This window comes from Vibrio sp. 2033 (genome assembly GCF_033339735.1).
Map to the genome: position 1 here is coordinate 57,672 of NZ_JAWOVC010000001.1, position 461,373 is coordinate 519,044.

General features: G+C 44.1%; 419 protein-coding genes, 2 tRNA genes, 2 pseudogenes and 1 riboswitch (1 of these 424 cut by a window edge). Of the genes and pseudogenes, 194 read left to right on the forward strand and 229 right to left on the reverse strand.

Annotated elements, in window-relative coordinates:
- Nucleotides 1-63: 63 nt before the first annotated feature.
- Both fabA and R7P74_RS00200 read right to left on the reverse strand, forming a co-directional pair.
- On the reverse strand, nucleotides 64-582 hold the full coding sequence (gene fabA, locus R7P74_RS00195; RefSeq protein WP_005390081.1) for a bifunctional 3-hydroxydecanoyl-ACP dehydratase/trans-2-decenoyl-ACP isomerase: 519 nt from the start codon (nucleotides 580-582) through the stop codon (nucleotides 64-66).
- 70 nt (nucleotides 583-652) lie between these two features.
- Nucleotides 653-2,293 (reverse strand): AAA family ATPase, encoded by a 1,641-nt coding sequence (locus R7P74_RS00200; protein WP_005377458.1) that lies wholly within the window; start codon nucleotides 2,291-2,293, stop codon nucleotides 653-655.
- A 210-nt stretch (nucleotides 2,294-2,503) separates the two neighbouring features.
- Here R7P74_RS00200 and matP point away from each other — a divergent pair, with 210 nt between their 5' ends.
- From matP to R7P74_RS00220, 4 genes are all read left to right on the forward strand, one after another.
- The gene (matP, locus tag R7P74_RS00205; protein ID WP_005396497.1) at nucleotides 2,504-2,953 is read left to right on the forward strand and encodes a macrodomain Ter protein MatP; all 450 of its coding nucleotides are present in this window, start codon (nucleotides 2,504-2,506) and stop codon (nucleotides 2,951-2,953) included.
- 15 nt (nucleotides 2,954-2,968) lie between these two features.
- Entirely contained in the window at nucleotides 2,969-3,280 is a 312-nt protein-coding gene (locus R7P74_RS00210) for a DUF3634 family protein (RefSeq protein ID WP_005377468.1), read from the forward strand.
- A gap of 114 nt (nucleotides 3,281-3,394) precedes the next feature.
- Nucleotides 3,395-3,718 carry a hypothetical protein gene (locus R7P74_RS00215; RefSeq protein ID WP_225472941.1) on the forward strand — a complete coding sequence of 108 codons (324 nt, stop codon included), beginning with the start codon at nucleotides 3,395-3,397 and terminating at the stop codon, nucleotides 3,716-3,718.
- 522 nt (nucleotides 3,719-4,240) lie between these two features.
- A complete protein-coding gene (locus R7P74_RS00220) occupies nucleotides 4,241-4,606 on the forward strand; it encodes a phage protein (protein WP_025501649.1) in 366 nt (121 codons plus the stop codon).
- Between the two features lie 25 nt (nucleotides 4,607-4,631).
- Here R7P74_RS00220 and R7P74_RS00225 read toward each other — a convergent pair whose 3' ends face one another.
- The 4 genes from R7P74_RS00225 to R7P74_RS00235 all read right to left on the reverse strand — a co-directional run bounded on the left by R7P74_RS00225 (nucleotide 4,632) and on the right by R7P74_RS00235 (nucleotide 8,007).
- Nucleotides 4,632-6,335: a DUF2326 domain-containing protein gene (locus R7P74_RS00225; protein WP_025501650.1), complete on the reverse strand. Its 1,704-nt coding sequence runs from the start codon at nucleotides 6,333-6,335 to the stop codon at nucleotides 4,632-4,634.
- The gene (locus tag R7P74_RS29890; protein WP_025501651.1) at nucleotides 6,310-6,540 is read right to left on the reverse strand and encodes an ABC-three component system middle component 6; all 231 of its coding nucleotides are present in this window, start codon (nucleotides 6,538-6,540) and stop codon (nucleotides 6,310-6,312) included. Before R7P74_RS29890 ends, R7P74_RS00225 begins: the two co-directional genes overlap by 26 nt.
- A complete protein-coding gene (locus R7P74_RS00230) occupies nucleotides 6,527-7,543 on the reverse strand; it encodes an SMEK domain-containing protein (RefSeq protein WP_025501652.1) in 1,017 nt (338 codons plus the stop codon). Before R7P74_RS00230 ends, R7P74_RS29890 begins: the two co-directional genes overlap by 14 nt.
- Nucleotides 7,544-7,638: 95 nt before the next feature.
- A complete protein-coding gene (locus R7P74_RS00235) occupies nucleotides 7,639-8,007 on the reverse strand; it encodes a hypothetical protein (RefSeq protein ID WP_318122470.1) in 369 nt (122 codons plus the stop codon).
- A gap of 151 nt (nucleotides 8,008-8,158) precedes the next feature.
- Here R7P74_RS00235 and R7P74_RS00240 point away from each other — a divergent pair, with 151 nt between their 5' ends.
- Nucleotides 8,159-8,785 carry a DUF2726 domain-containing protein gene (locus R7P74_RS00240; protein WP_318122472.1) on the forward strand — a complete coding sequence of 209 codons (627 nt, stop codon included), beginning with the start codon at nucleotides 8,159-8,161 and terminating at the stop codon, nucleotides 8,783-8,785.
- Nucleotides 8,786-8,824: 39 nt separating this feature from the next.
- Here R7P74_RS00240 and R7P74_RS00245 read toward each other — a convergent pair whose 3' ends face one another.
- The 8 genes from R7P74_RS00245 to R7P74_RS00280 form a co-directional block, all read right to left on the reverse strand.
- On the reverse strand, nucleotides 8,825-10,177 hold the full coding sequence (locus tag R7P74_RS00245) for a secretin N-terminal domain-containing protein (protein ID WP_213916199.1): 1,353 nt from the start codon (nucleotides 10,175-10,177) through the stop codon (nucleotides 8,825-8,827).
- A gap of 17 nt (nucleotides 10,178-10,194) precedes the next feature.
- A complete protein-coding gene (locus R7P74_RS00250; RefSeq protein WP_258452529.1) occupies nucleotides 10,195-11,268 on the reverse strand; it encodes a zonular occludens toxin domain-containing protein in 1,074 nt (357 codons plus the stop codon).
- Nucleotides 11,268-11,627: a DUF5455 family protein gene (locus tag R7P74_RS00255; RefSeq protein WP_024701224.1), complete on the reverse strand. Its 360-nt coding sequence runs from the start codon at nucleotides 11,625-11,627 to the stop codon at nucleotides 11,268-11,270. Before R7P74_RS00255 ends, R7P74_RS00250 begins: the two co-directional genes overlap by 1 nt.
- Nucleotides 11,627-13,252 (reverse strand): methyl-accepting chemotaxis protein, encoded by a 1,626-nt coding sequence (locus R7P74_RS00260; RefSeq protein ID WP_225472929.1) that lies wholly within the window; start codon nucleotides 13,250-13,252, stop codon nucleotides 11,627-11,629. Before R7P74_RS00260 ends, R7P74_RS00255 begins: the two co-directional genes overlap by 1 nt.
- 77 nt (nucleotides 13,253-13,329) lie before the next feature.
- Nucleotides 13,330-13,593, reverse strand: a complete 264-nt coding sequence (locus R7P74_RS00265) for a major coat protein (RefSeq protein WP_140104866.1) — start codon at nucleotides 13,591-13,593, stop codon at nucleotides 13,330-13,332.
- Nucleotides 13,594-13,862: 269 nt separating this feature from the next.
- On the reverse strand, nucleotides 13,863-14,168 hold the full coding sequence (locus R7P74_RS00270) for a hypothetical protein (RefSeq protein ID WP_005389159.1): 306 nt from the start codon (nucleotides 14,166-14,168) through the stop codon (nucleotides 13,863-13,865).
- 83 nt (nucleotides 14,169-14,251) lie between these two features.
- Complete coding sequence (locus tag R7P74_RS00275; RefSeq protein ID WP_318122476.1) at nucleotides 14,252-16,282, reverse strand: replication endonuclease; 2,031 nt, start codon at nucleotides 16,280-16,282, stop codon at nucleotides 14,252-14,254.
- A gap of 3 nt (nucleotides 16,283-16,285) precedes the next feature.
- Nucleotides 16,286-16,903 (reverse strand): 3'-5' exonuclease, encoded by a 618-nt coding sequence (locus R7P74_RS00280; protein WP_140103424.1) that lies wholly within the window; start codon nucleotides 16,901-16,903, stop codon nucleotides 16,286-16,288.
- 183 nt (nucleotides 16,904-17,086) lie between these two features.
- Between R7P74_RS00280 and R7P74_RS00285 the strand changes: the two genes are divergently transcribed.
- The gene (locus R7P74_RS00285) at nucleotides 17,087-17,455 is read left to right on the forward strand and encodes a DUF3693 domain-containing protein (protein ID WP_318122479.1); all 369 of its coding nucleotides are present in this window, start codon (nucleotides 17,087-17,089) and stop codon (nucleotides 17,453-17,455) included.
- A 167-nt stretch (nucleotides 17,456-17,622) separates the two neighbouring features.
- Here the strand turns inward: R7P74_RS00285 and R7P74_RS00290 are convergent, their stop codons facing one another.
- The 3 genes from R7P74_RS00290 to R7P74_RS00300 all read right to left on the reverse strand — a co-directional run bounded on the left by R7P74_RS00290 (nucleotide 17,623) and on the right by R7P74_RS00300 (nucleotide 20,985).
- Nucleotides 17,623-19,344: an ATP-binding protein gene (locus R7P74_RS00290; protein WP_158156477.1), complete on the reverse strand. Its 1,722-nt coding sequence runs from the start codon at nucleotides 19,342-19,344 to the stop codon at nucleotides 17,623-17,625.
- Nucleotides 19,334-20,515: an FIST signal transduction protein gene (locus R7P74_RS00295; RefSeq protein WP_017634895.1), complete on the reverse strand. Its 1,182-nt coding sequence runs from the start codon at nucleotides 20,513-20,515 to the stop codon at nucleotides 19,334-19,336. Before R7P74_RS00295 ends, R7P74_RS00290 begins: the two co-directional genes overlap by 11 nt.
- Nucleotides 20,516-20,628: 113 nt before the next feature.
- On the reverse strand, nucleotides 20,629-20,985 hold the full coding sequence (locus R7P74_RS00300; protein WP_005377473.1) for a hypothetical protein: 357 nt from the start codon (nucleotides 20,983-20,985) through the stop codon (nucleotides 20,629-20,631).
- Between the two features lie 257 nt (nucleotides 20,986-21,242).
- Here R7P74_RS00300 and ccoN point away from each other — a divergent pair, with 257 nt between their 5' ends.
- The 10 genes from ccoN (at nucleotide 21,243) to uspE (ending at nucleotide 30,244) form a co-directional block, all read left to right on the forward strand.
- The gene (ccoN, locus tag R7P74_RS00305) at nucleotides 21,243-22,670 is read left to right on the forward strand and encodes a cytochrome-c oxidase, cbb3-type subunit I (protein WP_005396488.1); all 1,428 of its coding nucleotides are present in this window, start codon (nucleotides 21,243-21,245) and stop codon (nucleotides 22,668-22,670) included.
- Nucleotides 22,671-22,682: 12 nt separating this feature from the next.
- Nucleotides 22,683-23,303, forward strand: coding sequence for a cytochrome-c oxidase, cbb3-type subunit II (ccoO, locus tag R7P74_RS00310; RefSeq protein WP_005377475.1), 621 nt, complete (start codon nucleotides 22,683-22,685; stop codon nucleotides 23,301-23,303).
- A gap of 9 nt (nucleotides 23,304-23,312) precedes the next feature.
- Nucleotides 23,313-23,486 carry a cbb3-type cytochrome oxidase subunit 3 gene (locus tag R7P74_RS00315; protein ID WP_005377485.1) on the forward strand — a complete coding sequence of 58 codons (174 nt, stop codon included), beginning with the start codon at nucleotides 23,313-23,315 and terminating at the stop codon, nucleotides 23,484-23,486.
- A complete protein-coding gene (gene ccoP / locus R7P74_RS00320) occupies nucleotides 23,486-24,460 on the forward strand; it encodes a cytochrome-c oxidase, cbb3-type subunit III (RefSeq protein ID WP_225472927.1) in 975 nt (324 codons plus the stop codon). Before R7P74_RS00315 ends, ccoP begins: the two co-directional genes overlap by 1 nt.
- 105 nt (nucleotides 24,461-24,565) lie before the next feature.
- Nucleotides 24,566-25,042: a FixH family protein gene (locus tag R7P74_RS00325; RefSeq protein WP_318122482.1), complete on the forward strand. Its 477-nt coding sequence runs from the start codon at nucleotides 24,566-24,568 to the stop codon at nucleotides 25,040-25,042.
- 4 nt (nucleotides 25,043-25,046) lie between these two features.
- Nucleotides 25,047-27,410: a heavy metal translocating P-type ATPase gene (locus R7P74_RS00330; protein WP_225472926.1), complete on the forward strand. Its 2,364-nt coding sequence runs from the start codon at nucleotides 25,047-25,049 to the stop codon at nucleotides 27,408-27,410.
- Between the two features lie 15 nt (nucleotides 27,411-27,425).
- The gene (gene ccoS / locus R7P74_RS00335) at nucleotides 27,426-27,590 is read left to right on the forward strand and encodes a cbb3-type cytochrome oxidase assembly protein CcoS (RefSeq protein WP_005377493.1); all 165 of its coding nucleotides are present in this window, start codon (nucleotides 27,426-27,428) and stop codon (nucleotides 27,588-27,590) included.
- An 8-nt stretch (nucleotides 27,591-27,598) separates the two neighbouring features.
- The gene (locus R7P74_RS00340) at nucleotides 27,599-28,279 is read left to right on the forward strand and encodes a sulfite exporter TauE/SafE family protein (protein WP_318122484.1); all 681 of its coding nucleotides are present in this window, start codon (nucleotides 27,599-27,601) and stop codon (nucleotides 28,277-28,279) included.
- Nucleotides 28,280-28,369: 90 nt separating this feature from the next.
- A complete protein-coding gene (locus R7P74_RS00345) occupies nucleotides 28,370-29,116 on the forward strand; it encodes an FNR family transcription factor (protein WP_005377497.1) in 747 nt (248 codons plus the stop codon).
- Nucleotides 29,117-29,296: 180 nt separating this feature from the next.
- Nucleotides 29,297-30,244, forward strand: a complete 948-nt coding sequence (gene uspE, locus R7P74_RS00350) for a universal stress protein UspE (protein ID WP_213914992.1) — start codon at nucleotides 29,297-29,299, stop codon at nucleotides 30,242-30,244.
- 141 nt (nucleotides 30,245-30,385) lie between these two features.
- Here uspE and ttcA read toward each other — a convergent pair whose 3' ends face one another.
- From ttcA to R7P74_RS00370, 4 genes are all read right to left on the reverse strand, one after another.
- Nucleotides 30,386-31,279, reverse strand: coding sequence for a tRNA 2-thiocytidine(32) synthetase TtcA (ttcA, locus tag R7P74_RS00355; protein ID WP_005377502.1), 894 nt, complete (start codon nucleotides 31,277-31,279; stop codon nucleotides 30,386-30,388).
- Nucleotides 31,280-31,477: 198 nt separating this feature from the next.
- A complete protein-coding gene (locus R7P74_RS00360; protein ID WP_318122486.1) occupies nucleotides 31,478-32,140 on the reverse strand; it encodes a DUF2987 domain-containing protein in 663 nt (220 codons plus the stop codon).
- A 13-nt stretch (nucleotides 32,141-32,153) separates the two neighbouring features.
- Nucleotides 32,154-32,990: a glucosaminidase domain-containing protein gene (locus tag R7P74_RS00365; protein ID WP_151515140.1), complete on the reverse strand. Its 837-nt coding sequence runs from the start codon at nucleotides 32,988-32,990 to the stop codon at nucleotides 32,154-32,156.
- Nucleotides 32,983-33,780 (reverse strand): hypothetical protein, encoded by a 798-nt coding sequence (locus tag R7P74_RS00370; protein ID WP_170893783.1) that lies wholly within the window; start codon nucleotides 33,778-33,780, stop codon nucleotides 32,983-32,985. Before R7P74_RS00370 ends, R7P74_RS00365 begins: the two co-directional genes overlap by 8 nt.
- 400 nt (nucleotides 33,781-34,180) lie before the next feature.
- On the opposite strand from R7P74_RS00370, the gene potA reads away from it, so the two are divergent.
- From potA to R7P74_RS00395, 5 genes are all read left to right on the forward strand, one after another.
- Nucleotides 34,181-35,296 (forward strand): spermidine/putrescine ABC transporter ATP-binding protein PotA, encoded by a 1,116-nt coding sequence (potA, locus tag R7P74_RS00375; protein WP_017634901.1) that lies wholly within the window; start codon nucleotides 34,181-34,183, stop codon nucleotides 35,294-35,296.
- Nucleotides 35,277-36,137 (forward strand): spermidine/putrescine ABC transporter permease PotB, encoded by an 861-nt coding sequence (potB, locus tag R7P74_RS00380; RefSeq protein ID WP_005377512.1) that lies wholly within the window; start codon nucleotides 35,277-35,279, stop codon nucleotides 36,135-36,137. The genes potA and potB overlap by 20 nt, the downstream gene beginning before the upstream one ends.
- Nucleotides 36,137-36,907, forward strand: coding sequence for a spermidine/putrescine ABC transporter permease PotC (potC, locus tag R7P74_RS00385; protein WP_005389180.1), 771 nt, complete (start codon nucleotides 36,137-36,139; stop codon nucleotides 36,905-36,907). The genes potB and potC overlap by 1 nt, the downstream gene beginning before the upstream one ends.
- 102 nt (nucleotides 36,908-37,009) lie before the next feature.
- Complete coding sequence (locus tag R7P74_RS00390; RefSeq protein WP_318122488.1) at nucleotides 37,010-38,041, forward strand: extracellular solute-binding protein; 1,032 nt, start codon at nucleotides 37,010-37,012, stop codon at nucleotides 38,039-38,041.
- Nucleotides 38,042-38,290: 249 nt separating this feature from the next.
- Nucleotides 38,291-39,328 (forward strand): extracellular solute-binding protein, encoded by a 1,038-nt coding sequence (locus R7P74_RS00395; RefSeq protein ID WP_005377521.1) that lies wholly within the window; start codon nucleotides 38,291-38,293, stop codon nucleotides 39,326-39,328.
- Between the two features lie 88 nt (nucleotides 39,329-39,416).
- On the opposite strand, the gene cobB is transcribed toward R7P74_RS00395, so the two are convergent.
- Entirely contained in the window at nucleotides 39,417-40,148 is a 732-nt protein-coding gene (cobB, locus tag R7P74_RS00400) for a Sir2 family NAD+-dependent deacetylase (protein WP_005377522.1), read from the reverse strand.
- 118 nt (nucleotides 40,149-40,266) lie between these two features.
- On the opposite strand from cobB, the gene R7P74_RS00405 reads away from it, so the two are divergent.
- Nucleotides 40,267-40,440: a hypothetical protein gene (locus R7P74_RS00405; protein WP_165401620.1), complete on the forward strand. Its 174-nt coding sequence runs from the start codon at nucleotides 40,267-40,269 to the stop codon at nucleotides 40,438-40,440.
- Nucleotides 40,441-40,472: 32 nt separating this feature from the next.
- Here R7P74_RS00405 and R7P74_RS00410 read toward each other — a convergent pair whose 3' ends face one another.
- The 13 genes and pseudogenes from R7P74_RS00410 to R7P74_RS00465 form a co-directional block, all read right to left on the reverse strand.
- Complete coding sequence (locus tag R7P74_RS00410; RefSeq protein ID WP_225472924.1) at nucleotides 40,473-41,693, reverse strand: ammonium transporter; 1,221 nt, start codon at nucleotides 41,691-41,693, stop codon at nucleotides 40,473-40,475.
- A 342-nt stretch (nucleotides 41,694-42,035) separates the two neighbouring features.
- Nucleotides 42,036-42,155: pseudogene (locus R7P74_RS29895) on the reverse strand (immunity 49 family protein); the annotation flags it as partial.
- A gap of 117 nt (nucleotides 42,156-42,272) precedes the next feature.
- Entirely contained in the window at nucleotides 42,273-42,695 is a 423-nt protein-coding gene (locus R7P74_RS00415; protein ID WP_053303068.1) for an SMI1/KNR4 family protein, read from the reverse strand.
- Between the two features lie 11 nt (nucleotides 42,696-42,706).
- Nucleotides 42,707-46,879, reverse strand: coding sequence for an RHS repeat-associated core domain-containing protein (locus tag R7P74_RS00420; RefSeq protein WP_225472922.1), 4,173 nt, complete (start codon nucleotides 46,877-46,879; stop codon nucleotides 42,707-42,709).
- Nucleotides 46,880-47,302: 423 nt separating this feature from the next.
- Nucleotides 47,303-47,719 carry a membrane protein gene (locus tag R7P74_RS00425; RefSeq protein WP_005377532.1) on the reverse strand — a complete coding sequence of 139 codons (417 nt, stop codon included), beginning with the start codon at nucleotides 47,717-47,719 and terminating at the stop codon, nucleotides 47,303-47,305.
- Nucleotides 47,703-48,755: a formate dehydrogenase subunit gamma gene (locus tag R7P74_RS00430; RefSeq protein ID WP_005377534.1), complete on the reverse strand. Its 1,053-nt coding sequence runs from the start codon at nucleotides 48,753-48,755 to the stop codon at nucleotides 47,703-47,705. Before R7P74_RS00430 ends, R7P74_RS00425 begins: the two co-directional genes overlap by 17 nt.
- Before the next feature lie 14 nt (nucleotides 48,756-48,769).
- The gene (gene fdh3B / locus R7P74_RS00435; RefSeq protein WP_005377536.1) at nucleotides 48,770-49,378 is read right to left on the reverse strand and encodes a formate dehydrogenase FDH3 subunit beta; all 609 of its coding nucleotides are present in this window, start codon (nucleotides 49,376-49,378) and stop codon (nucleotides 48,770-48,772) included.
- 11 nt (nucleotides 49,379-49,389) lie between these two features.
- Complete coding sequence (locus R7P74_RS00440; protein ID WP_136977098.1) at nucleotides 49,390-52,245, reverse strand: formate dehydrogenase subunit alpha; 2,856 nt, start codon at nucleotides 52,243-52,245, stop codon at nucleotides 49,390-49,392.
- Nucleotides 52,246-52,255: 10 nt separating this feature from the next.
- On the reverse strand, nucleotides 52,256-52,456 hold the full coding sequence (locus R7P74_RS00445; RefSeq protein WP_005396171.1) for a twin-arginine translocation signal domain-containing protein: 201 nt from the start codon (nucleotides 52,454-52,456) through the stop codon (nucleotides 52,256-52,258).
- 73 nt (nucleotides 52,457-52,529) lie between these two features.
- Nucleotides 52,530-53,156 (reverse strand): TorD/DmsD family molecular chaperone, encoded by a 627-nt coding sequence (locus R7P74_RS00450; RefSeq protein ID WP_203346072.1) that lies wholly within the window; start codon nucleotides 53,154-53,156, stop codon nucleotides 52,530-52,532.
- A gap of 9 nt (nucleotides 53,157-53,165) precedes the next feature.
- A complete protein-coding gene (locus R7P74_RS00455) occupies nucleotides 53,166-54,827 on the reverse strand; it encodes a 4Fe-4S dicluster domain-containing protein (protein ID WP_213869617.1) in 1,662 nt (553 codons plus the stop codon).
- Between the two features lie 308 nt (nucleotides 54,828-55,135).
- Nucleotides 55,136-55,765 (reverse strand): DUF3306 domain-containing protein, encoded by a 630-nt coding sequence (locus R7P74_RS00460; RefSeq protein ID WP_318122492.1) that lies wholly within the window; start codon nucleotides 55,763-55,765, stop codon nucleotides 55,136-55,138.
- Nucleotides 55,755-56,219, reverse strand: a complete 465-nt coding sequence (locus R7P74_RS00465) for a DUF3305 domain-containing protein (RefSeq protein ID WP_005389514.1) — start codon at nucleotides 56,217-56,219, stop codon at nucleotides 55,755-55,757. The genes R7P74_RS00460 and R7P74_RS00465 overlap by 11 nt, the downstream gene beginning before the upstream one ends.
- Nucleotides 56,220-56,542: 323 nt before the next feature.
- On the opposite strand from R7P74_RS00465, the gene R7P74_RS00470 reads away from it, so the two are divergent.
- Nucleotides 56,543-57,367: a formate dehydrogenase accessory sulfurtransferase FdhD gene (locus R7P74_RS00470; RefSeq protein ID WP_017820681.1), complete on the forward strand. Its 825-nt coding sequence runs from the start codon at nucleotides 56,543-56,545 to the stop codon at nucleotides 57,365-57,367.
- A 240-nt stretch (nucleotides 57,368-57,607) separates the two neighbouring features.
- On the opposite strand, the gene R7P74_RS00475 is transcribed toward R7P74_RS00470, so the two are convergent.
- The 3 genes from R7P74_RS00475 to R7P74_RS00485 all read right to left on the reverse strand — a co-directional run bounded on the left by R7P74_RS00475 (nucleotide 57,608) and on the right by R7P74_RS00485 (nucleotide 62,897).
- Nucleotides 57,608-59,200: an ABC-F family ATPase gene (locus R7P74_RS00475; RefSeq protein WP_025766654.1), complete on the reverse strand. Its 1,593-nt coding sequence runs from the start codon at nucleotides 59,198-59,200 to the stop codon at nucleotides 57,608-57,610.
- Between the two features lie 216 nt (nucleotides 59,201-59,416).
- Nucleotides 59,417-61,456, reverse strand: coding sequence for a sensor histidine kinase (locus tag R7P74_RS00480; RefSeq protein WP_017634912.1), 2,040 nt, complete (start codon nucleotides 61,454-61,456; stop codon nucleotides 59,417-59,419).
- Nucleotides 61,446-62,897, reverse strand: coding sequence for a sigma-54-dependent transcriptional regulator (locus R7P74_RS00485; protein ID WP_017820677.1), 1,452 nt, complete (start codon nucleotides 62,895-62,897; stop codon nucleotides 61,446-61,448). Before R7P74_RS00485 ends, R7P74_RS00480 begins: the two co-directional genes overlap by 11 nt.
- Before the next feature lie 334 nt (nucleotides 62,898-63,231).
- Here R7P74_RS00485 and R7P74_RS00490 point away from each other — a divergent pair, with 334 nt between their 5' ends.
- From R7P74_RS00490 to R7P74_RS00515, 6 genes are all read left to right on the forward strand, one after another.
- The gene (locus R7P74_RS00490; protein ID WP_005389522.1) at nucleotides 63,232-64,050 is read left to right on the forward strand and encodes a substrate-binding domain-containing protein; all 819 of its coding nucleotides are present in this window, start codon (nucleotides 63,232-63,234) and stop codon (nucleotides 64,048-64,050) included.
- A gap of 6 nt (nucleotides 64,051-64,056) precedes the next feature.
- Nucleotides 64,057-64,755, forward strand: a complete 699-nt coding sequence (locus tag R7P74_RS00495) for an ABC transporter permease (protein WP_005389524.1) — start codon at nucleotides 64,057-64,059, stop codon at nucleotides 64,753-64,755.
- 50 nt (nucleotides 64,756-64,805) lie between these two features.
- Nucleotides 64,806-65,525, forward strand: a complete 720-nt coding sequence (locus R7P74_RS00500; protein ID WP_151514777.1) for an energy-coupling factor ABC transporter ATP-binding protein — start codon at nucleotides 64,806-64,808, stop codon at nucleotides 65,523-65,525.
- Entirely contained in the window at nucleotides 65,503-66,090 is a 588-nt protein-coding gene (gene mobA / locus R7P74_RS00505) for a molybdenum cofactor guanylyltransferase MobA (protein WP_195723094.1), read from the forward strand. The genes R7P74_RS00500 and mobA overlap by 23 nt, the downstream gene beginning before the upstream one ends.
- Nucleotides 66,087-67,865 carry a bifunctional molybdopterin-guanine dinucleotide biosynthesis adaptor protein MobB/molybdopterin molybdotransferase MoeA gene (locus R7P74_RS00510; protein WP_318122496.1) on the forward strand — a complete coding sequence of 593 codons (1,779 nt, stop codon included), beginning with the start codon at nucleotides 66,087-66,089 and terminating at the stop codon, nucleotides 67,863-67,865. Before mobA ends, R7P74_RS00510 begins: the two co-directional genes overlap by 4 nt.
- Nucleotides 67,866-67,939: 74 nt before the next feature.
- Nucleotides 67,940-68,206 (forward strand): DUF2960 domain-containing protein, encoded by a 267-nt coding sequence (locus tag R7P74_RS00515; RefSeq protein ID WP_005377584.1) that lies wholly within the window; start codon nucleotides 67,940-67,942, stop codon nucleotides 68,204-68,206.
- Between the two features lie 203 nt (nucleotides 68,207-68,409).
- Here the strand turns inward: R7P74_RS00515 and nagK are convergent, their stop codons facing one another.
- The gene (gene nagK, locus R7P74_RS00520) at nucleotides 68,410-69,318 is read right to left on the reverse strand and encodes an N-acetylglucosamine kinase (protein WP_005377586.1); all 909 of its coding nucleotides are present in this window, start codon (nucleotides 69,316-69,318) and stop codon (nucleotides 68,410-68,412) included.
- Between the two features lie 175 nt (nucleotides 69,319-69,493).
- Nucleotides 69,494-70,243 (reverse strand): tRNA-uridine aminocarboxypropyltransferase, encoded by a 750-nt coding sequence (locus R7P74_RS00525; protein WP_054576894.1) that lies wholly within the window; start codon nucleotides 70,241-70,243, stop codon nucleotides 69,494-69,496.
- A gap of 140 nt (nucleotides 70,244-70,383) precedes the next feature.
- On the opposite strand from R7P74_RS00525, the gene R7P74_RS00530 reads away from it, so the two are divergent.
- A complete protein-coding gene (locus tag R7P74_RS00530; protein WP_031781345.1) occupies nucleotides 70,384-71,199 on the forward strand; it encodes a sterol desaturase family protein in 816 nt (271 codons plus the stop codon).
- A gap of 104 nt (nucleotides 71,200-71,303) precedes the next feature.
- Here R7P74_RS00530 and R7P74_RS00535 read toward each other — a convergent pair whose 3' ends face one another.
- From R7P74_RS00535 to R7P74_RS00550, 4 genes are all read right to left on the reverse strand, one after another.
- The gene (locus tag R7P74_RS00535; protein WP_005389537.1) at nucleotides 71,304-71,522 is read right to left on the reverse strand and encodes a hypothetical protein; all 219 of its coding nucleotides are present in this window, start codon (nucleotides 71,520-71,522) and stop codon (nucleotides 71,304-71,306) included.
- A 48-nt stretch (nucleotides 71,523-71,570) separates the two neighbouring features.
- Nucleotides 71,571-71,951, reverse strand: coding sequence for a hypothetical protein (locus tag R7P74_RS00540; protein ID WP_213969927.1), 381 nt, complete (start codon nucleotides 71,949-71,951; stop codon nucleotides 71,571-71,573).
- Between the two features lie 211 nt (nucleotides 71,952-72,162).
- The gene (locus R7P74_RS00545; protein WP_239932143.1) at nucleotides 72,163-72,576 is read right to left on the reverse strand and encodes an NUDIX hydrolase; all 414 of its coding nucleotides are present in this window, start codon (nucleotides 72,574-72,576) and stop codon (nucleotides 72,163-72,165) included.
- 280 nt (nucleotides 72,577-72,856) lie between these two features.
- Nucleotides 72,857-74,875: a methyl-accepting chemotaxis protein gene (locus R7P74_RS00550; RefSeq protein WP_213898208.1), complete on the reverse strand. Its 2,019-nt coding sequence runs from the start codon at nucleotides 74,873-74,875 to the stop codon at nucleotides 72,857-72,859.
- Between the two features lie 134 nt (nucleotides 74,876-75,009).
- On the opposite strand from R7P74_RS00550, the gene R7P74_RS00555 reads away from it, so the two are divergent.
- Nucleotides 75,010-75,504: an NlpC/P60 family protein gene (locus R7P74_RS00555; protein WP_186584267.1), complete on the forward strand. Its 495-nt coding sequence runs from the start codon at nucleotides 75,010-75,012 to the stop codon at nucleotides 75,502-75,504.
- A gap of 45 nt (nucleotides 75,505-75,549) precedes the next feature.
- Here the strand turns inward: R7P74_RS00555 and R7P74_RS00560 are convergent, their stop codons facing one another.
- The 3 genes from R7P74_RS00560 to R7P74_RS00570 all read right to left on the reverse strand — a co-directional run bounded on the left by R7P74_RS00560 (nucleotide 75,550) and on the right by R7P74_RS00570 (nucleotide 78,021).
- Nucleotides 75,550-75,894, reverse strand: a complete 345-nt coding sequence (locus tag R7P74_RS00560) for a DUF3802 family protein (RefSeq protein WP_005377620.1) — start codon at nucleotides 75,892-75,894, stop codon at nucleotides 75,550-75,552.
- Nucleotides 75,895-76,084: 190 nt separating this feature from the next.
- Nucleotides 76,085-77,047, reverse strand: coding sequence for a GGDEF domain-containing protein (locus tag R7P74_RS00565; RefSeq protein ID WP_025766666.1), 963 nt, complete (start codon nucleotides 77,045-77,047; stop codon nucleotides 76,085-76,087).
- Entirely contained in the window at nucleotides 77,047-78,021 is a 975-nt protein-coding gene (locus R7P74_RS00570) for a response regulator (protein ID WP_042523017.1), read from the reverse strand. The genes R7P74_RS00565 and R7P74_RS00570 overlap by 1 nt, the downstream gene beginning before the upstream one ends.
- A gap of 224 nt (nucleotides 78,022-78,245) precedes the next feature.
- Between R7P74_RS00570 and R7P74_RS00575 the strand changes: the two genes are divergently transcribed.
- Both R7P74_RS00575 and R7P74_RS00580 read left to right on the forward strand, forming a co-directional pair.
- Nucleotides 78,246-79,112: a fructosamine kinase family protein gene (locus tag R7P74_RS00575; protein ID WP_005377623.1), complete on the forward strand. Its 867-nt coding sequence runs from the start codon at nucleotides 78,246-78,248 to the stop codon at nucleotides 79,110-79,112.
- 253 nt (nucleotides 79,113-79,365) lie between these two features.
- Entirely contained in the window at nucleotides 79,366-79,560 is a 195-nt protein-coding gene (locus R7P74_RS00580) for a CPXCG motif-containing cysteine-rich protein (RefSeq protein WP_017634925.1), read from the forward strand.
- A gap of 75 nt (nucleotides 79,561-79,635) precedes the next feature.
- On the opposite strand, the gene R7P74_RS00585 is transcribed toward R7P74_RS00580, so the two are convergent.
- Nucleotides 79,636-80,247 (reverse strand): riboflavin synthase, encoded by a 612-nt coding sequence (locus R7P74_RS00585; protein ID WP_005377625.1) that lies wholly within the window; start codon nucleotides 80,245-80,247, stop codon nucleotides 79,636-79,638.
- Between the two features lie 392 nt (nucleotides 80,248-80,639).
- On the opposite strand from R7P74_RS00585, the gene R7P74_RS00590 reads away from it, so the two are divergent.
- Both R7P74_RS00590 and R7P74_RS00595 read left to right on the forward strand, forming a co-directional pair.
- Entirely contained in the window at nucleotides 80,640-82,010 is a 1,371-nt protein-coding gene (locus R7P74_RS00590) for an MATE family efflux transporter (protein WP_005377626.1), read from the forward strand.
- Between the two features lie 134 nt (nucleotides 82,011-82,144).
- The gene (locus tag R7P74_RS00595) at nucleotides 82,145-83,143 is read left to right on the forward strand and encodes a DUF3080 domain-containing protein (RefSeq protein WP_318122499.1); all 999 of its coding nucleotides are present in this window, start codon (nucleotides 82,145-82,147) and stop codon (nucleotides 83,141-83,143) included.
- Between the two features lie 15 nt (nucleotides 83,144-83,158).
- On the opposite strand, the gene R7P74_RS00600 is transcribed toward R7P74_RS00595, so the two are convergent.
- Nucleotides 83,159-84,004 (reverse strand): DNA ligase, encoded by an 846-nt coding sequence (locus R7P74_RS00600; RefSeq protein WP_086046755.1) that lies wholly within the window; start codon nucleotides 84,002-84,004, stop codon nucleotides 83,159-83,161.
- A gap of 422 nt (nucleotides 84,005-84,426) precedes the next feature.
- Between R7P74_RS00600 and R7P74_RS00605 the strand changes: the two genes are divergently transcribed.
- The 16 genes from R7P74_RS00605 (at nucleotide 84,427) to R7P74_RS00680 (ending at nucleotide 102,836) form a co-directional block, all read left to right on the forward strand.
- Entirely contained in the window at nucleotides 84,427-84,747 is a 321-nt protein-coding gene (locus R7P74_RS00605; protein ID WP_017634929.1) for an STAS domain-containing protein, read from the forward strand.
- Between the two features lie 26 nt (nucleotides 84,748-84,773).
- Nucleotides 84,774-85,640 (forward strand): OmpA family protein, encoded by an 867-nt coding sequence (locus R7P74_RS00610; RefSeq protein WP_005377631.1) that lies wholly within the window; start codon nucleotides 84,774-84,776, stop codon nucleotides 85,638-85,640.
- Nucleotides 85,637-87,739, forward strand: a complete 2,103-nt coding sequence (locus R7P74_RS00615) for an SLBB domain-containing protein (RefSeq protein ID WP_318122501.1) — start codon at nucleotides 85,637-85,639, stop codon at nucleotides 87,737-87,739. The genes R7P74_RS00610 and R7P74_RS00615 overlap by 4 nt, the downstream gene beginning before the upstream one ends.
- A complete protein-coding gene (locus R7P74_RS00620; protein ID WP_318122503.1) occupies nucleotides 87,739-88,425 on the forward strand; it encodes an AAA family ATPase in 687 nt (228 codons plus the stop codon). The genes R7P74_RS00615 and R7P74_RS00620 overlap by 1 nt, the downstream gene beginning before the upstream one ends.
- 11 nt (nucleotides 88,426-88,436) lie before the next feature.
- Nucleotides 88,437-88,817: an Hpt domain-containing protein gene (locus tag R7P74_RS00625; RefSeq protein WP_005377636.1), complete on the forward strand. Its 381-nt coding sequence runs from the start codon at nucleotides 88,437-88,439 to the stop codon at nucleotides 88,815-88,817.
- Between the two features lie 308 nt (nucleotides 88,818-89,125).
- Nucleotides 89,126-90,652, forward strand: coding sequence for a sigma-54-dependent transcriptional regulator (locus R7P74_RS00630; RefSeq protein ID WP_085569876.1), 1,527 nt, complete (start codon nucleotides 89,126-89,128; stop codon nucleotides 90,650-90,652).
- Nucleotides 90,627-91,697, forward strand: a complete 1,071-nt coding sequence (locus R7P74_RS00635) for a glycosyltransferase family 4 protein (RefSeq protein ID WP_213872004.1) — start codon at nucleotides 90,627-90,629, stop codon at nucleotides 91,695-91,697. Before R7P74_RS00630 ends, R7P74_RS00635 begins: the two co-directional genes overlap by 26 nt.
- Nucleotides 91,698-91,841: 144 nt before the next feature.
- Nucleotides 91,842-93,026: a glycosyltransferase gene (locus R7P74_RS00640; RefSeq protein ID WP_213912421.1), complete on the forward strand. Its 1,185-nt coding sequence runs from the start codon at nucleotides 91,842-91,844 to the stop codon at nucleotides 93,024-93,026.
- 11 nt (nucleotides 93,027-93,037) lie between these two features.
- Nucleotides 93,038-94,210: a glycosyltransferase gene (locus tag R7P74_RS00645; RefSeq protein ID WP_318122507.1), complete on the forward strand. Its 1,173-nt coding sequence runs from the start codon at nucleotides 93,038-93,040 to the stop codon at nucleotides 94,208-94,210.
- The gene (locus R7P74_RS00650; protein ID WP_318122509.1) at nucleotides 94,203-95,633 is read left to right on the forward strand and encodes a lipopolysaccharide biosynthesis protein; all 1,431 of its coding nucleotides are present in this window, start codon (nucleotides 94,203-94,205) and stop codon (nucleotides 95,631-95,633) included. Before R7P74_RS00645 ends, R7P74_RS00650 begins: the two co-directional genes overlap by 8 nt.
- A complete protein-coding gene (locus R7P74_RS00655; protein WP_175413444.1) occupies nucleotides 95,630-96,994 on the forward strand; it encodes an O-antigen ligase family protein in 1,365 nt (454 codons plus the stop codon). The genes R7P74_RS00650 and R7P74_RS00655 overlap by 4 nt, the downstream gene beginning before the upstream one ends.
- A gap of 115 nt (nucleotides 96,995-97,109) precedes the next feature.
- Nucleotides 97,110-98,234, forward strand: coding sequence for a glycosyltransferase (locus R7P74_RS00660; RefSeq protein ID WP_318122512.1), 1,125 nt, complete (start codon nucleotides 97,110-97,112; stop codon nucleotides 98,232-98,234).
- On the forward strand, nucleotides 98,231-99,664 hold the full coding sequence (locus tag R7P74_RS00665) for a GumC family protein (RefSeq protein ID WP_005377649.1): 1,434 nt from the start codon (nucleotides 98,231-98,233) through the stop codon (nucleotides 99,662-99,664). The genes R7P74_RS00660 and R7P74_RS00665 overlap by 4 nt, the downstream gene beginning before the upstream one ends.
- 221 nt (nucleotides 99,665-99,885) lie before the next feature.
- On the forward strand, nucleotides 99,886-101,004 hold the full coding sequence (locus R7P74_RS00670) for a glycosyltransferase (RefSeq protein WP_054579476.1): 1,119 nt from the start codon (nucleotides 99,886-99,888) through the stop codon (nucleotides 101,002-101,004).
- Nucleotides 100,997-102,187 carry a glycosyltransferase family 2 protein gene (locus R7P74_RS00675; RefSeq protein WP_258481122.1) on the forward strand — a complete coding sequence of 397 codons (1,191 nt, stop codon included), beginning with the start codon at nucleotides 100,997-100,999 and terminating at the stop codon, nucleotides 102,185-102,187. Before R7P74_RS00670 ends, R7P74_RS00675 begins: the two co-directional genes overlap by 8 nt.
- A gap of 10 nt (nucleotides 102,188-102,197) precedes the next feature.
- Complete coding sequence (locus R7P74_RS00680) at nucleotides 102,198-102,836, forward strand: sugar transferase (RefSeq protein WP_205390866.1); 639 nt, start codon at nucleotides 102,198-102,200, stop codon at nucleotides 102,834-102,836.
- A gap of 19 nt (nucleotides 102,837-102,855) precedes the next feature.
- Here the strand turns inward: R7P74_RS00680 and R7P74_RS00685 are convergent, their stop codons facing one another.
- The 5 genes from R7P74_RS00685 to hrpA all read right to left on the reverse strand — a co-directional run bounded on the left by R7P74_RS00685 (nucleotide 102,856) and on the right by hrpA (nucleotide 110,678).
- On the reverse strand, nucleotides 102,856-103,245 hold the full coding sequence (locus tag R7P74_RS00685) for an ATP-binding protein (protein WP_005377656.1): 390 nt from the start codon (nucleotides 103,243-103,245) through the stop codon (nucleotides 102,856-102,858).
- Nucleotides 103,246-103,371: 126 nt separating this feature from the next.
- Nucleotides 103,372-104,952: a BCCT family transporter gene (locus R7P74_RS00690; RefSeq protein WP_005377659.1), complete on the reverse strand. Its 1,581-nt coding sequence runs from the start codon at nucleotides 104,950-104,952 to the stop codon at nucleotides 103,372-103,374.
- Nucleotides 104,953-105,314: 362 nt separating this feature from the next.
- Nucleotides 105,315-105,830: an outer membrane beta-barrel protein gene (locus tag R7P74_RS00695; protein ID WP_005377661.1), complete on the reverse strand. Its 516-nt coding sequence runs from the start codon at nucleotides 105,828-105,830 to the stop codon at nucleotides 105,315-105,317.
- 199 nt (nucleotides 105,831-106,029) lie between these two features.
- Nucleotides 106,030-106,509 (reverse strand): outer membrane beta-barrel protein, encoded by a 480-nt coding sequence (locus R7P74_RS00700; RefSeq protein WP_021033871.1) that lies wholly within the window; start codon nucleotides 106,507-106,509, stop codon nucleotides 106,030-106,032.
- A gap of 182 nt (nucleotides 106,510-106,691) precedes the next feature.
- The gene (gene hrpA, locus R7P74_RS00705; protein ID WP_213899349.1) at nucleotides 106,692-110,678 is read right to left on the reverse strand and encodes an ATP-dependent RNA helicase HrpA; all 3,987 of its coding nucleotides are present in this window, start codon (nucleotides 110,676-110,678) and stop codon (nucleotides 106,692-106,694) included.
- Between the two features lie 185 nt (nucleotides 110,679-110,863).
- Here hrpA and R7P74_RS00710 point away from each other — a divergent pair, with 185 nt between their 5' ends.
- Nucleotides 110,864-111,448 (forward strand): FMN-dependent NADH-azoreductase, encoded by a 585-nt coding sequence (locus R7P74_RS00710; RefSeq protein WP_005377667.1) that lies wholly within the window; start codon nucleotides 110,864-110,866, stop codon nucleotides 111,446-111,448.
- A gap of 94 nt (nucleotides 111,449-111,542) precedes the next feature.
- Here the strand turns inward: R7P74_RS00710 and R7P74_RS00715 are convergent, their stop codons facing one another.
- Together R7P74_RS00715 and R7P74_RS00720 are read right to left on the reverse strand one after the other, a co-directional pair.
- Nucleotides 111,543-111,932, reverse strand: a complete 390-nt coding sequence (locus R7P74_RS00715; RefSeq protein ID WP_318122515.1) for a hypothetical protein — start codon at nucleotides 111,930-111,932, stop codon at nucleotides 111,543-111,545.
- A gap of 62 nt (nucleotides 111,933-111,994) precedes the next feature.
- Entirely contained in the window at nucleotides 111,995-113,299 is a 1,305-nt protein-coding gene (locus tag R7P74_RS00720) for a MipA/OmpV family protein (protein WP_318122517.1), read from the reverse strand.
- A 235-nt stretch (nucleotides 113,300-113,534) separates the two neighbouring features.
- Here R7P74_RS00720 and R7P74_RS00725 point away from each other — a divergent pair, with 235 nt between their 5' ends.
- The 3 genes from R7P74_RS00725 (at nucleotide 113,535) to R7P74_RS00735 (ending at nucleotide 116,462) form a co-directional block, all read left to right on the forward strand.
- Nucleotides 113,535-113,882, forward strand: coding sequence for a hypothetical protein (locus R7P74_RS00725; RefSeq protein ID WP_213886725.1), 348 nt, complete (start codon nucleotides 113,535-113,537; stop codon nucleotides 113,880-113,882).
- Nucleotides 113,883-113,891: 9 nt separating this feature from the next.
- Nucleotides 113,892-115,832 carry an alkaline phosphatase D family protein gene (locus R7P74_RS00730; RefSeq protein WP_033905249.1) on the forward strand — a complete coding sequence of 647 codons (1,941 nt, stop codon included), beginning with the start codon at nucleotides 113,892-113,894 and terminating at the stop codon, nucleotides 115,830-115,832.
- A gap of 189 nt (nucleotides 115,833-116,021) precedes the next feature.
- Nucleotides 116,022-116,462 carry a tellurite resistance TerB family protein gene (locus R7P74_RS00735; RefSeq protein WP_017820644.1) on the forward strand — a complete coding sequence of 147 codons (441 nt, stop codon included), beginning with the start codon at nucleotides 116,022-116,024 and terminating at the stop codon, nucleotides 116,460-116,462.
- A gap of 242 nt (nucleotides 116,463-116,704) precedes the next feature.
- On the opposite strand, the gene R7P74_RS00740 is transcribed toward R7P74_RS00735, so the two are convergent.
- The gene (locus R7P74_RS00740) at nucleotides 116,705-117,235 is read right to left on the reverse strand and encodes a 3'-5' exonuclease (protein ID WP_005377684.1); all 531 of its coding nucleotides are present in this window, start codon (nucleotides 117,233-117,235) and stop codon (nucleotides 116,705-116,707) included.
- 83 nt (nucleotides 117,236-117,318) lie between these two features.
- Nucleotides 117,319-118,860 carry a sensor domain-containing diguanylate cyclase gene (locus R7P74_RS00745; RefSeq protein WP_005377686.1) on the reverse strand — a complete coding sequence of 514 codons (1,542 nt, stop codon included), beginning with the start codon at nucleotides 118,858-118,860 and terminating at the stop codon, nucleotides 117,319-117,321.
- A 291-nt stretch (nucleotides 118,861-119,151) separates the two neighbouring features.
- On the opposite strand from R7P74_RS00745, the gene R7P74_RS00750 reads away from it, so the two are divergent.
- Genes R7P74_RS00750 through R7P74_RS00760 form a run of 3 tightly spaced genes read left to right on the forward strand, consistent with a single transcriptional unit; the run spans nucleotide 119,152 to nucleotide 124,614 of the window.
- Nucleotides 119,152-119,784 carry a DUF2760 domain-containing protein gene (locus tag R7P74_RS00750; protein WP_017634945.1) on the forward strand — a complete coding sequence of 211 codons (633 nt, stop codon included), beginning with the start codon at nucleotides 119,152-119,154 and terminating at the stop codon, nucleotides 119,782-119,784.
- Nucleotides 119,784-121,748 carry an Hsp70 family protein gene (locus tag R7P74_RS00755; RefSeq protein ID WP_225472899.1) on the forward strand — a complete coding sequence of 655 codons (1,965 nt, stop codon included), beginning with the start codon at nucleotides 119,784-119,786 and terminating at the stop codon, nucleotides 121,746-121,748. The genes R7P74_RS00750 and R7P74_RS00755 overlap by 1 nt, the downstream gene beginning before the upstream one ends.
- Nucleotides 121,749-121,803: 55 nt before the next feature.
- Nucleotides 121,804-124,614, forward strand: a complete 2,811-nt coding sequence (locus R7P74_RS00760; protein WP_137281968.1) for an Hsp70 family protein — start codon at nucleotides 121,804-121,806, stop codon at nucleotides 124,612-124,614.
- 85 nt (nucleotides 124,615-124,699) lie between these two features.
- Here R7P74_RS00760 and R7P74_RS00765 read toward each other — a convergent pair whose 3' ends face one another.
- Nucleotides 124,700-124,894 carry a hypothetical protein gene (locus tag R7P74_RS00765; protein ID WP_005377692.1) on the reverse strand — a complete coding sequence of 65 codons (195 nt, stop codon included), beginning with the start codon at nucleotides 124,892-124,894 and terminating at the stop codon, nucleotides 124,700-124,702.
- Nucleotides 124,895-124,980: 86 nt separating this feature from the next.
- Here R7P74_RS00765 and R7P74_RS00770 point away from each other — a divergent pair, with 86 nt between their 5' ends.
- Entirely contained in the window at nucleotides 124,981-125,667 is a 687-nt protein-coding gene (locus R7P74_RS00770; protein WP_005377694.1) for a DNA-3-methyladenine glycosylase I, read from the forward strand.
- A gap of 90 nt (nucleotides 125,668-125,757) precedes the next feature.
- On the opposite strand, the gene R7P74_RS00775 is transcribed toward R7P74_RS00770, so the two are convergent.
- A complete protein-coding gene (locus R7P74_RS00775) occupies nucleotides 125,758-126,735 on the reverse strand; it encodes a Gfo/Idh/MocA family protein (RefSeq protein ID WP_262634171.1) in 978 nt (325 codons plus the stop codon).
- 11 nt (nucleotides 126,736-126,746) lie between these two features.
- The gene (locus R7P74_RS00780) at nucleotides 126,747-127,034 is read right to left on the reverse strand and encodes a putative quinol monooxygenase (protein ID WP_005389066.1); all 288 of its coding nucleotides are present in this window, start codon (nucleotides 127,032-127,034) and stop codon (nucleotides 126,747-126,749) included.
- Between the two features lie 103 nt (nucleotides 127,035-127,137).
- Here R7P74_RS00780 and R7P74_RS00785 point away from each other — a divergent pair, with 103 nt between their 5' ends.
- The 6 genes from R7P74_RS00785 (at nucleotide 127,138) to R7P74_RS00810 (ending at nucleotide 135,072) form a co-directional block, all read left to right on the forward strand.
- Nucleotides 127,138-128,016: a LysR family transcriptional regulator gene (locus R7P74_RS00785; protein ID WP_053350570.1), complete on the forward strand. Its 879-nt coding sequence runs from the start codon at nucleotides 127,138-127,140 to the stop codon at nucleotides 128,014-128,016.
- 426 nt (nucleotides 128,017-128,442) lie between these two features.
- Nucleotides 128,443-129,786 (forward strand): sodium/glutamate symporter, encoded by a 1,344-nt coding sequence (locus R7P74_RS00790; protein ID WP_318122520.1) that lies wholly within the window; start codon nucleotides 128,443-128,445, stop codon nucleotides 129,784-129,786.
- Nucleotides 129,787-129,990: 204 nt separating this feature from the next.
- Entirely contained in the window at nucleotides 129,991-130,482 is a 492-nt protein-coding gene (locus R7P74_RS00795) for a type II secretion system protein (protein ID WP_005377704.1), read from the forward strand.
- Nucleotides 130,483-130,753: 271 nt separating this feature from the next.
- Nucleotides 130,754-132,493, forward strand: a complete 1,740-nt coding sequence (locus tag R7P74_RS00800) for an ABC transporter transmembrane domain-containing protein (RefSeq protein WP_025998567.1) — start codon at nucleotides 130,754-130,756, stop codon at nucleotides 132,491-132,493.
- Between the two features lie 3 nt (nucleotides 132,494-132,496).
- Nucleotides 132,497-134,272: an ABC transporter transmembrane domain-containing protein gene (locus R7P74_RS00805; RefSeq protein WP_047102215.1), complete on the forward strand. Its 1,776-nt coding sequence runs from the start codon at nucleotides 132,497-132,499 to the stop codon at nucleotides 134,270-134,272.
- Nucleotides 134,273-134,523: 251 nt separating this feature from the next.
- Nucleotides 134,524-135,072, forward strand: coding sequence for an MSHA operon transcriptional regulator (locus R7P74_RS00810; protein ID WP_054576911.1), 549 nt, complete (start codon nucleotides 134,524-134,526; stop codon nucleotides 135,070-135,072).
- Between the two features lie 42 nt (nucleotides 135,073-135,114).
- Here the strand turns inward: R7P74_RS00810 and R7P74_RS00815 are convergent, their stop codons facing one another.
- The 8 genes from R7P74_RS00815 to R7P74_RS00850 form a co-directional block, all read right to left on the reverse strand.
- Nucleotides 135,115-137,337 (reverse strand): TonB-dependent siderophore receptor, encoded by a 2,223-nt coding sequence (locus R7P74_RS00815; protein WP_225472890.1) that lies wholly within the window; start codon nucleotides 137,335-137,337, stop codon nucleotides 135,115-135,117.
- 199 nt (nucleotides 137,338-137,536) lie between these two features.
- Nucleotides 137,537-139,513: a Fe(3+)-hydroxamate ABC transporter permease FhuB gene (gene fhuB / locus R7P74_RS00820; protein ID WP_225472889.1), complete on the reverse strand. Its 1,977-nt coding sequence runs from the start codon at nucleotides 139,511-139,513 to the stop codon at nucleotides 137,537-137,539.
- A complete protein-coding gene (locus R7P74_RS00825) occupies nucleotides 139,510-140,394 on the reverse strand; it encodes an iron-siderophore ABC transporter substrate-binding protein (protein WP_054574124.1) in 885 nt (294 codons plus the stop codon). Before R7P74_RS00825 ends, fhuB begins: the two co-directional genes overlap by 4 nt.
- Before the next feature lie 11 nt (nucleotides 140,395-140,405).
- On the reverse strand, nucleotides 140,406-141,170 hold the full coding sequence (locus R7P74_RS00830; protein WP_005377721.1) for an ABC transporter ATP-binding protein: 765 nt from the start codon (nucleotides 141,168-141,170) through the stop codon (nucleotides 140,406-140,408).
- Between the two features lie 324 nt (nucleotides 141,171-141,494).
- Nucleotides 141,495-141,713 carry a hypothetical protein gene (locus tag R7P74_RS00835; RefSeq protein ID WP_005377723.1) on the reverse strand — a complete coding sequence of 73 codons (219 nt, stop codon included), beginning with the start codon at nucleotides 141,711-141,713 and terminating at the stop codon, nucleotides 141,495-141,497.
- A gap of 87 nt (nucleotides 141,714-141,800) precedes the next feature.
- Complete coding sequence (locus tag R7P74_RS00840) at nucleotides 141,801-142,925, reverse strand: HD-GYP domain-containing protein (protein WP_318122522.1); 1,125 nt, start codon at nucleotides 142,923-142,925, stop codon at nucleotides 141,801-141,803.
- Between the two features lie 274 nt (nucleotides 142,926-143,199).
- Nucleotides 143,200-144,405: an aromatic amino acid transport family protein gene (locus R7P74_RS00845; protein WP_225472888.1), complete on the reverse strand. Its 1,206-nt coding sequence runs from the start codon at nucleotides 144,403-144,405 to the stop codon at nucleotides 143,200-143,202.
- Between the two features lie 161 nt (nucleotides 144,406-144,566).
- Entirely contained in the window at nucleotides 144,567-145,760 is a 1,194-nt protein-coding gene (locus R7P74_RS00850) for an iron-containing alcohol dehydrogenase (protein WP_054574120.1), read from the reverse strand.
- Between the two features lie 629 nt (nucleotides 145,761-146,389).
- Here R7P74_RS00850 and R7P74_RS00855 point away from each other — a divergent pair.
- Nucleotides 146,390-147,655 (forward strand): HD domain-containing phosphohydrolase, encoded by a 1,266-nt coding sequence (locus tag R7P74_RS00855; protein ID WP_213893821.1) that lies wholly within the window; start codon nucleotides 146,390-146,392, stop codon nucleotides 147,653-147,655.
- 54 nt (nucleotides 147,656-147,709) lie between these two features.
- On the opposite strand, the gene R7P74_RS00860 is transcribed toward R7P74_RS00855, so the two are convergent.
- Nucleotides 147,710-148,312 carry a 2OG-Fe(II) oxygenase gene (locus R7P74_RS00860; protein WP_104975288.1) on the reverse strand — a complete coding sequence of 201 codons (603 nt, stop codon included), beginning with the start codon at nucleotides 148,310-148,312 and terminating at the stop codon, nucleotides 147,710-147,712.
- 160 nt (nucleotides 148,313-148,472) lie between these two features.
- Nucleotides 148,473-149,243, reverse strand: coding sequence for a TerC family protein (locus tag R7P74_RS00865; RefSeq protein WP_005377734.1), 771 nt, complete (start codon nucleotides 149,241-149,243; stop codon nucleotides 148,473-148,475).
- 411 nt (nucleotides 149,244-149,654) lie between these two features.
- On the opposite strand from R7P74_RS00865, the gene R7P74_RS00870 reads away from it, so the two are divergent.
- A complete protein-coding gene (locus R7P74_RS00870; protein WP_005377737.1) occupies nucleotides 149,655-150,593 on the forward strand; it encodes a LysR family transcriptional regulator in 939 nt (312 codons plus the stop codon).
- Between the two features lie 19 nt (nucleotides 150,594-150,612).
- On the opposite strand, the gene R7P74_RS00875 is transcribed toward R7P74_RS00870, so the two are convergent.
- From R7P74_RS00875 to R7P74_RS00890, 4 genes are all read right to left on the reverse strand, one after another.
- Nucleotides 150,613-151,494: a YjjW family glycine radical enzyme activase gene (locus R7P74_RS00875; RefSeq protein WP_318122525.1), complete on the reverse strand. Its 882-nt coding sequence runs from the start codon at nucleotides 151,492-151,494 to the stop codon at nucleotides 150,613-150,615.
- A gap of 22 nt (nucleotides 151,495-151,516) precedes the next feature.
- The gene (locus R7P74_RS00880; RefSeq protein ID WP_151514746.1) at nucleotides 151,517-153,058 is read right to left on the reverse strand and encodes a YjjI family glycine radical enzyme; all 1,542 of its coding nucleotides are present in this window, start codon (nucleotides 153,056-153,058) and stop codon (nucleotides 151,517-151,519) included.
- Between the two features lie 212 nt (nucleotides 153,059-153,270).
- Complete coding sequence (locus tag R7P74_RS00885) at nucleotides 153,271-153,894, reverse strand: LysE family translocator (RefSeq protein WP_005377741.1); 624 nt, start codon at nucleotides 153,892-153,894, stop codon at nucleotides 153,271-153,273.
- A gap of 202 nt (nucleotides 153,895-154,096) precedes the next feature.
- Entirely contained in the window at nucleotides 154,097-155,314 is a 1,218-nt protein-coding gene (locus tag R7P74_RS00890; RefSeq protein ID WP_025766705.1) for an HD-GYP domain-containing protein, read from the reverse strand.
- A 487-nt stretch (nucleotides 155,315-155,801) separates the two neighbouring features.
- On the opposite strand from R7P74_RS00890, the gene R7P74_RS00895 reads away from it, so the two are divergent.
- Nucleotides 155,802-157,505 carry a putative bifunctional diguanylate cyclase/phosphodiesterase gene (locus tag R7P74_RS00895; RefSeq protein WP_213901119.1) on the forward strand — a complete coding sequence of 568 codons (1,704 nt, stop codon included), beginning with the start codon at nucleotides 155,802-155,804 and terminating at the stop codon, nucleotides 157,503-157,505.
- A 107-nt stretch (nucleotides 157,506-157,612) separates the two neighbouring features.
- Here the strand turns inward: R7P74_RS00895 and R7P74_RS00900 are convergent, their stop codons facing one another.
- The 5 genes from R7P74_RS00900 to R7P74_RS00920 form a co-directional block, all read right to left on the reverse strand.
- Entirely contained in the window at nucleotides 157,613-158,086 is a 474-nt protein-coding gene (locus R7P74_RS00900) for a response regulator (RefSeq protein ID WP_053303110.1), read from the reverse strand.
- Nucleotides 158,073-159,410, reverse strand: a complete 1,338-nt coding sequence (locus tag R7P74_RS00905; protein ID WP_005389108.1) for an ATP-binding protein — start codon at nucleotides 159,408-159,410, stop codon at nucleotides 158,073-158,075. Before R7P74_RS00905 ends, R7P74_RS00900 begins: the two co-directional genes overlap by 14 nt.
- A gap of 3 nt (nucleotides 159,411-159,413) precedes the next feature.
- Entirely contained in the window at nucleotides 159,414-160,832 is a 1,419-nt protein-coding gene (locus R7P74_RS00910; protein ID WP_017634015.1) for an SLC13 family permease, read from the reverse strand.
- Between the two features lie 248 nt (nucleotides 160,833-161,080).
- Nucleotides 161,081-161,545 (reverse strand): GNAT family N-acetyltransferase, encoded by a 465-nt coding sequence (locus R7P74_RS00915; RefSeq protein WP_005389117.1) that lies wholly within the window; start codon nucleotides 161,543-161,545, stop codon nucleotides 161,081-161,083.
- Nucleotides 161,546-161,580: 35 nt separating this feature from the next.
- On the reverse strand, nucleotides 161,581-161,943 hold the full coding sequence (locus tag R7P74_RS00920; RefSeq protein ID WP_025766707.1) for a hypothetical protein: 363 nt from the start codon (nucleotides 161,941-161,943) through the stop codon (nucleotides 161,581-161,583).
- Nucleotides 161,944-162,432: 489 nt separating this feature from the next.
- Between R7P74_RS00920 and R7P74_RS00925 the strand changes: the two are divergent.
- Nucleotides 162,433-162,989 (forward strand): annotated as a pseudogene (locus R7P74_RS00925) (DUF3750 domain-containing protein).
- A 51-nt stretch (nucleotides 162,990-163,040) separates the two neighbouring features.
- Here the strand turns inward: R7P74_RS00925 and R7P74_RS00930 are convergent.
- From R7P74_RS00930 to R7P74_RS00960, 7 genes are all read right to left on the reverse strand, one after another.
- Nucleotides 163,041-164,618, reverse strand: coding sequence for a sensor domain-containing diguanylate cyclase (locus R7P74_RS00930; protein WP_005389121.1), 1,578 nt, complete (start codon nucleotides 164,616-164,618; stop codon nucleotides 163,041-163,043).
- Between the two features lie 184 nt (nucleotides 164,619-164,802).
- Entirely contained in the window at nucleotides 164,803-165,273 is a 471-nt protein-coding gene (locus R7P74_RS00935; protein WP_318122527.1) for a heme-degrading domain-containing protein, read from the reverse strand.
- The gene (locus tag R7P74_RS00940; RefSeq protein WP_054579456.1) at nucleotides 165,270-166,310 is read right to left on the reverse strand and encodes an oxidoreductase; all 1,041 of its coding nucleotides are present in this window, start codon (nucleotides 166,308-166,310) and stop codon (nucleotides 165,270-165,272) included. The genes R7P74_RS00935 and R7P74_RS00940 overlap by 4 nt, the downstream gene beginning before the upstream one ends.
- Before the next feature lie 11 nt (nucleotides 166,311-166,321).
- Nucleotides 166,322-167,095: a DeoR/GlpR family DNA-binding transcription regulator gene (locus tag R7P74_RS00945; RefSeq protein ID WP_318122529.1), complete on the reverse strand. Its 774-nt coding sequence runs from the start codon at nucleotides 167,093-167,095 to the stop codon at nucleotides 166,322-166,324.
- Nucleotides 167,096-167,279: 184 nt separating this feature from the next.
- Nucleotides 167,280-168,281: an HAD family hydrolase gene (locus R7P74_RS00950; protein ID WP_318122531.1), complete on the reverse strand. Its 1,002-nt coding sequence runs from the start codon at nucleotides 168,279-168,281 to the stop codon at nucleotides 167,280-167,282.
- Between the two features lie 162 nt (nucleotides 168,282-168,443).
- Nucleotides 168,444-169,541: a hypothetical protein gene (locus R7P74_RS00955; protein ID WP_017821946.1), complete on the reverse strand. Its 1,098-nt coding sequence runs from the start codon at nucleotides 169,539-169,541 to the stop codon at nucleotides 168,444-168,446.
- A gap of 53 nt (nucleotides 169,542-169,594) precedes the next feature.
- Entirely contained in the window at nucleotides 169,595-170,920 is a 1,326-nt protein-coding gene (locus R7P74_RS00960) for an anaerobic sulfatase maturase (RefSeq protein WP_318122534.1), read from the reverse strand.
- Between the two features lie 238 nt (nucleotides 170,921-171,158).
- Between R7P74_RS00960 and R7P74_RS00965 the strand changes: the two genes are divergently transcribed.
- Nucleotides 171,159-171,887 (forward strand): formylglycine-generating enzyme family protein, encoded by a 729-nt coding sequence (locus R7P74_RS00965; protein WP_372034459.1) that lies wholly within the window; start codon nucleotides 171,159-171,161, stop codon nucleotides 171,885-171,887.
- Between the two features lie 45 nt (nucleotides 171,888-171,932).
- Here the strand turns inward: R7P74_RS00965 and R7P74_RS00970 are convergent, their stop codons facing one another.
- Entirely contained in the window at nucleotides 171,933-174,263 is a 2,331-nt protein-coding gene (locus R7P74_RS00970; protein WP_318122537.1) for a tetratricopeptide repeat protein, read from the reverse strand.
- A 388-nt stretch (nucleotides 174,264-174,651) separates the two neighbouring features.
- Here R7P74_RS00970 and R7P74_RS00975 point away from each other — a divergent pair, with 388 nt between their 5' ends.
- Nucleotides 174,652-176,217 (forward strand): arylsulfatase, encoded by a 1,566-nt coding sequence (locus tag R7P74_RS00975; RefSeq protein ID WP_318122539.1) that lies wholly within the window; start codon nucleotides 174,652-174,654, stop codon nucleotides 176,215-176,217.
- A gap of 188 nt (nucleotides 176,218-176,405) precedes the next feature.
- Here R7P74_RS00975 and R7P74_RS00980 read toward each other — a convergent pair whose 3' ends face one another.
- From R7P74_RS00980 to R7P74_RS01010, 7 genes are all read right to left on the reverse strand, one after another.
- A complete protein-coding gene (locus R7P74_RS00980; RefSeq protein ID WP_005377768.1) occupies nucleotides 176,406-177,827 on the reverse strand; it encodes an aspartate kinase in 1,422 nt (473 codons plus the stop codon).
- An 86-nt stretch (nucleotides 177,828-177,913) separates the two neighbouring features.
- On the reverse strand, nucleotides 177,914-178,300 hold the full coding sequence (locus tag R7P74_RS00985; protein WP_005377769.1) for an ectoine synthase: 387 nt from the start codon (nucleotides 178,298-178,300) through the stop codon (nucleotides 177,914-177,916).
- A gap of 14 nt (nucleotides 178,301-178,314) precedes the next feature.
- The gene (gene ectB, locus R7P74_RS00990; protein WP_005377770.1) at nucleotides 178,315-179,580 is read right to left on the reverse strand and encodes a diaminobutyrate--2-oxoglutarate transaminase; all 1,266 of its coding nucleotides are present in this window, start codon (nucleotides 179,578-179,580) and stop codon (nucleotides 178,315-178,317) included.
- Between the two features lie 34 nt (nucleotides 179,581-179,614).
- Complete coding sequence (gene ectA / locus R7P74_RS00995) at nucleotides 179,615-180,148, reverse strand: diaminobutyrate acetyltransferase (RefSeq protein WP_005393379.1); 534 nt, start codon at nucleotides 180,146-180,148, stop codon at nucleotides 179,615-179,617.
- Nucleotides 180,149-180,460: 312 nt separating this feature from the next.
- Nucleotides 180,461-182,119, reverse strand: coding sequence for a BCCT family transporter (locus R7P74_RS01000; RefSeq protein WP_318122543.1), 1,659 nt, complete (start codon nucleotides 182,117-182,119; stop codon nucleotides 180,461-180,463).
- A 192-nt stretch (nucleotides 182,120-182,311) separates the two neighbouring features.
- Nucleotides 182,312-183,061 (reverse strand): 3'-5' exonuclease, encoded by a 750-nt coding sequence (locus R7P74_RS01005; RefSeq protein ID WP_318122545.1) that lies wholly within the window; start codon nucleotides 183,059-183,061, stop codon nucleotides 182,312-182,314.
- Nucleotides 183,058-184,938 carry a DUF294 nucleotidyltransferase-like domain-containing protein gene (locus R7P74_RS01010; RefSeq protein ID WP_005377775.1) on the reverse strand — a complete coding sequence of 627 codons (1,881 nt, stop codon included), beginning with the start codon at nucleotides 184,936-184,938 and terminating at the stop codon, nucleotides 183,058-183,060. Before R7P74_RS01010 ends, R7P74_RS01005 begins: the two co-directional genes overlap by 4 nt.
- Before the next feature lie 438 nt (nucleotides 184,939-185,376).
- On the opposite strand from R7P74_RS01010, the gene proV reads away from it, so the two are divergent.
- The 6 genes from proV to R7P74_RS01040 all read left to right on the forward strand — a co-directional run bounded on the left by proV (nucleotide 185,377) and on the right by R7P74_RS01040 (nucleotide 191,792).
- Complete coding sequence (proV, locus tag R7P74_RS01015; RefSeq protein WP_270007313.1) at nucleotides 185,377-186,564, forward strand: glycine betaine/L-proline ABC transporter ATP-binding protein ProV; 1,188 nt, start codon at nucleotides 185,377-185,379, stop codon at nucleotides 186,562-186,564.
- A 4-nt stretch (nucleotides 186,565-186,568) separates the two neighbouring features.
- Nucleotides 186,569-187,654, forward strand: a complete 1,086-nt coding sequence (proW, locus tag R7P74_RS01020; protein ID WP_005385701.1) for a glycine betaine/L-proline ABC transporter permease ProW — start codon at nucleotides 186,569-186,571, stop codon at nucleotides 187,652-187,654.
- Nucleotides 187,647-188,654 carry a glycine betaine/L-proline ABC transporter substrate-binding protein ProX gene (gene proX / locus R7P74_RS01025; protein WP_054865582.1) on the forward strand — a complete coding sequence of 336 codons (1,008 nt, stop codon included), beginning with the start codon at nucleotides 187,647-187,649 and terminating at the stop codon, nucleotides 188,652-188,654. The genes proW and proX overlap by 8 nt, the downstream gene beginning before the upstream one ends.
- Before the next feature lie 194 nt (nucleotides 188,655-188,848).
- Nucleotides 188,849-190,798: an LTA synthase family protein gene (locus R7P74_RS01030; protein WP_318122547.1), complete on the forward strand. Its 1,950-nt coding sequence runs from the start codon at nucleotides 188,849-188,851 to the stop codon at nucleotides 190,796-190,798.
- A 145-nt stretch (nucleotides 190,799-190,943) separates the two neighbouring features.
- The gene (locus tag R7P74_RS01035) at nucleotides 190,944-191,309 is read left to right on the forward strand and encodes a VOC family protein (RefSeq protein WP_017820936.1); all 366 of its coding nucleotides are present in this window, start codon (nucleotides 190,944-190,946) and stop codon (nucleotides 191,307-191,309) included.
- A 99-nt stretch (nucleotides 191,310-191,408) separates the two neighbouring features.
- Nucleotides 191,409-191,792 carry a hypothetical protein gene (locus tag R7P74_RS01040; protein WP_054576467.1) on the forward strand — a complete coding sequence of 128 codons (384 nt, stop codon included), beginning with the start codon at nucleotides 191,409-191,411 and terminating at the stop codon, nucleotides 191,790-191,792.
- A gap of 89 nt (nucleotides 191,793-191,881) precedes the next feature.
- On the opposite strand, the gene R7P74_RS01045 is transcribed toward R7P74_RS01040, so the two are convergent.
- Nucleotides 191,882-192,616 (reverse strand): chromosome segregation ATPase, encoded by a 735-nt coding sequence (locus R7P74_RS01045; protein WP_017820934.1) that lies wholly within the window; start codon nucleotides 192,614-192,616, stop codon nucleotides 191,882-191,884.
- Nucleotides 192,617-192,647: 31 nt separating this feature from the next.
- Complete coding sequence (locus R7P74_RS01050; protein ID WP_005377784.1) at nucleotides 192,648-192,806, reverse strand: hypothetical protein; 159 nt, start codon at nucleotides 192,804-192,806, stop codon at nucleotides 192,648-192,650.
- A 527-nt stretch (nucleotides 192,807-193,333) separates the two neighbouring features.
- Nucleotides 193,334-193,433, forward strand: a riboswitch (glycine riboswitch).
- 122 nt (nucleotides 193,434-193,555) lie between these two features.
- On the opposite strand from R7P74_RS01050, the gene R7P74_RS01055 reads away from it, so the two are divergent.
- The gene (locus tag R7P74_RS01055) at nucleotides 193,556-194,932 is read left to right on the forward strand and encodes an alanine/glycine:cation symporter family protein (protein WP_005377785.1); all 1,377 of its coding nucleotides are present in this window, start codon (nucleotides 193,556-193,558) and stop codon (nucleotides 194,930-194,932) included.
- A 118-nt stretch (nucleotides 194,933-195,050) separates the two neighbouring features.
- Here R7P74_RS01055 and R7P74_RS01060 read toward each other — a convergent pair whose 3' ends face one another.
- Nucleotides 195,051-195,617 (reverse strand): hypothetical protein, encoded by a 567-nt coding sequence (locus tag R7P74_RS01060; RefSeq protein ID WP_005385713.1) that lies wholly within the window; start codon nucleotides 195,615-195,617, stop codon nucleotides 195,051-195,053.
- Nucleotides 195,617-196,252, reverse strand: a complete 636-nt coding sequence (locus tag R7P74_RS01065; RefSeq protein WP_017820932.1) for a LysE family translocator — start codon at nucleotides 196,250-196,252, stop codon at nucleotides 195,617-195,619. The genes R7P74_RS01060 and R7P74_RS01065 overlap by 1 nt, the downstream gene beginning before the upstream one ends.
- A gap of 223 nt (nucleotides 196,253-196,475) precedes the next feature.
- Here R7P74_RS01065 and R7P74_RS01070 point away from each other — a divergent pair, with 223 nt between their 5' ends.
- Nucleotides 196,476-197,948 carry a carboxypeptidase M32 gene (locus tag R7P74_RS01070; RefSeq protein ID WP_005377788.1) on the forward strand — a complete coding sequence of 491 codons (1,473 nt, stop codon included), beginning with the start codon at nucleotides 196,476-196,478 and terminating at the stop codon, nucleotides 197,946-197,948.
- A gap of 70 nt (nucleotides 197,949-198,018) precedes the next feature.
- Here R7P74_RS01070 and R7P74_RS01075 read toward each other — a convergent pair whose 3' ends face one another.
- From R7P74_RS01075 to R7P74_RS01085, 3 genes are all read right to left on the reverse strand, one after another.
- Nucleotides 198,019-198,969: an LpxL/LpxP family Kdo(2)-lipid IV(A) lauroyl/palmitoleoyl acyltransferase gene (locus R7P74_RS01075; protein WP_137281935.1), complete on the reverse strand. Its 951-nt coding sequence runs from the start codon at nucleotides 198,967-198,969 to the stop codon at nucleotides 198,019-198,021.
- Between the two features lie 419 nt (nucleotides 198,970-199,388).
- A complete protein-coding gene (locus R7P74_RS01080; RefSeq protein WP_069593657.1) occupies nucleotides 199,389-199,724 on the reverse strand; it encodes a DMT family transporter in 336 nt (111 codons plus the stop codon).
- 123 nt (nucleotides 199,725-199,847) lie between these two features.
- Nucleotides 199,848-200,234 (reverse strand): DUF6559 family protein, encoded by a 387-nt coding sequence (locus R7P74_RS01085; RefSeq protein ID WP_005377791.1) that lies wholly within the window; start codon nucleotides 200,232-200,234, stop codon nucleotides 199,848-199,850.
- 340 nt (nucleotides 200,235-200,574) lie between these two features.
- Here R7P74_RS01085 and metA point away from each other — a divergent pair, with 340 nt between their 5' ends.
- The 7 genes from metA to R7P74_RS01120 all read left to right on the forward strand — a co-directional run bounded on the left by metA (nucleotide 200,575) and on the right by R7P74_RS01120 (nucleotide 210,686).
- The gene (gene metA, locus R7P74_RS01090) at nucleotides 200,575-201,516 is read left to right on the forward strand and encodes a homoserine O-acetyltransferase MetA (protein WP_005377792.1); all 942 of its coding nucleotides are present in this window, start codon (nucleotides 200,575-200,577) and stop codon (nucleotides 201,514-201,516) included.
- A 179-nt stretch (nucleotides 201,517-201,695) separates the two neighbouring features.
- The gene (gene pilW / locus R7P74_RS01095) at nucleotides 201,696-202,421 is read left to right on the forward strand and encodes a type IV pilus biogenesis/stability protein PilW (RefSeq protein ID WP_318122549.1); all 726 of its coding nucleotides are present in this window, start codon (nucleotides 201,696-201,698) and stop codon (nucleotides 202,419-202,421) included.
- A gap of 267 nt (nucleotides 202,422-202,688) precedes the next feature.
- Nucleotides 202,689-203,618 (forward strand): phosphate/phosphite/phosphonate ABC transporter substrate-binding protein, encoded by a 930-nt coding sequence (locus R7P74_RS01100; RefSeq protein WP_171344727.1) that lies wholly within the window; start codon nucleotides 202,689-202,691, stop codon nucleotides 203,616-203,618.
- Nucleotides 203,618-205,774, forward strand: coding sequence for an EAL domain-containing protein (locus tag R7P74_RS01105; protein ID WP_318122550.1), 2,157 nt, complete (start codon nucleotides 203,618-203,620; stop codon nucleotides 205,772-205,774). The genes R7P74_RS01100 and R7P74_RS01105 overlap by 1 nt, the downstream gene beginning before the upstream one ends.
- 156 nt (nucleotides 205,775-205,930) lie before the next feature.
- Entirely contained in the window at nucleotides 205,931-209,107 is a 3,177-nt protein-coding gene (locus R7P74_RS01110) for a response regulator (protein ID WP_080276910.1), read from the forward strand.
- A 9-nt stretch (nucleotides 209,108-209,116) separates the two neighbouring features.
- Nucleotides 209,117-209,593, forward strand: a complete 477-nt coding sequence (locus R7P74_RS01115; protein WP_138939931.1) for a hypothetical protein — start codon at nucleotides 209,117-209,119, stop codon at nucleotides 209,591-209,593.
- Nucleotide 209,594: 1 nt separating this feature from the next.
- Nucleotides 209,595-210,686: a sulfate ABC transporter permease gene (locus tag R7P74_RS01120; RefSeq protein WP_318122551.1), complete on the forward strand. Its 1,092-nt coding sequence runs from the start codon at nucleotides 209,595-209,597 to the stop codon at nucleotides 210,684-210,686.
- Nucleotides 210,687-210,832: 146 nt separating this feature from the next.
- Here the strand turns inward: R7P74_RS01120 and R7P74_RS01125 are convergent, their stop codons facing one another.
- From R7P74_RS01125 to R7P74_RS01140, 4 genes are all read right to left on the reverse strand, one after another.
- Nucleotides 210,833-211,144 (reverse strand): hypothetical protein, encoded by a 312-nt coding sequence (locus tag R7P74_RS01125; protein ID WP_005377799.1) that lies wholly within the window; start codon nucleotides 211,142-211,144, stop codon nucleotides 210,833-210,835.
- Nucleotides 211,145-211,346: 202 nt separating this feature from the next.
- Complete coding sequence (locus R7P74_RS01130; RefSeq protein WP_005377800.1) at nucleotides 211,347-211,781, reverse strand: Mpo1 family 2-hydroxy fatty acid dioxygenase; 435 nt, start codon at nucleotides 211,779-211,781, stop codon at nucleotides 211,347-211,349.
- 119 nt (nucleotides 211,782-211,900) lie between these two features.
- A complete protein-coding gene (locus tag R7P74_RS01135; protein WP_017633985.1) occupies nucleotides 211,901-212,254 on the reverse strand; it encodes an MmcQ/YjbR family DNA-binding protein in 354 nt (117 codons plus the stop codon).
- A gap of 23 nt (nucleotides 212,255-212,277) precedes the next feature.
- Nucleotides 212,278-212,760: a MarR family winged helix-turn-helix transcriptional regulator gene (locus tag R7P74_RS01140; RefSeq protein WP_017633984.1), complete on the reverse strand. Its 483-nt coding sequence runs from the start codon at nucleotides 212,758-212,760 to the stop codon at nucleotides 212,278-212,280.
- A gap of 110 nt (nucleotides 212,761-212,870) precedes the next feature.
- On the opposite strand from R7P74_RS01140, the gene R7P74_RS01145 reads away from it, so the two are divergent.
- Nucleotides 212,871-213,758 (forward strand): DMT family transporter, encoded by an 888-nt coding sequence (locus R7P74_RS01145; protein ID WP_042522534.1) that lies wholly within the window; start codon nucleotides 212,871-212,873, stop codon nucleotides 213,756-213,758.
- Between the two features lie 132 nt (nucleotides 213,759-213,890).
- Here the strand turns inward: R7P74_RS01145 and R7P74_RS01150 are convergent, their stop codons facing one another.
- The 9 genes from R7P74_RS01150 to R7P74_RS01190 all read right to left on the reverse strand — a co-directional run bounded on the left by R7P74_RS01150 (nucleotide 213,891) and on the right by R7P74_RS01190 (nucleotide 224,638).
- Nucleotides 213,891-215,213, reverse strand: a complete 1,323-nt coding sequence (locus tag R7P74_RS01150) for an EAL domain-containing protein (protein WP_170897117.1) — start codon at nucleotides 215,211-215,213, stop codon at nucleotides 213,891-213,893.
- A gap of 520 nt (nucleotides 215,214-215,733) precedes the next feature.
- The gene (gene gabT, locus R7P74_RS01155) at nucleotides 215,734-217,005 is read right to left on the reverse strand and encodes a 4-aminobutyrate--2-oxoglutarate transaminase (protein ID WP_054574099.1); all 1,272 of its coding nucleotides are present in this window, start codon (nucleotides 217,003-217,005) and stop codon (nucleotides 215,734-215,736) included.
- A gap of 14 nt (nucleotides 217,006-217,019) precedes the next feature.
- On the reverse strand, nucleotides 217,020-218,447 hold the full coding sequence (locus tag R7P74_RS01160) for an NAD-dependent succinate-semialdehyde dehydrogenase (RefSeq protein WP_053306912.1): 1,428 nt from the start codon (nucleotides 218,445-218,447) through the stop codon (nucleotides 217,020-217,022).
- 54 nt (nucleotides 218,448-218,501) lie between these two features.
- Entirely contained in the window at nucleotides 218,502-219,584 is a 1,083-nt protein-coding gene (gene aguA / locus R7P74_RS01165) for an agmatine deiminase (protein WP_042522530.1), read from the reverse strand.
- 12 nt (nucleotides 219,585-219,596) lie between these two features.
- Nucleotides 219,597-220,463, reverse strand: a complete 867-nt coding sequence (gene aguB / locus R7P74_RS01170) for an N-carbamoylputrescine amidase (RefSeq protein WP_318122555.1) — start codon at nucleotides 220,461-220,463, stop codon at nucleotides 219,597-219,599.
- 17 nt (nucleotides 220,464-220,480) lie between these two features.
- Entirely contained in the window at nucleotides 220,481-221,758 is a 1,278-nt protein-coding gene (locus tag R7P74_RS01175) for an NAD(P)/FAD-dependent oxidoreductase (RefSeq protein WP_318122558.1), read from the reverse strand.
- 37 nt (nucleotides 221,759-221,795) lie between these two features.
- Nucleotides 221,796-223,280: an aldehyde dehydrogenase gene (locus tag R7P74_RS01180; RefSeq protein ID WP_318122561.1), complete on the reverse strand. Its 1,485-nt coding sequence runs from the start codon at nucleotides 223,278-223,280 to the stop codon at nucleotides 221,796-221,798.
- A 35-nt stretch (nucleotides 223,281-223,315) separates the two neighbouring features.
- Nucleotides 223,316-223,873, reverse strand: a complete 558-nt coding sequence (gene puuR / locus R7P74_RS01185) for an HTH-type transcriptional regulator PuuR (protein WP_005377813.1) — start codon at nucleotides 223,871-223,873, stop codon at nucleotides 223,316-223,318.
- 18 nt (nucleotides 223,874-223,891) lie between these two features.
- A complete protein-coding gene (locus tag R7P74_RS01190) occupies nucleotides 223,892-224,638 on the reverse strand; it encodes a gamma-glutamyl-gamma-aminobutyrate hydrolase family protein (RefSeq protein ID WP_169628436.1) in 747 nt (248 codons plus the stop codon).
- 340 nt (nucleotides 224,639-224,978) lie between these two features.
- Between R7P74_RS01190 and R7P74_RS01195 the strand changes: the two genes are divergently transcribed.
- The 15 genes from R7P74_RS01195 to R7P74_RS01265 all read left to right on the forward strand — a co-directional run bounded on the left by R7P74_RS01195 (nucleotide 224,979) and on the right by R7P74_RS01265 (nucleotide 236,053).
- On the forward strand, nucleotides 224,979-226,322 hold the full coding sequence (locus tag R7P74_RS01195) for a glutamine synthetase family protein (RefSeq protein WP_318122564.1): 1,344 nt from the start codon (nucleotides 224,979-224,981) through the stop codon (nucleotides 226,320-226,322).
- An 18-nt stretch (nucleotides 226,323-226,340) separates the two neighbouring features.
- Entirely contained in the window at nucleotides 226,341-227,816 is a 1,476-nt protein-coding gene (locus R7P74_RS01200; protein WP_054576461.1) for a Na+/H+ antiporter NhaC family protein, read from the forward strand.
- 249 nt (nucleotides 227,817-228,065) lie between these two features.
- Complete coding sequence (locus R7P74_RS01205; protein WP_186584308.1) at nucleotides 228,066-228,749, forward strand: DUF4336 domain-containing protein; 684 nt, start codon at nucleotides 228,066-228,068, stop codon at nucleotides 228,747-228,749.
- A 418-nt stretch (nucleotides 228,750-229,167) separates the two neighbouring features.
- Complete coding sequence (locus R7P74_RS01210) at nucleotides 229,168-229,635, forward strand: Sbal_3080 family lipoprotein (RefSeq protein ID WP_005385757.1); 468 nt, start codon at nucleotides 229,168-229,170, stop codon at nucleotides 229,633-229,635.
- Between the two features lie 64 nt (nucleotides 229,636-229,699).
- Nucleotides 229,700-230,032, forward strand: a complete 333-nt coding sequence (locus R7P74_RS01215; protein WP_005377819.1) for a YnfA family protein — start codon at nucleotides 229,700-229,702, stop codon at nucleotides 230,030-230,032.
- 141 nt (nucleotides 230,033-230,173) lie between these two features.
- The gene (locus R7P74_RS01220) at nucleotides 230,174-230,578 is read left to right on the forward strand and encodes a DUF1801 domain-containing protein (RefSeq protein ID WP_017633973.1); all 405 of its coding nucleotides are present in this window, start codon (nucleotides 230,174-230,176) and stop codon (nucleotides 230,576-230,578) included.
- Between the two features lie 153 nt (nucleotides 230,579-230,731).
- Nucleotides 230,732-231,112 (forward strand): hypothetical protein, encoded by a 381-nt coding sequence (locus R7P74_RS01225; protein WP_138939935.1) that lies wholly within the window; start codon nucleotides 230,732-230,734, stop codon nucleotides 231,110-231,112.
- A 150-nt stretch (nucleotides 231,113-231,262) separates the two neighbouring features.
- Nucleotides 231,263-231,763 (forward strand): GNAT family N-acetyltransferase, encoded by a 501-nt coding sequence (locus R7P74_RS01230; protein WP_053306918.1) that lies wholly within the window; start codon nucleotides 231,263-231,265, stop codon nucleotides 231,761-231,763.
- Nucleotides 231,764-231,861: 98 nt separating this feature from the next.
- Nucleotides 231,862-232,113 (forward strand): TIGR03643 family protein, encoded by a 252-nt coding sequence (locus R7P74_RS01235; RefSeq protein ID WP_005377824.1) that lies wholly within the window; start codon nucleotides 231,862-231,864, stop codon nucleotides 232,111-232,113.
- Nucleotides 232,114-232,517: 404 nt separating this feature from the next.
- Nucleotides 232,518-232,907 (forward strand): lysozyme inhibitor LprI family protein, encoded by a 390-nt coding sequence (locus tag R7P74_RS01240; protein WP_065274430.1) that lies wholly within the window; start codon nucleotides 232,518-232,520, stop codon nucleotides 232,905-232,907.
- A 163-nt stretch (nucleotides 232,908-233,070) separates the two neighbouring features.
- Entirely contained in the window at nucleotides 233,071-233,520 is a 450-nt protein-coding gene (locus R7P74_RS01245; RefSeq protein WP_225472846.1) for a nuclear transport factor 2 family protein, read from the forward strand.
- Nucleotides 233,521-233,712: 192 nt separating this feature from the next.
- Nucleotides 233,713-234,285, forward strand: a complete 573-nt coding sequence (locus tag R7P74_RS01250) for a hypothetical protein (RefSeq protein WP_248394029.1) — start codon at nucleotides 233,713-233,715, stop codon at nucleotides 234,283-234,285.
- Between the two features lie 205 nt (nucleotides 234,286-234,490).
- The gene (locus R7P74_RS01255) at nucleotides 234,491-234,889 is read left to right on the forward strand and encodes a VOC family protein (RefSeq protein ID WP_017820909.1); all 399 of its coding nucleotides are present in this window, start codon (nucleotides 234,491-234,493) and stop codon (nucleotides 234,887-234,889) included.
- 165 nt (nucleotides 234,890-235,054) lie between these two features.
- Complete coding sequence (locus tag R7P74_RS01260; RefSeq protein WP_017820908.1) at nucleotides 235,055-235,693, forward strand: DJ-1/PfpI family protein; 639 nt, start codon at nucleotides 235,055-235,057, stop codon at nucleotides 235,691-235,693.
- A 129-nt stretch (nucleotides 235,694-235,822) separates the two neighbouring features.
- Complete coding sequence (locus tag R7P74_RS01265) at nucleotides 235,823-236,053, forward strand: hypothetical protein (protein ID WP_017820907.1); 231 nt, start codon at nucleotides 235,823-235,825, stop codon at nucleotides 236,051-236,053.
- Nucleotides 236,054-236,311: 258 nt separating this feature from the next.
- On the opposite strand, the gene R7P74_RS01270 is transcribed toward R7P74_RS01265, so the two are convergent.
- From R7P74_RS01270 to hppD, 8 genes are all read right to left on the reverse strand, one after another.
- Nucleotides 236,312-236,388 (reverse strand) — tRNA-Val (locus R7P74_RS01270).
- A gap of 33 nt (nucleotides 236,389-236,421) precedes the next feature.
- A tRNA-Val gene (locus R7P74_RS01275) sits at nucleotides 236,422-236,498 on the reverse strand.
- Between the two features lie 179 nt (nucleotides 236,499-236,677).
- A complete protein-coding gene (locus tag R7P74_RS01280; protein ID WP_005377830.1) occupies nucleotides 236,678-237,016 on the reverse strand; it encodes a hypothetical protein in 339 nt (112 codons plus the stop codon).
- Nucleotides 237,017-237,135: 119 nt separating this feature from the next.
- Complete coding sequence (locus R7P74_RS01285; RefSeq protein WP_047100684.1) at nucleotides 237,136-237,795, reverse strand: DUF2726 domain-containing protein; 660 nt, start codon at nucleotides 237,793-237,795, stop codon at nucleotides 237,136-237,138.
- A gap of 195 nt (nucleotides 237,796-237,990) precedes the next feature.
- Nucleotides 237,991-238,659, reverse strand: coding sequence for a maleylacetoacetate isomerase (maiA, locus tag R7P74_RS01290; protein WP_225472845.1), 669 nt, complete (start codon nucleotides 238,657-238,659; stop codon nucleotides 237,991-237,993).
- Between the two features lie 21 nt (nucleotides 238,660-238,680).
- Nucleotides 238,681-239,718 (reverse strand): fumarylacetoacetate hydrolase family protein, encoded by a 1,038-nt coding sequence (locus R7P74_RS01295; RefSeq protein WP_065646799.1) that lies wholly within the window; start codon nucleotides 239,716-239,718, stop codon nucleotides 238,681-238,683.
- Nucleotides 239,719-239,727: 9 nt separating this feature from the next.
- On the reverse strand, nucleotides 239,728-240,858 hold the full coding sequence (locus tag R7P74_RS01300; RefSeq protein WP_005388948.1) for a homogentisate 1,2-dioxygenase: 1,131 nt from the start codon (nucleotides 240,856-240,858) through the stop codon (nucleotides 239,728-239,730).
- Nucleotides 240,851-241,924: a 4-hydroxyphenylpyruvate dioxygenase gene (gene hppD, locus R7P74_RS01305; RefSeq protein WP_130546050.1), complete on the reverse strand. Its 1,074-nt coding sequence runs from the start codon at nucleotides 241,922-241,924 to the stop codon at nucleotides 240,851-240,853. The genes R7P74_RS01300 and hppD overlap by 8 nt, the downstream gene beginning before the upstream one ends.
- 538 nt (nucleotides 241,925-242,462) lie before the next feature.
- Between hppD and R7P74_RS01310 the strand changes: the two genes are divergently transcribed.
- From R7P74_RS01310 to R7P74_RS01340, 7 genes are all read left to right on the forward strand, one after another.
- Nucleotides 242,463-243,569 carry a M20/M25/M40 family metallo-hydrolase gene (locus R7P74_RS01310; RefSeq protein WP_225472844.1) on the forward strand — a complete coding sequence of 369 codons (1,107 nt, stop codon included), beginning with the start codon at nucleotides 242,463-242,465 and terminating at the stop codon, nucleotides 243,567-243,569.
- 264 nt (nucleotides 243,570-243,833) lie between these two features.
- On the forward strand, nucleotides 243,834-245,444 hold the full coding sequence (locus R7P74_RS01315) for a peptide ABC transporter substrate-binding protein (protein WP_213876501.1): 1,611 nt from the start codon (nucleotides 243,834-243,836) through the stop codon (nucleotides 245,442-245,444).
- A gap of 144 nt (nucleotides 245,445-245,588) precedes the next feature.
- Nucleotides 245,589-246,509, forward strand: a complete 921-nt coding sequence (oppB, locus tag R7P74_RS01320) for an oligopeptide ABC transporter permease OppB (protein WP_005377838.1) — start codon at nucleotides 245,589-245,591, stop codon at nucleotides 246,507-246,509.
- A 9-nt stretch (nucleotides 246,510-246,518) separates the two neighbouring features.
- Complete coding sequence (locus tag R7P74_RS01325) at nucleotides 246,519-247,451, forward strand: ABC transporter permease subunit (RefSeq protein ID WP_318122569.1); 933 nt, start codon at nucleotides 246,519-246,521, stop codon at nucleotides 247,449-247,451.
- Between the two features lie 10 nt (nucleotides 247,452-247,461).
- Complete coding sequence (locus R7P74_RS01330) at nucleotides 247,462-248,445, forward strand: ABC transporter ATP-binding protein (protein ID WP_206959174.1); 984 nt, start codon at nucleotides 247,462-247,464, stop codon at nucleotides 248,443-248,445.
- A gap of 9 nt (nucleotides 248,446-248,454) precedes the next feature.
- Nucleotides 248,455-249,447, forward strand: a complete 993-nt coding sequence (locus R7P74_RS01335) for an ABC transporter ATP-binding protein (RefSeq protein WP_318122572.1) — start codon at nucleotides 248,455-248,457, stop codon at nucleotides 249,445-249,447.
- Nucleotides 249,447-251,243: an aminopeptidase P family protein gene (locus tag R7P74_RS01340; protein WP_318122573.1), complete on the forward strand. Its 1,797-nt coding sequence runs from the start codon at nucleotides 249,447-249,449 to the stop codon at nucleotides 251,241-251,243. Before R7P74_RS01335 ends, R7P74_RS01340 begins: the two co-directional genes overlap by 1 nt.
- Nucleotides 251,244-251,403: 160 nt before the next feature.
- Here R7P74_RS01340 and R7P74_RS01345 read toward each other — a convergent pair whose 3' ends face one another.
- Nucleotides 251,404-253,848, reverse strand: a complete 2,445-nt coding sequence (locus R7P74_RS01345) for a collagenase (protein WP_225472840.1) — start codon at nucleotides 253,846-253,848, stop codon at nucleotides 251,404-251,406.
- Between the two features lie 302 nt (nucleotides 253,849-254,150).
- Here R7P74_RS01345 and R7P74_RS01350 point away from each other — a divergent pair, with 302 nt between their 5' ends.
- Complete coding sequence (locus R7P74_RS01350; protein ID WP_054574079.1) at nucleotides 254,151-254,585, forward strand: hypothetical protein; 435 nt, start codon at nucleotides 254,151-254,153, stop codon at nucleotides 254,583-254,585.
- A 120-nt stretch (nucleotides 254,586-254,705) separates the two neighbouring features.
- Here the strand turns inward: R7P74_RS01350 and R7P74_RS01355 are convergent, their stop codons facing one another.
- The 7 genes from R7P74_RS01355 to R7P74_RS01385 all read right to left on the reverse strand — a co-directional run bounded on the left by R7P74_RS01355 (nucleotide 254,706) and on the right by R7P74_RS01385 (nucleotide 262,514).
- The gene (locus R7P74_RS01355; RefSeq protein ID WP_318122576.1) at nucleotides 254,706-255,554 is read right to left on the reverse strand and encodes an ABC transporter permease; all 849 of its coding nucleotides are present in this window, start codon (nucleotides 255,552-255,554) and stop codon (nucleotides 254,706-254,708) included.
- Between the two features lie 2 nt (nucleotides 255,555-255,556).
- Entirely contained in the window at nucleotides 255,557-256,837 is a 1,281-nt protein-coding gene (locus R7P74_RS01360; protein WP_318122578.1) for an ABC transporter permease, read from the reverse strand.
- Nucleotides 256,834-257,955 carry an ABC transporter ATP-binding protein gene (locus tag R7P74_RS01365; RefSeq protein WP_005377849.1) on the reverse strand — a complete coding sequence of 374 codons (1,122 nt, stop codon included), beginning with the start codon at nucleotides 257,953-257,955 and terminating at the stop codon, nucleotides 256,834-256,836. The genes R7P74_RS01360 and R7P74_RS01365 overlap by 4 nt, the downstream gene beginning before the upstream one ends.
- A 73-nt stretch (nucleotides 257,956-258,028) precedes the next feature.
- On the reverse strand, nucleotides 258,029-258,943 hold the full coding sequence (locus tag R7P74_RS01370; RefSeq protein WP_005377851.1) for a dihydrodipicolinate synthase family protein: 915 nt from the start codon (nucleotides 258,941-258,943) through the stop codon (nucleotides 258,029-258,031).
- Between the two features lie 56 nt (nucleotides 258,944-258,999).
- On the reverse strand, nucleotides 259,000-259,974 hold the full coding sequence (locus tag R7P74_RS01375; RefSeq protein ID WP_005377853.1) for an ornithine cyclodeaminase family protein: 975 nt from the start codon (nucleotides 259,972-259,974) through the stop codon (nucleotides 259,000-259,002).
- 86 nt (nucleotides 259,975-260,060) lie between these two features.
- Nucleotides 260,061-261,134 (reverse strand): polyamine ABC transporter substrate-binding protein, encoded by a 1,074-nt coding sequence (locus R7P74_RS01380; protein ID WP_033905158.1) that lies wholly within the window; start codon nucleotides 261,132-261,134, stop codon nucleotides 260,061-260,063.
- Between the two features lie 123 nt (nucleotides 261,135-261,257).
- Nucleotides 261,258-262,514, reverse strand: a complete 1,257-nt coding sequence (locus tag R7P74_RS01385) for an NAD(P)/FAD-dependent oxidoreductase (RefSeq protein WP_033905157.1) — start codon at nucleotides 262,512-262,514, stop codon at nucleotides 261,258-261,260.
- A 109-nt stretch (nucleotides 262,515-262,623) separates the two neighbouring features.
- Between R7P74_RS01385 and R7P74_RS01390 the strand changes: the two genes are divergently transcribed.
- The 6 genes from R7P74_RS01390 to R7P74_RS01415 all read left to right on the forward strand — a co-directional run bounded on the left by R7P74_RS01390 (nucleotide 262,624) and on the right by R7P74_RS01415 (nucleotide 269,152).
- Entirely contained in the window at nucleotides 262,624-263,625 is a 1,002-nt protein-coding gene (locus R7P74_RS01390) for a 4-hydroxyproline epimerase (protein ID WP_318122580.1), read from the forward strand.
- A gap of 21 nt (nucleotides 263,626-263,646) precedes the next feature.
- Nucleotides 263,647-265,179: an aldehyde dehydrogenase (NADP(+)) gene (locus R7P74_RS01395; RefSeq protein WP_258669631.1), complete on the forward strand. Its 1,533-nt coding sequence runs from the start codon at nucleotides 263,647-263,649 to the stop codon at nucleotides 265,177-265,179.
- A gap of 152 nt (nucleotides 265,180-265,331) precedes the next feature.
- Nucleotides 265,332-266,006, forward strand: a complete 675-nt coding sequence (locus R7P74_RS01400) for a GntR family transcriptional regulator (RefSeq protein WP_005377862.1) — start codon at nucleotides 265,332-265,334, stop codon at nucleotides 266,004-266,006.
- Between the two features lie 30 nt (nucleotides 266,007-266,036).
- Nucleotides 266,037-266,801 carry a hypothetical protein gene (locus R7P74_RS01405; RefSeq protein ID WP_017633951.1) on the forward strand — a complete coding sequence of 255 codons (765 nt, stop codon included), beginning with the start codon at nucleotides 266,037-266,039 and terminating at the stop codon, nucleotides 266,799-266,801.
- Between the two features lie 364 nt (nucleotides 266,802-267,165).
- On the forward strand, nucleotides 267,166-268,761 hold the full coding sequence (locus tag R7P74_RS01410; RefSeq protein ID WP_225472828.1) for a S41 family peptidase: 1,596 nt from the start codon (nucleotides 267,166-267,168) through the stop codon (nucleotides 268,759-268,761).
- A gap of 70 nt (nucleotides 268,762-268,831) precedes the next feature.
- A complete protein-coding gene (locus R7P74_RS01415) occupies nucleotides 268,832-269,152 on the forward strand; it encodes a hypothetical protein (RefSeq protein ID WP_005397755.1) in 321 nt (106 codons plus the stop codon).
- A gap of 71 nt (nucleotides 269,153-269,223) precedes the next feature.
- Here R7P74_RS01415 and rlmF read toward each other — a convergent pair whose 3' ends face one another.
- Complete coding sequence (gene rlmF / locus R7P74_RS01420; RefSeq protein WP_115385898.1) at nucleotides 269,224-270,351, reverse strand: 23S rRNA (adenine(1618)-N(6))-methyltransferase RlmF; 1,128 nt, start codon at nucleotides 270,349-270,351, stop codon at nucleotides 269,224-269,226.
- Nucleotides 270,338-270,853 (reverse strand): M48 metallopeptidase family protein, encoded by a 516-nt coding sequence (locus tag R7P74_RS01425; protein WP_005377870.1) that lies wholly within the window; start codon nucleotides 270,851-270,853, stop codon nucleotides 270,338-270,340. The genes rlmF and R7P74_RS01425 overlap by 14 nt, the downstream gene beginning before the upstream one ends.
- A 138-nt stretch (nucleotides 270,854-270,991) precedes the next feature.
- On the opposite strand from R7P74_RS01425, the gene R7P74_RS01430 reads away from it, so the two are divergent.
- Complete coding sequence (locus R7P74_RS01430) at nucleotides 270,992-271,222, forward strand: glutaredoxin family protein (protein WP_005377871.1); 231 nt, start codon at nucleotides 270,992-270,994, stop codon at nucleotides 271,220-271,222.
- Between the two features lie 27 nt (nucleotides 271,223-271,249).
- Here the strand turns inward: R7P74_RS01430 and R7P74_RS01435 are convergent, their stop codons facing one another.
- The gene (locus R7P74_RS01435) at nucleotides 271,250-272,119 is read right to left on the reverse strand and encodes a LysR family transcriptional regulator (RefSeq protein WP_005389786.1); all 870 of its coding nucleotides are present in this window, start codon (nucleotides 272,117-272,119) and stop codon (nucleotides 271,250-271,252) included.
- Nucleotides 272,120-272,225: 106 nt separating this feature from the next.
- Here R7P74_RS01435 and R7P74_RS01440 point away from each other — a divergent pair, with 106 nt between their 5' ends.
- The 3 genes from R7P74_RS01440 to R7P74_RS01450 all read left to right on the forward strand — a co-directional run bounded on the left by R7P74_RS01440 (nucleotide 272,226) and on the right by R7P74_RS01450 (nucleotide 274,796).
- The gene (locus tag R7P74_RS01440) at nucleotides 272,226-273,449 is read left to right on the forward strand and encodes an MFS transporter (protein ID WP_047100700.1); all 1,224 of its coding nucleotides are present in this window, start codon (nucleotides 272,226-272,228) and stop codon (nucleotides 273,447-273,449) included.
- Between the two features lie 89 nt (nucleotides 273,450-273,538).
- On the forward strand, nucleotides 273,539-274,111 hold the full coding sequence (locus tag R7P74_RS01445; protein ID WP_025766766.1) for a DUF1415 domain-containing protein: 573 nt from the start codon (nucleotides 273,539-273,541) through the stop codon (nucleotides 274,109-274,111).
- Nucleotides 274,112-274,220: 109 nt separating this feature from the next.
- Nucleotides 274,221-274,796, forward strand: coding sequence for a nucleoside triphosphate pyrophosphohydrolase family protein (locus tag R7P74_RS01450; protein ID WP_005377875.1), 576 nt, complete (start codon nucleotides 274,221-274,223; stop codon nucleotides 274,794-274,796).
- A 69-nt stretch (nucleotides 274,797-274,865) separates the two neighbouring features.
- Here R7P74_RS01450 and btuD read toward each other — a convergent pair whose 3' ends face one another.
- The 8 genes from btuD to cobT all read right to left on the reverse strand — a co-directional run bounded on the left by btuD (nucleotide 274,866) and on the right by cobT (nucleotide 282,931).
- A complete protein-coding gene (gene btuD, locus R7P74_RS01455; RefSeq protein ID WP_318122581.1) occupies nucleotides 274,866-275,633 on the reverse strand; it encodes a vitamin B12 ABC transporter ATP-binding protein BtuD in 768 nt (255 codons plus the stop codon).
- Nucleotides 275,620-276,615, reverse strand: a complete 996-nt coding sequence (btuC, locus tag R7P74_RS01460; RefSeq protein ID WP_042521936.1) for a vitamin B12 ABC transporter permease BtuC — start codon at nucleotides 276,613-276,615, stop codon at nucleotides 275,620-275,622. Before btuC ends, btuD begins: the two co-directional genes overlap by 14 nt.
- Before the next feature lie 82 nt (nucleotides 276,616-276,697).
- Nucleotides 276,698-277,726 carry a succinylglutamate desuccinylase gene (locus R7P74_RS01465; protein ID WP_005377878.1) on the reverse strand — a complete coding sequence of 343 codons (1,029 nt, stop codon included), beginning with the start codon at nucleotides 277,724-277,726 and terminating at the stop codon, nucleotides 276,698-276,700.
- Nucleotides 277,727-278,000: 274 nt separating this feature from the next.
- The gene (locus R7P74_RS01470) at nucleotides 278,001-279,797 is read right to left on the reverse strand and encodes a M3 family oligoendopeptidase (RefSeq protein ID WP_138939952.1); all 1,797 of its coding nucleotides are present in this window, start codon (nucleotides 279,795-279,797) and stop codon (nucleotides 278,001-278,003) included.
- 128 nt (nucleotides 279,798-279,925) lie between these two features.
- Entirely contained in the window at nucleotides 279,926-280,540 is a 615-nt protein-coding gene (gene cobC, locus R7P74_RS01475) for an alpha-ribazole phosphatase (RefSeq protein WP_225491444.1), read from the reverse strand.
- An 11-nt stretch (nucleotides 280,541-280,551) separates the two neighbouring features.
- Complete coding sequence (gene cobU, locus R7P74_RS01480; RefSeq protein ID WP_025766771.1) at nucleotides 280,552-281,085, reverse strand: bifunctional adenosylcobinamide kinase/adenosylcobinamide-phosphate guanylyltransferase; 534 nt, start codon at nucleotides 281,083-281,085, stop codon at nucleotides 280,552-280,554.
- On the reverse strand, nucleotides 281,082-281,858 hold the full coding sequence (locus tag R7P74_RS01485; protein ID WP_053350436.1) for an adenosylcobinamide-GDP ribazoletransferase: 777 nt from the start codon (nucleotides 281,856-281,858) through the stop codon (nucleotides 281,082-281,084). The genes cobU and R7P74_RS01485 overlap by 4 nt, the downstream gene beginning before the upstream one ends.
- A 29-nt stretch (nucleotides 281,859-281,887) precedes the next feature.
- Complete coding sequence (cobT, locus tag R7P74_RS01490; RefSeq protein ID WP_021707632.1) at nucleotides 281,888-282,931, reverse strand: nicotinate-nucleotide--dimethylbenzimidazole phosphoribosyltransferase; 1,044 nt, start codon at nucleotides 282,929-282,931, stop codon at nucleotides 281,888-281,890.
- A 248-nt stretch (nucleotides 282,932-283,179) separates the two neighbouring features.
- Between cobT and R7P74_RS01495 the strand changes: the two genes are divergently transcribed.
- From R7P74_RS01495 to R7P74_RS01505, 3 genes are all read left to right on the forward strand, one after another.
- Complete coding sequence (locus R7P74_RS01495; RefSeq protein WP_053350419.1) at nucleotides 283,180-283,869, forward strand: NAD(P)H-binding protein; 690 nt, start codon at nucleotides 283,180-283,182, stop codon at nucleotides 283,867-283,869.
- A 200-nt stretch (nucleotides 283,870-284,069) separates the two neighbouring features.
- Nucleotides 284,070-285,443 carry an L-cystine transporter gene (locus R7P74_RS01500; RefSeq protein WP_005377885.1) on the forward strand — a complete coding sequence of 458 codons (1,374 nt, stop codon included), beginning with the start codon at nucleotides 284,070-284,072 and terminating at the stop codon, nucleotides 285,441-285,443.
- 502 nt (nucleotides 285,444-285,945) lie between these two features.
- A complete protein-coding gene (locus R7P74_RS01505; protein ID WP_025766776.1) occupies nucleotides 285,946-286,659 on the forward strand; it encodes a hypothetical protein in 714 nt (237 codons plus the stop codon).
- Nucleotides 286,660-286,684: 25 nt separating this feature from the next.
- On the opposite strand, the gene R7P74_RS01510 is transcribed toward R7P74_RS01505, so the two are convergent.
- From R7P74_RS01510 to R7P74_RS01620, 23 genes are all read right to left on the reverse strand, one after another.
- On the reverse strand, nucleotides 286,685-289,498 hold the full coding sequence (locus R7P74_RS01510) for a host specificity factor TipJ family phage tail protein (protein WP_318122584.1): 2,814 nt from the start codon (nucleotides 289,496-289,498) through the stop codon (nucleotides 286,685-286,687).
- Nucleotides 289,458-289,883, reverse strand: coding sequence for a phage tail protein (locus R7P74_RS01515; RefSeq protein ID WP_086046685.1), 426 nt, complete (start codon nucleotides 289,881-289,883; stop codon nucleotides 289,458-289,460). Before R7P74_RS01515 ends, R7P74_RS01510 begins: the two co-directional genes overlap by 41 nt.
- On the reverse strand, nucleotides 289,883-290,419 hold the full coding sequence (locus R7P74_RS01520; RefSeq protein ID WP_005376972.1) for a DUF1833 family protein: 537 nt from the start codon (nucleotides 290,417-290,419) through the stop codon (nucleotides 289,883-289,885). The genes R7P74_RS01515 and R7P74_RS01520 overlap by 1 nt, the downstream gene beginning before the upstream one ends.
- A 5-nt stretch (nucleotides 290,420-290,424) precedes the next feature.
- On the reverse strand, nucleotides 290,425-291,108 hold the full coding sequence (locus tag R7P74_RS01525; RefSeq protein WP_318122586.1) for a hypothetical protein: 684 nt from the start codon (nucleotides 291,106-291,108) through the stop codon (nucleotides 290,425-290,427).
- Nucleotides 291,109-291,110: 2 nt separating this feature from the next.
- Nucleotides 291,111-293,009 (reverse strand): sialate O-acetylesterase, encoded by a 1,899-nt coding sequence (locus R7P74_RS01530; RefSeq protein WP_318122588.1) that lies wholly within the window; start codon nucleotides 293,007-293,009, stop codon nucleotides 291,111-291,113.
- Nucleotides 292,999-293,475 (reverse strand): hypothetical protein, encoded by a 477-nt coding sequence (locus R7P74_RS01535; RefSeq protein ID WP_318122590.1) that lies wholly within the window; start codon nucleotides 293,473-293,475, stop codon nucleotides 292,999-293,001. The genes R7P74_RS01530 and R7P74_RS01535 overlap by 11 nt, the downstream gene beginning before the upstream one ends.
- Before the next feature lie 6 nt (nucleotides 293,476-293,481).
- Nucleotides 293,482-295,713, reverse strand: coding sequence for a hypothetical protein (locus R7P74_RS01540; RefSeq protein WP_318122591.1), 2,232 nt, complete (start codon nucleotides 295,711-295,713; stop codon nucleotides 293,482-293,484).
- A complete protein-coding gene (locus R7P74_RS01545) occupies nucleotides 295,694-296,026 on the reverse strand; it encodes a phage tail assembly protein T (protein ID WP_025632816.1) in 333 nt (110 codons plus the stop codon). The genes R7P74_RS01540 and R7P74_RS01545 overlap by 20 nt, the downstream gene beginning before the upstream one ends.
- A gap of 23 nt (nucleotides 296,027-296,049) precedes the next feature.
- Nucleotides 296,050-296,529: a phage minor tail protein G gene (locus R7P74_RS01550; RefSeq protein ID WP_025766784.1), complete on the reverse strand. Its 480-nt coding sequence runs from the start codon at nucleotides 296,527-296,529 to the stop codon at nucleotides 296,050-296,052.
- A 2-nt stretch (nucleotides 296,530-296,531) separates the two neighbouring features.
- Nucleotides 296,532-297,029: a phage tail tube protein gene (locus tag R7P74_RS01555; RefSeq protein ID WP_025766785.1), complete on the reverse strand. Its 498-nt coding sequence runs from the start codon at nucleotides 297,027-297,029 to the stop codon at nucleotides 296,532-296,534.
- A gap of 2 nt (nucleotides 297,030-297,031) precedes the next feature.
- Complete coding sequence (gene gpU, locus R7P74_RS01560; protein WP_025766786.1) at nucleotides 297,032-297,478, reverse strand: phage tail terminator protein; 447 nt, start codon at nucleotides 297,476-297,478, stop codon at nucleotides 297,032-297,034.
- Nucleotides 297,468-298,100: a phage tail protein gene (locus R7P74_RS01565; RefSeq protein ID WP_025766787.1), complete on the reverse strand. Its 633-nt coding sequence runs from the start codon at nucleotides 298,098-298,100 to the stop codon at nucleotides 297,468-297,470. The genes gpU and R7P74_RS01565 overlap by 11 nt, the downstream gene beginning before the upstream one ends.
- Entirely contained in the window at nucleotides 298,097-298,375 is a 279-nt protein-coding gene (locus R7P74_RS01570) for an ATP-binding sugar transporter from pro-phage family protein (RefSeq protein WP_025766788.1), read from the reverse strand. The genes R7P74_RS01565 and R7P74_RS01570 overlap by 4 nt, the downstream gene beginning before the upstream one ends.
- Nucleotides 298,368-298,559 carry a hypothetical protein gene (locus R7P74_RS01575; protein WP_025766789.1) on the reverse strand — a complete coding sequence of 64 codons (192 nt, stop codon included), beginning with the start codon at nucleotides 298,557-298,559 and terminating at the stop codon, nucleotides 298,368-298,370. Before R7P74_RS01575 ends, R7P74_RS01570 begins: the two co-directional genes overlap by 8 nt.
- Nucleotides 298,560-298,618: 59 nt before the next feature.
- A complete protein-coding gene (locus R7P74_RS01580) occupies nucleotides 298,619-300,592 on the reverse strand; it encodes a phage major capsid protein (protein WP_318122597.1) in 1,974 nt (657 codons plus the stop codon).
- The gene (locus tag R7P74_RS01585; protein ID WP_025766791.1) at nucleotides 300,558-302,117 is read right to left on the reverse strand and encodes a phage portal protein; all 1,560 of its coding nucleotides are present in this window, start codon (nucleotides 302,115-302,117) and stop codon (nucleotides 300,558-300,560) included. The genes R7P74_RS01580 and R7P74_RS01585 overlap by 35 nt, the downstream gene beginning before the upstream one ends.
- Entirely contained in the window at nucleotides 302,117-302,644 is a 528-nt protein-coding gene (locus R7P74_RS01590) for a hypothetical protein (RefSeq protein WP_025766792.1), read from the reverse strand. The genes R7P74_RS01585 and R7P74_RS01590 overlap by 1 nt, the downstream gene beginning before the upstream one ends.
- The gene (locus tag R7P74_RS01595) at nucleotides 302,638-304,572 is read right to left on the reverse strand and encodes a terminase gpA endonuclease subunit (protein WP_080276912.1); all 1,935 of its coding nucleotides are present in this window, start codon (nucleotides 304,570-304,572) and stop codon (nucleotides 302,638-302,640) included. Before R7P74_RS01595 ends, R7P74_RS01590 begins: the two co-directional genes overlap by 7 nt.
- Nucleotides 304,573-304,582: 10 nt before the next feature.
- On the reverse strand, nucleotides 304,583-305,152 hold the full coding sequence (locus tag R7P74_RS01600; protein WP_025632836.1) for a terminase small subunit: 570 nt from the start codon (nucleotides 305,150-305,152) through the stop codon (nucleotides 304,583-304,585).
- Nucleotides 305,153-305,585: 433 nt separating this feature from the next.
- Entirely contained in the window at nucleotides 305,586-306,557 is a 972-nt protein-coding gene (locus R7P74_RS01605; protein WP_318122600.1) for a tyrosine-type recombinase/integrase, read from the reverse strand.
- 585 nt (nucleotides 306,558-307,142) lie between these two features.
- Nucleotides 307,143-307,328, reverse strand: coding sequence for a hypothetical protein (locus R7P74_RS01610; protein ID WP_025766795.1), 186 nt, complete (start codon nucleotides 307,326-307,328; stop codon nucleotides 307,143-307,145).
- 41 nt (nucleotides 307,329-307,369) lie between these two features.
- On the reverse strand, nucleotides 307,370-307,828 hold the full coding sequence (locus R7P74_RS01615; RefSeq protein ID WP_054729836.1) for a hypothetical protein: 459 nt from the start codon (nucleotides 307,826-307,828) through the stop codon (nucleotides 307,370-307,372).
- Nucleotides 307,794-308,081, reverse strand: coding sequence for a hypothetical protein (locus R7P74_RS01620; protein ID WP_025766797.1), 288 nt, complete (start codon nucleotides 308,079-308,081; stop codon nucleotides 307,794-307,796). The genes R7P74_RS01615 and R7P74_RS01620 overlap by 35 nt, the downstream gene beginning before the upstream one ends.
- 314 nt (nucleotides 308,082-308,395) lie before the next feature.
- On the opposite strand from R7P74_RS01620, the gene R7P74_RS01625 reads away from it, so the two are divergent.
- Nucleotides 308,396-310,120, forward strand: a complete 1,725-nt coding sequence (locus R7P74_RS01625; RefSeq protein WP_239945431.1) for a hypothetical protein — start codon at nucleotides 308,396-308,398, stop codon at nucleotides 310,118-310,120.
- The gene (locus R7P74_RS01630) at nucleotides 310,117-310,446 is read left to right on the forward strand and encodes a hypothetical protein (protein WP_239945430.1); all 330 of its coding nucleotides are present in this window, start codon (nucleotides 310,117-310,119) and stop codon (nucleotides 310,444-310,446) included. Before R7P74_RS01625 ends, R7P74_RS01630 begins: the two co-directional genes overlap by 4 nt.
- Nucleotides 310,447-310,520: 74 nt before the next feature.
- Here R7P74_RS01630 and R7P74_RS01635 read toward each other — a convergent pair whose 3' ends face one another.
- The 8 genes from R7P74_RS01635 to R7P74_RS01670 form a co-directional block, all read right to left on the reverse strand.
- Nucleotides 310,521-310,727 carry a hypothetical protein gene (locus tag R7P74_RS01635; RefSeq protein WP_239945429.1) on the reverse strand — a complete coding sequence of 69 codons (207 nt, stop codon included), beginning with the start codon at nucleotides 310,725-310,727 and terminating at the stop codon, nucleotides 310,521-310,523.
- A 160-nt stretch (nucleotides 310,728-310,887) separates the two neighbouring features.
- On the reverse strand, nucleotides 310,888-312,090 hold the full coding sequence (locus R7P74_RS01640) for a helix-turn-helix domain-containing protein (RefSeq protein ID WP_239945428.1): 1,203 nt from the start codon (nucleotides 312,088-312,090) through the stop codon (nucleotides 310,888-310,890).
- Nucleotides 312,090-312,731, reverse strand: coding sequence for a hypothetical protein (locus R7P74_RS01645; RefSeq protein ID WP_083151013.1), 642 nt, complete (start codon nucleotides 312,729-312,731; stop codon nucleotides 312,090-312,092). Before R7P74_RS01645 ends, R7P74_RS01640 begins: the two co-directional genes overlap by 1 nt.
- 82 nt (nucleotides 312,732-312,813) lie before the next feature.
- Entirely contained in the window at nucleotides 312,814-313,392 is a 579-nt protein-coding gene (locus R7P74_RS01650) for a hypothetical protein (protein WP_318122606.1), read from the reverse strand.
- On the reverse strand, nucleotides 313,393-314,124 hold the full coding sequence (locus R7P74_RS01655; RefSeq protein WP_025632633.1) for an ATP-binding protein: 732 nt from the start codon (nucleotides 314,122-314,124) through the stop codon (nucleotides 313,393-313,395).
- Entirely contained in the window at nucleotides 314,121-314,906 is a 786-nt protein-coding gene (locus R7P74_RS01660) for a hypothetical protein (RefSeq protein ID WP_025632635.1), read from the reverse strand. The genes R7P74_RS01655 and R7P74_RS01660 overlap by 4 nt, the downstream gene beginning before the upstream one ends.
- 187 nt (nucleotides 314,907-315,093) lie before the next feature.
- The gene (locus R7P74_RS01665; RefSeq protein WP_053807278.1) at nucleotides 315,094-315,642 is read right to left on the reverse strand and encodes a toxin YdaT family protein; all 549 of its coding nucleotides are present in this window, start codon (nucleotides 315,640-315,642) and stop codon (nucleotides 315,094-315,096) included.
- Between the two features lie 52 nt (nucleotides 315,643-315,694).
- On the reverse strand, nucleotides 315,695-315,904 hold the full coding sequence (locus tag R7P74_RS01670) for a helix-turn-helix domain-containing protein (protein ID WP_025766805.1): 210 nt from the start codon (nucleotides 315,902-315,904) through the stop codon (nucleotides 315,695-315,697).
- Nucleotides 315,905-316,019: 115 nt separating this feature from the next.
- Between R7P74_RS01670 and R7P74_RS01675 the strand changes: the two genes are divergently transcribed.
- The 6 genes from R7P74_RS01675 (at nucleotide 316,020) to R7P74_RS01700 (ending at nucleotide 318,528) form a co-directional block, all read left to right on the forward strand.
- On the forward strand, nucleotides 316,020-316,682 hold the full coding sequence (locus tag R7P74_RS01675; RefSeq protein WP_025766806.1) for a LexA family protein: 663 nt from the start codon (nucleotides 316,020-316,022) through the stop codon (nucleotides 316,680-316,682).
- 266 nt (nucleotides 316,683-316,948) lie between these two features.
- Entirely contained in the window at nucleotides 316,949-317,221 is a 273-nt protein-coding gene (locus R7P74_RS01680) for a hypothetical protein (RefSeq protein ID WP_025766807.1), read from the forward strand.
- 162 nt (nucleotides 317,222-317,383) lie between these two features.
- Nucleotides 317,384-317,626, forward strand: coding sequence for a hypothetical protein (locus R7P74_RS01685; protein WP_025632642.1), 243 nt, complete (start codon nucleotides 317,384-317,386; stop codon nucleotides 317,624-317,626).
- Nucleotides 317,623-318,024, forward strand: a complete 402-nt coding sequence (locus R7P74_RS01690; RefSeq protein ID WP_258480405.1) for a hypothetical protein — start codon at nucleotides 317,623-317,625, stop codon at nucleotides 318,022-318,024. The genes R7P74_RS01685 and R7P74_RS01690 overlap by 4 nt, the downstream gene beginning before the upstream one ends.
- On the forward strand, nucleotides 317,999-318,157 hold the full coding sequence (locus tag R7P74_RS01695) for a hypothetical protein (protein ID WP_258480406.1): 159 nt from the start codon (nucleotides 317,999-318,001) through the stop codon (nucleotides 318,155-318,157). The genes R7P74_RS01690 and R7P74_RS01695 overlap by 26 nt, the downstream gene beginning before the upstream one ends.
- Nucleotides 318,158-318,222: 65 nt before the next feature.
- Nucleotides 318,223-318,528, forward strand: a complete 306-nt coding sequence (locus R7P74_RS01700) for a helix-turn-helix transcriptional regulator (protein ID WP_262648676.1) — start codon at nucleotides 318,223-318,225, stop codon at nucleotides 318,526-318,528.
- Between the two features lie 150 nt (nucleotides 318,529-318,678).
- On the opposite strand, the gene R7P74_RS01705 is transcribed toward R7P74_RS01700, so the two are convergent.
- The 5 genes from R7P74_RS01705 to R7P74_RS01725 all read right to left on the reverse strand — a co-directional run bounded on the left by R7P74_RS01705 (nucleotide 318,679) and on the right by R7P74_RS01725 (nucleotide 323,608).
- Nucleotides 318,679-319,770 (reverse strand): PIN domain-containing protein, encoded by a 1,092-nt coding sequence (locus tag R7P74_RS01705; protein WP_239945423.1) that lies wholly within the window; start codon nucleotides 319,768-319,770, stop codon nucleotides 318,679-318,681.
- A 184-nt stretch (nucleotides 319,771-319,954) separates the two neighbouring features.
- On the reverse strand, nucleotides 319,955-320,500 hold the full coding sequence (locus tag R7P74_RS01710; RefSeq protein ID WP_239945379.1) for a hypothetical protein: 546 nt from the start codon (nucleotides 320,498-320,500) through the stop codon (nucleotides 319,955-319,957).
- 112 nt (nucleotides 320,501-320,612) lie between these two features.
- Nucleotides 320,613-321,131 (reverse strand): hypothetical protein, encoded by a 519-nt coding sequence (locus tag R7P74_RS01715; RefSeq protein WP_318122619.1) that lies wholly within the window; start codon nucleotides 321,129-321,131, stop codon nucleotides 320,613-320,615.
- A gap of 130 nt (nucleotides 321,132-321,261) precedes the next feature.
- A complete protein-coding gene (locus tag R7P74_RS01720) occupies nucleotides 321,262-322,254 on the reverse strand; it encodes a GTP pyrophosphokinase (RefSeq protein WP_239945377.1) in 993 nt (330 codons plus the stop codon).
- A 157-nt stretch (nucleotides 322,255-322,411) separates the two neighbouring features.
- Nucleotides 322,412-323,608, reverse strand: coding sequence for a tyrosine-type recombinase/integrase (locus tag R7P74_RS01725; RefSeq protein WP_318114420.1), 1,197 nt, complete (start codon nucleotides 323,606-323,608; stop codon nucleotides 322,412-322,414).
- 180 nt (nucleotides 323,609-323,788) lie between these two features.
- Here R7P74_RS01725 and sbcB point away from each other — a divergent pair, with 180 nt between their 5' ends.
- The 5 genes from sbcB to purT all read left to right on the forward strand — a co-directional run bounded on the left by sbcB (nucleotide 323,789) and on the right by purT (nucleotide 328,955).
- On the forward strand, nucleotides 323,789-325,210 hold the full coding sequence (gene sbcB / locus R7P74_RS01730) for an exodeoxyribonuclease I (RefSeq protein ID WP_239939157.1): 1,422 nt from the start codon (nucleotides 323,789-323,791) through the stop codon (nucleotides 325,208-325,210).
- A gap of 55 nt (nucleotides 325,211-325,265) precedes the next feature.
- On the forward strand, nucleotides 325,266-325,640 hold the full coding sequence (locus R7P74_RS01735; protein ID WP_005377887.1) for a CidA/LrgA family protein: 375 nt from the start codon (nucleotides 325,266-325,268) through the stop codon (nucleotides 325,638-325,640).
- Between the two features lies 1 nt (nucleotide 325,641).
- Nucleotides 325,642-326,319 (forward strand): LrgB family protein, encoded by a 678-nt coding sequence (locus R7P74_RS01740; protein WP_005385454.1) that lies wholly within the window; start codon nucleotides 325,642-325,644, stop codon nucleotides 326,317-326,319.
- A gap of 429 nt (nucleotides 326,320-326,748) precedes the next feature.
- On the forward strand, nucleotides 326,749-327,636 hold the full coding sequence (gene cdd, locus R7P74_RS01745) for a cytidine deaminase (protein WP_005377892.1): 888 nt from the start codon (nucleotides 326,749-326,751) through the stop codon (nucleotides 327,634-327,636).
- Between the two features lie 143 nt (nucleotides 327,637-327,779).
- The gene (purT, locus tag R7P74_RS01750) at nucleotides 327,780-328,955 is read left to right on the forward strand and encodes a formate-dependent phosphoribosylglycinamide formyltransferase (RefSeq protein WP_225472801.1); all 1,176 of its coding nucleotides are present in this window, start codon (nucleotides 327,780-327,782) and stop codon (nucleotides 328,953-328,955) included.
- 72 nt (nucleotides 328,956-329,027) lie between these two features.
- Here the strand turns inward: purT and R7P74_RS01755 are convergent, their stop codons facing one another.
- Nucleotides 329,028-329,678: a thiopurine S-methyltransferase gene (locus R7P74_RS01755; protein WP_213973290.1), complete on the reverse strand. Its 651-nt coding sequence runs from the start codon at nucleotides 329,676-329,678 to the stop codon at nucleotides 329,028-329,030.
- Nucleotides 329,679-329,993: 315 nt separating this feature from the next.
- Here R7P74_RS01755 and R7P74_RS01760 point away from each other — a divergent pair, with 315 nt between their 5' ends.
- On the forward strand, nucleotides 329,994-330,773 hold the full coding sequence (locus R7P74_RS01760; protein WP_025766820.1) for a phosphoribosylglycinamide formyltransferase: 780 nt from the start codon (nucleotides 329,994-329,996) through the stop codon (nucleotides 330,771-330,773).
- A gap of 121 nt (nucleotides 330,774-330,894) precedes the next feature.
- Here the strand turns inward: R7P74_RS01760 and ihfA are convergent, their stop codons facing one another.
- Nucleotides 330,895-331,191: an integration host factor subunit alpha gene (ihfA, locus tag R7P74_RS01765; RefSeq protein WP_005377899.1), complete on the reverse strand. Its 297-nt coding sequence runs from the start codon at nucleotides 331,189-331,191 to the stop codon at nucleotides 330,895-330,897.
- A 534-nt stretch (nucleotides 331,192-331,725) separates the two neighbouring features.
- On the opposite strand from ihfA, the gene R7P74_RS01770 reads away from it, so the two are divergent.
- A complete protein-coding gene (locus R7P74_RS01770) occupies nucleotides 331,726-332,607 on the forward strand; it encodes an AEC family transporter (protein ID WP_005377901.1) in 882 nt (293 codons plus the stop codon).
- Between the two features lie 216 nt (nucleotides 332,608-332,823).
- Here R7P74_RS01770 and pheT read toward each other — a convergent pair whose 3' ends face one another.
- The 12 genes from pheT to thrS all read right to left on the reverse strand — a co-directional run bounded on the left by pheT (nucleotide 332,824) and on the right by thrS (nucleotide 347,158).
- Nucleotides 332,824-335,229 (reverse strand): phenylalanine--tRNA ligase subunit beta, encoded by a 2,406-nt coding sequence (gene pheT / locus R7P74_RS01775; RefSeq protein WP_225472800.1) that lies wholly within the window; start codon nucleotides 335,227-335,229, stop codon nucleotides 332,824-332,826.
- An 18-nt stretch (nucleotides 335,230-335,247) separates the two neighbouring features.
- Nucleotides 335,248-336,231: a phenylalanine--tRNA ligase subunit alpha gene (pheS, locus tag R7P74_RS01780; protein WP_005385470.1), complete on the reverse strand. Its 984-nt coding sequence runs from the start codon at nucleotides 336,229-336,231 to the stop codon at nucleotides 335,248-335,250.
- Nucleotides 336,232-336,422: 191 nt separating this feature from the next.
- Nucleotides 336,423-337,598, reverse strand: coding sequence for a hypothetical protein (locus tag R7P74_RS01785; RefSeq protein ID WP_064368098.1), 1,176 nt, complete (start codon nucleotides 337,596-337,598; stop codon nucleotides 336,423-336,425).
- A gap of 10 nt (nucleotides 337,599-337,608) precedes the next feature.
- Nucleotides 337,609-338,400 (reverse strand): outer membrane lipoprotein-sorting protein, encoded by a 792-nt coding sequence (locus tag R7P74_RS01790; protein WP_005385474.1) that lies wholly within the window; start codon nucleotides 338,398-338,400, stop codon nucleotides 337,609-337,611.
- An 18-nt stretch (nucleotides 338,401-338,418) separates the two neighbouring features.
- Complete coding sequence (locus R7P74_RS01795; RefSeq protein WP_225472799.1) at nucleotides 338,419-340,797, reverse strand: efflux RND transporter permease subunit; 2,379 nt, start codon at nucleotides 340,795-340,797, stop codon at nucleotides 338,419-338,421.
- Nucleotides 340,798-341,045: 248 nt separating this feature from the next.
- Nucleotides 341,046-341,834, reverse strand: a complete 789-nt coding sequence (locus R7P74_RS01800) for a TetR/AcrR family transcriptional regulator (RefSeq protein ID WP_005377913.1) — start codon at nucleotides 341,832-341,834, stop codon at nucleotides 341,046-341,048.
- Between the two features lie 448 nt (nucleotides 341,835-342,282).
- Nucleotides 342,283-343,092, reverse strand: coding sequence for a helix-turn-helix domain-containing protein (locus R7P74_RS01805; protein WP_225472798.1), 810 nt, complete (start codon nucleotides 343,090-343,092; stop codon nucleotides 342,283-342,285).
- A gap of 366 nt (nucleotides 343,093-343,458) precedes the next feature.
- Complete coding sequence (locus R7P74_RS01810) at nucleotides 343,459-343,776, reverse strand: heavy metal-binding domain-containing protein (RefSeq protein ID WP_005377919.1); 318 nt, start codon at nucleotides 343,774-343,776, stop codon at nucleotides 343,459-343,461.
- Nucleotides 343,777-343,965: 189 nt separating this feature from the next.
- On the reverse strand, nucleotides 343,966-344,319 hold the full coding sequence (rplT, locus tag R7P74_RS01815; RefSeq protein WP_004727974.1) for a 50S ribosomal protein L20: 354 nt from the start codon (nucleotides 344,317-344,319) through the stop codon (nucleotides 343,966-343,968).
- A gap of 40 nt (nucleotides 344,320-344,359) precedes the next feature.
- Nucleotides 344,360-344,554 (reverse strand): 50S ribosomal protein L35, encoded by a 195-nt coding sequence (gene rpmI / locus R7P74_RS01820; protein ID WP_005377932.1) that lies wholly within the window; start codon nucleotides 344,552-344,554, stop codon nucleotides 344,360-344,362.
- A 120-nt stretch (nucleotides 344,555-344,674) separates the two neighbouring features.
- The gene (gene infC, locus R7P74_RS01825; RefSeq protein ID WP_080276913.1) at nucleotides 344,675-345,226 is read right to left on the reverse strand and encodes a translation initiation factor IF-3; all 552 of its coding nucleotides are present in this window, start codon (nucleotides 345,224-345,226) and stop codon (nucleotides 344,675-344,677) included.
- A gap of 3 nt (nucleotides 345,227-345,229) precedes the next feature.
- Entirely contained in the window at nucleotides 345,230-347,158 is a 1,929-nt protein-coding gene (gene thrS, locus R7P74_RS01830; RefSeq protein ID WP_005395892.1) for a threonine--tRNA ligase, read from the reverse strand.
- Nucleotides 347,159-347,562: 404 nt separating this feature from the next.
- Here thrS and R7P74_RS01835 point away from each other — a divergent pair, with 404 nt between their 5' ends.
- Nucleotides 347,563-348,540 (forward strand): DUF3187 family protein, encoded by a 978-nt coding sequence (locus tag R7P74_RS01835; protein WP_025766827.1) that lies wholly within the window; start codon nucleotides 347,563-347,565, stop codon nucleotides 348,538-348,540.
- A gap of 6 nt (nucleotides 348,541-348,546) precedes the next feature.
- Here R7P74_RS01835 and R7P74_RS01840 read toward each other — a convergent pair whose 3' ends face one another.
- Nucleotides 348,547-349,290, reverse strand: a complete 744-nt coding sequence (locus R7P74_RS01840) for a sporulation protein (protein WP_064376414.1) — start codon at nucleotides 349,288-349,290, stop codon at nucleotides 348,547-348,549.
- A 248-nt stretch (nucleotides 349,291-349,538) separates the two neighbouring features.
- Between R7P74_RS01840 and hutC the strand changes: the two genes are divergently transcribed.
- The 6 genes from hutC (at nucleotide 349,539) to R7P74_RS01870 (ending at nucleotide 357,017) form a co-directional block, all read left to right on the forward strand.
- Nucleotides 349,539-350,246: a histidine utilization repressor gene (hutC, locus tag R7P74_RS01845; protein WP_005385493.1), complete on the forward strand. Its 708-nt coding sequence runs from the start codon at nucleotides 349,539-349,541 to the stop codon at nucleotides 350,244-350,246.
- 129 nt (nucleotides 350,247-350,375) lie between these two features.
- On the forward strand, nucleotides 350,376-351,626 hold the full coding sequence (gene hutI, locus R7P74_RS01850; protein WP_318122623.1) for an imidazolonepropionase: 1,251 nt from the start codon (nucleotides 350,376-350,378) through the stop codon (nucleotides 351,624-351,626).
- A 1-nt stretch (nucleotide 351,627) separates the two neighbouring features.
- Entirely contained in the window at nucleotides 351,628-352,638 is a 1,011-nt protein-coding gene (gene hutG / locus R7P74_RS01855; protein WP_054576440.1) for a formimidoylglutamase, read from the forward strand.
- A 73-nt stretch (nucleotides 352,639-352,711) separates the two neighbouring features.
- Nucleotides 352,712-354,409: a urocanate hydratase gene (gene hutU / locus R7P74_RS01860; protein ID WP_318122625.1), complete on the forward strand. Its 1,698-nt coding sequence runs from the start codon at nucleotides 352,712-352,714 to the stop codon at nucleotides 354,407-354,409.
- 11 nt (nucleotides 354,410-354,420) lie between these two features.
- Nucleotides 354,421-355,956, forward strand: a complete 1,536-nt coding sequence (gene hutH / locus R7P74_RS01865) for a histidine ammonia-lyase (protein ID WP_017821814.1) — start codon at nucleotides 354,421-354,423, stop codon at nucleotides 355,954-355,956.
- A 335-nt stretch (nucleotides 355,957-356,291) separates the two neighbouring features.
- Nucleotides 356,292-357,017, forward strand: a complete 726-nt coding sequence (locus R7P74_RS01870) for a DUF3581 domain-containing protein (protein ID WP_017821813.1) — start codon at nucleotides 356,292-356,294, stop codon at nucleotides 357,015-357,017.
- A 110-nt stretch (nucleotides 357,018-357,127) separates the two neighbouring features.
- Here the strand turns inward: R7P74_RS01870 and R7P74_RS01875 are convergent, their stop codons facing one another.
- Complete coding sequence (locus R7P74_RS01875) at nucleotides 357,128-357,589, reverse strand: methyltransferase family protein (RefSeq protein ID WP_053306949.1); 462 nt, start codon at nucleotides 357,587-357,589, stop codon at nucleotides 357,128-357,130.
- Nucleotides 357,590-357,662: 73 nt separating this feature from the next.
- Nucleotides 357,663-360,698, reverse strand: coding sequence for a D-2-hydroxyglutarate dehydrogenase YdiJ (ydiJ, locus tag R7P74_RS01880; RefSeq protein WP_318122626.1), 3,036 nt, complete (start codon nucleotides 360,696-360,698; stop codon nucleotides 357,663-357,665).
- Nucleotides 360,699-360,961: 263 nt separating this feature from the next.
- Between ydiJ and R7P74_RS01885 the strand changes: the two genes are divergently transcribed.
- The 7 genes from R7P74_RS01885 to R7P74_RS01915 all read left to right on the forward strand — a co-directional run bounded on the left by R7P74_RS01885 (nucleotide 360,962) and on the right by R7P74_RS01915 (nucleotide 366,946).
- Entirely contained in the window at nucleotides 360,962-361,642 is a 681-nt protein-coding gene (locus R7P74_RS01885; RefSeq protein ID WP_005388843.1) for a DUF3334 family protein, read from the forward strand.
- Nucleotides 361,643-361,850: 208 nt separating this feature from the next.
- Entirely contained in the window at nucleotides 361,851-362,546 is a 696-nt protein-coding gene (locus R7P74_RS01890; RefSeq protein ID WP_005377954.1) for a DUF2786 domain-containing protein, read from the forward strand.
- A gap of 217 nt (nucleotides 362,547-362,763) precedes the next feature.
- Nucleotides 362,764-363,423, forward strand: coding sequence for an OmpA family protein (locus R7P74_RS01895; protein ID WP_005377956.1), 660 nt, complete (start codon nucleotides 362,764-362,766; stop codon nucleotides 363,421-363,423).
- Nucleotides 363,424-363,499: 76 nt separating this feature from the next.
- Nucleotides 363,500-364,474, forward strand: coding sequence for a molecular chaperone DnaJ (locus tag R7P74_RS01900; RefSeq protein ID WP_054577920.1), 975 nt, complete (start codon nucleotides 363,500-363,502; stop codon nucleotides 364,472-364,474).
- 177 nt (nucleotides 364,475-364,651) lie between these two features.
- A complete protein-coding gene (locus R7P74_RS01905) occupies nucleotides 364,652-364,834 on the forward strand; it encodes a hypothetical protein (RefSeq protein ID WP_005377960.1) in 183 nt (60 codons plus the stop codon).
- Between the two features lie 411 nt (nucleotides 364,835-365,245).
- Nucleotides 365,246-365,638 carry a SulA-like leucine-rich domain-containing protein gene (locus tag R7P74_RS01910; protein WP_017820828.1) on the forward strand — a complete coding sequence of 131 codons (393 nt, stop codon included), beginning with the start codon at nucleotides 365,246-365,248 and terminating at the stop codon, nucleotides 365,636-365,638.
- 204 nt (nucleotides 365,639-365,842) lie between these two features.
- Nucleotides 365,843-366,946, forward strand: a complete 1,104-nt coding sequence (locus R7P74_RS01915) for a phosphoribosylaminoimidazolesuccinocarboxamide synthase (RefSeq protein ID WP_225472793.1) — start codon at nucleotides 365,843-365,845, stop codon at nucleotides 366,944-366,946.
- A 78-nt stretch (nucleotides 366,947-367,024) separates the two neighbouring features.
- On the opposite strand, the gene R7P74_RS01920 is transcribed toward R7P74_RS01915, so the two are convergent.
- From R7P74_RS01920 to R7P74_RS01930, 3 genes are all read right to left on the reverse strand, one after another.
- A complete protein-coding gene (locus tag R7P74_RS01920) occupies nucleotides 367,025-368,698 on the reverse strand; it encodes an alkaline phosphatase D family protein (RefSeq protein ID WP_225472792.1) in 1,674 nt (557 codons plus the stop codon).
- A 329-nt stretch (nucleotides 368,699-369,027) separates the two neighbouring features.
- The gene (locus R7P74_RS01925) at nucleotides 369,028-369,405 is read right to left on the reverse strand and encodes a hypothetical protein (protein WP_005377965.1); all 378 of its coding nucleotides are present in this window, start codon (nucleotides 369,403-369,405) and stop codon (nucleotides 369,028-369,030) included.
- A 288-nt stretch (nucleotides 369,406-369,693) separates the two neighbouring features.
- On the reverse strand, nucleotides 369,694-372,048 hold the full coding sequence (locus tag R7P74_RS01930) for a helicase-related protein (RefSeq protein ID WP_225472791.1): 2,355 nt from the start codon (nucleotides 372,046-372,048) through the stop codon (nucleotides 369,694-369,696).
- A 213-nt stretch (nucleotides 372,049-372,261) separates the two neighbouring features.
- Here R7P74_RS01930 and R7P74_RS01935 point away from each other — a divergent pair, with 213 nt between their 5' ends.
- The 3 genes from R7P74_RS01935 to R7P74_RS01945 all read left to right on the forward strand — a co-directional run bounded on the left by R7P74_RS01935 (nucleotide 372,262) and on the right by R7P74_RS01945 (nucleotide 376,439).
- Nucleotides 372,262-373,950: an NAD-dependent malic enzyme gene (locus R7P74_RS01935; RefSeq protein ID WP_005377977.1), complete on the forward strand. Its 1,689-nt coding sequence runs from the start codon at nucleotides 372,262-372,264 to the stop codon at nucleotides 373,948-373,950.
- 154 nt (nucleotides 373,951-374,104) lie between these two features.
- Nucleotides 374,105-374,839: a SanA/YdcF family protein gene (locus tag R7P74_RS01940; RefSeq protein ID WP_151514699.1), complete on the forward strand. Its 735-nt coding sequence runs from the start codon at nucleotides 374,105-374,107 to the stop codon at nucleotides 374,837-374,839.
- 229 nt (nucleotides 374,840-375,068) lie between these two features.
- Entirely contained in the window at nucleotides 375,069-376,439 is a 1,371-nt protein-coding gene (locus tag R7P74_RS01945; RefSeq protein WP_017634863.1) for an SLC13 family permease, read from the forward strand.
- Between the two features lie 142 nt (nucleotides 376,440-376,581).
- Here R7P74_RS01945 and R7P74_RS01950 read toward each other — a convergent pair whose 3' ends face one another.
- Nucleotides 376,582-377,919 (reverse strand): GGDEF domain-containing protein, encoded by a 1,338-nt coding sequence (locus R7P74_RS01950; RefSeq protein ID WP_225472790.1) that lies wholly within the window; start codon nucleotides 377,917-377,919, stop codon nucleotides 376,582-376,584.
- Nucleotides 377,920-378,252: 333 nt separating this feature from the next.
- Between R7P74_RS01950 and R7P74_RS01955 the strand changes: the two genes are divergently transcribed.
- On the forward strand, nucleotides 378,253-379,077 hold the full coding sequence (locus R7P74_RS01955; RefSeq protein ID WP_225472789.1) for a DUF2797 domain-containing protein: 825 nt from the start codon (nucleotides 378,253-378,255) through the stop codon (nucleotides 379,075-379,077).
- A 90-nt stretch (nucleotides 379,078-379,167) separates the two neighbouring features.
- Here the strand turns inward: R7P74_RS01955 and R7P74_RS01960 are convergent, their stop codons facing one another.
- Nucleotides 379,168-380,403, reverse strand: coding sequence for a cysteine desulfurase-like protein (locus R7P74_RS01960; protein WP_054576433.1), 1,236 nt, complete (start codon nucleotides 380,401-380,403; stop codon nucleotides 379,168-379,170).
- The gene (locus R7P74_RS01965; protein ID WP_005377989.1) at nucleotides 380,387-381,043 is read right to left on the reverse strand and encodes a 2OG-Fe dioxygenase family protein; all 657 of its coding nucleotides are present in this window, start codon (nucleotides 381,041-381,043) and stop codon (nucleotides 380,387-380,389) included. The genes R7P74_RS01960 and R7P74_RS01965 overlap by 17 nt, the downstream gene beginning before the upstream one ends.
- A gap of 359 nt (nucleotides 381,044-381,402) precedes the next feature.
- Between R7P74_RS01965 and trxB the strand changes: the two genes are divergently transcribed.
- From trxB to cydC, 3 genes are all read left to right on the forward strand, one after another.
- Complete coding sequence (gene trxB / locus R7P74_RS01970) at nucleotides 381,403-382,362, forward strand: thioredoxin-disulfide reductase (protein WP_005377991.1); 960 nt, start codon at nucleotides 381,403-381,405, stop codon at nucleotides 382,360-382,362.
- Nucleotides 382,363-382,465: 103 nt separating this feature from the next.
- Nucleotides 382,466-384,253, forward strand: a complete 1,788-nt coding sequence (gene cydD, locus R7P74_RS01975) for a heme ABC transporter permease/ATP-binding protein CydD (protein ID WP_213876547.1) — start codon at nucleotides 382,466-382,468, stop codon at nucleotides 384,251-384,253.
- A complete protein-coding gene (gene cydC / locus R7P74_RS01980) occupies nucleotides 384,246-385,967 on the forward strand; it encodes a heme ABC transporter ATP-binding protein/permease CydC (protein WP_213876550.1) in 1,722 nt (573 codons plus the stop codon). Before cydD ends, cydC begins: the two co-directional genes overlap by 8 nt.
- A gap of 97 nt (nucleotides 385,968-386,064) precedes the next feature.
- On the opposite strand, the gene R7P74_RS01985 is transcribed toward cydC, so the two are convergent.
- The 3 genes from R7P74_RS01985 to R7P74_RS01995 form a co-directional block, all read right to left on the reverse strand.
- Nucleotides 386,065-387,396 carry a D-serine ammonia-lyase gene (locus R7P74_RS01985; protein ID WP_213871582.1) on the reverse strand — a complete coding sequence of 444 codons (1,332 nt, stop codon included), beginning with the start codon at nucleotides 387,394-387,396 and terminating at the stop codon, nucleotides 386,065-386,067.
- 83 nt (nucleotides 387,397-387,479) lie between these two features.
- Complete coding sequence (serC, locus tag R7P74_RS01990) at nucleotides 387,480-388,574, reverse strand: 3-phosphoserine/phosphohydroxythreonine transaminase (protein WP_213871581.1); 1,095 nt, start codon at nucleotides 388,572-388,574, stop codon at nucleotides 387,480-387,482.
- A 137-nt stretch (nucleotides 388,575-388,711) separates the two neighbouring features.
- On the reverse strand, nucleotides 388,712-389,980 hold the full coding sequence (locus R7P74_RS01995; protein WP_005389614.1) for a DUF945 family protein: 1,269 nt from the start codon (nucleotides 389,978-389,980) through the stop codon (nucleotides 388,712-388,714).
- Between the two features lie 186 nt (nucleotides 389,981-390,166).
- On the opposite strand from R7P74_RS01995, the gene R7P74_RS02000 reads away from it, so the two are divergent.
- From R7P74_RS02000 to R7P74_RS02010, 3 genes are all read left to right on the forward strand, one after another.
- Nucleotides 390,167-392,107, forward strand: coding sequence for an ATP-binding protein (locus R7P74_RS02000; protein ID WP_206957344.1), 1,941 nt, complete (start codon nucleotides 390,167-390,169; stop codon nucleotides 392,105-392,107).
- Nucleotides 392,104-392,601: a response regulator gene (locus R7P74_RS02005; protein ID WP_213874708.1), complete on the forward strand. Its 498-nt coding sequence runs from the start codon at nucleotides 392,104-392,106 to the stop codon at nucleotides 392,599-392,601. The genes R7P74_RS02000 and R7P74_RS02005 overlap by 4 nt, the downstream gene beginning before the upstream one ends.
- Before the next feature lie 291 nt (nucleotides 392,602-392,892).
- On the forward strand, nucleotides 392,893-393,441 hold the full coding sequence (locus tag R7P74_RS02010) for a hypothetical protein (RefSeq protein ID WP_005378006.1): 549 nt from the start codon (nucleotides 392,893-392,895) through the stop codon (nucleotides 393,439-393,441).
- A 193-nt stretch (nucleotides 393,442-393,634) separates the two neighbouring features.
- Here R7P74_RS02010 and R7P74_RS02015 read toward each other — a convergent pair whose 3' ends face one another.
- Entirely contained in the window at nucleotides 393,635-394,222 is a 588-nt protein-coding gene (locus R7P74_RS02015) for a TfoX/Sxy family DNA transformation protein (protein WP_005378007.1), read from the reverse strand.
- 369 nt (nucleotides 394,223-394,591) lie between these two features.
- Here R7P74_RS02015 and R7P74_RS02020 point away from each other — a divergent pair, with 369 nt between their 5' ends.
- The 5 genes from R7P74_RS02020 to R7P74_RS02040 all read left to right on the forward strand — a co-directional run bounded on the left by R7P74_RS02020 (nucleotide 394,592) and on the right by R7P74_RS02040 (nucleotide 400,309).
- On the forward strand, nucleotides 394,592-395,512 hold the full coding sequence (locus R7P74_RS02020) for an HDOD domain-containing protein (RefSeq protein ID WP_005378009.1): 921 nt from the start codon (nucleotides 394,592-394,594) through the stop codon (nucleotides 395,510-395,512).
- A gap of 146 nt (nucleotides 395,513-395,658) precedes the next feature.
- A complete protein-coding gene (locus R7P74_RS02025; RefSeq protein ID WP_033905125.1) occupies nucleotides 395,659-396,564 on the forward strand; it encodes a lysine exporter LysO family protein in 906 nt (301 codons plus the stop codon).
- A 208-nt stretch (nucleotides 396,565-396,772) separates the two neighbouring features.
- Nucleotides 396,773-397,285, forward strand: coding sequence for a hypothetical protein (locus tag R7P74_RS02030; protein ID WP_017634875.1), 513 nt, complete (start codon nucleotides 396,773-396,775; stop codon nucleotides 397,283-397,285).
- 211 nt (nucleotides 397,286-397,496) lie between these two features.
- Entirely contained in the window at nucleotides 397,497-399,143 is a 1,647-nt protein-coding gene (gene panP, locus R7P74_RS02035) for a pyridoxal-dependent aspartate 1-decarboxylase PanP (RefSeq protein ID WP_213973301.1), read from the forward strand.
- A gap of 311 nt (nucleotides 399,144-399,454) precedes the next feature.
- Entirely contained in the window at nucleotides 399,455-400,309 is an 855-nt protein-coding gene (locus R7P74_RS02040; RefSeq protein ID WP_005378021.1) for a MurR/RpiR family transcriptional regulator, read from the forward strand.
- 76 nt (nucleotides 400,310-400,385) lie between these two features.
- Here the strand turns inward: R7P74_RS02040 and R7P74_RS02045 are convergent, their stop codons facing one another.
- A complete protein-coding gene (locus R7P74_RS02045) occupies nucleotides 400,386-401,630 on the reverse strand; it encodes an iron-containing alcohol dehydrogenase (RefSeq protein WP_213973302.1) in 1,245 nt (414 codons plus the stop codon).
- Between the two features lie 377 nt (nucleotides 401,631-402,007).
- Between R7P74_RS02045 and R7P74_RS02050 the strand changes: the two genes are divergently transcribed.
- On the forward strand, nucleotides 402,008-402,274 hold the full coding sequence (locus R7P74_RS02050) for a GrxA family glutaredoxin (protein ID WP_005378026.1): 267 nt from the start codon (nucleotides 402,008-402,010) through the stop codon (nucleotides 402,272-402,274).
- 175 nt (nucleotides 402,275-402,449) lie between these two features.
- Nucleotides 402,450-404,132: an aspartate:alanine antiporter gene (locus R7P74_RS02055; RefSeq protein ID WP_005378028.1), complete on the forward strand. Its 1,683-nt coding sequence runs from the start codon at nucleotides 402,450-402,452 to the stop codon at nucleotides 404,130-404,132.
- 78 nt (nucleotides 404,133-404,210) lie between these two features.
- Here the strand turns inward: R7P74_RS02055 and fabV are convergent, their stop codons facing one another.
- From fabV to R7P74_RS02095, 8 genes are all read right to left on the reverse strand, one after another.
- Nucleotides 404,211-405,413 carry an enoyl-ACP reductase FabV gene (gene fabV, locus R7P74_RS02060; protein WP_005388648.1) on the reverse strand — a complete coding sequence of 401 codons (1,203 nt, stop codon included), beginning with the start codon at nucleotides 405,411-405,413 and terminating at the stop codon, nucleotides 404,211-404,213.
- A 174-nt stretch (nucleotides 405,414-405,587) separates the two neighbouring features.
- A complete protein-coding gene (locus R7P74_RS02065) occupies nucleotides 405,588-407,870 on the reverse strand; it encodes an acyl-CoA dehydrogenase (protein WP_318122628.1) in 2,283 nt (760 codons plus the stop codon).
- A 71-nt stretch (nucleotides 407,871-407,941) separates the two neighbouring features.
- Complete coding sequence (locus tag R7P74_RS02070; protein WP_005378033.1) at nucleotides 407,942-408,577, reverse strand: TetR/AcrR family transcriptional regulator; 636 nt, start codon at nucleotides 408,575-408,577, stop codon at nucleotides 407,942-407,944.
- A gap of 716 nt (nucleotides 408,578-409,293) precedes the next feature.
- Entirely contained in the window at nucleotides 409,294-410,445 is a 1,152-nt protein-coding gene (gene nhaA / locus R7P74_RS02075) for a Na+/H+ antiporter NhaA (RefSeq protein ID WP_005378034.1), read from the reverse strand.
- Between the two features lie 330 nt (nucleotides 410,446-410,775).
- On the reverse strand, nucleotides 410,776-411,900 hold the full coding sequence (locus R7P74_RS02080; RefSeq protein WP_042521997.1) for a lipocalin-like domain-containing protein: 1,125 nt from the start codon (nucleotides 411,898-411,900) through the stop codon (nucleotides 410,776-410,778).
- Nucleotides 411,900-414,353 (reverse strand): ABC transporter permease, encoded by a 2,454-nt coding sequence (locus tag R7P74_RS02085; protein WP_005378038.1) that lies wholly within the window; start codon nucleotides 414,351-414,353, stop codon nucleotides 411,900-411,902. The genes R7P74_RS02080 and R7P74_RS02085 overlap by 1 nt, the downstream gene beginning before the upstream one ends.
- Entirely contained in the window at nucleotides 414,334-415,005 is a 672-nt protein-coding gene (locus tag R7P74_RS02090) for an ABC transporter ATP-binding protein (protein ID WP_005378040.1), read from the reverse strand. Before R7P74_RS02090 ends, R7P74_RS02085 begins: the two co-directional genes overlap by 20 nt.
- 187 nt (nucleotides 415,006-415,192) lie before the next feature.
- A complete protein-coding gene (locus R7P74_RS02095) occupies nucleotides 415,193-416,569 on the reverse strand; it encodes an MATE family efflux transporter (protein ID WP_225472786.1) in 1,377 nt (458 codons plus the stop codon).
- Nucleotides 416,570-416,663: 94 nt separating this feature from the next.
- Between R7P74_RS02095 and R7P74_RS02100 the strand changes: the two genes are divergently transcribed.
- Nucleotides 416,664-418,115 carry a DUF2867 domain-containing protein gene (locus R7P74_RS02100; RefSeq protein WP_225472785.1) on the forward strand — a complete coding sequence of 484 codons (1,452 nt, stop codon included), beginning with the start codon at nucleotides 416,664-416,666 and terminating at the stop codon, nucleotides 418,113-418,115.
- 30 nt (nucleotides 418,116-418,145) lie between these two features.
- On the opposite strand, the gene R7P74_RS02105 is transcribed toward R7P74_RS02100, so the two are convergent.
- The 3 genes from R7P74_RS02105 to rsuA form a co-directional block, all read right to left on the reverse strand.
- Nucleotides 418,146-418,808 (reverse strand): DUF2913 family protein, encoded by a 663-nt coding sequence (locus R7P74_RS02105; RefSeq protein ID WP_225472784.1) that lies wholly within the window; start codon nucleotides 418,806-418,808, stop codon nucleotides 418,146-418,148.
- Entirely contained in the window at nucleotides 418,808-420,010 is a 1,203-nt protein-coding gene (locus R7P74_RS02110) for a Bcr/CflA family multidrug efflux MFS transporter (protein WP_225472783.1), read from the reverse strand. The genes R7P74_RS02105 and R7P74_RS02110 overlap by 1 nt, the downstream gene beginning before the upstream one ends.
- Before the next feature lie 436 nt (nucleotides 420,011-420,446).
- A complete protein-coding gene (rsuA, locus tag R7P74_RS02115) occupies nucleotides 420,447-421,148 on the reverse strand; it encodes a 16S rRNA pseudouridine(516) synthase RsuA (RefSeq protein ID WP_005388670.1) in 702 nt (233 codons plus the stop codon).
- A gap of 121 nt (nucleotides 421,149-421,269) precedes the next feature.
- On the opposite strand from rsuA, the gene R7P74_RS02120 reads away from it, so the two are divergent.
- From R7P74_RS02120 to rplY, 5 genes are all read left to right on the forward strand, one after another.
- Complete coding sequence (locus tag R7P74_RS02120; protein WP_047100738.1) at nucleotides 421,270-423,021, forward strand: DEAD/DEAH box helicase; 1,752 nt, start codon at nucleotides 421,270-421,272, stop codon at nucleotides 423,019-423,021.
- A 155-nt stretch (nucleotides 423,022-423,176) separates the two neighbouring features.
- Nucleotides 423,177-423,542 carry a PepSY domain-containing protein gene (locus R7P74_RS02125; protein WP_372008595.1) on the forward strand — a complete coding sequence of 122 codons (366 nt, stop codon included), beginning with the start codon at nucleotides 423,177-423,179 and terminating at the stop codon, nucleotides 423,540-423,542.
- 76 nt (nucleotides 423,543-423,618) lie between these two features.
- Nucleotides 423,619-424,278, forward strand: coding sequence for a response regulator transcription factor (locus tag R7P74_RS02130; RefSeq protein WP_005378073.1), 660 nt, complete (start codon nucleotides 423,619-423,621; stop codon nucleotides 424,276-424,278).
- Nucleotides 424,268-425,617 carry an ATP-binding protein gene (locus R7P74_RS02135; RefSeq protein ID WP_005378071.1) on the forward strand — a complete coding sequence of 450 codons (1,350 nt, stop codon included), beginning with the start codon at nucleotides 424,268-424,270 and terminating at the stop codon, nucleotides 425,615-425,617. The genes R7P74_RS02130 and R7P74_RS02135 overlap by 11 nt, the downstream gene beginning before the upstream one ends.
- 284 nt (nucleotides 425,618-425,901) lie before the next feature.
- A complete protein-coding gene (rplY, locus tag R7P74_RS02140; RefSeq protein ID WP_005378066.1) occupies nucleotides 425,902-426,180 on the forward strand; it encodes a 50S ribosomal protein L25 in 279 nt (92 codons plus the stop codon).
- Between the two features lie 147 nt (nucleotides 426,181-426,327).
- On the opposite strand, the gene R7P74_RS02145 is transcribed toward rplY, so the two are convergent.
- Nucleotides 426,328-426,843, reverse strand: coding sequence for a GNAT family N-acetyltransferase (locus tag R7P74_RS02145; protein WP_005378065.1), 516 nt, complete (start codon nucleotides 426,841-426,843; stop codon nucleotides 426,328-426,330).
- 751 nt (nucleotides 426,844-427,594) lie between these two features.
- On the opposite strand from R7P74_RS02145, the gene ushA reads away from it, so the two are divergent.
- Nucleotides 427,595-429,283 (forward strand): bifunctional UDP-sugar hydrolase/5'-nucleotidase UshA, encoded by a 1,689-nt coding sequence (gene ushA, locus R7P74_RS02150; protein WP_005378064.1) that lies wholly within the window; start codon nucleotides 427,595-427,597, stop codon nucleotides 429,281-429,283.
- A gap of 415 nt (nucleotides 429,284-429,698) precedes the next feature.
- The gene (locus R7P74_RS02155; protein ID WP_005386686.1) at nucleotides 429,699-429,920 is read left to right on the forward strand and encodes a hypothetical protein; all 222 of its coding nucleotides are present in this window, start codon (nucleotides 429,699-429,701) and stop codon (nucleotides 429,918-429,920) included.
- Between the two features lie 135 nt (nucleotides 429,921-430,055).
- On the opposite strand, the gene R7P74_RS02160 is transcribed toward R7P74_RS02155, so the two are convergent.
- A complete protein-coding gene (locus tag R7P74_RS02160) occupies nucleotides 430,056-430,304 on the reverse strand; it encodes a DUF1289 domain-containing protein (RefSeq protein WP_005378062.1) in 249 nt (82 codons plus the stop codon).
- 184 nt (nucleotides 430,305-430,488) lie between these two features.
- Between R7P74_RS02160 and R7P74_RS02165 the strand changes: the two genes are divergently transcribed.
- The 9 genes from R7P74_RS02165 (at nucleotide 430,489) to R7P74_RS02205 (ending at nucleotide 440,775) form a co-directional block, all read left to right on the forward strand.
- On the forward strand, nucleotides 430,489-430,935 hold the full coding sequence (locus R7P74_RS02165; RefSeq protein WP_005378077.1) for an META domain-containing protein: 447 nt from the start codon (nucleotides 430,489-430,491) through the stop codon (nucleotides 430,933-430,935).
- 435 nt (nucleotides 430,936-431,370) lie between these two features.
- Nucleotides 431,371-432,531 (forward strand): ABC transporter substrate-binding protein, encoded by a 1,161-nt coding sequence (locus tag R7P74_RS02170; protein ID WP_005378079.1) that lies wholly within the window; start codon nucleotides 431,371-431,373, stop codon nucleotides 432,529-432,531.
- 9 nt (nucleotides 432,532-432,540) lie between these two features.
- Nucleotides 432,541-434,250: an ABC transporter permease gene (locus R7P74_RS02175; RefSeq protein ID WP_225455378.1), complete on the forward strand. Its 1,710-nt coding sequence runs from the start codon at nucleotides 432,541-432,543 to the stop codon at nucleotides 434,248-434,250.
- Nucleotides 434,216-434,863, forward strand: a complete 648-nt coding sequence (locus R7P74_RS02180) for an ATP-binding cassette domain-containing protein (protein WP_042522013.1) — start codon at nucleotides 434,216-434,218, stop codon at nucleotides 434,861-434,863. Before R7P74_RS02175 ends, R7P74_RS02180 begins: the two co-directional genes overlap by 35 nt.
- The gene (locus tag R7P74_RS02185; protein ID WP_054577935.1) at nucleotides 434,856-435,467 is read left to right on the forward strand and encodes a CDP-alcohol phosphatidyltransferase family protein; all 612 of its coding nucleotides are present in this window, start codon (nucleotides 434,856-434,858) and stop codon (nucleotides 435,465-435,467) included. Before R7P74_RS02180 ends, R7P74_RS02185 begins: the two co-directional genes overlap by 8 nt.
- 123 nt (nucleotides 435,468-435,590) lie before the next feature.
- Nucleotides 435,591-436,070 (forward strand): glycine zipper 2TM domain-containing protein, encoded by a 480-nt coding sequence (locus R7P74_RS02190; protein ID WP_005386695.1) that lies wholly within the window; start codon nucleotides 435,591-435,593, stop codon nucleotides 436,068-436,070.
- 202 nt (nucleotides 436,071-436,272) lie between these two features.
- Nucleotides 436,273-437,802: a nitric oxide reductase transcriptional regulator NorR gene (gene norR, locus R7P74_RS02195; RefSeq protein ID WP_054577936.1), complete on the forward strand. Its 1,530-nt coding sequence runs from the start codon at nucleotides 436,273-436,275 to the stop codon at nucleotides 437,800-437,802.
- Between the two features lie 174 nt (nucleotides 437,803-437,976).
- Complete coding sequence (hcp, locus tag R7P74_RS02200) at nucleotides 437,977-439,638, forward strand: hydroxylamine reductase (RefSeq protein ID WP_225472781.1); 1,662 nt, start codon at nucleotides 437,977-437,979, stop codon at nucleotides 439,636-439,638.
- Between the two features lie 81 nt (nucleotides 439,639-439,719).
- Nucleotides 439,720-440,775: a hybrid-cluster NAD(P)-dependent oxidoreductase gene (locus R7P74_RS02205; protein WP_225472779.1), complete on the forward strand. Its 1,056-nt coding sequence runs from the start codon at nucleotides 439,720-439,722 to the stop codon at nucleotides 440,773-440,775.
- Between the two features lie 90 nt (nucleotides 440,776-440,865).
- Here R7P74_RS02205 and R7P74_RS02210 read toward each other — a convergent pair whose 3' ends face one another.
- The 3 genes from R7P74_RS02210 to R7P74_RS02220 form a co-directional block, all read right to left on the reverse strand.
- Nucleotides 440,866-441,798: a class I SAM-dependent methyltransferase gene (locus R7P74_RS02210; RefSeq protein WP_225472778.1), complete on the reverse strand. Its 933-nt coding sequence runs from the start codon at nucleotides 441,796-441,798 to the stop codon at nucleotides 440,866-440,868.
- A 31-nt stretch (nucleotides 441,799-441,829) separates the two neighbouring features.
- A complete protein-coding gene (locus R7P74_RS02215) occupies nucleotides 441,830-442,522 on the reverse strand; it encodes a TIGR01621 family pseudouridine synthase (protein WP_033905107.1) in 693 nt (230 codons plus the stop codon).
- An 82-nt stretch (nucleotides 442,523-442,604) separates the two neighbouring features.
- Complete coding sequence (locus R7P74_RS02220; RefSeq protein ID WP_042522154.1) at nucleotides 442,605-443,975, reverse strand: sodium-dependent transporter; 1,371 nt, start codon at nucleotides 443,973-443,975, stop codon at nucleotides 442,605-442,607.
- A gap of 430 nt (nucleotides 443,976-444,405) precedes the next feature.
- On the opposite strand from R7P74_RS02220, the gene cls reads away from it, so the two are divergent.
- The 4 genes from cls (at nucleotide 444,406) to R7P74_RS02240 (ending at nucleotide 449,304) form a co-directional block, all read left to right on the forward strand.
- Nucleotides 444,406-445,860 carry a cardiolipin synthase gene (gene cls / locus R7P74_RS02225; protein ID WP_005378105.1) on the forward strand — a complete coding sequence of 485 codons (1,455 nt, stop codon included), beginning with the start codon at nucleotides 444,406-444,408 and terminating at the stop codon, nucleotides 445,858-445,860.
- Between the two features lie 211 nt (nucleotides 445,861-446,071).
- Nucleotides 446,072-447,277: a cystathionine beta-lyase gene (locus R7P74_RS02230; RefSeq protein WP_017820862.1), complete on the forward strand. Its 1,206-nt coding sequence runs from the start codon at nucleotides 446,072-446,074 to the stop codon at nucleotides 447,275-447,277.
- Between the two features lie 224 nt (nucleotides 447,278-447,501).
- Nucleotides 447,502-448,431: an esterase/lipase family protein gene (locus R7P74_RS02235; protein WP_277987407.1), complete on the forward strand. Its 930-nt coding sequence runs from the start codon at nucleotides 447,502-447,504 to the stop codon at nucleotides 448,429-448,431.
- A gap of 12 nt (nucleotides 448,432-448,443) precedes the next feature.
- The gene (locus R7P74_RS02240; protein ID WP_213893744.1) at nucleotides 448,444-449,304 is read left to right on the forward strand and encodes a lipase secretion chaperone; all 861 of its coding nucleotides are present in this window, start codon (nucleotides 448,444-448,446) and stop codon (nucleotides 449,302-449,304) included.
- A gap of 24 nt (nucleotides 449,305-449,328) precedes the next feature.
- On the opposite strand, the gene R7P74_RS02245 is transcribed toward R7P74_RS02240, so the two are convergent.
- From R7P74_RS02245 to pspA, 7 genes are all read right to left on the reverse strand, one after another.
- The gene (locus tag R7P74_RS02245; RefSeq protein ID WP_005378109.1) at nucleotides 449,329-449,895 is read right to left on the reverse strand and encodes a DNA-3-methyladenine glycosylase I; all 567 of its coding nucleotides are present in this window, start codon (nucleotides 449,893-449,895) and stop codon (nucleotides 449,329-449,331) included.
- 72 nt (nucleotides 449,896-449,967) lie between these two features.
- The gene (vmeI, locus tag R7P74_RS02250; protein WP_225472776.1) at nucleotides 449,968-453,078 is read right to left on the reverse strand and encodes an efflux RND transporter permease subunit VmeI; all 3,111 of its coding nucleotides are present in this window, start codon (nucleotides 453,076-453,078) and stop codon (nucleotides 449,968-449,970) included.
- Nucleotides 453,075-454,172, reverse strand: coding sequence for an efflux RND transporter periplasmic adaptor subunit (locus tag R7P74_RS02255; RefSeq protein WP_171344589.1), 1,098 nt, complete (start codon nucleotides 454,170-454,172; stop codon nucleotides 453,075-453,077). The genes vmeI and R7P74_RS02255 overlap by 4 nt, the downstream gene beginning before the upstream one ends.
- Before the next feature lies 1 nt (nucleotide 454,173).
- Nucleotides 454,174-455,205, reverse strand: a complete 1,032-nt coding sequence (locus tag R7P74_RS02260; RefSeq protein WP_054577943.1) for an efflux RND transporter periplasmic adaptor subunit — start codon at nucleotides 455,203-455,205, stop codon at nucleotides 454,174-454,176.
- A gap of 161 nt (nucleotides 455,206-455,366) precedes the next feature.
- The gene (pspC, locus tag R7P74_RS02265) at nucleotides 455,367-455,756 is read right to left on the reverse strand and encodes an envelope stress response membrane protein PspC (RefSeq protein ID WP_025766867.1); all 390 of its coding nucleotides are present in this window, start codon (nucleotides 455,754-455,756) and stop codon (nucleotides 455,367-455,369) included.
- A complete protein-coding gene (gene pspB / locus R7P74_RS02270) occupies nucleotides 455,749-455,982 on the reverse strand; it encodes an envelope stress response membrane protein PspB (RefSeq protein WP_005378117.1) in 234 nt (77 codons plus the stop codon). Before pspB ends, pspC begins: the two co-directional genes overlap by 8 nt.
- Nucleotides 455,983-455,996: 14 nt before the next feature.
- The gene (gene pspA, locus R7P74_RS02275) at nucleotides 455,997-456,668 is read right to left on the reverse strand and encodes a phage shock protein PspA (protein ID WP_005378119.1); all 672 of its coding nucleotides are present in this window, start codon (nucleotides 456,666-456,668) and stop codon (nucleotides 455,997-455,999) included.
- 232 nt (nucleotides 456,669-456,900) lie between these two features.
- Here pspA and pspF point away from each other — a divergent pair, with 232 nt between their 5' ends.
- The 4 genes from pspF to R7P74_RS02295 form a co-directional block, all read left to right on the forward strand.
- Nucleotides 456,901-457,908 (forward strand): phage shock protein operon transcriptional activator, encoded by a 1,008-nt coding sequence (pspF, locus tag R7P74_RS02280; protein ID WP_213973312.1) that lies wholly within the window; start codon nucleotides 456,901-456,903, stop codon nucleotides 457,906-457,908.
- A 205-nt stretch (nucleotides 457,909-458,113) separates the two neighbouring features.
- Complete coding sequence (sapA, locus tag R7P74_RS02285) at nucleotides 458,114-459,733, forward strand: ABC transporter substrate-binding protein SapA (RefSeq protein WP_213973313.1); 1,620 nt, start codon at nucleotides 458,114-458,116, stop codon at nucleotides 459,731-459,733.
- Nucleotides 459,733-460,695: an ABC transporter permease gene (locus R7P74_RS02290; protein ID WP_005378122.1), complete on the forward strand. Its 963-nt coding sequence runs from the start codon at nucleotides 459,733-459,735 to the stop codon at nucleotides 460,693-460,695. Before sapA ends, R7P74_RS02290 begins: the two co-directional genes overlap by 1 nt.
- A protein-coding gene (locus tag R7P74_RS02295; RefSeq protein WP_005378123.1) for an ABC transporter permease subunit crosses the window boundary here: on the forward strand, nucleotides 460,682-461,373 show its 5' portion. The gene runs 196 nt beyond the window's last position; only the first 692 of its 888 coding nucleotides appear in the window; its start codon is at nucleotides 460,682-460,684; its stop codon lies off the right edge, out of view. Before R7P74_RS02290 ends, R7P74_RS02295 begins: the two co-directional genes overlap by 14 nt.

Sequence of the window (461,373 nt, forward strand, 5' to 3'; positions counted from 1 at the left end):
GTTAACACTCGATAACAAAAAGGCTCCTAAATAGGAGCCTTAATAAATCGATTAAAATCGTGATTAGAAGCTTGAAGTGTCTTGGAACAAGCCAACTTTCAAATCTTTTGCTACGTAGATTTCTTTGCCGTCCACACATACACGACCGTCAGCCAAACCCATCACAAGCTTACGGTTTACAACGCGTTTCATGTGGATTTCGTACGTCACTTTTTTCGCTGTTGGCAGGATCTGACCTGTAAACTTCACTTCGCCAACACCCAGAGCACGACCTTTTCCTTTGCCACCAACCCAGCCAAGGAAGAAACCAACAAGTTGCCACATCGCATCAAGGCCAAGACAACCCGGCATTACAGGGTCGCCAGGGAAGTGGCAGTCAAAGAACCACAAATCTGGAGTAATATCCAATTCCGCCAAGATCAAACCTTTACCAAAATCGCCTTCAGTCTCAGACATTTTAGTAACACGATCCATCATTAGCATGTTTGGCGCAGGAAGCTGAGGGTAACCAGGCCCAAACAGTTCGCCTTGGCTAGAAGCAAGTAGATCGTCACGGTTATAAGAATCACGTTTGTTTTGCATTATCAATTACTCCAATTTTTGATAGCTGCATCTTAGTGAACACGTGTACGCTAAACAACTCCGATCAGTACTAGACAAACCAGTTTTTGATGCGCTGCACAATTCCTTCTGGATGCTCATGTCTTTCAAAGTTTTCAATACGTTCCGCTATTTTGCCAATAATGCTATCGTCTTCACCTCTAAAAGGTTTATTCATTACAATCGGAATAGCTTCATCTACGGTAGAAACGGACCAAATATGGAACTCACCATTTTTAATGCTTTCTATTACATCTTTATGTAATGCAAGGTGTTTAAGGTTTGATTTTGGCATCACAACACCTTGATTTCCTGTAAAACCTTGATGTTTACAAACCTGATAAAAACCTTCAATTTTTTCGTTCAAGCCACCAACGGCTTGCACTCGACCAAACTGATCAACAGCCCCTGTAACCGCAACTTGTTGATTAATTGGAGATTCAGATAAAGCACTTACCAAGCAACAAAGTTCTGCAAGAGATGCGCTGTCACCATCAACTTCACTATAAGACTGTTCAAATACGATGGAGGCTGAGTAAGGCAGTGGTTCATCCAGTTTCAGAGCAGAGCTCAAGAAAGCTTGCATAATCATCATGCCTTTTGCATGTAGATTGCCTCCAAGCTCAGCTTTGCGCTCAACATCGGAAACATCGCCATCACCAAAATGAATTACACAAGATATTCGCGCAGGCTCACCATAGCTGACAGGGTGCCCAGCCATATCAATAACGGTTAGGCCATTGATTTGACCAACTTGTTCCCCAGTTGTCTCAATGATGACTTGTCCATCTAAAATATCGTACACGGCACGCTGAGGAAGGTAAGATTCTCGGTAATACTTATCGTCAATCGCTTTATCTAACGACTTGTAATCTAATGCGTGGCCATCACTGAACTGGCTAGCAAGCGTTAGAAGTTGAGAGTGCCACATTACTCCTAAAGGCAGATAATGTTGATCTTCAGTAAATCTCATACCGGCCAGCAACAATCTTCTAAAACCACATTCAGTTAAGTGAGGCAGCTGATATTGAGAACATATCCAGTTCACTAAACCAAAGTAATCTGTCAAATTCTGCTCTGACAGATGAATATCTTCTTCAACTTCCGTATACATGGCAAAGCCAGAACAGAAGTCTTCATCGATGTATTCTAGCTCTGCTAACTGACTTCTTTCTCCTGTTACAATCAGTTTTACATCATAAGCTTTAGCTTGCGGTACTGAAGTAGGTAAACGAGTAGGGCTTAGGTTCAGTGGCTCGATAAGGTTTTGTTGAATTGCAGACTTTATATTTGGCCAAAGCCCTGGGTTAGCCAAAATTAGATTAGCCGGTACAATTAAGTAACCGTTATCTGCCTGTGAAATTAAACCAGGTTGGAAGGCAATATCACCACTTACATCAACACTGTAACGGTCAAATAAACGTTTGGCATCAAGTGATTCCGAAAAAACTATCGCAGCGTTAGACTGGCTCTGAAGAGCTTTACTGATGAACTCTCTATATACAGAATTATCTACGCAGTTAATGAGTAGTACTCGCGTCAATCCGGAAATTTTTGAAAAACGAGATATCGTTGCCGACATTCTCGGTTGGAGATCAGTAAAAGACTTCTTTGGTAACGAAGGTGCAGACTTTAAAAGTGCTTCGTACTGCTCAAGTGAAGGTGTTACGTCTTGCCAATTAAGTTGGTTCATTAAAATTCATCGTAATTCAATCTTGCCGACATTATAACGAAACGGACTATAACACCCTAGCACCAATTTGGTTTGCTCTCGGCATTCATCTCTCAATGAACAATACTTAGACAAATGAGTGATCAACATCGATACTTCTAAGAGTTTTATTTGCCCAAGTAAACCATCTGGGTTACGCTGTCACTAGGTTATGTTTATGGGTCGGAACAAATGAAATATCAGCAGCTTGAGAATCTAGAATGTGGGTGGAAATGGAAGTATCTCATCAAAAAATGGAAAGATGGTGAAGCGATTACCCGACATATTGATACGAGCGAAGCAGATGCAGCGGTCGCAGAACTAAAACGCCTTGAACACGAGCCTACACTTGTCTTAGCTTGGATAGAAAACCACATGTCAGAAGAGTTAGATAATAAACTCAAGCAGGCTATCCGAGCGAAACGGAAACGTCACTTCAATGCAGAGCAAGTCCATACAAAGAAGAAATCCATTGATTTAGATTACCGAGTTTGGGAAAAGCTTTCTAGTAGAGCGAATGAACTTGGTTGTACGTTATCTGACGCAATTGAATATTTGCTTTCCGAAGCGTCGAGAAGTGAAAAAGCGAGTCAAAAAGTTACCTCAATTAAAGAGGATTTGAGTAAATTGCTATCTAGCTAGGATAGGGAGTGCCAAATGTTATATGTAATCTTAATTGCAGCCATCGTGATCTTTTGGTTGATCGCAGTCGATAGGCCGGTGTTAAAAGTAAAGTTCGATAATGGCCATATTAGTAACGTAAAAGGGCATCTACCTCCTTCTTTCAAACACAACTTACAGGATATTAGTGAGCATAACCCGTTTACTGGTGAAATGAAGGTGTATAGCCAACGAACAGGAATGCGCTTAAGCTTTTCCAAAGGCATTCCCAAAAAAGTTCAACAGAGGATTCGTAACGTTTTTCCGCACCAGGGCTTCAAAGCAAACAAAGGCAAGAAGCGCGCTTAATTACATATCAGTTACTTCATCATGTTAAATGGGACGCAATGTGGCGTCCCATTTTCGTATCTACAGAAAAATTACTTATCATTGAACAATCAACAACATAAACGGACCAAAACGATGAGATACGTTGTAACTTTAATGATATTGATCTTTGCAAGTAATTCAGTTTTTGCTGACGATTCAGAAACGAACCTGTTGGCTAAAAAGATTAAGACTAAGCTTCAAAAGAAAGTAGACAATAAGTTTGATGGCTATCAAGGTTATTGTGACGTCATGATAGAAATGGAGCACAAAAGTAAAAACGTAGTAATAAAAAGAGTAACCAGCAGTGGTGACCAAAAAGTGTGTAGGTACGTTAAGTCCAACTTGAAGAAAGGAAAACGCTATCGTTACAAATACCCCGAAAAGTACATTCGCCTCCATATAACCACAGGCTTATAAATGTTTCAGAACGCCTTGATTAAGAGCGAGTGAACTGAGCTCGTGATTTTTGGCAGATTTCGTTGCGGAGCGATTAGAGCGTTTAGCTGATTTTTGCTGTTGTACGAGGCGAGTATGAAAGGCTTTTTTGTTTGGTAGTGCTTAAGTTAGTAATCGTGATGCCATTGAATGGCAAATTCAGTGAGTTGGCCATCATCACCATACATAGATTGATTCAGGTACTTACGGAAGAACACGCCAGTAAGTCGAGGGCTAAGCGCGCATCAATTTTCAATAAGAGATTTGATTTGCTTCGTAAGCATAACCACAAACCAAACTAGCGATTGCAAGTCCACAGGAACCTCGGTTAAAGCCTCAAAAGCAAACAATGTTGTTAATCTTAGGAGGACATTTTAAAGTAGCTAAAACCGGACATTATTGCTTTGAGTTTACACCCTCCTTGGTGCGCATTATATCTGCTTATGTTGAATGCGATTGCATATGCTAGTCCTATAAAATGTCTCTCTTTTGAGGGACTATTCAATGAAGTATCACGAAATGACTAAAAACTATATTTTTCGTGAATTTGAATGTGGTTTATCCGTCGAACAAGCTGCTGAACTTTGTTTGAAAACTGTGAGAACGGTCAAAGAATGGGATAAGGGGAAAACCATTCCGCCTGAGTGTAAACGACTTATGAGAATGACAAAGGGAAGGGAACTTAGCCCTTCAGAGCAATGGGAGCACTTTAAAATGCATTATGACAGGTTGGAATTGCCGACTGGGCAGCTGGTTACGGCACAGCAAGTTTTGACAGGGATTGCTTTGTTAGAGATTGGTGCATTGACTGACTTGGAGGCCGCAGGTCAGGTATTGAAGTATGCAAGAGCACTTAAAGAAATGATGTAAAAAAGGCTCCGAAAGGAGCCTCTAATTATCCAAATTGAGAACCGAAGAGCCATGTTTCAGGAGATTCATCAAGTAAATTAAGAGCTATCGCATTTGTTATTTGCTCTTTTTCAGAATTGTTAAGCACTTCACTTTTCAATATTTCGTCTAGCGATGACTGACCGATATTCACAAAGTACTGCATGCCCGTATCATTCACGTACTCTAAGGCAACCTTAAACATCTGAGCTTTCTGTCTTGGGTCTAGTTCAGAAAAAATACATCCATCGTGAGCGACAAAGCCTAAAAGTTCTCTGTTGCGTTCGTACAAAAGCATGTCATAACAGAAAATTCTAACCTCATTAACCCCCTGAGAGGAGTCTTTGGGTACGTGAATATCTAAATCATATAAGTACTGAGCATCCTTAGATAACTGAACGATAACTGAGCCAGTATTGTTGTTGTAAAAATTCTTAACTATTCTTCTGAAGTCATCGTCAAGTTGCTCTAAATACTGAGAGATTGAATTTAGATAACCAAGAGCTTCGTTGTGAATCTCGGCATTTTTGAGTTTTTCAGCACTGAGCTCCGATTCAATTTTTTTAGCAAGTTGAAGATTAGATTCAATCTGACTAATTTCTCCAGCTTTAATCAGAATCTGTTGCGAAACAGATTCGTACTCATCAAATGCTCCGTCGGCACTCATATTCTTTAGAATTAAATCTCGTTTAACCTCTAGCGGTTCGAGAGAATCTTTTAAAGAACGAATTTCTTCCGTGAGTAAACCAATTTCCTTTGTAAGCCTATTTGTACGGTTGCTAATGAGCTTTTTGTGGAATTGGCATGCTTCTTCTAGTTCAACTACTACTTGCTCATTAAAAAATATCAGAGCTTCTTCGTAAACCGTTTTCAATTGAGAGACATCAATTTCGATATCTCCAATTTGGCTCAATAGATTGTGTTTTCTCTTAAGCTTGCTGCGAGATTCATACAAACTATCTCGTAGTTCATTAATATGATAAGTGAGCTCATCTGCTGCTTTCTTTTCGTTATCATAGGCAGGAGCTATTTCTAACTCTTTTCTTAGACTAGTTAGAGATGCCAACTGATCTTTTAAGTCTTTCAATACATGGATATCATCTTGAGATACAACTTCACTGATAGCACTCTGAGACTTCTTAAGTTTTTCAATTGCCTGTTTGGTCTTCTGTTTTCTCTCAACAATTGAAGTATCGAGACCTAAAAGGGCGAGATTAACCAAGCGCTGTTGATAGTCTGAATCAGGTCTACCTTGTTGACCATGAGCTTCAGAGTAATACTTATCACCATAGCGTCTAGCGAAACAGTTTAAAATATTCCTAAAGCTAATTGAGCTTGGAAAATCTTTAACAAAGAGCTCTGTCAAAAACCGGTTGTAGTCTTTATTAGAGTATTTTTGATCATTTACATAAAAATCATTATGTGCAAAGTTCTTAGTAATTACGTAATCAGCCCCATCATGACGAATTTCTAAATAGAAATTACCATAGGCTTTTAGAAACTTGTTAACTTTCTTTTCGCGTTCAGTTTTGTTGTTTAGTCTTGCCCCAAGCATCCAATGAATCAGGTTTAAGGTTGAACTCTTACCTACGCCATTATATGACTTGTTCTTATCCTTTGACTTTTGTAGTCCTGCAATTATCGTTAGGCCAGGCTCGAAATTTACAGTTTTAAATAGTTCATTATCAGAACGTAGCTTTAATAATTTCATCGGCTTCCTCAAGCTTTCCAATAACAAACAAAAAATTAATGCTCAATAGAAACTTTTCCATCGGTAACTCTTTGGGGTACGACTTAGAGACGCTCTCATAAAGAGAGTCAAACGACATCGAGCGAACAGCGACTTTCTCTAAGACAAATTTAGAAATAAAAATAATTGAGTCGGATGGAGTAACAATTTTGCTAGGCATTAGCATGTTTATCCTCCTCTAGGTAGCCGATATCACAAATTTCAAAGAATGAGAAAAGAATTACCCATGGAATAAATATACCATTGAAATCTTTAACTATTAGGTGTTCTCTAATCTTAGCATGCACAGTTTGAATGACGTCACTCATATTTAAATCACTTTCGGCACATAAGCGATTTAAACCTTGGAATGAACGATCTGTTATGTCCGAAGCACGAAATCCACTTCTGTGTAGTTTCTCTAGTACGGCAGTAACATACACTTCTTTAACTACAAATTCATGGAGCTTTCTTAGGTCTTTCTCATCTAAACCTAAAACGATCCACGTATAGTCCACAGCTTGCTCTGAATACTGAACAATGCACTCGTCCAATTTGTTTGTAGAAATTTTGCAAGGCGTACTGTCGAGTTTATAACGTTTTTTAGTGTAAATGTTAGTATATGGCATTTTCTGGACAAGATTTTTGCAAGCTATCTGAAGAACCATGTTGTCAGTGTAACGCATGGTTTTGTCAGAAAAATAGTTGTACTCTAATTCTGCAATTTCATTCTCATCAAGGTTTTCAATTTCCTTTAAAATCTGTTCACGACCCAGTATAGCTTCATCACAGTTTACCCTAAACTCATCCTGAACTAGTGTTTTAGTTGTTTTGGAAAAGCTAGGTATTTCAATAAGATAAAGTATTTCAATTGTATAACCTTCATACTTACTATCTTTTAATGCCTCTAATGATGATAGAAGCTTTGTAGACGTTGTAGTACTGGTAACTTGTATGATTGACTTTTGGCTTTCACTGATTAGGTCTACAGACTTTGCACACGGTTCAAAGAAGTTTAAGTTTTCAAGATCTGGCCATTTTCGAACAAAGCGCAGAACATCTCGAAAAAAGTTCTCAGCAGAAATATTTAGGCTAAGATCATTTAAAATTTGATGCTGCTCTAGATCTGCTTTTAAAACAGAAAGGTAGTGAGATATGTTATCAACTGAACGTTTACGATTTTGTGCCATTCTAATGCTCTTTTTTTTTACAGAGATTATAGCGAAGATAAAAACCTTGTCACACAAAACGTAAAGTAATTTGCTTAAAAATCAGGCCTATCGAGCTAACTTTTGATTTGATACACATTATTGTAGAAACACTCAAGCTCTTTAGGTGTGTAAGCGAATTTTCTTGGCTTACCATTGAAAAGAACAACATAAAACTCGCCCCATTTTTTGATACCAATCAGATAGTGATTCTTTGGTATCTTTATCCAGTTCTTACCATCATCGAAGCTGTACTCAGTGAAACCAACCAACTTAACGCGCTGGAAAGAACCACACTCAAAAGCGTTAATCATACCTCGAAATTTACTGTACTTATGTTCACCATCACGAAGTAAAGCGGGGACTTCGGTGCTCTTCCCGTAAATGTCTAAACCATCAGAGTCTAATAGGTGGCCAACGTGGCTCTTTACGTATCTAATCAGCATAAAATTACCAATACTGTGTGTATATACATGTATTAGCAATAATCCCCAGATTAAGAAAATATAGCATTTTCGATACAGCGTTCTCACTTCTAGAAACTGAGCATATGCTACTATGCGCACTTCATCGTCAACGTCAGGAATGGACTAAAAAGTGTTTGAACTTATTATCGTATTATCAATAGGTTGTTTTGTTTATCTATTCACAAAGAGGGGTAAGAAGCCTAAACGTAGGCTTAATGAATGGGAACAAGGTGCATCGGTTAGAAGACCGAACAGCATACATTCTTTTGAACCAAAAGCTGTAGAAAAGCCCCCAAAGATAGTCGAAGTACCTCTGACGAACACTGGCAATAAGACTAATTCTGTACCTCACAAGAAAAGTACATTCTTAGCCACCAAGACAGAGCGCCGATTCTATAAAGTGTTGCAGGAGCTTATACCTGACGAATACGTGATTCATAGTCAAGTTTCATTGATGGCATTGGTTCAACCGACCAATTTTAAAGATAACTCTCGAACTTGGGCTAAAAGAATGGACTATGTAATAACGGATAGAGACACAAAAGTCTTTGCGGTCATCGAGCTAGATGACTCATCTCATAGACAGAAGAAGAGACAAGAACGAGATATATACGTAAACAATGCACTTAACGGACACCATCCGTTGCTTCGGTTTGAAGCTAGAAGCTCTTATGACAAAACACATATCGCAACCGTATTAGAACGTGACACGATAATAAAGTGTAGAGAATTGGAAAGCGTATTACAGTACAGCTAAAGCAGAGCCGAACATCCATTGTTCGGCTTTTCTTTTAACTCAAAGTATCGTGGTTCTTATCGTTACTTTAAGTTCTTTATCTACCGTATTGGTCTTTTCTGACCGGAATAGAGCACCAAGCAAAGGCACATCCATCAAGACAGGCACACCGCTTACCGAGTCTCGCTGCTCTTGAGAAATCAAGCCACCTAAAGAGATCGTTTGGCGGTCTTTGACCTTGACCACTGTTTGCAGTGTTCGCGTATTGGTGATGATATCGGATGCGATAGAGGAATCCGTTACCGAATCGGATTTTTGCATTATCTGCAACACAACATGATCACCAATCACATGCGGTACTACCTCAAGTGATACACCCACATCCTTACGTTCAATTTGCTGGACTCGATTACCGCCGTCAGTTACCTCAGACGAAGTGAGGAACGGCACGTTCTGACCAACCGTGATGTAACCGCGCTCCCTGTCCATAATGAACATGTTTGGTCGTGATAAGAGCTTGGTATTTTGATTCTTAGACACGGCTTTAATAAGCGCATTGAAATCACCGCCTTCATAGAACAGCAGGTTATCAACGGCTTTCTTAATTGCGGTAGGCTGCGAAACAAAGCCAGCCTCACTCAGTGCTAAGTCCATATTTACGCCGACTTCCTGAGAATCACCGAGCTCAGTTTCGGTAATTACCGCTTCTATAAAGACTTGCTTTTGTGGTCTATCAATCCCTTTGATGAGTACATCAATGTGCTTCAATTGGTTCTCAGAACCAGTCACGATAATGCTGTTTGTGGTCGGTAGCACCTCAACCTTGTAATTCTTAATCGCTTTGTTGTTCAGTGTTTGATTCTGAGTTGCAGCAAGCATCGAGGAAATCAAATCAACGACCTTGGTATTTCGAACATTCTCAAAGAAGTACAACTTCACTTGTGAGGGTTCGAACGTCTCCACTTTGTTAGCGTCAGCAATGATGGTAAAAACGCCGTGGTCATGCGTAAGCTCGTAACCGTGCGCGCGAAGCACCGAAAGGAAAAAGGCTGGATAGTCCTCATCTTTCAAATCCGGTGCGGTAAAGCTGACCTCACCAGTGACACCATGACCAAGCACAACTGTGTTTCCAGTGTGAACGGAGAACCACGATGCAAAGTCTCCAATCGGTGTGTTCTTTGCCTCAAAAGGCGCAGAGCTTGCGGCAAAAGCAGGCGAGCCAATCAGGATGCACGCGAGCAGAAAGGCGGTAATGCTGGATGTGGAAAAGTTGGAACAAGCCGTTGTTTGTTTCTCAACTTTACCACAGCGCATGATGAGTAATGAGCGCGTGAGCAGTGGGCCTCCGGCGCAATAAGATTCTTTTTGTTTTTTTGAAAGAAAAGCTGTGAGTTTTGCGATTATCCATGACATAAAGCGCACCTTATTCTCTAGCACATGACTTTGAATGATTGACCGTTGCCGCTAACCGTAATGGAGCAAGAGCCGTTAGATTGAGCCGTAAAGCCTTTGGCGTATAGTTGCGACGACGAAAGACGCACATCGTCCTTAACCAACACAAAAGACGGGGCAACGTTTGGGGGATTCATTGAAGATTCGATTCGATAGCCGTCGAGCAAGTCACTCAATGACTCGCGAGGCACCGCGGCTTGAGCCGTTTCGGGTTCCGTCGACATGTTCGGCGTGCCAACTAAGGTGAACACCGCAAACGAGACGGCGACACCTGCCGCAAACACACTGAATCGAGAGTATTTGCGGAGATAGATTTTCGTAATGCGCATGATATTTCTCAACGTATACGGGACAGTGTAACGTCCGTGGGTATAGTAGGGCGGCAATACTGAAAAAACGCCGTCCTCATAGTTGTTCCTAAACATCTGCTTAGTGTCGTAAGAACTGTATAAGTCCGTACCCCAGAGCATCCATTTATCGACGGTGAGCGAGTTAGCGTTGTCACCATACTTCACAATGCCAACGTGCAGCTTAGGCATTTTCAACTTGAGTTGACCGAGCGTCAGAACGGATACCGCCGTCGAGATGATAGGGACTTGAAGACGGTCTAAACGACGACAAAACACGGTATGCTCAGCCAGTGCGAGACGCGCTTGTTTATCAACAATCGAAATGTCTTGAACGATGAAAATGACATCCCATCCAAGCTTTCGAATATGCAAAAGGTGATCAATTAACTTTTGTCGATTCTTGTCGTTCCATGTGCGCGAGTTAAACCACGTTCCGCACTCATCGAGCACAATCAAGCCGTCTTTTTTAGTGTCATAGCTTTTGTTTGCCGAACCAATCACCATTAAATCTTCCACTTGAGGCTTGTCCGGTAAGCGATAAAGGCGAGTGTTGCGCTTATCGCGTCCAAGCATTTCTTTCAAGTTGATATCGAGGTTTGTCGCCACAGGCACACCACGCATAAACGCCTCACGAATCTTACCGACTGCCGTTAGTGTTTTACCTGAGCCGAGCTTACCCGTGACAAAGTAGACCGATGCCATTACGCCGCCCTCACAATCGCGTAGAACTTCCACTCCCACACCCAACGCAACAGACGCGCCGAGTAAATCGCACTCACACAAGGCACAGCGTTATTAGGGATGAACATACCCGCTGCTTGTGACCACATTGGAGGCGCAACATAAGACAGACCCGTTGCAAGGGTGTAAATCGCCAAGGTGAGGGTGACGGTTAAACCGATTAGCAGCGTTAAAATGACCAAGTTAATCGTGACGTTTCGTGCTTTCGCAATGAAGAACCAACCAAATAACGTGGTCGCTATCTGAGAGATAAAGGCAACCAGAGCAGGGAGGCGCAGCGCCGTCCCAATGGTACTGACAATTGGTAATAACTGAATCATTAGTAATATCTCCCCGAACCTGGCTTGTTACTTGGTACAGGCGTGACCTCAGTCAGCAGGATTTCAACAAGCGTCTTAATCGTGTAGATGTAAATCAGAATTGAGATGATCATTTTGAGTTTCTGCGAAAACTCACAAGAGATAGAAGCGCGACCACCGCCAAGCGTAGGCAAGGATAGATTCATGCAGGGTGTAGGCTTAGGTAACACACTCAAAAACGAATCCGATATAGCATTAATATGCCCCTCAGACTCCGCCGTCAGATTCTTCTCAATCAAATCGTTTGCCGCATCGGTCACGGTCTTTTCATAGGAATTCATCGCACCGGACACGGCTTTATCCGCTTGAGTCAGTACATCACCGACATAATCCGAACCTAAACCATGAGGGTTTTCACAATAGTTGTTTTCCTCGGTAGGCTCACAAGGCTTGAGGTCGTCGAGCTTGTCCGATAACTCCGCAAATCCATCAGCGTTAGTGGTTTGCAGATCATCGAGTCCCTTAACCACCTCACCGACAGAATTGGTGTTTCGATTGACCGCCGTCGTGATGTCACCGTTAGCTTGCTGAATCAGCGCCTTAGTGTTTTCGTAAATCTTGTTGTCGTTGATTTGCTGCTTTTGAATCGCTTGGGTGTTAGTCACCATCGACGCATTAAGCGCAATGATTTGGTTTTGAATATCAGCGCTCGATTGATTGAGGTCGACATTTAGCGCGTTGAGTGCTTTGTTCACATCCGAATTAAGCCCTTTGATCGCACTGACAACGCCTTTATCGGTTGATTCATCCGTGTCAGGGTCTTCGACTTCTGGCTCCGCGTCAGTATCGGGTGGGTTAACCGTATTGGTTGAGCCGTCAGGCAATACGCTAGGGTCTTCGATGTCGCCCGTTGGGTCGTCAGGGTCGTGAATTGGATCATCGGGAATAATAGGGGTGTCAGGACCATCTTTACCCCAAAACAGCGTACCACCATCACACTGATTACCAGTGAATTGAAACTTACCGTGACATCGCGTGTTTTGAGTGAACTCACCGGAGTCGACATCGGTACAAAGCGTAGTGTCATTTGGAATACGCTCAAGCTCACAACGGGTTGCGCCAAAATCGCCATAACATGCCCCCGTCACTTGCTCACCATAAACATAAGCCGACCAGTGAAGTGATTGTTTGTCATCAATGGATAGCTTGAACTGACAGGCATCCATACAAGTGCCGTCAGGGTTTTCACCAAACTCACATGCAGGAACGATAGGCTCACAGGTGTAACCGTCACCATCTTCTACTCTTTCATGATCTGCTGGACACTTAGCGGTACGATGAAGAAACGTTGCAGCGTGATATCTCGGGTAACTGGGACTGGTTGTGTTACAAATAATCATCAAAGCGAATTTACTACTCTCTATAGAGCATGATGTCGTATAGAAGTCTTTGTAGTTAACAAACTTATTTTCATAACAAGAAACATACGAGTAAGGGTTAACCCTTTTACCCAAGGACAAGTTACAGTTAGGATAAGCGGCAACATCGCTAGCGCTGTAAGTAGGTTGAGCGGCGCTTACATTAAAAGCACTAAACAAAACACCCAGTAAAATAATCAGTGACGCTATGCTTTGTTTAATGTTCATTTGTAAATATTCCTCGTGAAAAATAACGCCCCCATTCGGAGGCGTTGACCAATGGGTGTATAAAGCAGTCGTTAGAATTACGTTGCTTTGTTTGCACCTTTCTTGAATAGCTTGATGCCGATGAAACCAACCGTTAGTGGAACAGCGATTGTCCAAGTAGAGGCAAGCATGTCAGTAACAAACGTGCTTAAATCAGCGAATGCTTGCGCTGCCTGATCTGGCAATGCTGCATGTGCACCAGATGCCGCCATAAGAAGTGCACCACCAAATGTCGCACGTTTTGTTGTTACTACTGCGCCAGACTTAGCCATTGCTGCGCGTACTTTGCTTTGCTTTTCCATAGTCTTATTTCCTATGTTTTGTTTATGAAGAAGTTGAAACCTCAGCCGCTTTCTTGAATCCAAGAATGTGGAAACCAATCGAGAAGCCAAGGATAAATGCTGCCCCAAAACAGCCGAGCATAAACTCTATTGACAGCATTTATCTTTGCCCTCCGACCATCCAACCGAGCGCAACTAACAAGAAGCAAATGCCTAAGAACACCATTAACTGAAAGTTATCGAGTCGAGCCATTAGCTCTGCAAATTGCGTCTCGGTCATGATTTAGCCCTTACTTTTCATTAAGTTGAGGTAGGGCGTAGAGGTGGAAACCGTCGATAGAGACGTGTTTACCCTCATCGTTACCAAAGCTGAATTTTTTGTGTTCCACATCAAACATCATGCGATTACCCACGCAGCGCTTGAGCAGTTCGCCAGCCTTGCCGTTTTCCCAAAGCTCAGGAGACACACGCACTTCAATGGTGTCTGTTGGATTGGTCGTGATGAGACGCAGCTTGCCGTTTTGCTTTTGTTCGCCATTACGGTCTGTTTTGGTTTCTTGAACGATGTCCGAAACATCTAGAATTAAACCTTCCATTCTCATAGTGTTTTGCCCTTATTTTTACGTTGTTGGTTAGTTGAAAATTGAAATGACAGTTATTGACACAAGTCCAAGGGAAATTAATGCATCATGTCGGGCGGGGCTGCGCCCACCCAACACGACGCATTAATTTCCTGAGGGTCGGTGAGCAACAGCGCTTCCATTTCGTCATAGAGCGCTAGGTGTTTTTCGTATTGCTCGTAAAGGTCGTCATACATACGCTCGTACTCTTTTTCACGTTCTAGCGCGTCGAAGTAATCGACCACGTTAGACATGATCCCTTGTTGAGCACGGATGAATTGTTGTTTGTTCTCGGTCTTCCAAGTACGGAAGCGAGTCGCGATAAAAATCTTATGGAACATCAAGCCATTCAAACGCGCTTGAGCCATATCACCGTAGCGGGTCGATGAGTATTCACCGCCCGAAGCAATCAGTTTTTCGATAGAGGTTGAAACGGAATATTCCGCTTTTACTGGTTGGTCTTTGCGCTTAACGAACACACCGCCCATTGCGTAACAAAACGCTTTCCAGTCGCCCTCATCAGCAGAGCGGCGAACCTTTTCTAATAGAAAGTGTTCGTCTTGAGATAAATCTGTAAACAAAGCATCGTCCTCTTTGAATTCATCACGAAGACGACGAAGCTCACGCCATACCGTGACAGATGGACCACCAATAAATTGAAATTGACGAATTTGATTCACACGCGCCCAAGTTATGACACGTTCCGCCGCATCCGAGCCAGACAAAGACGAACCTTTGTCTGAATCAATGTGTTGACCGTCGATGTTTTTGCTCAGGTATTTAGCGACATAGCCAACGGCTGAACCTTGCGACCAGTCGATAACCTCCGCTTTGAAACGGGCTTTCTTTGCGCCTTTTTCGTCTGGCGAGTCAGCCATAGCAAGACGACGAAACTCAGACGTCACAAATTTGCGTGCGGATTTTTCCATGAACAGCAACAAGTGGTGATGCGGTGTGCCGTCTTGGTGAGGTTCAACGATACGCATCCCGTAAACCTTGATTTTGCTTTTATCAATCGACTTACGAAGATTCGCCCAAACGCCCATGAGGTAAGCGTGAGCCGCTTTCGCATCAGGCTTGCCAGCCTCAAGCCATTTAGGGTTGATGTCACCCTTAGATACAGAGTGAAAACGAGACGGAGCTGTTACCGTGAAGAACACCGCATCGTGATTCGATTCTTGAGCGATTTCCTCAAAGCCACGCAGACGAACAAACATTTCAGCGCGGCGAATCTCAGCGTTAGAAACCGACTTAGCCGATAACTCACTGAGTGTGAAGTAGTTAGACGGGTCAGCCTCATCGTAAGCAATCGTGTTTTCTAGCGCGATACGGTTAGACGTATTGCGATCACGTTGACGGTTTAGAGAAAAATCCGAGCAGTAAACTTGCTTACGGCGTTGAACAAGTGCTAAATCACGCGCAACACATTCAACCTCGTAAGCACATTTACGGCGCAGTTGACGAACAAGCCAATGCTCATCAAGAGCACGGTTCACCAATGCGAAAAGTTCACAGTTGTTTTCTGCGTATTGAATTTGCTCAGGTGAGAATGCCAAGCCTAATGAATCAAGAAGCTGAACCGCTTTATCAAAACGTGCTTGTGATTCTTCAAGCGGAATCGCACTTAACACGCGAGAAAAGTCGCGTGATTTGCGCTTGGCTAGATTGGTAATTTGCTCATCTGACATCGCGTAGCTGTAGCTGTGCTCAGTCAAACGGTCGTGAGCGTCGTTAACTGCGCGAACGGCTTCCAGAGCGTTGCGTGTTTTCAGAATGTCGGTGTAAGCGCGTGTCATGTGTCGAGCGAAGTCGCCGTTACGGTGTAATGATTTCGGCAAGTCCAAACAAGGGTTAGAAGTAGGGCGCTCAATAAAATCTGACAGGTCGTGTGAGTAGATTGACGTACTCATTGCCGATTTCACAGCCGACGGAATGAAATCCTCAGGCGTTGTGAATCTGTGGTCGACGTACTCAAAACGATGGTCGAATAAGTTGTCAGGAATGTGCTCACATGAAGCCCAAGAATGGACAGGAACAAAATCAATCCATTCTTGTTTGCCTGATGCCAAATCAATAACAAGTTCACGCATCGGTTACGCCTTAAAATCCGTGACGCGGTCACACTTTTGATTGTTTTGGTATTCAATCTTTGAGTTAACGGCATGAATCAATCGACGAGTCATTTCACAATCGGCCAGGGCTCGGTGTGCGATTAAGTCGGACACATCAACATGCTGTTGGGCGCAGGCATTAGTAAGAGATTGCCACTTGTAGTCCTCATGATATTCATTCCAAACACCGTAAAACTCTGCGTACCAAAGCATTGCGCACTGAGGAACACAGAACTTGAAAAACAAATCGTGAACGGATTGAACGTAAGCGGCGTTACAGTGCTTATCCAAAGACTGGATAATTAAGCGTGTATCAAAATCTGAGTTGTAGATGATAATGGGACGACCGTTAAGAAGTGGAAGAAAACGGTTAGAGAACATCAGATGAAAGTCGGGCGCGTCTTTAACGTCTTCATTGGTGATGCCATGAATAGCTGTAGCTTCAGCAGGAATCGAACACGTTGGTTTAACAAGTTCATTAACGATAACTTTGCCAGAATTAGCACAGATAGCAGTGAACTCAACAATTTCTGCGTCAGCTCCTAAGCCAGTAGTTTCTGTATCGATAATGATCGCATTTTCAGTAGGAAGTTTTTTCATAGCAACACCTTGACTAGTTGTGAGAGCGACCGCCAAAGCCAAGCGCGAAAGCGTCAAGGGCAAACGCCCAGAGCTAGGCGGTCTTAATTGCGATTTATGGCAATCCTAGTTGCGAAGAATGGCAACTGCAAGATGCGATTTATGGCAACTTTGTGGCTACAATGAGAAGAAATGGAGGTTCTTATGTACACAGCTGAACTAATTAACGCCTACAAAAAGGCGAAAAACTACGTACAAGATAAGCAGGTTGCGCACGATTTGAATCTAGACCCGCCGAAGATTAGTAAAATTCGCAAAGGTGTTAGGCAACTTACTGATGAAGAAGCAGTTTTTCTCGCACACGGCGCAGGTATAGACCCTGAGATCGCGTTACTAGGATGTCACGCTGATCGCAATGAAAATCCAGCGATAAAAAGCATGTGGGAAAGCATTGCAAAAAAGTATAACGGACTTGGATTATCAAGCATTTCAATGGTTTGTACCGGATTGGCTTTAGTGATTGCAAGTCCACAGGAACCACTATTACAGTGCGCATTATATGTGTTATGTTAAATTGTATATCGCCGTACGCTAAATGTTGTCTGAGTATGCTCCTATTCCCTTGCAGATTTTAAATTTAAGGGCGTTAGTATTAAACATAATAGTTATTTACCATAAAATACTTAATATAGATCTTAATAATCTATCGATTGTTAAGATCTATATTAACGCCTTTTTAGTTATTGAAATGACTGTATAGCTTCAAAGATATCTTGTCTTCTAACTGGCTTGGAAATGAATCCGTCCATCCCGGCATCCAGGCATTTATCTCTATCGCTTTCTAGCGCATGTGCAGTTAACGCTATAATTGGAGTCTTGAGGCCTTTATCTCGAATAAGTCTTGTTGCGGTAATTCCATCCATCACTGGCATCGAGACATCCATGAGAATCAAATCGATTAAATCCTCATTCTCTTCTAAAAATGTTAATGCCTCTGCTCCATGGCTTGCGATATGAACATTATGGCCAAGCTTATTTAAGATAAGCTTTATTACGAACTGATTCGACTCGGTATCTTCTACGACGAGAAGTTCCATTGCTTTTGTCGGTTGATTGGTTTCGATTCTAACTGGACGATTTTGATTGCAACGAGTCAAAACTGGAATCGAAATCGTAAAGGTTGAACCAACATGCTCATCACTTTTAACGGCAATCTTGCCACGCATCATTTCAACTAAATGCTTGGTTATTGCGAGCCCCAGTCCTGTACCACCGAAGCGTCTCGTGATGGAACGGTCTCCTTGATGAAATGCCGTAAACAAGTGCTCTTGCTTTGCTTTAGATATACCAATTCCAGTGTCAGATATTGAGATCACAAGTTCAGCATCTTGCTCAGATACAGAAACTTTTACTTCACCTTCGTCTGTAAACTTTATTGCATTCCCTATTAGATTAAACAGAATTTGAGATAACCGCGTGGAGTCAATCCAAAATTGTTTGTCATTAGTGACAGTACAGTTGAGCTTGAATTTAAGATTTTTCTTCTTAGCTATTTGTTTTTGCTGAGAAATAACAAAAGTGACAGTGTCTCTTAAGTTAATCCATTGTTCATTGAGCTGAAAGCGACCTGACTCAATTTTAGAAAGATCAAGAATGTCACTGATTATCGCGAGAAGTAACTCTGCAGAGCACTCCATTTGGCTCAAAGCATCAATTTGTTCTTCTGACAAGGTTGATTGCTTCAGTATATCTAGCATTCCAAGAACGGAATTTAAAGGGGTTCTTATTTCATGACTCATCATCGCTAAGAACTCCGACTTAGACCGGTTCGCAAGCTCTGCTTCTTCTCTTGCTTTAGCGAGCTGAGTTGTTCTTACTTCAACGATACGTTGTAACTTCTCTTTGGTCTCGATATCAATGACCGCCCTTTCAATTAAGGGACGAAACCGCCTCAAGGTTTCCTTATTCTCTATGCTAAAGTGCCCTTTCTGAGCTCCAATAAGTAGGATTACGGTTTGCGTTACTTCTGAACGTATACCAGTTAAAACGACCGAGTTTACATGGCTTTTTATAAAGCTGTTTAAGTTAACAAACTCAGCGAGTTTATCTGGCTCGAACAGTAGAATGCATTCACCATTGAGAGCTCTTTGATAGGTGTTACCGTGTAACCAGGATACATTATCAAATACGCTATTAGTTGATATCAATGTCTTGAAGGGATATCGTTCACCATCACGAGTCAGTACAATAAAATCATCGAAGTTGATGTACTTTTTGAGGACATTGTTTAATCCCGTAAATATCTCATGCCGATTCTTTGCCTCACTCATCGCAGATATCGCGGAAAGAATGGCCTTGTTTTCATCAGCGAGTAGTCGTTCTCTTTGTCTAGCCTGCTTTAGCTCAACTAACGCTTCTTGAAGCGCTTCCTGTTGATATATGTCTAAGTATTTATCTTTCATAAGGTTTATGGAATATAGCCGATGAAATCATCAGGTTTCCATGTCCATTCTCACCACCAATAAATCTACCTTGCTCGCCGAAAGTAAAAGGGCAAATAAAAGGCAAATGTTCTAGTTCTTGGTTAATTTGTTCACAAACGCTATTCATGTCTTGCATTAAGTGCAACATGGGACCTGCGCAAAAGATATTTATCACTCCAATTTTTCGAGACTCTTCTAATTTTTGGTTAAAAGCGGCATTGACGACTTTTGCAGCGCGCGCAACGAGATGCTCACGACTTCCTTTCATTAATGTGAGCTCGTCACCCTCTTCTATTCGTGTAAACAACTCGATTCCACCATCTGGCGTCTCACGGATCGGATGGGATAACTTGTAATATGGGCGATCATAGAGATGACCTGCGATCCGCCCTAATGGATAAGCACTCGAGTTTGTAAACAGCATATTATCTTTACCTACTTGGTTATCCTGGTGATTTGTCCACCTTCTATAAACATTGAGCGCAGGTTCATTATCAATTTCAAGTAAGCATCTATCGTTGGTCTTGGTTGCAACACCTTTGATATTAGTTGGTGTATGCCCAGCGCTAAAAGCGATATCAACAGGTTGAGAGGAGTAAAAGAGAGTTAAGCTTAAACCTGAAGTTTGAGAGCCTTGGGCGGTTATCACAGACCATTTCCCAGCGATGTTATTATCAGCGGCCGAACCACCAATAATTGGAATTAGAGTTCCAAATCTTTCATCTATAGACGCAATGATTGATTCCTCTTGCCCTGGTGTAGCATGAAGTAGAATTAAGTTTGGTACCTCTCCTACACGGTTTGCGTTCTCAAGGGCCATATCCAAAGCCTTGGTGACGCTGTCACCTGAGTTGTGATTAGAAATACCAGTACCATAAGCATGAGGACCTGTATCATAAACAGCAAGTGCCGCAATTACTGGTCCTGTATGAAAGCCCTGATCTGTCATTACGGCTTGACATGAACTGGCGCCATGAAAAGGCACACCAGGAAAATGCGCAAGAAACGCTTCTCGAATCAACTCGAAATTGTATTCTTCCGTGTAGTAACACATCACGTAAGACAAGTTCTGTTGTGTCAATTCGGACCTGAGCGTTTTTATCGCTGAGTCTTCATCTTTAATATGAGTAAAAACTGATTGGCAATGCATACGATTTTATAATTGGATATCACTCTGCTGTTATACCATTCCAACCAATTTTCTCTAGGTAAGAAGGTGTTAATTTCATTAATAAGTTACGATTATCTCGTGATAGATCGTATTTATAATTGAACTACAACAATGTTTTCACCTTTTTTAAAGGTGATTTTTTTCGATTCAGGCATGATGTCCCATTCTACTGACTTATGCTTTTCGTTGAGATTGATAAAATTACCAGATTGATTTAGATCAATTTTTAGAGTGCTACTTTCTGTCGTTTCGAGCGAAATTCCCATTGAGTCACGATTAATCGTGATTATTTCTCCTTCAATTGTTACATCGCATCGTTCTTTTTGTGAACAGTCAACGCTATTAACACTCTCGTGTGTAAAGGTACGCCAGAAAAATGCGCCTATTAAAACACTGAGCATGATTAAGATTTGTGCAAGTCGCGCCTTTGTTAACTTTTGTGCAGGCATAATTACTAATATCCTTGTTACAAACTTCAAACTTTTTAAATAAAAAATGATTTCCAGAGGTCCAGTAAGGTTACTACCCTGTCATTGAATTGTTAATTCAAGTATAGTGTCACGCTGAAAATGCCACTTTTTATTAAAGTCAGCAATGGAAATAAGGTGATGATAACACTTGAATTCTAGAGTTTACTTGGGTGGTGTTACGACGCAAGTCGTGTTGGAAGTAAAAGTGTAGTTAATTAGAAATTGGAAGCATGCAAATGAGCCAAGTAAAGCAGCTTGAACAAAACTACAACTATACAGTCGTTCGCCAATTTACCCTTGTGACCATTTTATGGGGCATAGTTGGTATGGCTGTTGGTGTTTTGATTGCCGCTCAATTAGTTTGGCCACAGCTAAACTTTGATACGCCGTGGTTGACGTACAGTCGCTTACGTCCACTGCATACTAATGCGGTAATTTTTGCGTTTGGTACCAGTGCTCTGTTCGCAACGTCTTATTATGTTGTACAGCGCACATGTCAAACACGTCTTTTTGGTGGCCCACTCGTTGCCTTCACCTTTTGGGGTTGGCAAGCAATCATCCTGGCAGCAGCCATTACTTTGCCTCTCGGTTTAACATCGGGTAAAGAGTATGCTGAGCTAGAATGGCCTATTGATATCGCAATTGCGCTAGTATGGGTATCATATGCGGTGGTGTTCTTCGGCACACTAGTGAAGCGAAACACGTCACATATTTATGTGGCAAACTGGTTCTTCGGTGCCTTTATTATCACAGTAGCAGTACTTCACATCGTGAACAGCATGGCTATTCCTGTGTCACTTGGTAAATCTTACTCGATTTACTCGGGCGCAGTGGATGCGATGGTTCAGTGGTGGTATGGACACAATGCGGTAGGTTTCCTACTGACCGCTGGTTTCCTAGGTATGATGTACTACTTCGTTCCTAAACAAGCTGAACGTCCTGTTTATTCTTACCGTCTATCTATCGTTCACTTCTGGGCACTTATTTCTCTATATATTTGGGCAGGCCCTCACCACCTTCATTATACAGCGCTACCAGACTGGACTCAGTCTCTAGGTATGGTTATGTCGCTGGTTCTATTTGCTCCTTCTTGGGGTGGTATGATCAACGGTATTATGACGTTATCTGGTGCATGGCATAAGCTTCGTTATGACCCTATCCTACGTTTCCTAATCGTTTCACTGTCGTTCTACGGTATGTCTACCTTTGAAGGCCCGATGATGTCGATTAAGACGGTTAACGCACTTTCTCACTACACAGACTGGACCATTGGTCACGTTCACTCTGGTGCGTTAGGTTGGGTTGCGATGGTTTCTATCGGCTCTGTATATCACTTGGTACCTCGCCTATTTGGCCAAGAGCGTATGTACTCTGTTGGTCTAGTTAATGTGCATTTCTGGCTAGCAACAATCGGTACCGTTCTTTACATCGTTGCGATGTGGATCTCTGGTGTAATGCAAGGTCTTATGTGGCGCGCGGTTAACTCTGACGGTACGCTAACTTACAGTTTTGTTGAATCTGTAGAAGCGTCTTATCCGTTCTACTTTGTACGTTTCCTAGGCGGATTTATCTTCCTATCTGGTATGTTCCTAATGGCATACAACACGTACAAAACGGTAAGTGCACCTAAAGAAAGCCTAAAAGCTATCCCACATCCGGCATAAGGAGATTTAAGAATGAGTAATAATTCTAATAATCGCCATGAAATCTTAGAACGTAATGTCGGTTTGTTGGCTATTTTTATCGTGTTTGCTATCAGTTGGGGTGCTCTTGTAGAGATCACTCCTCTGATTTTCCAAAAGCAAACGACTGAACCTGTAGAAAATCTGCGCGCTTACACTCCTTTGGAGATGGAAGGCCGTGATATCTACATCCGTGAAGGTTGTAACGTCTGTCACAGCCAGATGGTTCGTCCTTTCCGCTCAGAGACTGAACGTTACGGTCACTACTCTGTTGCTGGTGAGAGTGTTTGGGAACACCCATTCCTTTGGGGCTCTAAGCGTACAGGCCCGGATTTAGCTCGTGTTGGTGGTCGTTATTCTGACGAATGGCACCGTGTTCACCTGTTAGATCCTCGTGAGCTTGTTCCTGAGTCAAACATGCCAGGTTTCCCGTGGCTAGCTGAAAACGTTTTAGACGGTAAGCTAACTCAGAAGAAACTTGAGCTATTTCGTGATCAGTTCGGCGTTCCATACACTGATGAAGAGATCGCGAATTCGGCTAAAGAAGTAGAAGGTAAAACAGAGATGGATGCAATCATCGCTTACCTTCAGTCTCTTGGTCATGCAATGAAGTAAGGGGATCATATGGATTTCGGTACAATTCATAGTATTTATACCGTTGTACTCTTCGCTAGTTTTATTGGCATCGTATGGTGGGCATTTAGTAAAAAGCGTAAAGCACGCTTTGAAGAAGATGCCAACTTGGTGTTTGCTGACGAAGAACAAAAGACCCCTAATAACCAAGGAGTGAAGAAGTAATGACTACATTCTGGAGTCTCTGGATTATCGTGATTACTGTCGGTACGCTAGTAGGCTGTGCGATTCTCCTGACTTGGTGCGCTAAAGATAAAATGGGCGTCGAGGAAGGGGAAGACATGGGCCACGAGTACGATGGTATTCGCGAGCTAAACAACCCTCTACCAAAGTGGTGGACTTACCTGTTTGTAAGCACATTTGTGTTCGCAGCAGTTTACCTTGCCCTATTCCCAGGTCTAGGTAGCTTCAAGGGCTTTTTAAACTGGCAGAGTTCGGCTCAAACCGTTCGCTCACTAGAAGAGTCAAAAGAAGCCATCGCTGCAGCACAAGAGAACAAGCAACTAAACCAATATGCAAAAGAACTGGATGATGCCGACGCTTACTTCGGCGAAGCATTCCGTAAACTTGCGCACAATGACAGTGGTCTACGCCCAATTCCTGAAATTGCGCAAGATCCTGAAGCATTAAAAGTTGGTCAGCGTTTGTTTTTGCAAAACTGTTCTCAATGCCATGGCTCTGATGCACGTGGTCAGAAAGGCTTCCCTAACCTGACTGATGATGCATGGCTATATGGTGGCGAGCCAGCAGCGATCGTTACAACCATCATGCACGGCCGTATTGGTCAAATGCCAGCATGGAAAGATGCCCTTGGTGAGCAAGGTGTTCAAGAAGTTGTAAGTTACACACTTAGTCTATCTGGTCGTAAAGTAAATGCTCGTGAAGCCACGGCAGGTAAAGCACGCTTCGTAGTGTGTGCAGCTTGTCATGGTACCGATGGTAAGGGTAACCCTGCAGTCGGTGCGCCTGACCTTACAGACCAAGACTGGTTATTTGGTGACTCTCGTGCAGCTGTAACAGAAACCGTAATGAACGGACGCTCAGGCGTAATGCCTGCGTGGAAAGACATTTTGGGTGAAGATAAAGTTCAGCTCGTTGCCTCATATGTCTGGAGTTTAAGTAACTCAGAGAGTAAGTAACTGAGATATTACGTAACATAGCAATAACAGCCCCTTTCATAGGGGCTGTCTTTCCTTTAAATTTAACGCCTTACATTTTTTCATTTAGCTGTTGAGAACTTTTTTATGGTAAAGCCTTGGTATAAACAATTTTGGCCGTGGTTCCTAATCATCCTTCCTCTTACTGTCGTAGTTTGGACTGTGATTACTGTGGTCGTTTTCTCGAACAACTCTGTTTCTTTAGTCGCCGAGGATTACTATAAAAAAGGCAAAGGCATTAATATCGACATTAGTAAAATGAATGTCGCTCGTGGCCTAGGTCTTAACGCTGAGATTTCCTCTGAAAATAACAATGTTGTGATTGTTTTCGCTAAAGGGAAGCTACCTCATTACCCTGCTCTAACGGCCACTTTCACTCATCGTACTCTTCCTGATCGTGACTTCACAAAGCTTGTAACAGCGGATGCATCTGGTAATTACCGACTAAAAGCTGAGGAATCTATTCAAGGACCATGGTTTGTTGAACTACAACCACACGACAAGCAATGGATGATCCAAGGTAAAGTGGAGTTTCCTGCCTCTTCAACACCGTTAATGAAGTAAGCATATGTGTAAATCCTGTTATCACTGCGGTGAAGATGTACCAGCCAACACGGATTTCAAAGTAGAAATATTGGGTGAAATTCGCGACATGTGTTGTCCGGGCTGCGAAACTGTGGCGCAGACTATTGTCGATAGTGGTCTTGTCTCATATTACCAATACCGCACTGCGCCTGCAGAAAAGGCAGATCTAGTACCAGAGCAACTCCAAGCTTTAATTCATTATGACAATGCGGATGTACAATCTGAATTCGTACGAAATCGCGAAAATGTTTCTGAAGTAACCCTTTCTTTAGAAGGCGTTTCATGTGCTGCTTGTGCGTGGTTAATCGAAAAGCAAGTTTCCAATACAGCCGGGTTGGTATCTATTCGTGTTAATACAACCACCAATCGAGCGTTACTAGCCTGGGATAAAACTCAGGTACGGTTAAGCGAGCTCCTTTCCGTTATTCATAAACTTGGTTACAAAGCTGCACCTTTTGAAGCAGATAAGCAAGAAGCCTCTTACCATCGAATGATGAAGCAATATCTATATCGGCTAGGTATTGCAGGTTTAGCAACCATGCAGGTCATGATGCTCGCCGTTGCACTGTATCTCGAAGTCTTTGGTGATTTAGAGCCAGAGTTTAAAAGTTACTTTCGTTGGGTAAGTTTGATTTTTGCTACTCCTGTTTTGCTTTATTCCGCTCTTCCATTTTACTTAAACGCATGGCGCAGTATCAAAGGCCGAACCCTTGGTATGGATGTCCCGGTTTCTATCGCGTTGATCTTTGCCTATGTTGCAAGTTTAGTTGCAACAGTAACTGAACAAGGCGAAGTCTTCTTTGAATCTATCTCGATGTTTACCTTCTTTTTGTTAGTAGGTCGATTCTTAGAGATGCGCGCTCGTCGCAAAGCTGCTGCAGCGAGTGGTAACCTTCTTAAGTTGATTCCGGCAATTGCTACAACGCTGGACGGTGATCAGATACCCGTGAAGACGCTAAAAGTTGGCGATCGTATTCGCGTTCTACCTGGTGAACATATCCCCGCTGACGGTAAAGTTATTTCAGGCCGTATTCATATTGATGAATCCATGCTAACGGGTGAGTCAGTGCACGTTGTGAAACGAGAAGGCGATATTGTTTATGCGGGAACGCTAAACGGAGACGAATCATTTGAACTTGAGGTAGTAAGCTCAAAGGCCGATTCAATGATTTCTAACATCGTGCGTTTACAAGATGAAGCTCAACACTCCAAACCTAAAATTGCGGAAATTGCAGACATTGTCGCCCGTTACTTTGTTGGTGTGATTCTTATTATCTCTGCTGGTACTTGGTTTTACTGGCATCAAACAAAACCAGATGATGCGTTTTGGATCATGCTGTCTGTGTTAGTTGCTACATGCCCATGTGCGCTATCTCTGGCCACTCCGACCGCTCTCACTTGTGCTACCTCTAGAATGGGTAATTTTGGCATTTTGCTTCGTAAAGGCCATGTGTTTGAGACACTATGTAAGATCAACCACTTAGTTGTAGATAAAACAGGCACTCTAACGAAAGGTGATATTGAGGTCTGTGAAACAAAGGTACTTAGTGATCTCCCACAGAAAGATTGTCTATCACTAGCTGCAGCTTTAGAGGCTCATGCAAACCACCCTATCGCTCGTTCTTTTGCAACTTACACCAATGATGACTTTATCGTGTCTGACGTGCAAAACGTGATTGGTTCAGGGATTGAGGGTATGTGGAATGGCAAAATCGTTAAGATAGGTAGTGCTGCTTTTGTTCAAGGCAAAGAAAGTGGTGAAAGCCAGGCGGTCTATCTGTCGGTTGATGGCAAGCATGTCGCTAGCTTTTACTACCGCGACCCTATCCGAAAAGAAAGCAAAGCCTTTATTCAACGTTTTGCTGACGCTGGAATTAAGACAACCCTGCTAACTGGTGATTCTCTCTCAAACGCCCAACCAGTGGCGAATGAAATTGGTATCGATCACATCGTCGCGTCAGCAAAGCCAGAAGATAAGCTTGCATACCTTAAGAGCTTGGACGAAAACAGTATCACTATGATGGTTGGTGATGGAATCAATGACGCGCCGACTCTCGCCGGAGCTCACCTTTCTGTCGCAATGGGCGGTGGTACAGATGTCGCTAAAGCTTCTGCAGATATGACGTTACTTGGGGATAATCTCGAAAAGCTACTAGAAGCACGTTTGCTTGCACTGCGTACAAGAAAGATTATTCGAGAAAACTTGGCTTGGTCTTTGGGTTACAACCTGTTAATTTTGCCTTTGGCGGTCGCAGGTTTAGTGGCTCCCTACATTGCAGTAGTTGGCATGTCTGCAAGCTCAATTATCGTTGTATCTAACTCTTTGCGCCTGCTCAAAGAGAAATAAGTAGAGAAAGCAAACATGGAAAGTCTTTATATATTGATTCCCATCGCTATCGTTCTCGTTTGTGTTGCTGTCGCCGTTTTTCTTTGGGCGGTAAGAAGCGATCAGTTTGAAGATCTTGAACGGCAAGGGCACAACATTCTTCTCGACGAAGAAGACCAATCTAATAGTGATAAAAAGTAGCGACCTTTATGACTCCTGATTTTATCGGTGCGTTGATGATCGGCTTAGTAGGAGCCGGTCATTGTATGGGTATGTGTGGTGGTATCGCGTCTCTGCTTGCCATGGGCTCTTCTGCTAAAAATAAAACTACCCCTCTTATCCCCCTCTTCTACAACCTCGGACGATTGATCAGTTATACCTTAATAGGAGCATTAGTGGGTGGTGCTATATCAGGTTTATCTGAGCTTAGTGGGTTAACGCATTCTCTTGCTTGGTTAAGGCTGATTGCTGCGTTATTCATGATTCTGGTCGCGCTGTATATTGCTAAATGGTGGCAAGGCTTACTTTTAATAGAAAAGCTAGGGCAGTATCTCTGGCGCTTTATCTCGCCAGCAGGGAAGAGTTTGTTGCCATTAAAGCATCCTCTTCACGCGTTGCCATTTGGCTTTATTTGGGGTTGGTTACCATGTGGTTTAGTTTATTCAGCGCTTACTTGGTCGGCGGTTTCTGGTAGTGCGATGAACGGCGGCCTAATTATGCTTGCGTTTGGGCTCGGAACGCTACCTGCAATGCTTATTATTGGATACGGTGCCAATCATTTTCAGAAATTACAAAAATCATTAATATTTAGAAATATTTCAGCATTAATCCTTATTGGCTATGGTACGTATACCGCCGTAGGAGCCTTAGCATTACTCGGTTTCATATAACGTTAAACTCTATTGAGGTGACATTTTTGCTACCCTTTAGGATTAAGCGATGCTAAAATATTGATGTATATCAAATAGTGAAAGGTTGTTATGATTTCTGAAAAACCTGCAACAAAGCGTATCCAATCAGGCGGTTGCGCCATTCATTGCCAAGATTGTAGCATTAGTCAACTGTGTATCCCGTTCACTCTAAATGAGGCAGAACTTGACCAGCTTGACCAAATCATCGAACGTAAGAAGCCTATTCAAAAAGGACAAGAGCTTTTTAAGGCCGGTGATGAGCTAAAATCGCTATACGCTATCCGCTCTGGTACCATCAAGAGCTATACGATCACAGAGCAAGGTGATGAGCAAATCACAGCGTTTCACTTAGCTGGAGACTTAGTCGGTTTCGATGCTATCACTGGTGACTCCCACCCTAGCTTTGCTCAAGCACTCGAAACGTCGATGGTATGTGAAATCCCATACGAAATTTTAGACGATCTATCGGGTAAGATGCCTAAGCTTCGCCAGCAAATCATGCGTTTGATGAGTAACGAAATTAAAGGTGATCAGGAAATGATTTTGCTTCTTTCTAAAAAGAATGCAGAAGAGCGACTAGCTGCTTTCCTTTACAACCTATCAACGCGTTTTTCTCAGCGTGGCTTCAGCCCTAGAGAGTTTCGTTTAACTATGACTCGTGGTGATATTGGCAACTACCTTGGTCTTACAGTCGAAACGATCAGTCGTTTGTTAGGTCGTTTCCAGAAATCTGAGATCCTAAGCGTAAAAGGTAAATATATCACTATCTTAGACCACGATGCATTGATGGAACTTGCTGGTGTAACTAAAGAATAATACACGCTAATTATTGATGTAGCTCGAAAATGAGCTACATCATATTTCTCATAAATTCCTTTCGAAAGTCCTCAAAAAGTTCTCCAAACTAAGCTACAGTAAAAATGTACGGTGAGTACTCCAAAATACTGATTTAATTTACATTCAGTATCTGGTTTTGCAATAGAAGTGGGCTTAGTTATGAGTATATACAGTAAGATCCTTGTTGTAGCTGACATCAATAATGATGAGCAGCCCGCACTTGCAAGAGCTGTTCAATTAGCTCAGAAAAGTGTATCTAGGAGCCGAATCACTTTCTTTTTATCCATTTACGATTTCTCGTATGACATGACGTCAATGCTATCAGTGGATGAAAGAGATGCTATGCGTCGAGGTGTCATTCATCAGCGTGAGCAGTGGATGCGTAAAATTGCTCAACCATACCTAAACGATGGCTTCGACTTTGATGTTTGTGTTGTCTGGCACAACCGTCCTTATGAGGCGATTATTGCTGAAGTCTACGCAGGCAATCATGACCTAGTCATCAAAGGCACACGTAAGCACGACGTGTTAGAATCTGTGATTTTCACTCCGACCGATTGGCACTTGTTACGTAAATGCCCTATCCCAGTACTTCTGATTAAAAATGCAGATTGGCCGGAACAAGCAAGTATCCTTGCCTCAGTACATGTGGGCTCAGAAAACCCGACTCATATTGATCTCAACGATACGATGGTCGAGCGATTAAAAGAAATCACCACTCGGCTTGAGGCCAAGCCATATCTTGTTAACGCCTACCCCGTTACACCGGCGAACATTACGATTGAACTTCCTGAATTTGACCCAACGACTTATACCGATGCAGTGCGAGGTCATCATTTAACGGCTATGAAAGCACTACGCCAAAAACATGGTCTTGATGAAGAACAAACGATAGTTGAGCAAGGTTTACCTGAAGATGTCATTCCGGCAGCTGCAGAGCGCTTGAATGCTGCAATGGTTATTTTAGGTACTACAGGGCGAACTGGGCTTTCTGCTGTCTTTATTGGTAATACAGCGGAGCACGTAATTGATAAAATAAATTGCGATGTGTTGGCTCTAAAACCAAAAGGCTACATTAGTCCTCTCGATCCAAATACAGCAACCTAATCTCTCCTTAGTATTGCTATGTATTGAGCGCTTTCAAATAAGCGCTAATAAATCCCCCCGAATACAGGGGGATTTTTGTTTGGGAACAGTTAAAGCGTTGGGTACAAAAAAGGAGGTCTAATTGACCTCCTTTTTTACAAGTTAGATGTTCGTAACATCGATGAACATTGATTCATCAATATTCGTCGAAGAAACGACAGCCTCATTAAACTCATACTCTTCGCGGTTACCTTCACGATCTAGCGGTAAGTTAACAAAGTCGAACAATTCGCGGTCTGCTAGTTGGCTTGGGCTTACGTTTTGAATTGATTTAAAAATTGCTTCCACACGGCCTGGCGTCTTCTTATCCCATTCAATCAACATTGCTTTTATAGATTGACGCTGAAGGTTCTCTTGAGAGCCACAAAGATTACATGGAATTATTGGGAAATCCTTATGCTCAGCGTATTTGATCAGATCTTTTTCACGACAGTAAGTCAATGGACGAATGACCACGTTACGGCCATCATCAGAGCGTAGCTTTGGTGGCATCGCTTTAAGGCGAGAGCCGTGGAACATGTTCAAGAACATTGTTTCGACGATGTCATCCATGTGATGACCTAGCGCAAGCTTAGTTGCACCAATCTTCTCTGCAAATGAATACAGCGTACCACGTCGCAGGCGTGAACACAGACCACAAGTGGTTTTGCCTTCTGGTACCTTCTCTTTTACGACGGAATACGTGTCCTTATCGACAATATAGTAAGGGATATTCAGTGTTTCGAAATACTCTGGCAGAATGTGCTCAGGGAAGCCCGGTTGTTTTTGGTCTAGGTTTACTGCAACCACTTCAAATTTGATCGGTGCGGCTTTTTGAAGATTCAGCAGGATATCAAGCATCGCGAATGAATCTTTACCACCGCTAATACATGCCATCACAACATCGCCTTCTTCGATCATGTTGTAATCAGTAATGGCATTTCCAACATGTCTTCTTAGGCGTTTCTGAAGCTTGTTGAATTCTAGGGTTTCTTTTCTTGTATCTATTTGGTTCATTGCGGGCTCTCACATCGCCGATAAATCGACTAGGACTTCCTAACATGGGTTTCTTTGGGGCGTGGATTATACGAGCTTTTTACACAGGATTAAATGCTTGTCTTATTGAGTCTTTAAGAAAAGAGTGTGAAAGATACTTTAGTTACGGTCAAAATTAAAAAAGAGCTGCGATTGCAGCCCTTTCTAAACGTTCAGTGTTCATTTCTTTGCGTTAGGTAGATAAGGTAACACTCGCATCGTCGGTTCTGGTAGTGCCATTGTGCCACCTTGCCCTATTTCACTTAGTGCGACTTGTATCTTGCCATTGACAATTGGCTTTTCGGTTCCGTTTGAGAAAATCACTTTATCATTCAGTTGATTTGCAAACTCCATCGTCACACCTTGAACTTCCGGTGTAAACCAACCCGCAAACATACCGCCTAAATCTTCCAGCATCGTCTGCATTTGAGGTAGAAGAGGCTTAATTTGCTCGTAAGAAACGTTACCCTGTAATGGTTCTTTGGTCATCACGACAAGTGAGTAATCGCAACGTGTATCTTTTGGGGTATCGACAAAAACCAACGGATTTGCTGACTTTAAGTTTTTATCAACTGGTAAAGGCAACTCTTGTGAAGCAGGGATAACAAACTCTTCATAGTGCTCTTCTTTTTCCATCCAAGCTTTTTCTATCGTACAAATTTGCTTAGTTTTTGCGTCCACAAAAAAGACACCAACTTTCACATCGTCATGCCCTTCTTTATTGTTGTTTTTTAGTTGAGTATATAACTTTGAGTATGTGAACATGTACTCTTGAGCTTGGGTTATCGGCGATGCAAGAATTAGCGCCGTACTTCCCAACAGACTTAGGCTTAACTTTTTCATTTTATCCGTTATTTTATTGCGTCCAGTAGGCGTTGTTATGACGAATCATAGCGCGAAGATCGTGTACATAGGCGATGCCACGTTCAGAATAGGCTAGCAACCCATGCGTTAACTCTGACGCGGTTGCGACCGTTAACAAGCCCTTGTTCTTTTCAGCCAGAGATGTTCTGATTTCACGCAGGTCTGCATACGCTGGGTTTCGATTAACATTCATAAAGTAGCCATGAACAGACTGTTGTACAGAATCGAATTTTTCAACTTCATGAACTTTGTTAGCGCCACGTTGCGCTGGAACAATTCCACAGCCCTTTTTATAACACCATTGGCCGAACAAGTTGTTTGCTTGAGTAGCAAAACGAGAAGTGCCCCACGCAGATTCATTTGCCGCTTGAGTTAGAACCAACGCTTCTGGTAAGACGTTCACTCTCACAAGCATCTCGTCTAGCCACGCTTGATCAACCTTATCGTTACTCAAGGGCAACGAATACAGAGATGATAACCGCTGAGCATACTCTTGTTGTTCTTGCGTCACTTGTCCCACCTTTAAAGAGGTAAGAAAGGCCCGCTCATGACGAATTCGTTGATTTTCAAGAGCAATTTTAGGCCTTAAAAAATCAAAAAAAGCTGCTTTTTTCTCTTTCGTATCTTTTATTGAATTGAAGTCTGGGATATCACCGATGTATGGCAAGTGTGATAAATCGACATGCTTAATCTTGCCAGAGAGTGCGTCAGGATTTTCCACATATTTAAACTGTTTCTCGTAGTGTAAATATGGGCCTATAGAAATGAAAGTGGCGGCTATACAGGTTGCCGCCACTCGTAAACTTATTGATTTCAAAGAATTAGGCATCAAACACCTGTGAGTTACCATCGTGATCATTATCGTTTTTCTGTGTTGTAACGATCTTAAGCTTAATTCCAAACATTTCGCGGTAGAGTATGCCTTTCAAATGGAAGAAGAATGGCAGCACAAAAATCAAGCCAATACCGTAGAACATTGCTGCAATAATAAACATTAACATCACGCCTAAGTAAAGCCCCGCGACCACAAAAATCTTCTTGTTGATTGCGCGAAGTGATAACAGCAACGCTTGCATTGGTGGCACCCTTTTCTCACAAATCAACAAAATAGAGTGACTAAATGCCAAGGAAAGATACAGCGACAGTAAAGGAAAAATCATACCAACCACACCTTGTAGCATTAAGCTCATGAGTGTTGCTAGAATAACAGGAATGGTGAACTGCAACCCCTTTCCAACATGGCGCAACTTAGTCTTCAGGCCAGCGATATGACTCATAGCCATCAAACTTATCCCCGCATAAATTGGGGCGCTAATCACCTCATAACTGAAATTCGCGACATAAATAGAAGACACAATATCGTTTGTGAACGACTCTGGGTTCTCAAACGCATCAAGAATAACGGTCAAATCGCCCAACTGCAGTTTTAATGCAATATAGAAAATACCTAACTGGACAAAAAGCAATACAATAATGGCAGGAGAAAATGATAAAAAGTGCTGGATGGTTGCTCGCCAAGCTTCGTTAAAAACCGCGCCAGCTTTAAGCTCGTAGTTGCCAGACAAAGCTCGCTCTACACTCCCCCCAAGATTGAAATCTTTCTCAAAATCGTCGTTCATAGTTTATCCAAGACTAACTTGTAAAATTTTGACTGGAATTCCAGTCAATTAATGTAATCGTCATTATAAAGAAATCTTTCCACATCTAACATCACAACTCACCTACAATCCTTGCAATCTCAACTGTATGGTTGATAATTAACCACTTTCAAGGTCATGAAATTGAAACAATTGTTGAACAAAGTTTAGTGCTATCAAACTGTGTCTAGATGCCAATTAATCTCATAAAAACAGTATGGTAAGGAATGATGGCTTTTTCCTGCAAAATTATTTCTGTTTCAAGATAAGAAAATGCTTTAATTTCACACTTTTGGTGATTATGATGCGCGCCTCAAAAGTGAATGGTTAGTGTCACATCAGCTGGGATAATCCCGGCTTGAACGTGGGGGAAATACAGACGTTGAACGCAAAACCGCAAGCAGGAAAGCCAGTTATTCGTTTATCTGGTATTAGTAAAAGTTTCGATGGTAAGGAAATCATCGGTAATTTAAATCTGGATGTTAATCATGGTGAATTTCTGACGATTCTCGGGCCTTCTGGTTGTGGTAAGACAACAGTTTTACGCATGATTGCAGGTTTTGAAACGGCAGATAACGGTCAAATTATTTTGGATGACCAGGATGTAACACAGGTTCCTGCAGAGCAAAGGCACGTCAACACGGTATTTCAAAGTTACGCATTGTTTCCACACATGACCGTATATGAGAATGTCGCTTTTGGTCTTCGTATGCAGAAAACGCCTACTGCGGACATTGAACCACGAGTAATGGAAGCGCTACGCATGGTGCGCCTAGAAAAAATGGCACAGCGTAAGCCTCATCAGCTTTCTGGTGGTCAGCAACAACGTATCGCCATTGCGCGTGCGGTTGTTAACAAACCAAAAGTACTGCTGCTAGATGAATCTCTATCGGCACTTGATTACAAACTGCGTAAGCAAATGCAAATCGAGCTTAAACAGCTTCAGCGTCAACTTGGTATTACCTTTATCTTCGTTACGCACGATCAGGAAGAAGCCCTATCGATGTCTGACCGCATTATTGTAATGCGCGATGGTGTTATCGAGCAGGATGGTTCTCCACGTGAGATTTACGAAGAGCCGAAGAACCTATTTGTTGCTCGCTTTATCGGAGAGATCAACGTATTCAACGCAACCATGCTAGAGCGTATCGACGAGAAACGTATCCGTGCAGAAATCGAAGGTGTCGAATCTGTTGTTTACTACGATCAGGAAGCGCAAGCAGGTGAAAAACTGCAAGTACTACTTCGCCCAGAAGACTTACGTATCGAAGAGATCAAAGAGTCTGAAGAAAAAGGCATCGTAGGTCACGTAACAGAGCGTACCTATAAAGGTATGACGCTTGATTCAGTTATCCAATTGGATTCGGGCATGCGTGTAATGGTTAGCGAATTCTTTAACGAAGATGATCCTGATGTGGACCACTCACTTGGCCAGAAAGTCGCTATCACTTGGGTTGAGAGCTGGGAGGTAGTCCTCAATGATAAGCAAGAAGATTAATCTTCAAAACGCGATCATTACCTTAATCGTCGGTTGGTTAACACTTTTCGTGTTGGTACCAAATGTGATGATTATCGGTACGAGTTTCTTAACGCGTGATGAAGCAAACTTAATCGAAATGACATTTACTTTCGACAACTACTTACGTCTACTCGACCCCTTGTATGCGAAAGTGCTGATGCACTCGTTCTACATGGCGATTGTGGCGACGTTGTTGTGTTTAGTAATTGGTTACCCATTTGCTTACATCATAGCGAAAATGCCAGAGAAATGGCGCCCATTCATGTTGTTCTTAGTTATCGTACCTTTTTGGACAAACTCTCTTATCCGTACTTACGGCCTGAAGATTGTTCTGGGTACACAAGGTATTTTGAACAAATCATTAATGGCGATGGAAATCATCGATAAGCCATTACGTATTATGTACACCGAAACAGCAGTAATGATTGGTCTTGTGTACATCCTGCTTCCATTTATGATTCTGCCGCTTTACTCGGCAATCGAGAAGTTGGACAACACTTATATCGAGGCGGCGAAAGATCTTGGTGCGAACAAGTTCCAAACCATTACGAAAGTGATTCTACCTCTTACAATGCCTGGCATTATCGGTGGTTGTTTGTTGGTTCTGCTACCAGCACTAGGTATGTTCTACATCTCTGACCTTCTTGGTGGTGCGAAGAACCTACTGATCGGTAACGTCATTAAGAGCCAAGTATTGAACGCTCGTGACTGGCCATTTGGTGCTGCGACCAGTATCGCCCTCACCTTCGCAATGGCTGTGATGCTTTACGCTTACTACAGAGCAGGCAAACTATTGAATAAGAAAGTGGAGCTAGACTAATGGGACGCACAGTTAGATTTAGCTTTATGGCGCTGGTGTATGCATTTTTGTATCTGCCAATCATCGTCTTAATTGTTAACTCATTTAATGCCAACAAATTTGGTATGAAATGGGGTGGTTTCACCACGAAATGGTACGAAACCTTAGTAAATAACGACAGCCTAATGCAAGCTGCATGGCATTCATTGAACGTAGCGGTATTCTCAGCGACAGCAGCAACCATCATTGGTAGCTTAACGGCCGTTGCCCTATTCCGTTACTCGTTCAAAGGTAAAGGTGCGGTAAACGGCATGCTGTTTGTCGTGATGATGTCTCCCGATATTGTAATGGCGATTTCATTACTTGCTCTGTTCCTAGTATTAGGCGCACAGCTTGGCTTCTTTACACTATTGATTGCTCACATCACCTTTTGTCTACCATTCGTTGTGGTAACTGTATACAGCCGCTTAAATGGCTTTGATGTGAAAATGTTGGAAGCAGCAAAAGACCTTGGTGCAAGCGAGTGGGTTATCTTGAAACAGATCATCCTTCCTCTCGCTAAACCAGCGGTTGCCGCAGGTTGGCTATTGAGCTTTACCCTGTCTTTGGACGATGTGATCATCAGCTCGTTTGTAACGGGTCCAACATACGAAATCTTGCCATTGAAGATTTACTCAATGGTTAAGGTGGGCATTTCACCGGAAGTTAACGCCCTAGCAACGGTGATGTTGATTGTTTCTTTGGTCTTGGTAGTAATTTCTCAGTTGCTAGCAAGAGAAAAAGTGAAGTAGAATCCGCACCTGTTAACATCACGAAACAGAATGGTTACATGCCATTCTGTTTTTCTATCTATCGTCCAAAATTGGACAACGTTTGGTTTGGAGCTAACGTCAATGAAAAAATGGGCTACTCTATTAGCTGGTAGTGCATGTGCGCTTTCTCTGTTCTCTGGTACAGCGACAGCGGATGATAAAGAACTAGTATTTATGAACTGGGGTCCTTACATCAACAGTAATATCCTAGAGCAATTTACTAAAGAAACTGGCATCAAAGTGATCTACTCGACTTACGAGTCGAACGAAACTTTGTATGCAAAGCTAAAAACTCATAACCAAGGTTATGACCTAGTAGTACCTTCAACGTACTTCGTGGCGAAGATGCGTGACGAGGGCATGCTACAAAAGATCGATAAGACTAAGCTGAAAAACTTCGGCAACCTAGATAAAAACTACCTAGACAAGCCTTACGATCCAAATAACGACTACTCTATTCCACACGTTGTTGCGATTACAGGCCTAGCGGTTAACGCAGACATGTACGACCCAAAAGACTTCCAAAGCTGGGCTGACCTATGGAAGCCTGAGCTTGAAGGTCAAGTAATGTTGATGGACGACACTCGTGAAGTATTCCATATCGCTCTACGTAAACTTGGCTACTCAGGTAACTCAAAAGACCCTAAGCAAATCGATGAAGCGTACGCTGAGCTACAAAAGTTGATGCCTAACGTTTTAGTATTCAACTCTGACAACCCAGGCGCACCATACATGTCTGGTGAAGTTGGCGTTGGTATGCTTTGGAACGGTAGCGCAGCTGCTGCTCAAAACGAAGGCATGAACCTGAAACTCGTTTTTCCTAAAGAAGGCGGTATCGGCTGGGTTGATAACTTCGCTATCTCTTCCGGTGCGAAGAACGTAGAAGCAGCTCACAAGATGATCGACTTCTTACTGCGCCCAGAAATCGCAGAGCAAATCTCTCGTGATACTGGCTACCTAACGGCGGTGGAGGAATCGAATGCTAAGTTTAAAGACGTTGCCCCACTATTCCCTTCTCAAGAAGACCTTGACCGCGTTGAATGGCAAGATGCGGTTGGTGATCTAACCGTTAAATACGAAGATTACTTCCTCAAGCTGAAAGCGGGGCAATAATCTAGCTTGTGTAACAAGTCATCAACCATAGGAAAATAGGCAGCAATACGCTGCCTATTTTTGTCTTAGGCTGATATAATCGCGCGTTGCTAGGTTTATTTGTCTTGGTATCATAGATTTATCGTCTCATAACAAGGAGACAACGATATTCAAGCTAAATGAACATATTTGTGCTTACTGCGATTTGGCTCAACTTGATAACTCCAGCTAGTATTGACTTGTCCAATCGCGAAACAAAACGGAAAACAAATGAAAAGTAAATTCTACGCAAGCGCTCTATGTGCAGCGACGCTCATCGCTACCCCTGCAATGGCTGCTGATCAAGAACTTTATTTCTACAACTGGTCGGAATACATTCCAAACGAAGTTCTTGAAGACTTTACAAAAGAAACCGGAATCAAAGTTATTTACTCTACATACGAATCTAACGAGAGTATGTACGCAAAACTAAAAACTCAAGGTTCTGGTTACGACTTGGTAGTACCGTCTACCTATTTCGTCTCTAAAATGCGTAAAGAAGGCATGCTACAACAGATCGACAAAGAGAAATTATCTCATTTTGCCGATCTTGATACTAACTTCCTAAACAAACCGTTCGATCCGAACAACAACTACTCTATCCCATACATTTGGGGTGCGACCGGTATTGGTATCAATGCTGACATGCTAGACAAGTCATCGGTTTCTAAATGGGATGATTTCTGGGATAGCAAGTGGGAAGGTCAACTAATGCTGATGGATGATTCTCGCGAAGTATTCCACATTGCATTGACTAAGCTTGGTTACTCACCAAACACGACTAACCCAGAAGAAATCAAAGCCGCTTACGAAGAACTGAAAAAGCTAATGCCAAACGTATTAGTATTTAACTCAGACTTTCCTGCAAACCCTTACCTTGCGGGTGAAGTTTCACTAGGCATGCTTTGGAACGGTTCTGCATACATGGCTCGTCAAGAAGGCGCGAACATCGACATCATCTGGCCAGAAAAAGGCACTATCTTCTGGATGGACAGCCTAGCAATTCCAGCTGGTGCGAAGAACGTTGACGCAGCTCATAAGATGATCGATTTCCTACTACGTCCTGAGAACGCAGCTAAGATTGCACTTGAGATTGGTTATCCTACGCCAGTTAAAACGGCACACGATCTGCTACCGAAAGAATTTGCTAATGATCCAAGCATCTTCCCACCACAAGAAGTGATGGACAGCGGTACTTGGCAAGATGAAGTTGGCGAAGCGAGCGTAATGTACGATGAGTACTTCCAAAAGCTAAAAGTGAACAACTAATGCGTTAGTTTTAAAGAGATGAAAAAGCGGCTCATGAGCCGCTTTTTTGTTCTTAATGACAAGACAAAAACTCTTCCTGTTGAAGTTATTACGCTCTTTCTTTTCCTTCTAGAGCCAGTATCTCGTCAACTAATTTTGGAACCTCAACGCTTGCTTTTCCGTAGCGTTTTTCCTCAAATTCACTTTCTACCGCACTAGGTTCTAGGTTAATTTCAATGGTATGTGCGCCGTGCATTTTTGCATCATGAACAAAACCTGCTGCGGGATACACAACGCCAGAAGTCCCAATAGAAATAAACAAATCTGCTTCTTCTAATGACGCGTAGATATCACCCATTCGCAGTGGCATTTCACCAAACCAAACAATATGTGGTCGCATTTGTGAAGGGATCTGACAACAGTGACAAAGCTCGCCGGTCTTAATGTCCTCATTGTGCTCTACTACTTGGTTAGATTCACTACAGCGGGCCTTGAGCAACTCACCATGCATGTGAATCACATTCTGACTGCCGCCTCTTTCGTGAAGGTTGTCTATATTTTGAGTGATGACCGTCACTTTACCTTCTAACTCAGCCTCTAAACGACCCAATGCTTCATGCGCTGCATTAGGCTTTATCGCATTATCTTGAAGTTTCTTGCGGCGTTGGTTGTAAAAATCTTGAACAAGGTCCGGATCGCGAGCAAACCCTTCAGGCGTTGCTACATCTTCGATACGGTGATTCTCCCATAGGCCATCTTGCGCACGAAATGTTTGAATACCAGATTCGGCCGAGATACCTGCACCAGTAAGTACTACAATATTTCTATAAGGGAAATTCATAACTCATCCTTGCTGTTTTTTCATTAGCTTAACACTGAAAGAATAGCAACAGTAGTAATATGGATTAGACCATAGTCGTAATGGTCACTATTAGAATTACAATTTAAGAGGAACAGCAATGAGACAAGTATCTCTAGCGTTTATATTGCTTATGACTTTGGCAGGCTGTCAACTTACCAATGTTGAAGGCGAAGTCGATGATGTAAAGGTAAGAGTCAGCACCAATGATGATGACCATCGAGGTAATGGTAATTTCTGTCCTCCTGGCCAAGCCAAGAAAGGCAATTGCTAAAAGAGCGGCTTTATGCCGCTCCCATATTGGTCTCAATCCTCGTTGGTCGAAGATATTTTATGAATGGCTAGGTCAGCGCCATTGAATTCGTCTTCTTCTGAAAGCCTTAGTCCCATACTGGTATTAATCGCGCCGTAGACTGCAAGTGCCCCAAGCACAGCGATGGAAATGCCCAAAAGCGTTCCTAGAAGCTGAACGATAATGCTCACGCCCCCTAGCCCACCCAACGAGATTTGGCCAAAGATCCCCGCAGCAATACCACCCCAAGCGCCACATACACCGTGTAAAGGCCAGACACCTAGCACATCATCAATCTTGGTTTTGTTTTGTAGGTGGGTAAAAAGATAAACAAATAGCACGCCAGCAATCGCACCTGTTACTAAAGCACCGATAGGATGCATTAAGTCTGAGCCCGCACATACAGCAACCAAGCCAGCTAGTGGGCCGTTATGAATAAAGCCAGGGTCATTCTTACCAGCCAACAGTGACGCGACAATGCCCCCGACCATTGCCATCAATGAGTTCATAGCCACCAAGCCACTTATGCCTGACACAGTTTGAGCTGACATGACGTTGAAGCCAAACCACCCCACACATAAGATCCAAGCTCCCAAAGCCAAAAACGGAATATTCGAAGGTGCAAAGTTGGTATGCTTTCCTGCTCGAACTCTGCCTTTTCTCATGCCCAAAAACACAACGGCAACCAGCGCTATCCAGCCGCCAACACCATGTACAACGACTGAACCTGCAAAATCGTGGAAGCCATAACCAAAGGTATTTTCAAACCAAGCTTGAACACCAAAGTTTCCGTTCCAGATCATTCCCTCAAATAACGGGTATACGATGCCGACAGTGAAAAATGTTGCGATAAGAATCGGATAAAAACGAGCTCGCTCTGCGATACCACCAGAAACAATAGCAGGAATCGCTGCAGCGAAGGTCAGCAAGAAAAAGAACTTCACCAACTCGTAACCATTGCCTTGAGATAATGTCTCTGCATCAGCAAAGAAGGTGCCGCCATAAGCGACCCAGTATCCAATGAAAAAATACGCAATGGCGGAAATACCGAAATCGGCCAAGATTTTAACTAAAGCATTAACTTGGTTCTTTTGGCGCACGGTTCCTACTTCAAGAAAAGCAAAACCAGCATGCATCAAAAAGACCATGATTGCGCCAAGTAGTAAGAAAAGTGTGTCGGAACTTTGCGTGAGAGTTTGTACAGCGCCGTGTACCTGATTGGCAGTTACACTCATTATGATTGTCTCCGTTGATCTGTAGCGCACTTATCCTGTGCATCAAAGTTAGGCTCATCACCAATTTGGTGAACTTAGTTTATAGAGCGTCTAACAGAGCAATTCTCATTCCATAATTTACATTTCTAACACTTACACTTTAATTTATTGTTTTGTATGAACTTTAATAAAATTATGCATTCTTGAAATGGTGCTTAACACGCTAATAAATGCACCAATGTGGTTTTACTGCACCAACATAATGCGCACCATATAGCTCAACAAGCAGCAAACTCCCCACCATAAACATAAAAGCCACCTCATGAGAGGTGGCTTTTATACTGAATGGCTAACTAAAGGAGTTTATCGAGTGATCTTCCCTGCTTTTACTTCTTCTAGCCAACGCCCCTCGACGAGGTAAGGAGGAAGCCAACCAGTTTCAACAGATAAACGGTTACCTTTGTCGTACCATATGCCAATCATTAAAACTGGTTTAGTTTTAGGGAGAGAAGCTACCACTATTCAGTCAACTCAGAGCAACTGCTGCGTCTTACGAGTTCCTTTTGTGAATGTTGTTACGTCAACATTAGAATTTGGTAACTATATCTCTTCCATCCCAACCCCTTTTGTTAGGAAATCCTCCAATGAAGCAGATATATATTTAGCATCGTCGATATCTAGATCACTAAAATCACTTAAATAAAGTCCTGGCCCTTTTTTTCCTTGCATTAATATCAAAGCTGCGCCTTCTTCATTATCCCCAATAGCCAAAGAGTTAGGAATGCAATCTTGGATTTCATAAGCTTCATTCATCTCAATACAACCCGACGGGCTCCATATCCTTATATACTTTTCTCCACGCACTAAAATCTCTACTTCCGTCATTTTTCTAACGATACAAAGATACTCTTCCGGTACAGTAATACTGCTAAAATTTTTCAAATCATTAATTTCATCTTCGCTTGCAGCATTCTCGTGCGCATCAAGCCTAAAGTTGAGCGCTAAATTTTCTATGATATCCAACTATATAGCCTCTAATAATTCAACCTTTCGTATGGTATTTTTAGTGTATTTAGCATTTTATACTGCTGTTCAAGAACTTTACTTATTGTTTGTTTGTCAAAACCTGCAACTTCCAAATCAGCTATAATGAACTGAAGCTCCTCTTGCAAGTTAGAGCCCCATTTGCTTTCCCCACTATTGACTCTAGCATTTTTTCTAGCCCGTTGTTCATTACTAATTATTGTATGGGGGTGACATGAACCAAATTTCGTTTTTCCAGTTTCGATTGTGATGCTTGGGGCTAGTTCTTCATCATAACCATATGAAGATAAGTTTTCTTTTGCCCAAGCCCGCTGCAACCCATGATGAGACTCTAAACGCCCCCCATTTGGCCCCTTCCCCTTTGGTTTAGGTAAAGAGTCTTTATGAGATTTGTTAAAGAATATATAGTTTTCCCCATCATTTACTTGGAAATTATATTTTTTAACTTCATGAAAAGCTCTGGAATTAACAAATTCTTCAAGGCCAACAACATGCTGAATTTTTCGTTTACTACCATCTGAATAGTTAATATGACGATAAAAAGTAATCTCGTTTCTTTCGCAATCAATATGGTCTAAATCGTATTCATATCGAATATGATTTTTACCTTTGGGTTTTCGGATTTTGACTTGCGAGCGAACGCCATCTTCTCCGACGGATGACTCTTTTGCTGCTTCTAAAATCTGATCGCAAACCTCTTGGGGGACATCGCTTTGCGCCTGATACTCTGCCAACATTTGACCCAAGCGTTTTAGCCCTTCTTCACATAGGAAACCTGTTGGGTCAATCCATTGAATTGGGTTGACTGCATATTGGTAATGATTAATACCACCAGCAATAGATATCGGATCTTGTTGGATAAAGCGTCCTAGCTTAGGATCGTAATACCGAGCGAGGTTGTAGTGTAAGTCGGTTTCTTGATCGAAGTACTGCCCTTGAAAACGCAGTGGATTTACTACTTTTTCAATATGTACATGAGCAAAGCCATGAGCATCGTAGCTGGCACTCCATACAACATTCCCCTCGCAATCGATCAGTCGCTCTGGTTTACCAACTTGATCGCACTGGTACCAATAAATAACGTCATTTTCTAGCAGTGCCACTGGCGTGTAGGTTTCTGGTTGATATAGGTACCAGCGGAAAGCACCTGAAGAGCGTTCACCAATTAAACGTTCACCTTCCCACAGGAACTCCTTAACGCCTTTTTGTGTAATTTTTTTCGTTCTGCGCCCTAATGCATCATATTCATATTGACTGATACCATCGTCGGTGTGAACTTCAATGAGCTGATTTAACGCATCAAATACGCGAGTCTGAACGTGTCCTTGCCCCTCACGTTTTGTCTGGTTTCCTTGCGCGTCATATTTGAACCGTACATCATCGTGTACTTCAATACGATCAGCGAATACCTCTGAAGTTGGCAAAGTAGGATTGCCAAAACTATCGTATTCAAATTTAGTCACTTCTCCGGAAGCATTGACTCGTTTCAGTTGCCCTAAGGCATCGTACTGATAGTGTGTTGCTCCTGCCGTATTATCAATGATTGATGAAATACGGTTTTGCGCATTGTAAACGTACTTTTTCTCTCTATCAGGCCAATGTTGTTCGACCAAACGACCAACACCATCATAAATGATGCGCTCATTAAAATATGCCGTTTCAATTTGGGAAACTCGTCCCATTTCATCGTAATGAAATTTGATTTGAGGTAAATCTAGGTTTCCAAACCGAATCGCTGAAAAACGCCCATATCGATCATAAGAGAAGTTCAGCTCCGTATTATCTGGCAGTACCTGAGATACGCGTTGGCCAACTCTGTTAAACTCCTGCGCTATCTCAAACTGACCTTGAATGCGCTTTGTTAAATGCCCGAATGAAGAGTATTGGTATTGCAATGTTTGATGGCGATTGGAGGCGAACGTAAGTCGCCCACCAAGCGTATAATTAAAGTGGTGCTCTACAATACTGCTAGCATTTCCTGCTTTGACGTGCTTGAGATAACCCGCAGCGTCATAGCGGTACAGCACGGTCCTATCGGCGACTTGCTTACGATGGATCCGTCCCATATGATCATAATCAAATTGGCTTTGTAGATTATCAAACCCGACAGTTCCTGACAGCTGGCCTTCATCGTCATACAGGAATTCGAACTCTAAGCCGTCACTCCGAACTAATTTAGTCAGGTTACGTTGTTGATCGTATTCGTAAGAAATATGGCTGCCATCGGGAAAGATGACTGCTTCTTGTTGCGCGAGTGCTCCCCATTGATACGAGGTAATGCCTGCTGGCGTTCGAATCTGAGCAACACGGCTGCGCTCATCGTAAGAATATTCTTCGCTATAACCGACTTTGTCTTCGTCGTTAAAATAACGAACTGATGTACGCCTGCCAAATTGATCATAAGCGAGTTGAGCAATACACCCATCGGGATAAGCAACGCCATTCACTAAATCTTCTTCATTGTAGCTATAACGAAGTAATGTACCGTCTATTTCATTCGCGATAAGTCTTTGTTGTTCATCCCACCACCACTGACTTTTCTTACCATCTTCAGACTCTTTTTTGACGACTTGACCGTGTTTATCGTAATCATATTCCGTGACACAGCCGAACTGATCGGTATCCCAAACTCTTTGACCGAGGCTATTGTAGTAAGCCTTCTCGATATCCCCGTCAGGTGAAACCGTTTTAACTAACTTACCTAAGCCGTCATAACCATATTGAATTTCTTTGCCAGAGGAATGAAACTTAGAAACTAATTGACCATGCTGATTATATTGATAATTGACCGTTGACTGATCAGGATAGATAGCTTGTGCTTTTCGTCCTAATTCATCATATTGCCATCGCCAAGTTCTACCTGTGGGGCTTATTTTCTCAAGTAGGTTACCCTGCTCGTCATGCAAGAAAGACCATTGATGATCTAACGAGTCAGAATAAGAAGAGTGATTTCCTTGATAATGGAAGCGATAGTCATAAATTCCTGCGTCCCCAACGTTCCTGATGCATTTCGCGTTAGCACCTTCGCCATCCCATTCAAAATAATGAGTAAAGCCAGTTGGTCGTACACGCTTAACAATTAAATGGCCGCGGTATTGATACTGTTCCTTCAAGCCCAAATGATTAGTTGCACTGACCAAATCATCGTGCTCATCATAGGTATAAGTTGTCAGAACTTTTTGGGACTTTGCATTAAGCAGTTCTACAAGGCGTCCTTGCTTATCATATTGACATTCAAGAACCGGACGCTTGTTATATGCGATCTCGATCAATCGATGGTTTCGAGAATACTGCAATTGAAACGTTGAAAACGTGCCATTTCTAACTTGTTTAACAAGCCAACGATCATCTTTTTGCTCAAACCTATATTGATGCCCACTAGCGAGCGTCACGATCCGAGTTGCTGAATTTAGGAAATAACAGCTCGCACCAGCGTATATCTGGTAACTTGTCGCTCCAATATCTACTGGCTCAAATTCTGTGATATCTGCCTTATCGTCAACAAACTCCCAAGCGATAACATTGTCTTTCTCGTTCGTCTTTTCGCGTAATTCAAACTGAAATGCATGTCGCCAACCAAAGCCCATTCCATGATTTACATCCGACTGCGAAGAGCGGTAAGTACGCTGCCAAGTAGTACCTTGTTGTAGCTCGATATCATAGAGTTCGAGAATTTCTTCACCCGTCACAAGTGATACAGGATCACCGGCTTTCTCATGTTTTTCGCTGCTTTGTTGCTGAGGCTTGGCGGATGCGGCACTTCTGCCACTCTTTTTATTCGACTTCCCCTTTCCCTTCGATGGTTTTGCATTGACGGTATTTTGAGTCGGTGGAGGCGTAACCGCCGACGAGAGTGCGTAGTTTTCGCCGGTAGGTACAATTCGAGCGACATGCAAGTCACCGTTCACCAAAGCATTGGCAAACGTTGAATTATAGTGTTGGGAAGTAAGCTCACCGTCAGGTATGTTTGGCTTGAATTGACCAATCGCATAGAACAAGTCCTCGACAGAGCGAAGGTCAAGCTCACCAAAGCTCTCAAGAAACTCTATTGCCTCTTGTTCGGTCACGAATGTTTTAGGTTCGCCGTTAGTAAGTAACTGACCAGAGAAGTGATAACTTTCACCAAAGCGATTCGTGATAGGAATGACGAATTGAGGGATCATAGCCGTAACGTGTTTGTCCTTTTCTTACCTTGCCGCATCATTTAATGCTCGTTTCGCTCTTTTTATTTGTGAGAGCAAGATGCCTTAATCAAACATCCTCCGATAGAGATTCCTCTGTATGCGTAGACTGAATGTATTGATGGCAATTTTCACGTATGCAACTCTTTGAACTTCTGAGCGCAGCGTACTTTAACGGGACGATGAATCCTGAGTAAATGAACAATAGCGTGAGTGAGACTAATGTCTCATCGTGACGCGATTTTTTTACATGTTTCTTACTTAACTATGATTTTCTGCCCAGTTACGTAAATTCAGTCAATAAGTTGCATCAAGTATCACCCCTGCGACTCAACGCTTCATATTTGAGACAAAACAGCAACAAAAAAACCGCCTATTACGGCGGTTTTGCTTAAAGAATACTGATTAAAGGTTTGGACCTGTCGATGGTCTGTGTGGTTGGTTATTGAGCAGTTGCTGCATCCCTTGAAACATTCGCATAAACCACACCAAGATGGCTAATGCAGCAAACACCATCCCTACCCAAGGAATAAAGTAAGCGATGGTTTCAAGCAAAGTACTATGCAACCAATAATCACTCACGCCAACGAGTACACCATTAGAAGTCGCGACGGTGACGATCAACACAACAAAAAACGTCAGGTAGAGAAAGAAGGTGCGAATTAAACCGTAGTAATGAGAAATCACTACGTCGCTGTCTTCTCCCTTATCTAATCGGTAACCCGCATAGATAATTGCGATAACGCCTGAGATCAGAAACGTAAACGGGGTCAGACAGCTCAGGATGTACGCAACCCAAATCCCGTTATGAGGTTTGTTCATTCGCTTTCGCTCCTTTTACTTCCGTTTGTGCCGTATCTGTTTCACCCATCGCTTCTTTGGACTTCACTTCCTCATACCAAAGATCGTGATGCTCTTTCGCCCATGTTTCATCAACTTCACCTGTCACCATGCCTTCTAGCGCACCTTCCATACCGAATAGACCAATATAGATGTGGAAGATAAAGCCACAGATTAGAATCAGCGCCGAAATCGCATGAACTAAGTTAGAAAGCTCCATGTCACGGCGAGTTTGGCCAAAGATAGGAAAGTCCAGAACTAAGCCACTCACTGCCGCGATAGCACCAAAGAAGATTAACAACCAATAGATTGCCTTCTCACCACCGTTTGAGAAACCAGCTGACGGATGTGTGCCTTTGTGTTTACCAACCATGCCGCCCATTTTCATAAACCAACGAACATCTGTCATGTTTGGAATCGACTTGCGCCACCATTTAAAGAGCACGAGCATCAGTAAAATGAAGAACAATGGTCCCATGTAATTGTGGTACTGCTTCGCCAACATGACGATAAAGCCCCAGAACTCAGTAGGAACGTACGGTTTTAAGAAGTGCTTACCGTAAACCAGCATCAAACCACTGAATGCCAGCGTTAAGAATGTAAACGCCATACTCCAGTGAAGCGCGCGGTCTAAACGAGACCAACGCTTCATTTTTTTACCAGTACGCGGCTTGCTAAGCATCAAAGGACCAACGAATACGTAAGCCATGATTACCATTGCAATACTGCCGAAAATCGCGACAGCACCCGCTGGAGACATCCATTTCTCTTTTAGAATGTACCAAGTCTCACCAGGTTTACTGATCAATACGCCATGTTCTGGCGATTGAGACGTGGTGTAGCCTTCTTGCCCCTCTCTGACTTCGCGCCAATAGTCTGCCCCGGCGAGTTGCGTGATCTCCTGTTGAATAACTTTAGAAGATTGTTCCTCTGCTGAAGCAGGCATTGCGAAAGTCAGCAGCAATGCCGTCATCATTGACAGCATTGCTAGAGATGCACGTTTAAGCGTGTTTAACATGTGCCTCTCCTTACTTAGCTTTTCGTCGCATCGTAAGAAAGATCGTTTCCGTCTGTCCAACCTGCGTTTTTCGCGCCGCGTTCTACCACACGTTGACGGAAAATGTCAGAGACTTTCTCTGCGTCACCCGCAAGCAGCGCTTTGGTTGAACAAAGCGATGCACACATCGGTAACTTGCCTTCTGCGATACGGTTCGCACCGTACTTTTGGCGTTCTTCCTCAGAGCCAGGCTCTGTTTCTGGGCCGCCCGCGCAGAAAGTACATTTATCCATTTTGCCACGTTCACCAAACGCCTCTTGTTTAGGAAATTGAGGTGCGCCAAACGGACAAGCAAACAAACAGTAACCACAACCGATACACAGATCTTTATTGTGAAGAACGATGCCGTCTTCGGTATGTTCGAAACAATCAGCTGGACAAACTGCCATACAAGGCGCATCGGTACAGTGCATACAAGCAACAGAGATAGAGTTTTCACCAGCTTCACCGTCATTAAGTGTCACAACGCGACGACGTTGGATACCCCATTCAAGCGCATCGTCGTTTTCGTTCTTACATGCAGTAACACAGCCGTTACACTCGATACAGCGCTTGGTGTCACATAGGAATTTCATTCGTGCCATTGTCAGACTCCTTACGCTTTACGAATGTTACATAGGGTTACTTTGGTTTCCTGCATCAAGGTAACCGGGTCGTAACCGTAAGTGGTTGCCGTGTTAGCCGATTCGCCAACAACGTAAGGCTGTGTACCTTCTGGGTATTTAGGACGTAGGTCTTCACCTTCGAACTTACCGCCAAAGTGGAACGGAATGAACGCCAAGCCAGGTTTCACACGACGTGTTACCATCGCTTTCACCTTGATTCGTCCCTTCTCTGCACCTTCAACCCAAACATCATCACCATCTCTGAAGCCAAGATCGTTCGCGTCTTTCGGGTTCACTTCAACAAACATTTCTTGTTGAAGCTCGGCAAGCCAAGGGTTTGAACGCGTCTCTTCACCACCACCTTCGTATTCAACCAGACGGCCAGAAGTCAGAACGATTGGGTACTCGCCCGATTTGTCCTGCTCTTGAATGGATTTATACAACGTAGGTACACGGAAGATTGCATCTTTGTCTTCCCAAGTTGGGTAATCCGTTACAAGGTCACGACGTGGTGTGTAAAGTGGTTCACGATGCAGTGGCACACGGTCTGGGAACGTCCAAACAATCGCACGCGCTTTCGCGTTACCAAATGGAATACAACCGTGCTTGATCGCGACACGCTGAATACCGCCAGAAAGGTCAGTCTTCCAGTTTTTACCCTCTGCTGCCACTTTCTCTTCAGCAGTTAGGTCGTCCCACCAACCAAGTTGTTTCAATAACTTATCAGTGAACTCTGGGTAACCGTCTTTGATCTCACAGCCTTTCGAATAACTGTCTTCTGCAAGAAGGCTTTTGCCTTCGAATTCCACACCAAAGCGCGTACGGAAGTTACCGCCACCTTCTGCAACCGTCTTAGACGTATCGTACAGAATGTGTGTACCTGGGTGTTTCATTTCTGGTGTGCCCCAGCATGGCCAAGGTAGACCGTAGGTTTCACCGTTGACAGGGCCACCTTCCGCTTCCAATGTGGTTTTGTGGAACGTATGCCAGTTTTGTTGGTGCGCTTTCAAACGCTCTGGGCTTTGGCCTGTGTAACCAATCGTCCACATGCCTTTGTTGAATTCACGCGTTAGGTCTTCAATCACCGGCTGGTTGTTTTCAACACGGATGTTTTTGAACAGAAGATCGGAATAGCCCAGTTTCTTCGAAAGCAGGTACATGATTTCGTGGTCTGGTTTTGATTCAAACAAAGGTTCAATCACCTGCTCACGCCATTGTAGAGAACGGTTAGATGCGGTAACGCTGCCGTGTGTTTCAAACTGTGTTGTTGCAGGAAGCAGGTAAACGCCGTCGGTACGGTCGTTCATTACCGCAGCAACCGTTGGGTAAGGGTCCACAATCACCATCATGTCCAACTTCTGCATCGCTTTTTTCATCTCAACACCACGTGTTTGAGAGTTCACTGCGTGTCCCCAGTAGAACATTGCACGGATGTTTTCGCGCTGACGAATGTTGTCTTTGTTCTCCAGTACACCATCAACCCAACGAGATACAGGAATACCTGCACTGTGCATTGGTTTCTGACCGCTGTAAGCGTTGTCATCGAAACGACCTTTGATCCATTCGTAATCGATTTCCCACACTTTTGACCAATGACGCCAAGCGCCTTCAGAAAGGCCGTAGTAGCCCGGTAGCGTGTCAGAAAGTACGCCAAGGTCGGTTGCGCCTTGTACGTTATCGTGACCACGGAAGATGTTTGCGCCGCCGCCTGATTTACCAATGTTACCAAGCGCTAGCTCAAGCACACAGTAAGCACGTGTGTTGTTGTTACCAGTAGTATGCTGAGTACCACCCATACACCAAACAATACAGCCTGGGCGATTTTCAGAAAGCAGTTTTGCTGTTTGGTAAACGTCTTCTTCGCTTACGCCTGTTACGCGCTCAACTTCTGCTGGCGTCCATTTCGCCACTTCAGCACGGATCTCATCCATACCGAATACACGTTGACGGATGAACTCTTTATCTTCCCATTGGTTTTCGAAGATGTGCCACAACACACCCCAAATGAATGCTACGTCAGAACCAGGACGAAGTGATACATAGTGATCCGATTTTGCTGCCGTACGTGTACGACGAGGATCTGCTACGACGATCTTACAGTTGTTCTTCTCTTTTGCGATCAGAATGTGCTGCATCGCTACTGGGTGTGCTTCAGCTGGGTTTGAACCAATGAATAGCATCGACTTACAGTTGTGCATGTCATTGAAAGAGTTGGTCATCGCACCGTAACCCCAAGTATTCGCTACACCAGCCACGGTTGTTGAGTGACAAATACGCGCTTGGTGGTCAACGTTGTTCGTACCCCAAAGTGATGCCATTTTGCGGAACAAGTACGCTTGTTCGTTGCTGTGCTTTGCGCTTCCCAAGAAGTAAACCGAATCAGGGCCAGACTCTTTGCGGATGTCCATCACCTTGTTACCGATTTCTTCGATCGCTTGATCCCAAGAAAGCTTTTTCCACTTACCGTTTTCAAGCTTCATTGGGTATTTTAGACGACGCTCACCGTGGCCATGTTCACGCAGTGCTGCGCCTTTTGCACAGTGACCACCGGCGTTAAATGGGTGGTCAAATGCAGGCTCTTGACCCGTCCAAACACCATTTTGAACTTCTGCGTAAATACCACAACCCACTGAACAGTGAGAACAGATAGTACGTTTTACTTCTGTTTTCGCTTCTGGATCGACTGATTTTGCTTGCGCTTTTTTCATCATTCCCGGTGCGAATAGACTAGCACCAACCACTGCACCACCAGCGGCAAGCGAAGTGTTTTTCATGAATGCACGACGAGATACGCCAAGCTGGTTCGTTTCTTTGCTCACACTGTCGGAGCGTTTGACAAGTTTCATCCGTTATCTCCTAAAGTGTGTCGTAGTAATCGCGAATGTGTTGAGTTTCACGATACCCTTTCTTCTTCACGTCTTTTTCAGAAGGCTCAACCGTTTCTGAAGCAACGGCCACTTTCGTGGTTCCCGCAACAACAGCACCAGCAACGGCAGCGGTTGTGAAGCCTTTTAGGAGATCCCTACGGCTTGTGTTTATTTCTTTATTATCTTTCATCATTGCTTCCTTACCTTACGGTAGATCTTTGGAGACTCATGCCTCTCTATCGATATGACCAAGTACTGCTCGATTACTCGTAATCAGTGACGTTTTTCACATCAATTTTTAATTTGTTCTTACTGCTTTTGGTGTTCACGCTAAAGCGCACTTGCTCTAACGTTAAAAACGCATCGCAAAGCTGTGCAGCTGGCTTGTAGAAGTTCACGCTTTCTGCGTTCTCTAGTTGGCGCGTAAAAGATTGGAACCAAGGGGCGATGTGTTTGTTAAACACCGCTTGTTGAAGTTCTTCCTCTTCACCCGTCAGCATTGCCATCACTTCGCACAGTGCAGAAATATGGTCTTCAGGCTCTTTCACGTTCTCTTCTCGTTCGATGCCTAAAAGATCCAAATCGCGACGAATTTCCGCTAACGGTTTTTCCATCATCGAGCCAGTGCGATGCCAAGATCCGAATGGCACAACTTCACCACGTCCAATGCCAATAAACAGATCTTGATATTCTTCTTCTAACGCTTCTCGCTGCGCTTCGTTCGCGGCTTGTTGCAGTGCGAGCCAAGCTTTTTGCATCGCGCTCTCAGACGGTTCAATTTCTAGCGATTTCAGGAACGTCAGCATTTCATCACTAGGCGCACTACGAAAAAGTGCAGATAGAACGAGATAAATGTCTGTTCTCAGTGTTTGTTCTTGTTGTGTGTCCACTGCGAGCTCCTAGTATTTCAGTTGTTTCATTGGGTCTTCTGCCATCGACTCAAACATGTCGATCACACGGCAGTCTTCACACATCGCGATACGATTGATCGCCGCTTCATCAGAGAAATGAGAGTGACCGCGTAACTTGTTTTGTAGCATGTCGATCATCGATTGCGGAGCAAAAGGCTTGTGACAACGAATGCACTCGGCTGCCTTTTCTTCATGAATCACAACCGCTTTCTGGCGTTCTTCTTTCACCCAGTTCATACGAGGAGTAAGCGTCAGCACTTTCTCTGGACACGCTTTCTCGCACAGCCCACATTGAATGCAGTCTTGCTCGACGAATTTAAGCGACGGAGATCGACCGTCCGTATGCAATGCACGTGTTGGACACACCGCCACACAGCTCATACACAACGTACAACCTTTACTTTCACAAGAGACTGTGCCGTAAGGTGCGTTCGCTGGAAGTTCAACAATGTTCTCAACTGGAATACGTGATGCGGACAACGCATCCAACGCCGTAAATAGACGCTGACGTTTGTTACCTTGCAAATCACCTAATGCCAAATCAAAAGACTCAGTACAAAGTGTCGGAGCACCTTCACGTAGTGACTCTAGATACAGAATGTCGATGGTTTCTTTGGCGATACCAAGCTGACCGAGCAGCTCTTGAGCAATACCTACTTCGCTATTAAGCACACGAATAATGGTTTGAGGCATAAAACGTGAAGCCGCAAACAGCACCTGAGTAGCACCATTCACAAGCGCGGCGAACCAAGTATCAATACCAACCGAAGGCAGTTCTTCCACCACAATTGGAATCACATTATCTGGCAGTGCTTTTAGTGCCATCACGTTGTAGCTCTCGTGGCGAGAACTACAAATCAATACGATAGGATCTAAACCACCCGCTTGCTCATAGTTGGCGAGCGTACGTTCAATAAACTTTTGCGTATCTTCAGGGTTTGGCAGTGCGTAATGAATCGCTTCTGTCGGACACGCTGTAGCACAAGTACCCACGCCTTGACATAGGTATGGGTTGATCTCGATGCGATGGCCCGTTCTGTCGCTGCCTTCACTCGATAGTGCCCCTGCCGGACAAGCATCCACACACCGTTCGCAACCTTTTACGCCACGAGAGCTGTGTGCACATAAATCGGTATCTAAACGGAAGAATTTCGGTTTATCGAACGTCCCCATTAAGGTTGGAATCTCTTCCAACGCTTCAGCCAGTTTCGGATAGCCACGACCTACTGGGTAGTAGCCCGGTACTGGGACTTCTTCCGACATGCAGCTGTTAAGGCAAAGATCGAGTACGATATCGAAACAATCGCTATTGATCGCGACCTTGGCAAGATTGTTGGTCGAACCATGATTTTCAATCAGAACTTCAAACGTACCTAAGAACCCTGAAACCTGAACCGAATTGGCGTAATAAAGCTCGGGATTTGTGCCCTTTTCGCCATCGGTAGAAAGCAGCGTTAGGCTGTTCATTTGCGACAATTGCGCTGCCGCACTTTCGATGATTGCTGTTGGGCCCACAATCAAAGTATTACCGCCGCTTTCATAGCTTACGGTTGGTGGAATAAGATTGGTCAACTCTACGGTATTTTCGAAAGCGTACAGCCTCGCTTTACCGTTATTGGAAGTTGCTTGTTCTAATAATTGTTTCAGCATTGCTCAATTCCATTTATGAACATGGATAGTCTTTTCCATCTCTTAGTGTAGTTAGCGCCGGAGATTCTGCTGATTAACTTATCAATGAGAATTCTTATTCCGCCGTCTATAGGCGATGAATACTACGCAGTGCGTCCGTACTAACTTCAACCAGATTGGTATTGAGCAACAAATAGCAAGTGTCATGCCAATAAAATATCAACTGAAAATCAATAGGTTATCAATTTTACTGACAAATAGTAGGGATAAAAAAACCGGTTGAGACATTTTGTCTCAGCCGGCTCATTGAGTGTTTAGTCAAAATGTACCTATTCTTTGTGTGGTATATTTTGTCTCACCTCGTTAGGCTGTGATTCTTCAGCAAAAGTATCACTTTCACTAGACACTGTATTTATATACAGCTCACTTTCATCTTGAGTAATTTGGCCACTTTTGTCGGTGTTTGACTCTGCGTCTTCAACTACCTCAGATGCGATATCGTTAGCGTTAAGCTCAGACCCTTGCGCAGTTTCGGCGTCTGGTTCGTCTTCCACTTTGTCTTTAACCCAATCACGCAGCGTCTCAGCGACGTCTTGAGAAAGTGACTTTAAGTTACTGTAATCATCATCGTAATCGTCTAGGCCGTCACGCACGTTAAATTCTTCGGACAAGAACATTTTGCGCAGCGCGGCTTTCTTAACACTTTCTGAAGCTTCAGAAACCAGCAGTTGCGCCACAGACATTTCTTCGGTTTTTTCAGTCTCTACACTCGCGGTAATGTCTGGAGCCTGACTATCCTCATTGACGTTCAAAGTATCTAAGCTTTCGTCAGCGTTTGAAAGCGCTGTGACACTATCTTCGGATTGTTCCGTCTCTGCTATCGGCGTGATCTCTTCAGCATGTTGGGAAGATTCTTCTAGTTTACGTTTCGACCAACGGCTTAAAAAACTAGTTGCCATTTGCTCTGCCTGCTCCTTTGCGTTTCTTGCGTCTTACTTCTAACAACTCACCGTGACGACCAATAAAGGCTTCCATCCAAGCCTGAACGGCTAACGGCATATCGTTAGATAGTACAAGGTTATCACCATCCATATATTGCGCCGCAACAGATTGTGAAGCCGTCAGTAACTGTATCGCTGGTTTTTCACCAGACTCGACGTTATCCATCACTAAAAAGAGTTTAGGTTGCTGAGAGCTTAAGTTAAAGCGGTAGTCTGTACGCTCGTCTTTATGTAATTGCAACAGACAAACATCTGGAGTCTCTTCCGTCGGATTCAGCGCAAATCCTGTCAACTGCCATTGGGTTGTCACCCAAATCCCTGTACTGATCTCATGCTCAACAAGCTCTACGCCGATTGGCCATGTATCCTCAGTCTTTTCGTAATTTTTTTCGAAATCTTTCTTATCCGACATAACTCACCCAGTCTTTCTATTTTTGGTCTGAAAACACACAGGACATTTTGCCCCCGTTTTCGACCATTTTTATTGTCTTCGAAGCAATAAACGCGCCAAGCTGATATAACTTAGTCTATATACTCCCTCAGGCTATAAGTACCAAACTAGACGAAACTCAAATGTATTGATGTGTCATTACTGCGAACTCGCAGTTTTAATGCATTGTTGACATAAAACCTCGCAATTCCTGTGGGAACCGCTATTTTGGAATGAGATTTGCTAGCCACTTAACAAGCTAAAATGCGTAGCAACCTAACGCTCTTAATCACTAGGACACGACTGTGCTGAAACCAAATATTATTAAAACCAGTGAAAATCCCCTGCAAACCATTGAAGTCGATGTGTACGACGAGTACGGCGAAAAGCTCACGAAGCAAATCGCTTGCGAGCGTCCACTTACGGTCATGCTGAACTGGAAAGAAGTGGTCACGCTCATGACGCTAGGTTCGCGTCCAGAAGCACTAGTACTCGGTTATTTAAAAAACCAAAGCTTCCTGTCCGATCCAGCCGCGATCGAATCCGTTATTATTGACTGGGAAACGCATTCCGCAGCGGTGATTACTAAAGAAAACACTGAACACTTAGAAGGCGCCCTGAAAAAGAAAACCGTCACCTCAGGTTGTGGCCAAGGCACTATGTATGGCAACGTGATGAAGCAGCTTGAAAATTATCAAGTGCCTCAAGTTCCTCTTAAGCAGTCAGAAATTTATTCTGCGCTGGAAGCGTTAACCCATTACAACGACACCTACAAAAAAGCGGGCGCAGTACACGGCTGTGCGGTTTGCAAAGGAAATGAGGTGTTGTCATTTGTGGAAGATGTCGGCCGTCACAACGCAGTGGATACACTTGCAGGTGAGATGTGGCTCAAAGAAGAAACAGGTGAAGATAAAATTTTCTACACAACTGGTCGCCTTACATCAGAGATGGTGATTAAAGTGGCTCAAATGGGCATTCCTGTTCTGCTTTCTCGCTCTGGCGTTACTCAAATGGGGTTAGATCTAGCTAAGCAATTTGGTATTACAACCATTGCGCGTGCGAAAGGTTTGCGCTTCCAAGTGTTTACAGGAGCCGACAAGGTTGAATTTGATGTAAAAGGCAACCAATAACACCTTTTCAGTGTAAACTAAAACCAATAATGCGGATTCACAGAGGATGTGGACTATGAATAATGACCAATTGTGGAATTTTCTGCTTACGCCCAGCGGTATCATGCTTTCTATGATTATTACCTTTGGCGTGGTCGGGCTCTATGCGTATATAACAGGTCAGTTTAAGGATTAAGGCCAAATATCAAAAAAGCCTCGCTAAATAGCGAGGCTTTTGCTTTTTAAACGCTTTGCGAGTAATTACGCGTCAACACCACGAGATTTTAGGAACTCAGAGTAAGTGCCTTTAAAGTCTGTGATTTTACCATCGCGGATTTCGATAATACGCGTTGCTAACGAGTCTACGAATACACGGTCGTGAGAGACGAAGAACAACGTGCCTTTGTATTGCTCAAGCGCGGTGTTCAAAGATTCAATTGATTCCATGTCCATGTGGTTGGTTGGTTCGTCCATTAGCAGCATGTTTGGCTTGTGCATCATTAGCTTACCAAGCAGCATACGACCTTGCTCACCACCAGACAGTACTTTTACTGACTTCTTAATGTCATCTTGACCAAACAGCATACGACCAAGGAAACCACGAACGACTTGCTCGTCATCACCTTCTTGACGCCATTGACCCATCCAATCCGTTAGATTCATATCTTCTGCAAAGTCATGCGCGTGGTCTTGCGCGTAGTAACCGATGTTTGCATTTTCAGACCATTTGAACTCACCAGCACGCGGTTCAAGTACACCAGCAAGCGTGTTTAGAAGTGTTGTTTTACCCACACCATTTTCACCGATGATCGCAACGCGCTCTCCCACTTCAAAAATTGCATTGAAGTCTGAGAACAAGTCCTCTTCAAAACCTTGGCTCAGATTTTCTACAATCAGAGCGTTACGGAACAGCTCTTTAGACTGTTCAAAACGAATGAATGGGTTTTGACGACTAGACGCTTTCACTTCGTCCAATTTGATCTTATCGATTTGCTTCGCACGAGATGTCGCTTGTTTTGCTTTCGATGCGTTTGCAGAGAAACGCGCAACGAACGTTTGTAGCTCAGCGATTTGTGCTTTCTTCTTCGCGTTGTCGTTTAGTAGACGTTCGCGAGCTTGAGAAGCCGCCGTCATGTACTCATCGTAGTTACCTGGGTAAACACGTAGCTCACCGTAATCCAAATCAGCCATGTGCGTACATACTGAGTTTAGGAAGTGACGGTCGTGCGAGATGATGATCATTGTGCAGTTACGTGCGTTTAGCGTGTCTTCCAACCAACGGATAGTGTCCATATCCAAGTTGTTGGTTGGTTCGTCAAGAAGCATCACATCTGGGTCTGCGAATAGAACCTGAGCTAGAAGCACACGAAGTTTCCAACCCGGTGCAACTTCACTCATTAGACCGAAGTGTTGTTCCATTGGAATACCTACAGCAAGAAGAAGCTCACCCGCTTTGGCTTCTGCCATGTAGCCGTCCATTTCAGCAAACTGAACTTCTAAGTCAGCCACTTTCATGCCGTCTTCTTCGCTCATTTCAGCAAGTGAGTAAATGCGGTCACGCTCTTTCTTCACTTCCCATAGCTCTTTATGACCCATGATGACGGTATCGATTACCGTAAATTCTTCGTAAGCGAACTGGTCCTGGTTCAGTTTTGCAACGCGCTCGTTTGGATCGTAGCTTACGTTACCGCTGGTTTGCTCAAGCTCGCCGCTGAGGATCTTCATAAAGGTTGATTTACCACAACCGTTAGCTCCAATTAAGCCGTAGCGATTGCCTTCGCCGAACTTAACTGAAATGTTTTCGAATAGCGGCTTAGCGCCGAATTGTTGAGTAATATTCGCTGTGGAGATCAAAACCTTTACCTTAGCAATTGGGGTGTATTTAGAAAAACCGGGCAACGGTACTTGTTCATGCTACATACTGCAAGTGTTGTTTTTATTAATTCACTCCAAGTGAAATCATTGTAAGGTTTCTAAGAAGCAAAAGCGTAAACATAAATGCGTCATTAAATACAAAAAAGAGCCACTATCGTCAGTGGCTCTTTTTCCATTAATACTTCAAAAAAGTGACTAAGCGATGTTCGTCACCTCTAGGATCAGTTCGGCTTTTTTAGGTAAATAAATACTGAATTTACTGCCTTTTCCCCATTCAGACTCTGCTTTTAACTCACCACCCGTTTGGCTGAGAATACTTTGGGAGACCGATAGCCCTAACCCTGTGCCTTCTCGTTTAGTTGTGTAAAATGGCGAGAAGATTCGACTCAAGTTTTCTGGTTTAATACCGCAGCCCTCATCGATAACATGAATCGCGGCTCCTTTCACTTCGCCCTCTTCAATCCAGTCTTCACTGACTACTGTTAAAGTTCCTTTACCGCTCATTGCGTGAATGGCGTTCATTTGCAAATTAACTAAGATTTGTAGCAAGTGGTGACGGTTTATCTCAACGGACGTATGCGCTTGTAGGTCAGTCACAAACTCAACGTCGCGTTTCTTGGTGCCAGTTTTAACCAAGGTGATGCTTTCATCAATGATAGGATTGACATGTTGCCAAGTGATTTCATCTTGAACACCGCCTTGGCGACTGTATTGCAATAAACTGCGCGTGATATTGCGGATACGATCAATTTGCGCGTGAATCGCATCAATCTCCTCTTGTACTCGACTTGCATCGTCACCCAATTCAAAATGGATCAATTCTACGTTGCCAAGAATCACGGCGGTTGGGTTATTAATTTCGTGAGCAATCCCCGCGGTGAGTTCTCCCAATGCTGCCAGTTTTTCATGAACAACGAGTTTGTCGCGGGTTTGGTTGAGCAATTGAATATGCAGTTCAAGATCTTGGGTTTTTTCTCTCAGGCTTGCCGTACGCTCTTGAACTTTGCATTCAAGTTGAGCTGCGGAGTTTTTCAGTTCAATTTTGCGCTCTTCTAGCGCGTCTAACATATCATCAAACTGTCTGGCTAACTGCGCAAGTTCATGATCGGCATCTAATCCTAACGGGCCAATCCGTTTTTCTTTACCTTGTTGGACCTGCTTCACCACTTTATGAATGCGTTCGATCGGTCGAAACAGATCATAAGAACCGCGATATACCATCACGCCGGAAACCAGCAATAACATAACCGTAATCAAGCTGATTTCGGCAATGTTCGTCATGTAGGCTTTAACGAATGGCCACATGAGGTAACCGGTATAAAGCATACCAATAACATTGTCGTATTGGTCTTTGATTGGTTGATACGCCGTAATATACCAAGCGTCATACACATAAGCGCGATCAACCCACTGTTCACCCTTAGAAAGTACTTGGTTATACACTTCTGCGCTCACGCGAGTGCCTATAGCGCGCCCTAGTCTATGATCGCTGTCTAGAGGAACGTTGGTACTCACACGCAAATCATCGAGAAATACCGTCAACGTACCCACAGGGCGAAGGCGGTCGTTATCACTTAAGTAAATGAGATCGCGGATTTGATCCACCAGCACTGTGCTGTTGTTAAGGAGCAAACCACCATCAAGAAAGCCGATCAAATCGTTCGCTTGGCTGTATACCGGAATCACGGTCCGACTGACTAACCCACGCACCTCCCTGTCACCATCAGCAAGAATAGGCACTTCTGCTCGTTTGGCGAGTTCAGGATCGAGGCGTTCGAGTTCTTCTTTATTGAGTACATCAAAAAACGATTCGCGCTTGGTGAGATCCATAAAGCGGAATTTGTTTTCCATGGAATTAACGCGTTGGAAAGAGAGAAAATCTAAAGCATATCTTTTCTTCTGCTCTGTGACCCACTTTTGCAGGTCACCTTGTGGCGTTCCTTGATTAATGCGAATACGGAAATCGTACGAATCGGCAAACGCCCGCACGTAATTGGCTTGCTTTTGCTGTAACAACGTTACGCTGTTATTTGCAACACCAAGACGCTCCGAGACATCAAGCAGCGCATTTTGCCACGTGTAATGAATAGACCAATAAATGGTAATGCCGATCAGAGCTAACAACGTGAGGAAAATCGGCGCAGAGGTTAAGAATAACAAACGATAACGCACCATGGTTTTAAAACGGTGCGTCCATTTTGACAATCCTTTGTGCTGTGGGCCGTTAGTCGGCATATTCCTCATCCTCAGAATCCCATTCTTTGTACTTACGTTCTAAGGTCTTGCGAGCTACGCCCAAGTCACGAGCAGCAGCAGACTTATTGCCTTCATGCAAGTTAACGACTTGTTTAATATGTGCTTTCTCGACTTCTTTTAACGTCCAGCTGTTTGGATAGCCTTCGCCAGTAAATTCTTTGCCTTCTCTAAAGGTTGGTAACTCAGCAGAGTGAGAAACAGTAATCGATACATTAGGCAGTGAATGCCCGCCATTCAGCTCTCGCCAATAGTGTGCAGGTGGTTTGCCAAGCAAGATACAACGCTCAATCAAGTTTTTCAGCTCACGAATGTTTCCCGGCCAATCGTACTCACTCATGGCTTCCATATCCTCGTGAGCCCATTTGGGCGCAGGCATACCGAGCTCGCGCGTCAGCATATTGCTGAAAAATGGCACCAACTCAAATAAGTCGGTTTTGCGCTCTCGCAGCGGACACACTTCAATTTTCAGAACGTTTAAACGGTAATAGAGGTCACTGCGGAAATTACCTTGATTGACCTCTTCTTGCAGGTTTCGGTTGGTTGCCGCTACGATACGGACATCAATACTGATCTCTCTTTCTGAACCGACAGGGCGAATCGTACGCTGCTCTAACACACGTAATAATGATGCCTGCATTGCAAGTGGCATCTCCCCGATTTCGTCAAGAAATAAGGTGCCACCGTTCGCAACACGGAACAAACCTTCACGCGATTTTTTTGCACCGGTAAACGCGCCCGATGTATGACCAAACAACTCACTTTCTAAAAGCTCTGGTGCAATCGCGCCGCAGTTGATTGGCACAAACGGGCCCGTTCTCCCACTCGCCTGGTGGATACCTCGTGCAACTAGTTCTTTACCCGTACCCGACTCACCTTCCACCAAAACAGAAGCGCGTGATGGTGCAAATTGGTTAATAAGTTGCTTAAGCAGACGCGTTTTTTCTGAGCCGCCGATGATCTCTGAGGTATTGTGACGTTGGTAATCGCGTGTCATGGCGTACTGCATGCGTTCGTTCAAACGGCGATCCATACAGCGACTGACCGCTTTTAACATCTGCTCAAGGTTGAATGGTTTGAGGATAAAGTCGGAAGCACCGAGCTGTAGCGCTCGAATGGCAATTTCTAAATCCGCATAACCCGTCATAAAAATCACATCGGCACGTTTGTCATCATCTTCAAACGCTTCTTCCCACTCAATTCCAGAACGCCCTGGCAGATTAATATCCAGTAAGATCAGATCATAATGTCGAGAATTACGCAGTTGTTCTGCTTCTTCGATGCTACCAGCTGTATCGACATGTGAAAAAAGCTTACCCAATGCCTTTTTCAAGATGGCTTGCATGCCTAATTCATCATCGACGACCAGTACGGAAAAGGCGCTATATTGTTGGTTTGTACTAAGATGGGATTGAGTAGACATATTTACCCCAGATGGATTTCGATGGGACAGAGTGTACCAAGTTTAAACAGAGATACCCTACAAAAAGTGCGACATTTTGTACCAACGCAAACTTTTATGCAAATAACCCCATGATTTAGTGCATAAACCAAGCACTTTAAGCTTGTAAAAGGTTGGCATCTTGTTTGCTATAAGGTGGATACGGAGCGCATTTAAGTGATCTCAGGATGTTGATGTTTGCTTATTCCAACACCCTAAGACAACTTGCGTATTACGCTAATCGCTCTCGTCCAAAAAGGCTTCTCCCTAAAACCTGGAGAGATTCCAAAGAATCATTGGAAAGGAACACATAAAAATGAAAAAAATTGCGCTAACTCTGGCTGCAACGTCTATCACGCTTGTAAGTTACTCTGCGTTTTCTGCTCAAGACGGAGAACATGTTCGCCTTGCAACCACAACCAGTACTTACCATTCAGGTTTACTTGATTACCTGCTTCCACAATTTGAAAAAGACACGGGCTACAAAGTCGATGTTATTGCTGCAGGTACGGGTAAAGCCTTAAAAATGGGCGAAAACGGTGACGTAGATTTGGTGATGACACATGCACCAAAAGCTGAAGGCGCATTTGTTGAGAAAGGCTACGGCGTTTTACCTCGCAAGCTAATGTACAACGACTTTGTGATTGTAGGCCCGAAAGCTGACCCAGCAACAATCAAAAATGACGAAGGCGTGTTAGATGTATTCAAAGAGATCGCAAACAAAAACGCAACGTTCATCTCTCGCGGCGATGATTCTGGTACGCACAAAAAAGAAATGGGCTTCTGGGCTCAAACTAAAATCGAACCGAACTTTGGTGGCTACCGTAGCGTAGGTCAAGGTATGGGCCCAACTCTAAACATGGCGTCTGAAATGCAAGGCTACACCATGACGGACCGCGGCACATGGCTGGCTTACCAAAACAAATTGGATCTAGAAATTCTGTTCCAAGGCGATGAAAAACTGTTTAACCCGTACCAAGTTATTCTTGTTAACCCTGAGCGTTACCCAACGATCAACTATCAAGGTGCGAAGGCATTCAGTGATTGGTTGGTAAACCCTCGCGGACAGGAACTTATCAATGGTTTCCGCCTAAACGGTAAACAACTGTTTGTTGCGAATGCTGAGAGCAAATAACGCAATATGAATCTTGCTGATACAACACTGGAAGCACTTCGCTTACTGGTGAATTTTGATGCAGACCTATGGGAGATCGTTGCGGTCTCCTTTAGTGTTTCTATTACGGCAATATCCCTAGTGGTATTGCCGGCTATTTTGATGTCCTTTGTACTGGCGTATACCGACTTTCGCGGTAAATGGTTTTTGTTGTCGATCGTAAATACGCTGCAAGCGGTCCCTACCGTGGTGATTGGCCTGTTGCTGTACATGTTGCTGTCGCGTGCTGGCCCTTGGGGAGACTGGCAAATGCTGTTCACTCAGAAGGCAATGATCTTCGGCCAAATGGTGATCTGCTTCCCTGTTTTGGTATCGATGATGCATGGTGCATTACAATCTAGCGACCGTCGTGCAGTGGAAACTGCCATCACGCTGGGCGTCTCCATTCCGCGCTTGGCAGCTACGATGATTTGGGAAACCCGCTTTCCTCTACTTGCGGCTATCATTGCAGGGTTTTCACGTATAGTGACCGAGGTGGGCTGCTCAATGATGGTTGGTGGGAACATTATGGGCGTGACGCGAAATATTCCCACGGCTATTGCAATGGAAAGCAGTAAAGGTGCTTTTGCGCAAGGAGTTGCATTAGGAATTGTATTACTATCTTTAGCGTTGGCTCTAAACTTCTTCTTATCAAGCATGAGAGGCAAAGGCTACCTCAGAACATAGAACATGAAGCAAACAAACGACTCACCATTAACCCCATGTCGAGGCGAATTATGACTATAAAAATCACCGCCGAACAGTTATCCATGCGCTTTAAAGAGCGTGTGCTTTTCCACATCCCTGAGTTAGCCATCGGCCCAAATGATGCCATTTATCTCAAGGGTGACAATGGTGTGGGCAAAACTACCCTACTCAAAATCCTTGCTGGCTTGCTCAAACCCTCTACTGGTGATGTTGTTGCGCCAAAAGATACGTGGCTGAAAAGACTGACGCATCGCAATGGTCGTGTCGATGTGATTTATCTCCATCAATCCCCTTACCTTTTTGACGGCACTGTATATGAAAACGTAGTCTATGGAGTGAAATATCAACAAGACACGCAAAAAGATAAGCGAGCTCAAGTTATTCACGCGCTGCGCATGGTAGGTTTAGAAACCTTAGCGGACGAACATATTTCCGTGTTGTCCGGCGGTGAAAAACAGCGCGTTGCCATGGCAAGGGCTTGGATCTTAAAACCGTCGATTTTATTGATGGATGAGCCAAGTGCGTCTTTAGACCAAGAATCCATTGAACGATTGGTGGTGATGGCAAAAGATCTTTTGGATCGTGGTTCCAGTATCGTGGTGACAAGCCATCAGGCCAACGCACTGACCGACTTATGTAAAAAACAGTGGTGGATTAAAGACAAGACTTTGATAGAGTCTCCTCTGTTGTATGTCATACCAAAAGAAACATCCCAAGAGAATGCATATGCTTCAACCAACACAAACTAGTTGGGTCATTTTGGCTGGTGGCCAAGCCAGCCGTATGGGTGGAAAAGATAAAGGTCTGATTGAGTTAAATCAGAAGCCACTCATCGAACACGTTATTGAACGTTTATCTCCACAAACTCCACGCATTTTAATTAATGCCAACCGAAACCAAGATGCGTACAGCAAATTTGGTTTCGTATTTAGTGATCAATTCAAAGATTTCCCTGGGCCTATGGGCGGTATTCACGCGGGTTTGATGCATGCTGAAACTGACTGGGTCGGATTTGTACCTTGCGATAGTCCACAAATTAACACCGACCTTGTCGAGCGTTTCTGCCAAGCCGCCCAAGAAGACAGCGATATTTTGGTCGCGCATGATGGTGACCATCAGCAACCTGTTTTCACGCTCTACCACAAACGCGTACTGCCAAAACTCACCGCATTTTTAGAACGTGGCGACCGCAAAATCATTCTGCTCTACAAAGAGTGCAACACCAGTTACGTTGACTTTAGCGACTCACCAAACTGTTTCGTCAACTTGAACACTCCGGAAGAACTGGCGCAATTTGGACAATTAGAATCATGAAACACACGCTAAACATTCCTATTCTTGGCTTTGCGGCTTATTCAGGCACAGGCAAAACCACACTGCTTGAAGCCCTATTGCCAAAGCTGACCGAAGCAGGTTTACGCATTGGCATGCTAAAACATGCGCACCACAACTTCGATGTCGATAAGCCGGGTAAAGACAGCTACCGTTTACGCAAAGCTGGCGCATCTCAAATGCTGATTGCTTCTCGCAACCGTTTTGCGTTAATGACAGAAACGCCAGAAGCCGAAGCGGAGTTTGAATACCTATTAACACGTTTTGATGAAGACATGCTTGATGTGGTTTTGGTCGAAGGCTGCAAAAACATCGCATTTCCTAAAATTGAATTGCACCGTGAAGAAGTAGGCAAGCCTTGGCTTTATCCAAACGATGAAAACATCATCGCTATCGCTTCAGACAGCGGCGAGTTGGACTCTGAACTGCCACAAATGAACATCAATGATCTTGAAGCGATTGCTCAGTTCGTTATTCAGTATGCTCAAGAAGCGAAAGCACCAAAATCTAAAGAGAAAGACGCCGCATGTTGCGACACACTTTCTCCGGCGTTCCTTTCTGTGATTCAAGGCCAAGAAAAAATCCTTTCTTTGGTGAACACGGTCTCGGAAATAGAAGCATGCAAGATTGAAAACGCCTATGGCCGCGTTCTTGCGGAACATATCGTTTCACCAGTAAATGTGCCGCAATACACCAACTCCGCGATGGACGGTTATGCCATCCGCAGTGATGATGTTGACCGTGATAGCTACCAAGTGGTTGCTGAAGTGATGGCGGGCCATGCTTACGATCAGCCTCTGGAAGTTGGTCAAGCAGTTAAGGTCATGACTGGCGCACCAACACCACGTAACGGCGATACAGTGGTCATGCGTGAGCAAGCCTCTCAAGAAGGTGACAAGGTCACCTTTAACGGTGCGAATATCAAAGCAGGCCAAAACGTTCGTCAAGCAGGTGAAGATCTCGCTATCGGCAGTGACGTCTTTACCGCAGGCACTCGCCTAGCCTCTCCAGAAATGGGCATGATCGCTTCGCTTGGTTTTGGTAAAGCGAATGTGTTCCGCAAATTGAAAGTTGCCGTGTTCTCCACCGGTGACGAAGTACAAGCACCGGGAAAAGAGCAAAAAGCGAATTCTATCTACGATTCCAATCGTTTTACCATCATGGGCATGCTTGAAAAGCTCGGCTGCGAGATCTTGGATTTCGGTATTCTGGAAGACAACGAACAGTTAATGATTGAAGCGTTGGAAAACGCATCGGCGCAAGCGGACGTGATTATGACTTCTGGTGGCGTATCTGTTGGTGATGCGGATTACATCAAACTTGCCTTGGATAAACTTGGTCAAATCGATTTTTGGCGAATCAACATGCGTCCGGGACGTCCACTCGCGTTTGGTCAAATCAACAACAAGCCGTTCTTTGGTCTGCCGGGCAACCCTGTTGCCGTGATGGTCTCTTTCATTAACTTTGTCGAGCCTGCACTGCGTAAGATGCAAGGCGAACAAGGCTGGAAGCCTCTGAAAGTGAATGCCATCGCGACTGAAAACCTTCGCTCTCGACAAGGTCGTACCGAGTTTAGCCGTGGCGTCTATGAACTGGATGCAACTGGCCGTTTAACCGTTCGTACAACAGGCAAGCAAGGCTCTGGTATTTTGCGCTCAATGAGTGAGGCAAACTGTTTGATCGAAATCTCCCCAGCTATTGATACAGTAAAAGCGGGAGAAAGCGTGACAATTATCCCACTTCAAGGCAGAATCTAGCTCAAACTAGAAATTCAAAGGTCAGCGAGTCTGGCCTTTTTGTTTAATACAGAAACCTTTTCAGAGAGACAGCTATGGCTCGCACCATTCTTTACACTTACAAAGACCAAGACAAAGAACTGACATTCTCATACCAGCAACACCGCAACATTCAAGAAGCAGTTGCCGAGGCAGAAGGTATCGATATCACTGAGTTCCTAAAGATGGAGCAACAAATCGAAGCAGTGTCTGACACTAAAGCAGTGCGCAACTACCGCGACAACTACTTCAGAAAATTAGGCTTTAGTAAAATCACCCTAGCTCAAAAAGAAAACCTAGGCGTAGGCAAAAAGAACAAATAAGCTTAGCTGTAAACAGAAAACTCGCGATTCGTCGCGAGTTTTTTATGCATGCTATTTTTTGTTCGTGCTCTATACCCAAGCATATAGAAGTTACTTGGGTATATAAGTTACTTCGATATACAAGTAAAAGCCCCGTTTTACCTTGATGGGCTAAACGGGGCTTTAAATTTCTTCTTACTTTGTATCGAGTAAGGTTTCAGTCACTACTTGATGTTTAAGAACGCAGCGCCGCGTACACCACCTGAATCACCGTGTTTTGCTTTGATGATCTTAGGACACTTAGCTACGGACAATAAGTGTTTAGGGATGCGTTTTGGCATCTCTTCGTAAATCAATTCGAAGTTAGATAAGCCTCCACCAAGTACAACGGTGTGTGGGTCTGTTGCAGTAAACAGGTTTGCAAAGCAGATTGCTAGCAGCTCCATAAAGCGCTCGACGTGCTCTACTGCTTTCTCTTCACCCTCTGCGTGCGCTTTAATAATGTCGATCGCTTTCTTCTCTTCGCCGTAGTAATGCGCGTAAAGAAGCTCGAAGCCACGACCAGATAGGTAACTATCTAAACAGCCTTTGTTGCCACAGCCACAGCCAAGTAATGGTGCGTTTTCGCCCAGGTGGAACCATGCGTCGATAGGAAGACGTGTGTGACCCACCTCACCCGCTACGTGGTTGCGGCCAGAGAATACTTTACCTTCGTAGATAAAGCCACCGCCAAAACCAGTACCAAGGATCAAACCTAGTACAGATGGTTCATCTTGAAGATCTTCGTCCCACGCTTCAGAAAGCGCGAAACAGTTTGCATCGTTTTCAATTTTTACGCTGCGACCGATTTTAGCTTCCAGATCAGCACGAAGTGGTTTGCCTTTTGCCGCAGGAACGTTAACTGTTAGTACCGTTGCATCATCGGCGTCTTCCATACCTGGCAAGCCAAGACCAATCGTACCTTCGCAGCCAAACTCTGTATCGTATTTATTCACCAATTCCGCAATGGTATCAACCAGCAGCTCGTAGTTGTCTGTTGGTGTAGGTACACGTTCCGTCGCTACACGCTCAAGCTTCTCGTTAAATGCACCAAATTCAATTTTAGTGCCACCGACATCAAAGCCGTAATACATGTATTTCTCTCCTAAAAAATGCTTCAAACGACTCTCAAAAATGGCTAGAGTCAAAAGTATAAACTGATGGCATTATCCATATCTGTACGCCTGCAAACCGTGACCGAATGCAGATTTATCCCCTCACCGAAGCCAGTTGAACAACATACCATCAACAAAAGCTCATTCCTTAGAGTCAGCTCTCGGTTTTCATCCACTCTTTGAAACGTTTCAAGTGTGGCTGGTTAGGGTCGTTTTTGACTCGAGTCTTGCTCAGCATGTAAGTTTCTCTGAAGGCTTCAAACCACAATTGAAGGCATTCCGCAGCTTTAGGCTCACCAGCTTGTTTTAAAACTAATGTCGCGACTTCGGCGGTTGAAAGATGCTGCTCATTCTCGGAGCGGCGCATGATGTATTCAGACAGAGATTCCGGCTCAATGGAAAGCACAGGCAAAGATTTAAGAAAATCAGAACGACGGAATATCTTTCGTGCCTCACGCCAGCTACCATCAATAAAGATCAGCAACCATTTTTTGTTCTCGACATCTTCTTTTACCAATCGCCCTGGCTCTAGATCTTCAATTAAACGAGAGGGATCATCCACATAGTCTGCAGGAAATACAATCACCGGTTGGTAACTGTCATCCTGTAGTAGCGCTAGCATCTCTTCAGACGGTTCTGTTCGGTTCCATTGATACACGTAAGTCTCTTGAATCGTATCAGCGATTAGACGACCGGTATTACTTGGCTTAAACACTTCGTTTTCAGAAACAATCAACATACATGCAATATTGGCCTTGATGTTTGGCTGAAGGTTGCACAAACAGTGTTGCTCAGAAACCTGGCAATATTGGCAACGAACCACTTTACATCCACGCGCGTTGAAAGGCTTGGTTGAGATAGATTGTCGGTACTGATATAAACGGTGGAAAGCGTGAATTCTCATGGTAAGTAATGCCAAGTAAAAAGTAGAGCGCGATTCTACTGATATTATGGTTTCGCCTCAAGATAAGCCCATCAGCAGTGTGTTGAAATAATTTCACTCTTATCTCGGTCATAGATAAAGAAATAAATAAGGGAATGACAGTGACAGAAACGACATTTCAAGAACCCTCATGGCTCAGATTAGGCTTTTTCCTTGGCGTATTATTGCTTTGTGCCATTTGGGAAAACAAATTGCCTAGAAAAACACTGACCGCTTCGCGCAGGTTTCGCTGGGTCAATAACTTGTCATTGGTCGCTTTTAACAGCCTAGTTATTGCTTTAATCATGCCTATCGCCGCCTTTCAAGCTGCGGTCATAGCTCAGGAGCAACAATGGGGACTGCTCAATATTCTGTCCCTCCCCGCTTGGTTAAATATTTTTCTAACCGTCATTTTGCTTGATTTCGTCATTTACGCTCAGCATGTTGTCTTTCATCATGTAAAGCCGCTGTGGAAGATTCACCGAATGCATCACGCCGATCTCGACATAGACGTCACTACAGGCGCACGCTTTCATCCCTTCGAAATAATCATTTCAATGGGAGTAAAAATTGCAGCCGTGTTTATCTTAGGTGTTTCACCTATCGGAATTGTGGTATTTGAAATTGTGCTTAATGCGAGCGCGATGTTTAATCACAGTAATGCAAAACTGGCTTTATCTATAGACCAAAAACTGCGAAACGTCATCGTTACACCAGACATGCATCGCGTGCACCATTCAGTGATAGTAAAAGAGACCCACTCAAACTTTGGTTTTTTCCTTTCAGTTTGGGACCGCTTTTTTGGGACATACCGAGCTCAGCCTAAGTTGGGTCATGATGATGTTGTTATTGGTGTGCCGGAAATTAGAGACGAAGAAGAGCAAAGATTAGATAAGCTTTTAACGCAGCCCTTTCGCTACAATAAAGAGAAGAAGTAATGGTTGAAAAAAATATTGTTGGATGAAGTATGTCAACAAAACGAATAGACCAAGCCTAAACCCCTGTTAAACACTACTTCATCCTCATGATGTGTAAGAACAGATTAGTTTTCTGCTAGCTGACGCTTTTTGTTTAACTGAGTAATACCAACAAATAAACCAACAACACCAAGCACTGCACATGCCAAAGCATTGGTGTTCATTACTTGCTGTGCCTCTATTGAGCTGTATAGAAAAGCAAGGCTGAAGAAAGTGGTGGCAAAGCTCAAACCTGTCAGTACGCTGAAACCAGCAAAACTGGCCAAGTCTTTAAAATCGTTCATAACGAGTCCCTGTTTACAATCCTTAATCGAGTGTTGTGAAAATAATAATTAACGAAATATTTGGCGCGATTGACTATGTTTTCGCGCATTCCATAACCAGATAGATACCCCAAATGAGAACCCTAAAAACAGTGTCTTCATTTGTAGGGCGACGTTGTTATCCAATATTTCTAATGTATAGTGAGCGTGGGAACTAAAGATAACATTGGTCATAAGAATCAATAACATAACGACTAGTCCAGAGCGGCGATGCTTGACCAATAGATACGCTGCTAATAAGTCCAATAGTCCCAAAGCGCTCCAATACATATTCAACCAGCGTGGCGCAAAATCGTAAGGTAAAAAGCCACCAACAATGTTGTCATAAAGATGAACCACTCCGCCAACTGTCATAAAAAGGCATAAGAGAAACACGACGAATTTATCCATTACCGTTTCCTTATCTGAATGAATGAGCAAAGCATATAGAAGTCACTTAAACATTTGTAATCTCATCGCCATTTTTGAGATCGACAGTGCCATTATCAACACGATGAGAACAGTAACGGCTGCTCTACCTTCTTTATTTGCTTCTAGTAGAAGCATAGTGTTTGCTGTGGCGTTTCGCCCAAATCCGCCAATGCAATGACAGAATCCTCCTTTAAATCACGCCTTGGTTTATCAACTCTCGTACCTTTTCCAGCCCGCGCTGAAACACAGTATGTGCATTCGCGGGAAGGCCGCTCTCGACATCGTGCCAGAAGAACGCGAAATCATGTCCGCCATCGTCTTGCGTATGAAACAGCCATGAATTAGCGAGGTCAGCACACTCACACAAAACAAAATGCCATACTTGATTTTGAAAGCCACTGTCCCATGAGCATAAATATCGTGCGGAACGAACATGTGTGATACCAGACTCCTCAGCGAGCTCCCGCTTGGCTGCTATGATGTAACTTTCATCAAACACTTCGACAGTGCCCTTGACGAGCTGAACACCCGCCAACGGATGTTTAAAAAGTAGGATCCCTTGATTTTGATTACGTAGAACGACGGGGCAAACTTTATCGATCACAAAACCACTCCTTATGCTTCAAGCAAAAGGCTTTAGCTTTCTCTGGATATAAAGAAATCGCATGAAGCTGCATGATTCATTCCTTTGAATTCTAGCGACATTCTAGTCAACGAGTCCCTCGAACAAAGCATTAACATCACGTTGTGATAACTAAACCCTTTAGAAATGAACGAGATGAGATGTAACTCACTTTTGCAATGCAAATAGGAGCCATTGAATGGGTAGCCGTAACAAAAAAGCAGAACCGAGGTTCTGCTTTTAGTCGGTGGAAACATCTCATTTACTCGGTCTGATGAAGCTCATACTTGTGCAGCATTGCTTGCTGGTGCCCAGCAATTTCCGCCACTTGCTCAGAACTTTCAACCATAGACTCAAGCTGCAGCTTTGTGCGTTCGCCAAGATCAGAAATATGTGTGATGGATTGAGATACATCTGCCGTCGCTCGTTCTTGTTCTTCTGTAGCAACTGAGATTTGCTCAACACGTTCTTGAATGTGCTTAACCGCGAGGTTGATATCAGAAAATGTCGATTTCACTTCATTGCTGGACTGTAGCGCGTGGGTCATTTCTTCTCTTGAATCATTAACTGCTTGGCGCGAACGCTCTGCGGCAGTAATAAGCTCGCTCATCATTTCTCGGATGTTCGTAGTTTGTTGAGAGGTATCACTTGCAAGTTTGCGAACTTCATCAGCGACAACCGCAAATCCACGCCCTTGCTCACCAGCACGGGCAGCCTCTATTGCCGCGTTGAGAGCAAGTAAGTTGGTGTTGTCCGCGATCCCACTGATCATATCCACCATTTCACGAATCTGTTTAACACGCTGGTCTAGCTCTAACATTGACTGTTCATTTACATCCAAAGAGCTTTCTAATGACTCCAAACGTTCGCGGTTCTGTTCCACGACTTGAACCCCTTTTTCAGTGTGTTGGGTTGCAAGGAGCGAGTCCTGTGAAGATGCATTTGTCACCATTGCTATTTCACGAATAGAGGCTTCAAGCTCCGTTATGGTCGTGATCATACTCGACAACGCTTCATTTTGTGTTGCCAACCCATCACTTGTTTGTTCGGCTGCACTGTGACTTACTTCTGCCGTCTGATAAAGCGTTTCACAATTGCGCGTCACCGTTTGAATGGAGTCATGTGTGGAATCGATTACTTGATTCAACTTTCGTGCTACTTCTTTCAGCTCATAGGGGCCGACTTCTTCTGCCTTGTCACGAAAATCATGTTCGGTAAGTGCTGAAAGACGCGTTAGTACATTCCTTAACCCTCGGTTTGTCCATGACTTGAGACTAAACCAAGTAACCAGAATAATAAAAGAAATCACACACGCCGCAAACACGAGCACAACGCTCACCGATTCAATGGTCTCGTTGACCACCCGCTCTTTTTCATCGATCAACTGACCAGCGGTTTGGGAGATTTGATCAAGTAACCGCATGGTTTCATCCGCAAGCATCGAAGCCTGTTTAAACTCTGAACGTTGCAATTCCCCTTGTTCTAGTTTGGCGAGGATCAAACGCAGCACGCCCTTTTCACTAAAGCCTTGTTTCACCATCTCATATGGTGCGGTTAAGCTTGCATATTCACTTACTTCAGGATGGAAAGATTGGAAGTCTTCATAGGCGAGTTTAATACCTGCTATGCGATTTCGCATTTCTCGGTATTCTTTTTCGGCTTTGTTTAATTCTGAGTGCATCATCATGACTAAGAACGTACTTTCCATTGAGCTTGCAGAAGCAATGAAACGGTTAGCGGCATCGCTCGACTCAGGATTATCAGCACTAAGGAACGAACTGATTCGATTCATTTCCGGACCGATAGAGCTAAGCCCATAGCGAAACCCACCTACAGCGGCATCAATATCCATTTGAATTTGTATCACCGAAGATTGCTTCAACAAAATGGACTGCGTGATGTTATGTAAACGCGCTAGTTTGGTGTCTAACTCCTCCGAGAGTTGCTGAGCTACACCAGACGCTTCCACAACCAAAGTTGTGCTTTGAGTTGCAAGAGAGTCGATTTGCTCTTTTATGAGAGGCAACTCTTTCGGCTCAGTAATCTGCATACCATGGTTGAGTAGCTTAACCATCTCCAATACATTCCTGGTTAACTTTGCGTTTGCCATCGCGATTGGTAATGCTTTTTGCGACAAGTCTTCAAATTGTTCCCCTACCTGTTCCATTCCTTTGAAACTTGAGACAGAAAGGGCTATAACAAGAACAATGATAGTTAAAAATGTTGCACTGACAGCCTGAATCAGTGAAAGTGATGTGCGTGAGCGTTTTCGCTTTGCCATAATCAATTTTTATTCTTTCTTAAGGTTGAATCGGTTCTGCAGTGATTCCGTCACATTTGTGAGACAAAACCGTGATTTGCAGCCCATACTATGGATTGGTTATGACACTAATATTTCAGTTGTGAGTCATAGAGATGACAGGTGGTGATTTGCGTCGAGTATATTTTCCTTTGATAATCAGTGTGCTACTAAGCGCCTGCTCTTCTGGGCCTGAGCCTAGTGAGCAAGCACAGGTGACAACACCTACAAATCAGCTATTGTCGGACAACCCTGACTTGTTCGACTTTTACTCAGAGTGGCACGGCACGCCTTATCGCTTAGGCGGGACACAGAAATCTGGAATTGATTGCTCAGCATTTGTACAAAAAGCGTTTATTGAGGCTTATCAGCTCTCGTTACCAAGGACAACGAAGCAGCAATCAAAGCAAGGTGTGGAGTTAAGTTGGACGGATGCCAAGCAAGGGGATCTAGTGTTTTTTAAAACAAGACGTACAACTTATCATGTCGGAATTTACTTGGGTAACAAGCAGTTCATGCATGCATCGACGTCTAGAGGTGTGATTATTTCAAGAATCGACAACCCATACTGGGCATCTAAGTTTTGGCAAATAAGAAGAGTTACAATGTAACTCCTCTCACTCTTTAACCGGACATTGCTGTAAGTTAAAACAATATCAGTCGTAAGTCGCAACAGCATTATCGAACAGATTTTTGACCAGAGCGATGTATTCATCAAGGAACGTGATCTGTTCATTGGTCGCTTTTTTATGCCATACCCCAGCCAATATCTCACCAAGATCTTCAACAACTGCATCAGCCTCTTTCAACAATTTGAAGCGTACGCTCGAGTGAAGTTCTGGATTTTGCTCAAAAATCGCCATGATGTTTGAAGCCACCATATCGGTGACAACATCTTCGATGCTTTCGGATCCAGTGTCGCCAATTTCGGTCGTAAAAATATCTAGATTTAGAGACAAGTGCTCGATAAGAGCGAGATATCCATCGGTTTCTAAAACCACTGTTTTTCTCCGTTTATTGCAAGCCTTCGAAGCTGAAAGCAGAATAGTTTCAATAGTAAGACATGCCGAGAAAATTTCATTAACTTATTTCATATTAACAAACATTCACGAACCAACTGGATGATTTTCAAACAATTGAGCTTTGCTTCACTGAGTTCGGATACAGGGTTTCTTCAAACCTTTTTATATTTCAGTCATTTTCATGCAAACAGGTTTGGTTACGACCATTTTCTTTTGCACGATACAGCGCAGCATCGGCACTCTTTAACCATTGAGTGTGAGTTTCAAAATAAGGCTTATACTCGCAAACACCAATACTTATCGTGTAATTAATCAAAAAATCTTCCACTTTCACGATCTCTTGCTCAATTCTTTTGCGCAAACGCTCTGCGAAATAGCAAGCTTGCTCCTGGTTTGTGTGAGGAAGTAGTACCGTAAACTCTTCACCACCAAAACGACCGCAGATGTCACTGCTCCTTGCTGTTTTTCTCAACAAGGCAGAGGTTCGACGAATGACTTCGTCCCCTGTCGGGTGACCATAAGTATCATTCACCTTTTTAAAGTGGTCGATATCGAATATTACTAATGAGCATGGTCCGTCGATAACTTTTAAGTGAGCAAACTCATCTTTCAATGATTGCTCCCAATAAGCGCGATTAAATAAACCTGTTAAACCATCTTTGCGACTGATTTCCGACAAATGTTGATTTGTTTCTTTCAAATGAATGCGATTTCTCGCAGTTTCAGAAACATCATTGACTTGAATCGCTATGTGGCTGACCTCTCCAGAGAGCCCAATTAACGGCGTGATCACGATATCTTGATACATAAAATCACTGCTGTTTGAAACCGGAGAAAAATTGTTGAACTTAAAAAGGTACGGTCGGTTTTCCCAGCTAGAAAAAGAACGAGTTTCCAGATCGGCGGCAGCTTTTATCTTGGTTTCTAGCCAAGTTCTTGGCAGCTCTTCAAAATGCTCAAATAAACATTCACCAAGAATTTCTTGTGATAGAACGCCACTGTATGACTGCATAAAACTGTTCCACACACACACTTTATACTCTTGATCCAAAACAATAAGCCCTGAATCCATCGTATCGAGAATTTGTGTGACCCAATGAAAGTCTGCTATGTCCAGCGTGATATCGGACATTAGATTAGCTCCATGATTTCATAGATTATTTCTACGGATGGCTTATCAATTAAAAACAGTACCTCGCACTCGAAATCGAGCGCTTCTGCCATGTAGGTGTATTCAATAGTAAAGAGCTCACCCAACTCGCCTTGCTCTTCACAATAAGGTGTTAAGGTATCCACAATGCCTGGCTGACGAAGTGAGAATTGCTTGTCGAGTTGATCGCCTAACGACGTGAGAAATGACGAAACCAGTAGGTTAGAGATATTCAAGATGATTTCATTATGAGGCGTAAACTCAAGGAGGTAACCTAATTTTTCCCCAATCTGATTGATATCCCTACCACGTAAGCACACCAGTGCCTCTCCGTGAATACCACCACCGACAAACCTCTGCGCTACCGCAACGGAACTGTCACGCCCAACCACATCAACCAGTGTCATATGAAGCTCGCCGTAGGACAAAGGTCCAACATGAGGAACAGGAAGTTGGATGAACTCATGTAAATGGTCGGCCATAATCGCAGCCCCTTTACCAAGGGCAATGTTCGCAATTTCACGGAATTTGGCTAGTAAGGAAAGCTCTTCGCAACCCTGGTTTTTAGAATCAACCGAATGACTAGGTTTGAACGCATAATGCAGCCCTAATTGTTCGTATAGTGGGAGCACCTGCTCTTCTGTCAGAGGCTTAGCGATAAAAGCTTGAGCACCAAGATCGAGACAGCGCTGTTTTGCCTCTTGTTGAACATCTCCAGAAATAATGACGATGTTGGTCGGGTACTGACTAACAGGTAATGATTCGAGGACCTCAAAACCATCCATTATGGGCATCGTTAAATCGAGAAACAAAATATCGATATTTTGCTCAGCAAGAATATTAAGCGCCTCATAACCATCTTGCGCTTCAATAAGATGCAATGATGTATCTTGTACGATAGAACGCGCAATAAGCTTTCTTGCAACAGCTGAGTCATCACATATCAGTATTTTCATGCCACCAATGGAACTAACGTCAAAAAAATCATAATACCTGTTGTAAACGTTCATCTCCATATGCTAAGCCAACAAATCAGAGGCTTATAAGCGATTTGATTCACATTTATACAAATTGACTACACTAAGAGGAAGGTTTCTTTACTAAGTATGCTCAACATAGCGCCAACTCCCTGCTATTTATCCTAAACTATTGGTGGTCAAATAGATTCGCGAGGTTTTGTATGTGGCAAGCAATATCGCAACAGCTTTCTGATACTTTATTGTTCGATTACCAGATCACGGAAAAAGTAAGGCTGTCTGGTGGGGATATCAGTGAAAGCTACATGATCAATGATGGCGAGCAACGTTATTTTGTGAAAATTAACGATCGCGAGTTTTTGTCTAAATTTGAGGTAGAAGCTGAAAGCCTGCATCTTTTGCGTGAAACATCCACCCTATTTGTACCTGAGGTGGTATTGGTTGGTAAAACCAAAAATGCCTCATTCCTAATTCTTAACTACCTTCCAACGAAACCATTAGAAGATGGTCCCAACAGCTTTAAATTTGGGCAGCAATTAGCTCACCTACACCAGTGGGGCGAGCAAAAAGAGTTTGGTTTTGATACCGACAACTATCTCGGTTCGACTCTACAGCCCAACAAATGGCACAAGAAATGGTGTGTATTCTTTGCTGAGCAACGCATAGGATGGCAATTACAGCTCCTTAAAGAAAAAGGCGTCACCTTGGTTGATATCGATGACTTTATCGATGTCGTAAAACAGCGGCTAGCAAACCATGCTCCGGAACCTTCTTTGTTGCATGGCGATTTATGGAATGGAAATGCGGCACTCACTGCATTCGGTCCTATCTGTTACGATCCTGCGTGCTATTGGGGGGACAGGGAGTGCGATATTGCGATGACGGAGCTTTTTGGTGGATTTCAACCAGAATTTTATCAAGGTTACGAATCGGTTATGCCACTTTCTTCAAGCTATGAAGAGCGTAAAGATATCTATAACCTTTACCATGTTCTCAACCATTGTAATTTGTTTGGCGGCCATTACTTGGAACAGGCTCAACTGGTTATTAATAAAATCATTTCTTATTAATTTGGAAGCCACTGCATATTTCAAGATGTAAAATCTCGAGGCACATCACTACAGAAAATCACCCTAAGCTCAAGGTTGAGTTTGGGGTCAAGTTTTGTACTTATTTCGACTCAATTAGCAACAACTCGACCTAATATCAAAGGAGACTTAACTTTGGATTGTGCCTATTTTCCTTGTAGGCAAAGTAAGTAAAGGGCTGTACTTCGTTGATGAATAGTGTGTTTAAAAGCCCTGCGAGATTAGGAGTTGTTGTATGAAAAATTATACCGAAAGGTATGTAAAGTGCCCGCATTGCGGACATTCTATCGGCATTACATTGGATGCAAGCAATGGTGACCAAGAGTTTTATGATGATTGCCCAGCTTGTTGCCACGCTATCCACCTAAATATGCGAGTGGATGAGTTACAAGATAAGGTCGAACTATTTATCGATGACAATTACGAATAGCAGCTCGAGCATGTGAACATCAGAAATATAAAAACGCTTAAATGAAAAAGGAGCACTCGGCTCCTTTTTCTCATTCTAAAGCTGTTTTGCTGCAAGAACGCGCTCAACAGTATCAACAATTGCTTGAGTCTGGGGATCAAACTCAATATTAACACGCTCCCCTACTTGTCTCACTCCGAAAAGCGTTCGCTGCAAGGTTTCTGGAATTAGGTGTACCGAAAAACGACACGCTTCAACTTCACCAATAGTTAGCGAGCAGCCATCTAAACCAATGTAACCTTTCGCTAATACATATTTCATTGATTCTTGCGGCAGTTGGAACCAAATCGTGCGGTTATTGGGCGTATCGATGATATCGACAATATCTGCCGTTAAACTAATATGACCAGACATGCTATGCCCGCCTATTTCGTCACCAAACTTAGCCGCGCGCTCAATGTTTACGCTATCCCCTTCCACCAGCCGACCTAAATTAGTAAGAGCCAATGTCGCTTGCATTAAATCAAAACTGATAAGGTTGCCTTCGATCTTAGTCACAGTTAGACAACATCCGTTGTGTGCAACGGATGCACCAATTTCTAACCCTTTACAAAGTTCATCGCTTAACTCGACAACGTGCGTTTGAAAGCGTTCTTTTTTATCAATTTTAACGACCTTCGCCGTACCCTGAACTATTCCTGTAAACATTTCTTTTTACCTATTGATTTAATACCAACTGTAGTCGAAGACTAAGCCCTAAACACTGCGCTACAGGTCGGAAATAAAGACCGCAGACGATAAAGCCATGGCTTAATGAACACTGGTTTGTTCTCATGCATGCTTCAACATTACCATGATTCGCTGCTGTTCTCAGTAAAAGCGTATCCTTAGCGTGGAGAGCGTCCAGTCAGTGTTATCGACTATTCGCTACCTAGCTATGGAATATAAACATACAATTGTTTATCATTTGCGCGGAGTTTCTCCGAGGCATTTTTTCACCTTATCGTGACTAAAATCAACCATCAGATCCGTTCACCACATCTTTTGCCCTCGAGTACTCTCATTCTTTCAACTTATTGTTCCGCTCTGGAGTATTTTTCGTGCATCGCTATAAAGAAGAAGCATCAAGTCTTATCAAATTGGCGACCCCGGTATTGATCGCATCTGTCGCTCAAACTGGTATGGGGTTTGTTGATACCGTAATGGCTGGCGGCGTTAGCGCCACCGACATGGCTGCGGTTTCTGTCGCTTCAAGTATTTGGCTACCATCCATTTTGTTTGGGGTGGGTTTATTAATGGCATTGGTCCCTGTTGTCGCACAGTTAAATGGCTCTGGTCGTCGAGTGAAAATCCCGTTTGAAATTCAGCAAGGCGTCGTTTTGGCATTGCTGATCAGTGTGCCGATAATTGCAGTCCTGCTTCAAACCCAGTTTATTCTCGGGCTGATGGATGTTGAAGCACTGATGGCTGAAAAAACGGTGGGATACATTCATGCCGTTATATTAGCAGTACCCGCTTTTTTACTTTTCCAAACGCTTAGAAGCTTTACGGATGGTATGTCATTGACGAAGCCGGCAATGGTGATTGGCTTTATCGGTTTGCTGCTCAACATTCCTCTAAACTGGATTTTCGTGTACGGCAAGTTTGGTGCACCTGAATTAGGCGGTGTTGGCTGTGGTGTAGCAACCACGATTGTTTACTGGGTCATGTTTGCCATGCTATTGCTGTATGTGATGACATCAGAGCGATTGAAAAGCATCAACCTATTTGGAGAATGGCATCGCCCACAATGGAAAGCGCAAGTTCGTCTATTCAAGCTCGGCTTTCCTGTTGCAGCAGCGCTGTTTTTTGAAGTGACATTGTTTGCTGTTGTTGCACTGCTCGTTTCACCACTGGGTCCTATCATTGTGGCAGCGCATCAAGTCGCGATTAACTTCTCCTCGTTGGTATTTATGCTACCAATGAGTATTGGTGCAGCAGTAAGCATTCGTGTCGGCCATCGACTTGGTGAAGAAAACGTAGATGGCGCGCGCGTAGCGTCACGAGTCGGCATTATGGTTGGTCTAGCATTGTCCGTTCTCACAGCGATTTTAACCGTCTTGTCTCGTGAGTGGATCGCCGAGCTTTATACTAGCAACCCAGAGGTAATCACTCTAGCGATGCACCTGCTCGTGTTTGCCGCTGTTTATCAATGTACGGATGCGGTTCAAGTGATCGCAGCTGGTGCATTACGCGGCTATAAAGACATGCGAGCCATCTTCAACCGTACTTTTATTGCTTATTGGATTCTTGGGCTGCCAATTGGTTACGTCCTTGGCCGTACAGACTGGATTGTCGAGCCAATGGGAGCACAAGGCTTCTGGCTTGGTTTTATCATCGGCCTATCTTCTGCGGCCTTTATGCTAGGCGTCAGAATGCGTTGGATGCATCGCCAAGAGCCAGAAGTGCAATTGAACTTTTCAGTTCAATAAAAAGTAAAAAAAGCCAGCATCCGCTGGCTTTTTTGATCGAATAATCACACGGTTGAGTATACTTATAACAAGATTACAAAGCGGTTGATTTTGCTCTCTAGACAACGGATACGAAGTTAGAAAAAAGGATATTTGTGCGGTCTATTTTATTGTTCTTAATCTTGATTCTTAATGGTTGTGATAACTGGTTCAATCCAGAGAACGCCATGTTTGATAAGTATCATCAACGTGTAGCCAATGTATTGGACGTTCCTGCTATTCCAATAACATTACAGTCTACGGTAACGATTCCTGCGAAACGCGTTTTGTTCGAGCCATTGCCAAGGCTATCTATTGGCCTGCTAGAGAGCTATCAATTACGACAGTGCGGACTCTTCAATTTACTTGCTGAGAAAAACTCGCAACTTGGAAAGGTGCAGGATGCCTTTCATGATTTTGATTATCAAACTGCCCTTTTAAGAGTCATGCATCGATGTTTATCCGAATTTCCACTTAGCGATGAAGAACGCGCGACATTGACAGAGCTTTACTCAACCAAGTGGCAACATTTAGACATTCATCTCGACAACTTACTACTCGTAAGTGACGCCATGCAAAAGCAACTAACTGCCTCTGATTGGCTATCTCAAAATACGACGAATGATATTGCACGCATTAACGATGTCTATCGTATTTTCAGCGAAATGTATGATTTACCCCACCGCGCGGTCTCACGTCTACCCGACGTGGAAGTTACGCAATATCAAGAAGAGTTAGAGAAATCTCGTTTACTCGGACGACTTTACTATTCAATGGTAAACACATCCCTTTGGTTAAAAGCGACAACTCGGCTACTTGAGCAGAACCAGAGCAATGTATTGTGCGGGCCGAACAGAGACACCACTCAGTTCCGCTACTTAAGAAATGTCTTTCAATCCATTTACGTTGAAGAAGTGCAACCTTATTTGGCTTATTTAGACAGTACCTATCAACAACTTAATGATGGTGCCACTTTGGTGGAGAACCGTATGCAACTCCATGGTCACCAGTATGGCATCATTGAGGCCCATAGGACATTTAGGCAAGAAACCCTAAACCACGTTCAGTTTTGGCAGGGTCTCTTCAAACGATGTGGCGTAACCGTTGGCAACTAGTAAGTGCAGAGCGTTCTATTCCTTCAACCTTTCACGCAAGAATCGAGCAAAACGTGGTTTACCAGTATGTGTAAAACCGTTATATCTAAATGTAATGGTTGAACCAATTTTCGGAGGCTGGCGACGTACTTCATCGGTAAATCCGCTACCGATGTAAAACTCAATGCCATTTGGTAAGCGAACTAACATTGCTCCCATCATACCTAATAAGCGCCCTGTTCCTGGCTTATAACCCACAACTAACGCTTCATCATCTGCGTATCGTTTTAGTTTAAGCAAATCACTACCGCGTCCAGCCTGATAGCGGCTTGATACCTTCCGCAACATCACCCCTTCACCGTCGGATATTGAAATTTTATCCAACTGTGTAAACAGATGAGCTTCATTTTGAATCGCTCGGTGCTCGACATATTTGATATGAGGCTGGTCGACTTCAAGCACTAAGTCTTTGATGTTGTAATAACGCTTCCGATAATCACCAGCGGAATATGGCATATCAAAGATCATAAAGTCGATGTGTCGCCAAGCAGACTCTACAGGAGTTTTATCTAACACCGTTTGCTGAACAAGATGGAAATTACCTCTCCCAGCCCAAAGTTCACCGTCCAACGGATAATCAGGCAAAGGTCCTGTAAACCAATCTGGGGCGTAGATTCGATTACCATTTCTCGTCACGAGATGTTGCCCAGTCCAATAAGCGCGAACACCATCAAGTTTTTCGCTATACCAATATTCAGACACATCAATGCCATCCTGATAGCTTTGTGCAAGAGAAACTGGTGGTGCGAGAGACGTATCCGCTTGAAGCTGTGAAGACGCTGCCATAACAGCCAGCGCAATTAATGTCATTTTTAATGGCATAAGAAGACCTTGTACAAAAAATCGCCTTTATTGAAACGTAAGTCCTCTCGATGACCTATTTATTACTAGTTATTCTTCGACTCATAACAATCAACATTAGTAATAATTTGCAAAGATAATCATAAACTTTAGACAGGTTTTGCATTTAGTCGTTACACGTTATTCACTTAAGGCGGATGGTTCGTCAATCGAGTTGGAATCTAATCATGACGAGATCCCCCGGTCTAACGACTTCTTTCGGCTCAAAACCTCTTATAAGCAAACCATTTCTCTGTGCGTTTTTGATTCTCAATTTGAGAATCAGTCCTTTCTCAAATTGAACAATATCATTAACAATATTTAACTGTTTGATTTTTCATTAATTTCAAATTGGCACGTTACCTGCTCTATATCCAATTAGAAAAACAAACGGAGACAGAGTCATGGAACTACGCAAACTAGAAATCAATCAAGACAAGTTAGCCATTGAGTTTTTTGGTGACTTAGATGCAAGCGGCTGTCGACAAGCACAACATCACATTGATGAGGTAATTCACAACAATCATCACAAAGAAGTCGAAATTAACCTACAGCACGTCCAATTTCTTGATTCTTCAGGGATTGGTGCCATTGTTTACTTATATAAGCGTCTAGTTGAACGTGAAAGAAGCATGAGTATTGAAAACGTATCAGGCCAACCTTTAGAAATCATGAGCTTGCTTCGTATCAACCATGCCATTCCCGTTAACTCAAAAGGACACTAAAAATACCGGTTTAAACGGAGGTTGGCATGGTAAATCTTATACGACGATATGCAGTAAGCGGTCTTGTTGTCGGCATGTTTGGTTGTTCGTCGTTTGACTACCCAGAACACGGAAAAGGTGGCTTGGCGGAAAGCTATCAAGATATCTCGATCGAGAATTATCAGTTTTCCCCTGTGATGCCTGACGAGCCTTTAGGTCCAGAACATGGGTTAAGGTTTGATTGGCAACTGACCAAGTTACATCTAGACGCACTAATCCAAGAGGGAGCGCGCTGGTGTTTTCCTGCGGCAGTTGTTCAGGCCCTTGAAAAACAAAATAGAATTGCGCGCGAGTTGGAAGGTGGGCTTTTACTCGACGCTGCCAACGACCTTGTGATTCAGCGTCGACGCTTAAACCAGCTCGAACAACAACTCGACTACGTACTGAGCCAAACCACTTGCACACCGCCCGATGATATTGAAGCACTACGTAGCGACCTAAACATAGTGTCGGATATCTATGCACTACTTAATATCGACAACCAGTTTGCTGTCGATTCAGCAGAAATCAACCCGAAGTACATGGGACATTTGGCAGAAGCAGCCTACATTTTACGTGACCACCCTAACCTATCTCTTGTAGTAACGGGGCATGCGGATGCAACTGGAACACCCGATTACAACCAGAAACTTGCTCAAGCGCGTGCAGAACAAGTAAAGCGTTACCTAACCGTATTTGGTATCACTTCAGAGAGAGTCACTACCAAATCTGTCGGAGATAACCTGCCACTCTATGAAGGTGAAACATCCGCCGTGCGTTTAACTAATCGTCGAGTAAGCATCGAGGTTATTAGCCCTAATTCAGATAGCGATACCTCAATAAACCGAAACCCAACGGCAGGAGGCGCGCTATGAACACGATGAAACCATTTATCCTCTTAATGTTGTTGTGTCTGGTCGCGTGGGTACCTTCTTCCATAGCGGATGAGAGCAATACTGTTAAGGTCGGTGATTTAATACAGATTAACTTACCTGGAGAGGCGTCGTTAAACCAAGGGTTTCAGGTTGATCGTCGTGGACGAATTAATTTACCAGAAGTCGGCCCTGTATTAGTGGCCGGCTACAATGAACAACAACTCCAAGACGTGATTATCGACAGGCTAAAGACCGTGTATCGTGACGTTAACAACGCTCGAATTTTTATTAAACAGCAACAGTTGTTAGTGTCCGTTCAAGGCTACGTGGTCAAACCCGGTGAATATACCTTACCTTCTGGGTCCAACATTCAAATGTTTGTGTACGAAGCTGGCGGCCTGCGCGCTGGGGCTCAGCTTGATAAAATGATCGTGAAACGTGGAAATAAAAACATTGAATTTGACTACAAACGCTTCCTTGATACGGGTGACAATAGCCAACTGCCAAAACTAGAATCACTGGATGTCTTATTTGTCCCCGCTTCCCCACTCGTAGGGAATATTGAGCAAGAGTTTGATGCAGCAAAACTCGCGAATTCAGGTGACAGCGCAGATTCCGCTCGTGCAATCAAAGTCTTTGGTGAAGTCAACGCACCTGGCTCGTTCTCATACAAGCCAAACACCACGCTAGTTGATGTCGTAATGCGAGCTGGCGGCGTGACACGATATGCCAGTGTTGAGCAAATTCGCGTGATAACAAACAATAACCCAACCATGTTTAACCTGAAAAAGTACCTTGATACTGGAGACCAAAGCCTACTGCCAGAGATCCTGCCAGGTGCCACCATCTTTGTCCCAAAACAGGAAGAAGAAATCAAAGCAGGTGCAAATGTGGTTTACGTGATGGGTGAAGTCGCCCATCCTGGGGCATACGAAGGCAAGCAAGGCGCTAGCTTCATGGATATCCTCGCCAACGCTGGCGGGCCCACTCGCTACGCAGAATCTCGCCAAATTCGCGTTATAAAAGCCGATGGCAAAGTCATCAAATTCGATCTTACCGCGCATACAGAAGGACTATCTTCAGCCAGACCACCAAATGTTGGACCAGGAGACGCGATTTTCGTGCCGGAGAAAACCGATTTCAATGAGAAGTCTTGGTTAAAAGTAGCACCTAGTCGAGCGGTCGCAGTGATGGGAGAAGTTGTTCGCCCTGGACGCATCGAGTGGTCAGACGAAATGGATTTGATTGATCTGCTTGCACACGTTGGAGGCCCAACTCGACGAGCTGATACCACCAAAATTGAAGTCGCCAATAACGGTCAAATGACACAATTTGACTTAGACCAATACATTCTGGATGGCTCACCAACATCAAGCCTACCTCAAGTTTCCGCTGGTACAGTCGTAAGGGTACATGCATTGCCTGACGACCCATCCGATAATAAATCGCAATGGGTAAGCCAAAGCTCTGACGCATCGATATACGTTTTCGGGCAAATCAATGCACCTGGGCGCTATCGTTTCACTGAAGATATGCATTTTCTGGATATTTTGTCTGCCGCCGATGGACCGACAATGGATGCAGATATTCACAACATCCGTGTCACACACCGAGGCCTAGGTTATGCCAAAGTGAGTAAATTGAATTTATCGATGTACTTTGAAACAGGCGATGAGTCAATTCTGCCCCACGTTCGTCCTGGTGATACCATTTACATTCCAGAAAAAAACAAAAACTGGTTAGATCGTTCAAAAGAGTCCACGGTACGCGTATTAGGTGAAGTAAGAGACCCAGGGCGGTACGTATTCAATGACAACATGACTGTGCTTGATCTGTTAGCGGAAGCAGGAGGACCAACTGACAATGCCTACCTTGAAAAGATCAGTGTGGTCAATATGTCTTGCTGCCAAGGCCAAGCCCGAACATTTGATTTGGTTAACTTTAGTAAAACAGCCAACATTTATGAGCTGCCAGTTATTCGCGCAGGCGACACGATTTACATTCCCCATAAAGACGAAAGCTTTGTTGAAAAAGCGAGGGCCGGATTAAGAGATATTTTACAAATCACCACAACCATCGTGTTAATAGGAGCGTTGTAATGACTATTCCTGCAACTCACGCTGAGATTGAGCAAATTTATCTTCAGAGCGAACAGAAAGGCCACAAAACGATTTGTGTTGTGGGTTGTAAATCTGAAGATGGTGTCACTTCCGTGGCGTCATCTCTTGCAGAGCGCTTGGTTTTAGCAGGCCACAATACTTTGTATGTAGACCTTAACTTATTCAAACCCGCTTATCACACCGTTCACGAATTTGATGATGACGAGAAGGTTGGCCATTTGATCACACGAGAGAATACACATCAAACTTTAGTCGGCCTCCCTGCTCCATCTCTCGCCAGCACTCAGTTAGCGTACCGAGACCCAACAATGCTGAAACGAAACATTGCACAATGGTTAACGCAGTACGAGCGCGTCGTGATAGATACATCACCACTTCTTAGTGTCAACCGAAGCAATATTGCTCCTCAAGTGATTGCTGGCGTATGTGATGCTACTTTGTTAGTAGCGCATTATGGCTCTACGACTGCAACCCAGCTCGAGCAAGCCAATAAGCTACTCGATGCTAGCGGTGCGAACTTGATTGGTTCTGTACTGAACATGAAGCACACTCCAAGCCTGAAAGATGAGTTAATCCGCCAAGTTTCCAAGCTGCGTTTCTTACCAAAAAAGTGGAAAGAAAAACTGTCTCAGCAAATTAAAAAAAGCGAACTGTTTATGTTATAGGGAGCGCTATTATGACGATAAATAATACATTGACTATCGAGCAAGAATTAGTGGATGAGCATATTCTTCAGCAAATGATCAAAGATACGTGCGCCGAAATCATCCCTACCTTGATTGATCACTATGTCGAAGAGTCACGCGATCGCATGGAGAAAATAGAGCAAGCATTAAGCACAAAAGACCTTCAAACATTGGAGTTCGAGGTTCACACACTGGGCAGTTCTGCTCTCGCTCTAGGCAATCGAACGCTTTCAAGACAAGCAAGAATGATTGAGAAGTACTGTGTCGAAGGAAAAATACCAAAAGCATTGGAGCTTTGTGAAACACTTCCTCAACTCGCCAATGAATCGTTTGATGCGTTAGAAAAGCGAAAAGCTCAAGGGTTTGAGTAGTATCAGTGTCTTACTCCCTAGCGAAGCATCGCGTTTGATAAAGCGCGATGCCGACATCATCTCAGAAATTTAGGCTCCAAATTCAGTCATCCTCGCCAAGCCACACACCTTGAAATTATTTGGGCATAACTTAATCAATTAAAAAGTATGGATTTTTCGCAAATTTCCTACCTTGTGCTAATACTTAAATAACGCTTTTCTCAAATTGAGAATTTTCAGCACTAGAGAGCTATAAACCACTCATAATGCCAAATAGTAGTGCTGACAAAAATCATAAAAAATGAAACAAACTACGTTGGGATGGGACTATGAGACCAAGGGTATTACTGGTAGAGGACTCTACTTCACTAGCCATACTTTATAAGCAGTATGTGAAAGACGAACCTTATGACATTTTTCATGTCGAGACAGGTCGCGAAGCGATTCAATTTATTGAAAGAAGCAAACCTCAGCTCATCATTCTCGATTTGAAACTGCCCGACATGTCTGGCGAAGACGTGCTGGATTGGATCAACCAGAATGACATTCCTACGTCCGTTATTATTGCTACGGCACACGGCAGCGTCGACTTAGCCGTTAATCTAATTCAAAAAGGTGCGGAAGATTTCTTAGAAAAGCCCATAAACGCTGATCGCCTAAAAACGTCAGTTGCATTGCACCTTAAACGCGCCAAATTGGAAGATTTGGTGGAAAATATTCAGTCCAAGTTTGATCGCCACAACTATCACGGATTCATCGGTTCAAGCCTCCCGATGCAGGCGGTATACAAGACCATTGATGCTGTTGCGCCAACTTCTGCCAGTGTGTTTATTGTGGGAGAAAGCGGCACAGGTAAAGAAGTTTGTGCTGAAGCTGTCCACCGCCAGAGTGACCGTAAAGACAAGCCTTTTATTGCAATTAACTGTGGGGCTATTCCACGAGATTTGATGGAAAGTGAGATTTTTGGTCACGTTAAAGGGGCCTTTACTGGAGCAACAACAGATCGAAAAGGTGCGGCGACGCTGGCACATGGTGGCACGCTTTTTCTTGATGAGCTGTGTGAAATGGAACTTGAGATGCAAAAGAAGTTGCTCCGCTTTCTACAAACGGGCACTTACACCCCTCTTGGTGGCACTCGAGAAATGAAAGTGGATGTGAGAATCATTTGTGCCACTAACCGAGATCCATTAACAGAAGTAGAAGAAGGTCGTTTTCGTGAAGACTTATACTACCGTGTGCACGTTATACCTATCGATATGCCCCCATTACGTGAACGAGGAAGTGACATCGTCACGCTTGCCAAGCACTTCTTGACCACTTACGCCAAACAGGACAAAAAGAAATTCTCAACAATCGACAGTGAAGCTCAACATATCATCAAGCATTACGAATGGCCGGGTAATGTAAGGCAACTACAAAACATCATACGTAACATTGTGGTGCTTAATAACGACGAAAAAGTCACGGTGAGCCACCTACCCGCTCAACTCACTAAAAAGTCAAAAGTTACGAAAACAACGACACCTGCGCATGTTGCTCAAGAGTCAGCAAACATTGCACCAATCACACCACCACCTGTTTATACTGAGGAACCTTCACCTTCTGCGGTCGAACCGTCGATTACCGCAGCGGAGCTGCCTGGTACACCGTCCTCTGCTGCTACCTCACCGTACTTTAACTCTGATGGAACCATTCGCCCTATGTGGCAAGTAGAGCGTGAAGCAATTCAGAACGCAATTGCGTACTGTGATGGCAACGTCCTCAACGCCGCTGTCATGCTGGAGTTAAGCCCATCTACGGTTTACCGAAAAAAACAAGCGTGGGAAGCGGATGAAATTAATCTCGAACAATCTTGATAAACCTGCCATTGGTGAAATTTGGATCTTGCTTGATAGCCGTCTATTCGGCGGCATTGAAAGTCACGTTATCGAGCTAGCTCGGGGATTAATCGCCTTTGGAAACAAAGCTCGAGTTGTGCTAACCACCGAGTATTCGCCAGCCGCTCAGATTGTACAGAAGGCAAAAGAAGCCGCGATCCCTGTGAGTTACTTAAACTATTTGTCTGGCGAGCCCAATAAAGCTTTAAAAATTAAACACCTAACAAGCGCTGTCGCCAATCACCAACCCTCAGTGGTTCACTCCCATGGTTATAAAGCGTCGATTTTGTCGCGCTGCGCCAAACTGCTCACCCGTACGTTTCCTCGTTTGATTTCAACTTATCATGCTGGTGAATCGTCCTCAGGGAAACTATGGCTATACGATTGGCTTGATAGAAGCTCAGGCAGCCTATCTGACCATTGCTTTGCTGTCAGTCCGAGTATTCAGCGCAAAGTTTTTTGTTCTTCAGGACTGCTGAATAACTTTGTTTCGATTCCCAACAGTCAACCCAACTATCAGGAGATCGCTTTTGTCGGCCGATTGAGTCAGGAAAAAGGCGCCGATCAATTTATTGAGGTAGCGAGGCTCTGTCCAACATTACAGTTTAGTGTGTACGGTGATGGCCCAGAAAAAGAATCGCTTAATCAAACTGCCCCTCCAAATGTGACTTTCTTCGGCCATCAAACCGATATGGAAGGTGTTTGGGAAAATATCAGTGTACTTATCATTTCTTCTCGTTATGAGGGTCTTCCAATGGCGGCGCTTGAAGCCATGTCGAGAGGCATTGCCGTGATGAGCTTACGTGTAGGTCGTCTTCCAGATATTATCCAAACGGGTAAAAATGGTTTTATCGTCGAAGACATTCCCTCTCTTGCTAAATGTCTTCATGACTGGATGTCGATTGGTGAAGCGCAACAATCACTCATTCGCGAGAATGCTCGACAAACCATCATTGATGATTTCTCAACACAAAGTGTGATTCCCGTATTGCTACAAAAATATCAAATTGAAACGGATCACTAATCCATATTGGTTCTCAATATGAGAATGATGAGTTCCAAACATAAATATCATATAAGATTCAATCACATAAACTAATGGCATATTTTGGCATCTCTATTGCAGCTCAGCAGTTAACGCAGATTAATGATGAGACAGAGGTGACTTATGACTACGCCAAAACGCATTCTATATGTTCATTATGGTGATAATTGGATTCGCGGCAGTGAAGTGGTGCTTCTGGCTCTCATTTCAGGAATCGACCGCGATAAGTTTGAGCCATTCGTATGGTCCAACTGCCAACCATTAATCGATAAGTGCCAATCGCTCGGAATTGAAGCGGAACATTCAGCCTTCAATTTGGTGGGTGGTTGGAGCGCTCCGCGCTGGGATATTAGCGGGTGGAATAGCCTTATCAAACAAGGCTCAGCATTAATCGAAAAGCACAACATCGACTTGGTACACGTCAATAGCGGCGGCCCTTGTCAATGGATGTGTTTGGCTGCTCGCATGAATCATATACCACTTGTCACGCAACTTCATTGCCATTATACATTGCGCGATCGCTTCTCTCTCGGACTTCACCTCTCTCCAAAATTGATTTGCGTTAGCAAAGATGTTGGACGCGAAATTCTTCAGGACGGCTACCCACAAAACCAACTTCATGTCGTACACAACGGCGTGTCACTTCAAGGCGTGGATACACCCATAGACATTAAAGATCGCCTCGGAATCCCATCACAGGCCTTTACCTTTCTGTCGGTGGGTTCGCTGATTAAGCGCAAAGGGTTCGACCGCCTTATTCGCGCAATGCGCATGCACAACTACCACCACAACAACCCTCACCTTGTTATTGTTGGTGACGGCGAAGAAAGAGAAGCATTGCAACAGCTTGCATCGGATCTTGGTATCCAAGAACGAGTGCACTTTGTCGGAGAGCAACACAATGCCGGAGCGTGGATGTGTGGTAATGCAGACGCTTTTATTAGCGGCGCCTATGAAGAGGCCTTTGGTCTCGTGCTCGGAGAAGCGGCTTTAGCTCAACTGCCTATCGTGGCTCCTAAAACGGGAGGCATTCCTGAGTTGTTCGAGCATAATCACTCTGCATTGCTGTACCAGAACAGTGGAATGGCGAGCCTGTTAAACGCGATTCAACAAGTCATGCAAGACGCGGCATTAAGAAACAAGCTGGCGGAAAACGCTTACCTACATGCTAGCCAGAACTTAACGACGACTGCATCTATCAACGCTATTGAACGTATTTACGAAGGTGAACTTAATAACAACGCCATTACACCAATGCCAATGACTCACTGCATGAAGCCTCTTTCACGCTGGTTGAGCATCAATTGAGGAGCCCGGTCATGAAACGTGTATTGATGTTCGACGCCATCCCAATGCAAGGTGGATCCAAAATCGCGAATGCAGAGCTCCTTAAGCAGTGCGATAAGCTGAACGTGATTGGTTATCTACTCACTACAAATCCAGAGCATTGGGCGTCACTGCTTAGTGATACACCGCGTGTGCAAGTTATAAAAATAAAACCATCACCATTTAACTCGACTCATGGACTGACCTACTGGTTGATGAACGCTTACTACTTTCTCCAACTTCTCTACGCGTGCATGAAGCTGCCAAAAATAGATAGCTTTTTGGGCCTATCTTGCCCAAGTAATGATATGCCTTTGTACTTACTACGATTAATTAGCAAAAAGCCTGTGGTACAGATGGTTCATGGCCCTATTGGACGATCGAGATCTGCTGGCTACTGCTTAGTAAAAGCATCGGCAATTTACTACTTGGCAAACACCCGCGAATCAATGGTAGAAGCATTACAGGCCTACCTCAAAACAGAGAAGCCAGCCACCGAACGCTATTGGTGTGGTTTGAATACATCTACATTTGTTAATGGATTATCGAAAGATCGCTGGCCAAAACAAGCGAATCCGATTTCAAGCCGCGTTTTCTGGGCAGCTAGCTTACTAAAATGGAAGAACATCGATCTTTTGCTTGATGCTTTAACACTTGATGAGTCGAAAAAGATCAAATCCACCGTGTGTTACATCAAACCTAACGTGGCAGGTGTGGAATATTCAACACCGGACTTCAACACACAAGGTGTTGAATGGCATGAGTGCCCAAACAACTTAGATGAATTGCGTTCACAGTGTGGTGTGTTTGTTTCCACCAGTCTCAACGAACCTTTTGGGTTATCTATTTTGGAAGCGCTCGCTGCAGGTATGTGTGTCGTCATTCCACATGATGATAGTTATTGGGACCGCGTGTTAACTCACGGCCGAAATTGTATTAAATACACGCCTAACAATGTGGCTTCGTTACACAACGCAATTCGCCTTTTGAATGAATCGCCGTGGATGAAAGTAACGATGGGTATCGAAGCACTCAATGTTTCTCAACTATACACAGCCGAACGTTGTTATTTGCCAATCGCCCAGCACCTTGCTGGCGAAATTGCTACCAACAATGATTGCACACTCAAGACACCGCGAGACATCAAAGGATATGACCATGCCTAAAGCAATGACCAACATGACGCTATTTGCTATCGCCTTAGTGATCAATAAAAGCATCAGCCTAATCATGCTGCCTGTATTGCCCCACTTTCTCTCACCAGAACAAATGGGCAAGCTTGAGCTTCTAACAACCTTTGGTGTTGTTACGACCTTGTTTGTCAGTTTCGCTTTGCATGAAGCGCTTTATCGATTCGTCGGCGTTGAAAAGGATAAAAATACGCGCACAAGCCTACTAAACCAGCTGTACTCACTTGCTTTACTCATCGCTGGCGTCGTTGCTCTTAGCTTGCTCACTATCATTTTAATCGCCCCCATTCCCGCGCCTTTTACGCGAGTCGAATTTGCTATTGTTATGTTTGCCATCGTTCTAGAAGGCAGTATTGCAATCGGCACTGCCTGGTTAAGAACACAAGACGACAAAGCAAGAACACTGCTTAACGTCATGGTCACTACCACCATTTTTCAGGTCATTTTTATCGTCGCGGCGCTGTCTGTTCATCCCCATGTTATTTCTGTTTTGTGGGGGGGCTTGTTGGCTGCTATTACTCAATTTGTTTGGCTGCACATCGTTAACCGTTACAATGTCACCCTTCCTAAGCTGACATTGGCAAAACAATACCTAAACTACTGCCTACCAATGATGATGGCCGGTTTAGTAGCATTTTGTCTCAATGGCGCTGAACGCTGGTTCATTGGTGCCAACACTTCTCTTGCGACGTTAGGGATTTACGCGATAGCGGTAAAATTTGCAGTGGGCATGTGTATTTTAGTGCAGCCATTTGGCATGTGGTGGATGCCACGTCGATTTAACTACTTAGAAGGGCGCAAGAACACTGAAGCAGTGCGCATCACACACTTAGGTATGATTTACATTACAGGTTTGAGTGTAGTGGTTGGCACATTAGCAATGGTGATGATCACCTACTTACTGCCAGAAACCTATCATGAGGCGGTACTATTCAGCTTATTCTTGCTACCTATCGCCATGTTAAAAGAATGGAGTGAGTTGATTAACATCTCCATTTTGTACAAGCGTCGTACTCGCTGGCTACTGGGTATAAATGTCGTCTCTGCGTGCGTTGCGATTGCTTTGCTGTTTGGCTTATCTTCTCTGGGTATTTATGGTGTGTTCATTGCGCTTTATTACGCACAACTGTGTAAGCTGGGCCTGACTTATGTAGTAGGCCAACAATGTATGACGTTGCCTTTTCACCTAAGTCTGATGGTTTTATTACAGATTATATCCGGTGTGGCACTGTTCCTGCTTCACTCTTCACAATCAATAGGCATCGCCATCGCAATTTGCATTTTGACATGCAGTTTGCTCGCAGGGATAGCCACTCGCTACATGAGTAAAGAGACGCTCAATGCGCTCACTCGATACATAGTGAAACGGCGTGGACAGGTGAAGAGATACTCGTTATGAATGAAACCAAGGTGAGAACAAAACAGTCCATCGCAGCACTGACGATCACTGTCGGTATCGGCCTGCTTTGGATTGTTATGCCTCATCCCATTTTGATTGTTGCGTTGTGTTTCGCACCACTCGCGTTACTGTTTGTTCTCAATCAAACGTTTTGGCTTGTCACACTGTTCGTTATTTTTTCATTCTTTCGTATTCACGAAGCCTTTCCTGTTATCTATAACTTCAAGATCCCATTACTGTTATCACTGGGGGCACTCGCCGCACTCGCCTTTCACCTTCTTATAAGCCGCCAGATTACAGCTTTTTGGCACCCTTCATTAAAGTGGCTGTGTATATTTTGGGGTCTGGTGATCATCGGAATAATATTCGCTTCCAGTCGTGATATCGCAATAACGGTGTTCAAAAATACCTATTGGAAAATCATCATTATGACGTTGGCAATCACCTGGCTTATTACTAAACCTTCACAGCTCGCACAGATGTCAAAAGCAATTATTTTCGCCGGACTATTGATTGGCTTAGTGGCATTACAAAACGCAGCGAATGGCATTGATTTAGTCGAAGGAACGCGCGTGTCGATAGGACGATCCATAGGTTCCGTACTTGGCGATCCTAACGATTTGGCACTAGTGCTGATGTTTCCCCTTGCCTTTACCGTTAGTCAATTGATGGAGAAGCATTCCCCCAAGCATCTCAGGCTCTTTGCCCTTATCACCTGTTTGGTTTTGTTCTTTGCGATCATTGAGACGCAGAGCCGCGGTGGGTTACTAGGTTCACTGTCTGTATTTGCCTACTTTGCTTTTAAACACATCAAAAGCAAAACATTAGTCTTGGTACTAGGCGCCATCGCAGCGATCGTACTCTACGCATTCGCTGGTATTTCAGGACGAGAGTCGGGGGGAGCCGCTGAGGATGGTATAGATGCCTCTGCGATGGGGCGACTTTATGCGTGGGAAGCGGCATTTAAAATGGCGCTGCATCACCCGTTGACTGGCGTAGGTCTAGATAACTTTTACTTTAATTACTATTTCTACAGCCCACACTGGGATGGTATCAACCACGCGGTCCATAGTACTTGGTTTGGCGTGTTGGCAGAAACGGGTTTTGTCGGACTCGCGGTGTTCATTACTTTAATTGTGTCATTGATCCGCACCTCTTTGCATTCCATCTCATTGTTGACACCAAAATCAGATTACACCCTCTCTGTTGGAGCAAACGCCGTGTTAAGTGGGCTTATCGGTACCATCGTATCAGGTACGTTTCTGACTCAAGGTTTCACTTGGCCAATTTACATTCTAGCGGCATTAACAGTTGTCGTTAGCCGAATTGTTCAAAGTGACTGTCAAAATGAGAAATCCTAGTTTCAAACATAAACAAAACCCATAACTCACTGTTTTAAAATGGCTAATTCCTTGGCACGCATTGTGATTACTCACTTAATTAGTAATCAAATAACCAAGACTCAAGGAGAGCCACATGACGGACATCGTAGTATTTGGAGAAGATTTTGGTGGGTTACCCTCTTCCACTCAGCATATTGTCAAGCGACTAGCAGCGAACCATCGAATCCTTTGGGTGAACTCCATTGGCCTTCGTCAACCTAAGCTGGATTCTAAAGACATACAGCGTGCGTTAAACAAACTCACTCGTGTATTTCATAACGTAGGCTCACACAAGCCAACATTGGACTCTGAAACAAACCCAAACATTCACATCATCAACTTGCTCACCATTCCTGCCCCTAATTCTGCATTAGCAAGAAAAGTGGCCGCTAAGATGATGAAACACCAACTCAACAAACAATTACAAGCTCTTGGTTTTGATAAGCCTGTATTTTGGACGTCGCTCCCGACTGCTGCCGATGTTTGTGCAGAAATGAATCCACGTGGACTGATTTACTATTGTGGCGATGACTTTAGCGCTTTAGCTGGTGTTGACCACGACACGGTAACAAAGCACGAACGTACTCTTGTTAATGCGGCCAACGTTATCTTTACGGCAAGCGATACGCTCTCCACCAAGTTTCCATCACATAAAACCGTCACTTTGCCTCACGGTGTCGACTTTAGTCTGTTTTCTGAGCCAGCACCTAAGGCTGAAGATTTTCCTAATAATGGTAGCAAAGTGCTGGGCTTTTATGGCAGTTTGTCTGAATGGTTAGACTACGACTTAATTGCCCAAGTCGCAGACCAAGCGCCTGACTGGGATCTCGTGTTCATCGGCCCTAACGAGTTCAGTGATAATCCACTTCCACAAAGATGCAACGTATACTACCTGGGCCCGAGAGCGCATCACACTCTGCCACGTTACTCCCAACACTGGGATGCCAGTTGGTTGCCCTTTGTTGATAACGCTCAAATCAAGGCATGTAATCCGCTTAAACTTCTTGAGTACTTGGCAACAGGAACCCCTGTTATCAGCACACCGTTTCCTGCATTAATGCCCTACAAACATATGCTTCATGTGGTTCAAGATGTCGAAGACGTGCGTGCCAGTCTCGATCACCTCCTACCGCCACCGACAGATTCAAAGTCATTTGTTCAACAGCAAAGCTGGGAAGCAAGAGCCAACCAAGTTGATAAATTAGTGAGGGCGCTATGAACGATTTAAGAGAAAACCTCAGCGTACTGTTACATGGAGCTTGGAGACGTCGCTACATGATCGTTATTCCTATGCTTGTATTGCCTGTGCTGGGTTTCATCGTAAGTAAACTGGTTCCGACGACTTATGTTGCTCATACCAGCATGCTTATTCAAGAGACAGCGAAAATGAACCCGTTCCTTCAAGACCTTGCCGTCTCAACAATGCTGAAAGACCGATTGAGCGCACTCAGTACTCTGCTAAAAAGCCGACACGTTTTGTATTCAGTCGCAAAAGAACAATCGTTGATCAATGACGAGATGAGTGCAAAAGAGCAAGAGTTCATCATAAAAGATCTCGCGTCGCGCCTGTCTGTTCAGCCACTCGGTAAAGACTTCATTCAAATTCAATTGCAAAGTGGTAAATCAGAAGGAATGGAGTCGATGCTGCTGTCTGTCAGAGAGCATTTTGTCGAACAGCTTTTGGCTCCTGAGCGTTCTTCGATTAAAGATTCGAGCCATTTTTTGACTATCCACATCAACAAACGCAGGGAAGAACTAGACAAGGCAGAGCAAGCCTTTGCAGAATATAAAAATACTTACTCAGACGCGACGCCCGAAATGCAAGCTCAAAGCCTTACTCGCCTTGCTAGCCTCAAACAAACGCTAGCCGAAAAGGAGGCGGAGCTTGCTGGTGTTTCACGAAGTCTAGGCAGTTTGGATCAACAACTATCCAAAACGAACCCGGTTATCGGTAAACTGGAAGAGCAAATCATCGACATTCGTAGTGAACTTACCCTGCTTCGCGCTAAATACACAGAGGCGCATAGTTTAGTGCAAGGTAAGTTGCGAGAATTAAACCGGTTGGAGCAGGAACGCTCAGTACTCTTGAACTCTAAACAACCAGAACTAAACAGTGCTCAACTATGGGATATCGCGAGCAATACCACAGTAAACAGTCTTGGCGAAGCACAGCCTCTACTTGTCTCCCAACTACATCAATTACAAATGATGCGCGGACGTTTTGAAGCACTTACGGAAGAAACCAACAGCTTGCGAGACATGATCCAAGAATTAGAGCGAAATGCGCACCAATTTGGGAGCACAGCGACAGAAATCAACCGCTTAGCTCGTGACGTCGCAGTGAAGAGAGAAATGTATGATGAACTCGTCGAACGCTATGAGATGGCCCAACTAACGGGTTCTTTGGGAGAGTTTGAAGAGAATAAGCGCGTAAAAATCATTGATGAACCGTTCACGCCAACGATTCCAACTAACTTACCTAGTTTTGTATTTGTCATTTTAGGATTTATTGGTGGCGCTGGTTTAGGCATTGGATTAGCGACGATACTAGAGTTAGCCGATAACTCTATCCGCTCTAAAAGAGCATTAGAAAAACACCTTGGTGTTCCTGTCATCACCACTTTACCTAACGTAGTGTACGGAAACTAACCGCCATAAGAACTCATTTACAAGCACTCGGTCGGCGAGTGCTTTTCTTTTACTACTGCCTTATACAGCCTCATAGCATGTCCACTAATATGAATCTCAAATTGAGAATAAACATAAAGTCTCACAAACATCAATATTAACCCATTGTTTTTAAATGATTAATTTTTTGGCACGCAGTCTGCAATTCCTAAATAAACAAAGAACTCAACGAGGGTTTGAAAATGGAATTCAGACAAAAACACAATAACACTAAGCACAGCAAAAAAGTGATATTACACGTCGTGCAACACTTAGCTCCTGGTGGTTTAGAAACGCTCGTACTAGAAATGCTTCGTTTTGCGCAGCCAAACCATTCCGTTTTTGTCGTGAGCTTAGAAGGAAGCAAAGAACATGCACTACAAGGCTGGCAAAAACTATTGCCCTACCAAGGCCAACTGCACTTTCTTAATAAGAAACCTGGATTCAGCGGAAAAACCATCAGTACGCTGACTTCCATGCTCAAAGGACTTAAGCCTGACGTGGTCCACACCCATCATATCGGCCCACTTCTGTATGGTGGTATTGCTGCACGTTTAGCGCACGTACCTGTAGTGATTCATACCGAGCACGACGCATGGCACCTTAATAACAAAAAATCAGCTCGACTACAGTCCCTTTTGCTAACGATGATTCGCCCGCAAGTGGTTGCCGATGCTAACTTTGTCGCCCATCAAATACAGACTAAGTTAAAGTATCGCAAAGTTTGTACTATCCATAACGGGATTGACTGTCAGAAGTTTAAAAGCGGTGACCAAACGGCAACAAGACACTTGTTTGAACTTCCAACCGACAAAATCGTGATTGGCGTTGCCGGGCGTCTAGAAGCAGTTAAAGGCCATAAAGTGCTTATCGAAGCCTTCTCTCATCTTACGCCAAACACACACCTAGCAATCGCAGGTGATGGTTCTCAGCGAACTCAATTGGAAGCACAAGTTAGAACGTTAAAACTTGAAGATCGAGTAACCTTTTTAGGCTTGGTCGACGATATGCCCAGCTTTTACCAAAGCCTAGACTTGTTTTGCTTACCATCACTTCAGGAGGGCTTTCCTCTCTCAACCCTCGAGGCTCAAGCATGTGACATTCCTTGCGTCGCAACGGATGTTGGCGGCGTGAAAGAGACGCTCTGTCCGAACAACAGCACACTGGTTGAAGCAAATCGCGTGTTTTCGTTGGCAGAAGCGTTATCACAACAACTGGAATCATCACACCGTTCTCCTCGAACTTTTATTCTCAAACACTTTGATATCAGAGACATGGTGAGTCGCTACTCACGTTTGGCCAAGGAGGCTAGCTATGAATGATTTACTTTGGATTATAGGGTTTGGTTTATCCGCATTTTTGATTGTCTATCATCACGTTGGGTACCCACTGCTCCTTAAATGGCTTCCTTTAAAACGGCAAGCCGAAACCAAAGCACCATTTGTAGAGCGAGCTTACAAAGCCTCCAAAACAGATAACCAGCTACCCTCTATTACTGTCATCGTGCCCGCCTACAATGAAGAACAATGGATAGCAGAGAAGATCCGTAACCTTGCGAGCCTAGATTACCCGAGGGATAAATTAAGGGTAGTGATCGCATGTGATGGCTGCACAGATAACACAGCCGAGATTGCTCAAGCGACAATTCAAGAAGCAATCTGCTCTGATACTCTGTTCATTATTAATGATCACCAAGTCAATCGCGGTAAAGTTGCCCTACTCAACGAAGAAATGCGTCATGTTAGCTCGGACATTACCGCACTGAGTGACACGTCGGCATTGATTTCTTGCGATTCTCTATTGCTAGCTAGTCAGCATTATCAAAATGAGAACGTTGGAGTGGTTAACGCAACATATCAAATAATGAGCACTGATAACCAAGGTGAAGCGGCGTATTGGCAATACCAGTCTCGAGTAAAGCACCAAGAATCTTTGTTAGGTTCAACGATTGGTTCCCACGGTGCGTTTTACACTTTCAGAACTCACTTATTTGAACCACTGGAAGTTAGCACCATTAATGACGACTTTATTCTCCCTATGAGAATCGTTTTGCGAGGCTATAGCGCTATTTACGAGCCAAACATGCTGGCTCTTGAACTAGAACAGAGCTCAGACAACGCAGATTTCAAGCGGCGCCTAAGAATTTCAGCGGGTAACATGCAGCAGCTCATGCAATTAAAGAAATTACTGCTACCTCGTTATCGTGGCACTGCCTTTGCATTTCTATCGGGAAAGGTTCTGCGCTTAGCAACACCCTATTTGATGATTGTTTGCTTTATTTGCTCACTACTACTGGCACACAATCCGCTGTTTCAAGTAATGCTGTCCGCACAAGTTGGTATTTATAGCATCGCGCTTATCACTTACTTGATGCCAGCACTTAACACAATTAAACCTTTTAAGCTGATTAGCTACATCGTCATTGGTCATCTCGCCAACTTTATCGGCGGTATGAAGTATTTACTCGGAATGGAAAATGGACGTTGGAAACGCGTCAACCAATAAGGAAAGCATCATGAAAAACTCACGCTACGATTCAAATGTATGCCACGCGAAAAGAACGTTTGATGTACTGGTTGCAATGCTTATTTTGGTCGTCACTGCACCACTTTTCCCATTTATCGCGCTAGCGATCAAAACCACATCGAAAGGCCCTGTGATTTATCGCCAATTGCGAGTAGGACGCTGCACACCAGAAAAAATGGATCTTTTTCAAATCATGAAGTTTCGCACCATGTATATTGATGCAGAGCAACGCTCTGGCGCAGTATGGGCAACTGAAAATGATCCCCGCATCACGCCAGTAGGACGCTTTTTACGCAAAACGCGTTTAGATGAACTACCTCAACTGTTTAATGTGTTGAAAGGTGAAATGTCGATGATTGGGCCGCGCCCAGAACGCCCAGCTTTCTACCAGAAATTGGAAGATGAAATCCCCTACTTTGTAGAGCGCACATATGGCGTGTTACCGGGTATCACAGGCTTAGCTCAGGTTAACCAAGGCTATGATGCATGCATTGAAGATGTAAGACGCAAAGTTGGGTTTGACCACAGTTACGCACTAAGCTTAGGTTCGTTTTACTCTTGGATTTCAATGGACCTTTCAATCATGAGCAAAACATTCGTTGTGATGATTGACGGACGAGGTCAATAACTTCCGGTTCTGGTAACGGTCACTCTTGCCACTGGCGGCGCATCTTTTCTATCGTCGCTGGTGGCACGTCATGAATGCTTTGATACGCTCCGTGACACACTTTAATTTCCACCTCGATGCGCTTCTTCATGCAGTAGTCCATGTAACGCTTCATCTCCCAATGTCGAACAAACGTATTGCTCACAATCACGACTCTCCCTTTGTTCAACCACTTTCTAGTTTGCTGAAAACACCACTCATGCGCTTGAGGTAATTGAACCGGTTCAAAGTGATAATCACCTTCATCATTTTCAAAATACATGTCAGCTTCAAAATGCTTAGCACCAAGCTCTATTGCCAGTTGTTTTGCTAAGGTTGTTTTACCTGACCCCGGAAGTCCACGAATAAGAATGAGTTTAGCCAGTGACATAATGCAGTTTAATGAGGTGGGAATAAGCCTAAACTGTAACGAAATTATTGGAAAAGAAAAGTAGAAATAAAAAATGCCGAGCACATTAGGCTCGGCATTTAAACTCAATCATGGATCGTGTTGTATTTATTTGTAAGCTGGCAGTTCTGTTCTTAACCCTTTCACCAAACTTACGCACATCAACAGCAGAACAAAAGTAAACGGTAACCCTGTTGCAACAACGCCTGATTGCAATGCTTGCAAGGCTTCTTTACCGCCAACCCACAGCATTACGGCTGCAATTGCGCCTTCAATACACGCCCAGAAAATGCGTTGCGGTACTGGTGCATCAATCTTACCACCGGCGGTAATACTATCGATAACCAGCGAGCCAGAGTCTGACGATGTAATAAAGAATACCAGAATCAGCACGATAGAAAGCATTGAAATCACTGAGCTATACGGAAGCGCATCGTAAACATGGAACAGAGTCAATGAAATATCAGTTAGGCCATTTGCACCTAGCTCACCAACTTTATTCACCACTTGGTCAAGCGCGATACCACCAAACACAGACATCCAAATCAAAGTAACAACTGTAGGAATAACGATGACTGCGAATAAGAATTCTCGAACCGTACGACCTTTAGACACACGCGCGATAAACATACCAACAAACGGTGACCAAGATACCCACCAAGCCCAGTAGAATACCGTCCAGCCGTGCATCCAAGTTTCATCTTCACGACCGTGAGGGTTACTCAATGGAATAATATTTTCAATGTAAGCCATTGTTGTGTCGCGTAGCGAGCTCCACGCCGTATCAAACGTGATGAAGGTAATGAAAATAAGCAGCGCAAACGCAACCACCATATTGACGTTACTCAGTAGCTTAACACCACCATCAATACCACGAATCACTGATAGCACCGCGATAAAGGTAACGAAGGTGATCACAATCATTTGTGTACCAATGCCGCCTTCTAGACCAAAGACATGGTTAATACCACTGGTCGCCTGCTGAGCACCCAGACCTAGCGACGTTGCAAGACCAAATAGCGTCGACAAAACGGCAAGGATATCAATAACGTGACCTAACCAGCCCCATGCACGGTCACCAAAAATTGGATAGAACGCCGCGCGCAATGAAAGTGGTAAACCTTTGTTAAATGCAAAAAACGCTAATGCTAGTGCAACGAGTGCGTAAATACTCCAACCATGCACACCCCAGTGGAACATAGTGGCACCCATCGCGAGGGATTTTGCTTCTTCGGTGTATGGTACTGCGTTCAGTGGCATTCCCCACCAATCAGTGAAATACGCGGTCGGCTCAGCCACACTCCAGAACAGAAGACCAATACCCATACCCGCGGCGAAAAGCATCGACAACCAAGAAACGGTTGAGTGATCCGGCGTTGCTTCTTTGCCACCTAAGCGGATTTTACCTAGCGGAGAAAAAAGAAGAGCAACGGCGAACAATAAGAAGAAGTTTGTCGACCACATAAAAAACGCATCAAACTGTTCGATAATTCCGTTTTTTAGACCGTTTAATACGTCTCGAGCAGTGGTTGGCTCAACAAGAAGAAGTGAAATCAGACAGAAAACAACGAGCCCCGCACTAATGCCAAAAACCGGGTTATGTATATCGAATCCCCACTTTTGAACGTTATCCTGTCCAACCTGATAATCGGTTGTATCAATACTATATTTTTTAAATGCATTATCCATAAATACAAATTTAACGTGAATTTGAAACGCCCCTCAGGTGAGAAGAACTCCAATACCGCCCTCCATTAATTTGAACTCTAAAGTTTTAAAGCGGGAAGAATTTTAGCAGCAATCACATATTTTTGCAAAAAGTCGTGATTTATTGCATTTTAAGCTCAATTCGAGACAGATGAAGGGGAAATAATATCAACACAAAAATTATGAGGTCTAACGATTGATTTTGTCGTAGGTTGTAGACTAGAAAAGACACAAGAAATACTTAAGTTCATAGCCAGTCACTGCGCAAATAGAGAAGACCTGCGCTGATTTGGTTTCACAATTAACGACGAAACCAAATCAGCAAACCTTTCATCCAGCGAGCGTTATAAGAAATGGAAGGTGATGTTCCCTGTTACGCTGCTAACGGTATCGCTATCGCCTTCAATATCCACGCCAAACGCTTGATAACTCGCGCCCACAGACACATTGTCAAGCAAGAAGTATTCGGCACCAACACCATACATATAAGAGACGCCATCATCTTTGTCTAAGTTTCTCAGTCCACCGTCATAATCAACGTTGAATGCATTGATGCCGCCTTTTGCGTAAACGTGTAACGGGCCGAAGTCGATACTAGGTTTCGCCGCTAAATAGAATGAATCAAAATCAGCGCTACCCCTGCTGCCACTCAAAGATAAATCCACTTTGCCGTGGTTAAAGTAGCCTGCCTCAATGCCAATGAATGGCAAAATACCAGTACCGACATGAATACCATAAGTTGTATCATTTTCGCTGTCGATATCGGACTGACCAATTTGGCCACCAGCGTAAATCCAAGAGTCAGCCATTGCTGACGTTGAGCACAACGTTAGAGCGAATAACGAGAGTGTTTTTTTCATACTATCCCTTCCTGATCGATTCCTAAGCGAAACATTACGCAAATATGCGCATTTAATCGCCACTATATATTGGAAAGCATAGGCATTTTAAGACTCTAAAAGTGAATAATTTATGTTCAACTTTTGTTTTGTGACTTCCAGACAAAAAAACACCGACATAAAGCCGGTGTGTTTCATATGGTGTTAGAAAGCTTGACGCTTATAGGAAATGTAGTGTTGCGTTAACAGAGAACGTGCTGATATCGTCTTTACCAGCAGTGTAGTTCATGTAGCTAGCACCAACAGACATTGGGCCAAAAATGAAGTACTCAGCACCCACACCGTACATTAGGTCCAAATCGTCATCGTCTTTGCCGCCTTTAACTTTTTTGTCCCACTGATGGAAACCACCTTTTGCGTACACGTGTAGCGGACCGAAGTCGATGCTTGGCTTAAGTGCTGCGTAGTAAGAAGTTAGCTTAGTGTCTTGACCATTTACGTTAAATTCACCGTGTTGTGTTACACCAGCTTCAACACCAATGATAGGTAGAATGCCTGTACCAACGTGAACAGAGTATGATGTGTCTGTCTCACCTTTGTAGTCAGACTGACCTACTGTTGCACCACCGTAAATCCAAGAATCCGCCATTGCCGCAGAAGATGCGCCAAGTAGCGCCACTGCTAATAGAGTTTTTTTCATCATCTACCTTTACTCTTTATTATTCCCACGTCTGCATAACTCAGTCGTTGGTACTACAAATAAAGGGAGGCGAACTATTGCCTCCCAGAACTAAAAAATAATGCTTATTGAGTTACTAGCAATTAGTGTACCAGCAACTTCTTAAGCGATAATTACAAACCTGACACTATTTTACTGGTTGATTAGCAAGCATCAATCGCGTTTTTGACTCGTTTATCAGAAACAGGATAAGGAGTGCCTAATTGTTGAGCAAAATAACTCACGCGAAGCTCTTCAATCATCCAACGCACTTCTTTTACATTTTCAGGAATGGCCACACCTTTCGGGATCTTGTTCAGCAACTCTTTATAGTCTTGAGTCACAGATTCAATCTTCAGCATATGTAAACGATCTTTGTTTGGATCGATTGGCAACTTCTCCATACGACGCTCTATCGCGCGCATGTAGCGAAGAATATCCGGCAAGCGTTTCCAGCCACATTCCGTTGCAAAGCCTTTGAAGATCAAGCCTTCAATTTGTGCTTTGATATCGGACAGAGCAAACGCCATTGTGAAGTCGATCTTGCCTTTTAGCTTCTTATTGATGCTAAACGCCGTGGTCAGAATAGTCTCAACCTGTTGAGCAATCTCTACAACGGTGTCACCCAATTCAGCACGAACGTGTTCTTTCAACGCTTCGAACTTCTCTGGCTCCCAAACTAAACCACCCTGCTCTTCAATAAGCTTATCGACACCACAGGCAATGCAGTCATCTATCAGATCAAGCACTTTGCCGTATGGATTAAAGTACAGACCCAGCTTCGATTTGTTCGGTAAGTTGGCGTGCAAATATTTAATTGGCGACGGTACGTTCAATAAAATTAGGCGACGCTGACCAGCACGCATTGCCGTTATCTGCTCGTACTCCGTTTCGTAGAGTTTGATTTCAACGCTGTCTTTGGTATCAACAAGCGCCGGATACGCTTTTACATCGTAGCCGCCACGTTTTTGTTGATACACTTTCGGCAATTCTCCAAAACTCCACGTATGCAGACCTTGCTGTTCGATATCGTCATCCGCAACTTTGGAAAGCGTTTCTTGAACTTTGTCTTTCAAACTTTCTTTCAGTTCATGAAGGTCTTTGTTTTCCTTCAGTTTACGATTTCGGTGATCAACCGCACGAAACGTGACTTTCAAGTGCTCAGGTACTTGTTCCAAGTTCCAGTCTTCACGCAGCACTTCTACGCCCGTCATGCGTCGCAACTCTTTCTCCAATGAATCTAACAGCGGAGCTTCCATTGGCGTAACGCGCGCTAAGAATGCATCGGCATAGTTCGGCGCAGGCACAAAGTTCTTACGAATTGTCTTTGGCAACGATTTAATCAAGCTAACCACAAGCTCATGGCGTAAACCTGGGATCTGCCAGTCAAAGCCCGCTGGTTCAACTTGGTTTAAAATCGGCAACGGCAAATGCACTGTGACACCGTCACTATCATCGCCTGGTTCAAATTGGTAACTCAATTTGAGCTTCAAACCATTTTGATGCCAGAAGTTCGGGTAATCCAAATCGGTCACATGGCTAGCATCACCCTTGAATAGCATCTCTTTTTCAAAGTTCAGCAGTTCCGGATTTTCTTTAGATGCCTTTTTCCACCACGTATCGAAATGCTTACCAGACACCACTTCGGTGCCAATGCGTTGGTCATAGAAATCAAACAGCTCATCATCATCCACTAAGATGTCTCGACGACGAGATTTATGCTCAAGCTCTTCCACTTCTTGCAGAAGCTTACGGTTTTGCTTAAAGAACGCGTGTTTGGTTTCCCATTCACCCTCAACCAATGCACTACGAATGAAGATTTCGCGACTTATGGTCGAATCGATACTGCCGTAGTTGACCAAGCGTTTCGGTACGATTGGTACGCCGTAAAGCATGACTTTTTCGTGCGCCATCACCGCAGCGCGTTTCTTCGACCAATGTGGTTCGCTGTAACTGCGTTTAATAAGGTGTTTAGCTAACGGCTCAATCCATTCTGGCTGAATCTTTGCGATGATACGACCCCAAAGTTTTGAGGTTTCCACCAACTCAGCAGACATGATCCACTTAGGCTGTTTCTTGAATAGACCTGATGCAGGGAAGATATGGAAACGAGCATTACGCGCGCCTTGATATTCATTCTTTTCTTGGTCTTTCATGCCGATGTGCGACAGCAAACCAACCAAAATGGCACTGTGTACGCCATGGTAAGAAGCGGGCTCGTCGTTAAGCTTGAACTCCATCTCACGCATCGACTGATGAATTTGGAAGTACACGTCTTGCCACTCGCGAACGCGCAAGTAGTTCAAATAGTCTTGCTTACACTGTTTGCGAAACTGATTGCTAGACAAGGCTTTTTGCTGCTTTTGGATGTATTCCCACAAATTCACAAATGTCAGGAAGTCCGACTCTTCATGGAAGAAGCGACGATGTTTATCGTCTGAAGATTGTTGTTTGTCGGAAGGACGCTCGCGTGGATCTTGAATCGACAAGGCAGCTGCGATGATCATCACTTCTTTAAGCGCACCATATTTTGGCGCTTCCAATACCATACGCGCCAAGCGCGGATCGATTGGCAAACGCGCTAATTGGCGACCAATGGAAGTCAGGCGCTTTTTCGGGTCTTTTACCTCAGAGTTAATCGCACCAAGCTCTTCCAGCAAACGCACGCCGTCTTGGATGTTACGTTTATCCGGTGCTTCCACAAACGGAAACGCTTGAATATCACCCAAACCAAGTGCCGTCATTTGCAAGATAACCGACGCTAGATTGGTACGTAGGATTTCAGGATCAGTAAACTCTGGGCGTGACTCAAAATCTTCCTCTGAGTACAGACGAATACAAATACCCTCTTCCACACGACCACAACGACCTTTTCGCTGGTTCGCACTCGCCTGAGAAACTGGCTCAATTGGAAGACGCTGAACCTTAGTACGGTAACTGTATCGACTGATACGCGCCGTACCCGGGTCGATAACGTACTTAATGCCCGGAACAGTTAGCGAGGTTTCTGCCACGTTGGTTGCCAGTACAATTCGGCGACCAGTATGAGGTTGGAAAATCTTATTCTGCTCACCTGCCGACAAACGCGCGTAAAGCGGCACAATTTCCGTGCTCTTCAGATTACGTTTGGACAATGCATCTGCGGTATCACGGATTTCACGTTCACCGTTCATGAAAATCAGGATGTCACCTAAACCTTCATCGCACAGTTCATCTACCGCTTCGAAGATGCCTTCAAGCTGGTCACGATCATTGTCGTCATCACCGCTTAGTGGGCGGTAACGTGTTTCTACTGGGTAAGTACGACCCGATACTTCAATGATTGGTGCATTGTTGAAGTGTTTTGAGAAGCGTTCTGGGTCGATGGTTGCCGACGTGATGATTACTTTCAAATCAGGACGACGTGGTAGCAACTCTTTCAAGTAACCCAAGATGAAATCGATGTTGAGGCTGCGCTCGTGCGCTTCATCGATAATGATGGTGTCGTATTGATTCAAGAAACGGTCATGCTGAATTTCAGCCAACAAGATACCGTCCGTCATCAATTTGATTTGGGTATTTTCAGAGATCTGATCGTTGAATCGAACCTTGTAACCAACAAACTCACCAAGCTTGGTTTCCATCTCTTCGGCAATACGGTTAGCAACCGAACGCGCTGCAAGACGACGAGGCTGAGTATGGCCAATCAGACCAAATTTACCGCGACCAAGCTCAGCACAGATTTTTGGTAGCTGAGTGGTTTTACCTGAACCGGTTTCACCCGCGACGATGACCACTTGGTTTTCTTCGATCGCTTTCGCAATATCGTCGCGTTTTTGGCTTACAGGCAGGATTTCTGGGTATTCAATCGTTGGTTTGTAGTTGCTGCGCTGCTCTGCAACCATCATGGATTTTGCGATGTCTAATGCGATTTCGTCGAACACAGCATTACGCGCTGCGTCCTTCTTAATTTTGCTTGCACCAGAAATACGTTTACTCAAGCGGAAACGGTCGCGCATCATGCACTGATTCAGCGCTTTACGCAGAGATGCCGCGCTATTCACTTGAGCCTGAGGTGTTTGAGCTTGTTTCGCTGTCGCTTTTTGCGCACCATTTGACGGTGTCGCTTGCTCTTCAGCTAGATTCTTTTTTGGGGGCTGTGACGAAGTCAAAGCGTTTCCTATTCTTTTCATTACAAAAACTGCGCGGATTGTATCACACAAGATCTGTAACAAGATAACCGAAAGCTCATTCAATTTTTTCGAACATGTTCAGCGAATCGCTAGGCTTTTGAACTCACTTACGTTGCTTATAATGGCTCCCATAGTCGAAAGCACTTATTTAAGGAATAACCATTATGTCTCGTGTACTAGCTCTAAAATCAAGCATCCTTGGCGATTACTCTCAATCAAACAAATTGGTTGAAGACTTCATCAAAAATGTAGACCAAGACAAGCTTACTGTTCGTGATTTGGCTGCAAACCCGCTACCTGTTTTGGACTTCGCCGTTGCGACTGCACTGCGCGCTACGGAAGATCTTTCACAAGAACAGCAAGCGGTGGTCGACTTGTCTGACACCCTTATTGAAGAAGTAAAGGCCGCAGACACTTTGGTTATTGCCGCTCCAATGTACAACTTTACCATCCCGACTCAGCTTAAAAACTGGATTGATTTGATTGCTCGTGCAGGCGTGACATTCAAATACACAGAAAACGGCGTTCAAGGTTTGATTGAAGGTAAAAAGGCGATTGTAGTAACGACTCGTGGTGGTATTCATAAAGATTCACCAACTGACAACGTTACGCCGTACCTACGCACTGTACTGGGTTTTGTAGGAATCACTGATGTGGAATTTGTTTACGCAGAAGCGCTAAACATGGGTGAAGATGCAGCTGCAAAAGGCATTTCAGAAGCGCAAAGCCAACTTGCAACAATGGCGTAAGTTAGAATAAACCAGAATACAAAAGGGATTGGTTCGCGCCAATCCCTTTTTAGATCAAGATGCCTTGATCGTGTTTATAGGGTCGCTTACATCGTCAAAAACGATTCACTTTCTCCAAGTTACGTATTGCATCGAGGTAGACTTTTTCTAAAGACCGCTCAGCTTCGCATATCATGTTCTCGATCATCGCATTAAACGCGATATCGCTACGGATTTCTATATTGTCTCCCGCCTTAACGTCAAGAGAGTTGACGTACAACACCAACCATTCATCGCCCTCCAAGTGCCCTTCTCCGTGAATGGCAAAAAAGCGTTTGGCAAATTCAGCGTTGGTACAATTTATCGCTTCAATTTGAAGATTGAATGAGGAGTCGATACTCATGGTGCTTATGCCATCCGATTCATCAGATGCATCACAAACAGCCTTAACTCTGGCACGATATACGAAATTTCTCGTTGAAAGCAGCATAGTATTATTCATCATTACTCATAATGGGCGATAAATAAGTCAGTTGCAAATCCGACCTATATGCATCTCGCGATGCGCTAAAACTCGAACTGGAAATAAATAGTATTGTAGTTGCTCCCACCTTTAATTCGCCCAAACTGGGAAGCGCTTTCAAAAATCGCCGAGCGGTGATGCAATGAATAGCCCACCCACATATTGTTCCAGCTCTTTTGGTTGAAGAGATCGCCTACATTGACATCAAACGAGAAATCTAGGTAGTTGAGCAACTTGCTTGGTGTATAACCCTTGTCTTCCATTTCTGTGCCTTCAATATAGGTAATGCTATCAATGTATGACACACCTTCCGCTACACCAAATCGCCAAGTCGTAGGCCAATTAATCGTATAATAAGCCTTAATCGCCATGACGTATTCTGTGCTCGCAGACTGAACACTGGACGACCAGTGATGAACCAACCCTGGCGTTAAATAAATATCAAGAGGAAAACCAAACAGCTCATCCGTTAATGGATGCCCATAAAACAATGAAGTAAGTTGATTGTCGTATGGGTCTTTTTCTCTCTCAAAGCTAAATATTTCACCGATGTTCGAAGGCGTCGCCCAACCATGCGCAATACGTAGATATGCTTTATTGCTCAGTGTCGGTTTCGGAACTTTGCTTTTATCGTTGAAAAAGCCAAAACCGACAAACACTTCTCCCTGATATCGATCTTCTACAAGCTGACTGTTGTAGGCGTTATCATCTAAGCGAGTAACACTCGTCTCACCCAGTAAATACAAATTTGAAGTTACATGGTAACGCGCTTTAATACCAAGATTGGTGTCAAGTCCAGCTCCAATTCTCTCGCCAGTAATATCCTTAAAGGAATAATATTCACTATTGAAATCAGCGTCTTTGTATCGAATCGTAATCGATGGCTCTAATTCCCAATCCCCAAATACATAATTGGCAGCAAGGCGGTAATTAGAGTGAAACTGGAGTTCGTCGTCCGTCATCAACTCTACTTCTGCGCGCCAATTGTCGTTAATGCTATAACGCACTTGCCCACCGAAATCGACTCTGTCCCCTTCATTAGCATTTTGTAGCGACATGGGAACATCGACAAATCTCAATCGCATGAGTGCGCTCGCACGCCAGTCGGAATCACTCTCGTTATACAAAAAAGCGCCACCTTCAATGCCATTGATATACACATGTTCGTTTTCAAAGAACATCATTGGTACAAATGTACTCACCGTAGAGTCATTATCGGCGGTGTAAAACGGAATCGATGCTGTGCGATACATCGCAGCAATCCCCCACGTTTGTTCTTCTGCACCATGCGCAGAAGAAACTGCCGCAGCCAAAGGTAAAACGAGTGTTGTTAGAATTAATCTCTTCATGAGTTCGAAAAATGTTGGTTGAGAAGCAGGCAAACATCAATGATTTGCCATTAAAAGCTTATGTTCTGCTGATGATAGCCGTTACAATGGCAAATGTTGTCATCCTCGTGACAGTTTGAGTCCCAAGATCATATTAATATTGCACGACTAGGTGAGCTTGTTTGCGAATATTTTACCATCACAACAAGCGCTTAAACTCTAGCTTAGTTCTAAATCAAACATAATGAAGTAAAAAGTGAAAGCATCAGAACTCATCTCTACCTTGAATCATTTACCTGCGGACACAGACCCAGACATTGTGATGGGAGAAGCATGGCTGCCAGAGAGGTTGATAGGGACTCAACTCGATGGTGACATGTTGTTTTTGCACTTTGATAATGCACCAGAAGATGGTCAAGGTGACGAAGAAGGGCGTGGCTTCGTCGAACACGAAATCGACCTAATTAGAACTCGGCTTCAGCAAATTTTGGATGAAGACAGTGATAACGCGTCAAAAGCCGATGCGATGCTTGGTTTGTTCCTTATGGGACATGAACTTAGTAGCTCGCAAGTTATCGAAATATTAGAAGAAGCTGACACATAAGGAGCCGTTTTGCCAGCATTGATGAACACGACTGAAATTTCTTCACTTCCTCTTGTCGTTGCAGGTCCGATCCTACGTAAAGTGACCGCAACTGAAATCAATATTTGGCTAGTCACCACCCAACGCTTGGAGGGTATGGTGCAAATTACGGATGAAAATGCCTCCATCCTTTATCAAGCCCCTTTAAGTGAACAAAAAGAACAGCTTCAAATCGGCCTCAATGCGTGGTGTTGCTTACTTAAATTAGAAGGCGAGTTTCCAACCCATCAAGCGTTACGCTATCAAATAAAAACGCAATATGGATTAGTGACGGAACTGCTCCCTCACCTGACTTATGAGCGAGATAATACGCCAAACTTGGGTATTGAGTTCCTCGTTAGTGAAAAAGCGGATTATCTCCTACATGGCTCTTGCCGTAATCCCCATCACTTCAGTGATGATACATTGGTCGCTGCGGATCATAAAATCGCGTCTCAATCCATTGAAGAAAGACCGGATATGCTCATCATGAGTGGTGATCAAATCTATGCAGACCATGTTGCAGGCCCCACTCTCGATGCCATTGAGCAAGTCATAGCTTTATTGGGTTTGCCAGGCGAAGAATTCGATCAAGCTCCGATAAAAAATACCAATGAGCTCTACCAACACCCTGCTTGCTATTATGGTCGAGATAAATTGTTGCCTCATTATGTGAGTGATGACAGTTTACTAAGTAAGTTTTTTCCACACCGAGGGACACCAATATTCAGCGCCAAAGAGTGTGAGAATCACCTAATAAGCTTTGCTGAGTGCTTTGCAATGTACTTATTGGTTTGGTCTCCGACCTTGTGGAAGCTTGTTCGAACGGATCGTTTGTTAGAAAACGAATTTACTGTCGGCGGAGAAGTTCTTGAACCCAAATGGCAGCAGCAATGGCGCGAAGAAAAAAAACAAATTGATAAATTCGTCGCAGGTCTGGACAAGGTTCAACGCTTACTCGCTCACATTCCAACCTATATGATTTTTGATGATCACGATGTCACCGACGATTGGAATCTCACCATAGGCTGGGAACAAGCCGCATACAGCAACACGTTTGCAAAACGCATTATCGGTAATAGCTTGATTGCTTACTGGCTTTGCCAAGGTTGGGGAAATGCGCCAGAAAAATTCAATGATGAATTTATGAGCCTCGCTCAACGCTTTATCGATGAGCGAACCTCGCAAACCCAAGATGCATTTATTCAATATTTGTATCGCTTTGAGAATTGGCACTACACCATTCCTACGACACCAAAAGTTGTCGTGCTAGATACACGAACCAGACGCTGGCGTTCTGAGTCTAAAATGAACAAACCTTCTGGCTTAATGGACTGGGAAGCGATGATTGAGTTCCATCAGGAGCTCGTGCATCAAGACAAGGTTGTTATTGTTTCTGCCGCGCCAATGTTTGGTGTGAAATTTATCGAAGCACTACAACGTGTGGTGACCATGCTTGGTAAACCATTGATGGTTGATGCTGAAAACTGGATGGCTCACCCCGGAAGTGCGAATACTCTTATTAGTATTTTCACACACACAAAGACACCAACTAACTTTGTTATTCTCTCTGGCGACGTACACTACTCTTTTGCATACGATATTAAGCTCCGCTATCGAAAAAACAGTCCGAATATCTATCAAATCACCTGTAGTGGAATTAAAAATCAGTTCCCTACACAACTGCTCAATATTTGTGATGGCCTAGATAGACTGCTATACAGCCCTCGCTCACCTTTAAACTGGTTCACAAAACGTAAACGACTCAAGATTTACAAACGCGCACCAAGTACGCACAACTTTTATCGCTTGGTTAACCATAGTGCCATTGGTGAGCTACGCCTTGATGATGAAGGCAAACCAAGTCAAATTAGTATTCTGACGAGTGATGGTGACGAAGTTCATTTTCCACCGACACGTGCTGAAAGCTGAGTATCAATCCCAAAATGACTTGCCCTTTGTAAGAGGCAAGTCACCTTGAACTAACTCAGGAGTTTAGGTTTTTTGGGGAGAAAGTGGCCGTTCTTAAATGTCAACGGCGTGCTAAATTTGGTATCGCACCTTGAGATCTTCCGTATTTATTACCATGTTAACCAAATAAACAATAGCTCGGTGTTCATTATGTTTAATTCTCTCACATCATTATTTAAACAACTCATTGATGGCTCTGATTTAAGCCAAACCAACACACTTTCCCCTAACATGGCTATCGCGTGTTTGCTTTGTGAAGTTTCTGGCGCAGACCATAGTGTCGATGATAGAGAACAAGAAACAAAGCGCTCTTTATTGATGAAACTGCTTTCGTTAAATGAAGAAGAATCAAATACTTTGTTAGAGCAAGCGCAACAGAAAATAAAAGATTCCGCTTCGCTGTACGACTTTACCTCTCAACTAAGAGAACTGACTCAAGAAACTCGTTACAACTTAATCAAAAGCATGTGGGAAGTCGCTTACGCAGACGGCGAAATTGACCCGCTAGAAGACGCGGTGATCCGTAAAACAGCAGAGCTACTCTATGTTGATCACAGCGAGTTCATTCGAGCGAAGTTACAGTCTCAGTAAAGTAACGAGATGAGTATATAAGTCGCTGGCTAACTCTAAGCTACCCCTAGAATGACAACAGATATCGCTTCTGTAGCCATAAAAAAACGCGCTCTCTGCGCGTTTTTCAATAAGCCAACGACATTGTTATTTAAAGTACTGGTCAAGGTATGTGTTTAGCTCTTTCCACACTAAACAGATTGCATGGCAAAACAACAATGGTTGGATGATAATTTAATTACAAGCTAGCTAGGTTCGAATAACTAAAACATGGTCAAAGCAAGCTTAGCTAAGTTGTATGCATCTACATAGCCAGAGTGTTGACGCCCTTCCCAGTCTATTCCTTTTGCTTCTTGAGCGGCTCGATGGCCTATACGTTTATCTTTAAGACGATTTTGAATACGGTAGAGTGTCGCTAAGTTGATGAACTCTGTGAACGGTGCTTCAATACCTTTTTGCTTACACTCTTCTAGAAGAATGAGGTCATCTCGCCCCCAAGATGCAAAGATTTTGTTGCGACCACCGAAGTTCTTAACCATGGATTTAAGCACTTCTTCTAGTGGGCGTCCTTGTTTTTCAATCTTACGTGGTGTGATGCCCGTTAACTCAGCGCAGAACAGAGACACTTCATCGTGTTCTGGTTTCACGTAGTATTGAGCACGCTTGACTATCTCACCTTTAGACAAATCTATTTCAGCTAACCCCACTTCGATAATTTCACCCGTGCTGCCGACGCCATTTTCGTTCCAGCAACACATTTCTAAATCGAAGCATACAATACGGTTATGGTTCATAGTTTGCCTTGGTTCCTAACATAAAAATTTAAAGCGTGCGATTCTATCGTAACACGGCGTAAAACTCGAATTTGTGCGCCCATTTAATCGCCGATCGACACATTATTACGGCCGTTTTTTTTACTCAAATAGAGTTGACTGTCCATTTTGTGATACAAGCTCTCAGGATCTTCTTCTTTATGGATAACCGCACCGATACTCAACGTACAGATGATTGACGCATCACCATAATCAAAAGCCGTACTTGCCACAACACTCCGTAACTTTTCTAGGTAAGCTTCTAGCACTGCTCTATCAATGACTTTAGAAATAATACAAAACTCGTCACCACCAGCGCGGTAAAACTTATCTCCCGGTTTTAAATTAGCACTGACCAGCTTAGTGACATGTTGCAACGCTTCATCTCCACCTAAATGGCCGTGTTTGTCATTAATCACTTTGAAGTGGTCGATATCAAAACCAACCAAGGCGAAGTTAACACCTTTGTTTATCTGATTAAGCAAGTGATCGTTGAATGCTCGGCGATTCAGTAGTTGAGTTAGAGGGTCTCGCTCTGCCATTCTTTTTAATTCAACGGTTTTGAGCTCCAACATGACCGCTAAGCGCTCTTTTTCTCGAGACTGTAAATTCACAATCCAACTGATCAAAAAGGCGATTACCAATCCGGCTAGCGTCGTGCCCGCTAAAATAGAACGCTCCCAAGCTGAGACTGCGTCAGAAAGTTTAAAGTCAATACGCCATTCACGGTTAGGCAGTTGAATGGTTCGGCTTATAACGGTTCCTCGAATGTTATCCCAGCTAGCACTTTGAAAGAGAACAGGGTCATCTGCTGCGTCGAATCCCAAATCTTCTACGCGCACCGACATATCGAGCTCCGTCGCGGTTTTCGTAATCAAATCCTCAAAGTAAACCGTACTTCGGATAACACCGGTCACTACTCCTAATAAATATTTGTTCTCGAAGTCGAACACTGGATGGAACACCAGCAACCCAGTCTTAGGTATGGACTTGTCATAACCATCTTGCAGTAAGCGAACTTTATCCGAGACATTCGCTCGCCCATTTTCGGAAATATCATCCAAGATTAAATCGAAGCGTTTGCGCGAAAAATAGAAACCCAATAGAGAAAGGTTTTCCGGTGTTCTTGGGTAGATATCCGACGCGATAAAAATTGGCTCATTGTGTTCAAAAATGTACCCGTAGGTTTTGGGACCATCTTTAGGAACGGTAAACGGTTGGAAGTTTGGAAATTTTTGACGGGTCTTTAAAATATGTTCATCAAGATCTTCGAATTCGACCTTTTGCATCCATTGAAGTCCAATGAGACTTCGCGAGCTGTTAATCACTTGTTCCGCATACATGGGAAACGATGGCCAATAGCTTCGCTCAATCGAATGGAAAAAGTTTGCGCCCGCACCAATGAACTTTAGATCATTCTCGACGTTTGCTTTAAGTGATTCTGCTTGTCGGTCGGCTAAAGTATCAAACGTCGTCTGTGTATACCGTTGCTGCATTGTATAAGCAGCACCAACTACACCAGCAGTGACACATAAAGTCGCCAAAAAAGCTAAGATAGAGTCTGAATGTCGTTTTATAAAGCTCTTATGAGCGGTGCTTTGTGTCATATCGTAATTTTTGATACTTCCGTAAGTTAAACTTCGGGATCTATTGAAATACTGCGTTAGCAATGCACAAACATCAAGCAACAACCTATATTGGGGAGTCTGATCGTCGATTTTTCACGCTGTTCGTACGGTATAGTCACGAATTATTACAGCCTTAAGCCTTGAATATGCTACCATCCGTCATCATTTTAATGTCTAAACTTGGTGCAAGATCGCAAAGACGATCGTTTTAGTGAACAAATATGAGCCAATACTGAGCACCAATAAATCAATAGAAAGAGAAAAAACGTCATGAACATTGATTTGAACCTAATTCCTCAAACGTTCGATATGCTTCACGCTGGCCTAACCGCATCGAGCGTTTTGCTTCTTCTAGTTGCAGTGTCGCGCAAATCAAAAGTGGTCGAGAAAGTGGTAGAAAAACCAGTCGAGAAAATCGTCGAGGTTGAGAAACCAGTTGAGAAGATCGTTGAAGTAGAAAAAGTAGTGGAAGTAGAGAAAGTCGTAGAGCGTGTTGTAGAAGTTGAATCAAAACTTGCAACCGCATCAACGGACTCTGCAATGCAGCTGCTTTCTATCATGCAACAAGAAGCTCGTCTGATTGACTTCCTAAAAGAAGACCTAACGTCATTCTCTGATGAAGAAGTAGGCGCAGCTGCTCGCGTAATCCACACTGGCGGTCAGAAAGTACTGAACGACTACGTGACGCTAGCGCACGTTCGTAACGAAGACGAAGAAACTCGCATTACGGTTGAAGAAGGCTTCAACCCACAAGAAATCCGCCTAACTGGCAACGTAACAGGCAGCGCGCCATTTAACGGCACGCTAGTTCACAAAGGTTGGAAGGCAACATCAATGACGTTGCCTAAACTGGCTGAGAACTACGACGCATCTGTGATCGCTCCAGCTGAGGTTGAGCTGTAATGGAACACATGAACCAAGAAAACCATTCTCAAGAAGCGTCTGTTGAAACTCAACAGACGCCTAAATTCAGTGTTGGTATCGACTTAGGTACAACACACTGTGTGATGTCTTTTGTTGATACTCACGACGAAGACGCTCGCGTTGAAGTGATGCCTATCCCGCAGTTGACTGCGCCGGGTACGGTAGAGACTCGCAGCCAATTAGGCTCTTTCCTTTACCAGCCGCACGAACACGAAATGAACCCGCAATCACGCGTTCTTCCGTGGTCGAGCGAGCCAAAAGCTCTAGTTGGTGCAATTGCACGTAACCTAGGTTCAAAAACACCAATTCGTCTTGTTGCAAGTGCGAAATCTTGGCTTTGCCACGCAGGTGTGAACCGTCGTGATGCTTTCCTGCCAGCAGGTAGCCCAGAAGAAGTGGAAAAAGTCTCCCCTCTTCGTGCGACAGAGCTTTACCTAGAGCACCTAAAAGATGCTTGGAATCACACCAATCCAAATCACAACCTTGCCGATCAAGACGTAACTATTACAGTTCCTGCTTCTTTTGATCCTGCTGCTCGCGATCTAACTGCAGAAGCAGCACGCAACGTTGGTTTTGTGCACCTAACGCTTCTAGAAGAGCCACAAGCTGCGCTTTACAACTGGATTGATAACAGCAACGACAAATGGCGCGACGAAGTTGAAGTTGGCGACATCGTACTTGTGGTCGATATCGGTGGTGGTACAACCGACCTCTCTTTGGTTGAAGTAACCGAAGACGACGGCAACCTAACTCTGAACCGCATCGCGGTAGGTGAACACATCCTACTTGGCGGTGACAACATGGACCTTGCACTTGCGTACCGCTTGAAGATGAAGCTAGCGCAAGAAGGCAAAGAGCTACAGCCATGGCAAGTGCAGGCAATGACACACGCATGTCGCGACGCGAAAGAAGCGCTATTGAACGACAGCGAACTTCAGTCAGTGCCAATCGTAGTACCAAGCCGTGGTTCTAAACTGCTTGGCGCAACGCTGAAAACAGAACTGACTCAAGAAGAAGTACAACAAACACTGGTTGACGGCTTCTTCCCTCAAGTTGCGATTACGGACCACCCTGTTCAACGTAACCGTGGTGCACTAACGCAAATGGGTCTGCCTTACGCACAAGATGCAGGCATTACTCGTCACATTGCAGCGTTCTTGTCTAAGCAAGCCAATGCTCTTTCTGCTTCAGGAAATAGCGCAGAAGCAGCAGCTCAAGATTTCAACCCATTCGCTAACATGCCTGGTATGCCAGGTTCGGATGCAGCGCAATCGGCTGACTTCATCAAGCCAACGGCAATCCTATTCAACGGTGGTGTTCTGAAATCGAAACTTCTAGCAACTCGTCTAGAAGACACGATCAACGAATGGTTAATTGAAGCAGATGCAGAAATGGCGAAGCGCCTAACAGGTGTGGATCTAGACCTTGCGGTTGCTAGCGGTGCGGCTTACTACGGCTCTGTACGTCGTGGTCAAGGCGTTCGTATCCGTGGTGGTATTGCTTCGGCGTACTACGTGGGTATCGAAAGTGCGATGCCTGCGATTCCTGGCATGGCGCCTCCAATGGAAGCACTTTGCGTTGCACCATTTGGTATGGAAGAAGGTTCCAGCGTTGACGTACCAAGCCAAGAGTTTGGTTTGATCATCGGTCAGCCGGTTAACTTCCAATTCTTTGGCTCAACGGTTCGTCGTGATGACCTAGCAGGTACTCACCTAGACTACTGGGCACCAGAAGAGCTTGAAGAGCTTCCAGAGATCCAAGTAACGCTGCCTGTATCTGAAGGTCGTCGTGAAGGCGAAGTGGTTCCGGTAACCCTAGCCTCTCGCGTCACTGAGCTTGGTACGCTTTACTTAGAAGCCATTGCCGCTGATAACGGTCAAAAATGGCATGTTGAGTTCGATGTGCGCGAAGACGCGAAAAGCAACTCAAACGAAGAAGAATAAATAGAAATCAAACGGCATCCAATCGGGTGCCGTTTTTAAATACACGAAGGTTTGTATGGCATCTCCTCGTTTTCTTGTTGGTATTGACCTTGGCACCACAAACACTGTGGTGGCGTATTGTGAAATTACCGACAACCTTGAACAATCCGAAGTATCCCTATTCGACATCGACCAATTGATTGGTCCGGGTGAAGTGGTTCGTAAGCCATTGTTGCCCTCTTTCCGCTATCACCCAGCGGTTGGTCAAATCTCCCCTTCTGACCTAACACTTCCTTGGGAAAACGAACCTGTATCTGGCGACATTAGTAATGTGATCGTGGGTGAATGGGCTCGTGAATTAGGCGCTAAGGTGGAAGGACGTCAAGTATCCAGTGCTAAAAGCTGGCTATCGCACCAAGCAGTGGATCGTAGTTCAGACATTCTTCCTTGGGCGGGCGCGCAAGACGTAGATAAAGTCTCACCCGTTATTGCCAGCGCAAGCTACCTCAACCACATTCGTCAAGCATGGAACTACCGTCACCCTAGCAATAAGATAGAAGACCAAGATGTGGTTGTGACCGTTCCAGCTTCGTTCGATGAAACCGCTCGTAAGCTCACGCTTGAAGCTGCACAGCTGGCAGGTTTAAAGAAAATCGTCCTGCTCGAAGAGCCACAAGCCGTATGTTACGACTGGTACGCACGCCACCAGCAGACCGCTGCTGATGAACTCAAAGAGTTGCCGCTGATTCTGGTGTGTGATGTGGGCGGTGGTACTACCGACTTGAGCTTGATTGAAGCCAGTTTCTCTTCTCAAGATGAGCTAGCCCTTGACCGCATTGGCGTTGGCGAACACTTGATGCTGGGTGGTGATAACCTCGATTTAGCATTAGCACACCTTGCAGAAAGCCGCTTCAACCAAAGTAAGAAGCTCACTGCCGCAAGCCTGACTAAGTTGATTCAGCAAACTCGCAAGGCGAAAGAAAACCTACTTTCATCGAGCGCACCTGAAGAAGTAAAAATCACCATGCTGGGCAGCGGCTCGAAACTTCTTGGCGGAACAAAGAGTATTGGGCTGAGCAAACAAGAAGTGCACCAAATCGCTTTAGATGGCTTCTTCCCGCTTTCTGATTTCAGTGAAGTGCCGGACAAACGCCGCAGCGCGGTTGTCGAGTTTGGTCTTCCATACGTTGCTGACCCAGCGGTGAGCAAGCACGTTGCCGAGTTCTTAACTCAGCACCAACAAGTTGCTCGTGCCGCTCTCGGCATTGAAGACGAAAAACAAAATGCAATTCCGGTAGGTTTGCTACTTAACGGTGGTGTGTTCAATAGTGAACTTGTGACTGAGCGAGTCACTACCCTCCTTTCCGATTGGCGCGGCGCTCCGGTTACGGTATTAGATAACCCACATCCAGATTGGTCTGTTGCACTAGGTGCTGTTGCGTTTGGTAAAGCACGTCGTGGTGCACAGCTAAAAATTGGTGGTGGTGCAGCGCGTTCTTACTTCTTGCACCTTCAAGAAAAGAACAAGATGGGCAAAGCGCTCTGTTTGCTTGCAAAAGGGACAGAAGAAGGTCACGAGATCCGCTTAAGTGGTCGTCGTTTCTCGCTTACCTTGGGTGAACCCGTTCGCTTTAACCTGCTGACTTCCACCCACGACACCTTAACCAATAACACCGCCATTCAAAACGGTGTGATGGTGGACGTTGACCCCGACTTATTTGCTCCTCTGCCGCCTTATATCACCACCCTTGAAGGTGAAGGCGCTGAACTACAAGCCAACCAGAAAGAGCGCGTAGAAGTACAACTGGCGTGTCAGTTGACCGAAGTCGGCACGCTTAAGATGGAATGTGTCAGCGCAGAAGACGATAACAAACGTTGGGAGCTGGAATTCGAAGTTCGTAACAAGCAAACCGATGACAGCGAGCAAGTTAAACTTCACCCTAAACTGAACGAATGTAAAGAGCTGATCGCTCGCCTTTACAGCGGTAACAAGAAAAGCGCAGAAAGCAAAGAGATCAAAACCTTAGCCAAAGATCTTGAGAAGAAACTTGGCAAACGTGATGAATGGGATTTCACGACCCTACGTCAACTGTTCGATACCTTTGCACAAGGTCGTAAGCGTCGTCGCCGTTCTGAACAACACGAGAAAAACTGGCTTCGTTTGGCAGGTTTTGCACTGCGTCCGGGGTTTGGCGATCCAACCGACTCATGGCGTATTGAGCAAGTTTGGGGTCTCTACCAACAAAACATTCAGTTTAAGAACCATCAAGGTTGGACCGACTGGTGGGTGTTCTGGCGTCGTATCGCAGGTGGCTTGAGCCAAGAGCAACAAGAGACCATCTTGGCGGACATCGCGAAATACCTACACCCTGGCGCGATGAAAAACCCACAATCCGCCAAAGCAGCGCAAGACATGGGTTACGAGTCGATGGTTCGCTTGTCTGCCTCTCTAGAGCATCTAGAAGTCGAAGACAAAGTTCTATTGGCTACGTGGTTCTTGAGCAAAGCCATCAACCATAACCAGTTCGAACAAGCACACTGGTGGGCAATGGGCCGCTTGGCATCACGGACGCCTTTATATGGCAGTCAGCATAACGTCGTTCCTCGTGAACAAGCGGAACAGTGGTTGCCTAAGCTGTTAGAGCAGAACTGGCAGAAAGAGCCAATGATCGCGTTTGCAGCTGTAATGATTTGTCGTAAGACGGGTGACCGCCTATTCGATATCTCAGACGACTACCGTGAACAGGTACTGGCTAAGTTGAAGCAAAGCAAGGTACCTGAGTCTTGGGTATCATTGGTTGAAGAAGTCAAAGAGCTATCTGAGAGCGAATCGAAGCGTATCTTCGGTGATGCACTGCCAAGCGGTCTGACCCTGGTAAATAACTAGGCTCTCACGCTTATAAACGCAACAAAGCCCTTCTCGTGAAGGGCTTTGTTTTATCTGATTCTAATAGCTGACGAAAGACGACTCGTTAGTTCATTTCCGTATTGATCACCACATCACGCGTTTCATTATCCATATCACTGATGCCAACAACTGAGATTTCACGGTCAGATAAATTCTCAATCATGCTGTCTTCTAACCCACCGTCCGTCATCCACGCATAGAATTTTTCCGCAATACGATCCGAACCTTCTCCGACAAACGTTAATGTGACCTTCTTCATTTGTGACACTCCATCAATTTACGATTCAGCCACTTAAGCGTAGTATGTTTCGCAAATATCGACATAAACTAGGACTAACTTCTTTTATGAGTATCGAAAAATTTGACGCGATTTATCAGCGCGCTGCCGAGCGTAAAGGTGGTGAAGATCAACTTGAAGCGCTTTTGTCTCATCCACTAAGCAAAGAAGAGCTGGCAGCGATTCCCGACGACCGTTGGCTGGCCGCTTTTTCTATGAAAGTATTCCAAAGTGGGATTTCGTGGAGCGTGGTTCGCAACAAGTGGCCGAACTTCGAAGAAGTGTTCTTTGGGTTTAAGATTGAGCCGCTATTGATGCTGTCGGATGAGCAATGGGAAACCAAAGCAACAGATAAACGCATTATTCGCCACCTCACTAAAGTCATGTCGATCCCTGCCAACGCACGTATGATCCACGAAGCAAAAATCGAATACGGCTCGTTTGGCAAAATGGTTGCCGATTGGCCGCAAGAGAAAATCACCGACCTATGGGCGTATTTGAAGAAACGCGGTAATCGCCTAGGTGGCAATACCGGTCCTTACACACTTCGTCAAATGGGCGTTGATACCTTTATCTTGTCTAGCGACGTTGAAGCTTACCTGCGCAATTGCAAGATCATTGAAGGTGGCAAAGATACGAAAAAATCGCTCGATGCAACCAACAAAGCGTTTGTTCAATGGCAGCAAGAAAGTGGCAGAAGCCTGTCTGAGATCAGCCAAATCATTGCGTTCAGCACCGGCGATAATCGCATTTAATCCAGACTGAACACAAAATAAAAACGGCGCACTGATCATTGTTAGTGCGCCGTTTTTATTTTCATTGGTCTATTTCACCTAAACACAGGCTTACTTTGAAGCCAGTGATTCCCACTCAGTCAGTAGCTGCATAATACGGTGAGAGTCTTCCCATGTTGCACAAGGGTTCTCTAACGATGTACGCCCTGCTTCAACCGCTTGGCGAATATTGCGCACTTGATAGAAGAAAGCGTCTCCAGCTGCCGATACAGACACCTCGCGCTTCGACGTCTCGTAAATTTCCACACTAAACTGGTTGTCTTGCGTTGGTAGCCATGGATTCGAGTCTAACGTAATACTGCCTTTACTACCCAGAATAGTGAATTGGTGTTTCAATCCATGATCTTCGGCGGTGTGTACGCTCGCCGTTTGTTGCTCACCGAATTGCATCATCAAACTCGATTCACAGATATTCCCATCGTTACCTCGTCGACCAATCGCCGTCATAGAGCGGTTTCCAAAGGCTTGTTCACCCAACATGGTTTTCACCACCAAATGCACCAATGACATTGGGTAGCAACCTAAGTTATACAAAGCACCTTTACTGTCTGGATTAACAAACTGCGCAATCGACGCAATATAAGACGTGTGGATGGAGCGAAGTTCACCAATCTCTCCCGATTTAAGCACAGAAACCAACTCGCTGATCAATGGGTGATGTAAGTACATCAAACCCTCAGCAAAGAATACCTTGTGCGTTTCGACGGCTTTTAGTGCCAACTCGGTTTTTTCCATATCTACCGACAGTGACTTTTCACACAGGATCGCTTTGCCCTGCTCAGCCGCTTTTGCGATAAAGTCATGATGAAGGTGATTTGGCAGTGCGATGTAAATAATGTCGACTTGCTCGTCGGCAATCAACGCATCGTAATCGGTGAACGTATTCTCGATGCCATATTGCTCAGCGAATGCCTTTAAGTTCTGCTCCGAACGCCCAGCAACCGCGTACAGTTCACTCTTGTCATCGCCTTGGATTGCCTCAGCCATGACACCTGAGATAAAGCTTGTGCCTAAAATACCCCATTTCATGTTCGCCTCTCCTATTGAGCTTGGGTTTCGAATGCTTGAACTAACTCTGCCATTTCAGCCGCAATAAACGCTTGTGTATGCGGCATAGCAAAATGCGCTTCAATCGCGGCGCGGTTTTCATATCGCTCCCAAAGAATCACACGTTGTGGATCTTTAGAATCGTAGGTCGCATTCGCTTGCAAGCACCCCGCTTCGCTTTGCATATCAAGGCAAAATTGTTCAATGGCTTCAACCACTTGTTGTCTTGGCTTATCAGCATTCATTTTCAGTTCGGCGGTAACAAAAATCGTCTCGCTCATGATGGATCTCTTTCTCCATTCTTAATCATACGCCCACTGTAATTAACCTCATTTGATTGATAAACTCTGCTGTAGTTATTTCTTTATCAACTCTGGGTGTGCAATGGATAAATTAACAAGCATGAAAGTTTTCGCTTACGTGGTCGAACACGGCAGCTTTCGTAATGCTGCACACCACTTTGATATTTCACCGACTATGGTTGGCAAGCACGTGAGCTTTCTTGAGCAAAGCTTAGGTACACAGCTGATTCATCGCACCACGCGTAAACAGTCCTTGACCGAAGCTGGCAGACTCTACTACCAAGAGTGCCACCGCATTATTGAAGACATCACCAACGCAGAGAACCTGATCCAGACGCTGATCAACCGTCCAACCGGAACTGTAAAAGTTAACTGCCCTGTCACGTATGGCAAAAAGGTCATTGCGCCCATCGTGGCTGACTTCTTAGCTGAATTTCCCGATTTGAACGTTGAGCTGATGTTGGACAACAATTTGATTGACCCATATCGAAGCGAAGCTGACGTGATTATTCGAATCGGTGAGTTGGTCGATTCGTCGTTAGTCGCGAGAAAATTGGGTGAATACCACATGACTTACTGCGCCTCACCCTCTTACCTTGAGCAACATGCCCCTATCCAATCGCTTGATGACCTTGAACATCATCATTGTTTGGGGTTTCAGTATCACCAAGGAGAAAGCCAACAAGTGGTGAACATGCCATCTAATACCTTTGGAAACAGCAACACCCGATTAACGTCTAACAATGGCGATGTGCTTAAGTTTGCCGCGTTAAAAGGCTCTGGTGTTCTTCTGCAACCAAAGATCTTAGTTGAACAGGAAATCCAATCTGGTGCCTTGGTAGAAATTCTCCAGCAACATGCTCCCAAGCCAAAACCGATCCACCTGCTTTACCGTTCAAAACAGCTTTCCCTTAAAAACCGTACCTTGGTCGATTTTATTCTTTCTCATGTGAATCCATAACGTCACCCCATAAAGCGGCGACAATTTAACCATTTAATTAACTTTTATTGTCGATATGACAAATATTATTGCTTGTTAATTGTCTTTATTTTTCATGTTGTTAGTCAGAGACACCCATTAACTAGGCATAATTTATTGATTTACACCAATTGCATTGCTCTGACAAAGTGACTAGGATTGCCGCCTTTCCTGAGTGAGCTATCAAAAAAATATCGAGAAATTTAATCTAATTTCTCTTCCTGTTCGTGTGCAATCACAACATTTACACTCATTTCAAATTGCATAAGCACATTCCTTTGCTTATGAAAACGACATTGATTTCTCAACGCTTTTAGTCACGTATGTGGCTTTTTGGCTTGAGAGAGATTTTTATTCAAGGTAGGTCACAAGGACGCTACCCCTTGACTGCATTTACTGGAGGATAAGATGCCTAAAGGTCTAATGCTGACTGACTTAGCCATCGCTGGCTTACTATTGATTTTGGCAAAAGTCATTCGCGTTCACGCGCCATTACTACAGCGTATGTACATTCCATCGGCGGTTCTCGCAGGATTATTCGGTCTAATTTTTGGACCAGCCCTGTTAGACGTACTGCCTTGGACCGATACGTTTACCGCTAACGCAAGCCTATTAACTGCTGCACTTTTTTCTGCGTTAGGTCTGGCAACGGATGTTCCATCACCTAAAACCGTCGCACAGCGTGCTGGCTCATTGTGGGTGTTTAACCAAATCGCTTCTGTTTCTCAGTGGTTGTTTGCGGCAATGTTTGGTCTAGTTCTCACAACCTTCTTCTGGCCAGAGATTAATCCTGGCTTTGGTGTGACAATGTCTGCGGGTTTTATGGGCGGACATGGCTCTGCATCTGTTGTTGGTGAAATCTTCACGGGGCTTGGCTGGGAAGATGGCTTCACACTTGGCTTAACGTTCGCAACCGTGGGTATTTTCATCTCGATTTCTGTCGGCATGCTCATGCTGCAATTCGCATTGAAGATGGGTTGGATTCGTAGCTTTACGACCTTCGACAGCATGGACGAACACGAACGCAAAGGCCTTGTTAAGCCTGATGATCAAGAACCGGTAATGAAAGACACCATGTCTTCCCTGTCGGTTGATTCTTTTGCGATTCACGCGGCGTTGGTTGTAGTGGTAACAGCTTTCTCGTATGTAGCGGCTAACTACTTATCTTCTTTCCACGATAAGGTACAAATCCCTACGTTCGTAACTGGCTTCCTTGGCGGCATGCTCGTGCGAATCGTCGCGAAACAAACGAAAGCTTCACGCTATCTTTGTGACGGTGCATTCAAACACGCTGCGGGCATCAGTACCGATTATTTGATTATCTTTGGTATCTCAGCCATCAAGATTACCGTCTTAGCCCAGTATTTAATGCCGATGGTAGTGCTTGCAATCGGCGGTATCGCCTTCACACTATGGCTAATCTTCTGGGTTGCCCCACGTATCATGGGCGAAGATTGGTTCGAGAAAGGCATTTTCTCTTGGGGTTGGTTAACCGGTACAGTTGCCATGGGTATTGCGTTGCTTCGCATTGTTGATCCAAAAATGCGTAGCAAGGTGCTTGATGATTACGCCATCGCTTATGTCCCTGGCTCAATCACTGACATCTTCATCATCTCTCTGATGCCAATCGCGATGTATAACGGCATGCACTGGCAAGCGCTTGGTGTAGGATTAGGTTACATCGCAATTGTCTTATTTATTTGGCGATTCATTTTTAAACGTAACAGCAGTGCTCTGACACACGAATCTTAGTCGCTTTACTCGGGAGGATTTTATCCTCTCGAGTTCATTCCTTGGTTTTTATCAAAATCACTCCTCATCTCGAAAATAAGCAACTTGTTTTATATTTGAGATTTGCAATCCCGATCTCTTACTATCATTCTTTTTTAATACTTGACCTGAAAGTTTCTATATCAGAATAGCCGCCTATTCGTTTCTAAAACATGGAGAAAGGCTGTGCGTCGCTCTCAAGGATTTACTCTTATTGAACTCATTGTGTGCATCATCATTCTTGGTATTGTAAGCGTCGTTGCATTTCCTAAATTTCTTGGCTTACAAAAAGATGCCAGAGTTGCGGTTCTATATGGAGCCAGAGAAGCACTCATGACCGCCAACAACTTTGTCTACACCAAAGCAGTGATTCAATCTCAAGAGACAGTAGATGGCGGCATACAATATAACATTGATCTAGATAATGACGGCCATAACGACCTAATTGGTTACTTTGGATTTATCAAAAATGTTATTCCAGCAAAAGAGCTAGCGGGCTTTGATCCGCAACTCACTATCAACACTTGGTATGGGGTAGACAGCCCAGACGAACCCTACTTCCTTATTGGTTTTGCAAACAAGCCTGTTGGTCCAGAACATATGTGTTATGTCGAAGTTTACTACCCAGAAACTCCTGGTGGCCAAGTGAAATACAAAATACAAACTGACGATTGCTAATTCCCATAGAGAGTGGCAGTAACACTTTTACTTTTGGTGTCTTCATCGTTATTGCAAGGTCATGGCTCCAAAACCACCATTAACAACTATTTCACATAATGTCGTCGCACAGTTAGCTCATAGAGATAAAACCAGTAATTTGCGCCGACACATGGTTATAATTGAAACAATCTATCGTTTTTAAACCCGCCTATAACTTGTGCTTGTAAACTCATCATTTCGCTCAATAATAGTTCTATAACAAATTCAATAATTTAAAGCGGGAGGCGCAATGAGAATATTCTGGCAGCTACGTTGGTATTTCCAACAAAAGTGGAGGCACTATGTCGGATCCATTCTGCTTTTCGCTGTGATATCAGCACTACAGCTTGTTCCGCCCAAAGCAGTTGGCATCATCGTTGATGGTGTCGTAGACAACACTTTAGATACAAATACGCTGATTCTATGGCTCTCAGGGTTAACTGTACTGATCTTTACTATTTATGGGTGTCGCATCTTATGGCGAATTTGGCTTTTCGGCGCAAGCTGGGAACTCGGGACCATTCTACGTAACCGTCTATATAGGCACTTATCGACACAGCCACCTCGTTTTTTTGAACGTTACAAGACGGGGGATCTGATGGCTCGTGGCACTAATGATGTGCGTAATATCGTTATGACAGCCGGCGAAGGGGTTTTAACCGCCGCAGACTCTTTGATCACTGGTATTGCGGTTTTAATCATTATGGTAACGCAAGTAAGCTGGAAGCTCACCGTAATGGCGCTTCTTCCAATGCCATTTCTTGCCATCATCATCTTCTTTATTGTGCGTATCCTACATCAACGCTTTCGTGTCGCTCAGGAAGCCTTTTCTACCATGTCAGACATGACACAAGAGTCACTTAATGGCGTGCGAATGCTGCGTGCTTTCGGATTAGAAAACCAAGAGCAGCAACGTTTTGAAGAGGTTGTGGATGATACTGGCGAAAAGAACATCGCTGTCGCAAGAGTCGATGCTAGATTTGACCCGGCAATTCAGTTAACCATCGGTCTTTCTTTCCTTCTTAGTGTCGCTGCTGGTGCTTACCTTGTTGATAAAGGTGAGATCACGCTTGGTGATCTGACCGCATTTACGATGTATTTAGGGTTGATGATATGGCCGATGCTGGCATTCGCATTCCTATTTAACATTTTAGAAAGAGGCTCTGCCGCATGGAACCGACTACAAGAGATCTTTGATGAAAAGCCAGAAATTATCAGTGGCAATAAGCCAATAGAAAATAAACCACTTCCGTTGAAAATTGATATCGACGATTTCCATTGGTCTAGTGATTTACCGCCCGCTTTGACGGAAGTAAACATCGAACTGGAACCCGGAAAAATGTTGGGAGTTGCAGGGCCGGTAGGAAGCGGAAAATCGACCCTGTTAACGCTACTTTTGCGTCAACATGATTTAGAAAACGGCTCAATTAAATTCGGTGATGTCGAGATCAAGGATGCCCTACTTCCACAGTGGCGCAACCGTTTTGCTGTCGTTAACCAAAGTCCGTTTCTATTCTCCAAATCTATCTTCGACAATATTGCCCTAGGCAACCCTAATGCAGAGAAAGAAGAAGTCTATAGAGCAGCAAAGTTAGCCTGTATACATGACGATATTGAAAAGTTTCCTGAAGGCTATCAAACAGAAGTTGGTGAAAAAGGCATTACACTCTCCGGCGGGCAAAAACAACGTATTGCGATAGCACGCGCTATGCTGCTGAATGCTCAAGTGTTGGTTTTGGACGATGCACTTTCCGCTGTTGATGGACGGACCGAACATCAAATCCTTAAGAATTTGGAAACATACTACCGTAATCAAGCCCTAATCGTTATTGCGCACCGCCTCACCGCATTGGAAGCAGCAGACGAGATCATTGTATTGAATCACGGACACATTACTGAACGTGGGCAACATAGCGCGTTATTAGCGCATAAAGGCTGGTACGCCGAGATGTTCGAGTATCAGAAACTAGAGCAGGCGATGGAGGAATAATGAATGAACCAGACCAGCACGTTTAAACGGTTAATGTCTTACCCATTATCTCAACCAAAGCCAATGATTAAAGGACTCGCCTTGTTGTTTATTGCAGCGTTAGCTAGCGCCGGCGGCCCTTGGTTGATTCAATATTTCATTGATGAGCACATCGCTAAAGGTGACTATTCACAAAGTGTTCTGATTTCGCTAGCAGTAGGTTATATCGCTCTTCAGATCGTATCGGCAACATTCCAGTATTTTCAGTCATTGCAATTTAGCATTGTCGCGGCTAACACGATCAAAGCGATTCGTAAGCAAGTATTTTCTGGCGTGATTAAGCAGCCGTTATCTGCGTTTGATTACACGCCTGCTGGAAAATTGGTGTCGCGAATTACCAACGATACGGAATCTTTACAGCAATTTTATGAGCTTTTGATCGCGACCGTGGTAAAAAACGTGGTCATGATTGTCGTAATGCTTGGCGTTATGTTTTTCATGAGTTGGAAGCTCACACTCGTTGTGCTTGTATTGCTGCCGATCGTCATCGGCTTTATGTACTTGTTTAAACAGCTAAGTACAGAAAGCTACCGAAAGATGCGTGACCTATTGACCGATATAAATGCGAATCTGAGTGAATCCATTCAAGGGATGAGTGTCATCCAATTAATGCAACAAGAAGAGCGTTTTAATAAACAGTTCAACGAGCTAACCGCAGAGCATCTGGTGGCATCTAAACGAGTGATTCGGCTAAACGGCTATCTGCTAAGACCATTAATGGACTTACTCGCTGGTCTTGCGTTGCTTTGCTTGGTTGCGATCTTTGGTTTTAATGGTATTGAGTTGATTGGTGTGGGGGTACTGTATGCATTTATCAGTTATCTTGCGCGAGTTACTGAACCACTAATTGAGATGACTCAGCAACTTGCTCTACTTCAGCAGGCGTTAGTATCAAGCGAACGTGTTTTTGAATTGATTGATGCGAAAGAACAAACTTACGGGGGCGATCATCAACCATTAAGGTCAGGTGCTATCGAACTTAAAGACCTCACATTTAGCTACGATGGTAAACAGGACGTCCTAAAAGACATTTCGTTGAAGGCCAACCACCAAGACTTTATCGCGCTTGTCGGGCATACGGGAAGCGGTAAAAGCACATTAGCGTCACTGTTAATGGGCTTTTATCCAACGCAATGTGGTGAACTGCTCATAGATGGTCGTCCACTTAAAACATTAGGGAAAGACGTACTTCGCAAAGATGTGGCAATGGTTCAACAAGATCCACATATTCTCCCTGCTTCAGTCAGAGAAAACATCTCTCTCAGTCGGGCGGTTGATGACAATCAAATATGGGATGCGTTAGACAAGGTAGGTTTGGCAGAACAAATTCATCGTTACCCTAACGGGCTAGACACGCAGTTAGGTCAAGGCGAAACTAATTTATCTGCAGGTCAGAAACAGCTTTTGGCGTTAGCACGTGTGCTTGTGGTAAAACCTAAGATATTGATATTAGATGAAGCAACCGCAAATATTGACTCAGGAACAGAGGCTTTAATCCAAAAGAGCTTGGCGGTACTCAGACAAGACATGACGCTCGTTGTTATTGCTCATCGGCTTTCAACTATCCTAGATGCAGACCAAATCATTGTTCTTCATCATGGGGAGTTAGTCGAGAAAGGCACACACAAAGCACTCTTAACGCAAAATGGTCGTTATGCTCAAATGTATCAGTTACAGCAAGCAAACCGACATCTACAACAGATTGAAGAAGACACCAAGCAACTCGAAGAAGCGGTGTGATTTTATGCCCGTGCCTTCTTTTTATTTAGTTGGCATGGGCATAATTGGTGTAACTTCAAAATTTAGCCTTGTTAGCTTCCAATTTCTTCATAATGTGAACTAATTTTCTATTTCTTACCTATTATTGACATAACCCCTCGCTATATCGCGCAAGGTCGTTGTAAAATCGTACGGTACTTAAGTCTACTGCCTGTGGCATTGGACGGAATTCCGCTTTCTAATTATGCACATTAATCTCATGACACAAGTCCATGGACAAAGATAAGTTTACTAACATCTATCGCTTGCCTGGTTCGATTCAAATTCGTATCGGTAAATGGCAAAAGACGTTCCGCGGCACCTCTGATTTAGTTTTACATCAGGCGCTAATGGAGCGTAATAAGCAATTTAAGAAGCCAGACTTTTTACCTAAAGGCTGGTGTGTCACTCCTATTGATGAAAACGACATTACCATTACGCATCACGGTAAATATATCCAAACCGTTATGCGCACAATGCTGGACAGAAAGGTCTCATACAAGCGACTGTTCCTATCTCGAATGACTCTCGAAGAAGGTGAAAAAGTGCTCCACAATTACAAGCTGGAGTGGGTAAGAAAACATAACCAGATCGCCAAAAAGTACAATCAAATTAAAAAGAAACAATATATGAATTTTGCAAGAGAAGAAGAGGAAACCCTCTACCCTTCGATTCCAAAGGGTGAGTTTGACAAAACGTTATGGAACAAACTTGTCGTATCATCGTTTGGCCCGCAGAAAAAGTACAAAAACCCGCACTTTGTCCGTAAAGCCGATTTCTAAATAAACACCCCTAAAGTTAGGGGTGTTTATTTATACGTTAACTCACCAGTCGTAAGTTAAACTTGCAATAACATTTTGTCGGTCGCCATACCAACAAAAACCATCACATGTCGCTATGTACTTTTTATCCGCGATGTTTTTAGCTGCGACTTGTAGCTTGTAATCGCCGATTCGATAACTGACCGTCGCATCCATTAAGAAATAACTTGGTACTTTTAGTCTCTCTTCATTGTCTCCGTATGACTCACCTGTATAGCGCGCGCCTAAGCCAACAGCAAAGCCATCAAGAGGTCCATCAAAGAAACGATAATGTGCCCAAGCTGATGACACGGTATTCGCCACTTGGGAAGGTGTTTTGCCAACCCATGCCTTATTGATGTCTTCTTTTATCTCTGCATCAACGTACGCAATGTTCCCGATCAATGTTAAGGATGGTGTCACATTAGCTACAGCTTCAAACTCAACGCCGTTATTTTCTATTTTTCCTATTTGCGTTAATTCACTCAAGTAGATACGAGCCAAGTTTTCTTTTGTTGCCCGATACGTTGCAATATTGAAATAACCATCAAATGAATCCGGTTGGTATTTCATACCGATTTCAAATTGATCACCGCTTTCAGGCTTCGCTGGCTTACCATTGCTGTCTTCTTGAATAATTGGATCAAAGTACTGAGAGTAACTAAAGTATGGCGTGAAGCCAGAATCAGAAATATAAGCCGTTCCCACGCTAAACGTCCACTCTCCATGATCGACTTTCGTGCGAGCACCCGTGGTAACATTATGTACTTCATTACTTGTATCGTCGTAACGTGCGCCCAATAACATCGCCCATTTATCGTTGATCAGCATATGATCTTGAAAGTAGACGCCGAGCTGCTGATTATCGATTTTCGTTCTTTGTTTATCGGTTTCGCTCAATGGTTGTAGCGTATTCGGATCGAGTAACATTATGTTATCCGAATAAGTAGGATTAAATACATTAAACCTAGGATCGGGCAAAGCTCCCATTGGTGTGTTTAATAATGCATTACCATTAGCAACGATAGGGTCATTGGCAAAATCTTTACCATCGATACTGATCATTTGAAAATCTATGCCCAACATCAAGTTATGCTCAACACTTCGCCAATTTACTTGGTGCATCAAACGATTATCGATATTAAAAGCATCAGATGACCCATCTTCTGTTGAAGCACCCCGAAGTATGGTTTTGCGTTCATTTGATGGGTCCAAAACCGGCCCCAACGCAGGCACATCAGCCGAGTAAACGTACGAATACATTTGTCTTAGCTTAACATCCATTTCGCTGTAACGAGCTGCTTGAATAAATGAAGTGGTATCATTAAATGCATGAGAAAACTCATAGCCTAAAGACACCTGCTCACGCTCAAACGTCTCCCAGTTAGGATTGCCTATCGCTAAACTATCACTGATCTTTCCATTTTTGTTTGGCGTTAACGTTCCTTCAACTGGCAAAAATTGCAGATAAGGATCTGAGTCGTCTTTTTGATAGCTCGTTAGAAAGGTAATTTCAGACGCCTCATTAAATTTGTACGTCATCGATGGAGAGAGAAGAATGCGCTCTGCTTCTACCCCACTAATTCTCGTCCCATTTTTTCTCGCTAACCCTTGAAAGCGGAAAGCTAGCTGCTCACTCACCTCAGAGTTTACGTCAAGAGAAAGTTGTTTACGGTCTTCAGAACCGTACTCCAAAGATACAAGTCCTGACCCCCCATCAAATTGAGGTCGCTTACTGACAACATTGATGACCCCACCAGGAGGGTTTTGCCCATAAAGAACAGACGCTGCACCACGTAAAACTTCAACCCTTTCCAAAGCAAACGGATCTATTTGCCAACTATAAAAACCAGAAGAATATAAACGGGTACCATCTTGATACAGCCCGCTGTTCGCCTGTTTAAAACCACGAATAATAAACCAATCTTGCTTGTTATCTTCGCCGAAATAATTAGTTTGAATACTTGGTGTGTACTGTAGCGCGTCAGAAATGCTAATAGAGGCACGATCATCCATTTGTTCTCGCGTAACAACAGATACCGCTCTTGGGGTTTCATTGATGGCAATATCAGTTTTCGTCGCTGCCCGACTCTTCGCTCCGAGATAACTAAAATCTGGACCAACTGCACTGTCTTGCTGCTGTCCAATCACAACTATATTTTCATCTTCCTGAGCCAAGACATTTGGCGTTGATACAGCTAATACAACCGCCATCGACGTTGGTGTCAGCATAAACTGCCGAGTCATATTCTCTCCTTTTTGTCGGCAGCCAAACCAACCCTTCATGACTTCAGCGACCGCTGAAAGAAAAGCGAGTTACGGCATCGCCAGTTGTTTCCGTAAAAGACAAACCAGAGGTTTTGCATAAAGCACTCGCATAGGTTACGAATGCCACTACGAGTGCTTATTTGTATAAGTACTTTCTTGGTTGAGGCTTAGCTCATTTCTATAAGCGGCGTAAACCCCACATTAAATACAAACCGCCAATGAGAGACGCCATAAGCCCTGTTGGTATTTCTTGCGGGTAAAGGACCTGTCGTCCCAACCAATCAGCCAACAACATCACCCCTGCCCCCAATATCGCGGCGCATAACATGTGTTGTGACGCTTTGTTAAAACCAAATAAGCGAGCTAAATGCGGAGCCAACAACCCAACAAAGCTAATCGGACCAACAACCAATGTCGCACTGACCGTGAGACAAGCAACTAAAAGAAGCAGTGTTGCGCGTGAACGATCAACTCGAATTCCAAGCGCTTTAGAGGAAGCGGCACCGACAGGAAGAATATCTAGCCATCTTACGCAGAGAAAACTCAACCCTATAAAGACAAGCGCAGATAAAGACAACGGGAGTAACGTTTCAACCGAGACATAGTAGGTAGACCCTGACAACCAAGCCAATGCTTGATAACTTCTTGGGTCACCAGTGGCTAGAATAAAGCTCTGTATTGCATTCATCAGTGCGGTTATCGCAATACCAGTCAACAAAATACGCTCCGGCTGAAAGCCTGATTTACGGTTTAGCAGCACAATGACTAATACCGTCGCTAATGCACCTACGAGCCCGCCTAGAGAAAGAGTGAAAATTGACGAACCAAACCCAGTAAACATCGCGATGATCAATCCCATCGCTGTCCCTGAACTGATACCGATCACTTCAGGACTTGCCATTGGGTTTCCACTTAGGCGTTGAATCATGGTTCCAGCAATCGCTAACATTGCCCCCGCAATTGCTGCTGCAAATAATCTAGGTGCGCGCCACTCCAAAAAAATCCAATTTTGGCTAGAAAATAAGTTTGCCCACCCTTCATTTTGCACAGCAACCGTGGCAAAAAGAACAACAGAAATTAACGTGCCGATCAACGCCAATGAGATCGCTTTAGGGTTTAGCTTGTAAACATGTTCACGATGTCGAGTTAACACTGTTTGAGTATGGCCCTGCGTCTTTTGTGATAAGCGAGGTAACAGCCACAACAGTAGCGGAGCGCCCAGTGCAGCGGTTGCTGCTCCCGTTGGTATAAAACTCGCCATTAGCCCTGGCAGTTGCTGAATAACCAAATCGGTTAAAGTCAATAACATGGCACCAATCAGCATTGATACCCAAAGCTTATGCTGGATTTTATTGATACCTATCAATCGAGTAATCGCTGGCGCCGCTAACCCGATGAAACCGATGATTCCTACGACAGAAACCACCCAAGAAGTGATTAACACCGCAAGCCCAAGACAGACAAAACGCAACTTAGCTAGCGAGACACCTAAACTCTTGGCACCTTGCTCGGAGAGTTCCAACAGACTTAACGGCTTTGCAATCACAAATGCAACGACCGTAGCAAGTGCGATTCGAGGGGCAAGATACGAGAAATCTCCCCATCCACTCTGAACAAGCGAACCGGCTCCCCATATCATTAACCCATTCAGCTTTTCGGTATTCATCATCAGAATAACCGTACTTAATGATGCAAAGTACAGGTTTATCACTAACCCAGAAACGACGACAACCGTTGGAGATAACGCTCGTCGCCATGACAACAGCATCACCAACCCCATCGATATCACACCGCCGATGAGAGCAACCAAATTAGGCGCGATATCCAACATCCAAGGTGCGAATAGCGTAGCTAACATCAAAGCAAAACTTGAACCGCTCGCCACACCAAGTGTCGTGGGTGAAGCGAGAGGGTTACGCAGCACTTGCTGCATCAATACCCCAGCAACCGCTAATCCAGCACCAGATATAATCGTGGTGAAGACTCGAGGCCACCAGCTAAAGTGAAGTAAAACAGAATCGATAGATTGAAAGTTAGGCTCCCATAAACTGCTTAGAGCCAACGAAAATGAGCTTACTTGGTACAATTGGAAAGCACCAATAGAAAAGGTAAATGCCGAAAGTAACACCACAAAGCTTAAAGGCATCGTTTTCATTGTGTTAACTCCTCGACCTTACTCGCCGTAACTAACTCTGCGAAACGGAGAGCTGAAGGCATAGAACCAAAACTCCAAACGGGTGCGACTTGCATGACCTTTTCACCAGATTGTTGAACAACATATTGCCAAAATGGGTCTTGAGAGAGCTGCTCCGCTCCACCGTAAGGTAATGGCTCTACGATAACAATTTGAGCTTTTATGCCAGCTAACTTGTCGATGCCAACTAGGCTAAAGCCCCAGCTATTCGTCTTTTCATTCCATGCATTACTCAGCCCAATCTTTTCGATAGCCTGAGAGTAAAGACTATTTTGACCAAAAACACGAACGTGCTTCGTATCCATAAACTGAATCATTAAAAGCGGCGGCTGGTCTTTGTTTATGCGCTGTTTTAATAAAGAGAAACGTTTTTCATATTGTTGGATAAGCGCCTCTGCTTCCGCTTCTCTTCCCAGCTCTTCACCAAACCTCCGAGTGAAACGAGTAAGTACCGACCAATCTGTGATCCCGCTTTCATATAAGTCAATCGTGGTAACGGGGGCAATATCGACTAAACGATGCTTCATTGAGGAGAAGTACGGGGCAATAAAAATACGGTCAGGTCTGAGCTCGTAAATACGCTCTATATTGGGTTGAGTTCTTAACCCTACATCCTTAGTTTGAGGTGGTAACGGTGGCGATTTTACCCAAGCATCGTAATCTTGCCCTTGAGCGACGCCTACGGGCACAACCCCTAACGCCAACATCGTTTCAGTTTGTGTCCAATCAACCGACATCACCCGAGGTGATGCGTCAGCTAGTGCTTGAAAAGAACTGACCAAAAGCGCACTAAGTGAGAGAGCGAAAGAGAAATGTTTAAGTCGAGTGTTTGTACTGCTCATTATTCCAACCTTTAGCTTGGCATCGCCACCGGGTAACCCGCAGGGTGGTCAGAGATCATCATCTCTATCCCATATATGTCCCTCAACTTAGGTTCAGTAAACACCTGTTCAACATTGCCTTGTGCAATCAAATCACCTTGATGTAATGCAACGATGTAGTCGCAAAATCGTGCAGCCAAGTTGATGTCGTGTAATACGATAATAACGCCCAAGCCCAGTTCTTGACTGAGTTTAGAGATAAGCTTCAACATATCGACTTGATGGCTGATATCTAGCGCAGACAAAGGCTCATCAAGAAGCAAATACTCGGTTTTTTGGGCTAACAGCATAGCTAGCCACACACGTTGACGCTCTCCTCCAGATAACGTGTCCACTAAGCGATCTGCGTATTTTAGTGTGCCTGTCATCGCCATTGCTTCTTCAACAATGTCGTGATCTTTCTTACTCAAACGTCCAAGTAAACCATGCCATGGATAACGACCAAAACCGACTAAATCTCGACCTAAAATACTGTCGGTCACTGGAAGATGCTGAGGCAAGTAGGCAATGTGTTGGGCGAATTTTTTCGCTGAGAGATCGTTAATGCTCGTTCCATGCAGAACCACGTCACCAGCGGTGTATGGCTGTTGCTGTGCCAGCAACTTTAACAATGTGGATTTTCCTGAACCATTGTGTCCAACAAGAGCGTATGTTTTTCCGGGTTCAAATGTCACATCAAACGCTTTTAGCAATGACTTGCCTTCAATCTCAAACTGGAGTGCTTTAGCTTCCAACATCCCTACTTCACCTAATAGCCATTTACGAATAACAGTTATTCAGAGCTCTCATTCGTTGATCACGTTTGCCGTTCTTATTCAACAGAACGATTAATAAGGGAGGTTTTATATAACAACAAAGATACAAATGCAAACCGTTGTCATTATCATTACATCAACAAGATCATTGAGAGAATTGCTAAGTGTTAGTGATAATTTGCTCGGCTGAACTTCATTAGTAAATTATAGGCAGGTCAACGAGAGTAGCGGTCTCCCACTGCTCTCGCATAAATTTGAACGAATACTGCAGCGTATGAAGAAATGAAAAATGCCGCAGTGAATACATTAATGACGAGCGTCAGCGCCAAACTCTACTTCTTTATAGATATCGGCCAGCGACTTTTTACCTTGTTTGTCTTTGGCTGAACGCTTTTTCTTAGTTTGATAATGGTATTCTTGCTCCTGAAGTGCTTGTTCGTGCTCTTTTGCTGACTCAACAAACTCAGGATTTGCAAGTGCTTGTTGGCGTAAGCGGTTTACTCTTTCAAGGGTTTCCCACAACATACTTCACCTCCAAACTTGTTACTGTATATAAAAACAGTATTATTTAAATATTCCTCCTCGTCAACATTTCAACTTTGTTACTGCTCTTCACATTAACCCCAAGCCTGTATAGTGCTCAGGATATTTGTGGATGATTTGCTTTATATAACCTTGATGCTCTCGCAGAGCATTAACACATTCTCGAGATAACCATCCCTGATATACCCATTTTTCAAGCTCTAACAATGCGTATGGGATGGACCACGCTTGTCTATACGGATGGTGCGTTGTCATAAAATCAAAGGCATTTGCAGCAGCCGTAATTTGCGCGGCTATTGGTATATCGTCACTGGTTAAACCATACGGATAACCAGTGCCATTTAAGTTTTCGTACTGATAAGTAACCATCTGCAAAAACAAAGTCACACTCGGGTGAACCGGATTTCCGATACGGGCAACTATGTCATCCGCTGAATCGATACAACGCTCAATATGTTGAATCAATATCGCCTCTTGTTCTTGAGAGTAATTTGTTCGGCGGCTAGCAATTTCAACTGGCAGCTGACTATCACCGAGCGCATGGAACTGAGCAAAAATACCAATATCTTCGACCATTTCGTCATTCAGGTGATAACGATCCGCTAACTGCGTTGCGATAATTTGACTGTAGTACTTCATGCGTTTGGTATGCGCGTAATACTCAGGTGAATAGCCTGGCATCATACATTGCATTCGGTTCGCTAGCGTTTCTATCGCATTGACTACTTGAGTCTCTGATTCAACCGCAAATCGAATCATTTCGAAATAAGGTTTAAGACCATTCAGCGCTTCTAAACTAAACGCATCACGTTGAGTGGAGTTCAAAAATACAATACCAGTAAAAGCTTTGTTGTCATAACAAGGAATAGCAGCCGACGACTGATATCCGTGTTTGAGTAAAATTTGAACCCGAGGACAGTGATTAATATCATGAAGGTCTTCGACGATACGAGGAACCGCGTTTTTAGAGGCAATATTGAGGTGGTGGAGTTTACGGAATGCTGATTCGTGATGGGCTAAACACCAAGTGTCAAACTCACTTTCTGCAAATGATTTGAGCACATCTTGGTCTGGGTGATATTTTGCAAATGACACCCTATCAATACATGGCAAGTGCGCCTGCATCCTGCCTTTTAGCGTTTGCAGTTGCTCGTTAAGCGGTTTTGCAAACGGGTAAAAACTCCGGTGCGCCATGCTTCACCTCCACACCAAAGCAGAGAAACAAGAAAAGCTCATTGTGTTGCAAATTCAATGGTATTTTGAGCGGTTTTCTCCACTTAAATTATCGATATACCACAACTTAAGTGTACGAAATAAAAGCACATTTCTACCAATTTTTTCACCGGATATCTTACGGTAATTTGATCCAGATTAAAAAAGCCAACGAGCGAAACTCGTTGGCCTAACAATACAGATTGATTACGATGGATTCAGTAACTAGAGGTTATTCAAAGAACGTTCTAAACAACTAGCCTAGAGCAGGAAGCACACCCAGCGTAATTAACACCTGAGCGAATACGATGCCAGTGCCAGCGATGCCCGTTATCACTAGCGCACCTTGACCACCAGCGACGCGGTACTCCCCAGTAAAATCATCCGATTTACGAACCTTGATCACCATAACCAAAGGCAAAAAGATGGCTAAAATCGCTAAGGCAATCGCTGCATAGCCCAAAGCCATAATAAAGCCTTGAGGATAGAAAAGTGCGAAGCCTAGCGGTGGAGTAAACGTCACTAGTGCCGCAATCAAACGATTAGGCTTATCGTTACTTCCTTTGATGGTATCACCCAAAAATTCGAATAGACCCAAACTCACGCCAAGGAACGATGTCAACAATGCCAAGTCAGCAAACACACCAACAATGCTACCCAAATTTGATTGGTGTACTGTCTGAGATAGTTGACCAATCAGTGCGCTCAACCCTCCGTTCTCAACAAGCGTACTTTGGCTAACCACACCCAACGTCACGATTTGCCAAAAGATATAAATAACGAGTGGAATCGTCGAACCAATAATAACGGCTTTGCGTAAAGAAGAAGTGTCACCGTCTAAGTAATTCACAATTGCAGGTATACTTCCGTGGAAACCAAACGAAGTAAAGATCACCGGAATCGCCGCTACAACAAGGCCTTGTTCGATTGGCATACTTAACAAGTAAGATTCCGTAACGTTTGGAGCAAGAAAAGAAAGCACCGCAACCATCGCAATGAGCTTCATCGCGAACAGAACTCGGTTTACTTTATCGACCGTACCGGTACCCACTGTCACAACTAAAGTCACAATCAAGGTAAAGATTATCGTTGATGTAGGCCCTGAAATATCGAGGTCAAACCATTGTGCAAGGCGGTCTCCGAACTGAGCACCACCGCCAGCGATATACGCTGCACATAATGAGTAGAAAAGAAACAACATCGCAAAACTTGCCACCCACTTGCCTTTTTGACCTAGGAGCTGTTTCGCCAAAGTATGAAGTGTAGCACTACTCTCCGCATGTTGATGAAGCTCAAGCATAAGCAAGGCAGTGAAAGCCATCAGAGCCCATAAGCCTAGCATGATGATAATAGAAGTTGAAAAACCAATGCCGGCAGAGGCAAGTGGAAGCGCTAGCATACCAGCGCCTATTGTAGTGCCCGCAATAATTAGCGTACTACCGAATACTTTAGAACGACTCATTGTATATTAATCTTTACACTTTATTAGAAATTATCAGTATTAGATCGGGCAACGGCGGACCGAAACCAACACCATATTTGTATTACCGTCGATATTGTAGGATCTTTAGCAGAAGATCAAGCAAAGTGTAAGGATAAAAAACCACACATGTAAACTATAATTTACACCTTACTGATATTTAACAATAACTGTGTGCATTCTTCCCTGTTCATGAACTTGGGAACAGGGTAATTCCAGTGCGCCTCTTTCAGAATTAAATCAACAAGCGCATCAGCATCTTCACGTTGAATGAGCGCACTGGTTTGCTCAATATCAATAGTTGAAAACAAGGACTCCAGATTCGCCAAAAAATGCTGAGCACTTGCGTTACCTAACTGCCCCTCGGCCGTCAACTCATCGAGCTTTCTTAGTTGAGGCTCAATCTCTGATAATGAAAAGCGCAGCACAGGCAACAAGGCTAATCCGTTTGCCATACCATGAGGTATTCCATATCTCGCACCGAATGTGTGAGCAAAGGCATGAACATAACCCAAACTCGCTTTGGTAAATGCTAAACCCGCGTAATAGGATGCCATAGCCATTTTATGACGAGCTTCGACATCATCCCCTTGCATCACAGCCCTAGGAAGATATTTAAAAATGAGTTTAATAGCGGCAACCGAATAAGCCATCGTTTCTTGAGTAGCGTTTTTCGATACATAGGCCTCAATAGCGTGGGTTAATGCATCAACGCCAGTATCAGCCGTGATCTTAGGAGGTAAACCAATCATTAAATTCGCATCTAAAGCTGCCATTAGTGGCACCAACTTTGGATCCATTAAAGGGGTTTTAATGTGTGAGGAGGGATCTGACACGACCGCAGCGATAGTAACTTCACTTCCGGTTCCAGCCGTTGTTGGAATAGCAAAAAGCGGTGCTGGCATTCGCCATACCTTCAATAGTCCAGCTAATTTTTTTATTGGCCGTTTATTGGTAACTTTCGCAGCAATAACTTTTGCACAATCCATTGCAGAGCCGCCACCCAAAGCTAATATGCCCTCACAATGAAAACGATGATAAGCCTCTAGACCGCTCTCAACCTGATCATAGGTAGGATCGGGCTTAACTTGCGAGAAAACATCTAACTGTAAATCGAGTTGTGCTGCTGCCTCAAGCACCTTATCTACAATACCGACTTGGACTAACCCTTCGTCGGTTACTAACAAAACGCGTTTAAATCCCAGCTCGGCCATCGATTCTAATAGCTCATTCATCGAACCAGGGCCGGAAAACAAGGTTGGTCTCGGCATAGGAAGGATAAGGGCTGCTATTTTTAACCCTGCGGTGTAAGTCCGATATAAACGATGCTTCAACATACGAAATCCTTTTCATTTAGAGCTATCATTCTAGCTACTTTTACCACCTATGCTTACTTTGCAATCACACATTTTCAATAAACTTATCTCACCAAAAAGGCTAACATCGCTGGGAAGCCGTACCATTTTATTATCTTTCCTCAACAACATGAGCTACAGAGAAAATATTTTCAACGACGCTCTATTATCATGTTGTTAACAAGCTGCTTTACCTAATACTCTGTTAGTTACAGAGCAAGCCTCGAAGAAGTCTTCTTATTTTTTGCCTTCAAGAACAACAATATAAATTCTGTTAATCACACATCAATACCGTGTGTCTCTGGTTGAGCCCGAACACGATTTACAAAAATAAAAATAAGAATGCGTTACATCATGATTTATTGTCGTTTTCAAATAAGTCAACAAGAGCAACAATAATCTTTCAAAACTTATACTTAGTTCAAATATCTGACTCTTAACCATGAGCTTCAGGTGATATTATTATGCAACTAGGATTATTATCCCGCCCATAATCAAAACTATGTCTAAACGCCCACCTTTTTGGGGTCTATTCGCTGTCGTACCCAATCTTTCCTATCACCTTCTGATTTGGGTTTAGCGTGGGCTAATTAGCAATGTCGGTATAAACCATGAATCATTCTTGCCATTCCCATACGGACATGGGCTTTGAAGTCGATCTGAAACAAGCACTTATCTGGGTTGCTCGAGCACTCGACTATGTCGGTGTTGATGATACGCACCATAGCCATCGTGTCGCTTACATCGCTTACCAATGTGCTCGGGTCATGAACTGGGAACCAGAAAAAGCGGAGTTTTGCTACTTCGCAGGGATGATCCACGATTGTGGGGTCTCCGAAACACAAGAACATAAAATGTTACTTGAGGAGTTGGTGCCACAAGATGTAAAAACACATTGCTTAAGAGGATACCGAAGCCTCAAGCAGTGTCGTTTGTTGCGTCAGTTTGCTACACCTGTTCTTTACCACCATACACATTGGAGTGAACTAAAATATCTTGATTTACCGCCTTTTGAAAAAGAGGTCGCTGCCCTACTCTATTTAGCCGACCGTCTCGATTTTATGCGTTCCAAATACGTCATGAACTGCCACTGTGACATTGTCACACTTCATGAAGAACTAATTGCAGAGTGCATCATGGCAAACGCTGGAACTTTGTTTAATCCAGACATGGCTAAGGCAATGGTTAAGCTCGTTATGACCGACGCATTTTGGTTCGCGATGGAGTCTGAAAATATAGAAACCATCGGATTAAACTTTAAAAGCATTGATTGGCTTCAAAAACAGCTCACCATCCAAGATATGAATAGTTTGGGCATGTTTATCGCTCGAATTGTTGACGCAAAAAGCCCATTTACTTATCAACATTCGCAAAAAGTGGCGGAGTTATCTCGGTATCTAGCCATCAAGCTTGGGCTCTGTGAGCACGACCAAGAGATGTTATTTATTGCTGGGTTGGTGCATGATATCGGAAAGTTAAAAACACCAGATGAGATTCTTCATAAAGAAGGCTCTCTTAATAAACAAGAGTATACGCGTATTAAACGCCATACAATTGATACTCAGCTCGCATTACACAAAGTGTTTCCCAACGCTAAAATAGCGGAGTGGGCCTCTAATCATCACGAGCGTTTGGACGGTTCTGGCTATCCTTATCATAAAACAGGAGACGAACTCGATGTACCTTCGCGTATTGTCGCGGTTGCCGATGTTTTTCAAGCTCTGTCTCAGGACCGTCCCTACCGAGGACGAATGGCTCAAGCACAAATCGCCGCGATTATGGGCGAGCAAGTCGCTAAACAAGAACTTTGTTCTGACGTCTATGCCGTGCTAGAGCGAAACATGACCGAGTGTTACGAGCTATCAACTAATGTTTAATCGATAAAGGGCGTATCTACGCCCTTTGCTGATTTTGTGCAGGTTGCAAACCAATCATTTTGCAATATCAAGTACATTGTCTCGCACACCATTGATTCTGAACCAACCTGCAATACTGAAACGCTCAGCATTGGTCGGTAAAACCTCATGCGGGAATTGCTCAGATAAGAATAAAAGTAAGCGTCCCGATTGAGGAGAGATGGTTGCTATCTTATTATCATTTAGATCGTAAACCACCAATTCACCTGCATCCTTTTCCGTCCAAGATTCGTTCATGTAAAAAACGGTTGTCAATCGACGGTTTTCATTGCCCTTAAAACAATCTAGATGCTTTTGGTAGAAATCCCCTTCCTCGTACTTGGCAAAGTGAGCTTCATACTCAAAAAGTCCTAGAAACAAGTGACGGTTCACTTCTTGGCGTATTTCTTCCATCTTATCTAAGTAAGAAGTAACCGCGTGCCCCATATTGGGCGATAACCATTGAATTTTGTCACTTCGAATTGACTCAATACGAGTCACATCGTCATTACGACCAATACGCGCTTTTTTCCAGTTACTTGGAATGCAGTCTCGTAATTGAGCCACTTCTTGTTCAGAAAGAAAATCATCCCAGATGTAGTAGCCATGGGTTGCTAACGCATCGATCATTTTATCCATTATTGTCGTTCACTCATATTAGTTGGGCGGTCTATATAAAAAATCTTCAACCCCACAACAAATGCGATTTTTTGTCGAAACGACAACAAAATAAAAAGAGAGTAAAAATAGGTGATGACGAATATAAAAATGCCGCTCATATGAGCGGCAATATCTTTTATTATTGACGAGCTTCTAATCTGGTTGGATGAACTCGCAACGGACTAAGACGTTTAATAGTCGGGCGTTGTTTGTTTTTTAACTGGATATGGCAAAGTTCCAGAATTAAGCCGAATGCCATCGCAAAGTACACATAACCTTTGTTGATATGAATTTCGAAGCCTTCTGCCATCAATAAACCACCTAACAAAACGAGGAATAACAAAGCAAGTGTCTTAAAACCAGGGTAACACGACACCAGGTTATTGATTTTTTCTGCTGTCATGACCATCACGATAGCAGAAGAAACAATCGCTGCGACCATAAGTGGGACATCACTTGTCAAACCAACGGCGGTTATCACCGAGTCCATCGAGAATACAGCATCCACGGCAACAATCTGCAACAGAACTACCGCTAAACCAGTACGGGCGTGAGTTGAGTGAGCCGACTCGTTGTGATTTAACCAACTCCACAACTCTTTCAGGCTTTTAGCCAAGAGGAATGCACCACCCGCAATCATGATAACGTCTCTTCCGGTAAACGCTTGGTTCGCCAAAGAAAATAGCGGTTGAGTCAATTGCATGATCCAAGAGATTGAAAACACTAAACCAATACGAGCAATAACAGCAAGACCAATACCAAGGTTTCTTGCCAGTTTACGTTGGTGCAGCGGCAGTCTTTCACATAAGACAGAGATAAAAACGACGTTATCAACGCCTAAGACAACTTCAAGCGCAAACAAAGTGGCGAAAATAGCCCAAGCTTCTGGTTGCATAAAAAGTTCTAGCATGAGCATGTCTCCAATAATAAGAAGACATATGGTGAAGGGTTTTGTCGACTAAAGGGGTCGTCCATTAATTATTTATACCTTTGTTACTGAGGGATCATGAGTAAATCACCAAACAATCAACAAAACAATATCTATTTTAATTAACAAGGAACAAGTTTAATTCGTGTACAAATCAATCAACTCCTCCAAATTGATTAAAATTACATAGAAGCTTTAGTATTGAATAAATGAAAGCATTAAAGTCCAACAAAACTAAGATAAATTTCTAGACTTATAAGCACCATCAATCCTTATGCAACCCATTAAATGCATTGAGCTCAAAGAGAAACAGGCGTGTTTCCGAGATAAACAATAGTAAAAATTTGTTTCATGCTGATATACTGCCAAAAATCATAAGAAACCATGCTATTTATGGACTACATTGCTCTTTCGCGTATAAGCCTTAAACATCTAACTGTTTTACATATGTTGTTAACCACTCACAGCGTCACACTTGCGGCAGAACGCTTGTGTGTAACACCATCGAGCGTCAGTAAAACGCTCGGACAGTTGCGCGAAACGCTAAAGGATGACCTTTTTTACCGTGATGGCACTCGCTTAGTGCCGACAGCATTTGCGCTGCATATAGGCCCTTCAATCCATGGCATACTCTCCAGTATGAATGGGTTATTACATCAAGGCTCTTTTAATCCGGCTTACTATCAAGGTAGTTTTTCATTAGCAATGCGTGAAAGTTCGTTTGAGCTCTTTGCGCCAGTTCTACAGCATCTGTCCCAACAACTGAGTAACCACGCGCACTTGAATGTCCATGCGAAAGAGGAAATGAGCTTCGATGCATTAGCAAGAGGTCAAGTGGATTTTTTGTTGCTTCCTCACGATCTCAGCCAACCACCCACACAAAATAAAGACTTGGTATGGAAAACCATTTTGAAAGACGAAATGGTTTGCTTAATGAGAGCATCGAACCCACTCGCTGAGCAACCCTTATCTGTTGAAAGTTACCTTTGTGCAAGACACATCGGTATTCATGATAAAGATCTGTCACAACCTTATTTTGAGCAAAATCTCACCCAAAGGCATTCAAAGCGAAACTTGGCCATGCGTGTAGCCGACTTTGGTTCAGCTGCGGTGATGTGTCAGCACTCGGATTACTTGTTCACATGCTCCAAGCTTTGGGCAAGAGCGGCAATGCAAGCAAAAGGTTTGGTTGAGCAAGCTCTTCCATTCGATTACGGGCAAGTAGCCTACAGCCTCGTTTGGAACAAAGCGAGCTTAAACGATCCCGCTTTAAAATGGTTACAGCAACAATTACTCGACGCTTGCGCCATGTTAGATGCCTGTGATGCGTAAGCATAGATAAACAACGGTACTACGTGAGTACTGTCGGCACTGTGATAGGGTTACTCACGTAGCATCGAAGCTCTGATTTTAAGCGTTCGATATCATGATGAGAGCACATATCCCAAGTTAACGCCTCCCCCACTACTCCTTGATGCTGAAAGGCATTTAAACGGATAAGCACCGATTCAGGAAGAGTACTCAAGTAACGTCCAATTGCTACGATTTCTATATCTAAATCACTTTTTCGGGGAATATGCAGTAAGCGGACCTCGTACAATTTTTCGTGCTCAACAAGGTACTGAAGGGTTTTAAATACACGATGATTATCACGCCCAGTTAGCCACTGATGCGTCTCCGTCTGCCACGCTTTCAAATCGATCATTGCGCCATCCAGAAAAGGTAGAATACGCTGCCAACCAGCAACCGCTAAAGAACCGTTACTGTCGATGAAACAAGAGAGGTGCCGTAATTCAGGATCTTGTTTTATCCCTTTAAACAGCTCAATAATGAAAGGAAGTTGTAAGGTAGATTCCCCACCGGATACAGTAACACCACTGATGAAAAAGCGATGTTTGCGTATCAAATCGAGCATTGTTACTACAGAGTAGTCAGTAATTTTTGGAGTAGATTGGTTCTGACATATCTCTATACAATGATCGCAGTGGGTGCACTCCTCTTTAAGCCAAACAACGTTGTTGTTTTCGTCGAACTTCAATGCGCCTGCTGAACATTCACTCACACACTCACCACAATGATTACAATGGTTTATCGTGTGAGGATTGTGGCAGTTCAAACACTGATAGTTACAACCCTGTAGAAAGATGACTAGACGATTTCCTGGCCCATCAACACAAGAGAAAGGAAGGATACGAGTGACTTTTGCCAAAAGGCTTCCACTTCGTCTAGACATCTTGTTCTTTCCTAAACCGAACTTATGCCTGCGTGTAAGTCGGTGTTACTTCATGACTCACCACACGTGGCGAGCGTTCTAAAATTTTGGTATTTTTTGCTGCTTCTGCACCTAGAAACGTCGTGTTGGTTCTCGAACCTTCTTTATCATATTTCGCGACATCTGAAAGTTTGATCATGTAGCCTGTCACGCGAATTAAGTCATTTGAAGTGACATTCGCGGTAAACTCACGATAACCAGCATTTAGTGCCCCTTTACATAAATTGAACATCGCTTCTGGGTTAGATTTCACCGTTTCATCAATCGTCAAAATATCGCTGATACCCGCACGATAATACTGATGATGCTTCGCCGTTGCTTGTACATAAGTGACAGGGTCTGGCTCTGCACCATAAGGCAGACGTACACCTGGCGTAACATCATGATCTAAGCTAATGCCGCCTTGTGCATGTAAGAGCGCTTTGCCATCTAAACCATATTTCACCGGGGTTGAGTCCACCAGTTTAGCCAGTGTTGCTGAAACATCATGAGCAAAAGTATTTGCTCGATCATTTTTTCCGTATCGCCCTATTTGCCCTTCTTTTTCAAATAGAAGGTTTACCGCTTCGGCCATGCCGTAAACGCCATACATTGGCGCGAAATAGGACTCTTTTATCAACCCTTCTTGCGTCAAAAAGCCTTGAAAGAAGTTCGATTTTTCATGCAAGTGCGTGCTTCTTGCGTTTATGAGCTCGACCATTAATCGATGGTAAGAAGGCAACGCATTTAAGAAGTCGTTACAGTCTGATGCTCGTTTTGCAACTTCTTTTAAATTCATTCGCACCAATGTGTTCGAGCCACCTGCTAATGGAAGCGAGTTGTAGCAACTTACAATACCAAAGCGTGAGCCGTTGTAGGCTTTCGCGTGCATTGGGTAATTGGCGATATGCGGTTTACTGCATTCACAAATGTTCTGTGTCGCTTGACGAAGTAAATCATCAGGTGTAACTGTCTCGTCGTACATAAAGGTGAGATTCGGTGCGATCTGCTTGAGCTCCGCATCTACCTTTAAAACAGTGCGACAAATAATGTTGTCTGTCGGTCCGACATTCACATGCATAAACGCATCTGGCAATGTGCGATCCAGCATGATCCAAAAATGTTTTAACTTTTTGTAAATCTGGCTCTCTGTTAGGTCGCCTATGTAAGGCAACAAGACATCATCTAACTGGCCTAAGTAAACCGGAATGTTCGTTACCGAAGGAACATGATGGTAAATGATGGTCAGCATGTTCAACGCATCATCGAAATCATCAGCCGGAGACAACTCTAAATAGTCTGAGCCTTGCGATAGAAATTTAGCGTAATCAGGCAACACATAGCGAGGTTTAAACGGTGCATGACCTTCAAACATATCGCAGATGATGCCTTCATCCATTGCTTGTCTCAGTGATGGAGATACGGTCATGTAAGGAATGCACGCTTCCGCCTCTAAAGCTAAAAAACTCGACTTCTGTTTTGGAGAAAGACGGACGTCGGTCGCGATATCTAGAAAACGTTGTTGTAGTTTAGAAAGGCTTGTCATCTAAGATATTCCTACAAAGTAACCACAAGCCCACAAGACAAAATACGAGCTCTACCCCTAAAGAGTAACGTGATTTTACTCCTGCTTGGCTGTTGCCACTAATGAAAATAAACAAAACGTCTATTTCCATTCTGGAAATAAGACAAAGCTAAATTAGCGCATTCCAACTTACTATATGGGAAAACCTAACTGCGTACCGAAGTCTGTCTTATTTATCGGTTTGCCGTCGACAACATCACGCCAGCACCAATAAATACTCCACCAGTCAAACGATTGAACAACTTCGCTCTTCCAGCGACAAACAACCAATCAGAGGCTTTTACCCCTAACAATGCATAAAATGTTAGCCAGCTAAGCTCAAAAACCACAAATGTAGACGCGAAAATCGCGTATTGAGCCAGTAGCGGTGCGGAAGGTTCAATGAATTGAGGAAACAAAGCGGTGAAAAAGACTATCGCTTTGGGGTTACTAGCGCCAACAATGAAACCACTAGTGAACGCGCTGAACGCTGTCGCGGAACTTTGAGTCGTTGCCGTTTTATTAAAATCTGTCTGAGATGAGCGCAACGCTTGAATACCTAACCAGATTAAATAAGCGGCACCACACCATTTGATAATATTAAAAACTAACTCAGATGAAGCAATGACAACTCCCAGCCCGGTAAATGAGAGCGTAAGGATGATCGTAATCGCAGACAAACTGCCAAGTGCAGTCATGAAAGCAATACGAAACCCACTACTCACTCCTTTACTCAAACACAACAGTGAGCTTGGTCCTGGTGAAGCAGTGAGCACGAGAATGGCAAGAGTGTAAAAAATCCATGTATCTATTTGCATTGGCATCCCTTCCAGAAAAAAGAGGTTTATAGCCCATTGTGTATAGAACTATTTTATCGCCCGGTTTCTATCCATGAAGCCGAGGTCTTAAGAACCATCTTGCATCTAAATAACTTAGAAAAAATTAATAGATAGTTATGCAAATAAAATACGATCTACATGCAAGGATGTAAAGCCTGTTGTATAAGCTTATCCATTTCTCTTAATCATAAAAAGGCTTAGGATCGATCTCTAACGATGAAGGCGCTATCGCTCTTTCAATTTTGTACGCACTCGTTTTTAAATCCACCATCGTGACATCAATGTATCGTTTATACTTGCGGGAGTAGAAACATTTCACTTCTGGCTTTAATGCTTGAGATTCATTTGAAGACCAAACAATACCAACACGCCCATCGTTCAACTCGACAATAGAGCCTACGGGGTACATCCCAATGCAATTAATGAATTTGTAAACTAAGTCGGCGTCTAAATGAAATGGCGTTAGACTCAACAAGATTTTAAACGCTTCGGCAGAACTCATGCCTTTTTTGTAACAGCGATCAGCCGTTAGCGCATCGTAGATATCTACAATACAGCTCATACGGCCGTGAATTGGAATCTCCTCCCCCTTCAAGCCTCTAGGATAACCATTGCCATCTAACTTCTCGTGGTGCATCAAACAAACATCACGGCTTACGTCACTAAGTCCTTTTACGTGAAGGATAATCTCACCTGCGAACACTTGATGTAGCTTCATATGTTCAAATTCTTCAGGCGTTAGCTTCGCTGGCTTGTGCAAGATCTTATCATCGACTTTAATTTTACCTACATCATGAATAATGCCACCTACAGCAAGCTGTTTTAGCGTTGGCTTATCCAAGCCCAAGTACTTACCGAATGACACTAAAAGACAAGCGACATTGACGGAATGTTCCAATAAGTAAGAGTCTTTTTTTCGGAGTGCAGAGACACACTGCAACGCATCTGAGTCAATCAAAACACTTTCAATGACATCGTCAGCCCAAGCTTCTACTTCATCAACTTCAATGATTTTTCCTTCAAAAGTTTGATTCAATAGTTTCTGCGCCAAATCTTTTGCTTCGGCGATCAGCTTTTTGGCTCGCTTGTGTTGGATGTCTCTCGAACGATAAGTTCGTTGACCCCTCTTAAAATCTGAGTGTTTCTGCTCTCTCGTCTCTTTAGTGGCATCAGTTGATTCATCTACAGGCTTGAAGACACACTGCTGCGAAGATAATGTTTGATCTACCCAAACATACTTTACGCCACTTGTAGCAAGCTTCTTAATGCCTTCAGGGCTAGATATCCGCCCTGCATTGGCTAAATTGACGCGCTTGTTGTGCTCTATCGCGGTAACAAACATACCAACGCCGATATCAGCGAGCGCAATTTTGATTGAATTTTTCGGATCGTACTGCATATAAAGAAGGCTTACTCGATATTAACGTCCGCATTATAAGAGATTTGATTACTTGGCGTGATAATAAATTTGAATTGATTACAATTAATGAGCATCCTGTCAATTAATAATCGGTCGCGCTCATTAAGTCCTTTTTGTTATTATGGTTTTATCCAAGATAACATATATACAAATGACGTTAGAAAACAGCACATTGATACCGACACAACTGAAAATAACTTTAGGATAATTATTCATAAATATTTATAGATTGCGGACGGCATCAATAACTGTATTTTATAAATGATTTTTACTGTTGACTATTTTTTATAAATGTCGATGATTAGCCGCCTAATCTTAGTATGTTATTAACCTAGTAGCGCATAAAATGATAGCCAAACAATTTGAACTGACACTTTTGTGATTGTAATGTACGCCAGCAGATCAACTCTATGTTATCAACCCCAACACTCATCTCTGATGCTAAAAGGCTCGAGGAGGAAATATCTTGACCACCATATTTGACCAACAAGTCTCAGATAGTGACCGAGAGTTCCTAAAAATCGTCGAAGAACGATTCATTCATATCTTCGATGTGTTTAACGAAGGCCTCTTTTACATGGATGAGTTTGGAACCATGGTATTTTATAACAAGGGCTTTTATGAGCAGCTTGGTATCAACGCTGGTCGAATCAGCTTAGAGCAATGGTTAGACCTTGTTCACCCTCTCGATCGAGAAAGACTCTCCACTCGGGTCGATGCTCACATCATTACCAACAACACGAGGGTCACAACGACCTACCGCGTGCGTAAACCCAATGGACAGTACGTCTGGATTGAAGGCGTAGCCATGACCAAAGAAACAGAACATGGTCATTATATGGTTGGTAGCCACCGTGATATTTCTGAACGCAAGCTGATGGAAAGCTACATTCATCAAGTCGCATTTCATGACAATGCGTCAGGTATGGCTAATCGCGCCCATCTCTTGCTGGATATTGAAGATAGTGTGCGAGCCACCGATTCTTGTGCATCTATCTGTTACATTCAGATAGAAGAGATTAAATCTTACTTAAATCAATATGGCAGCGAGTTGGTCGATGGGTTAGTGGAAAAATTGCTACAAACTCTCAGTCACCTACCTTCTCCAAATAGTTCTGTATATCGCGTACATGATGATGACTTTGCGATTTTGATTCACGATGAATGCTCGGTAGAAACGCTGCAAAGTTATGCCGAAAGTTTAAAGGAAACCTACCACGAGGCAGTGATTGAAGAGGGCCAATACTTAGGAAGTAACATTAGTATTGGTTTGTATCCTTGCATAGATCCAAGTCACTCAGCAGAGGAAATATTACGTAAAGCAGCACGAACTTGTCAGTACGCAAGCGAGCAGAATAAAGACCGTGTTGCGGTTTACAGTGAGAAAACTCAGCATGCCGTAGACCGTTATTTCTTTATTGAACAAGGTCTAAAAAGTGCACTAGAAAAACAGACATTAAGCGTTAAGTTTCAGCCAATTATTGACGCCAAAAGCTCAAAAGTGGTGAGCTTCGAATCTCTGGTTCGCTGGCGTAGCAAAGAGTTTGGCGAAATTTATCCAGACGAATTCATCCCCGTCGCAGAGAACAAAGGTTTGATTGTCGAACTCGGATATCAAGTCTTTGCCAAAGCGTGTGAATTTATCAAAAACTACCGTGAGCGTTACCAAAACCAAGTTCGTGTCAACGTGAATGTTTCTGTACTTCAGTTAATGAATAGTGAATTCCCTGCGCGAATTAAAGCCATGGCGGATGAGGTTGGTGTCGTTCCTGAGTCTATTGTGTTGGAACTAACAGAAACATTTATTTTGGATAATAATCAGACAGCCATTGCCCCTCTGAATACCCTCAGGGAACTAGGATTTGCACTCTCTCTGGATGACTTTGGATCTGGTTACAGTTCATTAAATAGCTTCTTCGACCTTCCGATGACACAAATCAAAATTGATAGGTCGATGGCGTGGAAAACACTAACCAACCGCTCTTCACAAGAATATCTGAAGTTTCTTATCACTATGTGCCAGGAAAATAATATTGAAGTAGTGATTGAGGGAATTGAAGACGCCAAAATGTGTGAATTTTTTACCGAAATGGGCGTCGATTATCTGCAAGGTTATTGGTTCTCTAAGCCACTTTCTGTTGCCAGTGCAAGCCGCTATTCGTTGAGTTAAGCATACTAGAGCAATATTCCGCACGGCCACGTTAAACATGCTGAACTATTCACTATAGATTTCAGACACTAACTGGCCGTGACGAAAACAAAGCTTAATGCCCCCTATTAACGTAGGCGTTCAAACACCACACTCTGATCTAAATGTTCGTGATACTGAGTGTAATCTAAGCCCACATCAAAGATATATTGGGTCACCAGGTTTCTAACGCACTCTATTAATTGGCTTGCTTGCCATGGTTTTTCAAAGTAGCGGTCAATGCCTGCGGAGTTGATCGCATTAATCGTATCGGTGTGCGTCGCTTGCCCGGTAAGAAGCACTTTCCTCGTAAAGCCAAAACGACCGTCTTTTGATACATCGGTCAGCAGCTCTACTCCCGTTTTACCTGGCATCACATGATCGGAAATAATCAATGCGATCATCTCGCCTTCTGCATCAAATTCATCCATCAGTTCTAGAGCCTCACCTGCTGATTCGCAGTCTTCGATATTCAACCACTGATTTAACGGCTCTAAATCTTGTAGAACCGCGCTTAGTACCTCTCGTTGGTCATCAACGCAAATTACATTAAGCTTCTCCATGTTCACCCTCTACTGGTAACTTGATTCTAAAAATCGTTTTTTCACTGTCGCTCTTTACTACAATAGAGCCGTTATATCCGGCGATAATGCGCTTCACAATCGACAGACCTAACCCTAAACCAAACGACAATCCCCCCTTTTTAGTGGTGAAGTTTGGCCGGAAAATTTTTCTACGTGTCGCTTCATCAATTTCTGGTCCGTTGTTAGCAATCGTGACCAAAATTTTACCCTTACTCTCCCGAGTATGTATTTCGATACCGGGTTTCTCCGTTTCACCAAGTGCATCGCACGCATTCTTTAATATATTTACCCAAACTTGGACGAGTTCGGTTTGAGAACCAATAAAAGCAGGTAAATCCGCAGGGCTAAAACGAACACTCACTCGTCTTAAGTCACTTTGCAATAGAGCCAATGCGCGATTGATTGAATCATTGATGTTAATCGCTTCATCCAAGTCGATATCCGTGCGCCCCAATTGTTTTACGGATCGCACAATGCCAACGGTATGTTTAGAGGCGATGCGTAAGTCATGGAGATCTCGCCCCATTTGCCAGAAACGTATCGCTTCTTCTGGTCTTTTTAGCCAATGTTCCGAAAGGAAATTATTTGGAACGGCTCGCGCAAGATCACGAGCAACCTCCTTGGTTAAACCGTAGTATTTTTCGAAGTGGCGCCCCCGCTTTCTCGCTTCGCTAGAAGAGACTTTCTGCCCTTGCATTAAACCAAAATCAAAAAATTGACTCGCTTCCGGATGAACTTCTTCAAGCAGTTCCATGATAACTGTCTCTAGCCGTTCTGATTTACTGCTTACAACGCCTATCGCATTGTTCAACTCATGAGCAATACCCGCTGCAAGCTGCCCCAACGTTGTCATTTGCTCTGCGGTATGAAGCTTTTGTAGTGCTTTTTCTTTAGCCAATGCCTCTTGCATTGCGCGCCGTTGACGACGAGATAATTCGTTAACCATCACAGGCATAAATTGTGTCGTCAATGGTCCGTATGTCGCCTCTTCCACGGCGGGCGTATCGCGCTGTATCCAAGCCAATTCAACATCGGTTTGAGCAATCACTGTCGAAGAGGCAGTCCACGTACCAGAAAAGAAACTATGTACGCCAATAAACGCACCTTGAGACGCAGAAAATACCTGAATCGGTTTCTTGTCATCTTCCGCGTAATAGCCCGCCAGTTCTCCCGACAGCACATAGTACAAGCGATCATTGTAGCCAGCTTGCTCAATAAGCACCGACCCGGATAAAACCGTTAATCGGCGTTCAAGGTGATTAAAGTAGCGTTGTACTAACGCGTCTAACTTCGTTTCGTACATGGGTTATCCAATATGCCCAACAGTATGTAAAATCCACACCATCACAAAGCTGAGTAATACGCCAATCACGCCTAGCACGGCACCGATACGAGCCATTTGGCCGCTCTCGACATGCCCTGTTGCATGAGCTAACGCGTTTGGTGGCGTACTAATTGGTAACGACATACCGAGTGAAGCGGCAAATGTCACGACCAAGATCAGAGTAACTTCACCGCCGAGAGGCGTTAGCGAAGCCATAGAAGTACCCAGCGCAGCCATAATCGGCATCAGCAAGTTTGCTGTGGCTGTATGCGACATAAAGTTTGCCATTAACAAGCACAAGAAAGCCGCACCAAACAAGACAACATATGGCGAGAACTGATCAAACGGAATGCTGTGTACCACCAGCTTCGCAAGCCCGGTTTTATCTAGAGCAAGGCCCAGAGCAATACCGCCTGACACCAACCAAAGCACATCCCAAGAGATTTTCTTCAAGTCTTCTTTGTTGATGATGCCCGTCAGTGAGAACACTGCGACCGGAATTAATGCTACTGTGTAAGAATTCATTCCATGTGCAGAACCCATCAACCAAAGAATAATCGTGCCGGCAAAGGTGACGTAAACCATTATTGCTTTGGGTGTTTTCAAAAACTTGCTTTTAATGTTCAGATCGATGGTGGTTTGTTCGGCTTTATACAAAAAGCCAATCAGAAACCAGGCTAACGCCATCATCACAATAACGAATGGCACACCAAATACCATCCATTCACCAAACGTAATTAAGTTGTCACCAACCAAATATTTTAGGGCGATGGCATTCGGTGGCGTGCCGATTGGAGTACCAATGCCACCAATGTTGGCTGCAACAGGAATACACAAGGCGAATGCAATTCGACCTGGGTCTTTAGGCCCGAAAACCGCTATCACAGGGGTTAAAATGGACAACATCATCGCTGTTGTTGCGGTGTTTGACATAAACATAGAAAAAACAGCGGTGATCAGCATCAACCCCAGCATAACGAACTTTGGTTTTTGTCCAAATGGTTTGAGTAACACTCGGGCTAAGTTGACATCTAACCTGTACTTTGTCGCCGCCATAGCCAAAAAGAAACCGCCGAGGAAGAGCATGATAATCGGACTAGCGAAGGTCGCCATTATCTCGTTGTATTGTAATAGCTCACCAAAATGTGGCTGCCCTTCTTGCAAACGAAAGAGCACAATACCTTTATTTGATACAAGCAATAGCTCTAGGACAATGATCACAACCGAAGTGGCGTAGATTGGAATTGGCTCGAATACCCAGCAAAGTGCGGCAAGCAAGAAGATTGCAATCACTCTTTGCTGGACGATAGTAATGCCATCAAATGGGAACGCAGAGAGAGGCATCAACCAAACAAGCAATGGTATCAATGTTGGAACAACGTATTTGAGATAAGGGCGCATAGTACTACTTCTCTTCCTGAGATGGTTAGCCAGACACATTTGGCGTTTGGAACGCTATTACCCGCCGCAAAACCAAAACTTTCAGACTGTTTTTAAGCCTTCAGAGACGAAATGCGGTAATGGCGTTCCAGAGAAGATTATGTACACTGTTTTCAAACAAAACGTTGGTGCGAGATCAATGAACTCGTTTTCACATTGGAAAACATTTTATATCTGTGTTCAAGCTCACTAAATGCTCACTATTTAAGTTAAATATACTTTTCCATCATAAAGTTAGTTAAGGTTTCTCCCCTAACCTCAACATGTTGTCGAGACTTAACTGTGAAACCCATTTTCTCGTAAAAAGGTCGGGCGGTAATACTCACTTCAGAATACAGTCGTTTTATCCCCTGTACTTTCGCCTGTGAAAAAAGAAAAGACATCAAATCACGACCAACACCTTGTCCTTGGTATTCATGATGGCAAAAGAAATGATCAATCAAGCCGTCACCTTGCAAATCACAATAGCCAACGACCTGCCCTTCTATCTCCGCGACGTATGGTTGAATATCGTCCATTTTTCGTTGCCACACATCGAGGTCAAAATCTGATGGTGCCCAAGCGGAAACTTGTGATTCCGTATAATCGCGACGATTAATGATTCGCACAGTATGGTAAAAGAGTGCCCACAGTGTTGGGGCATCCTCGGTGCGATAGCAGCGTATTGAGAGCATCAATTTCCTCATTCCTATTCAATAAATACTAAGCATTAACGCAAAGTGATACTAGTGAACTCATCATTTTCAATGCCAATCACTAAAGGCTTCCCAATCTGATCACTGTTCATCAGTACGGTTGTATTCAGCTCTCGGCTTGATCTGCGTATTTTGCTTTTTCTTATGATATGAACATTCACAATATAATCGGAATACTCCTTTATGATTCCGCCGGAAAATTCTACGTGCTCACTTTCATTGTCTCGGACAACATGAAATTTTCGATTGGCTTGAATATCAGTACTGATGGAGGAGTCACCATAGTTCAGCACAACGGACGTTGGTTCGCTATCTTGATTGGCAAAACAGCCAAATGCGAACATGCTTAATGCGAGTATACTTTTTGATTTAAACATTAATTATTCTATTTCTAGTTATTTTTCTGCTATTTGCATGACCAAACAGCACTTGTTCTGTGAGCGCCTATTGTGCCATAGCTGAACGCTGACTCTAAACGCGCAAAAAGATGAGCGATGAAAATTCCGCCCAAAACAAGCAAATGTGAGACAATGTGAGACAATGTGAGAGTCCCAAACTCACTCAATCAGTCAAAGTCCACTGTAAACCTCTGTTTTTTAATGCTTTTAATTCATGTAACCGTGTAAGGAATACATACAACCTCTTACTTTTTCATACGCAACTAGACGAATCGTTCGAGAAATACGGCATCGTCTATGCCACATGTTACAAATCGGCTTACCTTATTATTGCGTATGAACTGGAATTATGGCACTAACTTCCCTCTCTCTTTTAATAAGGAGAGGATTTCAACAATCAGGCTTGCCACGTTTTTATAGCTAAAATCAATAGAGCGTTACCAACATCGGTTGGTCTAGGAGCAATAAATGAAAGACCTTCTCAACTTTACTCACCTTGTAAAAATTGGGTTCATGTCAATCGCGGTTATGCTGGGTGGATGCACTCAAGGAGATTGGCGTACTGCTAGCAGAGAACCTGCGGGTATCGCACCCGACCCTTCTAATGTTAAGCATGCTGTGATTGAGTTTTACGCCGCAGATGCGTTTGGTTGGCGAGGCTGGTTTGCTGTTCATACATGGTTTGCAATAAAGCCTGAAAATGCGAACGAATATACAGTGTATGAAGTAGTCGGCTGGAGAGTGAATCGCGGACAACCCGCTCTATATCAGTACCAAACTGGGACGCCAGATCGATATTGGTATGGTGCAAAACCAGAAAAGATCCTCTCCATACAAGGTGAAAAGGCCCGCCAACTTATCCCTAAAATACAAAGTGTGATTAACCAATACCCTTGGGCTGAAGAATATACTCTGTTTCCAGGGCCAAATAGCAATACATTTCCGGCTTGGGTGGTAAACAAATTCCAGAATTAGAGCTGAACTTGCCGTTTCGCGCAATTGGTAGCGGTTACGCCAGCGATTAACAGCAAAGGTTAGTCACTGGCTCGTTTTATGTTCAGCATAAAGCGCAATATCTATTGTGCGTCGTCACCCAACTCCGTTCTATTTCTTCCATTATGTTTCGCTTTATAAAGTGCATTATCGGCGTCTTTCATTACCGCTTCAATTGGTGTGTCATTGCCTTTCCAGTGAGAAACGCCCAACGAAACCGTGACTTTACCAACCACCTGGAAGTCATGTTGTTCCACGTTGTGTCTAATACGCTCTGCAACATCCATAGCGTGGTTTACGTCTGTTTTTTCCAAAAACATCATAAATTCTTCACCGCCAGAACGACACAGGTGATCATTAGAGCGAGCTTGGTCTTTCATTAACTGCGCAAACTCTCTAAGTAAATTGTCACCCACGTCATGGCCATAGTTATCGTTTACGCTCTTAAAGTGGTCAATATCTAGCGCCAAAACAGAGAACGCGGTATTTTCCTGCTTAAACAAACCAAGAACTTTATCTAATCCACGTCGATTCAATAATCCAGTCATCGAATCTGTTAATGTATCCAGTTGCAGCTTATCAATGGTTTTTGACACGATACCAAATGCTTTAAGAAAGCTAAGCTTCAAATGTGAGACCTCAAAATACCAAGACTTAACCAGTTTGAGATCATCGATAGATGATGAATGTTCTTCGACACCTCGCACAGCACCAGCTAACTGCCAAAGTGGTCTAGAAATAAGAAGGGACAAGAACCAAATTAGCAGCAAAGTTAATAAACCAATTGGAATCGACTTAAGGAAAACATTCCACATCTGTTCATCTAGCACAGATAACGTCATCGATTTCGGGCGCTGAGCAACAATTCCCCATCCTGATGACTTTACTGGCGCATAACCAGCAAGCATTTCGACGCCGCGAGAGTTAACAATTTCTTTGTTGCCGCTCTGCCCCATCGTCACCGCTTTGATTGCTTCATTATCGTCGATTACTTCACCAACCCTCGATTGATCTGGGTGATAAATCAGAGTGTTACTCTCATCGACAACGTAAAGGAAAGAACCATCTTTGTATGCGTGCTGGCTGAGTAACTCTGCGAGAATATTTTCTTTTTCTAGATAAATAGTGCCGCCGATATAACCTAAATATTCATTAGATTGAGAAAATATAGGGTATGAGATGGTTAACAAGTAATTTCCAGCGGGCGATATAAATGGTTCAGTAACAACTGGTGCTTGAGCGTTTAAAGATTGGCGTTTTCTTTCACCCACTAACCTTACACCTTTCACCTGAAGTGTTTCAGGTGATACGGAAATAATAACCCCTTTTGCATTAACGACAACCACAGAGTTAAATGATTTGGTTTGCGTTCTTAATCTCTCAGCCTCTTTATCAAGAAGCTGAGCGTCATGCATCTTGTCTTTTAGCACGTTCGCACTGTATTTTAGCTGCGACATTGAGCTTTCTATGAAAGAGTCTGTCATTTCAGACATTTTTTGGGCGTAAACACGGTTTGATTCTAACGTGTTATTGATGATGAGATCCCTTTGAACACGATAAATCGAGTAGAATGCGTTGATCAAAGTGACAAGCACACTGAACACACATAGGGTGACAATAAGATTTCTAAGATTGAGTTTTTCTTTTCTTCTAAAAGACATTGCCAATGGCCAACTTTGAAGGCTTTCTATATGAATGAGCGTATAGGTTATATGAAATTGATTTGATTTTCAGGTAGTAAGTTGGGATCAATGTTAATATTTGCTCACATTAAAGAACACTTTATGAGCTAAAAAGAGAATTCAGTAGCACGATAAAGAACCGTGCTACTTTCATATTTGGCGTTTAAGAGGATTTTGTCTCTGTCATCGTTTTTAATATATCCACAACTAGCTGATGATAATCTAACTGCGGTAAACCCGATACCGTCACAACCCCAACCAAACCAGACCCAGAAAGCCGAATTGGGAACGCGCCACCATGAGCACAGTACTCACGAGCATCGAGATGAGGCTGATTTTCGAAATCACGTTGCTTTTGCTTGTTGTACAGAGAAAGATAGTAAGAGCTGTGGCCATACCTCAATACTGAGTTTCGCTTCCTACGGACCCAATCTAAATGATCAGCACAGGTTCCTGCCATCGCGTATTGAAATAGCGTTTGTCCAAAGCCGTAAACCTCAATAGCAACAGCCGCGCCGCGAGCTTCAGCCTCTTCTTTTAGAGCGAGGCCGATAGACCACGCAATATGGTGATTAAATTCCGCCAACTGAAGTTCATGCTCTTGCAGGGCCACGAGTTCAAGCGTCAAACTCATGGTTTCACCTGAATCGTTTTACCCGTTTTACTGCTTTCCAATGCCATCTCAATCAGAGCGATATTCTGTACTGCTTGAGCGGCAGGGACCGGGTTATCAGTGCCCAAGCGAATGGCGTCTGCCACACCAACAAAGTAAGCTTGGTACGCGCCTCTCTCCGTTTTGATAGTTTGCGCACCGTCTTCGTCGTAACGGACGCCGTATAACGCCTCATCTTCTTCCGACCAAGCATCGTTTTCCGGCAAACGGCCTTCTTTTAAGTAGCCCTCTTGAGGATCTAATCCAAACTTTTCATATTTAGCTTCCGTACCCAATACTTTGTAGCGGAGATTCGGCTCTGGGCTATACAAGTTTGAATGCAAGTGCACAATATGCTCAGGGTAATGAAGTATCAAGTTGTAATAATCAATCGTCGTCGCACCCGGGCGCATCATTCGACATTGTGCGTCTATCGCATCTGGCAAGCCAAACAACACCAATGCTTGATCGAGAAGATGAGGAGCAAGGTCGAATAAAATACCACCGCCATCTTGAGCCTGCTCTCGCCAGCGTTGACGAACTTCAGGACGGTAGCGATCAAAGTGCGACTCAAACAGCTTTATATCACCTAACTTACCTTGTTCGATAAGAGATTTAACCGTGAGAAAGTCTCCATCCCAACGTCTATTGTGAAAAACGCTCAGCACCAGACCTTTCTCTTCGGCTAATGCGATAAGTTCATTACCGTCTTCTATCCGAGTAACAAACGGTTTCTCGACGATGACGTGTTTCCCATTGTTCAACGCACGCTTTGCAAGTTCGTAATGTACGTCATTTGGCGCAGTAATGATTACGAGCTCTGCATCACTATCATCGAGTAAAGTATTCGCATCAGAAAACCACTTAGCATCTGGCCAATCATTTTGAACCGCCTCCTGTTGACGAGAGCTTATCGCGCTCAGCGTTAAATTTGGTAGCGATTTAATGAAGGGTAAATGAAACGTTTTTGCTGAATATCCGTAACCAATCACAGCGGTTTTTACGGGATCGTAAGCCATTGTAAGATTCCTTATTTCGGTGATACAACAATACATTCAATATCATTGTGATCGAGGAGTTGTTGAAAATCTGATTGAGGGGGATGGTCTGTAATAATGATGTCGATCTTTGACAAATCACATACGTGGTGGAAATTGTCGCTACCAATTTTTCGGGATTCACAAACGACGATGACCTGCTGAGCTTGAGCAATCATCGCTTGTTTCATTGTTGCTTCTAAAAAACTATTTGTTGTCAGCCCTCGGGATGACAATGCACACACGCCAATGAACGCTTTGTTCACGTGATAATGCTGCATTTGCTGCTCTGCTTGCGCCCCTAAAACTGCTCTGGCATAAGGGTCAAAGTGTCCGCCTAAGAAATAAACGTCCATTGTGTCGTTTGTCTCAGCAGCGGTCAGCACATCAATGCTGTTAGTAACGACGTTGAGCTTGTTTTCTCCACAACACGCTTTTCCTGCATAGAGTGGGAGCAGAGATAAAATGGTGCTGGTATCAATAACAAGATGGTCGCGCTCATCCAACAACGCTGCGGCAGCTTGAGCCAGTCGATGTTTAACGTCACTCACGGGTCGACTCGCGTATGCCTCGGTATGGGAAGAGATCGGCGCAAGCATGACACCACCTCGTATTCTTTGTAACCCAGGTTGCTGACTCAACTTAACTAAGTCTCGACGAGCTGAATCTCGCGAGATACCAAAGTACTCACAAACTTCAGACAACGTTACTTTGTTTTGCTGCTCCAGCTTCGCTCTGAGTGCTACGAGTCTTTCTTCTTGTGTCATGACTTAAATTCACTTAAGTGGTTTTAAGTCATGATGCCACATATCAATCAAATAACCAACGTAGGTCAACAAAAATGGTTGGGACAGACACTGAACATAAATTGTTAGAGAAATGGTAAGCGTACTGATGATCATCATCCCCCATCACAACAATTTCTACGTAGGGTTCATCATGATTAGTGAGCTATTGTTTCATGGCTTCTTTAAACACTTGATTCCAATCTTGTTTCATATCGACAAATAGCCAACCTTGCTCTTCACCTACTTTAAACGATTTATCTAACTTACCAACATGAGAATCTTTATCATACGCCCATTCGCGCTTGTCATCCGTGTGATGGATAATCGCAGAAAATCTTGGACCTGAACCTGCTTTCGTCCACTCTAACATCTGTAAATCACCATCAGAATTACCAAACGCCATTACCGGACGTTTGCCAATGAAGTTTTGGATCGTCACAGGCTTTACTGCTTTGTCATTGACAAAGTCTATTTCCGGCATGCGTTGGATGGTAGGTTTTCCATCAACACTTTGATATTCCGCCTTTAACGTCGTTCCCACGATGTTTTGCGTTGGAATGCCGTATACTTCCGGCGCCCAAACGCGCATAAATTCAATTCCGCCTCCAGAAACGATGTAGGTCTGATAGTCGTTCGCTCTTAAATAGTCGAGCAGTTCGAGCATAGGTTGATATACCATTTCAGTGTATGGTCTACCCGTTGTTGGATGGACAGCCGTTTTCAACCATTCCTTAACTTCTTGATGAAACTGTTCAGTAGACATTCCAGAATGGGTTGCCATAACAAGCTTCATTACACCTTCGAGTCCTTGTTTACCAATCCCCTCCATGTCACCTTTTAATACGGAAGCAAAGGGTTCGGTTGTCTTCCAATCAGGATGCTCAGAGGCCATTTCTTTTACTCTATCGATCGCAAAAAACAACTGTAGATAAACAGGCTTTTCTGCCCAAAGTGTTCCATCATTATCAAACGTCGCGATTCGTTGGCTTTCAGGAACATAGGAATCCGAACCTTGGGTCGTTGTTTTCGTAACAAACGCCATAATAGCTTGCTTAGCGTCAGTGTTGTTCCATGACGGAAGTGGATCTTGCATATCAGCAGCAACAGCGTAACTAGATAGAGCAAAACCTGTTGCTAAGACAATCGTCTTTAACTTTATAGCCATCTTAATTCCTTATATTGAGGTGCTAGGTGCGAATCCAATCAAAAGTATAGTTCAATTGAAACAGGCGCATATTGAACTGACATATCCAACGGCCACCAAAGAGTGACACCGTCACTAAATTGGTTCACTATTTTATTGAAATAGGAACATGGAATTTACCGATTAGAGTTTAAATTCATTGGCTTCAACTGATGTAGAGGCACTTTTACGTCCCTTTTTCTGATTGAGCTCTTCAATAACATAGTCGGGAGCGACCTTCGTTAGCTCTGTTAAACAGTCATCCGTTTTAGGGTTGCCGTATCTGACATAGATGTCACACACGGCATACAATTGTTCTGGAGCACCGGATATCAAATACGCTTGCTCAAAAGCGTTGACAGACTTCTTCAAGTCTAACTCTTCTTGCAGAACACCATTTAAATACCAAAAGTAACTGTTCGTCGTTGCCATCGTCGCAGCTTTGTCTATTTCAAACGCCGCTTCTTTCTTTTTGTCTAATCTAACCAAAGCGAGAGATTTAGAATAATGCAGCGAGGCATCTTCTGAATTTAGCTTGATACCCTCGTCAAGCACGTTGATAGCTTTTTGGTCTAGCTGTTGCGCTCGGAAGTTGTCTGCATAGCTTAACCAAACTTGAGGGTTGTTTGGCTCAAGCTTAGTTAACTCTGGGTATATCAGCGCCGCTTTATCCCAATCACGATGCCAACGGTAAACGTCTGCAAGTAATAACTTGGAAACATTATCGTTCTTACTGGACAAGTGTGCTGTCAGCTCTGAAACAGGCCCCTCAAGTGACTGCTGTTGCTCCGAACTCAAATTGGCGTAATCTCGAACGAGGTTAATCGCTGCTGTAATTCGCACCATGGCGGCGTCATCACTCAATAATGGTGAAATCAAACGCCAACGGTGCTCAATCATATATGGCTGTGCTCCCACGATCGCAGCTTCGCGAATACCTGCATCTTCATCCTGCAACCCACGCGCAACTGCAACCAATGCATTTTGGCTTGGATAGTTGGCTAACTCACGTAAAGCATCAATACGTTTTTCTGAAGACAACTTTTTATTTTGCGCATCATAAGACAGCTTTTCGACTCGTTGCGCCGGTGTCATTTGAGCTTCTTGTGGAGTGACAACCGTTGTCGGCGATACCTGGTCTGGGTCTAGCAATGTTGTTTCTTGTGCCACTGCTGTTTGACTCGCAGCAATGCCGATCGAGATCACGAGTAATGATTTAGAGAGCAGCTTAATTTTTTGCATTCAATAACCTATATTCTTTCATTTCCGGGCCTGTAGCAGGCGTAGTGACTATCTTAAAACTTCGTTTCAAACACAGTCTGTGTTTGAGTAGCTTGCTGGTGTAGAATCTGGTCACTGTATTTACCGTGAACCACTGGGTTACCTGTCGCTCGTAAGATGTACGCCATCGACTGATCAACATTGGTAAAAAACTTCTTCCAACCCGCGCAGAGATAATTAAGACCAGGCTCACCTTGCCTAGTACGGATAAAACGGTTTTTGGGACATTCTCCAAAACATGCAAATTGATAATCACATTGAAGGCACTGTTGGGGCAGCGTACGACTTTTAGCAAACCCAAATTTCTGCTGCTCAGAGCTATAAGCGAGCGTATCGAGCTTTTCGTGATGAATGTTTCCAACCTTATATTCTGGGTACACGTAATGATCACACGCAAACACATCACCATTAGGCTCCATTGCTAAGCCCTTCCCGCAGATTTCACCTAACGTACACAGTGGGTTTTTTCTGCCCATCCAGGTTTCGATACTGGCTTCAAAGTACTGCACAAACACGTTGCCGATATCGTGTAAAACCCATTCATTGAAAATCGCGATCAGAAAATTTCCCCATGCTTCATCCGCAACGCAAAAAGGCTCAACAACGGCATCTTTATGACCTGGGATCAACCGTTTATCTCCTTGCTTTAGTTGCTCGTTAGGCTCCCAAGTTTGAGGGGCGGTTGTTCTGAATGTTTTCTGCTCAACTATTGGAATAAACTGCATTTGAGGGGAGCGTACTTCATCTCGCAAGAATCGGTACACTTCAAGTGGGTTACGGCTGGTCAAGTTGTTAACACAAGTGAGCGTAGCAAACTTTACTTCGTGCTTATGTAATAGTTCAACCGCATTCATAACTTGCCGGAATGTGCCTCTACCAGCTCGGTTTGTTCGATAAGCGTTGTGCATCATTTCTGGGCCATCAATGCTTAAACCGACGAGAAAGTTGTTCGCCTTTAAAAACTCACACCATTCATCGTTAAGCAGTGTACCATTAGTCTGAAGATCATTGGAGATCGTAATGCCATCGGGACGGTATTTATTCTGTAGCTCAACAATTGTCTTGAAATAATCCAAACCTAGCATTGTCGGCTCACCACCCTGCCAAGAGAAAATAATTTCAGGTGTATTTTGTCCCGCTATATATTGACGGATATAGGTCTCGAGCGTTTCCTCATCCATGACTGGTGAGCAGCCTGGCTTGTACTCAAGTAAATCTTGTTTGCTTAGGTAGTAACAATAGGTGCAATCGATATTGCACACTGCACCGATAGGTTTCGCCATGACATGTAATCGCTTGGATGCTTTTCCATTGAACTGCGGACCTTGAGTTATGTGCATTCATCACCTTCTTAGTTGCTAGCCTGTGCCCAACGGCGTTAAGACTAATCATTAAGTTAATCGCCTAGTGTGATGATAATGTTCAATTATTCGTGGCGCTTGTTATAGTGTGTATAACTGTTTTTCATAGACTTGCCTGATAAAATTCTTTGATCATAAATGTTGATGGAGCTCCCCTATGAAGCATTCCAAAAGTAATACTCTTTACCTTGGTGCCGCTATTTCGATTTCGCTAATTATGACTGGATGTGCAACAACACAACCTAGCCCTCTTGCTCAAAAAATCGATCAAGATATGGTTCTTATTGAAGGTGGACAATTTACGATGGGCTCGGATAATCCATCAGCAAATAAATCCGAGCGCCCGGCTCGCACCGTTCGCGTGGAAGATTTCTATTTGGCAAAATTTGAGGTAACCCAAGAGTTATTCGAATCGGTTACAGGATCTTCTCTGAGCTATTTTAGAAACCCAAATACGCCCGTAAATAACATTAGCTGGCAACAAGCCAATTATTTTATAAAGAAATTGAATGAAAAAACGGGAGAGCACTATCGTTTACCCACCGAAGCAGAATGGGAGTTTGCAGCGAAAGGGGGGAATCTAAGTCAAGGATTCACTTACGCGGGGTCTGATGATATTAACGACGTTGCCTGGTATGCCAGTAACTCAAACAATAAGGCACACAAGGTAGGTCAGAAAAAACCGAATGAGCTTGGCTTATACGATATGACGGGTAATGTTGGTGAGTTTGTTATTGATGCGTTTGATGAAGGCTATTACAAATCAGCACCAAGTGATAATCCGGTAAACGCAAAAGATGAAAAAGAAAGCCTGGCACACAAGTCTGTACGAGGTGGTAGCTTTGCCTATGATGCTGACGAATCCGAAAACTATCGTCGCGATTTTGCTAGCCAGTCAGTCATCATGTCCGACATGGGGCTGAGATTAGCGAAAGACGCTGATTAAACCAAGTAAGAAAAAGTGGAGCGATAAAAGCTCCACTTTTGGTAATTAGCTCCTATTGACCCCAACAATAGAGGCTTTAAGCTGATCAATAGCTTGTTTAGGTGCATAGTGACTAAGCTCTTGTATGCACCTATCGAAAGCAAAAGCGACAGCACCTTTTTTATGATTTCTCGCTAGAACCTCGCATTGAGCAAACAAGTGTTGTGGATTGCCACCGACTTCAAATGCTGTATGCAACGCTTTACTGGCTTCTAGAACATCGCTTTTTTCTAAAGCTAGACCGTACACGTACCAATAATGCGCATTAGTTTCACCAATTTCTGCGGCGCGTCTAAGTAGCTTTTTCGCATCATCAGCTTTGCCTTGACGCAACAAAGAAAGACCTGCGCTGTATGGTAACGTGCTGGATTTAGGTTGAGCTTTCATCCCTTGTTGTAGCACCGTCAGCGCAGCTTCTTCTTTACCTAGGTGACGATACAAATCTGCTAGGTTAACGTAGCTATTTTCGAAATAGGGTTCGATGCTGATCGCTTGTTTATACAGCTCGGTCGCTTTGTCGATTTCACCTAAGCTGCGGTACACATTCGCCAAATTGGTTCTTCCGAAACCACGATCGGCATTAAACTCTTGAATTTCCATGTACTCTTCTAAAGGTGATTTAATGATATCTTTTTGTAAAGGGGTCATTTGCGCGTAGTTCGCTACCAGCACCGAGGCAGCTTCCGCTCTCACTGAAAGCACCGGGTCACCAAGCAATGGCTCTAGAATCCGCCACCGATCATGAAATTCATAACCAGACGAGCCTGAAATTGCCCCTAATCGAACCATTTCATTCTCATTCTTAACGGCCCTAGCCAAAGATACTGTTGTATTTTGGTCAGTGTTGCCCCCCATTCTCTCCAGGGCTGAGGCGCGAATAATGTCTTTTAAAGACGAATCCTGAGCAGAGTATGCCAACGCATTTGCTGCTCCTTGATGACCAATTGAATCCGCATAAAATGCGACAGCAAAATGTTGTTGATTACGATACTTCGAATTCGGGTACCATTCTGCTATCTGTTCATCGGCCCATTGATTGCTTTTATCTTCATGGCATGACATGCAAACATTGGGCGTTCCAATGTGTTTGCTCAAATCCGGTCGTGGAATATGCCAACTGTGGTCTCTACGAGGATCGACTTGCATGTAAGTCGTTTCTGGCATGTGACAAGTCGTACATTGCGATGCTTCAGATCCAGCCTTATGAAAGGTATGCTTTTCAGGTGTATATTCCGATGCAATATGGCATTGCGAACATACTGCCTCTTCTGGGATCGTTAACTCTGCCGTGTGTGGATCATGGCAATTAGTGCACGTGACCCCCTTCTCCGCCATTTCAGATTGAAGAAACGAACCATAAACATAATCTTCGTCGTAAATCTGTCCATCATGATAGTAGAGTTCAGGTGTTATAAGACTTAAGCGATATTTATCAAAAAAAGAACCTTTAACATGATCACCTGTTTCATTTAACTGGGTTCGGCGACTATGGCATTGAGCGCATGTTTGCACTTGATTGGTTGCTTCAATTGATTTCGGCTGTAACGTACTATGGCCTTCCTCAAACACCCAATCCGACACTGCTTTAGACAAATTTCGATCAAAGCCATAATGGCTGTCATGCTCAAAAGAAGTGCCAGCATTTTTGTATTTCTTGGCCAGTTCTATGTGCTGACTAGCGGGACCATGGCATGCTTCGCATCCCACATTAATCTCTGACCATGAGCTGTTGTAAGTGTTTTTGTCAGCGTCGTAATTCTTCTTTAGGTTCGTTGAATGGCAATCAGCACACATGAAGTTCCAATTTTGCCCGGTATTGGTCCAATAGAATTCATCCGTTGTTGTCGTTTCTGGATAAAGATGAAACCAACGCTGTCCCCCTTCAACTTTAGCTCTTGTGTCCCAAGCAAAAGGAATAAGCTGCACGCGGCCATCTTCAAACTCGACCATGTACTGCTGTAGTGGCTCCCAGCCAAATGTATAGCTGATCTTATAGTCATGCCATTGCCCGTCAGAGCCTTGAATGTTGACCCAATATTCGCCGCCTTTTTTAAAAAAACGATTAGGCATTCCTTTGTGCGTTACAACATGGTTATCAAAATCACCACGTACAGAGGTTGTACTTGCATGCTTCATGGCCATATCGTGATGTGACCCTTTCCAAGCCTCCACCTCGTTTTGGTGGCACTCTGCACAAGCTTGTGTGCCAGCATATTCTGGATTTAAGCCTGAAGGAATATTTGGTTTCTCTGTGAATAACTCTTGAGAAAAAGCCATAAAACTGACAACAACGTTGACCAGCAATAAAATGCGAAACCGGCCTGCCCACTGACTCATAGATATCCTTATATTTATAATGTACAACCTAAATCAATATAGACACTAAATCACTGGTTATACAAATAATTACAAGCAATACATAACGACTTTAGTATTGCTTTAGGACCGTAAAACAAGCGAGCATCCTATTGTTTTTCATTTCCATCCCCTCTTCTACTACGCAATAAAAATAAGGCTCTTCAGTGATCTAAATCTACTTTACGAATCTCTACAAACTAACAGGACAATCCTATTTCTTCTTAATTAACAAATAGTTACCACCCAGCAATAACTTATGGTTATATCGAGTATAAGAGGATTTTTCTATATACATCATTAACTTATGCAGAAACTAAGCATAAGGCTCACTTGTGCTTATCTTTACTCTCAACAATCTGGAGTTTTTATGGCAAATCAATTGAGCAAAATCGCTGTAGGCGCAGGACTGTTAGCGGCGTCCAGTGCTGCTATGGCAGCCGACAAACCGAATATTCTGGCAATTTTTGGTGACGATATCGGCTACTGGAATATCAGCGCATACAACCAAGGTATGATGAGTTACAAAACGCCAAACATCGACCGTATCGCGAATGAAGGTGCGTTGTTCACAGATCACTACGGACAACAGTCTTGTACTGCTGGTCGCGCGGCCTTTATTACGGGTGAAGAGCCATTTCGTACGGGTTTGTTAACAATTGGTATGCCAGGCTCTGACCACGGCATACCTGATTGGGCGCCAACCATTGCAGATCTGTTAAAAGAACAAGGTTACATGACGGGTCAATTTGGTAAAAACCACTTAGGTGACCAAGATAAGCACTTACCGACAAAACACGGCTTTGACGAATTCTTCGGTAACTTATATCACCTAAACGCAGAAGAAGAGCCTGAAACTTATTACTACCCTAAAGACCCAGAGTTTCGTAAAAACTATGGCCCTCGTGGTGTCATTAAGTCTTATGCCGACGGTAAGATTGAAGACACTGGCCCGATGACACGAAAACGTATGGAGCACGCAGATGAAGAGTTCCTAGAGAGCTCTTTGGCATTTATGGAAAAAGCAGTTAAGGCGGATAAACCCTTCTTTATTTGGCATAACGCCACTCGTATGCACGTTTGGACTCGCTTGCAGGAAAAATACCAAGGTAAATCAGGCGTAAGCATTTATGCCGATGGTATGCTGGAACACGATGATCATGTAGGTGTTTTACTCGACAAGCTGGATGAGCTAGGTGTTGCAGACAACACTATCGTTATCTACTCAACGGACAACGGCGCAGAAACCATGACTTGGCCAGATGGTGGTGCAACACCATTCCATGGTGAAAAAGGTACAACTTGGGAAGGCGGTATGCGTGTTCCTCAACTGGTTCGTTGGCCAGGCGTAATTAAGCCAGGAACCAAGATCAATGAAATGATGGCACACCAAGACTGGCTGCCTACATTATTGGCAGCTGCTGGCGTACCTGATGTAAAAGAAAAACTGGCAGAAAGCTACAAAGCAAATGGCAAAGAATGGCGTGTGCATTTAGATGGTTACAACTTCATGCCATACTTTGAAGGTAAGGAAGAAAAAGGCCCTCGTGAGTCGCTGCTTTACTTTACGTCTAATGGTGAATTAAACGCTGTCCGCTGGAATGACTGGAAACTTCACTTTGCAACGCTTGAAGGGAACCTAAGTAACGCAGTTCGTTTTGCTCCGAACTGGCCTAAAATCATCCACCTACGTGCTGACCCATTCGAAAAAGGCCCAAGCGAATCACAAATGTACTTGCGTTGGATGGCTGACAACATGTGGCTATTTGTACCTGTACAAGACGTTGTGGGAGAGTTCTTTAAAACACTTCCAGAATACCCAATGCAACGTGGCACAGCGATGAACCCTGCTTCACTAAACTACGACTCTCTAAAAATGCAAGAAAAGCTGCAACAACTAGACAAAGTTGAACAAGAAATCAGCAAGTTTAAGTAAACTAAGTTAACGTTAGTTAATCAGTAACATTAATCCAGCAGACCATTCTGCTGGCTTATGTGTATCGCTACATAGGAACTTACTTAAATCGCCTGTTTAGCCTATACAAAGTGGGCATTGTGAGTACAAACTGAAAAATAAAAAAGGAGAGCTAACCTGCTCTCCTTTGTATTTTAACCGTGGATAAACTAAGCCACATTAACCGATTTAGCTAAACTGCTACTTTGGAAAAACTCATCATGCAATGCGCAAATCGCGTGCTGGTATTCCTTATCACCGACAACAAATTGAACATTTACATTTCTCAATGATGAGTGCAGTGCAACTGGCGTAACGCCATTATTCATCAATGCAAGCACACCTTTCGCCAACGTCTTGTTGGTATCAATTTGAGAACCGATGGCTGAGATAAGCGCGACCATACGACCTTTAATCGAGGCATTCGGATAACGTTTCTCGGCTTTATACAATACTTTGTTTAAGCTATCAGTACTGCCACCTAGATAGTAAGTAATAGAGTTAGCGTTCATCTCTTTACCAACCAAACTTACACGAGCATCGGAGATGATTTCCATCAATTCGTAACTAACGTTATCGGCTTTTCCCACCATTGCTTGGTCAAACAAATGCAGTGCAAATACTTTTTCTTTACCTGCGATAATCTCGACTTTGTCTTCTTCTGGGCGGTAGCTTGAAGAGATCAAAGTACCTTCGTGTTCAGGTTCGAATGTATTTTTAATCTGTAGCTCAATACCACTTTCACGCAAACCCGCAGCGGCATTTGGGTGAATCGCTTCCATGCCAAGGTTCGCAAGTTGGTCTGCTACGTCATAGTTTGTACTACCAATTGGTAATACTTTTTCAGGGCCAACAACGCGTGGGTCTGCTGAGCTCAAGTGGTACTCTTTGTGAATTACTGCTAAATCCGCTTTTGTTATTGCTGCAATTCGGCTAAATGTCATCTCACTATAACCTCGGTCATAAGTGTGCATTAGGCCCTCTTTACAGTAAGCATAACCTGTCACGATTGGCAGTTCTTTTGATACATCGATATCAGCAAACGCGTCACTGATCGACTCATCAAGGCTTCTTGGCGCTTGATTATCCCAACCAGACAGGTCAACGAACTTAGCGTTAATACCCATATTTTTTAGTTTTAGTGCTGTGTTGTAAGCACTATGTGCCTCACCGATAGACGAGAGAAACTCTCGAATTTGAGGCAAGTACTGGCGCAACGAAAATTGACCGTACTGACAGGTTTCTAAAATATTCGCGATACAGTTTTTCGCTTCAGCAATGCGGGAGCGAATGAATTTATCCGCACGGATACGATTCATTGGGTCCGCAAAAATATTTTCATTGGTCAGCAACATACGGCTTTCAACGTACGCTAACGCTTCTTCCCATTTGTCGTCGCGTTTCGCGATAAGCTGATAAACGCCTGGTTTACTGGTTTTTTTACACTCGAGCAGCGCATCGGTCATACCACCGTATGCAGATACGACAAAAATACGATTGTATGGTGTTTTGGGACGAAGAATAATATTGTCGAGAACAGCATCAAATGCTGTCATTGATGTACCGCCGATTTTTTCTACGGTAAATGTCATGATAAACCTTTTTTGATTGGTAACTTTAAAAAGAAAAAAGAAGAGATAGTAAAGTGTGGGGTGGCAAAGCACCCCACCATCATCTTTTAGTCCACGAGAGGATAAACACCGTTTTCATCGTGCACTTCAGCGCCAGTAATCGGTGGGTTAAACACACACGCCATTACCATTTCTTTATTCTTATAAGCTCTCAAGTAGTGCTCATCGTGTTTATCAAGGATGTATAATGTACCTGGTTTGATTGGGTACGTTTCTCCACCTACAACTTCAATCTCACCTTCACCACTCATACAAAACACCGATTCAAGGTGGTTTTGATAGTGAATATGAGTTTCTGTATCTTCATAAATCGTTGTGATGTGGAAAGAGAAACCCATGTTGTCGTCTTTCAACAACATGCGGACACTTTCCCAGTTATCTGAAACGACACGTCGTTCGCTGTTGCGGCATTCATCTAGAGTTCTGACGATCATAATTAAAATCCTTATTAAGATGCTTGTTTGAAATGTTTCGCAGCGATAGTCTCTACTGCATTTTCAAAGATGCTTAGTCCTTGATCTAGCTCTGATTCGCTGATGGTTAGTGGACAGAAGAACTTCACAACTTCATCGTCTGGACCCGCTGTCTCTATCACCATTCCATTCTCGAAACAGTTTTTCGCAATTTCAGATGCCATGTCACCATTGATACATTCAATACCAACCATCATGCCGCGGCCTTTTTTCTGCACAAACATTTGTGGAAAGCGACGAACACAACGGTCAATAACAGCACTTACCTTGTCTGAACACTGCTTGATGTGTGTTTCAAAATCATCGTTTGCCCAGTAAATTTCTAGTGCTTTTGCAGCAGTAATAAAGGCGTGATTATTGCCACGGAACGTACCGTTATGCTCGCCTGGCTTCCACTGGTCAAGCTCAGGCTTAAGTAATACGACAGCCATCGGCAAACCGTAACCACCGATCGACTTCGATAGCGTCACGATATCCGGTTGGATACCAGACGGCTCGAAACTAAAGAAAGTACCGGTACGTCCACAACCTGCTTGAATGTCATCGACAATCATAAGAATGTCATTGGCTTTACAGATTTTGCTCAAACGTTGTAACCACTCGTTTGAAGCAGCATTTAAACCACCTTCACCCTGCACAGTTTCAAGAAGTACAGCGGCTGGTTTATCCATACCTGCAGAGTTATCATTTAGCATGGTTTCGAACAGCGCGAGACCATCTACGCCAGCGTAACCTTCAAATGGAATACGAGTGACGTTACTTAGGCTAGAACCGTTACCTTGTCTGTGATGCTGGTTACCCGTTGCAGCCAGTGCGCCAGCAGTACAACCATGGAAACCGTTAGTAAACGCAACGACGCTGTCGCGGCCTTTTACTTTTTTAGCCAGCTTCAATGCCGCCTCAACAGCATTAGTGCCTGTTGGGCCCGTAAACTGAACCTTGTAATCCAAGTTTCTTGGTTTAAGGATGTAAGTATCCAACGCTTCCAGAAACGATGCTTTCGCTTCTGAGTGCATATCCAAACCGTGAGTAATACCGTCCATTTCAATGTACTCAAGCAACGCTTGTTTTAGTACTGGATTGTTATGGCCGTAATTTAGAGATCCCGCTCCAGCAAGGAAGTCTAAGTATCGTTCACCTTGTTCTGTTTCTAGCCAGCAGCCTTTCGCTTTACGAAAAACGACCGGGAAATTGTTTGAATATGAGCGTACGTTGGATTCCTGCTTTTTGAAAATATCCATGATGAGACCGTTTTTAATTCCTATTGTTTGAGGATTATTTGAGAGGAATGCGATACAAATATTCTGTATCGTGTTTGCCTTTAAAGTGGGCTTCTTCATCCAAAAATGTGCTTACTTGGCCAGAGTTGCCGTTCATCGCATCTAACTTTTTGAACAGTGCCCAAGAGGCTTTATTATCTTCCGTGATGGTAGTTTCTACCGATTTAACACCGCCTAATTCCTCTCGGGTGAGAAGTTCTTTCAACATGCGGAATGCTAAACCATGACCTCTAAAGCGAGGTGAGACTGCAACTTGCCAGACAAATAAAACGTCTTGCTCGTCTGGTTTCTGATAACCGGAAATGAAACCTGCGATTTCGCCTTTTTGCTCAACCAAAATACTGGTTTTGCTGAAATGCGTAGACTGTAGGAAATTGCAATAAGATGAGTTCATGTCCAATGGAGGACAGTCTGCAATCAAGCTGTAAATGTCGTCACCATCAGAGATTTTAGGCTCACGAAAAATCCATTTTTTACTTGAGTCTTCTCCAATCTCTGGATAAAGGACCCAAGGTGCTGATGTGATCATGTGAAAATACATATCCTTTGAGGTCTAATTAAATTTCCTTTTTATTATGGCCATCCCTCGCGGCTAAAAATCAAATAATCCGCCTTTTTATCGGTATTTTTGTGATACGGATCACAAAAACAAACCTATTAACCAAAAGTTAAAATAGTTCGAGGTCTAATTTATTAAATAGTCACCTAAATGCGCAGTACAAAAAACAACCAGAATAAGACCATTTCCATGCTGTTCATTTCTCAGAGAAAAATAGAAATCCAAAAAAAGCGGCATGCTTTCGCATACCGCTTTTATCAATAATTTAACTGCTGATACTAGTTATTTTGATTTCTTAGAAACCGCCTTTGGACGAGGTTCATCCATCAAACCTTTTATCAAAGATACCGTTGCAACAAGCAAAACAATAGTAAATGGTAAACCAGTCGTCACCGCCATTGCTTGAGCAGCAGCTAGACCACCACCCAACATCAATGCAATCGCAACCAAACCTTCAAACGTACACCAGAACACGCGTTGTGGCGTTGGTGCATCGACCTTACCGCCCGCAGCAATAGTATCAATAACCAGTGATCCTGAGTCAGAAGAGGTAATGAAGAACACCACGACTAAGATAATGCCGACAAAAGATGTTATCTCAGCCAATGGCATAACATCTAACATGGCAAAAAGTTTTAAAGGCAGTTCTGCGTTAAACACCGCCTCATAGCCATCATTAACGTATTGGCTAATTGCGTTACCGCCAAAAGCCGTCATCCATAACACACAAACTGAAGATGGGATAAGAATAACGCAAATAATAAACTCACGAACCGAACGACCGCGAGACACACGTGCGATGAACATACCCACAAATGGTGACCAAGAAATCCACCACGCCCAGTAAAACGCCGTCCAGCCTTGAGAGTAATTCACATCCTCTCGTCCAAATGGCATAGATAAGGCAGGGATATTAGCTACATAGGAAACGATGTTCTCGAAGAAACCAGTGAAAATCGCAATCGTCGGGCCAACAACAATAACAAATAGCAATAGCAGCGCTGCAAGACCCATATTGATTTCAGATAAGATTTTCACGCCCTTATCGAGTCCAGCCACAACAGAGATTAAAGCGAGCGCAGTGATACCAATAATCAATATAACCTGCGTGGTATTGGTCATTGGGACATCAAACAGGAAGTTCAAACCCGTTGCGGCTTGAGATGCACCGTAGCCTAGCGATGTTGCTAAACCAAAAACCGTCGCTACCACTGCAAGAATATCGATAATATGACCAGTCCAACCCCATACACGCTCACCAAACAAAGGGTAAAAAATTGAGCGCATGGTGAGTGGCAAACCTTTGTTAAATGAAAAGATAGCCAGCCCAAGAGCCAAGAGCGCGTATATTGACCACGGATGAAGTGCCCAGTGGTAAATCGTCGCAGCCATCCCTAATGCCGAAGCTGCAGTTGCGTCGCCCTCTGCACCACCTAGCGGTGCCCAGTCAGTACGTACACCATTCTCAACGCTCACGCCACCAATCGCAGAACTAAAATGGGACATCGGTTCTGATACACCGAAGAATACAAGACCAATACCCATACCCGCAGCAAATAGCATTGCCAACCATCCGGCATACGAATAATCCGGTGTTGCTTCAGTACCACCGATTCGTACACGGCCTAATGGTGTGAAGATCAATCCGACACAGACAATGACAAAAATATTACCTGAAGCGAGAAAAAACCAGTCTAAATTGTGCAACAAACCCGCTCGTAGGTCTGCAAAAAACGGCTCTACCTGTTCTCGGAATAATAGTGTTATCACAACAAACATGACGATTGCTAAGCCAGAAATTGCAAAAACACGGTTATGAATATCAAGGCCAAATGGGCCTACCTTTAGCGCAACGTTATCCTGACCAATTTGATAGTCAGTATCTATTGCGTTTACTTTTCCATCGGGGCGTTGAATGCCACCGTTATTATCGGTGCTCACGGATAATCTCCTTAAAAATACGTGACCAAGTTTAAATTACTTTCGTCGGAGTTCGAGTAATGAAACGTCTTCATCACTACCAAGCACATGTTCATAAAACATTGTTCTTATAAGCGGTTACTCAATCCGCCATCATAATCTTAAAGCCCCCTATCTCTCATTGCATTTTATTGTTTTCACCATAAATAACGCCTATTGCCAAACCGAAGATATTGGCATGTTTCGATTAAAGTGATACTGCAGTTGTGCTTGAAACAGCTCCGCTGTTGCTAACGCATCCGTCAGAGCATGGTGAGGTTGATAAGCAGGGAGGCCATATCTTTCACGAGCGTGCCCTAATCGTACAGAACCGGGTTTCTTGCCTTTCAACTTATTGATAAAACCTCTGCATTCACGGCGTTGTATCGCATACTCAATATCTAACGTATCAACAACAGGAAACTGTATCCCCTCTCCGATGCTATTTAGCAAGGCGTTATTAAAGAACTGCCTTTCAATGTTCTTGTAGTGAACAAGTACCACTTTGCCTGACAACGCATCCAATATTTCACCCAAGATCTGAGACAGCTGCGGCGCGTTTTTAACCTCAGAGTCAGTGATACCGTGAATAATGACAGAGTCGTGGTTTAACTCTCTGTTTGGGTTAACGACCCAATGAGCAGAGCCATTACATTGAACACGATCAATAGTAAACGGGACAAGTCCGATCGTGAGAATGACATCCTCTTCCGAGTTCAATCCTGTTGTCTCAAAGTCTACCGAGACAAATGGCACTTGTTCAATTGGTGTTTCCCCATTAACCATCGGTGTCGAATAATAGCGTTTGAGCCTCTCGTCTTTCGCTTCTTTAGCGAGTTGCTTGAACAACATTGACCACTCTGGCGTCTGGGATGTATCCAACAAGGGATGTTCTTTTTCTGCCTTTTTTGAGAACCACATCATTTGCTACTTCTCTGGTATCGAAACTTAATGAAGTTCTGTGCGTTACTTAGAATTTGAAATGCTGCTTTTAAGTTTCGACGTTCAAATTCAGACATGTTCTCCGGCTCAATGTTGTTGTCTGGCTCTTCTCCATTTTCTATATCAAGGGCTTGGTGACGAATTCGAACCATGTAGATTAGCTCCATCGCATCCCTTAAATCCAAACCTCGACCTTTCGGTAAAATGCCAGCATCATTAATGTCATCTAAACGGTCGAAAGAGTTTTGCGATCGCGAACCGATTGCCAAAGAATGCACCCGTATTAAATCGGCCAACGGAGCCGTCCCCCTTCGCTTCAAGTTAATCGAGTTGCGATGACGACCATCTTTCTCCATCACAAAGTCTTTGAAAAAGCCCAGTGGAGGCGTCCTACGTATTGCGTTATACGCCATACAAGCAAGAAAGCGGTTATTTCTTTTCGCTCGTCTCACAATAAAGCTGCTTAATTGCTCCGCCCATTTCACTCGCCCATGCACACCGAGGAGATCAAAAAAGATATTACTATTTAACAATCTCTCAGGGGTTGGATTGTCTATCCAGTTTCCAAAGCATTCTTCCCATTCTGCACGAGTTTTTCGCCATTCTGGGTTGGTAGCCATAATGTCTCCAGTACAATAAGCATAGCCGCATGCCGCTAAACCATCACAAACAAATTTCGCAAACTTTTCAAAGTACTCTCCGTGAATCTCAACGTCATAACTGTTATCGAGAATAAGCGCGTTATCTTGATCCGTTACAATTAGCTGCTCATCCCTCGCCATTGAACCCATTGCGACTAAACAATAAGGAATGGGCGCTGGGCCGAACTCTTGCTCAGCTAATTCAGCGAGGCGTTGTTTGAAACTACTGCCTATAACCGACATGGCTCGACCAATCATGTGCGCGTTGGCATCTTCATTGACCATTCTTACGAAACAGTCTTTTACTTGTTCAGAAACCTGCTTGAGATCCTCGACACTGGTTTGCTGAAAAATAGAGCTCACTAGCAATAGGCTGTTCTGAGATTCGTAACGAACGATGTCCGTCATGCCAATAATTCCTATCGGCTTTTTATCTTTTAAAATTGGTAAATGATGTACGTTGTAACGCAACATGGTTAACATGGCCTCAAACACATAGGCGTTATAATCCAATGAAACCACGTCATAACTCATGACCTCACTCACTGGAATATTGGTATCAATACCTTGAGCTAGTACGCGAATGCAAAGATCGCGATCAGTCAATATTCCAAGCAGCTGTTCATCATCTTCTTCTGTGAGCTCCTCTGTCGGGCGAATAATGAGCAGAGAGGTGACATTTTCCTCTGCCATTAGTATCGCAGCTTCCTGAATTGAAGCCGTTGCCTCCAGAGTTACTGGATCTCTTGCTAAGATTTTACGTGCCTTAGCGGTGGTAAAGTCATTGCTTTCGGAGCGGCTAGATATTGCGCTTCGCAAACGCGCGCTATCTTCCAGTTCCATGTAGTCCGCAAAGTTTTCAAACTCATCACAAAGTTCATTGAAGATGTTTTCCGGAATGCAGTAAACGAGAGTGTCTTCTATCGCTTTGGCTGGCATACGTACGCGGTTGTTCATCAACAACCCCATCTGACCAAACAGTCCACCAGCATCAATCCTGTTGTAAAGTTCACCTTTACGTCGATAAATCTCTACCGCCCCACTTCTCACCATATACAAGTCGCGGATCGTATCTCCGAAGTTAAGGATTTTTGTTCCTTGCCGAAAGTATGCAACCTCGGCATTGAGAGCAATTTTTCTAAGCTGCTCTTCAGGTAGGTCATCAAAAGGTGGGTACTGGCTAATGAAATTGAGCACTTCTAACTGTTCGGCTTCCATTTTTTATTCCATACGTTGCCTAAACTACAGCGATAAATATCACCCTGAGTGAAATCAAGCAATAAATAAATCTAAGGATAACAGTACCTAACCGATTTCACAGGACCAAGCCTTAACCAAAAATTAGAGCTCTAACCTTTTTATATGTAGAGCTCTAAGCTATCACGGCTTATATCTATGCAAGTGAGTTGAGTTGAAATGTACAAAAAAATTCAAAATAAATTCAACCCTACGTCAGGGCAACGTTATGGCGGATAAAAACACATCTCAAGCAATTGTTTTAAATATAAAAAACAAGAGTTAAACAGACCTTGCTCAACTAATTCTCTATGCACAGCATAACTAGTTAACCAACCCCCTTTCATTGAAAGTTGAACTAAAATTAATTAGAGTACAAATCGTTAAACAGTTATAAACACACAAAAAAGGACAGATAACATGGATCCCATACTGGAAGTTAAGGGACTGTATAAAGTGTTTGGAGAAGACCCAGAGAGAGCCTTCTCGCTTATCGACAAAGGCGTCGATAAAGACGGTATTTTTGAACAGACAGGTTTAACAGTCGGCGTAAACGATGTATCTCTCACCATAAATGAAGGGGAAATTTTCGTAATCATGGGCCTTTCTGGCTCTGGGAAATCCACCCTTGTTCGACTTCTTAACCGGCTCATTGAGCCGACTAAAGGCAGTGTTTATCTCAAAGGAAGAGATATCGCCCACATCTCCGAAAATGAACTTCGAGAAGTTCGTCGTAATAATATCTCAATGGTGTTTCAAAGTTTCGCACTCATGCCACACATGACGGTGATTGAAAATGCCGCCTTTGGTTTAGAACTTGCCGGCATCGACGTTAATGAGCGTCAGAAAAGTGCCCTTTCCGCCTTAGAAAGAGTGGGTTTAGACCCTTATGCAGAATCTTTCCCTGACGAACTATCCGGTGGTATGAAACAGCGCGTTGGTTTAGCGAGAGCGTTAGCTTGTGATCCAGACATCCTATTAATGGACGAGGCGTTTTCCGCTTTAGACCCATTGATCCGTTCTGAGATGCAAGATGAGCTTATTCGTCTACAGAACGATGACAAACGCACAATTGTCTTCATTTCTCATGATTTGGATGAAGCAATGCGTATTGGCGACCGTATCGCCATCATGCAAAACGGTGAGGTTGTTCAGGTTGGTACACCTGATGAAATATTACACAGTCCAGCAAATGATTATGTCGAAGCGTTTTTCCGCGGCGTAAACATCGCAAGTGTCTTGACAGCAAAAGATATCGCGCGCAAGAAGCCAGCGGCTGTTTTTAAGAAATCGGAAAATGACGGTCCAGGCTCTGCGATGCAGATTCTGATGGAACACGACCGTGATTACGGCATTGTCGTCGATAAATCTAGCCGATATTCCGGCATCGTATCTCTTGATTCACTACGTTTGGCTCATAAAGAAAACCGTTCGTTAGCCAGTGCTCAATTACCGGATGAAGTTACTCTTCAGCCTGATCAGTCAATTAATGACATTTTGGGTCTGGTTGCTGGTGTTCCTTATGCCGTGCCTGTCGTAGATGAGAAAGGAACTTACTTTGGTGTCGTGACTAAATCACGTCTTCTACAAACACTAGATAAGGATTAACACGATGTCTTCAGAGCAAACTAACAATGATCCCTGGTCAAATACTGCTCCTGCGCAAGATGATCCTTGGTCGCAAGGTACAGAGACCACGCCAAGTAATGATTGGCTCAACTCAGAAACTGTAGAGCAAGCGCCATTCGATATTATGAACCCATTCCAAGATGCGGTTTTACCCCTCGATAGCTGGGTAGAGTCCGGTTTGAACTGGCTGGTGGAACATGGTCGACCTGTTTTCCAAGCAATACGAGTTCCAATCGACTTTATTCTAACGTCGTTTGAAACTGCTTTGGTGTCTACACCTGCGCCTATAATGGTACTCATTTTATTTTTGCTAGCGTGGCAGTTTTCCAATGTAAAACTTGGTTTTTCTACTCTTGTATCCCTTGTTTTCATCGGCCTAATTGGTGCGTGGTCACAAGCGATGACAACGCTAGCACTGGTGTTAACCGCCGTTTTCTTCTGTTTGCTTATAGGGCTACCAATGGGGATATGGTTGGCAAGGAGCCAAACCGCTGCCAAATTTGTTAGGCCAATATTAGATGCAATGCAAACGACTCCCGCGTTCGTTTACCTTGTGCCAATTGTTATGTTGTTTGGTATTGGTAACGTTCCTGGCGTAGTAGTAACGATCATTTTCGCCCTGCCTCCCGTTGTGCGCCTGACTATTTTGGGTATTCAGCAAGTACCTGAAGAGCTTATCGAAGCTGGCCACTCTTTCGGGGCAAACAAAAAACAGATGCTTTATCGCATCCAGTTACCGTTGGCGTTACCAACTATCATGGCAGGTGTAAACCAAACCTTAATGCTGTCACTTTCTATGGTAGTGATTGCTTCAATGATTGCTGTTGGCGGCTTAGGCCAAATGGTACTTCGTGGTATTGGCCGACTTGATATGGGTCTTGCTGCCGTTGGTGGCTTAGGCATCGTTATTCTTGCGATTTTGTTAGACCGTATCACCCAGGTGTTAGGGGTTAATGCGGGCAACACTAAACTTCGCTGGTATCACACAGGTCCTGTTTCATACCTATTAAAACTGAAAACAAAGACGAACCAAGACGATCTAAAACTTAGGAGAAACATCAATGAATAATTCATGGAAGAAAGCGCTCTCTGTTGGAGCTCTAAGTACTATCGCATTTTCAACTTATGGTGTGGCAAGTGAACTACCGGGTGAAGGTGTCACTGTTCAGCCTGTTCAATCAACCGTTGCAGAAGAAACATTTCAAACGTTGATCGTAAACCGCGCACTTGAAGAGCTTGGTTACGATGTTAAACCGACCAAAGAAGTGGACTACAACGTAGGCTACACCTCTATTGCTAAAGGTGATGCTACTTTCTTAGCGGTTGGTTGGTTCCCTCTTCACGCCGATAAGTACACGATGTCTGGCGGTGATGATAAGTTCTTCCGTAAAGGCCAATACGTAAGTGGTGCTGCGCAAGGTTATTTGATCGATAAGAAAACCGCGGAAAAATATAACATCACGAACATTGGTCAGTTAAAAGATCCAAAATTGGCGAAGCTATTCGATGCAAACGGCGATGGCAAAGCGGACTTAACTGGTTGTAACCCAGGTTGGGGTTGTGAAATGGTTGTTGAGCATCAGTTGGATGCTTTCAAACTTCGTGACACAGTAACACACAACCAAGGTAACTACGCGGCGATTATCGCTGATACGATCTCACGTTACAAAAAAGGCGATCCGATTCTTTACTACACTTGGACACCGTACTGGGTAAGTGGCGTTTTAGTTCCAGGGAAAGATGTGGTGTGGTTAGAAGTGCCATTCTCTTCACTTCCTGGTGAGCGTAAGGACATTGATACGACACTAGAGAACGGTAAGAACTACGGCTTCGAGATGAACTCTATGCGCATCGTTGCCAATAAAGAGTTTACGGAAAAAAACCCTGCTGCTGCGAAGCTATTTGAAATCATCAAACTAAATATCAATGATGTTAGTGCTCAGAATATGATGATGAGCCAAGGTAAGAACAGCTCAGCGGACATCGAGTCTCATGTAAATGGTTGGATCAAAGCGAACCAGAAAAAGTTCGACGCATGGGTCGAAGAAGCGAAGAAAGCCGCAATGTAATCATGCCTTTATCAACCTCTAGAGCCAGTTGGTGTTATCAACTGGCTCTTTTTTTACACAAACGCCCCTCCCCCTTACATAGACATACCAACACTTACACTACTCGACCATAAACCCACATTATAATTCACGTTTATTTCACGCTTGCTTTGCTAAAAACAACACAACATAACAATTAAACTATTCGAATAAATATGAAAAACTTATCAAAGAGCTCTGTGTGGGGGCCTTTGCAGCCAATTGCTGCCTTTTCTTTGTTTTCGCTTCTATTTCTGTCTATCTCAAGAGTTTTGCTAGCTTTTTGGCAGATTGACCGTATTGACTCTCTAAACGACTTAATTTACATCCTAGGTCAAGGTTTGCGCGTAGATATTGCAACGCTTTGCTGGTTATTTATTCTTCCAGCACTGTTTTCAACCTTCATGCCATTAACCGGTAAGATGGGAGAGTGTTGGAAGCGAATATTACGCATATGGATGGTTTTAGGGCTTTGGGTGCTTGTATACATGGAGCTAGCAACAGCGCCATTCATTCAGGAATACGACCTACGTCCAAACCGCCTGTTTGTGGAATACTTAATCTACCCAAAAGAAGTCTTGAGTATGCTCTGGACTGGCTACAAATTAGAACTGTTTATTGGTGCGTTAGGTACAGTTTTAACCATCACTTTAGGTTGGAAGTGGAGTAAGAAACTGACCGATAAGGCGCAGCAGGTCAACTGGAAATGGCGACCACTATTGGCACTTTTCGTTGTTCTTTTTGGGGTTGCAGGTGCTCGCTCATCTTTAGGGCACCGCCCGCTAAATCCTGCTATGGTCGCCTTTTCTAACGATCCACTGCTTAACGACTTAGCACTGAACTCATCTTACTCATTGTTGTTTGCGGTTAATAGCATGAAGTCAGAAAAGAGCGCGGAGCAGTTCTACGGAAAAATGGACACTCAAAAGATGTTGGAATTAGTTCGCACTTCATCAACAAAGTCCGACTTCACCCCTTCATTACTCCCAACCATGAACAGTAACCTCGCGACTTACCAAGGTAAACATAAAAACTTAGTGATTTTGCTACAAGAAAGCTTAGGCGCCCAATTTGTCGGTGCTTTGGGTGGTTTGCCTCTAACACCAAACCTTGATGAACTCATGAAGGAAGGTTGGCAGTTCACACAAATGTACGCCACTGGTACTCGTTCTGTTCGTGGAATTGAAGCCGTAACCACGGGCTTTCCTCCATCTCCATCTCGCGCGGTAGTGAAGCTGAGTAAAAGCCAAACGGGTTTCTTTACCATCGCGGACTTACTGAAAGCTCAAGGCTATCACACGCAATTTATTTACGGCGGTGAAGCCAACTTTGACAACATGAAAACTTTCTTCTTTGGTAACGGTTTTGATCAAATAGTAGAAGAAGATGATTATAACAACCCAAGCTTTGTTGGCTCTTGGGGTGTTAGTGATGAAGATCTATATAACAAAGCAAACGAAGAGTTTGAACGCCTTTCAAAAAGCGACAAACCTTTCTTTAGCTTAGTTTTTACGTCAAGTAATCATAGCCCTTATGAGTATCCGAAAGGCAAAATTGAGCCATACGATTCAGAATATATGACGCGTAACAACGCCGTAAAATATTCCGATTACGCTTTGGGCACTTTCTTTGAAAAGGCGAAAAAGTCATCTTATTGGGATGATACCATTTTCATTGTAATTGCAGATCATGATGCGCGTGTTTCTGGCGCTAACCTTGTTCCGGTTAAGCACTTTCACATTCCAGCATTGATCCTTGGTAAAGGCATTCAACCACGTAAAGATGACCGCATAGCAAACAACATAGACATGCCGCCTACACTGTTATCTCTGATTGGGGTAGATGCTAAAACACCGATGATTGGTCGTGATTTAACGAAGCCACTGGCTCGCGAAGATGAACGCGCAATGATGCAATACGACAAAAACTTTGGTTATTTAACGCGCGACAATCTCGTTGTGCTTTCCCCTGGTGAAAAGATATCGACCCTGGCGTACGACTTTAAAGACCAAACCATGAAGCCGCTAGAGGTGGACGAGTCTATTATCGAGCGTGCAAAAGCAAACGCATTATTTGCATCTAAAGCGTATCAAAACAACTGGTATTCTTCCAAACACACTCATTAATACCAATGATTCCGCTGATAAAAAGGAGCTAAACGGCTCCTTTTTCTTATTCTGTCACTCACCTCGGGAATGTTCTACTGACAACTCCTGTCGTTCCTTTACGTTAGATTGCCCCTACTATTTCTAATTGATTAAGGAACAAACCATGCTGACTATCAATTCATTCGTTCTCTACGTTGAGGACATCCACATAAGCCAAGTTTTTTATTCGAAACTGTTCGAACGCAAAGTCACGCAGTTGTCTCCAACCTTTGCCGCTATTCCAATGACCGAAGGCTTAACGTTGACACTCAAGCAAAGAGATAATCTTTCACCCCACAGCGGAATTAGAGGTGGTGGCACCGAGCTGTCTTTATCAGTGCCCAACAGGCATACGTTAGAGCGCATTTACAAGCGCTGGAAAGACCTAGGTGTTGAGTTTGTTCAACCACCAGCGACATCAGTGTATGGGTTAAATTTTATGGCTATCGATCCAGATAAGCATCGCATTCGTGTTTTCATAAATGAATAAAAATGCGTTAAAAATGCTTTTTACCCATTCCCAATGTGACTTCAATAAATTAGACTCAAGGAAACATTAAAAGCGGCGTAGTAATAAGAAGGAATGCCCATGAGCTCAAGTATGATCCTTAGCGAATCCCTAATCGAGAGCGGAAGAGATATCCCCCTCAAAGAACTGCTTTATGCAAAGCGCGTGCTGGATAACTACATGGCAGTAGCCAAAGAAAGTAGCCCGCTTGAGCTATTAACTGAGATGAAATCGGCAGCAAAGCAAGTAGAATACTTTACAACGACGAGTAACCCGTGTGAGGCTCGTAATGTCATCAGTCAGATGATTGATAAAATCGACACCGCGGAATCTTTTGATTCGTTCAAAGCATTAGCAGGTAAGCCATCTCAAGCACTCAATGAACTAATTGAAGATCGAGCTCAGCTGATTAAACACGAACGAGAGCTCCTGCTCGCCTCAGGCTATGACGCCTCACGAATCTAATATACGAGCAGCCTTAAAGTCATAGCTAACAACGAAAAAGGAGCTCTTAAAGAGCTCCTTTTGCTTTTCAAAAATCGGATACAAAAGACTTAAAGGCCGATATCTTCCGTTATTGCTTTGATTTGTTTGAGGTCCATTTTATAGACTTCAATCATTTGATCGACCTGACTTAGTCGTGAATTAGCTTCGTCATGTTTATCACACGCGTCCGACTTCACGTCCCAAGATTTGCCTTCTAAAAATACGTCACACTCTTTCTTGAGTTTCTCAATCTTAGGTAATAATTTCGACCGTTCTTTCTCGAGAGACTCTAATTCTTGCGAAATTTTTAGCTCTTTCTGGAATACTTCGCGGGACCGCTCAAACATAGTCGCTTGCATATCCGCTTGACGACTCAACTTCTCATTTTCTGACTTCGTCGTGTTGATCTTATCTGCCTGCTGCTTCAATTGAGACTCTAGTGACAAGTTAACCTTCTCGACCTCAGTCAATTGCTTTTGCAACTTCTTAAGTGCTTTCTGATGAGCTTCATCTTTCGCGGCGAGTAACTCACTAACTTGGTTTTGTATCTCTTGGTCAAGCGCCTCTTCACGCACTTTTACTTGAGATGCCAACTGGGTTTTATCTTGCGTTAGTGCTTGATACTTTTCTTCTAATACGTGGTAAGTCGATTCCCACTTGTTCGCAGTGACAACCGATCCAACAAGGCCACCAAATGCCAAGCCTAACACCGCAGCGATTGCGATATAGATATGCGTACGTTTGTCACGCTCTTCAATGACAACTACGTCGTCTTGCTCTTCCATTTTGTTCTGAGAACTCACCGTATACTACTCCAAGGACTCTTTTACTTTGCTAGCGGATCAATTCCGCAAACATAATTGATGCTGTATAAATCAGAAATGCGCCAATTAATGTTATAACGGTCGCTTTTTGGACTTTTTCATTGGTTCGATAACGAAACAGCACAAATGCTACTGCAATCAACACCGCAATGGCTAATAATCTGGTCATACCGCCTCCTTGTCCACTCATGAAAAACTGCCTAGGTCCGTAGACTGTTTCACAAAGATTCATTGTAACCCATTTATACGTACCATAAGGTCAACTTAGCGTAGATTTTAAAATAAGTGCTCCGATTTTAATCAATTTTGTGTCCTTAATTGAATAACTTATGTCGTAACGGTCGAAACACATTTATCGTTCTGAAGTGTTTTTGGGTTCCATTCCCTAACCCAATAAATTTTATTTATGCCGTGACTCGCACAAAAAGATTGGCAAACATACCTTCATGAAAATTGATGAGGTTATTTCATTGAAAATAAATTGACATAGGGTGTTGAAATGGACCAAAAACATGATAGAGTTCACACGTTAATGATGACCAGCATCATTAACTAACCTTTACTCATTTAATTGAGTAATTGTTCCGATGAAGACTGCAGGAGAGTGGTTATTAATCAAATTTTAACATTTGATTAGCATAACTCGCCGAAGAATTAACTATTTCAGGTGCTACCTAGGTAGCGGGGACTGTAGTTGGAGGAACCTCTGGAGAGAACCGTTAAATCGGTCGCCGAAGGAGCAAGTCTTGCACTCACGCAAGGTGAAACTCTCAGGCAAAAGGACAGAGGAGTGGAAAGTTACAACCTAACTATTTTGCTTGGCCTTCCCGCCTACAACCAATAGCTTAGTTCTTTTAGAGATCGTTGATCTCGTCCTTTCCCTCTTCTCCTTATTAGTTGTTTTATTAAGGGGAAATCATGAACAACCTACAATCTTTACTACAAACCATCGATAATTTTGTCTGGGGTCCACCGCTGCTTATTTTGCTAGTAGGTACAGGGGTTTACTTCACTTTTAGCCTTGGCTTGATCCAGTTTAAACACCTCCCAACAGCGCTAGCGATGGTATTCAGTAAAGATAAGTCATCTAATACTCAAGGTGACGTTTCTAGCTTTGCAGCTCTTTGTACTGCGCTCTCAGCAACAATTGGTACTGGTAACATTGTTGGTGTTGCCACAGCAATCAAACTCGGTGGACCAGGCGCTCTATTCTGGATGTGGCTCGCTGCCCTTTTCGGAATGGCGACTAAATACGCCGAATGTTTGTTGGCGGTTAAGTACCGAAGAGTCGATGATAAAGGCCAAATGATTGGTGGCCCAATGTATTACTTGCAATACGGTGTTGGCTCAAAAGCTCTCGCGATCATGTTTGCAGTGTTTGCTTTGGGTGTTGCTTGTTTTGGTATCGGTACGTTTCCACAAGTAAACGCGATTCTGGATGCAAGTGAGATATCTCTTGGTGTTAACCGTGAGCTATCTGCCTTTGTACTAACTCTTTTGGTTGCTTTCGTAACTTTGGGTGGCATCAAATCCATTGCTAACGTTGCAGGAAAAGTGGTTCCTACCATGGCTGTATTTTATGTGTTGGCGTGTTTAAGCGTGATCATCATGAATGCAGACCAATTGTTCAATGCCGTTGAATTAGTGCTGGTTTCAGCCTTTACATCAACAGCAGCGACTGGTGGTTTTCTAGGTGCAAGCATCATGTTGGCAATCCAATCAGGTATCGCTCGCGGTGTGTTCTCAAATGAATCTGGTTTGGGTAGCGCGCCTATGGCAGCAGCAGCAGCGAAGACAGACTCTTGTGTTAAACAAGGCCTAATTTCAATGACGGGTACCTTTTTCGATACCATCATTATTTGTACCATGACAGGCCTTGCTCTAATCCTGACCGGTGCATGGCAAAGTGACCTTGCAGGTGCCGCGATGACGACTCATGCTTTTGCGGTGGGTTTAAATGCAGATACATTTGGCCCTATGCTCGTCTCAATCGGTTTGATGTTCTTCGCTTTTACCACCATTCTTGGTTGGAACTACTACGGTGAGCGTTGCGTTGTGTTCCTGTTCGGAACTAAAGCTGTGCTTCCATACAAACTGATTTTCGTCGGCTTGGTGGCATCTGGTGCATTCCTTCACCTCGATATGATTTGGCTACTGGCTGATATCGTAAACGGTCTGATGGCAATTCCTAACCTAATTGGTTTGATCGCACTGCGTCACGTCGTACTGGCAGAAACCAAACTGTTCTTTAGCTCAACATCGCAATCAGGTGAAGTTGAAGCAGTGAAAGCTTAGTGAAACGGCAGGTTTGCGGTCACAAACTACCAGTCACAGAGAGCAAAACACATTAGAAATGGTAAAAACACATAGCCCGCTATTATTTAGCGGGCTTTATTTATCTTCGGTTAAATGGTTAATCTCTCAACCATTGATGCTCAACGTTTTCTCCACGTTCTTCAAAAAACTTCGCATTTTTTTGCTTGAATTGATCCGCTTTCAACTCTGATAGCGGCCAGTCTAAAAATGCTTCTGTTACAAACGAGTCGCCGACACCAACCTCAATCGATTCCAGATGTTTCCCGATGTAGCGATAAAAGTAGCCTTGCCCAAACGCATCGCACACCATAGGTACATGCCTAACACGTTGATGATTGACAGAGACCGAAGCCCAAGTTGTCGTTTTAGGTTCACAGGTTTGCTCTTTTACAACGTCAACCTCAAATTTATTGTCCATAGTTGTCGAAACAAAAACGACAATAGCGTCATGCAAATACACACGCCTGAGCAATAACTGTTTAGTGTCTTGAGTTCGCGTTTGTTGTATTCCATTAGCAAAAGGCTCGAAGTAGCCCCAGTGCCAAGACCAGATCATGCCGCGTTGCGCAAACTGTACTTGTGGCCACGTATGCCAAGCAACAGCGGCACCTATCCCCACAATAAATACAGCGAGTAGTATCAACAATCGATAAATATTACGCATTAAACGGGTTTTTCAATTAATAACTTCACACCAAGTGCGACTAATACTGCGCCCGTCGCGCCTTCCATCCACTTCATAAAGCTTGCATTCTTTAGTAGATTTTTAGCCGAGTTAAGCGCGCCAGCTAAACCACACTGCCAAACCATCGCAATAGCAAAGTGTACAGATGCCATCATCATTGATTGAAGCAAGGGTGAACCTTCTGGATTCACAAACTGTGGCAAGAAAGCCAAATAGAAGACCGCCGTTTTCGGGTTCAAGACGTTAGAAAGAAAGCCCTCTCTAAAAGAGCGCTTACCATTAAACACTTCGTGAATCTGCTCGGTCACGGTCAATCCATCTTTCGACGACATTAGCGCTTTTAAACTGCTCAAACCAAGCCAGATAAGATAAGCTGCGCCAATCATTTTTACGATTTGGAACAACTCTGCTGATTGCGCAAGAATCGCCGAGATACCAACCGCAGAAAAAAAAGCATGTACGAATAAGCCAAAGCAAATCCCTAGACTGGTTGTACATCCATCTTTTAGGCCCGATCGGCTAGTGTTACGGATAACAAGTGCAGTATCTAAACCTGGCGTTAACGTTAAAATCGTAATGGCAATAATAAATGCCTCGAAATTCAAAATATCCATATTATCGTGATAATTAATTGTCAATCCTTCATCAATACCGCCAATCCACAAGATTCGCAAGCTTCTTTTTTAAGAGAGCTATACAACTGGGTGAGTTTATGGACAATGGGTTGGAGTTAATTGTTAATTATTAGTAAATTAACGCAGGTTGCTTAGTGCAACACCATATGAAGGACCCGTTATCGGGTGTTTAGGGAAAGAACAAAAGAATAAGAGTAGTCACATGAACGCATTTACAAAACTCGTTGAACATTCCAAAAAAGTGGCAAATTTTGAGCATCTATCAGCCATCATAGATTGGGATCAAGCGGCGGTCATGCCACCTGGTGGCGCTGAAGCACGCTCGAATGCCACGGCAGAGCTCGATGTACATATCCATTCTTTAATGACTCAACCGCACTTGGGAGAGCTTTTCGCTCAGGCAGAAGAAGAGACGCTGTCTACAAAAGAAAAATCTATCCTAAGAGAAATGAAGCGTGGGTGGCAGCAAGCTAACTTACTACCAGAATCATTAGTTCAAGCTCAATCTCTTGCTGGCTCCAAATGTGAACATGCATGGCGTACGCAACGTGGAGAAAATGACTGGGCTGGTTTTGAAAAGAACTGGGCTGAAGTCGTAAAGCTATCGCAGGAAGAAGCGCAAATTAGAGCCGAAGCAAATGGCACGACTCCTTATGATGCCATGCTCGATGTTTATGAACCTGGCACAACGTCTGCGTCGTTAGACATTCTTTTTGCTGACGTGAAAACCTGGCTTCCTACTTTGATCGATGAAGCGCTTGAAAAACAACAATCAGACAACATCTTATTGCCAACTGCACACTACCCTGCGGAAAAGCAAAAAGCGCTCGGTTTGGAAGTCATGAAGCTACTTCAATTCGATTTTGAACACGGTCGACTTGATGAGAGTACCCACCCATTTTGTGGCGGTGTACCGACAGATGTGCGTATTACGACACGTTATAATGAAAACGAGTTTGTCCAATCATTGATGGGGATTGTCCACGAAACTGGCCATGCTCGATACGAGCAAGGGCTACCAAAAGATTTATCAGGAACACCCGCGGGAGAAGCTCGCTCTATGGGTATTCATGAATCACAATCACTCTTCTTTGAAATGCAAATAGGACGAAGCAGCGCGTTTATCGATCACCTCGCTCGACTGGCTTCTAACCATTTTTCTGGTAGTGAGTTCGAAAAAGACAATTTAGCCAAAATTTACACTCGCGTAGAAAAAGGCTTTATTCGCGTAGATGCTGACGAACTAACATATCCTGCTCACGTTATTCTTCGATATGAAATTGAGCGAGATCTCATGAACGGCGTCATCAAACATACAGATGTACCAGAACTCTGGAACGAAAAGATGAAAGCGTACTTGGGGCTATCAACCGAAGGAAACTTCAAAAATGGCTGTATGCAAGATATCCATTGGACAGACGGAAGTTTTGGCTATTTCCCGTCCTACACGCTCGGTGCGATGTACGCTGCACAATTTATGGCAGCAATGAAACAAACCGTCGATGTAGATGCGGTTATTCGTTCTGGCGACTTAGCTCCGATATTCAATTGGCTCTCGGAAAACATCTGGAGTAAAGGTAGCTTATTCACCACTGATGAGTTGGTAAAACAAGCCACGGGTGAAACACTGAATGCTAAACACTTTCAAGCTCACCTAAAAGATCGCTACTTATAAAGCGAAAAGAATAGAAAGTAAAAGCCCAAGGTTCGTATGTTCCTTGGGCTTTTTGTAGGCTCTCTATGTGTTATGCCAAGCTAGGGATGAGCCTAGGCTTGTACAAACAGTCCTCACCCTCTGGTCTAGTTTTAAACCGACGATGAAGCCACATATACTGGCTCGGACTTGCCATGATTGATGTTTCAACTATTTGATTCACGAATGCGGCGGCACGTTGATGATCCTCTTTCGGGAAACCTTCGACGGGCGCACTAATGGTTAGGGTATAGTGTCCGTCTTTTCCTCTTACCATCGTAAAAGGCACAATGGCGCAATCTGTAGAATCAACCAACAAACTTGTACCTGTCGTAGTACAAGCATTTTTAACGGCAAATAACGGTGCAAATGTCGAGCGTCGGTTACCATAATCATGGTCCGGTGCATACCAAACCCGCTCACCCGTTTTAAGTGCTTCAAGCATGGCTTTGACGTTTTTACGATCAATCAGTGTACGATTAGAGCGAGAGCGTCCCTTATACTGAAAATAATCAAAGCACGGATTATTGTTTGGGCGATAAACACCGGTTCCAGACTTTTTAATGCCAAAAGCTCGAGCACCTAACTCTAGATTCATTGAGTGTACGGCCAACATTAATGCACCTTTGCCTGACTTCTCTAAAGCCTCTAGATGCTCCATGCCTTTTATCGTGACGTGTTTGTTTACCCGTTTATCTGACCAAAACCATGCCATTGCGGTCTCAAAAAGTGCGATGCCAGTATTGTCGATGTTGTCTTTTAGAATTGCTTCGCGTTGGCATTTTTCCATATGAGGGAAGCAAAGCTCAAGATTGCGTCTGATCGTAACTTGACGTTTTCTCATGAATCGCATAGCTAAACGACCAATGTTGCGTCCCAAAGCTAGTTGAACTTTAAAAGGAAGGAGGCTAAGTAAGTACATCACGCTAATGATAATTAACGTTCCCCAGTAACGAGGCAAAAGAAATTCGGCCTTGAATGCAGGCTTTTTGTATTTGTTCATGTAAGTATTGTCAGATGTGCCCATCTATAAGTGATAAAAACAATGATAATGGACTGCACTTTTATCATTGATAACGCTAATAACATAAATTAAAGCGCGCGGATTCTATGGTTCTTCGACACACTACACAATAAGAACTTTGCAGAAATATGTAGGGAATGAAAAGCAGTAAAGATGAGTCGCCACGTTAACATCTATCGGAGTGATTTATCTACTGCCCTTTCCTAAAGTTTGAAGAAACATAACTTTGTATTTTCAATGCGCTAAATAATGTCTATTTTTCAATCACATAATGCGACTGTTATGAATACAACAATAAGACGTCATATCAATACTCGCCATTAGCGATTGAATTTGCACTAAAAAGCCGCAGCAATTTCTCGCAGCGGCTTCTTATTCACTTAACAAGTAGAGTGGCGTTATTCGTGCCCTACAGTTTTGGATAATAAATTTACGATCAACACACCAGCGATGATAAACCCAATACCAACTAGGGCTGGTAAGTCTAGACGCTGTCCGTAAACAAAGTAACCAACCGTCGCAACCAAAACGATCCCAGCACCACTCCATATGGCATAAACAACCCCAACAGGCATTGTTTGCACTGTGACGGAAAGCAAGAAGAAAGCGATGCCGTAACCAATCAAAACGACTGTGCTCGGCATTACTTTCGTAAATTGCTCTGTTTTGGGAATATAAGAAGTGGCAATCACTTCACATACAATCGCTATCGACAGCGCCAACATTGGTGGCATAGAGACAAGCATTTTGAACATAAGGCATTAACGCTCAACAGAAATGTAACCGACAACATGTCCGGATAATTAGGCCGCGCATTATACCCAACTCATCTCACGATGGAATACCACTAACGATGTTTACACACCATCACTTTCGCTTACTTTTTGATGACCAGGTGAAAGGCTGACGTTTTGGTGCTGACGAGAAATTTCAAAGTAGATATGCATATCAATCGGCTCAGGTGTATTGAGTAGCATCTTACCTACTTCACGTTGGAAATGACCATAATTACCTAGCTCATCCGTTAGTTCTAGGAGCTCGTAAGAGGCTTCATCGGCAAACATTCCATACGCATACTGATAATGACTGATATCCTTGCTCTTATCATAACCCAGCTTTTGAAGAGCTTGATCAATCTCTTCCGGCGTATAAATGTCTTTATCACCAAACGAATGCAGTAGCACGCAAGGAACTTCTTGAGCGATGCTCTGAATCTTTGTCTTTCTCTTGAAAATACCGAACATAATGTCCTCCACTGACGATGTTTCCAAACATGCACATTAATGCAAAATGGTGAGCTGATTGTTTTTAGTATGGCTCATTAATTTGAGACTTCCTTACTACGAAGTCACCTTCACATATTAACGTGATCGCATAATTACCAGCAAATAGTACACACTGCGTTTCAAACCTATCTCATCAGAAACTCTGCTTTAGTCACAATTGTGTGACAACCCCGAGTACGGTTTACCATAATGTAAAGAGTAGATTGAAAAGTCGGATTTCGTATCGACATCTAAACTTAATTAAGTTAGCTTTAGAAGTATAGACGTCTAGATTGACTATACTTAGGGAGAGAAAGTCGTGCCAATTAGAATTCCAGATCAATTACCAGCTACCGATGTATTAAGGACAGAAAACATCTTCGTGATGAGTGAAACGCGTGCAGCGAGTCAGGAAATACGTCCTTTAAGAGTACTGATCCTTAATCTGATGCCAAAAAAAATAGAGACTGAAACTCAGTTTCTGCGTCTACTCTCAAACAGCCCACTACAGGTTAACGTCGAATTACTGCGCATTGATAACCGCCCGAGTAAAAATACGCCAACTGAACATTTAGACACGTTTTATCGCCAATTTGAAATGGTGCGAGATAAAAACTTCGATGGCATGATCATTACTGGGGCTCCATTAGGTTTGGTGCAATTTGAAGATGTCATTTATTGGGATCATCTCAAAACCATCATGGAGTGGGCAAAAGATCATGTGACATCCACTCTTTATGTTTGCTGGGCTGCGCAAGCAGGGTTAAAGCTACTCTACGATCTACCTAAAAAAACGCGTAAAGAAAAACTTTCAGGCGTGTATCATCATCAAATCCATCATCAGTTTCACCCTATCTTACGCGGATTTGATGACACGTTTTTGGCTCCTCACTCGCGTTACGCAGATTTTTCGCCTCACTTTCTAGAAGAGCATACTGACTTAGACATTTTAGCGACATCGGATGTCGCAGGTGTGTACTTGGCCACCACAAAAGACAAACGAAATGTCTTTGTCACAGGACACCCTGAGTATGATTCTCACACTTTACATAATGAATATATCCGAGATTTAAGCGAAGGTATGGAGCCCGCTATTCCTGTCAACTATTACCCAAACAACAACCCAGATAACCCACCAATTGCAAGCTGGAGAAGCCATGGACACCTCCTCTTTTTAAACTGGCTGAACTACTGTGTTTATCAGCAAACACCGTACGACCTCGATCACTTCAGTGAAGATGCTTTCACTAAAGACGATTAGCTTCAAAATAAGCAAACAAAGCACTCATCATTACCGAAATGTAATATGTGAACCAAGCCGCCATATGGCGGCTTTTTCATAACAGTTTGCAAACCTGATCGCATAGTGTTTTTTCCTCAATAGGCTTTTGCTAAGTAATTCATATCATGCAGAAAGATTCAGGGATGTAGGGATAAAGAATGAAAACAGCAAAGCTCGGTGCACTAATATTATTGTCTCAGTTTGCACTCGTGGGTTGCGTGACGGTGAAAGAAGATGGAAGCCCTGTCGTTAAAGCCGATCCTGTGGCAATGGCAGAATCACGTATCGCACTTGGCTTAGGTTATTTAGACGGCGGTAACATGATTCGCGCGCATGATAACTTACAACAAGCCTTAAACCACGCACCTCAATACTATCGCGCGCAATTATCTATGGCTCACTACTACGAAACGGTTGGTGAAGATATTAAAGCCGAACAGATGTATAAACGCTCTCTACACCAACACACTAAAAACGGAAATGTGCTCAATAACTACGGTACTTTTCTTTGCAAGCGAGGTGACTTCGAAAAAGCCGATCAGATGTTTAATCGAGCCATTGAGCAGCCTTATTACTACCTTATTCCAGCAAGCTATGAGAATGCAGCTTTTTGCGCGCTAAAATCACAAGATAAAGACAAAGCGAGATACTACTTTACTAGAGCTATCGATCATGATCCCCATAGACCAAAATCGATTTTGCAACTCGCCAAAATAGAGATTGATAGCGGTGATTATACTGAAGCTAGAATTCGATTAATGAGATTCAATCAAATGTATGGCGTGAAGAAGCCCTCTTTGCAACTCATGATTCAACTTGAACGTGCAGCAGGCAATGAAGCTCTCGAGAAAAAGTATCAAAAACAATTGGAGAATTTTTCTTAGTACAAAATAGCGATACAGATGGCGCATTAGCTCACAGCCAATATTGCGCTTGGCCAAGAATCCAGTGAATTCAGACTCACGGTGATACATTCATTCTGTACATAAACGTCAAATTCGGTACTATTTGAACGGAATAAGTGACCGAGTCACATTATAAAAAGTGCGCACACAACGAAATTTGTACATCATACTGTTTTTAAGATTGATTTCGGCACATTGATAAATACTAAATATTACTGACATGCACCAGAAGGAAGTTGAAGCCGGATGAAACCTGCCTGCACTCTGTTATTACTCACTTTGCTGAGTTCACCTTTTGTCGTCAGTGCACAAGATAATATTGAGAAAACATTCACGTTTGGCATTGTGTCGAATAAAGCCCAAAGCAAAATCAAAAAAGCGACGCCCCTTACCCAGTATGTAACTGAAAATATGGCTGAATATGGTTACGCAAAAGGGGCGGTAAAGGTATTTAAAAATTATCGTCAGCTCGCGGTTGCGCTTGAAAATGGCACCGTTCAAATTGCAACGGCGACCCCCTTTAATGCGATGACCTTAGAAAAGGAGTCTAATAGCCAAGTCCTCGCTATACGATGGAAAAAAGGCCTGCAAAAATATCATACGGTGTTCTTTACTAATAAAGAGAGTGGCATTGAGTCACTTTCTGACCTGCGCGGAAAAACGCTTGTTTTCGAAAAGCGCACGTCTACCAGCAGCTATTACCTACCTGCGATTACATTGCTGAACCACGGAGAAAAACTGCAATACCTTCCCTCTCCTGATGACAAACCGGCCAAAGACAGTATTGGTTATTTATTCCTTGATGAGCAACTCGCTCAGTCAAATGAAATCAACCTATCTGTATGGGTATATAAACAGAGAGTTGCAGCAGGAGCATTCAGTAACTTCAACTGGAACAATCCCAAAGATTTGCCAGAGAACATGAAAGACAAACTAGCGATTTTTTCTCGTTCTGTTGAAATACCCAGGGATTTGATTCTCGCTTCTCCAAGCATGAGCCTAGAGCAACAACGTAAAATCACGTCCATACTGCTTGATATGGATACAACTCACGAAGGCTCTCTCGCACTTAAAAAGTTTCAGAACACCAAAAAATTCAGCGCGCTTACTCCAGAAATGCGAGCCTCCTTAAGTACAGTGCGCAAGTCAGTTCACTTGTTACCGAAGGTGGATTGATGTTTCAAAAGCTCTCACTCGAAACCAAATACATTTGCTCGACAATGTTCGTTGTCTTGTTTGTTGTGGTGATAAATCTTGCGTTATACATGCACGGTTACGATGCGTATTCAAATAGCTTAACTCAACAAATCACGAACAACTCTCAAGAAAAAACAGAATCTTACGTTAAGCAAAAAGGGTTGGTTTATGCAGAGCTATTATCAAAACAGCTTTTTGATCCACTCTATACAGACAATATCAGTCAAGCGTATGAGCAAATTAAGGCAACATTGAGCCAGCCAGATGTCTCGAAAATACATGTTGTTGACAATGAAGGGCTAATCTTTCACGACGGCACTACTCAGCTAAGGATGTTTGCCCAACCTCATTACCGCTCTCCTTTTATTTTGAAAGCAATAGAAGAATCTAGAACTCTCGTTTCCTTTTCCAAGCATCAGTTGGAGATCGCAGCGCCGATTCAGCAATCAAACATTACTCTTGGGGCGGTGTATCTTGAGCTTAACTTGATACACCTACTGGAAGAGAAAGAACAGAACATTGAACAAGTCCAAGCGATTACCTCAAACGATAAACAGAAGATGTTTAACTTGCTGCTAACGATCAGTGGGATATCCGTTCTATTCGGTAGCATCATCGCTTATGCTTTGGGGCGGTCGTTAACTAAGCCACTCAAGCAACTAAAAGATCAATTTTCAGAGTCAAATACCCAAGCGCTGCCAGTCACCGACATACAAAGCAAAGATGAAGTGGGAGAACTTATTTCAGCGTACAACAAAATGTCAAACAAAGTGAACCGATACACCAGCCGAGTTGAGTTCATGGCATACCACGATATTCTGACTTCCCTGCCAAACCGAGAAAAGTTACTCATTGATATTCAAACGCAAATAACTGACCACAAATCCCCCTCACTCGCGGTTGTGTTTATTGACTTGGATGACTTTAAGCACATTAACGATAACTATGGACATAACATTGGGGATAAATTGCTAGGCCATCTTGCCTCAGAGCTTCAAGGCCGTTTGCCGAGTTATTTTAAGCCGCTTTACCGCCTTTCTACCATCGTAAGTCGAGTAGGTGCGGATGAATTTGTACTGGCCTTTCCGTGCTCGGACAATCATGAAGCTACAGAAAAAGCGCACGCTATTCATCGCCAACTACTCTCTCCCTTTAGTTTGGAAGAGAACGATATTCAAATTACGGCAAGCCTCGGAATTGCTGTGTATCCAGAATTTGGTTCAAACGCTGAGTCTCTTTTACAGCTTTCCTCTCTTGCGGCGCAGGAATCTAAAAGACGCGGTAAAGACATTATGACGATATACGATTCCACGTTTGATGAAACGATTAAACAACGTTTATACATAGAACGAGAACTGCGTCGTTCAGTACGTGACTTGTCTCAATTCGAGCTGTGGTATCAACCACAATTTGATCTAAAAACCTATCGCCTAATTGGGGTCGAAGCATTGGTTAGGTGGAATCATCCCGAGAAAGGCTATATCAGTCCAGAATCGTTTATCCCGATCGCAGAGCAAAGTGATTTAATATTGGAGCTTGGAGAACATATCATTGAGACGGCAGTTGCTCAGCGGGCAATGTGGGCAGAACATTTCGGTACTGATTTTCACATCGCATTAAACTTGTCCCCAAGACAAATCTATCGCCAAGATTTAAGTCAATTATTTTCTAAGTATTTACGACGACATGATGTCGCCCCTCAAACCATTCATGTTGAAGTGACAGAGTCACTTTTTATTGATGATACAGAGAAAGCTCAATATGTGCTTAAAAAACTACAAAGTATCGGAGTGGAAGTTTGGCTAGATGACTTTGGTACGGGGTATTCAGCCCTTGCCTACCTACAACATATGGCTTTTGACGGGCTCAAGATTGATCGTTCATTTATCGCTCAAATCCGAAAAAGCGATCAAGACGATTCATTAGTTCGCGCGATTGTATCCATGGCTCACAACCTAAGAATGAAAGTAGTAGCCGAAGGCGTAGAAACTCAAACTCAACTCACACGAATGGAGTCTCTCCACTGTGACGTCGTACAAGGTTTTTTCTTAGGTAGACCTGTACCTGCTGAGGAATTGATTGCATTTGAATACCAACGAGGGAGTGGCGCTCAAAGCGTCAATCACTTTGCTTAGAACGCCGTTTTGTTAACTATTGCCGCTTAGCGCGTTAGTACTCGTAATGCAATATCGGTCACACTTCCCCCACCTCATTAATATGAATTTTCTCTTAAAATCTAACATCTGAGATAAATAAACTACACTTTTCATATCAACTTCTTGGATATGGAAATGCGCGTGGTAGGAATCTTTTCTTGGAACAACCTGTCGGTAAAACAAAAGCTATTTGGGTTGGTTTTGCTGCCAATTTTATTGTTGCTTGTCCTCGCGGGTAAACATGTACAAAGCCTTTCTATCCAGGCTCAGGAACTACAAAAAGCACAGTTATTCTCTGTCTACATCGACCGCGTATCTTCGCTTTATCACCTACCGAATAACCCTGATGTAATAGATAAGCAACTAAAAACTCAGCAGATATCTCAATTGTTACGCGACACCGCTGCACCAGTATTCGGTGAAAACGCTGAGATACTAAACCAGTTGACAAGCTTTGAGGAAGCAACCCTCTCGATGCTCTCTTCGCAAAATCAAGAAGAAAAGTTAGATGCGGCAGAGTGGCGCGCTGATACGTTCAAAGAAATCCTCATGAGCTTAGACAAAGTCTATTTTAGAAATGTGAGTTATGAAACAAACACTCACCTTTCTTCTTTGATGCAACTTGAATGGTTGATGTTTTGGTCCACTGAAGAGCATAGATTAAGCGAATATTTGATTCGATCTTCAGAGGAAAATAACGAGTATGACCTCACAACACAGGCTTCTATCCAATCTTTAATCCAGAACCAACAACTATTTCTAGAGCGTTTTGTGACGCTAAATGCCAATCAACAACAAGTAGATCTGCTCATTGAGACGTTTACGGGTGAAGTCTTTATCAAAAGCCAAGAGTTTCGTGCTTATTTATTGCAACCAGCTCAACTCAAATCATTAACCCCGGATGAGATTGATGCGGGGTTATCTGCACTCAACAAACGCTTATCGTTATTACAAAGTGTTGACGACAAAATGGAACAACAGCTGAGTGATGATATATCAAAGACAATCAACACGACGACACAGCACCGCTTTACCTTTATCGCAATGATGAGCCTTTTAACGCTGTTGGTCGTAAGTTTAACACTAAGATTGGTGCGAAAAGTTACTGGAAACTTGAATCTAGTCCTCAAATTTCTCAGTAACGAAAGCAATGAACAAAGTAACACTGAAAATTCACCTCTTGCTCAACTAATAAAGGGTAAAGACGAGCTGAGTAAGTTTGCTCGAGAGGTAAAAAAGCTTAGTGATGAGCGGATGTTGTCCAGACTAAAGCTCACACAAGCTAAAGAAGATGCAGAACAAGCAAAAGATGATGCAATTAAGGCGAGTAAAGCCAAAAGTAGCTTTTTGGCCAACATGTCCCACGAGATCCGCACGCCGCTAAATGGCGTTATTGGCATCTCTGAAGTGTTATCCGATACTTCCCTGACTGCCACACAACGCGATTACGTCGACACGATTGAAACCTCCTCCCAACTGCTTTTGAGTTTAATTAATGACGTTCTAGACTTCTCAAAAATTGAATCTGGGATGTTGCTCATTAGCCCACATTCAACTTGTGTTCGAGAGTCTATCTATGACATTGCTTCTATCATTTCACCGAAAGCAAAGGAAAAAGGCATCGATGTGCAAGTCAACATTAGCCGTAACACGCCTTACCACGTAATGTTGGATGACCATCGTATACGCCAAGTTGTCATGAACTTCATGTCTAACGCGGTAAAATTTACCGAACAAGGCAGTGTAGAGCTATCGGTCATCACCCGCGAAATTAAAAATGGTGAAGCGGTCATCGAGTTTTCCGTTAAAGATTCTGGGATTGGTATTGATGCCCAGCAGCAAAAGAAAATATTTGCTCCATTTGCCCAAGAGGATAACTCTACTACCCGACAATTTGGGGGAACTGGACTTGGGCTTGCCATTAGCACGCAATTAGTTGAGCTAATGGGTGGAGAAATTCAACTTGAATCCGAGAAAGGTAAAGGCAGTCGCTTCTTCTTTGAACTAACTGCTCCTGTTGTGACGCAAGAGTTTAACGCTTATCACGCTCTGAATCACAACGATATATGGATTGTATGCAGCAGTACTCAACTAGAACAAAAACTGCGTAACGAGTTAAGTTTTTTCAACATCAATATAACGCAGTCAGTAGATACCTTAAGTGCGTTGCCAACGTGGATTGATAACGAGCGCGTTATCGTTATTCATGTAGAAGCATCACCAAATGCAGCGGCGATGCATATCGATGAGATAGAAAGCCTTTGTAAACGAAACATTCGTGTCTGCCTCATCAAGCACCTTCATAGCCCACAATTCGACTTTAGAAACAGTATCAGCGCCTTGGTCACTCAGCCACTACTAGGGCAGCGCTTAATTAAAGCACTTGAAAGTTGTGCGGCAAATTTCTCGCACGCACAACAAGAGAGCACTTCAGCGCAACATGTTAAATCTCTGCCGAAAATTTTGGTTGTTGATGACAATACGGTCAATCAAAAAATCGCGGGGCTACACGTCACAAAAGCTGGCTTCGACTTTGATGTCGCTGTAAACGGACAAGAAGCGGTTGAGAAATTTCAACAGAATCAATACAGCCTAATTTTAATGGACTGCATGATGCCCGTAATGGATGGATTTGAAGCCACCCAAATAATTCGTCAAATAGAAGTAAAAGAAAAACGCGCTTTCAGAATTCCGATTATTGCTCTAACGGCAAGTGTGGTCGATGACGATATACAAAAATGCTTTGACGTTGGAATGGATGACTATGTGCCCAAACCGTTTAAAGCAGGGTTGCTTAAAGAGAAGTTAGATAAGGCAATTGGGTTACGTGTTTCCAACACGACGCCTGCTGAACCACACCAAGAGAACACCACCCCCGATAAAACTCATGAACTACCTGCAAGTTCTGAGCAACCAGAAGCAACGGTAACGCCTATTCGCTCCGAACGCATCTTGCTTGTCGAAGATAATAGAGTGAACCAGAAAGTGGCTTCTCTATTGCTATCTAAAGCAGGCTATCAATTCGAAGTCGCAGAAAACGGACAAATTGCAGTCGAAATGTTCCAAAAAGATGGAAAGTTTGATGTTATTTTGATGGATTGCATGATGCCCATAATGGATGGGTTTGAAGCTTCTAGGCAAATTAGAGCTTATGAAGCGAGTAAAGGATTAGCTAAGACGCCCATTATCGCATTAACAGCAAGCGTCGTTGATGATGATATTCAACGCTGCTTTGATTCAGGAATGGATGCCTACGTACCAAAGCCTGTGCGCAAAGAAAAACTGTTGTATCAAATTGAACAAGCAATGTAGGTGGATTCTATGAGTAGAAATCATTCTCGCGTTGCTTTTCCTTTGCGTTACATAAAACGCTATCTGTTCATTCTGATTGCCCTTCTTTCATTAAATTGCCAAGCTCTCGCTGCAGAGAGCTACGCCGTTTTCTCATTTAATGACGAATTCTCTCCGCTCACTGTCAATAAAGCGCGAAAGTTGTACAGAGGGAAGACGCAACTTTTACAAGGCCAGCGAATTGAACTCTCTGACTGGCCTGCGACATCAGCAGAAAGAGCTGAGTTCTATCGTTATCTTCTCAACAAAAATTTAGCGCAAATGAACGCGCATTGGGCAAGCTTGTCTTTTTCAGGTAAAGCTAGACCGCCAAAAGTGATTGCACGCTCCAGCATTGATGACCTCATAGCATGGATGCAAGAGAAGCCGAATAGAATTGGTTATGCCCCAACATCGAGCGTCCCTAGTAATGCTCATGTTTTATGTGTGGTTAGCTCGGAGAATTGATATGAAAAAATATTTAACCATGTTATCGCTGAGTATCGCGACCTTTCCGAGCTCAGCCACGATTGAGCTAACAGAACAACTTTCTTTAAGTGGTTTTGGCTCTACGTCGTGGGCAAAATCCGATAACCCAACTACGGTACTAGTTAACCGCTTTATTCGCGATGAATCTTGTTTCGATTGCGATACCACTTTCGGCATGCAGCTCGATTATTTTCACAAGGCATTTCGGGCATCCGCACAAGTCGTAAAGCGCCCGCAAGACCATTGGAGCTCGCCTCAGCTCGAGTGGGCGTATTTGGCTTATACCTATAAAGACATAGAAATACGAGGAGGACGCTTAAGACTGCCACTGTTTTTGATGTCTGAGTACAACTATGTCGGCCACGCTTTTACCCAAGCCCGCCCACCGAATGAAGTATATGACAGCATTCTAGGTATCACGGCTTATAACGGCCTATCTGCACGCTGGATTCATGACCTCAATGAGCAAGTCGTACTTACCGCCATGCCGTTTGTCGGGTTTAAAGACAATAGTGACGTAACCATCAATGAACGTACTGAATTGGAAATTGAGTCAAACAACACTGCAGGGATGAACTTAACGCTAAGCGGAGAGAGTTATCGTTGGAATTTTTCCTACCTCCACGGCGATTATGATCAAACAACGACGCTCTCTAACATTGAGCAATCCACTCCCGGTGGCGGAACCACAATCATTGACCGTCTAGTTGAAACAGAAAAAAACAACACGATCGATCTGTTTTCTCTAGGGTTAAGATACGAGCTCGATAACATTGTGATTATGGCAGAAGGACAGACCAGCAATCTTTCCTCATCTTGGTACGCGACAACAAGTTATAATGTAAACAAGCTGACTCCTTATATTGTTTACGGTCAGCAGTTTAATAATCGGGATAAAAAAAGTGGAGACAGTTTCTTACTCGGGTTGAGATACGACCTAGATTACAACGTTTCCCTGAACGCAGAATGGCAAAGGTTCAACGCCTACAATAATAGCTCTGGCGCGTTTTCATCAGCCCCAAAGGATGACAGTGCGAGCCTTTATACGCTAATGCTCAACTTCGTTTTTTAATGTTTCTTACAGTACCAATTTCCACAACACTGGGGGCTGTTGTATTAAGAAGGCTTTTTGCAACACGTAACTAAACGCTAAACGACTGGAAGGGATAGAATCGATCAGATAGGTAAGTGGCAATCCAAACAGAGACAAAGGTTACTCTATTTCGGTTTGTTTTGATTGCCTTTTAACCGCTTTTCTTTGCGTCGCAGTGCCCGGAAAAACTTTGACTCTTCGTGGTACCAACCAAGGACACTAATTGGGAAGCCCACGAGCATCATAATAAAAACATCCGCAGGGAGTTGTTCCCAAATGTCGCTTAAAGAATGCAGCTCTCCAAAAATGAACAAACCGATGACTTTACCAAGCAGTAATGCACAACAAATCATAAAGAAGGACTTTAATATATAGTGCCATTTGCCTTTTTTACGCTCTTCTCTCCAATAGGCATATTTATATTGTCGGTCGTACATTCATCCCCCTAAAGTAAACTTGCCGTAAGTTTAAGTATCTCGATAGCGTAAAGTGCGTTGGCACCTCTTTAATCATAGTGCGTATCTAAAGTGAATGCTTGTCGTGGCAATAAGAAGGAGAGGTATTCTGTAGTAAGAGCTACAAAATCTCTGAACGTTATATGTCTTGTGTAATTCGGATGATGCCTGATTTTGCTTATCGCTAGTGTTTTCTGAACACCCAAATCGGGCCGATGAGTAGAAACTGTAAATCCTCAAAAAACGACGGTTTTTTACCTTCAATCTTGTGACCGATAAATTGCAATATCCACAATACGCCAAACAAGAGCATAGAAATATGCAGAACGGGCAACATCAATACCTCTAGCGACCAAATAAGGCCAATGCACGCTAATGTGTAGCCGATCATCATCATGAATACACTCAGAGACAAACGAAAATAGAAAACCCAAGTGGGGATCACCGCTACCCAAACCCAATTAAGTTCGAAGCCTAATAATGAAATCTGGGGAATCGACCAAATAAGTCCAACCACAGAAAGGTAAATACCTGGAACTGCGATTGTGTGAATCTTTTGGTTGATAGGGTTTTGGTGACTCTCCCCGTATTCTTTTAGCCATTCAGATAATGCTCGCATATCATTCCCCTTTTCCACCTTCTTATTCTTATATAGCCCGAGGATGAAAAAGGTGCGAATTTTTCCGTAAAGGCTACGAGCAACGAGCGACAAAACAACAGAGGCCAGTGCGTTGCCGATTACTCACCAAGCAACGCTCGTTGTGCTTTCGGCAGCTTGGCAACGACAAGAGCATAAGAGCGTTCACACAAGTCTTGAATCAACCCATCCTCGACATCACCGTTAAAATAAACCGTTATCCAATGACGCTTATTTAAGTGATAACCTGGGATAATGTCCGTAAACTGCGACGTTAAGACTTCTCCATCTTCTGGTTTTACTTTTACGCTGACATACTCCCGACCGTTTCTCTCTGCAATGATGGCAAACATCTTGCCTTTGATTTTGTAAACAAGCGCTTCAGGCCCAAATGGGAAATCGCTTTCTGCACACATGAAGGTACTTAAGTATTGTTCTAGTTCTTTGCTTTTCATATCCCCTACCTCCTTCTGCGTTCTCACTCAAATTGTGGCAATAGCAATTTTAACGCCTGGTTAACCTGCTCTTTTTCATTGCCTTCTAAACCATGCAATAACGATTGCTGAACGTCTACATGCTCCAAAATTAGCTTGTCAATTAAGGTTAAGCCTTGCTCTGTTAGTTCAACGGTGACGCTACGTCGGTCTTCTTTACTATGGGTTCTGGTAATAAACCCTTTCTTCTCAAGTTTATCTAAGCGATTAGTCATCGCACCCGAAGTGAGCATCATCGACTCTATTAACGCTGAGGGAGTAAGACAATATGGTGAACCAGCTCGACGCAGTGTCGCTAACACATCAAATTCACCCATTTTCAGGTCGTACTTCTTATGTAGCTCGGCGACCCTAGATTCCATGTGTTTTGCAATTCGCATTAGTCGACCCATTATTGCCATCGGTTCAGTGTCGAGGTCTGGCTTCTCCCTAGCCCACTGCTCTACCACTCTATCAATTGCATCCATTATTTCTCTCCAAACATCATATATTTTTTATTTTAACATAAAGATACTTTACAAAAAGCCACCTTGCCGATATCGTTACATTTAATTATCTCTACATAAAGATATTTAACATGAACATTTTACTTGCGATGATTCCTGCCTTTTTTTGGGGGACGACTTACGCTGTTACTCAGTTTACTCTACCGGACTGGCCTCCCGTTTTACTTGGCGCTCTAAGGGCACTGCCTGCGGGTCTTTTGTTGCTGGCAATAAAGCCCTCGTTTCCAAAAAGAAGTGAGTGGAAGGTGCTGCTTGTTTTAGGAACCATCAACATCGCTTGCTTCTTTGGTCTCATTTTTGTCATGGCGCTGACGCTTCCTTCTGCCATCTCTGGTGTTGGTATGGTTTCGGTCCCCGTTTTTGCAATGCTGTTTGGTTGGGCGGTCTACAAACGTCAGCCTAGTGGCATTCAAGCAATAAGCGGCGCAACTTTGATTGCTTTAGCTTGGTTCTTATTTGATCCTAGCTCTATTTCTCTCGAACCCGTGGGCTTACTTGCGATGATCTCCGCCATTATGTGCATCGTGATAGGAAGTAGCGTAACAAAGTCACTAGGTACAAAAATGCACTGGTGGACAGTGCTAACATGGCAGCTCATTTTGGGTGGCGTGATTATGTCTATCGCAACAAGTGTGCTGGCGATAAACAATCCAGAGCCATATGTTACGGTCGTTCAGGACGTATCCATGACGAATATTCTAGGGTTACTGTGGGTAATTATTCTGAACACCGCATTAGGGTATGGCATGTATGTATGGTTATTGCAGCGGATGTCGGTCGTAGATTTTACCTTTGGTGGTATTGCAAACCCAGTCGCAGGCATTGTTTCGGGCCTACTGCTATTGGGGGAAACGTTCACTCCTCTGCAATACAGCTTAATGCTAGGAATGATCGTAATGTCATTACTACCTCAGCTCATTACGTCGATCAAAGCGAAAAGAGCCGCACTCTCCTCCTAAGTAACGTTAATTCCTAACACTCTAGAAGTAATGAGAGTGTTAGGAATCCTCAAGTGTGACCCCATCAGCAGAAATCAGCGCTAACCTAGGCAACTGACACCTTTAAAACGGTACGTTTTGACGTTATGGCTGTTAAGCGCTTGCAAGGTTAGTCAGGGGCTCTGGTTTAGCGTAAACATAACCTTGAATAAGGTAAATCGCATGCTGAGCCAGGTATTCGACTTGAGCCTGGCTCTCTACACCTTCTGCAATCATCTCACATTCCGCTTTGTTCGCTGCAGACACAATTGAGTCCAGCACTTTCAACTTTTGGTCGTCAGATCCTATTGGATCAATGAACATCTTATCCACTTTTACACACCGGATGCCCAAATCTTGTAGGTAAGAAAAGCCACCATATCCGGTACCAAAATCGTCAATTTTGAACTTGTAGCCTTTATTCGTTAAATACAAAATCTCTTTTTTCGCGGCCTCAGTGTCTTTTACTGGTATTCTCTCGGTCAATTCAAAATGAATTCTATTCGAGATTGGCCAATTTAACTCCGACAGCAACTTCGTTAATACACCTGACTCTAAATGGGAGGAAACAATATTGATACTGACCCACGTATGCTCGGGTAAGTCACTTAAGTCTTGTATGATTTTACGAATAAGCTGATTCGTCATCGGAATAATCAGGCCACTTTCTTCTGCAGCACCAATAAACATATTTGGTGGCACCATTCCATCACGTCGCGACCATCGAATCAGAGCTTCATATCCTACTGTCTTACCATCGCGACTATCGACAATCGCCTGGTAGTAAGGAATAAATTCTGCATTACTAATCCCATTTTCAATTAGACCTGTAATGGATTTTCTCAAGCTTTTACCAGATATGTATGCAAAGGCAGTCACAAGACCTGCAAGCACACTTACAAGACCGCCCCACAAAAGTACTCTTTCCTGAGCATAATTTTTAAGTTTTTCACCGCTGTATATCTTGATGAGCATGTTGGCTTGAGACTCTCCTGAAAAGAAAAACTCTTTTGAGAGTGCGTTTTCTTCTCCTGCAATATTCGCTTTGCCACGGCTTATCGTTAAATCACCAAATATTGGTTCATCATACTTAAACTCTACAAATAGGCAGTCTTTGCAAGGCGTTTTTATTACCTCGTTAACCCAACTGTTATCAAGTACCCAGAAGACTTCAACGTGTTCATTATCATAAATGACCATCCACTCTATTTGGTCATTCTGTTGCGGCAAAATAAGTGATGCGAAAAAGTTTTCATCCATCTGAAATCGTTCACTACTAGATGGGCGAGACACTTCACTACCAACCGTGGAACACGTTTTTCCGCCTTCTGTGGTCATCGCAATAAAACGAATGTAACGGTTATAAAAACGTGGGTCGCGTAAAGTTCTTACATCACTATCACTACAAGTAAAATCTAACTGAGCAATCTGCTTCACTATTGCTCCGTCCAAATAGGCAGACCTTTGATTTAAATAATCTACGTAAGCATCTATTTTCGACGCTTTTACCGAGTTGACGTAAAAGTTGGTTATCGAATGAAAGGCCACTACAAATATGGCGATGGGAACTAAGCCGAGTAAAATGGCATACTTTGTATTCTTTGTTATCAAAGTTCGTCCTGCTAATCTGTCAAGCAACCTAAGTGGGATATGAATACTATCTCATTTCTATAGTCCAAAAAGTGAGGAATGACGCTCAATAAAATTATAGACTCAAGTGGCTTTCAGATGTCGGGATTTAGAATGTGAGCACCAAACCACATTCGAGGAGAACAAAGTAGCGACTAAGTGGAAAGTAAGAACGAGCCCAACTGTTAAGTCATCCGTAATAAGAGTGACAACTTGGAGCTTGAGCAATACTTTTTAGATAGGCAGCAGATACGTTAAAAAAATAAAAAGGAAACGATTGATGCCAACCGCTTCCTTGATTTGTTATTGCTATTTAAAAGTGCGTGAATTACGCCACTTCAAGAATCACTTTTTCCAACTTATCTAGGCCTTCATTTAGCACGTCAGATTCGATGGTCAATGGAGGTAACAGACGAATCACGTTCGCTTTTACTCCACAAGAAAGCAGGATAAGACCATTTTCTTGCGCTTTAGAAATCACCGCTTTGGTCATCTCTTGCAGTGGTTTGCCTGATTCTGGGTCAGTAAACTCAATCGCCATCATTGCACCCGTGGTACGGATTTCACCGATAGCAGGCACTGATTGTTGCAGTTTCGTCATACGAACATTGACCACTTCACCGATGCCCATTGCTTTAGCACACAAGTCTTCTTCTTCGATGATTTTCAGCACTTCAAGACCTGCAACACAACCAAGTGGCGAGCCCGCATAAGTGCCACCTAAACCACCGGGTAGTGCAGAGTCCATCACATCCGCTTTCCCAACTACCGCTGAGATTGGGAAACCACCAGCAATGCCTTTCGCCATTGTCATTAGGTCAGGTTCAATGCCTAGATACTCTGTTGCAAACATTTTACCGGTACGAGCAAACCCTGTTTGGATTTCATCGGCAATCAGCATGATACCGTGCTTATCACACAGCTGACGCAAGCCTTGTGCAAACGCTTCAGGTGCTTTGTAGAAGCCGCCCTCGCCTTGCACTGGCTCGAAGATAATCGCCGCAACGCGTGAAGGTTCAATATCGCAAGCAAATAGATCGTCGATCGCTTGTAAGCTTTGCTCAACGCTGATGCCGTGGAACGCATTTGGGTACGGCGCGTGGTAGATTTCGTTCGGGAAAGGACCAAAGCCCGCTTTGTACGGCGCAACTTTACCAGTTAACCCCATCGTCATATTTGTGCGACCGTGAAAGCCGCCTTTAAACGCTATCACGCCGCTACGGCCTGTATGAGCGCGTGCCACTTTTACGGCATTTTCGACCGCCTCGGCGCCAGTGGTTAGAAAGATCGCTTTCTTCTTAGTCTCACCTGGTGCAAGTTCTGTCAGCTTTTCAGCCAGCTCTACGAATGACGCGTATGGCGTAACCATCGCACACGTGTGCGAGAAGTTGTCCAACTGAGCTTTTACCGCTTCACTGATACGTTTGTGAGAATGCCCGGTGTTAGTCACCGCGATACCCGCTGCAAAGTCGATGTATTTGTTGCCTTCGATATCCCATACGTAAGCGTTTTCTGCTTTCTCGACGTAAAGTGGGTACAGTGCGCCCATGCCTTGAGCGATAACTTGGCTTCTTCTTTCGTGTAGTTGTTGGTTTGTCATTGTTTTGTCCTTAATTAGTTGCCGCCAAAGCAGAGATATTTCACGTCCATGTATTCATCGATACCTTGTTTTGCTCCTTCACGTCCGATACCGGACTGCTTAACACCACCGAAAGGAGCCACTTCAGTAGAGATCATACCTTCGTTAATGCCGACCATGCCGTATTCGAGCGCTTCTGCGATTTTCCAAACACGGTGAATGTTTTGGCTGTAGAAGTACGACGCGAGACCGTAGATGGTGTCGTTCGCCATTTCGACTAGCTGTTCGTCGCTGTCAAAACGAATCACTGGCGCGACAGGGCCAAAGATTTCCTCGGAAACAATCTTCATGTCGTGAGTAACGTCTTTGAGAACCACTGGCTGCATAAATAGACCATCGAGCTTTTTAAGCTCTGAAACCGGCTTCGCGCCTTGCTCGATAGCACCATCAATAAGCGTCTGAATGCCTTGCTTCGCTGACTCGCTGATCACTGGACCAATGTTGACCCCCTCTTCCAATCCGTTACCAACTTTGAGCTGCTGAACCGCAGCGTCAAACTTAGCAACGAATTCGTCATACACTTTGCTGTGTACATAGAAACGGTTCGCACAAACACACGTTTGACCTGCGTTACGGAATTTCGACGCCATCGCGCCTGCCACAGCTGCATCAATATCCGCATCATCGAATACGATAAATGGCGCGTTGCCACCGAGCTCCATTGAGGTACGTTTGATGTCCGCCGCGCTTTGCTGCATCAGCACACTACCAACTTGGGTAGAGCCAGTGAAAGACAACTTACGAATCAACGGATGCGAAGTGAAAATAGCGCCTACCTGACGTGAATTTTCACCCAGAACCACTTGCAGCACATCGCGAGGGATACCCGCTTGATAGGCAAGCTCTGCGACCGCAAACGCAGACAGCGGCGTAGATTCAGATGGTTTTACGACAAAGCTACAACCGGCCGCTAAAGCTGGCCCTGCTTTGCGCGTGATCATCGCAATTGGGAAGTTCCACGGTGTAATCGCACAGGCGACACCAATTGGCTGTTTGATGGTCACCAAACGCTTGTCCGCACTTGGGGCAGGAATCGTCTCACCGTAGGTACGTTTCGCTTCTTCAGCAAACCATTCGATAAAGCTCGCGCCGTAAAGCACTTCACCTTGAGCTTCAGCCAGCGGCTTACCTTGCTCTAACGTCATTAAGCGGCCAAGGTCGGCTTTGTTTTCTAACAGGAGTTGGAACCAACGATTGAGCATGCCAGCACGCATTTTTGCTGGCAGTGCCGCCCATTCTTTCTGCGCCACACTGGCGCGTTCAATGCCATTTAAAATGTCGTTTTCGGTTGAGACTGGTGCGTACCCGAGGAGTTCTCCGGTCGCCGGATTAGTCACTGCAATGCCCTGTTGTGGGTTCGCTACCATAAACGAAACAAGGGTTTGGTTTTGTATCTGTTGCATGGTCATTCCTTTTGACAACTCATCATCGCCGCTAAGCTAGCGGCGAGTTTATGTTTAAGCAGGGATCTGCTGCGTAATGCAGTGAATGTTCCCTCCGCCAAGTAAAACCTCTCTCGACGGTATCGCGATGATTTGGTACTCCGGCATCGCGTTTTGCAAAATATCGATCGCCATAGCGTCGGTCTCTTCGTCCAGCATCGGCAAGAACACATGCTCGTTGACGATAAGAAAGTTCGCATAAGAGGCACTTAGGCGTTCGCCAGCTTGTCGACTCATTCCTGAACTGGCGTCAATGCCATTGGCTTCGCGCTCGCTGTAATGCAACGGACCCGGTAATGGCAAACGGACAATTTCAATCTCGCGCCCTCTCGCATCGTGCTGAGATTTCAGTACTTGTTCCGCTTGACGAGACAACGCGTATTGCGGATCGCTTGGGTCGTCGGTCCAACTTAGTACCACTTTACCCGGTGCGATAACGTGCATCAGGTTGTCGATATGGCCGTCTGTTTCGTCATTGAATAAACCATTTGGCAACCAAATGACTTTTTCGATACCGAGATACGCCTTTAACTGCTCTTCGATTTGCGCTTTACTCAATTGCGGATTTCGCCCCGGACTGAGTAAGCACTCTTCTGTGGTGTAAAGCGTACCTTCACCATCGGTGTGAATCGCCCCACCTTCAAGTACAAACGGTGCGCGGTAATAATCTATACCGATGATGTCGCACACCGAGCCAGCGACAAGATCGTCCTGTTGCCAGTTATCGTAAAGCCCGTTGTATTCGCCGCCCCACGCGTTAAATTGCCAACTAATCCCACGGCGCTCGCCCGCTTGGTTAACAAGCACGGTCGGCCCGATGTCTCGCATCCACGCATCGTTAAATGGGATTTCCACCAAACGTACATCTGAGTGAAGCATTTGACGCGCTCGGTCAAAGTTGTGCGAGCACACCGCCACACACACTTTGGTCACTTCCGCGATTAAGTTCGCGATTCTGGCAAAGGTTTCTTGCGCGGGTAATGCGTCATCACGCCAATTGTCTTTCCTTTCTGGCCACGCTAGCCAAACTTCACTAACCGGCTGAAACTCAGCCGGAAAATAGAAGCCATCTTGCGCTGGTGTTGTCGATAACTTCATACTAACGCCTCTTTAAACAGCTAACTTGCCAACGCTGGTGTAAAGGTCTGGACGACGGTCGCGGAACAAGCCCCACGCATAACGCGCTTTCGCTATCGCAGCGAGATCGATTTCTGCGTAAATGATGGTTTCACCTTCACGTGGTGCTTCGGCAATTTTTGCACCAGTGTGGTCAGTGATAAAAGAAGAGCCGTAGAACGTGGTCTCGATACCATCATCGACCTCAGTACCAACTCGGTTTGACGCAATCACTGGAACGAGGTTTGCTGCCGAGTGACCTTGCATTGTACGTTGCCAGTGATCACGCGAGTCCAGTGTTGGATCTTGAGGCTCAGAACCGATTGCAGTTGGATAGAAAATCGCTTCCGCGCCGTGCAGAGCCAAGCTGCGCGCAAGCTCTGGAAACCATTGATCCCAGCAAATGCCAGCACCGAACTTACCGAACTTGGTTTGCCACACTTTGAAACCGGTATCGCCAGGGCTAAAGTAGTACTTTTCACTGTAGCCCGGACCGTCAGGAATGTGTGACTTGCGGTAGTTATCTAGTACCATGCCATCGGCATCTATCATCACTAGCGAGTTAAAAAACGTGTTGCCCGCTTTTTCAAAGTAGCTAACAGGAATAACCACGCCGAGTTCTTTCGCCAGTGCGCTCATTTCCTGAATAAGGTGGCTATTTGCAGTCTCTTCTGCAAGCTCGAAATACTTCGCTTCTTGTTTTTTGCAGAAGTAAGGCGCGGCGAACAGCTCTTGAGGAAGAATCACGTTCGCACCGTTTTGTGCTGCTTCACGAATCGCCTTTTTGGCTTTAGCTAGATTTTCTTCCAGATCCCAGCTTTTCGTCAGTTGAAGGGCTGCAAATTTCACTACTTTGCTCATTGGATATTCCTTATCTCTTAAATCGCCAGTTTGTCACGTAGGTTGTAGTAAGCCGCGCCCATTGCCGTAAACGGAATTTGGAAGTGGCGGCCCCCCGGGAAGGAGTAATGTTTCAGTGCAGCAAACGCGTCAAAGCGTTCTGCGTGTCCAGTCAAGGTTTCAGCCAACAACTTACCTGCTAGGTGAGTACACGTGACACCGTGACCGCTGTAGCCTTGTAGGTAGTAAATGTTGTCTGCAAACGAGCCAAATTGTGGCATGCGTGAGTAAGTCAGCAAGAAGTTACCCGTCCAGGTGTAATCAATCTTGATGCCTTTCAATTGTGGGAAGACTTTCTCCATCTTCGGACGGATCAGTGCTTCGATGTTTTCTGGGTCACGTGCACCGTAAACCACGCCACCTCCGAACAACAAACGCTTGTCGGCGGTTAAGCGAAAGTAGTCAAGCAAGTAGTTACAGTCTTCAACGCAGTAGTCACTGGTTAGCACTTGTTTTAACTGCTCATCACTCAAAGGCTGAGTCGCCACCACTTGTGTGCCACACGGAATCGCTTTGTTGCTGATGTTTGGTGCCAAACCACCAAGGTAGGCGTTACCCGCCAATACCACGTACTTGCTTTTCACGCTGCCTTGCGCTGTTTTCACTACTGGGTTAACGCCTTTGTCAATCGACACGACCGCCGACTGCTCAAAGATTTGACCGCCTAGAGACGTAAACGCAGCAGCTTCACCCAATGCCAGTTTAAGCGGGTGAATGTGACCACCGCGCATATCCAGTAAGCCGCCAGTGTATACTTTAGTGCCTACCGCTTGTTCTACCTCTCCTGCGTCAAGCAGAGTCAGTTGGTCGTTGCCGTAACGCTCCCAGTTCTTCTTATGTTCTTCTAGCCCTTTGAGTTGTTTACTGTTCAGTGCCGTGAACAAGCCGCCTTGCTTGTAATCACAGTTGATGTCGTATTTGTCAATCAGGCCACGGATGATATCGCCGCCTTCAAAAATCATATCGCACAGAGCTTTGGCTTGGTTTTGGTCGTAACGGCTTTCAATCACGTCAACATCTCGGCTGTAGCTGTTAACGATTTGGCCACCGTTACGACCAGTTGCTCCAAAGCCCACTTTTGCGCTTTCTAGCACAACGACTTTAAAACCTTTTTCTGCAAGGTGTAGTGCAGAAGAAAGACCAGAAAATCCCGCACCGACTACACACACATCGCACTCGATGTCGTTTTGCAACTGTGGGTATTCCGGCATGTTTGGCACAGAGTGCGCGTAGAACGAATCCGTATGCTTGTTCATAGAACTATTCCTTTATTTGTCGTAATCGTCAGCAGGCTTAAGGATAGAGACGAATCCAAGTGGTTTTGGTTTCGGTGAATTTTTCAATCGCGTGGAGAGACTTGTCTCGACCGTTTCCGCTCATTTTGAATCCACCAAATGGAACCGTCATATCACCTTCGTTGTAGTTGTTGACCCAAACCGAGCCGGCTTGCAGTCGTTTTGCTACGCGATGAACGCGGTTGATATTGCTACTCCAGAGTGCCGCGCCTAAGCCGTACTTCGAGTCGTTGGCAATCTCAATTGCTTGCGCTTCGTCTTTGAATGGAATGACACACAGCACCGGACCAAAAATTTCCTCTTGGGCGACACGCATCTTGTTGTCGACGTTGTCTAAAATGGTTGGGGAAACAAATGCGCCCTGCCCATCGACATCGCCGCCACAACGTACGTTTGCACCTTCTGATTCACCTAACGAGATGTATTCCAATACTTTTGATTTATGATCTTGGTCGATGAGTGCACCCATGGATGAACTTGGGTCCATTGGGTCTTTTGGCGTGAACGCTTTCGACGCTTGAATAACTTTTTCTAAGAACTGATCTTTGATGCTTTCGTGAACAAGCAGGCGGGTTGCCGCGACGCACACCTCACCTTGGTTGTAGAAACACCCTGCGGCGGTTTCTGCTGCTGCGCGGTCTAAATCATCACAATCTTCAAACACGATGTTCGCGTTCTTGCCGCCCGCTTCTGCAAACACGCGCTTTAGGTTGCTCTCACCCGAGCTGACCATCAGTTGGCCTGCAATGCGCGTCGAGCCTGTGAAGGCGATGCAGTCTACGTCTTGGTGTTTCGCCAGCGCGTCGCCAGCTTCATGACCAAAACCCGTCACGACTTGGAAAACGCCTGTTGGTAAGCCCGCTTGAGAAGCAAGTTGACCTAGAAATATCGCGGTGAGAGAAGATTTTTCTGACGGTTTTAGAATCACGCTGTTACCAGCGGCTAAAGCAGGACCAAGCTTCCAGCACGCAAGCCAAAGGGGGAAGTTCCACGGTACAACCGCAGCAACCACACCAATTGGTTGATGAGAAATAAAAGCGTGTACATCTTTTTCGGTTGGGGCAACTTCGCCGTATACTTTGTCGATTGCTTCTGCGTACCAGCGTAATGCACTCGCCGCACCAGGGATATCGGTAGAGAAGCTGTGAGAGATAGGCTTACCGGTATCAAGCGTTTCTAGCAGAGCCAATTCTTCTTGGTTTTGATCAATCAAGTCAGCAAACTGTTTAAGCACTGCTTTGCGATGAGCTGGGCTGCTCTCGCTCCACTGACCGGATTGAAATGCTTGGCGAGCGTATGAAACCGCGAGATCAACATCTTCATTTTGGCAACGGGCGATTTCGGTGAATATTTCATCTGTTGCTGGGTTAACTACCGGGATGGTTTGCCCTGTTAAAGCGGCACTGTATTCACCGTTAATGTACGCCCTGTTTTCGATGTTTAGATTGTTTTTTAGTTCAATCCATTGCTCTTGGGTTTTCATACGCTCTCCTTGTGGTCACACAAGGCAAGCCCCCACTAAAATGTGGTTGGCGTATGCGCACTTATCATTCGACAAGCCTTGTCTGTGTGATTTGTAAATCGATGGGGCTTCGTCGTATCAATAATGTACGACTCGCCCGCTGTTATGACATGAGATTGCCCTTTATATTCCAGAGTGATTTCACCCTCTAATACGGTGCCAATCTCTTCGCCTTCGTGTTTGATTTCTGCCGCACCAGTGGTTCCATAAGGTGCGTATTCCTCGATCAAGAATCCGATGACTTGATCTTTGTCGCCATTCGTTACCAGTTTCATGGACACCGTCTCGCTCCCGATTTCCACAAGATCTGACGGCTTGATGACTACTTTCACTTCATCGTTCGAAGGTTGTTCAAAAGTGAAAAACTCTGATAACGATAAAGAAAATACATTAACGATTTTTTGTAGTGAGCTGACCGACGGGCTCACTTTGCCATTTTCAATGGATGAGATTGCACTGTGGGTAATACCAGCGCGCTCGGCTAGTTCCCTTTGTGACAATCCATGTTTTTTTCGTAACTGAACAATATTTTTACCAATCTCTTGATTGTCCATTCATACAGCTCCAAACGTTTAACGAGAGGTAGCCATCATAAATTCATTGAACAAAATTTGAGAGAAATGATTGGTTTTTGCTTCCCATTCTGGGTGCCACTGCACGCCAACGAAAAATTTTTGATTAGGAAGACTAAATGCTTCTACCAAGCCATCCGGGGCTTTAGCTTCTACTTGTAAGAGAGGAGCAAGCTGATCGACGCCTTGGTTGTGTAGTGTGTTCACTTCAAAGAAGGTGGTGTTTTCCCAATGATTTTGCACCAGCCATTGTTCAAATAAGCTCTGTTTTTGAACTAGCACAGCGTGTGCTGGCGCGTATTTTTGTTCGAAATCTTCAACAGGCGCTTCACGATGGTCATTGAAGCCGGAGTCATGAACGGCTGGGTTTAACGAGCCACCGAGTGCGACATTCATCTCTTGAAAGCCACGGCAAATACCAAGGCACGGAATGTTTTGGTCAACCGCATGACGAATTAACGTGAATGAGAGCTCATCACGAGCTTCATCTTTGTAGCTCTCTTCGTGCGTTGCATTGTATCGATGTGGCGCAACGTTAGAGTGGCTGCCAGGAAAAAGAAAACCATCACATATGTCTAGGATGGTGGTTACGTCATTGCCCGACATGTCGGGAGCCAACATAATCGGTAGCCCTCCAAAATCCTTTATGGCGCGAAGGTAAAAGTCGTTGACCGCTTGTATCTGATAGCCACCCAACTCTTTAGCGCAGCTAACCACACCAATGATGGGTTTGTGTGTATCTGCCATGATATGTCCATGTTCAATTTATTTAACACAAACCCTACAAACCATGTACAAAATTATCAACACAGATGACCATTATTATCGTCACAACGTGATCTGACGCACTTTTTAGGCTTCAAAACTGAATATTTATGCTCATTATATTGAACAAAACAAAACCAACTGTTACAAAATAGTTAACAGAAAGACATAAGAACCAGCCGTTAAACATCAAAAACACAGTTTAAGTGCATGTTTAAATTAAAAATAACCTAAAAAACAAACAACTCGCTCAGAGTACTGTAATTTATTTGTTAATTTGGTTATTTCTAATTTCTACTCGTCAGGCTATTTGGAGAAGAAAATGGAATCGTATCTACAGGAAGTACAAAATTTTAAACAAAAATGGCCCGATATTGAATTTATCGATCTCATCTTTACCGATATAAATGCCACCCCAAGAGGAAAACGCATCCCGATAGATGCTCTAGAAAAACTGAATAAAGGTGTTGCCCTCCCCCTTTCGACCATCACCCTAGATACCAAAGGTAACGTCGTTGAAACGGCCGGGTTGGGAGAAGATCTCGGAGAACCAGATAATCTCTGCTATCCAATCAGCGGCACCTTAATGCCGACGGCAAAAGAACAAGTTGGTCAGCTACTGCTTAGTATGATGGATGAAACCGGGCAGCACCCTAACCCACTGTTCATCCGAAACATTCTCGCTTCTATATTGCAAACACTGCATGCTAAAGACCAATATCCTTGTGTCGCGCTCGAGCTGGAGTTCTATTTAATAGACAAAACCCGCGGCGAAAATGGCGAACCATTAACGGCAATTAACCCCACAAAAAAAACTCGAGAAAAAGATACCGAGGTTTACGACCTTGATGGACTAGATGACTACGCTGATTTCTTGGCCGACCTTAATCGAATTGCATTAGAACAAGGTTTAAACACTTCCGGAGCCCTATCTGAATCGGCACCAGGGCAGTTCGAAATCAACTTCAACCATTCTAAAGATGTACTTCGAGCATGTGATGAAATCATCATCGCAAAACGCTTGATTCGCCAGGTCGCTCATCAGCACGGATTTGACGCCACATTTATGGCGAAACCTTTTAGTGAGCAAGCGGGTAATGGCATGCACATTCATCTCAGCTTGGTTGATACAGATGGTAACAACCACTTTAGCCAATCAGACGGTCAAGCGAGCGCCTTCTTCTATCAAACCATGGCAGCGATGCTGTCACAAACATCCGATGCCATGGCCCTAATCTGTCCTAACGTTAACTCTTACCGTCGCTTTGTTACTGGCGCTTACGTCCCAACCAAAGCCGATTGGGGAGAAAACCACCGCGGTGTTGCGTTGCGTGTGCCTATCAGCGATAGCAAAAATCGCCGTATAGAGCATCGTATAGCAGGCGCTGACGTTAACCCATACATTCTCGCTGCAGTAGTACTTTCCGCAGTATTAGCGAGTGAAAGCTACACCAAAGATCAATGTCCACCGACTCTCAGTGATGATGCAATTGAGTTACCTCTGCGTATGTCAGAAGCTCTAGAGCGACTGGAGCACAGTGAGCTAGCTCAATACATCTCAAGAGACTTTATCGATTTGTATCTAGCTTGCAAACAGAGTGAACTCGCAGAATTTGAGCGAGCGATTACTCCATTGGAAATCGACTGGATGTTGCACTCGGCATAAACAAAGGAAATGAACTTTATGACTACGCAGACCAAGGCGCTGGATGCGCCTCTTAAAATCAACTCTCAACACATTATTGTTTCTTTAATCTCGGTTGCGACGTTTGTCTTTTTTACCACAATCGGTTTGAACCATGAGGAAGGCGAAGCCTACGGATGGATGAGTCTTTTACCAACGGCGTTGGTATTGGTCTTTGCGCTGACAACACACCGAACTGTGGAAGCCCTCTTTAGCGGCGCTATTGCCGGTGTTCTTCTGCTTAACCCAACTGAAGCGGTGGAACAGATTGTTGATATTTCCATGAGTGTAATGATGGATGAAACTATCGCCTGGATCATCCTCGTTTGTGGTTTGATGGGCGGCCTAATTGCTATTTTGGAGAAAGGCGGCAGTATCTTAAGCTTCTCCGACATGCTGGTCACGAAAGTAAAAAGCCGTAAGCAATCGATGCTGATGACCTTTGCGTTAGGTATTCTGATCTTTATCGACGATTATTTGAATGCGATTGCAATTTCTTCCTCAATGAAAAAAGTTACGGACGGCTACCAAATCTCGCGTGAAAAGCTCTCATATCTTGTGGATTCAACCGCCGCACCTATCTGTATCCTCGTACCAATTTCCACTTGGGCAATTTTCTTCAGTTCTTTGCTAGAAGCAAACGGAGTAGCAGAAGCGGGAGATGGTATCAAAGCATACATTGAAGCTATTCCATACATGGCTTACGGCTGGGTAACGCTGGTGATTGTTTTGCTGGTTGCAATGGAAAAGGTCCCAGATCTAGGCGCGATGAAAAAGGCAGAAAAGCGTGCGAAGAATGGTCAAGTTCGTCCAGACGGTGCAACAGATGTCGACTTTGGTCCCGATGTATCTGCACATACCAACCCAACCATGGGCCTTGTCAACTTCTTGTTACCAATGATCGTACTTGTTGCCGCAAGTTGGTATTTTGGTATCGATCTACTTGCTGGTGTTTTCGTCGCGTTAATCTTTACTATTAGCTTTTACGGCGCACAAAAACTGATCTCGATGAACGACATGTTCGAAGCTGTTTATGATGGCATTAAAGTTATGCTACTGCCGCTTGCGACCGTTATTGGTGGTTTCATGTTGAAATCGGTCAACGACTCATTGGGCGTCACGCAGTATGTCATTGAGACCGTCAGCCCTTACCTGTCAGCGTCTTACTTCCCTGCGATTATCTTTATGATTACGGGCGCGTTGGTATTTGCAACGGCATCGTCTTGGGGAACGTTTGCAGTAGCGATGCCAATTGTTCTACCTTTGGGCGAACAGCTTGGTGTGCCTCTACACTTAACCGTTGCAGCGCTGCTTTCAGCATCAGCGGCAGGGAGCCACTCTTGTTTCTTTAGTGACTCAACCGTGTTATCTGCACAAGGTTCAGGCTGTACAGCAATGCAACACGCAACCACACAGTTTCCTTATGCGTTGATTGGTATTGTTGCAACCGCGATTTTCTTCTTCATCATCGGTTAGCCCCTTTATCTAATTGCAAAACCCTGCTCAAAAATAGCGGGGTTTTGTTCTATCAAGTCAAATGATCCTCTTAAAACTACTTTACGCCCGTTCAGTATAAAAATACTCAAAGATATACAACTGCACTCAATAAGGGTTTGGTAAACCTAATATTTTTGGTTTACGCTTAGCGAAGCGTTTATTGTGCAGCAAGGCAGCTTTTGAGTAACTAAAATGCCGCCTTAATACAGTGTTAACGGTTGGAGAGACATGAAAAAGTTAGCCCATGAGATATGGATATTTGACGGAGATCCCGTCCAATTCTTAGGACTCCCATACACCACTCGTATGACTATTGTTAGGCTTTCTGATGGTGGCCTTTGGGTTCATAGTCCAATTAAGTTATCAAATTCGATTAGAGAGCAAATCAACAATCTAGGCCAAGTGAAATACTTAATCGCTCCTAATCATTTACACCACTTGTTCTTATCTGAATGGGTATTTGCCTATCCTAGCGCAGAAGTTTATGGCACAGATGAAGTCATTAAGAAGTGCCGTGATATACACTTTCACGCTTCACTTAACCAAGGCGGTAATGCTTGGAACTCTGAGGTTGAACAAGAACTATTTTCTGGCTCTCCATTAATGGAAGAGTGTGTGTTTTATCATCGACTTTCAAAGACCTTAATTGTTACTGACCTCGTCGAGAATTTTTCTGGCCAGGACTTTAACTACTGGCAGCGGTTTGTGGCTAAAGGGGCCGGTATTCTTGCTCCGAATGGAAAAATGCCTTTGGATTGGCGCCTAAGTTTTATGTTTAGCAAACAAGAGGCTCGAAAACACTTAAATAAATTGCTGTCTTGGAAACCTAATATATTGGTTATGGCTCACGGTGAAATCGTCCTTGATAATGCAGACGAGTTCTTACAGCGCTCTTTTAAGTGGCTAGTATGAGACAACATTGAAAACTCACACAACAGAATAGACAAGAAGCTATTTTAAAACATTAGGCCCTTTTAGCTTAGTCTTAGGGACGAATTTACAGCACTACACGTTATGTTTAACGATAAGCTCCCCTATTCCTCTTAATTGAGCATTATGCAGCAATTTAAAATTCCGTTAGAATTGCACTTCAAAAACTTCAATGCGAAGAATTCTGGACATTGATACGGACATAAGTTCAAGAGTTAACATAACGCAATAGCAATCTCTTACTAATTATTTTGCATCGAGACATTGGCATACTCCCGAAACAAACCCTTCTACTCTAAAGGTTTTGTTAATAACAGTTGCCATGCTTGTTAGTTATTCTCGTTGAACTCAGTATCTTGAAGTTGTTTGAATATATAAATTTAAAAAAAAGAGACATAAGATGCACAAAAAACTCATCATTCTAAGCTTGCCTATTCTATTAGCTGCATGTGCGGCACCAAAGTATACGGTAGAAACAATCTCGAAAGAAAATCAGAGCAAGGAAATCACCATCGTAAAAGACAACGCCACGCGAGATGTTTTCTTAGATTCGATGCAAGACTGGTGTTTGGATACCGCCCATAAATGCACAGTCGTAAGCGACGGCACGCCTCCTGTTAGCTCTGAGCTAACACTTACTTACGTATCACGCTGGAGCTGGGATTTTAGAACATTTATCGCTGATGCTCAGATCAAAGCCTACAAAAATAACGAAAAAGTAGGACAAGTTGAATTTAAAGCACCAAACAGCGCGAATCCAGATAAATGGGGTAAAGACAACAAACGAATCATTTCGATGATGGATCTGTTATTCGGTAAACAAACCGTGAGTGAGGCTCAATCCAAGATTAAGCTGGGCGAAATGTAATGAGCCGAACAATTGCCCATTTAACAAGCATCATATATTTGTAGAGAAAGATAGGAATGTTTAAGTGACTGAAGTCAAAACCATTGGGCTTTTCTTTATAACCGCCATTGCAGAAATATTAGGCTGCTACTTACCTTATCTCTGGTTAAAGGAAGATAAGTCAGTTTGGCTTTTGGTACCAGCAGCGCTATGCCTTGCTATGTTTGCTTGGCTTCTATCTTTACATCCTACCGCAACTGGCAGAGTTTATGCCGCTTACGGTGGTGTCTATATTTTTGTCGCAATTCTATGGTTGTGGTGTATCGACGGCGTTCGACCAACGCTCTGGGACATAGTGGGGGTTTCTGTCGCTATGCTTGGCATGTCAATCATCATGTTTTCACCCAGAGCATCCTAAACGTAACCGAGGGAAACCCTTACGCTTAGTATTTTGGCTATGTGCTAGATTTATTGATTAATAACATTATGACGTAATTGCTACATAGCCAAAGTACGCTTGGGCTTCACCCCAAAACAGCGCTATTTATAGGAGATACTAATGAACCATGCAGTGAAGGCAAGATTTGATGAGTATCCAAAACATGTGCGTATTCGGATAGAAGAGCTACGAAATATCGTCTTAACTATCGCTTCTGAATTAAAACTGGGGGAAGTTGAAGAATCTCTAAAATGGGGAGAGCCAAGCTACAGTGTGAAAACAGGTAGCCCGGTAAGGATGGATTGGAAACAGAAAACGCCTAGTCGTTATTATCTGTTCTTTAATTGCCAAACTAAGCTCGTCGACACATTCCGCGAACTGTATAGTGACTCACTTGAGTTTCAGGGTAATCGAGCAATAATTCTATCTTTATCAGCACCTTTGCCAGAAGCTTCAATCAAGACCTGTTTAGAATTAGCATTAACCTATCAAAAGCGAAAGAACTTACCTCTTTTAGGTATGTAAGATCGCTTAATAAAACTATTTACGGCCGATTAACCATATTCAACTACTCTACCTTTGTATCCTTTTTAATGCTTCCGCAGTAAAGTTTTAGATTAAGTGGTCACGTTAATAGCGCCGTAACCAAACTAGTAATATCGAAATAAAGAAGAGTTTATGAAATCAAAAATCTTGTTCTTACTTATGCTTGGAGCTCATTTCAATGCTTTTTCAGCGACGAACTATCAAGTCAATGTGGTAGTAACAGAGCCTCAATCAACATTCATTTTTCCGACTTTTGAAATATCCTCTAAAGGAAAAAGCAAAACCAGTTTTGTCGACGGCTGCACGTACTTAGGGACCCTTTCAGAACCGAGCAAAAATAGTATACAGCTTGAAGCTACCATGTCATGCAACCAAGATGGCTCTACGTCAAGGATGGAAATGCCGGTATTTGTGCTCAACTCCGAGGGTCAAAGCGCGAGTTATGATCTTGTAGAAAACGGGATCGTGATGTGGAAATATTCTGTAGAAGTTAAGCCGTCACTTAAAAAGTGATATATCAGAAATACTAAAGTAACAATCAGCACTATTAACCGCCGTTTAAGTGTAATAGGTATATTCTTTACGACTTAATGACGTTACTTGTTGCCGCAAGTCTCCAACTCATGTACAAAGCAGCCCTAATTTTAATAGGAGCTAAGTGGCATGAATTTAATTGTACGTCAGGTAACTTTAGGTGATGCTGAAGGCATTACAAACGTCCTCAACCCCATCATTATTGAAGGTTTATACACTGTATTAGATACGCCTTTCACACCTGAAGAAGAAAAAGAGTTCATTACTCATTTCCCAGAACGGGGCGTGTTTACAGTCGCTTTATCCGAAAATAGCTCACAAGTCATAGGTTTCCAAAATATCGAGCCATTTGCACAATATACAAAAGCTTTTGACCATGTTGGCATAATTGGTACGTTTGTTAGTGACGGTGCTCGTGGCCAAGGTGTGTCTAAACAGCTTTTCAAATCGACATTCGAAGTAGCCAAACAAAAGGGTTACGAAAAACTATTTGCGTACGTTCGCGGCGATAATGAGCGAGCGTTATCAGCCTATCTCAAACAAGGCTTCGAAATCGTAGGGACCGCGAAGAAGCATGCAAAAGTTCGTGGGAAATACGTAGACGAAGTCCTCATTGAGAAGTTTTTGTAGGTGTTAAGTCGCTAAACACTAAGCACGCATATAAGAACATTTGAACCAAGACTCAATTTCCGTCGTAGAAATCTCTTTTCTAAAATAGGTTATTTGAAATGAAACTGACCTCGGAAACTGAGTCAAGAATAATAGAAATGGCATGGGAAGACCGCACCCCATTTGAGGCTATCGAATTTCAATTTGGTTTGAATGAATCCGACGTGATTCAGTTTATGCGTAGCCGGCTCAAATCAAGTAGCTTTAAATTGTGGCGTAAAAGGGTTTCGGGGCGCAATACAAAACACAACAAGCTACGAAACTCAGACATCATTAGAGGTTATTGCCCAACTCAATATAAGCCGCGATAGCGAACTGCACTTGGCATAAATTTTTATTACGAATCGCAACATTTATCGCCCTACCTTTGAACCAACTTCATGATTGGAGGGGAATAGTCACCACTTAATTCAACCTAGGTGTTTCAGGGCGATAATAAATTCAATGGGAGTCATCTTAACGTCCTCAGTCGCCATCAAACTAATGATTCCACAGAAAAGATTGATACAAAACGCCCACTAAAAGTAACTCAGATTAAGGCGTCATTTAATCCGTGTATCAATCTCTTTTACCTTCTGTTTAGGCACTAGAATCACTAACCTTCTATTTTATCTTTGAAGGCACAGATAAAAAGCTGCATGATTAAAAAGGAAAAATAGCGGATAACGGTTTAACAAGCACTCGGAGCTTGGAGGCAATTTTGAACAAATTACTTATGATGTTTGCGTTGGTTTCTTTACCTTGCTTGGCTTCTGATGATGTTGAAGATCCCTGCAAAGTAAAAGGCGGGGGCGTTATGGCTGGTTATCAGTGTGTAGAAAAGAAGATGGAATCTGCAGATAAAGAGCTTAACGAAAGTTACAAGGAAGCAATCGCTAGAATAGGTGAGGAAGAAAAAGCACTAAGGAAAACATGGTCTCAGACCGAACTGGTAGAGCCATTTCGAAAGGCCCAAAGAGCTTGGCTAAAATACAGAGACGCCGAATGTGAATTTACGGGCCTGTCTTCCACACCCTCACCCTGGCAAGGTGTCCAGATTGAAGAGTGTAAGTTAAGAATGACGTTAGAACGCGTCGAGTACTTCAATGGAGTATACGTAGGCTAAACGGATTACATCTAACAAAGCACTTCAATAAGATTCGCAACTCTTGGCAATTTCAGTTTAAATGTACTCGGTGTTTAAGATGCAAACGTTCAGGTTGAGTGGTCGCTCCGCTTACTACTTAACCCTGCGTTGTGCGTAAAGCTAATATGGGTGTGAAATAATTATGGAAAAAGACGATTTAGTTGGGCTAGTAGTTAAGTATTTCGAGAAAATAGATGCCGGTGATCCTAGCTATCTGGATCTATTCTCAGAGGATGTTGATTTTTTCTTTCCTAAATTTGGGCAAGCGAAAGGAAAGAGTGCCTTAGTGGAGTTTGGCAATAGGATTGGTGGCTCGTTGATTAGTATCTGGCACGACATAGACGGCTTTCAAATAACGACTGCTGGAAACAAGGTCATTGTTGAAGGACAGGAAGGCGGCGTAATGAGTGATGGTACCTCTTGGCCGGACAACAAAGTTTCCACAGGGCGTTTTTGTAGTGTATTTGAGTTTGAAGGAAAAATGATAAGTCGTATGTTTGTGTACGTAGACCCTGACTTCCCGAGTCGAGATTTTGAGAGAATTTCCGTGCTGTCAGGCGAGAGCAACGTGCGACAAACTGTTCAAGCCTGAATACTACCGCTACCGCATAGCATCTTTGTTATGCGGTAGTATTCGTAGTTAAGGTGTGTTAAGGGCTTTGATATCGCTTTACTCACACCTTATCAGTGCGTTAGCTATATTCCCTTACTGATAGAAATGCTACTTTCTTCAATCGTCCTGTATTATGATAATGAAAAAGATTGCACTAATTTTAAAATTAAAATGAACCAAAAATTTTTTCTAAAACTACTCCCTGTCCCTTTTCTTCTAACCGGTTGCCAGTCTACGCAAAGCCAGCTTCAGCCTATACCTGAAAACGTATTATCAAACCTATCGACTCAATGGGCAGTGGTAGAGGCCTGTTTTCACTCCGATGCTTATAGCTTAGAGCAATCCGTAAACTATCGAGAGGCCATTAACTATTCTTTTTCTACTTGGCTAGTCGATCAGTCCGATATCGATCAGTCTGTAAATGAAGCTCGTGTAGCGTTATCAGAATATCAGTCTCAGAATGATGGTTTAGGAACAACATGTAAGGATTGGCACCTACCCTTAGAATCTGGGTTGCGAGAAGTTAACAATCACAAGAATCAAGTGGCGATAAACCAGCAGCGAGCACATGAAATACATAAAGCAAACGCTTCTAAACCTGTGACGTATTCAACACCAGCATCTACTTCGACTAGTAATGTTGTTCACTGTTACAAATTGGAAGACGTTAGCTTGAATAAGAACATTCAAACCTTTAATGGAATGATATGCCCTATAGGCTGGCTTAAATATTATGGCTATTAATGTATTTGATTAATACAGCACTTAAGAATGAACTCTAAGTTTAATTTTTAGTTCAAGATTGGGTTTCTTGTTTACAATGTTATGTTTCCAGTTGGATTACCGTATTCGAATAGATTGACGAAGTTAATCAATATATGTGTATTGATGCTTACTTTTTATCGAGTTATCTTTGTTTGATAGCCATTAAAACGAGTAAGGAAACAAAGTGACTGTGTTAACAAAAGGCATACACCACGTAGGTTTAACCGTATCTAACCTAGAAGCAAGCGCGAAGTTTTTCACTGAACAATTAGGTTGGAGTGAAGTAAAAAGAAATCCAGACTACCCGGCAATATTTGTGAGTGATGGGCATATCATGCTTACACTATGGGCGGCTAAGGCTGATGCCGCCACTCCATTTGACAGAAAAACGAATATTGGTTTGCATCACTTAGCTTTACTGGTAGAGACTGAGAAGCAACTCGATGAGTTGCGTGATCAATTTATGGCGTCGGGAATCGAAATTGAGTTTGGTCCCGAGCTTGTTAAAACAGGACCCGCAAAACATTTAATGTGTTACGACCCAAGTGGTATTAGGGTTGAGTTTTTCTGGGCGGGCTCATAAAACAAACATAACAAAGTTTTATAATAGGGATTTGGCACACATGGCATTGTTAGTTTGCACCGCCTTTGGTGTTTAAGGTGCTCAGTAGAAGCTTGCGTATTGAATGCCCCTCCCCTCCTACTACACATTTTGCGACTTACGAGTAAGTCCAAAAGGATAAATGTTATGTATAAAATCGGCGTTGTTTTATTTGATGATTTCACGGATGTCGATTTCTTTCTTATGTATGACTTGCTGGGGCGCACAACCGACAGTTGGACAGTAAGTATACTTGGAACTAAATCTGAACATCATTCCCACCTCGGTATGAAAGTTAAAACAGACGGACACCTTTCTGAGGTGACGAATCAAGATGTCGTTCTTATTACAAGCGGCAAACAGGGTATTCCAGCCGCTTTAAAAGATGCTGAATTTATGTCAGCGTTGAATCTTGATCCAAATAGGCAGCTAATAGGTTCGATTTGTGCGGGATCATTCATCCTCCATGAACTCGGTTTACTAAAAGGCAAGCGATTAACAACAAACCCAGATGCAAAGGCTGTTCTACAAAGTATGGGAGGAGATGTTCAGGATCTGCCTCTCGTGATAGACGGTAATGTAGCGACGGCCGGTGGCTGTCTTTCACTGATGTATCTAATTGGTTGGTTAACAGAGCGGCTATTTGACTCAAACAAACGAAAAGCTATACAAAATCAATTGATACCTGCTGGGCAATTAGAGCTGTTTGAAGAACTTATTGCCACAACTATTCAATCAGCAGAGTTAGCAAGCTCGGATAACAAGGCGTTAAATAATCATTCATAACATGTGGTGTTTTACATTACGTTAGTTTTAGTGTTTAGGGTAAGTCACACATCAGTCTTGTGTGACTTACCCTTGAACATAACGCCACTTGGGGAAATTAACTTACAGGGAGTAAATCAATTGGTAAAAATGTACGGTTCTGAAGAGACAAGAGCGTTTTGCTGTAATTGTAAAGAAGTAACGCTGCATCGGTACGAAAGCTTCTCTAAAGCGCAGGAAAAGACCGAGAAAAAAGCTAAAGGTTTCTTCTCAGGTCTATTTGCAGCAATAATTAGCTCATTAATGGAAGGCGAAGCGACTGGTGACTACAAATGTACAATATGCGGCACCAATCTTCACACGCCAGATAATTTAGATTAATAGTCATTGTCTCTAATGCCACGGCTAGTGGCACGCAACATGATTTATAGACGGCTCTAGTGGGTTTGAAGCGTATACACCTTATGCATTGCATTTAGGGTTTTGAGGTTGTGTTGCGGATCAGGTAGTGCGCTTTTATCTTTAACAAGGGGCTAACGCAGAGCAAAAACAAGGGACAAGAAAAGAAGTAGTTTTATTTGAGTATCAATGAATTACAGACACAAAAAAGCCCACCAAAAGGTGGGCTTTTTTAAAATTTGGTGGGTCCGGGCGAACTCGAATCGCCGACCCCTACCATGTCAAGGTAGTACTCTAACCAACTGAGCTACGGACCCAAATTTTTATGTTCCTAACCATTCAATTCAGAATGGTGCGTCCGAGTGGACTCGAACCACCGACCCCCGCCATGTCAAGGCGATACTCTAACCAGCTGAGCTACGGACGCATTTCTCTGGAACGACGAGGATATTAGCTATAAGCGAACGACGGTGCAAGCACAAATTTACCAACTTTGAACCGTTTGGCGAAAATGTAAACTCAACACGCGTTTTCAGATGATTTTATCGACAAGGACTGAGCCTGCAGGGTTTAAAAGTGTGATCTATATAACTTTTATTATCTCACTTAATTGTCGTAAGGCACTTCACTGAGCATCCAAATCTGTAAGGTTTGCGATACCTTAGGGCAAGTGCCGAACAAAATCTGATATTTAGGTTTAAATGGTTCGCCGATATAGGTTGTACGAATCAACTCTCCTGTTTTGACGTCCACTTGAGTGCTCACCCTGCCTTTGAAGTTTTGAAATATGACAAACTGCTCACTGTGGTAAACCATTTGCTCTCGGTAAAACAAGAAATGATCTTGGGGTGTCTCTGTCAATTCACACTCCAGTGGTTTCAAATTAGGTATCGCACTAACATTAGATGCGATGAACAATGCTGACAAAATCCATCCGTATCGCATATGGCTGCCCTATTCTGCACTCTTTTTCAAAGTATAGGTCTTGCCTTGAGGACAGATACAAAAAAGGCTTTGATCATCTCTAATCAAAGCCCCTTGTTTCTGCTGGTTAATTGTCGTGTTTAATCGTCCGCCTCAAACACAACGTTATAATTTTCGGTGTATGTACAATTCGGCTGACGGCTACAAGTAAAGAAACGTCTCCCTTTGAACTCACCTTGGCTTGCGGTTTTAATGATCATCGGACTGCCGCATTTTTTACAAAAACGCACTTCTTTATCGGGCTCAATCAAATCAATGTGTGCCGCAAGCAAACGACGTAATCGCCCAACTTGATAACTGTGCTTTACCGAGGCGCCAATTAAAGGCAGGTTGGCCGTCTTACAAACATGAATCAATAACTTTTGTCTTTCTATCTTACCCTTGTTTAGCTCCTGCCCATTATCCAATTCAACGATAACGCGCGGCTCTAGTGTCCTTGGGTCACAAATAACGTAATCAAAATAGCTTCGAGATATACGATTGTTCGCGACAAAAAACTGCTTCTTATTTTTGATTTCTTTTGGCGTAACCAAACTGGACATGTTTACTTTCGCGAATACTACGGCATGCTCCCCTACCGCCGCTCTTAACGCATTATAGAACGCACCCTCTTGACCTCTGAGCAGAGGGCCTTTCGAGCGATAAGGATAATCACGCGTGTCATCGTGCTTAATCACGTACTTTTGAATAACAAAGAAGAATAAAACCAGAAGAACAACAATGATAAAAATGTTGGTCATAAATAAAGTGCATCCAAAACAACTTGTTGCTCAAAGCGTAAATGGAAATGTTATGCAGAGCAACAAAACCTCGCAATTTTGAGGCGCCACGACGATAGCGAGAAACAGAAAATTTTGCTCACCAATAAAAACGAGCCAATCACACACTTGGATTGGCTCGTTTAAATTTTGTTAATACATTATGTATGCTAAGAATCAACTATTAGCGTCTGGCTGATTCTCTGGCATCGCATCAATAAAAGCTGGCAGTTGATTGCATGACTGCACAACAGCGTTAATGGTTGGATAAAGAGAGGTATCTACACCAAAGCGTTGTGCGTTATAAAATTGTGGTACCAGACAAATATCGACAATAGATGGCGAGCTTGTCAGGCTAAACTTGCAATCACCATTTAGTTTACGATGCATCTGAAGTTTCTCTTCTAATGCTGTAAAACCTTTGTGGATCCAGTGATGAATCCAAGCTACTTTGCGCTCTGGCTCGCAAGCTAACTCCCCCTCTAAATACTGTAGAACTCTTAAGTTATTCAGGGGATGAATCTCCATTGCAATATCCTGAGCCAAAGCTAGCGCTTGGTATCGAAGCGGCGTTTGCTCGGGGATCACAGTGACATTCGGGTAGTGTTCTTCTAAGTATTGAATGATCGCCAGTGACTGGGTTAACTGAACCTCCCCATCCACCAGCAAAGGAACCAGTTCAGAAGCGTTTAAATCATGGTACTCGTCACTGTGTTGTTCGCCACCATTGCGCACCAAGTGTACCGATTTTGAATCATACAATAGCTCTTTAAGATTCAAACAAATACGCACACGATACGCCGCTGAAGACCGCCAATATCCGTACAAAACCATGCTATCGCTCATATCGTCTCCCAACTGGCGCTCTTAATGCTTGAGATATTGGCTAACTTGTTGGTCAATCGAGCCAAAGATGTTGTTGCCATCCGCATCGAACATTTCCAGTTTGATTGAGTCGCCAAACGACATGAAGTTAGTCGACGGTTTACCATCACGAATGGTTTCAATCATGCGAACTTCCGCGATACATGAATAGCCAACGCCACCTTCTTCAATAGAAGTGCCATGTTCCGTTCCCTGCTTGTTGGATACCGTACCTGAGCCTATAATCGCCCCAGCAGATAGCGGGCGCGTTTTAGTCGCGTGAACAATTAAGTCTGCGAAATCAAACGTCATATCGATACCTGCATTCGGGCGACCAAACGGCTTGTGGTTGTAGGTCGAGACCAATGGTAAATGCACTTTGTTTTCGTACCACGCATCGCCTAGTTCGTCAGGTGTTACTGCCACAGGAGAAAACGCAGAAGAAGGTTTAGATTGGAAAAAACCAAACCCTTTAGCTAATTCTGCGGGAATTAGCCCACGCAGTGAGACATCATTCACCAGCATGATCAAACGAATCGACTCCTGAGCCTCTGCAACACTCGCGCCCATTGGTACGTCACCAGTTACCACAGCCACTTCACCTTCGAAATCAATACCCCATTCATCACTCGCAAACTCGATGTTGTCACAAGGACCAATAAAGGCATCAGAGCCTCCTTGGTACATCAACGGATCCGTCCAAAAACTCTCTGGCATTTCAGCGCCGCGAGCTTTTCGAACCAACTCAACGTGGTTTACGTAAGCACTGCCATCAGCCCACTGATAAGCGCGAGGAAGCGGCGACTCGCAGTAGTGCGCTTCAAACTCTTCATACCCTGCAACCGTGCCATTGTTCAGTGCAACGTATAGCTCTTCCAGTTGCGGTGCTAGCGTATCCCAGTTATCAAGTGCCACCTGCATCGTCGGTGCTAAGTTCATGGGGTGGAAAATTTCTGTCGCTGGTACGCAGCGCGTTAAGTCTTTGCTCACGACCATCAACAAACCGTCACGAGTGCCATTTTTCTTGGTTGCTAATTTCATCCTTGCCTCTTACTTCTCTTGCCAGCTATAGACGTATTCTTTGTTTTCTACTTTTTCCAGCTCATCCGAAAACTGAAGTGCGTGACGCGTATCAATCATGACCGCAACTTCGTCGGTGAAAGTCTTCTTATGCTCTCGCCCTGCTTTGAATGCTTTCGGGTGAGGACCATGCGTAAATCCTGCTGGATGGAATGTCACCATGCCTGCTTCAATGTTGTCACGGCTGAAAAAATCACCTGCATGGTAGAACAAGACTTCGTCATAATCGTCATTGTTGTGGTAGAACGGTACTTTGAGCGCTCCAGGATCACTTTCAATTGGGCGAGGAACGAAGGTACACACCACAAATCCTGCTCCTACAAATGTAGTATGTGCAGAAGGCGGTAAATGGTAACGATGTGACATAAGTGGACGAATATCACGCCAGTTCACTTTTACTACCGCCAAATCACCATGCCACCCAATCGCATCCAACGGGTTGAATGGGTAAGTGATAACACTGACTTTATCGTGGCGTTTCACCTGAACCTGTGTTTGATTCTCAGAATATTGAGCACGGAACTGATCGTTGATCGACGGCGTTTCTAAAACCGCTGGATCAAACACCGCGTGGTTTCCAACCATGCCTTTTTCGGGCAATGTATAAGCCGCATCGGTGTTTTCAATCATCAGAATGAACATCGGCTCGCTTGGTTCTAAACGCCAGCTCGTTGAGCGCGGGATCATGACATAATCCCCTTCGCTCACTTTCAAATGACCATAATCACAGTAGAGATCTGCCGTACCTTGGTGGATGAATAGCAGTTCGTCGCCATCTGCATTTCTCACCAAGAAGTCCATTTTTTCATCCATACGCCAAACACGAACTTTACAATTCGCGTTGTGTAATAGATGCGGGACTGCCCACGGGGTAATATGGCTGGCTTTCTCGACTAGATTAAAATCGAACGCTCGTGGACGTAGCTCTCCCTCCCACTCAGACCACCCCGTTGGGGCATGTTGATGATGAAAATGTGTTGCGGGGCCGAAGAAGCCACTTCGACCTGCCTCACGTTCATAAATTGCCTCTTCCGGGAAGTCAGCATGCGCTTGTTTAGAGCACACTCCCTCCCGGTGAGGGAATGTGATCCATTTATGCATCGCTCAATACTCCTCGACGAATTTGGTCTTCTTCTATCGATTCAAACAACGCTTTGAAGTTACCCTCGCCAAAGCCTTCATTGCCTTTACGTTGGATGATTTCGAAGAACACAGGGCCGATAACGGTTTGAGTAAAGATTTGTAGCAAGATGCCATCTTTCGTTGGTGCACCATCAATAAGAATCTGCAAATCACGAAGCTTGCTTACATCTTCACCGTGACCTTCAACACGCTGATCGACTTTCTCGTAATAAGTATCTGGCGTTGGCATAAAGTCCATGCCTCGCTCACGCAAGGTTTTGACCGTTTCGTAGATGTCGTCAGTGGTCAATGCGATGTGTTGAATACCTTCGCCATTGTATTCACGGATAAACTCTTCAATCTGTGATTTATCATCTGACGACTCATTGATAGGAATTCGGATTTTGCCGCAAGGTGCGGTCATCGCACGGCTGACAAGACCAGTCAGCTTACCTTCGATATCGAAATAACGAATTTCGCGGAAATTACCAATGCGCTCATAGAAACCAGACCAGACATCCATGTTGCCTTGCTTAACGTTGTGCGTTAAGTGGTCGATTTCGTAAAGACCAACATTCGCTTTTGATAAACGCTCATCAGCATCATTATAAAAACGAAAATCGACATCATAGATGCTCTGCTTTCCATAACGATCGACAAAATAAAGCAAGCTTTCACCGATGCCATAAATAGCAGGAATGCTTAGCTCCATCGGCCCAATTTCCGTTTTATATTCTTTACCGCCATTCTCTAACGCATGCGCCAGAGCAACGGTGGCGTCTTTCACACGAAATGCCATGCCACAAACCGACGGACCGTGAACTTTGGCGAATCCCTCAGCTTGGCTATGCGGCTGCGCATTCACAATAAAGCTAATGTCACCTTGTCGATATAACCACGCTTCTTTTGAGCGATGCTTTGCAATCTCCGCAAAACCTAACGATATAAACAGATCTTTAAGCTGTTGAATGCCTTTGTTGTCAGCAGCGGTATATTCAACAAACTCAAATCCGTCTGTTCCTAATGGGTTATATGCATCAACCATGACTTTCTCCTTGTCTCAGTAGCTTTTGTTTGGACTTATTTTTCTAACTTGGCGCAGGTCTTGAGAAATTGGAATACGTGGGGAGAAATCTTTATCTTGGCGATTTTTACGCATAATTGTAAAATATATGTTACACACAGAGAGCACATCGAACCCACTTTCGTAAACATCAAACAAATTGCTTATTTTCAATATATTAGATTGATATTTTCGGCTTTACGCCAACATGAAAAATGTAAACAAGTTGTTACTTTGGCATTTTATCTTGGCAACGTAGCTTAAAAGTAAAAGAGGGATAGAAAGCCTATTGCCCCCTATTTCTATCTGCTTCATTCATTTGGTCCTACAAAACATCGAAAGTAATGTTTCGTGACGCTTCATACAGTTCGAAGGACTCATCGGTCAGAATCGTGTCATGGATACCCCTTTATTGATTCACCTCAGTTTTATTCAAAAGTAACTATGCCATAAGTGGTGCTCTGTTCCCTATCGAGCCGAGCCACAAGGCTTCACGCTCGATCAGAAAAAGAGACATCTAATGACACACATTAATCAAGAACGCTTAGTTGAACATTTTTGCCAACTGGTACGTATCGATAGCGAATCAACAAACGAAAAACAAATTGCAGAAACACTGGCAGAGCAGCTAGGCGACCTAGGCTTCACCGTGCACAAGCTTCCAGTGCCTAAGCACATTTCTAACGGCTTTAACCTATACGCCCGTTTAGACGGCAAAAAAGACGGCTCTATCCTAATGAGCTGTCATATGGATACGGTCACTCCAGGCATTGGCATTGAGCCAATCATCGAAGACGGTGTTATCCGTTCAAAAGGCAATACGATTCTTGGTGGCGATGATAAATCTGGTATTGCTGCTATCATGGAAGCCGTTCGTTGTATTCAAGCGGAAAACCGTGAGCACAAAACGTTAGAACTTGCTTTCACCGTGTATGAAGAAGGCGGTTTATTCGGTTCACAATACTTCGATATGTCACACGTCACTTCAACGGAAGCAGTCGTGTTAGATACGGGTGGTCCTATTGGCACTATTGTGACCGCAGCCCCAGGCCAGCAAAAAATCGTGGCAACAATCAAAGGTCGACCAGCACATGCAGGGCTTGCGCCAGAAGAAGGCATCAGTGCGATCATGGTGGCGGCAGATGCCATCAACCAAATGAAGCTGCTTCGCATCGACGAAGAAACGACAGCCAACATCGGTATAGTGAATGGCGGTCAGGCCACAAACATTGTTATGCCTGAATTAAAAATCGTGGCAGAAGCACGCTCCCTGAATGGCGATAAACTAGATGCTCAGGTCAATCATATGATCTCAACATTAGAGTCTGTCTGTGAAAAACACGGTGCAGAAGTCGACATTGAATCTAGCCGAGCCTACGACGCTTTTGTTATTGAAGAAAACCACCCGCACGTAAACGCTATAAAAGCAGCGTTTTCAGAGTTGGGAATTGACGCCTTCACAAAAGGCACTGGCGGCGGTAGCGATGCCAACAACTTTAACAAGAAAGGTCTCACAACGGTCAATCTTTCAACTGGCATGGCAAAAGTACACACGACAGAAGAGTTTATCGCGGTAAGTGATATGGTCAAAATCACTGAGTTCGTGAAACATTTCCTAGTCAGTTAACGTCATGCCTTTTGAAGAGCAGACTGACTATCTTCCCCTTCTAGCCTGTGCTTGAAGGGGATTTTAATTTGTATCGAAGCAAAATTACTTCCCGTCATGCCAACTTGATATCAGATCTTCAAAGAAATTCCCCTAGCTCACTTTTTGAGACCAGACAGCTCAACACCTGACACCCTGTTACAGTAATGTTAAAACTCGATTGTGTAGACAATTTATACAATATACATTTTTGACATCTTTCAGGATGAAAAGAGTGAGACAAGGATGAAATTACCTAAGTTGCTTTTATTAGCGTCGATGATGAGTCCAATACTGGCAACATCAAGCTATGCCGCACCGTATCCCGCAGGTGTGACCCTCGATGAGATACAAGAAATTACGCTAAACAATGGAGCTGAAGTTACTTCTATTGACCCAGCCAAGCAAGCCGCAGAGCCCGCTTTTAATCTCGGTCGAGACCTGTTTGAAGGTCTGGTCATTCAAGATAAGCAAGGTAAAACCATTCCTGGTGTTGCTGAGTCTTGGTCAGTCAATGACAACAATACGGTTTATACTTTCCACTTACGTGATGCAAAATGGTCAAATGGCGAAACGGTCACTGCACAAGATTTTGTCTACAGCTGGCAACGCTTACTGAATCCAAGCACTGCTTCACCCTACGCTTGGTTTGCGGCCATTCCAAATATCGAAAACTCGCAAGCGATTATGAAGGGCGAAGCCGAACCCGAGTCCTTGGGCGTGAAGGCGCTGGATGAAAAAACATTCCAGGTAACACTCGAAGAGCCTATTCCCTTCTTTACGAAACTATTAAGTCATCCAGTGCTTGCCCCCGTTCACAAAGCGACCGTTGAAAAACATGGCAACCGTTGGACCCAGCCTGAGCATATCGTTACAAATGGTGCGTTTACTGTCTCTGAATGGAAAGTTAACGAAAAACTGGTGATGGTTAAAAACCCACATTACTGGGACGCAAGCAATGTAGTGCTGGAAAAAGTCACCTGGCTACCAATTGGTGATGCAAACGTAGTGCTAAACCGCTACCTAGCCGGTGAGATAGACCAAGCGGTTTCCATTCCTGCCGCTCAGAAGAAAAAGTTAATTCAACAACGCCCACAAGAAGTGGCAAGCACCAGTGCGTCTCTTGGCTCCACATTCTATTACCTCAACACTCAACAAGGACCAACAAAAGACGTGCGGGTCCGTAAAGCCCTCTCATATGCCATTGACCGTCAACTGTTAACGAGTGCTATCTTGAGAAACGGTGGGGTTCCAATGTATACCCTTGTGCCACCTCAAACAGATGGTTTTAAATCTCACACTCCTGAGTTCGCAACTTGGAACCGTCATAAACGTATCGAAAAAGCGCAGCAATTACTGTCAGAAGCTGGATACGATAAAAGCAATCCGCTTAAGTTGACGTTTACCGTACCAACTTTCTCGATGGACGTAAAAATGGCAACCACCATGGCAGGCATGTGGAAAAGCCGATTGGGTGCGCAAGTCACGATAAAACAGCTAGAACCGAAAGTGTTCTACGCACTTAAAGAGCCGACCGACATTACTCGCGGCGGCTGGACGGCTGACTACAATGAAGCCTCTACATGGTTGGATATCTTCGTTTCTAGTGGCGAGTACAACGATTCTCGTTATAACAACCCGCAATACGACGAGTTAATGGCTCGCTCAAAGACCATGAGCAACCCATCAGAACTGTATCTACAAGCAGAAAGCATGCTGATTGAAGACATGGCCATTATTCCTATTTATCGTCCGGGTAACGATCAATACCTCATCAAGCCTTACGTGGGCGGCTACGAACTGACAAACCCTGAGTCGTCGTACTACCGCAAGAATGTCTATGTAAAAGCCCACTAAAAGCATGTTTTCGGTCTGAGTCGGCAAGTTCAATGTTTACTTGCCGTTCCTCATATTTCTCGGTGGAGAAGGCAACCTGAGCTCAGACCATTTTTTATTCATAACCGTTCGAAGTGATTTCGGATGACCAAAGGATGATGGATCATGATTTGGTACATTGTTAAGCGATTAGCTATCGCTATCCCCACGCTTCTATTCATCGCACTCGTATCATTTTGGCTGATGCACATTGCACCAGGGGGGCCATTTGATATGGAACGGCCTATGCCAGAGGTGGTACGTGCGAATATCGAAGCAAAATTCCATTTGGACCAGCCCTTCCTTACTCAGTTTTGGATTTACATTGGTAATTTCATACAAGGAGATCTCGGTCCGAGCTTCGTTTATCAAGACTTCAGTGTTACACAGCTCGTCGCACAATCATGGCCAGTTTCAGCAGTATTAGGCGTACTCTCCTTTTGTATTTCCGTTCCACTTGGCATGTTGCTTGGCACCATTGCGGCATTGAACCGAAATAGCCGCCTAGATTACGGCCTGATGACACTTTCGATGACTGGAGTTGTGGTGCCGGCCTTCGTTCTTGCTCCAGTTTTAGTCATGATCTTCGCTATTCAGCTCGGCTGGTTCCCTGCTGGTGGTTGGGAAGGAGGAAAGCTGGCTTTTCTTGTTCTTCCCGTGCTCAGCCTGGCGATTGGCTCCATTGCGAGTATTGCACGCGTCATGCGTGGCGCAATGATTGAAACACTCAACCAACCATACATTCGAACGGCAAAGGCCAAAGGTTTGTCCACAACCTACATTTTATTCCATCACGCTTTGCGACCATCCCTGATTCCCGTCGTTGCGATGCTCGGCCCTGCGTTTGTGTCTGTCGTGACAGGCTCGGTAATTATCGACATTTTCTTTGGTACGGGTGGCATGGGACAACACTTTGTGTCTGGGGCTCTCAACCGCGACTACGGCCTAGTAATGGGCATTACTCTGATTGTCGCTTCACTCACTATCTTCTTTAACCTTGTGGTCGACTTGCTATATACGATTATCGACCCTCGTATACGCGTTTAGGAGTCCGGCATGTTAACGATCAAAAAACTGGATACACAAGCTCTTCAAGATCAAGTCGTCGACAATATTGAAGCCGTCGAAGGTCGCAGTCTTTGGCAGGATGCATGGACTCGATTTCGTAAAAACAGAGCCGCGATGACATCAGTGTATGTTTTGGCGTTCATTACCTTATGCATCACCTTCGGCCCCTCTCTTGCCGCTTTTGGCCATGATGAAATTGACTGGGAAGTGCTCATCGATCCATACGAGCTAGGGAAACCTTCACTGATCAGTGGCCATTACTTTGGTACCGATGATCTCGGGCAAGATGTTTTCGCTCGCACGATGCAAGGTGGCAGGCTCTCTATTTTGGTAGGTTTTGTTGGCGCCTTAGTCGCCGTTGTTATTGGTACGATTTGGGGAAGTATTTCCGGCTATCTTGGCGGCGTTGTCGATAGCGTAATGATGCGCATTATTGAGGTGCTCGATTCGGTGCCATTTATGTTTATGGTTATCCTGTTTGTTACCCTTTTTGGCAACAACATCTACCTGATTTTTATCGTGATCGGAATGGTATCTTGGCTGGGCATTGCCCGTGTTGTACGTGGTGTCACCTTCGGTCTAAAAAAGAGAGAGTTCATCGAAGCCGCACACTCTATTGGGGTTTCTAAATTGACAATTGTCCGACGCCATGTTCTGCCTAATGTGCTTGGGATCGTGATGGTTTATTCCTCATTAATGGTACCAGGATTCATTATGTTCGAATCGTTTTTGAGCTTCTTAGGGCTTGGTGTTCAACCACCAGACACGAGCTGGGGAATCCTAATCTCCGAAGGCGCAAAAACGATTGACGTTGCATTGTGGATGCTGCTTTTTCCCTCTCTGTTTTTAGTTGCCACCCTCTTTTGTTTTAACTTCATCGGCGATGGCTTGCGTGATGCTCTTGACCCGAAAGACCGATAAGGACAAACCCATGCTATCTATTGAAAACATGAACGTGCGCTTCGATACGCCAGATGGGCAAGTGCAAGCGGTCAGTAATCTTTCCTACTCGATTAAAGCGGGCGAAACTCTTGGGATTGTTGGGGAATCAGGTTCGGGAAAAAGCCAGTCTGTTTTCGCATTAATGGGGTTAACCACGGATAACGGCGCCGTGTCTGGAAGCGCAATGTTCCACGGTGATGATTTACTCGCGATGTCGAAAAAACAGCTCAACCGCATCCGAGCAGAGAAAATCGGAATGATCTTTCAAGATCCGATGACGTCACTTAATCCATTCATGAAAATTGGCAAGCAGCTTTGTGAAGTTCTCATGATTCATAAAGGAATGAGCCGAAAACAAGCAAAAATTGAATCGATTCACATGTTGGATGCGGTGCGTATTCCCTCTCCCGAAACTAGGATGAATCAATACCCTCACGAATTATCTGGCGGAATGCGTCAGCGAATCATGATAGCGATGGCATTGTTGTGTAAGCCCGAGTTGTTAATTGCAGACGAACCAACCACCGCATTAGATGTAACCGTTCAAGCTCAAATTTTGACGCTATTACGAGACTTACAACAAGAGTTCAATACGGCTATTTTACTGATCACTCACGATATGGGCGTCGTCGCCGAGATGTGTGATCGCGTATTGGTCATGTATGGTGGTCAAAAAATGGAGCAATCAGATACCGAGACATTGTTCGCTCAACCTGCGCACCCCTACACTCAAGGCCTGCTAAAGGCGATTCCTTCCATCACTGAAGATATGCCGCGTTTACCAACCATCCCAGGTAACCCACCAAGTGCGTTGATTAACCATCAAGGGTGTCCGTTTAGAGAGCGGTGCGAGCATCGAGAGACGCGTTGCCAATACGAAACCCCACGGTTTTCTCCATTAAACACGAGCCAGTCCATTGCCTGTCACGTTAACGCACCCAGTGTTATCACTCCCATTCAAATAAAAGCTTAAGGAGGCGTTATGAATAAAAAAGAAGTCCTCATGTCTGCTCGTGATTTAAACGTCCACTTTCCTGTTTCACGTCATCTTATTCCAAGTCGACGTAAAATCGTGAAAGCGGTCAATGGTATCGACTTAGATGTTTACCGAGGTGAGACACTTGGCATTGTGGGGGAATCAGGCTGCGGAAAATCAACACTTGCACGCGCCTTACTTCGCTTAATTGAACCTACACATGGCGAGTTGACTTGGAAAGGTCAAGACATGTTCGGGTTTAGTAAAAAAGAGCTTTCCTCTCGACGCAGAGAATTTCAGATGGTGTTTCAAGACCCATCCGCTTGTTTGAATCCGAGGTTAACCATCTCAGAATGCATCGCCGAACCACTGCTCACCCACGAGCCAAAGCTTAAACGGGCAGAGGTAGAAAAGCGTGTCATCGCTATGATGGATAAAGTGGGTCTCTTAGCGAGCCAGCGAAACCGCTATCCACATGAATTTTCCGGAGGTCAATGCCAGCGTGTGGGCATTGCCAGAGCATTAATTCTCAATCCAGATTTGGTCGTGTGTGATGAACCCGTTAGTGCACTAGATGTCTCCATACAAGCTCAGGTCATCAATCTTCTAGATGATCTTAAACAAGAAATGGGGTTAACACTGGTGATGATTGCGCATGACTTAAGCGTGGTGCGCCATATCAGCGACCGCGTTATGGTGATGTATCTTGGTAAACCTATGGAAGTAGGACGTTACGATAAAGTATTTGATGATGCACAACACCCCTACACCAAAGCACTGTTATCTGCTGTCCCGATAGCTAATCCGCAATTAGCACGTGACCGTGAAATACAACTATTGCCCGGCGACCTTCCTTCTCCACTTAATCCACCGAGCGGTTGCGTTTTTCGTACTCGATGCCCAGAAGCAACAGAAGTATGCGGGCAACAGAACCCAATAAAAACAGGCTCGGAGCAGCATCATATCTATTGCTCAAATATGACTTTAGGAACCATTTAATGAACAATACTAACTCAGTAAACCAACGCCTTACGTTATTGCGTGAGGCAATGTCCTTTTACAACGTGTCTGCATATATCGTGACCAACAATGACCCACATAACAGTGAACACTCAGCGGATCATTGGTTAGCGCGAAGCTGGATGTCAGGTTTTACCGGCTCAGCAGGCGATGTCGTCATTACCCAACAAGGTGGTGGCCTGTGGACTGATGGTCGTTACTATATTCAATCTGAAGAACAGTTACACGGCACAGGACTTGAACTGTTTAAAGCCAAACAACCAGAAACGCCGACAATTGCCAAATGGCTGGCTACCACGCTCCCAGAAAACAGTATTGTCGCGGTTGACGGGCGCGCCATCAGTTACGCTTTTTATCAAGGCCTCAAACAAGCCTTTGAAACGAAAAACATTAAGATCATTGTCAACCTGGATTTACTCACACCGATTTGGCTTGAAAGACCACCTCGCCCAAGTGCACCCGTATTCGAGCACCCCACCGCTTTTGCTGGCGTTGACACTGAAAATAAGTTAGCGAGAATCCGTTCTTGGTTAACCGAGAACCAAGTAGATAGCTTATTAGTGTCAACGCTAGATGATGTCATGTGGACAATGAATATTCGAGGTGGTGATACGAATTACTGCCCAGTTTCTGAAGCCTATCTAGTCGTAGAGCAATCACTTGCGACACTGTTTATTGATAAAGCCAAACTGCCTCAAGACGTTGAAAGAGCGCTGACCGAGCAGAGTGTACACATTCGCCATTACAACTACGTAAGTCAGTATTTGAATCAGCAATGTGAGGGATTATCGCTCGCTTTTAACCCGACCCACACAGACAGCTTATTGGTGAGTTCGATTGAAGGGAATGTGAATCTAAAGCCAATGGCTTGCCCTGTAACGGCAATGAAGGCCATAAAAAATGCGACCGAGCTAACTAGCCTAGAACAGGCATTAACAGATGATGGTGTGGCAATCGTAAGGTTTATGAACTGGCTCGAAGAGCAAGTTCCAAGCGGACTCGTTACAGAATTGTCTGCTGAGGCACAACTGAATCACTATCGCCGTCAAACCCGACATTATGTGAGTGACAGTTTCCGCACTATCGCAGGCTTCGCAGCTCACGGGGCAAAAATGCATTATGCCGCCGATGAAGAAAGCAATGCGGCAGTCAATGAAAGCAACTTCTTTCTCGTCGATTCTGGTGGCCAATACCTTGGCGGGACAACAGACATCACCCGTACTTTCCACTTCGGGTCACCGACCATTAAGCAGCGCAAAGATTATACCTTGGTGCTCAAAGCGGTCATCCGACTGACTCAGACTCGATTCATGAAAGGCTCTACGGGTGCCAATCTTGATATCATGGCGCGTGGCGTCTTATGGCAACATGGTATTGATTACAAGTGCGGCACTGGACACGGCGTGGGCATTTGCTTGAATGTTCACGAAGGCCCACAAAATTTCTCGCAAAGCCACCACGAGGTTGAACTAAAACCGGGTATGGTCATTACTAATGAGCCAGGCGTTTATCGCGAAGGTGAGTACGGGGTAAGAATAGAGAACATTCTTAAAGTTGTAGAGGTAGAACAAAATGAGTTCGGCACGTTTTACGGTTTTGAGACCATCACTCTTGCTCCAATTGCGACCAACGCCCTTGACTTATCAATGCTAGATCAAGCAGAGCTAGACTGGCTCAATCATTACCATTCACGAGTCTATCAAGCGCTTAGCCCTTTTCTTGATGCGCAAGATAAAAACTGGCTTCAACGCACAACCCAACTTATTGAGAAATAGGATATCAGCAAGTTTTATAACGTTTTCATTTTCATCTCAAACTCCTTGTTTGCCAGCCTTCGGGCTGGTTTTTTTATAGAGATAACGGCGTAAAAAACAAAAACGCCCCGCAATGTTAGCGAGGCGATCAATTAAATTAAAATGATGCAGTTAAAATGCCCTACTGACGACACTTCTGAGCATCAAAATCAACGACGATGGCGGCATTCTCAAAGTCACCAGAGACTTTAACGTAGCCCCAGTAGTTACTCTGATTTGACAACGTAATACACTCTCCATTACCAATATTATCTGACCACCCGTGACGATTAGTATCATCCGGCCAACCGGAGTTACTGTATTCAAGCTTTAGGTTGCCCGTACCGTTCCCCGTCGTTATCGCCAGATTTGAGCTCTCATTCACCGCTGGCACACTCAGCCAAATGGTTTGTTGATTTGCCAAGCAAACAGGCTCTCCTGCTGTTAGGCGTCCACCGCTTACTTTACTTTGCACCGCACAGTCTTGTGGCAATGTGTCATTACCGCTCAACGTTGAGATAACAACACTATGAGTGGCGGTTGCCGTCAAGCCTTCACTGTCTGTCACACTTAGACTGACCGAATACTCCCCTTCACTCCCATATTGGTGCGTCGGCTTGGTTTGTGTACTTGTCGAGCCATCACCGAAGTCCCATAAGACGCTGACGATCTTCCCGTTTGGGTCTGTACTGTTTTCACTGCTAAATGTAATGCTTTCACCGACTTTCCCCTTACTGTTTGCGGTTATGACTGCATTAGGTGCACCATTTGAGACAAGGGCTTGCTGCCACTGCTCAAACTCACTTTGATATAAATTCGCCCATTGGGTGATCGTTGCTTTGTAATTGCTCCAATTCCCCTGGCGTGTTTCCACCAGCATTTGGTTTACGTCATCTTTATGATTTTCAAACATAAAACGTACAGCTAAGTACCCCCAACGATAAATTCGATCGACATCAAACCCATCATAAGTAGTCTCGAAAATCTCACTTAAGGTATATGTCGAGCCGTCTAGAATCGTCTCAAGTGCTGCTTGGTTGTCATTTTCTTGAGCGACATACTCTGCAATGCCTTCACTCCACCACACTATTTTTTCAGTTGGATGACTAAACCCTCCATAGAGATCAAATCGACCATCTAAGTAATGCACGTATTCGTGCTCTAAGTTCCAGACAAAGTGATCCGCGTTCGCATAAGAGGCTTCATAAGCAATAAAGTTGGGAATATTCCCCGGCTGGGAAGGATCGCCCTCCAAGTACATACCGCCATTGTCAGTACTAATATCGAAAATTGGCCCTGCGTACTTACCATAATCGGTGCTTGAATCGAAGATATTGACTTGGAGCTGAGTATTGTGGTCATCTTTTACTGGTTGTTCACCCGTTTCTAATGACTGATGAAAGTAACCCTCTTCGTAACCCATTTTAGAACATGCGGCCGCGTGTTGCTCTTGTGTCATATTCTGGGACAATATTCGAATTGTTGGACTACAAGTATAAGTTTGCGATAGCACTAAGCCTTTTAGCTCAGTTTCGAAATTACAAATTCCGAACTCACTACAATCTGCGTAATATGAAGCGGTGTCCGCCGCCGCAAGCCAAACCGAGTCACCCCGACCATACATTTCATACTGTTCAAAGATTCGACTCAGCTGACTCTTCACAACAGAACTCGCGTTACCCGTATACTTGGTCAGACGCCCGAGCTCTCGCCCCGCATTCGCGGCCATAAACTCATCTTCAGCACCGATTGATGACGCCCTCAGAGCAAAATCGCCTAAAGCTTTGGCAAGGTCTGTTTGGTTACCAATTACTTGCACAAATTGCTCGTTCCACTGCCCACCAAACAAAATAGTGAAAACACCATTAACCGCATTGCGCATATACCAGTGCTGGGCGTATTGATCATTCCAACGTGTAAGCCACTGGGTCACTTGCGGTAAGTACGCGTGCTGCAAGCCCGCACTATCCATAGTGATGATGACTTCACTAAGCACTTTGCCGTGACGGTCGCTGTTCTCATAGAAGTTTGCGTTATTAACAAACGCATCCACGGATTCTTTCACCGCTGGTGTGACCCATTCAATAAATGAGATGTTGTCATTGTAAAACTCGGCGTAATAACCCGCGCGTAAGTATAAGAACAACGTTTCTAGTTCATCGCTCCCGCCACCCATATAACCCTTCGCCAAGGTCGTAGTGTGCTTAGCGATGTTGTACATATGATCGGAGCTAAATACCGACTCCTGAACCCGACTTTCAGCAGAGAATAACTGGTTCACGCACGTCGCGCCCTGACTTAAAATTTCGCTGATCAATTGGTTACTGCTTTCGGTAACCAATGCTTCCAAATCACAAGCAGTGCTCGACTCATCAAGGCTTTCAAGTGACTGTACTCGAGTTGCCTTGGAGGGCTGAATAGGGAGAGTTGCGGTTGGTTGGTATTCAACTCGATTGGATTCAACACCGTGTGTATGAGCCGAATGTGCATGTTGCTCTGTAACTTGAGAAACTGGCTCGCTTAACGCAAATACGCCAGTGCTGGTTAATGTTGTCGCAATCGCGACACTCAAAATCTTCAGTTCCATCTAATTTCTTCTATATTGAGTTTTCCTTAGATGCATTACGTCTTTTGCATCGCCACTGCCCTTATTACTGCAAGAGCATCTCCATATAATCTACTCGCAAGACAAGAAGAAACATTTTGTTAACAAATAGATGTGGCGGTATCAGTTTTTGGTACTCGAGTTGCCGTTGCACGAGCTTGCCAGAAATCGATTTGCTTTAGTAATATTGATCAACTAGTTGTTTATCTTTCCATTCAAATATCTTTTATTGCTCCTCACAAAAGCTATAAAATGGTTTCTTTTCTTTTTGCTAAACAACTCCTATGACCGACGCTGATATTGAGCTACAACACCTTTGGTTAGAAGTCCAAGCCGAACGCTGGCAAAACCTGCCACGCTTTTTATTCAGTTACTACTGCTACAAGCACAACCTTGTCAGTAAAACCAACAAAGTTTGCTGGGAGACGGCACGTGCAAAACTGCGCGCTTCAACCTCAATAAAAGAGCGAAAAAACGCGGTGGTTGAACTGTTAGTCCCTGAGGAAGCCGTCGTTGGATTATTGAAAACCATCAGCAAAGATGGGGAAATGACGTTTGACGTGATGGTTACCACACTTAATACGTTTTTGCACTATGTTGTGATTAGCAAGGAAGAAAAAGCGCAACTTAAATCAAACATGCCAGCTAGTTGGTATCAGCAATCGAACAAGTCGCCTTTGGCACGTTTCGAGCAAGCTGGCATTAAGCTACAAGAGTGATATGTCAGTCATCGCTGAAGATAAACACAAAAGACAAGCGCCTACAATGAGGCGCATTTGATCAAAAATTGAGGTGCCCCTAAACAAAAGTGCAAAGTGACCAACAAAGCAAAAGTTTGGTTATTCTTGAATGCCTCGAATGCGTACATTACGTCTACGTAAAACTTCTAATGTCACGAGCAAACACACCGACATAAAAATCAACAACGTAGCGACCGCCAATATGGTCGGACTAATTTGCTCTCGAATTCCTGACCACATCTGCCTCGGAACGGTTTTTTGTTCTGCCCCAGTCAGGAATAACGCCACCACAACCTCGTCGAACGAAGTGCCAAAAGCAAACAAGCCGCCAGATATCATCCCCGGACGAATCATCGGAAAGGTAATGTGTCTGAAAGTATAAACAGGGCTTGCGCCTAAGCTAGCCGCCGCTTTTACCAAGCTATGGTCAAAGCCGCTTAACGTCGCAGTAACGGTAATGACGACAAAAGGCGTACCTAACGCAGCGTGTGCCAAAATGACGCCTAAATAAGTTTGTGATAAGCCAAAGCGTGTGTAGAAAAAGTACATCGCAGCAGCAGAGATAATGACTGGTACGATCATGGGTGAGATCAACAGCGCCATAATCGTATTGCGAAAAGGCAAATTACTACTTGCTAAACCCAACGCCGCCAGAGTTCCTAGCCCTGTTGCAACGAGTGTCGCCATAAAAGCAATAAACGTGCTGTTTTTCAGCGCCAACAGCCACTGATCACTAGTAAACATTTCTTGATACCAGCGAGTAGAATACGCTTCCGAATCAAGGTTTAACATCCCCTCGGTAAAAGTAAAGTAAGGCGTTGCATTAAGCGATAACGGGATGATGGTCAGAATTGGAGCGATTAAAAAGAACAGCACCACCCCACAAAAAGCTAAGTAACCTGCGTAAGCAACTCGCTCTACTTTTGATGCATAGTTTGGTAATGCCATGGTTATCCCCCTACCTTAAGGTTGTTAATGCCAAGCACACGGTTGAACATATAAAACAGAACCAGTACAACGAACAAAAGCAGTCCACCCAATGCGCCAGCCATCCCCCAGTTCAGTGATGTCTGCATATGATAGGCAATCATATTGGAGATCATCTGTCCGCTTCTTCCACCAACCAAAGCGGGCGTAATGTAGAAGCCAATAGAAAGAATGAAAGTAAGCAAGGCCCCCGCACCTATACCCGGTAACGTAAGCGGCATATAAACTTTGATGAACGCAATGAAAGGCGTCGCGCCTAGAGAACGAGCGGCACGGAAATAAGTTGGGCTAATTCCTTTCATTACGCTATACAGAGGCAGGATCATAAACGGCAACAGAATGTGAACCATAGACACCACCGTTCCGAAGGTATTGTGAATCATCTGAATTCGCTCAGAAGTAAAACCCGACCAAATAAGGAGATCATTAATGACCCCTTGGTTTTGCAGCAGAACAATCCAAGACGTGGTTCTGACTAACAATGATGTCCAAAATGGCAGCAGCACAATAATTAAAAGTAAGTTCGCGCGCTTATCAGGTAAATTGGCAAGCAGGTAAGCAACGGGGTACGCCATCACCAAACAAATTAAGGTGATTGAAATAGACATCCAAAAAGTTTTAAAGAAAAGGTCGACGTATATTTGGCGTTTTTCTGGTTGGGGTTCAATGTCTCCAAACTCATTCACTTGCAAGTCTAGCGCTGCAAGATAATGACTGAATGTTAATGCGCCACTAAGATTCTTAAACGCGGCCCAATATTTAGGATTAGCCCAACGCTTATCCAGCTTAGCTAGCTGTGTCACCGAGATCGGCAGCGACGTCAACCGAGACAACTTTCTGCCGGTTTTCATGAGTAAACTGCGCATACCAGACTCTTCAATATTCATCCGGTTGGCTATTTTCGGTAGCTCTTTGCTTTGATAAAGCGCAAGTACCTCAACAGAGAATGCCTCAATGACTTCTTGATGAGGCTGACCTTGATAATCCCAACTTTCTAAAGCTTGAATAGTTTGTGGGAGTGACAGGGATATTTCTCGGTTATCCACGCTTCGATAAAGCATGTCGAGGATAGGAAAAGCAAACGTAAGCAGAATAAAACACACTAATGGCGTTGTGAGCATAATGGAGCGAAGCTTTTTTCGGCGCTCGGCCTTTTGCAACTGCGCTTTCAAATTGGTTTCTTGCTCATGAACTTGGCGTTCGATTTCCAATACAGAATCTAATGCGGTTAGCTCTCGACTCATGCTGCTACCTCGCTACTTTGAGTTTGTGTCCCATCAAGAGCATGGCAATCGTCACTTTGCCAACCAATACGACAAATTGAGCCAGGCGTTAACTGCAAGTGTTTACGATTATCGTTAGGTACTTTAACGATGAAGTGACCAACGCTCTCTACTTCGACGACCAGACGATAATGATCACCGTGATAAATCAATTCTCGTAGGACGCCCGAGACTTGGTTCTCACAAGACGCTTTCTCTGGTTGAATAACAATCTTTTCTGGTCGAATGGAAAGTGTTGTTCTCTGCCCTTGCTCAGAGACTCTGACAGGTTTCGCAGTAAATAACTCTTTCCCAACGAGCACTTGGCAATACTTTCCGTTCCACTCTTTGACTAAACCTGAGAGTTGGTTGTTTTCTCCGATAAACTGCGCAACAAACGTATTACTCGGAGATTCATAAAGCTCGGTTGGTGTCGCGAGTTGTTGCACTTCGCCGTGATTAAAAACCGCAATACGGTCGGACATAGTGAGAGCTTCGTCTTGATCGTGCGTCACATACAAAATGGTAATGCCAAGCTTTTCATGCAAATGTTTAATTTCCATCTGCATTTGCTCACGCAGCTGCTTATCTAACGCGCCTAGTGGTTCATCCATCAACACGAGTTTAGGCTCAAACACTAATGCTCGCGCTAACGCAACACGCTGTTGTTGACCACCTGATAACTGCTTCGGGTATCGAGTCGCAACATGCTCAAGCTCGACCATTTCTAATACACTCTGAACTTTGCTTTGAATCGTGTCACTGTCGAGTTTTCGCACCTTTAAAGGAAACGCAAGATTCTCAGCAATGGTCATATGTGGAAACAACGCATAGTTTTGAAACACCATACCAATATCGCGCTTGTGCGGCGCGAGATGATTGACAGGAACGCCATCGATATAAATGTCTCCACCGGTCGCAGTTTCAAAGCCTGCTAGCATCATCAAGCAAGTGGTCTTGCCCGATCCTGACGGCCCCAACATAGTAACGAACTCTCCAGGAGTAATATCTAAGTTGAAGTCTTTCACCACCAAATTCGTGCCATCGTAGGTTTTCTTAACGTGTTGAAAGCTGACATAGTCCTTGTTTTCCGTGCTCATGACTTCCCTCTTCTCATTTTTTGAATATTACGAATGAGTAGAGCGTCAGTTAACGCTCTACTAAACAGCACAATTACAGATTGTATTTGGATAGGTCTAAGCGGGTTTCTAACGCATGTTCAACCATTTGAATGACTTGTTGACGCTCTTCACCTTGTAAGAGTTGGCGTGGCGCACGAACTTGTTCAGAGCCACGTCCGCAGACTTGCTCGGCCAATTTTATGCACTGAACCAGCGTAGGAATGGTGTCTAAACGCAGTAGGGGTAAGAACCAACGGTAGATCTCTAACGCTTCAGCATAACGACCTTGGCTTGCCAGTTTATAAATCGCAACGGACTCTTCTGGGAATGCGTTGGTTAAACCAGAAATCCAGCCGGTCGCACCTAGCATCAATGATTCAAGAGCGATGTCATCAACACCACTGAACACGGTAAAGCGGTCATCAAATTTATTGTAAAGCTCGGTGATACGACGAGTATCAGTGGTCGACTCTTTGATAGCTACAATACTTTCAAACTCAGCCAGTTTCGCCATGATATCGAGGTTTACATCGACACCATAAGCAACCGGGTTGTTGTAAATCATGATTGGCATTTCTGGCGTTGCTTCTGCTAGCGTGCGGTAATATTCGAACGTTTCGCTCTCAGACGTGCGGTAAACCATGGCAGGCATCACCATACAACCATCGATACCAATTTTGTACGCATCCTGCATGTAATCAACAGCTGCTGTGGTAATAGACTCTGCTGTACCAGCAATCAAAGGCACACGGCCATTTACGACTTCTTTTGCCGCTTGCAAAACCTGGCGTTTCTCCTCCGGGTACAACGCGCAGTTCTCACCGACAGTACCCAAGCAGATAATGCCATTCACACCATCTTTAATCTGGTTGTCTATAACGGTTTGCGTTGCGTCTAAGTCAATTGACTGATCTTGACGAAATTGCGTACTGACCGCCGGATAAACACCTTTCCAATCAATTTTCATGAACTACTTTCCTTATATGTATATTGTATGCAATTTAAATGAACGAGCGAAAATGCTCAGACATGGCTATCTATGCCATTTTCTAACAACACCGCCTTTACAGCGGCCAAATCAGCCAAAGCACTGCCAACTGATTTGTATAAAGTAATGACCTCATCGTTTTGACGTCCTGAGATTTGTTGGGCGCAAAGCTGCGGTAATTCCCCTTTGATATCGTCTGACGTGAATACGCCCTCTTGAATTGGAATGAGAAGATCGCCCGCTTCGGCTAATACATTAATACGGCTATCAACATACACCTGTGCTCGTTGCACTGCTTCGGAGTCACATTCACGCTTGTCCAAGTCATGATTACCGACCAAATCAATATGGGTGCCCGGCTGCACGTCTGCGCCATTAAACAAAGGCTCTGCTGATGCAGTAATACAGCTGATGATGTCAACGTGTTTGATAACGTGGTCCACTTTTTCTACGACTGAAACGCGAAACCGACGCTCATCAGGAAGCGACTGATACTCTGAAGATGACACAATGGCATCTACCGTCGCCTCGGCTTTATCTGAGTTACGCCCCCAAATATAAACCTGCTTAAGTGGGCGAACCGCAGCGTATGCCCACGCAAAATAAGGCGCAAGATTGCCCGTTCCGCAGATCAACAGACGATCAGCATCGGGACGCGCCAAATAGTCCGCTGCCAACGCAGAAGCTGCGGCGGTGCGCCAAAACGTTAAAACTTTACCGTCCACGAGTGCGAGCGGCTCACCATCGTTTCGTCTAAAAACAAGCAGCTTAGATGCAAGCGTATCTTTGCCTTGCTCAGGGTTATGCGGGAAATACGTAAAGGCTTTCACCGCAATCAACTCCTGGTTCCAAGCTGGAAGTAGCGCAAACGCCTCGTATTCTCCCTCTTCTAAGGGCATGACTCGGCGTTGAGGTATTGTTGCTGGCCGCGAGTACATTTCACGCATCGTTTCAATAAGAGACTTCATTGTTAAACATTGCGCGACTTGCTGTGCTTCGATGACTTTCATCATTTCTCCGAAAACATAAATACAGTTGAGGAAAGTACGGAACCTCGCTTATGGATGAAAACTCGACCCCATACACAAATTAACGCCTAGTTAAGCAGCCAGGTATTGAACTCTTCATTGAGTTCATCCGCGTAGTCTGACCACCATTCATCGTTAATCAGGAAGGCGGTTTGGAAGTTTTGAGGTGCGGTAGGAAGGTTCGCTAAAATGTCTGGGTTCACCTCCGCCGAAGACGACTTACGCGTAGGCCCATAGGCAACGTACTTAGCTTGATCAGCTAATGGTTTTGTTCCTGAAGAAAAAGCAATGAAGTCCAATGCAAGCTTTGTGTTCTCACTCCCTTTAGGTATCGCCCATCCATTCATGTAACCCATTTGACGGTCCCATATAATCCGAAATGGTTGACCTTCATCCTTACGGGCATTGTGGATTCGGCCGTTAAACGCCGAGGCGATCACCACTTCTTTGTCTGCAAGCATTTGAGGTGGCTGGGCACCTGTTGTCCACCACAGTACTTCTGATTTGATCGTATCCAACTTAGCAAAAGCACGCTCACGCCCCGCTTCGGTTTCGAGCAGGCTGTAGACCTCTTCTGGCTTTACACCATCAGCCAATAGTGCCCACTCAAGATTGCCCTGAGGTTGTTTTTGCAATGCACGTCGACCTGGAAAAGTTTTTAGGTCAAAAAGATCGGTCAACTTGCTTGGCAAAGCCTTACCTTTAAACGCGTCTTCGTTCACCGCTAATACAGTGGACACTACGATGGTATTGATTGCGCACTCGTGAATCGCACCATCAATAAAATCCTCTTGTGCTGGTGTTCCATCTGCGCCCGGAGGCAAAATACTTGGGTTCACTGGTTCTAGTAACCCTTCGGCGCAACCACGAACAATGTCTGGCTTGTCGAGAGAAACCAAATCCCAGCGCACGTTGTTCGCTTCCACCTGTGCTTTAATTTCAGCTAATCCGCCGCTGAAATCCTCGGATACGATCTCAACACCTGTTCTTTTAATGAAAGGCTTATGATATGCCTCCACTTGGCTCTTGGTGAATGCACCACCCCAAGATACGACCGTCAATTTGTCTTCAGCATAAGCAGAGGCCCCCAACAGCATTCCTGAAATCAACAGCGCCAATGGTGCTTTGGTCATTCGTGACATGTTTTACTCCTTTTGGTTGTTTTTCTGGAGGCATCCGAGTACGGCTGTTGGACACCATTTTTGTTAAAATCAAGTTAACATTAGCATTTAATATATTTTATACAATATTTAATATTAAATTTTTCAGGCGAATCGTTGTAATGAAAAAGGTGATAGATCAATCGATGTCGGCTTTCCTTCGATAAGCTCTAAAAGGAGATCTGCCGTAATCGCCGCTTGAGTTAATCCAAGGTGTTGGTGGCCAAATGCCAGTAATACATTTCCATCCCAAATGCTATCAATAACCGGTAACGAGTCGACTGTTGAAGGCCGATTACCCATCCACTTTTCTCCTTGCTTGAGTGGATTTAACTCCGATTCAAACATCTCATCACCTAACTGAAAAAGCATTTCTGAACGTTTCATATTGGGTGGTGATTCTACATCGGCATACTCAACAGTGCCTGCCAAGCGTAGCCCGCCAGACATCGGAGTCATGATGAATTTTCTATCGGCAGAGCTAATAGGAAATGGCAGTACATCACGCTTGTCATCCACCATTAGGTGATAACCACGCTCGGCTTGAATAGGCACTTTGACTCCGGTTAGCTGCCATATCAAAGGCTTAGAATGTACACCAGCGGCAACAATGATTCGGTCAAATGAATGTGTTTGAGACTCAACCAACACATCACCATTTTTCTCCAACGCAGATACACCTTTTTGTAAAATCTTACCGCCAAGAGCTTCAAAAGCTTCACTTAGCTCAACACAGATCTGATAAGGGTCTAGCGTATGTCCTGTATCGGGAAAAAAGACGCCGACACGAACCTTATGGCTGAGATCAGGTATCCGCTTTCGAATCGCCTCTTGCGTCCAAACTTGATACGCCACACCGTTTTTGGCCAGTGAGTTAAGCGTACTTTGGTAGTCTTTAAACAGTTTCTCGTTTTCAAAAGTGAGCAATGAACCATTCATTTTTATTAGATGCGCTTTTCCGATTGAATCAAGCACGCCACGCCAACTTGCCACTGACCGCTCGTTAAGAGTTTTAATCGCGTTTTTTGCCTGCTCCGCGGCTGATGGCTTGGTTTGTAATAGAAAACGAATCATCCACCCGATAGTGCTTGGAATATCTTGCCAACGGATCGAAACCGGACTTTTGGGATCTAGCAGCATTTTAGGTAATTGTGGAAGCAGCGCTGGCGTTGCAAGAGGGAAGATTTGCTCAGTCGCGATATGACCTGCATTTCCCTTAGAGCATCCATTCCCCACGCCATTGGGATCAAAAATTGTGACTTGATAACCTTGCTGCTGCAACTTCAATCCAATTGATAAGCCAATAATCCCCGCACCTATCACGGCGATCCTTTCCTTTTTTGTTTCATCCTTGACCAACATAAATATGCTCCGAGTCACACTTGAAAACGTAGATTGTATACAATATATTTTACATTATGTTAACATCACTATTGTTTAATTCAACCATTTTTTCAGCAAGGAGCGAAAAATGAGACAAGGAACTTTTTTCTGTATTGATGCCCACACCTGCGGCAACCCAGTTAGGCTGGTCGCAGGCGGTGTGCCTCCACTCGAAGGCAATACCATGAGCGAAAAGCGCCAATACTTTCTTGAGCATTATGATTGGATTCGTCAGGCACTCATGTTTGAGCCTCGCGGACACTCAATGATGTCGGGGTCAGTTGTCTTGCCTCCTTGCAGCGATAACGCAGACGCTTCAATTCTGTTTATTGAAACCAGTGGCTGCTTACCAATGTGTGGCCACGGCACCATTGGAACCGTCACTACCGCTATCGAGAATCGCCTTATCACTCCCAAAAAAGAAGGCCGTTTGATACTTGATGTCCCAGCAGGACAAATCGAAGTGCACTACCAAACAAAAGGTGACAATGTCACGTCAGTGAGGATATTTAACGTACCAGCTTACCTTGCCCACCAAGACGTAACCGTGGACATAGAGGGCTTAGGTGAGCTCACTGTCGATGTTGCTTATGGCGGAAACTATTACGTAATCGTCGATCCTCAAGAAAACTATGCCGGACTTGAACACTACTCTCCAGATGAAATTTTGATGCTTTCACCAAAAGTTCGCGAAGCGGTATCTCGAGCGGTTGAGTGCGTACATCCAGAAGATCCAACAGTATGCGGTGTTTCTCACGTGCTATGGACCGGAGAGCCCACTCAAGAAAACGCCACCGCTCGAAATGCTGTGTTTTACGGCGACAAAGCGTTGGATCGCTCGCCATGTGGTACGGGTACTAGTGCACGCATGGCGCAATGGCATGCAAGAGGCAAACTCAATCAAGGAGAAGACTTTATTCACGAAAGTATCATCGGCAGCCTATTTCAAGGACGTATAGAAGGCATTACCGAAGTGAATGGCAAAGCCGCTATTTTGCCAAGTATTGAAGGATGGGCACAAGTATACGGTCACAACACAATATGGGTAGACGATGAAGACCCATATGCGTACGGATTTGAAGTGAAGTAATAAGGATAGTAAGGAAGAATGATGAACCCACAAGAACCAACCACTTTTTACGCAGTCAACGCCTTTACTGGTGAGCCTCTACCTATTGCGTTTCCGGTACATGGAGAGCAAGAAGTTAATCAAGCCGCCTCAGCCGCCCAAAACGTTGCGCGTGAGTTTCGCCAACTAAGCAATGCAAAGCGAGCGAGCTTACTTTGCTCTATCGCCTCTGAATTGGAAGTGAAGAGTGAAGAAATCGTTGCTCGTGCTCATTTAGAAACTGCCCTTCCCGAAGCACGTTTAAGCGGTGAAATAGGACGTACAGCGAGCCAATTAAGACTATTTGCCGAGGTTGTGAGATCAGGTAATCACCATCAAGCAATTTTCGATACGCCAAACCCAGACCGTCAACCACTGCCGAAACCAGATATTCGTCGTCAGCAAATCGCAATTGGCCCTGTCGCCGTGTTTGGTGCGTCTAATTTTCCGCTCGCATTTTCTACGGCAGGTGGTGATACGGCTTCGGCACTGGCAGCTGGCTGTCCTGTGATTGTAAAAGGCCATACCGCCCACCCTGGCACCAGTCAACTTGTTGCAGAGTGTATTGAGGCTGCACTTGAGAAAGAGTGCTTACCGCAAGCCATCTTCACGCTATTGCAAGGCAACAAACGCGCACTTGGCCAAGCACTCGTTACCCATCCAAAAATTAAAGGGGTTGGGTTTACAGGTTCCGTCGGTGGTGGCCGTGCGCTGTTCAATCTAGCTCAGCAAAGACCAGAGCCAATCCCCTTCTATGGTGAACTAGGGGCGATTAATCCAACATTTATTCTCCCTTCAGCCATACGAGCAAACGCCTCATTGGCTGAAGAGTTTGTGGCTTCTATGACTTTGGGCTGTGGACAATTTTGTACAAAACCAGGCGTTGTATTTGTCTTGAATAGCCCAGAAACGCAAGCCTTTATCGAAATCGCTCAAGGGTTAATTCGACAACAATCAACGGCCACTTTGCTAACGCAAGGAATCCGAGAAACGTATGAATCCGAAGTGGATAAGCGAGCTTCCGAAACAGGCATTAACGTAACTCGTTCTGAACAAGCAGAAGTGACCAATGTCGCACCAGCACTGTTCGTGACGGACAGTAAAAACTGGCGTAAAAACCCGCAATGGGAAGAAGAAATATTCGGTCCTCAATCGTTGATCGTAATCTGTGAAGATTTCGATGACATGTTGAAACTGAGTGATTCACTGACTGGCTCGCTCACCGCAACCCTTCACGCTACCGCTGAAGACGAAGAACAAGCCAAGCAACTGCTTCCAAGTTTGGAAGAAATCGCCGGACGCCTTGTATTCAACGGTTGGCCAACTGGCGTCGAGGTTGGTTACGCTATGGTTCATGGTGGACCATATCCGGCTTCAACCAATTCTGCCTCAACATCTGTCGGGGCAGAGGCTATTCATCGTTGGTTGCGTCCCGTCGCTTATCAAGCTTTACCAGAATCTTTATTGCCGGATTCATTAAAAGCGTCGAACCCACTGGGTATTCAACGCGCCATAGATGGCAGTGTGTCCCAATAAAATCACCAAATGGCTCAAAAAGGCATCAACTGATGCCTTTTATTTCACTCTACTTCTCAAAACCTTCTTTCCTAGTTGGTTTGTGCCAGAAAAACAATAAACTACTAAAGTAAAATGGATTGGATACAATATTAATTTCACGGGAGACTTCAATGTCACAGAAACCTGTTTTTAAAACGCGTACTCAGCTCGTTGAGGAAGCAATTCGAACTCAGATCTTGAAGGGCGAGTTAAAAACTGGTCAACCTTTACGTCAAGATGCGTTAGCAAAAGAGTTTAATGTTAGCCGAATTCCTGTGCGTGAAGCGTTAGTTCAATTGGAAGCACAAGGACTCGTTAGCTTTGAACCTCACAAAGGTGCGACGGTCACTGAGCTATCTCCAGAGAAAATCAATGAGCTATTTGAACTGCGCGCTGTCGTGGAATGCCACATTTTAGAGCGCGCGATTCAAAATATGACAGACGCTGACCTTGAACGCGCGCGCGAAGTTCGCGAACGTTTCGAGTCAGTAGTGAACAGTGGCGACGAAGTAGAAGAATGGAGCAACTACAACTACGAGTTCCACAAAGCCCTATATGCGCCAGCCAACATGCCTGAAACTATGGACGTCATTTACAACCTGAACACAAAGTGTGACCGATACATACGCATGCAGCTATTGTTTACTACAGGCATTAAAAAGGCAGAAGAAGAGCACTTAAGCTTGTTTGAAATGTGCCAAAATCGCGATATCGAAGGCGCCAAGTACCTACTGAAAAAGCACATTCTAGAAGCAGGCACAGCGATTCGAAACCTGCTGCTTGAAAGGCAAAATATCAGCCAGTAAACGGAATAACGAATAAGGTGATATTCAAGGATGAATGTTGGACCAAAGTTTTTACTTGCAGCGCTACGACAAAAGATTAAAGAAGAAGGGCTTTGCTACAATTCCTTGTCAGAGAAAAGTGGCATCCCTTTATCTAGTATTAAACGCCACCTACATAATCCAGCTTTAGGTTTGGATAAAGTACTTATTTATCTGAACTACCTGAATACCGATCTCATCGAACTCGCAACCTTAGCCAACGAGCTTCAGCACCAAAACGAGCAAATGCTAACAGATGAAGAGAGCGCCCTTTTCGTTGAGCATCCTTACTTACTTGATTTTATTTATATGCTGACTTCTCGTGATATTAAACCGCAAGAGATAGCCCAAACTTACGGACTTTCTGATACAAGCTTACGATTCTATTTGCGTATCGCGGAAATTCTAGGATATGTCGAAAACTTCGGAGACGGCTTGTTTTACCGTTCTGGTCGTCGATTTATTATGGAAGAAGGTACGGCATTAGACACCTTATTCAAAGAGCGATTTCAACAAGATTCGCTTTCTCATGATATCAACCCAGGCGTATGTATAGGTCGCATTAGGCTCACCGAAGAGCAGAAAGTGCAAATAGAGGACGAGCTTTGTAATAAATTAGCGAAACTTAACGCAGTTAACACTTCCAACAATGAAGGTGAACTAATAAATATATTAATGCGCTGCACTCCCGGTGCTCAGATATTTTTCGCTGATGATTTACCTAACATTGACGGAAGCCTATTAAAGCACGTCGCTCAACTCACTAAATTAAGTTAAAGCATCAGACAAATAAATCAAACAAACCCCAGATAACATCATATATCCCTACCAAACTATTGATTCAAAGCGTTTCCTGAATCTAATTCTGATTTTTATTTAGCAAGCATCGCTTAGTCAACTAAGAACTTGTCTTAATTTCACACTTATTAATTGTCTTGTTAGCTCTTTTGAAATAGACAGAAAACTTAAGTAATGACTAATTTAGCTTAAGTATAAAAGACAACTTTTTTACGTTATTTACCTCACACTATTTAACTATAAATTTGCAGACGAACAAATTAAATTAATACATTCACCTGGCTAATAAAAACAAAAGCAAAACACATAATTATAATTCTATTATTTATAAGGACATAGAAAAGTGAAATTTAAGTATTCTTTAGCAACGGCAGTCACTCTCGCATTATTACAAGGCTGTGGCGGTGGCGGCGGTGATGGTTCATCACCTACTCCGTCCACTAGCAGTGCAAACGGTCCAACATGGAAAGCCGGTGATTTTAGCCAACCGTCGAAAACGTTTATCAACCAATGTGAAACGCCCCGCGTCGGACTGGACCCATATGACAACTATGCCGCCTATCCAGATAAATTGGGCTCTGCATTACACGAAAAACTCTTTTTAAGAGCTTTTACTAACGAAACGTATCTATGGTATGACGAGGTTCCTGATAATAATCCAGCAAACTACAAAACTGTTACTGATTACTTCAATACGCTGGTCACCTCTGCTACTACCGCGACGGGTAAACCAAAAGATCGCTTCCATTTTACCGTCCCTTATGAAGATGAGATGAAATCATCGCAATCCGGTTTAGTTGCTGGATTTGGTTTTAACTGGGCATTCCTACGTGGCGTACAACCTCGAGACGTTCGTATTTCCTACACTGAAGAAGCCTCGCCAGCTGATAGAAGCGGCATTGCTCGTGGTGATAAGCTTCTGAAAATCAATAATATTGATGTGGTTAACACCGGTAGTCAGTCCGACATTGATTTTATTAACAAAACGCTCTTTAACCCTGACATCAATCAAGATTACACCTTCACATTTGAGAGTGTTGACGGTCTAGAGAAAACCGTGACGCTTACCGCCTCTGATGTCATGACCTCTCCAGTTAAAAATGCCAAAGTGATTACACACAATGGTATGCGGATCGGCTATCTGCAATACAACTCCTTTGAACCAAGCGCTCAAGCCCCGCTTATTGAGGCGTTCAGTACGCTCTCAGCAGAGAATGTTGACGAGATCGTCGTTGATTTACGTTACAACGGCGGTGGCTTAGTCCTTCAGTCCTCGCAAGTAGGCTACATGCTAAGCGGTGCTGGTCAGAACCGAGTCTTCAGTGAATTGATTCACAATGACAAAGTGATGCGTACCATTAAGGATGGGGATAACATCTATCGCTTTACGAATCTAGCAATAGACTGGGCAGCACAGAAATATTCGGACCAAGTGCTTCCGACACTGAACAAAAAGCGCGTATATGTACTGACTTCAGGAGGCACGGCTTCCTCAAGTGAACTGTTAATCAACGCTTTGCGCGGCATTGATGTGGAGGTTATCCAAATAGGCTCAACAACCACAGGTAAACCGTATGGGTTCTCACCAGAACAAAACTGCGGCACTATGTACTACACTATTCAGTTCAAGTCGGCGAACGAGAAAAAATTTGGCGACTTCGCTGATGGTTTTATTCCTACTCCAAAGAGCCAAATCAATACCGAGCTAGGCTTAAACAATAGAGTGGAAGGTTGCTGGGTCAATGACGACCTAACAAAACCGTTAGGCGATCCGTCTGAAGGTATGCTTTCTGCGGCGCTAAACTACATGGAAACAGGAACCTGTCCGCCAGTATCCCCTTCAAGTTTCAACGCCATGCCGCGTAACATTTCATCTCCGGAGTTAAGCGATCTTCGCTCTCCGCTACGAACAGAGGCAATTCATGTTGAGATCAACTAACTTTTTACGAATGCTGATTCGGGTTGCGCTTTTCTTAGGCACTTCGATTTCTTTGATAGGATGCCAAGCTATGTCACAAGAACCCGTTGAAGCATTGAGTAAAAAGAACTCTCCGGAAACAGTCATAGAGATTCAAAACGCGATCGCAGAAATCCAAGGGACACCAGCACCTAGAATCGCAAATAACGTATTTGAATCCTCACCGCATTTGTTGATTGAAAAAGGACGAGTAAAAGGGAACAACAATCAACTGTTGGATGGCAGCTATACGGATCTTCCAGACCAATATACGTTGCAGATAAGAGGTGAAACCTGTGGCTTGTACTATGCCAAAACAGATACTTTTGTCTCTCTCAGTTCACTAGATTGTGAGCCCATCATTAAGTTTTAGATCTCCCAAAATAGAAGCCCGCTGATATCAGCGGGCTTCCTACTTTATTGTTCAGTGTGAAACGGTCAACGTTACTTTAGTTCAATCCATGCTTTGCGCTGTTGCTTATCCATGTATGACCAAGCTACAAAGCGGCTCACTTTCTGCCCTTGACTCATTTCAACCACACGAATGGCTTTCACACCCAATTTTTCAAGCTGCTTGCGCATCGGGCGAACGTTGTCTTTTTTGGATATAAGTGTTGTAAACCACAAGACCTGTGCGGCAAAAGCTTGGCTTTCATTCGCCATTTTTCGGATAAACGCCGCTTCTCCGCCTTCACACCACAATTCAGCGTTTTGACCGCCAAAATTCAACGCAGGCTTACTTGTCTTTACTGGTGCGGTTTGAGGTTTTAGCCCTTTCTTGCGCTGGTTTGCTTTTAGATTATCGATTTTACGCTGGCTGCCCATAGCGGCATCTTCCGCCGAACGGTGGAATGGCGGATTACATGTCGTCACATCATAACGATCATTCGGTTGAATGATACCTCGATAAATATTGGCATCATTGTATTGCTGTACCAGTGCAATTTTTCCCTTCAAAACACGATTGTGCTCTACGATCGTTTGAGCCGATTGGATGGATTTTGGATCGACATCGCTGCCCGTATAGTGCCAACCGTATTTTGTTACACCAACAATCGGATAAATACAGTTTGCTCCCACGCCAATGTCCAACGCTTTCACTTTTTGGTGCGCGTACTGACCTTTTACTTCACCATCAAGAAGTTCTGCCACTCGGTGAATGTAATCAGCGCGGCCCGGAATCGGTGGGCAAAGGTAGGTGTCGGGAATGCCCCAGAACTCGATACCATAATACGCAGCAAGCAATGCTTTATTGAGAATTTTAACAGCGTTAGGATCAGAGAAGTTTATGGAGTCTTCCCCTTTCGGATTTTTGATAACGAATGGCTTTAACTGTGGTTCACTTTCCACGAGTTTTTTAAAATCGTAACGACCTCGATGAACATTACGCTCATGCAAACCATTCTTCGCTATTTTTATGAACTCGACTTCGCTCTTTCCTGCAGGCTGCGAGGATTTGCGCGCAACTTTGTCTTTAACACGCTTCGGCTTGGCTTTATTCGCGTCTTTATTCTGAGCCGCCTTTGAAGTCTTTGGCTTTGCTTGCTTCGCGTTGTGATTATTGTTCTTCATTCAAATTCGCTTTTAAATCGAGGTAAATCATAAACAAACGAGCATCAAATTCGAGTTGGTGATACTCAGGCTCCATATAGCAACATAGCTGATAGAACGCCTTGTCGTGGTTTTTCTCACGAGTATGCGCCAACTCATGTACCACCAGCATTCTTAATAGTGGCTCGGGCGCATCCTTAAATACATTGGCAATGCGAATCTCGTTTTTCGACTTCAGCTTACCGCCATGGTTTCTACTGATTACACTGTGCAAACCAAGCGCGTTGTTTACCGCGTGAATTTTCTTATCGTAGACGACTTTACTGATTGGCGCGGCTTTCTTCATGTAGCGGTTTTTGATTGCCATGGCGTACTCATAGAGCGCCCTTTCGCTTTTGATTTGGTGCCTGTCGGGATAACGCTTCTCGAACCAAGGAACAAACTTGCCACTCGCTATCAACGAGCTCACCTGCTCTACGATGTTTTGTGGGTAGCCTTGAATGTATCGAAGTGACGGATGCATAGAATTAACGTCTGTTATGACAAAATAAAGGCGCTCAATATACCTGAGATAAAGGACAGTTTCACCTTAGCTTTCGCCTTTCATTTATTGTGAAAGGCCGTTAAACTTCGCCTCCCAATGATAATGGAGAGAAACTCAATGAAACGTGTCGTCCTTTACGTCAAAGACAAATGCCCTCACTGCAAAGATGCTCAACGTTATCTGGATTCGAAAAATATTAACTATCGTTTGTGCAATGCTAAGATGCAACGCGGTCGCAAAGAACTTGATGCGCTTGGTGCTCGTTCAGTGCCAGTTTTAAAAATTGGTGATCGGGTAATGATTGGCTGGAACCCAAAGAACTTCGAGAAGATGTACAAAGGCGACTAGTGCTCGGACGATGAATCTGCGCTGCGTTTAAACGTAGCGCTTGATAAAGTCGATAAACGTTCGATCTGCTATTGATAAATACCCCTGCTTGCGCCAAGCAAGTGCCAGATCCAGCGTCACTGGTGGTTCAAACGGTAAGCCAACAACGCCCGACTCATGTTGAGTCACCAATTCCAGTAACGCGGTAATCGCAAACTCTTGTTTTACAATACTCAAAATCAAAGGCAGTAAGTTGGTCTCGAATGATGACTTCATGGTAAACCCATGCTCCTCACTCACCTGATCCAAAAATTCGCGGTGAAAATAGCCATGCTGAAACATAACCAAATCGTGTTCAAAGAACTCATCAAAAGTAAGAGCGTGTCGCTGGGCTAACTCATGCTCAGGTGAAACAACTGCGACCATTTGGCTAGTAAACAAATGGTCAGTTTCTAGATCATCAGGCACATTATCACAACTGATCACACCAATATCGAGTTGACCATTGAGCAGCATACGACGAATCGATTGAGTTCCAGCTTCGACCAAGGTCAATTTTAACTCAGGGAATTGGCTTTTAAACGCCATCACAATTCGTGGAAAGAAATAACTGCCCATCATTGATGGCGTCCCTAGTCTTACTTCGCCTTTCGCTAAACCTTTCAACTCATCAATCGCGAGCTGCGCGTCGTGCAACTGTTGAATCACCCGCTTAGCATGTACAAATAACGTTTCGCCCTCTTTCGTTAAGCTGATTTTTTTATCATCACGGCGAAATAGGGTAACGCCCAAAGACTGCTCAAACTTTTTGATAGAAATGCTTAATGCGGGCTGGGCAATATGCAGGGCTTTCGCCGCATGGGTAATGTTTCCGTGTTCAGCGACCGCCAGAAAATGTTTAAGTTGTTTCGATTCCATTAGATCAAAAATATATGGTGTCCATATTTTTAATATATTTTTTTAATTTATAACGAACTGATAGATTGATCACAGTCTCTCCATTTGCTCACATTAGGCAGGATTCATGGTCAGTTTTGGCACACCGGAATACAAACGCATTACGCTCTCGCTAGCGCTTGGTTCCTTCTTGGTTTTTTCAAATTTATACCTACTACAGCCAATGCTGCCCACTTTTGCTCAAATTTTCACGATCTCAGAAACGCAAGTGAACTGGTTATTTGCGGCCTCAACACTCGCTCTCTCTTTTAGCCTCGTTCCAATGGCTGTGTTGTCAGAATCAGTGGGAAGAAAGCCAGTCATGATGGCTGGTCTGTTTTCGATTCCTACCCTTTCCGCTTTGATGCTATTTGGTGACTCATTTCTGTTTTTGGTGGTATGTCGAGCACTGATCGGTGTCGCGCTCGCAGCTTTTGCTGCAGTCGCCGTGGCTTACATGGCAGAAGAGCTCGACAAGCACGCTTTCTCGATGGCAATTGGAACGTACATTGCGGCTAACTCATTAGGCGGTATTGCAGGGCGTATTAGCGGCGGCTTATTGGCGGACAATTTCAGTGTTGATGTCGCCATTGAAGTTATGATGGTGTTCACTCTTCTTGGTGTCATTGGCGTTCACTATTTATTGCCAACACAGCGCAACTTCACCCCGTCATCAAGCAGCTTGCGCCATCAAAATCGTGCGCTTATTGGTCATTTTAAAAACCAACGCGTGTGGTTCGCAATGCTGATAGGAGGACTCAACTTTGCTTTGTTCGTCAACCTTTACTCCGTCATGGGTTTCCGTCTGGTGAGTGAACCTCACAATGTGCCCGTCGGGTTGGCCTCACTGATCTTTATTTGTTACTTGGGAGGGACTTTCTCCTCTCGTTGCGCAGGCCACTGGAGTAAACGTTATTCATCAATCCTCGGTATGTTCTTAGGCGCGATAGTGAGCATGGCGGGGATGTGGATTGCGGCGGTTGAAAGCTTGACTGCAATGCTATTTGGGTTGTTGCTGATAAGTTTTGGTGCCTTCTTTACTCATACCCTCGCCTACGGTTGGGTCGGTCAGAACGCCACTCGCGCCAAAGCCACCGCGACAGCGCTCTACTTAGTACACTACTACGTAGGCGGTAGCTTAGGAGGATTCTTACTTCTTTATTGTTGGCAACATGGTGGTTGGTCGAGTGTTCTTATGGGAGGAAGCGCAGTCTACCTAGCGATGTTTGCTGCAATTGCGTATTTGAAACACATTGCCGAAAGAAAGCATACTGACCAAACACCTGACGCTGCGAGTTTAAAGAGTAGCTAAGGTACGCTCATTTGCGTAATACCTCTCTGGTTACTTGGATAACCAACTCTGCTATGCTTGCGCTACTTTAATAAAAACCAGAAAGTCGTATGTCAACGCGTTCAACACAAAACACAGATATCGAAGCGATCACTCAACAGGTCGATCAATGGCTCAACGATGTAGTAATCGGTCTCAACCTTTGTCCATTTGCTGCCAAGCCGCAACGTAATAAACAAATCAAAATCTTTGTTAGTGAAGCGACTCAAGAAGAAGCGCTTCTAGAAGATATTTTATTGCAGCTGATTGAGCTGAGTAACACAGAACCCGAACAACTTGAGACCACGTTGGTTGTGGTTCCCAACATGCTACAAGATTTCTGGGACTACAACTTTTGCATAGATTGGGTTGAAGGATTAATTAAGCAGCAAAACTGGGAAGGTGTTTTCCAAGTAGCGACTTTCCATCCTGATTACTGTTTTGGCGGCGCAAGGCCTGAAGACGACGAAAACCTAACCAATCGTTCTCCTTACCCGATCTTCCATTTGATTCGCGAAGAGAGTATGGAAAAGGTACTAAAACACTATCCTGATCCTGAATCCATTCCCGATACGAACATCGCTCGTGTTTCCGCCCTTTCAGAGGAAGAACGTAAAAAGCTGTTCCCTTACCTATTTCGTTAAGCACCACCATTCCCAAAGGCAGATTTATCACCAGTTAGATGCAATGCCCTTGGGGTTCAAAGTGCGGTTTGGTATCATTGCCGCTTCAATCGATTCAATGGAAATTAGAATGCAACTGTCAAAGCTAACCCAAGAGATTTTTGATCACTTATACCGTGATATCACCGAGTTCCGTAGTACGTTCGACTTACCAGTCGCAGACGCTGCAAGCCTTGATACGCAAGCAGACACACTACACACCTCTTTGGCGATCGAAGAGCTAACAGAGCTGGCAGAAGCAGATTGTAAAACTGAGCAAGCAGATGCCATCGTAGACAGCGTGTATGTATTAATGGGCCGTCTCGTTCATCTTGGCCACAGCAAAGTAGAAGACAACCTGGCGATCAGCTACTTAATTGATCTTCTATTAAACGTTGCGGTAAACCGTGGTATCGAGTTTATTCCTTGCTGGGATGAAGTACATTCAAGCAACATGAGCAAAGTATGCCGTAACGAGCAAGAGTACTCAGAAACAGAGGCATTCTACGCAGAACAAGGCATCAAGTTGATGGCGGTGCAGAAAGGTGAATACATCATCGCGAAATGCGCCGAAGATTTCGTATCGGAAGGTAAAACCATTCGTAAAGGCAAAGTACTCAAATCTGTTTACTACCGCCCAGCAGATCTAAAACCGCTAACTCAGTAAGCGTTGAGTTTGGCTTTCTCGATTAAAAAAACGACCTCAAGTAGGTCGTTTTTTTATTGTCCCTAAATACTAATCAAAGATTAAATAAGGTTGCTCATCTACGATGACCTTTTTGACTTGAGTATTGAACACTTCCCCGAGAGCTTCTTCCGTTAGCACAGTATCGGCACTTCCTGATGAGTGCAGCACACCGTTGTTAAGCAGCAATACTTTATCTGCGTGCTTTAATGTGCGATTGAGATCGTGATTAGCAACCAATACTCCAATTCCCTGCGCCGCCATAGCGTTAATCAATTGATAGAGCAGACCCTCTTGCGCAATATCTAACGGTGCTGCTGGCTCATCCAAAATTAAAAACTGCGAAAAAGGATTAATGGTACGCCACACCTGCAAACATACACCTGCTAATCGGACACGCTGCCACTCACCACCGGATAATGTTTGAATACTGCGATGAAGCTTATCTTGCAGTTGTACCAGCTCCACCACCATATTGACGGCATCACGCACTTTGATATCCGCAATCTCAGCACCACTTGGCAGAGATAAAGCGAGATACTGAAACACATCAACATTAAACGCTGGGCGCGATTGCTGACACAAATAACCTCGAAGATGAGCTTGCTCTGACAACGGTAAAGTAAGCAAGTTTTTGTCGCCAACGTACACTTCACCACTCATACCCTCTCGGTGACTTAAAGTACCAGAAATCGCGGCCAATAAAGTGCTCTTACCCGAACCATTAGGCCCAACTACATGTACGATTTCGCCAGCTTTGCATTCAAAAGAAAGAGGCAATAATCGACTACCAACCGACATATGTTTAACGTGCATCATGACTCTTCACCAGCATCCAGATGAAAATAGGTGCGCCAATCGATGTTGTCATGACACCTAAAGGTAACTCTGCGGAGTCCAATAACAGTCTTGCGCCGATGTCAGCAAATACAAGCAACGCAGCACCAGATATTGCAGAAAGTGGCAATAAATAACGGTTTTCCGTACCAAAAGCCAAACGCAACAAGTGCGGCACCACCAAACCAACAAAACTGATGATGCCACCCAAAGCGACTGAACTACCCACCAAAACAGAAATGGCGAGGATCAGTTTCCAACGCATTTGATGCACATCGACACCCAATTGGGTCGCATGAATCTCACCCAGCATCAATTTATCAAGCGACTTGCCTTTACAACATAACCAGATAAGCACCGGTAACATCACCAAAGTAACGGTATGTTGATACCAACTTGCACCGCCAATACTGCCCATTAACCAATACATCAGTTGGCGTAAACTGAGATCATCACTAAAGTAAAATGCCCACGTCACAATCGCGCTCGATAAAATACCCAATGCGACCCCAACCAAAAGCAATCGAGCCGTCGTCAGGTGCATTGCCCTTGCTATCGCCACCAAAACAAACGTGAATACCATCGAGCCAGCAATCGCTGCCAACATAAAAACAATCGGGGTAGGAAGAACAGGTGACGCGAACATGATTAAGACCATTGCTAAGCTTGCGCCACCAGAGATACCAAGCACGCCAGGTTCAGCCAACACGTTCCCAAGCAACACTTGTAACGTCGCGCCAGATACCGCTAACGCAGCACCAATAATTGCCGCAGACACTAACCTCGGTAAACGCAAGTCCACCAATAACTTCTGTTCAAATGCAGATAAGGATTGAAAAGGAGAAAGAAAAATTTCTCCGACCATCAAGTGAATGGCAGAGAGTACAGCGAGCACGATCGACATAACCATCAGGTTACGTTGCCAGCGTCGCTCCTTGTTCAGGATAAGTTGTTGAAAATCCATAGCAGCCGATACAAACAAACGAGGCTTAACCTTACAGTTAAGCCTCGGTAAATTGCAATTAACTTCTCAAAGCAATGTTGGATTAATCGTAAACCAACTCACCCTCTTCAAAACGGGTTTTCACTTCACAAACCATCAGAGCTGCGCGTTGACCTATTGCGACGTGGCGATTCGGGAAGACAATCGCTTCGTTTTCATTCTTCGCCATTAATGGTTTGTCGCCATCATGACCAAACACTTCGCCGTGAACAAATGAGGTGAAGTTTTCAACATTGTCGTCGAACATAAAGTCAAAGTCTTCGTTCAAACGAACGATTGTGCGACTTACGCGATACTTAATGCATGGTTTTGGTAGGTGTTCTGGCTTCGTTTCCGCAATCAAATTACGTAAAGACAAATCAAACGCGGTCAGTTTATCGAGGTCATTTTCACCAATACGAGCCACGCGTCCAAGCTCCATCGTGAGAGCCTGCGCACCAAAGTTCTCGGCACTGTACCAGCTAAACGTACTCGATGGTGAGTTTGACAGGAGCACAGCTTCAATGTGTGCACTGTCCAAGAAATCGATCAATGCCTTGCTGCGCACAGGATGACGAGTCTTAGGACTTACTGCAAACGTATAGTGCTTCGAGCCTCTAATCGCGCAGTGTAAATCAAGGTGCCAGCGTGTTGTCGGGTCGGTATCCTGATAAAAATCTCGAACAAGCAGCTTAAGCGTATCGGCGATAACAAGCTCTTTTGTCTGTTTGTGTTCTTTTTCGTCAAACAGACGGTTGAGGTTTTCTTCAAGGAATCGCGTGTGCGCCAGAGTGGATTCTGGGTGAGCAATAATGAACAGACAACGGGTATCGACCGTCTGGAACCCAGATTCTATGTCTTGAATAATGGAATCCACCAGCTCCATCGGTGCGGTTTCATCTCCGTGAACCCCACAAGAGATGATGATGTTCTTCGTATCCTGAGTATAATTCGCAGGGATTACTTCTAATACACCACGCTGATAGAGTTTAAGTTTTACACCGTTAGAAAGCACCTGCTCCGCTGGTGCAACATCAATATGAACATCTAACGTGTCAGTTAAAAACGATTGGCGAAAGAGAGATTTCGTCATGCGTTACTCCTTAATAGCACGGCGGATATGTTAATAAATTGTACAAAGGATTTTTGTTGCTGCGATCTCACTTATGAGTAGAAATCACTATTTCCCTCGAAAATCCGATGCCTTTTCGCGCCAGGCACTCAAATCAAGCATTGAGGCGTTTAATTTTCAAACAATTACAAAGTGTTAGGGCTGTGAACTTTACCACAGCCCTGATTAAGATCATTATGATTTGATCAAATTTTTGTAGCTATAAAGCAGATTATGCATCAACACTGCGAAAAACTTAGCCGCGCTGTGCGAGCAAACGCTCAAACTCATCGACTTTTTCACGCACTAGCTCAACACTCTGCTGCCAAAACGTTGGCTGGGTTAAATCCATAGACAGATGCTTTTCGACGACATCTTCCGCCATCATGCAGCCTGTATCGCGCAGCAAATTGATGTAATCGGTGTAAAACGCTTCGCCTTTGGTTTCTCGCTGTGCATAGATACCCTTGCTAAACAAGAAGCCAAATAGGTATGGGTAGTTATAAAAGCTCACGCTATCAATAGAAAAGTGCAGCTTGCTTGCCCAGAAGTACGGATCCGGTTCGCTCATTACGTCGCCATACCATTCTTTCCAAGTTTCTGACATCAACTCACAGAAATCATCTGCGGTTAACTCTCCATCCTGGCGGCGTTCATAAAACGATTTTTCAAACTCGTAGCGAACCGGAATGTTGATCATTAAAGCTAGCGCAGATGACAACTCTTCCCACAACATCTCGAGCTTTTCATCAACGCTCTCAGCTTTCGAAATCAAATGATCACGAACGATGTTTTCTGCAAAGATAGAGGCGGTTTCTGCTAACGTCATTGGGTAGTAAGTTTGGCAAAGTGGCAAATCACGAATAACCCAGTTATGGAACGCATGGCCAAGTTCATGTGCCAGAGTCATAAGGTCTGAACGGCTGCCACTCCAAGTCATAAACACAAGTGGTGTTCGCGTTGCTGGCAGTTTGGTGCAGTATGCGCCAAGACGCTTGTTAGCATTTGGCGCGGCATCAATCCAACCATTTTGTACCATCAAACGGACAAACTCCGACATCTCAGGGTTTACTGTTTCAAATGCTTCACAAATAACATCAATCGCTTCATCAAAGTCGTAAACCTTCGCTTCACCGCTCAAAGCAGGCATAGCCGCCAGATGATTCCAAGGTTTCATCTCATCCAGACCATGTACTTGCGCCATCAATAAACCTGCTTTCTGACCAATAGCTCGACTGTCTTTGGCGACTGTCATCATCGCATTTAAAGTTTCAGCTTGGATTCGGCTACCATGCAAACTCGGCTCTAGGAAGTGAACTTCACGCTTCGTAGAACGCTTTTTGTTTTCAGTTAAGCGCCATCCTGCTAACGCATTCAAAATCGCAGCGAATGATTCTTGGTGCGTTTGCATTGCATCTTGTACGCCTCGCCACGCGGCTTCTTGACGCTCGAATTCAGAACCATAAAGAATGCTTGCCGCTTGAGAAAACCCAAGCTCTTCACTATTACCATCTGTGTACTCAAGCTTCACTTTCAATGAGCCAGTCAGGTTATCGTATAGGTTACCCCAAGCCGATTTGCCATCCACACTCATCGCAGCCAGTAACTGTTCTTCTGCGTTGCTAAGACGAGTATCCGCCAACTTTCTAGAATTCAAGATAGAAAAAGCTTGCCCACTGATATCAGGATTCTCATGGTCTAACACGCGCAAGATAAACTCTTCGTCGGCATGAGTTAATGTCAAATCAAAGGGACTGAACGCTTGGGAAAGCTCCGAAAAGATGCGGGTCATTTTACCAAGTAACGATTTCGCTTCGGCGTTTGTTGCATCAACAGAAGCATAACAACTCGCAAAATTTGCAACTGTGCCCGCTAAACGACTCGCGGCTTCATTGGTTAAAATCGCATTTTGCATGATCTCTACGTTGCCACAATCTGCTGATTGTTTATTCAAAAGATCAATACATTGTTCCACAAGAGCAATATCGTCTTGAATTCGTGGGTCAGAAAGGTCGTTATAAACGATGGACAAATCCCAACTCGGCGTTGTCATTTCTATATTTCCTTTTTATGTAACTGAGTCAATTTTCGCTTCCTGCACCTAGCAGATGGGCTTCCACTGACATCTTCCGTGACTATGCCCGTAAGCAATATCGTTCTGGGCATTTTAATATTTATAAATTAACGAGTTAAAAGAGGTACGCCAATCGAACGCACCGAGGCGTAAATTTGCTCATCTATAGTAATTGTTATATGCGTGACAGAAGCGTTTCCTATCGACAACGTCGAATACCACTTTGGGTTACGCCAATCTAACTCCAATACATGAGCAAGAATCATACGAATGACGCCACCATGCGTGACGATAAGGAGATTGTCATTGATATCGTTGATGATTTGAGACCAAACGCGACATATGCGCTCAGAAAATGTGCTTAAGCTCTCAGCATTCGGCAACGTATGTTGTGCTGGCGATTGCCAAAAAGCATCTAGCTTTTTCCACTGCTCAGTGAGCAGATCAAAAGGCATACCATCAAAATCACCAAATGCCATCTCTTGTAAAGATTCATCCGTCATTACTGGTAATAATTGCTGTTCAGCAATGATGTTTGCCAGTTCTTGACAGCGTGAAAGTGGAGAAGAAATTATTCCACCCACACCTCGTCCACTCTCAGCCCAAGCCCGAGCAATACTCTCTTGATCAGCAGGCGTAACTTTTACATCTGTTTGGCCATGGAGTCCTGGTGGAGCGTCTACTTTTCCATGACGCACAAGATAGATATTGAGTGTTTTCATTTTGTTCCATCCTACTCTTTAAGAACCAACGGCAAACCAGCAGCAACAAAGGTAACGCGATGGCAAACACTGGCTAGTTTTTGATTCATCCGTCCTGCATTATCCACAAAATAACGACTAACCGCCCCCAAAGGTACAATGCCCATTCCAACCTCGTTAGAGACGAATATTAACGTCGCATCTGAGCCACGTACCATCTTTATAAGCTTTTCAATTTCTGCTTCTAGCTTCTCATGGGAACATTCATCACCTAACTCAAATATCCAATTGTTGAGCCACAAGGTTAAACAATCGACCAATACAACATCGGTGGTAGCGAAATTTGTCAGTAACTCAGATAAATGAAGGGGGCATTCATGCTCTTGCCACTCGCCCCCGCGTTGCTTTTGATGATGCGCTATTCGCTCTCGCATTTCTTGGTCAAATGGCAGCGCGGTTGCAACATAGTGTAATGATCGATGAGAAGCGACCGATAATTGCTTAGCTGTTTTTTCTGCCAAATGCGACTTCCCAGAGCGCGCGCCACCGAGTATCAATTGCTTCATGAGGAGTGATACAACCCAATCATAGTGAGATAAATAAGCAGTTCCGACAACTGTTGCGCTGCGCCAAGGCAATCCCCCGTAAAGCCGCCAATTCTCTTGGTTAACCAACGTTTGAACATCAAACGAAATACCACGAGAACAAGCGATATCAAGATCGCATCCGCGATACCAAGCACAAGCAATGTTATGCCACCAGTAAACAACAAAATGGAGACTTCTAGAGAAGACTGGCGACTTGCTAGCGGTTTACTTTTCGACGTATCACTGTCACTGACATAAGGCATGTCATAAATAAGCGTCGCTGCTAGTGCTCGGCTTGCGGTGTAAGCGACGACAATGACCAACCAAAAGTGCGGCAAGTTAGCCAGTTCACTCCAAAAAACATACTTAGCCAATAACGCCATAATGAGAGTGGCGGCACCATAAGTGCCAATACGACTGTCTTTCATAATAGAGAGGCGTCGCTCTACGGTCATGCCACCGCCAATGCCATCCGCCATATCGGTCAAGCCGTCTTCGTGAAAAGCCCCAGTTAACAATAAGCTAAACACCATCGTTAATACTATGGCAACCGACTCTGGGAAAAAAATTGAGGTGAGCGAGAATACCAAAGCGCAAAGTGCTCCAAGCACGAGACCAACTAACGCAAAGTAACGGCCTGCCTGATTCATGCGTTCTTCACTGTAAGGCAACGCTTGGGGCACGGGTAAGCGGCTAAAAAAACTGGTAGCTAATAGAAATAACTCCCACTGGTATCTTAACGATGACGGCATGACTTTCTCAGAATTATCAGGGACTGACACTAAACTGTAACTCCTGCACTCTCGAAGCTCGCCATTTTGTTGTAAAACTGGGCAGCAGCTTTTAACAGAGGCAAGGCAAGAGCGGCTCCTGTTCCCTCCCCTAGCCGTAAACCAAGGTCGAGCAGAGGTTCTGCTTTTAGATGTTCCAATACAAATTTATGTCCATTTTCTTCAGAGCGATGGGCAAACAACATGTATTCACGCGTTTCTTCGTCTAACAACGTCGCAATATAAGCCGCTACCGATACGATAAACCCATCCACTAAAACTGGAGTTTTAAGCCGCTTGGCTTCTAAAAAAGCGCCCACTATCTGTACGATTTCAAAGCCCCCAACCTGTGCGAGAATCGCTTTGGTATCAAGACCTCGACATCGGTTTACCCCCTGTGCTACCAGTTTATATTTGCGGCTCAACTGCTGTTGATTGATTCCGGTGCCAACGCCAACACAATAATCAATATCTAATGAGCTCAGTGCCGATAACAGTGCTGAGGCCGAACTGGTATTACCGATGCCCATCTCACCGAACATCAAGAGGTTTGAACCATGCAAAATGGTTTGCTCAGCAATCTTCGCACCATATTCTAAACCTAACGCCACTTGTTCTGGGGACATCGCTGATTGTTTAGAAAAATTAGCCGTACCGTTACCCAACCGTTGTTCAACCAAGTTGGGATGGGATTTAAATTCTGGAACCAGCACATCAATAGGAGCCAACATGCCGCAATCTATTACTTTGAGTTGAATGCCATTAATGTCGCAAAAACAGTTGATGGCTGCGCCGCCAGCGAGAAAGTTAGCCACCATTTGTTGAGTGACTTCGCTTGGCGCAATGCTCACACCCTCCTCTGCAACGCCGTGATCTCCAGCAAATACCAGCATGCTCGGTTTGCAGATAGCGATGGAATCAACTGGCTGAGGTTTATCCTGACTTTGAATAAGAGCTAACTGCAGTGCCACCTTTTCCAATAAGCCTAAAGAACCGACGGGTTTGGTTTTGTTATCTATGCGTGCTTGTATCTCCGCAGCAAAAGAGTCATCCATTTTTTACGTTCCTTTGATGTTGTCTGGGTGAGAGGTGTTCTGTTGTTCAAGAGGTCTTGTTCAGCGACAGTTTTTGCGCGCCCACTATTGTATACACTTGCATCCAATTGGGGCAGCGCTAATCAAGTTTATCTCAGGATAGTCTGCCGAGTTCGCAGAGCGTCTCACCTTTCTTGCACGAGATTATAAGTAACTCGTTGAAATCCGCTACAATAGCTTAGACTATGTTCCCATATAGGAGAAAAGATATGGATAACAACACCTGCGCAATCATCGCCGGTGCAACTGGCTTAGTAGGCTCAAAAGTCATTGCAAACCTCATAAATCAATCAGGTGTTGGAACATTATATTATCTTTCTCGCCGCCCACTCGATGGCGTCCTAGATGTGGACAACAAGCTTATTCCTCTCATTGATGCAGACCTTTCTATCCACCAATGGGATGAGAACCAACCAACACCAACCATCGGCTTTATCTGTTTAGGTACGACCCTTAAGCAAGCTGGTAGTAAGGATAATTTGCGTAGAGTAGATGTTGATCTGGTGTGCAAAGTCGCCCAACAAATGAAAACAATCGGAGTCAAACGCCTTGCGGTTGTTTCTAGCCTCGGTGCAAATAGTAAATCGCCATCCCATTACTTAGCTTGTAAAGGACAAATGGAACAACGAATCGAAGCTATGGATTTTGAGGAAATCGTATTTGTTCGCCCAGGCCCGCTTGTTGGTCAACGTCAAAACCCAAGAATGGACGAGAAGTTAGTACAAACTCTGTTTAAGGTAATTCGCCCACTTATGCTAGGCAAACTGTCCAACTTTTTACCTATTCGAGCAGAAGATGTCGCCAAAGCGATGATTTATCAACTTTTCAGTTATCAAGAAGACTCGGTGGTTTACTTACAAAGGAAAGAAATGCGTGACTTACTGCATCACTACGAATAACCATTTTGTACAATTAACGTGCTAATTCACACTCTCACGCGACTTAGATCTCGTTTTTATATTCATTTTAGATCTAGCTAATACCCGTTTGTCATTTTTAAAGTTATATCACGAGCGTTATCTTACGCTCCATAAATAAATCCGTATAAAACCCCGTATAAAAAACAACCGCCACTTCGGCTGGTTGATAAGGTCAAATTATGAATTTTGCAGTGATAGCCTCTCTAGCCGTCTTTGTTGGCATATTGTTCTTTCTATTTAACCAACAACAAAAGAAACACACTCTTTCACGTCTCGTTTTGATCGGTCTTGTTACCGGTTCTCTTTTTGGTCTTGCTTTGCAACTCATTCACGGTGAAGGCAACAGCGCTATTGCTCAAACACTTGAATGGGTAGGCATTGTAGGCAGTGGCTACGTTGGTCTACTGAAAATGGTCATCATGCCACTGGTGTTGGTATCGATGATCTCTGCAGTTGTTAAATTGGAGAAAGGTGGATCTTTAGGTAAAATTTCTGGCCTGACCATCTCTGTTCTTTTAGTAACGACTGCAATTGCTGCACTTATCGGTATCTTGGTGACAACGACATTTGGCCTTTCAGCAGAAGGGTTAACTGAAGGTGCGCGTGAAACCGCTCGTATCGCCGTTTTAGAAAGCCGTGCCGGTACAGTAAGTGACCTAACTATTCCTCAAATGCTAGTTAGTTTCATTCCAACCAACCCATTTGCTGATCTAACAGGTGCTCGCTCGACATCAATTATCGCTGTTGTGATTTTCGGCGTGTTAACTGGTATCGCCGCTCGTAAAGTGATGATGGAAAAAGCAGAGTTGGAATCACCGATTCGTACTTTCGTAGAAGCTGCTCAATCTATCGTTATGCGACTAGTGAAGATGATCATGGCCCTAACGCCATACGGCATCGCAGCACTGATGGCAAAAGTGGTAGCGACATCAAGCGCAGGCGACATCCTAAACCTACTTGGCTTTATTGTGGCGTCTTATGTTGCTATCGCACTGATGTTTGTTGTTCACGGCGTATTAGTCTCTTTTGTCGGCGTTAGCCCTGCGGAATACTTTAAGAAAATCTGGCCTGTACTGACCTTCGCGTTTACATCTCGTAGCTCAGCAGCAACAATTCCACTAAACGTAGAAGCGCAAATCACGAAGCTTAACGTACCACCAGCGATTGCAAACCTATCAGCATCGTTTGGTGCCACTATCGGCCAAAACGGCTGTGCGGGTATCTATCCTGCAATGCTAGCAGTGATGGTAGCTCCGACAATGGGCATCAACCCACTTGATCTACACTTTATCCTGTCATTGATTGCGATTATCACCATCAGTTCATTTGGTATTGCAGGTGTCGGCGGCGGTGCGACGTTTGCAGCCTTGATTGTTCTTCCTGCAATGGGCTTACCTGTGACCATCGCGGCACTGCTCATCTCTATTGAACCATTGATTGACATGGCACGTACCGCACTAAACGTTTCAGGTTCAATGACTGCGGGTACAATTGCTAGCCGAGTGCTGAAGTCACCAGAAAGTGAAGCAACATTGGAAGAAACACGAGCATAGAACTCAAATTCCTTCCAAAGCGATATAACGTAAAATATCAAGCCGATGGTTCGCCATCGGCTTTTTTCATTTTCAAAAATTCAACTTGCATCTTTCGTTGCTAGTCAAGGCGTTGAATGGTCTAATACTGTCATCGGTTTTGTAAACGGTAAGCAGAATGCACCAAGATAATCAGCCCACTTTTTTCTTCTTTGATTATGCTCAGAAAAACATAACCATATAATTAAAAAGAAAATTTAAGAAATAAATTCAAAAACAAGACACAATTAAGACGCAACGTTAAAGGCAAAATTCAAGATATTTTTCCCTGAAAGAAGCAGTTCTAATCACAAAATGCTTTTGCTCTCCTCCCCTTCAACCTTCTTAATATCCACTTAAAACAGTCCACATTCGATAGATTTTTATACGCAATTAGAGTCACAAAATATAGCTCCATATAGTGACAAGATTGATTGAACCTAATAACTTGTAAAATCTGTATAAATCAGGTTGGACTATTAATATGAAACGGCTTTTTGCCCTCACTTTAGCGACCACTGCGTTAGCTGGCTGTACTTCTACGGCAAACTTTACAAAAACGGCTCCATCAAGAATAGAAAGTATAGATTCTCGAAGCTATGAGGTTGGAGTAGAAACAAAAGCATACGTCGGTGAAGAGATTCTTACGCGAAAAGCTTATAAGACATTGGTTGAGCCAAATGCTTACCAAGCTAAGCAAGAATTCGTTCTATCTGGGGGCTTATCAAGTGTAGCAGTTAGGCTTGATGGGAAAAAAGGCGACATCTACGAGATTGTCGGTAGCAATGAAAAAGGAAATGATCTCGTCATGATTCCGGGTAGTCACCTGATGTTTGGGATCGATAATAAAGGACATTGGGACAATACTGTCGTTTCAGGTAGCTATTGGACCTCTCCGGTTGGTAGTGGGTCTCAATATGCAATGGAACCAGCTAACGCGATGTTCGAGAAGCATGATAAACGGACACCATTGGAAGAATATGGTTACGTGAACCATGAGTTGATATTTACAGGCCTCAGCGAAAGCGGAATTAATGTCTTATACCGAGAATATACTTTTAACAACCATGCTAGGTCCGCCTTTACGCAAGAATTGATTTATCCGAAGAGTACAAAAACGATTCGATTCAGAAATTATCAGTTATCAATAGATTCCGTTACGTCAGAGTCTATCGTTTATACAATCACAAATGATTAAAGTAAGCCCCATAATGGGGCTTTAACTAAGCCGCTTTTGGGTATCCCTGTTCGTCGGGTTCGTTGTCATCATCCTCATACACGCGCACATCATAGTTCACCGCCTTAACGCTGCACTTCTCAGTGCCTTGTGGCGTCACATCATTAATGAGCGCTGGATAACACCACTTATCCGCAGGCCCAAACAGCCACAATGGTGGCTCCATTTCGCCGTCTAGTGAAGGCGTAAAGCCCAAGTTACTGGTGATGATGACTTCGTTAGGATGACTCCCTTTGGTGCAAACATGCGGCCCTGATGCCCTACCATCGGGTTTTCGAACGGTGATGTGATGCACGCCGCTTTCCCATTCCAGTGGCAAGTCCAGCCATAGGTGCGTCTTGCCGTTCTGAATGCTAAACCCTTCTAACCTGCCGCTTTGCGCGTAACCTGGCACATCGTCACCCAAAGCAACGTAATCGAGGTAGTTAGAGTTAAAGGCATCCATCTCAGTTTGGAATGAATACTGAAAACGTCGATAGCGCTTCTTACGTCGTACTCGCATACCAAATTGCCACGCCTTGGTTGGGTCGGTCACACCAAACGCTCTGACTTTCTCCGGCTTGATGCCGAGGTCACCAGGCAGCAAGCACATTATGGTTTCCGGTTTCCATGTCAGAGTGGAGAAGTATTCCACCTCCACACCGTCGGGCTCTTCTTCGCGGATAAAGCTGCCTGAGCGCTCCAGTCCTTTACCGAGCATGTTGTCCGGTTGGTACTGAAAATCAAAAGTGGTTCTTGGCTCATCCCGAACTGGAATGATTTGACCGTATTTGAGCGTTGGCTCGGCGTAACCGACGAGCAAGACTTTCTTCAATACCTCGAACAAGGTGCTGCTGTCGGTGAATACTGCGTCGAACGTATCCCCTCTGGTTTTCCAAACCTCATGCAAACGCAGCAGCTCGTAATGACCGATGTGAACATCACTCAATCCACTATCAAGAATGATGTAGCGGATAGCCGGTGCTATGTCTCGGGTCGGGTAAAGCGCTTGCGTCCAACCCCCTAGCCCATCTGGAATTTGCAGTTTACGGGTTGGCACCACGCCCAGCTTATTCTCCGCGCTACGTGAGAGCGAGTTACTGCCACGGATTTTGAAGGCGATGGTGGTGAAGTCGTCATACTTGGTGTTGCTATCAAGTCGCGCTTTCAATCGGCGGTACTCGATGCGATCCAAATACTTGAGGTCTTTATTGTCGTTGGTGATCCGATACACGCGCACTTCAGGGCGAACTTTACGACCTAAGTCAATTTCGATAGTTTCCGCAAGCTGATCGCGAGTGCCGTCTCGGCGCTCGTACTTGACTTGGTTCCACTCGGTTTCTCCCTCTCCGCGCCATTCAATCATGGCCTCGACAGTGAGCGCGTTGGTGTCACCGTTCTTGTTCACGTATCCAAGGCCGTCAGGGTGTTTGAAGTCGATGTAAATCTTATCGGCCACCTCTGAGGCTGGGCAGGCAAAGTGTGGACCTGCAGGTTTACCAGGCAGTGCCACTTCGGTTTCAAGCGTCCACCCTTTGTTCTCGCCTTGATGCGTGAAGACATCCCACCACACCTGCGCTTTCGTCCCTTCGGGATACAGCCTATCGACTCGGCCTTTCGGGTTGTTCGCTTCACGGATTATATAGCGGCCATCGTCCGTGCCGTGAAACTTGATGGGATGATGGCGCGTTTCTGAAGGTACGGTGTCGACCGTTATCCAGTAGCCCTCACCATTTAAGATGCGCAGCGCATAGAACGTCTCGCCATTGACCTCAAACGTCTGCTTAATGTCCACCATGCCGACGGAATATTCCACCACGGGGTCGGCTTCATGTGGGACGTAATAGTTAGTCGGGTATTCAACATAATCGCCTTGTTTGCAGTCATGCAAATCAGGGTCACGCGACCAAAAGTTAAGAATGTCTGCTCCATCTTCGTTTCGCCAGCCACCATCACCACTTGCTTCGGTGATCTCACGAATACCAGGCGAACCGGATATCTTGATGATGTGGCCAGCTTCCCATTCAACAGGCCAGTATTCTGTGGCAAGTCCATCCACATCGCTCACCACGCCGAGCGTATCGTCCACCACATTGACTTGGCTCGGAGTGATGGAGTTAATCGGCCCTTCTAGCTCGATCCCTGCCGTGGAAGACGTCGAACCGACCTCGCGTGAGGTATAAATGTTTTCGTGTGCTGGGTGGCTGGTCACGTCCTCCCCTGGCGCAAACACTTGATAACTGATGTCCCCTGCGTATTTCGACACAGGCGTGTCACTGATGGTGATGTCGTCGCCCGTAAGCTCAAACTCGCCATTGCCAATGGCGGTCATCATGAGCAGGTACTCTTCATCTTCTGAGAAATACCAATGCGGCTCACTGATGATGTCAGGGAAGGTTTTGTGGCGTCCAAACAGCTCAGGGATTACCCCCATCAATCGCACTCGGTTGCCTTGTGCGTTGGCTTCATAAATCGGACTGCCTTCTGGCATGGTTTTCTGGAAGTTGTCAGGGATTTGGTTCATGGCGTAGATGGCCGCGCCAGCCGCCACCACTGCGATCACCGCATAAGCGATACTTGCAGGCTCTTTCGGCTCGGCAACCAACTCCACTAAGTCACCGTCTTGCCAAACGTAATCAAACCAATCTGAGGAAGTACGCTGTTTTTTATTCACGAAATAAGAAAACGGCGGCGTTTCTGATACGTAGTAACCTTTGATGTTCGCAGCCATCCAATCATTGAGCGTTTGCCCAGGTTTGATTGGGGTAAACTCGCACTTACTACGATTGAGCTTGTTGGGATAAACCGCTAGTACAGTCATGTTCGATGTAGTACCTCGTAATTAGTGACATACGCTCAAAATCAGACAGGCGACAGAGCCAAGGTCGGCCCATTTTTCGCCCTGTTTGAGCCACTTTCAGCCCGTTTTCATTCACCACGACACCCACATGCACCAAAGTGTCTTCAATCAGGTGGCATGCGATTGCGCCGTCTATCGGGGCGGTTTCAACATACCCACCCACCAATTGGTGATAGGCGTCGGTCATGCCTGCTTTGTCGTCTGGGTCCACGGTCCCAAAGCTGTCTAATAAGGGGAATCCGTGGTGAAGGTGGCGAACCAAACGAACAAAGCCCCAACAATCCAGACCATGCTCGTCACGACCATGGTCAAGATAGGGCACCGCCATTAACTCATTTAAAGTCATTAGTTCCCCTGGTACTTGAGTCCTTTGGTGATCGTTGGCGTGTAGCGGCGCTTTGGCCATGCTCGGTTCACCAAGTCATGAAACGACGCGACAACGCCGACGGTTTGAATGTTGTCTTTTTCACTGACCGCCGTCAGCGTGAGGGGTGGCTCGGCAGGTGCCGAGACATGGGGATACAAGTAAAAGCGATACGTGATGGTCACTTTGCTGCCATCTTCCATGGCTTTATCAATAAAGCGACGGGCCTCGCCCGTCACGTTATCAATCTGGAATTGCAGGTTCTGTTTCCCTTTGACGCTTTTACCCGGCAATGACACCCCGAACGCCGACGCTCGAAAGAAGGTCTCTACCCCTGTTTCTAGCCCAAGATAAATGCCTTCCACACCGTCGACTTCAAGATGATAGAAACCGTCAGCCAGACGAATGACCGATTCCGGCTCGCCTTTTTGATACGCATCTTCATTTTTGATTTCTATGGTGTGGATGGGGATTTTATCGACAGGAGCAGAGGCGTAATAAACCTCTATGGCTTTCATAACATTTATTGCACATTGATGTTTAAAGGAGAGAAGTAGCTGCGTAACTGGCTATTCACTTTGCTGATGGTCTGTTCATCCAACAGCTTGTTGTAAATAAGTAGTGCCGAGACGTGGATGATAGGCTCTCGTCCCACTTGGCTCTCACCCAGACGGATTTTATCCATTGATTTCGAGATTGGGTTCTCCGACGTTTTAGATGCCACCATGTTCAGTCCAGGCACACTCAACTTAACCATGTTTTGGCTTCGCTGAGAAACTGACAGGAATGGGCTATCAACATCAAACGCGAGCGTGCTTGGTTGAACCGCAGAGCCATCAACACTGTCCTTGCCCCAAATGATCAACTTACCTGCTTGAGAATAGACAGTAAACCCATCGGTATACGTACCGACCATAAAGCTATTCACGGCAGGAGTGGCAACACGCTTACCCACCATAAACACGGTCAGTTCTTCGTGCTCAGCATCGACAACATTGGTCGTGATGAGGTCGGTGGCACTATTAATGGTAATGCCTGACTCATCCAAAATAGGATTACCTGTGATGCTCAACTGACCACCTGCTAATGTGGAGATACGACCATCAAAAGTGTAGCCAGCAATCAACCCTTCAGCCTCTACAGGAAAAAAGACAGGTAAGTTCGGGTTGTCAAAATTGGCGTTATTTAAGCGAATAACAGTAGCCATAATTAAATTTCCTTCATGAAAGCGACTAGATAATTGTGAAGAGGGTGAACAACGCCATCTATGTTGATGTGCTCATGCTCAGTGGCCGTGTCACGAACACACCCATCATGGAATCGGGCATAGCTGATTTGTAATGGCGACGACAACGTTCGATCAGCTTTGATTCGAATCGCATTGTCATTAACGATTTCGACAGACTGAATAACCGCTTCACCATTTAAATCCTTTAAACGAAAACCTGCGTGAGACTCACCGGGTTCGATGACTAAGCCCTTATTTGGAACGTGAAGCTTAATGTCAACACTGTTCCCTGAGTAACTGAAAGACACTGGAGATAGTGGTTTCCACTTAATTCCATCCACCATCACGCGTTTCCATGCTTTGCCTAAATAAGCGCCCAACAACTTGTAACTGTAATTCGTCATGTGGATTTCATCGGCAACGAAATCCATCCAATACGTCGGAGTGGCAATAAAGATAAGTGGATCTAGCTCAGAAGCGAGCATCTGAGCATTAGGCACTCCCCACATGCGATCATCGGTGCGATACAAGGCTGGTGCCGTTTGGTAACTAAACATCGGCAAGTTCGCCGCTTGGTTGCCACTTCGGATAGCTTGCATGTCCTTTCTGAGTTTGAGCAGTTGAGTGACATAAGCTTCTGAGTCTGGGTTGCCGAGGTCATTTTCACCTTGAACCCAAAACACTCCAGCTAACGAAGTGCCACGACCATCTCGTTTCGCAGCTTCTTGCCCGTTGAGAACCATTTGTTCAAATCTTGCGAAATTCACCGTGCCCTTTGACAGTTCTTCAATCTTGGTCGAACTGCGGCCAGCGCCTCCCATCAAGAACGCCAACTGAAGCCCACCATTTTCTCGATCACATAAGTCATGAATCATTTGCAAGACACCCGCTTGTGGGGTTTCACGGTTACGATTCGCGGTGCCCTCTTTGTAAGGCATCAGAGGGTAAAACTCGGGGATGGTATTGGATTCAACATAGGCACCGTGTGAAAACATGTAATCAACGGGACTGTCTTGAATGGATATGGCAGGCTCACCTTCGGCACCAACCGATAACGACTGACCGTACATAATGAGCTGCGTCAGTTCAGACAACGGTGGTAGATTTAAATCCTTAGGCTCGATAAGACGGTTTACGGTCAATTCAACATCATCAAAGCCTAACTTTTCCAGTTTGAGACCAGGAATTTCAATCGTGCCATCATCATTTACTTTCAAGGCGATTCTATTTTTGCTGTCGAGCACCACTAGCTCTTCACCGCCGTCTCGCGCTTCAAAGTTCATATTGGCGACACTCAACGTGCCATCGGCCAAAAGCTGCAAAAGGATTTGGTTAAACTGGTTCATAAACAACAGATCGCCAGAATCACCTGCCAATTCCGTTAATAAACCAGAGAACTCAACCGCGCCATTCGAACGCACCCCAATGGCTTGACGGCCATTTCTGTCTGTGACCGCAAACTCCGTATTGCTAGTATTTTTGTTAACGTTTTCAAGCCCTAGTTCATCAACGCGAAATTCAGCTTTATCAAATAGGGCATTGGCTAACAGTGATACATCATAAGGCGATTTTTCCCATATCGTCCCAGTCCAACCGTATAGGCCATTATTTTCCGGCTTCGAGTCGCGCCAAACTTCAGCAAGAACAATATTTTCAGGTGGAAAGACAGGCAAACTAGCTCGGGTTTCGTAAGCCTGTCGACCTTGAACCATCGCTTGTATTGCGGACCATTTATCTGCGATGTCTTTGCTCACTGAGGGTTTGATAACGCCACCGACGGTAACAGTATCTTGCTCGCCACCTATTAGTATTTGGTTCAGCCAGTCAATATACTGACGAAGCTCTTCCATCATTTGAAAAAAATTATTGCTATTTGTCATTCTTCCAGCTCTCTGTGTAATAGCGGCTCATGTCGATCTCTGTCATCAGTTCATTAAGCGTATGAGGGAATAAAATCTGGCTAACGGTGATTTCTTCGCTTTGGATTGGGTATTGGCGAATTTCACATTTCACGGTGTAGTAAAACTTGCCACCTTTTGGCTTGGCGTCTTTGAGTGGGTGGTCTTTCATTTTGATTTGTAGGGGAACCACGCCCAGCTCGGTGCGCTGGTTTAAGGTAAACCAACGAATGCCACCACTGAGTGCATGGTCTACCCAACCAAGAAACGCCGCTGCTTTGTCCTTTGGCATCCGAAACACGAGGGTTTGGAACGTCGGCACGATGATATGCCGACGACGGTCCCGAGTACGCCCTGTCGACATTTCCGTGGAAATACGATTGGACATCTGTTCGATTTTGTCAGGAAACTGAGGATGTGGCAGGTAGCTTGGGTACATCATTGTCATGAGTGCTTATACTCCCACTGGCTTGAGGTCAAAGCGCTGCGCGATCCCTTGAGACATTGGTCCGTCAGAATCGAGGTCTTCCAAAAAGACATCGGCGATGTTTTCACCATTGTCACCTTGGCGCTCTCTCACTTTCGCTCCCTCTGGTGCGCCGTAAATGTTCACCACGTTACGACCTCCAACGGCCAACCCTGCCTTGGCTGAATCCAGGCTTGGATCATTCATCGCGAACTTCTGACGTTGCATGGCCATGATGGCGCTATACATTTGGTCGATTCGGTTCGCGGATTCGTTGGTGTAAACGCGCTCACCTGCTTTCAGCGTCCAGTCGGATTCCATTCGACCACCCAACATCGGCACTTCGGATATCCCGTTGTGCGCCATGTTAGAGACTGAATCGACTTTGCTGGCCATGGAGATACCAAAGCCCATTGCCGTGCCTGCCGCTGCCGCAGCAAGACCAGGACCGACATAAGGAATACCAACCAGAGATTTGTATGCCGCTGACGCTGATTCGTAAGCGTTAAGCATGATTTGGACACGCGCTGCGGTTTTACCAATACGAGCGGCGTTTTTGTTTTCACTGCTTTGCAGCTCGGAGATTTGACCGAGGAAGTTGCTCATACCTCGAACGCGTTCTTGCATCAAGCGCTCTTCACGATACGCCCGTTTTTCAGCTTCTATTTTGGCCTTTTCGGTTTTGGCTTCTTCACTCTTAGCAAAAGACTCGATTGACGCTTCCAAGGCATCATCTTCTAAATCTTTACGCGTCTTTTCTGCATTTAGATAGAACTCTGTCTCACGGTCACGATACTCAGCTTTTAGCGCTTCCAAGGTATCAAAGCCACGACGCTTTAACTCTTGCTCAGACACCTGCATTTCTTCGATGTCACGCAAGCGTTGTTCATGCGCTAAGATGAGCTTTTCACGCTCACTCGCGTACTGCATATCGAGCGATGCTAGGCGCGATGCGCCAGAGGCTTGCGCTTTACCAACGCTAGGATCGTCTTTTAAAGTCCGAATCGGCGGTTGTGGCTTGGTGGTGTCATCACCCGTACCATCACGGTTAAAACCAAGTTCTTGGTCTTCATATTGGCGCTGATACTTATCAACGGTACTGATGAGCGCTTCATACTCTGCAGCGAGCTTGGCAACTTTGGACTCTTGAGCGCTAACTCTTTCACTAAAGCGCGAGTTAGCCATACGTGCTTGAACTTCAACATTGCCTTCAGCACTTCTTTCTGTTGCCTGCAAGCCCTCTAAAGCTTTCTGCGCTCTCTCAAGCTCTATCTTGACGGTTCTCGCTTCGTCGCGAGCATCACCAAGTTTCTTCAATAAGCCATTTTTAGTTTTAGGGCTATCGCTCATGCTGTCGAACAGAGCGCCCCAATAATCAACTGAGACGACGAGCTGATCGGTAAACCAATCTATCTGTTCACTAGCGCCCAATACACCATTAGCAAAAGAACGTTGAAGTTTAAGACCAACATCTGTGAGCTTTTGGTCCATCTCTTTGAATTTCTCAATGTCATACTCCGACATCGACACGTTCAAATCGTCGTACTTTTTGGTCAACTCAAAGAGCTTTTGGCCTTGATTTTCAAGCAATGGCATCAAGGCCGAGGCATCGTTGGCGATACTCTCCAGATAAAATATCTGGCTTTTCATTGGAACGTTGGCTTCGTCCATCGCCGTTTTGATGGCAATCAACGCATCGGGACCCGACAGCTCTTGCAGCTTCTCAATGGTCAGGCCAACTGTTGGCGCGATGTTCTCCATGAAGTCGGCAAATTCACCACCTTCATTTTCGGTAAAGTCGCCCAGCTTATCGTTAACGTCCTTCAGTATCTCGGCCATGTTTTCGCCGCTGATATTGAACTGCTCAGAGGCGTATCCCAAGGCTTGAATTTGCTGGACCGATACCTGAGCAACGGTGGCCATCTTTTCGATTTCGCGCGCTTGTTGCGCCTGCTGCGTAATGAGGTAAGCCGTGGCACCTGTGACGGCACCAATGCCTGCCGAGACATAACCTGCAGCATCTAACACGCCGCGACCTGCGTTTTTGGCACGGTCTGCGGTTTGCTCTAAAGAGCGGCTTAATGATAAGTTTGAGTCGTTCGCCGCTTTGGCTTCTTTGGTGTAGCCACGCAGCATCTTTTTGGCGTAATCCACATCTTTCTGAAACTTGGCGGTTTCAGTATTGAAGCGGATATTAAAATCAGCTATCTGGGCACTCAAGGCGAACTCCTCCTGCCGATGCGCTCAACGCCATCAGCTCTTCGTCGGTGTATTCTTTCGATTCTTCTTCGGGATGTTCTAAGGTTGGCAGGAAGTCTTGGTAGCTTCTGAGGACGCTTTCGTCCTTGCAGCCTGCGGCCATAGCCGTGACATTCCAATTTGAAGAACAGGTCACGGCAAAGCGCAGATTGTCCATCTGGTGCTTGAAGCCGTGTTTTGAAAAGTATTCACGCCACTCCACAACGGCTTCGCCGCTAATGGAAGCCAACAAGGTGCGCCAACAGACTTGCCCGAACTCTCGGGCAAGGTCCATGGCAAACTCAATTTCATCCCGAATTAGACTTTTGGGTCGGTGGATTCCTGAGTTGTGTTTTCTTCCGTTGTAGCGGTTTCAGTGGTAGTAGTGGTATCCGAGGTGCCTTCAGTAGCATCCTGCTTCTTTGGCGTAGATAACCCTGAGAAGTCGGCTATTTCAAAATAAAGCGTTTCAACTTGTGGCGGTGTCATCATCGACATGATCTGCTGATGACGCTCATCTAGGTCATCAACATCACCACGATAGGCATACGCGACTAAACGAGCCTGAGCCATGAAGTTGATGCGGAACCAAGCGTTTGAGTACTTTTTCAAATCAAGAAGGTAACGCTCTTTTTCTTCCTGGCTAGCATCTTCAGCAGGTTCTATTGGTCGGTCTGGATCGGGAATTTCTGCACAATAGTCCATGTAATTCAGTCTATCTAAACCAGATAGTTGAGTAATGGTGACGCTTTGACCTTCAATATCGACAACTTTTGTTTTTAAAAAGTCTGGTGTCATGATTATGCTCCTGCGCCAGCGGCTTGTTCAGCAATCAGCATTTCCGCGAGTTTTGGCTTGCCAACGTTTTTGAATTTAACTGAGCGAGTGATTTTCTCTTTAATCGTCACCGCTTTACCCAATGAGTTGATGTAGCCAGAATACACATCCACCGTGCCATTCGGGTACTTGGCGCGGTACTCGGTCACCACTCCTTTATCGACATCATCAATGAGCTGCTGTTGGCCAGGCTCTCCTGGCTTCCAAACGATAGTTAAATTGGTTTCTCCTGCTGACTTTTGACCTGGCGTTGTTTTAGCCCAATCAGACTCAGGATCGTCTAGGTAGTTATCTTCTTCGTCTTCCACGGTGATTTCACCTGGTTGAAGCTCTTTAACGCCGCCTAACTTGTCCCATTTGTCGTCATTAAGGTAATCTGCAGGCGTTTGCAGTTCTTGGTTGTCTTTCAATCGCCAGAACGTAGTGCCAGCGCCTTTGATTGCTTGAGTTGGGTCCGACATGATTAAACCTCTTCGGTGTATTCAATAGTAAATGTTAAAACCGAGGAACCCCATGGAGCCCCCTCTTCGCGTACATAAGAAAAACCCGCTCGATTACATAGACTGAGCAAACCATTAGCGGTGTAGTGACGGTCAATTACGCCCCGAACTTTCTCACTAAAGTTATCTAGGTCGTCATCCAGTTGATTGGTTGCCAAGTCCATAATCTCTACAGCAAGTACCGAGCTCCACACCTCTTCATCAAAATCCTGCCCAGTGGATTCACCATCTAGCAAGTAGACCGAAATAGCTGGAACTTCGAGGTATCCTGTCTCACCGTCATCACTGGCTGTAACTGGCTCACCTCGGCCAGAAAAATAAGCAGCGATAAGGGGTTGCCCTTCACTGTCAATTAGTGCTTTTTCCAAGTCAGAAATGACCTGTTTTCGAATTTGTTTGTTAATTTCCACGCCCTACCTCTCTGCGGATTACAAGCCTGATTTGCTGCCCCATGGCATAAGAAAGCTCTTTCGGCATATCTGTCTTCATGAGCTTTTTGCTATTTGTTTCAAAGGCAGTGGTGATTTCGTTTTTGATGGGAATTGCGCACATCTTGATTGGGTAACGAGCATCGCTGGTACGTTGCATGATATGCCACTTTCCATTCTCCAATTTCTGAAGAAAGGCATTGTCAAACTTATGCTTACCCACTTTTATGGACGTAAAGCCGGATACTTCACGCTTGGTATAGCGACCATCCTTGCCACGGGTTGCGCTTTGCACCTGGTAACGCCCTTTTTTGCGGCGGATTTGAGTACGGGCTTCCCCTATGTGAATGGCTGGTATGTCATTGCGTCTGACTCTGACGTAGGCAACAGGCTGCTTTGGAGATGCCTTTTTGGATACTCTGGTATAGCGTCTGATGATTTTTTGCTGAACCTTAACCACCTTAGAGGTGTCTTTTACTGAATGGCTAATAGCTCTCTTAGCGATTCGGTTTATTGCCATAGAAGCTGCACGAGGTACCGCTTTTTCGTCTAAAGCACTGAGGTTCTTTACTGCAGTTGCCAACTGGCGGTCTAGTTCATTCATTTCAGATCAAAACTAATTAAGCCATCATGGTACTCGGGCACATCAGCAACCACATGGCTTCGGCCTTTATAGGTAACTTTGTCACCTTTGCGAACCTTCACTCCTGATGAGCCGGAGATAGACAAACGGGTCACATTGGCAGCCATCATCCCAAATTGATCTTGTGATGTATTTGGAACCACTTTTGCAGACTGACCCGCAATGGTGGCTGACTCTCCGAATGCGCTAAATAAAGCAGCATCCATTTCAGCCACAGATTGAGACCAATTACTCATCTTCGTCCTCTTCGACTTCAAGATCGTCTTCTAGTATCCAGACTGCTTTCTTTTGGCCAACCAGAGAACGTGCTTCAGACGGTGTAATGTCGCAGCCTTGCCCCACTTCAAGTGCAGTTTCAGGCTTCAATAATTGACCGCGACAACGAAATGGTTGTGTAACTAAAATTGCTTTAACTGACATTTGTTTCTCCAAATAAAAAGCCACTCGATTGAGTGGCTTAGCTAGTAGTTTTTGGTTGATTAGGCTGCTGGTTTTTTACCTAGGCAGAAAGAAGCAGGATGGCGAACCGTTACATCAGCGTCTTGGAATGCAACAACACGTAAGCGACCTTTCGCACTATGAGTGTATGGGTCAATAGTCAGGTCTAGGCCTCCCCACAAACCAATCAGCATTTCGGACCAGACGCCAAACCAATAATCACCGTTGTTGATCTGGTTAGAAATGTGCGTGCCGTAGCCGTTTACAGTGTTACCCCCTTCCCAAATAGGTGAGCCGTTGGTATTAGCAAACTTTTGAGTTGTCTTACAGTGACCACGGCCAGTAGCGTTCATCATGTAAAGCATGGAACCAACATCAGCATTGTCAGCAGTTATCTCTGTTTCCATGTTTACAATTTCTTGGAACGTCGGATTAACCGCAGTGAAATCTACACCGTTCACACCCGTGATGTTTGCAAGACCAAGCGGTTGATCACCACCAGTGCCGTACAAGGCAGCTTTATCAATAGTAAGAGCCAGAGCTTTAGCAATATCCGCACGAGCCAACATCTCAACATCTGGTGAAGACTGCATCAGCATCTTACGAGTCATTTCTACTAGCGCAGCACAAGTACGGTTTTGTAGGCCACGCTCACCAAAGGTGATTTCAGATAAGGTTGCATCTACATCTTCACCAAGCCAATAGCCCGTAGCGCCACCCTCTTGAGTCGGGATAGATAAATCACCAACTAGGCCTGTTAGCGTAGTTGCGTAGTTCATGACTGCTGATTTGTTATAGAGCATATCAATGAAGCTACCCGCCATATGGTCAGTAGCAATCAAGTTGCTACCGGAACCACCAGCACTTACTGGCGCAGCTGCACGAAGAACATCGTTAGGTACAATAATACCTTGTGCTTCACGCTTCATTTTATCGGCTGCGGCTTCAGAGGCTTCAAGCTCAAATGCAGCTGCTCGACGATACTTTTCATTCATTGGCTGAGACAGGTAACGCAGAACGTTCAGAAATGAATACTGACGAATTTCATTGTCAGACAAGCCAATGTCTGGGCTGTCTGCAACCGTTGGTGTTACGCTACGTGCTCCCGCTGGTTGACCGCCATTCTCAGACGCTGCATCAAGTAAGGCGCGTTGGTAATCGGCAGCTGTCTTCTTTTTGTCTCGAAGATAAGGGTTAGGATCAACTCCACGACTTCCGTATTGCTCGAACAGGTCTAAAATATCACGCACACGGTTTTGCTCTGCTTCAATACCAGCTTGACGTTCTGTGTTGGACTCCTCAAGAACTTCAATAATCTCAACAATCACATCGTTCTCATCAACTTTTGCACGAACTAAGCGGCCACTGGCATCACGCAGGGTTTTAGTCTTCATATTGGATTCACTCCGGTTTTCAATTTCACGTTCATTTTCTGTTGCGCCAGTTGGGATGATGATCCCCATATCACGCAGGTGGTTTTGGTATTTGGTTGTATCTAAGCTGCGCCCAACACCAACGGAAGGGTCAGCGGGAACCGTGACAAAAGACAGCTCGAACGGCTCCCAATCTGTCACACGATAGGTGCGAACATCATCCGTATCACTTTCAAGAACCATCGCATGGACGATGTAACCAATAGAAACGTGCTTACGAATGCCATCTTTAACGTCTTGCCAAATTTCCTCAGCTCTTGGGCTAGTACCGAACCGAACAACCGCTCGGCCCTTATTCTTTTCGATTCGAGCTGATTCAATGACACCAACTAGATCGTCCCAGTCATGATTGACCAAGGCAGAAGCGCCAGCATCAAAACGCGCCATACGTACTGCACCAGATGAATGGTCGAGGACTTCATAGCCAAACCAACGCTCAACTGGATATTCGCTAGAGAAAGCCAGTTCAACCGTACGGTTTTCTTCATCCACTGACTCAACCGTGTAGTTTCGATACACAGGTTGACCTGTGACCTGACGAATCAGATCACTCGTCGTCAGTTTCGTCTTCTTCTTGCTCACTTTGATTTACTCCTGCAGGTTGCCCGTTGGTTTTTATTCCCAAAATCTGGGCTATCATTTCGTCTGGAATCCCTTCCGCTCTCATTGCCTTGATGTCCTCTGCATATCCCTTCCAGACATCTACAGGCTCACGACCAGATTCACGTATTGCTTCACCAGGGGACTTACGACCATTTTCTTGAGCTTCGGTAATGGCTTTCTCTTCTTTAAGAGGGTCAATCCATTCCCAACGGCGAGGTTGCCAATCTGCTTCTAGGAATTTGCCTAAACGGCTAGCTGGGATAGGATTACCATTTGAGTTAATGACTTTTCCGGCAAGTAATGAATACTGAAGCCAACGTTCATAAACTCGATGGCAAACCGACTCGATGAACCATTCTTGTAACTCTTTCCACCCGTCACGTTCGTCAAGCTTGCCTTGGCGAATTGAACTAAGGTTGACACCTTCTAAGTCATTGGCGTACGTGTTGTAAGCCATACCCTGACCTGTAGCCATTCCTCGCAACATATGCTTTGAGAACGTTGCCGTCTCTGTTGAAGGAAAATCCGGCGAGTAATCAACAGGAGTAAAGCCTGGAGGCAAAGTCACAACCGTATTTGGTTCTAACTCAATCTCTGGCTCTTCAAACTCTTCGGATTCATCCGGTTCATAAACATCAGCGTCTGCTTGAAGTACCAGTGTTTTACTAGCACCCGCTCTGGCGTTTACAACAGAAGCTTCTTCAAACCCAGAAAGGTTACGCATTCGACTTAATGATGTGTGATTCCATGGAATACCACGGAATTGCTCAGGATGCTCTTGGTCATAAACGTGCAACATGTCTTCAGCAGAAACACGTTCAAACTCTTTACCTCCATGGCGAAATGCTTCAGCCAAAACACCTGCTTTTGTTTCAACTAAGTAAGCAACCAGGCGTCCATAAGGGGTCATTTCGATGCCGTTTCGAATTACGTTTCCGTTTGCTAGTCGGCTTTCGTTGACCTGAATCGGTACTCTTAGAGGGTCTATGAGCTGAATAGCAAATCCCCAGGGACCAGCATGTGGGCCTTCAACGATTCGTATGAACGCTTCACCGCTCCCCACTACCGTATTGAGAATAACGCGCTTGGCTCTGCGCCAATCAAGACGCCCATCAACGGTACAGTTTTCGCGTCGTCCCCACTTTTTAAAAGCTTTCTCAACGGCGGCATTTCCGTTGGTATCCAATGAACCATCATGCTCTTTGCCCCGAACTTGGAGAACAATACCTTTATGTCCGAGTACATTTTTACGAACTTCTCGGACAAACCCTCGGGCATAGTCATTGTTACTGATCTGTTCGCGTGAGCGAGCGACTAAAACCGCGAGTTTTTGATCAATCATCTTGCCAATGGGCACAGGTGAAGAATCCCAAGTACTATTGTTTCTGTCTGGATCAGCTGCCGAGAATAGGCTTCGAGAAACAGGACTCAATTTGACATATGGCGTCTTGCGACGTTTCTTTTTGGCCTCTGGCTTAGCGTTGCGATTAAAAGGATTCCACATCAGCGCATCCTCACTTTATGTACTGTCAGAAGACCTCGGCCAGACTTCTTACGCTTCTCCTGATTCACCCTATTGAGAAATCGCTGCTCTAACTGCAGCAGTTCGCTCAACGGGGTCTTCTCCAGACTACGACCACCAAACGACAGCTTAAGCTGATCAGATGTAGCACGATTGGTTAACGTAGCCTGAATAGCTGCCAATGCTTTCTCTGCTTCGCTGCGAGGGTCATGTACATCCAATGCTGCCAAGTCTGGCAGTACAGTTAATCGGCTGGTAAGAGGCTGATGTACATCGGTGCCATCAGTTACACGCAACACAACGCTGTATTCTTCTGCGGGCCAGTTCGCTGTCTCGCTTGCTGGTACTGAGAATCGGAACGCATCACCCTCCGGTGTGCCGACAATGTCAGCCTTACCGGATGCGGAACGGAGATAGATAGTGGCTACCCAAGAACTAGCGGGGTAATCTGGATAAGAGAGTGTGAAGTTGACCGACAGACCTGAAGTGATCTTTGTCGGTATTACCATGATTTAGCAAAGTTTCCTTTTCGCCGTACTAAGCGGCGCTTGCGTTTTTTCAACTTAACAGGCTTACGTTCTTCTTCGTCTTCCTGCTCTTCTGCCTCATCGGCTACCGATTCAGGTTGAGTTTCTTCCTCATCATCAATCGGTTTTGGTTTCTTTCGGTCAAGTCGTAGCATTCTGGCCACCATATAGTTCATACCTTCACAGTCGAGAAAGTGGTTGTCTTTGCTGACTCGATTCCACTCTCCTTTTTCATCATCAAACTCCTCAGCAACAATCTGCTTACAGTAATCTTCTGAGACATCGGAAGGCAGTAACCAATCACCAACGGTGCCGCGTTTCCAACGAACGCGGTTATGTACCCACGCTTTAGCCAAGCTGGCATCAAAGTCCCATCGCTTGTCACCACGCTTTCTAACCTTGCCCTGCTTATCAACTTCAACGCGAGTGACACGAAAAGGTTTGGGGAGCTTCTGCCAACCCATTAACGCTCGTGCACGAGTTTTATGGCGACGAACCCAGGCATAAACCTCATCGGTTCTGTAGCCTGCATCGACACCGCACTGCCTGATTTTTAAGTTCCCCCATTCATGCTCCATCAGGTCATCTAGTTCACTCCATACCTCCGGCTTATCGGTATCCCCCCATAGCTCGCCAAACTCAATCAGGCGTGAAGACATACCATCAACCCAACCGCGTACGACATAAACAAGACGGTTTTTCTGGACATCCACAGTACAAATTAGTGTGTGTACCCCATCAGGAACTTCACCCGATGAGAACGTCGAGCGTAGCTTGTAAACTTCTTCCCACTCAGGAGCGTCACCGACAACAGCAAATATTTCTCCAAACCCCGTGTTATAAACCGAGAGTAATTGGTGTGGGTCACCGCTTCTCTGCGCTTGAAGGAGTTTTCTGGCTAGATAGCCATAACTCTTTTTACCGGAGAACGAACAAAGACCACTCACCCAAATACTGAAATGGTTGTTGTCTTCCAGTGGATGAAGCATGGAATGAAATGGGAGGACGGTTGATTCACCGCCCTGTGTAATCAATACAGAGCTGTCGTCGTACTTCTTAGCGTATTGCCCAGGAGCAATAGCAATACCTTGAGCGTTCATTACTTTGCGGTGTTTGTCTTCAATCTGTCCCCCACAATGAGGGCAGACTAAACGGGCTTCACGCGATGCAGCTGCGGGAGAGCTTTCATTCTCTGTGCCTTTGCCTGGCCACCAAAGTAGATCACTTCGTGGTATGAAATACTCACCGCAATCTGGGTCAGGGCATGGGACAGCCCATTCATGTCGAGTTCCTTGTTCCCACTCCAACCAAATCGGGCTCGACACTTTGCCTTTTGGTGCAACTGCCCAATGAGTCATCCCTGTTTCAGGGTGTTCATAGGTACTTGCCTTACCATGCGTTGGCGTACTAGTTAACCCAAGCTTTGAGTCGATATAAGCATCACCACGCGCTTCTGCAATTTCCGCTAATGAGCCCTCACCTGTTGCATTGGTATCAGGACGGTCTAGCTCATCAACTAGCGTGATAACCGCAGAATCCGATGCCAATTCAGTTGCCGAACCAGCCCATGCAAAACGCAAAGACACGCCCCCAATACGCTTTTTATGTTTGGGGCTTTTATCATCGTACTTTAACCACAGCGTTGAGCACTCTCGGAACATCTCCATTATTTTGGGCTCAACGACGTTATTAATGTTCGACTCAGTCGGCCCCACATAGATGATCGGTGCAGGTTGGTCATCAAGGCGCCATCCAATCACGTTTTGCATCGTGGCCGACTTTCCCATCTGCGTTCCCATAACAAAGGTGATTTTTGAATAAGCAGGGTCGGCAAACGCGACGCAAACAGGAATCATGTATGGCGTTGAAGTCGTATCAAACGGACCAGGTATTGGCGAACCCGGAGGCATAATTCTATTCTCAGTTGCCCACTGCGCAGCATTCCTCAGCGGCTTCGCTCTGATCATCTCTGCTACGTTTTGCAAGATACTCAGCAACGAACGCACTGAGGTGGTCAGCGGTGGCAGTGCGTATACGTCGAGCTTCTCGGTCAATTGTGTTTTTGCATTTGGCGGGTTCATGTTCTGACGCTACCTCTAAAGCTGTTCGAGCCCCTATGCCATCCAGCTCACTACCAAATAAGTTTCCAACCATGTAAAGGAACTGGGCTAACTCTCCCAAATCCATCACTGTTTCTTCGGCCTTTTGAGCTTCAATTTCAGCTTTGCGGCGTTTGGCAGCAGTGAGTAATAAGTCTTCACCGTCTTTGGTGCCAACTTTTGGGCTGCTGTGCTCTTTCTCGTACTGGCCAATTTGCTTTTTAATTTCGCGGTCGATAATCCACTGAATGGCTTTATCTGTTTCAATGATTAGAGGCTTACCTCGTCCACCACCGCCTTGGTGTGGCAAGCCCTCTTTGATGAGGTCGCCCACCCACTTCGGTGAGTAACCCATAATTCGAGCAAATTCATTTCGGTTTACTTCAGCCATAGCGACATTCTTCTAGCGTTACGCGTTATGGTTCACTCCCTTCTCGACCCACCCGATAGAAGGGAGTAAAAACCGGACATTAAAATGAGGCGGAATCGGCGAGTCTCAGCCCCGTGGGTTATTGAACCTCTGGGAAGGACCCGCAATCTTTCGCAGCCCTTGTGGGACAAGGCGTGAGTGGGATTTGACTTGAAATTAATTGAACAGCGTTTTTAAACCCAATTTTCACTGTGATTTTCAACCACTCAAAAAACGCTGAAATCAGGCGTTTTTGGGGTCAAAACCAGTAAAACTCCCTTCTACTCCTTTCTCGGTTTTTTGGTCATTTAGACGTCCAAACATCCAAATAAACACCTATCACCACAATTAACAGATTTTCTTAAGAGTTAAATCGGTCAGCGATGCGTGAAGCCTTATCGATTCTAAGCTCACACTAGATGATCATGTTTTTGGATCTTCCCGCGATCTTCCCATGGAAAAAAATAAAGCCCTGCAGATCTAACCAATTGTGATAAGTCTGCAACGCCTTAAGTTTCAAGGCTTCCGTTGTCGTGTGTATGTAAGCTTGGTCTAGGTCTGACATCTTGTGATTAAGAATGCGTTCACGTACAAACTTATCGACACCTAAGTCAGTCAGCCTAGTGCCAACTAACTTACGGCAATGGTGGCTAGTAAACTCACCCTCACTCCATTCCGCATAAGTACTGTTGGCCGTGTCCTTACAGATGGGTGCATCCCCTTTCGCATTGGGAAATATAAACTTCTGTCCTTCCTTTTGGGTAAGGCGATACTGTTGAAGTAGGTTTCTAATCTGCCAGGTCATCGGTAACATCAATGCTTCACCGTTCTTGGCATTACAGGCGGGGATTCGCCAGATATTCTCATCCCAATCGATATGGCTCCATCGAGCTAAGCGGGTTTCACGAATGCGTGTCCCGTGCGCTAACTGCATCAAAACAAACACCTGCTTTTGCAGTGAATAAGTCTTGAGCCTGTCGAGTAATTGGCTTACATCATCAGACTGAATCTTGCCCTCATTCGGCGTGATTTTCTTGCTGATGAAGTCCGTAAACACCATCGCGGCCACTGGATTTGAAGCTATGTGTTCTTCACGATATGCCTGGTTAAACGCTGCTTTTAAAATGGCAAAGTAGCCTTTAACCGTTCTAAGTTCATACCGCTCACGCAGCGGCCAAACCAATAAGTCCTTGATATGGTGCTTCCGAATATTAGTGAGAGGCAACTCCCCAAGAGCTGGTAACAAGTGATTAAAGACCACCGACTTAACGGCACTCTTTCGTTCTGATGAAATATCCTTGTTCGACTCAATATGCTGCACATACCAGCGCAAGCAATCACCAAAACAGGTCCAGTCTGTAACCACTTGGTTAGTATCCGTCGCCATCCTAGCAATCTTTTGGGGTAACAACTCAAACAATGCCTTAGCGCTTAGACGAGGCCAAAGTCCAAGCCGTTCCCATTTTGGTTTTCCGTGTTTTCCGTTGTTCTTTCGTTTATCAATCAACCACCAAGTAGCACTCTCGCGAGACTTGTGAAAACGAAGCTCTAAAGCATATCTTTCATCCCTAAGCCTCGTGACAGTATCACTTTTCAAATAGCTTTTAATTTTCGTATCAGAGATACGCAACCGTACTGTAGTCATAGAGTTAAACCGCTAAATCTGTCTCTCCAGTGTCACGCCGCTTCTTCGCCTGTGGCTGACGTTTCCAGTAATGAAGGGGAGTTTCGCCCCTCAGCTTGAGCTTTATTGATTTTCTTTGTGCGCTCTCATGTTAAGGATTAAGCAACGGGTCAGGTTACTTCATGGTCATAGCTAACACAGAGAAACAGCGAGGCACCTACGCATGTCCGTGAAGACATTAGGAATAGGGTCACCACCGTAAGCACTGTTACTAAATGGCCGAAGCCTGGCAATGCTCGACGACATTGCAAATCGTTAACGTCTTTGCTCTTGGTGGTGAAAATGGGGTTACTGCTCTTTACCAAGGTGCTTTTTCACAATATCAATCAAGCGATCGTCCGTGTCGGTCTTGGTGTTTTTGGCATGAGCATCAGCAATCGTGATAAGCAGCTCAGTCACCGATTCAGGGCTGAGTAGCTTTGCAGCCCAGTAACCAAGCAAGCTTTTAAAGAAGGTAAACAAGAAAACTTTCATAGTATTATCTCCAATAAAAAAGCGGCCGTTATAGGCCGCTTCTAATTCAGTATGTCTTTCGGGAATTTATCGATGAAGTCGGAGACCTCTCCTGCTCCTTTATGTGTGTTGTAATACGTCTTCCAATATCGTGCCAAGGCAGGAATATCACCAGGACTAGGTAAAGACTTAGGAACGCGCAAGTAGTGCACTCGGCACATCGCCACCGCATAAGCTAAGTTCGTGATAAGTTCCTGTGCTGTACCTTCTTTTACGAGCTGGCTTACCTTTTCTTTCAACTCAGCACGATAAGACAAATAGTTTTGCCAAATATCGTCGTGAGTGGCAGGTTCCATCTGCACAATACCTAGAGCCGGACCATTACCAATTTGCTTGAGGTATTTGGCTCTGCTCTCAACAAAGATAGTGCCGACCACCAATTGCTCTGCCGATGCACTATACAAGCCAAGCTGCTTTAAAGTCGGCCTAACGACCAATTCGGTCAGTTGCTTTGCATCCATCTATTTTCTTCCCCTGTTTACGCTTATCGAAATGAACCCAGATATCAAAAATTAGCCTCGCAATTACAACGACAAGACCACCGATAGAAATTAAATTGGCAATGGTGATATCAGGGCTACTGGTAGCCAATTCACTGGATTGTTGGGCCTTAGCCGCCACGGTTTCGCTGAATACGCTGACCCCAGTGCCGCCACAATAAGCGATTAGCCTACCTTTCCATTCATGGAGGTTTTCAAGAAATGTCTTAACCATGTGGAACTCTTAGAAACAAAAAAAGCACCCGAAGGTGCTCCAACATAGTTTTGTTGAGATATAAAAAAACCCCGCCGAATGAGCGAGGTTGTGCATACTGGAAAGAGTGCGCCATTTAGGGGTGAATGTCAACACTCACCCTGCTAATACATTCAAGTTTTAATTGTTCCTCGCCCCACAAAGAAAGGATCAACCTACCCATTTCTCAAGATTCACCAACAATGTTGAAAAAATAGACGACTGTCGCAACACACTGCATATCGAGGTACTAACGTGTACTATAGTTAAAGCATTGTAATCTATTGCATATCAATATGAAATTTAGACAATTAATAAACCAATTTTTTCCAGAGTGCGATTTAACCTCGGATATTATTACAGCTAACCCTATTGAAAAGAGGCCTTGGTTAACTGACAGAGTAAGTAATCTCAATGAGTTAATCAGCTGGCCGCCGAATATATTTCTAATTACATATTCCATCTTCAGCTATACAGACAAGTATCGTTTGCTTGTTTCATCTCAGGATCATTTTGATTGGGATAGGGGCGCATATAACGATATTGCAGCGGTAACAGAACAACTTAAACAATGGGTTGGTTTGCAGATCTCTTTAGACCCTGTTGCCACGCCCAGTCAACCTCAAAACTTTTCATTGTCTTCATGTCTACGAGATATCTTTGGAAAAACCAATTTAGATTGTTGTATTTATGACTTAATGAATGATCCCAAGTTTTCAAAAAGTGTTGCAGTCATAACTGCTGCCATTGATCAAATGTTTAGCCGCATTAACGTTTGTGCATATGACTCAACGGATCCCGTCCAAATTGGTTTGTTGGCTAAGGATATGACTCGGAATGATCGCAATGTTATAAACCTATCGTGTAATCTGCCTAAGTTAGGTTATGTTACTTACAAAACGAGCGTTCCTCAGTCTGGACTTACGATAAATAACCTGACTCAAAACCTTACTTTTGTCGACCCTACGGTACAATTGCAAGTAATAAAAAGTACGACCAAAAAGAAGTTGTTTAACAAGAAAACCTACAATGTTCTGTTTCTACCTTGGCCTACAGAAATTGAAGATAATGCATTTAAAGCTTCTCCTGATCAGCCAGATCAAGTAATGGATGGTTATTTTGGATTTTTTGAGTACGCGCCAAATAAAAAGCCAAAATTAAACAGCTTCTTAGGTGCGTTGATTTCGGCTATTCGACGTGCAGGCTCGATTGACCTGATCGTTTTACCAGAGTGCGCCGTAGATGAAAGTACATACAGTCTGTTCAAAAAGGAACTTTTTAAAATTTTCAACAAAGATGCCCCTACACTTTTGGCCGGCGTCTACGGAGAAAAGAAAAATGTTGCCAACTTATCCTTTATTGGAGAGACACAAAAGTTTGAAACCGTCGTTCAAGCAAAACACCATCGCTGGTTTTTGGATGAAGGACAGTTAAGGAACTACAATTTAAGTGGGACATTAGACCCTGGAAGAAAATGGTGGGAAAATATTCCGGTGGAAAGAAGGAAGTTATTGACACTTCATACACTAAATGGAGTAAAATTGTGCCCCTTAATTTGTGAGGACTTGGCTAGACAAGAGCCTGTAGCAAAAGCCGTAAGAGCTATAGGACCTAATTTAGTAGTTAGTCTACTATTAGATGGTCCACAACTGTCTGGGAGGTGGCCAGGTAAATACTCTGCTGTTTTATCTGATGACCCTGGAGCGTCAGTATTGTCTGTAACCGCATTAGGTATGACTCTACGCTCAACTGGCACAGGTTTTGCTCCAAGTAGAGCAGTAGCTCTTTGGAGTGAACCAAACGGATTTTCTGAGACAATAGAAATATCTAACGATGGTATTGGTATCGTCATTGAGTTAGAAATAGATAATAACGAGATGTGGACAATTGACGGTCGTAAAGAGAATAAACCAGTCCTTCGAAAGAAAACGCACTCGACAATTAACCTCGATGAAAATCTATCAACCGTTCATAAGACTAGACAAAAGCTTATGGGTTTGATTAATAGGAGTAAGGTATGAGTTTAGATTTATACGAAAAACAACTTCTTCGCTCAATATCTGACGTGGTAGCCAGAGATCCTGGTAATGCAAAACTAGTTTTTGAGATGGTTGCGGATACCACAGAAAATGCAGCCAAGCTAATGGCTGACATAGAGCCTATTGTAGAAGTTGTTAATAGTTACCAAAGTATGTGCAATATTGACGAGCACCATTCATACATAGGTGACCTTAGTTCCGCTATCGATAAACTAGGCAATCGTGAAGCTCGATTGATTTTTAAATCATCTTTAGAGCCTGACCTATATATAGAATCTGACCACTCTAGTAGAGCCGTCATAGGCTAACGTAAGCTTATTCGTACCTCAACAAATGCCCCGCCATATACGGGGCATTTTTATATTTAAATGAATATTAGCAGTTACTCACTCGATTGATTCTTCATAGCTTGCATTAGTTCGTCATGTCTTTTTTGCTCCAGTGCTTCTTTCTCACGTTTGCTAATCGACCAAGAGACAAAGATAGACAATACCAGAGTTACCACAAACCCCTGCAATCCAAACAGAAAAGTACCAACACCCATAACTACAAGCATAAGTAACGCACCAAAAATCTTAACAACCGCCATAACCACTCCATGTAAGTAAATAATCACCTTATGAAACCGTATTATTATAGATTTAAGCAACTTGTGATTTTTTGTTTCGTGACATAAAAACAAAAACCCCGCCGAGTTGACGAGGTTTTGCATATTGGAAAGCGGTTTCTATTTGGATACATCCAAAACACTAGCGCTTAAGAACGTAAACATTCTTATCCGTTGAAGGTGCACTCTTAACTGGTCTAGGAGTAGATTTTTCCGGTGACCTAAACGTTAAAAGGTTATCGATATCTTGCTCTTCAGAGAAATAGCCCTTCGGAACCCCGACTAAGTCTTCAACAATACTTGCGGTAAATCCGATTGTATCTAACAGTTCACTTTTCCCGACTCCTGCGCTTACCAACATATCTACTGCTCTATGCAATAGTCTTGGACGCTCCGGTTTAACTTGATCATCATATGGTTCTTTTAAACGCCAGCCTCTAGCTGATAAGTTCTTGTACAGGTTGGAGTATTGCATATCTGTAATGATGTTCAGTTGATGAGCCCTGTAAATCATTGCTGCAATTGAGACTTTCCATCTAGGTTTCAACGTTAAAAATGTTTCTAACGTTGGATTACGTAGATCCTTTGCAAAACTTTCCGCCGGAAGTAACAAACAACTAGCAAACAAGTTCGCTTGGCGCTCAATCTCTTTCAAGTTATTAACAGTAAACTGCCCACTCTGAACACATTTATGCAAAACAATATGCCCAAGTTCGTGAGCTAAGTCGAAACGACTACGGATACCATTATCTTTATCAGAGGCTAACAGAATATATGCCCTATCACCGGAAACAACTCTATTAGATAACCCATCTAGTTTATCAAAGCCTATTTCTGTTCGAGAGCATATAACCCCAGAACTCTCTACCGCTAGCATCAAGTCCTTGATCGGCCCCATACCAAGACCAGCTTTATCCCTATACTCAATTGCAAGCTCTTCTATTTCAGAGTCTGAAATAGCGGTAAATGGTTTATCTACCTCAGGAACATTTAAACTTGGCCAGTCTAAGAAAGATTCTAACGATGTACTAATTTCTATTAGCCAATCGATCTTAGTTTTAGTAACAACCCTGCCAGTTTTGGTAGCAGCAGAAAGAGTACGATAAAAATATGGCGTTGAACTAGATTCCACTACAGGTTTCAAAAACCAATGGACGTCTTGACCTAATGCGGCCGCAATAGCTCTTAACTTATCCTCTTGCGGATTTTGCTTACCACTTTCCCACTGACTGACCGTAGCACTTGATACATTGACTAAAGTCGCTAACGCTACTTTGGGAATGCCTAACGCTTCTCTAGCTTGCGTTAGTCTTGATGGTTGAAATCCCCCAACACCAATTTTCATTATTCATTACCTTGTTTTCCTTCGCGATCCCGAAGAGCAATTTTGAGTGTTGGCCATGCACCATCAGACTCAAGTACTTCTTCCGACTCGTACATACTTAGCATTTCATCAATAGAAAGCCACGCATGATAATCACTCCAGTTAGAAAATGGAACCGCTATATATATATCTTCAGGTACACCTTGCTGGTTTGATGTACTATTTGGTTGAACAACAAAAACGACAACGTGTAATTTTTCACGAAGATCTTCCATCTCGCTGTTGAACATGTCTGGCTGGAAAGGTTCAAGCATTTTGTTACCCATGGAAAGTAACTTTCTGTGCGCTGCCTCTTTCTGAGTCTTTCCATCTTTTACCGCAAGGTGTGAAATTACAATATTGCCCGTGTCGACAACTAAGTAATGTTCTCCTCGTGGATTTGTATACCTTAATTCACCACCAACTTCTGCAAGCGCTTCATCAGTCATATATCGACACATCTGCGGTCGAAGGCGCCCCTTAGGAGTTAACTGAAAATTCTCAGTTAGGAAGTCTTCTGTTATACCGTACCGAATGTAAATTTTTTCTCTGATACCATCGAAAAAGCTTTTCTCTACATTCTTAACAATGTAACCCATTAATTGAGTTTGAATATCGGACATGCTTGCACTTTCCTTGACAAAGAATTAGGTATACCCGAATTATACACCTAAAAATTAAGTTTTGAAGAGTTTTACTTACTTTTCATAAACTCTCTTTCTCTATCCTTTCCATCAGCGCTAACATCGCAGCATTACGTTTTGCGGCTAGCCAATCTGCTAGGCCGTCGAGGACGGGATGGTATTGGCGCTTGAATACCGAGAAGGTACAAACAAAACTACCAGAACACATTGCAGCGAAGCGGCTTTCTAAGTCCCACGCGACTCGGCCGTCGTTGCAATGCACGCATTTTCGGTAGTGGCGGTTTGGTGCTCGGTACTTACCGCTGCCGCCACAGCAAGAACAAATACGGCCTTGTGGTGTGATCGCCTCTTCCACAGCTGCGCGCACAATGGCTGCGAATGCGGCTTCACTCTTTTGACCGCGCCAGTCATCGGTCAGCGTATACAATTCCGCGAGCACCGCCTTTTCCAGTGCTCTTCGAGATTGTGCGTTATCCAGTAACTCCACGAATAAAACAAGAAAACCGACTGGAGATTCCTTCCAGGTTATCCCTACCATGCCGAGTTGGTCTTCCAAAGAAAATAAGCCTTTGCCACCCTTGTGCGGTTCGTAATTTATGCCTTTTAAATCGAACTTAGCCAATAACGTTTCTGGTCGCATTTATGCTACCTCCTTGCTGTTCCTCGCCTGCTTGCGAAAACTCTCCCACGTAAAGCTCACCCACTCGCAGCTCTCCAACAAACGCTCCATCACTCGGGCTCCAAGAACCTGAGTCAGATCATCAGATTTCAGATTAGTCAGAATGCCGGTTGGCTTTTCGTTGGTGTAGCGTGAGTCGATGATGGTGTTAATCATGATCGCCTCGTGGTCATTCATTCGCTGAACCCCAACCTCATCCAACACCAATAAATCGACCTGAGCTAAATACTTCAGAAACTGAGCTTCTGTAACGTTCGATTGGCGGTTGTACTTATCGCGAATTTTCATCATCAACTCAGCGACCGTAATCACCAACACCGTACGATTTCGCGTCATCAACGAGTTCGCCATTGCACAAGCCAGATGGTTTTTGCCCGTTCCTGTCGATCCAGAAAATACAAAGTTTTTCTCATCACCTTCCAAGAACTCAGAAACCCAACGGCGAGAAACACTAAACGCCTGACGTTGGCCTTGGTTCTCCGTCACGTAGTTGGCAAATCGACACTTCAAGTGCTTCTTGCCTACTCCACTGCGACCAAGTAAATCTTGAACTTTGCTCTGCTGGTAGTTCTGATACACCGCATGGCTTTGCTTCTCAACTTCCTGCTGAGCAAGTTGAGCCATCTGCTCTGGCGTGTACGGCACAACGTTCGCAGGCATCGCTTGCTGCAGTTTTTGGAAAAAGCTATTCATTGGTCACCTCCGCCTTGGCGGTCTTTGAACCACTGCGGTGGTCCGTAATCATCAGGGTTGGTTTGGTCTGAAAACTGCTCCACCGGAATCAGCTTCGAGTTTGGCGAGGACAATTTAAGGCTAAACAACCCTTGCCACTCGTTGTCGATGGATTGCTCAATGATTTGGCGCTGCATGCTCACAACGTTCTGGGAGAGCTTGAGCAAGTCGAGCATTTTGGTGCGCTCGCCCCGCTCAGTTTTGAAAGGCTTTTTGATTCGCTTACGGAATGCCAGGTACTCAGCCCAAGCATCGTGATCTAGCATCGCTGGAATTTGTTCCTCAGGAACCAAACTACCCGTGATGGGAGACTTTTTGTTTACTTTTTCTGTAGTAGTCTCTGGTAATCTCTGTGTAGTCTCTGTTTTAGTTTGGCTGATTGGTACAGCACTGCTTGGCGCATTTGTACGTTCTAGTTTGGCGCATTCCGCCAAACCAGTTTGCTCCATTTGTGCAATCAAGTTTGGCTCATTAATGCGGTAGAAAACTCGGCAAGGAACACCTTGCTTTTTCTCTTCCAAAATACCTAACTGACGCAGCTTTTTACGCGCGGTATCAAGCTCTCTTCGAGTCATGCCCGTTTCGTCTTGCCACTCTTCCTGAGTTTTGTAAAACCACCCTGAAGCGTTCGTTCTTCGGCTCCAGTAAATACTCTGGCTAAGCATTAATGCGCCTGTGATACCAATCCCCATATTCACAAACGATCGATGAAAAGCGATGGGTCTATCCAAATACTCAATCACACCGCCGTCCCCGCTTTCATGGATTCAAAGATTTCCATCGCTTTAGTCCGTGATACGACGAAACGACAAACACCGTTATTGGCCACCCAGATATAGCAGCCGTGATAGTTCTGTAAGCTAAGGCTCATTGCACAAAGTTCTCCTAGTTAGATGCGTGTTATGTGGTGGTCAGCCACTACGCTTTTGATTAGGCTGCTTTCTTCGCCATTAACGACTCAAGGTATTCCAGAAGTGGCGCATGAGATTCTTTAGCTTCTTGAACTTCTCGATACGCATCGCGCAGCTGGTCAATATTCGCGTTCTCCCCTAAAGAGATCACCGCACGGAATGCTTCAGATGTTTCTTTGTTGTGGTTATGCAAGAGCAAATCTCGGCTTAAGTTTGCATCACTCGCACCAATGCAAGTAACAGAGAACCCAAGCGGGTTAAGAAATTGGTTAAGCATGTCGCTCGCACGTTTGGCTGGCATGGCTTTAAGTACCGCAGGTAACAAATCCATCATTGTGGCTTTGGCTTCTACGCTTGTGCGCTCGACATAGCGGAAAAAGTTCTGAGCATTGTTCTTATCATCAGCGCCCGGTACTTTAAGTAGCTCTTTACGCTGCGCATCAACCTCGTGCTCAAGATCGAGTTTGTGATATAAGCTCGCGACGCGATGAGCAATACACTCTTTACTCAGTTCCGTGCGCCAACTTTCTATTGCGTTACGCATAACGCTTTTAAAACTATTATTCATGGTTTTTCCTTACTGGTTGTTTGTACAGAATGTGGTTGATCAGCCTAATTTCTTAAACTGGCGTATTCTTTATATGGTCACCCAATAGTTCTTCTATTGGCACTTTGCCACCAGTGGCCTTAGAAATGGCGCAAATATACTTAGCAGGAGCCTGATGTTTTCGATTAATCCAATTCCATACATGTGATTGTTTAACACCTAAAAGCTTTGCAAGTGATGTTTGTCCTCCTACAAGCTCGGTAGCTCGTTCTATAGCGGACATAGCTATCCTCCTAACAACTTTACGTGTTGAACTTTATATACGGTTTACGTGTTTGTCAACTAACACGTTTTGTTGTGATAATTAACACGAAATGGGAAATCAGGAAGATAAGTTGATGAGTTTTGCTGAAAGAGTAAGGCAACGTAGAAAAGATTTAGATCTATCGCAGGCTGAACTAGCTGAACGAATCGGTTTAGCTCAGCAGTCTATTAATAAAATTGAGACTGGCGTTACTTTAAAGCCAAGAAATATTGTTCAGTTAGCAGAAGCTTTAGAGTGTGACCCTACATGGTTACTTACAGGCAAGAGCGCACAAAGCGATAGTATTAAAGGAAGCGGCGATGCTCTCCCTTCAAATACAATTTCTCCTTATTCACTGAAACGCATCCCGATAATTAGCCAAGTTCAAGCTGGCGCATGGGGAGGCGTAGATCCTCAATCCTCCTTAGATGATGATGTTGAATGGCAAATTACGACGATGAATGTAGGTGACGATGCATTTGCGATGAAAGTCACCGGAAACTCAATGACGAACCCACATGGTTCACCTTCAATTCCGGCTGGTTCGATAGTGATAGTGGAGCCATGCGACTGCCCAGATAATGGCAAGATTGTTGTTGCAACCTTAAATGACTCACCAGAAGCAACAATTAAAAAGTTAGAGATCGATGGCCCACAAAAATTTTTGGTGCCATTAAATCCTAAGTACGACCCTATTCCTATTAACGGGAACTGTCGTATTGTTGGATATGTAAAACAAGTAATCATGGATTTATAGCTGCGCAAAACTCAATGACTTAGCTACTTTTCCCCTAACTGCACACTCTTTCAAAAAATTGCCACCTCAACGTAGGTGGTTTTTTTTATCTAAAAATACAACTTTACGTGTTGACATTGTCACGAATTAACAATTATGATTCATAACAACTTAAGTTGTTATGATGAATACAAACAACTTGAACGTTTGTGAAACTGCAGTCTGACCAGCTGCAACTCATCCACTTGACCAATCGTTTATTTAGAACTTTGTGCAATGAGAGCTTAATGATGAAAACAATGACGTTAGACCAAACCCATCAACTGCTGAACAACCTGCAACTACTCAATGTGTGCAGCCATCAGTTTGAAGAAGTGACAGCAGAGCTAAGTAAGGATGATCCGCTCCGTATCGCTGCGACTTCCATCTTTGAAGGAGCCGAAGACTTTAAAGGGCTAGAGATTCACGTAAACGAAGAAGATTTTGAAAAGGCGCAAGAGCTATTCAGCCAGCTGGTTAGCCTGCAAGCCGCAGTGGAAGCAAGAACACTACCCCACTAGAAAGAGAAAACCCCTATCGGTGACCAAACCAACAGGGGCGTTCTTTGTGCAATGAGACTTAGATAACTAACTCTCGCAATCAGTATATCTCTGGCTGACCACCAATATCAAGAGTTTAGGCTGATTGCGGGTATTCACCCCACAACCAATAGGACATGTGCAATGAGTATTTTAACTTACCGCAACAGCCAAGAGGCATTTATAGGTAAACACATAACTTCTCTATTAGAGCAAGACGGCCATGAAGAACTCGACATTAAACGAGCCGTCGAACGCGGAATCGATCACTATCGTAATACCGCTGGATTTGCCAAAGGTAAAGTGTTCGATGAATGCCTAGCCAGAGCTAAACAGATGCTCTCTCCTAAGAAGCCAAAACGTACTAGAAAAAGCAAAATAAAATGACACCTGAAGAGCGTAAACGTAAGCAAAACGCAAAGCGCGCTCAAAAATGTAGAGATAAGCGTAAAGCCAACAACAACCATGATTTGCGCGTATCTCTTAACCCTCAGGAACAGGCGAAGCTAGAGAAAATCTGTCAGTTCTTCGCCTACCCTGCTGAGCCGTACACCAAGGAAGAAGCGCTTCAGTCACTTATCCATCGTGTTTATAACGAAATTACAGTGATTAAAGCGCAATTGGGGAAATGCACTAAGTGCGGAGAACAGTTGCCCGAAGGGTGCGCAAAGTTAAGCGAAGGCGGTTTATTTAAAGGTGACGCGACTTGCTGGCACACCGCTAATCGAGTTCGTATTTATCAACCATCGGAGAAAGACAATGAAAGCAGACCAAGTGGCAGTTAAGGCCAAGGAAGAATTTGACGACATGGTAGATGAAACCGCTCTGAGTGATTACGCGGTAAACGAAGTCGACCTTGGAGAACTTGAAATCAACGGCAAGAAAATGATTGTCTATTTAGGCATTCGCCAGGACTAAAGCATTAAACCGACACAACCGATTGACCACGGTTTACGACTAACAAGATACAGGAGCTTTGTGCAATGACTTACTCGAACCTGAATACATCACCTATGAGCTTTACCTACTCTGCCCCTGCTTTCGTAGTTGAATCTGCGAAAGAAACAGACAAACCTGTTTATGACGCAGAGCGTTACCCAGAATCTTCCAACAAGATCATGTGCCATCAAGAGGTGTTAGATTTCTTCAATAAAAAGCGAACCACCATCATTGCATGGCGCAAGAACCGCAACTTCCCAGAGCCAATTAGCAAATCACCGCTGCGCTGGATTCGCGCAGCAGTGATGGAATGGGTTGAGCATGAAGGCGGATTTAAGGCTGGGGTTTAGGTTTTTTCAGGTTATACTGGTAGTCAAGAGTTTAGAATATGCTACGACTTTTCAACACTCTCCCCTAAACCTATCTACCCGTTTACTCGTTATAGATACAATTTAAGATGTAGTGCTGCGATTAAAATCACCTTGTACTACATAGATTATTTATCTCATAACTTTTGAGTAGTGGATTGTTAAATTTGAGCATTCTTTTGATTTAGTTTGGTACTCAAGAGCTGCGTCGAAATCCACTTGAAAATTAAATGATAGTTTTACTATTTCTCCATCATGCTCAATATTGTATAGATGAGGTAGGGACTCTATTTCACTCGCATATTGCTTAAATTCAACCGAGTTGATAGAAATGATAAGATCAACACCTTTCATTTCATAATTGAAACTAACATATACACTATCATTATCTAATTTGCTAACATAATGAATAAAGTCATCTTCCAACCCTTCATAAACATTAGAAGATATATTTATAACAGTAGTCAACTTATCAGAGAAAATATTATTATCAAACAAATCAGACAGGCCAGCATTATCCAGACCTTCAAGATAATCAATAGTTCCACTAATTAAAAAATTCTCATGGCCATCTAAAAGGAACTGACGTTCAAAAGAATGCTCAACACGATCAACATTGTGGTTTAAAAAATCATAGATATTTCTATATGGATGTATAGTTGCCTCCAAACCTATGTTTTCCACATCTCTTACTAAGTCTGGATGAAGAGATAGCTTTTCTCCTTTTCCCTCAAAAAAATCACTTTTATTGTTAGTAATGAACGCAACATCGCCCTTTACATTAGTTATTTTAAGAAATTTAATAAAAGACAGCCAAATTAACGTATCTCTATAACCTTTTTCACCTTCCGTAAACGGCTTCTTTATATTAAGGGCTCGATTAACAACTTCTGAGTGAGGAATTTTCTCATAATCAATTTTTTTCAAAAAATCAACTTTATCTCCTAGTATAGAAAAAATATCATAATGGGGAATATCAATGTCATCATTTCTAGCGAATGATTCATACCTATTTAGCTTATATAGCTTTTTCTTCGCTACTTCAATATCCAAAATAGCTTCACGAGACTCGCGACCTTGAATATTATTGACCTCTTGAACAACCAACTCAGATAATATTAAACTCAACCTCTCATTATTTAAATAGTTAAAGAGCAAGTTAAAGTTCGCGTTATCTACAAACCAATTATTATAAAAAGCATTTGTATCTAGAAAAACATTCATAATTTCATCTTTATATTATTAAACATACTTATGATATAGAAAAACATTCTTTATTAAAATTTATACTTATATGAAAATAAATCAAACAAAACAATCTATTCACTTTAAATAATAAACCAAACTTTGAGATGAAAACTCCAAGCGCTGTAAATCTGGCTTAAAATTCTTGGTATTTGCGTATTGTTCACTGTAAATCTTTTAATGCCGCCTGTTTATAGGTTTCACTAATACAATCAAAGAGAGATTCATAATCATAATATATTCCAATACCACGGATTTTGTTCAATGTACCTCCAATATTTCGAAGATTTGAATTAGAAGATTCGAATTCATACAGTGGGGCACATACGTTGACAGCTAAACGACCATATCCTGCTTGTTGAGCATATTTCTTAACGAAATTTACATATTTCACTTCATATTTACTCTGCTTCGCAACACACGATTCATCAGATGCACAAAACTCGTCTCTTATCACAGAATGGTAAACTGCTTTTATCATACAGATATTTGGATATGGATGCTGGTTGCAGTGGTTCTTTAAGATATCACATGTCTCGACATCTGCATTACACAACTGTTCGACGTTCAATTCAAAACTTGACTCAGCAGAATCAATAACACTTTTTTCAACTCCTATTTGATTAGAAATTGATGATTTTGATTCAATTGCATTCACAGAAAATGATATAAGACATGCAACAACTAGTATATTTAAATAATTTATCATATATACTCACTTATATTAAGTCCCATTTTATAACAAAGATAACAACTATAAATACACTAGAAATGTTTGACCCAAACCCGAAGAGCATTAGTAGTATATTACTATATAAAAATTAAAGGAGTCCAATTAAACTCGAAAGCCCCACTCCAACAATACTGGCAACTGTTTTATTTTCTAACAAGGACTTAAGTACGTTTTTTGCTTCTGCATCATCTGATGCCGCAACTTTTTCAACGATTTCTTGAATATTTACATTTGCTACTTGAGCATTATTATTACCGACTTGTACGTTACCGTTGCTACTGGAGATAGAACCAATATTTATTTGAGGCATAGGTGACTCTTCCTTTTCTACTAACATTATCCGTTTATCACCCATTATCGTCATGTTCCCGTTACCAAGTCCGATTCCTAAAGATTTTAAATCGCTGTAACCATCCAAGTTAGAAATTATTCTTTGAGAACTCAGAAATCGTAAATGGGCATCAAGTTCAGGTTTAATTCGCTTATTATCATCTTCTATTTCAACACCCAAACTAGGGAGTTTTTGAAAATATTCATTCAGTGTTGGAATAGATCCACCTTGTAGCGGCTTCAATAATAGTTCTAAATATTGTTGGTTAATTTTCATATACTACCCTTAGTACACTGTGTTCATTAGTGAGCAAGGAAACACCCATTATAATTCATTACTCCGTAGAAAAAATATAACTTTTAACAGAGAGTTACACACCATTTAAATTAATCCTAACTGACTTTTATTAATGATTTAATTTATTTTTCCAACGTACAACTACTTCTATCCATGAATCTACTTTACCTTCAAGATCGGATTCAGATAAATTACAAATATCACTCGCCATTGCTATTATTTCACTAGGATTATGTCTAATATCATTAGGATAACCAGAAACTAATAGATCATTCGCAATATCATCAATATATTTTTCTACGAGCTTAAATGCAGAGTATATAGGTTCGAAATTTGAGTACTTCTCACTTGCCATCTCAAAGGAACGGTCTATAAAGGAGAAATCAAACTCACTGTAGTCAGGGAAACAATACTGCATGAACGTAATGAAACTATCACGGTTTAGTGATTGTGTTAAATCAAACGCATTCTTTGAATCAAGTTGTTCCTTAAGCTCTTCTCGGTAAGCATCGATCCCGTCTTTGAGCTCAATAAACTGTTCATCAGCTTCTTCTAATTTTGCACTCAATCTGAACAATTTTCGTTGGAATATTTCAGGTACTTGAGCATCACTTTTATAGTTTAACTTATGTTCGATCTCTGCCCATGCATGCATTAATATTGTTCTAACTTGAACTTCTGCCTTCAAACCATCTAAGCGCCGATAGTTAGGAGCCAACAGCCAGTTGTTATTTAGTTTAACAATATAATGTTGCGACCTATAAGCAAACTCTTTCAATCCTAATAACTCTGATTTATCCTGAGATTCTAGAATAGTAAACTCGTTCTGGATTATTGCATTGATCCTTTCAATATCTGAAAAATAGTAACAAATGACTCTTATTCCACAGATATCTTCAATCTCATCAAATGGATTTGAATATTTTTTTCTATCAATTTTTTCATAGAATGAGTCGAAGCTTTTTACTCTAGAGTAAATATCCACATAGGGAATCCCATGCTCATCTAGAAAAATTTTTAGGGCATCCACAATGTTACTACCAAGCCGTGCGTATTGACCTTTCAAGCCCCTAAACTGAGTTGCTATATTATCTTTACTCATTATTTGTCCTAAAATCATCTCATATACCAAACATAACTTCTATCCGTCAGTTCGGAGCCATCTTTTCTTCCACTATCATGCCGCCTTTCATTAGGCGCTTCAAACCACTATCATTGAGTTAGTGATCTATGAGACTAATTTATCTGCAACAACCATATCAACTCCCAGTTACTTTTTCATGTTCCAACTCTTTTTGAACTTGAGCAAACAAAGCTTCCGCGAACTTTTCATACGCTTCTTTTTGGTCTGACAGCCAGTCGTGCTTGTTATAAATTGCCATTACACCAACCAACTCGTGCCCGAGCATTTTTTCGGTCACGTGTGGCATGGTACCTAGTTCTGAACAAGTAGTAGAAATACTGCGGCGGAAATCGTGGGTTCGCCAGTGAGGTAAGTTCAGGTTATCACGTAACCTTCTTATATAGCGGTTTGCTGCGGATATACAGATGGGTTTATGAAGGGATGCGCCAGGGAAAAGGTATTCATCATAGATGTTCATCAACCTTTCTAGCATCGGCTTGACGTGTTTGGGGATGGGCCTGCGAATGGTGTTACCCATTTTGCTGAGTTCTGGTGGTACCGTCCAAATGTCGTTGACCATATCGAAGTGTTCACGCTTGGCCAAGCGAAGCTCTGATAATCGGTTACCCCATAACATTGTTATTAAGTGCAGGTTCTTGGTCGATGTACCTGCTTTGCTGCGCTCGATAGCAATCCAAACTTTGGCAAGTTCAGGGAGTGATAGAACTCGGTCACCGGCACTTGGTGACTCACCAACATCTTGCTGTCTGATTTTTTCAAAGTGCGTACCATCAATAAGGAACTTGGATTTACAGAAGTTAAGACAAGCGCGCATTTTTGAAAATGCAGAGTTAGCCGTCTTCGGATTCTTCTTGGCAATGTCATCGAACCAATGCATCCATTCACGCGCGGTGATCTTTTCTACATCGACATCAGGAAAGGCATTGTAAAAGTAGTTGTTTGCCACCGAGCGGTAAAGCACCTGCGTCCCCTCTTTCTGAGTCGAGACTTTGTGCTCAAACCAGTAGTCGAGACAGTCCTTCAGGGTAACAAAATCCGTCTCACCAGTAAGGGCTATCTCTGGGTTTCTTCCCTCTTCTTTAAGTTCAAGCATCCTTTTATGGATTTGCCTTGCATTCTTGAGGGTGGTTATCGGATACTTGCCTATACGAATGCGTTTGTTTTTACCATTAAACCTGCAACGGTATTGGAACGTGATGTTTGCTTTGGGTGATATCTTCGCTATTAGTCCTTCGCCGTCATTCAGTTCTGCCGGGCCGCTATATTCGCTTAGTTTTGCAATAGCTTTTAGCTGCTTGTCTGTAATGCTCAAGTTGTCTACCTTAAATTAGGACGCAGCACTTACAAAATTTGGACACATATTTAGACGCAAGTGCAAATGTAAAACGCGTAAAAACAATTAAAACCTAACGAAAAGATAGCACATAGAACACTGCTAATCGACTGATATACAAGGCTAGTTTTGAAGAATAACGAACAGAAAAAGACATCCATGAATAATACCGAACAGCCTACATTCTTCTTCTTTGATTATGAGACATGGGGAACCAACCCCGCGAAAGATCGCCCAAGCCAGTTCGCTGGTGTTCGTACAGATGAAAACTTTAATATCATCGGCGAGCCTTTAGTCATGTACTGCCAGCCACCTGCTGATTATCTTCCGTCTCCTGAAGCTGCACTTATTACTGGTATTACTCCGCAAAAAACGGTTCAAGAAGGCCTTTCTGAGCCAGAGTTTATCGCTAAGATTCACGCTGAACTCGCGAAACCCAATACTACCAGTTTAGGCTACAACAGCATTCGCTTTGATGACGAAGTGACCCGTTATACTTGTTATCGCAACTTTATCGATCCATACGCATGGAGTTGGCAAAACGGTAACTCACGTTGGGATTTACTCGATGTACTACGCGCGTGCCATGCCCTTCGCCCAGAAGGCGTAGAATGGCCAGAAAACGAAGATGGCTTCACTAGCTTTAAATTAGAACACTTGTCTGTGGCTAACGGCATAGAACATAGTAACGCGCACGATGCCATGGCAGATGTGGTTGCGACTATCGAAATGGCAAAGAAAGTAAAAGCAGCGCAACCAAAATTGTTTGATTACTTTTTTTCTATGCGCCAAAAGCGCAAGCTCAATGATTTAGTCGACATCGTCAACATGACACCGTTGATGCACGTTTCAGGCATGCTAGGGCGCGAATGCCAGTACACTAGCTGGATTGTGCCTGTTGCTTGGCATCCAACCAATAATAACGCCGTTATCACCATCGATTTAGCGAAAGACCCTCAACCTATTCTTGAGCTATCCGCAGAAGAGCTGCACGAAAGACTCTACACGAAGCGCGAAGATCTTGGTGAATTGCTACCAGTGCCAGTTAAACTAGTTCATTTGAACAAATGCCCTATTCTCGCCCCTGCAAAAACGTTAACGGCTGAAAATGCAGAGTCTATTGGCATTGATCGCCAACAATGTCTCGCCAATCTCGCTTTGTTGCGCCAACATCCTGAAATTAGAGAAAAGCTGATTAGCCTCTTTTCAGTCGAGCGCAAATTCGATAAAAGTGATGACGTCGATATACAACTTTACGACGGGTTCTTTTCTCCAGCCGATCGCGCAGCTATGGATATCATTCGCGAAACCGATCCGAATAATCTTGCTGCATTAGACATTGAATTTGATGACAAGCGCATTAAACCTCTATTGTTCCGCTATCGTGCGCGTAACTTCCCAGGCACATTAGACGAGCAAGAACAAAGACGCTGGGCACTACACTGTCGAGAAGTGTTTGAAAGCCAAATTGAAGAGTACATGCTGAATTTAGAAAACTTAGTTCACGAACATGAAAGTGACGAAAAGAAGATTGCGATATTAAAATCCGTGTACCGTTATGTAGAGAGCTTAGCTTCCTAACTCCTCCTAATACAAGCGCACCTTATGGTGTGCTTGTTGTTTATATACTGTCAAAATGATTAAAGAACGATTCTTACAACTGATCCAACTGCTCATTTCAATCTTCCTCATCATGGGAGCACTTGGCATCGGAATTACCATTCAAAAGTTCACTGGCGTTTCCGTTCCAGGAAGTGTCATCGGTATGCTCGTACTGTTTTTCTCCATGACTCTTGGGCTTGTAAAAGTCGACTGGGTCAAACCGGGCGCCACGCTATTTATACGCTATATGATCTTATTGTTCGTTCCTATCAGCGTCGGATTAATGCAGCATTTCGATTTACTACTCGCCAATGCGCTCCCTATCATCGCTAGCGCGGTTGGCGGTTCACTCATTGTATTGGTCAGCCTCGCTTGGCTGCTGGATTACTTGCTACAGGAGAAACACTGATATGTGGTTAGTTGTTACCATTGCGGTTTTTCTTATCGCTCGCCAAATCGCAATCAAAGTGAACAATCCTCTAGCAAACCCTTTGCTGATCAGTATCGCAGTGCTCATTCCTTTGCTTACTTACTTAAATGTGCCATTTGAAACGTATTATGCGGATAACGAAGGAATTAGCTTTTTGCTTCAACCTGCTGTAGTTGCTCTGGCTTATCCACTATATGAACAACTACCACAAATTAAAGCAAACTGGCGAATCATCACTTTTGCTTGCACAGTAGGCAGTGTGATGTCGATGATGACAACCACCTTGATCGCAGTCGCTTTCAAAGCGGATATCAGTTTAATCGCGAGTCTAGTGGGTAAGTCCGTCACTACACCAATAGCGATGGAAATATCGAGTCACCTCGGTGGTGAAGCCGCCGTTGCAGCGATCTTGGTTCTGATTGTCGGTTTATTGGGCGCAATTTTGGCATACCCAATTTACAATTTGATTGGAATTAAACACCCGATTGCACGTGGTCTGACAATGGGTACAGTCTCTCATGCCTTAGGCACCGCTACTTGTGCAGAGAAACAGCCCATAGATGCCGCGTTCTCATCACTCGCATTGGTTTTATGTGGGATCATAACTTCTATTTTGGCTCCAAGCTTTTTTGCTTTGGCTGTCTGGCTATATCAATAGTTAAGCGCTCTCGGTCTGCCCTCCTTCCGGCAGGCCGTAGCCTTTCCGCTTCTTCCTTACCCTTTTCAAAACCCTATCTTATCTATCAACCTCACCCAGTAATACCGTGAAGGGACTTGATCGAGATATACATTCATAGCGTTAGCATTCTAGGTTCTACCACTCGCTCTAGATTACGTGGGTATAAAGTAGCATAGCGGTAAAGTCGCGTGGGTAACATACTCCTGCTCCTTGGTCATATGAACATATACTGATATGGTTAATTGTGAGACGGAGATAACGCTTCACACCTGTGCAATCGAATACATGTGTGAGCTCACTCTAATTATGTAACAGAATTATCAATTGCATTATTTATCGTGATCTAACGCACGGAACATTTCTATCTTTCACATAGAATAACTGTCCATGCAATAACAAGGATTCAACATGAAAAGTCGCATTGAACAGGCGCTAGCAGGCGCTCCAGAAGCACTTTCCAAACAACTTGCTCCTATCATCCAAGCTGATGATTTTGATGCTACGCTTTCAGTTCAACAATTTGAGCAGTTGCTTTCAGCTACCGGTCTATCAGACAAAGAGCTTCGTGTTGCGCTACTTCCTTTTGCCGCAGCGTACTCCTATGCTCCCCTTTCTGACTTTTATGTCGGCGCTATCGTTCGTGGTCTTTCAGGTCGCCTTTACTTCGGTGCCAACATGGAATTCTTTGGTGTACAGTTGGGTCAAACGGTTCACGCAGAGCAGTCTGCGATTAGCCATGCTTGGATGAAAGGCGAACGTGGTGTTAAGGATATCACTATCAACTTCAGCCCATGTGGTCACTGCCGCCAGTTCATGAATGAGTTATCTACCGCAAACGAGCTTAAAATCCAGCTCCCAGAACGTGAAGAAAAGTCACTTCATGAATACCTGCCTGAAGCCTTTGGACCAAACGATCTCGGTATCGAGTCCGGCTTAATGGCAGAAGTTAAACACCAATTCTCATGTGATGATGAAGACGCACTCATCCAAAGTGCAGTTGAAGCGATGAACATGAGCCACTCTCCATACACCAACAACTTGAGTGGTTTAGCATTAGAGATGACTAGCGGCCGTGTATTCCAAGGCGCTTATGCAGAAAATGCAGCGTTTAATCCTAGCTTGCCACCGCTACAAGTTGCGCTAATCCAAGTTTTACTTGCGGGTGAAACCTTTGACAGCATCAAAGCCGCTGCATTGGTAGAAAACTCTGAAGGTAAGATCAGTCACTTAGCCGATACGCAATCAACGTTGGAAGCGTTGAATCCAGATATTCCGCTTAGTTTTGTCAACGTATAAACGACAAATTCAACAAAAAGCTCTACAACATGTAGAGCTTTTTTATTACCTAAAAACCAAAAGCAAACGTTTGCTTTGTCATAAAACTTCAGTATGATCTCCTGCAATTTATGTCTCATCACTCTATTTTGTAAGGGAACACTATGTTTGGCACTGCAACTAGCGCAAATGCTACCCGTGTATTACTTTTAGGCTCTGGCGAACTCGGTAAAGAAGTCGCCATTGAATGCCAGAGACTTGGTTTAGAAGTGATTGCTTGTGATCGCTATGCCAATGCTCCAGCGATGCAAGTCGCTCACCGTAGTTATGTTATCGACATGTTAGATGGGAACGCCTTAGAAGAAGTTATTACGAAGGAACAACCTACTTACGTCGTACCAGAAATTGAAGCCATCGCAACCGGCAAACTGGTAGAGCTTGAAGAAAAAGGACTGAATGTTGTTCCAACCGCTAAGGCAACCAGGCTAACAATGAATCGTGAAGGTATCCGACGTTTGGCAGCAGAAGAACTGGAATTGACGACTTCACCTTATCGTTTTGCAGATAACTTTGAAGACTTCAAAGCCGCGGTTGAGCATGTGGGTATTCCGTGCGTGGTGAAGCCTGTGATGAGCTCTTCAGGTAAAGGGCAAAGTGTTATCAAGACCGAAGACGACGTTACAAAAGCATGGGATTACGCTCAGGAAGGCGGGCGTACGGGTGCAGGTCGCGTTATCGTGGAAGGTTTTATCGACTTCGATTACGAAATCACTTTATTGACCATCAGAGCCGTTGACGGTGTGCATTTCTGTGCTCCAATTGGTCATCGTCAGGAAGATGGCGACTACCGCGAATCATGGCAACCGCAAGCTATGTCAATAAACGCAGTAAAAGCAGCTGAATACACGGCTGAGAAAGTGGTAAACGCGCTCGGTGGCTACGGCATCTTTGGTGTAGAGCTATTTGTTAAAGGCGATAAAGTCATTTTCAATGAGGTCTCTCCTCGCCCTCACGATACGGGTATGGTTACAATGATTTCACAGGAAATGTCTGAGTTTGCTCTCCACGTGCGCGCGTTTACCGGAATGCCAATTAATAATATTGTGCAATATGGCCCATCTGCGTCTGCTGTTATTCTTGGACAAGGAACTTCCACAAACATTCGCTTTGAAAACCTAAGCAAAGCTTTAGCTCAACCTCAAACACAAGTTCGTCTATTCGGTAAGCCAGAAATCGATGGCCGCCGCCGTTTAGGTGTTGTCCTTACGCGACGAAAAACCACCGAAGAAGCCGTTCAAGATGCTGTTGAAAGTGCTTCAAAAGTGAATATCATTTATTAAATACGAACCACTCATACAAAAATAGCGCAGCTCAAATTGCTGCGCTATTTCGTGTTCCAAACCGAAGAGAGCCTATTCACTCTCGATTAAGTACACTTCTTCAGAGAAGCGACTTAAGCCTTTTTTCGCAATTTTAGGATGATTCTCGTCAGCTTCATCTACGTTCAAACAAGTAACTTTGTAACCTGAAAATAACTGCTCTATCTCTTCGACCGGCACGCTAAATGGAGGCCCCGCCATCTCTTCTTGAGGATAGTTGAGTGTAACAAGCAAAATACGACCGCCTGGGTTCAGCAGTTGCTTGAGACGCCCTACATACTCCTCTCGCATATCTTGCGGTAAAGCAACCAACGCGGCGCGATCATAAATGATATCGGCTTGAGATACTGGTGCAGTGAAAAAGTCCCCAGTATAAATAGAGAGCTCATCAAATTGATAAAGCTCGTGCATGCCATTAAGAGGCGTTACCGTTGGCGTGTAAAAATGTTCAGCAAAAAAGGCACGCACAGCAATATGGCTTAGCTCAACACCTTCAACCGAATCATGCTTCATCGCTAGCCAAATCAAGTCTTCTGACTTTCCACATAAAGGAACTAACACTTTATCTTCACGCTTTGGATTAGTGTGTTTCCAATATACTGGTAATAGCGGGTTTACATCTTCCAAGTGAAATCCGATCTGATTGCTGGCCCATTTGTTATGCCAAAATTCTTGGTCTCTCATTTTACTTTCTACTTGTCGGCTGTTTTCATTTTGAGAGGTAAGACTAACGTTTTTTTTCAATTTGTCTATGCCGTTCATCTTTGGTTAATACTGCGGTGATAGGATGTAATCGGTCTCATAGGAGACGCGCCTTTATCTGATAATCAGAATAAAGAAAAGAGAAATGGTGATCTAACGCACGATTCTACTTCAAGATAAAACTGAAACCTTGGAATCTTTCGTAATGGCCCCATTTATAAGTTAGTACCTGATTTGCCGAACTTAGCGACCTTTATGTTCCCTATTTTCTAAGTACAAGCAAGTTAAGGAGAGTGAATGAGCTTATTTCTTCGTACTACAGCATTGATGCTTTTGGTACTTAGCCGTGCACCGGCATTTGCCGCACTTCCAATTACCCCTGCGCCTAGTGGCGAACAAAATCGTTCAACCAGCCAAAACGAAGTTTGTTCGAAACTTTTTAAACACAGCCTTAGCGGTTTATATGGCATTCAGTCAATCGACACCACACCAACTCAGCCATATTCTGACTTCGACATCCTTTACAGCAAAGCTCACCAAGCACAATTTGAACTTGAAACTATCTGTAAGAGTACCGCACTTCTTAATGACGCTCAGCCATACTTCGCAGGCGTGAAATCCAAACAACGAGCAGAAGAAAAGATAGCTTTAGAGTTAGATGGGAAAGTTGAACGTATTACTGACCTAGCACGTGCAACGATTGTAGCTGAAGACGTCGCGAGTTTAGTCTCCATTTATGAAACGTTAGAGCGTGAAACAACGATTGTGAAAGTAAAAAATCGATTCAAAAAACCTGGCCCTTCAGGATATAGAGACTTGAACTTGCTCGTTCGTTTACCAAAAACAAACCTAGTAGCCGAAGTTCAACTGCACTTGAAAGCAATCGCAGATGTAAAAAGCGGTCCCGAACACGACCTATACGAAAAAATCCAGAAACTAGAACGTCAAGCGATGTTGGAAAAACGTGAGCTAAGCGAAATAGAGCTTGCCTCTATTCGCAACATGCGTACACAGTCTAAGAACTTGTACCAACAAGCATGGCAACCATACTTAACAACGCATCTAGAAGCGGCGTAACCGATATCATTAAGCGTCTCTCATAAACAGAAAAACCACCGCATTGCGGTGGTTTTCATTTGTATGCACACGAATTTTACGCAAAAAAAGACCACGCCTTAGCGTGATCCATTTATTCGGCTTACTGTACTTTCTTCAGGTTTTCTACACGAGCTTTTAACTTCTGACCCGGGCGAAAAGTCACTACACGTCGAGCAGTAATTGGAATATCTTCACCAGTTTTCGGGTTACGACCAGGTCGTTCATTCTTGTCACGAAGATCAAAGTTACCAAAACCTGACAGTTTTACCTGTTCGCCACTTTCCAGTGCCTTACGAATCTCTTCAAAGAACACTTCCACCGTTTCCTTGGCGTCCCGCTTACTAAATCCTAATTTATCAAACAGGTTTTCTGCCAGTTCGGCTTTTGTGAGCGCCATAAAACTTTCCTCAAAGCTATGTTAAACAATGCTACGTTAGTGTAGCGCCAGAGCAGTTTTACCCTACCAATTCAACAACATATCGGGGTTACATCAGGAAGTGTATGACAAGCTTATGATTTTCGCCAACTTTTTTCTTGGCGAACAAAAGGAATAGCACTACGTAAATTATTGTTAAACGCCAGAAATTTGATATTTTTGTTTTTGTTTCATCTTCATCAGGAAAAACATCCAGATTATAAAACTAAAAATAGTTTAAATGTCAACATTAAACACTATTTAATAAAAATATCAGATATTGGTTATTTAACAGACACTTGACATAGAACTTGTCGTAAATTCAGTGATTTGTATGTAACTCGATACGTAACAATTAGATTAAAAGGTATGACCACCTGTACTTTGCAACTGTGCTTAGAAAGCTTGATTAAACCCACGCTTCTCGCTGTTTAACGATGACGCCATATACAAAGATTGATAATGTGGAAGTTCGTGTATTTCCTCATTGGCTTCTTACACTGCTTCTAGGCGACCATGATTAATCAAATCATAAATATTCTTTTCCCTGTTTTTGCTCTTGTCGGAGTTGGCTATTTGGTCGGTCGTTACATCAAGCCTGACTTTCGCCCAATAAACCGCATTAATATTGAGGTTTTTACGCCAGCACTGGTATTTTCGTCACTCGTTAGCATGCCGCTCGATTCAAATCAGGGGCCACTTCTTTTGGCGGCAATTGTTGCGGTTTTAATTCCCGCACTACTCATGATCCCGGTATGTCGATGGACGTCACTCTCGTTTAAAACCTGGGCGCCACCACATATGTTTCGCAATAGCGGAAATCTAGCTATTCCTTTGTTTACCTATACGTTTGGAGAAATTGCGCTGTCGTCAGCAGTGCTTTTATTTGTCGTGTCAGCATGCTTGCATATCAGCTTAGGCGTAATGCTGCTTAGTCATGGCAACCCTTTTAAGCAAATAGTCAAGATGCCAATCTTTTTAGCAGCGTCGTTGGCTCTGTTTCTCAACGTGTCAAATGTGGGAGCATGGGCGCCTTTATACGAAGCCACGGCTCTACTTGGGCAAGCGGCCGTACCCGTGATGCTTTTATCTCTGGGGGCACAAATGTGTCATTTAAGGTTGGACGGTTTAAAGATTGGTGTGCTGTGTACCGTGCAGTCACTGGCAACTGGTGCTGTCGCTTTTGCACTTATTTATTGGTTAATTCCCCTTCCGACGATGCAATTGCAAATGATGGTGCTCTTCACAATGCTGCCGCCAGCCGTCATGAATTACCTATTTGCGGAAAGGCTGAATATAGAACCCATGAAGGTGGCGTCAATGGTACTATTTGGCAACTTTTTCAGCATTCTTACGCTGCCTCTTCTACTTAGCTATACCCTCTCACTCGCTGCCTAACCGCCAATAAGCTATCGTTAGCGTGTATTAGCTGAAAAACAATACGTTCCTAATCTCGGGTAAGGGCCATCCCTAGTTTGGTCTAGTATTTTAAAGTAATGAGGGGGGGGGGTGCGAGCAGTAAGGAACTTGAACAACGACAAGGTAATCCTAAAAATAAAAAACCCTGCCAAACTGGCAGGGTTTTCATTTCTTAAGAAGATACGTTACGCGAGATTAGTCACGCAGAGACGCACCAAACTTCTCAGAAACGTGAGCAACGATAGCGTCAACCGCACCAGCGATATCTGCATCTTCCAGCGTACGCTCAAGTGACTGTAGAGTCAGAGCGATTGCTAGGCTCTTCTTACCATCTTCAACGCCTTTACCTACGTAAACGTCGAACAGTTTCGCATCTTTAAGGAACTCGCCACCTTGCTCTAGACAAGCGTTAACGATGTCACCAGATGCAACAGCTTCATCCACTACTACCGCGATATCACGACGGTTTGAAGGGAATTTAGAAAGTGCTACCGCTTCTGGGATCACTTTGCTGTTGATTGCAGACCATTCGATTTCGAATACGATAGTACGACCGTTTAGACCGAACTTACGCTCAAGCTCAGGGTGAACGGTACCGATCACGCCTACTTCTTTGCCGTCTACGATGATTGCCGCAGATTGACCTGGGTGAAGAGCTGGATTAGCTTTTTTGCTTTCAGGTGACAGTGCAGCGAAAGAGTACGCTTTTTCGTTCGCAGATAGCTCTAGAATCGCTTCTAGATCGCCCTTAAGGTCGAAGAAATCAACAGTGTTGGTTTCGATATCCCAGTGCTCTTCACCACGAGTACCAGCAATAACACCTGCAAGCATAGGCTCTTGACGCATGCCGTTTTCTGCAGATTCACATGGGATGAAACGTAGGCCATATTCGAATAGACGAACGCGTGGCTGTTGACGCTTCTGGTTGTGAACAACCGTGTTCAGCAGACCTTGGATAAGACCAAGACGCATTGCTGACATGTCTGCAGAAATTGGGTTTGGAAGCACTAGAGGCTCAACACCAGGTACAACTAGCTTTTGTTGCTCAGGCTCAACGAAGCTGTATGTAATTGCTTCGTGGTAACCACGGTCAACAAGAAGATCACGAACGCGTTTCAGTGGAAGATCCGCTTCAACGTGGTTGTGCATCTTAAGTGCTGCTGCTGGGTGTTGGTTAGGAATGTTGTCATAACCGTAGATACGGCCAACTTCTTCAATCAGGTCTTGCTCGATAGCGATATCGAAACGCCATGTTGGCGCTACTGCCATCCAACCTTCTTCTGAAGCTTCAACAGTCAAACCTAGACGCTCTAGGATTTCTACTACGTCGCTATCTGCAATGTGGTGACCTAGCAGGTTGTCTAGCTTAGTACGACGTAGAGCAACTTTGTTTGGCTTAGGTAAGTCTGCTTCAGACTCTACTGCAACAACAGGTGCTACTTCACCGCCACAAATTTCAACAAGAAGCTGTGTTGCACGCTCCATTGCGCTCACTTGTAGTGCGTAATCCACACCACGCTCGAAACGCATTGAAGAATCAGTGTGAAGACCGTAGCTACGTGCGCGGCCACGGATGTGGTCAGGTGCAAAGAATGCACACTCTAGTAGAACGTCTTTAGTCTCAGTTGTTACACCAGACTCTTCACCACCAAAGATACCTGCGATTGCAAGTGCTTTGTTGTGGTCAGCAACTACTAGTGTATCTGCGTTTAGTTCTGCTTCGTTGCCGTCAAGAAGCGTTAGCTTCTCACCTTGCTCAGCCATACGAACTACGATGCCACCTTCGATCTTCGCTAGATCGAATGCGTGCATTGGTTGGCCTTGCTCTAGAAGAACGTAGTTAGTGATGTCTACTACAGGGTCGATAGAGCGAATACCACAACGACGCAGTTTCTCTTGCATCCATAGTGGTGTTTCAGCTTGAACGTTTACGTTCTTAATAACACGACCTAGGTAACGAGGACACGCAGCAGGAGCTTTCACTTCGATAGACACTTTATCGTCGATTGAAGGGGCAACTGCTTCTACTAATGGCTCTGTCACGTCAGCACGGTTTAGTACGCCAACTTCACGAGCTAGACCACGAATGCTGAAACAGTCAGCGCGGTTTGCCGTTAGGTCTACGTCTACTGTTACGTCGTCTAGACCTAGGAATTCACGGAAATCGGTACCGACTACTGCGTCTTCTGCTAGTTCCATGATACCGTCTGACTCAACGTCGATACCTAGTTCAGTGAATGAACAAAGCATGCCGTGAGATGGCTGGCCACGTAGTTTCGCTTTTTTGATTTTAAAATCACCTGGAAGAACAGCACCAACTGTTGCTACTGCTACTTTCAGACCTTGGCGACAGTTAGGTGCGCCACAAACAATGTCTAGAAGCTCTTCTTCACCCACGTCAACTTTAGTTACGCGCAGTTTGTCTGCATCTGGATGTTGACCACATTCAACAACGTGACCGACTTTAACGCCAGTAAAAGAACCAGCAACAGGAAGAACGTCGTCTACCTCTAGACCGGCCATTGTAATTTGGTGAGTTAGCTCGTCAGTAGTAACCGCAGGGTTTACCCACTCACGAAGCCATGATTCGCTGAATTTCATGTTGATGAACCCTCTGGATTACTTGAACTGTTTTAGGAAACGAAGATCGTTCTCGAAGAACGCACGTAGGTCGTTCACGCCGTAACGAAGCATTGTTAGACGCTCAACACCCATACCGAATGCGAAACCAGAGTATTTTTCAGGATCGATACCTACGCTACGTAGCACGTTCGGGTGAACCATACCGCAGCCTAGCACTTCTAACCATTTACCGTTTTTGCCTTTCACGTCTACTTCAGCTGAAGGCTCAGTGAATGGGAAGTAAGATGGACGGAAACGTACTTCTACTTCTTCTTCGAAGAAGTTACATAGGAAATCGTGCAGGATGCCTTTCAGCTGAGCAAAGTTTACGTTCTCATCAACCAGCATGCCTTCCACTTGGTGGAACATTGGCGTGTGCGTTTGGTCGTAGTCGTTACGGTATACACGGCCTGGTGCGATGAAACGGAATGGTGGTTTACCATTTTCCATCGTACGGATCTGTACGCCTGACGTATGAGTACGAAGCATCAAGTCTGGGTTGAAGAAGAAAGTATCGTGGTCAGTACGCGCTGGGTGATCAGCTGCGATGTTTAGCGCATCGAAGTTGTGGAATGCATCTTCGATCTCTGGGCCAGCCTCGGTGTTAAAACCAAGTTCGCCAAAGAACTTCTCAATACGCTCTACAGTACGAGTTACTGGGTGTAAACCACCGTTTTCAATACGACGACCTGGTAGTGTTACGTCGATTGTTTCTGCTGCTAGTTTCGCTTCAAGCTCAGCACGTTGTAGTGCATCTTTACGAGCTGCGATAGCTTGCTGAACTACGCCTTTCGCTTTGTTGATCTCTTGACCAGCTTCACGGCGTTCTTCTGGTGGTAGTTTGCCTAGGCTTTGAAGTTGAGCAGTTAGCTCACCTTTTTTACCCAGATACTGAACACGCACTTCATCAAGTGCGACTAGCGATTCGGCAGCTTCAATTGCAGTGCTCGCGCTAGCAATGATCTCTTCTAGATGTTGCATCGTTTCCTCATCTACCTGTAGGTAGTGTCCATAAGGGAGTGATTGGTTTTTTGATAGCTGTACATAGTAGCCAAACCGGGCACCAATGCCAAATTGAATTACGAAAAGAAGAGGTTATTGAATAAAAAGAGCACAAAAACGTCAAAAATGTCATCTTTAGTTAATCTGCCGTTTAGTTGTGCCCTTTTGTTTTAGAAATAGTATTGAATAGATAGCTCGATAAAATCGTCATCTCTAGCGAAGTAGAGCAAATCATTTGGTGTTTCATTTTTAAACAACCAAGCATCAATTTGCCACTTAACGTGATTCGATATTCGGCTCGACGCCTCTAACTTAGCATTGTAAACATCAGCATTATCTAAATCCTTCGTGATTCCCGTCAATACTTCCGTTCCGTCCTCATCATTGAGCGCCCAACGAATACCTGCAAACACATCATTTTGACCGATAGTTTGTGCGTTGTTTCCACGACTGTCATAGAGGTACTCACCAATAACCCCCACATCCCAAACCGTGTCAAATGCACCGACGAAGGTATACTCAAAACCCGTCACAAGACCGACATGATTATCAGCGCTATCTCGATAAACACTTTCTAGTTTCCATAACCAATCGCCAACAATTCCTTGCACATCGAGACCGACATGACTCATCAGAGCGTAGTAAGGCTTTAATTCTCCGTACTCTAAACGAAAGTAAGGATCCCGGTTTGTTCCATATAAATAGCTTAGGCCTACGTCCCAATCGCCAAGCATTTTCGAATATCGAAAAGCCACATCTACGTGCTTCTCTTCTCTGCTTGATTCATAAATAGCATCATCAGAGACAACGGGGTCGGTTCGCAAGCGACCATCTGTACCCGCAAACGTTCGCTCCCTAAAGTAAGGTAATAACATTGCGTGGACGGTGCCCCAGTCTTTGAAAGAGGTAAAATGTAACATCGGCTGACCGAGTTTATCTTCACCATCGACGGCTTCAATGGCATCTGTTTGGTTTACTACATCAACTAAATGGGCTGATTCAGTCACTCCCCAAAAGACCTTACTAATCCCAACTCGAAGCTCATAATCATCCCAATAAGTCAGATAAAGTGCCTCTCGTATGTCGCCATGACTTCGCTCATCGTCTAGACCATCCAGACGATAGAAAGGTGTGAAAGTAAAGTTTGCATCACCATTTTGCATCTCCCAGTAAAATTCTGGCTGCAAAACCAATGACGTTTGCGCTTTGCTCTGACCCTGAGAGCCCGTTTTAAAAAACTGACGATGCTCAATATTGACTTGTCCTGCGAGCTCGACGGCAGTCAGAGGCATCGAGTAAAAAAAGGCTGCTGCACTAAGCAACAACCCAACATTTAATCGCTTCATTTTTCCTCCACTACCTCACTCGCTTCAACACATTCTTATGAAAGTCATTGTCTTGTAATCCAGTGTTAAAACGCATTTCGCTAGTCGTTAGCTCAGTACTTTTTCCTGTTTGATGGTTTGTCATCGCCATAGTGTGCGCTCGCCAATATTGGTTGAGATATTGCTTGTAATCGGAAAAAGAAAGCGTTTTTAACAAAGAGCCTTTGCGGTCGTAAAACTCAACTTTAAGTGGACGATAATGCGCTTTATCTAACCACACCGTTTGCTTGGTATAACCTGAGTTCTTATCGGTCGGAATTTGCTCTACGACGAAAACATCTTGCCCGTTTATGCTGTCATCTTTTAGGTAGTTGAAACGGTATTTTTCAATCTCAAAGGAACTGAGATCCTCATACGCGAATTCACTGCCCATAAAAGGACCTGATTTGTTACGCGAGGAAATACGTTTCACACGTTTCAGTGCAGGAAGGTAAAGCCATTGGTCATCGGCACCCACCGTATGAGAATGGTTGAGAAACGCCGTGCCTTTTACATCTCTCGGTTCATCAAATATCGTGAGCCCTTTGTCACCATCGCCATCAACTTCAAGTGATTGTAAGCGCATTAAACGTGTGCTGCTTTCTCCTTGCGCGTTTCGCAGAATCATTTGCATCGTAGCAACAGAATCCCCCCACCCTTCATCACGGGCTTTGCGCTCTTGAGCAATCTCTAATCCTTTCGCTTCATCCGCTAACACCGCATGACTCATAAAAAGCGAGACAGAAAGTGCAGATACTTTTAAGGCATTTTTTAGTAAATTCATGTTCAATCCTTTGATTCGTTATGACTGAGTAACAGCCGTGGTTTGAGAGTCAGTTGATTTAAGCTTGTTTCGGCGGTCCACCTCGTCGTAGACGCCTTTGTCAAACAACATCAGTAGAGTCGGTAGGAAGATGAAATCCACAACAAGGGCAATAAAGATGACAATGGCACTCAACTGTCCCATATCGGCATTTAAACGGAAGCTCGACATCGCCAGAACAGAGAAACCAGCAACAAGCACGACCGTCGTAATCCAGAGTGCGCGCCCCACGGTACGAAAGGCGTAGCGAACCGCTTGCTCCGCACTGTGGCCATCTTTACGAGCGTGTTGATATTTAGAAAGAAAGTGAACGGCGTCATCGACAACAACACCAAGCGTTAATGTCACAACGACAGACAATCCCAAGTTAATCTCGCCAGAAACCAGCGCCCAAATACCAAAACCAATAAGCGCAGGAGCAATATTCGGGACAAGACTAATTAAGCCAAGCTTGAACGAACGCAAGGCAAAGATCAGTAATGCAGAGATTAAGACAAGAGTAATGGGCAAGGTTGACAGCATGCTGGCCATATTCGTTTCACCAATATGCGCAAACATCAATGAAGGACTAGACGCAACAACATCATATTGAGGCGCGTTTTCGTTAAACCATTGGTAAATGCGATTTTCCAAATCAACAAGCTCGACGCTGCCCAAGTTCTCCACGGTGAGAACCATCTTGATCGACGACTTATCTACATTGATTTGGTTGTTCAAATCTAAACCATACGGTAGTGACATTTCATAAAGCAGCAGATATTGAGCCGCTAATTCTCTGTCTTGAGGGAGCGAGTAATAAGCCTGATCATCTCCATGCATGTTCTTGTTTAGGCGCTTATAAACATCGCTCAAGGTCGCAACATGGTCCGTTTCTGGCTGCAACCTTAGCCAGTCAGTAAATTTACCCACGGAATTGAGAAAATTAGGATCGGCAATGCCCTGCGATTCGTTAGTTTTTATCGCGATACTGATGTTCGCCATGCCACTGATTCGCTCTTCCATAAAATCAGCCGCTCGGCGAAATTCATTGCTATGGCCAAAGTACTCGACGGATTCATCATTGACTTTGTTCAGCGGAATCAAGCTCGCACTCGCGACAATAACAAGCACCGACAACGGCAATAACGCATGTCGCTTTGACACCACGAAATCTCCTAAATGATCCATAAAGTGCTTTCTTTCATCAGAAGTATCCGACTTCACCGTAACCGGAAGGATATTAAGCAAGGCGGGAAGTAACGTGATGGAAAGGAAACAAGCAACCATGACGCCAAGGGCTGATAGGTTGCCGAAATCTCTCAGGATTGGAGAATCCGACATATTCATCATTAAAAAGCCGATCGCGGTGGTAATGGAGGTAATCAAGATAGGCATGAAATTGAGCGCAATACTTCGCTCAATAGAGTGGGCTTTACTAAAGCCGTTTTGCATAGACTGACGCATTGTCGTGATGATGTGTACACAGTCTGCGACGGCAAGCGTCATCACCAAGGTAGGCACATTAACGGTCGCCGTGCTTAAGAACATACCAGCCCATCCTGACAAGCCCATTGTAACCATAACCGAGCCGATAATAACGATGAGCGTCGCGATGACGCTAAGCAATGAGCGCAACATGATGGTCAGAAACACCAATATCACTAGTAACATAGTTGGCACTAATGTTGCGCTATCATCTTGGGCTGCGGTCATAAACGCGTAGTTCATTGCAATAATACCAGCCTTGTGGAATTCCGTGTCTGGGTACACTTGCTGATAACGCTCAATCATTCCGTTTATGTAAGCAACCACCTCTTGTACTTCAGCAGTTTTATCTATTTCAGGGAGTTGGACCGTAATGTTTACGACCGTGACATCTCCTTTTTCAGAAATCAGTGAACTTTTCAAAACCGGCTCACTCAACGCAATACTTTTGACTTTGTCTATTCGTTGAGGTGTCAATTCATATTCGCTATACAGTAAATCTTCGACAAGAAGATCATCTTCAAACGCTTCGGTATGCTGGTAGTTAGCGAGGGAATCAACGCGGGTGGAGTATGGAACTTGCCACGCCTCGTCAGTGATCTGCTGAATAAGAGATAATGTGCTAGGAGTAAAAACAGTGCCGCTCTTTGGCGCTATAACCAAAGCAAGACTGTCAGATTTTGCAAAGGTGGTTTGAATTTCATCAAACGCAAGTAACTGCTCATTTGTTCCATCAAAGAAGATGTCGTAATCTCCTCTAAAGTAAAGATTTTTTCCTCCAATAGTTGCTATGACAATCAATAAAACGGTAGCAAGCATCACCAATACACTGTAATTCGTTGGTAGCTTACCCCATCCTGAACGGGCGTATTGTTGAACGTTGTGATGTGGCATCACACTCTCCTTTGTGACGTTTCGTCAAATTTAAAAACTAAAAAAACAGCAAATGCTGTAAATAACCAGACAAACTCGACATGCAAACTTTAGATCGAATGAATTTGGCTACATAAGTTAGTTTTTAGTAACTTCCTATGCTTCTCGTGATCATTGGCTGAACGCCAACCTTCGAGATTTAATGACGATTCGTCACAATAGTGCGATAAAAAAGCCAACCATAACGTCAGATTGGCCTTTCCAGTTTATTAGCGATTCACTGACTCTAAATAAGCAAGCTCTTCACTAAATAACTCCTGCTCCACCCGACGCCAGGTTTTACGGTAGTCCCATTCTGTAGATAAAGGCGACCAACCTAAACCATCAAGTAACATATTCGCGTTGTGCAGTACGGAGAATGGGTCTTGAATTCGCTGAATACATCGACTGTTCGATGCATTTTGCGCCAAAGCGTTTGAACCGAAGGCAATAGACCAGTTGGCGAATACAATAGCATCTGAACCAATTGCGGGAGAAAACTTAAGATCACCACATTCTACCGCATTGTTCACTAGCGCATCAGCACCATCTATTACTTGTTCTTCCAAGTTATTCAGTTCATTCACACGTTTAGGCGAAGCCTTCTCTAGAACCCAAGGCGTCTTTGCAACAATCGCACAGGTTGATAGTACTGGCTCCATACGAGCGTAAATACGATAACCTACATGCATCGCAATGATTTTTTCTCTGGTATTACCATTAAATTTGGCGGTACGTTCGAAAAATATTGCTTCGCTTTTCAGCGAATGAATACAAAGCGCAAGAATCACATCTTCTTTGCTGCAAAAATGATTGTAGATCGTCCCTTTAGAATAAGGGCTTGACGCTGTAAGCTTGTCCATCGTTAAGTTGGCAAAGCCTTGCTCTTGAACTAAAGACTTAGCCAATTGAATAAGCTCTATCTCACGATCAGCAATCGCCTGTTGCTTTTTTGTTAGCCCTGAAGACACACGACATCCGTCTTGCTTGCTATATTTTTTACAGCGAAAGTTAAACATAATCCTTTGATCCGTATACCAACACACTCCCAATAATTGTAACACGATTCTTTAATACAGGAACGCAACCAAAGTTGACGAACCGTCATAAATGACACTTCGTCATAATAGATCAAAAAACAAACATTTCAAGTATGAATTTATAATTAGAAGATAAATAGCTACCAATTATGCATACCCAAGTAGCTACTGGATGCTTGGTTCAACGAGAATGGTTTCTTTGTAGAGGAAGCGAGAGAGGCTTTGGGAGGAACAACGAAGGAAATCAGCATGTTAAAAATAACGAAAGTAGATGCTGAACAGGTATTATTCGAAATAAGCCCAAAACACTTTAAGTCTGAATTAAGAGCAAACACCGCTGAATGCCCTACTTACAAAGTATTTGCTGTCTTAGGCTTTTTCTTTTGCAACGCCCTTTCAGAAACTCTCTTCAAAAAAGGCTCAAAATCTATATCGATAGGCTTGGCTTATCACCTGCAGCTGCGATGGCATAACGAATATCATCAATAAATCGCCCCTCTGTCTCAATAATGCCGTCAGAGAATGTGACTGGCTGATGTGGCCCAGCAAGTAGAACAATATTAGTAAAATCAGAGACATTAAAGTTCTCTGCTACAACATTTTTGGAATGAAAATCGATGACGGTCTTTGCGACTTGATCTTCCAGTAACAAAAGCTGTTCTTCGGTAATTTTCATACGCGCCAAAGCAACGCGAACACACTTATCGTGGGTAGTCGTCTGCTCTTTTATGATTTCTGTATATTTGTCGTTGAGCTTGGAGTTCTCTGCATAGCTATAATATAAAGGCCCGTGCAGCGTTATATTTTTATCTTCATCAACGTAAACGAGATCCAACAACTCTAATGCTTTTAAGTAATCGGACATGCTCTGCTCAGACAAGTCATACTTTTTCTTTAAAAGAGAATAGCCGTCTTTACCTCGTAACATTCTCAATTCACGATAAAAGTCGTAAAGGTGAGGGAATTGAAAGAATACTTCATCCTGTGTGCGACTAAAGTAATCCTCGTCTTCACCTTGCAATTGATTTGCGAGCTTTTGTAGTTCATCTAACGTGCAATCAACCGCTCTACAATATTCCAGCAACTTATCTAAAGCGAGATTCGTGCTTGTAAGATGTCTCTTAAAGGTAGATAGTGGCATACCCATTTTCTCAGATAGCTCTCGATATGTTAGCCCTTTTGTTTTAATCGCTTGGCGTAATGCGGCTAGCAAGTATTCGGGAGTCAGATCTCTCATCTACAATTCCTTTTGGCAATGTTACAGCTGTATAGTATTTGTAACAATTTAGAACCGCTTGGCAAGGTATAAGTTCATATTTTTATAAGAAAAACATGAATTAATATACCGAAAAGAGAATTCACACAACAAATGAAAAATTCAATATGAATTCAATTTCATTATAGATATAAAATAATATGCAAAATAAAAGTGAAGCAATTACTCTAAATCATCGTGATTAATTTTAATAGTAACGTAAAGTTGAGAATATAAACCTATTCTCTCTACAAAAATCTAGAATAATTAACCTAAAAGGAACAGAACGGTAAATGCATAATAATTCACCGCTCTCTATTAGCATTTTTGCAATGCTATTCAAGTAGACTAGTCCGCTAGTTTCACTGCAGTACCAAATGCCAAAATTTCCGAAGAACCATCTACGATTGAGCTTGTGGTAAATCGAATCCCTACTATTGCATCGGCACCTTTAGATTCAGCGTCCGCCACCATGCGCTGTATAGCAATATCACGCGCGTCGGTCATCATTTCCGTGTAACCACGAATTTCGCCGCCAACAATGCTCTTGATACCCGCCATGAGGTCACGGCCAATATGCTTTGATTGAACAACATTACCAGTTACAACCCCTCTGATTTCAGAGATCTGCTTGCCAGGAATGCTTTCGGTCGTTGTGTAGATCATTTTTAATCCCTTATAAACGTAAAAATTTATACCCAAGCTACCTTATAACTAACATAAGATGCTAACCAATAAATTGAGAAGACTGATAAACAATACTCTAAATAGCCAAGCTAAAAGTCATTTGGGTATAAATTTTAGCAATAAAAAAGGAGAGCTAATGCTCTCCTTCTCTTAATCCTAAACTGCTAATTAAAGAGCAGCTTTCGCTTTTTCAACTAGAACTGCAAATGCAGCTTTGTCGAATACTGCGATGTCCGCAAGGATCTTACGGTCGATCTCGATAGATGCTTTCTTCAGACCGTTGATGAAACGGCTGTAAGATAGACCATTTTGACGAGATGCCGCATTGATACGTGCAATCCATAGTTGACGGAATTGACGTTTCTTAGCGCGACGGTCACGGTAAGCGTATTGACCAGCTTTAGTAACTGCTTGGAAAGCTACGCGGTAAACACGTGAACGCGCACCGTAGTAACCTTTAGCTTGTTTTAGAACTTTCTTATGACGTGCACGAGCTTGTACACCACGTTTTACGCGAGGCATTATGCTTCTCCTAAACTAAACGATTGATAACTAAAAAGAATTAAGCGTATGGCAACATACGGATTACTGCAGCCACTTCACATTTTGGAAGGATTGCATTCGGACGTAGTTGACGCTTGTTCTTAGTAGTACGCTTAGTCAGGATGTGACGTTTTGTAGCGTGCTTGTACTTAATACCACCAGCAGTTTTCTTAAAACGCTTAGCAGCACCTTTGTTGGTTTTCATCTTAGGCATGATGAATAACTCCGCATTGAGTAGGTTTAATAAACAACGTAATTAGGGCGAACAAAACCCAGCCATATGCCTTTATATAAAGGAAAGCGGCTAGGTTTTAATTACTTGATGAGCCGTTAATTACTTCTTTTTAGGGGCTAGCACCATGATCATCTGGCGACCTTCAATCTTCTTAGGGAAAGATTCAACTACAGCAATTTCTGCAGTATCTTCCTTAAGACGATTTAGAACGTCAACACCGATGTCTTGGTGTGCCATCTCTCGGCCACGGAAGCGAATTGTTACTTTCACTTTGTTGCCTTCTTCAAGGAAACGCGTCAGGTTGCGTAGTTTTACCTGATAGTCTCCAATATCAGTTCCAGGACGGAATTTTACTTCCTTGATCTGGACCTGCTTTTGCTTCTTCTTCTGCTCTTTAGCAGTTTTGCTCTTCTCGAAGAGGAACTTACCATAGTCCATCACACGACAAACAGGTGGCTCGGCGTTAGGACTGATCTCAACGAGATCCATACCAGCTTCTTCAGCAGCTGCAATGGCTTCTTGAATCGATACAACACCAACTGATTCACCGTCAGCGCCTGTTAGTCGAACTTCACGAATACCACGAATTTCACCGTTGATACGGTGCGGGTTTTGTTTTACCGGCTGTTGGCCACGTCTTCCGCCTTTAATAGCTTATTCCTCCAGATTGAGCTTACGGCTAGAGATCTCGTCTTGGATGTATGCAATAAAATCATCCACTTTAAATTTACCAAGATCTTTACCTTTACGAGTACGCACTGCAATTTCGCCAGCTTCCATTTCTTGGTCACCAACAACAAGCATATACGGTACACGCTTCAAAGTATGTTCGCGGATTTTAAAGCCAATCTTCTCATTTCTCAAGTCCGCTTTAGCTCTAATTCCACTTTTTTGTAGTTTTTGTACTATTTCTTGAACATAACCTGACTGTTTATCAGTAATGTTCATAAGAACTGCTTGTTCTGGCGCCAACCAAGTTGGGAAGAAACCAGCATATTCTTCGATAAGGATACCGATGAAGCGCTCTAGTGAACCTAGAATCGCACGGTGAATCATTACCGGTACAAGACGTTCATTGTTTTCACCTACATAAGTTGCACCTAAGCGACCTGGTAGGTTGAAGTCTAGCTGGACAGTACCACACTGCCACGCACGGTCTAGACAATCGTATAGTGTGAATTCAATCTTAGGACCGTAGAACGCACCCTCGCCTTCTTGAATTTCGTATGGAATATCCATCGATTCAAGAGACTGCTTCAATGCTTCTTCAGATTGATCCCAGATTTCATCTGAACCTACACGTTTCTCTGGACGAGTAGACAGTTTCACTACGATGTTGTCGAAACCAAATGTTTGGTACGTATCGTACACCATCTTGATACAGTTTGTTACTTCTTCTTGAATTTGGCTCTCAGTACAGAAAATGTGAGCGTCATCCTGAGTAAAGCCACGTACACGCATAATACCGTGTAGTGCACCAGATGGTTCGTTACGGTGACATGAGCCAAACTCAGCCATACGTAGCGGTAGGTCGCGGTACGATTTTAGACCTTGGTTGAAGATCTGTACGTGACCTGGACAGTTCATTGGCTTAATTGCGTATTCACGGTTCTCAGAAGAAGTTGTGAACATTGCATCAGCGTATTTATCCCAGTGACCTGAGCGTTCCCAAAGAACACGGTCCATCATAAGTGGACCTTTCACTTCTTGGTAACCGTACTCATCTAGCTTAGCGCGGATGAATACTTCTAGATCACGGAAGATAGACCAACCATTGTGATGCCAGAACACCATACCCGGTGCTTCTTGCTGCATGTGGAATAGGTCTAGTTGCTTACCAATCTTACGGTGATCACGCTTCGCCGCTTCTTCTAGGCGAGTTAGGTGCGCTTTCAGTGCTTTCTTGTCGTGGAAAGCCGTACCGTAGATACGTTGAAGCATTTTGTTGTCGCTGTTACCACGCCAGTAAGCACCTGCAACATTCAGCAAAGTGAAGTGTTGACAGAAGCTCATGTTAGGAACGTGAGGACCACGACACATGTCGATGTATTCTTCATGGTGGTAAAGGCCTGGACGATCATCACGAGATACGTTTTCGTCTAGGATTTCCACTTTGTATGGTTCGCCACGTGATTCAAACGTATCACGCGCTTCCTGCCAGCTTACTTTTTTCTTAACCACTTCGTACTTGGTTTTCGCTAGCTCTTTCATACGCTTTTCAATCTTTTCAAGATCTTCTTGCGTTAGAGATTCGTCTAAGTCGATATCGTAGTAGAAGCCATTGTCGATGGTTGGACCGATCGCCATTTTAGCTTGAGGGTAAAGCTGCTTAAGAGCGTGACCAAGAAGGTGAGCACAAGAGTGACGAACGATTTCTAGACCGTCTACTTCATCTTTAACTGTGATGATTTCAAGGCTTGCGTCTTCTTCAATTAGATCACACGCATCAACGCGGTTACCGTTTACACGACCAGCGATAGTTGCTTTTGCAAGACCAGGACCGATCGATTGCGCAACTTCCATAGTAGAAACTGGGTTGTCAAATTGACGCTGACTGCCGTCAGGAAGAGTAATAATAGGCATGCTATGTCCTTTACAGTGGTGTTGCACACCAAGCAACACATGTTATTCAAATTAGAAGCTATTTGTTGAAAATAGTTGAGAGTCAATAAAGGCCTCTCGGTAACACGAATACCGGACCGTTATCGAAAATGGGATTGTACCTAGCTCACATTTAGAATGCAAAGCGCGATTTTGTTTTGTCATAAGAACTTAACCGCAGACCCGTCACTACAATCTGATCATGCTTTTTTTAAGAGACCGCATAGCTGATGAATGGAATTGCCCCTCAATGAACTTACACAACAAATTACAATATCCCCTATTACGTGTGAACCGATACAAAGCCTAACACGCTGGGCGAGAGCTCAACGTGCGATTTAGGTATATAGTTGTTTTATAGAGTAGTTTGTATGTAGGTATTCATCATGGTCTATTTCAAATCGCGCTTTATGGTGCTTCTAAGCACCTCGATATGTTCTTTGCAAGCCTTCGCATCAAATGACTTATATGGCCCGCTGCGTTCTTACGCACAATCCCCAATGCAAGTGGTTAGTCACACCAACATACTGCGTTCAGGACATAGTCTGCCCTATGGTTTTGTCGAAGCCTATGGTTCAGGAACCGTGGCAAGTGTTTGGGCTCATACTGATGAATACGCACTGGATTATTACCACAATCAAATCGAATTAGGCAGCAAATGGCAAGTCAGCAACCGTTGGCAGTGGGAGCTCAACTATCGATGGGTCTTTGCCGCTGACAACCATTTAGATGGACTGACGAAAAGCTTCCATAAACTTTTCGGTATCGGACAAAATGGGCGGGATAAAGTAGACAGAGATCGTTTTTACATTTCAATGCCGCAATATGATGTGCTTGAAGATGATTTCGAAGGACAAACACTGGCCAATAACCTATCTACTTACTTACAGTATCAAGTGTTCCAAAATGAACATCACGGCCTATCGATTGGCGGCAGTTTGTATTTTAACGATGTGGCTCACGGCACTTTTCAAGGCAGCAGTTTCGAGCAAGGCTTCCAATTAAACTACAGCTACTTAAGTGATGCTCATGCATTTTATTCGATGATTGGCATGACTTTTCGTTCGGATGACCGTGCCTTGCTCGATCTGCCTTATCGACATAATACGATTGCCATTGCAGGTGGGTACCGTTATGCCTTAGAAGATAACCATCACCTGATGTTGGAATATCATTGGTATCAAGGCTCAACAGAAGGACCCACAGAGTTTGCTGATGCCTCTAATGAACTGGTATTGGGCTATCGATATCTAATGGAAAATTCAGCGCTTGAGTTTTTAGCCGTAGAGAACGCAAGAAACATGGATAACAGTACCGATATCGCTTTCACAATAGGATATCGGTACATATTTTCATCAAGTTGATGAGAGCTATAGATTTAGCGTTGGTGCAACTGCGGCTGCGACTTGAGCATCGGTTGCATTGATCGGTAACGTAAACGAGCGATATTGGTCACCAGCCAAGCTGAGCGAACGGTCAATCTCTGCCAAACAATGCATGACCTGCCCTTCCAGAATAAAAGAGAGCTCAATTTCTTTTGATGAAATAAAGCCGCTGTTAAGGAACTCTAGCTCTTGATAAATACCAGAGCGAGAGGCAAACGAGCCACCGCGCAAAAAGCCTTTTTCAACATCGGCTTTAACCATAGTGAAGCCAGCTTGCTCAATCGCTTGAATAACCCGAGATGCTACTGGTAGTGGTTTCACTTCAATATAGTCACGGTCACGCGGGTCAATCGCAAAATCAATATCTAACGTCGTCTCGACCCAAACATGACATTGATTCTTAAGTGCGCTAACCGCAGTAATTGGCGTTTCATCATGCAGTTTTAGCTCAAACGGAACCTGCTTTTCTTCATTAGGTTGAATCACAAAAGGGTCAACTGCTTTCAATTGATCAATAGTGAAGGTTTGGTAACTTACGCTATCATCCACTTCGACTTTCATTTCCGTGTTCAATTTAATCGTAATAGCATCAATTTGTTGTTCGACGTCTCCGCCTTTGATATGAACATGCCCTTTCAGCGTCGCTCCTTGAAACACGCTCATTTCGTCCAAAATGGTATCTACTTTTGCAGAGCCGATCCCCAGTGATGCTTTCAATTTTTTAAACATACTTTTCCTTTTTTAGCGATTTTTCTTCTAATAATCGTTTGTTTACACAATTGTTTTCTGCTGTGCAAGCAATAGACCACAAGAAAATGTTTGAATTCAATCATCAATCCAAATAATGCTCAGCAGCAAGAGTCATTCAGCTCTGCAATAGGATTGCTCGGTCACTAAGCGGTACATTCGTCGAGAAATGTTTGCAATTTGTACCTAAATTAAGCAGTATTTGTATAGTCAAATAAAGGGAGATCATTATGTCTGCACCACTCTACATTCAAATTAAACAATTTATCCTGGATAAAATTGATGCTGGAGAGTGGGTAGTTGGTCATCGCATCGCCACCGAGATTGAGCTTACCGAGCAATTTGGTGTCAGTAGAATGACAGTGAACAAAGCAATTCGGGATTTAGTAAATGAGGGCCGATTACAACGTCGCCCACGCTTAGGCACGTTCGTGTGTGATCCTGGTGAAAAGTCAGAATCTCCCCTGCTAGACATTCGAAACATTGCCGAAGAAGTCAGCGATAGAGGGCGAAAGTATGGCAGTAAAGTGCTCAAACAGATTGCCATAAAAGCAGATGACAACATTGCGACAAAACTCGGCGTTATGCTAGGCACGACAGTGTTTTACAGTGAAATTATTCACTATGAAGACCAAACGCCGATTCAATTGGAGCTCCGCTGGGTGAATAGCCAATATGCCCCGAGTTATTTAAATCAAGACTTCACACAAATCACTCCAAATCAATACCTGTCAGATAATTGCCCACTCAGCGCGATAGAACATACTGTAGAGGCAATTGTGCCTGAAAGCCGTATTAAGCAAGACTTAAAAATGCAAGCCAATGAACCTTGCCTTCTCTTGAATCGCAGAACGTGGAGCCAAGATAAGTTAGTCAGTACCGCCCTACTTTATCACCCTGGTAACAAATATAAGCTGAGCTCAAAAGTGCTCATTTAAGGACAAGATTTGTCCTCTAGATCTACGTTTTGATCACATTTTAGCAACATCAATCTTGTCAGTGTTCTTATTTTGCTCTATTTATTTGTATATACATTTAATGATACAAATAAACACAGGGACAGAAACATGGATTTGCTGATTGAAAACGCACGTCTAGTTACCATGCAATCGGGAGAATGCGGATACCTTCCAACGCCTCCAGCGCGCATTGGTATTCAATCTGGAAAAATCGTTGCGATCAGTACTTGTGCCATTGGTGAAGACGCACCGCAAACCGAGTCTCTGCTGTCTGCCCAACATTACCCTCAGAGTATCGACCTTCAAGGCAAGTTAGTTCTGCCAGGTTTGATCGACTGCCACACTCATCTTATTTACGCGGGCAATCGTGCCAACGAATTTGAAATGCGCTTAAACGGCGTGCCATATCAAGAAATTTCCGAACAAGGCGGTGGAATACTTTCAACGGTGCATGCGACGCGTTCAGCAACCGAAGCGCAATTAGTTGAGTTAGCGTTGCCACGTTTAGACGGGCTACTCGCGAGCGGCGTCACTTCTGTCGAAGTGAAGTCAGGCTACGGATTGACACTGAATGATGAAGTAAAAATGCTCCGTGCAGCCAAAATGCTGGAACAAGAGCGCAAAGTTAAAATCACCACTACACTTCTCGCCGCTCACGCCATTCCGCCAGAGTTCCAGGGTCGTGCAGATGATTATATTGAGCACATTTGTCAGGACATAATCCCTGTTGTCGCAAAGGAAGAATTAGCTACGAGTGTCGATGTTTTTTGTGAATCGATTGGTTTCAATCTTGAACAAACAGAAAAAGTGTTTGTAGCTGCAAAACGCCACGGCTTAAAGGTTAAAGGGCATACTGAGCAACTTTCTAATCTCGGTGGTACAGCCCTCACTGCGCAATACAACGGTCTGTCAGCGGATCACATCGAGTTTTTAGATGAGCAAGGTGTTAAAGCACTTGCTCGATCAAACACCGTCGCCACTCTATTGCCTGGCGCTTTTTATTTTCTAAGAGAAACTCAGTTACCACCGATTGAGTTGTTGAGAGAGCATAACGTGCCGATGGCAATTGCTACGGACGTCAACCCAGGTACATCACCATTTTCTGATCTCACACTCATGCTGAATATGGCGTGCACGCTATTTCGCCTTACACCGCAAGAAGCACTGCGTGGTGTAACGCAACATGCAGCCAAAGCTCTGGGTTATCAAAACTCACGTGGCGAAATCAAAGTAGGGTTTGATGCGGACTTCTCTATCTGGGATATCGAAAGCCCTGCGGATTTAAGCTATCAAGTCGGAGCAAAACGTCTGGTAGGTCGTATAGTAAATGGTGAATACATTTCACACGGAGGCCAATAATATGTCTCAATTCGACCTACACTCTCCCCTATTTCATTGGCAAGGCCGTCATGATGCCGAGGACGGCAAGCTTGGTCAGCGAATTCATCACGTTGTTCAACGCCAAAAAGCAGATGAGTTGCGTGCCGTTGCGCATGGCGTCTCATTACTCGGTTTTGCTACCGACGCTGGCGTTGCGAGAAACAAAGGACGCATTGGCGCGAAAAAAGCGCCAGACTTAATCCGACGAGCACTCGCTAATTTAGCATGGCACCAAGACGCCCCACTATATGACTTAGGTACTGTGGTGTGTGAAGACGACTTACTGGAAGAGAGCCAAGCTCTATGTGCAGCAACCATTTCAAGCGCACTGCCCCATACGCCAGTCATCGTGCTAGGTGGTGGGCATGAGATTGCGTGGGCCTCGTTTTCCGGCTTAGCGGAATATTTTAAAGCGCACCATCCAGAGAAGAAGCCTAAAATCGGCATTATTAATTTCGATGCGCATTTCGATTTGCGCGCATTTGAGAGCAACCTCACCGACATAAGACCAAGCTCTGGCACCCCCTTCAACCAAATTCATCATTTTTGCCAACGTAACGATTGGGACTTTCATTACGCTTGTATTGGTGTAAGCCGTAGTAGCAACACTAAAGCGCTATTTGAAAAAGCAGATGCGCTAAATGTTTGGTATGTAGAGGACAATCAGCTCTGCTACTTAAACCACAGTTATCACTTAACTCAGCTTCAGCATTTTATTGACGACTGTGACTACCTCTATTTGACTATTGATCTGGATGTATTCCCTGCTGCAACCGCACCTGGAGTCAGCGCACCAGCTGCTCGGGGAGTGAGTTACGACACTATTGCACCCTTTTTAGATCGAATTCTTCATTACAAAAATAAGCTAATGCTGGCTGATATCGCCGAATACAACCCAAATTATGACGTCGATAGTCAAACTGCACGATTAGCTGCCCGTTTGTGTTGGGATATCGCCAACGCGATGGCGGAAAAACAGCACAAACCATAATGCATCCCAGATGCCACTGATTATTACGACCAAGCAAGTACTTGGTCATCACGAGAAACTAAAGGAGTCTGAAATGACACAGCGCCAGGGACAAGATCCACGACTTGATACAAGCAGAACAATTCGTGCACCTCACGGAGATAAACTGCGCGCAAAATCTTGGCTAACCGAAGCCCCTCTTCGTATGCTGATGAACAACCTTGATCCTGATGTTGCAGAACATCCACATTCACTGGTTGTATATGGCGGCATTGGCCGAGCAGCGCGAAACTGGGAATGTTACGACAAGATTGTTGAAGTACTTGAAAGACTCGAAGATGACCAAACGCTTTTAGTTCAATCAGGCAAGCCTGTTGGTGTTTTCCCTACTCATAAAAATGCCCCACGCGTGCTTATCGCAAACTCAAACCTTGTTCCGCATTGGGCAAACTGGGAACACTTCAACGAGCTAGATAAACAAGGCTTGATGATGTACGGCCAAATGACCGCTGGCAGCTGGATATACATTGGCTCGCAAGGTATCGTACAAGGCACATACGAAACGTTCGTATCTGTTGCAAAAAAACACTTTGACGGTGACGCAAATGGCCGTTGGATTCTAACGGGTGGTCTTGGTGGCATGGGTGGTGCTCAACCTCTCGCTGGTACAATGGCGGGCTTCTCCATGATTGCAGTAGAGTGTGATGAATCACGTATCGATTACCGCCTACGTACAGGCTATGTCGATAAGAAAGCGACTTCTTTAGATGAAGCGCTAGCTATCATTAAAGAGTCAGACACACCAGTATCGGTTGGTCTACTAGGTAATGCAGCAGACGTTTTCTCTGAGCTGGTAGAACGTAATATCACGCCTGACGTCGTAACAGACCAAACGTCTGCACACGACCCGCTCAATGGCTATTTACCACAAGGCTGGAGCATGTCTCACGCAGCAGAAATGCGTTTGCAAGATGAAGCAATGGTCGTAAAAGCAGCGAAAAAATCCATGGCTGTGCAAGTTCAAGCGATGTTAGAGCTGCAAAATCGCGGCGCCGCAACACTCGACTACGGTAACAACATCCGCCAGATGGCCTTGGAAGAAGGCGTAGAAAACGCATTTGAATTCCCTGGCTTCGTTCCAGCCTACATTCGTCCTCTATTCTGTGAAGGTATCGGTCCTTTCCGTTGGGCTGCTCTCTCTGGCGATCCTGAGGACATTTATAAAACCGACCAAAAAGTAAAAGAGCTAATTCCAGATAATCCGCACTTACATAACTGGCTAGATATGGCTCGCGAACGCATCCAGTTCCAAGGTTTACCTGCGCGTATTTGCTGGGTTGGTCTTAAAGATCGTGAGCGTCTTGGTCAAGCATTCAACGAAATGGTGAAAAATGGCGAACTTAAAGCGCCCGTTGTCATTGGTCGAGATCACTTAGACTCTGGCTCTGTAGCAAGCCCGAACCGTGAAACCGAAGGTATGATGGACGGTTCTGACGCCGTATCAGACTGGCCATTATTAAACGCGCTACTCAACACGGCGGGCGGCGCAACTTGGGTTTCACTGCACCACGGTGGTGGCGTAGGAATGGGTTTCTCGCAACACTCAGGTATGGTTATCTGCTGTGACGGCAGCGAAGATGCCTCACAACGTATTGCCCGCGTGCTGCATAACGACCCAGCAACTGGTGTCATGCGTCATGCTGATGCGGGATACGATATCGCTAAACAATGTGCAGCAGAGCAAGGGCTAGATTTGCCAATGCTCAACGAAGAACTGAAGAAGCTCAAGTAAGGATGAAAGAGATGTTAAATTTAACGCTAAAGCCAGGTCATATTAGCTTAAACGAACTACGCCAAGTGAGCCGTTCACCAGTCAACCTTACTTTGGATCCTGAAGCCATTCCGGCCATTGAAGAAAGCACACAGGTCGTAGACCGAGTCATCGCGGAAGATAGAACGGTTTACGGAATTAACACTGGTTTTGGGCTATTGGCTAACACACGAATAGCACCAGAAGATTTAGAAACACTGCAACGCAGTATCGTTCTTTCTCATGCGGCAGGTATCGGTGAGTTTATGTCAGATGAAACGGTTCGTCTGATGATGGTATTAAAAATCAATAGTCTGTCTCGTGGCTTTTCTGGGATTCGCCTAAAAGTCATTAATATGCTGACCGACCTAGTCAACGCACAAGTTTACCCTTGTGTACCTAAAAAGGGCTCTGTTGGCGCATCAGGTGACTTAGCTCCTCTAGCCCATATGAGCACTGTATTACTGGGAGAAGGACAAGCTCGCCACAACGGTAAAATCATTTCCGGGCAAGAAGCATTAAAAATCGCAGGTCTAGAGCCTATCACTCTGGCGCCAAAAGAAGGCTTAGCGCTACTAAATGGGACTCAGGCATCCACAGCGTTCGCATTGGAAGGCCTGTTTATCGCGGAAGACCTTTTCGCGTCAGCAACCGTTTGTGGTGCAATGTCTGTTGAAGCCGCTCTCGGCAGCCGACGTCCATTCGATCCGCGCATTCACCGTGTACGTGGTCATCGCAGCCAGATGGACGCAGCACTCGCATACCGTCATTTGTTAGACACATCGAGTGAAATAGGTGATTCGCACACTAACTGTGAAAAAGTACAAGACCCGTATTCTTTGCGCTGTCAGCCTCAAGTGATGGGGGCGTGTTTACAGCAAATCCGCAATGCGGCCGAAGTATTACAAGTAGAAGCGAATTCCGTATCAGATAATCCATTGGTGTTTGCTGAAGATGGTGACATCATCTCTGGCGGTAACTTCCACGCGGAGCCTGTTGCAATGGCAGCCGACAACCTAGCACTTGCGATTGCCGAGATCGGCAGCTTGTCTGAACGTCGTATGGCATTACTTATCGATAGCGCGCTATCAAAACTGCCACCGTTCTTAGTCGACAATGGTGGTGTGAACTCTGGTTTCATGATCGCTCAGGTGACCTCTGCTGCGTTAGCAAGTGAAAACAAAACGCTCGCTCACCCAGCGTCAGTAGACAGCTTGCCAACATCTGCAAACCAAGAAGATCACGTGTCAATGGCAACATTCGCGGCTCGCAGATTGAAAGAAATGGGCGAAAACACTCGCGGTATTCTGGCGGTAGAATACCTCTCAGCAGCACAAGGCCTAGACTTTAGAGCACCAAACAAGTCCTCTGAGCGTATTGAGATTGCGAAACAAATGTTGCGTGAAAAAGTATCGTTCTACGATAAAGATCGCTACTTTGCTCCAGACATTGAACAGGCAAACACTCTGCTTAAGCTGGCTATCCACAACACGCTCATGCCAGAGAGCTTGTTACCAAGTGTTCAATAACCAAGCATAACTGGCATTTCATCGAATAAACAGATAATGACTTGAAGGCTCAACGTTCAGCGTGGAGCCTTTTTACATACGATTAAACATGTTGATGGCACTATTTATGAACGCCAGTCTACTTTGATGGCTATACTTTAAAAGATAGGCGAGCGAAAAGGTCGTTGTTTATTGTTTTCACAAATAAAAGCGTTGCTAAAGTATGCGTTTTTAACGGTTTATCCGCCGAAATAGTGTCTTATTGTTAGGATACGGTGAAGTTTTCACTGGATGGACCATTGCTACGCAGATATTCGCATATAATCCCACACAGTTTTGGTTACTACGTAAAAATTATGTTTCTAACACCTTATTTTTCAAACACTAATCACCAGTTTCAGTTCACTCGCGAACAAGCAAGCCACTTTGCAAAACGTGTCGCAGGTGACTACAACCCAATTCATGATGAAGACAACAAACGCTTTTGTGTCCCTGGGGATTTACTTTTCGCTGTGCTTCTTAGTAAAGAAGGCGTTAGCCAAAAGATGCGTTTTAACTTCTCTGGCATGGTAAACGATGGTGTAGCACTTCATATTGAAAATAAGTGTGACAAAGAAAGCGCTGTTGTTGACGAGGCAGGTAAAGAATACTTACACATGTCCCGTGAAGGTGAAACTAACCACGATCCGGCATTTATTGAGCATGTAGTGACAAATTACGTGCAATTTTCTGGTATGAACTTCCCTCACATCATGGTTCCTCTTATGGAAGAGAAGCAAATGATGATTAACTGCCAGCGTCCATTAGTTATTTATGAAAGCATGGAAGTCGAATTTTCACGCTTAGACCTTACGCATCCAGAGGTGGATTTCACTGGCGCAACATTCGACGTAGAAGGAAAACGAGGTGTAGTCACCTTAAACTTTGCGTTTAAAGAAGACGGTGAAGTCGTTGGTAAAGGTATTAAGCGCATGGTTGCAAGTGGCTTGAAGCCATATGACCAAGAAGCGGTTGACGACCTTGTACGCCGCTTTAATGAACGTAAGGATGCATTCCTAGCAAAGTTCGTTAAGGCAGCCTAGTCGACTGCCCTATCAGAAGCGCTCAAAAAACGTGTTTACTAAAAGAAAGCCCAACGTCGATCGTTGGGCTTTCTTTTTATGTCTCATCCAAACAAAACTAAACGCAATGCTTAGAGCCAACGACGAACATGATTTTTATAATCCACATACTCCTCACCAAACAATCGCTCTAGAACGCGTTCCTCAGGCTTGATTTGAAACCGATTCATATAACTGACAAATATCACGCCACAAAGCACCACACTCAAGTGCTGCCACCACAAACCAGTTGCTATGATTAGAAGCAATAATGCCGTGTACATAGGGTTGCGTGAAAAGGCAAACACACCAGTTCTTACAACAGAAGATGCCGCTTCAGGTTTTACTGGGTTTACTGTGGTTTTTACTTTGCGAAATTCATACACGCCAGCAATGCCCATGTAGCCAGACAACAAAGTTAATACACCTACTACAAATTCAACAAAGGGTACTCGAATGTTCATGCTCGGCGTCAAAACTTTAAGTCCGTACATCAAAAGTATGACCAACAAAAACACCACAACAGGTGGGACTTTGAGTTCAAGTTTTTTCAAGATTCATATCCTTTGAAAGGGTCTAAATACGGTTTCTAAAAAGCCCAGTAAAACTGGGCTTGATTTAGTCCGATTACAACAAAGTTAACAATGCCTGAACGGGATGCTTGGGCTTCGTTCCTTCAAAGCGTTTAACTTGGCTGCGGCAAGAATAGCCTGTAATCAAACATCTCTCGTTATCCAACTTATCTAAGCTTGGCTTCCAGCTTAAATTGTAAATGTCTTTCGACATCGACAACTTATCAACCTCATGACCAAACGTACCCGCCATACCACAACAACCAACAGGTACCGTATTCAAAACTGCACCAAAGTGAGCAAAAATAGCGCCCCACTCTTTTTCCGCATTTGGCATTTTGGTTTTCTCAGTACAGTGAGCAAACAGATACCAAGGTTCCTGCGCCTTATGCTCTCCGCTTTCAAACGCTTCTAGTCTTGGGTAAAGCCATTCGTGGGCTGTTAGTACATCGAAATCACCTCGCTTACTGCCAAGCACTTCAGCGTATTCGTCTCGATAACACAGCACCAAAGCAGGATCGACGCCAACTAATGGGATATCCAAATCCGCTACCATCGCCAAGAACTTCGCTGTGTCGGCTGCTGTGTCCTTAAACTGACGTAAAAACCCTTTAATGTGTTGTGCTTTACCATTCGGCTTAAACGGCAGAAGCACCGGATTCATACCCAGCTTTTTCAATAACTTAACGAAGTCTTCAACGACATCAGCGTCGTAGTAACTAGTGAATGGGTCTTGAACAATTAAAACATGCTTGCTCTTTTCAGACGAAGACAAACCACTGAGCGCTTGCAGATCATAAGGCGTTGTCAGCGACTCTACTCGTTGTTTCAAGGTGGGTACTGATAACAACGGCGCATCGACATACCCGACCGTAGATGCCGTTAAACTTTTCATCCACGACTGCTTCAAAAAGCCATTTACGACACCTGGCGCTTTTGCCATCATCGGCAGCATAGTCTCAATGTTGGCAACCAGATAGTCTTTTGCAGGACGTTGATAACGAGAGTGATAAATGTTTAAAAAGCGTGAGCGAAAGCTCGGAACATCGACTTTAATCGGACACTGACTCGCACACGCTTTACACGCCAAACAACCATTCATCGCTTCATACACTTCGTGAGAGAAGTCATACTCGTGACGACGATTGATAGAATGACGTACGCGGTCAATCATGGTTTTGATTGATGTTTTGTTTTCTAGTGTTTGCTTTTCTAAGTCAAGAATATCAATGCCTTGCTCAGTAAGCTGACGCAACCACTCACGAACCAAACCTGCACGACCTTTTGGTGAATGACGACGATCGGCTGTTACTTTCATCGATGGACACATTGGCGAGCTGGTATCATAGTTAAAACACAAACCGTTACCGTTACATTCCATCGCTTGTTTAAAGCTGTCACGTACTTGAACGTCAATCTGACGGTCATAGTAACCACGTTTGGTATCGGTAACTTTGACAAGCTCTGCATCACTATCCAGCGGTGTACAGATTTTACCCGGGTTCATTTTGTTGTGTGGATCGAATGCCGCTTTCACACGTCTCAGTTCAGTAAACAACTCGTCGCCGAAAAACTCAGGGCCATATTCTGAACGGAAACCTTTGCCGTGTTCACCCCACATCAAACCGCCGTATTTCGCCACCAGCTTGACCACTTCATCAGAAACTTCGTGCATCAATGCTTCTTGGTGCGGGTCACACAAATCCAACGCAGGACGTACGTGAAGCACCCCAGCATCGACGTGACCAAACATACCGTAATTCAGAGACTTGCTGTCTAACAGTTCTCGAAACTCTACAATGAAGTCCGCCAGGTTTTCTGGTGGCACACAGGTATCTTCAGCGAATGCGACCGGTTTAGCACGACCTTTTGCTGCGCCTAACAAACCCACCGCTTTTTTACGCATGTTGTAAATACGCCCAATGCTCGCTACATCGTTACAAACTTGGTAGCCGATAATGCCCGCTTCTTCTGTTTCCAACATGGTATCGAGCTTGGCGGTCAATGCTGCAACCTGAGCAGCAACTTCCTCTTCGTCCTGACCTGCGTATTCCACCATATTGATACCAAGCATCTCTTTATTTGGAACATCGGTAAGTAAATCGCTCACGGTGTGCCAAACGATATCTTGCTTCGCGAGATTAAGCACTTTTGAGTCAACGGTTTCTACAGACAGCGCCTTCGCTTCTACCATAAACGGTGCATTACGCAGTGCAGAATCAAAGCTGTTGTATTTAACGTTAACCAAAGTACGCGCTTTCGGAATTGGCGTCAGGTTAAGCTTCGCTTCGGTAATAAATGCCAATGAACCTTCCGCGCCGCACAGTACTCGTGTGATATCGAAACGGTCACCGTCTTCATTCAAGGCATTTTTTAAATCGTAGCCCGTTAAAAAGCGGTTAAGAGGAGGAAACTTATCTACGATCTGCTGGCGTTTTTCACGACATACGGATTCCGTTACACGTAGCGCCTTGGCAGCAAACTCGTCTTCTTTTGGGTAGCCGTTGGACAGGTCTGATTCTAAAACTGAGCCATCAGCAAACACCGCTTGTAGCGACAAAACATGATCGGATGTTTTTCCGTATTTCAGAGAACCTTGACCAGAAGCATCGGTGTTGACCATGCCGCCAATCGTTGCACGGTTACTGGTAGATAAGTCTGGAGAGAAGAAGTAGCCATAAGGGCGAACTGCGTCATTTAACTGGTCTTTCACTACACCAGTTTGTACACGAACCCAGCCTTCTTCCTCATTAATCTCAAGCACTTTGTTCATGTGACGAGACATATCCACCACAATACCTTTGGTTAGCGACTGACCATTGGTCCCTGTGCCGCCACCACGAGGTGAAAAGGTAATTCGTTCGTACTTTTCTTTATTGCTCAGTTTCCCGAGGAGAGAAACATCTTCTGTCGTTTTGGGATGAACGACAGACTGAGGAAGTTGCTGGTAAACACTGTTGTCAGTGGCAACCGCTAGTCGGCTTGAATATTGGCTTTCGATATCACCAGTGAATCCGGCGTGCTCAAGCTCTTTCAGAAAACTAAGAACAAGAGGATCGACATCAGTTTGCGAGTGTAATCTTGGTAACATTTGCTTCCTGCCCCTACGACGCTGATCCGATCAGCTGCGGGTTGTGTAATTATTTGCTCACTTCTCATACAAATTGGCGCTAAGCGAAAAAAAACACCACAAAAGAGTTAGTGAAGTAATATTCTTTGAATTTCGTCACTTTACAACATTTAAAAAGACGAGCAAATCAGAATCTCGATACAATAATTAAACTTATGCTTTATTTTTTCACGCTTGATGCCTTACATTGGGGAACGAATCGCGTTTCTAGATGAGTTTTCAGAATGAAAAAAAATAAAATTGTGACCACTGAAGATATCCTTCTCAAACTTTGCCAGTCTGTTTCTGGCGTACTTACTTCGGCGACATCTTCTCAAGTAAATTATTCAGCAATGGTGCAAAAAATCCACAAGACTAGCCTCAAACCAGATTTTGGTTGTTTTGTTCTGTTTGATGGCGGATTTACCGGGCTAGTTGTGATTAATTTTACGGCAAAAGCCGCACTGGAGATCTACACCAACTACATGCGTAATATGGGCATGCCAGAAGAAGAACTGGCAATATCTCATACTTCTGACGAGGTAGGCGATGTTCTGGGTGAACTCATGAATCAACTGGTCGGAGACTTCACTAATAAAATTCGTAAAGACCTGCAAACGAACATCACACAAAACCAACCAAAAATGCTAGCGCTGAATAAGCAAGTTATCTTACAAGTTGATACCAACCTTGACCGCCCTCAAGCGCGCAGAGTGACGTTCTCCACCGAAAACAACAATATTTTCTATCTCGAACTAGCAATGGATAAAACTGAGTTCATCCAACTGGAAGAGTTTGAAGTTGCTGAAGACGAAAACCCAGACGACATTTTAGAGGCAACACGTAAACAGTTGGCTGAGAAAGAATCTAAATCGTCGGGATCAAACGATGATGCCGATGACTTGCTCAACCAGCTCGGGTTGTAATTCTAACGAATCTTAATGAAGAATGGCTTCTTAGACACAAGTACGACTTCATACTGATTACGACGAACTAAAACGCCAGCCTCGTTTAATGCGAGGCTTATTTTTATGTGCAGAAATTATCTTCAGTCCCACCTTGTATTTCGTTTTTATGTCAAAAAAGGTAATATGTCTGACTTCATAAATTTTCTGCTTTCGTTACTGGTTGTCGATGGATAAACAAAAAGCTCTGAAAAAAATCGCCAAGTGCTTAGAACTGGGCAATTCCGCTAATGTTAATGAGGCTGCCAATGCTATCAAAATGGCACATCGCCTCATGCTTAAATATGGTCTCGATAAAGACGATATTGAGTTCATCAGAATGGGAAAAACACAATCTTCTCATCTGCTACCAGCGAACATCAGTTCTACCATATTGCGAGTGATTCGCGGCATTAACACAAAATTCGGTGTCGAAGCAGTATTGTTGAATCACAAAGGGCTCAAACGTGTCGAATTTATCGGTGAAGCAGATCGCGCTATTTTTGCTGCATTTGCTTTCGATATTGTTTATCGCGAGATGAACGAAAGTACCGGACAATTCCGAAACAGCTTTGCTGGCACCGGCACCTCTTCTCAGGAAGTGACTCGCCGTGTGAACTCATTTGTATCTGGCTGGGTGGAAGGCGCGATTGAAAAATTGCCAATTATTTCTCCAGATGAAGAGTCGGCCAATAAAATTAATGACTATATTGATAAAGAATTCCAAAACATTGACCGCGAAACGTTCAAGAAGCAATTGAAAGAAGCGATGAAAAACCTAACTGAAGACTACGAAGTGGGCTTAAAGAAAGGTAGAAAGGTTTCAGTTAATCGTGGAGTGGGCGGCGAACAAGCACGCAAAATGTTGGGCGATTCATCGAAATAGCCAGAATAGTAAAGGATTCACATAAGCAGCAATGACTTCGATGTCGATGGGGCTTACTTTGAGAGCTTTGGCAGTATTGATAGGAATTTTCTTACAGAAACTCTTATCAATCTTACTTTCTCATAACAAATATTAATGCTTGTTTATTCATAATTCGCATCCCATTATGAGGCATGGTTTCGCCTCAGTTTTATACGGAGATTTTCCCTTGAAAAAGATGCCTATTGCACTAGCTCTAGTGCTAGCTCTTACTGGCTGTCAAGCCACTCAACGCCAAAATGCAACAACGGGTGAATACGAAACTAACTCCACCACGCAAGGCGCGCTTATTGGTGCGATCGCTGGCGCAGCAATCGGCCTAGCAACGGGTGATGATGCTAAAGAACGTCGTCAGCATGCACTCATTGGTGCAGCCGCAGGCGGAGCGACTGGCGCTGGCGTTGGTTACTACTTTGACCAACAAGAAGCGGAGTTACGTCGCGCTTTGCTAAACTCTGGCGTACAAGTTCAGCGTGTTGGTGAAAATCAGCTTTTACTGCGTATGGAAAACGGTATCGGCTTCTCTTCAAGCTCTTACCAGCTTGATGCTAGCATCCATAATACTCTACGTGGTGTTGCTCGCATCCTAGTTGAGTACCCAGATACCAGTCTCGTTATTGATGGTTACACGGATAGCACAGGCAGTGAGTCATACAACCAAACATTGTCAGAGCGCCGTGCAGAGTCCGTACGTCAATTCCTAGTATCTCAAAACGTTGCACCTGGTCGTGCAATTGCACGCGGCTACGGCGAACGTAACCCAATTTGCTCAAACCAAACTTCTGAAGGTCGTGCGTGCAACCGTCGTGTTGAAATCCAGATCTTGCCACTGAAGTAATTTGGTTGCACCATAACGGTAATAATAAAAAATTACCGGAGCAGGCCTAACCATTATCGTTAGGCCTGACATATTAATGTCTGTCAAAACGTCTGCCCTACTCTGCTTATTTAGCCTCAGCTTTTCTGGCTACTCACTTGCCTCTCAAGCTCCAAATGACCCCATCGAACAATACGAGTACGCACAACAATTATTGGCATCAAACAAAGCTGAAGCCTCACCAGAAACGCGCTACTGGCTAGAGCAATCCGCCAACCAAGGTTACCTCCCTGCGCAAAAACAGCTCGCGAACGACTTTGCTAAAGGGATAAATGGCGAAAAAAATGAAACACAAGCGTTATATTGGCTAACCTCTATCGCACTCAATGACCCAACCGATCGTGGCTTTCTTCTCGCCGATTTTATTCAGCGCAATCCAGATAAGGTCACAACTGCTCAATTGACTGAAGCCTTGTATCAAATGGCTTCTCAGCATAATCCAGCAGCAGAACAAGCTTATAATCAACTGTTAGAGCAGCGCTTCAACCAACTGCGAGCTAAACAAGTCTCGCAAATAAAGTCGCTCGATAAAAAGGCTGAGCAAGCACAGGAAGAGAAAAGCACAGTTGCAAACCCCAAAGTAGAACACTCGCAGTTTTTATGGCTGATCTGGCTAGCGGCGATACTCATCATCAGCGGCTTAAGTTTTCTCGTAATCAAGAAACTTAAGCAGAATAGAAAAGCGCTTGAAGCCAAAGAGGAAAGCCAAAATCAACGAATGGCGAAAAAAATAAAAGAGCTAGAGTTTACGAACAAGCAACTGAAACGCCAGCTAGAGAAAGTATTCAAAGAATTTAAGAAATCCAAAACCCAGGCAGAGAACCATAAGCTAAGCGTCGCGTGTGCTATGTTTGGCTACACACCACAACACATCCCTGATTTACAAGCAATCAAGCTACGCTATAGACAGCTATCAAAGCTTTATCATCCTGACACAAGAGGCAGTGAAGAAGAAATGAAGCGACTCAATCATGCCTTTAAGCTCGTCTCACAAAATGTTACAAAACAGTAAAAATAGGTCAGGATACTTTGGCTAGCATGCTTTTAGACCTATATAATCAAGCGCCGCAATCGATCTCCCTCTCAAACAAATTAACAGACATTTAACTTAAGTCGCGCTTTTATGCCATAATGCCCGGCGCAAAATAACACCTAACGACTCAAATTAATCTAGGTGGGGAGAAAATCAATGTTCACTGAAGAAGGCACCTGTGATTGGTGTAAAAAACCTAGCCTTGTAACTCGTCACGATTATTTAGATGGCAAGCACCACTACTCATGTAAAGCTTGTTACGACATGGCGAAAATCGACGTGCGCCTATTTAACCAAGGCGAATTACAAATGCGCGAACGCTTGCAACGAGCGAGCTAAGCAAGACGGAATCAACGGAACTGATTTTCAAAGGCGCCTCTTAAGGCGCTTTTTTGATCGGCCAAGCCCTATTTCCAATCTCTATCTCGTATTCCCTCCTATCTTACATAGCACGTCGCATCGGTTATCAGCCCTCTCCCACTGTATACAAACCATTGTCCGTGAAAAACACCTGTATATACAGTAGTAAACCCCTGTATGTCTCTCGTCCAGTTTTCTACTCACCTCACATTTTTAAATTGATATTAGACATATCAAAAATGAAAAACAACCACATAAATTCAATCACTTAGAATCAAATCCTTTTATTTCCTTCTCAAAAAACCGCAAATAACTTTTGAGAAACTGGTTGATCAGGTCACCAAAACAAACTACTGTATACACATACAGCATGTATAAAGGAACAGTAAGATGCAGTTACAAAGTCAATCTCATACATACTCTCGCTACAACGTATTGGCACAAGCAACTAAGCCCATGGCCGTTTCGGATCAGCTTCTATCTAAGCTGGCTGTTTTATCGCAGCAGAAACAATGGATTTTGTTTACAGCAGACTGCCCTCGTCCAGACTTTGAACAACTCACTGCTTCTAATATTTGCTGTAAAAACGTTATTCAAATGAAGCCCTCTCAACAGCTTTCAGAAGTCGAGATCGTGATAAAAGCCATCCGATCAGGTAATGCCAGTGCTGTTGTCGCATCCAATAAAATTGCACTTATGAATCAATCTATGTTGCGCGACGTGGCGCAGCGCTATCAGTGTGAAGTCTTTTTCGTCGAAGGCAGAGTTAATAAGTACCACTAATAAGTTCGACGTTATCTATCCTGCATCTCGCCTCCTTTTTAAGGGGGTATTTTTTTGTATTAAAGAAAACAGGCAAACGTTTGCTTTTTCTCTGGCGAGTTAAAATAGTTCTGGTATGATGCCCACATTCGATTTATTCAGCGCCCACATTTTGCTGAATATCTTCTCTTTCTGACGTTTGATTAAGATGATAGGAATGTCGCAATGAGCCTTGCTAATCAAGTACTTGCCGTCAATGACGACCTGCCAATTCGCACCCATAAACCCGTTCATAGTGGAAAAGTTCGTTCAGTTTACTGGTTAACTGAAGAAGACAGCGCCCGACTGATCAAAGAAAAAGGATACAATGTCGCTCCAGATGCGCCTTTGGCTATCATGGTGATTAGCGACCGAATCTCTGCATTCGATTGTATTTGGCATGCTGAAGGTGGTCTTAATGGTGTCCCGGGTAAAGGGGCTGCGCTTAATGCGATTTCTAATCACTGGTTCAAACTGTTCAAAGAAAATGGCTTAGCAGATAGCCATATTCTAGACATTCCTCACCCTTTTGTTTGGATTGTACAAAAAGTCAAACCGGTAAAAATCGAAGCCATCTGCCGCAAATACATCACGGGTTCGATGTGGCGCGCTTACGCAAATGGCGAGCGCGAGTTTTGTGGAATCCAACTTCCTGAAGGGTTAGAAAAAGACAAAGCACTGCCAGAGTTGCTAATGACCCCATCCACAAAAGGCATTCTAAAAGGCATTCCCGGTGTGCCAGAAGCGGATGACGTTAATATTACTCGTCAAAATATCGTAGACAACTACGAAGCATTTAACTTCTCAAGTGCGGACGATATCGCACTCTACGAAAAACTGCTGAAAGAAGGCTTTAACGTTATCAGCCAAGCATTAGAAACAATTGACCAAATCTTTGTCGATACCAAATTCGAATTTGGTTATGTTCATGATGCTGCTGGCAATGAAAAGCTGATTTACATGGATGAAGTGGGTACACCAGACTCATCTCGTATATGGGATGCTAAAGAGTACCAAGCAGGTCACATCGTAGAGAACTCAAAAGAAGGTTTCCGCCAGTTCCTACTTAACCACTTCCCTGACCCAGATATCTTGCTAAATAAAGAACGTATGCCAGAGCGTGAAGCACTCGCTCGTGATAATGCTTTACCCGTCGAATCTTTGATGGCGATTTCGAGCACCTACATTGGTATTGCCGAGAAGATTACAGGCAAGCCGATTCATTTGAGTGAGAATCCGAAAGCGGAAATCATCGAAGTTCTGAGCAAAGAATACGGATTGATTGACTAGCACTGTCGCTAGATTGCTAAACGCTTTCCAATAAAAAGTCCGCACTAGCTTGCGGACTTTTTTCGTATTAGGCTCAGTTTAGCCGATATTTAACGTAGTGCCATCTGTTGTGGAGGCTGACTTGGTCGTCACCTGATATGTTTTGTCTTTAATCGTTGATACGAAATACCAGGTCGACTCTGCCTTGCCGGGCGTAAAAGTAACGCGCATAAAGCCACGCTGTTTGATGTCTGCCCACTGTAATTCTGACACTAAGTGCGGCAGCGTGTATTCCATTTGAGCGATCGCGACAGGGTCTAACGCGAGGTAGGCCTCTAACCCAGGGGAACTCACAGAGCTAGTCGCAAACTCTACCCCGATAGGATGCTTAGATACGTCTTTAAGCTCACTTGCCCATGCGTTGTGCGTATCTCCGGCCAAGCAGACAAAGTTACCACTGCTGGCTTTGACCAGTTGATAAACTTTCTCTCGCTCAACGTAGTAGCCATCCCATGCATCTAGGTTATATGGCAAAGCAATGGTATCTAAACTTGGGTCAGAGAGATAACCCGTAATCGCAGAGTTTACCGCTAATAACGCCTCTGTTTTTTGTTCTTCAGTGGCAGTAAACAATTGAAACATCGCGGTCATAACCGAACTTGGCAACTCCATACGAGACATTAACACTTGTTGCCCTAGCACATTCCAAGTTGCGTCGTGCGTACTGAACGCATCCATCAGCCAAGCGAGTTGGTCACCGCCTAACAGCTCTCGGTCTTGACTACGCGACTGGGCAACTAAACCGCCAATAGCTTCCATCGTTGGTGAGCTGAGCGAGAAATAATCCAACGGTTTATCACGCCCCACAAGTCGCGTGTCGAGCATCATCAAATTGACTAAACTTCCAAACGAAAACTGACGGTAAATCAGCATGTTTGAGAAAGTGTTTTCACGAACGGGCAACCATTCTGTCCACGCGGCAGCCGCAGCTGCACGACGATCATTAAAACTGCCTTCCTCTTCTTGATGGTTTTCCGCACCATTTTTCCAAGTATCATTTGCAAGCTCATGGTCATCCCAGACAGCAATCATTGGTAGGCTCGCATGTAACGCTTGCAGATCAGCATCTTGGCGATATTGCGCATACCGTTTTCGGTAATCATCTAAGGTAATGCATTCAGTGCCTTTGCTTGGCTCTCGCCCTAGATCCTCAGCATCTTCAATAGCGTAGCCACCAGCACCATACTCATAAATGTAATCACCGAGATGAAGCACCACATCAAACGGGTCTTGCTCATGTTGATTTAAGATCTCTCGATACACATGGAAATAGCCAGCAGGATAGTTTGCACAAGAAACAACCGCCATGGATGCCTTTTCTACACCATCCTCTGGTAATGTTTGCGTTTGCCCGACTTCGCTAGTGACATCTCCAACCATGAATCGATAGTAGTAGCGAGAATTTGCGTTGAGATTTTGAACATCGACTTTTACCGTGAAATCTCGGCTCGTGTCTGTGGCAAAAGTGCCACTTTGCACGATATCAGTAAAATTTTCGTTAGATGAAACTTGCCAGCTTACATCTGCGTAGCTCGCTGAGGTTGTAACACGAGTCCAAATAATTACTTGTGTTTGAGTAGGATCTCCACTCGCCACTCCGTGCTCAAAGGTAACCGCAACAGATTCACTAGCATCGCTACCACAGCCCACCAGCCCGGTAACAATCGCCGTTGAAGAGGCAGCTTTCATAAAGTCTCGACGAGACAAAGACATATTGACTTCCTTTCTTATTGTGTTTGTTTTTATGCCCAAATGACGTGGTGACTCGATCATCCTTGTGTGCCAATAAGGGACGTTAATTCGAACTTACAGTACCAACCACTTAGTCGGTAATTTGTCCTAAAAACACAAAGTTAGAAGCTAGTTATGACAATTGCATTTCCAAACGTTACATTTTTGTTAATTTAAGTGCAAATACTCTATATTCATCACACTTCCAAGACCTGTGACAAAAACCTCAAAATAAAAAAGCGACCTACTTTGAGGTCGCTTTTCATTGCACTATTGTTAAGTGGTACATCGATGAAGTGGAAATGCTCAGCCTAAAACTTGATGTTAAGGACATCTTGTTCTGACGTATCCACCTTCAACTGACTGCGAGATTCTATGTACTCGATTTGCTGAACATCGAGCGAATATGGCATAACGACTCGCAATTCATTGATCCCTTCATGTTTAGCTAGCTGGGTTAAGCGGACCAAATTGGATTCATCACTTTTACGAGAAGACATCGATTTTAATGCGGCATCCCACAACCGATCTTCAGGCTTGCTCAATTCCGCAATGTTCTGTTTCCACATCAAACCGAAAATAGGCGCGATGGTGGCAAATGCCTCTAAAAAGGTCCATTTCTTACTACCTGTCGCTCCTAAAAAGCTAGTGTAGTCGAATTCAATGCACGTCTTTCCTTGTTGATCCATTCTATGCCCCCGACACTCGAAAATGAGATATACCAAATATCGTTCAACTGTTTTGATATAGCAATGGGATATAAAACATTCGTCTTTTATGCCCTAATTTACATACAAAAGGAAATATTAAAACCAGCTTTGTAACAACTGATGTACAGCTTCGCCATATATAAGCATTCAATTGATTAATATTTCAATTAAGAAACTAAAAACAACACACAAGTAACGCTATCAATATGAAATAATTATAGATTCACCAAGAAAATATCAATTCTTGTCACAACGTCATCCGCCGACCTACTTCACATCAATCACTCGACTGGCCTTTTTATACTGTATCTTCCAACCAGCCCAGCGTGGCAGCTCCCAACGCTTCGGGTCTCCCTTACGGTTTCCCTCTCGATAAACGACCTGTACCAGCTTGCGAGACGCGTAATACTCGACATCTAGTTGGAGTTCTGGCAGCGAAAGTTCTAAAGGGTACTGCTCCGTGAAATCGTCGTATTCCCATTCTGGAACACCGTTAAATGTTAAGTCTTCTGGTTCAAACAACGCCATATCATCGATATTTTCAACGCCTAATGTTTCCAACTGATCCTTTAACCAGCTAGAAAATGTCAAGGAGGCCAAGCCGTTAACCTCTTCTCCTTCGGCATTAAGGCCCAATGCGTTATAGAGCTTCCAGTGTTGTATTTGCTGTTTTCTTTGAGAAGCAAAACCTGGTAACAGTGTCTCGTCTTCTATCATTTCGACAATAGACTGAACAGCAACATCACCTTTTAACGCTTGATGTTCAGTACAGATTGTTCGCCCGGCGTAGACCAAATGCATCGTTGCTCTTGGGGTCTCCTCTTCATAATTCGTCTCACCTTGTTGCCACTCCCCCACCTCAAGTTCGCGTAATAACGTCAGGGGAATAGGCATCATAACCGATGCGAGGTTTAGTGTTTGCTTAACACCTCGTCCTGGCACGCTATGGCTGTCTAGCACGATTGCCGCTTCTTCTTTGTCAGGAAAGCGGCTGTTACGCCCAACCAGCATCTCGACTACGCCATTTCCTAGAGCATCCCTTCGACGAGCTCGTCGGACAAACACAAGCTCAGGGTGCAATGAGGCGATGGAGAAAAAGAGCGCTTCACGTTTATATCGAGAGGCAACGTCAAGTTCCGGCAATTCAAACACTTCTCGCATTTGTTTCGCTAAACCTTGTGCCTCTTCGAGCGCGCTAGCATCAATGATAATGCCTGAGAGTTGCTCCCCCCGAACCAAACGGATCAGTAAAGAGGCATCACATCCGTATGGCTCATCTTGAGATAGAAGCTCAGCGACTTCACCACTTTGTCGCTGATAGAGCTGCGCAGGCACAGATAAGGCGGCAGCCAAATCAATCATTGCTTCCTTCTCTGGCTTCGCTTGAATTCTGGTAACGAGATCGGCAAACAGTGCATCAATAGGTAGTGGATATACTTTTCTCCCGTGCTGCGTGACATTGCCATCCTCATCAATCGCTTCCATGGATAACAACGTCGAATGAGATGCCTCTAGCGAATTTGGGGGAATTGAGTCGAGAAAATCGAGTGTTGAGAGACGGTACCCACAACAAGCCGCTGCCAGCATGGGCTCGACGAGCTCTTCTCTGTGTAATTCTGGAGGTGTCACCAACTCTAAAGGCGCGTGCTCACCATATAGACGAATACAAGCCCCTTCGGTAACGCGACCAGCTCGCCCCATTCGCTGCGCGGCACTGGCCTTAGAAATGTTGGTTAATGTCAGTGCTGTACGTCCATTTCGTTGTACAGTTCTGCGCTCTAAACCACTATCGATTACCACACGGATATTAGGAATGGTCAGAGAGGTTTCCGCGACGTTGGTTGCCAATACGACTTTCCGTTGCTTTTGTACCGTCAGCGCACGATGTCGTTCTTCATCACTGACCGAGGCATGAAGTTTAACCACCATGACATCACTGCTGCTTTGTAGCATCTGCGCGCATTGGGCGATCTCTTTACGTCCTGGGAGAAAAACAAGAATATCGCCATCTTCATCTTCCAGTGCTTCTTTTACCGCTCCGACAACCTCCTGTTCACATCCCTTTTTGTTCGGTAAATAGCGGCTGTCTGTAGAACGATGTGTCACCGTGACTGGAAAGCAACGTCCCTCCGAACTCAGGCGCTTAGCATTCAGGTAACGAGCAAGCTTTTCGCCTTCTAAGGTAGCGGAAGTGACGATCAATCGATGTTGATTTTCTTGCTTCAAAATGGCGGTTAATAGATCAATATCCCAGCGTCGCTCGTGAAATTCGTCCACTATCACGACATCAAAGTCTGCTAGCTTGTTTTCCGAAAACCAACGCAGTGCAACCCCCGGAGTCACAAATACAACTTCGGTTTTTTCATCAAAGTAGGCATGAAGCTTGATCGCGTAACCGACTTTGCGACCTATTGGCTCTCCAGATTGCTCCGCAAGAAATTCAGCCAGCGAGGTACAAGCAATTCGACGTGGTTCAATAACCAGAACGCGTCCGTGTTTTGCCGCCCACATGGGCAAGCGGGTAGATTTACCCGACCCGGTTTCGGCTTCCACCACAAGATGGTTAAGGCTTACATGATGGTCAAACTCGGCTTGCAGGCTGTCGATAGGTAGTTGAAACATAGAAATTGGATTTGATTTGATGATGCAAAACATTATACCCAAGTAAAAAAATCCTGCTTTAGGTATCTCTAAACAACCAATATTGCCGATATTTTCGTCGGTATCTGAATTTTTTTGCGACATTACATTGATGTGCATCAACGCATGTTTACAACTAAATAGTGAACCCGTTAAAATTTGGTGCGCATCCTTCAACCCTACATAAGGCACCCAATGAACAACGATAAACGCCCACTATATATTCCATATGCGGGTCCGGCTCTTTTAGCAACCCCTCTTTTGAACAAAGGCAGTGCATTCTCTGCTGAAGAACGTAGTTCATTCAACTTAGAAGGTCTGCTTCCAGAGTCGACCGAAACTATCCAAGAGCAGGTGGAACGTGCCTACCAGCAATACAAAAGTTTCGAAAGCGATATGGATAAGCACATTTATCTGCGTAATATCCAAGACACCAACGAAACATTGTATTACCGCCTAGTGCAAAATCACATTTCTGAGATGATGCCTATCATCTACACACCGACTGTTGGCGCAGCATGTGAAAACTTCTCTAACATTTACCGTCGTGGTCGCGGTCTGTTCATTTCATACCCAAACCGTGACCGTATTGACGACTTGCTGAACAACGCAGCAAACCACAACGTTAAAGTGATTGTTGTGACAGATGGCGAACGTATCCTTGGCTTGGGTGACCAAGGTATCGGCGGCATGGGTATTCCTATCGGTAAACTGTCACTATATACCGCGTGTGGTGGTATCAGCCCTGCTTACACGCTACCAATCGTGCTTGATGTGGGTACCAATAACCCGCAACGCTTAGCTGATCCGATGTACATGGGTTGGCGTCATCCTCGTATTACGGGTGCAGAATACGATGCATTTGTAGAAGAGTTTATCCAAGCGGTACAGCGCCGTTGGCCTGATGCTTTGATCCAGTTCGAAGACTTTGCTCAGAAAAATGCGATGCCTCTTCTAGAGCGTTACAAAGACCGCGTGTGTTGCTTCAATGATGATATTCAGGGTACTGCTGCTGTTACTGTTGGCTCTCTACTTGCAGCTTGTAAAGCAGCAGGAACTCAGCTTTCTAAACAACGTATTACCTTTCTAGGCGCAGGGTCTGCTGGTTGTGGTATCGCAGAAGCGATCATCGCACAAATGGTATCGGAAGGAATTTCTGACGAGCAAGCTCGCTCGCAAGTTTACATGGTTGACCGTTGGGGTCTGTTACAAGAAGGCATGCCTAACCTTCTTGATTTCCAACAACGCTTGGTGCAAAAGCATACCAATACGAAAGAGTGGGAAAATGAAGGAAATGGCTTCTCACTACTCGATGTAATGCGTAACGCGAAGCCAACGGTACTAATTGGTGTTTCTGGTGCTCCTGGCCTATTTAGCCAAGAAGTCATCGAAGAAATGCATAAACACTGTAAGCGTCCGATTGTCTTCCCACTGTCGAACCCAACAAGCCGCGTGGAAGCGACACCGAACGACATCATTCGTTGGACAAATGGTGAAGCACTGGTTGCAACAGGTAGCCCATTTGAGCCAGTGGTTCATGAAGGTCGCACTTACCCTATTGCACAATGTAACAACAGCTACATCTTCCCAGGCATTGGCCTTGGTGTACTTGCTGTCAATGCAAAACGTGTCACTGACGAGATGCTAATGGAATCAAGTCGCGCGTTAGCAACATGTTCTCCTCTAGCAATCAACGGTCGTGGGGCTCTACTTCCACCACTAGAAGAGATCCACTTAGTATCGAAAAAAATCGCATTTGCCGTTGGTAAAAAGGCAATTGAACAAGGTGTCGCATTAGAAATTACTGATGAAGCATTGAACGTGGCGATTGAACAGTCGTTCTGGCAACCTGTTTACCGCCGCTACAAACGCACTGCGTTCTAAGCTTGAGACAATTCGTTTAATAATTAGCCCCTACCATGTAGGGGCTTTTATTTTTTTATCATCCTAACCAGATTTTGGCATAAATGGGCTTCTCTCTTTTTGTTTCTATCAGATATGATGAGAACTACATTTTTAGTTAAGGATATAAAACGTTTTGTTGTTTTCTCGCATAAGATCAAAGTGGAAGCTGAAATTTTCCTGGAAGCGATTTGCTTTGATTTTGTCGATCTCTGCACTTAGTCTGCTTGTTTCTGTTATTGCCATCGACCGATGGGTGGTTTTACAAGCCAAAGAGAGCATTTTCACTGAATACGAGCAAATCCCTCAACATGAGGTTGCCGTAGTTCTTGGTACCAGTAAGTACATCGGAAAGATCCTCAACACTTACTACACTCATCGCATTAATGCGGCGATTGAGCTTTACAACCAAGGCAAAGTAAAACAGTTTTTATTGAGTGGCGATAACGCCCACCGTTCATACAACGAACCGTGGACAATGAAACGCGATTTACTTAAAGCAGGCGTGCCTGAAGAAGTGATTCACCTTGATTATGCTGGCTTTCGTACCTTAGATTCGATTGTACGAGCTAAAAAAATTTTTGCTTCGGAGCGATTTCTGATTGTGACTCAGCGCTTTCACTGTGAACGCGCACTGTTCATCGCTGATGCTTACAGCATTGATGCGCAGTGTCTCGCGGTAGCAGGGCCGACGGCCAACAAGCAAAAAACATCGATGCGTGTTCGAGAACTGCTAGCCCGTGTGAAAGCGTTTTTAGACCTGTATATTATCAATACGCAGCCTAAGTTTCTTGGCCCTCAAGAACCTATCGTTGCAGTAAAAGAACCAAATAAAACAGCTAACGAGCCCCTTCAAGTCCCCGTCGAATAGAGGAATAACGTGGCTCATAAGCCTAGTAACAGCCTAGTAACATTTCTATAAAACAAATGGGTAGTTTTCTACCCATTTCCAATTCTCAACATCACACTTTCTAATTTGCTCTACGATTCAGGCAAAACTCTTTTTCGCATTCAAAGTAACATTTCATCAATAAATAACTACAAGTCAGTTACTTTGCCATAAAAAACCGACAAAAGGCAATGCAAAAGGAGCACTACCCATGACCGCACTCGCTGTGACATTGAAGAATTGGTTCTTCACTCGCAACAGCATGATTTTGAACGCGAATATCCTATTGTTCATTATCTTGTTTAATACCTTACCCTTTGAACCACAAGTAGTAACCGGCCTGAGCATCTTAGTTTTTGTTGCTATTCTGTGGCTAACCGAAGCGATTCACGTCAGCATTACTGCGCTGCTCATACCACTACTTGCGGTATTTTTGGGTGTGTTCAACACTCAAGCCGCACTGAATAACTTTTCCAACTCCATCATTTTTCTATTTTTGGGTGGTTTTGCACTAGCTGCGGCTCTACATAAACAAAAGTTAGATCAAGCGATTGCAGATAAAGTACTATTGCTGGCAAGAGGAAAAATGTCTGTCGCTGTATTCATGCTATTTGGTGTGAGTGCTGGCCTGTCAATGTGGATTTCAAACACCGCCACCGCCGCGATGATGTTACCGCTTGTGCTGGGTGTGATGACAAAGCTAGACGCCAAGAAAAACCACAACACCTTTTTGTTCGTTCTACTCGGTATCGCTTACAGTGCTTCAATTGGTGGTATTGCAACACTGGTTGGTAGCCCACCAAACGCAATTGCAGCAGCTGAAGTTGGCCTTAGCTTCACTGAATGGATGAAGTTTGGTGTACCTATTTCCCTAGTATTAATGCCAATCGCTATCCTCGTATTGTACACGATGACTAAGCCTGACCTTAGCCACAAGTTTGACCTTGACCATCAACCAGTCGAATGGACAAACGGCAAAATGATTACGTTGGCGATTTTCTTACTGACCGTGACGTTGTGGATATTCAGTAAGCCTATTAACGCTATGCTGGGTGGCTTCGCGAAGTTCGATACTCTTGTAGCTATTGGCGCCATCCTTCTACTTGGTGCTTCTCGCGCCGTCGAGTGGAAAGATATCGAGAAAACAACCGACTGGGGTGTGTTAATCCTATTTGGTGGTGGTATCTGTCTGAGTAACGTCCTAAAAGCAACCGGAACAAGCGTATTTTTGGCTCATAGCTTGTCAGGCTTCCTTGAGCAAGCCGGTATTCTCTTAACGATTCTTGCAGTGGTTGCTTTTGTTGTCTTCTTAACTGAGTTTGCGAGTAACACCGCCAGTGCTGCACTACTTGTCCCTGTATTTGCGACCATTGCAGAAGCCTTAGGCATGTCTCCGGTTATTCTTTCTGCACTGATTGCCGTCGCTGCATCTTGTGCATTTATGTTACCAGTTGCAACACCTCCAAACGCGATTGTGTTCGGTACGGGTCATATCAAGCAAAAAGAAATGATGCGAATTGGTTTCGTATTAAACATTGCGTGTATTGCTGCACTAACGCTCTTCGCTTGGTTGTTCTGGTAAAAATAGCAAGTTCGATTAGCACTACACTGCTGCTCACGGTAATCGTATCGATAACCCAAACTTCCCCCCTAAGTGGTGTTCAGCAGTTTCCCTCTTGGTGGCCAGTTGGCCACCTTTTTTCTTTCCTTTCAGTGAACGGCTATCAGGCTTGCTTCTTTTCGCAAGCAAGTAAACCATAATGAGCTTCCACTCGGTTGCGGCCATTGCGCTTCGCCTGATACAACACTTCGTCAGCTCTCGCCATGGTTTCTGAGACGCGTTCATTCTGCATTTGGGCAACGCCAATACTGCAAGTTAATGAATCACCGTGCACCCACAAATGATCCTCCACATTTTTGCGAATCATTTCTGCCTTCTCTAACGCTTGTTCAATATTGGTATCAGGGCAAAATACGACAAACTCTTCGCCGCCCCAACGAACGAGTCGATCGTCTGAGTAAATAGAAGTCGCTACCACCATGACAAATTCGCGCAATATGTCATCCCCCATTTGGTGCCCAAATTTGTCGTTCATTTTTTTAAACTTATCCAAGTCCAAATAGAGAATACTGAAGGTGTTATGCCCCCAGCGAACCTGACGAGATTGTTGTTCCAGCCAGTGTTGCACAGCATATCGGTTCATCGCGCCCGTCAAAGCATCTCGATGCGCTAACTCTGCAAACTCATAGTTTTGAGCTCGCAAAGTATCATTCACCTTTTCCAAATGACGGTGACGCTTTTGCGCTTTTTCATAAGCCACTCTATTTTTTCGTAACTCATGCAGTGAAAAAGCCAGTCCAAGCGCCATCCAAGAGAGTAATAATGCATACAACAATGTTTCTTGCGCAAGGTAAGCGCCTTCAAACTCAATTTTATCAATCACAATTCTATGTTTACCAAGTGCCGCACCAGACCCAGTTGCAATATCAATACGTGTGATGTTTGAAAATTCAGGTGCAGAGTGCTCAATCGCGACTCCGTTATCTGCTAACCACCAGGTCATCACCTGAAGATTTTTAATCGGAATTTCGACAATATCGCTCGAACCCGACGGAGAAAACTGCATGCCATTATATTTAATGGTGTACTCGTCGTCCGGCTTGGAATACTCAGAATTATAATTGCGAAGATACAAACGTAGGTCGTGGCTAGGGTTAGCCCCTATTCCTGCCTCTTCATATCGCACCTTCAATCGAATCGTATGGTAGTTGGAAAGGTCAATACCCTGTGTTGGCGTTGCTGAATCGGTATAAACCGAGATTCCGCAGTAAGGCCAAGCATACGAGCTCTGCTTTAGTTCACAGCTAAGGACTAGGCTTTGCCGATCGTATGTGATATCTGCATCACTCACACCTCCTTCACTGGCATCTTTAGTTGCATAGATATTGAAATGCTCAGGTGTAATGGTCAGCTTTCGCGTATCGCCAAGCACACTATAAAGGGCAACCAAACTGATAGTGCAAATAGAAAGAGCAAAGATAAAGTTATGGATCCACTTCATGGGCAAGTGACCTGCTGAGATTATACAATACGTGGGGTTCAATAATTTCAAAAATGAAATCAAGGTGATTTATCAAGAAATAAAATCGCTTTTTCATTCAATTCTTAGTTTCGACACATGGTAACGGATTTTGAACCGTTATCACGTTTTAAAATTTCTAAAAAGTGCAGCCCAACTTCTATTTGCGAAGCATTTCACAGCCATAATTTTTAGAAAATAAAACACGATGCATAATAATTTAGTGCAAGACATTTACTTTAAAGCTCCTGTCAACCCTGCATCTCTTCTCCACTTCAGTATATACTGTGCAAAAACACAATAATGAGTAATGTCATGTCATTAATTGCAACTGGCACGCTAAACAAAATGCGTGCTTCTCTGGAAGGTGCCGTCAACTACCGTCTTCCTGTCGGTGAGGAAGAGATCGACTTAACTCCTTTTCTGGGTAAAACGCTCACACTGACTCACACTGGCAATATTTTTTGTTGCTCATGTGGAAAGAAAACGAAAAAGAGTTATTCGCAAGGCCACTGTTTTGTATGCATGAAAAAGCTAGCAAGCTGCGACATGTGTATCATGAAGCCAGAGACCTGCCACTACGATCAAGGGACTTGTCGCGAACCACAATGGGGTGAAGATAATTGCATGGTGGATCACTTTGTCTACCTGTCCAACACATCCAGCTTAAAAGTTGGTATTACTCGTCATACTCAAATCCCGACTCGTTGGATTGACCAAGGCGCGACTCAGGGCTTGCCAATTTTTAAAGTAAAAACTCGCCATATCTCCGGTTTAATTGAAGTTGAACTGGCGAAACATATCGCAGACAAGACCAATTGGCGCACACTGCTTAAAGGTGACGGTGAACCTATGGCATTGCAGGACCGTTTTGCTGAGCTATTGCCTTTAGTCGAAGAGAAAATTGCCGAGATAAAACAGCAATTCGGCGAAGATGCCATTGAAGTATTAAACGAAAGCATTACCGACCTTAGCTACCCGGTACAACGGCACCCAACGAAGATCACTTCGCATAACTTCGATAAAAACCCGGTTGTTACTGGCACTTTGCAAGGCATCAAAGGTCAATACCTCATCTTTGATACCGGCGTTATTAATGTAAGAAAATTCACTTCCTATGAAGTTGAAGTTAGTGCGTAATCGCTTGCAGAACGCGTTGATTCAAATAAAAACGAAAAAAGCTCGAGTTTGACCCGAGCTTTTGTTTTTCTATCAGGAAGAAATCGTTAGTTATGCGTCAAGGATGCTTTCAAGCACATCGAATAACATATCGACTTCTTCTATTGTGTTGTAATGCATACAACCAATTCGCACTACACCACCCGATTCTTCTAAACCAAGTTGACGAACTAAGCCCAACGCATAAAAGTGACCATTCCATACACAAATGTTATGTTCACCCAGTGTTTTCGCGATGAACTCTGGAGAATATCGGTCAAACGTTAGCGCAAAAGTTGGCGTGCGGAGTTGGCTATCTTCCTTTGCGATACCGAATAGATTGACACCATCTAATGCATTCAAACGCTGTAAGAAACGCTCACTCAAGCGCTGCTCATGTTGTTCATACAGTTGGTAGCTTTGCTCCAATCGTTGGCGAAGAGGTAAACCGACTTCACCAAATTGAGCCAGATACTCAACCGCAGAAACGACACCAGCAAGACCTTCAAAACTTTGCGTTCCTGTTTCAAATCGACCTGGGCCTATATTAGTGGCAGGCTCGACTTTGTAAGGGCGAATACTGTGGAGCCACTGATCGGCTATGTAAGCAATACCAACGTGCGGTCCGAAAAACTTGTAAGCTGAGCAAGCTAAAAAGTCACAACCTAACGCTTGAACATCAACCAAATGATGAGGCGCATAATGGACGGCATCCACATAAACTTGTGCCCCAACATTGTGCGCCATGCTGACTACTTGCTGTACATCCACAATAGAGCCCGTCGTGTTCGATGCATAAGTCACAGCGACAAGGCGCGTTTTATCAGAAAGAAGGCGGCTTAAATGCTCCATATCCAGCGTACAATCTTCTTCGTTGATACGAACTTGATGAACCGTAACGCCTTTATCTTCTGCCGCTTGCTGCCAGCTGGATACATTTGAATAGTGATCCAAAGCGGAAACAATGATCTCATCTCCTGCTTGCCAATCTCGACTAATCGCGCGACTAAGCTGAAAGGTTAGTGAGGTCATATTGGCACCGAAGACAATATTGCCAGATGAAGGGGCATTAAGTAGAACCTGAGCCGACTCACGCGCATTTTGCATTACGTCAACGGTCACTTGGCTAGAAAAATAATGCCCGCCTAAGTTAGCGTTGAAACGACCTAAATACCCTACCATGCTGTCTAGTACTGATTGAGGCACTTGTGAACCACCTGGACCATCAAAAAACGTCACGGGCTTGTCGTTGTGGTATTGAGCCAACGCCGGAAATTGCTCTCTGATCTGATTAAGATTGAAGTTCATTACGCTTATCCGTAGCAGTGAGTACAAATACATCCATATGGCCCGCTTCGTCATCAATAACAGAGCGGATTGGGCACGCGTTATGCCACAGCTTGCTATCAGCCAAGATTGCGACCTCTCCGGTTTCTAGCACTTTACGGAAAAATGGGGCTTGGTTATGGCTGCTGTACAGCATGATGTCGCCACCGATGATGTTATGGCGTCCCACACCAACCATTGCAATGTGATCAAAACCGTCTTGGTGCACACCTTCAGGTGCTACTTGGGTTTCTTCTTCCAGTGCCCTGATACGGATTTGGTGAATTTCTATTTCTTGACCGTTTGGCAGATGATTCGCATTGACAAACAATTCACACATTTCTCGAAAGCCATCGCTGGTAAGAATATCCTTCTCAATTGGCTCGAATTGTCTTACAACATCACCTTGAAATCGGTTGATATCAGAGGATTGAACAAAGCTATTTTTATTTAAGTCGATGACTTTGCCGTTATCAAAACCAACCACAGAATAACGTCGTAGTCGATACTGACCATCTGCATGTTCGGTACGAGGCAGTTCTTCAAACGATGGGGAAAGCTGCTCAATTGCTGCCATGCTGAGCTGTGTTAAATGTAGAGTATTCTCACGTGAATGTAACATCATTTGCTCCTTTAATGAGGCACATTAATTAACATTTAATTTACACACTAGGTTACGCAAATATTCTGCAATTACCAGTTTTTAACGTTGATAGCTTCAACAAAACGACGAAAACAACATAACAAACCAAACCAAGCCACAAAAACAGAGCCATGTTTCAGTTTTACGCTTTGACAATATTTGAAACTAGACTTCTCTACTACGAATAGAATTTTATGCTAGAAGTCAACGTTCTCAATCAATATTTAGTGGGTTCTAATCTATAACCAATTATTCGATCACAATCGTTGTTTATGCTTTTAAAGCACTAAGAATTTCCATACAATCGAGGGAAATGTTACGCCCTTTTTGGAGCCATAATGAGCGACGTAAAACACTGTAAATTATTAATTCTTGGTTCTGGTCCTGCAGGATACACAGCTGCCGTCTACGCAGCGCGTGCAAACTTAAACCCTGTGCTTGTGACGGGAATGCAACAAGGTGGTCAGCTAACCACCACAACTGAAGTTGAAAACTGGCCAGGCGATGCTGAGGGACTGACAGGTCCAGCATTGATGGATCGCATGAAAGAACACGCCGAGCGTTTCGAAACTGAAATCGTATTTGATCACATCAATGAAGTAGAGCTATCACAACGCCCATTTCGTTTAAAAGGCGACTCAGGTGAGTACACTTGTGATGCCTTAATCATATCTACCGGCGCATCAGCAAAATACCTTGGCCTTGAGTCTGAAGAAGCATTTAAAGGTCGCGGCGTTTCTGCTTGTGCAACCTGTGACGGTTTCTTCTACCGTAATCAGAAAGTTGCAGTTGTGGGCGGTGGTAACACGGCTGTTGAAGAAGCGCTATACCTATCTAACATTGCGTCAGAAGTTCACCTGATCCACCGCCGCGATTCATTCCGCGCAGAGAAGATCCTTGTGAAACGTCTGATGGATAAAGTTGAAAGCGGTAATATCGTTCTTCATACCGATCGCACTCTCGATGAAGTACTGGGAGACGATATGGGCGTAACGGGCGTCCGCATTAAAGACGTGAACAGCGGTGCGACAGAAGATATCGATGTAATGGGTGCATTCATCGCAATTGGCCACCAGCCAAACACACAAATCTTTGAAGGCCAAGTAGACATGAAAGATGGCTACATCATCGTTCAATCAGGTCTTGAAGGCAACGCAACACAAACTAGTATCGAAGGTGTATTTGCAGCTGGCGACGTAATGGACCACAACTACCGTCAAGCGATCACCTCTGCAGGTACAGGTTGTATGGCTGCATTAGATGCTGAACGTTTCTTAGACTCACTTGGTGACAAATAACTTTTCACATTTGTGTCATATCCTTAAAGCCCAGCGGTATTCCCGCTGGGTTTTCTTTTGTATACTACCGCCTCATTAAAACAATTATCATTAAGCCTTCACGATGGATAAGAAAAAGCAAAGCAGCTTGAATAAGTGGCTGAAGCAACAAAGTAAGTTAGCCAAGCGCTGGCTTATGATTGCGATAGGCCTAGGCGTACTTTCAAGCATGTTTTTATTGGCTCAAGCAGCCCTGCTCGCCTCCATTCTGCACCAGTTAATCATTGACCAAGTCGACAAAGCCGACCTCATCTGGCATTTTGTTGGGCTCGGTGGCACGGTTATCGGTCGAGCTGCTTGTACCTGGGGTCGAGAGCTTGCCGGTTACCGTTGCGGGGAGCAAATTCGAGTTTATATTCGCCAACTCATTTTAGATAAAGTTCATAAACTTGGGCCAGCTTACATCAAAGGCAAACCTGCTGGCAGTTGGGCAACGCTCATCTTAGAGCAGGTAGAAGATATGCAAGATTTCTTCTCACGCTACTTGCCTCAAATGTCATTATCGGTACTAGTGCCTTTCATCATTTTGGTTGTCGTATTCCCAGTAAACTGGGCAGCAGGCTTGATCTTCCTGGTCACTGCACCACTAGTGCCTATTTTCATGGCACTGGTTGGGATGAAAGCCGCAGAAGCAAACCGTAAAAACTTTAAAGCGATGCAGCGTTTGTCGGGTCACTTTTATGACCGCTTGCAAGCAATGACAACCATTCGCTTATTCGATAGAACAAAATCTGAAACTGAGACGCTAAAGGGTGCTTCAGAAGTCTTTCGTACTCGTACCATGGACGTTCTGAAAATCGCGTTTCTGTCTTCTGCGGTGTTAGAGTTTTTCACTTCTATTTCTATCGCAATTACCGCTGTCTACTTTGGCTTTAGTTATATCGGGGAGCTGGACTTCGGCTACTACGGCACAGGTGTTACGCTCTTTGCTGGTTTGTTCATTCTGATTCTTGCGCCAGAGTTTTATCAGCCATTACGTGATTTGGGCACGTTCTATCATGCGAAACAGCAAGCGGTTGGCGCAGCAGAAAGCATTGTCGAGTTTCTGGGTTTGGAAGTCGATCAAATCAAAGATGGTACCCAAGCGTTAGATAAAAACAGCCCTATCCATATTGAAGCGGACCAGTTAACCATTTTTAGTCCGGAAGGTAAGCAGCTCGCAGGTCCCCTATCCTTCTCTCTTGAAGCCAACAAAAGTACGGCTTTAGTTGGACCAAGTGGCGCAGGCAAAACAAGCTTGGTAAACACCATCCTCGGTTTCATGCCTTATCAAGGTAGCTTGAAGATTAATGGTTGTGAATTGTCGCGACTGGATCTAGCCACATGGCGAGAGGCAGTAAGCTGGATTGGTCAAAACCCGATGCTATTACACGGTAGCATTCAAGATAACATCACACTAGGTAAGCACAATATTCAGGATGCAGACGTACATTCTGTGTTGAATGACTCTCACGCTGCTGAATTTGTTGAAATGCATGGGTTGGATTATCCGATATCTGATCGTTCTGGTGGTTTATCTGTCGGCCAAGCGCAGCGTTTAGCACTGGCTCGCGCCATGCTACAAAATGGTCGTTTTTGGTTATTAGATGAACCAACCGCAAGCTTAGATGCTCGCAGTGAAAAACTCGTGATGGAAGGCATTAACAAGTATGCGCATGCCACAACGAATTTGATGATTACTCACCAACTTGCGCCTTTACAAAACGTATCGCAAATTCTTGTTATGCAGGACGGCCAGATTGTTCAACGTGGTGATTACGCCACACTGTCGACAGAATATGGCTTATTTAAAGACATGTTGGAAGCGAACCTCGCACAACGTGAAACAGACAAGGGGAACTTAGATGCGTGATTTACTCCCTTATCTAAAACTCTATAAGAAACACTGGTTTGGTCTTTCGCTAGGTATGCTACTGGCATTTCTGACCTTAGCGGCGTCTATTGGCTTATTAACGCTATCAGGTTGGTTTATTTCAGCCGCAGCGGTGGCAGGCTTGACGGTTGCTCGTGAGACCTTCAACTACATGTTACCAGGTGCCGGGGTACGCGGCACTGCAATGGCTCGAACCGCAGGTCGATGGGGAGAACGTGTCGTTAGCCACAATGCAACGTTCAAGCTGCTTACCGATCTACGTATCTTCTTCTTTAAGAAACTTGCACCACTGATTCCGGGTCGTGTTTCTACGATGCGTGATGCCGATCTGCTCAACCGCCTAGTAGCGGACGTAGACGCGATGGATCACGTTTACCTTCGACTTATCAGCCCTGTCGTGATTGGTATTTTTGGCATATTGAGTTTAACGGCTGTCCTGGCTTTCTTTGATTGGCATCTCGCCCTACTGCTTGGCTCGATTCTTACCGTCATGTTGTTTGTATGGCCAGTACTGTTCTATAAACTGGGTAAAAACAATGGCGAGAAGCTCACTCATCATAAAGCGCAATTGCGAGTGGCGACACTGGACTGGCTTCAAGGCTACAGTGAACTGAGTATCTTTGGAGCAGAAGAACGTTATCGTAATCTCATTCTAGAGAAGCAGAAGCAGTTGCTGTCTAACCAATTTGTGAACGCGAATTTAACGGGCATGGCTTCAGGCCTGCTTATGCTGGTGAACGGCCTTACACTGGTTGTGATGCTTTGGTTTTCTGCAGACGGCGTAGGTGGTCGTGCTCCTGATCCTTGGATTGCGCTGTTTGCGTTTGCAACCATGGCGAGCTTTGAGATTCTGATGCCTATCGCGGGCGCATTCCAGTATCTTGGTCAAACGTTGACCTCTGCTCGTCGTTTAAATGAAGTAATTTTGGCTGAACCTGACGTTGTCTTCCCTGAGCAGTCGAAACATAAAGACACAACGTTAGACATTGAATTCGACAACATAGATTTTACTTACCCTGACGGTCAGCAAAAGGTACTGAAAGACTTGTCACTCTCACTACCGTTGGGCACTAAAACTGCAATTGTAGGTCAAACAGGTTCAGGTAAATCAACACTGATTCAGCTTCTTTGCCGCTACTGGGATGTTAACCAAGGTGAAGTTCGAATCGGTGGTACAAAACTGCAAGATTGGAGCGAGTCGGACCTGCGAGCAGCAATGACTGTGGTCAGTCAACGCGTAGATGTACTAAACGGGACACTACGTGACAACTTACTCATGGCCGCGCCGGATGCAAGTGATGAGCAACTGTCTACTATTTTACAAAAAGTCGAGCTTGGCGGACTTCTTGAAGAGCCGGGTTTAGACGCTTGGTTAGGCGACGGCGGTCGTCAGTTATCTGGTGGTGAGAAACGTCGAATCGGTATTGCTCGAGCATTGCTACGTGATGCCCCAATCCTACTCTTAGATGAACCGACTGAAGGCCTCGATAAGCGTACGGAACAAAAAGTGATGGCGCTTTTCAATGAACACTTTGCTAATAAGACAGTAGTATTCATTACACACCGACTGATAGAGTTAGAAAGTATGGATAGCATCTGTTTGATGGAACAAGGTGAGATCATCGAACAAGGCGACCATCCAACGCTACTCGCTCAAAAAGGTCGTTACTACCAGCTATTACAATCTCTATAATTCGATTTTCAGTGACGAGAAGGGCTCATCAAACGATGAGCCCTTTTGTTATTCCTGTATTATTAGTTACCTAATTAAGCACGTATACAGTGCTGATTTACCGACCAGATTTTTTGAGATAAGCCGCCATTTCATCTTCCGGAACCATGCCCCCACCTGTTGCCCAAACAAGATGTGTTGCGTTTTTGAGTTTTTCTTCGTCAAATTTCATTCGAGACTGATAAGCATGGTTATTCGAGACGTGCACTGCCCCAATCATACCGGCTAATGCAGAAGGCTCTAGATTAATACCTTCCAGTTCACTTAACTCACCCAAGTGGTGATACATACGAGCGTCATCAATGGTGTAAAAACCATCAAGTAGCCTTTCCATCGCTCTTCCGACAAATCCCGAGGCACGACCTACTGCCAAACCATCAGCGGCGGTGATGTTATCGATACCCAAATCTTGTACCGAAATATCGTCATGCAAGCCTGTATGTACGCCCAACAGCATGCACGGTGAGTGCGTTGGCTCTGCGAAAATACAGTGGACATGCTCGCCAAATGCTACCTTCAAGCCAAATGCCACGCCACCAGGCCCGCCGCCAACACCACAAGGAAGATAAACAAACAATGGATGATGCTCATCAACCACGATTCCCAAGTCATCAAATTGCTGCTTAAGACGCTCACCCGCAACAGAGTAACCTAGAAACAGCGTCCGTGAGTTTTCATCATCGATAAAGAAACAGTTGGGATCTTTTTCTGCCTCTTTACGACCTTGCTCGACAGCAATACCATAATCTTCTTGGTGCTCTACGACATTAACACCATGCGACCGGAGCTTATTTTTCTTCCATTCCCGCGCATCCGCAGACATGTGGACTGAAACTGAAAAACCCAGCTTCGCACTCATGATGCCGATGGACATACCAAGATTGCCGGTTGAGCCAACCGCAATACTGTACTGCTTAAAAAACTGCCGAAACTCATTGCTGAACAATTTTCTGTAATCATCGTTTTCACAGAGCAAGCCGGCTTCAAACGCCAACTTTTCTGCATGAGTGAGCACTTCATAAATACCACCTCTCGCTTTGATCGAACCAGAAATTGGCAAATGACTGTCTTTTTTGAGCATTAAATGGCCCAATATTGGTGTGTCGTATTGCTGCTCCAAACGCACTTTCATATTGGGAATATCCACCACTGGGGACTCAATAATGCCACGCGACGTTTCCGTTTCGGGAAACGCCTTCATCAAATAAGGCGCAAATCGTGTTAGCCGTTCACTCGCAACTTGAATATCTTGTTCACCTAACCCGACATGAGGTAAGCCTTCCTCCAAGGAAGTGATATGGGGGTTAAACCAACAAACCTCTTCAAGATCAATAAGTGCTGCCAAGAGTGGGAACTGCTTAGTCAGCGCTTCAATATTTGCCTTGGTCATTTTACCTTCCTGGAATGATGTGAGTTGAGATAAACAAAAGCGCCGCAATAGCGACGCTTTGGAGAACAACTATCAGTTTGAGCTTACGCGTAGTTTTTCTCAAACTCTTGCATGAAGTCTACTAACGCTTGAACACCTTCTAGCGGCATTGCGTTATAAATGGATGCTCGCATACCACCAACTGCTCGGTGACCTTTTAGCGCTTTCAGCCCTTTAGAGTCTGCTAGCTCAAGGAAGGTTGCATCTAGTTCAGGCTTAGCAAGTTGAAATGGCACGTTCATCAAAGAACGGTTTGCTGAGTGCACGCCATTACGGTAGAAATCAGACTGATCGATGTAATCATACAGTAGCGCGGCTTTAGCGCGGTTCACTTGCTCAATTGCTTTTACTCCACCCTGTGCCTTCAGCCATTTGAAAACAAGACCAGACAAGTACCATGCAAAGGTTGGTGGCGTGTTGAACATTGATTCTTTTTCTGCCAAAACAGTGTAATCCAAAATACTTGGTAGTACCTGCTTCGCCATACCTAATAAATCATCGCGCACGATAGCAATAGCAATGCCGGAAGGACCAATATTTTTCTGAGCGCCCGCGTAAATCACACCGTATTTCGACACATCAATTTCACGAGAAAGAATTGTCGAAGACATGTCAGCAACAATCGGTTTGTCGGTGATAGGAAGATCGTTAATCTCAATACCATCAATGGTCTCATTTGGACAGAAGTGAACGTAAGCCGCTTCTGGAGCAATTTTCCATTCACTTGCAGGTAGAACCGCGACTTTCCCGTTGATTTCTGTTCTTGCATCAAACACGTCTGGTTCGCAGTATTTTTTCGCTTCAGCTACCGCGCTTTCAGCCCAATAACCACCATCGATGTAAGTTGCCGTATCGGCATCACCAAGTAAGTTTAGAGGAACAGCAGCAAACTGAGCACGAGCACCACCTTGGCAGAACAGCACTTTATAGTTGTCCGGAATATTCAGAAGATCACGTAAATCCTGCTCGGCTTCTTCTGCAACTTTGATGAACTCTTTGCTTCGGTGGCTGATTTCCATGACCGAAGTACCAAGGCCTTGCCAATCGATTAGTTCCTGTTGTGCTTGCTGCATAACTGCTTTAGGCAGACCTGCTGGCCCTGCACTGAAGTTAAATACGTTGTCCGTATTTTGTTCCATGATGCTCATTGCTCCTGCTATGTAAATATTACGAAATTAATATCACGTTTTCGCAGTGATAAAAACAAGAAAAGAGGTCTTACGACCTCTTTTTAAAGACTAAGCGTTGAATTGGAACAAATTCGCAACAACACGAATTACTGTTGTTGCATCAAAGCAGGCATAAGTAGAGCCACCAATGGGAACTCATGCCCATTTTCGAACTTCAATTTGCCTTCACCAATTTCTGCTTTTAATTGATAACCGCCCTCTACTTTTTCGATCAACTCCATAATAAGGAGCTCATCAATCCCTTCTTGAATAAATGGGTAATGCGTTACTAATTCATCAGAGAAGTAAGTGCTAAGTTCACCAGTAGTGGCCGTCACCAACTTCATTGGATCTTGAGTAATATGCTCAGTACCTTCAGGGATGGATAGTTGCCACTCATTGTGGAACTTGCCGTCACCGAACGCGAGTGAAAGCTCGTTCACGGATAAATCAAAACCTTTGCTAAACAGCGTATCGACATGCGGCAATAAATTCGCAATTTCCTGCTCATCTAGCATAGGAGAGCTTTGATAGATAGACATAATTTGATCAAAAGACTGGCTATCCACATCTGCAATTGAGAAATCCAACTTAAAGTTATCGACATCCGTCCCATCAGTTAAACGTAGTTTCTTAGCATCTAGGTTTAATTGACTGTTCAGCTTATCACCAGACTCACTCATCGTAGTGTTACCACGGTAGCTCGCATTTTCAATCAAAAAGACAGGCGTTAAGTTCGCATCAACCACATCTAGCTTCTCTAGAGAGAAAGATTGCTCGCCTAACCAGTAGCCTTTTGCTTGCTTTCCTTTACCTTGCCCTGTCAATGCATTCAGATGAAGCTCTTCACCGTTTTCAAAATCCACTTGAACAGAAGGAACGGAAACTTGGTAATTGAGATCACCCAATACCGTCACATCACCTGTTACTTTTGCAGGGCTTGTAGAAACAGAAACACCTTGCGCTTCGTTACGATAATGCCAACTGTCTAGGTCGAGGATAAATGCTGTATTGCCATTTAGTTGAGTTTGGCTATGCATCGTGAGAGGCAAAAAGTCATTGTCCACCAATTTTGAATCAGCTGTTAGGCTTGTTAGACCGTGGCTAACATCACTGGTTACGTCAAACGTCGTTGGCATACCATCACGCTCTAGCTGCGTTTTAAGCTCAGGATCAACAACTGAATAACGAGTCAGCACGACTGAAGACAAATAGCCACGCTGATACTCGACCACTTCGCCTTTAATCATTTCATCATTCATATTGGTAATACCATCTTCAATGATGGACTGACCAATTTGTCCGACAGCCAATGGCCAACACAGCGCTAATGAGATAGCACCACCAATGGCGCCGATTTTTTTAAGATTTTGCATAACGTCACTTATTAGATATTTTCGGTCAGTCTACCCCAAACCACCTGCGGAGAAAACATTGAGACAAATCAGACTATTGATGCTTATTCTAGTCCATTAATCAGGAATCATACTTGGCTCCCACTCATCATGTCCTTTTATTGTTAAAGTTTGCGTGGCGAAGTTTTAACCGGAGCTAAAACATCTGTGAATCGTTATGCTGTGTTGTGTCTCGACAACAACCCAATCAGTGCTGAACAATTTCGATTGGAGCTGTCTGCCTTCTCAAGTAAGTTTGATATTTTTTCTGTCGAATCGATAGAAGAGGCTCAAAGCGCTTTAGAGTATCTAGAAGAAAGAGAACAGACTGTTGCTTTAGTTATAGCGAGCCATCACGCTCACTTTAACGGCGTGGATTTTCTTATTGGTTTAGACCGGATGCCGCATACCGAGCAAGCAAGAAAAATTCTGATTAGCTGCTCGTCTGATATAGAGGCAATTCTCACTGCCGTTAATGAGGGCAGGCTCGACCACTGCCTCACTAAACCTTTGCCAGATCACGTCTTATTTAACACAGTGCAAAAAGAGCTGACCCAATTTATCTTGCGAAATGGCAAAGAAGACCTGCTAAGTTACAGTCAGATATTGGATCATCACAGCTTGTTGCGAGCGCACATCAATAACCAGATGAGCCATTATCAAGCCGGATTCTTACACGACTACCACTCGATGTCTGATGCCGAGTTAGCCGAGCAAGTGATCTCCGCTCTCCAGCAATTTTTCAAAGACAATGACGAAACAAGAGCGTGCCGTACATACTCACCTGAACACTTATTAACCGTGGAAGGCGAGCCAAATTGCTTTTTGTGGTTTATCACCGAAGGTGAAGTGGCTCTGTACAAGCGCGATGAGCAAGGCATGCAGCGAGAGGTTGTACGCCATAACAAAGGGAATATTGTCGGAGGCATGTCGTTTGTTACTGGGGAATGTTCTTTCTCGACAGCTCTAACACTAACCAAAACAGAAGTTATCAAACTCGATCGCAACGTATTCAATAAAGTGATGCAAAGCGACTCAAACTTACTGCCTCTTTTTACAAACTTGCTTTTACGCCACTTCAACCGCCGATTGCAAAGAAGCATCAACACCAAACTGCAACTTCAAAAAACGCTCGAATCTTTAGAATCAGCCCACCAGCAGCTCATTGAAAGAGAAAAAATGGCGATGCTTGGTCAATTGGTTGCGGGAGTGGCCCACGAACTAAACAATCCAGTAGCCGCGATATTAAGGGGCGTAGAGAATTTAACGCATACGCTAGAACGATTACTTAACGATGCGCCCAGTTCCGATATACAAAGCAAAGGCATTGAATTACTGAACAAAGCGCAAACCTCAAAACCCGCTTCAACCGCCGAGCTCAGATCACGCGTAAAAGCGCTTAGCCATACACTTCCAGACCGAGCATTAGCAAAGAAAGTGGTGAGCCTTGGTTTAGAATCCGATCAAGAGCTACTTACCCAACTAACGAGAAAGCAGCAAGCGTCTTATCATGCTCTCAATACACTAGAGCAATACCACAAAGCAGGTTCTACACTTCGCTCAATTAATGTCTGTGCAGCACGAATTGCTGATATGGTAAAAAGCCTGAAAGGATATGCTCGGTCAGATGATGAGACCCTGCACTATGCCGATATTCATGAGGGTATTGAAGACACCTTGGTGATTTTCGAGAACAAATTAAAAATGCACCAAGTTTCAACCGACTATGCAAACTTGCCTTCCATCCTTTGTCAACCGATCGCACTCCAACAGGTGTGGACGAATTTGGTCTCTAACGCCATTGACGCATTTCCAGAAAAAGGGGTGTTAAACATACAAACACGCCTTGTAGAAAAAGAGCACACAAATTATGCCGTTATCTCATTTGAAGATAATGGATGTGGCATTCCTGAGTCGCAAAGAGACGCCATTTTCGAGCTAAACTTCACCACAAAAAAAGAAGGTAACTTTGGCTTAGGCATCGGGCTGTCCATCTGCCAGCAAATCGTAACAGCACACAGAGGGTGGATTGACGTCGAATCAGAGATCGGCCAGTTCACACGAATGACCGTCTGGTTACCAGTCATCGAAGAAGGAGATGAAACATGACCAAGTATCTAATTTTATGTGTCGATGACGAACGAGAAGTCTTGGATAGCGTGCTCCAAGATCTTGCTCCCTTCGAGGAGAACTTTGTTGTCGAAGGAGCGGAATCAGTGACTGAAGCTCGGCAAGTGATTGAGGAGATGGCGGAAGAAGAAGTTCAGCTTGCTCTCATTTTATGTGACCACATTATGCCGGAACAAACTGGGATCAGCTTCCTAATCGAACTCAGTCAAAATGGTGACACAAAAGCAGCGCGCAAAGTTTTACTCACAGGACAAGCCGGTTTGGAAGACACCGTAGAAGCCGTAAATAACGCGAGTCTCGATTATTACATTGCCAAACCTTGGAAAGGCGAAGCATTGAGAAAGGCAATCGTGTCTCAGCTTACCGCGTTTGTGATTGAGAATGATGATAACCTGCTATCCTGGACTCAAATCCTTGATTCTGAGGCAATCCTCAACGCCATGGCAAAAAGAAGAGCAAGCTTTGGCGAGTAATAAAGTGTTTAATTCTAACTTGAACTCAACGATGGTCATTGAACCACCTTACCTCGCATAGTAGAACGAGGTTAGAAAAACATCGTTACTTGTCCGAGTGAAATTCTCGGACACTACGTATATGGCGTAGTTTTTGCTTAAACCAAGGAACTATTAAGTTAATTGACAAAACATCGACACATTTTTGTTGGTCGTGGACCTTCCTTTTTATTATGATGTCGGACAAATCAGATTACGGTTCAAGTGGTTGCTTGAATCCATGGAAATAATGAACAAGGTTTATCGTTAGTTATGCGTAAAACACTATTAGCCGCTGCCTTACTAGTGGCATCAAGCCATGCCCTAGCTGCAAACGATCGCAATGCGCCAGCAACTATGAGCAACTTTAGCTACGACTATTTCGAAGCACGTATTGGCGCAAGTCCTGTGACATTTGGTGCTGGATTCAGCAAATCAATTCACCCGAACGCGCATGTTATTGCTCGTATTGACTCTGAGTTTGAAAGTGATTTTGACTCAGCTGCAGGCTTTGGCTTCCATTCTCCGCTAAACAACTGGGCAGATCTTACTGGTGAAATGCTAATGCGCGTTGTGCAACCTTCGAATGAGAGCAGCACAGATGTTGGTATGGAGCTGAACTTAGGTGTTCGCCAATGGTTGGGCCCTCAATTAGAAGTAGGCGGCAAAGTCGGCTACGTTTCTATCGATAACGATGACGATTGGACTGGCTCTGCCTACGCTCGATTCCACTCAACAGAGCTTTTCTCTTTGGGTGCTGAAGCACGTATCAACGATTTTTACGGTGATCAGGTAATGTTCACTACGCGTTTTAAGTTTTAAGATTTGTGCTGTAAGAAAAGAGCAAATTAAAAAAACAAAAACCGAGGTCTCTACCTCGGTTTTTTTGTCTAATTTAATGACTAACTCAATGAAGTGGTAAAAAACTTCAACGTCCTTTTTCCGCTTTTCACACTTGCCTTTACGACCCGCTAACTCCATCGAAACGAGTCAATCATTGTGCGATCAGCTTCGCTTAGTCACACAGTGCCAATAACTGTTTTTTACGCGGCTCTTGGATCAGTTTCCAATGTACGCCATCAGTTGCACCAGCAAATTTCCACAGTAGCTTTACATCAACATCATTACCGTAAGCCGTTTTAACTTTGTTGAAGACTTTTACAGGTCCAAGTTCTAAAAAGGTTTCTACGTCATCAACACCGGCTTTCTTGACCATACGTTCAAGGGTTAGTTGCATGTTGGGTAAGTCTCTTAAGCGTCTACTGGCAGAGGACTTTTGATATTTCCGTTCCTTAATTGAGTATTCAATTGATTTCTGTACCAGTTCATCAAGCCCTACATATCCGGATTCGAATAAATCGGTTACATCATAATAATTTACGGTTGCCGTCGTCTGTTTTTTGACGTGCTTATACTTCTCACAGCTCAGTTGAGTAAACACTTCATCTAGCCCATTACCACCACGTAAGTAGCAGCAATCATTGCTGACAAGCGCAAACATAGCATCATCGGTGAATAAACCAATACCACCGAACATAGAACGTTTTTGGTACTCACTGAAGGTGCGTACATATTTAAAAAAAGCTTGGTCTGTCATGTCCATTGACCTCTTTAATCTGAATAAATTACCCCGATTAGCGATGTCACCAGATAAACAGCAGCTTATAGCGAATTATAAATGTCGATTTGTTGGCGATATTTTTGTGAGTTGTGCTCACCAACTTGCTTAATCATACTTAACGTTGAAAAATAAGTTAGGACATAGGTCACATATAAAAAAGTATAAATTCTGCATACGTGATTAGTTTCACACTTATTGTTCGTGTGGTGATATTTTTTTGACGCATAGCATGCCTAAAACGCGCCATCATTATGATCTCGCTGGCAATTACGGGCACATAATACGCATTTAATTGATAAAGAATACGCTGTAAGGGTACACTGTACGAAAGATCTCAAGTACAGCGTCACAATGGAACATTTATCATTTTTTTGGCTGCCAAATAATAAAGATAAGCTTATAAACGCACTGGAATCCGAGTTTGCTCAGCTGGTAGAACAGTCCATCGCCACGGGTAAGATTTCGTTACCTCCTATTCCTGATGTCGTGCTTAAAATTCAGCAGTTATGTGTCGAAGAACACACCACGATTGCCGATGTTGCTAACTGTTTATTGGAAGATCCCGGATTAGCAGCGGTCGTTTTACGAGTCGCTAACTCTGTGATTTTCAATCGCAGAAATATCACCTGCAACGACTTAACTACAGCGGTATCTCGTCTCGGAATACTTCGTGTACGTGATATTGTTACCGCACAAGCGATCGAGCAACTTAAACACTCAGTTAATCTCACTAAAGAATGCAATGCCATCTTGGTGAAGAGTGCGGCGATATCTCGTGAGCTCGGTGCCGTCATGGTGATGTTGGTTCAATCGTTTCGTAGCCACGAGCCAGGCACTTATGGTCATCTAGAGCAAGAAAAGGCGTTATTGGTCGGTCTATTAGCCGATATAGGGCTATTTTGCCTAATTAATGAGTACCACTTGTACTTAGATAGGGGCAATTACCTAGACCCAGATATTGCATTGCAGATCTTCCAAACACGTTGTTCTGCCACAAGTAAACTGGTACTTGAGCGTTGGGGGTTTGACAACGACTTCAGAGAAGTATCCTCAAACGAAAAATACGAATTAACGCGACCAGAAGTGAGTTATCTCGACATCGCTAGAATTGCGCATCATTTATTGATGTTCCGCAATCACGATGAACGCATTGACGAACATGAAGTTGAATTCAACTTAACTGGTGCAGAAGTCTTGTATGAACTTAGTAACATGAGTGATACTGACTTCAATGATCAAATCCGTGCTGTACTCAATGCTAGCGGTTTGTAATTTATCGCTTTCTGATAATACCTTATCCGTGATAAAACGATTCGCTCAAGGCTGAGCTGTGTGTGGTGAAATGTCTTTAATTTCAACCGATAGATAATTTGATTTATGCGTGTTGATGTTATCTCAAAAAGGAATCATTGAGCTTTATGTTTTCAGGGATGCTATTTATTTTCGCTCCGCTTGTGGTGGGGTATCTAATTCCTATATCTCGATCTTCGTTATTGGAGAAGATCAATCAGTCAACGTCCTACCTTATTTACGTCATTTTGTCGTTGATGGGTCTTAGTTTGGCGGCGCTCGATAATTTAAGCAGCAACTTACAAAGTATTCTCCTCTATGCGAGTACGTTTTTTTTGTGTCTAAGTGCCTGCAACCTGTTGGCTCTGCCTATTATTGATAAAATTGTTCCACTTCAGACCAATCAGAATCAAAAGAAACTACCGTTATCTTCGATGGCTTTAGAGTCTGTTAAGCTTATCGTGGTCGTTGGCGGAGGGTTAGTGGTTGGCCTGCTGTTACCCATTGATTTGAGTTGGGTAGATACAGCAAGCGAATGGATACTCTTTCTACTTCTATTTTTTATTGGTATTCAGCTGCGCAATAGTGGACTTACTCTGCGTCAAATCCTATTAAATAAACAAGGAATGGCCATTGCGGCTGTTGTCATCGCAACATGTATGCTTGGTGGCGTTCTTGCAGCGGTGCTTTTGGATCTTCCTCTTTATCAAGCACTCGCAATGGCTTCAGGTTTTGGCTGGTATTCACTCGCAGGTATTTTAATGGGTGACGCTTTTGGTCCGGTATTTGGTGGCGCGTCGTTCTTGATTGAATTGATGAGAGAGTTAGTCGCACTGGTTGCCATTCCTCTCTTTATTCGTAGCTATCCGTGCACCGCAATTGGTTATGCCGGTGCAACAGCAATGGACTTCACCCTACCCGTTATTCAAACTACCGGTGGTGTGCGTTGTGTTCCTGTTGCTATCGTTAGCGGCTTTATTTTGAGTTTATTGGTACCAGTTATGATGCTTTTCTTTGTATCACTTGCTAGCTAGATCTCAGGTTTTCGCTTTAACATCCATTACAATACGGCAAAAATTTAAATACCCAGTTAACGTCAAAGTGGTCAATATTTTTTGGCAAGACCCCTCTTTCTTTTCGTCATTCAGCCCAACGATTTGTCACGACCAAATAGAAAGAAGGGAGAAACATCAACTGATGTGCATTGCGTTAATAAAGGGATAACAACCAGAAGGAAGAAGAATGAAACGCTTTGTCGTTGCAGCGCTCCTCGCTACAAGCTCAACTTTTACGCTTGCCGCAGATCAACAATGTCTTGCTAGCAAATACGATGGCTACGTCGATGCCTCACTACAGTGGTATCAAGATCTTGTTGATTTGACGGTTACCCAATATCCAGATCTGAAAGAAGTTAGTCAATGGTTCTTGGATGGACGTAAACATCACTTTGAATTAAACCGCGAAGCGGTTCACTACTTTCTAGAGAACGACCCTAGCCGCGTTGCGACGGAACAGCCAATCGAAGCATGGTTAAAACTAGAGCAACATGACGTTAAGCAGTTAGCGACCCGAAGCGATAAGTTAGGTGAAGTTGCAAAACAGACATTTAGCGACCGTCAATCAACTAACCACCCAAAAAACTACGAGCTTCGTTCAGCATTCGCTGATCTGCTTAGTCATCCCCAACAAATTGATACCGCACTTAATAAGTACAATCAGTCAATAGAAAAGATTGAAAAGCAGAAATGTGACTAAGATTGCTCACATTAGTCGTTGATTAGCATTCGATAACATCAGAGTGTTTTAACGTACTCAATCTAGAATTTTTTAATGTGAATATCGTAACCTTCACCTAAAATTTTCATTTCTACAACTTGGGTTTCAACAATTAAAACGGGACTTTGCGCCCGTTTTAGTTTAGATTGTGCCGCTCGCATTACCAAAATAACTACAAAGATTCTTTGCTATGGTTAAGGAACAAAAAGCCGCTGATGTTAGCTTTGAGAGCTTGCTAAAGATCTTCACTGTCCCAGAAGGTCCGGACTCAACGTTAACTAAAATTGACGAGAGCCTCTCGCGAAATCTAAATCAATTTCTTCGTGAACACATCGTGGCAGAAGAAAAGCCTTTACGCGAAATCGAAAAAGACTTTTCTTCTGCTCAGATTCCTGAGCAGCCAGAGTTCGTGTCAGATCATACAGAGCACTTACTCGACACTTTGGTGTCGCACTCAGTTCACACATCTTCACCAAGCTTCATTGGTCATATGACATCGGCACTGCCTTATTTCTTGATGCCACTGTCAAAGATCATGATCGCCTTAAACCAAAACCTGGTAAAAATAGAGACTTCCAAAGCCTTTACGCCACTTGAGCGTCAAGTTTTGGGTATGCTGCATCGCTTGATATATGGTCAGAATGATACGTTTTACAATCAGTGGATGCACAGTGCAAACCACTCATTAGGCGCATTTTGTTCCGGCGGCACCATTGCCAATATCACTGCGCTTTGGGTAGCACGTAACAAAGCGTTAAGAGCCAATGGCTCATTTAAAGGCGTTGAGAAGGAAGGCCTTTTTAAAGCCATGAAGCACTATGGCTATGATGGCTTAGCGGTGCTAGTGTCTGAGCGTGGTCACTACTCCCTTAAGAAAGCAGCCGATGTATTAGGGCTAGGCCAAGAGGGCTTGGTTGCGGTTAAAACCGATGCCAACAACCGTATTATTGTCAACGACCTGAAAGCGAAAATTGTTGAGCTCGAAAAACAAAATATCAAGCCTATTGCTGTTATTGGTGTGGCTGGCACAACAGAGACAGGTAATGTTGATCCATTGCCTGAAATCGCTGAAGTCTGCCAAGCTCACAGCTGTCACTTCCATGTGGATGCCGCATGGGGTGGCGCAACACTTATGTCTAACCATCACCGTCACCTTCTTAAAGGTGTGGAAATGGCAGACTCAGTAACTATTGATGCGCACAAGCAGCTCTACATCCCGATGGGCGCTGGTATGGTTCTGTTCAAAGACCCTGACGCAATGAAATCCATAGAGCATCACGCTCAATATATATTGCGAAAAGGTTCAAAAGACCTAGGCAGCCATACATTAGAAGGTTCACGTTCGGGTATGGCGATGTTGGTCTACGCCGCAATGCACATCATAAGTCGCCCAGGTTACGAGCTTCTGATTGACCAAAGCATTGAAAAAGCTCGATACTTTGCGGATTTAATCAAACAGCAAGATGATTTCGAGTTAGTTTCTGAACCAGAGCTTTGTCTGCTCACATACCGTTATTTGCCGCCATTCATCCGTGAAGCATTAGCACAAGCAGAAGGCTCACAAAAAGAACAACTGAATGAGCTGATCAATGAGTTAACACAGTTTATTCAAAAGCGTCAGCGCGAAACGGGCAAATCGTTCGTTTCACGTACAAGACTGAACCCAGACCAATGGCAACACATGAATACGATAGTGTTTAGAGTGGTTTTGGCAAATCCACTGACTACAAAAAAAATTCTGAGTTCAGTGCTTGATGAACAACGCGAAATCGCCAAGCAAGCACCAAATTTGATGAAAAGAATTCAACAACTGGTTGTTGATATTCAATCGTCTTAACAGCCAGATCGAGTTACATCAATTTGAAATTTTTTTTCGTTTTGATGTAACTCAAACATCATTATCGTGCGACTAGCGCAACAAAACTTCGTTTACACATCCAATTCTGTAGTTTTTACAACATTTTGTTTGAGGCCTGTCAAATTCTCACTAAATAGTACCCGTTATTGGTTTAGACTGATTGAAGATCAGGTTTATACTGATTCTATGGCGCTGGTTGTTTTCGTTAACGCCCCACTCTACTCCGGAATCTTCGTGTTTCCTTTCGTTAGCAGAGCCAGCGAGTTGTTCTCTATACCCTCGTGAACACTATGAATACATTAGAAAAAATTCAAAAAAACCTGGAGAATTTCAGTAAGTCAGAGCGCAAAGTTGCGGAAGTAATTATGGCGTCTCCACAAACTGCAATTCATTCAAGCATTGCAACGCTGGCTAAAATGGCCGACGTTAGTGAGCCCACTGTAAACCGCTTCTGTCGTCGTCTGGACACCAAGGGCTTTCCAGATTTTAAGCTTCACTTGGCACAGAGCCTAGCCAACGGCACCCCTTACGTTAACCGTAATGTGGAAGAAGACGATGGCCCAGACGCGTACACCCATAAGATTTTCGAATCGACGATGGCGTGTTTAGATGTCGCGAAAAATAGCCTAGATCCAATGCAAGTGAACCGTGCGGTCGATTTGCTAACGCAAGCGAAGCGCATTTCATTCTTTGGCCTTGGTGCATCATCTTCTGTTGCCCGAGACGCACAAAACAAGTTTATTCGCTTTAATATTCCAATTACTTGTTTTGAAGATATTGTTATGCAGCGCATGAGTTGTATCAACTGCAGTGATAATGATGTTGTGGTTCTTATTTCTCATACCGGTCGAACAAAGAGTCAGGTAGAAATAGCGAACCTTGCTCGTGAAAATGGCGCAACGGTTATTGCGATTACAGCGAAGGATTCTCCTCTAGAAAAGGCAAGCTCGCTGGCCATCACGCTCGATATTCCAGAAGATACCGACGTTTACATGCCAATGGCAAGCCGGGTTGTACAAATGACAGTGATTGATGTGCTAGCAACTGGCTTCACTCTTCGCCGTGGTACAGGTTTCCGTGAGAACCTAAAACGCGTAAAAGATGCGTTGAAAGACAGTCGCTATGACAAATTAAGCCAGTACTAAGCACTAAAGCATAGTCAATACTTTATCTAGGGGAGCTCAAGGCTCCCCTTTTGTTTTAATGCTGCTAAGGGAGCAATCACCCTAAGTCGTTGACACTCGATAAGTCCGTTCTTGATTCCAGTACTTCAACAGAACTGACATGTTGTGCACTCTCAGCTGCGCACTCTCCGCTACAATCACAGACTTGCTGCAATATGTGTATCAAACGTTCCTGATTAAGAGGTAAAGGATTCCCTTTGATTGCCATTGATTTAAGCGCATCATTCGCCACTTGCTCAAAAGAGGTTTGGCATACTCCAAATTGAGCCAGTAGCGGTAACGCTAACTTATCTAGCACCATATTTACCCAAAGAATTCCATCGTGTTCGTTCGCGTTTACTCGCTCAGTGACTAATTGGGCCAGCTTGCGATAACGACTTATCACATCATTCCTACCCGCGAGTTTAGCGGCGTTAATGTTCTCCTGCATCACGTGTGGAGCTAGGCGAGCCGTAATAACGCTATGAGGGGCGTCTAACTTGCCTCCTAACGCCGATGCTAACCCATGAGCGGCACCTAATTTGGCATTAGTAATCGCCATACCACCAAGCAATGCAGCGAACGATAAATCAGAGCGCGCCCTATGATTATCTTGCTTACAAGCGGCAATCACTGAACGGCTTAAACGGCGTAGCCCCTCTTCGCAGACCATATCAGTAAGAGGGTTTGGCTCACCACACACATACGCTTCCATTAAATGAGTGAACGCATCCATTGCGCCACGTCCAGATGTGTATTGGTCGGTCCCGTAAGTAAGTGTCGGGTCTACAATGGCAACGTCTGCGAGCATATCAGGGCTTCGAAGACTCACTTTCACTTTATCTTGTCCAGATTTCAGCACAGCATTTCTGGTCACTTCTGAACCGGTGCTTGCTGTCGTAGGAATTGCAATAAAATGAAGAGGCTTTGCTTTTAAAGGGACGCTTCTTCCTACCACTTCTACGTAATCGTAAACATTGCCTTGATTGGGAATAATGGCAGCTAAGGCTTTGCCCATATCGATGACGCTGCCACCACCTATCGCAACCACCATATCAGGTTGGAATTTTCTACCGAGCACTGCGGTCTCTTCTACCATCGTGATGTATGGTTCTCCAACGATAGCTACGTGCTGGTAACGCATATTTTGAGCTTTAAGATATTGGACAATGGGGGCAGCTCGTTGGGTGTCCTGCCCAGTAACCAGCAAAACACTGTAGCCAAATTGGTTAATAACGGATAATGAAGATTGAAGTGCACCTTCACCAAATATAATCCTTGTTGCAGTCATAAACTGAAACATACACACCCTCCCAAAAGAATATACCCAAATAACCTCTCGCCCTCTGATTTAACACTTATGTTAGAGTTGAAGTTATTTGCGTATAGCCAAAATAGATTGCTATTTTTTTAAACAAAAAAAATTGACCAATTCCACCTTGCCATCATTAACCCTTTAGAATGTATGTTTTTTATGCGTCACTTCACATACTTCAGAGCCGTAAAATAAGAACACGCGTTTAGTTTTTATTCGATAGATTTCACCTATAGAACCAAGAGGTAATTGCCGCTTTATTTCCGTATCTGGATCGGGCATAGTTACTCCAACAAAAGAAAGCGCACTCAGCCGCTATGTTTTGTACGCTTTCAAAAAAGAATAGATTTAGGAGAAATAAGATTATGTTCGTTGTTATCTTTGGTCGCCCTGCATGTCCTTTCTGTGTTCGTGCAAAAGAGCACGCAGAAACGCTAAAAGCAAAACGTGATGACTTCAACTACCGTTACGTTGATATTCACGCTGAAGGTATTTCTAAAGCAGATCTTGAGAAAACAGTTGGTAAACCAGTTGAAACCGTTCCTCAGATCTTTATCGACCAAGAGCACATCGGTGGCTGCGACGAGTTCGAAGCATACGCGAAAGAGCACCTAGGTCTATTTGACGAGTAATAAAGACTGTTTTCAAAAAAGCCGCTTCATGCGGCTTTTTTATTATTTTTCAGCTGGTTATTACGTTAAGTCAACTAATGGTAAAACCTAAAAAAATTCACTTATCTTTTTGCTATATTTAGTTACAATTCACAGTTCTTAATCTTTTTTGGCACACACTCTACCGAGCCACACAGTGAACATAGACGTCGTATACCTTCTCGAGCAAAACCCTATCCTTCTAATCTTCGTCGTATTAGCCATTGGCCTTGCCATCGGAAAAATTCGATTTGGCAAATTACAACTAGGCAACTCTATTGGCGTTCTTATTACCTCTTTGGTAATGGGCCACCTTGGTTTCTCATTTAATGCAGAAGCTTTAACCATTGGCTTTATGCTGTTTATCTACTGCGTTGGCATTGAAGCTGGACCAAACTTTTTTGGTATATTCTTCAGAGATGGTAAGCATTATTTTATTTTAAGCATGACCGTTCTCGTGTCTGCGGTCAGCTTAACGTATGGCTTGAGTCACTATTTCGGCCTCGATTTTGGCTTATCCGCCGGTATGATGGCAGGCGCATTGACCGCAACGCCAGTACTGGTTGGTGCACAAGATGCTCTTAACTCTGGCCTTGCGACTATACCGCGGAATATGGAATTTTCTCTGGTATTAGAAAATCTATCCGTAGGCTACGCGATGGCTTATCTGGTCGGCTTAATTAGCATGATCATGTTTGCTAAATTGTTGCCAAAACTGCAAAAACAAAACCTTTCTGATTCCGCGCAGCAAATCGCACAAGAACGTGGCCTTGGAAATTCAAGCCAGAGAAAAGTGTATTTACCCATTATTCGAGCTTACCGAGTGGGCCCAGAGCTAATTGACTGGACTGATGGTAAAAACTTACGAGAACTGGGGATTTATCGTCAAACTGGCTGTTACATTGAACGAATCCGTCGCAATGGTATTCTCGCCCACCCAGATGGTGATGCTATCTTGCAAGAGGGAGATGAAATTGCACTGGTTGGCTTCCCTGACAGCCATGCTCGCTTAGACCCTAGCTTCCGTAATGGTAAAGAAGTATTCGACCGTAACTTGCTTGATTTGCGCATCGTTGAAGAAGAAATCGTCGTAAAAAGTGACGCTATCGCTGGTAAGCGTTTATCGGATTTGAATTTGTCTGAGTTTGGCTGTTTCTTAAACCGCGTAGTTCGCGCTCAGATTGAAATGCCTATGGACTTAGACATTGTGCTCGCTAAAGGGGACGTCCTTCAAGTGAGCGGCGAGAAAAGCCGAGTACATGGACTGGCGGAAAAAATCGGTTTCATCTCGATCCACAGTCAAATGGCCGATTTGCTCGCTTTTTGTAGCTTCTTTATTTTGGGTATTCTGTTTGGCCTCATCACAATGACGTTCGGTCAGGTGTCTTTCAGTTTGGGTAATGCGGTGGGTCTTCTGTTGTCCGGTATTACGCTTGGTTTCTTACGAGCAAATCACCCTACTTTCGGTTATGTCCCACAAGGGGCGCTGAATATGGTCAAAGATCTAGGGTTAATGTTCTTTATGGTGGGAATTGGTCTAAGTGCAGGTGGAAAGATGTTCGAGCACCTAACGCAAGTAGGACCAAAAGTCATTGGTTTGGCATTTATTGTCAGTGTTGTGCCTGTGGTTCTGGCTTACTTAGTTGGCGCACACGTACTCAAGATGAACCGTGCCCTGCTCTTCGGTGCCATTATTGGCGCCCGTACTTGCGCTCCAGCTATGGATGTAGTTAACGACTACGCTAAGTCCACCATCCCAGCCCTTGGTTATGCGGGTACCTATGCGATTGCGAATATTTTAATGACGCTAGCTGGTACGATTCTGATAATACTAAGTTAATACTCACTTTGACTATGAAATACAAAAAGGCGCTCAATGAGCGCCTTTTGTTTATTGGTTATCTAGTCTGTGATTCGATTAGATTTGAATGAAGTCTGCTTCAACTGCTGGATTCACATCCGCTTCGTAATCTACGCCTTCAACGCCGAAACCAAATAATTTCAAGAACTCTTCTTTGTACTCAACGTAGTCAGTCAGCTCTTTTAGGTTCTCAGTCGTAATTTGAGGCCATAGCTCACGACAGTGCTGCTGAATGTCGTCACGAAGTTCCCAGTCATCCAGACGTAGGCGGTTCATCTCATCAACTTCTGCCGCGCTACCGTCTTCTTTGTATAGACGTTGGCTGAACATACGGTAGATTTGTTCCATACAGCCTTCGTGTACACCTTCTTCGCGCATTTTCTTGAATACCATTGCGATGTACAGTGGCATAACAGGAATTGCAGAACTCGCCTGAGTTACAACAGATTTAAGTACCGCAACATTGGCACTGCCGCCTGTTGCTGCTAACTTGTCGTTTAGCGCTTTCGCTGCACGGTCTAGGTCCATTTTTGCTTTACCTAGTGCACCATCCCAATAAATTGGCCAAGTTAGCTCAGTACCAATGTAGCTGTACGCGACGGTCTTACAACCTTCAGCAAGAACACCAGCATCAGACAACGCATTGATCCAAAGTTCCCAATCTTCACCGCCCATTACAGTGACAGTGTCTTTGATTTCTTCTTCTGTTGCAGGCTCAACGCTAGCTTCGATGATCACATCTTTGTTGGTATCAACAGCCGTTGATGTGTAAGTTTCACCGATAGGTTTAAGAGATGAACGAACTAATTCACCAGTTTCTGGCATTTTACGTACTGGAGATGCCAGTGAGTAAACCACCATATCGATTTGACCCAAGTCTTCTTTGATCAGCTCGATAGTTTTCTGTTTCGCTTCATTTGAGAAAGCGTCGCCGTTTAAGCTTTTTGCGTACAGACCTTCTTCACGCGCTAGCTTTTCAAAAGCAGCGGCATTGTAAAAACCTGCAGTACCTGGTTTCTTCTCAGTACCTTCTTTTTCGAAGAAAACACCGATAGTTGATGCACCGCCACCAAATGCCGCAGCGATACGAGAAGATAGACCGTAGCCACTTGATGCACCAACAACAAGAACACGCTTAGGTGCGTTTTTGATTGGACCTTGCGCTTTGGTGTACGCAATTTGTTCTTTTACGTTAGCTTCACAACCAACAGGGTGCGTTGTAGTACAGATAAATCCACGAATTCTAGGTTTGATGATCATATTCAACTTCCTTTAAAAAACCTTGTTAGGATAAAAGTTTCGTTGGGATTTCGCATCTAATTTCTGTAAAAATGCTCTTAAAAGGCAAGTGGTTGGAGCACTATCCCACCATCCACTCCCCAAGAATACAAAAAAGCACCTCATTGAGGTGCTTTTCTTAACATTAGTTGTCTATTATGCCGCCGGATTCAACTGCGACTTTTTTGGGCTATGAGTTCGAACTTCAGAAAAGTCATGACTAAAGTGGTCAACTTGAATCGCCTTGTAGCGCAATTTATCTGCAGCCATGATTTGATCAATTTCTTGCTCAGTTAACACGCCTGCTTCAAATGCTTGCTGCAAACGATCATGTAGCAGACCTTTACGAGCCACTTTACCATCCTTCGCAGCCTTCATAAGTTTACGCTCCAAAGGTTTAATGTCGTACATTGCAAGGAATGCATTCTCCATTAAGCCTACGCTGTCATTCTCTGATTTCCCGATGTAACAAAGATGCGTAAGTCGATCACGTTGCGCACCTGGCGTCATCATCGCTTCAGCCAAATTCACACACAGCTCATCACTTGGCTTATTGAAATGATTACCAAGCGGGAACAATAGCCCCTTAAGCACACCGCCAACGTATTTCACAGGGAAGTTGGTGCAAGCCTCATTTAATGACTTAGAAGCGTTATACAAACAGTGTTGAACAGCGTAATGAACGAAGTCTAGATCGCCTTGTTGACGGCCTTCATCTTCATACTTTTTCAAGGCAGCAGATGCCATGTATAGATAGCTTAACCCATCACCCAAACGTGCGGAGATCATTTCTTTACGCTTTAAGTCTCCACCTAAGGTTAACATCGCAAAGTCTGCACTTACTGCAAGTGCACGACTGAGACGAGTAATGTCTTTGTAGTATTGCTGCGTTGGGCCACTCATGTGCGCGTTGACAAATCGAGAACCAGTTAGTGCTGCACCAAATGCACCGAATGTATTACCGAGCGCGTGCTTGATGTGTTTAAAGAGTAAGTTGTCAAATTCTTTCGCACCTTGTTCAGAATCTGGATTCGCCGCGGCTTCCATTTCTTTTAGAACATATGGGTGACATCGAGTCGCACCTTGACCAAAAATCATCAGATTACGAGTCAGAATATTCGCGCCTTCAACGGTGATAGCAACCGGGATACCAAGGTAATGTTTAGCAAGATAGTTCATTGGGCCATCTTGAATCGCACGACCCGCATGGATATCAAACGAATCATTTAGAATGGTACGCGCGATTTCCGTCATGTGGTACTTGGCAATCGCGGTTACAATCCCAGGTTTTTCTTTCATATCGAGAGAAGTCGTCGTTAGCGTACGCGTCGCTTCTAGTAGGTAAGTAAGACCACCAATGCGCCCCATCGCTTCTGCGACGCCTTCAAACTTACCGATCGACATTCCAAACTGTTTACGCACGTAAGCATAAGCACCTGTTGTACGTGTAGTAAGGTGACCAATCGCTGTGCCAAGCGCTGGAAGAGATATACCACGACCAGCAGAAAGACACTCAACCAGCATACGCCAACCTTTACCTGCGTAATCAGCGCCACCGATCAACCAGTCCATAGGGATGAAGACATCTTCACCACGAGTTGGGCCATTCATGAACGCAGACCCCAGAGGATCATGGCGCTCACCTATCTCGACACCTTCATGGTCAGCGGGAATCAACGCACATGTAATGCCAACCTCTTTCTTGTCACCAAGTAGCCCTTCAGGATCCTGCAGTTTAAATGCTAACCCGAGCACTGTCGCAACTGGCGCAAGCGTGATGTAGCGTTTATTCCAACTAACTCGCACGCCAAGCACTTCTTTGCCTTCATGGGTGCCGTAACAAACCACGCCTTGATCAGGTATGCCACCCGCATCAGAACCCGCTTCAGGGCCAGTTAGGGCGAAACAAGGGATGTCTGTACCATCAGCTAAACGAGGCAACCAGTAATCTTTTTGCTCTTGCGTACCATAGTGCGATAGCAGCTCACCAGGGCCAAGAGAGTTCGGTACCATTACCGATACCGCGGTACTGATACTTCGAGTCGCAATACGAGAAACAATGGTTGAGTTCGCCAAAGCGGAAAATTCACGACCACCATATGCTTTCGAGATGATCAAAGAGAAAAATCGCTCTTTACGTAGGTATTCCCATACTTCAGGTGGTAAATCCCTGTCTTCTTTGACAATCTTCTGGTCATCAAGCATTTCTAGCAGGGTTTCAAGCTCATTATCCATAAATGACTGCTCTTCTGCCGTCAGTGTAGGCGTTGGATAATGATGCAATGTTGTGAAGTTTGGCTTGCCTGAGAATAGTTCGGCATCCCACCATACACTACCCGCTTCCATCGCCTCTTTCTCGGTGCTAGACAGAGGTGGCAATACTTTTTTGAACACTTTAAAAGCCGGGTCACTAATCCATTTTCTTCGTAGAGAGCTCATAGTTCAGATCCTTTTGTTCACGTAACCGCTCGGGGTATAATCTTATTATTGGTTTAACTTTCTTATTTGTCTTATGCCAACTGCTTTGCTGACATTCCTGCTGACAAATATGGAATCAGTAAATCGACGACAGATTTCACATCGACTTCCTTTTCAAACTTACTTTCTGCCAGCTCCGAAAGAGCCTGGCTTGAAGCCATCGTAAATACACAGGTTCCTAACGTGAAGTGCAATCGCCAAAACAACTGTTCTTCACATAGTTCCGGGTTCGCCTTCATTATCGAGAAAGTGAAAAGGTTCAGTACCTCTTCGTATCTGGTGGTAATGAACCAGCGTAGATGACCTTGAACGTCTGTATAACCGCGGCCAATTAACAACATAAATAGCGCAGTACCATTTGGGCGTACATCATTTAATGTACGTAAAGGTAATCGCAATGACTCAAAGACATCGTCCATGTTGTAGCTATCGCGCGTGTTTAGCTCAATTAATGAAGTCTTAATGCTCGGCATTAGTGCTTCTAAATACCTATCTAAAACCGCTCTAACCAGCGTTTTTTTATCGCCAAAGTGATAGTTTACCGATGCTAAGTTAACGTTAGCTTTACCTGTTATCGTTCTTAGCGAAGTATCATTAAAGCCATGTTCAGCAAAGAGTCCTTCTGCGACATCGAGTATTTTTTCTTTTGTTGATGTTCTCGGGGCCATTTTAATCACTCGTATTAAACAACTGTTTGAAAATATACTCCCGAAACTTAAGATTAACAAATGATTAACATCACACTTTAACCAATTGGTCTGACCAGACAGCAAAAGGTGTGATCTAATCTTTTGAAATTCAATCGAATACTCCAGTGAAGCTTGTCAGAAGAAAACGATCAAACTTCTCAGACCATCGCAATTGAAACGCTAACAATGCCTTGACGGCTCGGAGTAAGCGACGAGAGTATGAAATACATCTTCGGTTCTAGGGGAGATAAAATGAGAAACACAGAAGTTAGTCACTTCACCAAGTTGGTAATCCATCTCGACTTTTCTATTACTTTCGGGTGTGTAAGAAGCTAGAAAGCATTAAGTAGAAATTTTTTGAAAAAAAATGGAACTGTTTGGAAAAGGCTCGGTCTGAATATACGTAACAGTTAGGGCATTTGAAGTTTCACTGGCCGTCAAACTTGTTTCCATCTAATTGTTACGTTGCTGCTTTTTTCTTATTAACTCCTATGTTTGTATCCGCCCAGTCAAATTTTCGGCTGGGCTTTTTTTCGCCTGTAGATTTACCAAGCGCCTCTTTCGATGATTTGCCCCAACTCCATAAGCTAGACCTTAGTTGGTCACAAAAGTAACCACCCTGAAGTGGTTGATGTGCCGATCTGCAGACATAAAAAAGCCTCCCGAATGGGAGGCTTTACTAAACAGTGTGTATCTTACGCTTGCGCTTTCTTAGGCAAAGAAAAGTGCAGTAACGCGTAGCCAAGTAACGCGGCTGTCGTCGAGCCCATTAAGATGCCTAGTCGAGCATAGGTATCAAACTCAGGGCTTACATTTCCAAACGCTAAAGAGGAAATGAATATAGACATTGTAAAACCGATACCACACAACACAGAGACCGCAAAGATATGCTTGAAGTTAATGCCTTCCGGTAGCTTAGCTACACCCATTTTCACAGCAGCCCAACTAAAGGTGAAGATACCTAGAGGCTTACCAACCAGTAGCCCCAAAGCAATACCTAATGGCAGCATTGAAGTTAGGCCTGACATCGATACGCCTTCTAGCGAAATCCCCGCATTTGCAAATGCGAATAGAGGTAAGATACCAAATGCCACGTATGGATGAAGTGCGTGCTCCATGTGCTTAAGTGGGGAATGTTCGCCCTGTTTACCCTTAAGAGGAATAGCAAAGCCGATCACTACGCCTGCAAGTGTTGCGTGAACACCAGATTTAAGTACCGCAAACCATAAGATCGCGCCGACTATCATGTATGGTGTCAGTTTCGTTACTTCCTTCGCATTCAACATGAACAGGACACCAGTCATGATGAAGCCAACAAGCAGCGCCATGCTAGAAAGATCACCTGTGTAAAACAGTGCAATAATAACAACCACGCCTAAATCGTCGATAATAGCGAGAGCTAACAAAAACACTTTAAGGCTTACTGGTACGCGCTTACCTAGTAGCGCCATGATACCTAGAGCAAATGCAATATCCGTCGCAGCTGGAATGGCCCAGCCAGAAACCGCCTCTGGGTCGTTAGCATTAAACGCAACGTAAATAAGAGCAGGGGCTAACATACCACCAACCGCCGCAATAGCAGGGAAAATTGCGGTTTCTTTTGATTTTAGCGCTCCTTCAAGTAGCTCTCGCTTCACTTCAAGGCCAATAAGTAAGAAGAAAACAGCCATTAGGCCGTCATTAATCCAGTGAGAAACTGACATACCGAATACATAAGTATGCAGTACAGATTGATAAGTTTCGCCCAGCGGTGAGTTAGCAATGGTCATCGCAATTGCCGCTGCAATTACGAGAAGAATACCACCTGCTGATTCCATTTTGAAAAAGTCACGAATGACATCGTTCATGGTTTCGTCCTTATATTTATTATCTTAATAAACGATTAACAAAGAGTGATAAGAGTGTATAGCTGTCGAAAACTTTAGAATAATCGCTTCTTCAGAGTATAAACTTCGGTTTTTTCGATGTTAAGTTTACTATACATCGTATTTTCCAACATGACACTCAATTTTGATCGGAGATCGTATTTGTTTTTGTCGCACCAAATATTTATCAAGATGATGAGAAAATCAGCATAACACGGCTTGTACCATCATGATAACCCCGTACTTTTGAGAAAAAGCTAGGAAGCTTCGCGCACTAAAAAACCACCCGTAGGGGGTGGTTTTCTTCACAACTCAATAGCCTGTCAGCTGCATAAAGCCCCAAGCCTCATTGGAGCCGGAGGCTAAAGTAGGCCCTTCCCAGTAAGGTATTACAAAGGGTAGCCACATATCTGACTTGATAATGCGGGTAGTCAAATTAATTTGATGCTTCGGAATATTGATAATCCACTGCAAAGGTAACCTTCTTCCATTGGATAAACTGGTCACTTGCATTGGTTTAATACTGATATCATCGTCTGAGAGGTTGATGACTTTACCTGAGCGTGTCGACAACGTGCCAAATACGTGCGGTGTTTGCCCATGGTGACGATAACGGCTAACAGTTAATGCTCGACCATCATCTAAATTGAAAACAAACCAATCCCAGCCTTGTTGCCCCTCACCAATTAAGCCGCTGCCCCATTCTTTTTGCGCCCAAGCAGAACCCGTCACTGAGAATCGCTTACCATTTAAGCTTAAGCTACCTTTTACTTTTAAAAATGGAGCACTGAAGCTAAAAGAAGCAACAGATTGCAACGCATGTTTAACTTGGAAACCTTTGTCTCCATTCACGACAAAGGGGCCGCTTGTCATGGTATTGAGCTCAAGTCCAAACGTATCAGTATTCACATTCAAGTTGCCCGGGAAAGGCGTCGCACCGAGTGATCGCCAAGTCCAATTATCAATCCATAACCTGAAAGGGCGATTGATCATACCAGCTTGGCCTATCCCACCTCTAGCTACCCGTTGCTCTTTCCATACATGCGAGCCATGACTGACGACAACATGTGAAATGTACAATTGAGGGTTCTGCCAACCGCTGGTTTCTCGCTCGTCCGTCGCAACCCTAAAATAGCTCCATTGAACATTGTAGATCTTGCCTTGCTCATCTTTTAGTTTCGCAAAGTAGTGCCACCATTCATGCTGATACTCGGGATGAAAGCGAAAGTCTGAGGGTAAAGAGACATGCTCATTAGGTAGTACAGGCTCGAAAATCGTTTGATTTTCACGCGTTAAGATAGAATCAAGTTCGCTTTCTCGTGTTGCTGTCGCCTCTAACCAAAAAGTTGAGTAAAAAGCAGCCCCAGTCAGAAAAGCGAACGTAACAACAATGAGCGTTGAAACCAACAAGCGTTTTTTAGAGCCCATTTTTTTCATTACAACGCGTCCCTTAATGACTTCATCGGTGTACTTTTGATCATTCTAATAACTGGCAATGCGCCAGCAACCATAATGGCAAGCATCGCCCAAGCAATGGTTTGAGCATACTCCCATGGAATCGTTTGAAGCTCTAGAGACCAGCCAAATGATTGCTTAATGATAATATCAACGATCAAATGTGCGAGCGCCAAGCCGAGCGGCACTGCAATAATCGCAGAAATGGCTCCGAAGACGAATAGCTGCAAACCACCTAATACGACAAGTTCTTTTCCGGACACACCCATACATCTTAATAAGGAAAAATGCCGCTGCCGTGAAAGTTCTCCTGCCAACGTCGCAAAGAATAAACCAAACACGGCAATAATCAGCGTGATATTGCCCAAGGTTCCTGCTATAGCAAAGGTATGATCAAACACTCTCATTGCTTGGCTATAAATATTACCGTTATCAAACACACGATCTTGCGGAAGACGGAATACATTCTCTAAGCGATTTTTCAGCCCTTCTCCATTGACGTTATCTTTTAATACTACGCCAAGACCAACATTACCCGTACCTGCAAATGCATACAGCCAATTCCGGTGCGACATCATCACCTGGTTATATGGGTTTCCATAATCGTAGTAAACGCCTACGACTTGCCAATCACCACCAAGCGGTTCTTGCAAGTTAATGAAATCGCCAGGGCGGATATCCAGCTTCAAGGCCATCGACTCACTGACCATTAAGCTCTTGGTAGCGTGCAGTTGATACCAGTAATTTGGGACACCTAACTTGACGGTAAGTGAGTCTAACTCACCTTCAGAAGAGCCCGTACTCACAACTTGCAGAGCACCATGCTCGGTCGGCATATCTTTTTCCCAGCGCCACCAAACCGAGTTCACCTCTGGCTGATTCTGGAGCCATGCGCTCATCCTAGCGGCTGAATTGTTGGTCGGATAGATGTACACATCAGCCGCTAATCGCTGATTTAGCCACTTATCGGTTGTATCTCGAAAGCTTCCGACCATTGTTTCTACACCAATGTTTGCCGCCAGCGCTAACATAAACGCCATCGTAGCCACACCGCGATAGCTCATGCTGGCTGCTGCATCAGCAAAAAACCAACGGACACGAACCCATCGCATGGTATAAGAAAAACTTTGGAACATATGCCACATAATAAATGGCATAAACAACGCCACACTAACCAACATCAGCGCAATAATAGCAAAGCCGGTTTCTTGTGTTTTCGGCGCCTGATATACCGCTATTGCAGCGACACAAAACGCACATGCCGCAAGCGCCTGCCAAGAGAACTCTCTTCCAGCAAATCGCATTAGCGACAGTCGAGAAGAAAGGCGGATTGGTTGTGACTTCAACAAACGGATTAATGGCCACAGACACGATATCAACGCACCCATCGCTGCCATGATTAGACTGTATAAGCTAGATTGCCATGACCATCCTATGGTTAAGCCTACGTTGGCATCATACAAATCACTCAGGCTCGAAGACACTGCTGGGATAAGTTCATTTGCTAAGATCAAGCCAAAAAAGTTACCACACGCCCACGCAATAAAGACGAGCAAAGACAACTCTAGCAATAAGGCTTGCGCTAACTGTGTTCCGTTAACACCAGTCTGTCTCAAAATACCTACCAAACGTTGTCGCTGGATGAAAGACAGAGACATCGCTTGATAAAAAATAAACAACCCAACCAAAAACGAGAGCATTCCCATCGCGGTGAGATTCATATGGAATGCGTTAGTTAGCGACTCAAGCTCAGTACGCGTATTCCTAACGAGCGTCATTCCGTTTGGCAACATGTTTTTCAGTGCTATCAGCTTTTCCTCTGGCATTTCGCCACAAGAAATCGCAGACAAACCTGAGCTCCGCTTGAGCATACGCAACAACGATATATCAGTAACCAACCGAGTACCCGAAAGCATCTTGTCCTTATCTACTTGAATAGGCCCAAGACGGCTTCCGTCATTCATCTCAATGAAGTCCCCATCCTGCCAACTCATGTAAGCGGCTAAATCTTGACTAACGAGAATAGGATAAGGAGGCTTCATTAGAGATAAAACAGGCATCTCACCTAGCGATTTTCCTTGTTGTAGTGGGATCATCGCGACAGGATCAATCCCCACCAACATCAGGCTCATATCGGTCTTGGCATCTAGATGAAGCACGTCAAACGGTGCACATTGGTTAAACCCAGCTCGACGTAACTGAATATAAAAACCTTGAGGAATTTTATTGGCAGAGTGCTTCGTTCGGATTCGGTACGGCAAAGGATTGGAGAAAAGCTTTTCACCAGTGGCATAACTTTGTTTTGCATGCTGGTTGATAGAAGTAACACCAACAAGGAGGGACACGCCTAAAGTTAATCCCAGCCAGACAAGAATAATTTGTAGAGGGTAACGACGGTAATGACCGAGTAGTGCCTTAACTACGGGCCATAACATGTAGCTGCCCTCCTTGAAGTCGAATCTTTCCTTCCATATGGGCGGCCACTTTTTCACTGTGCGTCACTAACAGCAAAGTACACTCCAGTTGGCGAGCGAGGCTCGTTAGTAAGCGCATTACTGCTTCTGCGTTTCGCTCGTCTAGGCTACCAGTTGGCTCATCAGCAAGCAGGATTTTTGGCTCCATATAGAGTGCACGAGCAATCGCCGCACGTTGTTGCTGACCACCAGACGCCTCTTCCGGATAACGTCCTAGCAATGGCATTAAGTCCAAAGCAGAAAGAATTTGACGCCACAACTCTTTATCTTCCGGCAGACCTTTTAACTGACGACAAAAACGAATATTGTCGGCAATATTAAGTGTAGGAAGCAGGTTGAATTGTTGGAAGATATTCCCAATATTGTTACGGCGATAAAGGGTTCTTAAATGCTCCGGTGCTTCATGCATAGCAAAATTTGGAAACTGTACTTCACCAGAGTCGGCAGTATCTAATCCGGCGATTAAATTCAGCAGAGTACTTTTACCCGAACCACTTTCTCCCATCAGAGCAACTTGGTCGCCTTGCTGCAATGTTAATTCTGCCCCTTGTAATACAGGGTGAAACTCTCCCCCGTCTACATAGCCTTTACATAGGTCTGACAGTTTTAACATTGATTATGCCGCTCGGATGGTGTTTAAAAATTGGGATCAGAATCTACACTAAAATCCTGTTAGTAGAAAGTATTTTGAATGCTTGATCACACTATGGAAGTACAAATGCAACTCGATTCACTTTCTGTTGCTAATTTTGTTGACGTTTTGAGCAGATTTTTGCAGCCAAAATAAACTCTGTTCCTCCTTACTGGCCAATCAGGTTTTTCATCCATTTTCGGCTAACCATTCTTGGCAAGCAAATCACCCACTTCACAACTTCTTCTGTCAAAAAGAGTAAGTAAACCCATTGTGGGTCCCAATTGAGATAAATCGCTGCAAATGCTGCGAGTGGAATCCCGATCACCCACTGCGCCAAGATGTCTTGATACAAACAAAACTTAACATCACCGCCCGCGCGTAATACACCAACAATCGCCATCATCGGCACCGAGCGTAACACGACACCCAACGCTAGAATCACCATAAACTGTTCAGCTAGCTCGCGAGTGTCTGTTGTCAGTGCACTAAACGCATTAAGGATCCATTGATTTGACACTATCAACAAGACGGCGACCACAAATGCGATAAGCACATTCAAAATGACCGTAGCCCATGCTTGATAATAAACGGGTTCAAAATTACGAGCGCCGAGTTGGTTCCCGACTAGAACTGCAGCCGCATTCGATAAACCAATCATCATCGCCAATGCGATCGACTCAACAGGTGTCATTACGGAAAGTGCCGCCAAACCTTGTACACCTGCTTGCCCCATGATGGCGTGATAAGCAAACAGCCCACCAGCCCACGCCAAGAAGTTAAATGTGGTTGGCAAAGAGAGGCTCAAGAAACGCGTAATTTTATCTAAGACCAATCCTGCGCGTATATCATCCCAACCAAATGCGATTATGTGTTTTTTCAACCATAGATAACCAAACAGGCAACCTACTTCGATCGCGCCACTGATTACCGTTGCTATCGCTGCTCCCGTAATACCCAGAGCAGGAAAGCCTAATTGACCAAAAATTAAAACCCAGTTAAGAAACACATTAGATAAAATGCCTATACCACTAAAAAAAGTGCTTAAGCCTGGTTGGTGCATCGCCCTTAGGCCCACCGACATACTGGCCACACATGCAACAGCAAACATGCTAACCGACGAAATAATGAGATAGCTGGCCCCTAGCTCAATCACTTCTTGTGAATCGGTAGTCAAACTCATGATGGGCTGTGGAAAAACAACAAACAAAGCAACAGCAATCGCAGCAAACATCATTGCGATCATCCATGTTAAAGCGGTACTGCGACGCACCCCAACTTTATCGCCAGCCCCCCAATATTGAGCGGTTAACAACGCACCGCCCGTTGTCACCCCAACTAACATGATGGTGGTGACGAAAGTCGCGCGCGCAGCAACTCCAACAGCGGCAATTTCTGCTTCACCAAGTTGACCAAGCATAAGAACATCGACGAGGCTTCGGCTTGAAAACATCATGCTTTGCAGTGTAATTGGTAACGCGATTGCAAATAAACGACGTAAGAATGCTTTATCTGCGTGTATTGAGAGTTGAGAAAGAAAAGTCACAAGCGCTCCAACGACAACTTATTGATAGAATGGGGAAAGTGTCTCATGATTATACTCTGTGGTGTTTATTCCACCAACGATAAAAGGACAGATAATGAAAAAGGTGTTGGTACTAGGCGCCTCGGGTTACATTGGCTCTCAACTTCTTCCGTTACTTTTAGATAAAGGTTACGCCGTCACAGCAGCGGCGCGACATATTGATTATTTAGAGTCAAGAACTCAGCCTCACCCTAATTTAACGTTAAGGTATCTCGACTTGGCTGACGCAGAGACCACGAAGGCTGTAGTGAACGATTTTGATTTAGTATTTTTTCTCGTGCACGGGATGGCTCAAGGTGATGACTTTGTTGAGTACGAACTAAACCTTGCTTTGAACTTCAAATATGCGTTGGAACAAAGCTCCGTCGAGCATGTTATCTATTTGAGTGCCATTCAACCTCAAACCGGAAACTCTCGCCATTTAGCCGCTCGTAAAGCCACGGGAAAAATAATTCGACAGTCTGGTGTTCCAGTAACTGAATTGCGTGCTGGCGTTATCATCGGCCCCGGCTCTGCCGCTTTCGAAATCATGCGTGACTTTGTCTACAACTTACCTATTTTGATCGCGCCTAAATGGGTCGACTCAAAAGCGAACCCTATTGCCTTGCCCAATCTCAACCACTATTTATTGAAGTTAGCAGAAGCCCCCTCTCCAGAAGAAAGTCACATTTATGAAGTTGGTGGGCCAGATACACTTAGCTACCGCGAACAGTTCAAAGTCATTTGCCGAATCACGAACAAGCCGTATCGGCTGTGGTCGACCCCGCTACTTACTCCGAAAATGGCATCGTACTGGCTAGGTTTAGTTACCTCAGTGCCAACTAGTATCGGTAAAGCATTACTTGCGGGCTTAGAGCACGACTACATTGCAGACTCCAAAGCGATTGAAGAACGATTTCCTCAAACGCTGATCAGCTACGAGCAAGCGGTAACTGATACCATTCAAGATGAAGGCACATTTGTACGCAGTAATGTCTGGGGGTTTGAACCCGCAGCGCTTCGTCGATGGCAACCAGGATATGGCTATTACCCAAAACAAGCTGGAGCGAGCATTAAAACTCATGCCTCCGCTGCGGCATTATGGAAAGTGGCGCAAAAGATCGGGAGTCGCGAAAAAGGCTATTACTTTGCCAACATCTTGTGGCGTACACGTGAATGGCTCGATATCTTTTTTGGTGGCGGAAAACCGATTCGCGTTTCTCCTCCTGGACCAGAGCTTAAAGTCAGTGATTTTATTGACTCTTGGAAAGTGATTCGCTGCGATAATAATCAGTTTCTTTCACTGTTTTTTGGTATGAAAGGCCCAGGCCTTGGGCGTTTAGAAATTACCATCAAAGATCTCGGTGACGAACGAGAGCTGGATATTACCGCCTGGTGGCACCCGCAAGGGTTTCTTGGGCTGCTTTATTGGTTTGCAATGATGCCAGCCCATCTCTTCATATTTAAAGGCATGGTCAAAGCCATCGCGAAAGAAGCAAACCGTTTAGAAAACAAAAAGCCCCAATAACAGGGGCTTCTAAAAACTCAAAATGTCACTTTAGTCAGCTTTGAACGAGAGTGGAATTTCGGCTAACTGGTTGCCTTCGTTTGCTGGAAAAATAAGGTACTCGCCATGGTATTTCACCATCGATTTGTAGTCTGTTACCTTATGTACCATAAAGCCCGCTTGCGCTGCTTTCTCAACAAACTCAGCATGATTGCCACGTACAAACCAACTCATTGGCTTTACGAGCAACTCGCCATCAAAACAGCTTTCGCATTGGTCTGCACATAACGCTAAAGAGTTTTGACCTTCAGTGAAGATTTGTACTTTGCCGCACCCAATCAGTTGCTCAGACGTCGAGACTTCCCAGCCTGCTTGCTCCATCAAATCAAGAAAAGACTCAATATCTGAATCTTTGAACACTCTGGAGTCTTCACCTTCAGGGAAGAATTGCGCATAAAAAGCAGAAATACGCTTGAAGATAAACAACAAACCAGCATCGTTCCCCTTTGAGCGACCTGCTTTTTGCCAACGCGTTAAGTCATCGCCTACCGTACGTCCGAAACGTTGTGATTTTAGCGCCTTTGTTACCCAACGCACTAAATAATGGTTATTCGCAACAGGGGCATTGGCTAACTTACCTGAGCGATGCTCTTGATCTAACTCTTCAAGTGCTGAGTTAACCAAGTTTTGAATTTCTTTGGTGTAATTCGACATTACGCCTTTCTTCCTAAAGTCCAATAAAACAGTGCTGAAAGCACAGAACAAGCAAACATTACGATGATCATCGGCCAAGCAACATTCCCGGGCAGTGATGCCACCAGCGCACCAACCAATGAACCGATACCGAATCTTAATGTCCCCGCTAGAGACGACGCCGTACCCGCCATTGATGGGTAACCACTTAAAAGCAGCGCCATCGCGTTACTACCTATCGTCGACAATGTACCGATAAACAGCACAACAAAAGGTACAATGCCCCATAATCCGAAGTCCATTAACCAACTTACGAATAAACCAATCCCCGCCAAAAGTTGCACGAACAACCCAAAACGAAGCATGGCATGGGAACCAACTTTCTTCACCAAGCGACCATTAATACTGGTCATGATGATCATCGCCACAATGTTCAAACCAAATAGGTAACCAAAGTGGTCTGGTCGAACACCATATAAATCAATATAAACAAACGAACCCGCCGTCAAAAATGCAAACATTCCGGAAAATGAAAACGCACCTGAGAGCATCAAACCGATCGCTTCAGGATTGGAGCATAATCTGGCGTAGTTTCTCAGCGTCGTGCGGAAACGAAGAGGCTGACGATTTTCAGGCTGTAACGTTTCAGGGATTTTCCAAAGTACGAGAAAAATCACAACTACAGCGAAAATAGCTAGTACCCAAAAAATGGAACGCCAACCAAACCAAATCGCGAGATGGCCACCGATCATCGGTGCCACCAAGGGTGCCATTGTGATCACCAAGGTGACGAAAGACATTGCACGGGCAAAGTCTTCACGGTCAAACATGTCACGCACCACTGCTTGGATAATGACCGCCGCTGCCGCGCCAGCAAAACCTTGTGCCGTACGTACATAGGTCAGCGCATCAATGCCATTTGTTGTCGCACTCACAACAGCAGCCAAGCCGAAGAAAAGTACGCCTAAAATCAACACAGGTCTGCGACCAAAGCTATCGGCAAGCGGCCCGTGAATTAACTGGCCGATCGCAAAACCCGCGGTATAAGCCGTCAACGTAATCTGAACCGCGCCAGGCGCGACCCCCAAATCTTTCGCAATTGTCGGCATCGCAGGCAAATACATATCGATCGCCAAAGGCGTCAAAGCACCAATCGCTCCTAGTACCAGAAACAATAGAAAACTGATTTGGGATTGCGGAGCACTTTGAGCTTTTTCTGTCATTCTTTTACCTCTTGTTGGAGCCCTACCGTCAATACTTGCAGAACAAAGTGAAAATAACGGAAGTTCTCATATCGCTGAATGTAGAAGCCAAAAACCTGTTCTATCCAACGTTCGAGAATCATAAGGGCAAATATGTACCAAGGTGTGACCTTGACGAACTCGACATAGAAAAGCATGTGAAAGCGAAATGTGTTTATGGGAAACAAACACAATGCAGTAAAAATGATGGCGTTGACACCATCATTCCATTCACCGTAGCCGAAGGCTTTGCAATAAGAGTATGCATGCATCAGCTAAATGCAAAGGCATATCACTGAGATGAGTAAGCACACCGGAATTGTCTAGGCACTAATTTTGGTAGGAAAATTTATTTTGAGCCAATTCCTACCAAAAGACTAGTTCCTATTAGGAACTAAAGAATTTCCCATGCCGACAATTAATTCCAAATAGAATCAATTTCTTCTTGCGTGAGGTAGCGATAATCACCTGGTTCTAGTGCCTCATCAAGTTCGATAGAACCAATACGCTCACGATGTAAGTACTCAACTTTATTTCCTAACGCCGCGAACATACGTTTCACTTGGTGATACTTACCTTCCACGATAGTTAACAATACTTCATTCTCGGCCTCGTTCACGATTTCCAAACGAGCGGGCAATGTTGCTTCTGATTCATTGCGCAAAATGATGCCTTGTTCGAGCTTTTCCGCGTAATCTGGCTGAATAGCATCGACGAGCCAAACACGGTACGTTTTCTCACACTTATGCTTAGGTGAGGTAATACGGTGAGACCACTTACCATCATCCGTAATCAACACTAAACCAGTTGTGTCGACATCTAATCGGCCCGCAAAGTGAAGGTTTTCAATTTTAGGCTCATCAAGCAATGCGAATGCAGTTTGGTTGTAGCCATCTTCATGTGAACAAACAAAGTCAGCAGGCTTATACAACATAATGTAACGAGGACCAGGAGCACCAATAACACGGTCTTCCCACATCACTTCCGCACCTTTGGGTACTTTAAATGCACCACTTTTTTGAACCTCACCGTCAACGGTGATGTCTCCACTTTTGATGATCTTTGTTGCCTGTTTGCGTGTTGCACCCAGAGCGTCACACAAATATTTATCTAAACGCATGAATACCTCATTGAATTATACCCAAGTGATCTCTAAATCTTGGTTTAAAGGTCACTTGGGTATAAAAGTCAGGTATTATAGCGTTCCTCGTTCGAATAGTTGAGCAATTTCACATATTTTCATGTACACACTTCGTCCTTATCAAGCCGACTCGGTTAAAGCCGTTATTCATTACTTTCGTAAACACTCGACACCAGCAGTGATCGTGCTGCCAACCGGTGCCGGGAAAAGCTTGGTGATCGCAGAACTTGCTCGCCTTGCGAAAGGACGAGTGTTAGTCCTCGCCCACGTAAAAGAACTGGTCGAGCAAAACCACGCGAAGTATGAAGGTTATGGTTTAAAAGGTTCTATCTTCTCAGCAGGATTGGGACGAAAAGAAACTGACCAGCAAGTCGTGTTTGCTTCGGTTCAATCGGTCGTACGTAACTTAGATTCGTTCAAAAACCAGTTTTCTCTGCTCGTTATTGATGAGTGCCATCGTGTGCCAGATGACAAAAACAGCAGCTACCAAAAAGTTATTACTCACTTACGAGAACTGAACCCTGGTATTAAGGTGCTGGGACTAACTGCAACGCCCTATCGTTTAGGAATGGGCTGGATTTATCAGTATCACACCCGAGGTCAAGTGCGAACCGAAGAGCCTCGATTCTTCCGCGATTGTATTTTCGAACTGCCGATCCGTTACTTGCTCGACGAAAACTTCCTCACTCCAGCCCGCATGATGGATGCGCCCGTTTTGTCTTACGACTTCTCTCAGCTGAAGCCCGCTAACACCGGACGCTACAAAGAAGCAGAAATGGACATGGTGATCGATAAAGCCAAACGTGCGACTCCACAAATTGTTGAGCAAATCATGCAATATGCGAAAGAGCGTCAAGGTGTCATGATCTTCGCTGCAACTGTCCGACACGCACAGGAGATCCACAGTTTATTGCCAGAAGGCGAAACTGAAATCGTCATTGGTGATACACCTACGCCGGAGCGCGATGCGATCATCCAAGCGTTCAAGAATCGCCAAATAAAATACTTGGTCAATGTTTCGGTACTGACAACCGGTTTTGATGCGCCGCATGTCGATTTAATCGCGATTTTGCGACCAACAGAGTCAGTCAGTCTGTACCAACAGATAGTAGGACGAGGATTACGCTTATCAGACGGAAAATCAGAATGTTTAGTGCTTGATTACGCAGGCAACAGCTACGATTTATACCAACCTGAAGTCGGTGATCCCAAACCAGACTCTGACAGTGAAATTATCACGATTCCTTGCCCGGCTTGCGGATTCAATAACAACTTCTGGGGTAAGTTGGATAGTAACGGTTTCTTGGTTGAACACTTTGGCAGACGTTGCCAAGGTTACTTTGAAGATGAAGACACAGGCGAACGTGAACACTGTGGCTACCGTTTTCGTGCCAAATACTGTGGTGAATGTGGTGCGGACAACGATATCGCTGCACGAATTTGTCATGAGTGTGACGCGACGCTCGTTGACCCAGATAAAAAGCTAAAAGAAGCCCTTAGTCTCAAAGATGCATTAATCTTTGAATGCACAGAAATGGACCTATCTGTATTTAAGTCCAGTGATGGTAAATCTCAGCTAAAAGTGACGTATTCTGGTGAACCATACCAAGGCGAAGGCAATGCGTTAGTTCATGAGTTTTGGTCATTGGGTACCAAAAAACAAAAACAAACGTTTAAAGATCAGTTCGTACGTCCCCACTTAGCAGACAAGCATCGCCCTTTTGAAGAGGCTTCACCGACACGCGTTGTCGCTAATCAACATCGTTTCCGTTTGCCTCAGTTTGTTATTGCTAGAAAATCTGGTCGCTTTTGGAAGCTGCGAGATAAGATTTTTGAAGATGAGTTGAAATAACATCGACAACACATGGCAAAACTTAATTAGCTGATTCACTCTCTGTTCATCTATATCCGATATACTGCGGCTAACGCTCCAGAAAAGGTTTGACTATGTATAAAGCAACGACTTCTCTACATTCTGCGTTACTTTTCGGCCTTATCACGACATTCATGTGTGCACCAAGTTTTGCCAAGCATGGCAACGAGTACACATCACAAAATGGCCACGCCATCGTGCAAGATGTCGAAAAGCCAGGAACACGCATCGAATTCGATGAAGATCAAGATGAGGTCTATCGCGCGGTTCAACAAGGATATATACGACCATTTTCGGAACTTTACGCCGCAGTAGAAAACGACCTATACGGCCGCATCATCAAGGTCGAGCTTGAAGAAGATGATGATGCTTGGGTGTATGAATTGAAAATTCTGTACAACAATAGCGTCCTGAAAGTTGAGTACGACGCCGCCACGCTAGAAATGCTTGAGATCAAAGGTCGCAGCTTTAACAAAGCGTTAAAGCCGCAAAACAACTAAACTTGTCTAATGCGTCATCCAGACACGATGCGTAGCTTACTTCGATAAAAATCCAAACATAATAAGAATCATCAATATGAAAATACTTGTTGTTGAAGATGATCCTCGTTTAGGCGAGCAAATCATCGAAACATTAGAAAGTACCGGCTGGGTACCAGAATTGTCCCAAGATGGCATAGACGCTCTGTATCGCGCGACTTCGGAAGAATGGGACGCCATTGTTCTTGACCTCGGCTTGCCAAAACTGGATGGTCTTACCGTCCTAAAAGGCATCAGAGATGAAAACATTAATACTCCTGTCGTGATTCTAAGCGCTCGCGACACCCTAACGCAGCGAGTTGAAGGCTTAAACGCAGGTGCAGACGATTACCTAACTAAACCATTTGAAATGGTTGAGCTTATCGCTCGTATTCGTGCACAGCTTCGAAGAGCCTCTGGTAATGCCTCTCCTGTGATGCAAATTGGCGACTTGAGCTTGGATACACGCACTTCTAAAGTCATGTGGCAAGGTCAAGCGGTAAGCTTGACGGCGCTAGAGTATAAAGTGGTCGCTTACTTTATGCATAACCCGGAAAAAGTGATTTCTCGAACCGAACTCGTCGAGCACATTTACAAACAAGACTTTGATCGTGACTCCAACACAATCGAAGTTTTTATCGGCCGAATTCGCAAAAAAATCGCACCAAAGATCATCAAAACTGTCCGAGGGTTGGGATACCAATTAAATGCCGAATAGAAACAGGCTACCGTTGAACGCAATAAAACGACTGAGTATCAAAAGTCGCCTCGTTTTAGCGGCGATCGTTTGGTTAACGGCAATGATCCTCGCCGCTGGTGTGACGATACCGACGCAGGTCTACAACTATATGGTTGATGACACTCGCTCACAGCTCAGCATTTTTATGGATGAAGTCGCAGCTCAGTTAGAAGTCGATAACACCGGGCATCTTTCACTCGCAGCTCAGCTATCAGACCCTCGATTTAACCGACCTTACAGTGGTTTGTATTGGAGTGCCTCTACAGAGGCAAGCCTCGAACGTTCTCGTTCGTTGTGGGACAAAAAAATCGAATACAAAGGTTTGGATAAAGATGCGTATGGAGCAAGAGGCGAAAAACTAATTACGCTAGAAAAAGCACTGTACCTTCCTGATTACGATGGTCCTATTCACATTATTATTGGTATTGACGAAGAGCCCATTAAAAATACCCTTCAAACGTTAATCGGCCAACTTTGGCTTATTTTGGGTTTATTATTCGCGGGCGTACTTACCGTCATTTTACTGCAAATTGCTTGGTCATTGAGTCCGCTTACAAAGCTACAAAAAGAATTAGCCGAGCTGAAGTCTGGTAATAAAAAGAGTCTAGAAGAAACCTACCCAAAAGAGATTTCTCCTCTAATCTTCGACCTCAACGCTCTGCTGTTCCATTACCAAGAATTACTAGAGAGAGCTCGCAATCATGCAGGTAACCTATCTCATGCACTTAAAACGCCACTTTCTGTTCTAAAAAATGAAGTTCAGACGTTAGAACCTGAGGCACAATCCCGTCTCAGAGCTCCAATCAATCAAATACAAGACCATATCGATTACCATTTGGGTCGTGCCCGTATGGCCGGATCGATGAACATATTATCAGTGAAGTCGAACCCAGCAGATCGTGTGGATGCTATCTCAATGGCGTTTGATAAAGTGTATGCGAGCCGAAGCATTACCTTAATTAATGAACTTGATTCAGAGCTGAATGTAGCAGTAGAGCAGACCGATCTCGATGAAATGCTAGGTAACTTGCTAGAAAATGGCTATAAGTGGGCCAACAGCATGATTCGTGTGCACTCCTCTCAGGATAAGGAAAATATACACATCATTATTGAAGATGATGGGCCAGGCATCCCTAAAGAGAAACTGAGTCAAGTAATCAAGAGAGGAGTTAGATTGGATGAAACAACCCCTGGCTCAGGTCTTGGTCTAAACATAGTCAGTGAAATGGCACACAGTTACCGAGGTCAATTAACATTGGATACAAGCGCTTTAGGTGGATTAAAAGCATCTTTAGTCTTACATCTCAGCCGAACATAAAGCATATAACACATAAACTTTGTTTTTCGGACCATGATCAGTAAACCGATGAAAATGAAGTCGATGTGAACAAAATCCAAGCAAAGCGTTAAAAGGGATAGCCTTCCACCCCGCTAAATCATACCTTTTTGTTGATTTGGATACGATTTGGGTTGCCCATTTATAATTGGAATGATAGTATCCGCGCTCGCTTGAACAGTTCCTGTTTCAAGCTTTACCACGAACAACAAGGTCGCATTGTTGATTGTGAACATTTGATTTTTACTAATTTGAGAGTAAATACTATGAAATTCGAAGCAGTAGTACGTACTGAACTAGGTAAAGGTGCGAGCCGCCGCCTACGTCACGCTGGCAAATTCCCTGCAGTTGTATACGGCGGTGAAGAAGCAGCAGTAGCTATCGTTCTTAACCACGACGACATCGTAAACCAAATGGACAAGCCTGAATTCTACGAAGGCATCGTTCTAGTTATCGATGGCAAAGAAGTTAAAGTTAAGCCACAAGACGTTCAACGTCACGCGTTCAAGCCAAAAGTTGAACACATGGACTTCATCCGCATCTAATTCCCTACCAAGGAATTAATCGGATTAAATCCAAACCTTTTGCATAAAAGATAATCGGACTTACCAACCGAGACATCTAAAAAATTTCAAAACCCCGGAGTCTTACCACCTCCGGGGTTTTACTATATTTAGCATATAGCATTTGATTTATGAGCGGGCAATATACTTCACTAAAGTGAGATCGGTCAGCGTCATACTCTCAATCACTTCCGACTCTTCCTCTCCAGTACGCACAAAACCACACTTCTTGTAAAAGTTAAGCCCCTGTTGATTAGTATCCAGTGCTTTCAAACTGATCTGCATAACTGACGTAGAGAGCAAACGTGTCTCTAACTCATCTAACAGTGCACTTCCTGCTCCTTGCCCATAATGTAGCGGCGTAACGTAGCAACATGTCACTAATGCCGTTTTATCTTCGCTGGTGTGGTTAGGTAACTCGTAACTTAAAAAGCCAACAATTTCTCCTTGCCTCTCAACTACGATCAATTGGGCCAGTTGCTCCGTCATCACTCGTGCCCACATCCTTTCTCGACGCTCAATCGTAAACTGCTCTATGTAGCTCTTTGGCATTAATCCTTTATACGCCACCAGCCAAGAATCAACGTGTATCTTGGCGATTTGGGCTGCTTCCTTTTTGAGTGCGTCCCTTACTGTGTATCTCATAAGCATCCTTTATTAGCGTTCACCACTTACAAATTCTTTTAACCCTACCCTTTAAACCAAAGCTCAAAGATAACGGCTACAGTCGCAACGCTTTACATTAATCTATTTCATTTTCATTAATTAAATGATAGTTCACATCATAATATTCGAAGAAGAACGATCCATTATTTACTTTTCATTTTGACTCATTAGGTTGAATCTATTTGTTTAAACACTCGAGTGTCAAATGCGGAATAAGCACGATAAGGTATCGGATGAGGATAAATAAACGATGCCTAAAGCATAAGGTTTCTAAACGATCGCAATTATAGTAAAGAGATAAATACAATTTTTGATAGAGTTTGGCAGAATAAAGCCATGATCAAATGAGTTTAAGCTCTGTGCTGTTCATTATGCATACAAACCGAGCCCCTCATCATTAGAGCGAAAATTTATAACGATTTGTGTCATACCTATTAGGAAAAACATAAACTTGGCAAAATAATCACCAAAATCAGCGTAATACTTCGCAAAAATGCGCATTGATTCACACAAACAACACACATTCAATTAACTACCTCACAAAAAATAGAGCTAGCGATACAAAATAAATACTAAATACCAATTCTGTTTATTTATAGACGTAGTTTGCAGGCTTATTAATTCATTTCTCCGATAGAAGTATAAATAAGAGATAGATCACTAAAGTTTCACATTAATTCCGTATATTTCACGCCGTAACAATAACAAAATCACAAAGAAAGGATCCCTTATGAAGTTTTCCAAATCTCTTTTGGTAGTGGCAGTGGGCGCTGCGCTAGCAGGATGCGGCTCAGACAGCGACAATTCTCCAGTAACCTGCGAGACTGCAGATTCTTGTACTAAGTTCACCGTTCTCCACACTAACGATAACCATGGTCGCTTTTGGCATAACAGCGACGGCGAATACGGCATGGCTGCGCGTCACACTTTAATCGAATCTATCCGCGCAGAAGTCGAAGCAAAAGGCGGTGAAACCATTCTGCTATCTGGCGGTGATATTAATACCGGTGTACCAGAATCAGACATGCAAGATGCGGTTCCAGACTTCGTAGGGATGAACCTACTTGGTTACGATGCAATGGCTGTCGGTAACCACGAATTTGATAACTCACTAGATATTCTCGATATGCAAGCCGAGCTAGCTGACTTCCCTATGCTGGCTGCGAATATCTATAAAAAAGATACAAACGAGCGTTACTTCGACCCTTACAAAGTATTTACTATCAACGGCCTTAAGATCGCTGTTATTGGTCTAACAACGCAAGACACTGCGAAGCTAGTCAATCCAGACAACGTATCAAACATCCACTTCGAAGACCCTCAAGTAGAAATCAAAAAGGTACTGAAGGAAATCGAAGAGAACGAAAAGGTAGACCTAGTATTTGCAACGACGCACATGGGTCACTACGAAGATGGCAAAAACGGTAGTGAAGCACCAGGTGACGTGAAACTCGCTCGCTCTCTTGAAGAAGGACAGCTAAACGCTATCATCGGTGGTCACTCGCAAAACCCTGTATGTATGGAACCAGGTACCAATGAGTATGCTGATTTCAAACCTGGGGATGATTGTGCCCCAGACCAACAAAAAGGCACTTGGATTATGCAAGCGCATGAGTGGGGTAAATATGTGGGTCGTGCAGACTTCGAATACTACGACGGCAAGCTTCACTTAGCGAACTACGCACTGATTCCTGTAAACCTTCTAGACGAAAACGATGAAGTTATCGGTGAACGAATTCAACAAGATGCAACAGTAAAAGCGTTACTACTGCCATACCAACAACAAGGTCAAGAGTTATTAGATGAGAAGATTTCTAATACGACGGGTAAGTTAGAAGGTGATCGTAACGTAGTTCGCTCTCAACAAACTAACCTAGGTCACCTACTCGGCGAGGCATACCGTACTTACAAAACGGTAAATGCTGACTTTGGTGTGATGAACTCTGGCGGCGTGCGTGATTCAATCCAAGATGGTGATATCACTTACCGTGACGTACTAACGGTTCAGCCATTCGGTAACTTCGTGACTAAAGCAACTATGACAGGTAAAGAAGTTAAAGAATACCTAGACGTGGTTGCGACGAAATCTGCAGGGTCTGGTGCTTACGCTCAACTAGATAACATCACTTTAGATGTAAATTGTGATGCTGGCTCAGTAACCATTACCGATATTAACAATAAAGGCTTCGATCTAGACGCAACGTACACATTCTCTGTAATCAGCTTCAGTGCTGCTGGTGGCGATAACTATCCAATCATCGATGTTCAATCTACACAGCTAACCGATGCATACGTTTTGCGCGAGTTCTTCGTAAACAACCCACAAATCTCTGCGGATAACTACAACAAGAACTTAGAGAACATCAAGTACTTCAGTAATGGCCAACCAGTAAAAGGTTGTCCTGCAACTGGTAGCTAATACTCAACACCTTCCCCCTGGCGCTAAGAGCTTTTACAAGCAATTTCGTCAGGGCTTTCCTTAAAACCGAAGCTTTGTGCTTCGGTTTTTTATTTTCGATAAATTACTGAAAACTCTCCACCTTCACAATATGTTCAAAAATTGTTCATTTGTGTTATTGACGCCCCTGTGTTGGGCTTCTATGTTTGATAAGGTCTTTTAAATATGCAGGTTCATCGGCTAAATTTCGCGAAACATTTTTAATAGCATAGTCAATGATTCTGAGAAAGATGTGAATGGCGTTACAAACACTGCTCTCAAACAATTTGTCTTTGGACTTCAAACGATGGTGATGTGCCTCCACGCGCACACTAATGAGCAGCGATCTGGACGTCAATGTGTTCAAACTGCTGCCATCGAGTTCTGGAGGTCAAAAATGAAACGAGCCAGCAATAGCTACAGACTCCAAATGATCAAAGAAGTAGTTACCCGTAGAGAGCGTGAAGCTTGTACGGATCCTATGGCGAGATATATTCATCAACTGATGGATGAACGCCCAACAAGTAAATTAGATGTTGAATTCAATCATAGATTTTCAGGAAATCACTTCGACGAACAAGCGGGAGGCTGGGTTAGCGACCGTTGGTCGATGAAATAACGCCAATTACCGCTCTATAGGGAAAATGGATAGGAGATTCCCGGTTCTTAAAGGACACCTTGCCGGACCGGGAATATGTAAAAGCCTAATCAGAACCGAAAGCGAAGGCGTAACCCCACAGACTGAACAAGAATTCTAGAATAAGTCTTGTTGAGGCGATGACTCATCTTGAAGCTGTTCTGGCTTCGTCTTCCCGGCCAACATCTTTCTTCTGTACCTTTGACGACACAACTTAATAACGTGCAACTGCTGAGCGGGGGTTAAGTTAAGCCAATTAAACCTTTCCTCTCTCTTTCTCATACACCCCTTGCAATACCCTTTTTCATCGGAGGTACATACTCCAACACAAGGGCTTGGGACAGTAAAAAACTCCAGTTGCTCCATACTAAAACCGCTCTTTCCATATTAGGGCGTATTGGCCTAGTTTAAATAATGAGAAGATTAGTCAGCAACAAAACTTGCTATATACTTCGTTATGTCAAAAACATACGAAACCATAACCTTATGCTGACAAAAACAGTGTTTTATTACTTATACTTACCGCGTTTATAAAAACGGAGTCTATAAAATGAAGCTTAGCCTAAAAACGTTAGTTACAGCAATCTCTCTCCCTGTTCTTATGACTGCTTGTGCTAGCAACGGTGATGATGTGAAAGAAATAACGGCTCAAGATTTGCAGCACCACAACTGGGAACTTGTTCAAGTTGATGGCAAAAATATCGTTCTAGACGAACACCAAAAAGCGGCTCGCCTAGAAATCGGTGAAAATCTAACCGCAAACGGCAACGCAGGTTGTAACAACTTCTTCGGTCAAGCCGAGTTGAAAAACAACCAACTACGCATCGAAAAAATGGGCATGACCATGAAGATGTGTATGGAAGATCAAATGAAGATCGAAAACGCAATGACACAAACACTATCTAACTGGAGCGATATCACGCTAACTAAAGATGGTCTTGTTCTGAAAAGTGCCGATCACGAATTGACGTTTACACTACGTGACTGGGTAAACTAATCCCAACTAAGTAAACCAGATAGTATCTTAAAGCAGCCAAACGGCTGCTTTTTTTATATCGATGAATCGTTAGTCATGCATGCTAAAGTCATTTAAATGGCCAACTTTCTTTCTCTTTTCGCCCTCAATTCCATGCTTTAGACATCAATTTTGCTCTGTAAAACAACCTATTCATATCTCTGGGGACAATAATTTTCAATTACTTGAAAGAATATCCTCAAACAAACGGTCCGCTCCTAAAATGACACCAAATTTGTCCTTTATTCGTTTTGCTTCACATTGAGAGTAATTCTTTGAATCAATGAGTGATTCCGTTTGGGATTGGCATTGATAATAGAGAGAGATGAATTACTATCCTTGTAACAGAGCGGAACGACTTGCGAAAACGTCAATAGAAACGAAAGCAAGAACCAAAAGACATAACACGGAATAGATATGAAAAAGCTACTCAGCAGCATTGGCATTTTAGCCACGACTTTTGCGACACCTTCTTTTGCCGATTCATCAGTGAATAGCGAATGGCAAAAAATCGAACAGCAAGCCGACGGGCAATCCGTCTACTTTCATGCTTGGGGCGGGAGCCAAGAAATTAATCGCTACATACAGTGGGCGAGTAGAGAGCTAAAATCACGTTATAACGTGACGCTAAACCACGTTAAAGTAACTGATATTTCTGAGACCACTACTCGACTTATCGCAGAAAAAGCGGCAGGCAAAAACAGCGGTGGTAGTGTTGATATGGTTTGGATCAATGGCGAAAACTTCAAATCAATGAAGGATAACCAATTGCTATTTGGTCCTTTTGTCGAAGGTTTGCCAAGCTGGCAATATGTGGATAAATCTCTACCAATTGATGTGGACTTCTCCGAGCCAACAGAAGGTCTAGAAGCACCTTGGGGAGTAGGACAATTAGTGTTTATCCATGACGAGCAAACCCTCCATAACCCTCCAAAATCATTCTCAGAAATGCTGAGCTATGCAAAAGCGTTCCCGAATCGCCTGACTTACCCTCGACCACCAGAGTTTCATGGCACAAGCTTTATCAAAGCATTACTCATTGAACTGTCTAACAACGCCCCTGAGCTGCAACAACCAGTTACCGATGACACGTTTGAACAAGTCACTCAACCGCTGTGGTCTTATCTAGATGAGTTCCATAAAGTCGCTTGGCGCGGTGGTAAGCAGTTTCCAGGCGGTACAGCAGAAACCCTTCAGCTACTAGATGATGGTCAGACTGACCTGGCGATTACCTTTAACCCGAACGCGGTTTTCTCTGCGCAGTCGAGCGGTAATCTTGCAGAGAGCACCAAAGCGTACGCAATGGACGCAGGAGCACTCTCAAATATCCACTTTTTAGCGATTCCTTGGAACGCAAATGCCAGTGCTGGTGCACAAGTTGCGATAAACTTTTTATTGAGCCCTGAAGCACAGTCTCGCAAAGGTAACCTAAACATCTGGGGCGACCCTTCGGTACTAAGCAACCAATACCTAACTGGTTCGGCCAAAAACACTCAACAATTCAAATCTATCGCTGAGCCACATCCAAGTTGGCAAGCGGCGTTGGAAAAAGAATGGTTGAAACGCTACGGGAATTAGTAAGAATCCATGTTAAGAGCGCTGTATTTAGTCATTATCGCAGTTTGTATTTTGCCTACCATTCCGGGACTACTTGGAGTGGTGGTCTCTGCGCTCGGTTATGTACCTCCTATCGGTCTACACCACTTTTCTTTTGATGGCTTCAATGCCGTCTTTGATTGGGAAGGTGTTTGGACATCCATCGGGCTTACTTTCTACTCCGCCATTTTCAGTAGCTACTTGGCTTGCTTCATCGCATTTGCAATTCTACAAGCCTCTTGGGGCAGTAAGTTTTGGCGAAAAATTGAAGTTAGCCTTTCCCCACTTCTCGCGATGCCGCACGTCGCGTTTGCGATTGGCTTTGCGTTCTTGTTTGCCCCAACTGGTATGGGCGTTAGGGTTCTCAACCAACTGTTTGGTTACGACCCGAATGCACAAACGGTGAATGACTTAGCATTGCTGATTAAAGATCCGCACGCACTCGGTTTGGTCATCATGCTTGCGATTAAAGAAGTGCCGTTTTTATTGTTGATGAGTATTCCAATTCTTCAGCAATTGAAAGTCGATAAGATTGAAAAAGTCAGTCATTCGATGGGCTACAGTTCGGCGCAAGCGTGGTGGAAATGCGTGTTCCCACAGTGGATAGCAAAACTGCGCTTTCCAATGCTGGCGGTATTGGCTTACAGTTTGTCCGTTGTCGATGTCGCCCTGATTATTGGCCCCACCAACCCGCCGACGTTTGCGGTTTTGGTATGGCAATGGTTTAACGATCCAGATTTATCGCTCCTACCAAGAGCGGCCGCTGGCGCAGTAATACTGTTTGCGATCGCAAGCCTTTTGATTGGATTTGCACGCTTAATGGAATGGTGTATTACCAAAGGCTTCAAACTCTGGCAGTACTCTGGTCGAAACGGGTTTCGTTTACCCGGTAAAACCCTATTTTCACTGGTCGCGCTACTTGCACTTCTAATGATTCCACTCATGGTGCTGTGGAGCTTTGCCCAACGTTGGCGCTTTCCAGATTTGCTCCCAAGCCGTTACAGCCTGCGTTTTTGGGAATACGAATGGCACAGTATTCTAGGGACTCTAGAACAAAGTATGTCAATCGCCCTAATCAGCGCGACTGTCGCGCTAGTTCTTGCTTTAATAGCACATGAGTATCGTCTCCGTTATCGCTGGCAGGTGCCCGGTTACATCATCGCCATCCCAATGCTGATTCCTCAGCTATCCGTGCTATTCGGTATGCAAGTAGTGACGCTGTACTTAAACAGTAATGCGTATTTCTTTTGGGTATGTTGGGCGCATGTATTCTTTGCGTTCCCATTTATTTACCTCTCGCTAGACGGTCCGTGGCGCAGCTTCGATAACGGCTTAACTCGCGTCGCACTCAGCTTGGGTAAATCACCGATGCAAGCTTGGTTAAAAGTGAAACTGCCAATCCTCCTGCCTGCAATTGCATTCGCGTGGGCTGTCGGTATTAGTGTCAGCCTGGCGCAATACCTACCAACATTGGTGCTAGGGGCTGGGCGCATTAGCACCATCACAACCGAAGCCGTTGCACTATCCAGTGGTTTTGACCGACGTGTCACCGCTATTTACGCCATTTGGCAAGCTCTGCTGCCATTCTTGTTCTTTTCTTTTGCGATACTGCTTAGCCACTTGCACAGGAAGTATCGCCGCTTGTCTATAAAAGGTTTACTACTGAATGAGTCTTTGTCTCGAAAACCTCGCCATCCGTAAAACCAATGGCGACGCGCTTTTTTCAGCGTTCAACATGACCGTAGAAAAAGGTGAAATCGTTACCCTGATGGGGCCTAGCGGTTGTGGTAAATCCACTTTGTTGGATGCCATTGCCGGGCACCTATCCGCCGAGTTCAACTACTCTGGATCCATTACGCTTGATAACGAAAAGTTGGATGCCCTCCCTGCCCATAAGCGTCAGGTCGGTATTCTATTCCAAGAGGATTTGCTCTTCCCTCATTTAACGGTGTGGGAGAACCTTGCCTTCGCGCTACCAAACTCAATCAAAGGTGAAGAGCGTAAAGCTCACGCTATGCAAGCACTGAAGAACATTTCATTGACCAAACTAGCAGAGTCCTTTCCTGACCAAATTTCGGGAGGGCAACGTGCCCGTATCTCATTGACTCGTATGCTGCTAGCAAAGCCAAAAGTTGCGCTACTTGATGAGCCCTATAGCAAGCTGGATAAAGACCTGCGCGTGCAATTTCGCAATTGGGTGGTCGAACAATTGCAGCAAGCGAACATCCCTACTTTGATGGTAACGCACGATGAAGACGATATTCCTGATGGCAGCCGCTGCCTAAACTGGCCGTGGGAGACAAATCATGCTTGATAGCCTGAGTATAAAGCTCATCCGCAAACCGCTGGCACTCAGTGCGAAATATCTCGATAAATGTGGTATCACTGCAAATCAGACGACAGTATTTGGTTTTGTGCTTGGCTGTTTTGCCCTGCCTGCTTTGATCGCCGAACAGTACTTGTTGGCGTTGCTGTTTATTTTGCTGAACAGAATCTGTGATGGGTTAGACGGTGCACTGGCAAGGATTCAAGGCATTACCGATGCGGGTGGTTTTCTTGATATCAGCTTAGATTTTTTGTTCTATTCGTTGATTCCTTTTGGCTTTGTGCTTGCCAACCCAGAGCACAATGCCGTTGCAGGCGCATTTTTGATTTTTTCCTTCATCGGCACTGGTAGTAGCTTTTTGGCTTTTGCCATCATGGCAGGAAAACAAGGCATCGATAATCCGGTATATAAAAACAAATCGCTTTACTACATGAGCGGCTTAACCGAAGGTACAGAAACCATTGGCTGCTTGGTTTTATTTTGTTTGCTACCGCAACACTTTGCCGTCATCGCGTATATCTTTGGCGCGGCATGCTGGTTTACTACTTTTACACGTATTTATTCAGGGTTTCATACGCTTAACGATCATTAATACTGCTTAGACAATCGCGTTTCCTTAAGGGACAAGCCGCTAAGCCACTGTTTTATAAAGCACCAAAACGCAGGTTAAATTGGGGTATATACTCTTTGAATGAAGAAACCATTCGGAGGCTATATGAAAAAACAGATTAATTTAGGCATGTTGCTCACCATTACTTGTGCGCTCGTGCTTGGCGGCTGTAGCTCACCTAACCCGTACGGAGATGCATACGGCTCATCCGACACTCGCAAAGTTCAGCAGGTTTACTACGGCACAGTAGAAAAAGTAGAACCCGTAACCATTGATGCCTCTACCCAATCCAATGCCATTGGCACCATCGCTGGTGCTGCCGTGGGCGGGATCTTAGGCTCAAAAGTTGGGGGCGGTTCTGGCTCGGATATCGCTGCCATTGGTGGTGGTCTATTGGGTGGCTATGCAGGCAGCAAAGCGGCTGAAGCAACCGCGAAAAGAAATGGCGTGAATCTGACCATTCGTTTAGAGGACGGAAAGATTATCTCTATTGTTCAAGAAGCAAATCCAAACATGATTTTCCAACCAGGCCAAGCGGTCCAAATCAATGTTTCTGGTAATGACGCTAGAGTCGTTCCTCGTTAATTCGGACAAACCAAACCTTTGGCCTGCTTTAATTCAAACACCTAACCCGCGCAAGCTTACATCACTGGCTTGTTAACTTGCGCGTTTCTTTTCGTATCAAACTTGATCGTCGTCAATGGAACATCAATCTCCCACACCTTTCGATGTTCAAATGACATCAAGTTGCTAGCATGAGCCCATTCCAGATAACTTTGGGCTTGTTATGACTCCGACTGTTGACCACGTACTCCTTAATATCGCGCTAAACCTCAGCTCAAATCGCTCTCACGAGCAGCAATATCAAAATCTCATTGATGGGGTCGCGCAAGTATTCCCATGTGATGCGAGCTGCCTGTTTATCTTCGATGAGGATGGTTTTCTAACTCCTGTCGCGGTAAAAGGCTTATCCAGCTCGGTCTTAGGTCGTCGCTATTTCCCCAAGGCGCACCCTCGCTTAGATGCCATTATTCATAGCCGTGAACCGGTGCGTTTCGATGCCGATTGTTCACTGCCGGATCCTTTCGACGGCACACTATTAACTGAAGACCAATGCATTGATGTTCACGATTGCATGGGCTTTAGCTTGTATGTCGAAGGCCAACTTGTTGGCGCACTAACGATGGATGCACTAACGGTGGGCGCGTTTGATGGCATCGATCCTGTCGCTATCGAAACCTTTGCGGCTTTGACCGCTGCGACATTGCGTAACATTGCGCAATTAAAAGCACTCAAAGCACAAAACCAGAAGCAAAAAAGCGTCACTCAAACCCTTATCCAGCAAGCCCGTTCTCAACATGGCGAAATGGTGGGTTTGAGTCCGCAGATCAACCAGTTACGAAACAACATTGCGACCGTTTCTCAATCAGATTACGCGGTACTTATCACAGGAGAGACCGGTACTGGTAAAGAACTGGTCGCGCACTCGGTGCACGCGCAATCTCATCGTAGCGATAAGCCGATGATTTACGTAAACTGTGCGGCCCTGCCTGAAGGTCTGGCTGAAAGTGAACTGTTTGGCCATGTCAAAGGCGCATTTACAGGTGCTAATAGCCACCGTGCCGGTAAGTTTGAACTGGCAGACGGTGGAACGATTTTCCTTGATGAAGTGGGCGAACTGCCTTTGATTTTGCAAGCAAAATTGCTGCGCGTAATTCAGCAAGGCGAGCTGCAACGTGTAGGTAGCGATCAGCATTTGATGGTCAATGTGCGCATCATCGCAGCGACCAATCGACAACTAGAAAAAGAGGTCGAAGCTGGCACGTTTCGAGCAGACCTTTTCCACCGTTTGAACGTGTTCCCAATCCAAGTCCCCCCACTGCGTGCCCGTGACGGGGATATTCCCGTTTTAGCAGGATATTTGTTGGAAAAAGTACGCCAACAATTCAATGCACCCAATCTGCACGTTCACCCTAAAGTGTTGACTCAATTGGAATCTTTACCTTGGTACGGAAACGTGCGCGAGCTCGAACACACTTTAACTCGCGCGGCTTTACACGCCATTCAACAAGGCGCAAGCACGATCATGCTTAACCATTTCGACACCTCATTGGCTCTCGATGATGTAAAAAACACATCGCATTATCTGCCTAAAGAAAGCCAACCAATGCGAGAGCTAATAGAAAGCTATCAACGTGATTTAATTGAACATGCTTTGAGCCAAACTGGTGGCGTTTGGGCAAAAGCAGCGGAGTTTTTACAAATAGATCGAGGGAACTTATATCGGATGGGTAAAAAGCTCGGGATCAATAAATAACCGACCACAAGAAGCCGATGTGATTAAGACATCAGCTGCGTTGTCTTAATCACATCAACCACTCTCCTAAATCTGATAAAATTCAATACAAATCAACAAGATAATAATTGGCACGCATTCTGCTCTCTAGTGGTCAACATCACGACTATTAAAACAATCACTGGAGAACCCAATATGTTCTGTATTCAATGTGAACAGACAATTCAAACCCCTGCTGTTAAAGGTTGTTCTTTTGCACAAGGTATGTGTGGTAAAACTTCTGAAGTATCTGACCTTCAAGACGTGTTGGTTTACACACTGCAAGGGGTTTCTTTTTGGGCATCAAAAGCACTTGAATTCAACATCATTAACGATGAAATCAACCAATGGGCACCAAAGGCATTTTTCTCTACATTGACGAACGTAAACTTTGACCCTGAACGTGTCCTAGAGCTAACTTCTCAAGCGGCAACGTACAAAGCATTGCTAAAAGAGCAAGTAATGTCTGCTGCAACACTCGCCGATACCGAAGTTGCTGACATCCCTGTTGTTGCTCACTTTGAGCTACCAAATAGCGCAGAAGCAATCTTAGCTTTTGCTCCTCAAGTCGCGGTTAACCGTGGTAAGGACCAAGTACATGAAGATGTGATTGGCCTACGCCTACTTTGCCTATACGGCCTTAAGGGTGCAGCCGCGTACATGGAGCACGCACGTGTTCTTGAGCAAACCAACAACGATATCTATGCCGAATACCATGAAATCATGGCGTGGTTGGGCACAGACCCTGAAGATCTCAGCGAACTACTTGATTGCTCAATGCGCATCGGCCTGATGAACTACAAAGTGATGGAAATGCTCGACCAAGGTGAAACAATGACCTTCGGCCATCCAGAACCAACCACGGTGAACGTCAAGCCAGTAAAAGGCAAATGTATTCTTGTTTCTGGCCATGATTTGCATGACCTAGAAAAAATCCTGCAACAGACTGAAGGCAAAGGCATTAACGTTTATACCAACGGTGAAATGCTGCCTGCACACGGCTACCCTGAGCTGAAGAAATATCCTCATCTTGTCGGCAACTACGGCAGCGCATGGCAAAACCAACAGAAAGAATTCGCAAACTTCCCTGGCGCAATCGTAATGACGTCAAACTGCTTGTTGAATCCAAATGTGGGTCAATACGCAGACCGTTTATTCACTCGTAGTATTGTTGGCTGGCCTGGTGTGGCTCACATCGAAGGCGATGATTTTAGCCAAGTGATTGAATGTGCTCTAGCGCAAGATGGTTTCCAACACGATGAAATCGAACACCACATCACGGTTGGTTTTGGTCGAAATGCACTGATGAACGCCGCCCCTGCGGTTATCGACCAAGTGAAGCAAGGCAACATCAAGCACTTCTTCCTAGTCGGCGGTTGTGACGGCGATAAAGCGGAACGTAGCTACTACACCGATTTTACGGCTGAAGCACCAGAAGACACGCTAATCCTGACCTTGGCGTGTGGTAAGTTCCGCTTCAACAAGAATACGTTTGGCGATATCAACGGCATTCCTCGCCTATTGGATGTGGGCCAATGTAACGATGCTTACTCTGCAATCCAGCTTGCACTTGCACTGGCGAAAGAGTTTGACTGTGACATCAATGAACTGCCACTCACGCTTGTGCTTTCTTGGTTCGAGCAAAAAGCGATCGTTATCTTGCTAACGCTATTTGCATTGGGCGTGAAAGGCATTTACACAGGCCCTACTGCACCGGCATTCCTAACGCCAAACCTAATCGCCATCATCCAAGAGAAGTTCGATATGCGCAGTATTGGCAATGTTCAGGATGATCTAAAAGCCATCCTAGCAGCTTAATAAACTTGCTTGTTACGCGCCTCCTTACGCGGAGGCGCTATCTATTTCGAACCAAAAATAGCCACAACCAAAGAGATTGTTATGTTTTTTGAATGGCAAGGTAACCAACCCGTCACACTCCGTTGCATCGACAAATACTTCGAAACACACGACACCGTCAGCATAAAATTGGCCGAACTAACCGAATCACTTCTGTTTCAGTTTAAGCCTGGCCAGTTTATTAACTTGGGCGTCGAAATTGATGGAAAAATGGAGTTTCGTGCCTATTCAATCAGCTCGATCAATGAAGACGATCACCTTCAACTCACCATCAAACGAGTATCTGGCGGTAAAGTATCGAACTACATCGTTGACTCGCTGCTGCTCGGTGATACTGTTCAAGCATTACCACCAGCAGGCGAATTTAACTGCATCGACCATCCACCCGTGTTACGTGATGGCGAAACAAAAGCCTTGCTTATCAGTGCAGGTTGCGGCGTCACGCCCGTATTTTCGATGGCAAAGCACTGGCTGAGTAATCAAGATGAAAACGACAACGATGTGGACATCGCATTTCTTCATATTGCACGCAGCCCAGAAGAGACGATTTACTACGATCAGCTAGAAACGTTAGACGCTGTGTATCCCAACTTCAATTTAAAGTTGTTGCTGAAAAACCGCGAAGGAACATCGCATCCACAAGGTCGTTTGAATGCCGACTGGCTTAAAGAGCTTGCTCCTGATTTCAAACAGCGCACCGTTTACCTGTGTGGTCCAAGCCAGTTTATGCAAGATGTTCACGGCTATTTGAATGACCTTGGTTTTGACATGACGAACTTCTACCAAGAGAGTTTTACGCCAGCGACTGGCGCAGAAACATCGGTCTCCGATGAAGTTGTTCGTGTTTCTGTTCCTGACTTTGCTCAAACCATCGATGCGCAAAAAGGTCAGGTACTGGCCGATGTGCTTGAAGGCGCAGGTTTACCATTAATCGTCGCTTGTCGTAGCGGCATTTGTGGCTCATGCAAATGCAAGGTTCGTCAAGGCAACGTCTCTTCCACCAGCCTAGAAACATTAACGCCAGAAGAAATTGAACAAGGCTATGTGCTCGCCTGCTCATCAACCATCGAAGCGGATCTTGAAGTGCAGATTGGTTAGTTTTCCAAATACAAAAAAGCGCCGCGATACGTCTGTCTAGTTGTTTCGCGGCGCTTTTTTTGATGTTACTTCTGTTGCAACAAAAGTCTTTTAGCTAAACAACAACACTTTCAATGCTGCTTCGCTGTCTACGTCCATAAACTCTGGTGGGTTATCCAGACGCTCACGGAATGTCAACTCTGGCGCTTCTTCTTTCATGCTTTCAATCAAGAAGTCGCTTGTCACAGATGGCGAGTTCACACATGCCATCACTTGACCGCCGTCTGCCAACAAATCCGGCAATCGACGTAGAATCTTTTTGTAATCTTTCGTCAGCGCAAAGCTGCCTTTCTGGAATGACGGCGGATCGATGATAATCAAGTCATACTGACCTGATTTTTTAATCTTACCCCACGATTTAAAGATATCGTGCCCCATAAAGCTTACCTGGTTGATGTTATGACCATTTAGCTTGTGGTTCTCACGGCCTTTAGACAACGACGCTTTCGCCATGTCGACGTTAATCACTTTATCTGCACCACCCGCAATGGCAGCGACAGAAAAGCCACACGTGTAAGCAAACAAGTTGAGCACGTTTTTATGCTTCGCATTTTCCCGTACCCAATCACGACCGTAGCGCATGTCCAAAAACAGACCGAAGTTTTGGTTGCGGCCAATATCCAATTGGTATTTCAAACCGCTTTCTTCAACGACAGGGCGAGCATCTAATTCACCGACAAGCACTTCTGAAGGCGCACCATCGGCATAACGGTGCTGAATAACCATAGTACGACCTTGCTTGTCTGCCCACAGTGGTGATTGTACCAACGCATTGAGGCCGCTTTTCAGCTCAGCGAGAAACACGTCGTCGACTTCTTTAAACAAGTTGATGATCAACTGACCTTGTAACCAGTCACAGGTGATTTGCTCTAGGCCCTCAAAACGACGACCACGACCATGAAACAGTCGACGAATTTCATTCGGAGCTTGCGCTAGCTCGGTTTCTAGATGCTGAAAAAACAGCGGAAGTTGTGATGCTTGCATCGAGTTCTCTTATTAGTTTTCTTTGTGACGGTTATTTGATCGTAGGCCAGTTCAGTTCCCAGGGGGAAAGCCAAGTATCCAAACCCTGAGAGACGATTTCACTGTGCCATTTGTTACCAAGCACTTTGTATTCTCGTGGATCGCAAACAAAGCGATATTGCTCATCTCGGTATTGGAAGCAAAGTGAAAATGCATGCAGATAACCGCGATCAGCCTCATTGCCTGCATTGTAAATCGGGTCGCCAACAATACCTGAGCCAACCGATTTTAATGCCACGCGGATTTGATGCGTTTTACCAGTGTGCGGCTTACATAAAAATAAACGCTCTCCGGGCTCTGCCGCAAGAGAGAAAAACTGGGTAACGGCTGGGTTATTTTTGCTGTTGACCAGCTTCCATGATGAACGGCGCGAACGCTCCATATCACCAACGACCAAACCTTGTTTCTTTTTCGGCTTTTTAGAGCCAATCGCCAGATAGAACTTTTCCACTTGGCGGTCAGCAAAAGCTTGCGATAACGCACTGCCCGCTTTGGCGTTGCGTCCGAGGAGCAGAATACCCGATGTCATTTTATCCAAGCGATGGATAAGATAGAGATGCTCATCACCACTCTGCTTAGCCACTTCTTGCAGCAGCATTGTGTCGCCATCGTCTTTATGAACAGAGACGTTAGGATGCTTATTGATGATCAGAAAATCGGGATGGGTATGTAGAATATCGAACATAAAAAACTGGCTCCACGTTTGGAGCCAGCAGTATACATAAGTTATCGGACAAAGCTATCGAGGCTTGCCCCCAAGGTATTTGCTAAAGCTTCTTCGAGAAAATGCCAGCAAGACCAATGATTGCGATACCCAGCAGCATGATTTCACCTTTGCCACTATCAAAGCCAGACTTAATCCCCATGAAGGCAACAATAGCAATCGCAACAGGAATCAGGTATTTAACTAGGTTGTACCACAATCCAAATAGCGGGAAGGATACTTCGCCGTCATTAGTGATCTCTTTTTCTAGCTCAGCACGGCTTAGGCGCCATCCTGCAAAGATACAAACCAACATACCACCAACCGCTAAGAAGATTTTGTCCGTTAGCAAGTCGAAGATATCAAAGGCACCGGTACCGAACAGCGTTGGCCCCATTCCACCTAAAGATAGTGACGCAAAAATACATAATGCCGCCATAACTGCACTTGCAGACAGAACAGCGTTAGAGCGCTTCATGCCTTTCTCGTCGATTAGGTAAGACACGACAACTTCCAATAATGATACTGAAGAAGTTAATGCCGCCACCGTCAAACCGATGAAAAATAGCAACGCGAATAGCAACCCAATCACACCGCCCATTTCAGCAAATAGCTGAGGAACGACAACGAATACAAGACCAGGGCCTGCTGCAGGCTCCATGCCAAAGGCAAACATTGCTGGGAACATAGCAACACCAGCAAGAATCGCGACACCTGTATCCATCGCAGTAACCATACCGGTTGTTTGAACTAGGTTCTCTTTCTTCTTCAGGTAAGAACCGTACGTCATCATACAACCCATACCTAAGCTAAGTGAGAAAAACGCCTGCCCTAGTGCAGCAAGAACTACGTTGCTGTCGACTTTAGAAAAGTCCGGCATGAATAAGAACTCAAGGCCAGCCATTGCACCTGGCAGCATCAAGCCTTTAACAGAAACAACGATTAGGATTAAGAACAGAAGCGGCATCAGAACCTTACCGGCTTTCTCAATACCACCCGAAATCCCTTTCATCACGATCATGACGTTAAGGAACAGGTAAACACCCATCCACATTAAAGGTTGAATCGGATCTGAGATGAAACCGCCAAAGCTGTCGCCAATTGCTTCTGGCGCGCTGAGTAGACCACCGCCCACTTTAAAGATGTAGGCCAATGCCCAACCACCAACCACTGGGTAGAAGCCCATGATCAAAAGACCACTGAAGACTCCCATAACGCCAGTGAACGTCCAGCGTCGGTCAGTTGTTTTGAATGCACCTACGGCAGAAAGACCTGTCTTACGACCAATAGCGAACTCTGTCAGCATCACGCTAAAGCCGATAAAAATTACAAAGATAAGATAGATAGCAACGAATGCACCGCCGCCACTCTCACCTGCTGTGTAAGGGAATTTCCATATATTGCCTAAACCGACAGCGGAACCCGCTGCTGCCATTACGAAGCCTAGTTTAGACCCCCACGTATCACGTGGTGCTGCTGTATTAGTTGTAGCCACGCTTTTTCTCCAAAATTAGTTTGTTGTGTATGCATAGAGATAGGCGTCTAAAAAGTTTATGTAAAAATTATTGTACACTTATAAAATAAGCGTTCGACGCACTATATCTAGAAAGTAAAGCAGCTCCCCTTTAAAATTGGAACCCCAAAAAAGTACATTTATCGCACAAGTGTCGAGTTACGCAGGTTAAATGCTGCTTTTTTGTTCAAAAGTTAAAGAATGACCTTATTTTTCACATTAAAATAACAGAATCAGCTGTTATGAAATTCGTTCCTCATATAAGGTCAATCCCACGTCTAAATGGGAAATCTATTCCCCCAACCCACTTTTATGCTTAATATCCTAGAAGGGCATATTACTCTGAGCGTATATGGACAAGTTTTATCACTTTCTTACTTTAGCTGGCATCGGGCTATATTGGTTACTGGTCGCAGGTGTGACCATTCGTGTCGTTTTAAAGCGCCGTGCAGTGAGCGTGTCTTTAGCTTGGCTAATGATCATTTATATCCTTCCCGTTCTGGGTGTCGCATGTTATTTCCTCTTCGGTGAACTGAACTTAGGCAGAAAACGAGCCGAACGTGCGAAAGAGATGTTTACACCATTCGAGAAGTGGTTCAGTCAGCTTAACGACTGTAACGCGCACAACCCAGAAACGATGGGAAGGCACATCTACCGAATTGATGAACTTTGTAACAACCGCCTTGGTCTTCCCGCATTGAGCGGTAATACATTGTCGCTGCAACAGTCACCTAATGAGATTTTGCATTCCATTATTGAAGACATCGAAAACGCGCAGAGCAGTATTCGAATGGTATTCTACATTTGGCATCCGGGTGGTTTGGCTGACTCTGTCGCTTCTGCACTTATCCAAGCGGCTAAACGCGGCGTAGATGTCAAGCTATTGCTCGATTCAGCAGGTAGTCCACGTTTTTTCAGAAGTCCTTGGTATCGAATGATGCAGGATGCTGGAATTGAAGTTATTCAAGCGTTAGAAGTGAAGATGTGGCGTATTTTCTTACGTCGTCTTGATCTTCGCCAGCATCGCAAGATCATCGTAATTGATGATGAAATTGCTTATACAGGTTCAATGAACTTGGTTGACCCGGCTTACTTCAAGCAAAATAGTGGCGTTGGGCATTGGGTGGACATCATGGTTCGCATTACAGGACCAACGGTAAACGTATTGAGTGCCATCCACTGTTGGGATTGGGAAGTCGAAACTGGCGAACGTCATTTACCAAGACTACCTGAATGCAAGATCGATGAGAGTGAATTCCAACACCCTATTCAGGTTGTGCCTTCTGGCCCAGGTATGCCGGAATATCTGATCTATCAAGTATTAACATTGGCAATAAACCAAGCCAATCGCTCGGTACGAATCACAACACCATATTTCGTGCCCAATGCTGATTTACTCGAAACGTTAAAGATGACAGCACAACGAGGCATTGACGTTGAACTCATTATTCCACATAAAAATGACTCTATGATGGTGCAATGGGCGTCACGCGCTTTTTATAGTGAGCTCTTGAGTGCAGGGGTCAAGATTTATGAGTTTTATGGTGGTTTGCTGCATACAAAATCTGTCGTAATTGACGACCAATTCTGTTTAGTTGGCACCGTAAACATGGATATGCGCAGCTTGTGGCTGAACTTCGAAGTGACCCTCGCCGTTGATGACGAAGAGTTCACCAAGCAAATGTCTTGGTTACAAGATAGCTATATTAAGCAATCTCACACTGTTGTATTGGAAGAATGGGAGAAAAGGAGCCTATTTTCTCGGTTCTTAGAGCGAGTGTTCTATCTCTTCAACCCACTCCTCTAATACCTCAAATACACAGGCTAAAAAACCTCCAGCACTACATGCATCCTGCTGGAGGTTTGTTCTTTTAGCTCCCTATCTACACGATACCTCTCGACAGCATTACCTGTTCATCTTGGCTGTTATTGGCTGATAGTTGACTTTTCCCTTGCATAACCTACGTCGTCCATGTTTTAAATATTCAAAACCGCAATATTTAAGACAGGGAACTTTTATGTCAGAGGGAAAAAAAACCAAACTCATTACCGCTGGCCGCGATAAAAAGTGGACAAATGGTGTTGTAAACCCACCCGTTCAACGCGCTTCAACCGTGGTATTCAATACCGTTGCAGAAAAGAACCAAGCCACCATTAATCGTGCAAACAAAACATTGTTTTATGGTCGCCGAGGCACCAACACGCACTTTGCTTTCCAAGACGCAATGGTTGAGATTGAAGGTGGAGCTGGTTGCGCGCTTTACCCTTGTGGAACGGCAGCAATTTCAAACGCCATCCTCTCTTTCGTTGAAACTGGCGATCATATTCTAATGGTGGACACTTGTTACGAACCAACTCGTGACTTTTGTAACACCATCATGAAGAAGATGGGCATCGAAACCACCTATTATGACCCAATGATCGGTGAAGGTATCCGAGACTTGATTCAGCCGAATACCAAAGTCCTTTTCTTGGAGTCTCCTGGTTCAATAACCATGGAAGTCCAAGATGTGCCTACATTAGCGCGCATTGCCCACGAGCAAGATATCATCGTGATGCTAGACAATACATGGGGAGCTGGCGTGAACTTCTCTCCTTTCGAGCATGGGGTAGACATTTCCATTCAAGCGGCAACTAAGTATATCGTTGGACATTCAGATGTCATGCTAGGTACTGCTGTGGCTTCTGAAAAGTATTGGGATCAGCTTCGTGAACAAAGCTACCTGATGGGTCAGTGCGTTTCTCCTGACGACGCATACCTAGGTCTTCGAGGTATTCGCACGTTGGATGTTCGCCTAAGACAGCACGCAGAAAGCAGTTTAAAAGTCGCTCAGTGGCTCGCTTCTCGCCCAGAAGTTGATCATGTCCGCCATCCAGCTTTAGAAACAAGCCCTGGCCATGAGTTTTTCAAACGAGACTTCACAGGTGGAAACGGCTTGTTTTCTTTTGTTCTCAAAACGTCTTATCCAAAAGCGACAACGGCTCTGCTTGATGGTATGAAACACTTCAGTATGGGTTACTCTTGGGGCGGTTATGAAAGCCTCATTCTAGCTAACGAACCTAAGAGTTTTAACAGCCTGAGAACCGTAGCTCACCCACACTTTGAAGGTACTTTGGTTCGTATTCATATTGGCTTAGAAGACGTAAATGACTTGATCGCTGATTTAGAGGCTGGTTTTGCGCGTTATAACGCCTTAATGCTTGAAAAAGAAGTCTCCCTATAACAATGATTGAATCGCCCTGCATTGCGGGGCGTTTTTATAAACCCCTGACTTAATTAGAATTAACTAACATTCACCCCGACCATCAATTAATGTTAATCATTTGTGTTGTTTTTCAATTGAGCAGTCACAGAATGAATTAATGTGCCACAAATAGGCTTTCCAAATTTAGGGTTTCTCTCCTACTTTTTATCATTCATAAGAGGTCATACCACAAGGAGATAGTTTTGAAACTCAAATTTATAGCGCTAATGCTTTTTACCTTAATTACCGTCCCAATAACCTCCGTATACGCTGCAACAGGTTATACCCAAACCAAGTATCCGATTGTTCTGGTTCATGGATTATTTGGTTTTGATACCCTCGCAGGCGTAGATTACTTTTTCGGAATACCACATTCCTTAACGAAAGACGGCGCTAAAGTTTATGTAGCGCAGGTATCCGCGACCAATAGCAGCGAAGTTCGAGGGGAGCAACTGCTTGCTCAAGTAGAAACCTTACTTGCAGCAACAGGCGCAGAGAAAGTCAATCTCATTGGTCACAGTCATGGTGGTCCAACAACGCGCTATGTTGCCTCTGTCCGTCCTGACCTAGTCGCATCAGTTACGAGTATAGGAGGCGTTAATAAAGGGTCTAAAGTGGCAGATCTAGTTCGTGGAACCGTATCCGAGGGTTCGGGTAGTGAGCAGCTCGCGGTAAAACTGGCGCAAGGCTTAACTACTCTTATTAATCTTCTATCAGGTGGTTCTGATCTCGACCAAGACCCTTTAGCCTCACTAGCAGCATTAACCACGGAAGGATCATTAGCGTTTAACCAACACTACCCGGAGGGAGTCCCTACCAGTGAATGTGGTAATGGTGACTTGCTGGCTTCAAATGGCGTTTATTACTACTCATGGACCGGATCATCCACTTTTACAAACGTTTTCGATCCGACCGACGCTGCCATGATGGTACTTGGCTTAGCCTTTGATGGGCCAAATGATGGCTTAGTTGGTGCGTGCAGCACACATTTGGGCAAAGTCATACGTGATGATTATCAAATGAACCATTTGGATGAAATTAACGGCCTACTCGGTATTCATCATCTTTTTGAAACCGATCCAGTCACGCTTTATCGCCAACATGCAAATCGTCTCAAACTTCAAGGTTTATAAGAGGTCATCACAATGAAGAAAGTCGCTCTCACCACTTTTATCCTGCTCTCGATATTTGGCGTGGGAGCGCTTTCTCTGTTGCAAAGCGACAAACAACAAGAGATAACCTCTAACCATTCGCAATCTCAGCAAGATATAGCCGCCGATGTCTCTTCTCCAAAAGATTTCTTCGAATATTCTCTTAGCCGGCTGGGCGAAGAAGATCTCGATACGATCAAAGCGGAAGTCAATGATGACACTTTAGCAAAGCAAACTCTGAATATTGATGCCACACTTTTTCAAGCCTACCTTTCCTACAAGCAAGCACTCACTGCATTAGAGCCTTTTGAGCACAACCACCTAACGCTTGAACAGTTAACCATGCTGAATGAAGCAATACTGAACTTACAGCTTCAATACTTTAACGAGGTGCAGATAACCCAATTGTTTGACGAAGAAAACCGACTTCGCCAACTTGCTTTAGAAAAGCTGACGATTAAAACACAGGCATCGGATATCGAGAGTCAAGCACACCTTCTCAATCAAGCGCTATCAGAACAACCGGATTACATACGAGAAAGTGAACGCAATAACGCATTAGCAGAGCAGCTCGAGCAAGCTTCTCAGCTTGATTCACAAGACAAGTACATCGCCCGTGTTGCTCTGGTAGGAGATGCCGGAGCGCAGAGGCTGCAAAAGCTTGATGAGCAAAGAGCATCATTTGAGACTCAACTCGCCACTTACTTAAAGCAGCGTCAAAATATTCTGAATAGGGATTTTCTAGGGCAAGACGAAAAACAGGCAGAAATCATTGCTTTAAGAAAACAAAGCTTCGATGCCACTCAATGGCGTCGAATCGAAGCTTTGGAACGTATTCATGATAGCCAGAACTAACAACATTAGCTTAATCGCCAAACGTTACTTATTCTGCTTTTTAGGACATCCCACGATATGGTCATCCACCATGCCGACGGCTTGCATGAAAGCATAACAGATGGTTTCACCGACAAACTTGAAGCCTTTCTTTTTTAGAAATTTACTCATGGCTTTGGATTGCTCTGTCGAAGCTGGTACGTCACTCATATGTTGCCATTGATTGACGATTGGTTCACCGTCCACGAACTGCCACAACGCGTCTGATAAACTCCCGTATTCAGCAATTAACGCTTTGGCCGCTTTGGCATTACTGAATACCGAGTTAATCTTTCCGCGATGTCTCACAACATCGAAGTTTTCCACGATGTATTCAGCGCGTTCTTCATTTCTTTGTTCCAACGCATCTAGATCGTAATTCTCGAACGCTTCTCTGTAACCTTCGCGCTTTTTAAGGATGGTGATCCAACTAAGACCAGCTTGCGCACCTTCCAAAGTAATAAATTCAAACAGGACTTGGTCGTCATATACTGGCACGCCCCATTCGGAATCATGATATTCGCGCTCTAATGGGTGATTCATCGCCCACGCACACGTTTTTTGTTCTGTCATTATTCTGCCTTAAAAAGCGCCTCTAACTGATGAGCTAGAGGCGCAATACTTTTCATCTTTATATCAGTAGCACTAAGCCTGTTTCGGTACTGCCACTTTATGGAACAAACGATACAACACTGGCACGACAATCAGTGTCAGGACTGTCGCAAAACCCAAACCAAACATAATCGTAACCGCCATTGGTTTGAAGAAAATATCTGGCAACAGTGGGATCATACCAAGGATCGTCGTGATAGCAGCCATACAAACGGGACGGACGCGACTTACCGCAGCATCAACAACCGCGTCATAAGCCTCTTTACCGGACTTCATTTCAATTTCAATTTGGTCCAGTAATACGATGCCATTTTTGAGCACCATTCCCGATAAGCTTAAGAAGCCGAGCAATGCCATAAAACCAAACGGCGTGTTGAGCGCCAACAAACCGGTAGTGACACCAATTAACGCCAGCGGCACGGTAAGCCAAACAATGAGTGGCTCTTTGATAGAGTTAAATAGGAATACAGTGATCAAGAACATGAACAAGTACCCCATTGGCATGGTAGTAAACAGCGACTCTTGAGCATCACCAGAAGATTCGTATTCACCACCCCACTCTAGTGAATAGCCAGGAGGCATTTGAATCGCTTCGATTTGGGGCTGTAAACGTTTTTGCAACGTCGATGCGGTTTCTTCACCTAGAATATCAGGGTCTGCCATCACAGTGAGCATACGCTTACGGTTCTTACGTACGATGATAGGATCCTCCCAACGCATGTCGTAACCCATTGTGACTTGTTGAAGTGGGATAAACTCACTCTGTGCTGGACTCCATATTTTCATGCCTTCAATGTTACGAATATCAATACGTTCATCTTCAGGTAAGCGAGCCACGATAGGCATGAGCGTAGTGCCGTCTCGGTAAAGGCCTATCGTCATTCCAGAGAATGACATGGACAAGAAGTCATCGACATCTGATTTTGTAATGCCATAGCGACGTGCCTGACTCTCGTTAAACTGCGGTTCAAGAACTTGGGTTCGTTCACGCCAATCATGCCTGATATTTGTTGCCTGAGGATCGGCGTACATGATGTCCTTGACCTGAGCGGCTATCGTACGAAGGACGGTTGGATCTGAACCAATAATCCGCGCTTCAATTTTTGCACCACCACCAGGGCCTAACTCGATCTGTTTGAGCTTGTAATTGATTTCTGGGTAGTTGGCTTTTAAATACTCTCGAAACTTCGCCATTAATGGTTTTAACGCTTCGTAGTTTTCCATACGAGTGGTTATCTCACCATAAGCCGCATAACTTTTCTCTGGCGCGTACGTTAACATGAAGCGCTGTAAGCCTTTACCCGCGGTCGTCGTGATATGGTCAACATGCTCATGCTTAGCTAACCAACTTTCTAACTCTTTAAGCGTTGTGTTGGTTGCTCGAATATCAGTTCCTTCTGGCATCCATACATCTAACTGAAAAATCGGCGTTGTCGAAGATGGGAAAAACGCTTGCTTCACAAAGGTGAACCCGTAAACACTTGCCGCTAATCCCGCAATCAGCACCACAACGGTAAACCAAGCACGACGCATACAAAACTGAAGAAACTTTTTATAAATAACGAAAATAACCCCGTTATATGGATCATTTTCTTCCCCTTCACCTTGTTTAATCTTCTGGCCTTTAAAGAAGATGTCAGCAAAGAATGGTGTCAACGAGATAGCGGTAAACCAGCTCAACATTAAAGAGATCAGCAGAACCGTAAATAAAGTGCCACAGTATTCGCCCGTCGAGTCTTCAGACAGTCCAATTGGCGCAAATGCAGTTACCGCAATCACAGTTGCCCCAAGTAATGGCCACTTGGTTTGGGTAACAATGTCGGTCGCTGCTTGGAGTCGAGTTCGCCCTTTTTGAGTACCAATCAAAATCCCCTCAACCACAACGATGGCATTGTCCACCAGCATACCTAACGCGATAACCAAGGCACCTAATGAAATCCGCTGTAAATCTATCGCGAGATACTTCATGAAAATGAACGTACCCAGCACCGTCAGCAGCAAGATTAAACCGATTAGTAGCCCAGAACGTAGCCCCATAAAGAACAGAAGTACGATAATGACGATACCGACAGCTTGAGCCAAGCTCACAACAAAACCGCTAACCGATTTATCCACTTCTTTCGGCTGACTATAGATTTCCGAAATTTCGATACCGACAGGTTGCTGGTACTTTAGCTCGGCAAGGCGATGATCAAATGCTTTTCCGACTTCAACGACGTTGACGCCTTCAGCAAAAGAAACGCCGACGTTTAGTGCAAGACTTCCGTTAAAATTAATAATATTATTCGGGACTTCTACGTAACCACGTTTTATTTCCGCCACATCTTTCAAGAAGATGAGCCCCTGAGCACCCGACTCAGTAATCAACAAATCGCCTAGCTCATCCACACTCTGGAACTCGCCAGTCGGCTGAATTCTGATGTACTCATCACCAATTCTGATCGCTCCTGCGTCAGAAACTACGTTTTGCGTCGAAAGAAGATTAAACACGGTATCCGGAGCAAGACCTATACTGCTCAATTTTTTCATCGATACTTCGATGAACACTTGCTCTTGCTGTTGCCCAGATACCGAAACTTTACTCACGCCATCAACCAGTTCGAGCTCTCGGCGTAAGTAATCGACGTAATCCAGTAGCTCTTTATAGCTATAACCGTCGCCAGTCACCGCTAACAAAATCCCGTAAACATCACCAAAATCATCGATCACTTGAGGTTCATTCACACCTGGAGGCAACGTCCCTTTAAGGTCGTTCACTTTACGGCGTAACTCATCCCAGATTTGTGGCAGATCATCAGGGCCATAATTGTTCTTCATCGTGACCGTGATTTGCGATAATCCTCGGCTAGAAATCGAATTCACTTCATCAACATAAGTAAGCTGCTGAATCGCTTTTTCGATTGGGTACGTCACTTCTTCTTCGACTTGTTGCGGTGTCGCACCAGGGTAAGAGGTCACTACCATCGCATCTTTAATAGTAAAAGCAGGGTCCTCAAGACGCCCTAAACCAAAGAATGCGGCGATACCACCAATCAAAAATATCAGTGCGACCATCCAACTGATGACGCGATTTCGGATGAAGTACGCAGCAATACCGGTCACATCATCATCACTTTGAGGCACTGATTTATTAAGGTCGCTCATAGACCAGCCTCCTGCATAGCCATTTCCTGTATCACTTCCACTTTCATGCCATCCCTTAATCGAGAAACACCGGCAATCACAACTTTGTCTTTGAGCATGAGACCATCAAGGATTTGAATGGACGTTTTAGATGCCTTACCTGCTCGCACCTGTTTGCGCGATACCGTATTGTCGCCATTCAGTACCCAAACAAATTTGTTTTCGCGCCCCAACTCGTCACCATCCGCATTAAAAATGGCTTCGATAGGGACATTAATTCCTAGGTTTAGATCAAGCCCAACATTCTCGTCTTTAGACGTTACTTCAACAGCCATCCCATCTAGGATGTACTCTTCTTCCGGCATAGGAAGCGACAGTGTGACAGTAAACGTACCTGTTGTTGGGTCGGGTTCGGTTGTAAATTCTTTTACCGTCGCGTTATATTCGTTACCGCTGGGCACGCGCACCAATGCTTTGATCGCGGTGAGTCTTTCTTCCGTTGGCGGTTGGTTCACATAGAGGCGGTCTGGAAGCTGAATCAACACTTCGACTCGCTCCAAGCTGTGAATATTAACGATATGCTGTCCGACTTGAACATTTTCGAATTGGTCGATATTAACTCGCGAAATAATCCCATCCACGGGCGCTTTTAAGGCAGTAAATGATAGACGAAGTTTGGCTAACTGAAGCTCTGCTAAGGCGATTTGTCGTTGTGCTGCAATTTCATCAAACTGAGACTTAGCTAATAGGCCTTTATCAACCAAAGGGCGTGAGCGGCGATACTGACTGTCGACAACAGAAAAACGCGCACTCGCATTATCTACATCCAACTCATAGTCCGTGGGATCTAGCGTTGCAATAACATCACCCTTCGTGACTTTGTCGCCCTCTTTTACCATGATGCGGCTGACTTCTCCTGCCACTCTGAAGCTCAAATGAGAGCGATCCGCTGCATTCGCAACCGCAGGGAAGTACAAGTTGTCGTCCACCTTGTTTCCCGCTAATGACGTAACTCTAACTCGTGGCGTTTCGAGCTCTTTTTCTGGCGCCTTATCCCCACAGCCAACGAGAAAAAGCGTTGAAAGTAAAGTCGCTAGAGAGATGATTCCTTTCATATTACAACCCTCTTTCCTTAATCCACGCTCTTACCTTAATTCCGGGTTCAATTACACTGACACCCGAGATAATGATTTGGTCGCCATCGTTAAGCCCAGCTAACACTTGATTTTTGTCATTCATCTCAATTGCGGCTTTGGACACAATGCCTTGCTCATCGACACGCCAAACGTATGTTTTGCCGTTCTCTACTAGCAGCGCAGAGTTAGGAATCTTTGTCGCTCCTGCACTTTTGGACAGGAGGTAAGCATTGCCAGACATTCCCGGCAAAAGGCCTATTTCTGCTGGCCGTTCCATGACCATCGTGACTTTGTAACTGCCTGTTTTAGGATCGGCTTCTGTATCGATTTCCTGAAAGGTTAAATCAAAGGCTCGCTCGGGGAACGCATCAAATATCATTCTGGCAGAGACATCGCTCCCCTGCGTGTAACGATTTAGAAGATAGTCTGGGATTTGGAATATCACTTTGAGGAGTTGGTTGGACTGAATATTCATCACCCCTTCTTTCGCGGCAACATATTCATGGTTTTCTGCTGGAATGTACGAAATGGTGCCATCATATGGCGCGACAAGTTTGGTATACCTTAAGTTTGCCTTTGCTTGATTCCATTGAGCTTTTGCCGAGTTGTGATTCGCTTTTGCCTCATCAAAATCTTGCTCAGATACTACTTGGTCTTTACGTAGCTTTTGGTATCGCTTGTATTGCACATCTGCGAGCAAAAAATTTGCCCGGGCTTGCTGTTCGAGCAGAGAATATTCATCTGGGTTTAATGACGCCAAAACATCACCTTTACTGACGACTTGACCTTCATTCACTTCTATCGTTTGAAGAAGCCCAGGAACTCGAAATGTCAGTACTGCTCTATCGCCAGCTTCCGTCGTGGCAGGAAAATGTCGCTCAAACTGGGCATTGCCAACAGATACTGTAAATAGCTTCGCAGGGCGCGATTCAGGTTCAGGAACAGGAGGAAGTTCTTTACCGCACCCCGACAAGACAGCCGAGATGGCAATAGGAATGAGCAATTTTCTCATTACATTCATCCATAAAAATTGGGGGATTATTTTTAAAGTAGATGAATTTTGAACGAACTTCCAGAGCAGAAAAGATTAATAGTGCTTTAAAATTAGTAATTTGTGATAAAAAAGCAGGCTTTATGCCTGCTTCAGTTAAATCTTCTTTGGATACAAAATGCCTAGAGCTTACTGAATTCTCTGTTCACCCTATATGTATCAGACGTAACATAAGCTTCCATGTTACGAATTTTGCCATCAAGACGGTCAAAATCCCTTTCCAACACACTGAGCAGTTGATCAGGGCTTTGCCCTTTCTGCCAAGGCTTACTTTTGAGCGTATGCTCTTGCTGCGCTCTGATATTTTCAGAATACGTTACTGGTTGCTTTTCTAACATAAACGCCATCGCGATGTACGCTAACAATACCAAAAACGTACCACCTAACAGAGCTGCAGAAATCACTACAATACGAATCAACCAAACTTCTGCACCAAAGTAGTTGGCAATTCCGGCGCAAACACCGGAGATTTTGCCATTTACTGGATCACGATACAGTTCTCGATTATTCATACTTTCGTCTCCATGTTGGTGACTCAGCATCCAAGATGCGCTCCAATGTATCAACTCGGGACTGCATCGCTTCCGCTTTTTCAGATAGTACCTGAAGGCGCTCTAAATCTTGGCTCGACAGTGCACTATCTGTTTTGCGTTTGCTGCGATAGTGTAAGAAGAGCCATAGTGGAGCGACAAAGATTAAAAAGACAATCACTGGTCCTGCTATAAAAAATGCCGACATAGATGGCTCCTTTCTTATTTATCTTTCGATGACATCTGTTCTTTCAGTTTTGCCAACTCTTTTTCAATTTCGTCTTGTGCCTGCAACTCTGCAAACTCTTGTTCTAGCGATTTAGCATTACCAGTTTGAGCATACAGGTCTGCTTCCGCTTCCATTTCATCCACTTTACGTGAGTACTGCTCAAATTTCGCCATCGCTTCATTAGTGCGGCTAGTGTGCAGGTGTTTTTGCACATCACGACGGTTAGATGCAGTTTGGTTACGAATTGCTAGTGCTTGCTGTTTTGCGCGCGTTTCGGCAATTTTGCTTTCCAACTTACCAATCTCGCCAGTAAGCTTATCGATCGTTTCTTCCACTAAGGTTTGCTCAGTGTGGAGGCCTTTAATCACTTGCTCTAGCTTTTGCTTTTCAATTAACGCTGCACGAGCTAGATCTTCACGCTCTTTCACTAATGCTAAGCTCGCTTTTTGGCCCCATTCGCCAATTTGCTCTTCTAACGTTTCAACCTTACGAGCCAACTCTTTCTTGTCTGCAATCGCTTTAGCCGAGTTAGTACGCACTTCAACAAGTGTGTCTTCCATTTCTTGAATGATAAGACGGATCATTTTTTCAGGATCTTCCGCCTTGTCCAGTAATGCACTGATGTTTGAGTTAACGATATCTGCAAATCGAGAAAAAATACCCATAACGGAACTCCTCTTTTTTCCTATTAAAACTCGACAAGGTGGTGATTAACCTTGTGTCTCCCTGAATATATAACAAGTAACGTGCCAACTTATAATTTTCTTTTAAATCAGAGTGTTATTCATTTTGTTGTCGTTACACACTATTGTGCTATGATGTTTTTCACCAACTGTTGGTGAAATTTACCAACTCTATCCCTGAATCATGGCTCGGCTGTTAAATAAGAAGGATTTTATGAAGCAAAACCTGATTGGTGAATCACCTGCTTTTCTCGCTGTACTAGATAAAGTATCACAACTTGCACCCATTGAGCGCCCTGTCCTCATCATTGGTGAACGAGGTACGGGTAAAGAACTCATCGCTCAGCGTTTGCATTATTTATCAAGACGTTGGGATAAACCACTACTATCACTCAACTGTGCGACATTAAGCGAAGGGCTAATAGATTCCGAATTGTTTGGACATGAATCCGGCTCCTTCACGGGCTCTAAAGGTAAGCATAAAGGGCGTTTCGAGCGCGCCGAGGGCGGTACTTTGTTTCTTGACGAACTGGCAACCGCACCACTTTTAGTTCAAGAAAAGCTATTACGTGTCATTGAATATGGTGAATATGAACGAGTTGGCGGTCATACCGCTCTCAATGCGGATGTTCGACTTGTTTGTGCAACCAATGCCGACCTACCAAAGTTGGCAGAGCAAGGTGATTTTCGTGCAGATCTGCTCGACAGGCTAGCCTTCGATGTCATTATGTTACCCCCTCTTCGCGAGCGCAAAGAAGACATTCTCTCTTTAGCAGAGCACTACGCGATGAAAATGTGTCGTGAACTGCAACTGGAATACTTTGTCGGTTTTACCCCAAAAGCGCAGCAGTCGCTTATTGAATATGAATGGCCCGGTAACGTCCGCGAACTAAAAAACGTGATTGAACGTGCGATTTACCAACATGGTCTGAATGCTCACCCAATTGATGAACTGATTTTCAATCCTTTTGAAACAGTTTGGCTCAGCGCGCTTGGCCATAGTGCAACACAAGCAGAGCAACAAGAAGAGGAAGCATCAAGCAACACCATCCAATTCCCTCTAGACTATAAACAATGGCAAGAGGAACAAGATATCCATTTACTCAATCGTGCATTGGAAGAAGCCAAGTTTAATCAACGACAAGCAGCCGAGCTACTTGGCTTGAGCTATCACCAATTACGAGGGATGGTTAGAAAATATGGTTTGGTCGGACAAAGCTAACTTGACCGAGAGTACTCAATCAATACACGAGCTCGTGACTGCGCTCTAATTCGCATGCATTTATGGCATAACACCTTACAGTGTATGGATTTTATGTTTGGAGCGAGTTCACAAAGGTGATAAATTAGCGAGATCATTTTCGCTTGTTAGCTTTGAAAGAGTAAGATCAAACGAAACGAGCAAGATCCAATGAACATTTCATATTATGAATGCTTTTATAAGATTATCGCTGAGCCTTATTGGGATTAGCCTACTGACCGCTTGTGGCGATGAAATTGACCACAATGATATTCGCAAAGCTGGCTTTGTGTTTTGCGGACAAGGTAAGCCGACCACGTTTAACCCTCAGCTTATTGATAGCGGTATTACCGCAGAGGCTCTGAGCCCGCAGCTGTACGATACGCTGCTCACGCTCGATCCTAAATCACATCAGCCCGTGGCAAGCATCGCCGAGAGTTGGTCAGTAAATGAATCAGGGACGGAATACACGTTTAAGCTTAAACGTGGTGTTCAATTCCAAACCACGCCTTGGTTCACACCCACTCGCCCATTGAATGCAAAAGATGTGGTATTTAGCTTCAAGCGAATCATCGATGTAGACCATCCTTTTCACCAAGTAGGTGGTGGTTTTTATCCATGGTTTGCAGGGTTAGATTTTCAAAACCTACTCCAAGACGTGGTTGCAATAGATGAGTATACGGTAAGGTTTACGTTATCTCAGCCAAACTTTTCTTTCTTGGCCAATATTGCCACCAGCCATGCGGTTATCTTGTCTGCGGAGTATGGACAGCAATTGGCAGCAAAAGATCATAAAGAAGAAATCGACCAACTTCCTATCGGTACCGGCCCTTATCAATTAAAAGAGTACCAAGTGAACGACTTGATTCGATTAGAGCGTCATTCTAATTACTGGAAGTCACCAGCAAAAATGGAACAAGTGGTGTTCGATATCTCTCACAGAGGCACGGGTACATTAGCTAAACTTTTAAGAAACGAGTGTGACGTACTCTCTTCACCTATTTCGAGCCAAATACCTGTCATTCAAGAAAATGACAACCTTGAGCTGACGGCTACACCAGCTAACAACGTTTCCTTTATTGCGATAAACACAGAAACCACCGCGCTGAGTGATGCTCGAGTTCGCCAAGCTCTTAACTTAGCGATCAACCGTCAAAATATTTTAGATTCGGTTTACTACGGAACTGGCTCCCAAGCTTATACCTTGCTACCACCAAATTCATGGGCTTATCAAAAAGACAGCGTAAAAATTCGTTATGACCGGAATTATGCATTGGCACTACTTCGAGATGCAGGCTACGAAGACGGCCTAGAATTGACCATGTGGGTACCACTTGAACCACGTGCTTTTAACCCAAGCCCTCGCAAGACCGCAGAGCTAATCCAAGCGAATTTTGCCGATATTGGGGTTAAATTAACGCTACTGACCGATGATAGGTTTGAACGTGTGGATTTGGAGAACATCAACGATATCGATTTACTTTTAACAGGTTGGATTGGTGATACCGGGGATCCTGACAACTTTTTCCGCCCTTTATTATCTTGCGAGTCTGACCGCGTTGGCCTTAACGTATCCATGTGGTGTAACGATGACTTCGATTTCTTGCTCGATTTGGCGTTAGAAACTCAAGAACCGCGTTACCGTTTGAACCTATATCGCCAAGCACAGAACATTTTGAATCAAGAGTTCCCGGTTATTCCTCTGGCGCATGGCGTGCAGTTCCGTGTGCACGACAAATCGCTGACAGGCTTCAAATCAAGCCCTTTCAATGCCCAACCGTTTGATAGAGTTGAGAGAATTCACTGATGTTTTGGTATACCGTTCGACGCTTTAACCTATTTATCATCACTTTGATGATCCTTACATTAGTGGGCTTTTCTCTGCTACGCCTTGACCCTCTCTCGCACTGGGCAAACGTTGATTTTTGGTCTGGTTGGCAAACTTACTTAATCAACCTTTCTCAGCTTGATTTTGGCATAAGTAAAAACGGCAACGCGATTTATGACGAGCTCGCCGTTGTATTCCCAGCCACTTTGGAATTGTGTTTCTTTGCCTTTTTGGTGTCCCTTTTGATCGGTATTCCACTTGGAACCGTGGCTGGGATGAAGCAAGGTAAATGGCTCGATACCAGCATTTCATTCATGTCAATGTCTGGTTATTCCGCCCCAATCTTTTGGGTAGCTCTGCTACTTATCATGGTCTTTTCATTGGAATACCAACTATTTCCCGTTGCGGGACGGTATGATTTACTTTACGAAATTGATCATGTAACCGGGTTTGCCATTATCGACGCATTCATGGCGAAAGGCGAATACCGCGCTCACGCACTGCAAAGCGTTATTGAGCATATGGTACTGCCATGTTTGGTGCTCGCTTTGGCTCCAACCACCCAGGTTGTCGGACTAATGCGCTCCTCGGTAGCGGAAGTGATGAGCCAAAACTACATCCGTGCAGCGAGAATCAAAGGTCTTTCGAACCGCGAAATCGTAACTCAACATGTATTGCGGAATGCGATACCGCCTATCATTCCCAAAGTTGGTGTTCAACTTTCGAGTATGATTACCTTAGCTATCATCACGGAGTCTATTTTTAACTGGCCAGGTATTGGTCGTTGGCTTTTAGATGCGCTAGCAAGCCAAGACTATGCATCTATCCAAGCTGGCGTGATGGTACTTGCGACTTTGGTTCTTACCGCTAACATACTCTCGGATTTGATTGGCGCGATGATTAACCCTTTAGTTCGAAAGGAATGGTATGCTAACAAATAACGTTTATCAGGAAGAGCGCATTCCAACACAGTTTGAGCGTTTTTGGCGAAGCTACCGCGCCAACGGACTAGCCATGTTTGGCTTGTGGTGCTTGGTGTTTATCGTCCTTATTACCATTTTTGCCCCCCTACTTGCACCATTTGACGCCCAAGCACAGTCAGGTGAGTTGCTTGTGCCGCCATCATGGGCCCCAGCAGGAACGGTTGATTACTTTTTGGGGACCGATGACTTAGGTAGAGATATTCTTTCGCGCCTGATTATGGGCTCTCAGCTGACATTTGGCGCTGCTGTCGCCATCACCGCAATTGCTGCCGTTGTAGGCTGTTTAATTGGCGTATTGGCAGGTATGACGAAAGGCTTACTGTCGAGTACTCTCAACCACTTGCTCGATACCGTCATGTCGATCCCGTCGCTCTTATTAGCAATCATTTTTGTGGCATTTCTAGGCTTTGGTGGGTTCAATATTTTACTCGCAATCTGCTTGGCTTTGATTCCGCGTTTTATTCGCTCCGTTTATATCGCAGTCCACACCGAAGTTGAAAAAGACTACATAATGGCAGCACGCCTTGATGGCGCTAATGATTTCTACTTACTGTGGAGTTCAATTCTTCCTAACATTCTGACGGTCATTGCCGCTGAAATCACACTCGCGCTCTCTGCTGCGATTTTAGATATTAC

What these genes read in the sequence shown, in the direction of transcription:
- R7P74_RS01225 (WP_138939935.1), top strand. Translation starts at nt 230,732, where the DNA reads ATGAAATCAAAAATCTTGTTCTTACTTATGCTTGGAGCTCATTTCAAT.
- R7P74_RS02230 (WP_017820862.1), top strand. Translation starts at nt 446,072, where the DNA reads ATGTCAGAGGGAAAAAAAACCAAACTCATTACCGCTGGCCGCGATAAA.
- R7P74_RS01365 (WP_005377849.1), bottom strand. Translation starts at nt 257,955, where the DNA reads ATGAGCACGGAAAACAAGGACTATGTCAGCTTTCAACACGTTAAGAAA.
- R7P74_RS01530 (WP_318122588.1), bottom strand. Translation starts at nt 293,009, where the DNA reads ATGACAAATAGCAATAATTTTTTTCAAATGATGGAAGAGCTTCGTCAG.
- R7P74_RS00485 (WP_017820677.1), bottom strand. Translation starts at nt 62,897, where the DNA reads ATGTCTACTCAATCCCATCTTAGTACAAACCAACAATATAGCGCCTTT.
- R7P74_RS01300 (WP_005388948.1), bottom strand. Translation starts at nt 240,858, where the DNA reads ATGCATAAATGGATCACATTCCCTCACCGGGAGGGAGTGTGCTCTAAA.
- R7P74_RS00945 (WP_318122529.1), bottom strand. Translation starts at nt 167,095, where the DNA reads ATGACACAAGAAGAAAGACTCGTAGCACTCAGAGCGAAGCTGGAGCAG.
- R7P74_RS00890 (WP_025766705.1), bottom strand. Translation starts at nt 155,314, where the DNA reads ATGCAGTACGATCCGAAAAATTCAATCAAAATTGCGCTCGCTGATATC.
- R7P74_RS01555 (WP_025766785.1), bottom strand. Translation starts at nt 297,029, where the DNA reads ATGTCGGACCCAACTCAAGCAATCAAAGGCGCTGGCACTACGTTCTGG.
- R7P74_RS00740 (WP_005377684.1), bottom strand. Translation starts at nt 117,235, where the DNA reads ATGAACCATAACCGTATTGTATGCTTCGATTTAGAAATGTGTTGCTGG.
- R7P74_RS01120 (WP_318122551.1), top strand. Translation starts at nt 209,595, where the DNA reads ATGAAAAAATATTTAACCATGTTATCGCTGAGTATCGCGACCTTTCCG.
- R7P74_RS00260 (WP_225472929.1), bottom strand. Translation starts at nt 13,252, where the DNA reads ATGAACATTAAACAAAGCATAGCGTCACTGATTATTTTACTGGGTGTT.
- R7P74_RS00640 (WP_213912421.1), top strand. Translation starts at nt 91,842, where the DNA reads ATGACTACGCCAAAACGCATTCTATATGTTCATTATGGTGATAATTGG.
- cdd (WP_005377892.1), top strand. Translation starts at nt 326,749, where the DNA reads ATGAAAAGTCGCATTGAACAGGCGCTAGCAGGCGCTCCAGAAGCACTT.
- potC (WP_005389180.1), top strand. Translation starts at nt 36,137, where the DNA reads ATGGGACGCACAGTTAGATTTAGCTTTATGGCGCTGGTGTATGCATTT.
- R7P74_RS01600 (WP_025632836.1), bottom strand. Translation starts at nt 305,152, where the DNA reads ATGGCTGAAGTAAACCGAAATGAATTTGCTCGAATTATGGGTTACTCA.
- R7P74_RS01835 (WP_025766827.1), top strand. Translation starts at nt 347,563, where the DNA reads ATGGTCTATTTCAAATCGCGCTTTATGGTGCTTCTAAGCACCTCGATA.
- ttcA (WP_005377502.1), bottom strand. Translation starts at nt 31,279, where the DNA reads ATGAACCAAATAGATACAAGAAAAGAAACCCTAGAATTCAACAAGCTT.
- R7P74_RS02070 (WP_005378033.1), bottom strand. Translation starts at nt 408,577, where the DNA reads ATGGCCCCGAGAACATCAACAAAAGAAAAAATACTCGATGTCGCAGAA.
- ushA (WP_005378064.1), top strand. Translation starts at nt 427,595, where the DNA reads ATGAAGTTTTCCAAATCTCTTTTGGTAGTGGCAGTGGGCGCTGCGCTA.
- R7P74_RS01795 (WP_225472799.1), bottom strand. Translation starts at nt 340,797, where the DNA reads ATGCCACATCACAACGTTCAACAATACGCCCGTTCAGGATGGGGTAAG.
- R7P74_RS02080 (WP_042521997.1), bottom strand. Translation starts at nt 411,900, where the DNA reads ATGAAAAAAATGGGCTCTAAAAAACGCTTGTTGGTTTCAACGCTCATT.
- R7P74_RS02040 (WP_005378021.1), top strand. Translation starts at nt 399,455, where the DNA reads ATGAATACATTAGAAAAAATTCAAAAAAACCTGGAGAATTTCAGTAAG.
- pilW (WP_318122549.1), top strand. Translation starts at nt 201,696, where the DNA reads ATGAAAACAGCAAAGCTCGGTGCACTAATATTATTGTCTCAGTTTGCA.
- R7P74_RS01325 (WP_318122569.1), top strand. Translation starts at nt 246,519, where the DNA reads ATGTTAACGATCAAAAAACTGGATACACAAGCTCTTCAAGATCAAGTC.
- R7P74_RS00655 (WP_175413444.1), top strand. Translation starts at nt 95,630, where the DNA reads ATGAATGAAACCAAGGTGAGAACAAAACAGTCCATCGCAGCACTGACG.
- R7P74_RS01435 (WP_005389786.1), bottom strand. Translation starts at nt 272,119, where the DNA reads ATGGAATCGAAACAACTTAAACATTTTCTGGCGGTCGCTGAACACGGA.
- R7P74_RS00285 (WP_318122479.1), top strand. Translation starts at nt 17,087, where the DNA reads ATGTACACAGCTGAACTAATTAACGCCTACAAAAAGGCGAAAAACTAC.
- R7P74_RS02015 (WP_005378007.1), bottom strand. Translation starts at nt 394,222, where the DNA reads ATGGACATGACAGACCAAGCTTTTTTTAAATATGTACGCACCTTCAGT.
- R7P74_RS02100 (WP_225472785.1), top strand. Translation starts at nt 416,664, where the DNA reads ATGAAAAAGGTGTTGGTACTAGGCGCCTCGGGTTACATTGGCTCTCAA.
- thrS (WP_005395892.1), bottom strand. Translation starts at nt 347,158, where the DNA reads ATGCCTATTATTACTCTTCCTGACGGCAGTCAGCGTCAATTTGACAAC.
- R7P74_RS02020 (WP_005378009.1), top strand. Translation starts at nt 394,592, where the DNA reads ATGGAACATTTATCATTTTTTTGGCTGCCAAATAATAAAGATAAGCTT.
- R7P74_RS00830 (WP_005377721.1), bottom strand. Translation starts at nt 141,170, where the DNA reads ATGTTGGAAGCTAAAGCACTCCAGTTTGAGATTGAAGGCAAGTCATTG.
- sbcB (WP_239939157.1), top strand. Translation starts at nt 323,789, where the DNA reads ATGAATAATACCGAACAGCCTACATTCTTCTTCTTTGATTATGAGACA.
- gabT (WP_054574099.1), bottom strand. Translation starts at nt 217,005, where the DNA reads ATGACAAACCAACAACTACACGAAAGAAGAAGCCAAGTTATCGCTCAA.
- R7P74_RS00290 (WP_158156477.1), bottom strand. Translation starts at nt 19,344, where the DNA reads ATGAAAGATAAATACTTAGACATATATCAACAGGAAGCGCTTCAAGAA.
- pspF (WP_213973312.1), top strand. Translation starts at nt 456,901, where the DNA reads ATGAAGCAAAACCTGATTGGTGAATCACCTGCTTTTCTCGCTGTACTA.
- R7P74_RS01700 (WP_262648676.1), top strand. Translation starts at nt 318,223, where the DNA reads ATGACTTACTCGAACCTGAATACATCACCTATGAGCTTTACCTACTCT.
- rplT (WP_004727974.1), bottom strand. Translation starts at nt 344,319, where the DNA reads ATGCCTCGCGTAAAACGTGGTGTACAAGCTCGTGCACGTCATAAGAAA.
- R7P74_RS01760 (WP_025766820.1), top strand. Translation starts at nt 329,994, where the DNA reads ATGAGCTTATTTCTTCGTACTACAGCATTGATGCTTTTGGTACTTAGC.
- R7P74_RS01640 (WP_239945428.1), bottom strand. Translation starts at nt 312,090, where the DNA reads ATGAAAATTGGTGTTGGGGGATTTCAACCATCAAGACTAACGCAAGCT.
- R7P74_RS01790 (WP_005385474.1), bottom strand. Translation starts at nt 338,400, where the DNA reads ATGAATTTACTAAAAAATGCCTTAAAAGTATCTGCACTTTCTGTCTCG.
- R7P74_RS00465 (WP_005389514.1), bottom strand. Translation starts at nt 56,219, where the DNA reads ATGTCGGATAAGAAAGATTTCGAAAAAAATTACGAAAAGACTGAGGAT.
- R7P74_RS01135 (WP_017633985.1), bottom strand. Translation starts at nt 212,254, where the DNA reads ATGAAAAGCAAAGAACTAGAACAATACTTAAGTACCTTCATGTGTGCA.
- R7P74_RS01340 (WP_318122573.1), top strand. Translation starts at nt 249,447, where the DNA reads ATGAACAATACTAACTCAGTAAACCAACGCCTTACGTTATTGCGTGAG.
- R7P74_RS01085 (WP_005377791.1), bottom strand. Translation starts at nt 200,234, where the DNA reads ATGTTCGGTATTTTCAAGAGAAAGACAAAGATTCAGAGCATCGCTCAA.
- R7P74_RS01075 (WP_137281935.1), bottom strand. Translation starts at nt 198,969, where the DNA reads ATGAACAAATACAAAAAGCCTGCATTCAAGGCCGAATTTCTTTTGCCT.
- norR (WP_054577936.1), top strand. Translation starts at nt 436,273, where the DNA reads ATGACTCCGACTGTTGACCACGTACTCCTTAATATCGCGCTAAACCTC.
- proW (WP_005385701.1), top strand. Translation starts at nt 186,569, where the DNA reads ATGTCTTCAGAGCAAACTAACAATGATCCCTGGTCAAATACTGCTCCT.
- R7P74_RS00865 (WP_005377734.1), bottom strand. Translation starts at nt 149,243, where the DNA reads ATGCTAGAACTTTTTATGCAACCAGAAGCTTGGGCTATTTTCGCCACT.
- R7P74_RS00540 (WP_213969927.1), bottom strand. Translation starts at nt 71,951, where the DNA reads ATGGATAAATTCGTCGTGTTTCTCTTATGCCTTTTTATGACAGTTGGC.
- ectB (WP_005377770.1), bottom strand. Translation starts at nt 179,580, where the DNA reads ATGGATATTTTCAAAAAGCAGGAATCCAACGTACGCTCATATTCAAAC.
- R7P74_RS01295 (WP_065646799.1), bottom strand. Translation starts at nt 239,718, where the DNA reads ATGAAATTAGCAACCAAGAAAAATGGCACTCGTGACGGTTTGTTGATG.
- R7P74_RS01715 (WP_318122619.1), bottom strand. Translation starts at nt 321,131, where the DNA reads ATGAAAATTAACCAACAATATTTAGAACTATTATTGAAGCCGCTACAA.
- R7P74_RS01905 (WP_005377960.1), top strand. Translation starts at nt 364,652, where the DNA reads ATGTTCACTGAAGAAGGCACCTGTGATTGGTGTAAAAAACCTAGCCTT.
- R7P74_RS00525 (WP_054576894.1), bottom strand. Translation starts at nt 70,243, where the DNA reads ATGAGAATTCACGCTTTCCACCGTTTATATCAGTACCGACAATCTATC.
- R7P74_RS01925 (WP_005377965.1), bottom strand. Translation starts at nt 369,405, where the DNA reads ATGGATCAACAAGGAAAGACGTGCATTGAATTCGACTACACTAGCTTT.
- R7P74_RS00630 (WP_085569876.1), top strand. Translation starts at nt 89,126, where the DNA reads ATGAGACCAAGGGTATTACTGGTAGAGGACTCTACTTCACTAGCCATA.
- R7P74_RS01315 (WP_213876501.1), top strand. Translation starts at nt 243,834, where the DNA reads ATGAAATTACCTAAGTTGCTTTTATTAGCGTCGATGATGAGTCCAATA.
- R7P74_RS00885 (WP_005377741.1), bottom strand. Translation starts at nt 153,894, where the DNA reads ATGCAAATAGATACATGGATTTTTTACACTCTTGCCATTCTCGTGCTC.
- R7P74_RS01630 (WP_239945430.1), top strand. Translation starts at nt 310,117, where the DNA reads ATGAGTTTAGATTTATACGAAAAACAACTTCTTCGCTCAATATCTGAC.
- R7P74_RS01720 (WP_239945377.1), bottom strand. Translation starts at nt 322,254, where the DNA reads ATGAGTAAAGATAATATAGCAACTCAGTTTAGGGGCTTGAAAGGTCAA.
- R7P74_RS00690 (WP_005377659.1), bottom strand. Translation starts at nt 104,952, where the DNA reads ATGGATAATGCATTTAAAAAATATAGTATTGATACAACCGATTATCAG.
- R7P74_RS01610 (WP_025766795.1), bottom strand. Translation starts at nt 307,328, where the DNA reads ATGAAAGTTTTCTTGTTTACCTTCTTTAAAAGCTTGCTTGGTTACTGG.
- proX (WP_054865582.1), top strand. Translation starts at nt 187,647, where the DNA reads ATGAATAATTCATGGAAGAAAGCGCTCTCTGTTGGAGCTCTAAGTACT.
- R7P74_RS00265 (WP_140104866.1), bottom strand. Translation starts at nt 13,593, where the DNA reads ATGGAAAAGCAAAGCAAAGTACGCGCAGCAATGGCTAAGTCTGGCGCA.
- R7P74_RS02085 (WP_005378038.1), bottom strand. Translation starts at nt 414,353, where the DNA reads ATGTTATGGCCCGTAGTTAAGGCACTACTCGGTCATTACCGTCGTTAC.
- puuR (WP_005377813.1), bottom strand. Translation starts at nt 223,873, where the DNA reads ATGGACAATCAAGAGATTGGTAAAAATATTGTTCAGTTACGAAAAAAA.
- ectA (WP_005393379.1), bottom strand. Translation starts at nt 180,148, where the DNA reads ATGATCACATCAGCACCTTGGGTCCTTTATCCAGAGATTGGAGAAGAC.
- R7P74_RS00950 (WP_318122531.1), bottom strand. Translation starts at nt 168,281, where the DNA reads ATGGCTATAAAGTTAAAGACGATTGTCTTAGCAACAGGTTTTGCTCTA.
- R7P74_RS01110 (WP_080276910.1), top strand. Translation starts at nt 205,931, where the DNA reads ATGCGCGTGGTAGGAATCTTTTCTTGGAACAACCTGTCGGTAAAACAA.
- R7P74_RS01390 (WP_318122580.1), top strand. Translation starts at nt 262,624, where the DNA reads ATGAGACAAGGAACTTTTTTCTGTATTGATGCCCACACCTGCGGCAAC.
- R7P74_RS00870 (WP_005377737.1), top strand. Translation starts at nt 149,655, where the DNA reads ATGGACTACATTGCTCTTTCGCGTATAAGCCTTAAACATCTAACTGTT.
- R7P74_RS00340 (WP_318122484.1), top strand. Translation starts at nt 27,599, where the DNA reads ATGACTCCTGATTTTATCGGTGCGTTGATGATCGGCTTAGTAGGAGCC.
- R7P74_RS01495 (WP_053350419.1), top strand. Translation starts at nt 283,180, where the DNA reads ATGGATAACAACACCTGCGCAATCATCGCCGGTGCAACTGGCTTAGTA.
- hppD (WP_130546050.1), bottom strand. Translation starts at nt 241,924, where the DNA reads ATGGTTGATGCATATAACCCATTAGGAACAGACGGATTTGAGTTTGTT.
- R7P74_RS00940 (WP_054579456.1), bottom strand. Translation starts at nt 166,310, where the DNA reads ATGGCTTACGATCCCGTAAAAACCGCTGTGATTGGTTACGGATATTCA.
- R7P74_RS00245 (WP_213916199.1), bottom strand. Translation starts at nt 10,177, where the DNA reads ATGTCATGGATAATCGCAAAACTCACAGCTTTTCTTTCAAAAAAACAA.
- R7P74_RS01265 (WP_017820907.1), top strand. Translation starts at nt 235,823, where the DNA reads ATGTACGGTTCTGAAGAGACAAGAGCGTTTTGCTGTAATTGTAAAGAA.
- R7P74_RS01510 (WP_318122584.1), bottom strand. Translation starts at nt 289,498, where the DNA reads ATGACTGTACTAGCGGTTTATCCCAACAAGCTCAATCGTAGTAAGTGC.
- R7P74_RS00785 (WP_053350570.1), top strand. Translation starts at nt 127,138, where the DNA reads ATGGATAAATTAACAAGCATGAAAGTTTTCGCTTACGTGGTCGAACAC.
- R7P74_RS01900 (WP_054577920.1), top strand. Translation starts at nt 363,500, where the DNA reads ATGTCTGTCAAAACGTCTGCCCTACTCTGCTTATTTAGCCTCAGCTTT.
- R7P74_RS00835 (WP_005377723.1), bottom strand. Translation starts at nt 141,713, where the DNA reads ATGTTGTGGGAAACCCTTGAAAGAGTAAACCGCTTACGCCAACAAGCA.
- rsuA (WP_005388670.1), bottom strand. Translation starts at nt 421,148, where the DNA reads ATGCGTTTAGATAAATATTTGTGTGACGCTCTGGGTGCAACACGCAAA.
- R7P74_RS01350 (WP_054574079.1), top strand. Translation starts at nt 254,151, where the DNA reads ATGACCGACGCTGATATTGAGCTACAACACCTTTGGTTAGAAGTCCAA.
- R7P74_RS00365 (WP_151515140.1), bottom strand. Translation starts at nt 32,990, where the DNA reads ATGCCTAATTCTTTGAAATCAATAAGTTTACGAGTGGCGGCAACCTGT.
- R7P74_RS01935 (WP_005377977.1), top strand. Translation starts at nt 372,262, where the DNA reads ATGAACAACGATAAACGCCCACTATATATTCCATATGCGGGTCCGGCT.
- R7P74_RS00500 (WP_151514777.1), top strand. Translation starts at nt 64,806, where the DNA reads ATGACTATAAAAATCACCGCCGAACAGTTATCCATGCGCTTTAAAGAG.
- R7P74_RS01650 (WP_318122606.1), bottom strand. Translation starts at nt 313,392, where the DNA reads ATGCGACCAGAAACGTTATTGGCTAAGTTCGATTTAAAAGGCATAAAT.
- R7P74_RS01950 (WP_225472790.1), bottom strand. Translation starts at nt 377,919, where the DNA reads ATGAAGTGGATCCATAACTTTATCTTTGCTCTTTCTATTTGCACTATC.
- R7P74_RS00760 (WP_137281968.1), top strand. Translation starts at nt 121,804, where the DNA reads ATGGCATCTCCTCGTTTTCTTGTTGGTATTGACCTTGGCACCACAAAC.
- hutG (WP_054576440.1), top strand. Translation starts at nt 351,628, where the DNA reads ATGTCTCAATTCGACCTACACTCTCCCCTATTTCATTGGCAAGGCCGT.
- pspA (WP_005378119.1), bottom strand. Translation starts at nt 456,668, where the DNA reads ATGGGTATTTTTTCTCGATTTGCAGATATCGTTAACTCAAACATCAGT.
- R7P74_RS02205 (WP_225472779.1), top strand. Translation starts at nt 439,720, where the DNA reads ATGTTTTTTGAATGGCAAGGTAACCAACCCGTCACACTCCGTTGCATC.
- R7P74_RS00875 (WP_318122525.1), bottom strand. Translation starts at nt 151,494, where the DNA reads ATGTCTAGACGAAGTGGAAGCCTTTTGGCAAAAGTCACTCGTATCCTT.
- R7P74_RS00745 (WP_005377686.1), bottom strand. Translation starts at nt 118,860, where the DNA reads ATGACACAAAGCACCGCTCATAAGAGCTTTATAAAACGACATTCAGAC.
- R7P74_RS00755 (WP_225472899.1), top strand. Translation starts at nt 119,784, where the DNA reads ATGGAACACATGAACCAAGAAAACCATTCTCAAGAAGCGTCTGTTGAA.
- R7P74_RS00680 (WP_205390866.1), top strand. Translation starts at nt 102,198, where the DNA reads ATGAAAAACTCACGCTACGATTCAAATGTATGCCACGCGAAAAGAACG.
- R7P74_RS01840 (WP_064376414.1), bottom strand. Translation starts at nt 349,290, where the DNA reads ATGTTTAAAAAATTGAAAGCATCACTGGGGATCGGCTCTGCAAAAGTA.
- R7P74_RS00220 (WP_025501649.1), top strand. Translation starts at nt 4,241, where the DNA reads ATGAAGTATCACGAAATGACTAAAAACTATATTTTTCGTGAATTTGAA.
- R7P74_RS01945 (WP_017634863.1), top strand. Translation starts at nt 375,069, where the DNA reads ATGACCGCACTCGCTGTGACATTGAAGAATTGGTTCTTCACTCGCAAC.
- R7P74_RS00550 (WP_213898208.1), bottom strand. Translation starts at nt 74,875, where the DNA reads ATGGCAAAGCGAAAACGCTCACGCACATCACTTTCACTGATTCAGGCT.
- R7P74_RS01785 (WP_064368098.1), bottom strand. Translation starts at nt 337,598, where the DNA reads ATGAAGCGATTAAATGTTGGGTTGTTGCTTAGTGCAGCAGCCTTTTTT.
- R7P74_RS00695 (WP_005377661.1), bottom strand. Translation starts at nt 105,830, where the DNA reads ATGAAAAAAACACTCTCGTTATTCGCTCTAACGTTGTGCTCAACGTCA.
- R7P74_RS01285 (WP_047100684.1), bottom strand. Translation starts at nt 237,795, where the DNA reads ATGACCAACATTTTTATCATTGTTGTTCTTCTGGTTTTATTCTTCTTT.
- R7P74_RS01620 (WP_025766797.1), bottom strand. Translation starts at nt 308,081, where the DNA reads ATGGTTAAGACATTTCTTGAAAACCTCCATGAATGGAAAGGTAGGCTA.
- uspE (WP_213914992.1), top strand. Translation starts at nt 29,297, where the DNA reads ATGAGTATATACAGTAAGATCCTTGTTGTAGCTGACATCAATAATGAT.
- R7P74_RS00920 (WP_025766707.1), bottom strand. Translation starts at nt 161,943, where the DNA reads ATGTTTAAATCAAAAAGTATACTCGCATTAAGCATGTTCGCATTTGGC.
- R7P74_RS01505 (WP_025766776.1), top strand. Translation starts at nt 285,946, where the DNA reads ATGAAACGGCTTTTTGCCCTCACTTTAGCGACCACTGCGTTAGCTGGC.
- R7P74_RS00810 (WP_054576911.1), top strand. Translation starts at nt 134,524, where the DNA reads ATGGACAAAGATAAGTTTACTAACATCTATCGCTTGCCTGGTTCGATT.
- R7P74_RS00860 (WP_104975288.1), bottom strand. Translation starts at nt 148,312, where the DNA reads ATGGATAAAATGATCGATGCGTTAGCAACCCATGGCTACTACATCTGG.
- R7P74_RS00710 (WP_005377667.1), top strand. Translation starts at nt 110,864, where the DNA reads ATGTCTCGTGTACTAGCTCTAAAATCAAGCATCCTTGGCGATTACTCT.
- aguA (WP_042522530.1), bottom strand. Translation starts at nt 219,584, where the DNA reads ATGAAGTTATCGACAACACCAGCGCAAGATGGCTTCTATTTTCCGGCT.
- btuC (WP_042521936.1), bottom strand. Translation starts at nt 276,615, where the DNA reads ATGGATTTTCAACAACTTATCCTGAACAAGGAGCGACGCTGGCAACGT.
- hutI (WP_318122623.1), top strand. Translation starts at nt 350,376, where the DNA reads ATGGATTTGCTGATTGAAAACGCACGTCTAGTTACCATGCAATCGGGA.
- R7P74_RS00900 (WP_053303110.1), bottom strand. Translation starts at nt 158,086, where the DNA reads ATGGAGAAGCTTAATGTAATTTGCGTTGATGACCAACGAGAGGTACTA.
- matP (WP_005396497.1), top strand. Translation starts at nt 2,504, where the DNA reads ATGAAATATCAGCAGCTTGAGAATCTAGAATGTGGGTGGAAATGGAAG.
- R7P74_RS01470 (WP_138939952.1), bottom strand. Translation starts at nt 279,797, where the DNA reads ATGACAACGCCGAGTTGGGATTTGTCCATCGTTTATAACGACCTTTCT.
- R7P74_RS01605 (WP_318122600.1), bottom strand. Translation starts at nt 306,557, where the DNA reads ATGGCGACGGATACTAACCAAGTGGTTACAGACTGGACCTGTTTTGGT.
- R7P74_RS01070 (WP_005377788.1), top strand. Translation starts at nt 196,476, where the DNA reads ATGAACGCATTTACAAAACTCGTTGAACATTCCAAAAAAGTGGCAAAT.
- R7P74_RS01705 (WP_239945423.1), bottom strand. Translation starts at nt 319,770, where the DNA reads ATGAATGTTTTTCTAGATACAAATGCTTTTTATAATAATTGGTTTGTA.
- R7P74_RS01465 (WP_005377878.1), bottom strand. Translation starts at nt 277,726, where the DNA reads ATGACGAAATCTCTCTTTCGCCAATCGTTTTTAACTGACACGTTAGAT.
- vmeI (WP_225472776.1), bottom strand. Translation starts at nt 453,078, where the DNA reads ATGAGCGACCTTAATAAATCAGTGCCTCAAAGTGATGATGATGTGACC.
- rpmI (WP_005377932.1), bottom strand. Translation starts at nt 344,554, where the DNA reads ATGCCTAAGATGAAAACCAACAAAGGTGCTGCTAAGCGTTTTAAGAAA.
- R7P74_RS01585 (WP_025766791.1), bottom strand. Translation starts at nt 302,117, where the DNA reads ATGTGGAATCCTTTTAATCGCAACGCTAAGCCAGAGGCCAAAAAGAAA.
- R7P74_RS01755 (WP_213973290.1), bottom strand. Translation starts at nt 329,678, where the DNA reads ATGAGAGACCAAGAATTTTGGCATAACAAATGGGCCAGCAATCAGATC.
- R7P74_RS00420 (WP_225472922.1), bottom strand. Translation starts at nt 46,879, where the DNA reads ATGATCCCTCAATTCGTCATTCCTATCACGAATCGCTTTGGTGAAAGT.
- R7P74_RS00225 (WP_025501650.1), bottom strand. Translation starts at nt 6,335, where the DNA reads ATGAAATTATTAAAGCTACGTTCTGATAATGAACTATTTAAAACTGTA.
- R7P74_RS02185 (WP_054577935.1), top strand. Translation starts at nt 434,856, where the DNA reads ATGCTTGATAGCCTGAGTATAAAGCTCATCCGCAAACCGCTGGCACTC.
- R7P74_RS00915 (WP_005389117.1), bottom strand. Translation starts at nt 161,545, where the DNA reads ATGCTCTCAATACGCTGCTATCGCACCGAGGATGCCCCAACACTGTGG.
- R7P74_RS00295 (WP_017634895.1), bottom strand. Translation starts at nt 20,515, where the DNA reads ATGCATTGCCAATCAGTTTTTACTCATATTAAAGATGAAGACTCAGCG.
- R7P74_RS01395 (WP_258669631.1), top strand. Translation starts at nt 263,647, where the DNA reads ATGAACCCACAAGAACCAACCACTTTTTACGCAGTCAACGCCTTTACT.
- R7P74_RS00455 (WP_213869617.1), bottom strand. Translation starts at nt 54,827, where the DNA reads ATGCTGAAACAATTATTAGAACAAGCAACTTCCAATAACGGTAAAGCG.
- R7P74_RS01380 (WP_033905158.1), bottom strand. Translation starts at nt 261,134, where the DNA reads ATGTCACGAATGACCAAAGCACCATTGGCGCTGTTGATTTCAGGAATG.
- R7P74_RS01595 (WP_080276912.1), bottom strand. Translation starts at nt 304,572, where the DNA reads ATGCCTCCGGGTTCGCCAATACCTGGTCCGTTTGATACGACTTCAACG.
- R7P74_RS01175 (WP_318122558.1), bottom strand. Translation starts at nt 221,758, where the DNA reads ATGAACAAGCATACGGATTCGTTCTACGCGCACTCTGTGCCAAACATG.
- R7P74_RS00660 (WP_318122512.1), top strand. Translation starts at nt 97,110, where the DNA reads ATGACGGACATCGTAGTATTTGGAGAAGATTTTGGTGGGTTACCCTCT.
- R7P74_RS01200 (WP_054576461.1), top strand. Translation starts at nt 226,341, where the DNA reads ATGACTACGCAGACCAAGGCGCTGGATGCGCCTCTTAAAATCAACTCT.
- serC (WP_213871581.1), bottom strand. Translation starts at nt 388,574, where the DNA reads ATGGAACAAAATACGGACAACGTATTTAACTTCAGTGCAGGGCCAGCA.
- R7P74_RS00620 (WP_318122503.1), top strand. Translation starts at nt 87,739, where the DNA reads ATGACTATTCCTGCAACTCACGCTGAGATTGAGCAAATTTATCTTCAG.
- R7P74_RS01690 (WP_258480405.1), top strand. Translation starts at nt 317,623, where the DNA reads ATGACACCTGAAGAGCGTAAACGTAAGCAAAACGCAAAGCGCGCTCAA.
- R7P74_RS01440 (WP_047100700.1), top strand. Translation starts at nt 272,226, where the DNA reads ATGGTCAGTTTTGGCACACCGGAATACAAACGCATTACGCTCTCGCTA.
- R7P74_RS00390 (WP_318122488.1), top strand. Translation starts at nt 37,010, where the DNA reads ATGAAAAAATGGGCTACTCTATTAGCTGGTAGTGCATGTGCGCTTTCT.
- pheT (WP_225472800.1), bottom strand. Translation starts at nt 335,229, where the DNA reads ATGAAATTCAGCGAATCATGGCTTCGTGAGTGGGTAAACCCTGCGGTT.
- R7P74_RS01985 (WP_213871582.1), bottom strand. Translation starts at nt 387,396, where the DNA reads ATGACCAAGGCAAATATTGAAGCGCTGACTAAGCAGTTCCCACTCTTG.
- R7P74_RS00570 (WP_042523017.1), bottom strand. Translation starts at nt 78,021, where the DNA reads ATGAAAATACTGATATGTGATGACTCAGCTGTTGCAAGAAAGCTTATT.
- R7P74_RS01710 (WP_239945379.1), bottom strand. Translation starts at nt 320,500, where the DNA reads ATGATAAATTATTTAAATATACTAGTTGTTGCATGTCTTATATCATTT.
- R7P74_RS00515 (WP_005377584.1), top strand. Translation starts at nt 67,940, where the DNA reads ATGGCTCGCACCATTCTTTACACTTACAAAGACCAAGACAAAGAACTG.
- R7P74_RS00600 (WP_086046755.1), bottom strand. Translation starts at nt 84,004, where the DNA reads ATGCCATTAAAAATGACATTAATTGCGCTGGCTGTTATGGCAGCGTCT.
- cydD (WP_213876547.1), top strand. Translation starts at nt 382,466, where the DNA reads ATGGATAAGAAAAAGCAAAGCAGCTTGAATAAGTGGCTGAAGCAACAA.
- R7P74_RS01065 (WP_017820932.1), bottom strand. Translation starts at nt 196,252, where the DNA reads ATGGATATTTTGAATTTCGAGGCATTTATTATTGCCATTACGATTTTA.
- R7P74_RS02190 (WP_005386695.1), top strand. Translation starts at nt 435,591, where the DNA reads ATGAAAAAACAGATTAATTTAGGCATGTTGCTCACCATTACTTGTGCG.
- pspB (WP_005378117.1), bottom strand. Translation starts at nt 455,982, where the DNA reads ATGTCGGCATTTTTTATAGCAGGACCAGTGATTGTCTTTTTAATCTTT.
- R7P74_RS00750 (WP_017634945.1), top strand. Translation starts at nt 119,152, where the DNA reads ATGAACATTGATTTGAACCTAATTCCTCAAACGTTCGATATGCTTCAC.
- R7P74_RS00855 (WP_213893821.1), top strand. Translation starts at nt 146,390, where the DNA reads ATGAATCATTCTTGCCATTCCCATACGGACATGGGCTTTGAAGTCGAT.
- R7P74_RS00985 (WP_005377769.1), bottom strand. Translation starts at nt 178,300, where the DNA reads ATGATCGTCAGAACTCTAGATGAATGCCGCAACAGCGAACGACGTGTC.
- R7P74_RS00965 (WP_372034459.1), top strand. Translation starts at nt 171,159, where the DNA reads ATGACTGGATGTGCAACAACACAACCTAGCCCTCTTGCTCAAAAAATC.
- R7P74_RS01250 (WP_248394029.1), top strand. Translation starts at nt 233,713, where the DNA reads ATGAACCAAAAATTTTTTCTAAAACTACTCCCTGTCCCTTTTCTTCTA.
- R7P74_RS00460 (WP_318122492.1), bottom strand. Translation starts at nt 55,765, where the DNA reads ATGGCAACTAGTTTTTTAAGCCGTTGGTCGAAACGTAAACTAGAAGAA.
- R7P74_RS02025 (WP_033905125.1), top strand. Translation starts at nt 395,659, where the DNA reads ATGTTTTCAGGGATGCTATTTATTTTCGCTCCGCTTGTGGTGGGGTAT.
- R7P74_RS01205 (WP_186584308.1), top strand. Translation starts at nt 228,066, where the DNA reads ATGAAAAAGTTAGCCCATGAGATATGGATATTTGACGGAGATCCCGTC.
- R7P74_RS00565 (WP_025766666.1), bottom strand. Translation starts at nt 77,047, where the DNA reads ATGTCCGATATCACGCTGGACATAGCAGACTTTCATTGGGTCACACAA.
- R7P74_RS00645 (WP_318122507.1), top strand. Translation starts at nt 93,038, where the DNA reads ATGAAACGTGTATTGATGTTCGACGCCATCCCAATGCAAGGTGGATCC.
- R7P74_RS00850 (WP_054574120.1), bottom strand. Translation starts at nt 145,760, where the DNA reads ATGTTGAAGCATCGTTTATATCGGACTTACACCGCAGGGTTAAAAATA.
- R7P74_RS01965 (WP_005377989.1), bottom strand. Translation starts at nt 381,043, where the DNA reads ATGTTACATTCACGTGAGAATACTCTACATTTAACACAGCTCAGCATG.
- R7P74_RS01035 (WP_017820936.1), top strand. Translation starts at nt 190,944, where the DNA reads ATGCTGACTATCAATTCATTCGTTCTCTACGTTGAGGACATCCACATA.
- R7P74_RS00275 (WP_318122476.1), bottom strand. Translation starts at nt 16,282, where the DNA reads ATGCGTGAACTTGTTATTGATTTGGCATCAGGCAAACAAGAATGGATT.
- trxB (WP_005377991.1), top strand. Translation starts at nt 381,403, where the DNA reads ATGAGCGACGTAAAACACTGTAAATTATTAATTCTTGGTTCTGGTCCT.
- potB (WP_005377512.1), top strand. Translation starts at nt 35,277, where the DNA reads ATGATAAGCAAGAAGATTAATCTTCAAAACGCGATCATTACCTTAATC.
- R7P74_RS01055 (WP_005377785.1), top strand. Translation starts at nt 193,556, where the DNA reads ATGAACAACCTACAATCTTTACTACAAACCATCGATAATTTTGTCTGG.
- R7P74_RS00370 (WP_170893783.1), bottom strand. Translation starts at nt 33,780, where the DNA reads ATGAACGACGATTTTGAGAAAGATTTCAATCTTGGGGGGAGTGTAGAG.
- R7P74_RS01125 (WP_005377799.1), bottom strand. Translation starts at nt 211,144, where the DNA reads ATGTACGACCGACAATATAAATATGCCTATTGGAGAGAAGAGCGTAAA.
- R7P74_RS00490 (WP_005389522.1), top strand. Translation starts at nt 63,232, where the DNA reads ATGAAAAAAATTGCGCTAACTCTGGCTGCAACGTCTATCACGCTTGTA.
- R7P74_RS02030 (WP_017634875.1), top strand. Translation starts at nt 396,773, where the DNA reads ATGAAACGCTTTGTCGTTGCAGCGCTCCTCGCTACAAGCTCAACTTTT.
- R7P74_RS01430 (WP_005377871.1), top strand. Translation starts at nt 270,992, where the DNA reads ATGAAACGTGTCGTCCTTTACGTCAAAGACAAATGCCCTCACTGCAAA.
- R7P74_RS00230 (WP_025501652.1), bottom strand. Translation starts at nt 7,543, where the DNA reads ATGGCACAAAATCGTAAACGTTCAGTTGATAACATATCTCACTACCTT.
- R7P74_RS01655 (WP_025632633.1), bottom strand. Translation starts at nt 314,124, where the DNA reads ATGAATAGCTTTTTCCAAAAACTGCAGCAAGCGATGCCTGCGAACGTT.
- R7P74_RS01405 (WP_017633951.1), top strand. Translation starts at nt 266,037, where the DNA reads ATGAATGTTGGACCAAAGTTTTTACTTGCAGCGCTACGACAAAAGATT.
- R7P74_RS00715 (WP_318122515.1), bottom strand. Translation starts at nt 111,932, where the DNA reads ATGATGAATAATACTATGCTGCTTTCAACGAGAAATTTCGTATATCGT.
- R7P74_RS01425 (WP_005377870.1), bottom strand. Translation starts at nt 270,853, where the DNA reads ATGCATCCGTCACTTCGATACATTCAAGGCTACCCACAAAACATCGTA.
- R7P74_RS01485 (WP_053350436.1), bottom strand. Translation starts at nt 281,858, where the DNA reads ATGCCGTCATCGTTAAGATACCAGTGGGAGTTATTTCTATTAGCTACC.
- R7P74_RS01240 (WP_065274430.1), top strand. Translation starts at nt 232,518, where the DNA reads ATGATGTTTGCGTTGGTTTCTTTACCTTGCTTGGCTTCTGATGATGTT.
- R7P74_RS00770 (WP_005377694.1), top strand. Translation starts at nt 124,981, where the DNA reads ATGAGTATCGAAAAATTTGACGCGATTTATCAGCGCGCTGCCGAGCGT.
- R7P74_RS00280 (WP_140103424.1), bottom strand. Translation starts at nt 16,903, where the DNA reads ATGAAAAAACTTCCTACTGAAAATGCGATCATTATCGATACAGAAACT.
- hutU (WP_318122625.1), top strand. Translation starts at nt 352,712, where the DNA reads ATGACACAGCGCCAGGGACAAGATCCACGACTTGATACAAGCAGAACA.
- R7P74_RS00250 (WP_258452529.1), bottom strand. Translation starts at nt 11,268, where the DNA reads ATGGCATCGGTCTACTTTGTCACGGGTAAGCTCGGCTCAGGTAAAACA.
- aguB (WP_318122555.1), bottom strand. Translation starts at nt 220,463, where the DNA reads ATGAGCAAAGTAGTGAAATTTGCAGCCCTTCAACTGACGAAAAGCTGG.
- R7P74_RS02245 (WP_005378109.1), bottom strand. Translation starts at nt 449,895, where the DNA reads ATGACAGAACAAAAAACGTGTGCGTGGGCGATGAATCACCCATTAGAG.
- R7P74_RS00345 (WP_005377497.1), top strand. Translation starts at nt 28,370, where the DNA reads ATGATTTCTGAAAAACCTGCAACAAAGCGTATCCAATCAGGCGGTTGC.
- R7P74_RS00935 (WP_318122527.1), bottom strand. Translation starts at nt 165,273, where the DNA reads ATGAGTTTGACGCTTGAACTCGTGGCCCTGCAAGAGCATGAACTTCAG.
- maiA (WP_225472845.1), bottom strand. Translation starts at nt 238,659, where the DNA reads ATGAGCGATAGCATGGTTTTGTACGGATATTGGCGGTCTTCAGCGGCG.
- R7P74_RS01280 (WP_005377830.1), bottom strand. Translation starts at nt 237,016, where the DNA reads ATGCGATACGGATGGATTTTGTCAGCATTGTTCATCGCATCTAATGTT.
- R7P74_RS00815 (WP_225472890.1), bottom strand. Translation starts at nt 137,337, where the DNA reads ATGACTCGGCAGTTTATGCTGACACCAACGTCGATGGCGGTTGTATTA.
- R7P74_RS00700 (WP_021033871.1), bottom strand. Translation starts at nt 106,509, where the DNA reads ATGAAAAAAACTCTATTAGCAGTGGCGCTACTTGGCGCATCTTCTGCG.
- R7P74_RS02005 (WP_213874708.1), top strand. Translation starts at nt 392,104, where the DNA reads ATGACCAAGTATCTAATTTTATGTGTCGATGACGAACGAGAAGTCTTG.
- R7P74_RS01955 (WP_225472789.1), top strand. Translation starts at nt 378,253, where the DNA reads ATGTCATTAATTGCAACTGGCACGCTAAACAAAATGCGTGCTTCTCTG.
- R7P74_RS00685 (WP_005377656.1), bottom strand. Translation starts at nt 103,245, where the DNA reads ATGTCACTGGCTAAACTCATTCTTATTCGTGGACTTCCGGGGTCAGGT.
- R7P74_RS02065 (WP_318122628.1), bottom strand. Translation starts at nt 407,870, where the DNA reads ATGAGCTCTCTACGAAGAAAATGGATTAGTGACCCGGCTTTTAAAGTG.
- R7P74_RS01675 (WP_025766806.1), top strand. Translation starts at nt 316,020, where the DNA reads ATGAGTTTTGCTGAAAGAGTAAGGCAACGTAGAAAAGATTTAGATCTA.
- ccoN (WP_005396488.1), top strand. Translation starts at nt 21,243, where the DNA reads ATGAGCCAAGTAAAGCAGCTTGAACAAAACTACAACTATACAGTCGTT.
- R7P74_RS01550 (WP_025766784.1), bottom strand. Translation starts at nt 296,529, where the DNA reads ATGACACCAGACTTTTTAAAAACAAAAGTTGTCGATATTGAAGGTCAA.
- R7P74_RS01685 (WP_025632642.1), top strand. Translation starts at nt 317,384, where the DNA reads ATGAGTATTTTAACTTACCGCAACAGCCAAGAGGCATTTATAGGTAAA.
- R7P74_RS01515 (WP_086046685.1), bottom strand. Translation starts at nt 289,883, where the DNA reads ATGACTTTAAATGAGTTAATGGCGGTGCCCTATCTTGACCATGGTCGT.
- R7P74_RS00825 (WP_054574124.1), bottom strand. Translation starts at nt 140,394, where the DNA reads ATGAGCAGTACAAACACTCGACTTAAACATTTCTCTTTCGCTCTCTCA.
- R7P74_RS01800 (WP_005377913.1), bottom strand. Translation starts at nt 341,834, where the DNA reads ATGTTTAACTTTCGCTGTAAAAAATATAGCAAGCAAGACGGATGTCGT.
- R7P74_RS01810 (WP_005377919.1), bottom strand. Translation starts at nt 343,776, where the DNA reads ATGATCTACACAACGACCGAAAGCATTCCTGGCAAGCAGATCTCTGAA.
- fdh3B (WP_005377536.1), bottom strand. Translation starts at nt 49,378, where the DNA reads ATGGCACGAATGAAATTCCTATGTGACACCAAGCGCTGTATCGAGTGT.
- R7P74_RS00735 (WP_017820644.1), top strand. Translation starts at nt 116,022, where the DNA reads ATGTTTAATTCTCTCACATCATTATTTAAACAACTCATTGATGGCTCT.
- cobC (WP_225491444.1), bottom strand. Translation starts at nt 280,540, where the DNA reads ATGAAAACACTCAATATCTATCTTGTGCGTCATGGAAAAGTAGACGCT.
- R7P74_RS01575 (WP_025766789.1), bottom strand. Translation starts at nt 298,559, where the DNA reads ATGTCAGTTAAAGCAATTTTAGTTACACAACCATTTCGTTGTCGCGGT.
- R7P74_RS00635 (WP_213872004.1), top strand. Translation starts at nt 90,627, where the DNA reads ATGAAATTAATCTCGAACAATCTTGATAAACCTGCCATTGGTGAAATT.
- R7P74_RS02155 (WP_005386686.1), top strand. Translation starts at nt 429,699, where the DNA reads ATGAAACGAGCCAGCAATAGCTACAGACTCCAAATGATCAAAGAAGTA.
- R7P74_RS01245 (WP_225472846.1), top strand. Translation starts at nt 233,071, where the DNA reads ATGGAAAAAGACGATTTAGTTGGGCTAGTAGTTAAGTATTTCGAGAAA.
- R7P74_RS02160 (WP_005378062.1), bottom strand. Translation starts at nt 430,304, where the DNA reads ATGGAGCAACTGGAGTTTTTTACTGTCCCAAGCCCTTGTGTTGGAGTA.
- R7P74_RS01260 (WP_017820908.1), top strand. Translation starts at nt 235,055, where the DNA reads ATGTATAAAATCGGCGTTGTTTTATTTGATGATTTCACGGATGTCGAT.
- R7P74_RS01220 (WP_017633973.1), top strand. Translation starts at nt 230,174, where the DNA reads ATGAACCATGCAGTGAAGGCAAGATTTGATGAGTATCCAAAACATGTG.
- R7P74_RS00665 (WP_005377649.1), top strand. Translation starts at nt 98,231, where the DNA reads ATGAACGATTTAAGAGAAAACCTCAGCGTACTGTTACATGGAGCTTGG.
- btuD (WP_318122581.1), bottom strand. Translation starts at nt 275,633, where the DNA reads ATGATGCACGTTAAACATATGTCGGTTGGTAGTCGATTATTGCCTCTT.
- ihfA (WP_005377899.1), bottom strand. Translation starts at nt 331,191, where the DNA reads ATGGCGCTCACAAAAGCCGAACTGGCAGAAAACCTGTTTGATAAATTA.
- R7P74_RS29890 (WP_025501651.1), bottom strand. Translation starts at nt 6,540, where the DNA reads ATGCTAATGCCTAGCAAAATTGTTACTCCATCCGACTCAATTATTTTT.
- R7P74_RS02240 (WP_213893744.1), top strand. Translation starts at nt 448,444, where the DNA reads ATGAAGAAAGTCGCTCTCACCACTTTTATCCTGCTCTCGATATTTGGC.
- R7P74_RS00910 (WP_017634015.1), bottom strand. Translation starts at nt 160,832, where the DNA reads ATGCGCCCTTATCTCAAATACGTTGTTCCAACATTGATACCATTGCTT.
- proV (WP_270007313.1), top strand. Translation starts at nt 185,377, where the DNA reads ATGGATCCCATACTGGAAGTTAAGGGACTGTATAAAGTGTTTGGAGAA.
- R7P74_RS00840 (WP_318122522.1), bottom strand. Translation starts at nt 142,925, where the DNA reads ATGGCGCACCGGAGTTTTTACCCGTTTGCAAAACCGCTTAACGAGCAA.
- R7P74_RS00780 (WP_005389066.1), bottom strand. Translation starts at nt 127,034, where the DNA reads ATGAGCGAGACGATTTTTGTTACCGCCGAACTGAAAATGAATGCTGAT.
- R7P74_RS00215 (WP_225472941.1), top strand. Translation starts at nt 3,395, where the DNA reads ATGAGATACGTTGTAACTTTAATGATATTGATCTTTGCAAGTAATTCA.
- R7P74_RS00330 (WP_225472926.1), top strand. Translation starts at nt 25,047, where the DNA reads ATGTGTAAATCCTGTTATCACTGCGGTGAAGATGTACCAGCCAACACG.
- R7P74_RS00805 (WP_047102215.1), top strand. Translation starts at nt 132,497, where the DNA reads ATGAACCAGACCAGCACGTTTAAACGGTTAATGTCTTACCCATTATCT.
- R7P74_RS01100 (WP_171344727.1), top strand. Translation starts at nt 202,689, where the DNA reads ATGAAACCTGCCTGCACTCTGTTATTACTCACTTTGCTGAGTTCACCT.
- R7P74_RS01345 (WP_225472840.1), bottom strand. Translation starts at nt 253,848, where the DNA reads ATGGAACTGAAGATTTTGAGTGTCGCGATTGCGACAACATTAACCAGC.
- cls (WP_005378105.1), top strand. Translation starts at nt 444,406, where the DNA reads ATGGACAAGTTTTATCACTTTCTTACTTTAGCTGGCATCGGGCTATAT.
- R7P74_RS00610 (WP_005377631.1), top strand. Translation starts at nt 84,774, where the DNA reads ATGGTAAATCTTATACGACGATATGCAGTAAGCGGTCTTGTTGTCGGC.
- R7P74_RS01645 (WP_083151013.1), bottom strand. Translation starts at nt 312,731, where the DNA reads ATGTCCGATATTCAAACTCAATTAATGGGTTACATTGTTAAGAATGTA.
- R7P74_RS00930 (WP_005389121.1), bottom strand. Translation starts at nt 164,618, where the DNA reads ATGTCTTTTAGAAGAAAAGAAAAACTCAATCTTAGAAATCTTATTGTC.
- R7P74_RS00535 (WP_005389537.1), bottom strand. Translation starts at nt 71,522, where the DNA reads ATGAACGATTTTAAAGACTTGGCCAGTTTTGCTGGTTTCAGCGTACTG.
- R7P74_RS02220 (WP_042522154.1), bottom strand. Translation starts at nt 443,975, where the DNA reads ATGGCAGCAGCGGGTTCCGCTGTCGGTTTAGGCAATATATGGAAATTC.
- R7P74_RS01210 (WP_005385757.1), top strand. Translation starts at nt 229,168, where the DNA reads ATGCACAAAAAACTCATCATTCTAAGCTTGCCTATTCTATTAGCTGCA.
- fabA (WP_005390081.1), bottom strand. Translation starts at nt 582, where the DNA reads ATGCAAAACAAACGTGATTCTTATAACCGTGACGATCTACTTGCTTCT.
- R7P74_RS01010 (WP_005377775.1), bottom strand. Translation starts at nt 184,938, where the DNA reads ATGGAAGCCGAACAGTTAGAAGTGCTCAATTTCATTAGCCAGTACCCA.
- R7P74_RS01060 (WP_005385713.1), bottom strand. Translation starts at nt 195,617, where the DNA reads ATGCGTAATATTTATCGATTGTTGATACTACTCGCTGTATTTATTGTG.
- R7P74_RS02045 (WP_213973302.1), bottom strand. Translation starts at nt 401,630, where the DNA reads ATGTTTCAGTTTATGACTGCAACAAGGATTATATTTGGTGAAGGTGCA.
- R7P74_RS01930 (WP_225472791.1), bottom strand. Translation starts at nt 372,048, where the DNA reads ATGTTTCAACTACCTATCGACAGCCTGCAAGCCGAGTTTGACCATCAT.
- R7P74_RS00405 (WP_165401620.1), top strand. Translation starts at nt 40,267, where the DNA reads ATGAGACAAGTATCTCTAGCGTTTATATTGCTTATGACTTTGGCAGGC.
- R7P74_RS01385 (WP_033905157.1), bottom strand. Translation starts at nt 262,514, where the DNA reads ATGTTGGTCAAGGATGAAACAAAAAAGGAAAGGATCGCCGTGATAGGT.
- R7P74_RS02050 (WP_005378026.1), top strand. Translation starts at nt 402,008, where the DNA reads ATGTTCGTTGTTATCTTTGGTCGCCCTGCATGTCCTTTCTGTGTTCGT.
- R7P74_RS00970 (WP_318122537.1), bottom strand. Translation starts at nt 174,263, where the DNA reads ATGAGTCAGTGGGCAGGCCGGTTTCGCATTTTATTGCTGGTCAACGTT.
- R7P74_RS02255 (WP_171344589.1), bottom strand. Translation starts at nt 454,172, where the DNA reads ATGAAAGGAATCATCTCTCTAGCGACTTTACTTTCAACGCTTTTTCTC.
- R7P74_RS00845 (WP_225472888.1), bottom strand. Translation starts at nt 144,405, where the DNA reads ATGAGTCGTTCTAAAGTATTCGGTAGTACGCTAATTATTGCGGGCACT.
- R7P74_RS00495 (WP_005389524.1), top strand. Translation starts at nt 64,057, where the DNA reads ATGAATCTTGCTGATACAACACTGGAAGCACTTCGCTTACTGGTGAAT.
- R7P74_RS02105 (WP_225472784.1), bottom strand. Translation starts at nt 418,808, where the DNA reads ATGTCGAATTACACCAAAGAAATTCAAAACTTGGTTAACTCAGCACTT.
- R7P74_RS00395 (WP_005377521.1), top strand. Translation starts at nt 38,291, where the DNA reads ATGAAAAGTAAATTCTACGCAAGCGCTCTATGTGCAGCGACGCTCATC.
- R7P74_RS02210 (WP_225472778.1), bottom strand. Translation starts at nt 441,798, where the DNA reads ATGCAAGCATCACAACTTCCGCTGTTTTTTCAGCATCTAGAAACCGAG.
- R7P74_RS01565 (WP_025766787.1), bottom strand. Translation starts at nt 298,100, where the DNA reads ATGAATGAACTAGACCGCCAGTTGGCAACTGCAGTAAAGAACCTCAGT.
- R7P74_RS01625 (WP_239945431.1), top strand. Translation starts at nt 308,396, where the DNA reads ATGAAATTTAGACAATTAATAAACCAATTTTTTCCAGAGTGCGATTTA.
- R7P74_RS00425 (WP_005377532.1), bottom strand. Translation starts at nt 47,719, where the DNA reads ATGAACAAACCTCATAACGGGATTTGGGTTGCGTACATCCTGAGCTGT.
- ccoS (WP_005377493.1), top strand. Translation starts at nt 27,426, where the DNA reads ATGGAAAGTCTTTATATATTGATTCCCATCGCTATCGTTCTCGTTTGT.
- hcp (WP_225472781.1), top strand. Translation starts at nt 437,977, where the DNA reads ATGTTCTGTATTCAATGTGAACAGACAATTCAAACCCCTGCTGTTAAA.
- R7P74_RS02180 (WP_042522013.1), top strand. Translation starts at nt 434,216, where the DNA reads ATGAGTCTTTGTCTCGAAAACCTCGCCATCCGTAAAACCAATGGCGAC.
- R7P74_RS00200 (WP_005377458.1), bottom strand. Translation starts at nt 2,293, where the DNA reads ATGAACCAACTTAATTGGCAAGACGTAACACCTTCACTTGAGCAGTAC.
- R7P74_RS00585 (WP_005377625.1), bottom strand. Translation starts at nt 80,247, where the DNA reads ATGTTTACAGGAATAGTTCAGGGTACGGCGAAGGTCGTTAAAATTGAT.
- R7P74_RS00555 (WP_186584267.1), top strand. Translation starts at nt 75,010, where the DNA reads ATGACAGGTGGTGATTTGCGTCGAGTATATTTTCCTTTGATAATCAGT.
- R7P74_RS01870 (WP_017821813.1), top strand. Translation starts at nt 356,292, where the DNA reads ATGTTTCTAACACCTTATTTTTCAAACACTAATCACCAGTTTCAGTTC.
- oppB (WP_005377838.1), top strand. Translation starts at nt 245,589, where the DNA reads ATGATTTGGTACATTGTTAAGCGATTAGCTATCGCTATCCCCACGCTT.
- fhuB (WP_225472889.1), bottom strand. Translation starts at nt 139,513, where the DNA reads ATGAAAACGATGCCTTTAAGCTTTGTGGTGTTACTTTCGGCATTTACC.
- R7P74_RS00670 (WP_054579476.1), top strand. Translation starts at nt 99,886, where the DNA reads ATGGAATTCAGACAAAAACACAATAACACTAAGCACAGCAAAAAAGTG.
- R7P74_RS02120 (WP_047100738.1), top strand. Translation starts at nt 421,270, where the DNA reads ATGTACACACTTCGTCCTTATCAAGCCGACTCGGTTAAAGCCGTTATT.
- R7P74_RS02215 (WP_033905107.1), bottom strand. Translation starts at nt 442,522, where the DNA reads ATGTTCGATATTCTACATACCCATCCCGATTTTCTGATCATCAATAAG.
- R7P74_RS00975 (WP_318122539.1), top strand. Translation starts at nt 174,652, where the DNA reads ATGGCAAATCAATTGAGCAAAATCGCTGTAGGCGCAGGACTGTTAGCG.
- hutH (WP_017821814.1), top strand. Translation starts at nt 354,421, where the DNA reads ATGTTAAATTTAACGCTAAAGCCAGGTCATATTAGCTTAAACGAACTA.
- R7P74_RS00615 (WP_318122501.1), top strand. Translation starts at nt 85,637, where the DNA reads ATGAACACGATGAAACCATTTATCCTCTTAATGTTGTTGTGTCTGGTC.
- R7P74_RS02135 (WP_005378071.1), top strand. Translation starts at nt 424,268, where the DNA reads ATGCCGAATAGAAACAGGCTACCGTTGAACGCAATAAAACGACTGAGT.
- R7P74_RS02125 (WP_372008595.1), top strand. Translation starts at nt 423,177, where the DNA reads ATGTGTGCACCAAGTTTTGCCAAGCATGGCAACGAGTACACATCACAA.
- R7P74_RS01740 (WP_005385454.1), top strand. Translation starts at nt 325,642, where the DNA reads ATGTGGTTAGTTGTTACCATTGCGGTTTTTCTTATCGCTCGCCAAATC.
- R7P74_RS01960 (WP_054576433.1), bottom strand. Translation starts at nt 380,403, where the DNA reads ATGAACTTCAATCTTAATCAGATCAGAGAGCAATTTCCGGCGTTGGCT.
- R7P74_RS01050 (WP_005377784.1), bottom strand. Translation starts at nt 192,806, where the DNA reads ATGACCAGATTATTAGCCATTGCGGTGTTGATTGCAGTAGCATTTGTG.
- R7P74_RS02170 (WP_005378079.1), top strand. Translation starts at nt 431,371, where the DNA reads ATGAAAAAGCTACTCAGCAGCATTGGCATTTTAGCCACGACTTTTGCG.
- R7P74_RS01115 (WP_138939931.1), top strand. Translation starts at nt 209,117, where the DNA reads ATGAGTAGAAATCATTCTCGCGTTGCTTTTCCTTTGCGTTACATAAAA.
- R7P74_RS02110 (WP_225472783.1), bottom strand. Translation starts at nt 420,010, where the DNA reads ATGACAGAAAAAGCTCAAAGTGCTCCGCAATCCCAAATCAGTTTTCTA.
- pheS (WP_005385470.1), bottom strand. Translation starts at nt 336,231, where the DNA reads ATGCAACATCTAGAAGAGATCATTGCTAGCGCGAGCACTGCAATTGAA.
- R7P74_RS02165 (WP_005378077.1), top strand. Translation starts at nt 430,489, where the DNA reads ATGAAGCTTAGCCTAAAAACGTTAGTTACAGCAATCTCTCTCCCTGTT.
- R7P74_RS01735 (WP_005377887.1), top strand. Translation starts at nt 325,266, where the DNA reads ATGATTAAAGAACGATTCTTACAACTGATCCAACTGCTCATTTCAATC.
- ccoP (WP_225472927.1), top strand. Translation starts at nt 23,486, where the DNA reads ATGACTACATTCTGGAGTCTCTGGATTATCGTGATTACTGTCGGTACG.
- R7P74_RS00775 (WP_262634171.1), bottom strand. Translation starts at nt 126,735, where the DNA reads ATGAAATGGGGTATTTTAGGCACAAGCTTTATCTCAGGTGTCATGGCT.
- R7P74_RS01230 (WP_053306918.1), top strand. Translation starts at nt 231,263, where the DNA reads ATGAATTTAATTGTACGTCAGGTAACTTTAGGTGATGCTGAAGGCATT.
- R7P74_RS01920 (WP_225472792.1), bottom strand. Translation starts at nt 368,698, where the DNA reads ATGTCTTTGTCTCGTCGAGACTTTATGAAAGCTGCCTCTTCAACGGCG.
- R7P74_RS02260 (WP_054577943.1), bottom strand. Translation starts at nt 455,205, where the DNA reads ATGAGAAAATTGCTCATTCCTATTGCCATCTCGGCTGTCTTGTCGGGG.
- R7P74_RS01995 (WP_005389614.1), bottom strand. Translation starts at nt 389,980, where the DNA reads ATGCAAAATCTTAAAAAAATCGGCGCCATTGGTGGTGCTATCTCATTA.
- R7P74_RS02175 (WP_225455378.1), top strand. Translation starts at nt 432,541, where the DNA reads ATGTTAAGAGCGCTGTATTTAGTCATTATCGCAGTTTGTATTTTGCCT.
- R7P74_RS01535 (WP_318122590.1), bottom strand. Translation starts at nt 293,475, where the DNA reads ATGACAATGATGTACCCAAGCTACCTGCCACATCCTCAGTTTCCTGAC.
- pspC (WP_025766867.1), bottom strand. Translation starts at nt 455,756, where the DNA reads ATGAATAATCGAGAACTGTATCGTGATCCAGTAAATGGCAAAATCTCC.
- R7P74_RS00790 (WP_318122520.1), top strand. Translation starts at nt 128,443, where the DNA reads ATGCCTAAAGGTCTAATGCTGACTGACTTAGCCATCGCTGGCTTACTA.
- R7P74_RS01915 (WP_225472793.1), top strand. Translation starts at nt 365,843, where the DNA reads ATGAGCCTTGCTAATCAAGTACTTGCCGTCAATGACGACCTGCCAATT.
- fabV (WP_005388648.1), bottom strand. Translation starts at nt 405,413, where the DNA reads ATGATCATCAAACCTAGAATTCGTGGATTTATCTGTACTACAACGCAC.
- R7P74_RS01525 (WP_318122586.1), bottom strand. Translation starts at nt 291,108, where the DNA reads ATGGCTACTGTTATTCGCTTAAATAACGCCAATTTTGACAACCCGAAC.
- R7P74_RS01415 (WP_005397755.1), top strand. Translation starts at nt 268,832, where the DNA reads ATGTCACAAGAACCCGTTGAAGCATTGAGTAAAAAGAACTCTCCGGAA.
- R7P74_RS01400 (WP_005377862.1), top strand. Translation starts at nt 265,332, where the DNA reads ATGTCACAGAAACCTGTTTTTAAAACGCGTACTCAGCTCGTTGAGGAA.
- R7P74_RS01370 (WP_005377851.1), bottom strand. Translation starts at nt 258,943, where the DNA reads ATGAAAATTGATTGGAAAGGTGTTTATCCGGCGGTCAGTACGCAATTT.
- R7P74_RS02090 (WP_005378040.1), bottom strand. Translation starts at nt 415,005, where the DNA reads ATGTTAAAACTGTCAGACCTATGTAAAGGCTATGTAGACGGGGGAGAG.
- R7P74_RS01080 (WP_069593657.1), bottom strand. Translation starts at nt 199,724, where the DNA reads ATGCCACCAATGTTGGCGCTGTCGATAGCGATTGTATGTGAAGTGATT.
- R7P74_RS01615 (WP_054729836.1), bottom strand. Translation starts at nt 307,828, where the DNA reads ATGGATGCAAAGCAACTGACCGAATTGGTCGTTAGGCCGACTTTAAAG.
- R7P74_RS01450 (WP_005377875.1), top strand. Translation starts at nt 274,221, where the DNA reads ATGCAACTGTCAAAGCTAACCCAAGAGATTTTTGATCACTTATACCGT.
- R7P74_RS01335 (WP_318122572.1), top strand. Translation starts at nt 248,455, where the DNA reads ATGAATAAAAAAGAAGTCCTCATGTCTGCTCGTGATTTAAACGTCCAC.
- purT (WP_225472801.1), top strand. Translation starts at nt 327,780, where the DNA reads ATGTTTGGCACTGCAACTAGCGCAAATGCTACCCGTGTATTACTTTTA.
- R7P74_RS02145 (WP_005378065.1), bottom strand. Translation starts at nt 426,843, where the DNA reads ATGAGATACACAGTAAGGGACGCACTCAAAAAGGAAGCAGCCCAAATC.
- R7P74_RS00650 (WP_318122509.1), top strand. Translation starts at nt 94,203, where the DNA reads ATGCCTAAAGCAATGACCAACATGACGCTATTTGCTATCGCCTTAGTG.
- mobA (WP_195723094.1), top strand. Translation starts at nt 65,503, where the DNA reads ATGCTTCAACCAACACAAACTAGTTGGGTCATTTTGGCTGGTGGCCAA.
- R7P74_RS01105 (WP_318122550.1), top strand. Translation starts at nt 203,618, where the DNA reads ATGTTTCAAAAGCTCTCACTCGAAACCAAATACATTTGCTCGACAATG.
- R7P74_RS01005 (WP_318122545.1), bottom strand. Translation starts at nt 183,061, where the DNA reads ATGATGTGGTTCTCAAAAAAGGCAGAAAAAGAACATCCCTTGTTGGAT.
- R7P74_RS00430 (WP_005377534.1), bottom strand. Translation starts at nt 48,755, where the DNA reads ATGTTAAACACGCTTAAACGTGCATCTCTAGCAATGCTGTCAATGATG.
- R7P74_RS00410 (WP_225472924.1), bottom strand. Translation starts at nt 41,693, where the DNA reads ATGAGTGTAACTGCCAATCAGGTACACGGCGCTGTACAAACTCTCACG.
- R7P74_RS02010 (WP_005378006.1), top strand. Translation starts at nt 392,893, where the DNA reads ATGCGTAAAACACTATTAGCCGCTGCCTTACTAGTGGCATCAAGCCAT.
- cobU (WP_025766771.1), bottom strand. Translation starts at nt 281,085, where the DNA reads ATGAAGCAATTGATACTCGGTGGCGCGCGCTCTGGGAAGTCGCATTTG.
- R7P74_RS01190 (WP_169628436.1), bottom strand. Translation starts at nt 224,638, where the DNA reads ATGGCAGATACACACAAACCCATCATTGGTGTGGTTAGCTGCGCTAAA.
- R7P74_RS01195 (WP_318122564.1), top strand. Translation starts at nt 224,979, where the DNA reads ATGGAATCGTATCTACAGGAAGTACAAAATTTTAAACAAAAATGGCCC.
- ydiJ (WP_318122626.1), bottom strand. Translation starts at nt 360,698, where the DNA reads ATGTTACCAAGATTACACTCGCAAACTGATGTCGATCCTCTTGTTCTT.
- R7P74_RS01890 (WP_005377954.1), top strand. Translation starts at nt 361,851, where the DNA reads ATGGATAAACAAAAAGCTCTGAAAAAAATCGCCAAGTGCTTAGAACTG.
- R7P74_RS00955 (WP_017821946.1), bottom strand. Translation starts at nt 169,541, where the DNA reads ATGCAAAAAATTAAGCTGCTCTCTAAATCATTACTCGTGATCTCGATC.
- R7P74_RS00960 (WP_318122534.1), bottom strand. Translation starts at nt 170,920, where the DNA reads ATGCACATAACTCAAGGTCCGCAGTTCAATGGAAAAGCATCCAAGCGA.
- R7P74_RS01140 (WP_017633984.1), bottom strand. Translation starts at nt 212,760, where the DNA reads ATGGATGCAATTGATAGAGTGGTAGAGCAGTGGGCTAGGGAGAAGCCA.
- R7P74_RS01545 (WP_025632816.1), bottom strand. Translation starts at nt 296,026, where the DNA reads ATGGACCTTGCCCGAGAGTTCGGGCAAGTCTGTTGGCGCACCTTGTTG.
- R7P74_RS01695 (WP_258480406.1), top strand. Translation starts at nt 317,999, where the DNA reads ATGAAAGCAGACCAAGTGGCAGTTAAGGCCAAGGAAGAATTTGACGAC.
- R7P74_RS00575 (WP_005377623.1), top strand. Translation starts at nt 78,246, where the DNA reads ATGTGGCAAGCAATATCGCAACAGCTTTCTGATACTTTATTGTTCGAT.
- R7P74_RS01635 (WP_239945429.1), bottom strand. Translation starts at nt 310,727, where the DNA reads ATGGCGGTTGTTAAGATTTTTGGTGCGTTACTTATGCTTGTAGTTATG.
- R7P74_RS01885 (WP_005388843.1), top strand. Translation starts at nt 360,962, where the DNA reads ATGAAAAAAAATAAAATTGTGACCACTGAAGATATCCTTCTCAAACTT.
- R7P74_RS01355 (WP_318122576.1), bottom strand. Translation starts at nt 255,554, where the DNA reads ATGGCATTACCAAACTATGCATCAAAAGTAGAGCGAGTTGCTTACGCA.
- R7P74_RS00765 (WP_005377692.1), bottom strand. Translation starts at nt 124,894, where the DNA reads ATGAAGAAGGTCACATTAACGTTTGTCGGAGAAGGTTCGGATCGTATT.
- R7P74_RS01145 (WP_042522534.1), top strand. Translation starts at nt 212,871, where the DNA reads ATGAACATTTTACTTGCGATGATTCCTGCCTTTTTTTGGGGGACGACT.
- cobB (WP_005377522.1), bottom strand. Translation starts at nt 40,148, where the DNA reads ATGAATTTCCCTTATAGAAATATTGTAGTACTTACTGGTGCAGGTATC.
- R7P74_RS00315 (WP_005377485.1), top strand. Translation starts at nt 23,313, where the DNA reads ATGGATTTCGGTACAATTCATAGTATTTATACCGTTGTACTCTTCGCT.
- R7P74_RS00580 (WP_017634925.1), top strand. Translation starts at nt 79,366, where the DNA reads ATGAAAAATTATACCGAAAGGTATGTAAAGTGCCCGCATTGCGGACAT.
- R7P74_RS00480 (WP_017634912.1), bottom strand. Translation starts at nt 61,456, where the DNA reads ATGCCGACTAACGGCCCACAGCACAAAGGATTGTCAAAATGGACGCAC.
- R7P74_RS01520 (WP_005376972.1), bottom strand. Translation starts at nt 290,419, where the DNA reads ATGAAAGCCATAGAGGTTTATTACGCCTCTGCTCCTGTCGATAAAATC.
- R7P74_RS00235 (WP_318122470.1), bottom strand. Translation starts at nt 8,007, where the DNA reads ATGCTGATTAGATACGTAAAGAGCCACGTTGGCCACCTATTAGACTCT.
- R7P74_RS01670 (WP_025766805.1), bottom strand. Translation starts at nt 315,904, where the DNA reads ATGTCCGCTATAGAACGAGCTACCGAGCTTGTAGGAGGACAAACATCA.
- R7P74_RS01160 (WP_053306912.1), bottom strand. Translation starts at nt 218,447, where the DNA reads ATGCAACAGATACAAAACCAAACCCTTGTTTCGTTTATGGTAGCGAAC.
- R7P74_RS02290 (WP_005378122.1), top strand. Translation starts at nt 459,733, where the DNA reads ATGTTTTGGTATACCGTTCGACGCTTTAACCTATTTATCATCACTTTG.
- R7P74_RS00625 (WP_005377636.1), top strand. Translation starts at nt 88,437, where the DNA reads ATGACGATAAATAATACATTGACTATCGAGCAAGAATTAGTGGATGAG.
- R7P74_RS00905 (WP_005389108.1), bottom strand. Translation starts at nt 159,410, where the DNA reads ATGTACGAAACGAAGTTAGACGCGTTAGTACAACGCTACTTTAATCAC.
- R7P74_RS01590 (WP_025766792.1), bottom strand. Translation starts at nt 302,644, where the DNA reads ATGGTAATACCGACAAAGATCACTTCAGGTCTGTCGGTCAACTTCACA.
- R7P74_RS00675 (WP_258481122.1), top strand. Translation starts at nt 100,997, where the DNA reads ATGAATGATTTACTTTGGATTATAGGGTTTGGTTTATCCGCATTTTTG.
- R7P74_RS01030 (WP_318122547.1), top strand. Translation starts at nt 188,849, where the DNA reads ATGAAAAACTTATCAAAGAGCTCTGTGTGGGGGCCTTTGCAGCCAATT.
- R7P74_RS01180 (WP_318122561.1), bottom strand. Translation starts at nt 223,280, where the DNA reads ATGAAAACCCAAGAGCAATGGATTGAACTAAAAAACAATCTAAACATC.
- R7P74_RS01375 (WP_005377853.1), bottom strand. Translation starts at nt 259,974, where the DNA reads ATGAAAGTCATCGAAGCACAGCAAGTCGCGCAATGTTTAACAATGAAG.
- R7P74_RS01680 (WP_025766807.1), top strand. Translation starts at nt 316,949, where the DNA reads ATGATGAAAACAATGACGTTAGACCAAACCCATCAACTGCTGAACAAC.
- cobT (WP_021707632.1), bottom strand. Translation starts at nt 282,931, where the DNA reads ATGGATGACTCTTTTGCTGCGGAGATACAAGCACGCATAGATAACAAA.
- R7P74_RS01310 (WP_225472844.1), top strand. Translation starts at nt 242,463, where the DNA reads ATGACACACATTAATCAAGAACGCTTAGTTGAACATTTTTGCCAACTG.
- R7P74_RS00270 (WP_005389159.1), bottom strand. Translation starts at nt 14,168, where the DNA reads ATGGAAGGTTTAATTCTAGATGTTTCGGACATCGTTCAAGAAACCAAA.
- R7P74_RS00720 (WP_318122517.1), bottom strand. Translation starts at nt 113,299, where the DNA reads ATGAAGAGATTAATTCTAACAACACTCGTTTTACCTTTGGCTGCGGCA.
- R7P74_RS00980 (WP_005377768.1), bottom strand. Translation starts at nt 177,827, where the DNA reads ATGACATTTACCGTAGAAAAAATCGGCGGTACATCAATGACAGCATTT.
- R7P74_RS01770 (WP_005377901.1), top strand. Translation starts at nt 331,726, where the DNA reads ATGATTAATCAAATCATAAATATTCTTTTCCCTGTTTTTGCTCTTGTC.
- R7P74_RS01805 (WP_225472798.1), bottom strand. Translation starts at nt 343,092, where the DNA reads ATGAGAGATCTGACTCCCGAATACTTGCTAGCCGCATTACGCCAAGCG.
- sapA (WP_213973313.1), top strand. Translation starts at nt 458,114, where the DNA reads ATGAATGCTTTTATAAGATTATCGCTGAGCCTTATTGGGATTAGCCTA.
- R7P74_RS01445 (WP_025766766.1), top strand. Translation starts at nt 273,539, where the DNA reads ATGTCAACGCGTTCAACACAAAACACAGATATCGAAGCGATCACTCAA.
- ccoO (WP_005377475.1), top strand. Translation starts at nt 22,683, where the DNA reads ATGAGTAATAATTCTAATAATCGCCATGAAATCTTAGAACGTAATGTC.
- R7P74_RS00605 (WP_017634929.1), top strand. Translation starts at nt 84,427, where the DNA reads ATGGAACTACGCAAACTAGAAATCAATCAAGACAAGTTAGCCATTGAG.
- cydC (WP_213876550.1), top strand. Translation starts at nt 384,246, where the DNA reads ATGCGTGATTTACTCCCTTATCTAAAACTCTATAAGAAACACTGGTTT.
- R7P74_RS01895 (WP_005377956.1), top strand. Translation starts at nt 362,764, where the DNA reads ATGCCTATTGCACTAGCTCTAGTGCTAGCTCTTACTGGCTGTCAAGCC.
- R7P74_RS02130 (WP_005378073.1), top strand. Translation starts at nt 423,619, where the DNA reads ATGAAAATACTTGTTGTTGAAGATGATCCTCGTTTAGGCGAGCAAATC.
- R7P74_RS00210 (WP_005377468.1), top strand. Translation starts at nt 2,969, where the DNA reads ATGTTATATGTAATCTTAATTGCAGCCATCGTGATCTTTTGGTTGATC.
- R7P74_RS01500 (WP_005377885.1), top strand. Translation starts at nt 284,070, where the DNA reads ATGAATTTTGCAGTGATAGCCTCTCTAGCCGTCTTTGTTGGCATATTG.
- R7P74_RS01910 (WP_017820828.1), top strand. Translation starts at nt 365,246, where the DNA reads ATGCAGTTACAAAGTCAATCTCATACATACTCTCGCTACAACGTATTG.
- R7P74_RS01330 (WP_206959174.1), top strand. Translation starts at nt 247,462, where the DNA reads ATGCTATCTATTGAAAACATGAACGTGCGCTTCGATACGCCAGATGGG.
- rlmF (WP_115385898.1), bottom strand. Translation starts at nt 270,351, where the DNA reads ATGAAGAACAATAATCACAACGCGAAGCAAGCAAAGCCAAAGACTTCA.
- rplY (WP_005378066.1), top strand. Translation starts at nt 425,902, where the DNA reads ATGAAATTCGAAGCAGTAGTACGTACTGAACTAGGTAAAGGTGCGAGC.
- R7P74_RS00325 (WP_318122482.1), top strand. Translation starts at nt 24,566, where the DNA reads ATGGTAAAGCCTTGGTATAAACAATTTTGGCCGTGGTTCCTAATCATC.
- R7P74_RS00880 (WP_151514746.1), bottom strand. Translation starts at nt 153,058, where the DNA reads ATGACAAGCCTTTCTAAACTACAACAACGTTTTCTAGATATCGCGACC.
- R7P74_RS01570 (WP_025766788.1), bottom strand. Translation starts at nt 298,375, where the DNA reads ATGAGTAATTGGTCTCAATCTGTGGCTGAAATGGATGCTGCTTTATTT.
- nagK (WP_005377586.1), bottom strand. Translation starts at nt 69,318, where the DNA reads ATGTATTACGGCTTTGATGTCGGTGGCACTAAAATTGAATTTGGTGCA.
- R7P74_RS00445 (WP_005396171.1), bottom strand. Translation starts at nt 52,456, where the DNA reads ATGAAAGATAATAAAGAAATAAACACAAGCCGTAGGGATCTCCTAAAA.
- R7P74_RS01360 (WP_318122578.1), bottom strand. Translation starts at nt 256,837, where the DNA reads ATGAGTCGAGAGCTAACCGCATTAGATTCTGTATTGGAAATCGAACGC.
- R7P74_RS01040 (WP_054576467.1), top strand. Translation starts at nt 191,409, where the DNA reads ATGAGCTCAAGTATGATCCTTAGCGAATCCCTAATCGAGAGCGGAAGA.
- R7P74_RS00800 (WP_025998567.1), top strand. Translation starts at nt 130,754, where the DNA reads ATGAGAATATTCTGGCAGCTACGTTGGTATTTCCAACAAAAGTGGAGG.
- R7P74_RS00255 (WP_024701224.1), bottom strand. Translation starts at nt 11,627, where the DNA reads ATGATTCAGTTATTACCAATTGTCAGTACCATTGGGACGGCGCTGCGC.
- R7P74_RS01130 (WP_005377800.1), bottom strand. Translation starts at nt 211,781, where the DNA reads ATGCGAGCATTATCTGAATGGCTAAAAGAATACGGGGAGAGTCACCAA.
- nhaA (WP_005378034.1), bottom strand. Translation starts at nt 410,445, where the DNA reads ATGAACGATGTCATTCGTGACTTTTTCAAAATGGAATCAGCAGGTGGT.
- hutC (WP_005385493.1), top strand. Translation starts at nt 349,539, where the DNA reads ATGTCTGCACCACTCTACATTCAAATTAAACAATTTATCCTGGATAAA.
- R7P74_RS00300 (WP_005377473.1), bottom strand. Translation starts at nt 20,985, where the DNA reads ATGCCTGCACAAAAGTTAACAAAGGCGCGACTTGCACAAATCTTAATC.
- R7P74_RS00360 (WP_318122486.1), bottom strand. Translation starts at nt 32,140, where the DNA reads ATGAAAAAGTTAAGCCTAAGTCTGTTGGGAAGTACGGCGCTAATTCTT.
- R7P74_RS01665 (WP_053807278.1), bottom strand. Translation starts at nt 315,642, where the DNA reads ATGAATAATAGTTTTAAAAGCGTTATGCGTAACGCAATAGAAAGTTGG.
- R7P74_RS00440 (WP_136977098.1), bottom strand. Translation starts at nt 52,245, where the DNA reads ATGAAACTTGTCAAACGCTCCGACAGTGTGAGCAAAGAAACGAACCAG.
- R7P74_RS00510 (WP_318122496.1), top strand. Translation starts at nt 66,087, where the DNA reads ATGAAACACACGCTAAACATTCCTATTCTTGGCTTTGCGGCTTATTCA.
- R7P74_RS01235 (WP_005377824.1), top strand. Translation starts at nt 231,862, where the DNA reads ATGAAACTGACCTCGGAAACTGAGTCAAGAATAATAGAAATGGCATGG.
- panP (WP_213973301.1), top strand. Translation starts at nt 397,497, where the DNA reads ATGGTTAAGGAACAAAAAGCCGCTGATGTTAGCTTTGAGAGCTTGCTA.